We start from the raw sequence: 461,373 nt of genomic DNA, 5'->3' as shown, positions 1-461,373 counted from the left end.
CTTGGTGGCTGAATCTGCCGTGGTAGGTAAACCGCACCCGATTAAGGGCGAGTCTGTGGTGGCTTATGTCGTGCTCAAAGGTAAACGCCCGGAAGGCGAAGAGGCCAAAAAAATCGTTGCCGAACTGCGCGAGTGGGTAGGCAAAGAGATCGGCCCGATTGCCAAACCAGACGAAATCCGTTTTGGCGATAACTTACCCAAAACACGCTCTGGCAAGATCATGCGCCGCTTGTTACGCAGCCTGGCCAAAGGTGAAGAAATTACATCGGATATTTCTACGCTGGACAACCCCGCCATTTTGGACCAATTAAAACAACCAGTGAATTAAGTCAGAAAAATGCGGTTAACCCAAAGAATTTATCTGCGTTTATCCGCGTCCATCGGCGGCAAAAAATGTTTTTAAAAGACAATTTATGGAAGGTTTAATTATTCTGATTGTTTTCGCAGCGATCGCCATCTTCCTGATGCGAAAATAATCCGGCCAAGTCTTTGATTAGGTTAGAATAGCGCTTTTTTCCAAAGCGCTATTTTTTCATGTCCAGTTTGCAGCAAGAAGTCCAACGCCGCCGTACCTTTGCCATTATTTCGCACCCGGATGCGGGTAAAACCACGCTCACAGAAAAACTGTTGTGGTTTGGTGGCGCGATTCAGGTCGCTGGTGAAGTACGTGGCCGTAAAGCGGCCCGCCATGCTACGTCTGACTGGATGGAACTGGAAAAGCAACGCGGCATTTCAGTCACCTCGTCTGTCATGCAGTTCCCGTACCGTGAGCATATGGTCAACCTGCTAGACACCCCAGGCCATGATGACTTCTCGGAAGACACTTACCGAACACTGACCGCCGTCGACTCTGCTGTGATGGTGATTGACTCCGTTAATGGTGTGGAGGCGCAAACGATTAAGTTGCTGAATGTGTGTCGCATGCGCGACACGCCAATTATCACCTTCATTAACAAGCTGGACCGCGAAAGCCGCGCGCCGATTGAGTTGCTGGACGAAATCGAAACCACCTTGGGCATGGAGTGTGCGCCAATGACCTGGCCAATCGGCATGGGTAAAACTTTCCGTGGCGTCTATAGCCTGGTCAACGACTCCATTTTATTTTTTGACCCTCGCGCTGAAAAAGGCACCTCAGAAACCATTCAAGGCCTGGATAACCCGCGCCTGGATGAGCTGATCGGTTACCAGGCGCAAGAGTTACGCGTAGACATTGAGCTGGTGCGCGGTGCCTCTCATGCGTTTAACAAAGAGCGCTATTTGAGCGGCAAACAAACACCGGTGTTCTTTGGCTCTGCCGTTAATAACTTCGGCGTGCAATCATTGCTGGATGCCGTCGTAGACTTATCGCCGCCGCCACAAGCGCGCAACACAGCCACCCGTGCCGTCGCAGCCAATGAAGAGAAATTCACAGGCTTTGTGTTTAAAATCCAAGCCAATATGGACCCAAAACACCGTGACCGCATTGCGTTTTTGCGCGTGTGTTCTGGCCGTTTTGAACGCGGCATGAAAATCAAGCAAGTGGCTTCGGGCAAAATGCTTAATGTGAATAACGCCATTACCTTTATGGCGCAAGACCGCACCATCATGGACGAAGCTTATTCTGGCGACATTATTGGTATTCCTAACCATGGCACCATTAAATTAGGCGATACCTTTACCGAGAGCGAAGCGCTCAAATTCATCGGCATCCCATCATTTGCACCCGAGTTTTTTCGTCGTGCGCGCATTAAAAACCCGATGAAAATGAAGCAATTACAAATCGGCCTCAAACAGTTATCCGAAGAAGGCGCGGCACAATTATTCCGCCCCTTGCTATCTAACGACTTGATTTTGGGCGCCGTCGGTATGCTGCAGTTTGAGGTTGTGGCGCACCGCTTAGAGCACGAATATGGCGTCGATATGGTATTTGAACCCTACGACTGCTACACCACACGCTGGCTCAAGGGCAGTGACGCCGACTTAAAAGCCATTGCCGACAAATACGGCTTTAACGTTGGCCTGGATAGCGCCGATGATTACGTCTACCTGGCGCCTAACCGCGTTAACCTGCAAATGGCACAAGAGCGTTACCCGGATATTGAGTTTAAACAAACGCGAGAAATCGCTTAAGCCATTACCCAGTCGCCCACCCCATGTCAACGTTCGCGCTTTCTGGCGTCATCAAAGCGCTCTCACTCAAGCAACCTTTCGCCTGGTTGATTGCGAACGGCTACTTGCTGGTAGATGACCGTAGCTGGGGCACGCAATATCGCGGCCCCATGCTCATTCATGCCAGCAAAGGCCTGTATGAAGAATATTACCAGCACATCAAACGCCATACCGACATTCCTATCCCCGACCAAGACAAACTGGAGTATGGCGGCGTGGTGGGGATTGCCAGACTGGTGTTATGCAGCAAGCCTGGCGAGTTACCTGCTGGCATCAGCCGTGAGCAACGCGCGCATTTTGGTGGCGTGCATCAGGAGTATTACGGTTTTTTATTTGAACAGGCCACGCCATTAGCCTTGATGCCCTGCGCTGGCAAACTGGGAATCTTTGAGATTGATATAGATAAATTGCTGGCTGCGCCACCTGCCGCGCAGGCAGAATTGTTTTAGCAACGCGTATAATTGCGTTTTTGCAATCTGGTGTCACCATGAAAAACCCCTGCCCATGCTATAGCGGCAACGCTTACGCAGACTGTTGCCAGCCATTACATAACGGACTGGCTGCACCAGATGCCGAGCACCTGATGCGTGCGCGTTATAGTGCGTATGCGCTTAAGTTACCCGACTATATTATGCAAAGCTGGCATGCAGACACGCGCCCGGCCGACCTGACACTGGCAAGCCTCAGTGGCATTAAATGGTTAAAATTGCAGGTGTTGTCACATAAGAAAACGGATGCTGACACCGCTTTTGTCACGTTCGTGGCGACCTTTCAGAGTGGTCAACAAAAGAAAGAGCAGCTCACAGAGCATAGCCTTTTTAGCCGTGAGAGCGGGCGGTGGTTATATGTTGACGGTCAGCCGGATGAGATGGTCAGGTAATAAAAAAGGCAGCGAAATCGCTGCCTTTTTTATGCCTATATTTATTACATGCCCTGCTTCAGGCTTTCCATAATAAACGGGTCTAAATCACCATCCAGCACGCCCTGCGTATTGCCTATTTCAACGTTGGTACGCAAATCTTTAATCCGACCTTGGTCTAGCACATAGCTGCGGATCTGGTGACCCCAGCCAATATCCGTTTTGGCATCTTCCAGCGCCTGCTTTTCTTCGTTACGTTTATTGAGTTCCAGGTTATACAACGCGCCTTTCAGCATATTCATCGCCTCCTCGCGGTTTCGATGTTGCGAACGGTCGTTCTGGCATTGCACCACCACATTGGTCGGCAAGTGGGTAATCCGCACGGCGGAGTCAGTCTTGTTAATATGCTGACCACCCGCACCACTGGCGCGATAGGTATCAATACGCAAATCGGCTGGATTAATATCAATCTCAATCGAATCATCCACCTCAGGAAAAATCTGCACGCTGGCAAAACTGGTGTGGCGTTTGGAGTTGGCGTCGAACGGGGATTTACGCACCAAGCGATGTACACCACTTTCGGTGCGCAACGTACCAAACGCATAATCGCCACTGACTTTAATCGACGCGCCTTTAATCCCGGCAATATCGCCCTCAGATTCTTCCAGCACTTCTACCGTGAAACCTTTGCGCTCAACGTAGCGCAAATACATGCGCAGCAGCATGCCTGCCCAGTCTTGCGCCTCGGTGCCGCCACTGCCAGACTGAAACTCAATAAAACAGTTATTAGCGTCCATCGGCTGCGAGAACATGCGTTTAAATTCCATCTCGGCAATGGTTTTTTCTACTTTTTTAACGTCATCACTTACACTCAGCAAGGTATCGTCATCGCGCTCTTCGCGCGCCATCTCAAACAGTTCCTGACTGTCGGTGAGCGCTTGCGAGACAGAATCCAGGGTCATGACCACGGTTTCCAGCATGCGCTTTTCTTTGCCCAGTTTTTGCGCTTTTTCGGCGTCATCCCACACCTTGGGGTCTTCCAGCAGGCCGTTAACCTCGGCTAAGCGTTGCTCTTTGTTTTCGTAGTCAAAGATACCCCCGAAGGGCAAGGTGACGTTGGGTCAAATCGCTCAACGCATTGGCGATGGCATTTAGTTGTTCGGCTTCCATAGGATTGGTTTTAAATTGTGTAAAAACCACTATTATACCGCAGCTAAAACGGCGATTCAGCGCCAATACCGCCCTTTGTGGACTCCCCCAAATGGTGAAAGTTGCTATTTAATGGATTCAAAGACTTACAAAGGATTCGTTCCTATAAGCTGCAAGCGTTCAACCCTATATGTTGCAATTATCAGATGAAATTAACCAATAAAATGCAAGTGACATACTCCCAATTGAAGAGCTCTTGACCGATGTTCAGTAACCTTTAACCAATAGTTCAATGCAGAATTTACTGGCCAGTTTTCACTCTCATATAGGGATTTGAGTGGCTACTGACAATATGCGCTTTGCGTACACATACCCTTCCAAACTTGTTTGAATAATAATACCCGCTTGGCCTCCATCTCAAGAGGCTTGGCCAATTACTTGGTTTGATATGAACAGCTAAGAGATGTAGTAATGCATGCGTGTGATTTGGAATGTTCTTTTTATCAACCACAGTGAAAACTTCGTGGTCATTTTCAGTCTTAGTTTTAATAGCATAATGAATTCGGTAACGTTCGACTGGCCTAATATTTAGATTTGTATTTCGTAAATTAGAGAAAATACTGGAATCATCTTTTTCTTTAAAATATAGATTTGCAAAGCAATTTAAAAGTTGGGTTGCATTAAGCGAGTCTACATCCCTAGTTGATTTTATCGATGTCCAGTTGTTAGTACTTTTAATGCCATAAACACAGTCGTCGTAGAACATACAATAAACTCTAGGGGATAGCGGAAGTAAACAAATAAGTCCAGCTGCATTCAAACCATAACTTCGCTCATCAACGCGCTTACTGTCAGCAAAACGGTTGACAATCACTGCTGGATCATCAGAAGTAATGAATGGCTTATCAGTCTTGTTCTCTATTAATATTATTTTTAGATCATCTAGCGCATACATATAGTCTGCAAAGGTCTGCATTGAGATTTGCACTGCTTGTTTAATTTCTAAAGCTACAGACAACCGCGAGTCGCCAAGCAAACCATTTGCCTCACCAGTCATTTGAGCCATACGAATTGATGCAGCTTCCGTTCTATGATGTTGTAGCAACCAAAATCTAAAAAGAATGCTAGATGCATCCGTATTCAACACGAAGCCAGGTTGAAGTAGATGCGGTAATAGACTGGCATAAAGCCTTTCGACTTGCTGAATGGCTCTTTCTAGGTTGTCATCCTTTCCATAGAAATAATCTCTTGAACATTGATTCTTCAATGCGGTATCAAATATTAGTTTGTCTCGATCAATGTTGTATAAATTTATTGTTTTACCGTCATTTTGTGAAAATGGCCTAAGGTAGCAGCGAGGCACAAAATGTTGATTTTTATTTGATGCCATACGAGAGTCACCTTTAAGTAGTGGCTAATCAATTATTCACCAAGCTTGAAATCCTAAACCCTCAATTGATTCTATAACTTGTTTTTTCGCAGAATTAGGTACACCAAGAATTAGCAAATCTTTCGCACGAGTAATTGCCACATATCCTATTCGTCCTTCCTCGTTTAGAGTTCCTGTTAATAGATTATTTATATCCTCAGTTCTTGCCAAGTACATCACTGCTGAAATGCTTTTACCTTTTGCTTTGTGAACAGTCTCAACTAAGACGGAATTGTTTTTTGTTGTTGCAAGATCGCTGGCATACAATGGGATATCATCGATTTTTGCCTTAGTTAATCTATTTGCCCACGAAGAAATTCGTGAATATCTGGACGTAGCCTCTATCTGACTTAGTAAGTTGTTCACATTGGTCTTTAAAGCCACAAACCATTGAGAAGTACCTTTTAAGTTAGCGGATGGTAACCCCTGCTTACTATCTCTTAAAAAACTCCACAGCTGTCTGCGCAATTGTTTAAATGTTATTTCGGAAATGTTAGCTAGCAATTTGGCCTTAAGATCATTATCTGGCTTGTTTAGTAGATTGATTATCGCTGAAACTATACGATTGAAAGCTTCAGAAATATCACCTCGTTGATCTCGTAATACAGCTGCTTCAGCTAGTAACGCTGTAGCACCAACCCCAACATTTGTACTCGAACCCAATAAGTTGTTCAACATTGTAGTGCCTCGGCACAAGATTGCGGCTTCAGACAAATCATATTTGGCCGTATCGAGAATGGATGTAAATATCTCCACAGCAGTCGTAATATCCTTGTGATCGTACTTTACGTAAAAAATCCCATGCTTACGTTGAGATGGTTGCCTAACTGGTTGGCTTTTGGAGGAAGTGAGTTTGTTAGCTAAGCTCACAATAGGAGCAAGTGACCTTCTGTTTTCAGATAATTGAAATGCTTTATTTGCAGGTTTTTTAGATTCTTCGATTAAATACTTGCCATCGGCATCAGCGAATTCAAAAATGGCTTGATTGGGATCTCCAATCAAAGTAATTGTCGATCCTTCCTGTTGAAGTAACCTCAAAAGACACTCATGCAAAACACCTATGTCTTGTGCCTCATCTACAATGATATGGGGAAAACGTTTAGAGAGAGCTGAAAGTAGTTTCGGCTCTTGCATCAGCAGATTTATTGCCCAGTATCGACCTAACTCATAGGTATAGGCACCAATTACTCCAAGCTTGTTGATAGCAGTATTAGCGGCATACTTTTCAATGCTAACGTCGAAGTTATTTTCTCTAACAATGTACTTGAAACCCTGATCATCTACTTGAATAACTAAGTTTGCGATATCTCTAGGACGAGTTGTTTCCCAGACCCGGAAATTAGTTAAAAATGCCTCATCACCACTAATCCAGAAAGGTTGGCGGCTGCATCCCATAATTCTTGAACCATGTGGACGAATTATGAAATTCGCCAGAAAACCATCTAGTGTTTCAATCCTGGCTTTATTTAATAAGGCTGTTTGCTTAGCAAGAGCGTTATATTCCGTACGGAAGGTATCTACAGCCACATTCGAAAATGAAAGTAATAGAACATTTCCATAAGTTGCTTGCATCTCTTTGTTAACTTGCAACACTCTACGCACAGCAGTCGTAGTCTTACCACTTCCCGCACAGGCAATGATGCATGATGAAACTAATTCTGCCCCGATGATCGCTTGTTGTTCATGAGTTGGCGCGAATGTATCGATTAATTGCATATAAACTCGAATGCATTCTTAATGTATTCAGGCGCTATGAACTTATTTTCATCCTTAGAAAGAGTTTGTGCCAAGGATTGACTAAAGGCACCTTTTTGAATATTGGTTAATCCTTTGCCACGGTCAAACATTCCTTCGAACAAAATCCGTGGTCGATCAGCTATTGCTGCGCCATTCACTGCGGTTTCAAGGGCTTTGCCAATACCAGGATTTATTTCCTTCAATGCCTCTAACATAGTGGCCTGATTCTCAGCTTCAAGGCCTAGTTCATATTCAAATGTTTTCAGCGAAAAGAAAGATTTCAGATAGTCATCTGATTTTGTTTCTAGGAGTTTTGCGTTCGCGGAAAGAGTTGGGGTAGCACCCTTAGCTGGAAACCCTGTTTCATCAGAGTCACTAAGTATAGCCACTCGGATCTTACATTGTTCTTTGCCAAAAAGAGGTATGAAAGCATCGAAATTTAAACCATCAGTGCTAATGATACTTACAGCATGTTTTTTAAGATCGTACCCAAGCCTTCGTGCTAGTGAGTCCACTAGGAAAAGCTCAGCTGCACCTTCAACTAAGATTATCCTTCTAGCAAAAAATAACTCCGCTCTAGTTACATTCAGATAGCGTTGAAGTTTTTCCTTTTTCTTTTTTTCGAATGCAATTTCCCTTGGGAAAAACGCTTCAATTACCTCGTTGTGGTGATAAACACATCCAATAGAATCCAAATCAGCCAATGCTGCAAAATTGGGCGAATGGCTTGTCAAAAATACTTGTACTGCACTTTCACCCTCTGAGGGTATTTCCACTGTTTTAAGGTAATTCAGTAACACTGCTTGCAATTGCGGATGTAGATGAGCCTCCGGCTCTTCTACTAAAAGTGCTCTGTAAGCTGCGTCTTTATTCATCGCCAGCTCACTTAAAACTATGGCCATGAAGATCAGATTATTAAACCCCAATCCATTTTGCTCAACTTCAAGAGATGAAATCAACATTCCTAAACGCGCAGCTACTTTCTTGAAGTCGTTAGCACTTAAGCTCACATCTATTGGTTGACTTAATACATCTCCCATCATTTCAGAATGTCGTTTGGTGATAGCTTCCCGAGTTCCTTTGATAGCATTTGTTTTTTTTAGCTCGTCATCTAGTTTCTTCAAAGCATCTTCAACTTGAGTCACATCAGCCGAAGAAGGGGGCACTAAGCACTGAATTAGTTTAGCAATTTGACTGGCTCTTCCTGGCTTAAGGCCTAGAGCCGGATCACGCAAGGGCGGAAGATAAACAGCCCTTAAGTCATCCAGCATCTCTACTGACACGGGTGTCTCTTCATGAAGTCCTGCCCAACGTTTTACTTGAAGTCGTGATGAAGTGGGAACGCTGGTATAACGGATAGCAAGCAATGCCTCATACTCAACTATTACTCCCGCCGAATATACTGGTTGTAATGCCTGTACAAAATCAGCCTCTTCTTTTGCATCTAAGCCCCTAAAGACAAAGCTGAATGTCGCTTGAGTTTCAGAAGAGCCATCTTTTTTTACATGCAAATCCAGGTCAGAAACTCTTAATGCACCTTCGTCTCCTGTTGAAAGAAGAACTCTAAGTGCATCTATGATTGCGGTTTTACCAGCATTGTTCGGGCCAACAATTAAATTCAAACCTTTCTTGAACCGGATTTCTAATTTCTCTAGTTTTCTAAAGCCTTCAATGGACATTCGATACAAGTACATAAGTTCCAACTCACTTTTCTTAGTTGTAGTTTTTAATTTGATATTTTTAAAGCTAGAGTCAGGCAGTAATTACTAAGACCTATCCCTTTTGTCGAAGATTGACTCTGCTTATTGATAAATATATCAAAATAGCCTAGACATCGTATCTGACTTGCAACATTCGGAATTAAAACTTGAAATTAATTTTGTATTACTTGCAGCTTATGATGCATCCCACATTTTGTAATTTAGTCTTAAACACATATTTTTGTCACAAACATTGTCACAAAATAGTAAAATCCCTGTCACAAAACTTTGAAACCACCAGGGAGTACCCAATGGCGAATGCCACTTTTGGCCGCATCATGGCTGCAATCAGCCCCAGAAACGATAACTATTTTGTACTGTTTAACCGTTTGGCCGATTGTGCGGTGCGTGGTTCCAAAGTGTTGGCATTGATGGCTGCTGAGGTTGACCAGGCGGGTTTTCATAAACATTTTTCCGATATTCGTGACATTGAATCCGAGGCGGATGAATACACCAAAGAAATCTTGCTGTCGCTACATAAAACCTTTATCACGCCGTTTGATCGTCGCGAAATTCGTGAACTAGCCATGGCGCTAGATGATATCATCGACTACATGGAAGCGATTCCGCAGAGCGTCGAAATTTACGGCAATAGCAAGTTCACGCCAGAAATGGTGGCGCTGGCACAAATCCTGTTACGCGCGGCTGAAAAAGTGCAGGACGCAGTACACATGCTGTCTGACATGAAAAATGCTGAGCGTATTTTGCGCACCTGTGAAGAAATCAGCAAAATCGAAGGCGAAGCAGATCATATTATGCGCTCTGGCATGCACCGGCTGTTTTCAGAAGACCACGATGCGCGCACCTTGATTCGCTCAAAACAGCTGTATGACCTGTTTGAAGAAGCCGTCGATAGCTGTGAAGACGTGGCCGACGTGATTCATGGCGTTGTGCTTGAACGCATCTAAGACCCTCACCAGGAACTCAACATGGATCATGTGATTTTAGTCATGGCGGTGCTGGTCTTCGTCGCCTTGATTTTTGACTTTATGAACGGTTTTCACGATGCGGCCAACTCGATTGCGCTCATGGTGTCGACCCGTTTACTGACCCCGCAAGCGGCTGTGATCTGGGCTGCCTTTTTCAACTTTGTGGCGTTTATGTTTTTTGGCCTGCACGTGGCTGACACGGTAGGCAAAGGCATTATTGACCCCAACATCGTCAATAACACAGTGATCTTTGGCGCGTTGTTTGGCGCCATTGCCTGGAACGTCATCACCTGGTGGTTTGGCATCCCCTCCTCTTCTTCACACGCGCTGATTGGCGGCTTGATAGGTGCAGGCATGGCACACTCAGGCACCAAAGGCGTCATTATCGGCAGTAAACTGATCAGCACCGGCATTGCGATTATCTTGTCGCCACTGTTTGGCATGTTACTCGCGCTGCTGCTGTCGATAGGCATTATGTGGGTATTTCAAAAATCCTCGCCCTACAAAATCGAAAGCCGCTTTAACAAGCTGCAATTTATTTCGTCGTCACTGTTCAGCCTGGGCCACGGCGCCAACGACGCGCAAAAAACCATGGGCATCATTACTGTATTACTGTTTGCTAATGGCTATTTGCAAGGTGACTTTCATGTACCGTTTTGGGTGGTGATCGCCTGCCAGCTGGCCATGGGCCTGGGCACGCTGTTTGGCGGCTGGCGCATTGTCCGCACCATGGGCATGGGCATTACCAAAATTCGCCCCACAGGTGGCTTTGCGGCGCAAACCTCTGGCTCGATTGCCTTATTTTTGGCCACCAGCCTGGGGATTCCAGTCTCCACCACGCATACCATTACCGGCGCGATTGTCGGCGTTGGTCTGTCGCGCCGGATGACGGCCGTGCGCTGGGGGTTGGCTTCGCGCATTGTGTGGGCATGGGTGCTCACTATTCCTTGTGCCGCGATCATGGCAGCCATTGCTTACCATATCGGTGAAAGCTTGCTGTAAGGAAAAAAGGGACAAAAAAGGGCGCAGACTGCGCCTTTTTTATTTTTTGTCACATTTTTGTCATATTAAATTCTTATGATTTCGTGCATCACAACAGACAACACCAAACACAGGAGTGTATAGATGAAAACCCGTTTGTTCCGCAATACTTTAATGGCCGGTCTGATCGTTCAGGCATTTAGCTTCACGCACTCAGCAGCGGCTGCGGACAAGATCATCAAGATTGATGGTTCTAGTACGGTTTATCCGATTACCGAAGCCGTGGCTGAAGAGTTTCAGCGCGCTAAAGGTATCAAAGTCACTGTCGGCGAATCTGGCACTGGCGGCGGCTTTAAAAAGTTCTGCCGCGGCGAAACCGATATTTCAGATGCGTCACGCCCTATTTCACAAAAAGAAATCGATGCGTGTAAAGAAGGCGGCGTGCAATTTATTGAATTGCCTGTTGCTTACGATGCATTGACGGTGGTGGTGAACGGCAAAAACGACTGGGTGAAACAAATCACCGTAGCCGAGCTGAAAAAAATCTGGGAGCCAGGCTCAAAAGTCAAAAGCTGGAAAGACGTCAATGCTACTTACCCAGACAAACCAATCAACCTGTATGGCCCAGGTACGGCCTCTGGTACATTTGACTACTTCACCGAAGCGGTGAATGGCAAAGCCAAAGCCAGCCGTACTGACTACACACCGTCTGAAGATGACAACGTATTGGTGCAAGGCGTGGCCGGTAACGCGGGTGGCATGGCTTACTTTGGCCTGGCTTACTACCTGGAAAACACTGACAAGCTGAAAGCGGTGCCTGTGATCGGTAAAGAAGGCGGCAAACCAGTGTTGCCATCTGAGGCAACCGTGATGGATGGCACTTATCAGCCGTTATCCCGCCCATTGTTTATTTACGTCAACGCAACAGCTGCTGCATTCAGACCAGAAGTGAAAGCCTTCGTGAACTACTACCTGGAAAACGCGCCAGAGCTGGTGAAAGAAGTGAAATACGTGCCGCTGCCAAAAGCAGACTACACCGCAGTGAAAGAACACTTCAAGGCGATGAAACCAGGCACTGGCTTCAACGGTACGTCTGAAGTCGGCATCAAAATTACTGACTTGTTATCCCGTATCAAGTAATCATAAAAAGGGGCTGCAATGCCCCTTTTTTAGTGTTGATTCGGCCTGAACAGCGGATAATCCGCTAAAATTCGTCCCTGGCAGATCAACACTCTTGATCATCACTCAAAGCTCAACACTATGGCGACTCAAGCAATGCAATTACCTGCGCAACTGACCATCAGCCCCAGACTGGCGAAAAACATTCGTCGGAATGTCAAAGAACGCATCATTGAACTGATCCTCATGATGGCGGCACTGGTTGCCGTTGCCACCACATTTTCGATTGTCGGGGTGTTGCTCTACGAGTCACTCAGTTTCTTTAAAACCGTGTCTGTCATTGAGTTTTTTACCGACACGCAATGGACGCCGCTATTTGAAGATGCGCATTACGGCATTATGCCGCTGGTTTCCGGCACCTTGACTACCTCGGCGATTGCGCTGGCGGTTGCCGTGCCTATTGGCACTGTTTCAGCGATTTTTCTGTCTGAATTTGCCTCACACAAAACGCGTGAAATCGTCAAACCTATTCTTGAGCTATTAGTGGGCGTGCCCACCGTAGTATTTGGCTATTTTGCCCTGTTTTTTGTCACGCCTTTGCTGCAAAGCCTCTACCCTGACCTGCCTAGTTTCAACATGCTGGGCGCCGGTATTGTGATGGGCATCATGATTATTCCGTACATTGCCTCCCTGTCTGAAGATGCCATGCGCGCGGTGCCGATGAGCATGCGTGAAGGCTCTTACGCCATGGGTGCCACCCGCTTTCAAACTGCGATTAAAGTGGTCACTCCGGCAGCGATTTCAGGCATTGTTGCCGCTTATATTCTGGCTGTTTCACGCGCCGTGGGTGAAACCATGGTGGTGGCGATTGCCGCCGGCCAGCAACCTAACCTGACCTTTAACCCGCTGGATAGTGCGGCGACCATCACCGCCTATATTGTGCAAGTGGCCATGGGTGACTTGCCACACGGCAGTATTGGTTATCAAAGTATTTTTGCAGCAGGCCTGGTATTAATGGCAATGACCCTGTCATTTAATATTTTTGGTCACTGGGTGCGCAAAAAATACCGCGAAAGCTACTAATAAACTGTCTCATTACTGACACATAACCACCATACACTGCCAGTAGCCAGACTACTGGCCAATGCGGAAATTACACACCATGGAACATAAAGCTTCTGTCCTCGAAAATCTGGCCGATGTGCGCGCCATGATTAAACGCCACAAGCGCAATGACACCCTGTTTGCCACCATCGGCCTAATTTGCCTGATGCTGGGTTTAATGACCCTGATGCTGCTATTCTGGCAACTGATTGCCGATGGCCATCCTAAATTCAACCTGGATTTTCTGACTGAGTTTCCATCACGCCGTGCAGGCCGTGCAGGCCTGCTCTCTGCCTGGGTAGGGTCTTTACTGGTGATGTCGGTGACCTTTTTAACCGCAGTGCCCGTGGGTGTAGCGGCAGGCTTGTACCTGGAAGAATATGCGCCAAAAAACTGGTTTACTGACCTGATTGAAATCAACGTGTCTAACCTGGCAGGCGTGCCTTCGATTATTTACGGGTTGCTGGCACTAGGCTTGTTTGTCTACATGCTGGATTTCGGCCAAAGTATTTTGACCGCCGGCCTGACGCTCGGCCTGCTCATTTTGCCGATTGTGATTGTGTCTACCCGTGAAGCCATCCGCGCCATTCCGGTCTCCATTCGCGAAGCCGCTTATGGCGTGGGCGCCACCAAATGGCAAGTGGTTTACGACCACGTATTCAAATACTCTTATGGCGGCATTTTGACCGGTATTATTATCGGTATGGCGCGTGCCCTGGGTGAAACTGCACCAATTATCACCATTGGTGCGCTGACGTTTATCGCATTTTTACCGCCTAGCCCTATCACTACCGAACCACCGTTTCTCAACTTCGAGTGGTTGTCTTCAGGATTTACCGTGATGCCGATTCAAATGTTTAACTGGTTGTCGCGCCCTGACCATGCGTTTCACGTCAATGCGGCGGCAACTGGTGCACTGATTATCGTTGTCACGCTGTTAATGAACGGTGCAGCCATCTGGTTGCGCTACAAAATTCGTAAAAATATTAAATGGTAATGCCACACAAGATCTAGGAAACTCCATGGCCACTGTCACTACTGCAATAAAAGCCGAAGCACGCGATTTAAACTTTTTTTATAGCAACGGCGCCCGCGCACTCAAAGGCATCTCGATGCCTTTATACGAAAACAAAATCACGGCGCTGATTGGCCCCTCCGGTTGCGGAAAGTCTACCTTTCTACGCTGCTTTAACCGTATGCACGATTTGTATCCTGGCAACAAATACCAGGGTGAGATTGTGATGCACCCGGACAATACCAACGTGCTGGATGCAGGCGTTGACCCGATTGAAGTGCGTATGCGTATCAGCATGGTATTTCAGAAACCTAACCCGTTTCCAAAATCCATTTACGAAAACGTGGCTTACGGCCTGCGCGTTCGTGGCGAGAACAACAAGCGCATCATGGACGACAAAGTAGAAGAAGCGCTCAAAGGCGCGGCTTTGTGGAACGAAGTCAAAGACCGTTTGCACGACCTGGCCTTTAACCTCTCTGGCGGCCAGCAACAACGCTTGTGTATCGCGCGTGCCTTGGCCACAGACCCGGAAATCATGCTGTTTGACGAGCCAACCTCTGCACTGGACCCGATTGCCACTGCCAACATTGAAGAGTTGATGGTTGAGCTGCGCAGCAAGCTGACTATTTTAGTGGTGACGCACAACATGCAACAGGCAGCGCGTGTGTCTGACTACACCGCTTACATGTATCTGGGTGACTTGATTGAGTATGACGATACCGACAAGATTTTTACTAACCCAGGCCGTAAAGAAACCGAAGACTACATTACCGGCAAGTTTGGTTAATCAGTGTCTGCATAAAAAAACGCCACACAATGTGGCGTTTTTTTATGTGTGTCTGGTTGCGGCTAATCCATCATACTCGGGCTCCAGAAAGCCTGATGAATATAGCTCGCCGCCAGCAATCGTTGCGTCACACTATCAAGCTCGTCACTGTTAATGGCCGCCGCCAATAGCTCAACCTCAATCTCCACGCAGTCATGACCAAACGCATGCATCTGTAAATGCTTGGTTGGATACTGCGCCTCCACCAGCATGCTTTCCAGCAAGGCCAGCGCTTCTTTCTGGTGCTGCCGCAACGCAATCACATAAATGGTTGTCGTCGCCTCGACTCGTAAAGTATCAATTGGCTTGCGGTTAATCTGATTAACAACTGGCCTTAACAACGTATTGGTTGCCAACACAAACAAAGTGCCTAACACAGCCTCTAATAACAAATCAGCACCAGCACACGCCCCTACTGCCGCTGAGCCCCACAGCGTCGCCGCTGTGTTGAGACCGCGTACATTGCCCTCTTCACGCATAATGACACCAGCGCCCAGAAAACCAATCCCGGAGACCACGTAGGCCACCACGTGCACGGCGCCTTCATGCCCGGTCAGGCGGTTGGCCATATCGACAAAAATAGCCGCGCCCACGGCGACCAGCACATTGGTACGCAATCCCGCAGTGCGCTGCCGATACTGGCGCTCAAAACCAATCACGGCCCCGCAGACAAACGCCGCCGTCAGACTCAGCAATGAATCAGCCAAAGAGATCAGGTTAATATTTTGAATGGCCTGCAATGTCATGACTATCCTTAAAACGTATATTGATTGTATTGAAGCTTTAAGCCACTAGGCAGCATTGTAAAGTAAGGCATCAATCATGATGCTTACATGCATAAAAAACGCGACCACGTAAAAAACGCCACAAAAGGTGGCGTTTTTGTATTGCTCGATTGAAGAAGGTTTACTGGCGGCGAATGCCGCCAGCTTCCAGTACAAAAAACTGTGGGCTCAATGCCGCCAAAGGTGCTTTAAGCTTTTCTAATTCTGCCGCTGGGGCATGCACTTCCAGACGAATCAGCTTAGACAGTTTTAGCGCTTCACCGAGCGGCTCTGCCACGTTTTCAAGATGCGCCAGAATGGCTTCTGCGTTGGCATAGCCCTCACGGCAGTGCGCAATATTGCCGCTGAAAGAAAATGCATAGTGCATACAGTCGGCTTCATTGCGGGTTTTTTCTAAAAACTGGGCACCTAAGGCCTTGAATGCAGCCAGGTTCTCGGTAGGGACTTCAAAATAAGGAACCAGCGTGCAGCAGGTGTCTGGGGTAAACATGGTTGATTTCTCCTGATATATGACGCTTGCATAAAAACAAGTCTGCCCATATCTTGGCGGGCAGGCCGGTGGACGTCAAGTCTCCCGGCACAAATTCAGGATTTTACTGAGCGGCCTTTACCGCACCGCCTGCCCTCAAGCGGCGGCAGTGGCGGCCAACGGCATGTGCGTCAACATTAACCGCTCATAGCACTCAAGTAATTTGTTCGCTTGCGCATCACTAGACCACACTTGCTCTACGTAACGCTTACCTTGTTTGCCCACGCGCTCACGCAGCTGATGGTCGATGAGCAAGGTTTGCACCTGCTCGGCAAAATGCAACTCGTTATCCTGTGCAATCAATGCGCCCTGCTCCTGGCGCAAAATAGACGCGGTGCCCAGCTCGGCAATCGCCACCACCGGCGTTGACTGCGCCATGGCTTCCAGTAACACCAAGCCTTGCGTTTCGCTCTTGGAGGAAAACACAAAAATATCCGCTGCCTGATACGCGGCATTCAGGCCAATTGCACGATCCAGATAACCCAAAAACATCACATGTGACTGTAAACCGTTATCGCGTGCCATTTTTTTAAGCATGCCTTCGGCCGGGCCTTCACCAGTAATCACCAGCAAGACCTCCGGGTGGTCCTGAATCACCAGCGACAACATCTCCAGCAAAAACTGTATATTTTTTTCATAGGCCACGCGGCCGACAAACAGCAACAACGGACGTTGTGCCGGGATCGCATATTTCTCCCTGAAAGCGGCACCGTCGCCAGGCACAAAACGCGAAGCATCCAGCCCGGTTGGAATCACCGAGATCGGCGTTTTCACGCCATATTGCTGCAACACATCGCGCATCTGCGCCGAAGGTGAAACCACGGTATCGACCTGCTGGCACTGCTTGCGCGAAACCGTTTGCGCAATGCGCACCGCCCATTTGCGTGGCACCCACGGCAAATAATGATGCATATAGTCTTCAAAAAAGGTGTGGTAGGTTTCTACTGCGGGCACTTGCAACTTTTTGGCAATTTTAAGCCCGGCATAGTGCGCAATAAACGGCGTGTGGATATGCACCAGATCATAGTCACCCGGGTGCAGGCTGTTGGCATAAGCCATCAACGCGGACCATTTCATTAAATAGTCCTCTGGATCAAACACAATTTTACGTGCCTCTATACGAGTGATCCAGGCCTCATCGGCTAACGGTGGCTGGCCCGGATATTGCGGTGCAATCAAATGGACGACATGCCCTTGTTCACGCAAACTCTCAGCAAACGTACGAATACTGGTAGACACGCCATTCACGCGCGGGAAATACACATCTGAAATCATCAATATTTTCATGCAGGATTCCGTTTTATGCAGGCGCTGCGCCAGGCAGGCTCCGCGTTAACAATTCACACAGCTTAACAAGCATTCGTGATGCTTTTATGACGAAAAGGGCTTTCATATCAACGTCATACAGCATTCATCTGTCTGTCATTTAGCAAGCGCAAAGTGCGCCCATGTTATTGCGCACCCTGATCATAAGTTTGCTACTGTTACTGGCGCTGCCAGGTGAAGCACATGCCTGGGGCTTGTATTCGCACGTGGCGTATACCCACCAATGGCTGCAAGCACTCCCCTTATTGCCGCTACCCTGGCTGGGGGTCATGCGGCGTTACCCGACGCTGGTCATGGCGGGTGCCTGCCTGCCCGACCTGGCGGTCGTCTCACGGACGTTTAACCATAGTCATGGCTGGGGCATCGGTCAGCAACTGTTACAAACAAAAAACGAACGGCAACTGGCGCTGGGCATAGGCTACAACATACACTTGCTGACTGACGTGGTCGCCCACCAGCACTTTGTACCGACCTTTGAAGCCAAATGGCAGCATCACAGTCTGTTGACGCATGCCACTGCGGAGTGGGCGATGGATGCTTACCTGCACCAGCCAGATTTGCCGTCGCCGGGCAAACTATTGCGTATACACCGCAAAACCATCGTCGACACGCTGACACAATCCATGTCGTGCGACGCGGCCACCGTACATAAGGCGGTCTCGAGGCTGGCCAGTGCTGATCAGGCCTTGCGCCTGTCGCACATCCCACAATACCTGCTACATCGTTACCGTAGGCTGGACAACGAGTTTGAGCACAAACTCGCTTATTATCGCGACCAGGTCACCCTGGCCTTACACGACCTGCCACAATTGCTCAACGGCACCTTTCCATCACTGCATGCCGAGCATATCAACCTGGGCATGGAGCAGTTAGATGACTGGCGCCGCAAATGCCTGCAAGATGCACGTTTGCGCCCTACGCGCGCCATTAGTGCGTTTGAGCACTATCAGCATCAATGGTTTAACCAGCCGGATTGCTAACCAGCCAGTTGCACTTGAATCTAATGGCATTGTCGCCATCTAAAGGCTATCCAGCCTTTGATCCCCCGGACAAATAACCGCATGCCACCATTACGCTTTTTGCTTGTGACCACCACCTTGGTCGGTCTTTTACACTATTACATTGGTTCACGCCTGCTGGGTCATTTACCCTGGCCCAGTCTGGTCATCTGGCTGGGTTGGGCTGGGTTAATCGCCTCTGCGCTGCTGCAACCGGTGGCGTTTTTGGCACGCGGCTTTCCTAACCAGGCACTGCGTGATGCTGTGAGCTGGGTGGCGATGACGGTGATGGGGCTATTTTCGTCCTTGCTGGTATTCACGGTATTGCGAGATGTGCTGCTCCTGGTCATGGCAGGCTTGCACGCCATGCATTTACTGCAGGTAGATTTCACCGCGCTGGAACAACAGTCTGCTTTACTGGCGGTCGTGGCGGCTTTTTCCATCAGCATCATCGGCTTCTTTAATGCGCGCAAACTGGCGCGCGTGGTCAATGTCAGCGTGCCGCTACGCGATTTACCAAGCAGCTTGCATGGATTCCGCATTGTGCAGATCAGTGATATTCATGTCGGCCCCACCATCAAACAAGGGTATCTTTCCCGCATCGTGCAACAAGTCAACTCATTAGAGGCTGACCTGATTGCCATTACCGGCGACCTGGTTGATGGCCGTGTGCATGAACTGGCCGAGCATACGCAGCCATTAGCCGCACTCTCGGCACGGCATGGCAGTTTTTTTGTGACGGGTAACCATGAGTATTATTCAGGCGCGCTGGCCTGGATTAATGAATTAGAACGCTTAGGCGTGCGTGTGTTGCTCAATGAGCACGTACAGCTGACGCATGAAGGGGCAACCCTGGTGTTAGCGGGGGTGACCGACTACACGGCCGGCAGTTTTTATGACGACCATCACAGCGATCCACAAGCGGCGATTGCAGGCGCACCTGCAGATGCGCCTAAAATATTGCTGGCGCACCAGCCACGCAGCGCAGAAGCAGCGGAGGCAGCAGGCTTTGATTTGCAACTGTCTGGCCATACCCACGGTGGCCAGTTCTGGCCCTGGAAATACTTTGTGCCGCTACAACAGCCTTATGTTGCGGGCTTGCATCGGCTGCAAGACTTATGGATTTATGTCAGCCGCGGCACAGGCTATTGGGGCCCGCCCAACCGCTTTGGCTCACCGTCAGAAATCACCTGCTTAACGCTGGTGACCGCCAACGATTAAACCACGCTGCGCCTATTAGCTAGCCACGGCCTGACGCCGAAAACGTAAATCTGGCAGATACGTCGCTAATAGCGCGAACAACGCCAACAACAAATAGATCGAACGCAATGGGTAATCGGTAATGAAGCTAGCAGTGGCTGGCTTGTCTGCCAGTGCGCGGTAAAATGCTTCGTTATCCGCACCCTTGAGATAACTGCCCTTAAACTCGTTAGCCAACGACTTCAGGTAGTCTTCTTCCAGCTGAGACAACATACGGTCATACTCTGCATAGGCCACTGGCGGGTCAGGCTCATCCTGACTCGCGTCGGCATAAGTCACCCCCACTGCCCCGGCGTTGTTATTGTCACTCACCGGCCAGTCACCCACCTTTTTGTTCGCCGAGTTATAACGTGGAATCGCCACTTTTTGCGCGCCGCCCACACCAATAAAGGTAAAAAACTCGCCAATCTGGACGCCACTTAAATCCTGCTGAATAGTCACATTCACGCGCGGCGCTTCATCGCCATCGGTAAAAAACAGCATTTGTGCCGGCTGGTTCAACGCATCATAGACATGCGTCGCCGCATGCACGGCAAAACTGAGGCGACTATTGCCTTTCCAGGCCATGCGCCACTCCAGGTGGTCTATACCATCACTGATGACGTCCAGGTTTTTACACACCTCGAGCGGTGTTTGCAGCATGGCAATATTATCTGAGGCAAAAATACCCAGGCTAAAATAGGTGCCACAAGGTGCTTTATGCACGAGTTGCTTCATTAAGTGCTGGCTATAGGCCAGGCGGCTTACGGCCTGCTGCTTGAGTGTTTCATCCTCGGCATTCATGCTTTGCGAAATATCAGCAATCAGCAAATAATGTTGCACCTGTTGCCTGAGCTGAACTTCAGGCTTAAGCAATGCCAGCACGACCAGCAGCAGGGCTAGCCCATACAATACCGGCTCAATATGTTGTTTTAACCATGCTAGCCATTTCATTATGGCAATCCTATCGGCAGGTTACTGAGTTCCATGTGCGACTGCTCTTTGCTCGCGCCTTGCATGCCGCGCGCCATCACCGAATGCAGCAACGCTAAATTAAACTTGGCTGCTTTGTCATCCGGCTGCAAACGCAGCGATTGCTCATAGGCAATTTTGGCCTGGGTGAACGCGTAGCGTGCTTCGTCCTGAAATGAGCCATCTTCATTCACCGTGCGTACCAGCCCTGACAAAAACAGGTTATTGCCGATATTAAAGTGAATATGCGGTAGTTCGCTCGCTGGTGGCGAAAGCTCTAGCGCCTGGCCATAGGTTTGCACCGCGTGTTTGTAATCGCCATGCAGGCCCTGATCATAGGCAGCGGTGAATTTTTGCAATACCGGCGAACCACCCTGCTTGATCACCACACCGGTTTGAATCTGCTGATTTAAGGCGCGCAGCGTATACAGCTGCCAGCCAAAGTACAGCACACCGAGCAAACCAAGCGTGGTCACGCCCGCCCATAACCAATTGGCATTTTTACGATAGATCGTCATTAATATACCTTTATCTGTTTAATCAACACCAAGCCTAAACCCAGCAGCAAAGCCACCACCATCAGGTCTTTGGCATAATCATGGCCAGGAATAATGACGCCATACTGAATCACATTTTTTTCTTTGGCGTCAATTTCACGCAGCGCAGACTCCAGCGCCGTCGCGTTATCCGCTTCAAACGCTTTGTATTTCACATTCAATGACTGAAAAAAACGGTCCAGCGCAATCGCCTCCGGCAAATGATCATCGTCGTAAACATTGTCGGTAAAAATACTGATGTCATCCGGCTCTCGCAGCACAATCCAGTACAAATTGAGCTTTTTCCCCACCAGTTGCTTGCGAATCTGATACTTCACACGCGGACTCAACTTACCCGCGCCATCCGACAACAACACAATGGCGCGCGACCCCGTACTGGCAATATTTTCAAACAAGGTCACGGCATTGGTAATGCCCGCGCCAATATTGGTCTGGTTTAAGGCTGGCCCGGTCGCGGCCTGAATCGCCGCATGGATGCCCTCGCGATTGGTGGTGATTTTCATGCCATACAAAGCAGAGTTGGTGAACCCAACCACGCCCATCATGTCATCTGGCCGTGAATCAATAAAGGCCGTAATCAAACGCCTGGCTGCGGCAGATTTGATTTCAGCGGCATGACCGCCGGTGGCCTGGCCAGCAAACGGATGGTCCATACTCACGCTGCGGTCAATCACAAACACACTTTGCGCGCCCTTGCCGATTTTTTGTTCCTGGTGGCTGTCGCCTTGTGGCCCGGCCAGCGCTAAGACCAAACACAACAACAAGACACTGGTCGCGGCTTTAACCAGCAGATTAATACGCTCAGAAAATGCATCTACAGGCACCATCTCCAGCCAGGAGTACACCTGCGCATGCCGACTTTTGAGCAGAAACGGTACCGCGGCTACTGGTAACAGCAGCAAAAACCACGGGTGTAAGCAATGCATCACACCCTCCGTTCACAAGCACGTAGCGCATGCGCCAAGGTTTTACATTGCTGCAAATACTCAGCAGTGGCGGCCAGTTGACCGCCATACAGCACGGCATTTGCCTGTGCAAAAAAAGCTTGTATCTGTGGTTCTAGCGATTGAAACACCGGCTGTTGCTGCACAAACGCACCAACCTGGCTGCCCAACATTTGCTGACCATAATGCTGGTTAAACGCATGCTGCATCAGCAATGCGGCCTGCTTTTGCCCTTCTGGCGTAGCTGGTAACTGTTTCAGGCGACGATAAGCATGGGCAAAATGGCCATTCATTATCGGCAACCAAGTCCAGTCTGCATTGCGATACAGCAATACCAAGCCACCTAGCAATGCAAGTAAAGCACTCAGGCCCAACCAGCGCTGTGTCGTTTGTGTCTCCAGCAAGCTGGGCTGGTATTGCGCAATCACAGTAGGCTTGGCCGGATGCAGGCGGTCCGGTAATTGCGCCATCAGCCAAAAGCGCCAGGCAGGCAACTCAACCGAGGCGCCGCTATTAAAAGTCACGTGCTCAGCCGGTAATTGCAATTGCACTGGTTTGCCGCTATTGGCAAATACCTGGTATTCAAACACCAGGGTATACACTTTTTTGCCGTCTTTTTCCGCGCTACTCACCTGCAACTGACGTAGCTCAATGCCATTGCGTTGTAAGCCTTTTAACGGCAAGTTGCTGTCATTGAGCTGATCTTGCGCTGCCACTGAGACTTGCAGGCTGCGTTGCAACACATCACCCAGTTGTATGCCGGCATACAGTGCCGGATTATGCACACCGAGAATTGTTGCAGCCGTTGGCGGTGTAGGCGACTCTGGCGCATCGGCCCAGGCTGGCATTGCCACCAGGCTAGCAACTAGCCATGCTAAAAATATCTGTTTCATCACCACACTCTAATGAATAAGTTGTTCAAAATAATCCGACAGCAAGCCAGCGTCAAAACGACCGGCAATATATAGCGGACGAATATCAAAGCGTGCAAATAACTGATCCAATGCCTGTTTGCGCTGCTCAAACTGCTCGACAAACTGGGCACGAATCGCCTGGCGGAAAAAAATGGTTTTTTGCTGGCCGGTTTCGGGGTCCTGCAAATTGCCGAAGCCAAAGCGCGGCAAACGCTGATACTCTTGCGGATCCCATAACACAATCGGGATCACCTGATGATTAGACATGCCATTCAGGCCACGCTCAATCAAGGCCAGTGGCATGTGAAAATCCGAAATCCAGAACACCAGGCCTTTTTGCTGCCCTAGCCAGCCGGTCGCCTCGATAATGCCCTGGCCATCTTTATGCCTATTGTGAAACTGAGCCAACTCGGCAATGGTGGCAAATGACTGATGCGCATGATGCCCGGGCGCCTGGCTCAAATGCGGAATCACTGCGTGGTCATAACAGACCATGCCAAACAGGTCGCTATTTTCATGCGCGGAGCAGGCAATTGAGGCCGCCACGGCTTGCAAGGTATCAAGTTTGCTGGTCTGCCCCTGAAACTGCATCGAGCTGGATAAATCGCAGATGGCATACAGCGGGCTCGACGCTTCCTGCTTGAACACACGTACCTGCACCTGCTCGTAGGGGTCGCGCAAGGTTTGCCTTAAATCCAACCGCCTGGCATCCGGGTAGTCCACCAGCGACACATGCTTGCTGAACTCGTCGCCCGGCCCGCGCTGTATACCCAAATGCTCGCCGGCGTGCACACTCGCCGAGCGCCATGGCACCTGGTAAAAAAACGGCTGTGCGTTAGCTGGAATCATGCTGCCTTGACCCGTGTCGGCACGCTGACGCTGGCCAAAATCTGGTTGGTGAGTTCACGCGAAAGCTGGGTGCGGCGGCTTTCAAACATCGGATTTAACACCAGTCGGTGCGCGATAATTTCGTGAAACACAGCATGAATATCCTCAGGGTACAGGCTATCGCGCTGCATCAGCCAGGCGTGTACGCGTGCTGCCTTGAGTAGCATGCCCATGCCACGCGGGCTGGCACCGGTATGAATTAAACGATTAACATCCACGCTATCAAGCTGAATACCAAACGCAGCTGGCGATTGTGTTGCCTGCCACAAGTCCAGCGCATAATCCTCCAGCACATCACTGGCGCGAATATGGCTTTGCAAAATATCAGAAAAAGCATTGAGCTGGTCATAGGCGAGTACACCACTTTGTACCTGCTGGGTCAGGCGCTCAGCATGCTGAAATTTCACATCAAACATCAGCGCCTTGCGCAGCTCACGGTCTTCAGGGATCTCAATCGGGATCTCCATCATAAAGCGGTCACGTGCTGCGGAGGGAATTTCAAACGTTTCGTTCTTTTCGACCTGGTTGCGGTCAGCAAACACCAGCATGTGCGGCAAGCGATATTCTTTTTTAAACGCATGCACGTGGCGCTCGGCCATCACACGCAACATCAAGGCATGCACTTGCGGTCTGGCACGGTTGATTTCGTTAAAGAAAAATACCGAGAGTTGCTCACCAGCACGCAGCAATGGGCCTTCTTCTACCTTAGGGCGGCCATCCTCACCTAAAAAAGTATGGTAAATCAGGTCATTCGGCATTAAATCAACCGTGCCTTCAATCCGCTCATAAGCGCCACCCAAACCACGCGCAATCGATTGCAGCAAGGTGGTTTTACCAACGCCCACGCCGCCTTCCAGCAGCACATGGCCACGAGCAAAAATGGCGATATTAATTGCGCGGATGGCTTTATCCTGGCCAACAACGACTTTTTTTACTTCATTTTCAAGCGTGAGCGCATGATCGCGCCATTCCGCCAATTGTGTTGCGATGGAGACAGATGTCATGGTGATCCCTTGTTTACAAATTCAGCCGGAGCTATGATGCCAAAGTAGCCTCTGGAATTAAGTGTTTAACCACTGGTTGCATTTTACGTGTTGCCACGTTAAGATGCAGACAGGTCTGTTCACTTTTTTCTAGTCTACTGCAGCCATTGAAAAAAAAGCAAGCGGATTTTTTAGGGGTTATGGTGAATTTATTAACGATCGTGAATCAGACCAGACAGCGATACGGGCGCACTTGCAAGGCATATGCCACGCATGGCTTGTGGACACTCGGATTAAAGCAATGGGGCAGGCATGCACCATTTTACAAGCTGCGCGATGACTTGGCAGGCTGGAACAAACAGCGCCTGGCGCAAGCAGGTGCAAGCAATAGACTGAATGTGCAAGACATTGCCACCATTCGCCAAAAGATAGACCAGGCACAGCAACAATCGGCGGCAGCATTATCGCCTACCCTGCTCGACCAATGGTTTTTTCTGGCGGTGGGCGCAATACAGGTGCAGTCACAAACCGGGAGCGGCCAGGCCTGGCAGTTATTTGACCAGTCTGTGCATAGCCAATTGGCGCCGCCCGCATTGCAGCGCTCATTGTCATTTGGCTTGCTAGTGAGTGTATGTGTGGTTTGGATGGCGTTCGCGCCGCTTAAACCCAAACAGGTACAGCCAGTATGGTCGCCATTAGAAGTGGCCACTGAACAACCTTTAGGTGGCACCGTAGACCCGGTCACAATGAGCTTGCTCAATTTGGCCTACCAGAAAATGCAAAATGGCAGCTGCCAACTGCCACAGGCGGCCATGCTGCCTGCGAGACAACGCCAAGCCTTCATTTTGTTTGTCACAGAGGGCCATGTCGATGTTGACCAGGTAGAACACTTGCGGCAAGCACTGGGATACGTCAGTTGTCTGTATCCGCAAGAGCTGATGCGACCGCAAGGGCGTGATCGTTTACCAAGAGAATAAGCGAAAAATCGGGAACCCTGAAAATCGGGATAAAAGGATTAAGTGATGAACATGCGAGAAAAAATACTCAATATCGCCAGCAGCCTGTTTGATAGCAGAGGCATACAGGCATCCGGCGTCGATACCATCATACTGGAGGCGGGCGTCGCCAAAGCCACGTTGTATAAACACTTCCCCAGCAAAAACCTGCTGATCACCGCCTATTTGCGCGATAAATCAGACAGATTTTATGCTTGGCTCAATACGCAACTGGCGTCTAAAAAAGCCGAATCGTTAGAACTGTTGCTATTGCTGTGCGAGTTGATGGAGCAATGGATCAGCCAGCCAGAGTTCCGCGGCCTGCCCTTCCATATCGCTGCGGTGGAGTTCCCCGAGGCAGAACATCCGATCAACCAATATTCAGTTGTGTTGTCGGCCGAACTGCAAGGTTATTTGTGCAAAATTGCCCGGCATGCCGGCGCTAAAGACCCAGAAGCGCTGGGGCAGCAGCTCACTATTCTATTTGAAGGTGCCGCGCTGGTTGAGCGTCTGGCCCCTAACTCCGGCGCGGCAACGCGGGCCAAACTCGCAGCCATCACACTGGTGCGTAACGCGGTGTAATCTCCCTGGCTGCTATCTGCCATCAGTTAGCAGCCATGTTTAGCCCTCTACTGTGGCTTTTACCGAGTAGGCCTGCGCGATTAACTGCGTGGCCATGGTTGCCACATTGAATAACTCAGCCTGGGTGGCGCCGCTTGTTGCTTGCACTGTCATGCCCTGATGTACCGTCATCACCCATTTGGCAAGCACTGCCGGATCTGCCGAGCCCAATAAATCTTTTTCATCAATCGCACGTACAAAGCGTTGTGCGAGTTGTTGTTCAAGCGTCTGGCGATAGCCTCTTAATAATGTTTTGATCTCAGCCGACTCGGCACTACACGCCAATGCGCCCTGCGTCACCAGGCAACCCGCAGGATGTGATTGCTCTGTGAGCATCTGCGCCGCCTGCGATAACATTAACTGAATCACCGCCAGCGCCGTAGGCTGTGCCAGTGCCGCCGTTAAAAAACTGGCAGGCCCCTGCACATAACGCAGCACGGCTTTCTGAAATAAAGCCTCTTTGCTGCCATAGGCGGCATAAATGCTCGCTTTATTCATTTGCATAGCATCCATCAAGCTACTCATAGACGTCCCTTCATAACCATGTTGCCAGAAGGCATGCATGGCGCTCTGCAACGCCGTATCGTAATCAAAGGCGACTGGTCGCCCACGTTTCTTAGGAGGGAGTGCTAGGGTCATAGTTGATTTACCTGTGTCATTTTTTAATTATTATACCACTCGGTAAAAAATATATTGACAACTTTATAATCAACCGTTTATTATTTATTTACCGATTGGTATTTAATACAAATAAATCTTAAGCTAGGAGCTAATATGAGTGCTTTACAACAACGCGTTGCTTTAATTACAGGTGGCAATCGTGGCATCGGTTTTGAAACCGCAAAAAAACTAGGTGAGCAAGGGATCAAGGTCGTCATTGGCGCACGTGACCAGCACAAAGGCGAACAGGCCGTCGCCGAACTCAAAGCCATCGGCATAACGGCTGAATATGTACATTATGATGCAGCACTGCCCCAGTCACCGCAAGCCGTGGTGGCAGCGTTGCAATCGCGCTTTGGCCAACTGGATATTCTCGTTAACAATGCCGGCATTTTAAAAGAAGACCTGATCGGGCAAAACAATAGCTTAACCGTCGACCAGGACACGCTCAAAACCACATTTGAAGCCAACTTTTTTGCCGTTGTCGCCTTAACCCAAGCCTTGCTGCCTTTGCTGCAACGCTCTCCTGCTGGACGCATTGTCAATTTATCCAGCATACTAGGCTCACAAACCTTGCATAGCGCGCCCAATTCGCCGATTGAAGCGGCAAAAGGTCTGGCCTACAACGCCTCCAAGTCGGCCTTGAATATGTTTACTATTCATCTGGCACATGCGTTAAAAGACAGCAATATCAAAGTCAATTCTGCCCATCCTGGTTGGGTTAAAACCGAGTTGGGTGGTGCCGATGCACCGATGGAAGTCAGCGATAGCTGGAAAACCTCAGTCAGACTGGCCACACTAGATGCTCAAGGCCCAACCGGCGCTTATTTCCATGAAGACCAGCCATTGCCATGGTAAACAGGCCCCATAAACACGTGGCATTCAAGCGCAAGCTGGTATTTGCCATGCTAATGTCACTGGTGACCGTGAATATAGTCAGCCTGTCTATTTTGTTGATGCATCGCGTGCCAACGGCATTATTGCTAGAGAAATGGCTAACCAGTATTAGTGTGGCCTGGCCTATTGTGTTTGTCAGCATCCTGATCATTGCGCCGCATTTGCTGCGCCTGACGGAATATTTGATCAAAGAACCGGCCTAGCGTCAGCGAGGTATTGTTAGCCCACCAACGCTTTAAATTAAAAAACTCTGCCTGTGCAGAGTTTTTTACGTGAATACGCTCATGAACGAAGTCCTACGCATAGATCGTAACATGCCTATTTAGAGGCAAATACAATCAAATGAGGAGCAAACGTGGTGACAACCGAAAGAGTGGCGGAATAGATACACGCCAATGCTAAACAGGCCTACGGCCTGTTGCAGATGCACATAAAGGCACTTTAGCGGTAGGATAAATCAATCGCGAGTCTGACTGGCCTTACAAACACAATTGCAAGCCATAGGTCAGAGAGTCTTACGACCCTGAATAATTAGAACGGCTTGCGCGGCTCTAAATGACGGAAAATAATGCGGCCTTTGTCCATGTCGTAAGGAGACATTTCGATGGTGATTTTATCACCAGCCAGAATGCGAATCTTGTGCTTGCGCATTTTACCGCCAGTGTAAGCAATTAATGTATGACCATTATCCAGCTTGACGCGGTAGCGTGCATCCGGCAGGATCTCAGTCACTGCACCTTGCATTTCAATTAACTCTTCTTTTGCCATTAAACATCCTTGTAACAATAAAAAAGCCCGGATTTTCCGGGCTTTTTCCGGTAGATTGCCTAAGCAACCTTGCGGACAGGCTTTAAATTATTCAATGATTTGAATGTTTGCAGCTTGTTTGCCTTTAGGGCCAGTAGCTACTTCAAAGCTTACGCGTTGATTTTCTTTCAAAGTTTTGAAACCTGCAGATTGAATTGCAGAGAAGTGTGCGAACAAATCTTCGCCGCCGTTGTCAGGCGTAATGAAACCGAAACCTTTTGAATCGTTAAACCACTTAACAGAACCTGTTACCATAATAAATCCTTGGATGAAAAATAAAAAAACGGGTTAATACCCATAAATACGAGGATCAAGATGGCGAGAAGTAACGATAGAACCAAAAGATAGAACCGGAGAACAACAACACTACTTGAACTTCGTGAGGGTGAACTATGCACGCAATATTGAATATTAGCAACAAGTATTTTATAAAAAATCGTGCATTCAACGCGATTAGTGGCTAATTTACGACAAACCGTGCGTCTAGCGATTCAACATAGTGTCTTCACCACACGTCCGGCATCACTTTCAGTAAGTAATCCATAAAAGCTCGCACCTTATTGGTCATCGCATGACGATCACGAAAACAGGCATAAAACTCTAGCGGCACACTGGCAGATGGCAGATAGTCAGACGAGACCGACGCCGTTTGAAACAGTGACACCAAGCTGCCGCGCTGAATATCTTCGTTTGCTACAAAGGCGGCCAGCCGTGCGATACCCGCGCCCTCCACTGCCAAACGATGCAATGAGTCAATATCGTTACAGATCATACTGGGCGTGATTTCAGGCACGTAATGCAGGCCGTTGCGATCAAACTCCCAGCTGAGTAACCGGCCATCTACCGGCACACGAAACATGAGGCAATCATGCTCAGACAACTGTTCAGGCTGGCTTGGCGTGCCTTTTCTTAGCAGGTAATCTGGCGATGCGCAAAACAACACCGGCACACTGGCAATCTTTCTTGCCACCAGGCCGGGTTCAAGCTGCTGCTTGAAGCGAATACTAATATCAATATCTTGCGTGACATGATCGAGACTATGATCAGACAGCACTAACTCAATAGACACCTTAGGAAAATTGCGGGTAAAAGCCGGCATCAGCGGCATTAAGACGTGACGACCAAACGCGACCGATGACCCTATTTTTAAACGGCCTTGTGGTTGCCCATGAAACTCAGTAATGACCGATTGTGCCCTGGCGAGCGCCTCTATCACAGGCTGCACCTCAGCATAATAAAGCTCGCCGCTTTCAGTCATGGCCAGTTTGCGGGTGGTGCGCACCAGTAGGCGTGCACCTAATGATTTTTCGAGCCGCTGGATATTTTGGCTAGCCGCAGCGGCGGTAATGCCCTGCAACCGGGCACCGGCTGCGATGCTACCTGCCTGCACCGCTTTTACAAAACTCTCTATGCTGCGTAGCGTATCCATAAACTATCGACTCAACAAAATGATTCGATAGTTTATCTTTATAGTGATTCAATATTCAAGTGGCTACCCCGGCATGCCCATCCTGAATATAGTGTTAGCTCGCCTCTGGAGAACATAATGACGCAAACAAACAACCATTTTTACAAGATCCCAAAAAGATATACGCCTTATGTGTTTGCATTTTTGATGGCAGGCATCATGGCATTTTTAATGTCTATGGTGATTGTGGCGGCGAATAGCGGCATGCAAGCAGGCTATTTATTTCGCGTCTTGCACGCGTATGCGTTAGCCATGCCGATTGCGTTTTTGTGCGTGCTGATTGTGAGGCCAGTGGTCATGTATCTTGTACAGCGATTGGTTGATACGGCTTAACACCAGCTTGTGATCAGCTAAACAATCGGGCTAACAAATAAAAAACGGATGCACATGCATCCGTTTTCACTTATTTCAACCAACAACCTTAAAACAGCGGCGCATAGAGTGCCACCAACAAATATCCAACGCCCGCCCCTGCCAGCACATCGCTAGGGTAATGCAAACCGAGCACGACACGCGAGATGCCAACCAGCACAACAAACGGGTAAACAATAGGAAACAATTGCGGATAATGCTGCACGGCAACCATGCCAAACGCCACCGCGTGCAAGGTATGACCAGAAGGAAAACTAAAGTAATCAAGCGGAGTGCCGCTTAGCAATACATCCTGACGCACCTGAAACGGTCTTGGGCGACTGGTGCGGTGTTTGAGCCATTTGTAAACCAGCGTACCAGTCAGGCCTGCGGTTAACATATGCAAGCAGGCATACCAACCTGCGGCCCCTTGCGTGATCGCAATCACCAGCATCAGCAAGTACCAGAACATGCCATCGCCCATGCGTGAAATGGCACGAAACAGGTTGCGAATGAGACGGTATTGCCCGGTATGGCTGACTTTGACACACAAACGGCTGTCTACCGACTGCACCCAGCCTAGGGTTTGTTGTAGTTTCAGCATCTCAAGTCCTTTCCGGGGCTCGCCCCGACTATGCTTCTTGGGTAAGCTTAGTCTGACTGTGATGCTTGAAACTATCGTGAAGAATTAATGAAGTTAATATGACGACGGAGGTTTATTTCCACAGCACGCGATAAATAAAGCCCGGGAACGACAGCACCAAAAATACACACAAGGTGATGCTGTAGAACTCCCAGCCTTGCGGCCAGACCTGCCCCATGACAAAACGCTCGACCAGATAGCCGATCACAAGCGTGATGAAGTAGGCAGGCAGCAGCAAAGCAAAGCGCTGCCAGAGTTGATTCACGGTGCCGACCAGGCCTAGCCACTTATCCGACACCCAGCCGAGATTAGCCATAAACAGCATCAACAATAAAAAGATCAGTTTAGCGGCCATGATTATTGCAGACTTATTAACAAGCTATGGCCACACACACTAAGCAACACCTCAGGGAACAAGCCCAGGCCCAGCAATGCCATGGCGTGCACACTCAAGATCAAACGCATATCCAGCGGTGCGGTCAATGGTGTATGGTCTTCCGGTGCATCAAAGTACATCTTGCGCACAATATTGAGGTAGTAAAACGCACCGATGGTGGCCATTAATACCGCCAGCACCACCTGCCAGGTAAAGCCTGCCTGCCACGCGGCCTGCAGCACGGTAAACTTGGCATAAAAACCAATGGTGGGCGGAATACCTGCCATGCTGAACATGATGATCAGCATCAAGAAGGCAAACCAGGGGTGACGCTGATTGAGGCCTTTCAGGTCATTGATTTCTTCGGCCTCAAATCCCTGACGGCTCAGTAACAAAATAATGCCGAAACCTGCAATCGACATCAGCACATAAGCACTAATGTAGAAGAAGCTGGAGGCAAAGCCATTGGCGTTTGCACTCATCATTCCAAACATGATAAACCCCACATGCGAGATGGTGGAGTACGCCAACATGCGCTTGAGGTTGGTTTGCACAATGGCGCTAAAGTTACCGATGATGATAGAGAGCACAGCCATCAACACCAGCATGTCCTGCCAGTCTAGTGCCAGCGGATGCAAGCCCTGCACCAGTAAACGTACCGTCATGGCATAGGCAGCCAGCTTGGGCACAGAGCCAATTAGCAAGGTCATCGGCGTTGGTGAGCCTTGATAAACATCTGGCACCCACATTTGAAATGGCACCGCGCCAAATTTAAAGGCCAGCCCTGCCACCACAAACACCAGCCCCAGAATCAGCACCGGGCTTTTAGATTGTTGTGCAATGCTATTGGCAATGTCGCTCACATCCAGGCTACCGGTCATGCCATATATCATGCTCATGCCATACAGCAACATGCCAGACGCCAGCGCCCCCAATACAAAGTACTTCATGGCCGCTTCTGATGCTTTAGGATTATCGCGGTCAAACGCCACCAGTGAATACAAGCATAGCGACAGCAGTTCAAGGCCGATGTAAATCGTCAGCATATTATGGCCAGACACCATGATCATCATGCCCAACAAGCCAAACAAGACCATGGCATAAAACTCGCCACGATACAGATGGCGGTCTTGCAGATATTTGCGCGTATAGACCAGGATTAACGAGGTGCCGAGATACATCATCAGTTTAATCACATCTGACAAAGTGTCGTCGATAAACATATGCGAAAAGGCAAAACCGACAGCAGGCGTATGGGTTTTAAAGGTGAAAAAAGCAGCAGCAAACAGGGTGAACTGGCTCAGGCCATAAATCATAAAGCGATTTTTTGGCAGGATGAACAAATCCAGTAACAAAATAAACATGGCCATGCCCATGACGACCAGTTCCGGCAACAGGGTGAGCAAATCGAATTGCATATTATCCATTTTCTAACATCCTGCCTTAATAGCCGGTGACCGGCAATTTGGAAATTGCCATATGTTTCAAGAACTCAGTACTGGTGGCCTGCATCACTTCAGTCAGCGGTTGCGGATACACACCAAACCCAATCACCAACAATGCCAATATGCCTAGAATCAGGAATTCACGCTTGTTTAGATCACTGAGCTCGGCGACATGATGATTAGTCACATTGCCAAAAAACACGCGTTTGGTCATCCACAAGGTATAAGCCGCGCCAAAGATCAAGGTGGTTGCCGCAAGAAAACCGACCCAGAAATTAAATTTTACCGCCGCCAGAATCACCATAAACTCACCGACGAAGCCAGAAGTGCCCGGCAAGCCACTATTGGCCATGGCAAACAACACAGCAAACGCAGAAAATACCGGCATTTTGTTGACTACACCACCATAGGCGGAAATTTCACGGCTGTGTACGCGGTCATACAACACCCCTACACTAAGGAACATCGCGGAGGAAATAAATCCGTGCGAAATCATCTGTACCACGGCGCCTTCGAGTGCCAACTGGCTAAACATAAAAAAGCCCAGCGTGACAAAACCCATGTGCGAAATAGACGAATAAGCAATCAGTTTTTTCATGTCTTTTTGCACCAGGGCAACCAGCGCAATGTACACCACCGCGATCAATGACAATACAACCATGGCGGTACTAAAATAATGGGCAGCATCCGGCGCGATTGGCATGGCAAAGCGCAGAAAACTATACCCACCCAGCTTCAGCGCAATTGCCGCCAGCACCACAGAACCACCGGTTGGCGCTTCAACGTGCGCATCTGGCAACCAGGTATGCACTGGCCACATGGGGATTTTTACCGCAAACGCCATGAAAAAAGCAATAAAGATATAAATTTGTGCCTGCATGCTGAGCGGCAACAAGTAGTAGTCAGCCAACTCAAAGCTACCCGTTTGGTGATAAAGATAAATAAAGGCCACTAGCATTAACAATGAGCCAAGCAGGGTATACAGAAAAAACTTAATCGTTGCATAAACACGATTCGGCCCGCCCCAGATACCAATCACCAGGAACATCGGGATCAGCATCGCCTCCCAAAACACGTAATAGAGAATGGCGTCTAATGACGAAAACACGCCAATCATGATGCCACTCATAATGAGGAAAGCAGCCATATACTGGGCAATATGCTTGGTAATCACCTCCCAGGCCGCCAGCACCACAATCACCGTGGTAAAGCTGGTCAGCAACACCAGTGGCATTGAGAAGCCATCCACTCCAAGGTGGTAATGCATGTTAAAAGCAGGCACCCAGGGCAGCAACTCTTCAAACTGGAAAAAGCCATCTTGTACATCAAACAAGGTATAGAGCGGCAGCGTCACCACAAAACTGAGCAGGCTACCAGCCAATGCCAGCCAGCGCGTTAATGTGGCCTTGTGGTCACCGCCGAGCAGTAATACCAGCACGCCGGACAGCATCGGCAGCCAGACGGCCAGACTTAACCAGGAAATACTTGAGAGGTCGGCTTGCATCATTAGTTTATTTTGATAAAGAAGGTCATGAGAAGGAATACGCCGATAATCATGGCGAAGGCGTAGTGATAAATTAAACCGGATTGCAAGTTGCGTATTTTGGCAGCGATTTTGCCCATGGTATTGGCCGTGCCATTGACCATAGCGCCATCAATCAGCGTGATGTCGCCGTATTTCCATAACAGGCTACCCAGGTAACGCGAGCCACCGGCAAAAAACTTTTCATTAAAGCTGTCAAAACCGTATTTGTTTTCCAGAATATTGTAAATCACAATAAAGCGCGCCTTGATTGCTGCCGGAATATCCGGACGCTTCATGTAAAAGAACCAGGACAACAACACACCTGAAGCCGCCAGGAAAAATGGCAGGCTGGTAAAGCCATGGATCGCCATGCCAGCCGGGCTATGCATAAACTCGTGGTAATGATGCGCCAGGTGCTCCATGGCTGGGTGCGCTTCAGGATTAACAAAAATCACATTTTTAAAGAAGTCGCCATACAACATGGGCTCTAGCGCGATATAACCAATGACCAGTGACGGAATCGCCAGCAACACTAATGGCAACGTGACCACCCAGCCTGGCTCATGCGGGTTGTCATTTGGGCCTAAGCCATGATGATGCGCATCGTCGTGTGCGTCATCATCATGATGTGCGTCGTCAGCATGCTCATCATGTTCGTCAGCATGTGCGGCATGTGCATGGTCATGCTTGGCGTGGCGCCATTTCTCTTCACCGTGAAACACCAGGAAATACAAACGGAAAGAATAGAACGCGGTCACAAACACGCCGACGATCACGGCAAAATAAGCAAAACCGCTACCAGGAATATGCGATAACTCGACCGCTTCGATAATACTGTCTTTAGAGTAGAAGCCAGCGAAGAAAGGCGTGCCGATCAGCGCCAGTGAGCCAACTAAGGACGTGATCCAAGTGATCGGCATGTATTTTTTCAGGTTACCCATATTGCGGATATCCTGATCGTGATGCATGCCCATAATCACAGAACCCGCGCCAAGGAACAGCAAGGCTTTAAAGAAAGCGTGCGTCATCAGGTGAAAAATCGCCACAGAATAGGCAGAAGCGCCTAAAGCCACCGTCATATAGCCTAATTGCGACAAGGTGGAGTAAGCCACCACGCGTTTGATATCGTTCTGGATAATGCCGAGAAAACCCATAAACAAGGCCGTAATCGCGCCGATCACCATCACGGTTGATAAAGCCGTGGTTGATAATTCATACAGTGGTGACATACGTGCCACCATAAAAATACCGGCCGTGACCATCGTCGCGGCGTGAATCAGGGCAGAAATCGGTGTTGGGCCTTCCATTGAGTCTGGCAGCCACACATGTAATGGCACTTGCGCCGACTTACCCATGGCCCCCACAAATAACAGCAGGCAAGTCACGGTCATTAATGACCAATGACAGCTACCTAGTAAGTTAACCTCTGTATTCGCTAACGCTGGCGCGCGTTGAAATACGGTGGCGTAATCCAGGCTGCCAAAATAATACAGCACCATGCCAATGCCAAGTAAAAAGCCAAAGTCGCCTACCCGGTTAACCAAAAACGCTTTCAGGTTGGCATAAATGGCGGTTGGGCGTGTAAACCAAAAACCAATCAGCAGGTAAGACACCAGGCCCACGGCCTCCCAGCCAAAGAACAACTGCATAAAGTTGTTGCTCATGACCAGCATCAGCATAGAGAAGGTAAACAGCGAGATATAACTAAAAAAGCGGCTATAGCCTGGGTCCTCTGCCATATAGCCGATGGTGTAGATATGCACCATGAGCGAGACAAAAGTAACCACGACCATCATCATCGCACTTAAGTTGTCGATCAAAAAACCAACCTCAAAATGCACATCGCCTGACTCAAGCCAAGTGTAAATCGCCTCATTGAGCGTAAAGCCGCTCAAGGTCTGGTTAAAAATATACACAGACAGCGCAAATGCAGCGCCCACGCCCGCAATGGTGAGCACATGCCCGGCCCAGCGCGGCAAAAAGTTGCGGAAAATACCGACAATGACGGCGGCCAATAATGGCAGCACCGGAATCAACATCAAGATTTGTTTTATTGTCATCACGCTTAACCTTTTAACTGATCCAAATCGTCGACATTGATGGTGCGCAGATTACGGAACAGCACAACCAGAATCGCCAGGCCAATCGCTGATTCTGCGGCGGCCACGGTCAGGATGAAAAACACGAACACCTGACCAGCAATATCGTTCAGGTAGTGCGAAAAAGCGATGAAATTCAGATTCACTGCCAGCAACATTAACTCAATCGCCATCAGCAAAATAATCACATTTTTGCGGTTGAGAAAAATACCAATCACGCTAATGGCAAACATCAGGGCACCCAGAATCAGGTAATGCGACAAACCGACCATGATTACTTTTTCTCCTCTGCAGGCGCTGCCGGTGGTTCAACTTCAGCAGGCATGGATACAATACGTAGCCTGTCGCTACGTTTTACTTTGACCTGGTCGGCCGGGTTCATGGATTTACTGTCCTTGCGCTCACGCAGGGTCAGCACAATTGCGGCAATCATCGCCACCAGCAATACCACGGCCGCCAGCTCAAACGGCAGTAAATAGTCGGTATACAGTACTTTACCCAGTGCGGCGGTATTGCTGTAATTGGCTGGTAGTTCAACGGCCTGGCTAGGATGCAGATTTTTCTCTGCCAGCACCATGGTCATTTCGACCACCATCAACACGCCAATCAGGCCCGCCATGGGTAAGTACTCCCAGAAACCCTCGCGCAACTTATCCAGGTTAATGTCCAGCATCATCACCACAAACAAAAACAGCACCATCACCGCGCCGACATAGACCAGAATCAGGGCAATGGCCAAAAACTCGGCTTCTAGCAGCAGCCAGATACCGGCGGCTGTAAAAAACGCCAATACCAGAAACAGCGCTGCATGCACCGGGTTGCGCGTGGTAATCACACGGATGCCGGAAAACAGCAAAATCGCTGCCAGCACGTAAAAAACAATATCGGTAAATAACATGATTATCCTGTCTGCGCTTATCGGTACACTTTGTCCTGGGCACGATCTTCTGCAATTTGCGCCTCATACTTGTCGCCAACTTCCAGCAGCATTTGCTTGGTGTAGATCAGGTCGCCACGTTGCTCGCCGTGGTAATCAAAGATGCGGGTCTCAACAATACTGTCTACCGGGCAAGACTCTTCACAAAAACCGCAAAAAATACACTTGGTCAGGTCAATATCGTAGCGTGTGGTACGACGGGTGCCATCTTCGCGCTGGTCAGACTCAATCGTAATCGCCATCGCCGGACAAACGGCTTCACACAATTTACAGGCAATGCAACGTTCTTCGCCGTTAGGGTAGCGACGTAACGCGTGCAAGCCACGAAAACGGTTAGATTGTGGTGTCCGTTCTTCTGGATACTGAATCGTAATCTTTTTAGCAAAAAAGTAGCGTCCGGTCAGGGCCATGCCTTTCAGCATTTCCACTAACATCAAACTGCTTAATGTATTTTTAATCGCGTTCAACATGGTCAGGTTTCCAAAATCCTTGTCTGTGCCTTACTCAATGCCCCATTAATGGAACAAATAAGCCCATTGAGTTTGCATCATCGCCCCAACCACGACAATCCAGACCAGCGTGATGGGAATAAATACTTTCCAGCCCAGACGCATGATCTGGTCATAGCGGTAGCGCGGAAAGGTGGCGCGGAACCATAGAAACAGGAACAGCAAGAAAGCCACTTTTGCCAGCAGCCACAAAATGCTGTCAGGCAAGAAAGGCAGCGGTGACAACCAGCCGCCGAGGAACATTAACGCAGCCAGCATGGAGACCAGCATCATGTTGGCATATTCAGCCAGGAAGAATACGGCGAACGCCATGCCGGAGTATTCAACGTGAAAACCAGCCACAATTTCAGACTCACCTTCGGCCACGTCAAACGGGGCGCGGTTGGTTTCAGCCACGGCACTGATAAAATACACCACAAACAGCGGGAACAATGGCAAGAAATACCAGTGCCAGAAACCACCCTCCTGGCCCATGACAATATTGCCCAGGTTGAGTGAGTTAGCACACATGAGCACACCCACCAGCGTGAAGCCCATGGCAATTTCGTAAGACACAATTTGTGCCGCTGAGCGCAAAGCACCCAAAAATGCATATTTGGAGTTAGACGCCCAACCGGCAATAATCACACCATAAACCGCCACTGACGTCATGGCCAGAATATACAACAAGCCAGCATCCACATTGGCTAATACCAAGGTGGCGTCAAACGGAATCACTGCCCAGGCTGCAAAGGCAGGCGCAATCGCTAATACCGGCCCAATAAAAAACAGGGCTTTGTTAGAAGCGGTTGGCAGGATAATTTCTTTAAACAACAACTTGAGGCCATCGGCCAAGGGTTGCAGCAAGCCCCAATAACCAACACGGTTGGGGCCGATACGCACTTGCATATAACCGATGACTTTACGCTCTGCTAAAGTGAGGTAAGCCACGCCTATCATCAGTGGCAGCACAATCGCCACAATTTTAATCAGCGTCCACACCACCAGCTGCACATCTGCCCAGTAGGATCCAAATAATTCAGCGAAGAATTGCATGTTATGCCATCTCGGTCAGTTGTTTTTCGTAAATCGCCACTTGATCGGTCGATGCTTTTTCAATCGTAATATCACCCATGAGGTCACCCAAACCAGCGGTTAATGGATGAGCCGCAGCCACACGTACGCAGCCTTTTGCCACATGGTTATCCGCACGCACTTTAAGCACTGCACTGCCTTTGTCTTGGCGTGCGACCACGATATCGCCATCTTGCAAGCCTAACTCAGCCAGTTGCTCAGCACGCATGCGTGCCATCGGGCGCACGTTGTATTTGGTTTTTTGCAGCGGCGCCGAGCGACGCACAATCGGGTCAGACTCGTATTGCGGCACTTCACCAATGCGTTGCAAGCCGTCTTTTTTGATATTGACCTGAATCTCAACCAGCTCTTTCAGGTTGTTGTTCAAGCTACGCCACACCACTGCAGACGGTTTTTCATGATTAAAAATCGCGTTTTTGACTTCTTCAGAGCTATTAAACTCAAAGCCTGACAAGCCCAGTGTATTCGCCAGCACACGCAGCACTTTCCAGCCTGGGCGGCACTCGCCTAACGGGCGCGTCACAGCCTGAAAGCTTTGTACACGGCCTTCCATACTCATAAAGGTGCCTGAGGTTTCGGTAAATGGCGCAATCGGCAGCAGAATGTCCGCATTATCCAGCGCTGAGGACTTGTAAGCGGTTAACGCAATCACGCACTCGGCCTTGGCCATCGCATCACTGGCCAGCGCTGCATGCTGACAATCCAGCTCAGGCTCGATATTCAACAGCAGATAAGCTTTACGTGGCACCTCAAGCATGGCTCTCGCGTGCATGCCGGTGGCGGAAGGCATCACCCCCATCAGGTGCATACCGGTACTATTGGCCGCTGGTGGCAAAATGCCGCCTTTGGCGCCGGTGATGCCGCCAATGGCTTCAGCCATACTATACATTTCGGTAAAGCGAGGATCACTCAAGGCCATGTTGCCTAAGAAAATACCTACTTTTGGCGCAATCAGGATCACTTCGTCACTGATACCCGCCAGACATTCAGCGATTTTCTGCGTATTCGGACGTACCTGAATTTCTTCCAGCAATGTATTCAAGGTAGGTGGCAAGCACAGTGACAGTTTTTGCAAACCAGACATGGCTTTTAACACCTGGCCCAACACATTGACCATATCATTCGGGCGCACAATCACTTTGTGTGCAATATCCATCAGCGGATCATTATCGAGCGGGCTGACGATACATAACTCAGCACCGTTTGAAACCGCTTTGCGGATACGTTGTGCCAGCAATGGATGCTCATTGCGCAGGTTGGAGCCGATCAGCAAAATACGATCAAGCTCTTCGATTTCCTGAATGTTGCAACCCATCCATGGTGTGCCAGTACGCTTGCCATCCAAACGGAAGTCTGTCTGGCGCAGACGGTAATCTACATTACCACTGCCCAGGCTTTCAGCCAGTTGCTTGACCAGATAGCCCTCTTCCATAGTGCTGTTTGGTGAAACCAGCACACCGAGTGCTTCGCCACCGTGCTCTTTGGTGATGTCTTTTAATTGCCCGGCAGCAAACTCCAGCGCTGTTTTCCAGTCGGTTTCCTGCCATTGGCCGTTGTGCTTGATCATAGGCACTTTTAAACGGTCAGGGCTATTCAGGCCTTCGTAAGAGAAACGGTCGCGGTCAGACAACCAGCACTCGTTAATAGATTCTTTTTCACGTGGCAGCACGCGCATGACTTTATTGTCTTTGACGTGCACTTCAATATGCGAGCCGAGGCCATCGTGCGGCGCGATTGAAGGCCTGCGTACCAGCTCCCAGCTGCGTGCAGAATAACGGAATGGCTTGCTGGTCAACGCACCTACCGGGCATAAATCAATAATGTTGCCGCTCAATTCTGAATTCACTGACTGATCGACATAGGCTGTAATTTCAGCGTGCTCACCACGATTGACCAGGCCTAGCTCCTGCATGCCACCCACCTCTTTGAGGAAGCGAACGCAACGTGTACATTGAATACAGCGCGTCATGTCGGTGCTCACCAACGGGCCGATATTTTTATTAAATACCACACGTTTTTCTTCGGTATAACGCGAGCCAGAGGCCCCGTAGGCCACGGCAATATCCTGCAAATCGCACTCACCACCCTGGTCGCAAATCGGGCAATCCAGCGGATGGTTAATCAACAAAAACTCCATCACGCTTTGCTGCGCTTCAACGGCAGATTTACTACGCGTATAAATCTTCATGCCATCGGCGACTGGCGTCGCACAAGCTGGCAGAGGCTTGTTGAACTTCTCTACTTGCACCAGACACATGCGGCAATTGGCCGCTACGGACAGTTTTTTGTGGTAACAAAAACGGGGAATCGCAATCCCTACCGCATCAGCAGCATCAATAATGGTGCTGCCGTGTTCGACCTCTAGTGGTTTGCCGTCAATTTCGATGTTTAGCATAGTTTCAACACTGTGTTATTTCGTTACAAAGCGTGTAATTAAATGAGCGAGCGGGTGAAGGACAAGGCGCACGGCACGCAGAAACCGGAATGTACTTGAATGTACATGAGGATTTCGAGTACCGCGCAACACAGTCATTCGCACGCGCAGCCATTTAACGGCCATCCACCATGGACTTGCCATGCTGGATATAGTATTCAAATTCTGGGCGAAAATGCTTGATAAAACTCAAGACCGGCGTGGCTGCTGCATCGCCCAAGGCACAAATGGTGCGGCCAGAAATGTTATTGCTTAAATCTGTCAGCAAGTCGAGGTCTTCCATCTTGCCTCTGCCGTCGACAATGCGCTCAATGATGCGGTAGACCCAGCCGGTACCTTCACGGCATGGCGTACATTGACCACAGCTTTCTTCATAAAAGAAATAGCTCAGGCGTTTTAGCGTTTTGACCATACAGGTGGTTTCGTCCATCACAATCATGGAGCCGGCACCCAGGCTAGACCCTGCTTTGCTCAGGCCATCATAATCCATAGTGGCATTTTCAATGGCACTCGCAGGCATCACTGCGGTAGAAGGTCCACCTGGAATCACCGCTTTTAACTGGCGGCCTTTCCAGATACCGCCTGCCATTTCCAGCAAGTCTTTAAACGGCGTGCCCATTTTAATTTCATAGTTGCCAGGCTTTCCAACATGGCCAGACACCGAAAACAATTTGCTACCGCCGGAGTTTGGCACACCGAGATCAGAAAATGCCTGACCGCCATGCTGCATAATCCATGGAATAGAGGCATAGCTTTCAGTGTTGTTCACATTGGTCGGCTTGCCAAACACGCCGTAACTGGCCGGAAACGGTGGCTTGAAGCGTGGCTGGCCTTTTTTACCTTCAATCGACTCAATCAGTGCGGTTTCTTCACCGCAGATATAGGCGCCGTAGCCATGTACGGCATATAAATCAAAACTAAACTCGGAGCCAAACAGGTTTTCACCCAGGTAACCCGCCTCACGTGCTTCAGCAAGGGCGGCTTCAAAAATTTCGTAATCCTGCCAGATCTCACCGTGGATATAGTTGTAACCCACACGTGCACCCAAGGTATAAGCAGCAATCGCCATGCCTTCGATCAGTTGATGCGGGTTATAACGAATGATGTCACGGTCTTTAAACGTACCTGGTTCGCCTTCATCAGTATTACAGACCAGATACTTGGTGCCATCGTAATAACGTGGCATAAAACTCCATTTGAGGCCGGTTGGGAAACCAGCACCGCCACGACCACGCAAGTTAGAGACTTTAACCTGGCTAATAATGTCTGGCGCTTTTACTTTTTCTGCCACCAGGCGCTTAAGTTGCACATAGCCACCCAACTTCTCATAGGTCGCCAGTGACGAAGGGTTTTCTTCTGCCAGCGTACGCAAAGTCACTAAGGTCTGGCCAGCCAAGTCGGTTTTGACCACAGATTGACTATTCATTGTCGCGTTTGAAGTCTTTGCCATGTTTAGTTCCTTAGCCCTTGTTTAGCGCGTTAATGAGGGCATCCACTTTTTCAGTGGTCAAAAATTCGTGCATTTCAGCATTGTTGACGTGTAGCAACGGCGCGCCGCCACAACAGCCCATACACTCACCTTCTTTGAGGCAAAATTTGCCATCTGGCGTCACCTCGTTAAAACCGACACCCAGCTTGTGCTGCAAGTGCTCAACAATTTCATCCGAGCCACGCAGCATGCAAGAAATATTGGTACAGATGGTGATTTTGTGCTGACCGACCGGCTGCAAATCATACATATTGTAGAAAGTCGCCACTTCCAGCGCAGCAATTTCCGGGATGCGCAAATACTTGGCCACCTCAGAAATACTTTCTTTAGACAACCAGCCGCGTTCCATTTGTACAATCCGCAAAGCAGACATCACTGCCGCTTGACGTCTGTCTGCCGGATATTTGGACAATTCGTATTCAATCTTTTCAATTGATTCTGCACTGAGCATGCTTGACCCTTACTATCTTTCCTTGTCCGTGCTATCTCGTCGTTCGGTTATCTATCAATTTCACCGAACACAATGTCTTGTGTACCAATGATGGCGACCAGGTCAGCAATCATATGACCTCGCGTCATCTCATCCAGCGCGGCCAAATGTGGAAAGCCCGGCGCGCGAATTTTCAAACGATAGGGCTTGTTGGCACCATCAGACACCATGTAAATGCCAAACTCGCCTTTCGGGTGCTCTACCGCCGCATACGCTTCGCCTGCAGGCACATGAAAGCCTTCGGTAAATAACTTGAAATGGTGAATCAAGTCTTCCATATTGGTTTTCATGCCTTCGCGGTTAGGCGGCGCAATTTTGTTGTCATCGGTGATCACCGCCCCTGGATTTTTGCGCAACCAGTCTATGCATTGCTTGAGGATGCGGTTGGATTGACGCATCTCTTCCACGCGCACCAGATAACGGTCATAACAGTCACCATTCACGCCAATTGGAATATCAAAGTCCATTTTGTCGTAGACTTCATACGGCTGCTTTTTACGTAAATCCCAGGCAATGCCCGAACCACGTAACATGGCGCCGGTTAAGCCCAGTGCCAACGCACGTTCAGGTGTCACGACCCCGATACCAACGGTACGCTGTTTCCAGATACGGTTATCAGTCAGCAGTGTTTCGTACTCATCGACATAGGTAGGAAAACGATTGGTAAAGTCTTCAATGAAATCGAGCATGGAACCCTGGCGGTTTTCATTGAGTTTCTTGATTTCATCTGCGCTGCGGAATTTGGTGGTTTCGTGCTGCGGCATTTTTTCTGGCAAGTCACGATAGACACCGCCCGGGCGGTAATACGCCGCATGCATACGCGCGCCAGACACCGCTTCATACACATCAAACAAGTCTTCACGCTCGCGGAACGCGTACAGAAATACCGTCATGGCGCCCACGTCCAGCGCATGCGCGCCCAACCATAACAAATGGTTGAGGATACGGGTGATTTCGTCGAACATGACGCGGATATACTGCGCACGTATAGGCACGTCTATGCCCAGCATTTTCTCAATGGCCATCACATACGCATGCTCATTGGCCATCATGGACACATAATCCAGCCTGTCCATATACGGCACACTTTGCAAATAAGTACGGTTTTCTGCCAGTTTTTCTGTACCGCGATGCAGCAACCCAATATGTGGGTCGGCACGTTGAATCACTTCACCGTCGAGCTCCAGCACCAAACGTAATACACCGTGCGCTGCAGGGTGCTGCGGGCCGAAGTTCATTGTGTAGTTTTTAATTTCAGCCATACTAACAATTCCTCAGCTTGCTAGATTCAGCCCAAGGCAAGGCGGAATTGCGCAGACAGTATGAATAAATACGGCAAGCAATGACAACGCCGCATTGGGTTGAAGCTTGCAAGCAATCAGCCATGGTGCGTCCCTTCGTCACGAATCACACGCGGCACATTATTACGCTGATCAATAGACACTGGCTGATAAATCACACGTTGCTGCACCGGGTCATAGCGCATTTCGACATGACCAATCATAGGAAAGTCTTTGCGGAAAGGATGACCAACAAAGCCATAGTCTGTCAGCAGGCGGCGCAAATCTGGATGGTTTTCAAACATGATGCCATACATATCAAACGCTTCACGTTCAAACCAGTTAGCCACCGGCCAGATATCAACCAAGGTCGGCAACACAGGAAAATCATCATCAGCGGCAAAAACACGGATACGCACGCGCTGGTTTAGGCTAACAGAAAGTAAATGCAGCACCATCGCATAGCGCTGCCCTTCCCAACGGCCATCACCATAATCATAGTAATCCACGCCACACAAGTCTATCAGCTGTTCAAACTTAAGCTCGGCATGGTTTTTTAGCTTTTCTGCGACAGCTAACAGGTGCTTCACATGCACTTCTACCGTGATCTCACCCAGCTTTTGCTCCAGCTTGACCACACCCTCACCCAAGGCTAGCTTGAGCTGTGCGGACAAATGTTCGAGTTTTGCGGACATAGTTTAATTTCGTATTGTTTAATCTGGATACGTATTGATTGGGGTACAGTCAACAATCAGGTTCTGGCGATGGTATTGGTACGCCTGATTTTCTTTTGCAACTGGATAATGCCGTACAACAAAGCTTCAGCCGTTGGCGGGCAACCCGGCACATAGACATCGACCGGCACAATGCGGTCACAGCCACGCACCACCGCATAAGAGTAATGGTAATAACCGCCGCCATTGGCACAGCTACCCATAGAGATCACCCAGCGTGGCTCTGCCATTTGGTCGTAAACCTTACGCAACGCAGGCGCCATTTTATTCACCAGCGTTCCGGCCACAATCATCACATCAGACTGGCGCGGGCTTGGGCGGAACACAATGCCAAAGCGGTCCAGATCGTAACGCGAGGCACCGGCATGCATCATTTCTACCGCACAGCAGGCCAGACCAAATGTCATCGGCCATAAAGAGCCGGTCCGCGTGTAGTTAATCACCGTGTCTAGCGTGGTCGTGACAAACCCTTTTTCCAATACGCCTTCAATGCTCATTTTGCATTAATCCCATTCAAGGGCGCCCTTCATCCATTCAAAGATGAAGCCGACCACCAATACAAACAAAAAGACCATCATCGCCCAAAAGCCAGCGGATCCGATTTCCTGAATCACTACTGCCCACGGGAAAAGAAATGCAATTTCCAGATCAAACAGAATAAATAGAATGGCGACCAGATAGTAGCGCACATCGAATTTCATGCGGGCATCTTCAAATGCTTCAAAGCCGCACTCATAAGGAGAGTTTTTTTCCGCATCAGGTTTGTGCGGAGAGAGAATTTTACCTGCAAGCAACGGCCCCAAGCCTACGCCCAGGCCGACCAGGATAAACATCAGAATTGGGAAATAGTTTTCTAACACTGATTTGCCTTAATCGATCATGTTAACAAGTTATTTCAATGCATCATGCCCAACAGCACATTGAAATACTCCCAAATAACCAATTCCCATCCAGCTACGTCGCCAACACAACATAGGACTGGTGCCGTCGGCGAGACTCGAACTCGCACAACTTTCGTCACTACCCCCTCAAGATAGCGTGTCTACCAATTCCACCACGACGGCTTAAAACTAATTGGGAATATCTTTGGGTGTATTTTCAACCGGCTTCACCGCTGCTGCGGATTCGCCTTGGGCCGGAGCCTGTTGTGTCAACGCGGATTTAACCACGCTGCCAGAACTCGCTTTATGACTGGACATAAATGCCAGCGTCAAGCTAGTTGCAAAAAACACTGTAATAAAAATCGACGTCAGCTTGCTGAGCAAGTTAGAAGAGCCGGACACCCCGAACAAACTACCGGAGGCACCACTTCCAAAGGCGGCACCCATATCGGCGCCCTTGCCATGCTGTAATAAGACCAAGCCAATCACGGCAGCAGCTGCCAGCACATGAATGACGAGAATGACGAGAATGACATTTTCCATATTTCTTTAATCCATTGATTGAATAACGATTAAGCTTTTGGCATCTTCGCTATCTAGATGACGCTATTTTCAGGAACGGCCTGACATATTTTTATAAATTGCTCCGCATCTAGCGAGCAACGACCGACCAGCGCGCCGTCTATTTCCTTCTGATTTAATAATTGTACCGCATTTTGCGGATTTACGCTGCCCCCGTAGAGGATTTTTAAGCTGTCGGCCGTGGTTTTATCAGCAGCAGCCACTGTCTCGCGAATAAATTGATGCATGGCTACCGCTTGCTCGGCTGACGCTGCCAGGCCAGTGCCGATCGCCCAGATCGGCTCATAAGAAACAATACTCTGCGCAAATGCCTCACCGCCAAACAAACGGATAATCGTCTCGAGCTGCTTGCCCACCACACGCTCCATCACCCCGGCTTCGCGCTCCAGCAAAGTTTCGCCAACACATAAAATCGGGATCAAGCCATGCCGCTTGGCCATCATGAATTTTTCAGCAATATTTTCATCCGACTCGCAATACGCAGTACTACGCTCAGAGTGGCCGATAATGACATAACGCGCGCCAAAATCTTGCAGCATAGCCGCACTGACCTCACCGGTATAAGCGCCCTGCTCAAACTTGGCAATATTTTGTGCGCCCCAGGCAACATTGGTGCCCGTCAGCAAAGACTGTACTTGCGCCAGATAAGGGTATGGCACACAGACAACCACCTCTGTTTGTTTTAGCGATTGCAGGCCTTGCAGGTAGTCGTGCACCAATGCCTGGTTACGGGCAAGGCTGCCATGCATTTTCCAGTTGGCAACGACAAGTTTATGCGGGGATGAAGGTGTAATATCAGGGCGGGACATGCAGAAATTAACTCACAATGTGCGGAGCGTTAGCTCGGTTGAATTCGCGTTGCGCGAATTTTACGCCCGCACACTGTGAGCGGCAAGCACAACGGGGAATATCGCAACGAATAAACTACTTTTCGCGCAGCATCACCCGTTTCAAGCCGTTAAAAACGGATAGTCAGTATAGCCATGCTCGGTGCCACCATAAAACGTGGCCGAGTCAGCCGCATTAAGCGGTGCATTGCTGGCAAAACGTGCGACCAGATCAGGGTTGGCAATAAACGGTACACCATAGGCCACCGCATCGGCATGACCACTGGCAATCGCCGCATCACCGCGTGCTTTGTCATAACTCAGGTTGGCAATATAGCCACCGTTAAATAGCTTGCGCAGCGCTGTGAAATCAAACGGGTCAGACTCGCCACCACCATGAATGCCGCCTTCGACCACATGCAGGTAAGCCAGGTTAAAAGTGCTCAGCACCTGCGTGGCATAATTAAACGTCTGCTGCGCCTGGCTGTCATGCATATCATTAAACGGATTCACCGGCGACAAACGCACACCCACTTTATCGGCGCCTATAGTATCAACCACGGCTTGCACCACTTCACGCAGCAAGCGGCTACGATTTTCAACCGAGCCACCATATTGATCCTGGCGCTGGTTGCTACCATCACGCAAAAACTGGTCTAACAAATAACCATTGGCAGCATGCACTTCTACGCCATCAAATCCGGCAGCGATGGCGCAACGCGTCGCATGCACATAATCCTGCACAATTGGGGGCAACTCTGCCGCATCCAGCGCACGTGGCGTGACGTAATCTTGCAAACCTTGGTAAGTAAATGCCTGGCCAGCGGGCTTGATGGCAGAAGGTGCCACTGGCGCGGCCTGGTTAGGCAACAAGCTGGGGTGTGAAATACGGCCCACATGCCACAACTGAATGACGATTTTGCCGCCCTTGGCATGCACGGCATCGGTGACTTTTTTCCAGCCAGCCACTTGCGCATCAGTATAAATCCCTGGCAACGCCGGGTACCCATGCGCCATTGGCGAAATAGGCGTAGCTTCAGTAATAATCAAGCCCGCGGTGGCGCGCTGCTCATAGTAGGTCACATTCATCGCCTGTGGCACGCCGCCCTCGCCTGCACGGTTACGCGTTAGCGGCGCCATCACCACCCGGTTTTGTAATGCAATGCTACCCAACGTGGCTGGGGAAAATAAATCCAATGCCATTTACTTGCTCCTCTTAAAGATGAACAGCCGCGCAGGCAGTGCGCCTGCGCAAAGACTGCACTTACTTGGCTTTTACGCCTTCAATCAATAAAGTAATTTCAATATCATCACCGACTGGCGCATTCGCCCCCGCGGCCCAGCCAAAGCCATAATCTGACGCTTTGATCGTCAAATGACCTTCAAACCCTGCGCGTTGGCCGCCCCATGGATCTGCACCATAACCCAATACTTTCACTGGAATATCCACCAATTTGGTCACGCCATGCATAGTCAGTTTGCCTTGCATCACCGCCTGTGTCTGATTGGTCGCCGTGAATTTGGTGCTTTCAAACAAGATTTGCGTGTACTTGCCCACGTCCAGGTATTTATCTGCCTTGATATGTTCGTCACGCTTGCCAAAACCGGTATTCACGCTGCTAACATTAATCGCCGCGCGCACAGTGGCGGTGTTCAGATTGGCAGGGTCCAACGTCACCACGCCGGTGACATCGTTAAAAGTGCCCGTAGTTTTTGACACCACATGACGAATGCTGAAGTTAGCAAAACTATGCGTTGCATCAATATTGTAGGTGTCAGTTGCCGCCCAGGCCTGTGTCGCCGCCAGCAAGCCCAGCGTTAAAATCATCTTTTTCACGTATCACTCCTTATGTGTTTGTTATGCGTTATGCGGATTTAGAAAATCGTTTGGTCACGGTAGCCACACGCTCACCCAAGTGTTCAGCAGTCAGCAAATCACTCTGAATCGGTGCCAGGTCTGGACCTTGATCAGAGTTAGCCTGTGCCATGGCGCCCAAAAAGCTACCCAAGCGATTTAAGTCGTTGACCGACCCATTGCTATGATTGTTCCCTGGCAACAAGCCTAAACTCACCCAAATCATGCCATGTTGCGCTGCAAACACAGACAATTGCGTCAAGGTATTCAATTTATCGCCACTCTGGCTGGCAGAGGTAGTGAAACCCGCGGCAATTTTGTCTTGCCAGTCACGCGTAAACCACGCCTTTGAGCTGGCATCCATAAACGCTTTAAATTGGGCAGAAGCAGAGCCCATATAGGTTGGGCTACCAAAAATAATCGCATCGCTGGCTTTGAGCAAGTCCCATTGCTGTTGCGCTTCGTCCACGCTTAGCAAATGCACGGTTACGCCGGCCACTTTTTGCGCACCGCGCGCAACCGCTTTGGCCTGCTCGGCCGTATGACCATATCCACTATGATAAACAATTGCAACCTGAGTCATTCTTTAGCTCCTTATCAACGATTTAAAACATTATTCAAAGTGTTGTGGCAAATCAAACCACAACACTTCACTATTACTCACAGCACCCATAGTCAACGCACTAACAGTATCCACTTTAAGTGCATCGCCCGCTTGTAAGCGCTGACCATCTATTTCTACTTCACCACGCGCGATATGCACATAGGCGCAACGGCCTTCAGTCACGGTAATCGGCAAAGACAAGTCCGCATCCAGCACCGTGGTATACAGTGACATATCCTGATGTACTTTTAATGACTCATGTTGCGCATCAGGGGATGCAATCAGCGCCCAGCGGTTTTGCTTGTCGGTGAGTGCGATTGTTTTGTCTTCATACCCAGGCGCAAGCCCTAGCGTGTCAGGCGTGATCCAGATTTGCAGCAAATGCGCGGTGGTTTGCGCAGAAGCATTCATCTCACTATGGCGAATGCCGGTCCCGGCCGACATACGCTGCACATCCCCGGCACGAATAACCGAGGTGTTACCCATGCTATCGGTATGGCGCAACTCGCCGGCCAGCATATAGGTAATGATTTCCATGTCCTGGTGACCATGCATACCAAAGCCTTTGGCCGGGGCAACCTTGTCATCATTGATCACGCGCAACACCGAATACCCCATATGGGCAGGATCGTAATAGCCTGCAAACGAAAAACTATGAAAGCTTTGCAGCCAGCCATGATCAGCGTAACCACGTGTATTTGAAGGGCGAACATGCAACATTTATTCACTCCATTTGAAAGATTAACTGTATGATAAAAAAACACTTAATGTTTTGATAGCAAAACATTTTGCATCACTTGTTCAGTTTTTTTGATTAAAGCCCCATGACCATTAAACTCAGCCTCGAAGCCCTGGAAGTCATTGACGCTATTGACCGTAAAGGGAGCTTCGCCGCCGCCGCAGAATCTCTTTACCGTGTGCCGTCTGCCCTCACTTACACCATACGCAGGCTGGAAGAAGACCTGGGTCTGGAGTTATTTGACCGCAGCGGCCACCGCGCTACGCTGACCCAGGCTGGCATAGAGTTGCTCAAAGAAGGCCGCTATTTACTCGATGCAGCACACGCACTTGAGCGCCGCGTGCAACGCATAGCTACCGGCGTTGAAACCGACATTGCAATTGCCGTTAGCGATTTATTTAACTTTCTGCCAATTTTGCATATCCTGCAGGACTTTTACCAGCAAGGGTTTGGCACCCGCGTTAAATTACTGCGTGAAGTGTATGGCGGTAGTTGGGATGCACTGCAATCGGGGCGCGCCGACATTTCGATTGGCGCACCAGGTGACGCGCCACCCGGCGGCAATTTTTCTACACAGTTAATGGGCCAACTGGAATTTGTGTTTGCCGTCGCCCCGCATCACCCGCTGGCAGCATTACCAGAACCACTGAGTGCCAGTGATATTGTGCAGCATCGTGTGGTTGCCGCTGCCGATAGTTCGCGCAACTTGCCACCGCGCACATCCGGCATTCTTTCCGGGCAAGATATTCTCACCGTGCCGGATATGCACACCAAGTTGCAGGCGCAAATTTCGGGCGTTGCAATTGGCTACCTGCCAACATCGCTCGCCCAAACAGCGGTCACACAAGGGCAATTAATGATCAAACAAGTCTCAGAGCCCAAACCGCGGGGTCCCATCTTTCCCATCTTTATTGCCTGGCGGCAACAGCGCCAATCTGAGATGGGTAAAGCCATGCAATGGCTATTAAAGCAACTCTCGCAATTGCCGCTGGAGCAATTACTGAACAAATGATTTATCATTCTGCATGCATTATTCACTGGGCTGAGCATGTCACAAGAACAACTACCCGAAGAGTTTGAACCGCTTAACCGCATCGCTATCAAAGCCATGCTGTGGCTAAACGGTCTGGCACATCTCATTATTGGCCTGGCGCTGGCGACCTCAGTCATCATGTTCACCTGGCTGTTTTTTCTGGACGTGAAAGAAGCTGCCTACGCCCATAACCTGGTGCATGGCTTTTTACGTGCGCTTGGCACCTTAATGCTATTGTGGTCAATTTCCGCGCTGATTTCAGCCGAAATCCGCTATTTGCGCGGCCATAAACTGCTGGTGGAAACCTTTATTGAAGTGGTACTGGTGATGTTTTTGCGCAAACTGATTGTGCTGCCGGTGCAAGACGCCACCCCGACTTATGAAGAAATCGGCATCTGGCTGGCAGGGGCATTTATTATGGGGTTGGTTTATATTCTGATTCGGCTGGCCGACAAAACAAGCAGCCAATAAATGATGCAAGATCAGGACTTTATGCGCATGGCCATTGCGCTGGCCGCCGAAGCAGCCGCGTTGGGAGAAGTCCCGGTTGGCGCATTAGTGGTCAAAGACGGCAGTGTTATCGGCAAAGGCCGCAACGCACCCATCAGCCTCAGCGACCCGACAGCACATGCTGAAATTCAAGCCATGCGTGAAGCCGCACAAGCCCTCGGCAACTATCGCCTGGTTGACTGCACGCTCTACGTCACGCTGGAGCCTTGCGCCATGTGCAGCGGTGCCATCCAGCATGCGCGCATCGCCCGCCTGGTCTATGGTGCTAGCGACCCCAAAACCGGCTGCTGCGGCAGCGTGGTGAATTTAATGGCAGAACAAAAACTGAACCACCATTGCGAGGTTAGCAACGGCATATTGGCAGAAGAATGTGGTGCACTGTTAAGTGATTTTTTCAGGCAGCGCAGACTGGCTAAATCCAAACAACCAACTGACACCTAGCAACATTTGCCAACAGAGTAAAACCATCTTCATCAAACAACAACCCCGCCATTGGCGGGTTTGTTGTTTGCAGCATTTCTTAAACTTAATTAAGCAGATTTACGACGGCGAACAACTGCCCCCATCAAACCCAAACCAGCCATGAACATGGCATAAGTTTCAGCTTCTGGCACTTGAGTCACAGCAAAACCACTCAACCACATATCTTGGCGAATACGACCACCTTCATTTGCAGAGGCGCCTTGAACAATATGCACTGCGTTACTTACCCACTCGTAAGAGTAGTTATTTGCGCTAAAGCTAATCAGGTACAAACCACTGTTCGGGTTATCTTCACCGATGCTTACGTCGGTACGGATCGCCACTTTATCAGCATCAAAATATGCCCCTGTAGCTGCTGTGCCGGCATTATATGATGCAATATAGTCTGAACGAGCAGGATCGCGCAAACGATAGCCATCAGCAGGCGCAGAACCATAAACGTCTGAAGCGTATACCCAAGACGCAGACAGGGTACCTGCATAATCAGCAAAACCAGTACGTACGATAGAGTTGATCTCTGTAATACCGTTGGTGTTGTTATCTAACTGGAAATAGCTACCAATAATGTAGGAGTTAGTTGCACTATCGAGCCACACAGAATCAATGAAAGAACCTACTGCTGCACTATTTACTGGTGAGTAAACAGTGGAGGTTTGCGTAGCTTGCAATGTCCAGGTTGATGGCAGATTAGCACCCAAATAGAATGCGTCGGTGCCTGTATTATTGGTGCTACCAGGTGTACGTGCACCGGTATCCAAAAGATCAACAAAGCCACCGGCATAAGCGCTAGAAGTTGCTGCCAGCGTGAACGCGGCAATAGCAAAAGATTGTTTCAACATAGTTGCTTTCATAGTATTATTTCCTCACGAATTGAAATTGATTAATTGGCGGGGTAGCTTTTGCTCCCCGCTCTTTTTTTCATGGCATGTAGTTTTAACTAAGCCAATTATTTTGATTTACGACGGCGAGTGGCAACACCAACTACGCCAAGTCCAGCCATCATCAAAGCATAGGATTCTGCTTCTGGAACTGGGGTAGCAATAAAGCCAGTAAGGAAGCCACCAACAACTGCCTGGCCCTCTTCACCTGCCTGATAGTATCCAATTGCATTTGCGCCAAGACCATAATTAACTGCATCTGTCTTCACCAGATACAAACCAGACCATGGGTTACCTTCGGAAACACTGATATCAGCTTTTTGACGAACGATGCCATCAACATAGCTTACGGATGAGTTATAAGTAATATCGTTTGTTTGACCAGCTTGATACATGCGCAAATCATAATCGCTCAAGAAAGTCCATGATGTTGAAACGTTACCACCAGCACCTTGGCGATACAGGTAATTCACTTCCTGATCATTGTCTACCAGGTTCATATAGCGAGTACCGAATACCAGCTTGCCATCCAAACTATCGCGATAAACGTAGTCAAAAATAGTCGCCTGAGGAATGCCAGGTAACAGCGCAACATTTTCAGTGATTTTGTAATCAACCAGTGTCAATGTGCCGAAAGTTGAATTCGCGCCGGTGTAGGCCCTGTAATTCAAAGTGCTAGCGATAGTCCCGTTATCAGAGCCATACTCGTATCCAGTGAGATAAGTCGTGGAAGCCAGATTTTCGATATAAAACTTGTCTGCATTTAGACTGTTGGCGCCATTGATTAAACCACCATTAGCCAACGTCAAATTAGTACCATTACCACTGGTCAGTGACACAAACTGACCCGCATTTGCAGCATTAACGCCTAGAGCCATCAAGGTGGCAAGCATTGCTATTTTCAACTTCATCCATATTCTCCTAAAAATTAAGCTTTCGAATTGTTGTCACGAGCAACATTCATGACGGCATCGCTCGTGCCTAACTGCCCCCAGACTCTGGATATTTTTTGTTTACCAAAAACGGCTTATAACAGTTCACTTTCTATTTGCAAAAGATATGCCAACTGATTGGACTGGAAAACGCAATCACATTTAAGCCCAGATCAAAACAAAAAAATATCGTAACCAACTGTTTTTTATATAAAAAATTTAAATTCAGCGCATGTAAAAAAACATTAACAGGCGGACAACAAAGTCAGCAAAGACAAGCCACCCATCGCAACTTAAAATAGACATGGCTTAAATCAACCACCCTGGCTGCTCATAACCACCAAATAAAAAAGCCGATATCATTCGATATCGGCTTTTAGTCATCTATTTAACATCTAATCTTTTAGCGCTTTGTTTTTCCAATCCCAATCAAGAGACACTCCAATCCATACAGCTCTCGGAGCACCAGGGCCAATAAAGGTTGTATTATTCCACGAGCTCGAATTGGTCTGAAAACTCCCGCTCGCACTAAAGGGATTTCGTCCAAGCGCACCCGCAGTAGAGTATTCACGATCAAATATATTATCGAACTTTAAATAGGCATTTACACCAGGCCTGAATTTATAATTTGCCCTCAAGTTAAATACTGCATACCCCGAAGTTGAGCCATCACCAATGTAATCATAACGCTCCCCAGGTAAGGCATCACGCGGCTGGTGCCTATTATTTTCGTTTCCGCGTACATAAGCTGAAGAGTGCATCACCATCGACAAGGTTGCATCAAACTTATTTGTAAAACGATGATTCCAGTTCGCCTGAATAATATGATTAGGCATACCCGGTATTTCATCGCCGGAACGCACATCAACAAATGCCTGAGCAGCATTTCCTGCTGAAGCTTGACCGTTGGTACTATTAGCATCATTGATGATTCGCGCCGAAGATTCGAATGTTGCAGCCATCAATGTGTAATTAAGACTAAACTTATCTTGGTCAAAATTACCTTTCAAGCCCAACTCCAAACCTTCTCGCATTGTTCGACCAAAGTTGTTAAACACGCCACGGTTCTTGCGACCCAGAGGCACGAATAAAATATCGTCGGTAATTTCCGTTCTAAAATAACCGGCATTCCAGTCCCATCCACTTCCTTCTCCGCGCAAACCAACCTCATAAGCCGTTGAGCGAATTTGCTTTAAGTAAGGATCAGATGACAACGAAGTAGGAATTGAGCAACCAAATTGATAGTTAGTACTACCAGGTGCATTACTTTTTGTTGGATCATTTGCACAGCCAAGCTCAATCACCGTTGGCGTACGTGCGCCACGACTCACGTTTGCATAAGTGGAGAGATTATCTTTAACCTCCCAAGTCACCCCTAACGAGGGATTAAAACTTCGGTAATCATAATCACCTTCACTACAGATAAAACGACCTCTATTGGGGCTCACGTCGCCCGGAACCAGGCACTTTTGCCGGGCAGGCCTCAGATCATTTGTCGTAAAGTTATAAAACTCTTTTCCAGAGTCTGATACCAGGGTATTTTTAACATTCGCCCAATTCATACGAGCGCCCATACTGATATGCACATTATCAGTGGGTGACCATGTATCGAAAATAAATGCACTTTCTGTCTTGCTGCTACCTTTGAGATTATTTCTGACAATCGTCATGTACGCAGGAAAGTATCCGTAAGTATCAAAAATCGGATCAGTCACCACCGATGCTGAGTGATCAGCATCATTAATCTCACCAAGCTGCTGAGACTGCAAGAAGGCTACTTTGTTGGTATCGAGAGAGACGCCGGCAACAATTTGATGCTTTTCAAGATCAAAGGCTGCCTGAAGTGTAAAGCCATCACTAGACTGATTGAGATTTGAATAGTTAAAAAGGCCATTGATCTTTCCAGCATCAACAACACCATCGCCATCAACATCATCCCCCCACGCCGAAACCAACTGCCTGTAAGCATCATAGACATCGGCACTAACAGCTGACTGACTCATTTTTCTTTTATAAGCCATGCCAGATAGAGTCAATGTGTCGCTCACATACCAGCTGCCACTAAAGTTGTAATGCTCCAGCGAGTTTTTAACTGCATCAGGTGATGTAAATACCTGATCTCTATCTTGCGCTGCCATTTCAAATGGCAGCATGCCATTACCAACCAATGCAGTATCAACATTCAAGGCGGTTAAGTTGAACTCGGCTTTATCAAACCGCAAAGTTGCTTTATTAAACAACTGGCGCACATTACTCGGTGAGTTATCTCTCCAGCCATCCTCTTTAAAGTGGTTGTAAGCAGTAAAGAAGGCAAACTGTCCATTATTCACCCCATTTGACAGCTGAAATTGATCTCGTCCCCAAGCCCCTGTTAAATATTGAGAGCGAAAATAATTGTCTGAAAAACCATCCTTTGTGCGAATGGCTAATGCGCCCCCAATGGTATTCAAACCGAATAATGGATTAGACCCAGGGATTAAATTAAGACTCGAAATGGCATTCATTGGAATAAGATCCCAGTTAACGACCTCGCCGAATGCTTCATTAATACGCACGCCATCCAGATAGACAGAAATGCCTTGCGGCGTCCCTATTGCTGGCGAAGCTGTAAATCCGCGGAAATTTAAATCCTGCTGAAAAGGATTGCCAGCATAATCATTCGTTGTCACAGACTGAAGATTATTATTCATAAACTCCGTCACATTCAGCGCTCTAGTTTCCTCAATTTCTTTGGCTGTAGCACTTTGAATGTTTGTAGTCGCTGTAGCCTTGTCAATCGGCACACCAGGTAAAGGCGTAATCATCCTAAAGCGCTTTGCTTTCACCTCAACTTCATCTAACTGAATTGTTTTGTTCGACTCTGTTGTATTTTTATTAACAGTATTATCGTCTCCATCTGCCGCCATTGACACACAAGAATAGGTTGCAAGAAACAACACTGACTTTATTTTTTTATTTAGCATACTTCCCTCCAAGGCGGAAAGTTGCAAAAATCAAACCATCTTGACCACGACAATTAGACTTTTATAATCAGTCACTTAAAAATTAATTCATCTTTACAACCACTTTTTTAGGTTTATTGCAGCCGCTTTGGCTGCAATAAACCATGCGATGAGAAATATTGATTACGTCATAAATATCGCGAAAATAAAAAAGCCCGCATTAAGCGGGCTTTTGTTGCATATCAACCAGTTGGTTTAGCGAGATTTTCTACGACGCACAATAGAGCCCATGAGTCCTAAACCAGCCAGCATCATGGCAGCCGTTTCTGCCTCAGGCACGGTGGTAACTGAAACATTAAACAGTAATGCTCCCATGTTGTCACCGCCGCCATTTTTAAACACAACCGACGCCAGTGAGTTGGACGCAAAGTTGACAGTGCGTGTATAAGTCACGACCGGGTCATTTGAGGCCAAGGTAAATGTTTCGCTGTAGCTACCGAAACTAACGTCTACTGTATTTGATTCACCTCGTGTACTGCCTGAGAGCACAAACTCTAGCGTGTAACTACCCGCAGCGACATTCAAGGCTTTAGAGCTGAAATCGCCGGACACACTGGTGCTGCCATCAAGATCGATATAAAGACCATTGCCTGGATAAAAATCAAAAAAACCATTACCGATGACATCGACCGTGCCGTTGCTCACGGTCCAGTTGCCGCCAAAATCTGTGGCATTCGTTGTTGCAGGATAACTATCAAAATTATCTGAAAAGATCACCGCGGACTGAGCAGGTGCTGATAATGCACCGCACACAGCAACCGCACATAAAGTTTTTGTTACTACTGACATACATCCCCCTTCTCAACCGTTGTAAAAATTAGAACGACCACTCTATGCCTGATATGCATTTAATGCAATACCCCAATCGGGCTAATAAAAAACCCGCCGTCACCGGCGGGTTTTTAACTGTCAATGTAATACTTAATCGCGATTACCCAGCAAAGACAGCAGGATATTGAGCAAGTTAACAAACAGGTTGTAGACGTCCAGATACAGGTTCAGGGTTGCCATCACATAGTTGGTTTGGCCACCACGGACAATCTGGTTAACATCATACAAAATGTAGCCTGAGAAAATCAGCACGGACACGCCAGAAATAGCCAATGACAATGCTGGAATCTGGAAGTACATGTTAGCCAGGCCAGCCACAATCGCCAGGATCAGGCCGATCATCAAAAACTTGCCCATGCCGCTAAAGTCACGCGCAGGGGAAGAACCGATTGCAGCAAGGCTTAAAAATGTAATGCCTGTGCCTGCGGCAGCCAGGCCAACGATTTCGGCACCATTACGCAAATGCAGTGCAAATTGCAAAATAGGGCCTAACATGACGCCAAACACAAATGTCATGGCTAATAACAACCAAACGCCGACACCGCTGTTTTGATTGACGGCAATCAGTTTAAACATCCCAAACATCACTGCCATAAAACCGATAGCGAATATGAAGGGATGCGCGGCCATAAAGCCAAAATTCATTTGTAGGCCGACATAGGCGCCAATCACCGTTGGCACCATGCTCAAGCCGAGCAAAGCATAAGTGTTACGCAGCACGCGATTTTGCGTCGCGGAGACATTGCCCTCACGACCTAAAACTTGCATATCTGACATAGTGTTTCTTCCTCTCTGTAATAAAACTTGTGTGACTTGTTAGGGTTAAGATAATGGCAAACGCACAAAGTTTCAAGGTTTAACATGACATTTGCGTGAATATACCATGCACCTATAACTTCCAAATCGCGTAACAAGCCAATGCAATCAAGACGATACGCGTGATTTGATACACTGTTTTGTTCCAGCGCTTAAACCGGCGGCGATATTGCCCAACCACCCACGCATAGTGAAACAGGCGGTTAATGACACCGGTTTGATCACCCGCCTCGTTCGGCGAACTCGCCGCGGTAACGATAGTATTCGCCAAAAAGCGGTTGATTGCTTGCGCCCAACCATAACGCATGGGGCGCTCAATATCGCAAAACAGAATCACACGCGTTTCATCGGTTTGGTTATAGGCCTCGTGAATATAGGTTTCATCAAACATCACTGCCTGCCCATCGCGCCAGCTATAGTCTTCGCCATCCACGCGGATAAAACACTGGTCATTGTTAGGTGTTGCCAACCCTAAGTGAAAGCGCAACGAACCCGCATAGGGATCGCGGTGCGGACGCAAATGCGCCCCCGGTGGCAGCTCAGCAAACATGGCGGCTTTCACACTGGGAATACTTTGCAACAGCGCCACGGTTTTTGGGCAATAAATACTGGCCGATGGGTGATGTGCGTCATACCACTTTAGATAAAAACGCTTCCAGCCGGTTTTAAAAAAAGAGTTAAACCCGGCGTCATTATTGGTTTGTGCGGCAGCAATACGCTCCTGCTCGCGCACATGCAACGCTTCTGCGCGAATCTCCTGCCATTGATCAATAATCGCTTTTAACTCAGGAAACTCATTCACCGATAAATAAGGCGTGGTTGGCGCTTTTGAAAACAGGTATAAAAACACATTAAACGGCGACACAATGCCTGAGTGGTCAAACACCTGGCGGTAAAAGCGATGCCGCACCTTGCCTCTAAAGTGCACATAACTCACCGACGCTAAAAACACACTTAAAACAATCCATTTCATAGTGAATACCGACGAATATGTATATCAATTGAATAATCAGTGAGCTTACCGTATCGCGCTACGGTCAGGCAAACAAATCAGACTCTTTTTGACCAACCATCGCTACGCGCTTTACCGCATCGACATAATAGGCGGATTCACGCAGGCCGACCATGTCATGCGGGTGGTGCCCACCATGCATGCGCGCCAGACGGGCGATACTTTGTGCCGAGATTTTCCAATCAAGGTTGGCCAATAGCTCATCGGCCAAATCGGGGCGATTACACAGCAACACCATATCGCAGCCCGCATGCAATGCTGCCAAAGTGCGCGCAGTGACATCACCTGCTACTGTTGCGCCCTCCATACTGAGGTCATCACTAAAAATCACGCCATTAAAGCCCAAGCGCTCGCGCAACACCTTCTGCAACCAGCGTGGTGAAAAGCCTGCCGGTTTCTCATCCACTTTCGGGTAAATCACATGTGCTGGCATTACTGCATGCAAGCCCTCGTCTATCATACGCACAAACGGCTGCATATCATTCTGTGCAATCTGATCAAACTCGCGTTCATCCACCGGAATACTCACATGCGAATCTGCCACCACAAAGCCATGGCCAGGAAAATGTTTACCCACCGCCGCCATGCCCGCTTTTTTCAGGCCTAACATCAAACTAAACGCCAGCTCGTTAATCGCCTGCGGGTCTTTATGAAACGCGCGGTCGCCAATCACCAGGCTATCGCCATAATCCATATCGAGTACCGGCGTAAAACTAAAATCCACGCCATGCGCACGCAACTCAGCGCCCAGCACATAGCCCGCCTCCACCGCCAACTCTTTTGCTTTACGCGGATTTTCATCCCAAATATGGCCAAACTCACGCATGGGCGGAATCTTGGTAAAGCCTTCCCTAAAACGCTGCACACGCCCGCCTTCGTGATCTACCGCAATCAACAACGGTGGCTGCCGCACCGCATGTATGCTTGTCGTGAGCGCTTTCAATTGCGCACAACTCTCAAAATTGCGCGCAAACAAAATTACCCCACCGACCAGCGGATGTTGCAAACGGCGGATATCATCGGCGGTGAGTTCCTTGCCAACGACATCCAGCATGACGGGACCTAAAGACATTCGTGCTTCCTTTAATGCTTAATTAACGTGATTTTAAACGATAAAGACTAGTTGTTTCTTTAACGCGTGCCGCGAATAATGGATCTTGATCATCTCGCGCTTTGCCATGTTTAGGCTGCGTGTCCAAACGTTCCACAATATCTAACCCGGCCTCGGCAATCCAGCTTGCCAGTTCGCCGGGTTGGCGCAAACCGATATGTTCAGCCAAGTCTGACATCACCAGCCAGGCTTCACCACTGGCGTTTAAATGCGCTTTCAGGCCATTTAAAAACCCTTTAAGCATCTGGCTATCAGGGTCATAAATCGCATGCTCAATAGCCGCGTTGGCTTTGGCCGGTAGCCAGGGCGGGTTACACACAATCAGATCAGCCTGGCCTTCAGGGAACAAATCGGCTTGCAAGACTTGAATATTAGGCTGCATATTTAAACGCTGTACGTTTTCAGTGGCACAAGCCAATGCACGCGGCTGATTATCCGTGGCAACCACTTGCTTGATGCCACGCGCCACCAGGATCGCCGCAATCACGCCAGTGCCGGTGCCAATATCCCAGGCCACTTGCGGATTATTCAGGGGCACTTGATCCACCAGCTCAAGATATTCACCACGTACAGGTGAATAAACACCGTAATGGGCGTGGATATTGGCATTAAGCGCATGAATGGGCACGCCCTTTTTGCGCCATTCGTGCGCGCCCACCATGCCTAACAATTCGCGCAATGAGAGCACCAACCTGGCGGGTAATTTATCCGTTTTCTCATCCATAATCAGCGCGCCTTGCACGGCCGCTTTCACCTCAGGCGCACGTGGCAACTCACATTGACCATATTTCAGCTCAATCAGAATTTTGTTAGTGATATTGGCACGGCCAATCTGACGGGCGCGGTGCTGGTGAAACGCTTCCAGCATGGTCGCGGCCGGTTTGATCGGTTTGCGGTCTACCCGACGGGTGATGGCTTGCAATAGTTGCTTGGCGTTTTGAAAATCACCGCGATAAAGCAACGCCGTCCCTTCACAAGCCAAGCGATAGGCTTCATCGGCCTTGGTTGTATCATCAGCGATGACCACGGCTTTAGGCGGCACGTTGCCGACCTCAGACTGCCAGTCAGCGGTTTGTGTTTTGTTTTTTTCGTACCAGTTAATATGGGTCAATGGATGTCCGATAGTTGAAAATGTGTTGATAAAGTATTGATGTCACAATTAGAGTTTAAACGGGTTAAAGTCAGTGTGGCTGTCATAGTAGTCTTCGTTCTCAGCGCGCTTGAGAAAGGCGACAATTTTGTAAGTGACCGGGGTAAACGCCACTTCGACCAGTACTTTGGCGGTAAATTGCGCCAGTATGATTTGCGGCATCATGGCATCTGGGAACTCGCCCGAGCCATAAAAGGCCAGCGGAAAAAACAACATCGTATCCACCGCTTCGCCAAAAATCGTCGAGCCTATGGTACGGCTCCATAACCAGCGGCCTTGCGTCAGAACTTTCATTTTGGCCATCACGAATGCATTAACAAACTCACCCGCCACAAACGACACCAGTGAGGCAATGGCAATGCGCGCGGTGGCGCCAAACACAGACTGATACGCTGCCTGATCATGCCACTCTGGCGCCGGTGGCAATACCACAATCACCCAAGCCATAAAGCTGGCAAAAGCCAGGCAGATAAAACCGGTCCAGATCACGCGGCGCGAGGCTGCATACCCATACACCTCGGTTAAAATATCGCCAAAAATAAAACTGATTGGGAAAAACATAATGCCCGCGCCGAAGGTTAATGCGCCTAATAGCGGCGCATGAATCTCGGTAATCTTGCCGGGGCCGATAATGTTAGAGCAAACCAGCACCACGGCAAATGCCGCCATGATCAGGTCGTAATAGCGATACTGTTTTTTCATGCGTCCACTTTCCTCATCATCTCGCTTCACTACGCACATCCAGCCGATCACGCAGCACATCGCCACCGAGGTTAATGGCCAGAATCAGGCTCATCATGCATGCGCCAACGGAAAGCACATAATGTGGCGCCACCAGCATAAAGCGCACAGCATCCCGCAACATGGCGCCCCATGAGGCATTTGGCGCCTGTATGCCCAAACCAAGAAACGACAATGACGCTTCGGCGATCATCACACTGGCCATGCTGTAAGCGGCTTCAACCAGCAAAATTGAAACAAGCAGCGGAAAAATATGCAATAGCATGACGCGCAAACTACTGGCACCGAGTGACTCAGCGGCCAACACGTGTAAACGCTGGCGTAGTGCCAGTGACTGGCCACGCGACAAACGGGCATAAGTGACCCAGCCGGTTAAACAAAGTGCAAGAATCAGGTTGCTGATACCCGCACCCAGAACCGCGGCAAACGCAATTGCCAGCAACATGCCAGGAAAAGCGAGAAAAATATTGGTCAACTGCATCAGTGCGGCATCCAGCTTGCCGCCTTTATAACCGGCCACCAAGCCAATGCTTAAGCCAATAATCATGGTCACCACGGTCACAATTAGCGTGACCATTACAGACACCTCTACGCCACGAATCACGCGCGCCAGAATATCGCGCCCCAAATCATCGGTGCCCAGCCAGTGTTGCAGGCTGGGCCATTGCAAAATGGCGTTGAGGTCAATCTGGTTGGGATTTAAACCCACAACATGGCCCACCACCACCACACACAACCAAAAACCCAAGGTCAGCAAACAAAACGCTTTCATGCCGCGCCTCGTGTGCGCGGATCCAGCCAGTGATAAACCAGGTCAGTCACCTGATTAATCAGCACATAACTCACAGCCACCACCAGCACACAAGCTTGTGTCACCGGGTAATCACGTTTTTCTATACTGTCTACCAACAAACGGCCAATCCCGTTCCAGCTAAAAATGGTTTCGGTGATCACAGCGCCTGCCAAAAGGCTACCCATTTGCAAGCCAACAATGGTAACCAAAGGTAACAAAGCCGCCCGCAAGGCATGCTTGAGTAACACTTGCCGCTCGCTGAGACCTTTGGCACGGGCGGTACGAATATAATCCTCACTCAACACCTCTAGCAGGCTGGTGCGCGTCATGCGGGTCAAAATGGCGCTTAAACCCAAGCCTAGTGTCAATGCAGGCAAGAGGATAGCAGCCGGACTGGACATGCCACTCACAGGCAACCAGCCCAGCCAGACCGCGAACACCAGCATCAGCACCGGCCCTAGCCAAAAGGCAGGCATGGCCGCCAGGCGGATGCTAAACATGGTAATCATCACGTCTTGCCAATGCCCGGCTTTGAGCGCAGACCAGATACCCAGCGGGATGCCAAGTGACACCCCAATGGCAAGCGCAACCACAGCCAGTAACAAAGTGGCCGGGTAGGTTTGCCACAATAACTGCGAGATAGGCGTTTGCGTGTGAATAGAGGCGCCAAAATCGCCTTGCAGCACATGCAACAGGTATTGACCAAACTGCACTGGCAAGGGCTGGTCCAGCCCCAGTTGCGCCTTGAGTGCGATGCGATCCGTCACACTGGCTGATTCACCCAGCATGACATCGACCGGATCGCCTGGCACCAGATGCAACAAGGCAAAGGTCAGGCACAGCACCCCAAACACCACCGGCAACAATGTGGCAAAACGCTTAATCATCCGCCGCGCAAATATTAACGCTGGTGCCCACGGGCACCTGGTCGAACAACTCGATTAGGTCCACATTACGCATGCGCACACAGCCATGCGAACCAGGTACGCCCAGCTCGGTTGCGTCCGGCGTACCGTGGATATAAATATAGCGCTGCATGGTATCCACATTTCCCAGACGATTTTTGCCTGGCTCGCTGCCGCTTAGCCACAAAATGCGGGTTAATATCCAGTCACGGTCAGGAAAAGCTTGCTTCAAGGCAGGGGTAAACACCTCCCCGGTTGGCCGACGCCCGACGAATACCGTGTTTTCAGCCGCCCCGGCGCCGATTTTGGCGCGCACAATGTGCGCGCCCAGCGGCGTACAGCCACTGTTTTTAATATTACCAACGCCATTGGCTGCCGTAGACACGGCATAACGGGTCACTAACCCGCCATTGTCATCAAACAATGTCAGCGTTTGCGCAGGGATAAAAATCTCAATATGCATAACCATTATTCTAAGCGATTTGCCCGTGATAGACGGAGATTTGATGCAACACGCGATCAGTCAGTATAAATTCCATTAAAATCCCGATTACCTTCATTCATGACTTGCATTTGAGCGCCACCATGCCCCATCACGAATTACATTTTTTACAACGTAGCGGCTGGTTGCGCGCGGCCGTACTGGGCGCCAACGATGGCATTATTTCTACCGCCAGCCTGCTCATGGGCGTGGCTGCCGCCGGTGCAAGCCACCAGGCTTTACTGATGACCGGCGTCGCAGGGTTAGTGGCTGGCGCACTGTCTATGGCGGCGGGTGAATATGTGTCAGTGAGTGCGCAAACCGACATAGAACAGGCTGACCTGGCGCGTGAAGCCGAAGAGTTAAAGCAAAATCCCGAGAGTGAGTTACGTGAGTTGACCGGTATTTATATCCAGCGCGGCTTATCCCCCGAATTAGCCACACAGGTTGCGCGGGCCTTATCGCAACATGATTCTCTCGCCGCACATGCGCGCGACGAACTCGGTTTGCATGACAGCCAACAAACGCAACCACTACAAGCGGCACTGGCGTCAGCATTAGCCTTTGCCAGTGGCGCGGTACTGCCACTGATCACGGCCTGGCTGTCACCGCATGCACAGGCACAAGCCTGGCTCACAGCGAGCACGCTGCCCTTTTTAGCATTGCTAGGCATTGTTGCTGCCCGCACCGGCGGTGCCAGCATCGCAAAAAGTGTGAGCCGTGTCGTGTTATGGGGCGCATTGGCGATGGCGGCCACCGCACTGATCGGTCACTGGTTTGGCATTAACCCGTGAAGGCGTCTCAACAGCTAGTTGTTGGCTGGGTTAAACACCACTTGCACTAATCCATCCAGGTTGCCGTCTGGCATGGGCTGATAATCGGCAATCGTCTCTCGATAAGCAACGAACTGGCCCTCATACCAGAGCGGGATCACCGGCAGTTGGCTATGAATGCGTTGCGTGACGGCAGGCCAATCTTCTTTTTGCAACAACTGGTCCAGCACACCATCTTGATAGCGGCCACGGTTAAAGCCTTGCGGCGGCAAGCTGTTAGACGCGAAGACCTTGCTGTAAATTTCAGGGGTTTTAATGCCGACCCAGGTCAAGCCATAGAGCTGAAAGTTACCTTTTTGCACATCGGCAAAAAAAGTGCCCCAATCCAGGCTCTTGATTTGCAGGTCTATGCCCGCCTCTTGCATTTGCGCTTGTAAAATCGTCGCCAGCCGCACGCGTTGCGGATCGGTACTGGTTTTATAAATGAGCGTGAGCGGTAGTTTAATGCCTGCCGACTGCAACAACTGCCTGGCCAGCGCCGGTTGATAAGCATAAGGCTGCAAGCCAGCGTTACCGGCATAATGCTCTGGTGGCAAAATGGCACTGGCCTGGCGGCTATGGCTCACCATGACCTTATCAATAATCGCTTGCACATCAACCGCGTGGGCAATGGCGCGCCTCACCCGCACATCGCGCAGAAAATCTGCCTGCACATTGAGGCCAAGATAAGAATAGTTGGCGCCAACGCCCGTTTTCACCCGAATATTAGGTTGTTTTTGCAGGTACTTGACCAGCTCAGGCGGCAAGTCGCCCTGAATCAGGTCAGCTTCGCCGCGTTTGAGTTTGAGTACCCGCACATTGGGATCTTTCACTTCTTCAAAGCGAATCTTAAGGCCATCACTCAAGCGCTGCAGTTGCAATGCCGACTGCCAGTGATCCAGCTTAAACGGGCCGCTACCCACCGGGGCATGGCCAAAATCATGGTCGATTGCAATCAGGCGTGCAGGCAAAATGCCCACCATTAATCGCGCGGCAAAGTGCGGATCAGGGCGGCTGAGCTCAAAATCAATGGTGTTGGCATCCAGCGTCGTCATCTGCTTGATATGCTTGAACTCGGCCGTATGCGGCGAGTCTTTCAGTTGCAGCAGGCTATCGTAGGTGGCTTTCACATCAGCCGCGGTTAATGGCTGGCCATCGTGGAATGTCGCAGATTGAGACAACTGAAAGCGGTAGTGTGTCGCATCCAGCATTTGCCATGTGGCCAAACCCGGCACTTCACGCGAACGACTATCAAACTCGACCAGGCGCTGATAAATCAAGCGATTCATGCGCTCAGAAGCAGCATCAGTGGCATAGCGCGGATCGAGGTTTACCGGTGCCTGCGCAACGGCAAACACCAGCGAACGCGGTTCATTGGACGGCTCGCATCCACTCAAAGCGCAAACCAACAACAAACCGGGCAATAGCCGGCGCAACATGCTGGCCGTCACGTTAAATCTTCTCAAACAGGGCAATAGACTCCACATGCGCCGTGTGCGGAAACATGTTCATCACACCCGCGGCAGCTAAACGATAGCCTTTTGTCTGGGTCAAAATAGCCGCATCACGTGCCAGGGTGGATGGATTGCACGAAACATAGACAATACGCGAAGGTGCATGGCTAGACGTTGTATCGCCTGCATCTGGTAGCGCTTTGATCAACTCAATGGCGCCATCACGTGGCGGGTCTACCAGCCACTTATCAAACGCACCTAGCGCTTGCAAGGCGTCCGCAGTCATATCAAACAAGTCAGACTCTGCAAACTCTACATTGCTCACACCGTTTAACGCGGCATTTTCCAGCGCACGTTTCACCAGTGCTTGCGAGCCCTCAACGCCATACACGCTGGCACCACTACGCGCAATCGGCAATGTAAAATTGCCCAGGCCACAAAAGAAGTCAGCAATGCGCTCACCAGCTTGCGGCTGTAGCAACTGCAAGGCACGACGAATCATGACACGGTTAATCGCCGGATTGACCTGGGTAAACTCAATCGGGCTAAACGGATATTGCAGGTTAAACTCGGGCAAACTGTAGTGCAGCTTGTCGCCATGGGTGAACAATGGCTTCACCGTATCCGGGCCCTTGGTTTGTGTCCACACCTGGGCGCCATGCGTGTTTTCAAAAGCCTGAAACAATGCCACATCGGCGTCGGTCAGTGCCTCCATAATACGAAACACCAGCACTGTGGCGTCTTCACCTACGGCCAGCTCAATTTGCGGCAGTGCCTGCTTGATCGACAACTGGCCAATCAATGCTTTCAACGGCACAATCAGGTCAGACACCGGCTGCGTGAGGACCTCACAGCTATCCATTGCGGTGACATAGCTGGTGCCTTTTTCGTTAAAGCCAACCAGCACACCGCCTTTTTTCTCGACGTAGCGTACCCGCAAGCGGGCTTTGTGGCGATAATGCCACGGCGTGCCCTGAATCGGCGGCAGGATTTTATCAGCACGGACACGGCCAATGTGCCACAAATCGGCCTCCAGCATGCGCTGCTTGGCCGCTACTTGTGCCGAAAACTCCAGATGCTGCATGGCACAACCACCACAGGTGCCAAAATAAGCACAGCCCGGCGTCACACGCTGGCTGGACTGCTTGATCACCTCTAGCGTGGTTGCCAGCTCATAGGTCGCCTTGGCGTGATGCGAGACAAACTTCACCTCTTCAAAAGGTAAGGCGCCTTCAATAAAAATAACCTTGCCATCGACATGGGTCACACCGCGACCTTCCTGGTCGAGCGATTCAATGGTGGCAATGCGGGGAGTCTGCGCTGCCCTGGCGGCAGACGACAGGTTGGAAGATCTTTGACGGTTGTTTCTCATAGCCTGTCATTTTACCTGATTTGGGCATACAATCATCCAGCAAACCAATCAAAATAAGGATTCCATGATGCTCAAACAATGGCGCTTAACCACAGTACTGGTGGTCGCACTTTCTTCATCGTCTTTTTGCCTGGCCGACGAAGTGGCTATTCAGCAAGAGGCTCACGGCGTGGATTATGTCACTGGTGGTATCGGCTCAGAAGAGGTTGACGCCATGGAGTCGTTTAAAAAACAGTTTAATTTATACTTTTTGTTTTCTGAAGGTAAAGCTGGCCGTGTGATTGACGACGTCAACCTGAGCATTCTTGATAGCAAAAACCAAACCGTGTTTGCACTGGAACATGCCGCGCCCAGACTGCTACTCAACTTGCCATCGGGCAAATATCAGGCGGTGGCCAGTTACCTCGGTAGCGAGCAACGCTATCGTTTCACGCACGATGCTAAAAAACATCAACGTGTGATATTAAACTGGAAAAACAAGATTGATGAAGATACGGTAGAACCGGTGGCTGAGGATGCTGCAGACACTGAAGCACCAGCCACTGAGACGCCTTAACAAATATTTTGCCGCAGATAAACGCGGATTAACGCAGATCATAAAAACGTTTTAAAACTATTTTTGATGTTATCGGCGTTAATCCGCGTTTATCTGCGGCAATAAATTAAGTTTTTTAGAAACCTCAAGCCCAGGCGGCCAAAAACTGCTGCCAATGTTCTCCGCTGTAGCCAGATAGAGTCTCGCGTACCAACTGAATTTCAGCCGCATAGTTAGCCTCATTCAAGTGGCCACGCATTTTAAGAAAACGCAAATACACCAGATGCGTGTTGGCGACATCGGTTTCGCAATAATCACGGATCGCCTTTACTTCACCATTCAAATACGCCTGCCACACTTTGCTGCCATCCATACCCAGTTTGCCTGGAAAGCCACATAGCTGCGCCATTTGATCCAGCGGCGCATTGGCGCGTCCGCTATACATGGCCAGCACATCCATCAAGTCTAAATGGCGCATGTGATAACGGCTGATGTAGTTATTCCATTTAAAGTCTTTATCGTCTTCGCCTAAGTCCCAATAACGTGGTGCGGCGATGCCGTGCACCATGGCGCGATAATGCAATACCGGTAAATCAAAGCCGGCGCCATTCCAGCTCACGAGGTTGGGCGTATATTTTTCAATGCCATCAAAAAAGCGCTGGATAATTTCGGCTTCACTCGACTGCTCGTCGCCCAATGTCCAAACGCGAAACTGGCTACCTTCGCGCAAAGCACAAGAAATCGCGCATATGCGCTGTAAATGATGGGGCAAAAAGTCGGTGCCATTGTGCTGGCGGCGCTGGTGAAAGGCGATATTGGCCACGTCAGCATCGCTCAAACTGGCAGGCAGGTCATGTAACTGACGAATCCCGTCCACATCAGGGATGGTTTCAATATCAAACACCAAACTTAGCATGGCAACACCTGTAAAAAAATTGTTTTTTAAAATAGCACAGCGCCCATGCTTACACCAGAAAACCTTACTTTCAGGTGCATGTTGTACAAAAAGCTGATCGTTTGTATCAATTGATACAATTGAAGGTCATTTGTATCAATTGATACATTTAAATAACTGATTTATAAAGACTTTTTGTGTTTTTTCAAGCAATCAAAAAACCTAACTCCGCTTTAATCTGACACTGTTCAGTCAACACGATGCATGGTCAACGCACCTTTTGCATCAGCCCTGAACCTTTACAATTTACGGAGTACATCATGACATCTATCAGTTCACTCAGCAGTAGCAGTGCGATTCAATCATTTTCGCAGGTCGGCCAACGCAGCGGCATGCAACCACCGCCACCACCGCCCGATGGCGAGGGTCAAGGCAAAGATGGCGGCGGTTTGCTTGGAGCCATTGACTCGGCATTAAAAAGTGCGGGCATTGAAGGCGGCCTGGAATCTATATTTGGCCAGTCTGGCACTAGCAGTACAACGAGTAGCACGGACAGCACAGACACTAGCACAAGCAGCGATAGCACGACCGATGCAGCCAGTGCACTGAATAGTTTTTTACAAAACCTGATTAGTGCCTTGCAGTCTCAGGGCACAACAGACACCAGCAGCACAGAAAGTAGTGATAGTGCAACTGAAGCGAGTGCGACCCAGGGCATGCCACCACCACCGCCTTATGGTGGGAATGGCATGGAGTCTAAATTGCAAAGCCTGATTTCTTCGTTGAGTAATGGCAGCACGAGCGATAGCACTGACACCAGTTCGGACAGCAGCGACAGCGACCTGCAAAGCAGCTTTCAATCGCTGGTGAGCTCGTTAGGTGGTAACAGCGACAACGCCAGCCTGAGTGGATTTTTACAAGCGCTGTCTGGCAGCATGCAACACCGCGGCCCGGCAGGCAATGTGGTGAGTACCACGGCCTAGACCGTTACCTACGTGACACGCAAGACTGAAAAGCAACTACCACTTTAACCAGTGGTAGTTGCTACATTCAGCAAGCTAATCAGGCAAACTCCAGCTGCATAATATCTGTGTCAGCATCTTCTTGCAGCCACTCGGCGGGCGCTTTATGCAAACGGATAGGCGCATTCATCTCTTCACCGTCAAACGTCAAAATGGCATAGCTAATGTCTTGTGGCGCTTCGATTGGTGTGAACTTGGCAAAACCGAAATCGGCATTACGCATCACCTGCCAGGCTCCTGAGGGTTCTGCATATTCTGCTTTGGCAAAGTAGTGTGCAATTTGCCTGTCAGTCGCCGCCTTGAGCGCGCAGTCATTCTCGCGCGACATCACAGACCAGCGATAATCCAGGCCATCGGCAATCGGCTGCAATTGCATCAGATACCAATGCACGTTTTCACGTGCCAGCTGTATCAGAGATCGCACACGACCAGTATGATGATTCAGAATGTAATAAATCCCCACATCCTGCTGATGAATATTTTCACCCAAGCGAGGGAGAACGAAAAGATTAGTTGCCACAGCGGACCCCTTTCATCGAAACATACACTTTGATTGTATGCAATGAACATGCCTGAAACTGAAAGCCGATACTTTTACTACGCTATTCATCAAATTGCCATGACAGGCAATGATCACGCCCCTGGCAGCATACACACCGTTTTAATCTAGCCTGAATCAGCCAAGCTGTTGTTTCGCCTGCCTATTTAGGCAGCCATCGCCCATCCCGCTGCACAAACCAGCCGGTTTGCGCTTTATCAATCCAGCGCTGGGCAAACGTGCGCTGAATTTCGCCCTCCCACTCAGAGTGACCATTTGCGGCAGCGATGCCTTGGTATAACTGGGTGCGATCAGCATTTTCGTCCTTGACCAGCGCAGCTAACGCACTACGTTGGGACAGTGGCACCAAACCGGCCTCTTTTACTGCAACAAAGCCGTCTGCCGTCAATCCCACCGCACCCGATTGATAATGCGGCAACAGTTGCCTGTGACGGCTTTGCATACTGGCTTTCACCGCGGCAACCGCAGGCGTGTTTACATCGAGGTCGGCTGCCGCATGGGCGGGTAATATAAGCACGGCACTCAAACAAAAACCGAATAACACAGACTTTAAAATAGCATAGCCATGGCGCAGACATAATAGCAACCAGCCACACAAGTTATACAAACGTTTCAGACACTGGGTCATGGTGATGGCTCCTGATTCACTGAAGGCGCAGCCGGGGTGGTAGCAGGTGCAGTATGCTGATCCGCCGCCGGGTTTTGTCCGGCAGGCATCTGCCAGATTTCGTCTATCACTTTATCTGCAGCTTTTTCGGCGGCAGCGGCCGGAAAGTAGATATTAATAGTGACGCAAGCGCTGAGACTAGTGGCTGCCAGCGCCAGCGCCCCTGTACGCACCCAGTGCACGCATGCATGCTGTTTGATCAAAGTCAGGTTCAATCCGAGTCCTTTCTGACACCCTATTGGCACTTTATATTGATTAAAGTTTAATCAATGATGATTTTACTATTGCTATCGGTGACGCGTTGCATGCGCCCCAACACATCTTTCCAACTGACATATTGTGTATAGCCATTCACGTTGACCGAAGGCGCGCCTTTGCCTTTTACAATCACAAACCCGTCCGGCAGTTGCTCAACGCCACCCATTTTGCAAATATCGCCGCGCAATTCACAACTGAGGCCAATTTTTTCATAGCCAAATTCTTTAAAAAATCGCAAAAAGGTACGTTGCAATGCGGCTGCAGTGCCCTCGCCGCCCAAGGCAGTAATATTTTCTACCGCGCGCTGCGAAATTTTCTTTTCAAATGGGCCGTCCGCAGTACGCACCGAGGCATTCATAGAGATGGGTTTCCAGTTTTGCAACCGCAAATGCTTGATATCGCCCTCCAGCTTGCCACTGATAGAGCCAAAGTTAAATGTGCGTGTGACTTCACCCAGGTCAATCTCGCGCATGGTGAAATTGGCGTGTAACTTGGGCACTGCGCCCAACGGGTCATCAATATCCAGATCAGACATCCCGACCATGCCATTAAACAATTTAAATTGCATATCACCCATCATTCGTAACTCATGGTTGGCATAAGTCACTAACGGAATCGTGCCCGCAATCTGGCCACGCATGGTAGGCCAATCCAGCGCCTGACTAAAACTGGTCATGCTAATCGGCTGTAAATCCATTTTGACATGCCAGACCATGCTTTGATTAATCCAGGCGGCAGAAATATCCTGAAAATCTAGCCCGCCATCCAAAATCGGCAACTGTAAACGCGGCGCCGTAATCGAAAACCGGTTGACCTCAGCTTGCCAACGGGTTGCGCCCAGCGGAATTTTTAAAATGTGCCCTGACTGGTAACCCATGGTAATTTGCTGGGGATGGTCGTAATCCCACGGAATATCGGCATTAAAGTGGGTAAAGCCAAACTTGCCCAGCTGGTCTTCGACGCTGGCGTCAGTAATGTTGAGATGAAACTTCAGTGGCTGCAAGCCTTTGGCTTCAAACGACCAGTCGGCCTTGCCGGAGACATTTAAATGGCCAAACGCCGAGTGCGGAATCAGTGGCTGGATAAACGCCTGGTAAACACCTTTAAAATCGACCTCTTTGGCATCGACCTTTAAAAACTCAAATTGTTTACTGATGAGATTGATGCGGCTTTGGCTATGCAGGGTGCCTACGCCTTGCAACTCCAGCGTGGCCTGTTCAATATCAACCGTGGGCTCATGGTAAAAGCCACGAATCTCAAACCGCTTGTTGCCTTCAGCAAAGTAAAATGGTTGCCAGAACAACTCGCCCTGCTGCCACTGAAACACACCCTGCCAACGCCAGCCACCGGCTTGTTCGTGCGCAGCCAAATTGACTTTACCCGTGAGTTTATCGCCTGCATGCAAGCCAGCCGCATCACTAAATTTGGCCTCACGCACCGCTAATTCAACATCGACCCCTCTGGCAGCCGGGCCAGTGTTATCCTGCACTTTCCAGGTGGGGGTCACCAGTACATTAAATGGCACATGCGAGCGCACATCGTGATACAAACCATCTTCACAATGCCAGGTTTGCACCGCTGCCTGCGCTGGCACCTGGCAGTTCAAATGAAATGTGCCCCACACCTCATCTTGCAGTGCCTTCACTTCGGCATCAAAAGACAACGTAGGCTGACGCGTTTGTGGCGAGTGAGTGTTGGCGCCGTAATCGAGAAAAATTTTAGGGTGACGCACCTGATAAGGGGGCATCTGTAATTGGTCAGACGTAATCAGCGCTGTTGGCCTGGCGCTCATATCCAGCATGATATTAGGCTTATCTAATTTGGCATCGCCGATTTGCAGGCGCTCGGCATGCACTTGCACCTGCTGTTTGCTATGTAAATTGACTACCGCATGCGGCTTATCAAGCTGAAAAAGATCGCTGGTGATGCTGTCTGCACTGAGGCTGATTTCGGTCATGGCGCTCAGTTGCGCCGACCAAAACAAAAGCATCAGCCCGCAGATGCGCATCAGTCTGGAAACACCCCGGTAGATAAATAGCGGTCACCGCGGTCGCAGACAATCGCCACAATCACGGCATCGTTGACTTGTTTGGACAGTTGCAAGGCAGTATATAAAGCGCCGCCACTCGAAATGCCCGCAAAAATACCTTCTTGGTTGGCCAGCTTGCGCGTGGTGTCTTCAGCCTGTTGTTGACTGACATAACGCAACTCATCAATGCGTTTGGCCTCAAAAATAGACGGCATATAGGCTTCTGGCCATTTGCGTATGCCAGGAATTTGCGCGCCCTCTTCAGGCTGCACACCGATGATTTGTATCTCAGGATTTTGCTCCTTGAGATAGCGCGACGTGCCCATAATGGTGCCTGTTGTACCCATGCTGGAGACAAAATGCGTGACTTTTCCTGCAGTATCACGCCAAATCTCAGGCCCGGTGCCTTCATAATGGGCCAACGGATTATCCATATTGCCAAACTGGTCGAGCACGATGCCCTCGCCTTCGGCTTGCAACTTGAGCGCCACATCGCGTGCCAGCTCCATGCTACCTTCTTTAGGCGTTAACACCAGCTCAGCACCATAAGCTTTCATGCTTTGGCGACGCTCAATAGACTGATTCTCAGGCATCACCAACACCATTTTGTAACCGCGCATGGCAGCCACCATGGCCAGCGCAATCCCGGTATTGCCACTGGTCGCCTCAATCAAGGTATCACCAGGTTTGATTTGGCCACGTGCTTCCGCGCGCAAAATCATGCTGTAAGCAGGCCTGTCTTTCACCGAGCCAGCCGGGTTATTGCCCTCAAGCTTGAGCAAAATAGTATTGCTCGGATTAGGGTTCATGCGTTGTAAAGCGACCAGTGGCGTATTGCCAACAAAGTCATCCAAAGTTTTGTATGGTTTCATAACAGACCGATGTGTGTTGTTTTCCAGATGGAACGGGGGCAGATGCCCCAAATATTCTGAATTTAAACGATTAAAATTAATACACGCAATGCTTAATATATGTAAAATTCCAGTGTCGTTCCTGATTTAGCTGGTGAAGTACTGATTTTACATAAACTGCCTGCATCGCAAAAACAATAATTACCAAGGAAACCGGATGTTCAAGAAGTGGATTAGCCAAGCGCTTGTCGTCATGTTGCGTCCGATCAAGCTTTTTCCAGAGCTCAGCGAAGCTGATAACGTCCGCTATAAAGTCGTTTTTCTCAATAATGTGTTTGCGTTCTCCGGCATTGTATCGCTGTCCATGGGGATTATCCGCTGGAACCTGCAACCTTTTATTGGCCGGGTAGACTTAGTCTCAGCCTTTCTGGCGTTTGGTTTGTTGTGGGTGCTCTATCGCTACCAGAAAAACATTGAGTTAATTGCCAGCATTGCCTTATGGCTTTGTTTTATGCAATTTTTAACCGTGTTTTTTATGGGCATGGGCACCACCACCCGCAGTGCTCTCTTGTTACTCATCCTGGCAGCCGCGTTTTACCTCAAAGGCCGCGTGGCCGGCTACTACATGCTGGCGACCTTGCTGCTATTGGTGATCAGCAACCATGTGATTGGCATTTTTCCGTCCGAATATAGCAACCTGGATATTCTCAGCCTGTGCTTTTACCTGCTGGCGCAGTTTTTTATTATTCGCAATTACGAGTGCCTGCGTGAGTCACAAACCAGCCACTTAAAAGCGCTGAATACCGACCTCGAAGCCCTGGTTAAACAACGCACCGAGCAATTGGCTGCCGCCAACACTGCCCTAGAGATCGAAAAAGAAAACCTTAAAACGCTTTCTAGCACTGACCATTTAACCGGCCTCAGTAACCGCCACCACTTTGAAACCGTGTTTGCTGAACACTCCCCCCCTGTCACGCGCAGAAAAATTTCTGACGCCCTGATTTTGATAGACATCGACCACTTTAAAAAAATCAATGATACCCACGGCCATATATTGGGCGATGTCGTCATCAAAGCCGTGGCAAGCTGCATCAAAAAGCATAGTCGTATTTCAGACATTACTGTGCGCTGGGGCGGCGATGAACTGATTATTTACGCACCACGCACAACCCTCAAGCAAGCCACGCAACTGGCAGAAAAAGTGCGTCATCAGATCAACGCCATGCACCTGGCTGGCGTGGGCAACATCACCATTAGTGCGGGTGTTGCTGTGCTACATGCTGGTGACAATCTGTCGCAACTATTGCAACGCGCAGACCAGGCGCTGTACGAAGCCAAGCAAGCTGGCCGTAACAGCGTGTATGCCGCCGCCGCGCTAGACTAAGTCACCGCAATTAGATATCTTTCAACCCTTCTGTCGTTTTTGTATTACTCATCATGCTTAAGTGTTCTGCCGCTGCGTTTGTACTTGCCTGTTTGTCCGCTCTACTCAGCCCCATCGCCCATGCCGAACAATGGCAAACCGTGCCAGGCCGCGAAAAGTTTCTCACCGTTGCGGTCGACCTCGATTCACTGCAAGTTGGCCAGCACGACGACATGGTGTATTTCAAGCTAAGGGCAGACGACCATGACGACACGATTGCCACCCGGTTTGTACAAGCCTCTTGCAGTGAGTTTTCGTTAGAAGTTGAGCGCGAAACCGTGTTTCATCAAGCCAGCCAGACATCAGAAAGCATGGACTGGAAAAACAATCACGCTCTGGCAAGCCACCCGGCATTTGCCCAGGCCCGATTATCGTTTTGGGGTGTGACGCAAGCCTACGGCCAAGCCATTGCGTTGGCGTGTCGACGCGTGGGTAATCATTCGCCAGAGCGGCTGCACATTATGCAAGCCGAAAACTGCGCGCCTGCTAATCCTTTACGCAAAGTCGCCTGCGCCAGCCACGCCAGTTGGCGCGCCAACTACAAATTGTATTTTTCGCGCTCACATGACGTGATTCATAACTGCGGCATTTCAGAAGAGCGCATGACCAAACAAGCGGCCTGGCTGCTCAAGGGTGTGATGCGTTGCCAAACAGAAAGCTGCGGCAACGAGATTCTCGAAGACTGGATCCACAAACGCGGGCAAGACATTGCCAATGTGATTCACATGCAAAAAGCAGACAGCACATGGCACGCAACCTCACAACCCGCGCCGCTATGCCAATCGCTCAACCAGGCCGACCAGGCCATTGCCAGCTTGCAAACCGAAGAGATTTACGCCAAAGCCAAATACCTGGGCTGTTTAAAGCGCGAAACCGCCAAACTGCGCGCCGCCAATACGCCGCACGAAACACTGTCGCAACAAGCAGAGCAATTATGTGATGCGCCATTTAAAGAGTGGCATGAGGCGATCTCCAAACAATCGGCCATGTCAGACGTAACCGGTAGATAACAACCCTTAACGCTCAATTTCCAATCATCATGGCATACACCCTAGAAAACAGATTAGTGATAGGCGTCGCATCGAGTGCGATGTTTGATTTGTCAGACTCTGACGCAATCTTTAAAAGAGACGGTGAGGCGCTTTATCGCAAGTTCCAAGAGCGCAACCTTAACAACCCGCTGCCCAAAGGCATTGCATTTTCATTCATCAAACGGCTGCTCTCTCTAAATGACTTGAGCGCCCATCCAGATGACCCGCTGGTTGAAGTGATATTGCTATCAAAAAACGATCCTGATACAGGCCTTAGGGTCATGAAGTCTATAGAGCATTACAAGATCGGCATGACGAGAGCCATATTCATGCAAGGCCAAGCGCCGTACAAGTTTATTCCTGCACTCAACATATCCCTTTTTCTCTCGGGCAACAAAGACGATGTCGATTCTGCCATTCGCCTGAATATGCCTGCCGGCCATGTCATGAACTCAGCGGTGATTGATGACGAAGAGGATGCTGGATTACGCATTGCCTTCGACTTTGATGGTGTGCTGGTCGACGATGAGTCTGAAACAGTTTTTCAAGCCAGAAAAGACGTGAACGAATTCAAAGCGCACGAAGCGATGAATGTCATGCAACCTCATAATCCTGGCCCATTGCAGCAATTACTTGTGCGTGTTTCCTCCATTCAATTCGCCGAAGAAGAAAAGAAAAAACTGGATCCTTCTTACAAAAACCGTTTGAGAGTTTCGATTGTGACAGCGCGTGATGCGCCAGCACATGAACGCGCCATGAACACCCTAAAAAGTTGGGGCGTGATGGCGAATGACGCGTTCTTTCTGGGCGGCATTGAAAAAAGCAAAGTTCTTGCGGTATTAAGACCGCATATTTTCTTCGATGATCAATCCGGGCATTTAAAAACAGCTTCTGAAGTGGTGCCTTCAGTACATATTCCTTTTGGCGTGACGAATCAGAAAAAAACTTAAATAGACTGAGCACTTCACCTCAGTCTTTAAGCGCGTGCGCGAAACAAAAATACCGCATACGTGCCAAACAACACGAAACTGATCAAACCCAGTTGTGGCAAGGTCAGGCCGAGAAATGTCCAGTCGATCGCCGCGCAGTCACCAGTACCGCGAAATACCAGGGTCAGTGCTTTTTTGAGTGGGAAGTTTTCAAACATATAATCAAAACCGACGCCGCAGTCGGCAATGATCTCTTCTTTGTGCGCCTGCAACCACCAGTGACGAATGGCCACACCCGCGCCGCCGAGGGCGGTGAGCACTTCTACCAACGTGAGCGCAGCATGCAGCCATGACTTAGGTGAAACAAAGGCATGCGCCAAAAACAATACGCCCAGGCTCATGAATATAATGCGTTGCGAAATACACAACGGGCAAGGCTCGAGCTGATTCTGTACTTGTATGGTCAATGCCAGCGCCACAATTCCAAATGCGGCCAAAAAGCCTAATATATAGCCGCCACGACCCTTAAACCACTGACACATTGCCTACTCCTGCGCGTTGAATGAAGCTTAAATTGTAATAGATAACGCGCTTATGATACTGCCTGCGTGCACATCGTTCCCTGACTTTATGCATTCAACCCATTAAGAAGCCGCCTGCGTGCCGTTAGCCTGATACATGGCCGACTTTTGTTTGACTTCATGGTGTTTCTTTTTGTAATAATGCCCAATGCGTTTCACGTAGTCACGCGTTTCTGGGTAAGGTGGAATGCCCTGATGCCTCTGTACGGCATGTTCACCGGCGTTATACGCCGCCGCAACCAGCTCGACATCACCTTTAAAATAGCTGATCAGCCAGCGCAAATAAGACAAGCCACCTTTAATATTTTGTTCGGGATCATAGGCGTCCTTCACATGAAACCTGGCTTGCGTATCCGGCAACAACTGCATCAGGCCCTGTGCTTTTTTGCGCGAGGTGGCTTTAGGGTTAAAGCCAGACTCCACCGCAATCACCGCCATAGCAAAGTCAACATCGACGCCGTACACCGGCGCATGCTTTTTCACCAGTTGATAAATCGGGCCACGCTTGCGAAACAACACCTCCGCCGCAGAGTTACCTTGTTTGAGCATACAGGCGGGTAACACCGCCAGCTCGGCATTGCCAGGTTCGTTATCCAGCCACACTCTGGCATCGCGATGGCCTTGTATTGCGGCTAAGCTGAAAAAACGCGCTGCAATATCATGATTGACGGCCACGCCTTTGCCCGCGCTGTAAAACCAGCCCATGGCAAATTGCGCATCCGGGTCGCGCGACTCCCCGGCCAGCGTACAATAATGGGCATGCGCTTGCTCATAACTGGTCAGCCCAAGGGCATTTTTAGTACCTGCTGCCAGACTGACCTGCAATTTAATAAATTGTTTATAGGCCTCATTTCTGAGTGTGGACTGCTCGCGGCTAAAACCGGGCGCTGGCGCGTCAACCTGTGGGAGGTGTGTCGTTTCTACCAATGACCGAATCTCACTCGCAGGTGCTGTTTCAGTCGAGCGCTGGGGGTCACTTGATAATGGCTCAGCCAGTTCATCGGCAAGCTCTTCAGCATGGGTCACGTGCGGTAAAAGTGCCGCGCAGGCAAGCGCCACGCACCACCCAAACCATAAGCTGGTACGACGCGCCGCAGTGTGAGGAATGTTCAATTGCATTCGGATAAAAATATCTCCAGGCCTGGTTATATTTAATGACTCATTTACTGGCACAAAGTGCCAAGCCGCAGGTGAAAACGACGCAAAAAAGACTTCTGCCTGCCAACATTAGCTTAGGGGTTCACGCAAAAAACATAGCCAAACGGCAATCTGCTGTTGGATAATGCATGGCTATGACTAACCTGTTATCGACGCCTTTTAAGCAAATCTTGAATGTCAGCGACCTGACCCGGCTGACAAAAGAACTGCTGGAAACCAGCTTTCCACTGTTCTGGATCAGTGGCGAAATTTCCAATTTCACACGTGCCGCTAGCGGTCACTGGTATTTCTCGCTCAAGGATGATCGCGCCCAGGTACGTTGTGTGATGTTTAAAGGCCGTAACAGCCTGGTTGGCAGCATGCCACGTGAAGGTGACCTGATTGAAGCGCGTGCAACCGTCACCCTGTATGAAGCGCGCGGTGACTTTCAACTGACCATTGAGTTTATGCAACCGGCCGGCATGGGCAGGCTCTATGAAGCGTTTGAGCAATTAAAACAGCGCTTGCAAACCGAAGGTCTGTTTGACCTGTCGCGCAAAAAAGCCATTCCAGCCAGCCCGCAACGCATAGGCGTGGTGACCTCGCCTGATGCAGCCGCCTTGCGTGATGTGCTCACCGCCATCCGCAGGCGCTATCCTGGCATGGGTGTGGTGATTTATCCAACGCCAGTGCAAGGCAAAGGCTCAGCCGCGTTAATTGCGCAAGCCATACAACTGGCCGACCAGCGCCAGGAGGTTGATACGCTGCTGATTTGTCGTGGTGGCGGCAGCATTGAAGATTTGTGGTCATTTAACGAAGAAGTCGTTGCGCGCGCCATTGCGGCCTGCCGGTTGCCGACCATTAGCGGCGTTGGCCATGAAACCGACTTTACCATTGCCGACTTTGTGGCTGACCTGCGCGCAGCCACGCCCACGGCCGCAGCCGAACTGGCTTGCCCGGATCAATCACAATTACGCCAGCAGGTTGCGCAATCGCAACAACGCCTGATGCGCGCAATGCAATCGCTACTGCGCCAGCAATCGCAAACACTGGATTATTTGTCGCGCCGCCTGATTTCACCCGTGCAGCAATTACAACAACAAACACAGGCCTTACAGCAATGGCAACATCGCTTGCAATTGGCCATGCAACAATATTTACAAGGCCGTCGTCGTCGGCTGGAGTACCTCGCCACCAGCCTGCAACAACTCAATCCGCACCAGGTGCTGGCACGCGGCTACGCCATTGTGCAACAGCAAGATGGCCGTGCCGTGACGAATGCCAGCCAGCTTGCGGTTGGCGAAAGCCTGCAAGTGACGCTACACCAAGGCCAGGCGCAAGTCGTGGTTGAGAAGCGCTTGCCTACTGAGCAGTAGGCTTTTCATGCAATCATCCACAAAGGCGCAACCAGCGCAGATTATTTAAGTCAAAGTTTGTTATTTGTATCAAAGTCGTTGGTGAAGCTTTAGAATTAACCGATAATAATTGCTTGTCTTCAGCTGTTCACACAATGGACCATACAAAAAATCAGCAAACGGCGCTCCACACCATGGCACTCGCCGCGCTAGGTGTCGTTTTCGGGGATATTGGCACCAGTCCTCTTTACACCATGAAAGAAGTCTTTGCGGTTGGCCACCACCCGCTATTGCTGACGCAAGACAATGTCTATGGCATTTTGTCGCTGATCACCTGGTCCTTGCTGCTGATCGTTTCCTTCAAATATGTCGCGTTTATCATGCGTGCCGACAACCGTGGCGAAGGCGGCATCATGGCCTTGCTGTCACTGGCTAGCCGCTATGCCGGTGGCGACCCAGATCAACGCAAGCGCATCATGATGCTGGGCATTGTTGGCGCCTGCATGTTTTATGCTGACGGCATGATTACCCCCGCCATCTCGGTGCTGTCTGCGGTTGAGGGGTTAGAAGTCGCCGCGCCGCAGTTGGATAGCTGGATTGTGCCAATTACACTCTGCGTGCTGTTTGTGCTGTTTTGGGCGCAAAGCAAGGGCACCGCCGTTGTCGGTGCATTTTTTGGCCCGGTGATGCTGACCTGGTTTGCTGTGTTGGGCATTCTCGGCGTGATTAACATCAACCACCACCCTGAAATCCTCAAAGCTTTAAGTCCCGCCTACGCCTTTCTGTTTTTTTATACCCAATCAAAAATTGCTTTTATTGCGCTAGGCGCAGTGGTGCTGGCGGTCACCGGGGCTGAGGCGCTATACGCAGACATGGGCCACTTTGGCCGCAAACCGATTCGCTTAGCCTGGTTTTTGTTTGTATTGCCCGCGCTCATTTGTAACTACTTTGGGCAAGGCGCGCTGATTCTGGCCGAGCCAGAATCCATTCAAAACCCGTTTTACCATCTGGCGCCAGACTGGGCTTTATTTCCACTCATTATCTTGGCCACACTGGCTGCAGTGATTGCCTCACAAGCCGTGATTACCGGCGCTTTCTCCGTCTCGCGCCAAGCGCTGCAACTCGGCTTTATTCCGCGCATGCATGTCGCGCACACCTCAGAAAAAACCGAAGGCCAGGTCTATATGCCGCGCGTAAACTGGGGCCTGATGGTCGCTGTGATGGGTCTGGTGATTATTTTTGGCAGCTCGGGCGATTTAGCGGCCGCTTACGGCATCGCCGTGACGGGCGACATGGTGATTACCACCTTGCTGGCCGCAGTGGTATTCCATCACCTGTGGGGCTGGAGCAAATTAAAAACCGCCTGCCTGATTACGCTGCTCCTGGTCATCGACCTGTCTTTCTTTGCCGCCAACATCCTCAAAATCCCTGATGGTGGCTGGGTGCCATTACTGATAGGCCTGATTATATTCACCCTGATGCGCACCTGGAAAACCGGCCGCAGACTGTTATATGGCATTCTTAAATCAGAGTCGATGGAACTGATCCCTTTTATTCAGGCCATCGGCGCGCACCCACCGGCCCGTGTTAATGGCGCGGGTGTGTTTATGACGCCAAACCCGGACGGCGTCCCGCACGCGCTGCTGCACAACCTCAAGCATAACAAGGTGCTGCATGAAACCATGGTTATCTTAACCGTGCGCTTTGAAGACTATCCGTATACCAGCCAAGAAGAACGCGTGGCAGTAGAAGCATTGCCCTACGGTTTTTATCGCGTCACGCTGCGTTATGGCTATATGGATGAACCTGACTTGCCAAGAGACCTGGTGCTGACCGCGCCTTTAGGGCTCATGCTAGACACCATGGATACCTCATTCTTTGTCGGTAAAGAAAGTCTGATTGCGTCAGACAAACCAGGCATGGCTTTTTGGCGTAAAAAGATTTTTATCGGCTTGTTCCGCACTGCAGAAACCATCACTAACCAATTTAAATTACCCCCCAACCGCGTGGTAGAGCTCGGTTCGCAAGTTAAAATTTAAATAGACCATCATTAATTGCAAACTAAAGTTAAATATCTAGGCGTAAAATACACGCTTTAAGTGTCTGCATATTATTGAATTGAAGCGACTGGCTGCACAGACAGCCTCGCGGTGACAAGTGAGGAAAATCATGTTTAATCTTAAAACCGTCTCAGTGGCAGTGATGTGCGCCTTGCTCACAGCCTGTGCCAGCACCACTAACAACAGCGTCTCTGGCGTGCAACGTAGTCAGCTATTGTTACTACCTTCTGCCACTGTAGACAAAATGTCTGCGCAGTCTTACACCCAAACCCTGCAAGAGGCGCAAAAGAAAAGCACGCTCAATGCAGACAAGCCACTGTTAAATCGCGTCACCACCATTTCTAATCGCCTGATTGCGCAAGTCGGGGTCTTCAGGCCAGATGCTGCCAAGTGGAAATGGGAAGTCAATGTAGAAAAAAATGACCAGCTCAATGCTTATTGCATGCCTGGCGGCAAAATCATGGTGTTTTCCGGTCTGGCCGAAAAACTCAACGCCACCGACGACGAACTGGCGGCGGTGATTGGCCATGAAATTGCACATGCGTTGCGCGAACATGGTCGCGAACGTATGTCGCAGGCGTATATGCAACAATTTGGCTTACAGGCATTGGCTTCAGTGATAGGCGGCACCGCAGGTAGCATGGCGGCGCAAGGGGCAGGCATGGGTAGCCAGTTATTGTTCTCGTTGCCTAACGGCCGCGAACAAGAACGCGAAGCCGACCGTATGGGCCTGGAATTAGCGGCACGTGCCGGCTACAACCCTGAAGCCGCTGTAAGCTTATGGAAAAAAATGATGGCGGCCAACAAAGAGGCACCCCCTGAATTTTTAAGCACACACCCCTCCAGCGAAAACCGCATCAAAGACCTGCAGGCACTCACGCCTAAAGTGATGCCGCTGTATCTCGCAGCCAAAAACAAATAAATACCAGTTGGCAGGGGTCGCCAGAAATGTGCGGCCCCTGACCTGCCAAAATTAGGTTAAAATTTCGGGTTAACTGTTATTTAACCGAACTATTTAATCGAACAAGAGAACATCATGGATCCACGTCAAAGCATTATTGAAGCGGCTTTTGAAGACCGCGCCAACATCAACCCGGCCAATGCGCCAGCCAACATTAAAACCACCGTGGCTTCTGTGCTGGACGATCTGGATGCAGGTAAATTGCGCGTGGCAAGCCGGATTGGCGACACACAGCAATGGGAAACGCATCAATGGTTGAAAAAAGCGGTCCTGCTGTCTTTCCGCCTCAAAGACAATGTACTGATGGATGACGGCGTGACCCGCTACTTTGACAAAGTAGATCCTAAATTCGCCAACTACACTGAAGAAGATTTTAAAGCAGGTGGCTTCCGCGTGGTGCCTAACGCCATTGTGCGTAAAGGCTCATTTATTGCTAAAAACACAGTGTTAATGCCTTCTTATGTCAACATCGGCGCTTATGTCGGTGAAGGCTCCATGGTCGACACCTGGGCCACCGTTGGTTCATGTGCACAAATCGGTAAAAACGTACACTTGTCTGGTGGCGTAGGCATTGGCGGCGTTCTGGAGCCAGTACAAGCAGGCCCTACCATCATTGGTGACAACTGCTTTGTCGGTGCCCGTTCAGAAGTGGTTGAAGGCGTGGTAGTAGAAGATAACTGCGTGATTTCCATGGGCGTTTATATTGGTCAATCAACCAAGATTTATGACCGCGAAACCGGTGAAGTCCACTTTGGCCGCGTGCCCGCTGGCTCAGTGGTGGTGTCTGGCAACTTGCCATCCAGCGATGGCAAATATAGCCTGTACTGCGCAGTGATCGTGAAAAAAGTCGATGCCAAAACCTTGAGCAAGGTTGGCATCAACGAATTATTGCGCGGCATTTAAGGCTTAAGTTAGCGCAAGACAGGGAATCACACCTGAAAATAACCTCGCCTGCTCAAGTTATGCAGAGGTGAGGTCGATATTAGGAGTGATTCTCAACCAACGATGTTCGATATAGGGTTGTCGATTGTCGTTTTATATTAGCCAGTGTTTCAAGGACGGAGAGTCAGCAGCAAGCAACAAAACGCAGTAGAGTCAAACCACTAACAATCACAATGACCGTGCAACTTTTATGATCCCAACTCAGATGCTTATTTTGCTGCTGTTCACATCCAGTGTCATTGGATGTTTTTTTGCATTTAAGCTAGTGGATCGTCTGCGTATCGTGGCTGCCAAAGATCACGACGCCTTGCTCAAAAAATACGCAGCACTCGCCGCGGGCGGTATTTTTCTGCTCCATGCCGGCTACCAACTCGCCGCAGATAACTTTCCTAAAATCACCCAGCATCCGGTCGATTTTATCGGCAGTCTGCTGTGTGCTTACCTGCTGTCACTGTCTTTACTCAAAACCGTTAACAAGAAAAAACTGCCCTTACGCGACTTGCTTTACGCCTCGCTGGCGGCGGGTGTCAGCGGTTATTTGCTTTCTTACTTTTTTCAAATCAGCGCCGGTGCGATCAACATCCGCATTGACACCTGGACTGCATTATTCGCCCTATTTCTCGCCTGCCTGACATCGGCACTGGCGATTGTGACTATCCTCTGGTTAAAAGGCTATGAAGGCAAAGCGCTAGAACGCCTGAAATGGATATTTTCAGTCGAGATTGCACTGGGTTTTCTGGCATCGCACACCGCCATTAACCTGAGTATCGTGCATAACAACATGCTGCTCAGCCAGCCCACTGACCAGACCGGGAACTACCTGATGCTGCTCCTGGTGCTGGTGCCGGTGCTGCTGTTTATCACCTCGTTTATTCTGGTGATTTTTTATGAGCGCAATGTCGACATCACACAAAGCAAGCTGACCTTCCGCAACACGCAGACCGTGAACAAAAAGTTTTTGGCCTATGACCCGCTCACGCATCTGCCTAACCGCGACGCCTTGAACCAGCACCTGATTATCAGTGCCAAGCGTTGCGACCGCAACGGCGAGTCGCTGGCTTTAGCCTATATTGACCTCGACCACTTCAAGCCAGTCAACGACCAGTTTGGTCACCATATTGGTGACCTGTTACTGATTGAAGTCTCCAAACGCATCAGCAACGCCATTCGCAATTGCGACTATGTGGCACGCGCTGGCGGTGATGAATTTATTGCCGTGCTGAGCGAAATTGAAAACCACCAAAGTGTGGTCACAGTCACGCAACGGATTGTCGACGCCTTACGTGAGATTTTTATCATTGAAGACCACGTGATTGAAATCTCCTGCTCCATTGGCGTCTCTATGTATCCGCAGGACGGCAATCTGCAAAAACTCAAATTAAATGCCGATGCGGCCATGTATAAAGCCAAGGAAAATGGCAAAAACCAGTATCGCTTCTTTGACGCTGAAATCGAGCAGGCGTCAGATGAAATGCAACAAACGCGGATAGAACTCAAGCAAGCCATTACGCACCAGGAGTTCAGGCTACTGTTTCAGCCCAAAGTCGATGCCCTGACGCGTATCGTGCATGGTGCAGAAGCCCTGCTGCGCTGGCAACACCCGACGCGCGGCCTGCTTTCGCCTAACAATTTTATTGAGGCAGCCGAACGCTTTGGCATGATTGAAGAAATCAATGCCTGGGTGATTTCACAAGCGTGTAGCACGATCAAACAGGCACGTGATCGCGGCATTGATTTAAGCATCTCGGTCAATATGTCTAACCAGCAGTTTCGTAACAAGCAATTAAGCTCGCTGATACAGTCAATTCTCGAGCAACATGAGGTCGAGGCACGCAACCTGATTTTAGAAGTGTCCGAAACCAATGGTATACACCATCAGGCACAGTTCAAAGAAACCTTGCGCCACTTTAAGCAGCAAGGCCTCAAAATCTCGCTGGATGATTTTGGCTTGCACCCATTCAGCCTGACCCATTTGCAAGACCTCGAAATCAGCGAAGTCAAACTGGATCGCACCTTAACCAAAGGCGTCGCGGCATCTAATACCGGCCTGTTAATTGTAGAAGCCATTGTCAAACTCGCACACGCGCTGGACTTGAATGTAGTGGCAGAAGGCGTAGAAGACGAAGACCAGCGCAAAGCACTGCTCAGCATAGGCTGCGACCAAATGCAGGGCTTCCTGTTCTCCAAGCCAGTCGAGCAGAAGTTCCTGTTTCATGTCTTTAGCGAGCTACAACTCAAATCGACCACCCAAAGCCTGTTTTAACGCAGCCTAGGGCTCCACAATAAATTGCAACACGCCCGCGCCAGGCTGGTAAAATAACGTTTTTACCCGATCTGACCGCCATGAAACTGTACGGTATCCCCAATTGCAACACCGTTAAAAAAGCGCGCGACTGGCTCGATCAGCACGCAGTTGCTTATGAATTTCACGACTTTAAAAAACTCGGGCTGGACGACACTACTGCGCAAGGTTGGCTGCAACAATTGCCGTGGGAAAAACTGGTCAACCGTAGCGGCATGACCTGGCGCAACCTGAGTGATGCTGAGAAAAATGCAGTGATTGATGCCGCCACGGCGCAGCCTTTGATGCAAGAAAAAACCTCGGTCATCAAACGCCCCGTCCTCGTGAAAGATCACCAAATCATCGCCCTTGGCTTTAACGAAGCCGAGTATGTTCAACTGTTCGCCAAAGAATAAGCCCTATGTCAACAACACTGGACCTTGCTATTGACCTCCTTAAACGCCGCTCGCTGACGCCGGAAGATGCTGGTTGCCAAGAGGCTATGATCGCCCGCCTGGAGCCGCTAGGCTTCAAGATTGAGCGCATGCGTTTTGGCCAGGTGGACAACTTTTACGCCCGTCGCGGCAGCAGTGGCCCCTTACTAGTATTTGCCGGTCATACCGATGTGGTGCCTACCGGCCCGCTGGATCAATGGCACACGCCGCCGTTTGAGCCCACCATCAAAGATGGCATGCTCTACGCACGCGGTGCGGCCGATATGAAAACATCACTGGCCGCTTTTATTACCAGCATAGAAGCATTTATTGCAGAGCACCCCGACCACCCAGGCTCGATCGGCCTGCTGATTACCTCAGACGAAGAAGGTATTGCCATTGAAGGCACGGTCAAAGTGGTCGAAGCCCTGCAAGCGCGTGGTGAAAGCTTTGATTACTGCATTGTCGGTGAGCCAACCAGTAACAAAGTGGTCGGTGACATGATCAAAAATGGCCGTCGTGGCTCGCTGTCAGGCAAATTATCCGTTAAAGGCATTCAGGGCCATATTGCTTATCCGCACCTGGTCAAAAACCCGATTCATTTGGCCGCACCCGCGATTAAAGACATGGTTGAAACACTATGGGACAACGGTAACGAATATTTCCCGCCCACCTCGTGGCAGATTTCCAACATAAATGGTGGCACGGGTGCCACCAATGTCGTGCCGGGGGAAGTTGAAATTCTGTTTAACTTTCGCTATTGCCCAGAGGTGGATGGCCAAGGTAGCTCAGAGCAAAGCCTGCGCTCACGCGTACATGCCATTTTAGATCGCCATGGTTTTGAGTATGCGCTGGAATGGGAGCACAACCAGTCTTACATCACGCCACGCGGCCAACTGGTCGAGGCCATCAGCCAGGCCATTACCCAAAGCTACGGCGTCACGCCTGAGTTATCCACCACAGGTGGCACCTCTGACGGCCGTTTTATTGCCGACATCTGCAAAGAAGTGATTGAGTTTGGCCCGTTAAACGCAACGATTCACAAACTGAACGAATGTGTCGCCGTGGCAGACATTGAACCGCTAAAAGAGACCTATCAGCGCACCATGGAATTATTGTTACTGAAATAATATGACATCAAACTTACATACTATCCGCGACTGGCTGCGTTATGCCGTGAGTCGCTTTGAAAACTCTGACATTTTTTACGGTCATGGTACTGACAACAGCTACGACGAAGCCGTGTGGTTGATCATGAGCGCATTGCATTTGCCGCATGACACGCTGGATAATTTTTTCGATGCGCGTTTAACCACAGCAGAAAGTCAGCATCTGGCGACGTTAATCGAAAAACGTGTCACCGAGCATACGCCGACCGCTTATCTGGTGAATGAAGCCTGGTTACGGGGCTATAAGTTTTACGTGGATGAGCGGGTAATTGTGCCGCGCTCATTTATTGCCGAACTACTGGAAGACGGCCTGCAACCCTGGGTAGAGTTTCCTGAAATGGTGGAGTCAGCGGCCGATATTTGCACAGGCTCAGGTTGCCTGGGTGTGTTGCTGGCAGAAACCTTCCCCAATGCGCATATCGACGTTGTGGATATTTCGCCCGATGCCATAGAGGTTTGCAACATCAATATCAAACGCTACGGTCTAGAGCATCAGGTGCAGGCGGTGCAGTCTGACATGTTTACTGCGCTTAAAGGCCGTAAATACGATGTCATTATCAGTAATCCGCCTTATGTAGATGCGCCCAGCATGGCAGAACTGCCGGCAGAATACCGCCAAGAGCCACAACTGGCGTTAGGTAGCGGCGTTGCCGGGCTAGACCACACACACACACTGCTCACGCAGGCCAGCACTTACCTTAATGATGGTGGCGTGTTGGTGGTAGAAATCGGCCATAACCGCGACGCCCTGCATGACGCTTACCCAGAGTTGCCATTTACCTGGCTGGATACCAGTGCGGGGGATCAATTTGTGTTTATGCTGACCAAAGAAGATTTGGTTGAGGCTGGCTTACAAAGCGAATAAAGGCGAAAGCAGGCTTGCCTGCGCTGGCCTATACAAAGTTAACGTCCATAAAAAAAGCACTTCGGTTAGAAGTGCTTTTTTATTACGCCAAGTGTATTAAACGCTTCAACGATTGCGGTCATTGCGTTTTTTTGCACCCGTATTCAGGCGCGCATTTTGGCGTGATGCCTGTACTAAATCTGACTCCTGACGAATGCGACGATTTGCAGTAGGTGCACGTGCCGGGCGCTGCTCTGGCGTGGCTGGCGCATTGGCGGTTTCCAGCAGGCTACGACGCTGTTTACGTACTTTAGGCACAAACACGCGTGTTGCACGGTCTTTTTCGTGCGGGCTCAATTGTTTAAGCGGTTTACGTGGCACTGGCAAGCCAGCCCATTCCAGCAAGGCAACCACTTGTTTTTGCTCAAGCTTGAGCATGGTGCCGCGCTTAAGGCGCGGCGGCAGTGCCACCGGGCCAAATCGCACACGCATCAAGCGACTCACCGGCAAATGATAAGCCTCAAATAAACGGCGCACTTCGCGGTTACGCCCTTCTTTAATCACCACTTGATACCATTTATTGGCACCCTCACCACCGCTGGCATGAATGCTTTCAAAATTGGCAGGGCCATCTTCAAGCTCAATGCCTTGCGTTAATTGCGACATCTGCTCCTGGGTCAGCTCGCCCAAAATACGCACGGCATACTCACGCTCAACTTCATAACGCGGGTGCATGAAATAGTTAGCCAACTCGCCAGAATTGGTAAAAATCAACAAGCCGCTGGTGTTCATATCCAACCGGCCAATGGCAATCCACTTCCCCTGTTTGATGCGTGGCAGCTTATCGAACACTGTCGCGCGCCCTTCCGGGTCATCCTGGGTCACCATCTCACCTTCAGGCTTGTGATACAGCAACACTTGCGGCAACTCAGCCTCAAATGGCAAATGCAAAATACGGCTATCGAGGCGGACAACATCATGCTCATCGACCACGGCACCCACCAGTGCAACCTGGCCGTTAATCGTGATACGGCCACTTTCAATCAGTGTTTCCATATCACGGCGCGAGCCAAAGCCAGCCAAGGCCAGCAGCTTGTGCAAACGTTGTCCAGCGCGCGATGACGAAGCACCTTCGGCACCTTCGGCATCATCAGCACTCACTGGTGCTGAGGGTTGCGGTTTGGCTGGACGTGGCGCAGAAGCAGCTTTAGGGGATTTAAATGGGCGAGCCATGAGTAACCTCTTGAATGAAGGCTGTATTTTAACTGATTTAGCGCAAAGCCCCTAAAGTCTCGGCTCAGCCGCAGATAAACGCCGACGCTCGTAGATTTAAAACAGAAAAGAGGACCGCAGAGACGCAGCGTAAATAGATTGGCAATAAAAAGCTTATTTTCGCAGCGATTCAGCATGTTGATGATGCACTGCTTGAGTTTTCATCTGCGTGCATCGGCGTTTATCTGCGGCTCATTAAAGGATTGCCTCTTTAAACCACCGCATGTACCACCTGCAACTGCAAATTACGCGCGCCGTTAAACTCATTCACTTGCAGGGCATATGCAATTTCAACCTGCTCAGGCAATAGTTCGGCATGTTGAAAATAAATGGCATCAAACTGCTGGTTTTGCTTTTGCAGCCGTAGTTTTAAATGCTTTTCACCGAGGATTTTTTGCTGCAGCACCTGAAAGCGATCGTAAAATACCGGTTGCGGAAAGCCTTGCCCCCATACTTGGCGCCCAATGGCCTCTGCGGTTTGCATGGTCATTTCCTGCGCCTCGAGTGCACCGTCTGTTTCCAGTACTTCTTGCAGAGTTTCGGCATCAATCAGGCTTTGTACCACGTGCTCAAACGTTTGCTGAAAGCGCGTGAAATCCTGGGCACGAATGCTCAACCCTGCTGCCATGGCGTGACCGCCAAACTTGAGAATAAGATCAGGCTGCTGCTTGGTGACCAGATCCAGCGCATCGCGTAAATGCAACCCGGCAATCGAGCGGCCAGACCCTTTGATCAAGCCGTCACCGGCATCGGCAAAGGCAATTACCGGCCGGTGATAACGCTCTTTGATGCGCGAAGCGAGAATACCAATGACGCCCTGGTGCCAATCCGGCTGAAAAACACTAATCGTATATTGGTCCTCGCGAAAATCCTGCGTCAGGTCTGCCATGGCATCCCACTGCATTTCAGCTTCAATCTGCTTGCGCTCTGCATTTAGCACATGCAATTGCTGCGCATATTGCATCGCCTCTTGCGGCGTGTCTGCCAGCAGGCAACGAATACCGATAGTCATGTCATCCAGCCTGCCTGCAGCATTCAGGCGCGGCCCCACATAAAAACCTAAATCCTGCGCATTCACCTGCGAGGCGTCGCGCCCGGCCAGTTTAAGAGTCGCCAGGATCCCTGGGCTCGCCTGCCCTTGCCGGATACGTTTGAGGCCTTGCCTGACCAGAATGCGGTTATTGGCATCCAGTTTTACCAGGTCGGCCACCGTACCTAACGCCACCAAATCAAGCAAACTGCCCAAATGAACCGCCTCATCACTTAATGTGCCACGCAGCTTGAGCTCGGCACGTAATGCAATCAACACATAAAACATCACGCCGACACCAGCCAGATGTTTACTCGGGAAATCGCAACCGCGCTGGTTGGGGTTGACGATACAATCTGCGGCCGGCGTTTGCTCAGCTGGCAAATGGTGGTCAGTAATCAGCACCTGCAAGCCGAGCGCTTTGGCTGCGGCCACGCCCTCTATACTGGCAATGCCGTTATCTACGGTCAAAATGAGGTCTGGTTGCTGTTGTGCGGCCAACGCGACGATTTCAGGCGTGAGCCCGTAGCCATATTCAAACCGGTTCGGCACCAAAAAATCAACCTTGGCACCCATCATGCGCAAACCGCGCATGGCGACACAGGTCGCTGTTGCGCCATCTGCATCATAGTCGCCAATAATAAGAATGCCTTTTTTTTGCGCGATGGCATCTGCCAGTTGCCTGGCCATCTCGGTAGCACCAGTGAGCGCATCCGGCTTAAGCAAATGTGGCATTTCCTGCAATAGCCAATCCTCAGCAGTCACTGCTCTGGCGGCCAGCAATCTGGCCAGCAAGGGCGTCAAGCCTTGTGTTTGCAAGGCGGTAAAGGATGTCTCGGAATAAGCGCGTTGCTGAATTTTCATCTTGTGTTCACATTTGTCATCACTCACCGCAGCCTAACCGGCCGCAGTTAATGTCGCTTCAAGTTGTTGCAATAAGGTTTCTGCGCTGGCTGATTTTTGCCAAAACTGCCAGCGCAGCCGTTTTTTATAATGGACTTCAACACTGCGCTCGGCAAATGGCAATACCAGTGTTAATGCTGACACACTGCCTGCTTGTAATGCGCTAGATAACATTGGCCAATCGAATGTTTGCCATTGATCTGCCACCCACAATGCTTGCGGCGCCTGTTTATCGGCGATACATGCCGCCATTGATAACGGTCGCACAGCCGGTAATTGACTGGCCTGCAGACCGGCAAACACCTCGCCCTGCCCGGCAATGGCAGGTACAGAAGGCTGCCAGGCAGGCATATCGCCAACACTGGCAAACCATAGACTATTTAACTCAGCGGGCCAGTTGGCCACATCAGCGGCAAGCGCAAACTGGTGCAACAGCATTTGTATTTCATTGGACCATTGCCTGATCACAGCCGCATCCGGCCCTTGCGGTTGCCACTGCAAGGCTTGCTGATATAAACAGTCTTGCGGCCACTGGCATTGCGCCTGAATATCACGCACAGGCTTTATCCACCAGAATCGCTGGCTGCTATCTTGCTCAATGACAAAATCGTCAGCAAAGTGTGTTTGCAAACGCGCAGTCAATGCAACATACACCTCAGTCACCAAAGGGATCACCGCCTGCAAGCTAAACGTATCGCGCCGCATGCCTAAATGCACCGGCAGCAAACAAAAGGTCGGGCGCGCTGCGGGCCACGTCTGCCTGGCAGATAATAACGCTGAGACGGATAAATCAGGCCGCGTATGATCGTGCGCCATTAACACATTAAAGAATGCCTTGAGCGGTGGCAACGGGCCGAGTGTCCACTGCGCATTTAACAACGCCGGGCATTGCGCGACCAGTGACTGAATCATCTCAACAGGCTGGGCAGCGGCATCAGACAGATAATCTGTGATATAAATTTGCTGTATCATGAGAAAACAAATACACTAGGTTGATGATAAAAAAACTTAACAATTTGCCGCATTGAAGCAAGTCGCTGGCAAAATTGTTACTGTTATAATCATTGCGACTTATACACGAAATTGGGGGGGATGTCATGAATCGAACGCTATGGCTATTCAGCCTATTTCTGTATGCGCTTGCTGATTCAATTTAAACAGACCCCCTGGAATCCATGCACTTTTTCCAAAACTTAAGTATCCAGTCCAGATTGCTGTTATTAGTTATCGGGCCGGTGTTCGCGTTATCTTGCATTTTGTTGTTATTTGACTTCAAAGAACAACTGCAACGAGAAGAAGACAAACTCAGCCAGCACGCTTTAACCACCGCAAAATTCTTGTCTGCGGTGATACACAACCAAACCGAGCTACATAGCCAGGACTACATTGAGCGCCTGCTCAAAGCCAGCCAGTTAAATCGTGAGCCCTATTTATCCCTGATTATCGCTGATGCCGATAATCGCCCGATTGCCAACCTAGGCACTTCTTTTAACCTTGGCGATACCTTGCCGCAACAAGATACCATCGTCATGCAACAAAACACGCATGACATCACCATGGTCAAAGTGTTTTCTACCGAACCCAGGCACAATTTGCTCGGATTCGTATTTGTAGCGATTGATAAAGCCTCGCTGATCGAAGACCACCGTCAGGCCTTTATCAAAAATGTCGGCTACATCACGCTGGCCCTTATGCTGTGCTCTATCCTGGTCAGCTGGGTGAGCCGCTCAATCAGCCAGCCGATTCGTGACATGACCTCGGCACTCAAGCGATTTGTCATCGGTAGCCAGCAAGTGAGCCAGGGCAAAAACACCCTGCCAGAAATCAAATCCCTGCAAAGTACCATTAACCAAATTTCCAGAGACATGCAGCATGTAGAAGCTGACATGCGCCACCGCATTCAAGACGCACAGGCCCAGCTGCGCTATCAGGCGCGCCATGATGCTTTAACCGGGCTGGTCAACCGCCAAGAGCTGGAAAGACGGCTGCAACAAGCCCTGCAAGATGTCAAACAACATCGTGCAGAACACGTGTTCTGCTACATGGACCTCGACCAGTTCCGCGTCATTAACGACACTTGCGGCCATTTGGCAGGCGATGAAATGCTGCGCCAGATCAGCATGATTTTAAGCCAACGCATCCGTGCAGAAGACACGTTTGCCCGCCTCGGTGGCGATGAGTTTGGCCTGTTACTAAGCTATTGCCAGGTTGAAAAAGCCATTGAAATTGCCGCACAACTGCGGCAAATGGTCGAAACCTTCCGCTTTATGCATGAAGGCCGACTGTTTCAAACCGGCATCAGCATTGGTATTGTAGAAATCACCACCGCCTTAAAAGATGTAGGCGAGATCACTCGCCACGCCGACGCCGCCTGTTATGTTGCCAAAGATAACGGCCGTAACCAGATTCACCTGTTCCATCCTGAAGATGACGTGTTACTCAAACGCCACGTTGAAATGGAATGGGTATTGCGCATTAACGAGGCCATTGAGCATAATGATTTTGTCCTCTACTGCCAGGGTATTTTCCCGCTGCAACACAAAGAGTTGCCACCCTTTTATGAGATCCTGATCCGTAAACGCGACGAACATGGCGGCATTATCCCGCCAGCTGAATTTTTACCGTCGGCAGAGCGTTACCACCTGATGACCAAGATTGATCGCTGGGTCATCCAGCATGCATTTATGGCGCTACAACCCCTGTTTAAAATGCAGTCCAGCGTCAACCCATTCATTGTCAGCATTAACCTGTCCGGCATGTCCTTAGGCGACGCCCAACTGCTGCCTTACATTCAAAACTGCTTTGACACCTATGACATCTCACCAAGCCATGTCTGCTTTGAAGTCACAGAAACCTCAGCCATCATCAACATCGATAACACCATCAAACTCATTACAGAGCTGCAAAAAATGGGTACCCGCTTTATGCTAGACGACTTTGGCAGCGGGATGTCTTCTTTCAGTTACCTCAAACACCTACCTGTCAACTTCCTCAAAATGGACGGCGCTTACGTCAGAGACATCACCAGTAACAAGGTCGACCTAGCCATGGCACAAGCCATCCAAAGCGTCGCGCAATCCATGGAGATCCAGACCATTGCCGAATACGTAGAAGATGAAGCCACACTAGACTGCCTGAAAGACATGGGCGTCGCTTTTGCGCAAGGCTTCTACTTAAACCGCCCCATGCCCCTCAGCGAAGCATTGGCGCGCCATATCGGCACCATTAACAATCAACAACAGATCGCTGCGACAATTGCGCCTGACATGACGATTTAAACCGGCAAAATGATGAGGGCTCAGCTTTTAAAACAACCCCTGAATCACGTTGGTAACCCCATGCAACAAAACACCCCACTTTAATAAAAGTCACTGTCAAAAAATTAAAAACCGCCATACAAGGCGGTTTTTAATTTATACAATACAAATACAACAACTCTGTATATCTTGACACTTAGCTTGGCAACTATTGAGTCACTGCTTTAGCTTTTAATCGAGCCTGAGCCCTTGCACATTTCTTAATCAGCTCTATAGCTGCTGCAGCCTGCTCACCTTCGATCAACTCTCTTTTGATCACATCCGTCAGTAGCAGCTTTCTCAAAAAGTCATCCTCTATCTTTGAAGTGGGGCTTAGCTTCTTAAGTTCTTTTTTAATGGCTACTAAAACAATATCTGTAGTGAGTAAAGCACCAATTGAATATTTACTTGTTGCCTGCTGTTGCTGATAAAAAGCTGTCATGCTCGATTGCGTAAATCCTTCACGGCTCAAGTTCCCAAAGCATTCTATTAACTGCGTATTTTTTGCGGTGGTTTGTAGCAGGTCAACTTCAAATATTAATGACTTATCAATCGGCTTATCAAAATGAATTTTGTAAAACTGCCAGGTAACACCATTGGTTAATACTACCCACTCAATGCCATGATTCGCACCATAATCTATCGCTTGTTTAACATGACTTTCTTTGAGATCGATGTTGATTGCTTTGGCCTCAACTAGAAATCTCACATCATCGCCGACCTTAACGGCCAAATCAACATAGGTCCCGCGTATTGCGAACTCTGTTGTGATCTCGATGTACTTTTTATAGCCAAGCAGCTCAGCAAGCATGTCAGCAAGAATCACAACGGTGTCTGATTCGCTTATATCTCGATTTTTGGCATCGGCCAGGATGGTTTGGTAACGCTTCAGGTTTAATGTTAAACGCTCAACTACTTTTTTTGGTAGTGCCATAACGCCCCCTTGCTGAAACTAATTATTAATAGTGAAGCCTGCCTTTTTTAAATACTTTTTATGTATAAAGTGAACAAAACCCGCCATCGAGCGGATGTATAGAAAGCTATCAGGTGTTTTAGTGGCAGTGATAACCGCCGGTTTTCCTGTCGTGGTGACAACCGTTCTTGTCGGTACCACCAGAGTGAGCGTAGCAATTTACAGAAGAAATCAAGATGACAGCAGCCAACAAAAGATATTTCATTCGCTTCCCCCTCCAACCACAATAAAATATATTGATATTCATGTAGCTTACTTTGCAAATACAAGTTTATCAATACCGATAGAGAGTTCTAATCTCACCTCTACTAAAAGTCTCGCTCTGTGATCAAATGAATTTGAGTGTTGACGCACTCTTTTCCATGGCTTTTAGGCATGAACCGCATCAGTGACGGTGTTAAAATCTAATGATGCTAATCGCCGGTATAGTTGTTTCTCTATGCGCATACTACTTCGCTTTACAGTGGGGTAAACGCCTGCTGGAAAGTCATGACATTGAGAGCTACCAAGGTTTACCCGCTGGCTAGTGCTCAACACCTTTGCATTCATCATTTCAAGCATTGTTGGCCTGCCATTCCCTTCAATACTATAGCCTTAGGACTTCTTTGAATATGCGAGACACACAAATGGCTTAAAAACGTTGCTTTAAGGCTACTATGGACTGTATTGGACTGCTTTGGATTAGATTTTGGTCGGAACGGTGTGATTCGAACACACGACCCCTTGCACCCCATGCAAGTGCGCTACCAGGCTGCGCTACGCCCCGACGTTTGACTCGAACAGGAACCTGCTCGAAAAGAAGGCTGCATTATAAAACAAAACCGCATATTCGCTAAGCAGAATATGCGGTTTTATAAGCTTGCCAGACGGTTTAGGCTGGGGCTTTTAGTAGTTGTAGTACCTGTTGAATTTGCTCTCTGAGCGCGGTTATATCTACCACTGGCAGCTTGGTTTCGTCAGCAATCAGCGACTGCGTATTGGCGGCCAGTGCGCTAGAAACTTCACCATTAGAGCGTGATTTATCTATTTTTTCATCTACGCCATCGAGCCGGTTGCGCGCGCCACTGATGGTAAAGCCTTGCTCATAGAGCAGTTCGCGGATTTTGCGAATCAGTAGCACCTCATGGTGCTGGTAATAGCGGCGGTTGCCACGACGTTTGACAGGTTTCAGCTGGGTAAACTCTTGCTCCCAGTAACGCAGCACGTGCGGCTTAACCCCACACAACTCGCTCACCTCACCAATGGTGAAATAGCGTTTGGCGGGAATAGGCGGCAATGCGACTTTTTGCGTTTCTACCATGTGCGGGGATTAGACTAAGCCTGTGCTTGTAATGGTTGTTCTGCGTAGTGTTCTTCTACGCGTAATTTTAATTTTTGACTGGCGTGAAAGGTCACTACACGACGTGCAGAAATTGGGATTTCTTCGCCAGTTTTTGGATTACGGCCTGGGCGCTCGGATTTGGTACGCAACTCAAAGTTACCAAAACCGGACAGCTTGACGCTATCGCCCTGCTCCAGCGCGTTGCGAACTTCTTCAAAAAACGCTTCTACCATGTCCTTGGCTTCACGCTTGTTCAGCCCGACTTGTTCAAACAACAAATCGGCCAAGTCAGCTTTTGTGAGTGTCATTAACGATCCCCTGAACCTTCTTATTATGCGAGATGCTTGTGTTGTATCAACTGATATCCTTGGTATTATCCAACGATATTATCTGAGTGACGCAGCAAATTTGGATGACCAGTTGTTGAGGATTTTTGCCACGATGGTATCCACTTCCTCATCGACCATTGTCTTGCAAGTATCTTGCATAAGTACAAGAAATGCAAGGCTTTTTTTGTTTTCGGGCACACCTTTACCATGATAAACATCGAACAATTTCACCGTTTGTAACTGCGGAATTTGCTCAGAAATAATGGCATCAATCATAGCCTGTGCCGAGACATTCTGGTCGACCACCATGGCTAAATCGCGACGTACCGGCAAGAATTTGCTGACCTCGGTATAGGCCGCCACCTGAGTGGCCAACACGGCATCTGCATCCAGTTCAAACAGATAACAAGCACTGGTGAGGCCATACTGTTGCTGCCATTGCGGATGCAATTTACCCAACCAGCCAATGGCTTGGTCACCTAAGTAAATGCGGGCAGATTGCCCTGGGTGTAAGGCAGGGTGCGACTCAACGGCAAAGCGTACCGGCTGTGCAAACAGGCCCTCTACGTGGGCTTTAGCGTCATAAAAGTCAAATGCACGCGCCTCAGCCGACCATTGCTCAGGCAATACGCTGCCATACACCAGGCCGGACAAGGTCAGTGTTTCGACAAAGCCTTGCGCGCGCTTTTCATAGCGTGACCCCAGCTCAAACAACATGGCACGTGTTTGCTGGCGTTTCAGGTTGTAGTCCAGCGCATCGAGCAGCCCACCCCACAAGCCGGAGCGCATCACGCTCAGGTTGCTGGCAATCGGGTTTTTTAACGCAATCGGCTGGCTGTTGCCATACAAATCACGCTCCCATTGAGCGTCGACAAAACTGTAAGTGACTACTTCTTGATAGCCATGATTGACCATGACATCGCGCAGCCAGTGCTTGCTGCGTGTGGCCTCAGGCGCCACCAGCATGCCTTGCGGTGCAACGGGTGTTAGTGCAGGAATATGCTCATAGCCATGCAAACGGGCAACCTCTTCAATCAGGTCTTCTTCGCGTGCAATATCAAAGCGAAAGCTAGGTGCGCTCACCTGAAACACGCCACCCGCTTCTGTGTAGGCAAATCCAAGTTGCGTCAGCAACTGCCCCACTTGCGCCAAACTGACCTCAATACCCAGCACTGACAACACATAGCTGTGGCGCAAGCCAACCTGCTTACGCACTGGCAATTGTGCAGCGACAGCGGTCACGGCGCCTGCCTGACCACCACAAATCTCGAGCACCAAGGCAGTAGCACGCTCTAATGCATTCAAAGTGTTGCCAAAATCCACACCGCGCTCAAACCGGTACGATGAGTCTGTGCTCAAGCCCAAACGGCGCGCTTTGCCTGCCATCACATCTGGCGTGAAAAAAGCGCTTTCTAAAAAGATGGCTTGTGTGGCGTCAGTGACAGAGGTCGGCTTGCCACCCATGACACCCGCCAAGGCCACCGGGCCATTGCTATCGGCAATCACCAGATCATCGGCTTTCAAAGTCACCTCAGTGTCATTGAGCAAGGCAAGTTTTTCACCCGCCTTAGCAAAACGTACTACCACATCACCTTGTAACAGCGCATGGTCAAACGCATGCATCGGCTGGCCAAGTTCAAGCAACACATAGTTAGTAATATCCACCAACGCACTGATGCTTCGAATGCCGCTACGCTCTAAACGGCGCAGCATCCAATCAGGCGTATGAGCCTGAGCATTGACACCAGCAATCACGCGGCCATAATACGCCGGGCATGCCTCTGCCGCACTCAAGGTGACGGCTTTGACAAGGTTACTGCCGACAGCAGCCGTTGTAATGGCAGGCACCGTCATTGGTGCGCCAGTCATGGCGACCACATCGCGGGCAATGCCTAAAATACTCAAACAATCGGCACGGTTAGGGGTCAGCTTTAACGTATACGTGCTGTCATTCAATGACAGATATTCACGGATATCCTGGCCGACTGGCGCATCGGCTGGCAGTTCTAAAATGCCATTAGCCTCCGTGGCAATGCCCAGCTCTTTGGCAGAGCACAGCATGCCAAAAGACTCTACGCCACGTACTTTGGCCTGCTTGATCTGGATACCAGGCTGACCATTATTTTCGGGTAATTGGGCCCCAACCAGCGCACACGGTATTTTTAAACCTGCGCGCGCATTGGCGGCGCCACAGACAATCTGTAACACCTCTGCGCCCACGTTCACTTTACACACTTGCAAGCGATCAGCGTCAGGGTGTTTAGCCGCCTCAAGAATCTCGGCCACGACTACGTGACTAAACGCAGGTGCCACCGGGGTTAACGCCTCCACCTCTAAACCGGCCATGGTCAATGCGTGACCAAGTTGCGCGGTATCCAGTGATGGATTCACCATGGAACGTAACCATTGTTCGGAGAACTGCATATGTGTCTAACCCTAGTATAAATTCGGTATTTAAAGTGAACTGGCGTTTGAATTACTTAATAAACTGCTGCAAAAAGCGCAGGTCATTATTAAAGAAATGGCGCAAATCATTGACGCCGTAGCGCAACATGGCCAAGCGCTCTACGCCCAGGCCAAAGGCAAAGCCACGGTATTTGTCGCTGTCGATATTGACGTGTTTAAGCACCTCTGGATGCACCATGCCACAGCCGCCAATCTCCAGCCAGCCACCGTTCCAGCTCATGTCCATTTCGGCCGAAGGCTCGGTAAACGGAAAGAAAGACGGACGGAAACGCACGGTTAAATCGTCACGCTCAAAAAACTTTTGCAAAAAGTCCTGCACCACGCCTTTGAGGTTGGCAAAGCTGATTTGCTCATCAACCCACAAGCCTTCCACCTGATGAAACATCGGCGAGTGCGTCGCATCGGAGTCCACACGATAAACGCGGCCTGGCGCAATAATCTTAAGTGGCGGCGTATTGTTTTCCATGTAATGCACTTGCACCGGTGACGTATGCGTGCGCAATACGTGCTCCATGCTGTCATTGCCGCTATCAATGTAAAAAGTATCATGCATGGCACGCGCCGGATGATTGTCCGGGATATTCAGCGCAGTGAAATTATAAAAATCAGTTTCGATTTCGGGTCCGTCAGCCACACTAAAACCAATGGAGTGAAACAGCTCCTCTACACGGCGCAAAGTCAATGTCACCGGGTGCAAGCCACCGGCTGATTGCGCACGCGCTGGCAAAGTCACATCAATGGTTTCACTGGCCAATTGTTTGGCCTGCGCTGCGGCCAAAATAGCGTCACGCCGGTCATTTAATGCCTGCTCAACTGCCTGTTTGACCACATTAATCGCTGCCCCTGCCGCCGGGCGCTCCTCTGCCGTCAATTTACCCAGCCCTTTCAAGGCCTCGGTCAGCGCACCAGATTTGCCCAGATATTTGGCCTTGGCATTGTCCAGTGCAGGAACATCATGACAAGCCGCAAAGTCTTGTGCCGCTTCTGCGATTAAGTGATTAAGATCAGCCATCGTGAGTATTCTTCAAGTGTTTAAGTAACATTAAAATAAAAAAAGAGGCCGCAGCCTCTTTTTTTGGTAGGTCTGATTAGGCGCTTAAACCTGTTTTAGCCAACTCTACAAACTTGGCAAAAGCAGCTTTATCGAACACGGCCAGATCAGCCAATACTTTACGGTCAACTTCAACCGCAGATTTTTTCAGACCGTTCATGAAACGGCTGTATGTCAAACCAGCTTCACGGGCTGCCGCATTGATACGGGCAATCCACAAGGTGCGGAATTGACGTTTTTTCTGACGACGGTCACGGTATGCGTATTGACCGGCTTTCATCACCGCCTGTTTGGCAACGCGGTAAACGTTCTTACGACGACCACGGTAACCTTTAGCAGCATTTAAAACTTTTTTATGTCTTGCGCGTGCGACGACACCACGTTTTACTCTAGGCATGTCGGTCTCCTTATTGTGTTGGCATCATTGCGCGGACGCGTTTCACGTCTGTCGCAGAAATAATAGAAGTACCGCGCAGCTTACGCTTTTGCTTGGTGGTTTTTTTAGTCAGGATGTGGCGCAAGTGAGAGTGCGTACGCTTCACTTTACCGTTACCCAAGAACTTAAAGCGCTTTTTGGCGCTGCTCTTTGTTTTCATCTTTGGCATTTTTTTCTCCTTAGAGGTTGAGTAAAGAGTAACTAGGCAGCCAATTTAGCCGTATTACTCCAAAAAACTTTTTAATACTTAATTTATTCTGCTTCTGGCGCAGACTTATCAGCCTTTTTGGCCACTGGCACAGCTTTTTTAGCCGGGGCCAGCACCATGACCATTTGACGGCCTTCCATTTTAGGATATTGCTCCACCAATGCGTGCTCTGTCAGGTCAGCTTCTAAACGCTTGAGCAAGGCCAAGCCGAATTCCTGGTGCGTAATTTCGCGACCACGAAAACGCAAAGTAATTTTTGCTTTATCGCCATCACCCAAAAAGCGGATGATATTGCGTAATTTAATATTGTAATCGCCGTCATCAGTGCCAGGTCTAAATTTGACCTCTTTAATTTGCACCTGTTTTTGTTTCAGTTTTTGCTCGTGCATACGCTTGCTCTCAGCGTATTTGAATTTGCCATAATCCATCAAACGGCACACAGGAGGTGCAGCATTTGGTGCAATTTCAACAATATCAATATCAGCTTCTTCCGCTTTGGCAAAGGCCTCTCTAAGAGTCATCACACCTAACGGTTCGCCATCAACACCCACTAAACGCACTTGTGGCGCTGTAATGTCGCCATTGATGCGTGTATCTTTATCTTGAGCTATAACAATCCCCTAACAATAAACAAAGCCGCACGAATACCCGAAATTAGATCCGGTTTTGGATGTCTTGCTGTATTTGCGCCACAAACGCCTCTACCGACATCACACCCAGATCTTCACCTTTTCTGGTACGTACGGCCACATGACCATTTTGCACTTCTTTGTCACCCACCACGATCAGGTATGGTAACTTTTGCAAACTATGTTCGCGTATTTTATAGGTAATCTTCTCATTTCTCAAGTCAAAATCGCATCGAATGCCATTTTTCTTTAATTTTTCAACCACTTGGCGCACATAATCAGCTTGATTATCAGAGATATTAAGCACCATCACCTGCACTGGCGACAACCATACTGGCATCGCACCGGCAAAGTTCTCGATCAAAATGCCTAAGAAACGTTCCATAGAGCCAACAATGGCGCGGTGCAACATAATCGGGCGCTGACGTGTGTTGTCTTCAGCCACGTACTCAGCCCCCAGGCGCTCAGGCAGGTTCGGGTCCAGCTGAATCGTACCGCACTGCCACATACGGCCGAGCGAGTCTTTGAGCGTAAACTCAATTTTCGGGCCGTAAAACGCGCCCTCACCCGGCTGATATTCAAATGCCAGGCCATTGGCTTTAATCGCGTTAGCCAATGCAGCTTCTGCCATATCCCAGGCTTCTTCAGTGCCCACACGCTTTTCCGGGCGCGTAGACAACTTAACAATCACATCATCAAAGCCAAAGTCTTTATACACTTCGTATAACATTTTGATGAAATCAGCCACCTCAGCCTCAACCTGAGACTCCATACAGAAAATATGGGCATCATCCTGAGTGAACCCGCGCACGCGCATCAAGCCATGCAAAGAACCAGACGGCTCATTACGGTGACAAGAGCCAAACTCCGCCAATCGCAACGGCAAATCACGGTAGCTATGCAAGCTGTTGTTGAAAATCTGAATATGGCCAGGGCAGTTCATCGGCTTGACCGCATAATCGCGACTTTCCGATTGAGTGACAAACATATTGTCACGGTAGTTTTGCCAGTGGCCAGACTTCTCCCACAGTGTTTTATCCAATACCGTCGGCGTACGCACTTCCTGATAATCGTATTCTTTAAACTTGGCGCGCATGTACTGCTCAACTTCTTGCCAGATGACCCAGCCACGCGGATGCCAGAACACCATACCCGGTGCATCATCTTGCATATGGTAAAAATCAAGCTGCTTGCCCAACTTGCGGTGGTCGCGCTTTTCAGCCTCTTCCAGCATATGCAAATAGGCTTCCAGCTCATCTTTATTGCGCCAGGCGGTGCCATAAACGCGTTGCAGCATTTCGTTATTACTGTCGCCGCGCCAATAAGCACCGGCCAGCTTCATTAACTTAAAGGCCTTTAATTTGCCAGTATTAGGCACGTGTGGGCCGCGGCACAAGTCAGTAAAACCGCCCTCAGAATACAGCGACACATCTTCGTTACTTGGGATGCTGGCAATAATCTCGGCTTTGTAATGCTCGTTAATGCTCTTGAAGTAAGCCACCGCCTCATCGCGCGGCAACACCTTGCGCTCGACTTTTTCGTCTTTTTTGGCGAGCTCGACCATTTTCTTTTCAATAGCGGCCAAATCATCCGGCGTAAACGGACGCTTATAGCTAAAGTCATAGAAAAAGCCATTATCGATCACCGGGCCTATCGTCACTTGCGCGTCTGGAAACAGCTCTTTCACGGCATACGCCAGTAAATGCGCAGTCGAGTGGCGAATGACTTCCAGCCCCTCTTCGTTTTTATCGGTGATGATGGCGAGGTCAACATCCTGCGTAATCAAATGACTGGTATCGACCAGCTTGGCTTCCTGACCCGTATACGTGACCTTACCTGCCAGCGCGGCTTTTGCCAGGCCAGCCCCAATATTCATCGCAACATCGGCCACGGTCACCGGCTGTTCAAAACTTCGTGATGACCCATCAGGCAAGCGGATTACAGGCATGACTCCCTCTCTTAAACATTAAACAACCAAATAAAACAAGCACATGGCACTTGTTTTTGGCCAAACCTCGATTATCTCACAGCGCACGAAAACTCCGCAATCAGAAACCGAGTGCTCGCGCATTTAAGCTGCTGATACAAAGCGATACACACCGATACAAAACCTGCATTCAGACGCGCCATCCCGTGACGTTAAACCAGTTGACAGGCAAATGCGCCTGCCAAGACACATGTTAAGGCTCAAGGCAAAAGGGAGAATCACCATGACAAGCATCAGTTTAAGCAGTGTTAGCGGCCAAATCAGCACCAACATTTTTAGCAAACTAGACACCAGCAACCAGGGCACGATTGATGCCGCCTCACTGAGTAAAGCACTCTCTGGCTCGGCTGACGACCAAACCAGCAACGAAGTCAGCGACCTGGTCAGCAGTATGGACACGGATGGTGACAGTAAAATTACCAAAAGCGAGCTATCGCAAGGAATAGAAAACCTGTTTAAGCAACTGCAAAGCGCCAGCCAGCAATCCGGCGGCGCACAAGGCATGCCACCGCCCCCGCCGGGTGATGCAGGCGGCCCGCCACCCCCTCGTGGCGGCAGTGACGAAGAAGATACCGGGCTCACCCAGGATCAGATGCAGACCATGGCCTCTTCTACCGACGACAGCAAACTATCCGAGTTACTGAGTAGCGTCTCTAGCAACTTTGAGGCCGCAGACACCAACGGTGACGGCAAGGTGACACAACAGGAGGCGATGGCTTACCAGCAAAGCCAGAGTGACGATAGCAGCCAATCCAGCACTAGCACCCAACAAAGCCATGCGCTGGAACAAGTGGCAAAATTAATTAAAACCTACGGGCTAGACCAGGACACCTCCAGCAGCTATTTGACAGCATCAGCGTAAGCGAGGCTTTAAAAGCAAAAAGCCACCAGAAATCTTGGTGGCTTTTAAATGTGCGAGTGTGCTTTATTTGGTAGTCGCGAATGGACTCGAACCATCGACCCCCACCATGTCAAGGTGGTGCTCTAACCAGCTGAGCTACGCGACTATTGGATTAACAGCCTTAGGCTATCAATCAATAAGGTTGCGCATTCTATCCGAAAGCCATCGGTTAGGCAATGGTATCACCTTATAATATGCGAATGACGAGCACCACCACCCTCCCCGCAGACAGGACTGATGGCATGATGAATACCATCATCGACACACTGGCCGACCAGTATTATTGCGTGATGGATCAATTTTTACCCGCAGACCTGCTCCAGGCATTGCGTGCATACGCCCTGGCTCAGCAACAACATGGCCAAATGCACCAGGCAGGGACCAGCCAGTCCGCGGTCAAAAACCTCAAACTCAGAACTGACCAAATCGCCTGGCTGGCAGCAGACGACCCACATCCTGCCATCCAACAATACCTGGCGTTGATGGCTAAGGTTCAGTTAGCCGTGAATCGGCACCTGATGATGGGGCTGGATAGTTTTGAAACACATTTTGCCATCTATCCGGCAGGCGCTACTGGCTATGCCACACATATTGACCAGTTTCACCAGCACAGGGAACAAGCGGCGCCCGGCGCCAGAACGCTGACCTCGATTATTTATTTAAATGATGCCTGGCCCGAAGAGGCAGGCGGTGAATTGCGCTTATATCTGGACGAACACGCTCAAACGCCACCACAGCATGCCAGGCATATCGACATTTCACCCCAGACTGGCAGGCTGGTTTTGTTTTTATCCGCCAGATTCTGGCATGAGGTGTTACCCACACACTTGCCACGCGTGAGTGTGACCGGCTGGTTTAAAAGCCGCTAACTACTGCGCCGATTGCACTTGCGCAGTCAGACGGCTAAAAATATCGGCACCGGCATAGCCATCTTGTGGCAAGCCTTTACTGGCCTGGTAGCGCCGAATGGCCGCTTGTGTTTTAGCGCCCGGAAAGCCATCAGGCGCCCCGCAATCAAAGCCTCTGACATTAAGCGCTTCCTGCAAAGACCACATCTGCTGGTAGCTCAGTGCAGGCGGCTCCGGCGGCATGGTCAGGGTGTAGGTCTCTTGACGCAATTGCTGGCTGAGCAAACTCACGCTAAGCGCATAGTTAATGGAGCGGTTCCACTGCATAATCACGTCAAAATTGGGGAATACCATATACGCTGGGCCATCATAGCCTTGCGGTAACAAAATGGCGGCTTGCGGCAAACTAAGGGCACTGTCTGGCACGCCAGCTACGCCTGCTTTTACCCACTCACTCACCGGCTTATTGCGTTGCCATTGCGCCTGGCTATAATCAAATCCGGCTGGCAACGCCACCTGCATGCTAATCGGCTTGCCTGGCTGCCACCCAGCTTGGGACAGATAATTTGCCGCCGAGCTAAACACATCTGGGTAAGAGTTCCAGATGTCTATTTTGCCGTCAGCATCGGCATCGACCCCATACTTGAGCAAAGTAGATGGCATAAACTGCATATGCCCGGTCGCGCCTGCCCATGAGCCGACGACTGGGCTGTCATAACGCTGCTCGCGCTCAACCACGCGCATCAGGTTTAATAGTTCGCGTTTAAAAAACTCGGCCCGCCGCCCCTCGTAAGAAAGCGTAGCTAGTGCAGAGGCCAGCGGAATATCGCCCATAAAACCGCCAAAATTGGTTTCCAGTCCCCAAAAAGCCACCAGCACCTCTTGCGGCACCTGATATAACTCCTCGACCACATACAGTACGCCCTGGTAGTCCTGCGCCATCTGCTTGCCCTTGGCCACCACACGCGGGTTAATACGGCGATTCACATAGGCCGAAAAACTGGTGACAAACTCTGGTTGCTTGCGGTCCAGCTCAATCAAGCGCGGCAAGAAAGTGACCTGATTAAGTGTCGCATCCACAGCCGCTGGGGCCACATGTAGCGCCAACGCCTCTTGGCGCATGGCGGCGACCCATAACTCGAAGCCATCAGCATCTTCAGCACCACTCAAACGACTCGCCATTGCCAATCCGGCCACCAGCAGCCCGCTTATTAACGCCTGCCACTTCACTGATTTTTTTGCACGCATCATAAGCTATTGCAGACTAGACAAAATAGAGGCATAGCCAGCCTGATAATCGGTAAATTGCAACTTGAATCCCGTCTGCTGTAAATATTGATTGCGAATACGCTTGCCGGATTGCGGCTGCAATGGCGGCGTTGGTGGTGCGGGCACTTGTTGTTGTGTGGCCAGCCATTGCAACACTTCATGCTGCGTGGCAGGAACACCGTCGGTCACAATACAATGCTCAGGCAACACAGCACCATCTATCACTTGCTGATAAAAATGCACCACAGCAGCGGCCACATCTTGCTCATGCACACGATTAGTCCAATGCACCTGCGTCGGCCAACGTTCGCTATTTTGCAGCAAACGCAACAAATAAAGCCGTTGCGGGCCATAAATACCAGACACGCGTAACGCCGTGTGGCCACAGGGCAACGCTGCCAATAACTGTTCTGCCGCCAGCATGATGTGCCCCCCCTCATCGGCGGGCACCGCAGGCGTGTCGTCATTTATCCACTCGCCTTGATTCTCACCATAAATGCCGGTGCTTGAAATAAAAAACACGTGCTTTAACGACGCCATTGCCACGTTGGCCAACACATGGCGCAGCCCGTCGACATAGGTTTGCTGGTAAGTTTGGCCGGTCACCGGCGCCAGGCAATACAACAAAATGTCTGGTTGCAAGCTTGATAATGCAGGCAACTGCGCTTGGGCAACGACATCGAGATACAACGCTTGGGCGCCAGCAGGCACCGGCTGCTGCGAGCGCCTGACAATGGTCAGCGCGTGCCCTTGAGCAAGCGTAGCCTGTGCGATGAGTGAGCCCAGGCCACCACAACCAATTTGTAATACACGCATCACTTTGCCCCTGCTTTTTCAATACCTACATCAGGCAGTGGCTGTTTACGCAAGTAGCGCTCAGCCAGCAACATGGCCGACATGGTTTTGCTGTCGGTAATGTCACCGATCTCTATCGCCTGCATGATGCGTTCAAACGGCCACACAAACACATCCATCGCTTCATCAATATCTCTGGCGTGTGCACCAAGTGACAAGTCAGTGGCCAGATAAATATGAATCACCTCATTGGAATAACCGATACACGGATGTTGCACACCCAGCTTGACCCAGGTTTGCGCGGTATAACCGGTTTCTTCCAGCAACTCGCGTTGGCCCGTGGTTAATACTGGCTCGTCAGGGTCAATTTTGCCTGCGGGCAACTCAATAAACACTTGCTTGAGTGGATAACGAAACTGGCGCTCCAGCACCACCTCACCCGTTGGGGTGAGGGCAACCACGACCACTGCACCCGGGTGTATGACATATTCGCGACCACTAATTATGCCGTTGGGCAAGCGCGCTTCGTCGTAACGTACGGTGAGCATTTTGCCCTGCGCCATGATGGCGCTGGAGACGGTGGTTTCAATTAAATGCTGATCCTGATCGACTGCTTTTTCTTTTGTCATGCCTAATGTCTATTGCTTAAACTGAATCTTTAAATGTGTTGCAATCGTTGACCTTGCCAGATTGCAAACCCTGCTTAAACCAATGTACGCGCTGCTCGGAGCTGCCATGGGTAAAACTGTCTGGCACCACATAGCCTTGTGCTTGCTTTTGCAGGGCATCATCACCAATCGCGGTCGCTGCGCGCAATGCTTCTTCAATATCGCCGGTTTCCAGAATGCGAAATTGCTGGTCAGCATGATGCGCCCACACGCCTGCATAACAGTCTGCCTGTAACTCCAGGCGCACCGAATAGGCATTAGAGGCAGCTTCAGAGCGCGCCTGTTGCCGGGCTTGCTGTACTTTTGCCGAGGTGCCCAGCAAGTTTTGCACATGGTGGCCAACCTCATGTGCAATCACATAAGCCTGGGCAAAATCTCCAGGCGCTTTAAACCGCTCTTGTAGCTCCTGGTAAAAACTTAAATCGATATAGACCTTTTGGTCAGCCGGGCAATAAAACGGCCCCATGGCCGCCTGCCCTTGCCCACAAGCGGTTTGCGTCGCACCGCTAAAAATCTCCAGATTAGGCGCCGTGTATTGCTGGCCTGCCGCTGAAAACGCGCTTTGCCACACTTGCTCGGTGCTCCACAGCACACGGGAGACAAACTTGACCTTGGGGTCATTGCTGTCTGCAGGCACGGCTTGCGACTCTGCCGCTGGTTGGGCTTGCTGCGCAAGATTGAGGACCAGACTAGGGTCCACGCCAAAATACATGGCTACCAGCGCAATTGCAATCGTGCCTATGCCAATGCTACGGCCACCGACCATTCCGCGGCCACGACTGTCTTCGACATGCTGACTTTCGTCTAAATCATCCAGGCGCACAAGAATCTCCCGACCGAAACTATTGAAAAATGTTGATGGAATGTGATTACTTTAGCATGCAGCACTGATAAAATCACACCATGTTTACTGGGATTATTCAAACCGTCGGCCGGATTGCCGAAGTGGTTCCGCATGGTGAAGATTGCGCATTACGCATTGAAGCCGCGGGACTGGACATGCAAGATGTGCAACTGGGAGACAGCATCGCCGTGAATGGCGTGTGTCTGACGGTGACTGCGTTTGATGCACATCGCTTTGAAGTCATGGTGTCAAAAGTGACGCTGGAGGTAACCAACGGCCTGGGCAAGCCCGGATCAGTTAACCTCGAAAAAGCATTGCGCCTGGCCGACCGGCTGGGCGGCCACCTGGTGACCGGCCACGTCGACGGCATAGGCACCATCACTGCGCTAGAACCTGTTGGCGAATGCTGGCTACTTAAAATACGGGCACCACATGCCATTAGCAAATACATTGCGAAAAAAGGCTCCTTGTGCGTCAACGGTGTCAGCCTGACCGTGAACGAAATCAGCCATGATGAGGTCAGTATTAACCTGATTCCTCACACCATGCAACACACCATCATGCAGTTTGCCAAGGCCTCTGACCCGGTCAATCTGGAAATCGATTTAATTGCACGCTATGTTGAGCGCATGCAAGCTTGGGAGCAAGAATAATGTCGGCTCAAATTAGCCCTATTGAAGCCATTATTGCCGATATTCGTGCCGGAAAAATGGTCATCCTGGTTGATGACGAACACCGCGAAAACGAAGGTGATTTTGTCATTGCCGCTGAGTTTGTCACCGCAGAACATATCAATTTCATGGCCAAATTTGGCCGTGGCCTGATTTGCCTGACCCTGACTGAACAACGCTGCCGCCAATTAGACTTGCCACCCATGGTGCAAAAAAACGGCACCCGCCTCGGCACCAATTTCACGGTCTCGATTGAGGCGGCAGAAGGCGTTACCACTGGTATTTCTGCGGCAGATCGCGCCACCACCATTCGTGCCGCGATTGCAAAGCAGGCCGACGCCAATAGCCTAGTCAGCCCCGGCCATATTTTCCCGCTGTCTGCCATGAATGGCGGCGTGCTGGTGCGCGCCGGACACACAGAAGCAGGCTGCGACCTGGCACAACTGGCCGGGTGTGAGCCTGCCAGCGTCATTTGCGAAATCTTGAAAGATGATGGTGAAATGGCGCGCCTGCCTGACCTGATGCAGGTTGCGGCAGAACATAACATTAAAATTGGCACCATTGCAGACCTGATTCACTATCGCGCCGCACATGAAACCCTGATTGAGCGTAGCGCCGAACGCGCCATAGAAACTGTGTTTGGCCCCATGCGCCTCATCGCTTACCGCGACAATATCGCGCAAGAAACACATTTAGTGCTGGTAAAAGGCGACCCGCAACATAGTGACGAAGCGCTGGTGCGGGTGCACGAACCCTTGTCGATGATAGACCTGCTGGATAGCAGCCACCAGGCCCACAGCTGGAACCTGCTACACGCCATACGCACGATTAGCACCGCCCCTTGTGGCGTGATTGTGCTGATCAACCACGATGAAGACGGGTTGGGACTCACTGACCGCATTTTGCGTGCTGACCAAAAGTTAGTGTTAAACCAGGAATTACGCAATTACGGTATCGGCTCACAAATTTTGCTCGACCTTGGCGTAAAAAAAATGCGCCTGATGGCCGCCCCACGCAAAATGCCTAGCATGGACGGCTTTGGCCTGGAAATTACCGGTTATTTAAGTACAGAAGAAACCAGCCCAGTATGAGCGAGCAATTAACCTTAGATAACAACGACATGCGCCTCAACCTGACCGGGCAGATTTTAATTGCCATGCCAGCGATGGAGGATCCCTATTTTAGCAAGAGCGTGATTCTGGTGTGTAACCATGACCACGATGGTGCTATGGGCATGATTCTGAACCACCCCTTGCAGCTCAATGTGGGCGACTTGTTTGAGCAGCTGGACATGGAATGTCACGCTAACTACCAGCAAGAGCGACTGGTGCATTTTGGCGGCCCGGTGCAAGTGGAGCGTGGCTTTGTGCTGCACACACCCGCCACTGAGTTCAACACCACCATGGAGCTGTCTGACGGATTGGCGATGACCTCGTCTAAAGACATTCTGGAAGCTGCTGCACGCGATGAAGCCCCGCAAGATATGTTTATTGCGCTGGGCTACACCGGCTGGTCGGCAGGCCAACTGGAAGAAGAAATTCAAGCCAACGCCTGGCTGACGCTGCCACTGGATGACAACCAACAATTACACAAACTGATTTTCAAGCTGCCCAACGATGACAAGCTGGCGTGGGCTATGCAGCAATTAGGTGTTGATTTTGCCACCTTGTCCGAGGTCGCTGGTCATGCCTGATGCAGCCAAGCTTGGCAAACAGCCTCTTAACCAAAGCCATTTACCCATTACCCAGCGCCGCTATCCCGATGTCAGTGGCACGGTGCTTGCCTTTGATTTTGGTGAAAAACGCATAGGGGTTGCCGTGGGCGACACACTGCTCAAGCTGGCACACGCATTGCTCACCATAGAAGCAGAAGAAAATGCCGCCAAATTTGCGCAAATTGATGCGCTGCTGCAAGAATGGCGTCCTGTCTTGCTGGTCGTTGGTTTACCGATGTCCATGGATGGCGAAGCCCATGCCATGACAGCGCTGGCGCAAAAATTCGCCCAGCGCCTCGAAGGCCGCTTCAACCTGCCGGTCGTGATGGTAGACGAGCGCCTGTCTTCTGCTGAAGCAGCACAGACGCTGTATGAAGCGGGTGTGAGAGGCCGCGCACAAAAACCGTTGCTAGACCAGGTTGCTGCACAAACTATATTACAATCCTATTTTGATGCTTATCATGGACGTGCATAGCACACCGCCCCTCATGACACTACCAGACCCCGAACAACTACTGGAGCATTTATATGCCCAAATCAAGCCTCGCATACAGGAAAACACAGCCTTGGTTGGTATTTATACCGGCGGGGTCTGGCTGATGGAGCGGCTGCTCAAACGCCTGCAAACCGAACTGGGGCATGACATCTTGTTCGGCAAGCTGGATGCAGCCATGTACCGTGACGATTATGCGCAACGCGGCTTGAAAACCACCGCCCATCCCGCTTATATCCCGTTCGATGTCAACGGCAAGCACATTATCCTGATCGACGATATTTTCTATACTGGCCGCACCACGCGCGCCGTGATGAATGAGTTGTTTGATTATGGTCGCCCGGCTTCGGTACAACTGGCCGCCCTCATTAACCGTGGCGGCGCACAATTACCGATCCGGCCGGACATGGTCGGCGCAGACCTGCCTCTGTTGGCCCATCAATCATTTGAACTGGCGATGAACACACAAGGGCGGCTGCAACTGAGCATCGCCGACTCTGATCCGTCTGCAAAAAGTGGAGCTGACGCCCATGTATAACCCGCAACTCAACGCGCAAGGACAACTACAGCACCTGCTCAGTATCGAAGGGCTACCCAAACGCATTTTGACTGACATTCTGGACACCGCCGAAAACTTTGTTGGCGTGGCCGAACGTGAAGTCAAAAAAGTGCCGTTACTGCGTGGCAAAACCGTGTGCAATATCTTTTTTGAAAACAGCACCCGCACGCGCACCACCTTTGAAATTGCGGCCAAACGCTTGTCGGCCGATGTGCTCAACCTCAATGTCAGCACCTCGTCGCAATCCAAAGGCGAAACCATTTTAGATACGGTAAACAACCTGATTGCCATGCATGCGGATATGTTTGTCGTGCGCCACCAGCAAAGCGGTGCCGCGCACTTTATTGCGCAGCATGTGCCACCACATATCAGCGTGATTAACGCGGGTGATGGCCGCCATGCGCACCCGACACAAGGCTTGCTGGATGTGTTTACCATCCGCAAATACAAGCCAGAAATGCATAACCTACGGGTAGCAATTGTGGGTGACGTATTGCATTCACGCGTTGCCCGCAGCGAAATCCATGCCCTGACCACGCTTGGTGTGCCAGAAATTCGCGTGATTGCCCCGCGTACGCTGCTGCCCACCGATGTAGAAAAGCTCGGTGTACAGGTGTTTCACAATATGGAAGAAGGCTTGAAGGATGTTGATGTGGTTATGATGCTACGCCTGCAAAACGAACGGATGTCAGGCGCACTGCTACCGAGCTCGCAAGAGTTCTTCCAAACCTTTGGCCTGACACCAGAACGACTGGCGCTGGCCAAACCGGATGCCATTGTCATGCACCCTGGTCCGATGAACCGTGGCGTCGAAATTGATTCGGCAGTGGCTGACGGCAAACAGTCAGTCATCTTGCCGCAAGTCACTTACGGCATCGCCGTCCGCATGGCAGTGATGGCGATTCTGGGTGGAGGCAATGCCGCATGAATATCATCATAAAACAAGGCCGGTTACTCGATGCCAGCCAGCAGCTGGATCAAGTCAAAGACCTTTATATTAGCCACGGCAAAATTGTGGCCATTGGTGAAGCCCCGGCCGGCTTTAAATCAGACCAAACACTGGATGCCAGCGGCAAATGGGTGTTGCCAGGCCTGGTTGATCTGTGCGCCCGCTTGCGCGAACCCGGCAGCGAATATAAAGCCACCTTACTGAGCGAGCTACGTGCTGCCATGGCTGGCGGCGTCACCAGCCTGGCCTGCCCGCCAGACACCGACCCAGTGCTTGATGAACCAGGCCTGGTTGAAATGCTCAAGCATAGAGCTAAATCACAGGCCCTGGCGCATGTGTATCCTTTGGGCGCAGTCACGCGCCAATTGCAAGGGCAATTACTCACAGAAATGTACGCGCTGACTGCCGCCGGTTGTGTTGGCTTCTCGCAGGCTGACACCACAATTGTGGACACGCAAGTACTGTGGCGCGCGTTTGAATATGCCGCCTCGTTTGGCTACACCTTGTTTATGCGTGCCGAGGACCCTTACCTGGCTAGAAACGGCGTGGCGCATGATGGCGAAGTCGCTTCGAGGCTAGGTTTAAAAGGCATTCCCTCTGCCGCAGAAAGTATTGCATTGCAAACCATGCTGCGTATTGCGCAAGCCACCGGTGTCAGGCTGCATATCGCCCGCGTGTCTACCGCAGAGTCAGTAGAGCTGATTCGCCAGGCTAAACAAGCGGGTATGCAAGTGACCTCAGACGTGAGCATTCAGCATTTGCACCTCACCGACATGGACATCGGCTTTTTTGACAGCATGGTGCATCTAAAACCGCCGGTGCGCACCCAACGCGACCGTGATGCGCTGCGTGCAGGCCTGCTTGATGGCACCCTGGACGCCATTTGCTCTGACCACACACCGGTAGACGATGACGCCAAGGCGCTGCCATTTGCTGAATCGCACCCGGGTGCCTCAGCGCTAGAGCTGCTGCTGCCATTGACGCTGAAGTGGGCGGCCCAGGCCAAGCTATCGCCCACCCAGGCATTGGCCAAAATCACGCAAACCCCCGCCAGTATTTTAGGGGTGAGTGCAGGTAATTTACAAGTAGGCGCTACCGCAGATGTGGTGATCTACGACCCTGAAATGGAGTGGCGTGTCGATGGCCGCGCCCTGCTGAGCCAAGGCAAAAATACGCCGTTTGTGAATCACGCGGTGACCGGAAAAGTCACAACCACCTTCACACAGGGCAACCTGGTGTTTCAGCAAGAAAACCTGCAAACCGTGTAGCCTTAAAACAAAAAGCCTGCAATGTTCGCATCGCAGGCTTTTTTATGTCTGTCACTTTGAAGCTGACTATAAAATATCCAGGTCAGAAATCTTGCCGCGCTCCTGATTTTCAGGGTTCGCCATTTTGCTGTTGAGCTTAAACTTGAGGCGCAAATCATTCACCGAGTCAGCATTGCGTAGCGCATCGTCATAACTGATCTGGCCAGACTCAAACAAATCAAACAAGGCCTGGTCAAAGGTTTGCATGCCAAGCTCGCGTGATTTGGCCATGATTTCTTTAATCGCGTGCACATCACCTTTGTAAATCAAGTCAGAAATCAACGGCGAATGCAGTAACACCTCTACCGCCGCCACACGGCCGCTGCCGTCAATCTTGGGGATCAGCCGCTGCGAGGCAACACAACGCAGGTTGAGCGATAAGTCCATCAACAACTGTTGCCTGCGCTCTTCAGGGAAAAAGTTAATAATCCTATCCAGTGCCTGGTTGGTGCTGTTGGCGTGCAAGGTGGCCAGGCATAAATGACCGGTTTCAGAGAACGCAATCGCGTAGTCCATGGTTTCACGATCACGAATCTCGCCGATCATAATCACATCCGGCGCCTGGCGCAGCGTGTTTTTAAGCGCCGCATGCCAGCTTTCGGTATCTACACCGACCTCACGCTGGGTCACAATACAATTGCGGTGGCCGTGAATAAATTCGACTGGATCTTCGATGGTAATAATATGGCCGTAACTGCTTTCGTTGCGGTGCCCCAGCATCGCCGCCATCGAGGTCGATTTACCGGAGCCCGTACCGCCAACAAAAATGATCAGGCCGCGTTTGGCCATCACGACCTCTTTAAGAATCTGCGGTAACTTTAAATCATCAAACTTGGGGATATTGGTATTAATCACCCGGAATACCAGGCCAACCGCGCTGCGCTGGATAAAGGCATTAACACGAAAGCGGCCAACTGAGGGCATGCTGATGGCAAAATTGCACTCCAGCGTTGTCTTGAATTCTTGTGCTTGCTTGTCATTCATCACCGCACGGCCGATCTCGGCTGTTTGCTGGGTATTGAGTGTTTGTGTAGACACCGGCGTCAGTTTGCCATCAATTTTCATCGCCGGTGGAAAACCGGCCGTGATAAACAAGTCAGACGCCTTACGCGTGACCATCAGCTTGAGTAGGTCAGTGACGAACTTCTCCGTCTGGTCGTGATCGCCAGCAGTGTGTGTGCTATCCATAGTATTAGCCGATGATAGCGTCACGGTTTGCGGCCTTGGTTCTGGCTTCAGCGGCACTAATCACATTGCGCTTGACCAGATCTTGCAGGTTTTGGTCCAGCGTTTGCATCCCCAGGCTTTGGCCAGTCTGGATCGCAGAATACATCTGGGCAATTTTGTTTTCACGAATCAGGTTGCGAATCGCCGGTGTGCCCATCATGATTTCATGTGCAGCAACACGGCCCTGCTCGTCTTTGGTTTTACACAGTGTTTGTGAAATAACAGCACGCAACGACTCAGACAACATAGAGCGCACCATTTCTTTCTCGGCCGCCGGAAATACATCGACTACCCGGTCTACGGTTTTTGCCGCAGAGCTGGTGTGCAAGGTGCCAAAGACCAAATGGCCGGTTTCGGCCGCAGTCAATGCCAGGCGGATGGTTTCCAGGTCACGCATCTCACCCACCAGAATCACATCCGGGTCTTCACGCAGGGCTGAGCGTAACGCATTTTCAAACGATTGGGTATGCGGACCAACTTCACGCTGGTTAATCAGCGATTTTTTCGAGGTATGCACAAATTCGATCGGGTCTTCCACTGTCAGCACGTGTGACATTTGTGATTCATTGATGTAGTCGATCATCGCTGCCAGCGTGGTGGATTTACCAGAGCCGGTGGGCCCGGTCACCAGCACAATCCCGCGCGGCGTCTCAGCAATATCCTTAAATACTTTAGGCGCATTCAACTCATCCAGCGTGAGCACCTTGCTCGGAATGGTACGAAACACCGCACCGGCGCCACGTTGCTGATTAAAAGCGTTAACCCGAAAACGGGCCAGGTCTGGAATCTCAAACGAAAAGTCGCACTCCAGAGTTTCTTCATAGATTTTGCGCTGGCTGTCGTTCATGATGTCATACAGCATGCGATGTACTTCCGCGTGCTCCATGGAGGGCAAATTGATTTTGCGCACATCGCCATGCACCCGAATCATCGGAGGCAGACCGGAGGACAAATGCAAGTCCGACGCCTTATTTTTAACAGAAAATGCCAATAAATCTGAAATATCCACAATCGACTCCGGTGATTATTTATATAATGTTGCTTTAGTTTTGTATTCTTCGCGTTTAACAGCGCACGCGCTCACCTATTTGCTGATCTGCCATGACCGCCATTTCTGACCATCTTGCCTCGATACGCCAACAGCTGGCAGACGCACAGGCACGTTTTCAAGCCGCTCAACCGGTGACGCTATGTGCAGTAAGTAAAGCGCAACCAACCGAGGCTATTCGGGCCGCTTACGCCGCTGGCCAAACCGTGTTTGGCGAAAACTACCTGCAAGAAGCGCTCACAAAACAGGCTCAACTAGACGACTGTGCCATAGCATGGCACTTTATCGGGCCGATTCAAAGCAATAAAACACAGCTAATTGCCCGTCATTTCGACTGGGTACATTCGGTAGATCGCCTGAAAATTGCACAACGCCTGTCAGATGCGCGCCCGCCAGCACTGGCACCGCTCAATATTTGCCTGCAAGTGAATATTAGCGAAGAGGCAAGCAAAAGTGGTGCCAGCGGCCAAGAACTATTGGAACTCGCCTTAAATATCAACCAGTTGCCACGTTTGCAACTGCGAGGTTTGATGGCGATTCCTGCACCCTGCAGCGACTTTGCGCAACAGCGTGACCAATTTCGGCAGGTACGTGCGTTGTTTGAGCATTTAAACAACCATGGCCTGTCACTGGATACACTGTCAATCGGCATGAGCGGCGACTTTGCCGCCGCCATTGCCGAAGGTGCCACGCTGGTACGCATAGGCACCGCCATTTTTGGCGCACGTGCAACCTCCTCCTCCACAGACTCAGTGACAAAAGGACCCTGATCACCATGCAATCACTTTCAGCCACACGCATCGCCTTTATTGGCGGTGGCAATATGGCCCAAGCCTTGATTACAGGCTTGCAGCAGCGCGCATTTACCATGCATCACATTACCGTGATCGACCCTGATACGGCCAAACACACGCATTTGCAAACAACGCTGGGCATCAACACCAGTGCCAGTCTCACTGCAGAGTCACTGGCTGTAGATGTGATTGTGCTGGCGGTCAAACCGCAGCAATTACAAGGCGTGGCGCAGGCCTTGGCCCCTTTGCTGCAATCGCAGCTAGTGGTTTCGGTCGCAGCAGGCATACGCAGCGCTGATTTGAGCCGCTGGTTAAATGGCTACCAAACCATGATACGCACCATGCCCAACACCCCGGCACAGATTCAGGCGGGGATTACCGGCGCTTATGCCTTGCCTGCCGTTTCGGCGGCACAACGCACATTGGCAGACGCCGTGTTGCAGGCCGCCGGTGAAGTAGTCTGGCTGGACGATGAAGTGCAACTGGATGCCGTCACCGCGATTTCCGGCAGCGGCCCGGCTTATGTATTTTTGATGATAGAAGCCTTGACCGCAGCTGGCGTGTCTTTAGGCCTGAGTGAAGCACAATCGCTGCAGCTCAGCCTGGCGACGTTTAAAGGCGCCAGCCTGTTGGCTGCTGGCAGCAGCACGCCCATTGCAACGTTGCGCGAACAGGTTACCTCCAAGGGCGGCACCACCGAGCAAGGCCTACTCAGCATGCGCCAGCATGATATTCATGGCATGATGCAAGATGCCGCCGCGCAAGCCGCGCGTCGCGCCAAAGAACTGGGTGATCAATTGGGAGCACAAGCATGATGTTGCAAAATATGACGACTTTTTTACTCAATGCCGCCTTCGGCATTTTGACCTTTTTACTGGTATTACGCTTTTTAATGCAATGGACACGTACTTCGTTCCAGAATCCACTGGGTCAAATGGCCATGGCACTGACCGACTTTATGGTAAAACCGGCACGCAAACTGATCCGCCCCATTAAACAGTGGGACCTGTCGACCTTATTGCTGGCATTGCTCATGCAAATTGCTTTGTTTGCCCTGCTAGCATTACTGGCTGGCGCGCCTGCTTCACCATTTTTCTGGGTATGGCAAGCGGTGTTTGGCGTGCTGGCGCAAATGGTGGATGTGTTTTTCTATGCAATTTTGCTGATGGCGATTTTAAGCTGGGTCAACCCGTACAGCCCGATTTACGGCGTATTAAACCAACTATCAGCACCGATTCTGGAGCCGTTACGCCGTGTATTGCCACCGATTCAAGGCTTTGACTTTTCTGCCCTGGTGGCACTGATTTTATTGCAAATGGTCAGCCATATTGTGTTGCCAGGCCTGGCGACGAGCATTATTTAAGCTAGCAAGCATTTATAAAAAAGGACGACAATTTGTCGTCCTTTTTTGTTTTATATCCAGACAATATCAAACTCTTCACGCCCGTATTGTGTATCAGGATGCAGCGACAACGGCTTTTTAATAAAGTCTGACAGGCTGGCCAAACTCTGTGACTCTTCATCACCCAGCATGTTGATCACAATCGGTGACGCTAATATCTTGAATTCTTTGGCGTTTTTAAACTGCTTGGACTCACGCAGCAACTCACGCATGATTTCATAGCAAATGGTTTGTGCGGTTTTGAGTTCACCGCGCCCCTGGCACACCTGGCAAGACTCGCACAGCAAGTGCGCCAGACTCTCGCGCGTGCGCTTGCGGGTCAGCTCGACCAAGCCTAACGCCGAAAAACCATTGACGTTAATACGGGCTCTATCCAGGGCCACCGCTTTGCGTAGCTCTTCTAGCACCGCTTCGCGCTGGGCATCTTCATCCATATCAATAAAGTCGATAATGATAATACCGCCCAAATTACGCAAACGCAGTTGTCGCGCAATGGTTTGTGCTGCCTCAAGATTGGTTTTAAAAATGGTGTCAGATAAGTTTTTGCCGCTGACAAAACTACCGGTATTCACATCCACCGTGGTCAGCGCCTCGGTCTGGTCAAAAATCAAATAGCCGCCAGATTTAAGCTCTACCTTGCGTGACAAGGCTTTTTCGATTTCACTTTCAATATCATAAAACTCAAACAGCGAGCGTTCGCCCTTGTAGTGCGTGAGCGGCTTGACAGCATGGGAGACATACAGCTCGGCAAACTCTTTCAGGCGCTCGAACATTTCGCGCGAATCGACGCGGATACTGGTCGTTTCCGTGCACACCACATCGCGCAAAATACGGCGTGGCAAGCTCAGGTCATAAAAAATCAGCGAACGCTCACCGACTTTTTTACTCTCGGTCTGGATTTTTTGCCAGACTTTGCGCAAGTATTCAATATCGGCCAGCAGCTCGTCATCGGTCGCATTTTCAGACATGGTACGAATAATGTAGCCACCCTCGCGCTCTTCTGGCAATAAGCCCAGCAAGCGATTGCGTAAAAACTCGCGTTCTTCTTCGATATCAATGCGTTGCGAAACACCAATATGCTTTTGATAAGGCAAATAAACTAAAAAACGGCCAGCAATACTGATTTCCGTCGTCAATCGCGCACCCTTGGTGCCGATGGCTTCTTTAATCACCTGCACGATAATCGACTGCCCTTCGTGCAACACCTCCTGAATCGGCCTGGCGGTTTTTACCGTCCCATCTTCTGAATGGCACTCCATAATATCTGCGGCATGCAAAAAAGCCGCGCGCTGTAAGCCGATCTCAACAAAAGCGGACTGCATGCCAGGCAACACGCGCACCACCGTACCGCGATAAATATTGCCGACAATACCCAGCGATGAGGCCCGCTCTATATGTAGCTCCTGAACGATGCCTTGCTCCAGAATCGCCACCCGCGTTTCTTGCGGCGTGACGTTAATCAGTACTTCCTGCGCCAATGACATGTTGCTTTACCCGATCCCGATTTATTATCTTTGACTCAAAGTTTACCATGCGTGCAGCAACTGCGCCGTTTCATGCAAGGGTAAACCCATCACGCCACTATAACTGCCATCAATGCGCACAACCCAAGCCCCGGCACGGCCCTGTATGCCATAGGCGCCTGCTTTGTCCATGGGTTCACCAGAAGCAATGTAATCTTGTAACACTGCTAGCGGCACCTGCATCATTTCAACGCGCGTGGTATTGAGCAAGCACCGCACCGCGCCTGCCTGATACACCGCCACCGCCGTATGCACCAGATGCACGCTGCCGCTTAAGCGCGACAGCATGGCCAGCGCGTCAGCTGCATCGGCTGGCTTACCTAAAATATCCTGCCCGAGGGCCACCGTGGTGTCTGCCGCTAAAATAGGCAAGCCGCGCTGACCATGCAACGCCGCAATGGCGAGCGCTTTTTCTTGTGCCAGGCGAACCACATAGTGCGCAGGGTCTTCGCCCGGCAAACTGGATTCGTCGATATCGGCAGGCAACGTTTCGCAGTGCACACCTAACTGTGCCAGCAACTCAACGCGACGCGGGCTGCGTGACGCCAGAATGATTTTTTGTAGAGGCATGCGCGTTCCAGAATGCTTAATCAACGAGCCGCACAAGGTAACACAAACAAGGTGGATTTTGCGCACAAGGCAACCCAACTTACGCTAACGGTGCACTTGCCGCATTGTGTACAATAAGCCCTCGTTTGACTTTTATCACCAGACCACTCGCATGAACTCACTTGAACATTTGTTGCAGCGCGCTGAACAACTCATCACGCGCCTGGAAACCCTGCTGCCAACGCCGTTGGCCGAACCAAATTGGCAAGCACTGGCCTGGCGCTGGGTAAAACATGGTGCCCAGGGTCAATTACAAGCCGTCGAACACCCGCACCATGTGCGTTTAGACGATATTCGCTTTATTGACCGGCAAAAAACCGAGGTGGTGCGTAATACACGCCAGTTTTTGCAAGGCCTGCCTGCCAATCATGTGTTACTCACCGGCGCCCGCGGCACTGGTAAGTCGTCATTGGTCAAAGCAGTGCTCAATGCCTATGCCGCAGATGGCCTGCGGCTGATCGAGGTTGAAAAACAGGATTTAACCGACCTGCCGCAAATCACGCAATTACTCCGCCAACGGCCAGAAAAATTTATTATCTTTTGTGATGACCTCACCTTTGAAGCCAACGACATCGGCTACAAAGCGCTCAAAGTGATTCTTGACGGCTCGATTGAACATGGCTCCGCCAACGTGCTGGTGTACGCCACCTCTAACCGCAAAAACCTGATGCCGGAATACATGGCAGACAACCAGCCGATCGTCGATAAAGGTGAAATCCGCCAAAACGACACCATAGACGAAAAAACCTCGCTGGCCGAGCGTTTTGGGTTATGGCTATCGTTTTACAGTTTTGACCAGGACGAGTACCTGAGCATTGCCGAACATTGGCTAGACACCTTTGGCATTAGCATGGATGATGCAGCACGCCATGCTGCCCTGCAGTTTTACCATACCCGTGGTGCGCGCAGTGGCCGTGTCGCCTACCAGTTTGCCAAAGACTACGCTGGCAAACTGCAACTCGCGCCATAAACACACTCACCAACCACCTGCGGGCACCCGCATGAATCTGCAGCTAAAAATATGACCAAACTCGTTCAAGTCGCCGTTGCCATTTTAACCAAACCCAATGGCGAATACCTGCTCGCCAGCCGCCCAAACGGCAAAGGCTGGGCTGGCTGGTGGGAGTTTCCTGGCGGCAAAATTGAATCTGGCGAAACACCAGAACACGCATTGATTCGTGAATCGCAAGAAGAACTCGGCGTCACGCCCACCCAAATACAACCCTGGATTAAACGCCGCTACGACTATCCGGCCACGCATGACGCCGAAGCCAAAACCGTACTGCTGCACTTTTTCTTTGTGCATGCCTGGCAAGGTGATCTCACCGCGCGCGAAGGCCAGCAATTTGCATGGCAACATCCACGCAACCTTAATGTCAGCCCCGTATTGCCCGCCAACGCGCCGATTATGCAAGCACTGAGCCTGCCCCCTATTTACGCCATCAGCAATCTGCAAGAAATGGGCGAAGCCGCCTTCTTGCACGCGCTAAAACAGCAACTCGACCAAGGCCTGCAACTGCTGCAAATCCGCGAACCTCAACTTGATAGCGAAGCGCTGGCCCAATTAAGTGAACAAGTACTAAAGTTGTGCGCCGCTTACAACTGCCGTTGCCTGCTCAATGGCAGCCCAGAACAAGCGCAACAACTCGGCTACCAGGGTGTGCATTTAAATAGCCAACGCCTGATGGCACTCACACAAAAACCGGAAAATTTATTAGTTGGCGGCTCTTGCCACGACATCGCTCAGTTACAACAGACACAAGCCCTGCAACTAGACTTTGCCCTGCTCTCGCCTGTGCTACCGACAAAAAGCCACCCGGAAGCCGCTGGATTAGGGTGGGAGAAATTTGGTGAAATGCTGAATGGCCTGGAAACTCCAGTATATGGCTTAGGCGGTATGCGGCCAGCGCATCTTTCACAAGCACAAGCCTGTGGTGCGCGCGGTATCTCGATGCAACGCGCACTATGGTAACCATTAAAGCTTAAATATCATCATGAAGAAATTTCTCTGGTTAATTATTCTCATCATTGGTAACACTGCTTTTGCTCAATCAGATATCTGTAATAACACTGATGACTTGGCAAATGCACACATACACGTTGAGTCATTTTTGAAATCAATCAAGGAAGACCAGCATTCGCGCGAGATTGAAATTGACAAGGAAGTCCAAGCCACTGCACAACGATTGCACTGGTCCAGAGAAGATCAGTCCAGCTTTTTTAGAAAAATACTCTCGTCTCCAGAGTTCTCAACATTTGAGGTTGAAAAACAACCTCTATTAGCTGAGATCATCAGCATCGTGAAGACTTTTAACAAAGGCAGAACATCAAATATGCCTGAGAGTTGCGATGATGTTATTAGAATTCAGTCTATTATTTATAAAATCAGGGACGTGAATCGACGTCAGTATGACTTTATGTCGCGAGAGATCAATACTGCGAATTAACGTTGAAACAGTGATAGACCGTTGAGTGGTCCCTTATTGCAAACGTCAGAGGTAAAAGATAAAAAACATAAAATGTGATTTAGTCATTGATTGCGGCGAAGAAAATCACGATCCTGAAGCACAATACGATTTATTTATTCAACGCCATAGCCAAACAATGAGAAGCTGTTCACTACATGATTTAGCCCACACTGAAAGGCGTATCAATCGTGGCACATAAGCCCAAGCTATCCATTAAACAGGACTGGCTTCATGAGGCGTGGGATCGAAAAGCATCTCTGCTCTCAGGCATCCTAGCGATGCTATCTTTATCGCTAGCCCACTATGCTGGCTTTTTGATGAAAGTCCCATTACAAATCGTTGCCGTTGCCGGATTGCCTCTAGTTACAGGCGTGACCGCTACATTTCTGTTTTATGTGTTTTTTTGTGCAGTTTTTGCGCGGGTGTTGGCATCTATATTCCAACTTTTTGCGCTTCCACTTTTAGCTGCTGCCGATAGACTGGAATGCGGACTCCTCAGAAAAATGAACTGGTCACATCAGCGCCGTTTCGTCAAATCACATACCGCAACTATCAAATGGGAAGGATATATTTGGATCATCCTTCAAGCATCTTTATTCCTTTTAGTGATGTTGGCCATATATGTGAAATTCACGATGACCTGGCTTTCCGGCGTTGGACTCTTCACATCCATTATATTTGTTGTCCTGTCGGGACTTGTTAGAGCCGGATTTTTTCTTCAACCAAGTCCAATTATTTTCATCAAAAAAATTAAAAGACGCTCAGCTCGGTCGGGGCGTGCTGCATCTGCCGCATTTGTAACAGCGACAGCGGCTCTTATTGTCACGGCATTTTTCATGGGTAGTATGCGCGCAAGTTTATTGCGGAATGACGAACCACATATGATCATCACAAAGGAGTTCATTGGCAACGCCAACGTGATTGCTAGTACTGAAGGAACTCTACTATTGTTCCAAAAACAGGGCGACGAGTTTCGATATATATACTCTACGCCTGAATTCACAGCATCCATGGAAACCAAACCCGTATTTTCTCCAGTCGGCGCTCATAAAGAACCACTATGCCGCCTAACCATTCCAGCGCAAGCGAAAGCTTGCTTGAGCACCGAGTAAGCGACCGATTGAACTTCTATTGACTGAATACATGAACACACAACAACCAAACAACCCCTTACACGGCCTGACGCTTGAGCACGTTATCGAACGACTGGTCGACCATTACGGCTGGGATAAGCTTGCGCAACGGGTGAATATCAACTGCTTTAAGAGTGACCCTTCAGTGAAGTCCAGTCTGAAGTTTTTACGCAGGACGCCGTGGGCGAGAGCTGAGGTTGAAGGTTTGTATATGGCGACGTTTGCCAAAGACCACAAATAACACCGACTACAAACCTAGTTTTATATCAGGAAAGTGATGATTAGGGTGCGGCTTTCACTGGCATGGTGACAAACTGATCCGTAATTTTGCCCTGTTTGTCTTTAAAACATAATCTGAATTTGACTTGTTCGCCTGCTTTAAACGGTGTTGGGAACTCAAACAGCATCAGGTGTAAACCACCGGGGGCGAGTTTGACTGGTTTGCCTGCAGGCACGGGTAGTTCTTCCATACTCCGCATTTTCATGACGCCATTTTGCATGGTCATACTGTGCATTTCTACCGTGCCAGCGCGCTCAGTTTCAGCATACACCAGCGTGACGTCTTGCGGGCTCGAGAGGGTGATATATGCAGCAGCTACAGATTGGCCTGGGTTAGAGGCGCGCACCCAGGCATCGGTCATTTTCACGTCAGCTTGTGCTAATACAGCGACCCCCAGCAGGCAAATGCTCACAATCATGCGTAATAAAAAATGAGGGGCGTGCATATCTTATATCCTAGGCGCCGATTATTCCGGCTCAAACATATCTGGGGGCGTGTTATCTGGAATGCGAAATTTCTCAGTGGCCCAATCACCTAAGTCGACCAGTTTGCAGCGCTCGCTGCAAAACGGCCTATAAGGGTTGGCGGTTGAGTATTCTGAGGTTTCGCCACAGGCAGGGCAAGCGACCTTGCGGGCTTTTACGGCGGGCTGCGTCAATTGTGTGCCGTTCCGGTAAAGTTACAGACGATCATCTTAAACGGAATATCTTGCTCACAGCCTTTGGGCCGTTGCACAAAATCAAGCTTTTGAAAGCGGATGTTGATGGCGTATTTATTGGCGCTGACTTCGGGGAAGCATTCATCGTGGTCGATTTCAATACGCAACAATTGCGCTGGTTTGTGGCCGGACAATTGCTGCTGGTAAGCCCCATGATGCGCTACCAGTGACAGTACCTGGCCGCTACCGCGCAACAACTGCAGAATCAGGCGGATGGATTCATACATGGGCATCAACCGGGCAAGCCAGTTATTAAAATCGCTCTTACGGCGCTCTACGCCCAGGTATAGCCAATGACGATAAGAAGGCAAGTCAAACTCACAGACACCGCCAGGAATGCCAGTGCGTTGCTTGACGCTCATTAGCCAGTCGTTTTCACGCAATGACTGACCCAGTTTTTGATGATCTGCGCGCAAAGCCGTGGCGCAACGATCCAGGCTGGACAAAGTGCTCGCCAGCGCGTGCTGGTCAATATTAGGATTGGTTTGCAGGAAAGACAACTGGACTTTGTGACGGTCCAGCTCTTGCAGCAAATCGACTTTCAAGTCGCCGCGATCAATTAAATCGAGGATTTGCAGCATGGAAATCAATGCCACATGGTGACTGATTTCATGCCCAATCTCAATGTGGTGCAACATCTTGACGAACAAATCCTCTAGGCGGAGATAAGTTCTGATGCGCTCGTTAAATGGAAACTCGTAGCTCGACACGGCAGCCTTTTCTGTCAGCTGATACTTGAAAAGTATGCAATAAAAGCCTGATTATGAAACCCTTTTCATTCACTGGCAAGTCTTAGAGAAATTTTTATGAAACTCTAGCACTTTTTCCTGCAAATTATCCAATGTTTGGTCATTTTCAATCACAGTGTCCGCAATGGCTAAACGTGCCTCGCGGCTGCTTTGGGCGGCAATCATGGCCTGTGCCATGCCTTCTGATAACTGGCTGCGTTGTACTACGCGCGTAAGTTGCATCTGCTCATCGCAATCCACCACCAGCACGTGATCTATCATCTGCCAATCTTCGCGGCTTTCAACCAGTAGCGGAATCGCCAGCACCACATAAGCATCTGCATGTTGCGCGATCTGTTGCATCGCCTCTTGCCGGATTGCCGGGTGCATAATCTGGTTGAGCTGATCAAGCGCATCTGGTTCAGCAAACACTAGCTCGCGTAATTTGGCGCGGTTAAGTTGTCCGTTAGCATCAAACATACTGTCGCCAAAATGCGCACGCACTCCTTGCATGGCGGAGCTGTTCGGCGCACTCATGTCATGCGCAATATGGTCTAAATCGACCACAGGCACACCCAGCGCCGTGAAACAATTACAGACTTCTGTTTTACCGCTGCCAATGCCACCGGTCACTGCCACCACTTTGCTCATGAATACTCCGCTATGGCACTAAATAATAAGCAGCCAATGTCTGCCCGTAAAACAAGGCAGCAATGCCGCCCAACGCTAAAAATGGGCCAAACGGAATCGCTGTTTGGCGTGTTTTACCTTTAAGCAGAATCAAGCCAATGCCGATCACACTGCCAACCACAGAGCTCAGTAAAATCACCGCCGGTAGTAATTGCCAGCCAAACCAGGCACCAATCGCCGCTAACAGTTTAAAGTCGCCATAGCCCATGCCCTCTTTACCCGTGACCAGTTTAAACAACCAATACACTGACCATAACACCAGGTAGCCTGCCATGGCGCCAACTACCGCCGAGGTAAGGTCGGTAAAGCCATATTTGATATTGAGCAACAAGCCCAGCCATAACAAAGGCAGCGTAATATCGTCGGGGAGTAATTGGGTATCAAAGTCGATAAAGGTCAAGGCCACCAAGGCAAACACAAACACCAAAGCAAACAAGGTGAGCATGCTGTAACCATATTGCACGGCCACGGCTAGCGACAGCAAGCCAGTCAGCAACTCTACCAAGGGATAACGTACGGAAATCTGCGCCTGACAGCCACGGCAACGCCCGCGTAAAAACAGGTAGCTGACCACAGGGATATTTTCCAGGGCACTAATTTGATGTCCGCATTGCGGGCAAGCAGAACGCGGTACGACGAGGTTATATTTGGGTTGCTCTGGCGCAGTTTGCCCCTGTAAATCCAGGCAACTGGCATGCCACTCGCGCTCCATCATTTTTGGTAGCCGGTGAATCACCACATTGAGGAAACTCCCCACCAGCAAGCCAATCAATAAGCACGCCGCTTGTAAAAAATGTGGCTGTGTTTGCAATAAACTTAAAACAGGTTCAAGGATTTCTGACATGATACCGATAACAATGTTAAGGTTGCTGCATGATCGCATCGTTAATGCAAGTAAGCAAGGCTAAAAGACGGCAAAACCTGTTTAAAAGCTGCTTTACCTGCCTTGAAAATCACTTGCCTGGCACCATTTATGTGTAAGATGAACATTACAGTGCAGCTAATCTAGCGCGCATCTGTGTTTAAGTGACATCCGTTATCAAGTGAAGGAAGTTGCCTATGTCTGATCAAATCAAATTTACGCCACCGACCGAAGCAGGTCTCAATCAGGTTGAGTTGAATCAAGCCGAGCATCCCGCCTGGGATCAGCCCGTGATTTGCCGGGTAGAAGTTGACTTGCCAGGATGGCTGACAAAACTGACCGGACAATCACACTGGGAAGTCTACAGTGAAGAGGAAGAGGAAAACTGCATCAGCTTTGCCATGCGCTCACTACAAGCACATGGGTTACCCAAAGCCAAACTGCTTGAAAAAGACATGCAGGCCGAAGTCACGCTGTATCACAACGGTTATGCCGTGGTAGATGTAAATGGTCAGTCACTGTTTGACGGCGCACTCACCAATGCCACCAACGATTGTGCTCGTCTTAGTTATTACCACGTCAGTGGTGAACCCATCGCCTTAAACTAAACATGCCAACGCCAGCCTGGTCGCAGGCTGGCAGTTAGTTATTGCTGACGGCTAACAGAAAAGTTTGCTAAATCCAGCAAGGCCTGTTTGGCTGGTGCTGGCGCAAATACAGACAAAGCCTCACAGGCCAGCTGTGCTTCTTTTTGTGCGACGGCGCGCACATAATCAAATGCCTTCACGGCATGCAAAATCTCTAGCACAGCATCCAGCTTGGATACCTGCCCTTCCAGCAACGCTTGCTTCACCAGGTCGGCTTGCGCAGTCGGTGCTTGTTGTATCGCGTACAACATCGGCAACGTGACTTTACCTTCGGCCAGATCATTACCCAGCGTTTTGCCGATTTTTTCGCTGTCGCCAGTTAAATCCAGCACATCATCTATCAGCTGAAACGCCGTGCCCAAATGCATACCGTATGTCGCCAAGCCTGCTTCTTGCTCAGCATTGACCTGACACTGCACGGCGCCCAAACGCGTCGCTGCTTCAAACAGTTTGGCGGTTTTAAAGTGAATCACCTGCAAATAATCCTGCTCACTGACGCCAATATTGCGCACATTGAGCAATTGCAGCACTTCGCCCTCAGAAATCACATTGGTCGCGTCGGCCAAAATTTCCATCACACGCATATTTTGCAGCTTCACCATCATCTGAAACGCGCGCGAATATAAGAAATCACCCACCAGCACACTGGCTGGGTTACCGTAGACATGATTGGCAGTCGATTTACCGCGACGTAGCTCAGACGCATCCACCACGTCATCATGCAGCAAGGTAGCCGTGTGAATAAACTCAATAATAGCGGCCAAAGAATGATGTGCCGGAGAAACCGAACCAGCCAAATCGCCAGACATCAAGACCAATGCCGGACGCAAGCGCTTGCCACCACTATGAATGATGTATTCCGAAATTTGATTAATCAGCGGAACTTGGGATGACAAAGACTGGCGAATAACGGCATCCACCTGCTGCATATCGTCTGCAATCCGCGCCAAACAAGCATTAAGAGACACTGAAACACCAATGAAAAAACAAAGTTAAAGCATACCATACCTGCCATGCCTCTCGCTATGCTGAGCGCGGCAGAATATACATACAGTCGGCATTGATCATGCAGCAAGTCCTGCGAATAAGCAGCAAATATTCAGTGGAAGCAGAAAAGAAAAAAGCCTTGCTTCCGAAGAAACAAGGCTTTTTATTTTTGGCGCGCCCGGAGCGATTCGAACGCCCGACCCTTTGGTTCGTAGCCAAATACTCTATCCAACTGAGCTACGGGCGCCAAGGTTTGTTGCTTTGCAACAAAAAAACATTATAACACGATTTCTTGCTTTGTGGCGGTGCGGATTCACATCCAACCGCCTAAATAACCAAAAACGAACTCCTCGCGGAACAAGGTTTTTGGCGGTGAGCGAGGGATTCGAACCCTCGATACAGGTTTAAGCCCATATGCTTCCTTAGCAGGGAAGTGCCTTCGACCACTCGGCCAGCTCACCTTATTAAAACAATCAAGTTCTAATAAAACCAACACAGCTTACGCTGCCCTCTTTGCAGTATTGCTACTGCATCGAAGGGCGCCATACTACGTGAAAACCCTTCAGAAATCAACGCAAAAAAGAAGAATGTTTTATTTCTTTATTTACTAAGGAAACATGAAATAAGTGAGTGAGACAAACTTGCACTGCGGCATACCAAACACAGACACTGCAATGTACATCGCCTACATGCGCATTTTGCGTCGCGAGTAACACCGCAACTCACTCGCGTAGCCACTTACTCCACGTTTCTATCAGGCATTCTCGAGACCGAACGCCTTGTGCAACACGCGCACAGCCAGTTCCATGTATTTCTCTTCGATCACCACCGCGATTTTAATTTCGCTGGTTGAAATCATTTGAATATTAATGCCCTCTTCTGCCAAGGTGCGGAACATCTGGCTGGCAATGCCAACATGTGAACGCATACCGACACCAACCACTGACACTTTGGCAATCTTATCGTCGCCGCTGATTTCACGCGCCTGGATATGGCCTTGTACCTTATCGCGCAGAATGCTCAGCGCTTTGCCCATCTCGTTTTTGTGCACGGTGAAGGTGAAGTCAGTGGACCCATCTGCACCGACGTTCTGGATAATCATATCGACATCAATATTAGCATCGGCCACCGGGCCGAGAATTTGATAGGCAATGCCTGGCTTGTCGGGCACGCCGGTCACAGTAATTTTCGCCTCATCGCGATTAAAGGCGATGCCGGAGATAATTGGCTCTTCCATGTTTTCCTCATTTTCTTCGAATGTGATCAGTGTGCCGTCGCCTTCTTCTTCAAAGCTTGAGAGCACACGTAATTTAACTTTATATTTACCCGCAAACTCAACCGAGCGAATTTGCAATACTTTGGAGCCTTGAGAAGCCAGTTCCAGCATTTCTTCAAAGGTGATTTTCTCCAGGCGACGCGCCTCAGGCACCACGCGCGGGTCAGTGGTATACACGCCATCCACATCGGTATAAATCTGGCACTCATCAGCCCCCAACGCGGCTGCCAGGGCTACACCCGTGGTATCAGAGCCACCACGGCCCAGGGTGGTGATATTGCCATTGGCATCTGCGCCCTGAAAACCAGCCACCACACAAACGTAGCCATCATCGAGGTCTTTTTTCAGGTTGTGCTGATCAATATCCAGAATACGCGCCTTGTTAAAAGCGTCATCGGTCAAAATTTTAACTTGGGTGCCGGTATAGCTCTTGGCCTTAATGCCTAATTCCATCAGCGCCAGGGCAGTCATGCCTATGGTCACCTGCTCACCGGTAGACACCATCACATCCAGCTCGCGCGGATCGGGGTCTGGCATGATTTCTTTCGCCAATGAAATCAAACGGTTGGTCTCACCAGACATCGCCGACACCACGACGACCACTTGATGACCCATTGCCTTATAGCGTGCAACACGACGTGCCACATTACGGATACGCTCAGGATTAGCTACCGAGGTACCACCATATTTTTGTACGATTAATGCCATGCTGTTTCCTTAAATCATTTCTTTTGGCCGCAGATCCACGCGGAGGAGCGCAGACATTAACAATGTTGATGTTATCTGCGTTCATCTACGTTTATCAGCGGCTAATTCAATTTATTTTTTACCCAATCTGTAACGCTTGCCAGTGCCTGCGGCAAGTTGGCGGGTTCAGTGCCGCCTGCCATGGCCATATCAGGCTTGCCGCCGCCCTTGCCGCCCACCTGGCCTGCAACGTGGTTCACCAACTCACCGGCTTTCATTTTGCCCGTTAAGTCACTGGTGACGCCCGCCGCCAGGCTGACTTTACCGTCAACCACACTCGCTAACACAATGACGGCAGACTTAAGTTTATCTTTAAGTTTATCCATGGTCTCACGCAAGGCATTCGCATCCGCGCCTTCGAGCGCTGCCGCCAACACCTTCACGCCGTCAATATCCATGGCCTGCGTCGCCAGGTCATCCCCTTGCGACGACGCCAATTTAGACTTTAAACGCGCCAGTTCTTTTTCTAGCGACTTCACGTGATCCATCACTTGCGCCACTTTAGCGGGCAACTCATGGGCAGGCGCTTTTAACTCACTGGCGGCCTGGTTAATTAACGCCTGCTGTGCCTGCACCAGCTTTAATGCACCTACGCCTGTTGTCGCTTCGACACGGCGAACGCCTGCAGCAACACCACTTTCAGCCGTGATTTTAAACAAGCCAATATCACCGGTACGACTCACATGCGTACCACCACATAGCTCGCGCGACGAACCAATATCGAGCACGCGCACTTCGTCACCATACTTTTCGCCAAACAGCATCATGGCGCCGGTTTTTTGCGCCGACTCAATATCCATCACACGCGCTTGTGTCGCTTGGTTTGCCAATACCTCGGCATTAACCAAGGCTTCAACCCTGGCAACCTCCTCATCCGTCATTGGCGCATTATGCACAAAGTCAAAACGGGTTTTTTCGGTATCAACCAGGCTGCCTTTTTGCTGCACATGCTCGCCCAGCACTTCACGCAAAGCTTTGTGCATGAGATGCGTCGCCGAGTGGTTGCGCATGGTGCTGGCGCGTGACTGCAGATTCACTTTGGCCGCCAGCGTGTCGCCAACCGACAAACTACCGGTTTTGAGCACACCGTGGTGACCAAACACCGCTGCCTGGATTTTTTGTGTGTCTTCGACAGCAAAAATACCGTTAGCAGACTTGAGCTCGCCGCTATCACCAATCTGGCCACCAGACTCGGCATAGAACGGGGTATTGTCTAACACCACTACAGCTAGGTCACCTTCGTTCAAGCTGCTCACGGCGCTGCCATCTTTATACAATGCCAGCACCTTGGCTGGCGTTTCTAATTGGTCATAGCCATGAAACGTGGTCGCCTGACCATCGTATTCGAGATTGAGCGCCATTTTAAATTTACCGGCTGCACGTGCCTGCTCTTTTTGGCGCGCCATGGCGGCGTCAAACCCGGCAGTATCGACGACAATGCCACGTTCACGGCAAATATCGGCCGTTAAATCTAATGGAAAGCCAAACGTATCATGCAGTTTAAAGGCGAGGTCGCCATTGAAGATGGCTGGCTTGGTCGCTAATTCTGTTTCAAGAATCTGCATACCGTTTTCAATCGTTTCAAAAAAGCGGTCTTCTTCCTGCTTGAGAATCTCGGTAATACGCGCCTGATTGCTCACAAGCTCAGGATAAGCTTCGCCCATTTCACTCACCAGATCCGGCACCAGTTTATGGAAAAACGCGGCACGACAGCCCAGTTTGTAACCGTGGCGAATCGCACGGCGAATAATACGGCGCAGCACATAACCACGGCCTTCATTGCCTGCAATCACGCCATCGGCAATTAAAAAAGAACAGGCACGAATATGGTCAGCCAGCACTTTGAGTGAGGGGCTATTGACATCAGCGGTCTTGGTTTCGCGCGCAGCTGCTTTAATCAGCGCCTGAAACAAATCAATTTCGTAGTTGGCATGCACGCCTTGCAGCACAGCAGAAATACGCTCCAGACCCATGCCAGTATCGACTGAGGGCTTTGGCAATGGATGCATCACACCCGCTTCGTCGCGGTTAAACTGCATGAACACGTTGTTCCAGATTTCAATGAAACGGTCACCGTCTTCATCGGGGCTACCTGGCGGGCCGCCAGGAATATGGGCACCGTGGTCGTAAAAAATCTCTGTACACGGGCCGCAAGGGCCAGTATCGCCCATCATCCAAAAATTGTCTGAGGCATAGCGCGCGCCTTTGTTGTCGCCTATGCGTACAATTTTGTCTGCAGGCACGCCAATTTCTTTGTGCCAGATGTCATATGCTTCGTCGTCTTCAGCATACACCGTCACCATCAGGCGCTCTTTTGGCAAGGCATAGACGCCAGTCAGCAACTCCCAGGCAAATTGAATCGCATCGCGCTTAAAGTAGTCGCCAAAGCTAAAGTTGCCCAGCATCTCAAAAAACGTATGGTGGCGCGCAGTGTAACCGACGTTTTCGAGGTCATTGTGTTTACCGCCTGCGCGCACACATTTTTGTGCTGAAGCCGCGCGCGTATAAGCGCGTTTGTCAAAGCCGAGAAACACGTCTTTGAACTGGTTCATGCCCGCATTGGTGAACAGCAAGGTCGGGTCTCCGTGCGGCACCAGCGAGCTGGAAGTCACTACCTGATGGCCTTTGGAAGCAAAGAAATCCAGAAAAGCCTGGCGGATTTGCTTGCTGGAAGGGTTGCTGCCGTAACTAACTGTCGTCTTTTGGACTGTCATCTTCTGCGTGTCTATTCAAAATATGTTTAATGACTTCAAACGTAAACCCCCGACTTTGTAAAAAACGGGCTTGTTTTGCCCATTCTTCACGTGTAGTCGCGGCCGCTTTAAACTTTTTGCGCCAGACTTCTCTGGCGCGCTCTACTTCATTGCCTTGCAAACTGGCAACGGCTTCGGCAATCAAGGTGTCATCTACGCCTTTTTCGCGTAATTCGTGTGCCACCCGCGCCGCACCAAACTTGGACTGTCGCGCATGCACCATTTGCTCGGCATATCGTGCATCGCTTAACCAGCCCCGCGCCTGAAAGTCGGCTATCAAGGCTGGAACATCATCGGCCTCACTGGCGTAGCCCTTGAGCTTTTGCGCCAACTCAGCCGCTGCGTACTCCCGCTTGCTTAATAGTTCAAGCGCACGCTGCCGCAGCGATTTTTCTGGCGCTTGCCGCAATGTAATTAATCGTCCTCGCCTCTGGCTGCTGGCATGCTATCAGCCAAGGCCTTCGTGTTATCGCGAATTTTAGCTTCAATCTCGGCCGCAATGGCTGGGTTCTCACGCAAGAATTCTTTGGCGTTTTCTTTACCCTGGCCGATTTTTTCACCGTTATAGCTATACCAGGCGCCCGCTTTTTCAACCAGTTTGAGGTTGGTGCCCAACTCGATCACTTCGCCCAGGCGAGAAATGCCTTCGCCATACATGATGTCAAACTCAGCTTGTTTAAACGGCGGCGCCACTTTGTTTTTGATCACTTTGACTTTGGTCTCGGCGCCAATCACTTCATCGCCTTTTTTAATCGCACCAGTACGACGGATATCCAAACGCACAGAAGAGTAAAACTTGAGTGCGTTACCACCAGTGGTGGTTTCCGGGTTGCCAAACATGACACCAATTTTCATCCGAATCTGGTTAATAAAGATCACCAGCGTATTGGTACGCTTGATATTACCGGTCAATTTACGCAATGCTTGCGACATCAAACGGGCTTGTAAACCCATGTGACTGTCACCCATTTCGCCTTCAATTTCAGCACGCGGTGTTAACGCCGCCACCGAGTCAACGACTACAATATCTACTGAACCTGAGCGCACCAGCATGTCGGCAATTTCTAACGCCTGCTCACCGGTATCCGGCTGAGAAATCAGCAACTCCGGCACATTCACGCCCAGCTTGGCGGCATATTGCGGATCCAAGGCATGCTCGGCGTCAATAAACGCGGCAACCCCGCCTAATTTTTGCATTTCGGCAATTGCGGACAGTGTCAGTGTGGTTTTACCGGAGGATTCTGGGCCGTAAATTTCAACAATCCGGCCACGTGGCAAACCGCCTACGCCAAGCGCAATATCTAGGCCCAGCGAGCCAGTGGAAACCACTTGCAAGTCTTCGCCAATATCGCCATCGCCCATGCGCATGATGGAACCTTTGCCGAACTGTTTTTCAATTTGAGAGAGTGCGGCGGCAAGCGCTTTGCTTTTGTTGTCATCCATGCTGTTTGCTTTCCTTGACCAATAAAAATGCGTTGTTTTCACAATCGCTATATAATTCAAACAATAACTTCTAATTATTTCATAAATCGACCATCAGTGAAATGGCGAAGCCATGAATTCGAGCCGCTGATTGCACGTTGTTGCATTCAGCTTGGGGCGTGTCAACCGTGATATGAGATGCGCGTTAAACGAGTCAGGGAGCAGTGATTTGTTTTCCGCATGAGGAGAATTTATGAAAATCGTCAAATACGTTTTTGGATTAGCACTGAGCGGCCTGGCCGCATTCAGCGCACAAGCACAAGATAACTGGTCTGTCGGCGTGGTTGTTGGCAACCCTTATCCACCCGCTTACTACGCACCGCCGCCGGTCTATTATGCGCCACCGCCAGTGGTTGTTTATCGCCACCCACAAAGTAACTTTTATGGAGTACCCGCAGTGGCTTACCCGCAGCCGGCGCCTGGATTCATCCAGTTTTCGTATGGCAACGGTGGCTATGGTGGTTACAACTACGGCCCACGCAATTTCAATGGCGGCGGCTGGAATGGTGGAGGTTGGAACGGCGGCGGCCACCACGGCCATGGTCACGGCCATCACCACCGCTAGTGCTTAATCGCTATTAGCCTGTTAATCGCAGCACGCCTGCCAGCAAGTAACTGGCGGCCTGCTCGCGAATCTGCGTTCTGTCACCTTCAAAATGACACGTTTCTATCACCAGATGATCGGCCTCACGTAAAGCCCAGGCAAAACACACGGTGCCGACTGGTTTGTGCGGCGAGCCACCACCCGGCCCGGCAATGCCTGTCACCGCACCACTCATCTGCGCCTGACTATGTAGTAGCGCCCCTATTGCCATCGCCCTCGCAACTGGCTCGCTCACCGCGCCATATTTGGCAATCAAACTATCTGGCACGCCCAACATATCGGTTTTTGCAGCATTGCTGTAGGTGACAAAGCCGCGATCAAACCAGGCGGAGCTACCAGCAATCGCCGTGACCGTTTGCGCAGCCATGCCACCGGTGCAAGATTCTGCCAGCGCCAGTTGCCAGCCTTTTGCCTGTAGCGCCTGACCCAAGGCAGCACTCAATTCAAGCAAAGAGGCCATCACAATAGCCTTTGCGCGAGCTGCAATACCAGCACGGCCATCACGGCAGCCAGCACATCATCCAGCATCACACCCAGCCCGCCTTTCACCCGACGGTCTACCCAGCCGATTGGAAAAGGTTTCCAGATATCAAACAGGCGAAAGCTGGCAAAGGCTGCCAAGCCCCATGCCAGCGTTAATGGCACCGTGATTAGCACCGCCGCCATGGCAACGACTTCATCCCAGACGATGGCGCCGTGATCACTCACCCCCAGCGCACGCCCGGTGACTTCACAACACCAGATGCCGAGTAAAAATAACACGCCCAGGCTAAGCCACTGTTGTGCCAACGGCAAATGCATTAATAGCCAATACAGCGGAAAACCCAATAGCGTGCCAACAGTGCCCGGCGCTTTGGGCGACAAGCCCGTGCCCAGACCAAAACTCAGGCAATGCAAAGGATGCGACAACAGCAAGCGCCAACTGGGTGGCTGTGATTGCCAGGGTTGATTAGCCAAAATGCTGATAGCCTTTCTGCGATAAGTCGATGTGCACCTGACCATTAAACACCTGCAAACCAGTACTCGCGGTGATGTGTCCAATCCGGCTTAATGGCAAATCAAGCTGAGTAGACAGTGCATACAAACTGTCTCTATGCTGCGGCGCTGCTGTAAAACATAACTCATAGTCATCGCCCCCCGCCAACACGGCCTGCTGTAGCAAAGACTCGCTCACTGGAGAATGTTGCAACACAGGTTTGGGCATGGCAAGCCAATCTAACTCAGCGCCGGTGGCGGATGCCTGCAGAATATGCGTCAAATCAGCAAGCAGACCATCCGAAATATCCAGCGCCGCCGTGGCAATGCCGCGCAAGGCCAGCCCTAACGCCACCCGTGGTTGTGGGTGATGCATGGCAGTGGCCAGCATAGCGACATCTTCTGCGTGTAAATTTAGTGTGTTTAAACGATGCTGCAGCCACAACGCGGCCTGCCCTAGCGTGCCACTGACCCAGACATCATCGCCCGCTTGGGCGCCGTTACGTTGCAGTGCCTCGCCTTGCGGCACCTCACCCATGATATTGATGGCAATGTTCAACGGCCCGCGCGTGGTGTCCCCGCCAACGAGTGACACGCCAAATGCATCAGCACAGGCAAACAACCCTGCACTAAACCCCTGCAACCATGGCTCGTTAATCTCGGGCAAAGCAATCGACAGCGTCGCCCATCTTGGCTCGGCCCCCATGGCAGCCATATCACTGACATTTACTGCCAATACCTTCCAGCCAATCGCAAACGGATCAATCTCGGCAAAAAAATGGGTGCCGGCCACTGACATATCTGCCGAAACTGCCAATTGATAACCGGGCCGCACGCGAATCAGCGCGGCATCATCGCCCACGCCTAAGTCGGCCTGCACCGGCCGCGTAAAATACTTTGCAATCAGTTCAAACTCTGCCACGACGTGTGTTCCACCAGCGCTGCCACAACACGGCCACACCCCAGGCCAGCAATATACCAACCACATCGGCCAGCCAGTCGTATACGCTGGGTTGTCTGGTGGTGGTCAGTATGCCTTGCAATACCTCCATCACCGCGCCAAAGACGGTCAGACCGAACAAAGTAGCTTTAGGGTAACCTGGGATCGCCAGCAAGCCCCAGAAAGCAACGCCACCAAACGCAATCACATGTTGTATTTTGTCTTTATAGAGTGAGCCATCGGTGGCTGGCGCCATCTCCATCAGTAACAAATAGGTGAGCAAACTAAAACAAAGTATAAAAATCAGCTGCGAGATGGTTTTGTAATGCATGTTAAGTCTTCATTTATTTGCGAATGGCTGATTTAGGACGAAACGATTGCACAATGGTTTCGTCTGTTTCAAGATATGGCATCGGTAGATCGCTGGTGGCCAGCAAATCGAGGCAATATGGCACTGCTGCAAAGATGCCCGGCACCAACACCTTGCCTTCGCTATCTTTAAGGCCCTCCAGCGTTTCCTGTATAGACTTAGGCTGGCCTGGCAGATTAATAATCAGGCATTGCTTGCGGATCACCGCCACCTGACGCGATAAGATCGCCGTTGGCACAAAGCGCAGGCTGAGTTGCCGCATTTGTTCACCAAAGCCAGGCATCTCGCGGTCGGCAATCGCTAACGTGGCCTCTGGCGTTACATCCCTGAGCGCAGGCCCGGTGCCGCCCGTGGTTAATATCAAGTGACAAGCCTCGTCATCCACCAGCTGTTTGAGGGTTTGAGAAATGGTTGCCTGATCATCGGCAATCAAGCGGGTAGATACCGTATAAGGGGAAACCAGTGCCTGTGCTAACCAGGCAGTGAGCGCCGGGAGGCCTTTGTCTTCATACACGCCTTGTGAAGCACGATCGCTGATAGAAACTAACCCAATGCGCGTGAATTGTTCTTGCATAACTTGGTCTACGTCAATTGTGTCTGTGTTAATGTACCGATACATCATAACATTACAACCTGTGATTCGATTATGGAGAATTCAATGCACCCTCTGTGTCAGCCTGGGCAGCCTATGATGGCCCCCTCTTCCCGATCAAACCAGTGGTTTTTATGGTTAACCCATGCATTGTTGTTGGCCGCACTCGCCGTCAGCCCTCATGCCAAAGCAGAAGACAACCCTTATAGTAGCCACTACCAGGCACAAAACGAGGGCAATCATCTGCACTCCCTGCAAGCGAATCCAGAACCACAGATGTTTAGCGGCACACACCGCGCCGAAGACAACATCAGGATGCTGGAAAACGGCTATGACCTGATGGGCTTTAGCAGCTTTGAGGCAGGTGAGGTCGACGCGGCACAGGCACTCGACCATGGTCGCAATATTCAGGCAGACAATATTCTGGTTTACATGAAAAAAGGCGGCGGCGCGTCACCCGCGTCTAAAATGGAAGTGATTAAAGAAGCGGTTAAAAAAGGCCAGACGCTGACTGAAAAAGACATGGCCACCACGCCCGGAAACTACCGCTACTACGCGAGTTATTGGGCAAAACTGCCGCCACCACTGCTGGGCATCCATGTGATTAAACTGGTGCCAAAAAAATCCGCGCAAGACGATGACACCCCACACACCGCTAACAGCGACGGTGTGCGCGTGATTGCGGTGATTCATGGCTCTGCCGCTGAAAAAAGCGGCGTGCTGCGTGGTGATCAACTACTCAGCATCAACCACGAAAAGGTAGATGATGCGGCCCAACTCTCAAGCGTGGTGAGAAAATATCGCGGCAAAGCCGTCACATTGCAATTAGAACGCCAGGGTGAACCGCTGGCGCTTGATGCACAACTGTAAGCCGTGCAAACGCGCGTTGTACAACACGCACCACCCTTATTAAAAAATCACAGAAAGCTTTTGTTCATGTTTCAACCAACCTTCGATCACCAGGCCGCTCGCGAAGCAGCTGATGATCTGGATGATATCCAATTCTTGCGGGCCTTGTTCGACGACGTCCGCCCTAAAGTGTCGACAGATGTTGAAAGTGCCAGCAAGGCATTGCAGGCACTGTGTTTCTTACTGCAGCAGCATCCGCAATATGCCCTGTCGTTGCGCAACAGCCTGTTAAGGCTGTTAACTGAAAAAAGTGTCATCTCACTCTATTCCGACCATGGCATCCAGTCCGATCTCGGCTTTTTTACAGAAATCTACCGTCGTCTCTCGCACAAGCTGCTACCAGATGTGCCAGACCCCAAATACTTGAAAGATGTGTTTGGGCAGGTGTTTCATCAAAACAGCGACGTAGACTGGGTCATCGGCATGCCAGACTCGGTTTGGCGCGACTTTATGCAAACGCTGGACATCAGCCAGGGCGATGCCCAGCAGCAGCAAAACTGTATTCAAGAGGTGAAAGATGCACTACAAGTGCTCTCGTACCGCTTGTCCGCCTCTGGACTGGATCCTGAGCTGATTTTGCAACATGAAGACCTGGAGTCAAATGGCTCGCCGTTTATTACACAAAATATCGAGATTCAAAAGTTTTTGGCACTGAGTGCGATTCAGGCAGAAGACATCCAGCATCTTTATAGCGTGCTCAAGCGTTGCGAGCAATTGACGTACGAAATTCGTAAATCGAACGCTAAAACCGGTACCAGCATTTCGCTCACGGCCCTCATGCAACGCATATTGCAGCAGATTCAACGCATGCAGTTACTGCTGGATATTCTGCATGGCTTAATTCTCAAGCACGATGTCAGCCAGGCCATCACCCGCTTGCTCAAACAGCTGGTAGATGCCGAATGCAAGAAAAACAATCTGGCTGAATACTGGCGCCAAAATACTGAGCTCCTGGCGCTGCGCGTGACCGAAAACGCCAGCCACACCGGTGAGCATTACATTGCTCAACATCGCAATGAGTATTTCAAGCTGATGGGCTCCGCAATGGGCGCTGGCATTATCATTGCGGTGATGGGCATGATTAAAATCATCATCGCCAGCTACCACCTGGCGCCATTAACTGAAGCCATTTTGTTTAGCCTCAATTACGGCCTGGGCTTTGTCATTATTCACTTGTTGCATTTTACGGTGGCGACCAAACAACCAGCCATGACGGCGGCGACCATCGCGGCGACCATAGATGACCATGGCCATGACAGCAAAAACATCCATAACCTGGTGAACATCGTCGCGCAAACCACCAGCAGCCAGACCATCGCGATTTTGGGCAACGTGGTGGTGGTGATTCCAATGGCAATTCTGATTGACTGGCTGATGATGCAAGCCACCGGCCATCATTTTATTAGCGCAGAAAAAGCGCATAGCTTGCTCGATAGCAATAACCCGCTGATTAGCTTGACGGTGTTGTATGCAGCGGTGGCGGGGGTTTGCCTGTTTCTGTCGGGGCTGATCGCTGGCTATCATGACAATTTAGCCGCATATAACCGTATTCCAGAGCGACTCGGGCATTTGCCATGGTTACAAAGGCTATTGGGTAAAGCGCGTTTATGGCGCATCACCGAATATATCCGCCACAACCTGGGGGCGCTGGCCGGTAACTTTTACTTTGGCTGCCTGTTAGGCTTTGCTTCGGGGCTAGGTGTCATGCTGGGCTTACCGCTGGATATTCGCCACGTGACTTTTGTTGCCGCGTTTTCGGGCTATGCGTTGCCAGCGCTAGATTTTCAGGTGAGCCATTACATCATTGCCACCAGCGTGCTTGGCATTGCGCTGGTCGGCACCACCAACCTGGTCACCAGCTTCGGCTTAGCCATTTATGTGGCCATGAAATCGAGAAAAGTACGCTATCGTCACTGGAAAGCATTTTGGCTGGAGCTGTTCACTGCGTTGTATCGCCAGCCTGGCAAGTTTTTACTGCCGCCAAAAAAATCATAGCCATAAAAAAAACAGGCTGTGTAAACAGCCTGCCTCAGACATAAGCCATTAAGCGCTTGCTAATTTGCCAGCACGGCTGCTTTTTCGATTAAAAAGTGCAACACGCCATTATCCTTATTTAAAGATAATAATTTAACCGGATGATTATTGATCAGGTTGCGAATATTTTGCTCGCTGCCTGCGGCGGTGGTTTTTACCAACACCACCTGCCCAGGCAACAGGCTGTCCAATGCATCCTTGGTTCGCAACATCGGCAGCGGGCTCTCCAAGCCGGTTAAATCAAGTTCCAAATCAATGTGGCTATGCATGTTGCCTCCCTTTTATGGTGAATGTGCCATGGTCGCGTGCATGTTTCACGCCTGCCCATTCATTAAGTTTTATTTTTAATTTCACTTATTCGCTCAATCTGCAGCGTCATCACCTTCTGGCAGATCAATCTCCACCGCAGGCTCCTCAGCTACGCCGTTACCTTCCATAATATCGCGGATCATTTTAAATAATTCGCGACTACTTTTTGGCGGTTTACCGGCTGCATGCTCTTTTTGCGCATTACGAATCAAGGTGCGCATTTGCTGCACATTAGTGCGCGGAAACTCGACGATAAACAATTCAATCGCTTTAACATCGTCCAGCATGCGCATACGCCAGCGCTCCATATGATGAAAGCGGGCATTTTCTTCCTGGTGCTTACCATCCCACTTTTGCAACTGCTCAACAATCGGCGCCAGGTCTGTTTCGCGCATCAAGCGGCCTATATATTGCATCTGGCGACGAATAGCACCATTGGCGGTAATTCGTTTGGCTTCAGCAATGGCATCCATCAACGCTTCTTCCAGCTGCAGTTTTTTCAGTTTTTCTTTAGGTAGTGCCACTAATTGGCGGCCTATCTCCTGCGCAGCATCTGCCTCTGCTTTCAATCGGGTTTTACTGGGTTGGGAATCATCAAGGGTTTCAGATGTCATGGTAAAAGCAATCTCTGCCAAATCACGGTATGATAACAGTTTTAACTGCCAAGCAAAAAACAAGCGCGTACAGCATGCAATCGGATCAACTTCAACAAATCGCTCAAGATATTATTCAACTGACACGCAAAGCAGGCGCCAGCAGCGCCGAAGCCGAGGTCAGCTTTGGCACCGGCCAGAACGTGTCGGTCAGGCAAGGCGAGACTGAAAACATTGAATACAATCGCGACAAAGGGTGTTCGGTCACCGTTTACTTTGGCCAGCGAAAAGGCTATGCCAGCACCTCAGACCTGAGCCCGCAAGCCTTGCAAGACACGGTTGAAGCCGCTTGTAATATCGCAAAATATACGGCGCAGGACCCCTTTTGCGGGCTGGCAGATGCCACCTTGATGGCGACTGAGTTCCCGGATTTATCCTTAAATCACCCCTGGCAGATTGATGTTGATGAAGCACTGGCACTGGCCAAGCGCTGTGAGGCGGCGGCGCTCGCCGTCGATACGCGCATCAGCAATAGTGAAGGCGCCAGCATTTATAGCCAGAGCGGCAGCTTTGCTTATGCCAACAGCCATGGCTTTATTGGCGGCTACCCAAGCTCACGCCATAGCATCAGTTGCTCGGTGATTGCCGAAACCGATGGCCTGATGCAACGCGACTACTGGTATAGCAGTGCACGCGATGCGCTAGACCTGGCAACGCCAGAGCAAGTGGGCCAAACGGCAGGCACACGTACCGTCAAGCGCCTGGGCGCGCGCCCGATCAAGACCGGGCAATATCCAGTCTTATTTGAGGCACCGTTGGCGAGTGGCCTGATCGGCACGTTGATCAGCGCCATTTCTGGCGGCAACCTGTACCGAAAATCGTCTTTCTTGCTAGATAGCCTGGGGCAGCCAATCGCCAGCCCACTATTACAAATTGACGAAAACCCGTTTGTGCTTAAAGGCGCCGCCAGCAGTGCTTTTGATAGCGAAGGCGTGGCTTGCCACCCTCGCACACTGGTTGAAAACGGGGTGTTGCAAGGTTATGTGCTGGGCAGCTATTCTGCCCGCAAACTGGGCATGCAATCTACTGGCAATGCGGGTGGCGCGCATAACATTGTAGTGCGCTCGACTGGCCATTCGCTCACGCAGCTATTACAAACCATGGGCACTGGCCTGTTGGTCACCGAGTTGCTTGGGCATGGCATGAACATGGTCACCGGTGACTATTCCAGAGGCGCGGCAGGTTATTGGGTAGAAAACGGTGAGATCATTCATCCGGTGGAAGAAGTCACCATTGCTGGCAATATGAAAGATATGTTGAAAAGCATCGCTGCGATCGGCAATGATACGATTCCGCATAGCTCCAAATTGACTGGCTCGATACTGATAGAACGTATGACCATCGCATCAGCAGAGTAAACACAAGTAGACTAGGCTTGCGCCAAACAAAAAAGGCTTTGCATCATGCAAAGCCTTTTTTTGTTCACTTAAGATGTTGGCGACTATTGCGCTGGCAGTGCTGTGTCCAGGGTCAACAATGTTTCATCAACGCCAGCAACGATGGCTGCGGTTTCATTTTCTACCACAGGCACCTCTTCGAGCGCTGATTGATCAGCCTGCTCCAGCATCGGTGGCAGCGCCTCTGGTGCAAGCTCTGCAGATGCATCCAGCGCGACCGCAGGTTCAGCAACCTCTTCAAGCACTTGCGATTGCAGTTCAGTTGTTACAGGTGCGAGATCTGTTGCTGTAACAGGGGCAGACTCAATCGGCGCTGCAGATTGCAATAACGTCGCATCACTGGTGGCCGGGGTCTGCTCTGAGTGGTTAGGCACATCTTCATCTGCTGGCTCAAACTCGTCTTGCAGCAGATCTTTCGGCACCAGACCATCCTGAATCAGGCTAGCCCGACGTTGCAGATATGCATCACGCATAAAGGCATAAGGGTCAATCGACGCATTGTCTACCAAATCGGTCGCATCAAGCAATTGCGTACGTTTATCCAGCAATTGCACAGCACGCACCTGATTGTGCGCACGGATCTGGCCAGTATTGTGCAAATAGGTGATCGGGTCTGAAGTCACCGTATCAATAAACAGGCCACTGGCATCACGCACGGTACTTGGCCCAATAATCGGCAATACCAAATACGGGCCTGAACCCATGCCCCAGAACCCCAGGGTTTGACCAAAGTCTTCTTGGTGTTTTTCAATTTTGTCCATACCAGCTACATCAATAAAACCAGCAATACCAAAAGTTGAGTTAATCACAAAACGGCCAGCATCTGTAAATGCTTGCGCAAATTTAAGCTGCAACAAGTCATTGACGACAGTTGTCAGCGTACCCAGGTTACTGAAGAAATTACTGATACCAGTCCGTACTGGTGTAGGTGCAACGGCTTTGTAGGCCTTGGCAACAGGTTGCATGGCATAACGGTCCGCCACGTCATTAAATTTATAAATTCCCCGGTTGATGCCTTCGAGTGGGTCTTTGTTGGTTGTAGCACAACCTGAGACACTCACCAAAACGGCAGTCAATACGATCGCTCTCAATGTTTTCATATTTTTCATTATGTTTAGAAGCTATTCAAGCGCATTTAAATGTTGTATCCCCAACACAGCTTGCAGTGTGTTCTTCGCAAATGTGTCATCCCTGTTAACGGAAATCTCTTCTAAAAGCTGAAGGGATCATTGTTAAAAAGTCGGTTAAATTCACCAGCTGGCGCTATTAAAACCTCACCTTAGCACGAAGTGAAACGGTCTTATTCTACATCAAATGTCATCTTTGCTTCACATTATTTTTGTATAACCACAACGCTAATTCGCGCTGTTGTGCATGATCGACCACGGCCACCGGGTAGTCCAGCACTAAGCCTTTGTCAAACAAGCCTTTTTTGCGAAATTTCTCGGCCCACGGCGCATGGATTTGCTGGTCATCGAGGCCACTGAGTTCTGGCACATATTTACGGATAAACCTACCTTGCGGATCAAATTTTTCTGACTGCGCTTGCGGGTTAAAAATCCTGAAATAAGGTTGTGCATCACAACCGGTCGAGGCCGCCCATTGCCAGCCACCATTATTGGCCGCAAAGTCAAAATCAATTAATTTTTCGGCAAAATAACGCTCGCCCCAACGCCAATCGACCAATAAATCCTTGACCAGAAAACTGGCCACCACCATACGCAAACGATTATGCATATAACCGGTTTGGTTTAATTGCCGCATGGCCGCATCCACAATCGGAAAACCGGTGCGCCCTTCGCACCAGGCAGCAAACCAGTCTGCGTCATTAGAAAAAGGCAGCGCCTCATATTCAGGCTTGTATGAACGGCCTTGTTGCAGGTCTTGCCGGTGAAACAGAATCTGAAAATAAAAGTCACGCCAGATGAGTTCACTCAACCAGGTAGCCGCGCCCGCGTTGCCAGCAAGTGAAAGCTGCCAGGCTGCATGTGCCAGTTGGCGAATGGAAATCGTACCGAAGCGCAAATGCACAGAGAGATAAGAAACACCTTTAACCGCCGGGTAATTACGGGCGTCATGATAGTGGTCGATACGCTGCAAAAAATCATCAAACAACTGCTGCGCGCCTGCCATGCCGGTTGGCACACGCAGAGCAGCCAGGTTGGTACGCGCAAAGCCTAGCAACTCTAGTGCTGGCATAGGCTCGGGCGCAACTGGCGCAAGATGCTTGAGATACTTTTTAACCGGGTAAGCCTTTAAATAAAAGGCATTCAATTTAGCTAAATGTGCATTTTTATAAGGGGTGAACACGCCATAGGGCTTGCCGGTTTGCGTCAACACCTCATCTTGCTCAAACAGCACCTGATCCTTAAATAGATGCAGGGTTTGACCCGTTTTAAGCAACGCCTGCGCAACTACGTCATCGCGGGCAATGGCGACTGGCTCGTAATCTTTGTTGGCATAAACGGCGGCCACATTCAGCGTTTGTGCCAAAGCAGGGATTTGTTCTTGCGCGCGGCCATGGCGCACTATGAGATCACCGCCCTGCGCTTGCAATGTCTGCTTGAGTGCATGCACGCTTTCCCAGATAAACTCAAGCCGCCTATCCTGCTTGTCGCTTAAGGCATCCAGAATATCGGTATCAAACACAAAAGCGACAAACACCTGCGTATGCCGCTTTAAGGCGTGATAAAGCGCGGCATGATCATCATCGCGCAAGTCACGACGCAACCAGACCAGGGCATTAGACATAATTACTCTCTGTGATAAGGATGACCGCTTAGAACCGTGTGCGCGCGATAAAGTTGCTCGGCCAGCATCACACGTACCATGCCATGCGGCATGGTTAATTTAGACAGGCTGAACAGCCATTGCGCCTGGGTTTTAAGTTGCGCATGCAAGCCGTCAGCGCCACCAACCACCAAAGACACATCGCGCCCCATCTCCTGCCAGGCTTTCAGTTTTTCTGCCAACTGCAGAGTCGTTACCGCTTGTCCACGCTCATCGAGTGCCACCAGGTAGTCTTTACCGACCACCTCAAGAATGCGCTTGGCCTCTGCCTCCTGCACGACCTCACTATTCTTACCGGCGGCCCGTTTGTCGGGCTTGATTTCAATGATGCGCGTCTCTAGCTCGCGCGGCATACGCTTTAAATATTCTGCGCAGGCAGACTCTACCCAGTCGGGCATTTTATGGCCGACCGAGATAATATTAAGCTTCATTGAAAAACCACACTGGCGATGCGAAAAAATAGCAGCATGGTGTGGGTAGAAAATTTAAGCGGCGGATGCAGTACGGCGAGTCTGTGACTCTGTCCACAGTTGTTCAATATTGTAATAGGCACGCGTGGTAGGCACCATGACATGGACGACAATATCGCCTAAATCGACCAGCACCCACTCCCCCTCTTTCTCGCCCTCAACACCGCGCGCATCAATGCCTTTTTCTTTCAACTTGGCACGCACGTTATCGGCAATCGCCTTGCATTGACGCGTGGAGTTACCACTGGCGACGATCATGTAACTGGTGACCGCCGTCATCCGGCGTACGTCCATCACAGTGATGTCAAAGGCTTTAATATCTTCCAGCGCGTCAACGACGGCCAGTTTCATGTCGTCCAGCGACATGGCATTGATGTTAGTTTGCATAGGTGTATTCAAAATATCAGGCGGCTTGCGCAGGAATATGGTTTTTTTGCTCGACAATGCGATTTTGCGCATCGACGTAAACCAGTTGTGGATGGTAATTGGACAATTCGGCTTCAGTATATTGCGAGTAACTGGCAATAATAATCAAATCATCAGGATTCGCTTTGTGTGCTGCAGCACCATTGACCGAAATCACGCCAGAGTGGCGCTCGGCACGAATGGCATAAGTTGTGAAACGCTCACCATTGTTGATGTTGTAAATCTGGATTTGCTCATATTCATGAATATTGGCGGCTTCCAGCAAGGCTTCATCAATCGCACAGCTGCCCTCATAGTGCAGCTCACTATGCGTCACGCGCACTCGATGCAGCTTTGATTTCAACATGGTTCTTTGCATTGCGTCCCTTAGCTCGAACTTCCGCTTGCGCGGAAAAGGTCGTAATTATAGAGTTATCAATGGCTTAGCGCAAAATAAATTTATCAAAAAACGCATTCAATCACTGCAGACGTTAACTTCACAGTTATCTATCAGCCGGGTATTGCCCAACTTGGCCGCAGCCAGAATCACCCAGTCACGCGTTTGGTCGTCTGGCAAGGTCAACACCTGTTGGCGCCGAATCTCTACATAATCTACCTGCCAACCCTGCTGTTTCAAGGCCAAACGAGATTCGTCACATAAAGCCACATAGTCGCGCCGCCCAGACAGCAAAGCTTGTTTAAGTGCTTGCAGTTGCTGCTGCAACTGTGCAGCCTGTATTTTTTCTGCATCGCTCAAATAGCCATTTCTGGAGCTCATGGCCAGCCCGGATGGCTCACGCGCAGTCTCCCCGGCAATGATATCAATCCCAAAATTAAGCTGTCGCACCAAAGCGCGGATCACCATCAGTTGCTGGTAGTCCTTTTTGCCAAACACCGCTACCTGCGGTTGCACCATATGAAACAGCTTGGCAACCACGGTTGCCACCCCGGCAAAATGCCCAGGGCGACTGGCGCCACATAAGTCATCGGCCAAAGGCGGTGGCTGAATCACCATCTGCTGATGCAAAGACTGGCCATCAAAGTCGGGGTACATCTCCTCAACGGCTGGCGCAAACACCACATCAGCCCCCACCGCTTGCAGCTTGTCGCAATCAGATGCCAGCGTACGCGGATAACTGCCAAAGTCTTCACTGGCGCCAAACTGTAGCGGATTCACAAAGATACTCACCACCACCAGGTCGGCATGCTGCTTGGCCAGTGTCACCAACTGGCAATGCCCTGCATGTAAATTGCCCATGGTTGGCACAAAACCAACGCGCTGATGACCAAGGCTTGCCAAAAATGTGCGCAGCTCGCGCAAGGTATGAAACAACTGCATGCAGACTCTTTGAATTTATTCGTCAAAAACCAGAATGGTCAATATATCACACGGCGCAATGTTCAGGCCTGGCGCGCAAAAGATCGTCAGCCCGACAATTGACAAGCACGTAACTCCGCGCCTATAGTCACCATTTGCAACAATCTACAATAATTAACATCAGGAGTAAGTGTATGAGTGTGATGACCGAGTTTAAGCAGTTTGCGTTAAAGGGCAATGTCATGGATTTGGCGGTGGGTGTCATCATCGGTGGTGCCTTTGGCAAAATCGTTGATTCCATGGTCAACGACATCATCATGCCAGTCATCGGCAGAATATTTGGCGGCTTTGACTTCAGCAACCTCTACCTGCCACTCAACGGCCAATCGGCTGACTTAGCCCTGGCCGAAGCCAAAAAACTCGGCGCAGTATTGGCCTACGGCAACTTCATCACCATTGTGCTTAATTTCGTTATTTTGGCCTTTATCATTTTTCAAATGGTTAAGTTCATGAACAGCCTGAAACAGGCAGAACCCGCCGCGCCAGTAGTCACACCAGAAGACGTTGTGTTGTTACGCGAAATCCGCGACAGCCTGAAAAAGTAATTTTTTAGACCACGGTTAAAAAACACAAGGGCGCTTTAAGCGCCCTTGTGTTTTAAGCATACAAGCTTTTAATCACACCAACTCAAAGGCCTGACGGATCAGGTTGCACTTCATAACTCTGGCCAGCACTGGCGTCAGAGCCATCATTATTTAAAAACACCACCACACTCACTTGGTCATCAATAATATCCAACTCGGTGGTCGGGTAATATGCGCCGCCTGCATCTTTGTTGATATTGTGATAATGCCAGATAGAAGCAACCACGCGCCCGCTATCTTTTAATTTCACATCTTCTGCCCGCGCCGGTTCGCCCAGCAGCGCAATGAGCTGTGCCCGATTAAGCTTGCCTACTGCATTCACAAAGCCTTGTTCATCTTCTGGCAATTTGGCAGGCGTCGCCCCCGCCAACGCAGCACCGCTTAAAGACAAACACACCACCGCTAAGACCCCATTTAACCAAGTTTTGGCGCGCATCATGACTCTCCTTTATTCAGCAATTCAGGCAATCAAAACAACAATAGGTTCAAACCGGCATCCCGCCTACACTGACTCGATCGGGTATGCCTCTTCCGGCAATTGTTCTACCAGTAACACATGCACACGACGGCTGTCTGCATGCACCACAGTCACGCTTAAATTATCAATCCGAATATACTCGCCGCGCTTGGGTAAATGGCCAAAATGATTGACTACCAGGCCACCCACCGTCGAAAACTCTTCGTCGCTAAACTCAGTGCCGATGGCTTCATTAAACTCGGGGATTTCAGTCAAGGCCTTGACGCGATACTTGCCTGGCTCCTGCTGAATAATATTACCTTCGCCTTCGTCATCATCGTATTCATCTTCGATGTCTCCGACAATTTGCTCAAGCACATCTTCAATCGTCACCATGCCTGCCACGCCGCCGTATTCATCGACCACAATGGCGATATGGTTACGGTTGCTGCGAAATTCTTTTAACAATACATTTAATCGCTTGGACTCTGGAATAAACACTGCCGGACGCAGCATGTCGCGCAACTCAAACGACTCGCTGGCGTAATAACGTAATAAATCTTTGGCCAGCAAAATGCCGATCACATCGTTTTTATTATCTTCAATGACGGGAAAACGGGAGTGCGCCGTCTCAATCACAAACGGCAAAAAGCTTTCTGGCGGCTGCGCAATATCAATGACATCCATTTGCGAGCGCGGGATCATAATATCCCGTACCTGCATTTGACTGACTTGCAGCACACCTTCAATCATAGCGAGCGAATCGCTATCCATCAGGTGATTTTCATAAGCCCCATGCAGCAACTCCACCAGTTGCTCTCTATCTTCTGGCTCGCGCAGAAGAAAATGGCTTAATCGTTCTAAAAGTGAGGGTTTGTGAGACAACTTATCCGGCTCTGAAGCCATATATACTGCTGAAAACAGCATCCTGTGTAACGCGTTAACTTAAGCATACATGAAAATGGCAGGCAATGTCACCTTCAAGCCGCTACCCGCCTGACTTATTAAAGACATGGTGCATCGCTGCCTGGGTGAGCAAAGATTTGTTAGCCGCCGACACCAACAAACGATATAAAAGATTTAAATTCTGCTAAATTAACACCTATGTTAAATCGCTTGCCCCCCACCTTACGCCCACTGGCCCAATCACGCATATTCAAGGTGCTTGCCGGGCTCATTGTTTTCTATTTTTTATTTGCCTGGCTCGCCGTCAACCCACTGGCAAAATGGCTGCTGCCGTGGGTGGCAGAAAGCAAACTGGCCAGTCAAGCCAGCGTAGAAAAAGTCACCTTTGACCCGCTACGCCTCACCACCACCATTGATAAATTAGTACTGACCGAAAAAAATGGCGCGCCACTAGCATCATTTGACCGCTTGGTGGTCGACCTTGAAGCCAGCGGCCTGTTTCATTGGGCCTGGAAACTCAAACAGATTGCACTGACAGCGCCGCGCGTCAATGTGCATATTTCCAAGCAAGGTCGCCTTAACTGGGCCGACCTGATCGCAAAACTAAACGAAGACCCTTCGCCACCAAGCCCGGACTTGCCGCGCGTCATCATCGAAAGCATTGTGATTCATCAGGGCAATGTCGATTACAAAGACGCGCAGCACGCAACGCCGCTGCAAGCCTCGATTAAACCGCTGGACTTTGAACTGGAAGGCTTTTCTACCCTACCCAAAGATCGCGGCGACTACCTGATTGCGGCCAAACTGCCTGACCAAGGCGGCACCGTTAAATGGAAGGGCAATGTTGGCGTGAACCCAGTGGCGTCGCAAGGCTCACTGGCGATTGAAGGCCTGCAGATCGCCAAAATCATGCAATGGGTAAATCAGGCCAGCCTGCCGTTGCAAGTGCAAGCCGGGACATTTGCCAGCCAGTTCAATTATGATTTTTCATTGCCGAATCAACAGCCAAAACTGTTAGTCTCGCAGGCCAAACTGCGCGTGAACAGCTTGGCGGCAACGCTGGCACAAGGCGACAAACTCGCCTTAGCGCAGTTGGAGGTTACCGCAAAGCATCTGGCACTGAATCAGCAACCGCATTTATCGGTGACCACAGAAGACATCGGCATTCAACTGGATCAACTCAAGTTACAGAAACCGCACGCTGACCTGTCGCTTGCAACCAGCAGCCTCACCTTACCCAAACTGGTGTTTGAGCAGGATAAACAGGCGCAACTCAAGTTTGACCAACTGCAGCTGAAAATGCAGCAGGCAAAGTTGCAACAGGCGCAGAAAACATTATTTGAGTTACCTGAACTGGTTGTTGACAATGTCAGCCTCAATCTGGCTGAACGTCAGGCCAATATTGAGCACATTCTGCTCGCCAAAGGGCAGCTGTCTGCCACGCAAACAGCAACCGGCCTTGATTGGCAGCAGGCCTTTGCCGAACCGGCTACCACCGCGCCTAGCCCAGAAGCAGTGACAGCAGCAGATGAAAAAGCAAGCGACCCTTTTCACTTTACGATAGGCGAAGTGGCCCTGACACACTGGCAGTTGTCGTACACTGACCAGCAGTTTGCCAAGCCATTGCAAGCCACTGTGGCTGATTTCAATGTGCAATTGGCCGTGGATAACCAAGCGGGCCTGAGCTTGAAAAATATGCAACTGGAGGCTACGCAACTACAGCTGCAAACAGATAAAAAACCAGCTGCGCAGTTGGCCAAACTGGCAGTGAATAATGCCCAATTGGCGCTGGAGCAGCAAAAAGTGGATATTGCCGCGATTCAATTAAGCGGCCTAAAAACGACGGTGATCCGGCAAGTAGACCAACGCTTGAACTGGCAGAGTATATTGTCACCCGCGGCTAACAAACATACGCCAACGACACCGCCAGCCACGACTGCATCAGCGCAAAAAACGCCATGGGCGTTTGCCCTCAAAAAACTGGCGCTACAACAGGCTGACATTCATATTGAGGATCAATCTACACCAACGCCAGTGGTGCTGGATGTCGTAGATGCCAACATAGAAGCCACCGACCTCAGCCAAAACATGGCGCGCTTACTGCCAGTCAAGACTGGCTTCAAGGTCAAGCAAGGCGGGCAATTCAACCTGCATGGCAAGCTGGCAGCGGCCCCGTTTAAAACCGAGCTGCAATGCGCGCTCACTGATTTATCACTCAAACCGTTTGCGCCTTATATTCAGCAAGCCGCGCTATTGCAGCTGGAAAACGGCACAGCCAGTGTGCAGGGCAAGCTACAGCAAACTGCCAGTGGCGCAAGCAAATTTGACGGCGGCTTTAGTGTGAACCAACTCTCAATCATTGAAGAGGCGAGCCGGCAACCGTTTTTACGCTGGGAGAAACTACAAGGCGACGGTTTAGCGCTGTCGCTGGCACCCAACAAGTTGCAATTAAGCACACTGACTTTAAGCAAGCCGCAAACTAAATTTATTATTTACCCTGACCGCAGCCTCAATCTGACCAAGGTGATGCGCCCGCCCGCTGCCAGTGCTACGCCGGCTCCTACGACATCTGCGACCACGGCACCTACTGCTACGTCGTCTGCCGCGAGCAAAGATGCGACAGCGTCCAATGTAGCGGCCGCAGACTTTCCAGTAGGCATTGACACAGTACGCATCAACAATGCCGAGCTGGAGTTTGCCGACTTGTCCTTGCCACAACCGTTTGGCACCAATATTCACAGCTTGGGCGGCGTCATCAACGGTATTTCCAGCAACCCGTCATCCACCGCGCAAGTCGAGCTGGACGGCAAGGTTGATGATTATGGCGCAGCGCGCATCCGCGGTGCGCTGCAACCTTTTAAAACCACAGAATTTACCGATATTAAACTGGCATTCACTAATCTGGAAATGAATCGCCTGACACCTTACTCAGGCAAATTTGCCGGCCGAAAAATCGAATCTGGCAAGCTGTCTGTTGACCTGGAATATAAAATCAAACAGCGCAAACTGGCTGGTGAAAACAAGTTTGTGATTCACAAGCTGACACTGGGCGAAAAAGTCGACAGCAAAGACGCCCCCAACCTGCCGTTAGACTTGGCGATTGCGATTCTGGAAGACAGTGATGGCGTAATCGACCTTGATTTACCCGTCAGCGGCAGCCTGGATGACCCCAAATTTAGCGTGGGTGGCATTTTGTGGAAAGCCTTTACCAATGTATTAACCAAAATTGTGACCGCCCCCTTCAGCGCACTGGGCAAGCTGTTTGGCGGCAGTGACAAACTGGAGGCGATTGTATTTGACCCGGGCAACACTGCAATTTTGCCACCGGAACTGGAGAAGCTGCATGCCGTGAGCACCGCACTCGGCAAGCGCCAGCAACTGGCACTGGGAATCGTGCCTGGCTACGATGTGGCTGCGGATACGCGTGCGATTCAGGAAACCACTTTACGCAAACAAGTGGCCGAAGAAACCGGTGTGCGCCTAGAGGCAGGCCAAGCGCCGGGGCCGATTGACCTGAACAACCCCAAGGTGCAGTCGGCAATACAAACCCTGCATGACCGCTTAACCAATAAAGGCCTGCTCAAACGGTTGGCGGCCAAGCTTGAAAAAGCGCCGGAAGGTTTTTACCTGCAGGCACAAGAAGCATTAACAACCAGCATTCAAGTCACCGATGCTGAGTTGCAAACCTTAGCCAAAGCACGCGCAGCCGCGATTCAAAAAGTGCTGCTAGATGCAGGGGTGAGCGCAGAAAGAGTCACGATCACCAACCCTGCCACGATGAAAGCTGACCGAGCACAGGTGCCAACCAAGCTCACGCTGGATGCCATTAAACACTAGGCGTATGTAAACAACCATCCAGCCACTCAACGAGTGCCTGGATGGCAAACTACATGACCAGCACCGTTAATAACTGCTGAAAAAAGCGCAGCACCGGCGTCAATAACACGCCCAAAACGCCAGTAAACAGCAAGGCAATCAAAACCAGCATGCCATAACGCTCTATCTGCGCAAATTTAATCGCTGCTTTCATGGGCAACAGGCTAACGGCAATACGGCCGCCATCCAATGGTGGTAACGGGAACAAATTTAACACCAGCAACACCAGGTTAATCTGAACACCCGCCAGGCTCATTTGCGCCAGAAAAGCTTGTGCTGACTCAGGAAATACCGCCACCCGCGCCAGCAGCAGCCCCCAAAAAATCGCCATGACAAAATTGGATGCCGGACCGGCCAATGCGACCCACAACATATCTTGTTTAGGACGACGCAGTTGGCCAAAATTAACGGGCACCGGTTTGGCCCAGCCAAAAAGCACGCCGCCTAACATAATGCTGAGAGCAGGCAGCAAAATAGTGCCGATCGGGTCAATATGCTTAAACGGATTTAAAGTGATTCTACCCATGCGCTCAGCAGTCAGGTCCCCAAAAAACTTGGCGGCATAGCCATGTGCGGCTTCGTGCACTGTGATTGCAAATAAAATTGGCAAGGCATAAGCCGCTATTTTTTGTACGACAGTGAGTTCCATTTAATACTTCCAGCGCATTCAATACTTCAATCTTAAAGTGTCACCGCGGTAAAAGGGCGCACTCATTTACGTTTCAACACATTAAGGCCATGGCGCAACGCCCGCCCGCACCAGCTCCGGCGGGTCCTGCGTTAAATCGAGCACCGTCGTGGCACCCACATGCACAATATCACTGTCGATCACCGCATCAATCTGATGCTCCAGTGCTTCACGGATCTCCCAACCGACTGACATCGGGGCTTCGTCACCCGGCAGCTGCAGGGTCATGCTGAGTAAGGGCGAGTCCAGCGATTCTAGCAAGGCTTGCGTGACCACGTGTTTGGGCACCCGCAAGCCGATGGTGCTGCGCTTGGGGTGCTGCAAGCGACGCGGCACTTCGCGACTGGCCTCGAGCAAAAAGGTGTACGCCCCCGGCGTCATGGCTTTAAGCAAGCGAAACTGGCTGTTATTGACTTTGGCATAGGTGCCAATCTCGGCCAGATCACGACAAATCAGGGTAAACGGATGCTCATCATCGACGCCACGCAAGCGGCGGATACGTGTTTGCGCGTCTTTAAATTCCATCAGGCACACCAGTGCATAACTTGAGTCAGTGGGGCATGCCAGCACGCCACCCTGCTTTAATAGCTGCGCCGCCTGCTGGATTAATCTGGCTTGCGGATTTTCTGCATGAATCACAAAATACTGTGCCATAACTCAAAGACTCTCTAATTCGCCAGTGATGTCAACTGGCTGGCCTCCGGCCAGTCTTGCCAAACTGGCACACAACCGGCTGGCAACGCTGGCAAGCGGCCCATATCCATATAAGACATGCCAGGGCCGTGGTAATCAGAGCCTTGCGATGCTTTTAAATCAAAACGATGCGCCAGTTTGGCAAACTGCTCATACTGCGGCGGTTGATGACTACCAGTCACCACTTCAATCGCGGCCCCGCCCAGGTTTCTGAATTCATTTAATAGTAGATGCATATTCACAAAACCCAGGTCATAGCGGCCAGGATGCGCCAATACTGCCACACCACCACTGTCACGAATCAGCATCAATGCCTCTTCCAGGCTCATCCACTCATGATTGACATAGCCGGGTTTGCCTTTAACCATATATTTTTTAAACACAGACTTGACGTTTTTTGCATGCCCGTGCTTCACCATAAACTGGGCAAAATGGCTGCGCGTCATCACGCTGTTACCTGAAAGCTCACGCGCGCCCTCGTAGGCATTTGCGATACCCGCTTTCGCCAGGCCTTCGGCAATTTGTCTGGCGCGAGCATCACGCCCCTCGCGCACTTTGGCAAACGCGGCCAACAAAGCCGGATTTTGCGGGTCCACACGCAAGCCCACAATATGCAGGGTACGCTTTCGCCAGGTCACCGAAATTTCAACGCCATCAATAAAAGACAAACCCTGCTGCTCGGCCGCCGCACGCGCACGTGCCAACCCGCATACTTCATCATGATCGGTCAGTGCCAACACCCTTACACCCTTGCTCGCAGCATGCGCAACCAGGTCTTCAGGCGTGAGTAATCCATCGGACATGGTGGAGTGGCAATGTAAATCAATAGGGACAGACATGATGAATATGGGGGCGCCGTTTGAATAAAAAGATGAATGTCTAAGCGACTAACTTTACATTTTGACAGAAATCATAGCAAAATAGTGCCCTCACAGATAGCAGGAACTCAGTCACCTGAGACCACGCATGCAAGTCATTACCGATTTACTCCCCGTCATCCTCTTTTTTATTGCCTATAAAAAAGCGGGTATTTTTACCGCAACTGCAGTCGCCATGATCAGCACCCTGGTGTTGATGCTGATACTCTGGATCAAACGCGGCAAGATAGACAAAATGCTCATGATCAACGGTGCGGTGATTACGGTGCTGGGCGGCATCACGTTATTACTGCACGACAAAACCTATATCATGTGGAAGCCGACAGCGATCTACTGGATAGGTGCGCTAGTACTGTTATTTAGTCGCTATGCACTCAAACGCAACCTGATCGAAAACATGCTGGGCAAAATGATGGCGCCACCTGCGGCCATCTGGGATACCTTAAACCTGTGCTGGATTGCCTTTTTGGTCGGCATGGGCATCCTTAATCTTTATGTTGCTTTTCACTTTAATGAAGATGACTGGGTCAACTTCAAACTGTTTGGCGCGACCAGTCTGATGTTTATCTTTATTATTGTGCAAGTGTTTGCTTTAAAAGAACATTGGATTGAACAAAACACGCCTTCTGCCTGACTAAGAGAAAACCATCATGCTTTATATGATCTACGCACAAGACACTGCCAACAGCTTGCCACTAAGGCAAGCCCATCGTCCACCGCATCTGGCGCGTCTGCAACAATTACAAAACGAAGGACGTTTGTTACTGGCTGGCCCATTGCCCGCCATTGACAGTGTAGACCCGGGAGAGGCTGGTTTTAGCGGCAGCCTGATTGTGGCTGAATTCGATTCTTTACAGGCAGCGACCGACTGGGCCAACGATGACCCTTTCGTGCATGCGGGCGTCTATGGCAAAGTAGAAGTTAAACCATTTAGAAAGACCTTGCCATAACATGTTAAAAGCAGAAATCGAGCAACGTTTACAGGCGCTGGCGCCCGCACTGCTCGAAATACAAGATGATAGCGAACTGCATCGCGGACATGCAGGAAACACGGGCGGCGGGCATTTCACCATCACGGTAAAAAGCTCGCTATTTTCAGGAAAATCACAGATAATGCGCCATCGCATGGTCTATCAATGCTTGCAAGATTTAATGCCTCATCGCATACACGCGCTCAGTATTCAGGCCTTTTCGACTGATGAGTCATTTATTTGAAACAATTCTGTTTTTTAATATCGCACTAATTCAAATCGTTATATAAGGATATTGCATGAAATTTTTGAAAGTAATGTTGGCGATTGCTTGCTTAAGCGCACTGCCACATGTATACGCGGCTGATGCCGATGCTATTGCCACAGTCAATGGCAAGCCGATTAAAAAAACCTGGGTAGACTTTATCTTACGTGATGCCGAAGCACGTACTGGCCAGAAAGCCAACGATGGCATGAAAGCAGCCGTGGTCAACGAATTGATTGGCTCTGAGCTGGCTTATCAAGAAGCCCAAAAAGCAGGCATCGACAAATTGCCAGACTTTATTGCAAGCGAAGAGCTGGCCCGTCGCAAATTACTGGTTAATGCGTTTTTGGCTGATTTCATCAAGAAAAATCCTGTGACCGACGCCGAGAAAAAAGAAGGCTACGAGCAGTATAAAAAAGAGCTGGGCGACAAAGAGTACAACGCTCGCCACATTTTGGTTAAAACTGAAGCAGAAGCCAAAACGATTATTGCCGACCTGAAAAAAGGCACTGACTTTGCTAAAATTGCCAAAGAAAAATCACAAGATCCAGGCTCTAAAGACAAAGGTGGCGACTTGGGCTGGTTCTCTCCGGCTGGCATGGTAAGACCATTTGCTGATGCGCTGGTTGGTTTGAAAAAAGGCGAAACAACGCCTGAGCCTGTACAGTCACAATTCGGCTGGCATGTGATCAAACTGGTTGATACTCGTGCATTGCAAGCCCCGCCTTATGAAAAAGTACAAGAAGGCATTGAGCGCACACTGCAGCAACGCAAACTTGAAAAATACATGCTGGGCCTGAAAGACAAAGCTAAAATTGATGTTAGCGGCGTCGAGAAGAAGTAATCAAACGCCCAATGACAGCTAACCAGCTGCGCCCTAATAAAAAAGCCAGTTCAGACTGGCTTTTTTATTATTTAGGCATCATGCCAGCATTGCCTCATCGCACATGCCAAGTACAGAGAATCATTTCTTTGACTGGCAATCTAAGCTAAAATTAAGCCTTAGATAAAATCAAGAATTATTCTCATTTATACCATGTCCATGCATCTTGACGCCCTAAAACCCGGCCAGACTGCCATCATTGATAGCATCCATGCTGAGCAAGCCCTATCACAACGATTGGGCGCGCTGGGGTTCCGGTCTGGCAAACAGCTGGAGATCATCCGCCAAGCTGCATTTAACGGCCCATTGCATGTACGCATTGGCTCGACAGACGTCATCATCCGCCTGCAGGATGCCAAAGCCATCCAAGTCCGCTTACTCTCCAACCAGACAGAATCCCTCACCGCATGAAACGTGTTGCCTTACTCGGAATGCCCAACACGGGCAAATCCACTCTGTTCAATCGTTTAAGCGGCGCCTCCGCCCGCGTGGGTAATTGGCCAGGCATCACGGTAGACTTAATGAGCGCAAAAATCCTGCTCGGTGGCCATATTGCCGAGTTGGTCGATTTGCCTGGCTTGTATGATTTGCATGGTTTTTCTGATGACGAGCATGTTGTCCGCCATTTTTTAAGCCATCATCCAGTTGACCTGGTACTGATTATCTTAAACAGCGCCCAGATTGATCGCCAGTTATCGCTCGCCTTGCAAATTCGCGCGCTGGGCTTACCTGCTGTGTTGTTGCTTAACATGGAAGATGAGGCCAAACGTGCAGGCATCACGATAGACGCGCAAGCCATGAGCAAACAGCTAGGCTTGCCAGTGCGCACCATTAGCGCCAAATATGGCCAAGGCTGCCCTGATGCGTTGCAGCTGGCGGCACAAACCATTTTGCAGCAACCCAACCTGGTCACGCCAGCAACGATTGCTGGCAAGTTGGAAATGGATAATGTCATCGAACAGGAAATGCATCAGATTATTGATAAAACGGTGCATTTTCCCCTTCAGCTGAATCACACGTTAACCGACCGCCTGGACCGCGTGCTATTGCACCCATGGTTGGGACTGCCCTTGTTCTTGCTCTCGGTCTTTTTGCTGTTTCAGTTTATTTTTACCGTAGGCGCCCCACTACAAGAAGGCATGGCCTGGCTGTTTGACAGCATGCGCAGCACATTACTAGAACCAGCATTGGCAAGCTTGCCAGGCTGGTTAAATGGCTTGCTACTCGACGGCCTCTATACCGGCTTTAGCACCGTAGCGGCGTTTGTGCCGATTATTGTGTTGTTCTTTTTGGTCATGAGTATGGTCGAAGACAGTGGCTACTTGTCGCGCGCCGCCTTTCTCATGGACACCCTGATGGCGAAAATGGGCCTGGATGGCCGTGGCTTTGTCATGATGCTGATGGGCTTTGGCTGTAATGTACCGGCCTTGATGGGCACGCGCGTGATGCGTAGCCGCCCCATGCGCTTACTCACCATGCTCACCATCCCGCTCTCGCTCTGCTCAGCCAGATTACAGGTGTTTCTATTTATCATTGCTATTTTGTTCCCACCCTCGCAAGCAGCGCTGGTGCTGTTTTCGCTTTACCTGGTCAGCTTCGCCACCATTTTTATCACGGCCATTTTGTTTAAAGGCAAATTTGCCAGCCGTGAGCCGTTTGTGCTGGAATTACCGCCCTACCGCTTTCCCACGCCGCAACAAATCTGGATGCGCGGCTGGCAAGAGGTCAAACATTTTTTAGCACGGGCCACCAAGTTTATTGTGATTGGCGTGGTCATGGTGTGGCTGCTTACCCACTTGCCCACCACGGCAGTACCTGCCAGCGCAGAGACCTGGGCAGGCAGCATAGGCCGCTTTTTTGCCCCCGTGCTGGACCCGATTGGTATTGATACCCAACTGGCGATTGCCTTGATTTTTGGTTTTGTCGCCAAAGAAATCGTCGTCGGCTCACTGGCCGTGATTTACGGTTTACAAGGCGATGCGCTCAGCCACCAGATTGCGGCCAATATCGACTGGGTGCAAGGCATGAGTTTTATGCTGTTTACGCTGATTTATACGCCCTGCCTGTCCACTATCGCGACGCTCAAATCTGAAAGTAAAAGCAGCGGCTTTATGTGGCTGTCACTTGGCTGGTCATTGGCACTGGCCTGGCTGGTGAGCTTTATGTTTTACCAGAGCGCCCGCGCGCTGGGATACTAGGGCATTAACCACACACATTAAACGGCCACCTGCGTGTGGCCGTTTTTTCATCAGGGATTCGATTAGCCCTGCCAGAGCACGCGCTTTCTGTTAAAATAACGGTTTGAATTTTCATTGAAAAATCCAACCGTCACATGTCCAGTCAAGCGCATTTTTTTAGTCTGCGCGGCAGCGCCGCCCTCTCGCAATTCCGTCTCGATAAGCTGTATAGCGCCCTCAAGGTCAGCGCACCGAATATCGCCCACATTTATGCCGAATTTGTGCATTTCGCTTTTAGCGAAACCGCCCTGAGTAGTGCCGAGCAAGAGACCTTGCGCCAGATTTTGACCTACGGCCCGAAAACCGAGATTGAATCACCAAGTGGTGAGCTGCTGCTGGTGACGCCACGCATAGGCACCATTTCGCCCTGGGCCTCACGCGCCACCGACATTACACACAACTGTGGCCTGAGCAGCTTGTTGCGGCTGGAACGCGGCATTGCTTACTATGTGACCACACACAACGGTCAGCCACTGTCAGACAGTGAAAAGCAGGCCTTGCGTGCCGTCATTCAAGACCGCATGACAGAAACCGTGATTGGCAGCCTGGCCGCCGCTGAAAAACTGTATCACCATGCTGACCCGAAACCCCTGTCCAGCGTCGATATTCTGGCCGGTGGCAAAGCCGCGCTGGAAGCCGCCAACAGCGACATGGGCCTTGCACTGTCGCCTGACGAAGTCGACTACCTGCTGGAAAACTACAACAAAATGGGCCGCAACCCGACGGACGTTGAGTTGATGATGTTTGCCCAGGCCAACTCCGAGCACTGCCGCCACAAGATTTTCAACGCCGACTGGGTGATCGACGGCGTGCAGCAAGAGCTGTCGCTGTTTAACATGATCCGCAATACGCACAAGTTGAACCCTGGTCACACAGTAGTGGCTTATTCGGACAACTCTTCGATTGTGCAAGGCCAGAAAACCAAGCGCTTTTACCCAGCTGCTGACCAAAGCTACCAGTTTGTCGAAGACAATATGCACTACCTGATGAAGGTAGAAACGCACAACCACCCAACGGCCATTTCACCCTTTGCCGGAGCTGCCACCGGGGCTGGTGGCGAGATTCGTGATGAAGGTGCCACCGGTATCGGCTCCAAGCCGAAAGCAGGGTTGGCCGGTTTCTCAGTCTCCAACCTCAACCTGCCAGATTTCACCCAACCCTGGGAAGAACACTACGGCAAGCCTGGCCGCATCGCCAGCGCCTTGCAAATCATGATCGATGGCCCACTCGGTGGCGCCGCCTATAACAATGAATTTGGCCGCCCTAACATTGCCGGTTATTTCCGTACCTTTGAGCTGGCAACGACTACCACCGACGGCCAATCCGAGGTTCGCGGCTATCACAAGCCGATTATGCTAGCAGGGGGTGTTGGTAACATTTCTGACAGTCATAGCTTTAAAAACAGTATTCCTGCCGGCTCAGCCCTGATTCAACTCGGTGGCCCGGCCATGCTGATTGGCCTTGGCGGCGGTGCGGCCTCCAGCATGGATACTGGCGCTAACACTGAAAACCTGGATTTTGACTCTGTGCAACGTGGCAACCCTGAGCTGCAACGCCGTGCACAAGAAGTGATTGACCGTTGCTGGCAAATGGCTGACAAAAACCCGATTTTAAGCATCCATGACGTCGGTGCCGGTGGTATTTCCAATGCGTTCCCTGAGCTGGTCAACGACGCCAAAGTTGGCGCTGTGTTCCAGCTGCGTGATGTACACAACGAAGAACCTGGCATGAGCCCGCGCGAATTGTGGAGCAACGAAGCGCAAGAGCGTTACGTACTCGCCGTCACGCAAGACCAGTTGCCATTATTTGAAGCGATTTGTGAGCGCGAGCGCTGCCCGTTTGCCGTGGTTGGTGTGACCACTGAAGAACGCCACTTAACGGTTGAAGACACACACTTTGCCAACAAACCAGTCGATATGGAACTCTCCGTATTGCTGGGCAAGCCACCTAAAATGCTCCGCGACGTCAAATCCGTAGCAAAATCATTGCCTGCGTTTGATACCAGCAAGATAGACCTGAACGATGCCGTGGCACGCGTACTGCGTTTGCCGGGTGTAGCGGATAAAACCTTCCTGATCACCATTGGTGACCGCAGCGTCACCGGCCTCATTGCGCGTGACCAGATGGTCGGCCCATGGCAAGTGCCTGTCAGCAATGTGGCGGTGACTTGTGCTGGTTTTGAAACCAACGTTGGTGAAGCCTTTGCCATTGGTGAAAAAGCCCCATTGGCGCTGATCGATGCGCCCGCCTCTGGCCGCATGGCGATTGGCGAAGCCATTACCAATATTGCCGCCGCCTCAATCAGCAACATAGGCAACCTCAAGTTGTCTGCCAACTGGATGGCCCCTGCTGGCCATGCTGGTGAAGATGCAGCTTTGTATGCCACTGTTAAAACTGTGGGCATGGAGCTGTGCCCGGCGCTGGGTATCAGCATCCCGGTCGGCAAAGACTCGATGAGCATGAAAACCGTGTGGCAAGATAACGGCGAAAACAAAGCCGTCACAGCGCCGATTTCACTGGTAATTTCAGCGTTTGCCAACACACAAGATGTACGCAAAACACTGACGCCGCAATTGCGCACCGACTTAGGCGACAGCGAATTAATTTTGATCGACCTCGGCAATGGCCACAACCGCATGGGTGGCTCGGCGCTGGCGCAAGTTTATAAACAGCTTGGTAATACGGTGCCCGATGTCGACCAGCCGGCGCAATTGAAAGCGTTTTTTGAGGCGATCCAGCAACTGAATACCGATGGCAAATTATTGGCCTACCATGACCGCTCAGACGGCGGCCTCTATGTCACATTGGTTGAAATGGCGTTTGCTGGCCATTGTGGCCTCACTGTTGACTTGTCTGGCCTGACTGGCGACAACCTCAGCACCCTGTTTAACGAAGAGTTGGGTGCGGTGGTACAAGTGCGTGCCGCTGATGCTGCTGCCATCGCTAACCAGTTGCAACAAGCGCTGGGCACCTGTGTACACCGTATCGGCCAGGTCAATGCAGGCCATGACATTACCATTGCACAAGGCAACTCACGCTACCAAGCGTCTCGCATTGACTTGCACCGTATGTGGTCTGAAACCACCTACCGTATGCAAAGCCTGCGTGATAACCCGGCCTGTGCGCAACAAGAATACGACCGCATCCTCAATGCTGACGATGCAGGTTTGCATGCTGCGCTCACATTTGATTTGAACGACAATATTGCTGCGCCGTATATCAACACCGGCAAACGCCCGAACATGGCTATTTTGCGTGAGCAAGGCGTCAACGGCCAGACAGAAATGGCCGCCGCATTTGACCGCGCAGGCTTTAACAGCGTCGACGTGCATATGAGTGATGTCATCAGCGGCCGTGTGTCGCTCAAAGACTTTGCAGGCCTGGTGGCTTGTGGTGGATTCTCTTACGGCGACGTACTGGGTGCAGGCGAAGGCTGGGCCAAGTCAATTTTATTTAACAGCCGTGCCCGTGACGAATTCAGTGCGTTCTTTAACCGCGCAGATACGTTTGCGCTAGGCGTGTGCAATGGTTGCCAGATGATGAGCAACCTGCATAGCATTATTCCGGGCGCTGAGCACTGGCCACATTTTGTGCGCAACAAGTCTGAGCAGTTTGAAGCGCGTGTGGCGCTGGTTGAGATTCTGTCCTCGCCATCTATCTTTTTTGACGGCATGGCTGGTAGCCGGATGCCGATTGCAGTGGCACATGGTGAAGGTTTTACGGAATTTACTGATGCCAGCGCTGTCACAAGTGTGCTACAACAGCAACTGGCAACTGTGCGCTATGTGAATCATGCTGCGCAAGCGACCGAGGTCTACCCGTTTAACCCGAATGGCTCACCACAGGGTTTGACTGGTTTCACCACGCAAGACGGCCGTTTCAGCATCATGATGCCGCACCCGGAACGTGTGTTTAGAACGGTTCAGCACTCCTGGCACCCTGACGAGTGGCAAGAAGACGGTCCGTGGATGCGCATGTTCCGTAACGCACGCAAGTTTGTGGCGTAAGCGAAACCAAGCGCAAGACCAATGAGTTTCGCAGCAAAACAACGTTGTTATTTTTAAAAATGAAAATCAGGTGTTTGGAGAGATTATGAAATCAGTTAAGTTTTTAGTGGCCTTGTTCTCACTGTCATTTGCGTTGCAGGCATTTGCCTTGTCAGATGAGGATTATATGGAGTTTACCGAGGCGCTGACAGGTGGCAATGTCAAAGTGGTTAAAAAGTTTGTTGAGGCTGACCCAACACTGGTCAAACAAAAATTCTTTGCCTGGGAGCCACTGCAAATGGCCGCGTCAAAAGGCAAACTCGACGTTGTGAAATACCTGGTCTCAAAAGGGGCTGACCTCAACTATGTGCACCCGGCCAGCCATAACACGGCTTTTCATATGTCTGCCTTTATCGGTGACACTGCAACCATGAAATATCTGGCTTCTGCTGGCGCCGATGTGAACATCAAGCTCAAAGGTGATGTATCACTGGTGCGTTACTTTAAAGAAGAGAACGACCAAAAGATGGTGAACTTGCTGACTGAGCTTGGCACCAAAAATGATGGCTGTCAGGAAGAAAAATGCTTCTAATCGTTGGCTATTCGCAACGATGTTAATCAAAAACGGTCATGAATCTCATGGCCGTTTTTGTTTTGGGCCCAGCGTTTCTGACCCTGTGTAACCATAGTCACTCACAGGATGGTCAAGCATTGAGAATAATAGACGACCAATACTCACAACAAGTTTCGGGGGGAAGCATGAAACATGTATACGCTAGTGTCTTATGGATATGGGTCGTGGCATGGCCATATGCAGCACAGGCAGAAGATAACTCTGCCATTCACACCCTGGCGGCCTCTTGCGCCGCTTGCCATGGTCCAAACGGCAACAGCCTGGGCGGCACGCCAACCCTGGCCGCACTTAATCAAGACTACTTTGTACAGCGCATGCAAGGCTTTAAGGACGGCTCAGTGAGTGCCACGGTAATGCACCATCACGCCAAAGGCTTAACGACGGCAGAAATTTCTGCGCTAGCCACTTACTTTGCGCAACAGCCAAGACAGACGCCGTACGCCCTGCCACATCAATCATTTCTGGGGGCACAATAATGACACGCGACTCAATATTGACCAGCCACCCGCATATACCGGCACGCAGGCAGTTTGTCCGCTCGGTAATTTATGGCGGACTCGCTTTTTATGGCCTGCCAGCCTTTGCCCGCGCCAGCAAACCGCCACTGGGGCATGTGGTGATTGTGGGCGCAGGCTTTGCCGGGCTCACCGCAGCCAAATATTTACGCGCCTGGAGCATGGGCAACCTCAAAGTCACCATCATTGAGCCCAACCCGCAATTTATCTCCTGCCCGCAAAGTAATCTGGTGCTGGGCGGCAGCCGCACGCTGGATCAGTTAAGTTTTGGGTATGACTTATCACGCAAACAGCATGGCCTGCACTGGATACAAGACAGCGTGGTGGGGGTAGATTTAGCCAACAAACAAGTGAGCCTCACGCGGGGCAATGTCAGTTATGACCGCCTGGTGCTGGCGCCGGGCGTTGACTTTAATTACAGCAAAATTCCGGGCATGCCCGCACCGGTGGCTGATATTCCACATGCCTGGAAAGCGGGTAAACAAACGCTGCAATTACGGCAGCAACTTGAGAGCATGCCAGATGGTGGCAGCTTTGTGATGACGATTCCAGCAGGCGCTTATCGTTGCCCGCCCGGCCCTTATGAGCGCGCCTGCCAGGTCGCGCATTATTTCAAGCAGCACAAACCACGCAGCAAAGTGATTATTCTAGATGCCAATGCCGACATCACCTCTAAAAAAGGGTTATTTTTGCAAAGCTTTAATGGCACCTACCAGGGCATCATCGAATACCATAACAATAGCGAAATTTTGCAACTGGACCCAGTGAACAAAACCGTGAGAACCGACTTTGAAACAGTCAAGGCAGACGTACTCAATGTAATTCCGCCACAACTGGCAGGCAAAGTGGCGCAAGTGGCTGGCCTGAATAATGTGGACCAACGCTGGTGCGAGGTAGACTTTGTGACCTATGCCTCAAGCGTACAAGCCGATGTGCATATTATTGGCGACAGTATTTCGGCCGGCTTGCCGAAATCTGCCCATATGGCGACCTCTCAGGCCAAAATCTGTGCCGCCGCGATTATCGACTTGCAAACAGGCAATGCGCCTAATCCGCTACCGGTGTTTGCTAACACCTGCTACAGCTTTGTCGACAACCAGCAAGCCATGCATGTGGCCAATGTTTACCGTTATGACCCGGCCAAAAAGGCTATGGTGTCAGCCGAAGGCGGTGGCGTGTCATTAAAAGCAACGGCTCAAGAAGGTGAATACGCACAAGCCTGGGCAGAAAATATCTGGGCAGATACCTTGACATGACAACGGCACAGGCCCAAACCTCTCAAGCCAATAAAGTTTCTCGCTTGCTGCTGATCGCGCTTGCAGGCTTGTCTAGCGCGATTGGCTTGCATTATGCCATGGCACAAACACCTGAGGTGGAAGCGGCGCTATCAACCCTTGAAGTGCCAACCGGGCTCAAGGTTGAGCGCTTTAGCGATGTCAGCGCATGGGGTGCGCCGCGCATGCTGGCGTTAGATAAACAAGGGCAACTGCTGGTCAGTCTGTCAGATACTGGCCGTGTGTTGCGCTTAAATGCACAAGGTGAAGCAGAGGTGATTGCGCAAGGCCTCAATGCGCCACATGGTCTCACCTTGCTGGGGGATGACCTGCTGGTGGCAGAGCAAACTGGCGTGGTCAAATTACCCAAACAAGGCAATGGCTGGGGCGCACCGCAACCGTTTATCCGCAACCTGCCCAGTGGCGGCCACAGCTTGAAAACCATCAACATTTCACCTGATGGCTATATTTTCATCAATGTCGGCTCGAGTTGTAATGTCTGCGTAGAAGACAACCCCACGCGGGCCACGCTACTCAGATACACCACCGAGGGCCGCCCGGCAGGGGCGATGGTGACGGTTGGCCGCCATGCACAAAGTGCCACCTGGGCGAGCGGCCTGCGCAATAGCCAGGGCTTTACCTGGCATCCAGACACGGGGGAAATGTTTGCCACCAACAATGGCGCTGATAATCGCAGCGGCCAGAAAAATGGCAAGGTGGATGATGACTTGCCGCCTGAGCACCTGAACCGGATTGAGGCAGGCCAGCACTATGGCTGGCCATATTGCTGGAGCAACCCCGAGCAGCCGGCGCAACTGATGCAAGACCCCAATTTTAGCGGTGAAACTGGTGTTTGCCAGCAGGCACAAGCCCCGGCCATCACCTTGCCTGCGCACAGCACCCCCATAGGCATCACCTTTTTGCATCAAAGCCGCTTACCTGCCAGCATCAAACAGGATGCCATTGTGGCGTTACACGGTTCCTGGAACCGCAAACAACCCAGCGGCTATGCCTTGCTGCGTGTACAATTCAGGAACCAAAAACCAGTAACTGTCGTCCCATTCATACATGGTTGGCTGCAAGGCAAGCAAGCCTGGGGGCGGCCAGTAGATGTCATCGTCGGTGCCGATGGCTGGCTATATGTGTCAGATGATCTGACCGGCTGGATTTACCGAATTCGCAGCACGCAAGCACCATAGCGTGGCAAACTGCCAAAGACTTTTTCAGGAGTAAATGATGAAACGCATTTTATTGTCTATCAGTAGCGTGGTTTGCCTGGGCTGGGCCAGTCTCAGTCAGGCGGGCACGCAACCCGCGCTGGTGATTCAAGTACCAGAGGCTTTTTATCAGCACCCGGTGCGCTTGTTGAATCCATACTTGAATTATTGGCATAACCGCGCTGAAGCAGCTGAAGCCGTGGGCTTAAGCAGTTTTCAGGCGCAAAATTATGCGACCTCCAGCTGCGAGGCAGAAGCCAAAGGCCAGGCGCTGGTAGTGATTGAACCTAATATGTTTTACAACCCGCAAAGCGGCATTTTTTATAGCGAAATCACCGCCAAGGTGTATAACCAACCCGGCGCCGACAGCGCACTTGGCAAACCACTGATGACCGTCAAGGGCCAAGGCCAGTCGCGTGGCTGGCTCACCTATAATGTAGAGCACTCGACCCATCAGTCTTACCAGCAGGCATTTGACCAGGTGATTCAGCAATTGCAGCAAAACCCGGCTTTCCAGCAGTCACTGGCGCAAACACCGCTACAAACTTACCAGGCCTTGTGCAATAGCATTAATACCTTGTCCCAACCTAAAGCATTTTTCTAGGAGTGTTTATGTTGTTTTTTCAGTCTCAGCGTGCATTAATCTCCAGTTTACTGGCCACCTTATTGCTGACGATTACGAGCCATAGCCATGCGCACGGCTTAGAGCCAGTGAGTGGCTTGCTGACACCGGAATCTGTGGTGCAAGCTGCAGATGGCAAGATTTATGTATCTGAAATTAACGGATTTGGCCAGGATGGCGACGGCCAGATTCGCGTTATCGACCATGGCAAAACCTCAGTGCTGGTGCAAGGCCTGGATGACCCCAAAGGCCTGGTGCTGATTGGCAATGATTTATATATTGCCGACAAAACACGTGTGTTGCGCGTGGCGCTTAACCAGGCAACTGCCAGCGCCGAAGTATTTTTAGCCGCTGCTGACTTTCCAAAACCACCACAATTTTTAAATGACTTGAGTGCAGATGCCAATGGTAATTTGTATATCAGCGACAGTGGCGACATTTTGGGCAGCGGCAAAGGCGGCATTATTTATAAAGTGACGCCGCAACGCACACTGAGCCTGCTACTGGACGGCACCATTGATGCACGCATTTTAGCCCCTAACGGCTTGCTGGCAGATGCCAAAGGCGAGCACCTGCTATTGGTCGACTTCACATCAGGCGTGCTTTACAACTTCAATCTGCTGACAAAAAAACTGGAAGAAGTCGCCAGTGGGTTTGGTGGCGGTGATGGTATTGTCAAACAGGCCAATGGCACCATTTATGTCAGCGACTGGAAGTCAGGCAAAGTATTCCGGGTTGACTCGCAACATAAAGTCACGCTGGTGAAAGAGGGCTATCAGTCTGCAGCGGATATCGCATTAAGCCAGGACGACCATCACCTGCTGGTGCCAGACATGAAAGCAGGCAAACTGGACATCATAGACTTGCGTTAATACTGGTGCTAACCCTAAGCTTGTACTGGAATCTTAGGGCTGTACTAAATATTGCAGACAAAAAAAACCACGCTTGCGCGTGGTTAAAGTGAGAGGATACACACGAAACCGTTGATTGCTTCAACGCACTGCAGGGAATTCAGTACGCCTAGGCAACTTCACGATTACTTGGTTTGCGCAGTTTTTTTGTCAGCCTCCTTTTGGGAGCTGACCGCTGGCTGCGCAACAGCGTGTCTGGCTACTTTCAAATGTTTCTGCATTTCAACCTGATCGTGTGGCGAGGGGTTAGTCCCGGCCAGGGCATAGGCTGAAAAAATGAATCCCGACATGAATAACAGGGTCTTGTTCATGATCGCTCCTTAATCGCTGCTGCTCATTTAATATTCTGTATTTTGTTAGCATTGTGGCAAGCTGTTCGTTGTCCACCCCTGCACAATACGCCGCTCTGCTTACAGCTAACTTACGCTTGGCTTGCAGCAAACTTACAAACGAAAAACCCGTCAGCATTGAGGTACACTGGGCATATTCAAGCAAGCGGATACCAACAATGCGTTTATTAATTGTGGAAGATGATTTAGTGATTGCCAATGGACTGGTACGCGCATTAACCCAGTCACAATACGCGGTCGACCACGTCACCGATGGCAAGCAGGCCTTGCGCGCTATTCAGGATGACGTTTACGACATGGTCATTCTTGACCTCGGCTTACCCACCATGGACGGCATGCAACTGTTATCGCACTTGCGCCAGCAGGCCAATGCGATTGCCGTGTTGATTTTAACGGCGCGTGAAGATGTGGCCACCCGCGTGCAAGCGCTAGACCTTGGCGCGGATGATTTTCTCACCAAACCGTTTCATCTCGAAGAACTGGAAGCACGCGTGCGTGCACTGATCAGGCGCAGCAAACTGGGCAACAACCTGCCGTTACAATGCGGTAATTTAAAACTCGATGTCGCCAACAAACTGGCTAGCATTAATGACCAACTGATTACGCTCTCTGCACGTGAACTTAACCTGCTGGAAACACTCATGATGCGTATGGGTAAAATTATCGCCAAAGAACAAATCATGGAGTCTTTGTGCAACTGGGATGAAACCTTGGGCGACAACGCCATTGAGGTATATATCCACCGCTTGCGCAAAAAAATTGAACCCAGTGGCGCCCATATCCGTACCGTCCGCGGCTTGGGCTACATGCTCGAAGCTGAACACCTGAGCCTCTAATCACACGCTAAACATCATGGGTCCACGCTCACTCAAAAACCAGTTACGGCTGTGGCTATTGTTGCCCATGTTGCTGGTGCTCGGCGTTTCTGCCGCCCTCTCCTACTCGCGCGCCTTGCTCTACGCAACCCAGGCCTATGACCAGTCCTTATTGCGCACCGTGCTCGCTCTGGCAGACGAAGTCATCATAGATGCCAATAACGAAGCCAAAATTGAGATCCCGGAAGTGGCTAGCCATTTACTGAGTTACAACGAAGGCGACCGCATCTACATTCGGATTAACGGGCCGCAAGGCAAGCTGGTATTTGGTGAGGCAAAGCTACCGCTGCCAGCCAAACCGCCCGCGGGCAACCAGCAAATCTATTACAACAGCGCTTATAAAGGCGAGGCAATTCGTGCGGTGACATTTGGCCTGCCTGAAAGCAAAGCCGCGGATGCGCGCAATATCCTGATCACCATGGCAGAAACCACCGGTAAGCGCGATGCCATGGTGGCAGAAATGGTCGAAGAAATGCTACTGCCACAAGTACTGATGATGATTCTGGCGGCGATTGTGATTGAATTAGGCATACACTTTGCGCTCAAACCGATGCAAGACCTCAGAGAGTCTTTACACCAGCGCTCTCACCGTGACTTAAGCCCGCTGCACACTGACTCTTCTCCGCTTGAGTTGCAGCCCTTGGTGCAAGCCATGAATGCGCTGCTGTCCCGTGTGAAGGCGGGCTTGCAGCAACAGCAGCAATTTATTGCCGATGCATCGCACCAGTTGCGCACCCCGATTGCCGGCTTGCAAACACAAGCAGAACTGGCATTAAGAAGCCACCCACCAGCAGCTGTGCAAGAGCCGCTCAATTATATGCTGCGCAGCACAACGCGCTTATCGCACCTGATTCAACGCCTGCTGAGCATGGCCAGAACCGATGCTGCCAGCAGCCAGCTTGAGTTCCAGCCGGTGTCGCTGACCGATATTATTTACGACGAATGCGCGCGCTGGGTAGGCCCGGCCTCTGACAAGCAACTGGAACTGGAAGTACTGATTGAAACCCGGCAAGACAAGGTAGTGGGCGATGCTTTAATGCTGTCAGAGATGCTCAACAACCTGCTCGAAAATGCCATCCAGTACACGCCAGAACAAGGCCTGCTGGAGATCCGTCTCTGGCAAAGCGAGCAGTATTTAATGCTACAAGTGTCTGACAGTGGCCTAGGCATTCCACCCGACCAGACTGCCTTGATTTTTGAGCGGTTTCACCGGCTAGACCCTAACCAGGGTAATGGTTGCGGCTTGGGCCTGGCCATTGTCGCCGAGATCGCAGAACACCATAATGCTACGATCACCGTTGCATCCGGGTTGCAACATCCAATCACACAGCACACTGGCAGCCAATTCACGGTAAAATTCCAACGCTATGACATCCTGCCTGAGAACCCTCGCCCTGCAAGCACTGACGTGCTGTGACCCACACCAAAAATGTCAGCAAGTGGCCTCTATTTGGGCCGCAACAGAAGCGCAAAAACTAAACTGCCTGCCGCACCTAATGCTGGTGGCAGCCGACCAGTCCATCCCTGGCCAGCCTCAACAGCCCAATCTGGTGCCGCCCAGGCAAGTACAGCGTCGCGCCATGAATACAGCCGAAGGCCGTGCAGCGCTCATTCATGCGCTGGCACATATTGAGTTTAATGCAATTAATCTGGCGTTAGATGCCGTCTGGCGTTTTGCCGAAATGCCTGAAAACTATTACCGTGACTGGTTGCAAGTCGCCAAAGAGGAGGCCTACCACTTCTCTTTATTACGTGCGCACCTGCAAACATTGGGCTTTGATTACGGGGACTTTGACGCGCATAACAGCTTGTGGGAGATGGTAGAAAAAACGCAATCTGACGTGCTGGCACGGATGGCGCTAGTTCCTCGCACCATGGAAGCCCGCGGGCTGGATGCCGCCCCGCCACTTAAACAAAAGCTCGCCCAGGCAGGCGACCATGCCGCAGCAGACATTCTGGATATTATTCTGCGCGACGAAATTGGCCACGTCGCCATTGGTAACCGCTGGTTTCAATATTTATGCGACCAGCGCGGCTTAGATATTGTGTCTATATTTGAAACCTTGCGCCAGCAATACCATGCACCCAAACTACGGCCACCATTTAATATGGAGGCGCGTAAACTGGCAGGCTTTAGTGAAATTGAACTGGCATATTTAAACGCTGAAGACGTTTAAACAGGCTTTCTAGGGGCAAGGTGACGGAAAGTGATACGGCCTTTACCCATATCATAGGGCGACATTTCAATGGTAATTTTGTCACCCGCCAAAATACGTATTTTATGCTTGCGCATTTTGCCACCGGTATACGCAATCAGCTTATGACCGTTATCCAGCGTCACGCGATAACGCGCATCTGGCAATATTTCAGTCACTGCACCCTGCATCTCAATCAATTCTTCTTTAGCCATGCTCACTCCTTAAAATAAAAACAAAAAAAGCCCGTGCAAACGGGCTTTTTAGCGGGTGAATCTCACCCAAACGCGCGTAACTAAGCAATGATTTGAATTGCAGACGCTTGTTTACCCTTAGGGCCTGTCGTTTCTTCATAAGAAACGCGCTGATTGTCTGCCAAGCTTTTGAAGCCAGCAGATTGAATTGCTGAGAAGTGTGCGAACAAATCGTCACCACCTTGATCAGGCGTAATAAAACCAAAGCCTTTTGCATCGTTAAACCATTTTACAGTACCTGTTGCCATATTAATTTCCTTAAAAAATGAAAGGGTTTCCCCTATTTAGGGCGAGGGTCAAGGTAGTGGGATTAACGATAGAACCGAAAGATAACACCAGAAAAACAACAATGCTTGAACTTCGCAAAGTGCACTATGCACTTTAATTACCACAATAGCAACCATTTTCTTTATAAAAATATCAATGACTCAATGATTTAATACCGCCATCAAGCGCAAAACTGTGCCGCGCGCCCTTCTGGCAGCGGCTTCACTTATATAGTGAGCAAATTTGCCACACCATCCAACCCCGCCACATTTAAGGCATACATGGCCTGTTGCTGCACCACTGGCTTGGCGTGATAAGCAACACCAACAGCAGCCACCGCCATCATGGTCAGGTCATTGGCGCCGTCACCAATAGCAATGGTTTGTGTGACATCCAAGCCAAGCGCGTCACGTAGTTTGAGTAGCTCGTCGGCTTTACGCTGGGCATCTACAATATCGCCCACGACATTGCCCGTGAGTTTGCCGTCGACGATTTCCAGTGTATTAGACACCGCATAATCCAGCCCCAGCGTCTCTTTGACATAGTCGGCAAAAAAGGTAAAACCGCCAGACACCACCATGGTTTTAATCCCATGTTGTTTGCAGGTGTCAATCCACGCTTGTGCGCCAGGATTAAAGCTTAAGCGCTCATCAATCACGCGCTGCAGCGCAGTGGCGGGCAGGCCTTTAAGCAAGGCAACGCGTTTGCGCAAACTGGCTGCAAAATCAAGCTCGCCACGCATGGCCGCCTCGGTAATCTCAGCCACTTGCGGCTTAAGGTGCATCATGTCGGCAATTTCGTCAATGCATTCAATCGCGATCAAGGTAGAGTCCATATCCATCACGCACAGGCCTATTTTCTGCAAACGGTGCGCATCCTGCACCAGGGCGCAATCAATCTGCTGGCTGGCACAAAATGCTTGTACATCCACATAATCGCCCTCAGTAACCGGCAGATAATAAGCATGTTGCGCCACTTGCATAAACTGCGTATGCCCGCCAACCAAACCATGAATATGAGACAAATGTGCCATGCTGATCGCAGGGCCCTGAACCACTAAACGCATGATAAAAATCGCTTATTGAACAAAAGCGCGATTATACCAGTTGCCTACTCAAACGCTGAGAACAGGCCGTTTTTAAGGAGTATTTCTGTTTTTGGAATGCTGCAAGCGATGGTATGCTTGCAAGCAAATTAAAAACCCTTGGGAAACGTATGAAACAAGACTCACAAACACTGCCATGGCTGAACTTACCCAATCTGCCATTGCCGCTTAAAGCGCTGTTTATCGGCTACTTGCTGGTGATCGGCGTCGGCTTGTGTATGGCCGGTTTGCAAATCATGCTCACACACGGCATGGCCGATGGTAAGTTTGGCTTATCCGTCAACGACATTGTTTACAGCTATTATGGCGATCGCAGCGGCACCAAGCTCGCCAGCAAACTCAATGGCTCCATGTCTGACAAAGCGCCAATAGAGGTACGTCAGGACATTATCAAATGGGCGCAACAAGGCGCACCAGAAGACCAGTGGGAGCCGCATTACAAACAGGTGTTTGCGCAACACTGTATCGTTTGCCACAGCAATATTCCGGGCATCCCTAACTTTACCAAGTACGAAGAAGTGAAGTCGCGTGCGGAAGTCAACGAAGGCGCCACCATCAGCGGCCTGACGCGTGTTTCGCATATTCACTTGTTTGGCATTAGTTTTATTTTCTTTTTTATTGGCCTGATTTTCAGCTTTGCCGTCAACGTGCCTAAAACCGCTAAAATCGTGGCGATTGCCTTCCCGTTTGCGTTTCTGATTATTGACGTCATGTCGTGGTGGTTGACCAAATTGTCACCCCACTTTGCCTGGCTGACTATTATCGGTGGCGTCGGTTACAGCCTGGCCTCTAGCTATATGTGGGTAGTGAGCATGTACCAGATGCTGATTCTCTCCCGCAAGGGCAAGGTTTACGGCAACGCCTGGGCGCAAGACCTTTAAAAACACACGCCTCAGCAGAGATAAAAACCGCACTTGTGTGCGGTTTTTTTAATTGCAGTCTAGCCTTGCCGGGGTATTTGCGCGAAAATAGCCACTTAACCATAAAAAGCCCCTATTTTCATGAATCTGCACGAATACCAGGCCAAACAGTTACTGCAAAAGTACGGTTTGGCAACCCCGACCGGTCTGGTCGTCCAATCTGAAGAAGCTGCTGCGGCTGCCACCAAAGAACTGGGCGGAGAAGCCTGGGTCGTCAAGGCGCAAGTGCACGCGGGCGGCCGCGGCAAAGCCGGTGGTGTCAAGGTGGTGAAATCTGCCCTTGAAGCACAAACAGTCGCAGGCGGCTTGCTCGGTAAACATTTAGTAACTTACCAGAATGCGCCAGATGGCCAGCCGGTGCACCAGGTGTTGGTCGAGCAAACCTTGCCGATTGCGCGCGAGTTATATTTATCTATGCTGGTAGACCGCACGCTGGAGCGCGTGGTGATGGTGGCCTCTAGTGCTGGCGGCATGGACATTGAAGAAATTGCCGCTACCCAGCCAGAAAAAATCCTGCAGGAAATCTGCGACCCGCTCAATGGCCTGGTCGACTATCAGGCACGTAACCTGGCATTTAGCCTGGGTTTGAGCGGCGACCAGATTGGGGCGTTTACCAAACTGGCCAAAGGCTTATACAAATTATTTAAAGATAATGACTTAGCACTGCTCGAAATCAATCCGCTGATCGTAACCACAGATGGCAAGCTGGTTGCGCTGGATTGCAAAATGACGGTGGATGACAATGCCTTGTACCGCCAAAAACCGTTTGCCGAAATCCGCGACTGGTCACAAGATGATGCCAAAGAAGCCGAAGCGCACCATAGCGGCCTTAACTACATTGCCCTGAATGGCAATATCGGTTGTATGGTCAATGGCGCAGGCCTGGCCATGGCAACCATGGACTTGATCAAACTGCATGGTGGCATGCCAGCCAACTTTTTAGATGTGGGCGGTGGCGCGACGGCAGAAACCGTGACCAAAGCGTTTAAGATTATTTTGGCAGACAGCAATGTTAAAGCGATTTTGGTAAACATTTTTGGCGGCATCATGCGTTGTGACATTATTGCGACCGGCATTATCTCTGCAGTGCGTGAAGTCGGCATGACAATTCCGGTCGTGGTGCGCCTCGAAGGCACCAACGTAGAACTGGGCAAGCAAATGCTGCGCGACAGTGGTTTAAACATTATTTCTGCCGAAGGTTTGACCGACGCAGCCCAGCAAGCAGTCAAAGCAGTGAGCAAAGGTGTGTAGTCATGGCAATTTTAGTGGATAAAAATACCAAAGTATTGTGCCAGGGGTTCACTGGTAAACAAGGCACCTTTCACTCTGAGCAAGCGCTGGCTTACGGTACAAAAATGGTGGGGGGCGTGACGCCAGGCAAAGGCGGCCAGCAGCATCTGGCGCTGCCCGTGTTTAATACCATGCGCGAAGCGGTGAAAGAAACACAGGCCAATGCCAGCGTTATTTATGTGCCACCGCCCTTTGCGGCGGACTCGATTTTGGAAGCGGCTGATGCGGGCATTGAACTGATTGTTTGCATCACCGAAGGGATCCCGGTGCTGGATATGCTCAATGTCAAAGCGGCATTGCTCGCCAATGGCACCAAATTGATTGGCCCTAACTGCCCGGGTGTGATTACACCGGGCGAATGCAAAATCGGCATCATGCCCGGCAGCATACACCAACGTGGCAAAGTCGGCGTGGTATCACGCTCAGGCACGCTCACCTATGAAGCCGTGCATCAAACCACCGCACTCGGCCTGGGTCAAACCACCTGCGTCGGGATTGGCGGCGACCCGATCAAAGGCCTGAACTTTATCGAGTGTCTGGCGCTGTTCCAACAAGACCCGGAAACAGAAGCGATTATCATGGTCGGCGAAATTGGTGGCAGCGACGAAGAAGCCGCGGCTGACTTTATCAAGCATCACGTGACCAAGCCAGTCGCGGCTTATATTGCAGGGCTCACGGCGCCCAAAGGCAAACGCATGGGCCATGCCGGTGCGATTATTTCGGGTGGATCTGGCAAAGCAGAAGACAAAATTGCCGCACTGGAAGCGGCTGGCTGCGTGGTCGCAGCCTCGCCTGCCGGTTTGGGCGAAGCAGTACTCGAAGCTATCAAGCGCGCGACAACATAAACAAAGGAAACGGCATGAAGCATCGTCCTCAGACCACCCATCGGCTTGGCGCCCTTTGCTTGAGCGCCTGCCTGCTGCTGGGGCTTCATTTGCCAGCACAAGCGGCCAAAAAAGCCCCAGTAGATGAAACCGGCATAGAGCCCAGTGCCAATATTTCTTATTTGTTAATCGCATCGTCCAAAGGCGATCTTGCCACGGTCAAAGCGTTGCTCAAAAGTGGCGCTAACCCTAACGTCACCGACAGTGAAAAAATCACGCCTATCATGTATGCCGCGCGTAAAAACCAGGCAGCTGTGATCATTGAACTGCTGGCCAGCGGCGCAGACATTAATGCCAAAGACCAGGGCGGCTGGACCGCACTGATGTTTGCCGCGAAAAAGAACAATATTGATGCAGTGAAAGCCTTGCTGGAAAAAGGTGCCGACGTTAAAGCCCGCGACCCCGCAGGCTGGAGCGCGCTGGGTCTCGCGGCTACCTCTGGCTATAGTGACGTTGTTGGTCTCATCATTGCGCGTGGCTTTGACGCCAATGTGCGCTCATCAGACGGTAAAACCGTGCTCATGTATGCGGCAAAAAGTGGCGATGTTCCAACCATCAGCTCTATTTTGAGCCATGGTGCAGATGCTAACCTCAAAGACAAACTCGGCACGACCGCCTTAATGATTACGGCCAGAGAAGGTCATATCCCTGCCGCGATTTACCTGCTTGAGCATGGTGCTAAAGTAGACGAAGAAGATGAACACGAGTGGACTGCACTGACCTGGGCCGTGACCAAGAACCAGACTGAAGTTGCCAAAGCTTTACTGGAAAATAAAGCAGACGCCAACCATCAGGACAGTGAAGGCACACCACTGCTGCATTTGGCAGTGAGCAACAACTCACCTGAGATGGCGCGCCTGTTGCTGGCGCATGAAGCCAATATCAAAACCCGTGATCAATACGGCTTAACCGCTTATGTCTACGCATTAAAAGGCCAAAATCCGGCCATGGTCGAGCTGATCAAAGCGGCCGGCGGCAAGTACTGACCCATCACTCAATAGGGCTACATGAAACTCGCAATTGCTCAAATGAACTGCATGGTTGGTGCCATGCAACAAAATGCCGAACGTATTCTGGCGCTGGCCAACCAGGCCTATCAGGCAGGGGCCCGCTTACTACTCACCCCTGAACTTGCCCTTTGTGGCTACCCGCCTGAAGACCTGCTGTTCAGGCAAGACTTTTATGCCGCCAACCAGCGTGCATTGCAATGGTTAGAGCAGCGTTTACCGACCGAGATGGCTGTGGTGGTTGGCCATCCGCACACGGTCGCTGGCAAACGCTATAACGCGGCCTCGGTGATCCACTCTGGCAGAATTCAAGCCACTTATCACAAACATCATCTGCCTAACTACAGCGTGTTTGATGAAGAGCGCTATTTTGAAGCAGGCGACCTGCCCGTGGTATTTGAATGGCATGGTGTACGTTATGGCATTTTAATTTGTGCCGACAGCTGGGAGCCCGGCCCGGCCCTGCAAGCATTGCAAGCAGAGGCTCAAGTACTGCTAACGATCAACGCCTCGCCCTATCACATGCATAAACAGCAAACCCGCTATCAGGTGCTGCGCGACCGCATCAAGGAAACCGGTCTTGCCATGGTCTACGCCAATATGGTGGGCGGCCAGGATGAGCTGGTGTTTGACGGCGCCTCGTTCAGCATGAACAGCCAGGGCGCCCTGGTGCAAGAGCTGCCAATGTTTGAAGAGCAACTGGCTTACCTTACCCTGCAACAGGCGCAACCGCTGCCAGCAGACATCGCAGAGCCACTCTCCACCGAGGCCACCGTGTATAAAGCCCTGCGGTTAGGCTTGCAGGATTACGTGAACAAGAACAAATTCCCCAGCATCGTATTAGGCCTGTCTGGTGGCATAGATTCCGCACTGACACTGGCGATTGCGGTGGATGCGCTGGGCAAAGAACGCGTCAAAGCCGTGATGATGCCGTCAGAGTTTACGGCAGGCATCAGCGTAGAAGATGCCGCTGAAATGGCACGCCTGGTCGACGTCGAGTACAGCGTGTTACCAATCAAGCCACTGTTCGAAGGGTTTTGCGACAGCCTTGCCGAAGAATTTACCGGCACAACGTTTGATACCACTGAAGAAAACTTGCAGGCACGCATTCGCGGCATGTTGCTGATGGCGATCAGCAACAAATTTGGCAGCCTGGTACTCACCACCGGCAATAAATCTGAAACGGCCGTGGGTTACAGCACACTGTATGGCGACATGGCCGGCGGCTTTGCCCTGATTAAAGATGTGCCCAAAACCCTGGTGTATCGCCTGGCGACCTATCGTAACCAGTTGGGCACTGTGATCCCAGAAAGAATTATCACACGTGCGCCTAGCGCCGAATTGCGTGCCGACCAGACTGACCAGGATAGCTTGCCAGCCTATGAAATACTGGACGCGATCATGGAGGCCTACGTTGAGAAAGACCTCAGCGTTGAGGCCATTATTAGCCTGGGTTACTCACAGGCTGATGTACAGCGTGTCACCCGCCTGATAGACCGCAATGAGTATAAACGCAGGCAATCGGCGGTGGGCGTGCGCATTACCGAACGTGGCTTTGGCAAAGACCGTCGCTACCCGATTACCTGCAACCTGCGCTTTTCATAAGCCATGGTTGTGATCAGTCAACCAGTGGCATTTGAATAAACAGCACTGGTTGCGTAGAATGATAGAAAAAGTTTTATCCACGGAGCGCGTATGAAAAAAGTAGAAGCCGTCATTAAACCCTTTAAACTGGATGAAGTACGTGAAGCCTTGTCTGCCATTGGCGTCAATGGCCTGACGGTGACCGAGGTTAAAGGGTTTGGTCGTCAAAAAGGCCACACCGAGTTATATCGCGGTGCCGAGTATGTGGTGGATTTTCTGCCAAAAATCAAAATTGAAGTCATTTTAGCCACCGACATGGTAGACAGCGCTATTGAAGCCATTATTAAAGCCGCGCACACCGGCAAAATTGGCGATGGCAAAATTTTTGTCACCTCCGTCGAGCAAGTCATTCGCATCAGAACCGGCGAAACTGGCGAAGCCGCTATTTAACTCAACGCAGATACTTCGCTCCGCGTGGCGCAAAAGATGCGTCATGCGGTCGCGTGACATGGCGCCTGGTATGTCTTACACCCTGATTAAAACCGTCTTGTTATTATCCGCAGCCAACCTGTTTATGTTGTTTGCCTGGTATGGTCATCTGCGAGACCTGCACCAAAAGCCACTCTGGATTGCCATTATTGCCAGTTGGAGCATTGCGCTGATTGAATATTGCTTTCAGGTACCCGCCAACCGCATTGGCTTCACGCAGCTCAATCTGGCACAGCTCAAAATTCTGCAAGAAGTCATCACCCTGGTCATGTTTGTGCCCTTTGCGTTGCTGTATATGCATCAACCTTTAAAGTGGGACTATCTGTGGGCAGGCCTGTGCATGATGGGCGCCGTCTACTTTATTTTCAGGACCTAAAAGCGCTTGCTCGCCTGAAGTTCCCTGCATGACCCTAACGGGCTATTTCCCCGCTGACGCAATATTGCCATAATCGCTCTCAGCAACATTCAATCAATATCAATCGGGGAATATTATGTTGAAAAATCTGTTAATTGCAGCTTCACTGTTAGCCAGCACCTCTGTGTTTGCCACCACAACCACCTTTAGTGGCACTGACCACCCAGGCACCAGCTTATCCCACACGGTTAAAATCAATATCTCTTATTTGGATGGTAGTTTCGATTTGACCGGTGTATTAGACCCAAGCTTAAGATTGCTGCACGAAAACAACTCTGGTTTGTATCAAGGCCTGACAGTAATCAGCGATGCAGATGACACCTTCACTTATGCACCTATCCTCACACCATTGATTGACCTGGATGTTACAAGATACACTTTTAGCGTATCTAACCTGGCTGCAGGCAGCTACACTTTGCAATTCAACCTGATTGCCGGTGGCCACTACGAAGGTAACTACACTATCAACCCGATCACCGTGCCAGTACCAGAGCCAGAAACTTACGGCATGATGTTTGCAGGCTTGGCCTTGATGGGCACGATTGCTGCACGCCGTCAGAGAAAAAACTAATTCGACGACGCGTTTAACGCTCGCAATAAAAAAGCCTGCAGATGCAGGCTTTTTTATTATATGTAACGCATCATCAAACTACGCAACAAATACTTTGCGCACCAAGGCCAAATCTTCTGCTGTATCTACTCCGCTGGCAGGCGCGTGCGCTGTCACGGTCACGGCAATCTGGTAGCCATGGTATAACACGCGCAGTTGTTCCAGACTCTCAATCTTCTCCAGCGCCGTCACTGGCAAACTCGCGTATTGCTTGAGAAAACCCACCCGATACGCATAAATACCAATATGGCGATGGGCGACCAGATGCTGCCTATACTCGGCATCGCGCGGAAACGGAATCGGCGCGCGACTAAAATACAAGGCTTGCTGCTTGGCGTTTAAAACAACCTTCACCACGTTTGGGTTGTCAAAACTATCCGCATCATGGATAGAATGACAGGCTGTAGACATCACTGCTTGCGGATCATTGGCCAAAGTTTGTGCCACTTCGTTAATCAATACCGGGTCAATCAGCGGTTCATCGCCCTGCACATTCACCACAATCATCTCATCCGGCCAGCCCATGCTGGCGACCACTTCAGCGATGCGGTCGGTGCCAGACACATGGTCTACCCGCGTCATGACCGCAGCGACTCCGTGCGATGCGGCAGCGTGCATGATATCGTCGTGATCTGTCGCAATCACGATGTCGCTAGCCAGGCTTTTTGCTGCCTGCTCGGCCACGCGGATCACCATAGGCTTACCGGCAATATCCAGTAATGGCTTGCCCGGCAAACGGCTACTGGAAAAACGGGCGGGAACAACAACCTTAAACATGCTTATTCGCTGTATTCTTGTTCGTCCAGACGGCGCGCTTCATCTTCCAGCATGACCGGAATACCATCACGCACCGGATAAGCCAAACGTGCATTTTTTGAGATCAGCTCCTGCTTTTGCTTATCGTAAACCAACGGCCCTTTGGTCACCGGACAGACCAGAATTTCCAATAATTTAGGATTCATTTCATACTTCCTTTGCGTTGTTGCATAGATTGTTGCAATTGCTCGACAACATAGTGTGTCAGTGGCTGGTTGTGTCCAATTGGTTTAAGCTCAGCGCTCACAGGCAGATACCAGGCATCATCCACGCCCAATTGCTGACATTTTACGGCATCTTTCTCGGTCATCAGGATGGTTTTTCCGCGCAACGCCATAAAATCTGCCTGCGTATACGCATGGTGGTCTGCCAGCGCCTGTTGTTCGCAATCTAGGCCCATGCTTGTCAACACATCGAAAAAGCGCTTTGGATGACCGATGCCAGCCATCGCCACCAACGGTTTTGCACGCAAATATGCCTGCGTGGTTTCAGTTGCAAAATCCGTGACCGACGTCCAGCCACCTGCGCGCAACTCAAGTTGGTAACTGGCTGCATGTGATGGCACTGCGGGCAATTGCCCGGTCTCGACCACAATATCTACCGCATGCAAACGGCCTAGCGGCTCGCGCAATGGGCCCGCGGGTAGCAATCGGCCATTACCTACGCCGAGTGGCCGTTGAACCACTGCAATCTCAATATCACGTTGCAAGGCATAATGCTGCAAGCCGTCATCACAAATCAGCACATTGACCGCAGGATGCGCATTGAGCAAAGCCAAACCGCCTGCTGCGCGTAGCGGGTTTACCCACACCGGGCAGCCACTGCGCCTGGCAATTAACACCGGTTCGTCGCCTACCAGAGCTGGCTGGCTGGCTGGCGTGACCTCGCCAGTGTATTGGCTGCCATAGCCCCGACTTAAAATGCCAGGCATATAGCCCGCCGCACGTAACTGCTGCGCCAGATAAATCACCAGCGGCGTTTTGCCGACACCGCCAACAGAAACATTACCAACCACGATGACAGGCACTGGCAACGTCTGGCTTGAAAACAGGCCCATTTGATAGCAACAACGTCTGCTCGCGGCCAATAAGGCAAATAGCCAAGACAATGGTAGCAGCAGGCATTGCGCCCAGCCTGTTATTTGCCACTGCCGCTCAAACCATGTGCGCAACATTAGTCGTCTTGAAACTGCTTATGATATAGCCTGCTGTAATAGCCGTTCTGTGCCAGCAAGGTCTGATGAGAACCCGTTTCTATGATGCTGCCGTGATCCATGACAAGAATTCTGTCGGCGTTTTCCACCGTACTCAGCCTATGCGCAATCACAATGGTGGTACGGTCACGCATCAGGCGGTCCAGCGCCATTTGCACATGCAACTCAGATTCACTATCTAGCGCAGAGGTCGCTTCATCCAGTAACAACACTGGCGCATTTTTTAAAATGGCACGCGCAATGGCCAAGCGCTGGCGCTGGCCACCAGACAAACGTACGCCGCGGTCACCAATCTCACTCTGCAAGCCTTGCGGCATTTGCTGGATAAACTCCCAGGCATTGGCCGCTTTGGCGGCGTCAATCACTTGCTGCTCGCTGGCATCCCGCAGCGCACCATAAGCAATATTATTAAAGATCGTGTCATTAAATAACACGATATCCTGGCTCACCAGTGAAAACTGCGCACGCAAATTATCCAGTTGATAGTCTGTAACATTTTTATTATCCAGCAATACCTGACCTTGCTGTGACTCATAAAAACGTGGCAATAAATTCACCAGCGTGGTTTTACCACTGCCAGAGCGCCCCACCAGCGCAACTTTCTCACCCGCTGCAATTTCAAAACTCAAGCCAGACAAGGCGTCTTTTTTAGCCTGCGGGTAACGCACAGTCACCTGATCAAAACGCAAAGCGCCTTGCGCACGTGCAACCTGATAACTGCCTTGATCCACTTCATTCTCAATATCCAGCACATCAAATACACTTTGTGCCGCCGCCAGGCCAATCTGTAAGTCTTCATTAGCGGCAGTGATATGTTTAATCGGCGCAATCAGCATCATTAACGCGCCAACAAAGGCAGCAAACTCACCCACCGTAAACTGCGCCAATGCGTAAAAAACAACCAGGCCCAAAGCCACGGCAGACAAAATCTCAATCACAAAGCTATTGAGGCCAGAAATTCTGGCCGTGCGTAACTCCAGCTGCCGGTTGCGGCTAACCACCTCGCCAAAGCGGTCATTTTCAAACGCCTGAGCGCCAAAAATTTTAACAATACGTTGTGCCGCAATGGCCTCTTCTGCCGTTTTAGTAATTTCACCGACCGCTTGCTGCACTTTTTTTGCATTGGCGCGCAATTTAGGCGTCGTGCGCGCAAGATAGAAACCCATCAACGGCGCCACCAGTGCAAAAATGAGGGTTAAACGCCAATCAAGGTACAGCATATAGCCAATCAGGCCGATCACGGTCAGCACATCACGCAGCACATTCAATGCAGAACGCGTCACCACCGTCGACAGTCGCTCAATGTCGTAAGTCATTTTAGACACCAGCAAACCATTGGAGTTAGCATCAAAAAAACTCACCGGCAACATCAGCAACTTGGCAAAAATCTGCTTGCGCAGCACTTCTACCACGCGCCTGGCCACAGTGCGTAAGCTATACACAGAAAAGAAGCCCGCCACAGCCCTGATCGCCATCAGGCCAAACAACATCAACGGCAGCACATAAGCATCGTGGTCGATAGACTTGGCAAACCCTTCATCAGTGACTTTTTTAATTAAAGCCAGAAACAAAGTATTGCTGGAGGCCAGAATCGCCGTCGACAGCATAGACAATGCAAAATGCATTTTATAATGCCAGGCATAGGCAAACAGCCGCTTGTAGAGTAATACCGGATGGGCGGTGATGACCGGTTCAGAAGATGATTTTCGCGCCATGCGGTTGTCTCGGGCAGTCTAAAAACAAACAGCCCGCCAAGAGTGACGGGCTTGTTGAAGGATCACAACCATGTGTGTCCAGTGAGTCATTAACGGGAATTCACCTGCGTCGCAAACGTAATGTGGGTGTAATTAGCCATGCGCGATGCTTCCATAATATTGACTACCGATTGATGTGTCGCTTTGGCATCGGCATTAATAATAATGGTCGGCTCTTTGCCGGATGGCCCATTCGCACCTGCCTGCGTCAATGCCGCAGATAAATCAGATACAACCGCGCCATTGGCTTCTTTGCCATTGACCAGATAACGGCCATTGGCATCGACCTCAACGGTGATGGTCAATGGCTTTTCTTGTGGGGCGCTGGCATCGGCGGTTGGCAAATTAATTTGTAACTCGCTGGTGCGTGAGAACGTGGCACTCACCATCAAAAAAATGATAATCACCAGCAGCACGTCAATCAGTGGAATAAAGTTGATTTCCAACTCTTCGTTACGGACACCACGTTTGAAATTCATGAAATTGCCTTTGTGTTCAATGTGCTTATGATTACCTGAGCTACAGCCACCTTAGCCACGGTCACCATGGATAATTTCCACCAGTTTGATCGCCTGCTGTTCCATGTCGACCAGTAAGCCATCAATCTTGCCGCGGAAATAACGGTAAGCAATCATCGAAGGCACCGCCACGACAATACCGGCAGCCGTGTTATACAGTGCCACAGAAATACCGCGCGCAAACTGGGCGACGTCATGTCCGCTATTAGTAAACGAACCGAACAGCTCCACCATCCCGATCACCGTGCCCAGCAAACCGAGCAAAGGTGCCACAGTGGCAATCGTGCCCAGCGTTGGCAGATATTGCTCCAGCTTGTGCGCGACAGCGCGGCCCGTTTCTTCAATCGCTTCTTTGGTCACTTCACGTGAGTTATTCATATTGGCCAAGGCACTGGCAAATACTTTGCCTAACAAAGAGTGTGCTTCCAGGCGGCTCAGTGTTTCACGCGTCACCCCGCCTTGTTTTAACCAGTTTTGCACTTCTGGCAGCAATTGCTCAGGCGTGACGACCGATGCCCTTAATGCCCAGCATCGTTCGACAATAATGGCGAAGGCAATCACGGAGGCAATAATCAGAGGCCAGATGGGCCAGCCGGCCGCTAAAATAATTTCCCACACAGCAAACACTCCAGTTGTTTTTAAACTTTCGCTACTTTAGCGTTAACCAGGCCTGAGGGCAAGTTTTGTGCGGTATCTATCCAGTTACAATGCGTTTGCGGGGCGACGGTCGAGTACCTCCCAATAATGTGGCTCAGCAGCGCGCCAACGAGTCACTTGTGGCCGCTGGCCCTGGGTAAAGTCCAGCACAATGGCCCCATCCTCATCCGAGCGCAGTGTGTGGCTACCTAGCGCCTGGTATCTGGCCATCACCTCTGGCTTGGGGTGGCCAAACCGGTTTAGATAGCCCACCGTTGCAATTGCAATCTCGGGTTGCACTTGGCTGATAAAAGCTAGGCTAGATGAAGTCTTACTGCCATGATGCGGCATGGTCATCACATGGGCGCGCAGCCCGTCAGGCGCAGATGCAAGCAGCGCATGCTCGGCCACTTGCTCAATATCCCCCGTGAGCAACAAGCTGCCATGCGTAGAAACCACCTGAATCACACAACTTTTGTCATTATCTCTGGCATCTGCCGCCAAGGCCTGTGTGGGATAAATCACCCGAAAAATCACCTGGTCCCATTGCCATTGCTGACCGCTATGACAGGTGACGCGCGGCATGTGCGTTGCCTGCGGAATAGCCTGCAACTGTGTAAACAAAGTCGCTGCAGGGGTTAGCGAGCTCAGCATTTGCTTCGCGGCAACACCAGAGAGTACAGACGCCATGCCGCCAACATGATCATTGTCATCATGCGAGACTACGGCCAGGTCTAACTGTTTGACGCCCAAATGGCGTAAATAAGGCAACACAATGCGCTGGCCAGCGTCACTTTGCTCGTTATACACAGGCCCGGCATCATATAGCAGCGTATGCTGCGCCGTTTGCACCAGCACACTCAGGCCTTGCCCGACATCAAGTACCGTCACCCGCATTTGGCCAGGCTGCAAGGTTGATGCTACCGGCAAGCATAGTGGCAACCATAGCAGCAACCCAGCCCACCGTAAGGGCCAACCGCGTGGCATCAGCCACCACAGTGTGCCCAGCATCGCCAGCAGCCACGCCCACATGGAAGGCGTCGCGACATAGCTTACTGCCCAAGGCAACTGCCGCAGCCATTGCAATGCGTGTGCACAACCCTGCCATAGCCCGGCAGCCAGTTGTAACAAAAAGTCGAGCGGCAGCACCGCACCGGCAATCGCCAGCGGCACCACGCCCAAGCTCACCATAGGGATCGCCAAGCCATTCGCAAGCGGAGACACAAGTGATAACTGGTTAAACAGCAGCGCCAGCACCGGCACAAATGCCAGCGTGATGATCCATTGCGTCTGCAGCGCAGACTGCCACCAGCCAACCTGACGCAAGCGCCCGCCCATGGCAAACGCCAAGATAGCCACTGCGCCAAACGACAACCAGAATCCGGGCGCCATCACCGCCCAAGGGTCTAGCAATAGCACCACCCACACTGCCACACAAAGGACCCATGAAAAAGGTAATCGGTGCTTTAAGCTCAGCATCACCAACACGGTGAGCAGCATGTAGAGCGTGCGCTGGGTGGGCACAGAAAAGCCGGCCAGCGCAGAATAAGCAATGGCGACCAATGCACCGCCAACACTGGCTGCTAATTTAGAAGGCACATATAGCGCCCAGCGCGGGCGCAAACGCCACAACCAGCCCGTGCACAGATAGCCCAACGAAGCCAGCATCGTAATATGCAAGCCAGAAATACTAACCAGGTGATTGATGCCGGTATCGACAAACAATTGCCAGTCGGCGCGCGCAATCTGGCTGTCATCACCAATCACCAGCGCACGTACGACGGCACTTGACGGCGTGGTGCCTAATACACGTTCGATACGCGCACCCACATTGGCGCGCCAGCGTGCAATTAATGCCGCCGGTTGCCAGACCATGGGCTGCAATTGATGCATGGGCGCTTTGCTGACAATAGAGCCACTGGCACCAATCTGGTTGGCCAGGCACCAAGCAGCATAATCAAACCCATGTGGATTACGCGCGGCGTGTGGCCGCTTAAGCCTGACGCTAAACTGCCAGCGCTCACCCGCTTGTAATCGCGGCATGGCTATGACCGGTTTTGCTGCGTCACCGCGATAAGACTGCTCATACAAATTGAGGCGCACCTTAGCGGGTAGCGGGCAAGCACGATTAAAGCTGCGCTCAATGGCCACATCGACATGCTGACCACGGGCATCGCGCTCGGGCACACTGACAATCACACCCTGCACTTGCAACACCTGCTGCTCACATGCAGCAGGCAAAGCTGATTGCAAACGCCACCAGGCACGTGCTTGCGCATAGGCAAAGCCTAATGCAGCGATTAGCAACACCAGCCAGAGCTTTCGCAGCAGTGTTTGATAGCGAAAAGAATGAGAAACGCCTGGCACCCAAGCGCGGAGCAGACCGTATCGTAATACACCGAACACGGCCAGCACTGCCAACCCGCTGACCCAGACAGTGACAGACCACAGCTGAGATTGCTGCTGAAACAGCCAAACTCCAAACAGTAATCCGACTGTGGCGCCTGGCAGCATGACGTTTATTTAAGCGGAGGTGGCGTCCTGCTGAGGCGTAGATGCCATCGCTTGCAGCGTGCCATCTTGCAAGCGATATTGCCGATGCATACGTGCTGCCAGTGACAAGTCATGCGTGACCACCACCAGCGCAGTGCCTTGCTGTGACTGTATTTGCAGCAGCAGCTCAAAAACCTGCTCGGCTGTTTGCCGGTCCAGGTTACCGGTCGGCTCATCGGCCAGTATGCAACGCGGCTGCGTCACCAGCGCACGCGCCAGCGCTGCACGTTGGCGCTCACCACCAGACAACTCACCTGGCGTGTGCTCAAGGCGATGTGTTAACCCCACCAGCGACAAATAGTACTCGGCCTGCGCGAGTGCTGCTGCGCGTGGCATGCGTCGTATCAATAACGGCATGGCCACGTTTTCGAGGGCGCTAAACTCAGGCAGCAAATGATGAAACTGGTAAACAAAGCCCAAATACTGGTTGCGCATGGCACTCTTGTCACGCTCAGACAAACTGGCCAGCGGCTTAGCCAACCAAGCCACCTCGCCTTGCGTCGGCGCATCCAGCCCGCCCAGCAGGTGTAGCAAGGTACTTTTACCACTGCCTGACGCCCCCACAATCGCCACATGGTCGCCTGCGGCCAGCTGCAAATCAACGCCGGTTAATACCGAGGTATCCAGCCCTTGATAGGTTTTTGCCAAGCCCTGGCACTGCAATATCAACTCATTCATAACGCAAGGCCTCCGCCGGATTCATACTGGCAGCACGCGCACTAGGGTACAGGGTGGCAATCAGGCTGAGTAAAATAGATAAACCGACAATCGCTGTCACATCCGACCACATCAATTTAGAAGGTAAGTCACTGATGTAATACACATCTTTGGACAAAAACTGTACATTAAAGGTACGCTCTATCCACGGCACCACGGTTTCAATATTCAACGCCAGTATCACACCCAGCACTGCACCAGACACGGTGCCTATCACACCTATCATCGCGCCTTGCACCACAAACATCTTGCGGATCGCCTGCGGCGTGGCGCCCATAGTACGCAAAATGGCAATATCGGCGCGCTTATCGGTCACGGCCATCACTAACGTAGACACAATATTAAAAGCCGCCACTGCAACAATCAGCGCCAGAATAATAAACATCACGCGTTTTTCAAGCTGAATCGCCTTAAAAAAATTGGCGTGCTGCTGGGTCCAGTCGGTGATGTAATAGTTTGGCCCCAATGCCTGAATCAGCTCACGGCTCACCCGGTCTGCCATAAACAAATCGGCCAGCTTGAGGCGCAAGCCTGACACCTGGTCGCCGAGGCGATACAGTTTGGCAGCATCGTCCAGATGGATTAATGCCAGCCCCGCATCATACTCATACATGCCGACCTGAAAAATACCGGCTACCGTAAACTGCTTGATACGTGGTACCAGCCCGGCCGGGGTCACCTGCCCTTGCGGCGCCATCAGCACCACTTTTTCACCAACACGCACACCGAGCGCCATAGCTAAATCAGAGCCCAGCACAATATTAAATTGCCCGGCCTGTAAATCGGTTAACTTCCCCAGTTTCATCTGGCTAGACAGTTCAGATACGCTTGCCTCCTGCGCAGGCAACACGCCGCGAATCAGCACGCCCTGCACCGCCTGGTCATGCGTGAGCATGCCTTGGGCCATAATATACGGCGCGACCCCTTCAATCGGGCTGGCAACTGATTTGGGCGGAATAGATTGAATCTGCTGCTGCAGGCTTTGCCAGCCCGCCAGGCCCACATCAAAGCCGCGCACTTCAATATGCGAGGCCACGCCCAGAATTCGTTTACGCAACTCATCCTGAAAGCCGTTCATGACTGAAAGCACGACAATGAGCGCCATCACGCCCAGCGCAATGCCCACCATGCTGGTCAGAGAGATAAAGGAAATGAAATGATTGTTACGCTTGGCGCGCGTATAGCGCCAGCCTATCCAGTATTCATAGGGCAATCGTTGCAGCAGCGATTGGCCCAACGCAGAAAGTGTGTTCTTCATGCCCGAATCTTAACAGCTTTTAATGGCACAGCGGAACCCGCACACACGTAAAGTCATGCTTAAAAACAGGTTTTCTGACTGCCTCTGTCAGCCTTATCTGACCTCAGATTAGTCCATGCGCCGACTGAATCCATGCAGTTTTATCTTTAACATGCAACACAGGTTAATGACCTGAACACCATTCTTAAATTGAGGAGACTCGACATGAATAAAGATATTTTTGAAGGCAACTGGAAACAAATTAAAGGTAAAGTACAAGAACAATGGGGCAAGTTAACCAACGATGATCTGGATGTGATTGAAGGTAAACGCGACCAGGTCGCTGGTAAAATCCAGGAACGCTACGGCATCACCAAAGATGAAGCTGAAAAGCAAATCAAGGCCTGGGAAGATAATCGTCGACACTAATTTGGCACCTAACCCATAAAAAAGGACAAGCAAGGCTTGTCCTTTTTTAATGCCCGCCTGACCTTAGCCGGTATTGCGCAAGCTAGTCGCAATACCGTTAATCGTCAGTGGAATCGACCACTTCAGTTTTTCGTCTGTTTCGCCGTTGCGGTAACGCTGTATCATTTCTACCTGCAAATGGTTCATCGGGTCGAGGTAAGGCAAGCGGTCGCGGATAGATTTAGCGATCACCGGCTGACTGGCCAGGCGTTGCGTAGTGCCTAATAATAAGTTCACCGCATCAGTGGTCAGCTTGTGCTCATGCGCAATACGGCTGAAAATTTCTTCGCGCAGGTCGCGGTCTTCGAGCAAATGGGCATAATGACGCGCCACAATCAGATCGGTTTTTGCCAGCACCATATCTACGTTATTAATCAGGGTGTTAAACAAGGGCCAATGCGCCTGCATTTCAAGCAACATGGCCAGGCGAGCCTCTTTTAACGCCGGGTCTTGCTGCAAAAAATGTTGGATGGCACTGCCCAGCCCATACCAGCCGGGCAACAACAAACGGCACTGTGCCCAGGAGAACCCCCATGGAATCGCCCGTAAATCCTCAATGCGACGCGTCGACTTGCGCGCGGCTGGACGGCTACCCAAATTCAGTTCGGCAATCTCGTTAATTGGCGTGGTATTAAAAAAGTATTCAGCAAAGCCTGGCGTTTCATAGACCAGACTGCGATAGCTGGTCATGGCGGTGGCAGACAGTGTTTCCATGACGCCTTCAAAAGCGCGACGCTTGGCTGGTTCCAACTGGTCAGCCGGGAACAATGTCGCATCCAGCGTGGCGGCAATCAGGGTTTCCAGATGCTGTCGGCCGACAACGGGGTCAGCATAGCGCGTGGAAATAATCTCGCCTTGCTCGGTCAGGCGAATCTGGCCATCCACCGTGCCTTTGGGTTGCGCCATAATGGCCTGGTAAGTCGGGCCACCACCACGCCCCACCGTACCACCTCGACCATGAAACAAACGCAGTTTGACGTTGGCCTGATTGAACAACTCCACCAGCGAAATTTCTGCTTTATAGAGCTCCCAGTTCGAGGTTAAAAAGCCGCCATCCTTGTTGCTGTCAGAATACCCCAGCATGACTTCCTGCTCGCTACCCTGATAGCGAATCACGTGGCGAATACCCAGCAAGCTCAGCCATTTACCCATGATCATGGGTGCATCGCGCAGGTCAGCAATGGTTTCAAACAACGGTACGATATTCAAATCGACCTGAATATTGGCCGATCCCCACACACCACGCAGCAAGCCTGCTTCGCGTTGCAGCAATGCCACTTCCAGCAGGTCAGACAAAGTCTCGGTATGCGAAATAATATATTGCCGCACCGCATGCGCGCCAAAGCGGTCACGCATCTCGCGCACGGCCACCAGCACCCCAATTTCTTTATGTACCAGCTCAGAATATTGCTGAAACGGTGAAAACAGCAAGCGTGGCTGCTTTAACTCCTCCAGCAAAATACCGATTTTTTCATCCTCATTAAACGCAGCATAATCAAAGTCATGCCCGGCTTTTTGCAATAACTCGGTAATCACCGCTTCATGCACATCTGACGATTGGCGAATATCCACCGTAGCCAGATGAAAACCAAACGTGCTAATGGCTTTAATCAACTTGCCCAGACGCGGATAAATCAACGCTTCACCATGGTGGGCGCGCAGGGAGTCAGCAATGGTCTGCAAAGTCTCAAGGAACGATTCCGGGCTGTCATAAGGCTCGGCATCTGCGTCTTCATGCAGCGCCCAGCCGCCCTGTGGCAGCAAGTCACAAGCGGTGGCCAGCAAACGGTCATGCATGCCATTGAGTGCCAAACGATAAGGCTCATCGAGCCGGTGTTGCGATTGGTCACGCGAGGCTTTGCTTAATTGCAGCACGGCATCGTCTACGCCGACAACGCGCGTTGACACCGCCAGCTCGCGTTTTAATGCTGCCAGCTCTTGCAAATAAAACTTGAATAAAGTCGTCGCCTGCAAACGCACGCTTTCGCGCAGCGTGGCCCCGTTCACAAACGGGTTGCCATCACGATCACCGCCTATCCAGCTGCCCATGCGCAAAAAGCCTGGCAGTGCAACATCGGGTAACAGATCAGACAAGTCACGCTCGATGTCCTGCAAAATCTCAGGGATCACATGTAAAAACGTACTTTCGTAATAAGTGAGTGCATTTTCAATTTCATTGAGCACACTGAGTTTGGAGTAGCGCATCATACGGGTTTGCCATAACGCGGCCACCGCACCTTGCAATAGCAGGCTGTTACGTGCCAATTGGCGCTCAGACACCATATGCGCACGCTCGGCCAGCAATTCGGCAATCAGGCGCTCAATATCCAGCACGCTTTTACGCTGCACTTCGGTCGGGTGCGCGGTCAGCACCGGCGAAATTAAGGCATCCTGCAGCAAGTTTTTAATGGTGTCGGCCGGAATAGCCGCGGCTTTTATTTGCAACAAGGTATACGAAAGCATGCCCGGCGCGGGCGTATTCTGTTCACAATGCCCCAATTGTTGGCCGTATAAGTCTTCAGCCAGATTCACCAGATGTTTAAAATAAGCCAGCGCACGCACCACACGCACGGTATGTTCCAGACTTAAATCTGCGAGCAATTGTTCGAGGTCGAGCGAGGCCTGCTGGTCATGTGTCTGGTGAAAACGCAGGGCCGCTTGTCGAATCGACGCAATGGTTTGCGCCACCTCTTCGCCTTCGGCCTCCAGAATCGCTTTATCAAGCAACTCGCCCAGCAATTGAATATTGTCGGTCAACTGCGTTTCTGCCGAAACCATCGCTGCCGAAATCGTGGCGCTGGCCGCAAGTTTTTTTATCATGGTGCCTCTCCTCTAGCTCAATCAGAGACTAGCAACAAGCAGGCCATCTTTAAGGTGACTTTTTTTACTTTAAAATCAGTCCGTTAATAAAATTAAATACACCACACGCACTGTGATCAGGCGCGCCTGTGCACTGATTTGGCTCTTGCGATTAAAAGCCTGAGGTTAAAAGTGGAAGAATGACAAAAAGAGGTGCAACCGTAAAATGATGCAAAGTTTCGGTACTACACATCCCAGCGCGGTCTGACTTATGTCATGCCCGCGCAGGCTCAGGCATAATAAGCAGATGGCGCACATCAACCTCGATCACTGGATACAGCAAATACTGACTGTCTGGCAGTCACTCTCTGTGGTGGGGTTGTGGCAGCAAGATGCATTTTTGCTGTTGGTGTGTTTGCTTGCCTGCCTGCTGCTGTTTCTCACCGGCACGGTGATTGGGCTGTTTGTGCAATCGCTATGGGGCATTTTTGTGTCCAGCCGCCGCACGGCTGACGACGATCACAAATAAACTGTTTTATTTATTGCGCGGCCGCGGCTGTCAGCCGTTGTTGAATCGCCACCAGTTCACCCGCGACATCCGGGCCAAACTCTTCATACTGGTGACCACCGGTTTTGGCATACCAATATTGGCTGTTCCAAGTATCGCCTTCAACTTTATGCAGCACGGCATGAATCCAGTTGGCCGTGCTGTCACTGTAGTCTTGTGCAATATTGTGGGCGGCATCCCAATCGCCTGCTTGCGCCAGCGACACCGCCTCTAGCAAATGGCTGTGATTAGACATTCGCCGGGTACTCAATGGTACCCTTCTGAATAAACTCAATTTTATAGCCGTCCGCATCCTCAACAAAGGCAATCACGATGGTGCCGTGCTTCATTGGACCGGCCTCACGCACAACCTTGCCGCCTTTGGCTTTCACCAGTTCACAGGCCTTGTATGCGTCTTCTACCTCAATCGCCATATGGCCATAGGCGGTGCCCATGTCGTAGGCCGTTTTGCCATAGTTGTAGGTGAGTTCCAGCACGGTATTGTCATACTCGTTGCCGTAGCCGACAAATGCCAAGGTAAACTCGCCATCAGGGTAATCCTGGGTACGGATCAGCTTCATGCCCAGCACGCTGGTATAAAAATCAATCGAACGTTGTAAATCGCCTACGCGCAACATGGTATGTAACACTCGCATCATTCACTCCTTGTGATCTGTATTGCTTATTTTAATGGCTACGGTTAACTGGCAACGGCGGTAATCCGCACATACTTTTCCATCAATTGTGCCTGCGTTTCAGGGCGATCAGGGTCAAGCGGTATACAACTGATCGGGCACACCTGCTGACATTGCGGCTTGTCGTAGTGACCCACACACTCGGTGCACAAGTCCGGGTTGATTTCATAGATTTCTGCGCCTTGCGAAATGGCCTCATTCGGGCACACCGGCTCGCACACATCGCAGTTAATACATTCGTCGGTAATAAATAAAGCCATGGCTCTTTTACACAGGGATTCTCTAATATGGCAACGGCTTAAGCGGTTGCCAGTTTTTGTTTGATCGCAGCTTCGACGCCAGGCGACACAAACTGGTTCACATCGCCCCCCAGGCGCGCCACTTCACGCACCAGGCTGGATGAAATAAACATAAACTCTTCTGCCGGGGTCATAAACAAGGTTTCGAGCTTTGGGTAAAGCTTGCGGTTCATGCCCGCCAGCTGAAATTCGTATTCAAAATCGCTGGCCGCACGCAAACCGCGAATCACCATCTGCGCGCCCTGTGTTTGCACAAACTGCATCAGCAAGCCATCAAAACCGACCACACGAATGTTGTCACCATAAAACACTGACTCTGCCAGCGCCACGCGCTCTTGCAGGCTAAACAAGGTTTGCTTGCTGGTGCTGCCTGCCACGGCCACAATCACCTGGTCAAACAGGTTGGCGGCCCTGCGCACAATGTCTTCATGCCCCAGTGTAATCGGGTCAAACGTGCCCGGATACACTGCCACTCTGAGTTTACTCATTCACCTTTACCCCGAATATTTTTTTAAGGTGTTCCTGACCTATGCTTGCACTGGCTGCAACAAATGATAAAACACCTGCCCCGCCTTGCCGGACTTGATCACTTGCCAGTCCGAGTCGGATTTTAACGCATATTCTGCTTCTACATACAGCAAACCATCTGCGGCCAAATGGCTACTCAACTGCGGCAACAACTTATCCAGCCACTGTTTATGGTAAGGCGGGTCGCAAAAAATCACATCATAACGCTGTTTGTTTTGCGCTAAAAACTGCAAGGCATCCAGCTGCCGGATATCCGCCTGCGTCGCGCCCAGCAAGTGCTGATTTTGCAGCAAGGCCTGCACAGGCGCTTTGGCCAACTCCAGCATGGTCACCTGACGGGCATTGCGTGACAAAGCCTCAAAGCCCAAGGCGCCAGTGCCTGCAAACAGATCCAGGCAGATTTTGCCGGTGAGTTCTTGCCCCAACCAGTTAAACAGCGTCTGGCGTACGCGGTCAGAGGTCGGGCGCAAGCCTTCTGCGTCTGGAAACTTAAGCACCCGGCTGCGCCAGACCCCAGCATTAAGGCGAACTTGATTCATAAATACAGCTCTATGGTTAGTAACGACAAAGCATGATTATAAAGGCGTTCGTCGCGTCAGCCACATTTACATAACGATCCATGCAAATGGATCGTGCTATGATTCACGGCAATTAACAAAGGAAAACAGCATGGAATTTTTACTTGGGTTTGGATTACTGGGTAGTCTGATTGCACTGGCACTGGGTTTGTTTTGGGTATGGATGCTGGTGGACTGCCTGGCCAACCAAAGCGAGGACAAATTGGTCTGGTTTCTGGTGATTTTTTTCCTTAACCTGCCGGGTGCTTTTTTATACTACCTGCTGGCACGTAAAAAACGCATCGCGCCCTCCGTTTAAAATTATCCTCCACGCTACAAAAAAGCCGACCTACAGGTCGGCTTTTTTATTACAGCGCACTGCTTACTCTGCGCCCACAATCACCGTTACAAAACGCTCAGGATGAACGCGCCGCTTAAACGCATCATTCACCTGCTGCACTGTCACCTGCGACACATGCTGGTTAAAGCTATCCAGGTAGTCTAGCGGCAACTTATAAAAACCAATCATATTCAGGTATTCCAGAATTTTACTATTGCTGTCTATGCGCAACGGAAAGCCGCCAATCAGGTTATCCTTAGCCGCCATCAGCTCCTGCTCGGTCGCGCCTTTATCAACAAACTGTTGCACCGTGTCTTTCACCAGTTTGAGCGCTGCATCGGCCTGCTCTTTTTTGGTTTGCAGGCCAATCTGAAACGGCCCTAACTGGCTCATGGGCATAAAATAACTGTACACACTGTAGGCAAGGCCGCGCTTTTCACGTACTTCTTCCGTCAGCCGTGACACAAAACCGCCACCACCCAAAATATAGTTACCGACATACAGCGGAAAAAAGTCCGGGTCGCCACGCATATTGCCGGGCTGGCCTAGCAGTATGTGCGCCTGCATGGCCGGGTGCGGTATTTTTTTAACACTGGCCGTCGTCGTGGCGGTCACTGGCGGCACAGGCGCGACCGCAGGCCCTTGCGGCAAACCGGCACTCAAATGCTCGGCAATCTGCTTGGCTTGCTCGGTGGTCAAATCCCCCATCATGGCAATCACGGCAGATTTAGCCGTGTAGTAGGACTGGTAAAACTGGCGTAACTGCGCCACCGTCAACGATTGCACGGTCGAAATCTCGCCGTTTTGGTCTAAGCTGTAAGGATGCATGCCGTATACCGACTGCATAAATGCTTTTTGCGCGATGCTGTCAGGCTCGGTTTCTGCTTCTTGCAACGCGGCCACTATGCGCGCCTGTTCACGCGCGAGCACGCTTTGCGGAAAATCAGGTTTATGTAATACCAACGCAAACGCATCCAGCGCTGCCTGCTGTTCACTGGTGAGTGTACGCAACTTAAAACTGGCGCGGTCTGCATCAAAGCTGCCCCCTAATATGGCACCAATATCCGCAAAGCGATTAGTCAGGGTTTCTTCTTCCAGTCCACCGGCCACCAGTGCCATCAAGTGATGCGTCACCGCCGCGGTACCGCCGGTTGCAGGGTCGTCATACGCACTGCCAGCACGAAAATTAACGCTGACATCCATTATAGGCAACGAGTGATTTTCGACAAAATAAACCTCACTGCCGTCTGCTGTCGTCCAGTGCTGAATGTTCAACGCAGCCAACACGTTGGCGGCATAACTTTGCAACAGCAATGCCAGCAACGCTACTTTTAAAAAACCAATTACGTTCATGTTGTTCCTTGATTCACCGATCATTTAAGGTGCTTGAAATAAAACCAGAATAAGTTAGTGCTGATGTGGGCGACCAACGGGCTTCTGCTGCGCGTCAATTGGTTGCGGATCCAGGCTGACCAGTGTCATCTGATCTGCTAACAAATACTTTTTAGCCACCGCTTGCACTTGCTCGGACGTCACCGCCTGCACCCTGGCTGCGTTATTTTGCAGCAATGTCAATGGGTAGCGCATGGTTTCCAACTGGCCAATTTGCATCGCCTGGTAAAACACAGAGTCCCGTTTATACACATCTGCCGCAATCACTGCTGCTTTAACTCGATGCAACTCAGCTGCGGTCACGCCGTTCTGCTTGAGCGCATCAATTTGTGCCCAAATGGCTTGTTGCAAGGCTTCTTGCGTCACACCGTCACTCGGCGAAGCCGCCACTTCAAAAGTCGACGTCTGGCCACGGTTGGTACTGTCATAGCCAGTATCAATCTCCAGTGCAATGGCCTGTTCACGCACCAGTTTCTGGTTGAGGCGCGCAGCAGCATTGCCACTCAAAATACTCGACAACACCTCCAGCGCGTATGGCTCCCAGTCTTGCTCGCTATAAGCCTCGCTATTTTTAAGCGCAGGCGTATGAAAGCCCATCACAAAATAAGGCAGTTTGGCCGGCGCTTTGACGATGGCGCGACGCTCACCAATCTGCAACGGTTCGACTTGTGGCTTACGCGCAGGCAAAGGCTTAGCCACCAGTTTGCCAAAGTTTTTTTCGGCCAGCGCAAACACCTCTTGCGCCTTGACATCGCCAACCACCACCACGGTCGCATTGTTGGGCGCATACCAGGTGCGATACCACTCACGCGCATCAGCGGCGGTCATGTTTTCCAGGTCGTTCATAAACCCCACCACCGGGCGCCCATAAGGGTGTGCCCGATACACTGAAGCTTCAAACTGCTCATTGACGCGTGATTGCGGTTTGTCTTCGGTACGCCAGCGGCGCTCTTCTTTCACCACTTCAATCTCTTTAGCAAACTCGGCATCGGTGATTTGCAAGTTGGCCATGCGGTCGGCTTCGAGTTTAAACGACAGCGGCAATCTGGATTTTTCCAGTTGCTGGAAATAACAGGTGTAGTCTTTGCTGGTAAAAGCATTTTCTTTACCCCCGGCCGCCGCCACCTGGCGCGAAAATTGGCCCGCAGGGACTTTTTTAGTACCCTTGAACATCATATGTTCCAGCACGTGCGCCACTCCGGTTTTGCCATTCACTTCATCTAGCGAACCTGCACGATACCAAACCTGAGACACCACCACCGGCGCTCTATGGTCTTCTTGCACAATCACTTTCAAGCCGTTTTTGAGGGTGGTTTGCACAATCTCGGCATGCCCCTGCACGGCATAACTACTGATCAGCACAGCCAACCACCATGGGCGTGCTAAATTCATTGATATTTTCATAGGATTAAATTCAAATAGGATTAAATTCAAATAGGATTAGATTTAAATAGTTGTCGGATTCAACATGGGAAGCGTAAAAGAAATTGAACAGCCTTGTTTGTGACCTGCCCACGCCTGCGTTAGTTCGAACGCCTCAGAAACAGTCGCCTCAAGCAAGCTTGTCTGCGCCTAAACATGGCAGGAAACGTCGATTCAGCTTAAAATGACGATATTACCGAGTTTTAAGCCACCATGTTTAATCCTTTTGCGAAAAAATCCGAACCCGTCACCCCCATTGAAACCGAAGCCCCAGGCTTAAGCTGGACGCAGCGCTTAAAAAATGGCCTGGCCAAAACACGCCAGCAACTTGGCGGCCAACTCAGCGCCTTGTTTGGCGGCGGCAAAATTGATGAAGACATTTACGAAGAGCTGGAAACCATCCTGCTCACCTCTGACGTTGGCGTGAACGCCACGCAATACCTGCTCGATCAACTGCGTAGCCGGGTCAAAAAACAAGACCTGCAAGATACCATTGCGCTCAAGCAAGCCTTAAAAGATACCTTACTAGAACTGCTCTCACCGTTAGAGTCACCGCTGAATGTCAGCGGCCACCAGCCTTATGTGATGATGATGGTGGGCGTCAATGGCGCCGGTAAAACCACCACCATCGGCAAGCTGGCTAAATACCTGCAAGCCCAAGGCCACAGCGTCCTCATTGCCGCCGGCGATACTTTTCGCGCCGCCGCCCGCGAGCAATTGCAGGTGTGGGGCGAGCGTAACGATGTGCATGTAGTCGCCTCAGAAAGTGGTGACCCGGCTGCCGTGATTTACGATGCGGTGAATTCTGCCATCGCCAAAAAAATTGACGTCGTCATCGCCGACACCGCAGGCCGCCTGCCAACGCAGTTGCACCTGATGGACGAAATTAAAAAAGTACAACGCGTGATTGATAAAGCTTTGCCGGGCGCACCGCACGAAATTTTACTGGTGCTCGACGCCAACACTGGCCAAAACGCCGTTAATCAGCTCAAAGCCTTTCATGAAGCACTGGGCGTCACCGGGCTGGCACTCACCAAGCTGGATGGCACGGCCAAAGGCGGCGTCATTGCTGCGATTGCCCACCTCAGTCAGCAATCTGCCAGCAAGACGCCGGTCCGCTTTATTGGCGTCGGTGAAAGCATTGATGATTTACGCCCGTTTAATGCCAATGACTTTATTGATGCTTTAATTGATGACTAACTCATTCATGACCAGCCCTGCCCGCTTAAAATTATGATTGTTTTTAATAATGTCAGCATGCGCTATCCCAATAGCGCACATTTATTCCGTCAGGTCAGCTTTAGCATAGACAAGGGCGATTTTGTGCTGGTTACCGGCCACTCGGGCGTGGGTAAAAGCACCCTGCTCAAACTCATGGCGGGCATAGAGCTACCCTCTAGCGGGCGTATTTTGATCAACCAGCAGGATATCAGCCAGTTGCACCCCAACGCGGTGCCTTATCTGCGCCGCCGTTTTGGCCTGGTGTTTCAAGACCACAAGTTGCTGTATGACCGCAACAGCTTCGACAATGTGGCTTTGCCATTAAGCATACAGGGTATCACCGGTGAAGAGGCTGCCCGCCGCGTGCGTGCCGCACTGGATAAAGTCGGCCTGCTCAACAAAGAAAAAGCTATGCCGATCACTTTGTCTGGCGGCGAACAACAACGGCTGGCGATTGCGCGTGCCGTGGTCAGCCGGCCGTCTATTGTCATTGCAGACGAACCCACCGGCGGGCTGGACCAAGCCGCGTCGCTGGAGATCATGCAGTTGCTCAAAGCATTTAACGATGTCGGCGTGACAGTGGTCATTGCTATGCATGACGTGTCCCAGGTCAGCACCATTGCCTACAGAACCTTGCATATTGACCAGCAAACCATCAGTGCCATGCCCACACAAACGGCCATGCTATGAGTGCCCTATTAATGAGAGTAAGTGCATGAAAAACTGGCTCAACCAACACGCGCTGACCATAGACCTGGTGTTGCAGCGCTTAAAAAACCACTGGCTGAATACACTCACCATCTGCATGGTCATCGGCATCACCGCCACCCTGCCCGGCTTGCTGTTTGTTGGCCTGGATAACCTGCAAGACATGTCGCGTACGATCAAGCAAGATGCACAAATCAGCGCATTCTTGAAGTCATCAGTAAATGCCAACCTGATTCAACGCCTGATTAATGACGTAGAGGCCTTACCGCAGGTGAAAGAAGTCCGCTACGTGCCGAAAGAAGATGCCATCAAGCAACTAGGGGCGCAGTTTTTGCAAAAAGACCTGCTGGTCGATTTGCCACAAAACCCGTTGCCAGATGCGCTGTTTATCACGCTGACAGACACGCAACCGACCTCGGTCAAACCTGTACAAGCACTATTGCAAAAACGCGGTGAGGTCGAAGAGCTGGTGATTGACAGCGTGTGGATTGAGCGCTTGCACGCCATGCTGTTACTGGGTAAACGCATCGCGATTATTTTCGCCAGCCTGTTAGGCATTGCCATGATTACCGTGATTAGCAACACCGTGCGTATGCAAGTACTCACGCACGAAGCAGAAATTGAAGTCAGCCGCCTGATTGGCGCCACGCATAGTTTTATCCGCCGCCCGTTTTTATATATGGGCAGCGCTTATGGCTTGGGTGGCGGCCTCATCGCCGTCGCTTTATTATTCATGATTGTGTGGAACCTGAAGCAACCGGTGCAACTGTTGGCAAACAATTACCAAAGCAACTTTCAGTTGGTGTTTCACCTGTTTAATGTGGGCGGGCTAATGTTGCTGAGCACCATTGCTATTGGCTGGATTGCAGCGTTTATTGCGCTGACACAGAAGCGCTGAGCGAAGGCTGTTTTATGAACAATCTATTTCGCCTTTTCGGCGACCATTCTTTCTTATGCTTGTCCATAAGAAAGAAGGCAAAGAACAAGACACCCTAGCTTCCGCTTATTTCCTGCGTTGCTCATCAACGTGGGCGTCCATTGAAACTCGCCCTAACAAGCCACACAAGACGTGGCTTGTTGCGGAGCTCAAACAGGCAATGGCCGAAAACTCCCACGCTGACTGCGCTACTCGGCGCGTCAGATAGGGGCCCGTTGAAACCCACCACGATTAGACGCTCGTTGAGCATATAACATGTAACGCGCTCAATACTCTTGCTAGACTTAACAAACGACTCTCTATTGTTCTGTAGCGGTGATCAAGCGGGATGCGATGTAAAAAGCTTCACGTTAGGTTAAAGCGTGTGGTTTTATGGGCCCCTATCTGACGCGCCGAGTAGCGCAGCCAAAACAAGGGAGAAGGGAGCGACTGTCCGAGTCCCGCAGCAGCTCACGCTTTTTGTGAGCTGCCAGGTCGAGTTTCGTGACCGCTTGTTTTGGCGAGCAACGCAGGAATCAAGCGGAAGCTAGGGTGCATTTCTTTTGGTTACTTATTCTTTGGGCAAGCAAAGAAAAGTAACTCGCCAAAAGGCGAAAAGAAACGCCACATATCTAAACCTAGACAAATACAATTCGCATCCCCACTGCAACACCTCAGTTAGATCCGAAGCATAGTGGAAACGACTACGTGACTTTACCAATCACTGCGAAACATAATTCGGCCCACTACCGCCTTCTGGTGGTACCCAATTAATATTTTGCGTCGGGTCTTTAATATCGCAGGTTTTGCAATGGATGCAGTTTTGCGCATTGATCTGCAAGGTTTTCTCGCCCGCCTGCTCAACAAACTCATACACGCCTGCCGGGCAATAGCGTTGCTCTGGCCCGGCATAACGCGGCAGGTTTACCCGCACCGGCATGTCGGCCACCCCTAATTTCAAATGGCAGGGCTGCTGGTCATCATGCGCAATATTGCACAAACTCACAGAGCTGAGTTTATCAAACGTGAGCACGCCATCGGGCTTGGCATACACTGGTTGACGGCTGTTTGCGGCATCGGCAAGCGTAGCGTGATCAGCCGAAGTGTGTTTTAGGGTCCAGGGCAACGTAAAGCCCCAACTGGACAGCCACATTTCTGCACCACCGAGTACGGTACCCGCCCAAGTGCCCCAGCGTGACAAATAAGGTTTAACGTTACGCACAGCGCTCAACTCTTGCCACACCCAAGAGGCACGCAGTTTTTGTGCATAACTGGTCAACACCTCGGGGCTGCCTTGCTCAATAGCTTCAAATACCGACTCTGCCGCCAGCATGCCAGACTTCATTGCGTAATGCGTGCCCTTGATTTTAGGCACATTGACCAGTCCCGCGCTGCAACCAAGTAAGGCTCCGCCCGGAAAAGCCATCTCAGGCAACGATTGCACGCCGCCTTCAGAGATTGCGCGCGCGCCATAGCTCAGGCGTTTACCGTCTTGCAGCAAGGCCTTGAGTTTAGGATGCGTTTTATAGGTTTGGAACACATCAAACGGCGACAAGTAAGGGTTGCTGTAATCCAGATGCACGACATAACCGACCGAGACCAGGTTTTCACCATGGTGATAAATAAAACCGCCGCCACCGGTGTTGGCATCTAACGGCCAACCCAGTGTATGCTCAATCAAGCCTTTTTGGTGCAGCTCAGGCTTCACACGCCAGACTTCTTTAAAGCCGATGCCATATTTGGCCGGGCTAGATGCTGCGCGTAAACCATAACGCGCTTCGAGTTGTTTAGTGAGTGAGCCACGCGTGCCCTCGGCCACCAGCGTGTATTTGGCGCGAATTTCGATGCCAGGCGTGTAGTTGGCCGTTGGCTCGCCTTGTTTGTCCAGGCCCATATCGCCAGTAATCACGCCTAGCATACGGCCATGTTCGTCGTAACTTGGCGTTTGTGCAGAAAAACCGGTGTAAATCTCCACACCCAGCGCCTCAGCCTGCCCGGCCAGCCAGCGGCAGACTTCGCCCAGGCTGATAATATAATTGCCATGATTGCGCATCAATGGCGGCAAGGTCCAGTCAGGCATAGGCCATGACTTCTCCTCGCCCAGCACGACAAAAGTATCTTTGTTCACTGGCGTATTCAAAGGTGCACCTGATGCCTGCCAGTCAGGCAATAACTCCTGCAAGGCTTTCGGGTCCAGCACAGCGCCCGAAAAAATATGGCTGCCAACTTCAGCGCCTTTTTCCAACACGCAGACGCCCAGCGCCTGACCTTGCGCCTGTGCTAATTGTTTAAGTCTGATGGCTGCGGACAAGCCGGCCGGGCCTGCCCCGACAATCAGCACATCGTATTCCATGACATCTCTTTCCATCTTTGCTCCTTCGTCAGGCAATGGCCGGAATATCAATCAGATCGCTACGCGTCGCCCCTTGGGTAAACGCCTGGCAAAACGCCAAAAATTGACGAATGCCACCGGTTTGATATTTTTGCCTGTGCCATAAAAAATAAAAATTACGGTGAAACTGCAAGCTATGGTTCTCAATCGGCACCAGGCTACCGCGCCTGAATGCATCCTTGAGTGCCAGCCTTGAAATGCAGCCTATGCCTAAACCAGACTCCACCGCGCGCTTGATCGCTTCGGTGTGCTCAAGCTCCAGTGTGATATTGAGCCGTGAATAATCCTGCTTGAAAGCGCGGTCAAAGGTCTCACGCGTACCCGAGCCTTTTTCACGCACTATCCACGGTTGCAGCAGTAAATCTGACTTGTGGATGGTTTTACCAGTTTGTGCAATCTGTGCCAGCGGATGCGTGGGCGCCGCAAAAATCACTAATTCGTCAGCAATCCAAGGCGCAACGGCAATATCCGGGTGATTACATTCGCCCTCTATCATACCCAAATCCAGTGTATGATTCGCAATTTGCTCGACGATAGTACGCGTGTTTTGTACCTGCAACTGGATGTGGCTTTGCGGATATTGCTGCAAAAATTTGGCCACCAGCAAGGTGACTAGGTAGTTGCCCACGGTGAGGGTTGCGCCAATTTTGAGATGCCCATAGCCTTGCTGGCCCTGTAACATGCGCTCGATTTCGCGCGCCCTGTCCAGTAGCTCAACCGCCTTTGGCAACAATTGCTGACCAGCCTCATTGATGCGCAAAGACTTGCCCACCCGGTCAAACAACTGAATATCAAATTGCTTTTCCAGCTCAATCAACGCGGTGCTGGCGGCAGATTGCGACAAAGCGAGTTGATTGCAAGCGCGGGACACACTACCAGCGCGGCTGATAGCCACAAAAATCTCCAGCTGTCTGAGCGTGTATTTCATTGAGGGATAAAGGATTGCGCGCTAATTGCGCCGCGTCAAAATTAATCTACAAAATAGATATATATTATTATAATAATCAATTTAATAAATATTACAAGCTAGCTTAAAATGCTAGCTTACGAGCTAGAACATCTAATGAAGGCAAACGTTTTATGAAAGCACTGGTAGCGATCAAACGGGTCGTTGATTATAACATTCAAGTCCGCGTCAAAGCGGACGGTTCTAATGTAGACATTGATGGCGTCAAAATGGGCATCAATCCGTTTGATGAAAACGCGATTGAAGAAGCCATTCGCCTTAAAGAAAAAGGCATTGTGACTGAAATCGTTGCCGTAACCATAGGCGGCGCTGCCAACCAGGACATCCTGCGTCACGCACTGGCCATGGGCGCAGACCGCGCCATGCTGGTTGAAACACAAGAGACCTTACACTCCCTTGGCGTAGCCAAAGTATTGAAAGCGCTGGTCGAGCGTGAGCAACCGCAATTGATTTTGCTGGGCAAACAGGCAATTGACGATGATGCAGGCCAAACCGGCCAGATGCTGGCAGCATTGCTCAAATTGCCACAAGCGACCTACGCTTCGCAAATCACCATCGAAGGCAACCAGGCGACTGTCGTCCGCGAAATTGATGGCGGCACACAAACCCTGGCAGTCAGCCTGCCAGCCGTGATTACCGCTGACCTGCGCTTAAACGAGCCGCGCTACGTCAAGCTGCCTAACCTGATGATGGCCAGAAAGAAACCACTGGAAAATGTGCCATTGGATTCATTGAGTGTTTCTCTGACGCACAACGTGCAACAGCTCAAAGTCGCCACCCCGCCTGAGCGCCCTGCCGGCATTATGGTGAAAGATGTGAATGAGTTATTGAGCAAATTGCGCACGCACGAGGGGATCATCGGATGAGAACACTGATTATTGCCGAACACAACGGCCAACATTTAAATGAACAAGTCGCGCGCGCCGTGACGGCTGCCCAACAATGGCAACAACCGGTGGACGTGCTGATTGCAGCCGCACAGCCGGACGCGTTGGCTGCACAAGCCGCCACCCTGCAAGGCGTGAGCAGCGTATTGGTCGCTAGCGACGCCGCTTTGCAACACCCCACCGCCGAACACCTGGCTGACATTATTGTGCCACTGGCCGCCAACTACACTGTGGTGCTGGCTGCGCATAGTGCATTCAGCAAAAATGTATTGCCGCGTGTAGCCGCGCTGCTTGACGTCAACATGCTGTCCGACGTGCTCGAAATCGTCAACACCAACACTTATGTACGCGGCATTTATGCTGGCAATGTACTGGCAACCGTGCAAAACAGGGACGCGATTCAAGTACTGACCGTGCGCGGTAGCAAATTTGCAGCCGCAGCAACAGGCGCTGCTGCCGAAGTGAAAGCAATTACAACGCCTGCCGCCCCGGCTGGCAGCCGCTGGATATCAGAGGCGTTTAACAAATCCGAGCGCCCAGCGCTGACTGCCGCTAAAGTGGTGGTTTCTGGTGGCCGTGCACTGGGTAGTGCTGATGCATTTGCTCAAGTTATCGCGCCATTGGCAGACAAACTGCATGCCGCGATTGGCGCCAGCCGTGCCGCTGTGGATGCAGGCTATGCGCCTAACGACCTGCAAGTCGGCCAGACTGGCGTGGTGGTTGCGCCTGAGCTGTATATCGCTGTCGGTATTTCCGGCGCGATTCAGCACGCTTATGGCATGAAAGACAGTAAGGTCGTTGTGGCGATTAACCAGGACCCGGAAGCGCAGATTTTCAAGATTGCAGATTACGGATTAGTGGCTGATTTGTTTGAAGTCGTACCGCAACTGACCGCTGCGCTATAATAGCCTGTTAGAATAAACCCTTTAAATTCAACCCCTTTGCCTAGTCGCGAGTAAAAGATAAGACATGAGTAATAAAAAATATTCCACCGAAACGATTCTGAGCGTTCATCACTGGAACGACACCTTATTCAGCTTTAAGGCCACTCGCGACCCAGGTCTGCGTTTTGAAAATGGCCAGTTTGTGATGATAGGCATGGAAGTTGACGGTCTGCCACTGACCCGTGCTTACAGTATCGCCAGCCCTAACTATGAAGAGCATCTGGAGTTTTTCAGTATTAAAGTGCCTAACGGCCCGCTGACTTCACGCTTGCAACACTTAAAAGTAGGTGACCCATTGCTGGTGAGCCGCAAGCCAACCGGCACGCTGATTACCTCTGACCTGAAACCAGGCAAAAACCTGTACTTCTTCTCAACCGGCACTGGTTTGGCACCGTTTATGAGCCTGATTCAGGACATTGAAGTCTACGACCGCTTTGAAAAAGTCATCCTGATTCACGGTGTACGCTACGTCAACGAGTTGGCCTACGAAGAGTTCATCACTAAAGAATTACCGAATAATGAGTTTTTTGGCGAAGAAATTAAAAACAAGCTGATTTACTACCCGACTGTCACGCGCGAGCCGTTTAAAAATATGGGTCGTCTGACTGACCTGGTAGAAAATGGCAAACTGTTTACCGACATTGGCCTGCCGCCATTGAACCCGGAAACAGACCGCGCCATGATTTGCGGTAGCCCGGCCATGCTGGTCGACACCGCTGCCATGCTGGACAAACGTGGTTTCAAAGTCTCACCACGGATTGGTGAGCTTGGCGACTACGTGATTGAAAAAGCGTTTGTAGAAAAATAACTGCACTTGTCTGGCTGTTATCTCCTGGATAACAGCCAGTTTCACTCCCTTCTGCCCCCCCTATTCTCGCCTCGCGTCTTTCATCCCTAGTGCAGCGACAATCGCCAGCGCAAACACCGCCGATAATAGCAAAAAGCCTTGCGCATAAGCCTCAAAAATACCGGGGGCGACCATGCCCAACACGCGTTCGCGCCACTCCATAAACACCGCCATCATGGTCACGCCGACCACGCCCCCTAATTGTCTGGCATAACTGACCACGACTGAAGACTGCCCTAACTGGTGCGGCTCCATTTCATGCAACGTGGCTAGATTGAGTGCTGGCAGAATCAAGCCTAAGCCAACCCTGCCCACCACGGTGGCAGCCACAATATCCCAGTATTGCACTTGGTCAGCCGCCACGGTAAACACCAAAAATGACAGACCAAACACCACCAGACCGGCCAGCGTGATGCGCTTGGGCGAAAAGCGATCAGCCATGCGTCCGGCAAATGGAATGGTCAGCACCAGCGCCAACCCCGAAGGCAGCAACAACAAACCGGCATCGGTCGCTGAATAAGCCATGGCATTTTGCAAAAATACCGGAATCAGGTAGGTCGACGCATATAAGCCAAAGCCATAAGCAAATGCCACCAAGGTGCCGCGGCTAAACGTCGGCCGGTTAAACAAATGCAACTGGATAATGGCATGCGGCAATTGATGCGCATGGCGCAGATAACAAAGCATAGAGACGACAGTCAGCGTCGCTTGCCCCCAGGTCCACATTGAAACCAGCCCGCTATGATGCAAACTGGAGACAAACTCCACCAAGCCAATAGTGGCGGCTGACAGCCAGCCTAAACCCGGCCAATCAAACGGTTTGATGGGGTTTTTACGCGGTGCAGGCAGCCAGCGCCAGGCCGAGAATAGCGCGATGAGCGCAAATGGCACGCCCAGCAGAAAAATAGCATGCCAGCCAAACTGATCCAGCAACCACCCACTAATAGACGGGGCAATCGCAGGCGTGAATGCAATACCCACAATTAAAATGCCCGAAGCGCGCCCCTGAATATTGGGTGGAAACAAACGCATCAGCGCCATCACGCCCAGTGGTTGCAACACGCCAGCAGCCAAACCTTGCAGTAGGCGCGCAATCACCACCTGCACAAAGGTGTGCGCATAAAAACCCGCCACACTGGCGGCAATCAGCAAGCACAGCGTTGTCATAAATACCCGCCGCAGGCCAAAACGCTCCAGCCACCAGGCCGCGGGCAACATGCCTATGGTCATGGCCGCCAAAAACGCCGTCATCGCCCACTGCACGTGATCCTGCCCCAGGTGAAAAGTATGCGTTAGCGCGGGCACCGCCACATTAAAGCTGGACGTACACAAGACGCCAGCAATAGTGCCAACGCCGATAATCAGCAGCACCATCCATTTATACCGCTCACCATAGCGCTGCGACAGCGCCTCAAAAGAAAGCACTTGTGTGTTTATCTGCATCACGATTCACAATCTATTCATTGATTATTTTTTCTGGCATCCCGCTGACCATAGCATGCATTTTTTGCACAGTCACCTCCTGTGACCCTGCAAAAAAAGCAGGGTTCTCTTCTACAGCAAGCCTAAACACCTGCGCCCGCTGCAAAAATAAAAGAGTAACTATATGATTTATTTAAAGAACATTTGTTTTTTTGCCAACCCTTAAGACTGGCACTCTTATTGCAAAAATGTCCTTATTTAAACTGGGAGCCATTGTGAAACGTTTGATCATGTATACCTGCCTGGCCTTGCTAACCAGCGCCGCCCTTGCAGATGAAGCACTGGATAATGAATTGGCCAGCCTGCAACATGCCTGGGCAAAAGCCACCTACCAAACAAGTAAAGACCAGCAAGAAGCCTCTTTTAAAACCCTGAGCGAACAAGCGCACCAGCTAACAGCGAAAAACCCGGAGGCGAATGAGGCGCAGATATGGGAAGCCATCGTACTGGGTGGCTACGCCAAAAGCATGGGGCCATTACACCCGGTCAATGCCTTGAAAGCTGCCGAACAGGCGCGCGACTTGTTACAAGCCAGCATCAAAACCAATCCACAAGCGCTCAATGGCTCGGCCTACACCACGCTAGGTTCACTGTACTTTCGCGTACCAGGCTGGCCGATTGGTTTTGGCGACAAGAAAAAAGGCCGCGAATACCTGGAAAAAGCCTTGCAACTCAACCCGACCGGCATAGATAGCAATTACTTTTATGCGGATTATTTACGGGCGCAAGGTGACAACGCCCAAGCGGTGACTTACTACCAGAAGGCCTTACAAGCACCTGCGCGCCCTGGCCGTGAAGATGCAGATGCTGGCCGCAAGCAGGATATCGAAGACGGCCTGAAACTGGCGCAGAGCAAACTTAAATAAGATTCATCAATAGCTATTGGAGTAAGCATGATACGTAAACAGATCCTCTTATTGTTAATCAGCAGTGTGACCTTCGCCACACCACTCTGGGCCGCGGCTGAAGGGACGAGTACTGAAGGCTTTTATGCCGGTGCTAACCTGGGCATGGGCATGCCTAACCTCAAAACACCCAACGGGGTCGACAAAGACAGCCAAGCCGTGGCCGGTGTGCTCGCCGGTTATAAATTTAACCCGTATTTTGCCGTCGAAGGCCAATATACCGGCATAGGCAAAGTCACCGACAATGTGCATGGCAGCGTCAAGGCAGATGCACTCAGCCTGACTGCCGTCGGTATTTTGCCACTCAACGATGCCTTTGATGTGTATGGAAAATTAGGCGTTGCCGCCACCAGCAGCAAAGTGTCAGGCTTAAGTGCTTATGACGATGCGACACACATGGGTGCCACCTATGGCTTGGGTGCGGAGTACCATTTTGACAAAGCAGTCTCTATGCGCGTGGGCTGGGACCACTATCGGGCCGAAGTCGATGTCAACAGCGGTGGCAGCAAATCTTTTGACTCTAATGTGACTACGGTAGGCGTTGTTTACCACTTTTAGGTATCTGGTGTTTTCCTCTCTCAACACCAGATACCGGCCTGCCGGGAATTGATCGCCCTGGTAGGCCGTTTCTCTTTAAAACGCACTTTTTATCACGCCACCATCCACCCGTAATGCCGCGCCATTGGTGGCTGAAGACAAGGGGCTGGCGATATAAGTCACCAGATTAGCCACCTCTTCAGTTGTTGCAAAGCGTTTAATCAGCGAGGTTGGCCGTACATGCTCAAAGAATTCTTTTTCAAAACTTTCTGCTGACTTTTGCTCGGCTTGCGCCATGGCTTCTACAAAGTCACCCACGCCTCTCGAACGAGTCGGGCCGGGCAAAATGCTATTGACCGTAATTTGCGTCCCCGCCAGCGACTCTGCCAGACCACGCGCCACGGCAATTTGCGCCGACTTGGTCATGCCATAGTGAATCATTTCCGGCGGAATCTGTATGCCGCTCTCACTGGAAATAAATACAATACGCCCCCAGTCCTGCTGCTTCATATAGGGCAGATACAATCTGGACAGTCGCACACCACTCAGTACATTGACATCAAAAAAACGCAGCCAGTCAGCATCCGGAATGTCTTCAAACGCTTTAGGTTCAAAAATCCCCAGGTTATTGACCAGGATATCAACCTCAGGATGCGACTTAACCAAAGCTTGCGCCACGTCTGCCTGACTCAGGTCTCCGGCAAACCCTTGCACATGACCGCCCGTTTGCTTGGTTAATGTTGTCACCACCTCTGACACCGAAGCCTGCGAGCGGCCATTGATAATGACCTGTGCCCCTTCTTGTGCCAGCTGGCTGGCGATGGCCAGGCCGATGCCAGCAGTTGAACCTGAGACGAGTGCTTTTTTACCTGCCAGTTGTAGATCCATGGATACTCCTTGAGTAGATGAAGTTGGATTTGCCTAGAACTTGATTTTTGACGCCACCAGTGAAGCCGCCGCCGTTCTGGTCTCGACCCCCAGTTTTTGGAACACATGCTCCAGGTGTTTATTAATGGTACGCGGGCTGGTGCCTAAAATCTCACCGACATCCTTATTGGTTTTGCCCTTGACCGTCCAGTACAGCACCTCTGATTCGCGCTTGGTCAATTGAAATACTTTACCTAGCGATTCAATTTGCAGTTCGTCTGAATGCTCGCGTAGCACCACCACCCATTGCTCTTCGCTGGTATTGGCCACCGTCAGGCTCAAGCGCGCATTGCCCTGATTCACACTGAGTGTTTGCATGGACTGCCCGCTGGAAAACTGCTGGATAGAGCTTTCTAACCATTGGTAAATCATAGGCGGCAATGTTTGTACCGCGCTATAGGCTTCTTTGGCTGCCCATTCGGCAAAATACTGTTCCAGGTATTGCTTGGCCAGTGGCGTTTGCCACACCAGGCGTTTATCGGTGGGCAAAATGGCAATGGTCGCCTGGCCAAAGGCATCCAGTGCAGAGGTGGCCTGATGCATTTTGGTCGCATTCTGCACATGGGCTTTTAGTCGTGCCAACACTTCTGCCGGGCGCACCGGCTTGGTCACATAATCGACACCACCGGCATCAAACGCCATGGTGACGTGCTCGATTTCGGTCAGGCCTGTCATAAAAATCACCGGGATATGCTGGGTTTCTGCAGCTGCTTTGATGCGCCTGCAGGTGGCAAAGCCATCGAGGCCGGGCATCATGGCGTCCATTAAAATCACATGCGGCTGCATCAGGTGCGCCACTTGCAATGCCATTTCGCCCGAGTTAGCGACATAGACCTGGTAGCCGGACTCATCCAGTGCGTCATGCAGATAGGCCAGATTTTCTGGCACATCATCCACAATTAACACGGTATGGCTGTGGCTGGTCATTGGGTGTACTCCTCAATCAAACGTTGCAGTTTAGCAAAATCAAAGCGTTCCATGGCCTGTTGTGACGCGTGAATGAACGGTTGATGTTGCGCATAGTCGCTGTTCAGCGTCGCCAGCACCTCGCGCACGCCTTTCACGTAGCCCATGCGCGCGAACTGGCCCATGCTCTCGAGCAATGCCGCCGGAATAGGTTGCATAGCATCAGCATCGCTCACAGACAATGGCGGTGGTGCAAGCTTGGCGGTAGCGCTATCGGCATAGCGCCAGGTCAGACCGAGCTGATTGCCTATCCAGTCCAATACTTCGTCGAGATTCACCGGCTTGACAAAGAAGTCCTGCGCCGGAATCTTGGCCTGGTTATCCAGGCTACGGTCATAGGCGTTGGCCGAGATAATGGCAATTGGCAATTTGGATTGATGCACCTGGCGAATAATATAAGCCGCCTCCCAGCCATCCATCACCGGCATGGCTAAATCCATCAAAATCAAGTCTGCATGTACCATCTGGTATTGATTCACACAGGCCTGGCCGTTGCCTGCTTCATGCACAATAAAGCCCAGTGGCTGCAAGGCATCGCGCAACAGCTCGCGATCAACTTCCTCATTATCAACCACCAATATGGTGCGTACAGGACCTTCGTAACCAATGCGCTGGCGCACGGCTTTTTTCGACAAATGCGCGGTTTCGCGAATCTGCGGTAAAAACAGGCGAATTTCAAACCGCGTGCCTTGCCCCAGCACGCTATCAAACTGCATTTCGCCCCCCATCAGTTGCGTGAGCAATTTACTGATGGTTAAGCCTAAACCGGTGCCGCCAATGCCAACCACATCTGCCGCACTGCCGCGCTCAAACGGCTCAAAGATTTTTTCGACTTCATTAGGTGCGATGCCGGGGCCGGTATCTGCAATATCAATTTGCGCAATTTCACGCGCATAACTCACCTTGAAAGTCACACTGCCCTTGGTGGTAAATTTGACGGCATTGCCTAAAATATTCACCAGAATCTGCATCAGCCGCTTATGGTCGGCACGCACGTACTCCGGCAAATTGCCTGGCTGCTCAAAATAAAAGGCCAGGCCTTTGTTTTGTGCCTGCAGCTCAAACATGCTGACCATCTGGCTAATAAACTCTGGAAAATGCAGCGGTTTAACATCAAACGTCATCTTGCCGCTTTCAATGCGCGCAATATCCAATGTGCTTTCAATCAGCGATAACAAATGCTCGCCGCCGCGGCTAATGGTTTTAATTGCCTGCTTGCGGTGCTCAGGGATACTGTCGTCATTGGTGAGCAACTGCGCATAGCCCAAAATGCTATTAAGCGGCGTGCGTAGCTCGTGGCTAATGCCGGTAATATAACGGCTCTTGGCCTGGTTGGCTTCTTCTGCCAGCCTGCGCGCTTTTTGCAACTGCGTATCGGTTTTTTTATGTGACTCAATTTCTTCCAGCAACAACCCGGTTTGCCGGTTAGATTCTTCTTGCGCCACACGGCGACTGGCAGAGGTGAGCACCAGCCACCAGGCGACGATGCCGCCCAAAAACAGCAAAGCGACAAACACTTTTAAATACCCGGAGCGAAAGTGCTGCATCAGCCCGGGGTATTCACGGCCGACCGTCAGCGCATCATGCAGGTAAATCAAGCCGATGGTGGCGCCAAACAAAATCATGGCGATCACCATCAGCAACAAAAAGTGCGCCACGCCGCCATTTAAATGCGGCCATAACCGTGGCGGCAAAAACTTTTTATTCAGTGCCTCCCATTGCGCACTCAGTCTGGCCTGGGGTTTGCAGGCATCATGGCAACGCGCATCCAGGCAGCAGCATAGTGAGCAAATCGCACCGCCATAGGCCGGACAATGCGCCATGTCACTCACCTCATACTCGCGCTCACAGATCACACATTGCTTGGTGGTCGAGGGTTGCAAATAAGTGGGGCGCTGTCTGGCCAGGTAATATTTACCTTTGGTGTACCAGGCAATCAGCGGCGACATGAGCAACGCGGTAAACAGCGAAATAAAAGTAGAAAACGACTGCGCCAATACGCCCATGATGCCGGTATAAGCGGCAATCGAAATCGCCGACGCAATAAACATGGCGCCGACACCCACCGGGTTAATATCGTATAAATAAGCGCGCCTGAACTCAATGCCTTTGGGGCTTAATCCCAGCGGCTTATTAATCACCAGGTCAGCCACCACGGCGGCAATCCAGGCGATGGCAATATTGGCATACAGGCCTAATATTTCTTCCAGCGCCTGAAATACATTGAGCTCCATCAGCACAATGGCGATCATGACGTTGAAAGCTACCCACACAATGCGGCCGGGGTGACTATGCGTGAGGCGGGCAAAAAAGTTGGACCACGCCAGCGAGCCCGCATAGGCATTGGTCATATTGACCTTGATTTGCGACACACAGACAAACAGCGCCGTCACCGCTAACGCCACCTGGTGATTACTAAACACATGCTCAAAACCGACCCAGTACATATGGGTAGGATTCACCGCCGAGCTAAGCGGCATATCGCGGTTATACACCAGGTAAGCCAGCAAAGCCCCCGCCAACATTTTGAGCATGCCAAGAATCACCCAGCCCGGGCCCGCCATCAGTACGCCTAAGTTCCAGCGCCAGTAATTTTCTTTGTTACGCTCGGGCATAAAGCGCAAAAAGTCAACCTGCTCGCCAATCTGCGGGATCAGCGCCACCCCCACAGCAGTCGCCGTGCCAAACATCACCCAGTTAAAGTGGCCGCCATCGGTAGAGACCCCCGCAAACGTACTCAAGCGATGCAGTACATCCGGGTCCATCTGGATAATGGCAAAAAACGGCAAAAACATCAGCGCAATCCAGATCGGTTGCGTGATCATCTGAATACGGCTGATCAAGGTCACGCCATGCGTCACCAGCGGAATCACAATCAACGCACTGACCAGATAGCCCAGATATAACGGTAGATGAAAATACAGCTCGAGCGCATAGCCCATAATCGCCGCTTCGAGCGAAAACAGAATAAACGTGAACGAGGCATAAATAAACGAAGAAATGGTCGAACCGATATAGCCAAAGCCCGCGCCGCGGGTAAGCAAATCCATGTCCAGGCCATATTTGGCGGCATAGTAGCTAATTGGCAAGCCGGTTAAAAAGATAATCAGGCCAACGGCCAGAATCGCCCACAAGGCATTAGGGAAGCCATAATTAATGGTAATCGTGCCGCCAATCGCCTCCAGCACCAAAAACGAAATCGCGCCCAGGGCCGTATTCGAGACCCGCAGAATAGACCACTTGCGAAACGCACGCGGCGTGTAACGCAGCGCATAATCTTCTATGGTTTCATTCGCCACCCAATTGTTATAGTCGCGCCGAATTTTGACGATACGCTGTATCGGCTCGGCATGCGGTACGGGTGAGACTTCAGACGGGTGTGACAATCAACAATCCTTAAAAAGACGGGACCGTAAGAGGAAAATAAGCGCCCCAAGCTATGCTAGAGCAGGTGACAAAATCAATCACTACGTTAATTGACGTAATGCATGTGAAAGCATGCCACAAATAAAAAATGCGGATAACAAACTTATCCGCATTTTACGTTTACCTCGGCCGTGAGTGGCTGCGGGCGTCGCTTAGGCCCAGAGCAAGCTGGCGCCAAACACCAGCATCAAGCCGCCCAACAGCTTAGACGCAGACTGTACCCAAGGCTGTGTCTGACGGCCCAACCACCAACCCAAACCATGCAAAAGCGCAGTGGCCAGTACCATACCAGCCAGCGCGGTCCAATGACTACCTAACTCAACGCCATGCAAATAGCCATGGGCGGCGGCGATCACCGCGACACCTGCGAGCTGAATACCGCGTGATAAAGCCACCTCTGCCAACAACAAACCGCCCATCACCAATACGCTGGCGGCGACCAGTAACTCAGCCAGTGAAGCAGATAACCAGCTCATCGCGGTGAAAGCGGCAATAGCCATCGCCACCACAAACATCACAGGCAACTGCCAACCCTGCCCCTGCGGACGCCGCGCGGCCCAGACACCGAGTGACAACATCACCAGCAAGTGATCCCAGCCTGTGAGTGGGTGCAGAAAGCCTGCCGCAAAGCCAGACTCCAGGCCGTGACCTGGATGGGCAAACGCGCTGGTGGATGCGACCAGCGTGGCAATAGCTAACAGAATATTTTTTTTCATTCAATCTTCTCCAAACGAACTGCATTCACGATGAGTAAAGTCGTTCACCCACCAAATTTTCTATATTGATTTAAGGGCCAACATTGGTAATGCGCGTTTGTGGCGAGGCGTATCGGCGCAGACAATACATACTAGTACGGCAAGCCGATACAACGCCGCCACGGACGCGCAGTGCCAATGTTCAAAGCATCAGGCCTTGCTGCTCAATAAACTTTACGATGTCTTCCAGCCCTTGCCCGCTTTTAAGGTTGCTGAACACAAATGGCTTTTCGCCACGCATGCGTTTGGCATCCTGATCCATGACCTCCAGCGAAGCGCCTACCATGGGTGCCAAGTCTATCTTGTTGATCACGAGCAAATCAGACTTGGTGATGCCGGGGCCGCCTTTACGCGGGATTTTCTCCCCGGCAGCCACATCAATCACATAAATCGTTAAATCAGACAACTCCGGGCTGAAGGTCGCCGCCAGGTTATCACCGCCACTTTCAACAAACACAATATCCAGCGTTTTAAAGCGCTTGCTCAACTGGTCCACCGCTTCGAGATTCATAGACGCATCTTCACGAATCGCGGTATGCGGACAGCCGCCGGTTTCAACACCGATAATACGCTCTGGCGTCAGCGCTTCATTGCGCGTTAAAAACTCGGCATCTTCCTTGGTGTAAATATCATTGGTCACCACCGCGATATTGTAGGTCTCTCGCAGGCGCTGGCAAAGCGCGAGGGTCAGTGCGGTTTTGCCTGAGCCAACCGGGCCACCAATGCCCACCCGCAATGGCTCTTTGTAGTCAGTGACGGCGGGCGTGGGGGACTCAAACTGGGTATGTATTTTCATGATCTAAATAACCTGCTGTATTGTGTTTCGTGTTGACATCCGGCAATGCTGAGCAAGGGATTAAAGTTGCTCATTTCATCCTCCGGCAACTGCATGGCGGCTTGTATGACCGGCGGTAATTGTTCGCCCAAGGCGAGCAAAATGGTTTGCCCGGCCACTTGCCCGAGCGGTACGGCTTTCATGGCAGCACTGGCCTGGTTTTCTAACCAGCCCCAGGCGTAGCCATGCAACATTTGCTCATGAGCAATCTGCCAATGCTGGGCGACAGCGGCATACATGGTTGGAAAAGCCGGTGCATCCAAGGTGTTGAGTTGTGCCACCAGTGCCGCCGGCATCTCTTTTAATTCATTTAACAAACGGCGCAACGAATAGCCCATCTGCCGCGTCTCGGCCCAGCCTTCTGCCGTATCACGCCCGGCCTGATAAAAAGCATCCCAGTGCTGCACTTGCAGCAGGTCGCCCATTTGCCAGGCCTGATATAGCTGATAAAGCACAGGCAACTCAAAACGCGCATGATAAATCTGCAAACTGTCACCGATCCAGGCTTGGGCAGTCGCTACATTGTTCACTTCGCCAGAGTCAATCGCCCACTCCAGCCCCTGCGAATAGCAATAGGCGCCCACCGGCAGCATAGGGCTGGCGAGTTGCAGCAAACGGCTCAGTGCCAAGGCATCAGCCATGCTCGCTGCCCCGCGCTTTGATACGTGGCCGTAACGCCTGCAAACCATCCTCATCGTGGCCATGCCTGTGACCACCACCGTAAGCACCTGCTTCTGGCTCAAACGGGGCATGCACTTCGCTCACTTGCATGCCTAATCCCAGCAGCATATCCCTGAGCACATAATCTTGCTCGAGGCGCAACCAGCCATCACCAATCTGCAACGGCACATGACGGTTGCCTAAGTGATAAGCCGCGCACATCAACGCACGTGGCGTTGGTGCAATCACGTTGTAAACCGGCTCTTGTGCGGCAACAATCTGCACCACCATGCCCTCTTCTGATTTAAGTAAATCGCCCCCACGCAAAATGATGCCGCGCGTTAAAAATAGCGCAGCCTCTTTGCCTGAGGCCAATATGACGCGCAGGCGGCTTTTTTGGCGCTGATCAAACGGCAGCTCCAGGCTGTCGTTAATATGGCCGCTCACGGTAATACGTTCGGTTAAGTGAATCATTCTAAAGTTTCAATCGCCTATCAATGTGCGAACGGGATAAAGTTCAAGGCGCACGGAACACAGAAACCGCAATGTACAGATAGTACATGAGGATTTCGAAAACGCAGTTTCAGTGTAGGCTAACCTTAAGGTTATGCCGCAACTAAAAAACCGCGCAACGCAGAAATTTGCCCATATAGCCATTGATCAAAATAGAAAATAACGTTGCGCCATCGGCAGTACTTCGGCTGGCTCGCACACCAGCGGCATGCCATCGGCCAACACTTCATAGGTTTCCGGGTCAACCTCAATGTTGGGCATCCAGGTATTGTGCACCATGTCTGTTTTTTTCACGTCACGTGTACCTTTCACCGCCACCAGTGGCTTTTGCAAGCCTAATGCGTGTACTTCAGGGTTATCCAGCCCAGCCTGCGAAATAAAGGTCACCGCGGTTTTCAAGCCACCGCCATAAGCGCCAAACATCGGGCGGTAATGCACAGGCTGCGGCGTCGGGATAGACGCATTTGGGTCGCCCATGGCCGCGGCGGCAATCATGCCACCTTTGATAATGGTAAATGGTTTTACGCCAAAAAAGGCGGGCTTCCACACCACCAGATCAGCCAGCTTACCGACTTCGACTGAGCCCACCACATGCGAAACGCCGTGCGTAATGGCCGGATTAATCGTGTATTTGGCGATATAGCGCTTGATGCGAAAGTTGTCATTGCCCGGCACATCTTCCGCCAACGGCCCGCGCTGGATTTTCATCTTATGCGCCGTCTGCCAGGTACGAATAATTACCTCACCCACACGCCCCATGGCTTGTGAATCTGACGACATCATCGAGAACGCACCGAGGTCATGAAAAATATCCTCAGCGGCAATCGTTTCACGGCGAATGCGGCTTTCGGCAAACGCAATGTCTTCAGCAATGGCTGGATCTAGGTGATGGCACACCATCAGCATATCCAGATGTTCATCGATGGTGTTAACGGTAAACGGCCGTGTCGGGTTGGTTGACGACGGCAACACATTGGGCTGGCTGGCCGCCTTGATAATATCCGGCGCATGACCGCCGCCTGCGCCTTCGGTATGAAAGGTGTGTATCGTGCGGCCTTTAAACGCGCCTATGGTCGTTTCCACAAAGCCGGATTCATTCAGCGTATCTGAGTGAATCGCCACCTGCACATCCATCTCGTCGGCTACGCTCAGGCAGTTATCAATCGCTGCGGGCGTGGTGCCCCAGTCTTCGTGCAGCTTGAGGCCGATGACGCCCGCGCGGACTTGCTCACGCAAAGGCTCTGGCAGGCTGGCATTACCCTTACCCAAAAAACCCAGATTCATGGGGAACGCATCAGCAGACTGCAACATGCGGTGAATATGCCAGGGCCCCGGTGTACAGGTGGTAGCAAAGGTGCCCGTGGCCGGCCCGGTGCCGCCACCGATCATGGTGGTCACGCCAGACATCAAAGCCTCTTCAATTTGCTGCGGGCAAATAAAGTGGATATGCGTATCAATGCCACCGGCGGTGATGATCATGCCTTCACCAGCAATCACTTCGGTGCCAGCACCAATCGCAATGGTCACGCCGGGTTGAATATCAGGATTCCCTGCTTTACCAATGGCGGAAATATAACCACCCTTGATGCCAATATCGGCTTTAACAATGCCCCAGTGGTCAATAATCAGTGCATTGGTAATGACGGTATCAGCCACTTCAGCGGCTAAGCCCTGCCCTTGCCCCATGCCGTCACGAATCACTTTGCCACCGCCAAATTTGACCTCTTCACCATAAATCGTGAAGTCTTGTTCCACCTCTACCCATAACTCGGTATCCGCCAGCCGTACTTTATCGCCTACCGTTGGCCCGAACATTTCGGCATAAGCGCGTTTATCCATCTTGATGCTCATTTCAAGGCTCCCATCACGCGTCCGGCAAAGCCATACACTCTTTTATCCCCGGCCAGTTTCACCAGTTGCACGGTGCGCGTCTGCCCTGGCTCAAAACGCACCGCGGTGCCAGCCGCAATATTCAAGCGGCAGCCATAGGCCAGCGCGCGGTCAAACGCCAAGGCATCGTTGGTTTCATAAAAATGGTAATGCGACCCGACCTGAATCGGCCGGTCACCTTTGTTAGCCACGTCCAGCGTCACTGTTTCACGCCCTATGTTTAACTCGATGTCGCCTGCTGCGACCTGCATTTCGCCGGGAATCATGTTTTTTGCCTATTGAACTTTTATCGATGCATCAGTGAATGATCAAAATGGATGAAGTGCAAGGCGCACGGAACGCAGAAACCGGAATGTACATGTAGTACATGAGGATTTCGAAAACGTAGTTTCAGTGTAGGCTAACCTTAAGGTTATGCCGTAACTAAAAAACCGCGCAACGCCGCAATTCGCCATTTTCATCATTCACACCTATGGAATGGGGTGGTGCACCGTGACCAGCTTAGTGCCATCCGGGAAGGTCGCTTCCACCTGTATATCCGGAATCATTTCCGGCACGCCTTCCATCACGTCATCGCGTGACAATAACGTGGTGCCGAAGCTCATCAGCTCTGCCACTGTATTACCATCGCGCGCGCCTTCCATAATAGCAGCGGTGATAAAAGCAATCGCTTCCGGGTAATTGAGTTTGAGTCCACGCGCTTTACGCCGCTCAGCTAACAGCGCGGCTGTGAATATCAGTAACTTGTCTTTTTCTCTAGGGGTGAGTTCCATCGCCGAGTCTTTTTAAGAATGATTGTGTTAAGTGTTCCAAATGCGCGGTCTGACCGCTGCACGACGAGAGTACCAGGGGCGCAAAATGTGCCAGCACTGCTCAAAATATTGCCTGGCCTGCTGCGAGGCCTGCCCAACATAGCGGATAGCAAGCACCTCGGGCAATGCCGTGATGCCAACTTTGGCGCCAGCGGGCATGATTGCCCTGCACGCCTGTACTACATCTGCAGGCACAGCGCCCGCACAGACTAAAAATGTGCCAAAGACCACTGCGCCACCCAAGCCAACGCCACTTGCAGTGAGTATATCTTCTGCGCGCATATGTGCACGCTCGTTCCAGATCAGGCGACCATCGCGCCTGATCTGTTGCTTTAACTGATAGACGCCGGTCTGCCAGGTTTCTTGCTGCGCCTGGCGCCCGAGGCAGACGATATCCCAAGCGGCCAATGTTGCATCAGCGGCGAGGTTAATCTCGGCCGCAAACTGCACTTCGGCGGCATCAAACAATATATTTTCTTGCGGCAACCACTCGAGGCCACTACCCGCCTCTAAGGTAAATGTTAGCGCCTGCGAAGCCAGTGTGCCATTGGCCTTATACCATTTGCCTGCGCCGGGGGTTGTCAACAAGGCCTGTGCGCCAGCGCCTACCGTCACCTGCAATTGCAAGGCGTCGCCGCCCGCCACACCGCCTGGCGGATGCACGATCACGGCATGGCAAATAGCCTCACCTTCGGGATGCAATGACTTTTGCACCACCAGTGGCCCTTTATGCAGGCGATGTGCCAGGTAAGAGCGCGCGTCACGCTTGGAAAAGCCGAGTTCCAACCTCGCTTGCCAGTTTTTTGTTGCTTTCGTTTGCGCTGGCGAAGTTGCCGTATGCTTCAAATCATCCATCACCGCATCATGCCACAGACAAATCAAGAATATTATTTTTTAATTCTTGCCACAGAGGGCACAGAGGACACAGAGAGTTCAAATCTGCATTAGATTTTCTCTGTGAGCTCTGTGCCCTCTGTGGCTAAAAAATACTTAAACAGAGAGGTAACTTTTCACCTTGGCGGCATCGACATTATCACGGGTATCTTCATGAATAAAACGGCCCTTGTCGATGACGATAATACGGTCGGCAACCTCCATGGTAAAGCTCAACACCTGTTCAGAAACAATGATGGTGATTTCACGCATTTTGCGGATTTCGTTGAGTACCTTGGCAATATCTTTGATGATTGATGGTTGAATGCCTTCGGTCGGCTCATCTAGCAACAATACTTTGGGGTTGGTCACCAGCGCACGGGCAATGGCCAGTTGCTGTTGCTGACCGCCGGACAAGTTGCCGCCTTTACGTTTGCGCATTTCATGCAAGACTGGGAACAAGGCAAAAATATCATCAGGAATTTCACCAGAACCGGATTTCTCCAACCCGGTTTCGATGTTTTCCTGCACTGTCATATTCGGGAAAATCCAGCGCCCTTGTGGCACATAGGCCAGGCCTTTCATGACCCTATCATGCGTGGCAGCCCCCTGCAGATCAACACCGTCGACGGTTGCTTTAGTCGCTTTACTTGGCAAAATGCCCATCAGTGATTTAAACAAGGTGGTTTTACCCATGCCGTTGCGGCCCATAATCGCCAGGGTTTCGTTTTTGTTGGCTTTGAAGTTCAGGCCATGAATGACCTGGCTTTGGCCATAACTCACCTGCAAATTTTCAATTTCAAACATGCTGTGCTCCTTTATTGGCCCAATTCAATTAATGACCCAGATAGACTTCGATCACTTTTTCGTCAGCTTGCACTTTTTCCATGGGCCCTTCAGCCAGGATTTTTCCTTGGTGCAATACTGTCACTTTGTGGGCAATCTTTTTAACGAACTCCATATCGTGCTCAATCACAATCACCGAGCGGTTCTGGCAGATACGGTTAAGCAAGTCAGCCGTCTGGTCGCGCTCTTTGGCACTCATGCCGGCCACTGGCTCATCCAGCATCAACAGCTCAGGCTCTTGCATCAGCAACATGCCGATTTCCAGCCATTGTTTCTGGCCGTGGCTGAGCAAGGCAGATTCCATGTCTAAAAACTCGGTGAGCATGATGTCCTCGGCGACCTTGCGCACCCGGTCTTCTACCTCTTGGGTACGCTTGAACGTCAGGCTGCCAAACACGCCACGCCCTTTCGGGTAAGAAACCTCCAGGTTTTGGTAAACAGACAGGTTTTCGTAAATTGACGGGTTCTGAAACTTGCGGCCAACCCCAGAGCGCACAATTTCGTGCTCAGACAGTTTGGTCAGCTCGGTATTGTTAAACTTGATCGAGCCAGCGGTGGATTTGGTTTTACCGCAGATAAGATCCAGCACCGTGGTTTTACCGGCGCCGTTGGGGCCCACCAGCACACGCAATTCGTTTTTGTCGATATACATGGTGAGGCTATCCACCGCTTTAAAGCCATCGAAGGAGACGGTTAAATCTTCTACTGCCAAGACGAAGTCGGTATTACTCATGCTTCTGCTCCTTTCAATTTGTGGCTGTCGATCGCAGATACTTTATCCGCTTTCTTGCGCGTGACTTTTTTGCTGGCCTCATCGGTAGATTCAGTGGCCGTGGTTGATTCGTGGGTTGTTTCAGGGGATGTGTCGGTAAGTACTGCTGGTGCTTCACCCTCAGAAGTACTTACCTCAGGCTTTTTTACTTTAGCCTTGTCTTTGAACCAGCCATATTTGGTCGCATATTTATCCCAGATACCAGCCAGGCCGCTAGGGAAAAACATCACCACAGCAATAAACAACCCACCCATCAGGTATAACCACATTTCAGGATAGTTTTCGGAGAAGACTGTTTTACCGTAATTGACCAGCAAGGTGCCGTACACCGCACCAATCAGCGAAGCACGACCGCCCACGGCACAGAAAATCACCATCTCAATCGAAGGCACAATGCCGACAAAAGACGGTGACATAAAGCCGACTTGCAAGGTAAACATCGCGCCACCAACGGCGGACAACATGGCGGCAAAGCAGAAGATAAAGATTTTAAAATTAGAGACGTCATAGCCAGAGAAACGTACGCGCTCTTCTTTATCGCGCATGGCCAGCAACAACATGCCAAACTTGCTGCTCATGATGTATTTCGAGAGGAAAATCGCACCGAACAACAACAGGCCATTTACAAAGTAGAGAATATATTTGGCCGAGTCTGTACGAATATCCCAGCCCAGCATGGTACGTAAATCGGTCATGCCGTTCACACCGCCGGTGTAGCCTTGCTGGCCGACAATCAGGATGCTCAGAATCAAGGCAACCGCCTGGGTAATGATAGAGAAGTAGACGCCGCCGACACGGCGTTTAAACATGGCGTAACCGATGATGTAAGCGAACAACGCCGGGATAGTCAGCACCGCAAAGATGGTGAACGGCAAGCTTTTGAACGGCTCCCAAAACCAGGGTAAGGCAGTGAGCTGGTTCCAGTCCATAAAGTCAGGAATCCCCGGTGTAGACTGAATCTTGGTACTCAGCGGATCAGAGGCTTCGAGCTTGAGGAACATCGCCATTGCATACCCACCCAGGCCAAAGAAAATACCCTGGCCCAAGCTCAAAATACCACCATGTCCCCACAACATCACCAGACCTACCGCCACAAACGCGTAAGTCAGGTATTTACCAATCAGGTTCAGGCGGAAAATATCCACGCCTAATGGCAGGACGACGAAGATGACAGCGGCCAATACAGCCAGGCCGATCACGCCTTCTTTTCCCCCCAGTAAGTTACTGGCTTTCATTTTTTCCCATACGGTCATCAAGATTTCTCCTCTGTTGATGCGTTGATTCTATTGCGGCAAGTTAAAAGACTTAATACGTCTTCTAACTTATGGCACCCTAACGCCACTTTGTTCGGGGTGCCATACTCATGGTTATTTACGCAGTTTGGAGGCAAACAAACCTTCCGGCTTCATCATCAGAATAGTGACAATGACGAGCAAGGTAGACACCTTACCCATGGAGCTGGTCATAAAGAATTGCAAGATAGATTGCGCTTGGGCGATACCGAAGGCCGAGGCAATCGTACCGACAATGCTGGCTGCACCACCAAACACCACCACCATAAAGCTGTCCACGATGTACAAAGTCCCTGTGGTCGGGCCGGTAGAGGCAATGGTGGTAAAGGCTGCGCCTGCGATACCGGCAATGCCACAACCCAGCGCAAAGGTGACCCGGTCAACTTTGGCGGTATTGATACCGACTGCGCCGGCCATGGTACGGTTTTGCACCGTGGCACGCACACGCAGGCCCCAGCGTGACTTGTACATAAACATATACACACCGAAAGTCACCAGCGCTGCCAGCACCATTACGAACACACCGTTAATCGGGATATCAATATCAGGCGTGGGCTTAAAAGAACCCAGCATCCACTCAGGTAACTCGGCACTGACTTCTTTCGCGCCAAAGGTCGAACGGAAAATCTGCTGCATGACCAGGCTTAAGCCCCAGGTGGCCAGCAAGGTATCCAGCGGCCGCTTGTAGAGGTGCCGGATCATAATAAATTCAATAAAGTAGCCAACCGCGAACGCCAGTACAAAGGCAATCGCAATGGCAAACACAAAGTAGTAGTTTGTGAAGCCGTAAGTCGCGGCTACTTTGGAAAGCAGGACCGTGGTATACGCACCGATGGTCATAAACTCACCATGTGCCATATTAATCACGCCCATCTGGCCGAAAATAATCGCGAGACCAAGTGCCATCAGCAGCAACACTGTAAACATGCTCAGGCCTGAAAAGCCCTGCATCACCACAATATTGCCTATATCTGCCATCGAATAACCAAACATATCGGTCTCCTTAAAAATCCAACTTCTCTGATAAATTTTTGAAACTATGCAATGAGTGTCTGCGCCGACGAATTGCTACGTTGCGCGGTGCTCGAAATCCTCGTGTACTAGATGTACATTGGCTTCGGCCACTTCGTTTAACATCGCTACGCGAGTTAGCCTACGCCGCAACACTACGTTAGTTGTCCGGTTTCTGTGCGCCGTGCGCCTTGCACTTCATTCCGCTCAACGACTCCTTGCATACTTTCATGACTACTTGCGCTAAACGGTAGCCGGGTTTTCCGGCTACCGTTTATGCATTTAAAACACTACGTAACGACTAGCCGACTATTATTGGTAGCCTTTTGGAAATGGATCCGGTTTGATATAGTCAGAGGTGTAAACCACTTTCGCCTGGCCATCTTTGCCCCACTGACCAATACGCAGTTTGGTTGTCAGGTGATGGTTAGCTTCTACAGTCACAGGGCCTTCAGGTGCATCTTTAAACTCGTAGCCAGGCAATGCAGCTTGCACTTTATCTACGTCGAAACTACCTGCGCGCTCAACAGCCGCTTTATACAACCATGGGCCCAGGTAAGCGGCTTGCGTCACGTCGCCGATCACAGCATCTTTACCCCAGCGTTTTTTGAATGCTTCAACAAATTTCTTGTTTGAATCATTGTCTTGCGACTGGAAGTATTTCATTGCTGAGTAGAAACCAGCCAGGTTTTCACCGCCGATACCCAATACTTCATCTTCAGTCACGGAGATGGTCAACATGGTTTGCTTGCTTGAGTTCAAACCAGCTGCGTTCAATTGTTTGAACCATGCCACGTTACTACCGCCAACCACCGCTGCGTAAATCACGTCAGGTTTTTTCAGTTTGATTTTGTTGATCACAGAACCAAATTGCGTGTCACCCAAAGCGATGTACTCTTCACCCACCACTTTACCGCCCAGATGTTGCTCGATATGTTTACGCGCAATTTTCATCGAAGTACGTGGCCAGATGTAGTCAGAACCAATCAGGTAAAACGTTTTGGCTTTTTTCTCTTTAGCAATCCAGTCTAAGCCTGCCAAAATTTGCTGTGTTGCTTCTTGACCGGTGTAGAACACGTTTTTGGATTGCTCAAGGCCTTCATAGAAGGTTGGGTAGAACAGCAAACCATTGTCTTTTTCAAACACTGGCAACGCGGCCTTACGTGAAGCAGATGTCCAGCAACCCATCACAGAAGCTACTTTGTCTTTTTCCAGTAATTTTTTCGCTTTTTCAGCAAAAGTAGGCCAGTCAGAAGCGCCATCTTCCTGCACAACTTCGATCTTGCGACCCAAAATACCGCCCATGGCGTTAATTTGCTCAATCGCCAGTTTTTCAGCCTGGATAGAGCCAGTTTCACTAATCGCCATCGTACCGGTGGCAGAATGCAGAATACCTACTTTCACCGTTGTGTCTGTCACAGCCAAGCCGGTAGTGTTTACTTTTGCTGTTGGAAAGTCTGCAGCAAAGGCGTGGCCAGTAACGAGACCTGCCGCCATCATGGCACCTAACATTGCGCCTTTGATAAAACCTCGTCTGTTTAAGGTACTCATTACATCTTCTCCTTTATGGATAAATCAATTAACTTCAAAAATTAAATCGTGATAAGTACTGCGTGTATTACCGATGATTGCTTAGTGTCCAATCAACCTTTGATGGTCGATCAAACTAATGTCCGATCATCCAGGGTCTGGCCGTTTTCTTGGTTTGCATCTGCATCGCAGGTTTGCCGTTATCCGGATTGACCTTGGTTGTGGTTTTACAGGTATGTGACCCTGTGCAACCACAACTAGACCGGCGTCCACTGCGTGGTTCGTGCGCAGACTTCTCGTTACGTTCATGTGCGGACCGTTGCTGCTTGTTCATGATGGCCAGCTTTGGCACTGACAGGATGCGTGGGCTGATCGACCCACAGCAATCGCAATCTGCTGGCAAACTGGATTCACTCATTTTGCGTAGCGCGGTAAACACGCCACAACTGTCACATTCATATTCGTAAAGAGGCATCTGTACCCTTTCTTTGCAGGTTTGCCTGATCGCAAACCTGGTTCCTTATGCAAACTTTTTAAACATCGATCTAAGTACTTGGCGCCACGTTAATGCCTGGTGGCACTTCGATCTTCGGCCCGTCAGCATTTGGACGAATGTCAAACTCAAAGATTTCAGTTGGAATCCACAAGGTTGCACATGCGTTAGGAATATCCACAATGCCACTGATATGCCCTTCTACCGGCGCAGTCCCAAGAATCGCTACTGCCTGCTCGCCGCTGTAACCAAATTTCTTCAGGTACTCAATGGCATTCAGACAAGCCTGGCGATAAGCGACATGCACATCCAGATAATGTTGCTTGCCAGCCTCATCAACCGAAATACCTTCAAAAATCACATAATCACGATAGGTCGGCGTGATTGGGCTAGGTTGGAAAATCGGGTTCTTGATAGCGTATTTCTTCACGCCGTCTTTAATCAGGCTGACTTTAATGTCCAGGTAACCGGCCATTTCAATCGCACCACAGAATGTGATTTCGCCATCCCCCTGGGAGAAGTGCAAATCACCCATGGACAGACCGCCATCCTTCACATAGACCGGGAAGAAAATCTTCGAGCCTTTGGTCAGGTTTTTGATGTCGCAGTTACCGCCGTGGTCACGTGGTGGCACAGTACGTGCACCTTCAGAAGCAGCCTGTTTGGCAGCGTCACCAGACAGACGGCCCATCACCGCAGACTTAGGCTCAGGTGGCAGCGCCAATGCTGGCACGCGGTCCGGATCCGTTGCAATCAGCGCAGCTTCGCGCTCATTCCAGGTATCCAGTAATTCGCGTGATGGCAGGCAACCAATCAAGCCCGGGTGCATGATGCCGGCATAACGCACCTTAGGCACATGACGGGAGGTGGTGTACACCCCATGAAAATCCCAGATAGATTTGCTTGCTTTAGGGAAATGATCAGTTAAGAAACCACCGCCATTCTCTTTAGCAAACAGCCCATTAAAGCCCCATTGCTGGTCATCGAACGTGCCCACATCCAAAATTTCCACCACCATCAGGTCACCCGGCTCAGCGCCTTCGACACCGATCGGGCCGCTCAGGTAATGCACCTGAGTCAGATCCACATCACGAATATCGTCCGCACTGTCGTTGTTACCAATCTGGCCACCGGTCCAGTCCATACACTCGACACGGAACTCATCGCCCGGCTTGACCATGGCAATCATAGGCAGGTCAGGATGCCAGCGGTTATGAATCTGGCCGTCCTGTTCCCACGGCTTTTTATCCAAATCCAATTTCACTATTGTTTTCATTACACGCGTCTCCTTTGTGAGAAAGGGCTAAAAGGTGTTGATTAGAATTGCATCTGCAATGCGACTTTGAAGTCGTTGGTATCAGAGGTGCTTGACGTGTCTGTTTTACCGTAACTTGCTGTAATCATTGCGTTATAAGGTGCGATGACATAGCTGGTGCCAATCTCAACGCGTTTGGTATCAGCGCCTGTGCGGATGTTTGAAGTAGCGGTTGTTACACCATCCGCGTCAAACTTTTGATAACGGACAAAAGGTTTGAATTTGCCCCAGCCAACTTGCTCTTGGAACAAATAGCCAACAGCGGCTGAATACGCTTTACCTTGCTCACCCAAAATGGCATTGTCGGTGTCGTAGTAGTAGTAGGCAGCTTCAGCTGAGAAGGTGCCAGGACCAACATCTTTCTTCTCTAACAAGAAGTCAACGCTGTAGGAGCTGTAATCACCAATTGCGCCAAGGCCACTTACAACACCATCTTTTTTCACACGGCCAGCCACACCAATCGCCAGAATATCTTTTGCACCAAAGTAGCTACCTGTGCCGTAATAGCCAGGCTCGGCATCCCAGAAGTTATATTGCACGCGGCCTGCATACATCAATTTGTCTTTGCTGCCTGCAGTTTCTGATTGCGCACCCACACCGCTCAAGCGGAAGATGTTGTCACCTTCAAATGCACCGAAAGACACTGCCAGATGATCTTCCAGGAAGCTGGAAACCACTGCCACACCTTCATCACGGCCAATCACACCACCGTTAAAGCCATAACGAGAAGCGATGCCGCTCCAGTAACCACCACCCATTGAGTAGTAAGGACCTGCCATGTTGGCGCGATCACTAGGAGATAAGAAACGACCTGCCCAGATGGCCACTTCTGGCGTGACCTGAAACTGCACGTTGGCATCAATGACTTGAATGGTGTCACTACTACCGCCACCAGGCGCCGCAATGTTTTTCTCTGTGTTCAACATGCCTTTGATGTATTTGTTGAACGAACCAGATAAGTAAATACGCGCACTGTCTAAAGAAAAGTCGTTAGAGCGGTCGCTACCGTTGGCTGCACCATCTTCAACTGAAGAGTAGCCTGCGATAAAACCAAAGCCAGCACTGATATACTTGTCTTCACCAAAAGTAATGGTGGCGCCGGCATTTGCCATTTGCGCACCCAAGCCGCAAGCCATTGCTACTGCTGTATGCAAGGCACATTTTTTCAAATTCATCATTAAAAACTCCCTTTCTCGTTAAATTCAAACAATCACAGTTGATCAAAACTTGCGCTCAGCTTAACGAGAGGGGGGTGTAGGACAAATACGTCAATTTGCGTAGTGGCGATGCCAGTCAAACACCGCTAGACTGCACATAACAAATTGACAACAGGACTCGCAATGCGTCTTTTAACTTACGTAGTATTAGCCGCTTTATTAGGCGGTTGCGGTGAGGTTTCTTATAAACGCGGTGGCTCGCAGCAAGACATAGACCGCGCGCACCAGGCTTGCCGCGGCAGCGGTGACCAGTTGGCCAAGTGCCTGGCCGAGCACGGCTGGCAGAAACCCACCGTCGATGCCTTTGACCCATTATTCGCGACCATAGAAGTGACTGATAACAAACAGGCCAGCCAGGCCAAACCCAGCCCGTTTATAGACATAGCCGAAGACCAGACACAGAAAAAAACTGCTCCTGCTGTTGCGAAAACGCCACAAGCTAGCCAAAACGCCGTTGAAAGCAACCAGCCAGCGGTAGCGACCACTACGACGGCAGTGCAGCAAACACCTAAAGCAGCGGTTAACCACTCAACGGCCAATGATGGCCCGGAGGTTGAATACTCAATTAACTCATGGTGGAAAATGGGCGCGTTCCCTCAGCAACTCAAACAGGATCAAGGCAACTGCGAGAAAAAACTGGGGCCAGACTACTTGCCGGATTACAAGACACAAATCTATAAGCGCGCCTTTGTCTCATGCATGCATGACTTGGGCTGGATGGCGATCAGAAACCTTAAATAAAGGGCTTAAGCGCGCAACCAAAACACCGCTAAAAAACAAGGGCAATACTCCCGCGCCATCGTCAGCAGATTCTGACATGGCTATCAGAATAATGAGACTGTCATCCGATTCTCCGATTTTCTAGAATGTGCTCACGTATGGAGTCGACATGCGTACACAGTAGGCAAAGCATGCCTTATTTGGAGATGAAAAATGATTAAAAAATTAGCGATGGGTGCATTATTAATGGCTGGCGCAGTCACGGCCTTCGCAGAGGTTGGCGTCGCAGTGAGTGTGGGCCAGCCAGGGTTTTACGGACAAATTGTGCTGGGCAACCCCTATCCGGCACCACAAGTCATCTATCCACAGCCGGTGATTATTCAGCCGCCACCGGTGGCTGTTGTACAGGCGCCCATGTATTTGCGCGTGCCACCAGGCCAGATGAAAAAATGGGGCCGCTACTGTGGCAACTATGGTGCCTGCGGCCGCCAGGTATATTTCGTGCAAGACACCTGGTATCAAAATGTCTATGCACCGCGCTATAACAGCTATGCCGGCAGACCAGGGCCAGGCGGTAGATATGATGACCATGACCACCATCATGATGATCGTGGCCGCGGTAACGGGCATGGCCGAGGACATGGTCACGGCCACGGCCACGACTAATACAACGTATCGCCCAAGCGAGCATGCACACTTGGGCGATTAACAACACAATCAAGTCACTTGAAAAAAGCGTTGTAAGGGGCCAGTCAGCTATTGTTGGTATTGTGACCAGCCACGCTGGAGAAGATTAAACTCCGGCAAGTTAGAGTCTCAACAGATTGAAAAGCAATTGATTGCGACACCTATGCCTAAACGAGGCATATTTGCATGAATGCATCTTGTTCAGCACGTTGTTTGATAAGGAACAAGGACCTTGCAGCGTATTTTACTACCCTCATCATTGACGTATTCGGTCAGCGATATTGCATGCCCGCCCTATGAATACCCACCTATCCTCCCGAATCCGTTTCCCATGCCGCCGTCAAAATAATGTCGACGTTAGCATGACTGTTTAAGCGCTCAAAAGCGGGGGGTGTTTGCTTTTTTCTTGCCTAGATAGGCGTCTTTCAGCGCAGTATTTTTAAGCAGTGATTCAGCGGTCCCCGATAGCACGACACGTCCGGTTTCCATCACATAGCCATAGTGGGCATGCTTGAGTGAGACCGGAATATTCTGTTCTGCCACCAGGAAGCTGACCTGCTCTTTGGCATTCAACTCACTGACGATTTCAAAGATTTCCTGCACAATCAGCGGTGCCAGCCCCATGGATGGCTCGTCGAGCAACACCAGGGTAGGGTTGGTCATCAAGGCACGGCCAATGGCCACCATCTGCTGCTCACCACCGGAGGTGTAACCAGCCTGCAATCTGCACTTTTCCTTCAGGCGCGGGAACCAGGTATAAATACGTTCCAATCCATCCTTAAGCACCTGGCGACTAGGTTTATGCACGAAACCGCCGCTGATCAAGTTCTCTTCTACACTCAGGTGCGCAAACACATGCCGCCCTTCCAGCACATGCACGATACCTTGCTGCACGCGCTGATTGGCGGGGACATGCAGACTGGACTGTCCATTAAAGGCAATCGTGCCGCGGCTCACCTCTGCGCGATCCGCTTGTACCAACCCGGAAATCGCTTTGAGTGTGGTGCTTTTGCCAGCGCTATTGGCACCTAGCAGTGCAATGATGCTGCCCTGGGGCACCTGCAAAGACACACCACTCACCGCCAATATCGCGCCGTTGTAAATGACCTCAATATTATCCACACTGAGTAATGGCGGTGCCTGTTGCAGTTGCACTGCACTGCTAGCCTGACTCATGCTATTTCTCCTTGGCGCAATCACGCAACGTGATGCCATTGTTTGCCGTCCCATTGCTGCACGCTGACTGCACCACCGCGTCACTGGCGATGGTTTGCAGCTGTTTGGCTGCATCAGGGCGAGCTGAGGTGATCACCGCCATGGCGGCAGTGACAGTCCCCAGCAGCAAGCCTGCAGCCTCGCATCTGCTCGCAGAGTCGCGCAGACCTATTGACCATCTTGTTGACCATCTTGGCAAAGTGAAAGATGGATGACCTGGCATTACTGTTCCTTGCTCAAGTCACGGCGGGTAATGCCTTTTTCCTTGGCATAAGCATTGGCCTTGGCTTCAATCAGTGGGCGTAAAGTGTCACGGTCTGCCTGAATCCAGTCGGTTTTCAGTTGCCACTGTTTGCCGTCCCATTGCTGGATGCGCGCAGCCCCACCGCCCTCGTGATCCTTGGCCGTAATCTGGATCGGTTGCAGCAGCCCCGTAAAGCCAATCGCTTTCAGGCGGGCGTTATCGATCACCAGATGTTCAAACGCCCAACGGCCCTCTTCGCCATTGAGTGGACGGTTGCCAAACTTTTGGTAACCGGTACGCAAGGCTTCTACCGCCAACGCGGCATTGACCAGACCGATGTTGTAATACACCGAGCCAAAGAATTTCTTGTCTTTTAAATCGCTTTTGCCAGCATCCAGAATATGCTTTTTCAATCGCTGATGCACATCAAAGGTGGCACCACCTGGATAAGGCGCCAATGCCTGATAGCCTTTGGCGGCGGCGCCTGCCGGAATCACATCCGCTTCTGAGCCTGCCCATACATCGCCAATAATGTGGTCTACCGGGATCCCAAAACGGGCCGCGGTCTTGATGGCGACAGGCGTAGAGACGCCCCAGGTGCGCAGGAAGACCCAGTCCGGTTTGATTTCGCGTACACGACGCCACTGCGGAGATTGCTCATTGCCCGGATCAGCCACCGGAATCTGGATATTCTCGAAACCATATTTTTCTGCCAGCAATTTGATGGCGGCCTGGGTTTCGCGGCCATAGGCAGAATCGTGGTAGACGGTGACGATTTTCTTGCCTTTCAGCTTGTCGAAACCGCCTTCTTTCTGGGCGATGAAATTAATGCCGGTAGACGCCTGGCTGTAGTAATTAAACAGCAAAGGGAAGGCATATGGGAAAACCGTGCCGTCTGTGGACTCAGTGCGGCCGCCTGCCGGATCAATCAGTGGGATTTTGTCCGCGGCCGCTTTTTCAATCAGGGCATAAGACGCTGGCGTGCTATGCGTAAAGAAAAAAGCCAGTGGCGAACCATTCTTGCCTTTTTTCACCCGCTCATACACTTCCACCGTACGATCCGGGCTCCACTCGGTCTCAAATTCTTCGTAATTGATTTTGACGCCATTAATACCGCCTTCCACTTCATTGATATAGCGGAAATAATCCAGGGTGCCTGCCCACCACAAGGTGCCACTGGAGGCATAGGGGCCGACGCGGTAGGTTGGCAATGGCACATATTGCTCTGCGGCAAATGCCGTTGCCACGGCGCCTAAACCAAGGCTGGCACTCAGCGCCACAGCTAGTAAAGATTGCATAAAGAATGGGTGTTTCATGTTGACTAAACTCCTGGTGATGATGGTTGACTATGATTGTTGTTGAATAACTAAAAACGCAGTGGCCAGACCGACAGGCGACCACGCAAATGACTGATGAAGCGTGCAATGCCCTCAGGCTCTTTGATCAGGAACCAGACGATGAGCGACCCAAAGATGACTTTCTGCAGGTTCTGCAGTAATCCGGCATCGACCATCCCGGCAAAAAAGGTGTGCGCGATATAATCCAGCAGCAATGGCAGCAGGCTGATGAATGCTGCACCGATAAAATTGCCGCTGATACTGCCCAGCCCGCCAATAATGATGATGAACAGGATCTGGAACGAGCGTTGCAGGCCAAAGCTTTGTACGCCTGCCGAGCCAAGATAGGCAAACACCCACAGCGCCCCGGCAATGCCCAGGTAAAAAGAGCTGATGGCAAAGGCCAGAATCTTGCTGCGATGCACACGGATGCCAATCACGGCCGCGGCGGTATCCATATCACGAATCGCCATCCAGTTGCGGCCCGCCTGACTGCGGGTCAGGTTGACCGCAATCCAGGTCAGAAAAGCCACTAACAACAACACCAGGTAATACTTGCTGACAGGACTGGCGATGTCCCAACCAAGGACAGTCATGGGCGGAGATGAGAGTGTCGCCGATGAGCTGTAGTTGTAAAACCACGGGAATTTGACGAATACCCACTCCAGAAAAAACTGCGCCGCCAGGCTGGTCACCATCAGGTAAAAGCCTTTGATTTTGGCACTGGGTAAGCCAAAAAACAGGCCGACCAGTGCCGCCACCGCGCCCCCTAAAAAAATCGCCAGCAGGAACGACAGCTGGAAATGGATCAGGAAGGCATACGTGGCAAATGCGCCCACCGCCATAAAACCGCCTGACCCCAGCGATGTCTGCCCTGCATAGCCCGTGAGTAAATTCAAGCCCAAACCGGCCAGTGACAAAATCAGGAAAGGAATGAGGATGGCATTTAACCAGTAGTCACCGCTGACTAGCGGGATGCCCACAGCCGCGAGAATCAATACAAGCCAGGCATAGGGGAAACTGCCATGGGTTAACCAACGACCAACTTGTAGCCCTACACGGACTCGCCCATCATTGAGGGATACAGTGGTGGATATGCGTTGCGCGCTCACAGACATGCCTATACCCTCTCAATAGCACGTTCGCCGAAAATCCCGGCAGGTCGATAAAACAGGAAAGCCAGCGCCAGAAAGTACGCGAACCAGGGGGTGATACCGCCGCCAATCAAGGGGCCGATGTAGGCTTCACCCAGGCTTTCACCGGCGCCGACAATCAGGCCACCGACAATGGCACCGCCAATAGAGGTGAATCCGCCTATGATCAAGACTGGCAAGGCTTTGAGCACTACCAGCGACAGTGAAAACTGCACGCCCTGACGTGCGCCCCATAACATGCCCGCCACCAGGCCGGTCACCCCCGCCACTGCCCAGACGATCTGCCAAATGCGGTTGAGGTGAATGCCGATAGACAGGGCGGCACGCGTGTCGTCAGCCACCGCGCGCAAGGAAATGCCTATGCGCGTTTTGTTAAACAGCAAGGCGAGCACACCCACCAGCAAGCCCGCCGTGATGGCGGCGATTAAATCAAACTGGCTGATCATGAGTTCACCGATAAAGACAGGCACATCGTCAATGCCTAAATCCAGCGCGTGCACGTTGGCCCCCATCACCCCTTGCGCGACGCCTTCGATCACATACGAAACGCCTAGCGTCGCCATAAACAAGGTCATGGGGCTGCGATTGGTAAGCGGACGCAACACCAGCCGCTCAATCAGCATGGATAGCAGTATCAGCGCCACCAGCGTGATCAGCACCGCCAGCGCAAAGGGCACGCCATGCTCATGCAAGGTGACCAGCAACAAGGCCGAGAACAGCAAGATGGCGCCCTGGGCAAAATTAAATACGCCACTGGCCTTGTAAATCAGCACAAAGCCGATGGCCACCAGTGAATACATAGTGCCCGCCAATAATCCACCTATGAGTGTTTCCAGAAATAACATCGCCATGGCTCCTAATGCACGGTATCCAAATGTTCAGCCCCCAGGTAGGCGGCAATCACCTCCGGATTCGCCTGCACCTCGGCGGGCGACCCATCGCCAACCTTGCGGCCATAATCCAGCACCACCACATGGTCAGACAGATCCATGATGACGCCGATATCATGCTCAATGAGTACCACCGTGATGCCGAGATCGCGGTTAATACTGCGAATAAAATGGCTCATTTCCTGTTTCTCTTCCGCGTTCATCCCGGCCATCGGCTCATCCAGCAGTAACAGCTTGGGAGAGGAGACCAGCGCACGACCGAGCTCCACCCGTTTCTGCAAGCCATAGGCGAGGTTGCCGACCAGCGTCTGGCGGTATTGCTGCAATTCAAGAAATGCCAGCACCGCTTCACTGCGCTGCAGAAAATCAGCCGTTTCGCGTCGTGCTCTGGGCAATCCAAACGCCTGCTCCAGCACGCTGACACGTGAATGCCGTGACAAACCGGTCAGGACGTTGTCGATCACCGCTAACTTCCCGAACAGCGCATTGTTCTGAAAGGTGCGCCCGATGCCACGCCGTGCCGCTTCAAACGGTGTCAGGCTGCTAAAGTGCGCATGCTCATAATGCACTTCGCCACTGTCGGGCTGGTACACGCCATTGAGAATATTGAGCAAGGAGCTTTTACCGGCACCATTCGGGCCAATCAGGGCGCAAATCTCACCCCGGCTAACTGCAAATGAGAGCTGGTGAATCGCCTTAACGCCCTGAAAAGACAACGAAATATCTTTCACTTCAAGAATGTGGTCATGGTGGTCGGCACTGGTCATGCAGACTTCTCCCGCAGCACTGACTCTTGTGCCTGCTGCTTGATGCGCTCGATATCACGGTATTGCGCTGCAGGATGTGACTCTGGCAAATAAGGCCCGTCACCAAACAGTTTTTCCCGCAAGGTGCCTTCGCGGTATTCGGTCGCATACACGCCACGGCGCTGCAGTTCTGGCACCAGGTGCTCAACCACATCCTCAAAGGTTTCATGCGCAACGGCATAGGCCAGATTGAATCCATCCAGGTCAGTGGCTTCTACCCATTCCTGTAACTGGTCAGCCACTGTGGCGGCAGAACCGACAAACAAGGGTCCCAATCCACCCACACTGGCCCATTTCGCCAGTTCTTCTATGGTCCAGGTCTTGCCCCCTTCAGCCAGATGCTCCACCGCGGAAATGATGGCATTAGTCTCTACCTTGCGCACATTGTCACTAGGCGCATAACGGCCAAAATCAATCCCTGTCCAGCCAGAGGTCAACACCAGAGCACCATCATATGAACCATAGCTTTGATACTCTTGTAACTTGGCGTGTGCCTTGGCGTCGGTCTCATCGACAATGATGGTCACCAGCGCATATATCAGTATCTTGCTAGGGTCGCGACCCGCCGCCGCAGCGCGTGAACGGATGTCTTTCACATAGGCACGGGTTGTGTCCTGTGTCGGGGTAGAAATAAACACCAACTCCGCATGTTGGGCGGCAAAATCCTTACCGGCATTGGAGGCCCCCGCTTGGAACAACACCGGGGTACGCTGCGGGGAAGGTTCGCATAAGTGGTAGCCGGGCACCTCGAAATATTTGCCTTTGTGGCCGATCTCGTGAATTTTGCTGGGGTCGGCAAAGATGCCTTGTTGACGATCGCGTAATACTGCGCCCTCTTCCCAGCTACCTTCAAATAACTTATAAAGCACTTCCAGGTATTCTTCAGCCACTTCATAACGGTTGTCATGCCGCTTGAGACCACCTTGGCCGATGTTCTTCGCACCACTCTCCAGATAAGAGGTCACAATATTCCAGCCCACTCGGCCTTGGGTGTGGTGATCAGCCGTCGACAGGCGGCGGGCAAACGTATAGGGATGCTCGAATGAGGTGGAAGCCGTGATGCCTATGCCCAGGTGTTTCGTCGCCAGCGCAATCGGGTTGGCAAGCTGTAGCGGGTCATTCACCGGAATCTGCACGCCTTGCAAGAATGCATGGTCGTTGTTGCCTTGATAGACATCGTAGTAGCCAATCACATCGGCAATAAAAATCGCATCAAAAATGCCACGCTCCAGTATCTTGGCCAGATCAGTCCAGTATTCAAGGTCTTTATATTGCCAGGCACGATCACGTGGATGACGCCACAATCCTGGCGATTGATGTCCAACGCAATTCATTTCAAAGGCGTTGAAGCGGATGACTTTTGAGGGACGACTCATCTATGGTTCCTAAATGCTTTAGTTCACAAGTGTTGTTACCAGCGCCAATATCATTTTTAAAAATCGGCAATACTACATAAGCTATAGCAGCAAATATGCCACATTAATTTATATAAATATTTCAATGACTTACCAACAATCCCGGCTATTTGATCAATGTTGATTCCAGGGTCATTTGCTGATGCGTTGCTGCTTAACCAGCAATGGGATCGCTATACATGGGCACCTCACAGCACAAAGATATTGGCCGATGCGCTTCAACCGCATGACCAGAAAAATCACCTTGGTTTAAAAAGAGCAAACCTGCTTAGTGCTTTAATAGCCCTTTTGGTTGGTGACGTGACACATGGCGATTGATCAACGATAGAAACGGTTTGCTTTGACAGAACAACGCCAAACGGTTGTGATCAAAAACGGCTATTTAAAGTGTCTTTTCAGCGCTTGGAGCCGAGGCGTGAGAGCGACAATAGTGGATCACTCACAGCAACGATCATGATCTGGCTTTACTGTTTCGGAGACAGCGCTCATCAAGTAGAAGGCTGTTTATCAGAGGATCATCATGGGGCATGAGGTCAACTCACTGCGTTTGAACCAGGGCGGCGCTTGCAGAAAAATCTACGTGATACATCGATGCCGAACATTAATCACTCGATTAAATTGATCCCATGTTTTGCGACATTAAAGTTGGTAACCGTAAACTCAGTTTATTCAAGCACATAGAATTATCAACAAATTACATTAAAGATGGTAACCAAAAAAATCAAATTCCCAGCAAAGTTTTCTAGTCTGAAATGCCTTTAAAATATATGATTAGATTATCTTCGGTTGAATTCAATACGCTTGATAGCTTATGAAACACAATTTACCAACAAATAAATCTAATACGGAAATTTACACCCTAGCCCAAGAAGTATTTGGTTCGAGTGTTGAAGCTGATGCATGGTTAAATGAAGTACATGCACTACTTGGTGGTATAAGTCCAATTGATTACATGAAAACTGAAAACGGTAAATTAGAAGTTCAAAAAATCCTAACTGCGATTCTTTATGGCCACACTGCCTAGATGATTTCTAACAATCGACTTATGGGGGGGTATGTGATTGAGTCACTTTTGATCTCACTTGGTAAATCGCTCATTTCTCCATTGTTAAAGCTTATATCGTGGGCATATGGTAGATTCAAAAGACCAAATATTGAGCTAAAAAGAGCACCTTCAAATTTATTTGATCACATTAAGCCTGGCCGATCCGCAGAAAAAATGCGGGAGATATTAGGTGCTCCTCACAGAAAATATGCCGATCAATACCTGTACAAATTCAAAGATGTTTGTGTACAAGTATCCGTCCATAACGACGAATATATCCAGTCTGTTTCCATGGCATTGTCTAGAGTATCAAAACTAGGTAGATTTAAAATTTCGCCCTTAGATTTTACCTTGGGCAAAACAACCTTCTTAGAGGTTCTGAAAGAGAATTCTGTTATAGAATCAGACTCATCAAGCAAGTTTTATCACTATTGGACAAAGGCTTACTACGGTTTTCCAGGAGCATACCTCTACTATACTTTTGGAATCCTTGTGGCTCCAGGAGTCGCTTCTCCATCTGATGAATTTTGGTCCCCAAACCTGCATAATAGATCTGAAATTCCAAAAGATAAAAAAATAAACTGGGTTAGTATTTCCCACTCTGATGATCTACCGTCATTTGACTATCTTGGTTTCATGTAAAGATGTGAAAATCAACGTGTAGCTAACCTCGACTTTCCTAGAGATTTTTAAATTTAAAAACTAGTTTCAAGAATTATCAATTGGAAAATCAAGAGTCTTTCCAAAGGTGCGCTTCTATCTAACCAGTGACTCAATATGAGCCTGTCAATTTTGAATTGTGGAGAGTAATATGCTCTTGTAGAAAATACAATTATGACTAATCACAAAATATAAGAGTTAGTGATGACAGAGTGAATCGCAACTAATTAACTAGACATCTGTAAACAGTATTTGAAACAAAATAATCGCCCAGTAAAGCGGGGGATGTCCATTTATCAGTCACAAATATTTAAAGTTTAATCTTTAAAAATCCTTGCGAGATATATTCCCAGCAACTTAAAAGTAATTTAGTATTAATTGATATTCATACTAAATAATAAAATATATGAGAGTCCGTGCCATATACACTGAAAAGGGGCCATTTCCTGATTCCTTTGTACTTCAGGAAAAACTAGACAATCAGTCAAATTGGATCACAGTACTAATTGGACAAAATGGAAGCCGTAAGAGTTTGTTGTTACGGCTGATTTGCGACGCAGCCTTAAAAAGAAAGTCTTATTACTCCCATGGCCACACAACACTGAAAATCGGCTTAGAAAGCTCTAATGGATCGCCAAGAAAAGTCATTGCTTTATCTGGGACTCCATTAGATAGATTTCCCAGGGGAGGTGCTGATGAGCTTACAAACTATAAAAGTATATACGATGAGCTACCGTATTTTTACTTTGGACAAAGAGCTTCAAATGGTATGGTCGGAACAAATCAGAGCCTAAGAAATTTAGGCAGGGTGTATTTGAAATATTCCAGTCAACTTATTCATAAATCTAAGCCACTCAACGCGATATTTGCTCATTTAGGGCTGTCTTCTACATTAGGCTTTAAATTCAGGCGGAATAGGAAAATCGAAATAATCAAAGATGGTAAAAGAGTATTTTCGATAGATGCCTTCCGGAAGAGATTAGAAGAGATTACTAAAACACTAACTAACTTGGAGAGGCCCACTTCTCAGTCACAGGCAGAAATTTCAACGCTCTTAGATTTTTTAAATACTGACTCTGAATTTCGAAAAGAATTTATTGAGACTCTAAAGTCACTGGATGCGAATACAGTTGAACTAACGCTATCCGCAGATAATTTTCAACTTTATCCAGGTAAATACAAATTTGAAACTTCAATTTGGAGATACGCCTTATGGACTGGAATTGTAGAAATTGATGGTTTGACATTTTATAAACGACCTAATACGAATCAAAATAATAGCCAAGTGGTTGGTGAGATTTACACTGAAAGTGATTTAAGTTCAGGTCAATGGAATTGGTTATCAAGCCTTGTTGGACTGACATTAGAGCTTGAGGATAACTCTCTTGTACTAATAGATGAACCAGAAAATAGTCTGCATCCTAATTGGCAGAGAGACTATATTTCAATGTTAGTCACGGCTCTTGAATCTCAAAACAAATGCCATGCAATAATCGCGACCCACTCCGCATTTATAGCATCTGGAATATCTGACTCTATAGGTAACATCATCTCATTGACCGCAGACCCTTTAGAGCTTTCAAAAACTGGAAACGTAGTCAATCCAAAGCCTATTGAAATTGGATATGGATGGAACTCAAATGATGTGTATCAGGATATTTTTGGAATGGACTCTACTAGAGCTCCAGATTTAATCCAAAAAGCCAATTATGCATTAGGTCTAATTCGAGAGGGAATAAGTAGCAACTCAAAGGAGTTAATGCCATTAGCTGTGGAGTTATTTAACGAAGCTCAAAATTTACCTGTCCATGACTCAATGAGAAATGTATTAGAGTCGATTCTCACAGCGGTTAAAGATGTAAATAAAAATGATAATAAATGATAAGGTTGCACTTTGTGAACAAGTGGATATCTCAACCATAGATCCTGGTTTGTTAATGTCGGTCAGATCATCACAGGGGCAGGATTGGACTACTTTGATACCGAGCATCATAGCTTATCGCAAGCAGCTATTAGACTTACAAAATTGGCGATGTGCGTATTGCCAGATTCCAATCATGTCTGATGAAAATGGAATTCGCGAGCTTGATCATATACTGCCCAAAAATCCATCCAAGACTCGTACCCAAAATAAACGCGTCAGTTCAGCTTATAAAGACCGAAGGCATACTAATGGATACAGTGCATTTACATATGAACCTCTGAACTTAGTCATAACATGTAAGCAATGTAATACTTACAAGGGACTTTTTGACCCCTTAAGAAATAGACACTTACCTATCCAAAGCTATCCTATATCTGCTGATGCTTTTGACTCAATCCACCCTCACTTTCATAGATATTCCCAACATATAAATATTTTCCAAGGATGGATATACGAAGGAGTTACCAGTCAAGGAAAATTCTTAATCGGTTGTTGCAAATTGGATGAGGCTGAAGTCTTAGCAAGAAGAAAACTGGCTACAGCATATACTGCGCAATCCATAAATTTGATAGATTGTTTGTGGAAGTTTGTTGGAGCCCGACACGCACTAACCATACCTGAATGTGCTGCCTCAATTAGCGACACTTTCAAAATTCCTTATAATGAAGCCTTTCACCTTGTGTCAGTTTGGTTTCTCGAGGAAACCATGACAGAGGGATTTACGCGCGCCCTAGATGCTGCCAAGCCATATATTAACAATCAAAAACGGCATTGAATGTATTAATTTTTCACCAAATCTGAAGCGGCGCGTGTGAGCACGTAAATGCTACCACCCTTTCCATTGTACTCATGTAGCAAAAGACCAAGCTTAATCAATTGATTGAAATCATCGGCCGCAAATTGTGGTTCTGATAAGTCTAATTTTCCACTCGCATCAGTAAATTGGAAAATTGAAAATCCGTGTAATTTCATTTCCAACGCCCTGGTAGCTCTGGCATCCCGGAACTGCTCCAAAATACTTACAGCCTGCTTAGATAAAGAAGCAGTTGGATTTATTGCCTTAGCAAGAGAATCAAAACCTTGGATAGTACTAGCATAGGATGTAATTGCTCGTTCGATTTTTTCCAACTTTTCAGAGATCATTTTATGATCTTCTTTTAACAAAGATCTTAGTTCATTAGTAGCACCAATATTTTGGTCAATAAGAGTTTTAACTTGGTGGTGGTTTTTCTTAATTAGCCACGCCATGAAGTCATTAAATTCCACTTGGTCACGGGACTCTTTCTCCGAGAAGTATTGGCCAATTAATGAAACTAATGTTGCAAATGATTCAGCTAACATAACTATATCCCGGTTTTCTTTTGTAAATTGATATTCATATCTCCGCAATTGCATCTTAATGACTCAGGATTACCAAATGCTGGAGTAGCATAAAACAATGAATTACAGCTTTGGCATTTGAACTTGTCTACAAGAGCTTTATAAGCTTGTACAACTGGCTCAAAATCTTGCTTTTGCAGATTTGCCCATTCATTGTAATGAACCGCAGCATTCAACTGCCATTGATCTATTTGTGTTTCTTTTTGAGTAGCATCAAACGCCTTTTCAAATGCCTCAATTTTGGCCAAATTTTCTTTTTGTCCCCAAGAGGATGCAGCATCTTTCCCTTTCTTGACTAAGTTTTTCAACATTGAAATCGCATTAGGTAGAAGTTCGCCTAAACTGAAATGCGCATCACTCTTAAACTCAACCTTTGCTCGAATATTGTGACAAACCTCCTTTGAGAAATATTCGAGGAAATTTCTTAGGGTTGCAGCAGCAGAGCTAATATTGTTCTGTGTAATTGCATTATCGATTTCTTCCCAAACGTCTTTACTATCCCATTGCGTTGGCCCTAAATCTACAGTCCAGTTTCTAAAGTGAACAAAGCCTTTATTATCGATAAGACCATTGGTTCTCATATGCTTTAACCAAATCTCATCATGCGTAGTGATAATGAACTGAGTAGCAGAGAAATTGTTCCGGATCATTTTACTTACTTCACGCCTGTGCCCTGAGTCAACAGACATAAGTACATCATCTAACACAGCAAAATTGAATGAATCACCTGAAAGATGACTCATCAAAGCCAGATATAAACATAGCCCCATGCCGTCTTGATGGCCTTCACTGTGATATGCACCTGGTGGGAAATATCCGCGACCATAGAAATCAACATCAAATCCAAGCTTGCCAAGTGATGGTTTTAATTTGGCTTGGAAATTAGTTTCATCATCCTGATTAATTTCTCGGTATAACTTGCTAAATGTTTCTTGAACGTTGTTATAAATATTTTCGAGAGCTTGTGTAGTCACATTGCCGTATGTTTCTAAAACAAATGCAGATGTGTTGGCTTTATTTTGAGCGCTTTTAACTTTCAACCTTGCACTTCGTAAGTTTTCTAACTTTTCAGTCGCAATAACCAGATAATCTCTGGCTGCATCTTGTTGGCTTGGCTCTGGTAATTGATTTACAGCCTGTTGTATCAAACTGATATTGGTCAAGACATCATCAGGAATTGAGCTTATCTTATCCACCGCATCTAATGTCTTACTTATAGGAAGAATTTCAGAAAGATGTGGCTTTATTGAATTTAAATCGAAAACATACGAATTGAGGGTCGAACACTCTATTGTTGGTTGTAATAACCCTCCAAGGTTTGCTATGGATGAAATTTGATTACTTATATCAGTTACTTTATTCAAAACAGGAGATAGTTTTTTTCCAACCGCTACTTTTTGAGCATTAATGGCTTTAAATTGGGCTAGTTTATCTTGGATTTTTTGTGCAAATTCTTCAGGCGACCAAGGCGTATCGCAAACTGGACATAGTGAGTTGTCGTATGCAGCCAGGGCATCCTCCAAGAGTTTTTCTTTTGAAGCGTATTGAAGAAATGTTTCATTCCCTGCGAGTGTGTTTAAACCTTCTCGAATCAGCTTATTTTGTTCTTGAAATTCAGGATCTGATATAAAACTAATGTTTTTCTGCAACCTCTCTAACTGAGCCATTGCCTGTGCTTTTACAATTTTACTTGCCTGAGTTGTAGTTACCGTCCCAATCCCATCTTTTAGGGAAGTCGTGGCATCAAAAGCCACAATCGGTGGGAGGCCAAGTATTGTGCGTCTTTGATTCGCCGCCTCAAGGAGTGCTGCAGAATTTAAGACGGGTATTTGCATTGCCAGTCTTAGAGCTGCAGTTGCGTCTTCGGAGCTTCGTTCATAGTTAGTTAAATCTCGTTTGCAACTATTCGCAATTTTCTGCAGTAAAGTTCGAACAGATTCTATTTCATCCAATCTGAGTAAGCTCTGTACTTCTTTTGCACGCTGCCCTGGTTCAGCTAAGATATATTTAATGAGCTCACGTCTAGATAAAACAAATTCTGGGTGAGTTGATATTTTCCCTAACAAAGCCAATACATCAGGATCGTTTGGTGAGATTGTTGGGTCCTTCGGATTCTTGACAGTGCGCTTTATAACAACTATTTTTCCAGTAGCTTGAATTGTGATCTTCAAACTGACGAATGCAACTTCAGGATTGTTTCTTCGATCAACATGAGGGCCATGTTCCTTTACTGAAAGGCCTCTAGTACCTGAACCCGACAATCTGGAAATGTTACCGGTTAGTGCAAACTCTAATGCATCCACGATACCGCTTTTACCAGTGCCATTAGGACCACAAATAGCAAAATTCTTACCTCGCAACTCCATTGTCAGGTCTCGAATTCCTCTGAACTCCTTAATTTGTATTTCCAAAGCCCGGATCATAATGGCTCTTCTCCAAACATGGCTTTTCTAATTTCCACCTCAGACAATTTAGATTGCAGAATCACATTCTGAAGCTCAGATGCAATTGACTCATAACCCTCATTTCTTTTTAGATCATCTAGAAATTCCTGAATAATCTGTTGGCTAATACTGCTATGTTGTAAATTAGTATCCTCATCTGCCATATTTTCATCTCTGCTCTATTATGCGGTTCAAGATTTGCCTTATTTGCTTGCACAAATATACTCGCCAAACTAATCTTAAGGTTAAATTTTGTAGGAATATCTTACCGAATGTTCAAACTAACATCAGCATATAAGATTTTCTATAAAACTTTATTAGGTAAAAAATGATTGCTCGAGCTGACATAAGTGACTCATTGACTCACTTAACGAAATCAACCAGTATTTTCGTTTCAATGCTATTAATAGCTTTATATTAATTGGGCGATTAATCAAATCAAATGAATCTCACGCCTATGAAGTCATCAACTTTGAATACTTTACTCGTATCTAAAGCAATTTATTATGAAACCAGAGACTTAATAAATTCCGGGAATAAGCACAAATGTACAGCTGGTATTATCCTGCTCCAAGACTTTGTTGAGCTTGTTATTCTGGCTGCTCTAGATGAGTTAAACGTTGACGAGCAAAGAAACCTAGAGTCTAAATCTTTTGACGAGTTGATAGGCGAGCTAAAAAAGCAAGGTGTACCTACAATCAAATTGGGAACAATTAAAGCGCTGAATAAACAGCGAGTGATTGCAAAGCACTATGGCCAATTAAGCGAACCTGAATCTGTCGTAAATTATTTCAATACCGCCGATTTATTTGTAGACACTATCCTGAAGCATGTATTTGGTAAAAGTCTTCCTGAAATCTTCATGACCGACCTATTAAAAGAAGGTCACATCAAAAAAACTGTAGTGAACGCAATTGAGTTATCGAAGAAAGAGCTATTCATCGATGCTTTGATCGAGCTCCGTAAGACCTTCTATCTTGCATATGAGCAAGACTATTCAATCTACCATTGGAAAAATGTAAATGATGAAATTATGAGTCCAGCAGCGAGATGGGGGTTATATCTGTTAACTGGTAGTAAAGCTCCGTATCAAAAGCGAAATACAAAATGGATTAATGAAAATGTTTTTAAGCCAACCGATTACGTGCAAATTGATTATGAACAATTAAAATTTGATTGTATTGAATTAGGATTAAGCACAGTTCACGTGGAGAATTTTAGAAGATTGACCCCAGAAGTCGTACAAACAGATCATGATCATTGGCACAGTCGCTATGAAAGCAATTATGTGGCTAATGAAGCTAATATAGAAAACTTTAACTATTGCCTGGATTTACTTCTTGAGTTCCTTCTTAAAAAACAAGAGTTTGATTCCAAGCGAAAATGGCCTAAGCGAGAAAAATCCATTCCTGCGCCGCCCATTTATGTTGGTAAACAAGTTTATGTAAAACCTAGCCAGACTGCTGAAGCTATAGAAGTAGTCAAATCTGATTTTTATTATGAAGTGCTTGAAATTGTTACGGGTTTCGATTCTGAGGAAAGATTTTTGTATATACATCTCTATCAAGAACCTAAAAATGGAGTGCCTGCAAAATCTTTTCGAGGATATCTATTAATTGAAGACACCGTTTAGACGATTGATTGAACTGCTCTTCAAAGCCAATCGGAGATAATAAGTTATTGCCAAACTAGACCAATTCGAGAAAGAGTATTAAAATAACTTTAACAACTAACCCATGGTGTATTGTGGCTTGACCACTCTGGCTTTGGGGGAAAAGGCCAGCGAAAGCTGGTTTTTTCATTTCTAGCCCATTCAGTAGTCCTTAGCAATACCGACGTCCCCCCGACTTGAGTAGCATTTGATATTAGAGTCCAATCCCAACTATGAAGGAGATTGGACATGAAAAAGCGTTTTACAGAAGAACAGATTATTGGATTTTTGCGGGAAGTCGATAGTGGCTTGTCTGTTAAAGACCTCTGTCGCCGCCATGGCTTTTCCGAAGCAAGTTATTATCTTTGGCGCAGCAAGTTTAGTGGCATGGATGTGGCGGATGCGAAGCGGTTAAAAACCCTTGAAAGCGAAAACGCCAGGCTGAAGAAGCTGTTGGCAGAAGCGATGCTTGAAAACGAAGCTGTTCGTGAGGTGCTTCGAAAAAAGTGGTAAAGGCATCGGCACGAAGAGAGGTTGTGCGTGCACTGATAGGTCATAAGTTAAGTGAGCGGCACGCGCTTCGTATCGTCGGCATGAGTGCCAGTGCCTATCGTTATCAACCGGTTCCGGATAACAATCATGCTCTAAGAGAACAAATTATTGCTTTAGCGCACCGGCATCGTCGATATGGTGCAGGGATGATTTACTTAAAGCTGCGACAAGCGGGACTGAAGGTTAATCATAAGCGTGTCGACAGAATTTACGCTGAAGCAGGCCTTCACCAAAGGCGATACGCACAGACAATGGTAAGGAGTTTTGTGGGCGAATCATGCTGAACTGGGCTCATGCTCGTGGTGTGAAGCTATTCCTGATTCAGCCTGGCAAGCCTAACCAGAATGCCTATATTGAATCCTTTAATGGCAGACTGAGGGATGAGTGTTTAAATGAGCACTGGTTCACCAGTCTGGCACAAGCGACTGTGATCATTGAAACGTGGCGGCGGGAGTACAACGAAGAAAGACCCAAAAAAGGTTTAGGGGGACTGACGCCCTCTGCATATGCGAAAAAACTAACAGAAAAATCGGTTATATTAACCAAGGACTCTAATTCACAGTGCTACTGAAAATTGGGGGGACGTCGCCTATGCAGGTACATCTGCAGATAATGGCAAAAAACTGCTTGATGTATTAGCACCAAATGCAACTTGGACAGAATCTGCTGGATTCCGCCATGGAGGAACCTATGTTGACTGCTGTTGCAGTTTATAGGTATCTACATGTATTACATGCTGCAATTTATGACGTCGTTTCGTTGCAATATCTGATGGATATTCAGTGAGTAAGCCACTGATTGATAGTGCTGATTAGTAGCATCTTTTGCATGCAAGCACATAAATTTAGCCAAACAGGTTTCTGAAGCCAATTTCACTCTTGATGGAGACTTGAGATCTCTAGTTGCGTAAATTATATAAATCTCTAGTGATTATTTGAATTTCAACAAGACTACCATCACACTGGATAAGTAATAGACCAATATCCAATAGCAATCTACCCCACCAGTTTATGAAAAAATGTTTTTCAACCAGTTTTTAATGCTCTCAAATAAACTAGGGGGTTGCGGCGTCTCAATTTGTGTTCGAGGTTGCAGAGTTAGCTTGATACGTTCAAGATTAACTTGGTCGATTTCATTTTCCTTATCAATAGCATCTCTTCGCCTTACAGATTTAATTTCTGCTTCACTGAATTCCCTAGACCAATCAATGGTATTGTTGGTAATCCAATAATGAGATTTACATGGAAAATCCCAATTTCCAATGGATGGTCTAAGGCTTACCGAGTTACCCTTGACCTTCAAGCTCCAACTTGCAGGTGATAAGGGTGTGACCACCTTGTTGCCGCAGCCGCAAGCGCATAAATGGGCTGCGATGGAATATTTCTCACTGACATAAAGTTTGCCCGCTTTTAGTTCTTTGGGAATAAATTCGACATACTCAGGTGTGATAGTTTCAATTTTCATATGAAAATCAATCCTTCTTATTTCTGTTTAATGACATGAAATTAACTGTAAACAGAGCATTCGTAAAATCGAAGTCATCTCTATAAAACTTAGAGAACTGTTTCCACTTCATCACTGCTAATTGCGCATTTAATGCGTTCATATCGGCAATCTGTATATTGAGTTTATATACTGCATCCTCTTCATTGCCATCACTCAATGGCACATTCTGCTCAAAAAATGCTTCTGAACCTGGTTGGTAGAGAGTGGCTCTGCATGCGCCCGCCAGTTGTTGTATGTTTTTATCAATATAAAGATTCATACCAACGTCGATAAACGGAATACTTTGGGCTTTGAGATGCTCATAAATCAGTTTGCGCGTCGTTCCATTATCAACGCTTAAGAAAACAAAATTGAAATCTGTTAACTCATGAAGGTTAGTGGCATCGAGATGATGAGGATGCTCAAATATTCCTGTATGCATCGCCTGATACTTGGTTTTGAAGTATCGAGTTTTAGGCTGATTTAACGAAATCTCCTCGAATGTAGCAGCCCCTGGGGCTCGAAAAGCATTATGCTGCTCAAAAACATCACCATCAAAGAGATGAATTTCTTTCACAGGAGTTTTGGCCAGTTGATCGAGAATGTATGACCCGGTACCGCCAACACCTACGACTGCAATTCTTTGATGCTCTAAACGTGCAGTGATAGCTTTAATCTCGGCCCTTACAGATGCAGTGTCAGAGTACGCAAATGGCCCTGTTGATTCCGGCATTATTTCAGCATCATTCCCTAGATCTTTCGCGTCTACAGAACTATCAATTACCTTTGCTTGCGCTTGTATCAAGTATAGGTAATGCGTGAGTTTACAGTAGTAGTTTGGATAGCTATCGACTCCAACTGGTTTATTAGAGAATCGATGTTTTATAGTACATCCTGGATATATTTCCCGTACCCCATCCTCATTTCTGAAGGGTTCGATTGGAACTCCATTCGATAAGCAGGGATACTCCTCCGTCCACCATACTTGATGGTTTTCAGGTGGCTGGATAATGCCGGCGTTTGAGATGTAAGGACAAATCAACGTTCCTCTTGAAACAATTTTTGAGGAAGTAACGAAAGGAACGTTGAGGATCTTAATATGACCCTGTTCTACGACTACCTTAAATCCATCATCAATTAATTGCGTTAATCCAAGATCAGGACCTATAGGTTGCGATAACTTCAAATTTCATTCCATTCTGAACCGGTACTGATTGACCAAGTGCTAGAGGAGCTGTTGCACCATCAACAGTTGCATAAGATACATTATACAAAGTGTCAGGTTGACTACCTGGAAAAGCTATCTGTATAAGCTGTGCATACGTAATATCGGTATCAGTCCAAAACTCTTCTGTGCCATTGACGATGATTGATATTTTACTCATTCTTATTACTCCATTTCTTTGAAAATAATTAATAATATCTGATATCCTCTGCAAAGAAAATGAATGCTGGTTAAATAAAAAAGGACCCATTAAACCTACAAGGGGAGTTTATAGATGGTATCACCTAAAATGTACCAAACTATCATTTTAAGTGGCGGCGGGGCTAAGGGGCCGTATGGACTTGGAGTGTTGTTGGCTTTAGAAAAGTATCACACCAAATTCGAAAAAAATGTTCAGAAGATCTACTGTGGCTCATCGGTTGGAGCTTTGAATGCGACCATAGCTGCTCAAGGTGATTTAGGTGTTCTCAATAGCCTTTACAACACGATCAAAACTGAAGATATTTTAGGAACGAAAACATCAAAAGTCAAAGCTCATAAATTGGTATGGGCTCACTGGAGAAATAAGCCGTTTCATTATTTCGATAATACTGCTTTGAGAGAAACAATAAATAAATATGTAAAATTTGAGAAGCTTGCCAATTCTCATTTGTTAATTACTGCAACCAACTATATTACCGGGGAATTAGAAACTTTCTACATATCTAGTTTGATGGAGGAATACGTTCAACAAGATCCAGAGCATGACCCTGAGAGGCAACGTTTGACTCACTACCACAGAATAGAAAGTCAAGAAGATCTAGTGAATGCTCTTTTAGCTACAACAGCTATTCCGTTTTATTTCCCCCCGGTAACAATTGGCGATTCCAAATATATCGATGGCGGAATTGGCAACAATACTCCATTCAAACAAGCCGCATATTTTCAAAGATTTCTTGGGCGTGATGAATCGGTTAAGTTTGAACATGTAATAGCAGTAATAAATGATCCAACACGCTTTAGAATTGATAATAATGAACAGTGTGATATGTTCGGAGTAATTCGTCGTACGTTAGATATATTTAACAACGAATTAATGAGTGAGTCTCATTCCTCATGGGAAAGAATCAATGCTGATCTTAAAGTTGAAGAAGAACGTGATGATTTGGTAAACAGTCAAATTTCAACTTTTGTGGACATCGAAGTGGAAGTGCGTGGTGAGCTCGGAAAGAAAATAAGTACTGCAACCAGCACTCTGAAAAAAAAGCTTCCTCAAAGAAGATTTCCTTTACTGGTGATTCGACCTAACGAAGTCATCCATGAAGATATTCTAGATTTTGATCCAGTAAAATCTCAAAGAATAAAGCGTAATGGATTTGCCTCTTGTTTATCGGCGTTTCTTCAAAATGGCTGGATTAGAAGAGAGCATGAAAAAGATTGGAATAACGGAATTATTTAGTGTATTGAATGCATATTAAACTCATTTTAAGGAAAACTGGGATGTTCAAATATTTGCTTTGCCTATCATTTTTAGCTTTCGGATCAGCTCATGCTGTAGTAATCGACACAACCACAGGTGGATATTCATCCGTATCACCTTTTGGTGAGCCAACTACAGCAACTTATGGCCAAACAATTACAACTGATTCATCTGGTGGATATTTAGACAGCTTTTCCTTTTTCATGACGGGCTTAAATGAAGATTTCAAAGCTTATGTTTACAAATGGGATGGTTTTAAAGCCGCAGGAAATGCATTGTATGAGAGTGGCACAACATCCATTGGAAACCCTGGCAATACATTTCGGGAAGTAACTTTTAATCCGAATATTTTGCTATCAGGATCTTCTCAATATGTACTGTTTTTCTCAACTTCTGGCTTCCATGACGGTCAAGAAAACATAAATCGCTGGGGTTATGTGAATGATGAAAATGCATACATAGGAGGAAGCTTTGTATATGACAGAAGCGGAAATTATTTTTCACAATTGACTTCTAATACATGGGATAGCCATGGCAACGATGGCTGGGGAGATTTAGCCTTTAAAGTACAAATTATTGCTGTACCAGAACCTTCTTTGATATCGACCTTATTCTTTGGGATGGCAGTTCTTCTCATATCAGTTAGAAGAAAACACAAGTGACGATGTCAAACCCGGTAATTATAAATATCGCATCAAATATTAACGAACTCCACTATGGGAAGTGATTGAGCGTCAGTAATGGATGACACCCCCTCCTTTAAGCCGTAACAGGCTTCTCCTATCGTTGTGGCAAAATCATCTTCGGGATATGTTGAGGTTCAGAAAATACTAAGTACCATAAAGTATGGTGGAACGGTCTAAGCTCAAGCAGATCAAGAAATCAGGCTGAGATTCTGCCGAGGCATGTTTGTAAACCAATGAAAGAAACCAGTAAAAAATGACAAAAAAAATCTCTGATCTTCGTTTAAATATGAGCCCCGAATCGCAGTTATGCTCTCAAGCGATGACAGAAAAAATGTTGAGAGAAATACCATCGCATCAATTGAAGCAAGCACGTTACCTCTCTCAGCAGATGCTTGCTCAAGTATTGGATGTTCAACAATCATCAATTGCAAAATTAGAAAAACGCGCAGATATGTATTTATCCACTTTGCGGACTCATATTGAGGCGATGGGCGGCGAACTAGAAATTATTGCTCACTTTCCTTATGGCAGAGTGAGAGTAAGTCACTTTTCAAACTTGGAAATTGAACTAGAGCCTGGCAAGAGCAGGCATACTTGAATGCATGCGTCTTCGGTATCAATGACCGCTTTATCAACATGCATCAACCACGACAGTATCACCAATAGTGGAGGTATTTATTATGATCTATATATATTACTCTTCTAATGGCTGCTCTATGAACTCAATCTAGATACCCATAAACTGCAACCAATATAATGTGCTTTTTTGATTAAGATACAGCTAGCCACTGATTCACTTCATCTAAATCATCCTCACTTAGTAAACCGCTGCTGTACTTGAGCTTGAGCAAGCCTAGCAAGTAGGTGTAGTGCGTTTGCAGCAGTTCTCGTTTGGCGTTAAACACCTGCTGCTGCGCATTAAGTACATCCACATTAGTTCTAATACCTAATTTAAAGCTCTTAGTCGTCGAGGCCAGTTGGCTTTGGGTGGAGCGTAATGTTTGCTCGTTTGCATGTGCCTGGGCAATGCTGCTAGTGATTTCCAGATAAGCTTGTTTGGTATCGAGCTCTACCTTACGGCGGGCAGCTTCTATTTCTTCTTGAGCCTTCTGTTGTTTAACGATCGCTTCCCTGACCTTAGAGCTCACAGCACCGCCTTGATAGAGCGGAATTTGCAACTGCAAACCCACAGTGGTGTTATTTAAATCACTGCCAAAACCATTGATGCCGCCATTGGCATCTGTTCTGGTGTAGTTGGCCACAGCATCCAAGGTTGGCAAATGCCCAGCAGAATTAAGCTCCACGGCTTTATTTGCCAAGTCATAACTGATTTTTTTGAGTTGCACTGTAAGGTTGCTTTGAAGTGCCAAGTCCAACCACTTGCCCAAGGCCAACTGTGGCGTCGCGCTTGGCGTGCCTTTCATAGCTTCAGGCTGCTGCAGTGGAATATTTGGCTGTATTCCGTAAAGGCTGGCAGGATAGCGCCCTGTTAATAGTTTCAGTGCTTGTTTCTTATTTTCAATCTCGATGCTGACTGCAATTTCCTGAGACTGCACCACATCTAATTTAGCTTGAGCTTCATCTACATCGGTAATGGTAGACACACCATTTTTAAAGTTGGCTTTGGCTTGAGCAAGTTGAATGGCTATCGCATCTTTTTGTGCATGGTTGAGCACTAATTTATCTTGCGCTAACAGCACATCAAAATAAGCCTGTGCCGCTTTCATCAGTACATCCTGTCGATCCTGTTGTAGCTGCAAGTCGGCTTCATTGACCTCTAATTGTGAGGCCTGGTACTGAACGTAATTTTGCTTGCGGTACAAAGGCTGATTGATATTGATACCATAACTTAAGGTGTTAAAGCGCTCGGAGCGGTTATTGTTATTAAAGACGGTTTGCCCGGTATATTGAATACTGGTGTCTGAACGGTTGAGATTACCATTCAGGTTAACAGTGGGTAGCAATAATGCTTTGCCTTGCACCAGTTTCTCCTGGGCACCGATATTGGCGTAACGGGCCGCTGCCCATGTGGCGTCATTGGCTAAAGCAAGGGTATATATCTCCTTGAGGTTTAGTGCTGACTGAGGCGGTAGAGATGACGGTTGCTCTGTCGCCAATTGTGCATAGGACTCGGCATGCAACATACACGGTGCAGCACATAAAACCAATCCAACAGTGAGAGCATGTTTAAGCATTTTTAGGTCTTTTTTATTTGTGGGCTATCAATCGATGAAAGAAATTATCGCTCTCTTGCCGCCTCATGAAAGGCTCTTCTCACTGGGGATAGTAAATACTCCATCACCGTCTGATCAGCCAGTTTGATCTCAGCAGACACCTGCATGCCTGGATTTAACTCAAGCACTTTGTCGTCCACCTTCAGCTCTTGCATAGAAAATTTGATCAAGGTTTTATAGCTGGCTGGTAATAGCGTTTTTGTCTCTTCGGAAGCATTGTTTCGCTGTTGATTCTGCTCAGTGGCATCAGCACCGACTTGCTGCACAACGCCGTCGATCATGCCGTATTTTTGAAATGGATAAGCGGTGAGTTTAAGTTTAACCGACTGCCCCTCATGCACAAAGCCAGCATCTTCGTTCTTGATCCAGACCTCTGCATTGAGTGTTTCATGCACAGGGACAAGCGTCATGAGCACTGTGCCGGGAGAAACGACACTCCCAGGTGTATGAGTGGCTAGGTCTTTGATAATACCAGCCTGAGGCGCCTTAAGTTGTAGCAAGCCATTTTTATGTGATTGTTTTGCCCAGTCTTGTTTGAGCTTTTGTTCCTCGGTAAACGTGGCGACTTTTTCAGCTTCGAGCTTTTGTCGGTAATCTGAGCGAATCTGTGCGAGTCGTTGATCCGCTTGCGCGATGGTGGCTCGAATGGATTGGGCGTTATGTTTCTGCGCTTCCAGATCTTGTTCGGTTTCTATGCGAAAACGCTTTTTCTCATCAACCATGAGTTGACCGGCAAAGCCATCTTTACCTAACTCTTCATACGAAGCTTCTTGTGCTTTATATGATGGGAGGGTCTGCTCTAGCTTGCGCTGGATTTCTTGTGAAGCAGCTAAATCACTTTGAGCTTTACGCTTGCTACCAAGCTCGGCTGATATGTCATCTTGATAAGCACGGATATTGGCCAAATAGGCAGCGTTCACTTTATCAAACAGAGCGGCATCGTCACCTTGCTTGCGGCGAAATTGCATGCCGTTCAACTCAGCCTCAATACGACGTAAAGTAAGGTCATGATATTGCAGTGCATCGCGGATAGTGGTGCTGTCTGCTTCGGCAGTGTGGCTATCCATCTCCACCAGCACTTGGCCGGCTTTGACGGACTCACCTTCTGCTACATGGATATCTTTGACGATACCGCCTTCAGAAGGCTGTACGATTTTAAGATAAGTGGCTGGGATCAACTTACCTTCGGCAACTGCCACTACGTCCAGTTTGCCAAACATCGCCCAGACAAGCATGACCGCAATAAGTACAAAGATTAATCCCAACACCATACGCGGCATCGGTGATGGGTGGGCTTGCTGAATATGCAGAATTTGTGGGGCGAACTTCAGTGTTTCCGGATGAAATTTGGCTGGTTGTTGCTGATTATTTTCCATAAATCACACTCAAAAAACTACGCCACCATAAATCGGTGGCGTAGCAGGTACATCAATTATTACGAGAGTTTAATAGTTTCAGCAGCCCAGCTTGAAGATGCATTCAATGTCTGTGCAGATTGCCCCACACTTGCATTATTCATCACAGCCTGTGCCGCCAATAATCCAACACCCGTCAGAGAGCCGGTGTTGCCATACTGGTAAGCAATGTCACCGCCAATCGCAGCAGTATTACTGCCAGCTGACAAATGCGCTGTCAATCGTGCATCGGTGAGTTGCCAGTTAGCCGTTGCACCGGCAGCATCAAATGCCGATACTAGGTTAGCAAAGTTGAAAGTCTCAACCTTGTTGTTACGAAGAGTATCTGCTCCACCTAAACTAAATCCTTGCATAGCATCGGCAATCACTTGCAGATTCAAGACAGACTTATTGTTGGCTGCTGTGTCATACCAGCCTTTGAGTGTGATTTGATCGGAAGCCCCCATCTTGAGGATGAGGTCATTCGAGCTCTTAGTCAGTGATAGATCGCTGTAGGCAAAGTTACCGCCCAAGCTCAAGGTGTTATCTGTGCCGACAGAAGCGTTGATGGTATCGACACCATCGCCCTTGTTGAACAGAATCACATCTTTGCCAGTGCCTGTAGTAATCGTGTCATTGTTTGTACCGCCAATGATCAGATCATTACCATTACCCGCATTAATAACATCGACACCACTTCCACCGTCGAGTAAATTATTGCCTAATTTGTCATTTAAAACATCGTTACCAGACATGCCTTGCACAATATCGTTCCCGCCAGACTCTCGCAATTCTAACCCAGAGGTTCCTCCTAAGATATTGTCATTAGTATTTCCAACCAATAGGTTATTCATTTGGCTTCCGCCTCCCTCTACGGCGGCTCCAACCAGCCTGAGGACTTCAACATATGGCGCATCAGCTAAACCATAGTAGGCTATTGCAGAACTAATCACTGTATCCAAGCCACCAATAATTACCGAAGATTCAGAACCAATCTGGTCATTCTCATTGTCCACGATGTAAGTGTCATTGCCGAATCCACCGCCCATAAAGTCGGCACCACTTCCACCGTCTAGGTAATCATCTCCTGCTCCAGCCAAAAGAAAATCATCATCATCGCCACCATATAAATAATCGCTGTTATTGCCTCCATACAAATCATCGCCACCATTACCACCATAAAGTGTATTGTTACCATTGCCACCGTCCAATGTGTCACTACCATCGCCGCCATCTAGAACATTGTCTCCGCTATTGCCAGTAATTACGTTATCCAACGCATTACCCGTACCATTGATCACAGCGGCACCTGTTAAAGTCAGGTTCTCAACGTTAGTACCTAGCGTAAACGTCACGCCACTCAGAATCGTGTCTATACCACCAGTCGCTGTCTCGGTGATGATCTCTGTAGCCGTATCAACAATGTACGTATCGTCACCATCGCCGCCAACCAAGGTGTCTGTACCCAATCCACCATCTAGAGTATCGTTACCGGCTCCGCCATTAAGAGTATTGTTAGCATCATTACCAGTGATTACGTTATCCAATGCATTACCCGTACCATTGATCGCAGCGGCGCCTGTTAAAGTCAGGTTCTCAACGTTAGTACCTAGCGTAAACGTCACGCTGCTCTGAACTGTATCTGTACCGCCAGTCGCGGTTTCGGTGATGATGTCTGTAGCCGTATCAACAATGTACGTATCGTCACCATCTCCACCAATCAGAGTATCTGTGCCAGTACCACCATCCAAAATGTTGTCACCACTGTTACCAGTCATCACATTGTTCAACGTATTACCTATACCATTTATTGCAGCTGTTCCTGTGAGTGTCAGATTCTCAAGATTAGCACCCAATGTGTAAGTGACGCTACTTTGAACGGTATCAGTCCCGGAACTAGCGACCTCAGTGATCGTATCAGTGGCGCTATCAACAATATATGTATCATTGCCCGCACCGCCAGCCAGAGTGTCAACTCCATCACCACCATCCAGAATATTGTTGCCACTATTGCCAGTAATCACGTTATCCAACTCATTACCCGTACCATTGATTGCAGCGGTTCCGGTTATGGTCAGACCCTCAAGATTAGCACCAAGCGTATAACTGACACTACTCTGAACTAAATCAGTTCCACCATTCGCCAACTCAACAAGCGTATCGGTATCAGTATCAACAACGTAAGTATCGTTACCATCGCCACCAATCAAAGTATCAACACCAGCTCCGCCAGTTAAAACGTTAGCACCACTATTACCAGTGATCACGTTATCCAAGGCATTACCAGTGCCATTGATCGCGGCCGTTCCAGTTAAGGTCAGATTCTCAACATTAGCACCTAACGTAAACGTCACGCTGCTCTGAACCATGTCTGTACCGCCAGTTGCTGTCTCAGTGATGATGTCCGTAGCCGTATCAACAATGTACGTATCATCGCCGTCTCCACCTACCAAGGCGTCTGTGCCAGCACCGCCTTCAAGAGTATTGTTGCCGCTGTTACCAGTAATCACGTTATTCAACGTATTACCGGTACCATTGATTGCAGCGGTGCCAGTTAAGGTCAGATTCTCAAGGTTGGCTCCAAGCGTGTAAGTGACGCTACTTTGAACTGTATCAGCCCCTGAGTTAGCCGCTTCGGTGATCGTGTCAGTGGTGCTATCAACGATATAAGTATCATTGCCAGCACCGCCAGCCAGGGTGTCAATACCATCACCGCCATCTAAAATATTATTGCCGCTGGTACCAGTAATCACGTTGTTCAACGTATTACCTGTACCATTGATCGCAGTGGTGCCTGTTAACGTCAGATTCTCAACATTAGCGCCCAGCGTAAACGTCACACTGCTCTGAACCGAGTCTGTACCACCAGTCGCCGTCTCACTGATGATGTCCGTAGTCGTATCGACAATGTAGGTATCATCACCATCACCACCAATTAAAGTGTCGACACCAGCTCCGCCAGTCAGAACGTTAGCACCACTATTACCAGTAATCACGTTATCCAACGCATTACCAGTACCATGGATCGCAGCGACGCCTGTTAAAGTCAGGTTCTCAACGTTAGTACCCAGCGTAAAGGTCACGCTGCTCTGAACTGTATCAACACCACCCGTAGCAGTTTCTGTGATCGTGTCGGTTGTGGTATCAACAATGTAGGTATCATCACCATCGCCGCCAACCAAAGTATCTGTGCCAGTACCACCATCCAGAATATTGTTGCCACTGTTACCAGTGATCACATTATTCAATGTGTTACCAGTACCATTGATTGCAGCGGTGCCAGTTAAGGTCAGATTCTCAAGGTTGGCTCCAAGCGTGTAAGTGACGCTACTTTGAACCGTATCAGTCCCGGAGCTCGCCGCTTCGGTGATCGTGTCAGTGGTGGTATCAACGATATATGTATCGTTACCAGCACCGCCAGCCAGGGTGTCAATACCATCGCCACCATCCAAAATGTCGTTACCAGTACCGCCATCCATGATGTTGTTACCGCTATTACCGGTCATCACGTTATCCAACGTATTACCGGTACCATTGATCGCAGCAGCCCCAGTTAACGTCAGATTCTCAAGATTGGCTCCAAGCGTGTAAGTGACGCTACTTTGAACCGTATCAGTCCCGGAGCTAGCCGCTTCAGTGATCGTGTCAGTCGTGCTATCAACTATGTAAGTATCATTGCCAGCACCACCAGCCAGGGTGTCAACTCCATCACCACCATCTAGAATATTGTTGGCACTGTTACCAGTAAGCACATTGTTCAACGAATTGCCAGTACCATTAATTGCAGCTGTTCCTGTAAGTGTCAGGTTTTCAAGATTGCTTGTACTGCCAAGAGCAAAAGTAACACTACTTTGAACCGTGTCTACACCACCAGTCACTGTCTCGGTAATCGTATCGGTGTCAGTATCAACAACGTAAGTATCGTTACCATCGCCACCAATCAAAGTATCAACACCAGCTCCGCCAGTTAAAACGTTAGCACCACTATTACCAGTAATCACGTTATCCAACGCATTACCAGTACCATTGATCGCAGCCGTTCCAGTTAAGGTCAGGTTCTCAACGTTAGCACCCAGCGTAAACGTCACGCTGCTCTGAACTGTATCAAAACCACCTGTAGTGGTCTCTGTGATCGTATCAGTAGTAGTATCGACAATGTAAGTATCATCGCCATCTCCACCAACCAAGGTGTCTGTACCAGCACCGCCTTCCAGAGTATCGTTACCAGCTCCTGCATTCAGAGTATTATTTGCACTGTTCCCCTTAATTAAATTATCCTGGGCATTACCTGTGCCATTGATAGCAGTGGCCCCCGTCAAGGTCAGATTCTCAACATTAGTCCCTAGCGTAAACGTCACGCTGCTCTGAACTGTATCAAAACCACCTGCAGTGGTCTCTGTGATCGTATCAGTAGCTGTGTCGACAATATAAGTATCATCGCCATTTCCACCGATCAGAGTGTCTGTACCAGCACCACCATTCAAGGTGTCGTTACCCTCACCACCATCTAGAATATTGTTGCCACTGCTACCAGTAAGCACGTTGTTTAACGAGTTGCCAGTACCATTAATTGCTGTTGTTCCAGTTAAGGTCAGATTCTCAACGTTAGTCCCTAGCGTATAACTTACGCCACTCTGAACTAAGTCTGTACCGCGATTGGCAAACTCAACAAGCGTATCGGTATCAGTATCAATAACGTAAGTATCGTTACCATCGCCACCAATCAAAGTATCAACACCAGCACCACCATTGAGAGTGTTGTTACCACTATTACCAGTGATCACGTTATCCAACGCATTACCCGTACCATTGATTGCAGCAGTGCCTATTAAGGTCAGATTCTCAACGTTAGTCCCTAGCGTAAAAGTCACGCTACTCTGAACCGTGTCTATACCTCCAGTAGCCGTCTCAGTGATCGTGTCCGTAGTTGTATCGACAATATAAGTATCATCACCGTCTCCACCAACCAAGGTATCAACGCCCAAACCGCCATCTAAATAATCATTACCAATGCCGCCATTTAGAGTATTGGCCAAGTCATTACCAATAAGTATGTTGTCAAGATCATTACCTGTTGCCGTTGTTGCACTGCCAAATAGAATGATATTCTCAACATTAGTATCTAGGTTACGTCCCAAGTTTACAGACGTATAGATAGTATCAATTCCTTCATTAAGATTTTCAGTAACGATGTCACCTGCATTATCTATAAAATAGGTATCGTCTCCTGCACCGCCTTGCATGGCATCTGCACCTTCAGCACCATCAAGCGTATTATTACCACTATTGCCTATCAATACATTATTTAATCTGTTACCAGCAGCGTTAATGCTATTAACACCGGTGAGTGTAAGATTTTCAAGGTTTAGTCCAAGTGTCCATGAAACTGACGACTGAACACTATCAACCCCTTCATTTGCACGCTCTGTAATACTATCTGTTCCAACGTCAACTATATAAGTATCATTGCCTAGACCACCGACCAAATCATCAGACCCACCTTGTCCATCAAGAATATTATCGGCACTGTTTCCAACGATTCGATTTGACGCAGAGTTACCAGTACCATTAATGGCTGATAGACCTGTCAAAACAAGAGCTTCTACATTATCAGCGAGCGTATAAGTAACCGATGCATGCACGACATCGTACCCACCTCCCGAGAATTCACTGACCACATCCCCTACATAATCAACTATGTAGGTATCATCTCCTGTGCGACCACTCATTACCCGCATGCCAGAACCACCATTTAAGGTATTACCTCCAGCATCACCAGTTAACGTATTTCCGCTAGTCGTAACTCCAGCAGTTGCAGGATCACTAGGACTCGGTGTTGCAACGCCTCCAGTTGGGGTAGCAAAAATAAAAATAGACGGTGTGATCTGCTCTCTTGTGTAGCCGACTAGTGAAGCTAGATTACCCCCACCAGACTTCAGTCCAATACTAGCCACTTGGGTATTATTCAAACTCAATTGAGACAATGAAAGCTCAGAAAATGAATAAATCCCAAGCTGAGAAAGATCTATTTTTTCATTCGGGTTATTAATGTCGAAATCGGCAATAATGTTTGACTGTGTACCATATCCAGCCTGCCTTACAATAAAACGATCTGCACCTAAACCACCCGTTGCCAATGCATCTGTGAATGTCACGCCATTGGCAGTTATGCTCATACCAGAAGAGTCGCCATCAAGGTAAAGTATGTCGTTACCATCATCGCCATAAAGATAATCACTTCCAGCGCCTCCATCCAACACATCATCTCCAGCACCTCCGCGTAAAGTATCATCTCCGTCCATCCCAGAAACCACTTCTGCTGCTGAAGAGCCATTTAATGTATCGTCACCACTTGTCCCATTTAAAACACCTCCAGGTGTAATGGGTGTTGCATTACTGTCGAAGTAATTTTCGGGAGCCAAGAAAACGTCCTGAAATTCGAAAAGGGACGTTGAACTGATGTTTGCTACAGTAGTGTTTTTGAAAACAATCGTTTGCCCATTACCTAGGCTGGCAATGGTATCTGCCCCAGACTGAGTGAAGACTAAACTACTAAAACTCTTCCCCTCAAACCCCACTAATATGACTTTTTCACCTGAGGCATATGCAAAGTCTGTAATCGTATCTGTACCATTGTCACGACTTCTTATTACAAATATATCTTTTCCGGCATTTCCAGTTAAGGTATTAGAGCCTCTGCCTGCATCTAATAAATTGTTTGCTGCATTTCCAACAACGGTATCATTACCGTCTCCAGTAAAAACATTTTCGAAATTAGCCGGACTTGAAATGGTTAATGCTTTTCCCTTAAGTGTCGCGGCACCTGTAGTTAAATTAACTGTAGTATTTCCTGTGACGGCAGAAGCATTGACCGTATCCAATCCACCATCAGTGTCAGAAAGGGTATTGCGCCCACTAATAGTTGCATATTCGTCTGTATAAATGAAAGTGTCATCTATATCTACTTGCTTCCCATATACTCTTAAGTTCCAGCTATTTAAAGTACCTGTACTGCCGGTAGCAGCATCTGTTACCTTCAATGTCCAATTACCTGTTGAGAGCTCACCCCAATCTCTAGTGGTCATAAAAGTAAATTTCAGGTTCCCAGATTGGGTACTACCTAAATCGGTTGCAGCACTACCTGGAACTTTACCAATACGATTTGCCAAAACAGATTCCGTACCGTTTGGAGCAACCAGCGTAATAACCAAATCACCCCAACGTTGATGGGTGTAGTCAATATCCACCTCGACATGCTCAATACTAATCCCTCCACCCATACTAATCGTGGACGTAATCGTGCCATTGTCAGTCATCGCTTTATTAAGCGTTCCACTTGATTTGTCTAAAAAGTGTTCATTTACAGCAGTTTGCCTGGTAGTCCATGTTTCAGCCAAACGTACAGCAGCTAAAGCATCGACTTCACCAAAACCGTAATCTAATGAGGTATGCATCCCACCACCATTCCAATTGGTGGCACGGTTATCTGCCCAAACGGTGGTTGTATCGGTGACTTTTTTAGCGCTCATGGCAAGAATTTCTTGCACATCGCGATATCCTAAACCGGGGTTCGCCTCTAGCATTAAAGCAACGACACCACTGACAATTGGCGTGGCAAAACTTGTACCTTGCGTTACAGACTCATCACTACCGAAAGTGCTACCGTTGTCAGACTCAATCAATCTGCTAGTAGAGGTAATATTTGACCCAGGAGCAGAAACAAGCAAACTTGCTCCAGGGTTACTGAACGGCTTACCTCCTACCTGTAACACACCTAGATCGCTTTTTGAATTAATACTGCCGACCTGAATTCCATAACGGTTATTACCGAAATTATCAGCATTAGCATTTCCACCTGTTTGGCGATCATTTCCACCGGCCAACACCATAACAGTACCTAAGCCGCTACGGCCATACTGGACAGCATTGACATAATCGCCACTAGCCATTGTTTGGCCGAAACGAACGCTGTAAGGCTGGCTGGCCCCCCAAGAATTGTTTACAACGTCATAATTGATGTATCGTCCCATCGCACTAATATCGTAAAGATCATTGGCAATCCAATGAGCACCTATAGTGGCGTCATATGCAACCCCAATACCGCCTTCGCCATTATTGGCAGCTACCATTACACCTGCAACCAGCGTAGCGTGATTTGAGTAAGCTCCATCAGCCCCTTCGCCAGCCATCCTGCCGGGGGTGGGGTCAGCTAACCAAGCTGCATTTAGGTTAGACTTAAGATCATAATGCGTGACATCCAGAATCTCTTTAGTTGTAGCGAACTCACTACCAGGCTCAAATTGACCAATCCGAACGCCTTTACCGGTATAGTCTTGCCAAACGGGAATAACATTTATTTCACTTAAATACCATTGATCGACGATCGATGGGTCATTGGGCATATCGGCGGTGCGTAAATAAACTGTCGCTTTCATGACAGCTGTTTGATTTGTGGAGGTGTTAGTCACTTGCATCTGATTGTTAGCTGCATCTGCAACACTGTATTTAAATCCCATTACACCTTTATAATTGACATCAGGAGTAAACAATACATCTCCGGCAGTTGTGATGGTTGCAGTGCCTCCTTGCACATCACTCACAGCAGTAATTTTTAAAGTGTCACCCTGCCTATCAATATCATTACCAAGCAATTGCGTCTTACTAATTAGATGTGCTGCAATTCTGTCAAAAGCAACGTTATTAGCATCTTTCTCCAAAACATCTTTCACAGGCATTGGTGCAGCGGCATCCGGGTCAATCCAGCTTACATCTTTAAATGACAGCTTTTCAACATTAGTTATAGTATCCGTGCCATCTCGCCCCAACGTATCAGTAATACGATAGGTCGTTTGACCGTTTGCGCTGATTTTAGTAATTCGATAATCCGCATATGATCCAGTGAACTGAACAATGTCATTACCAGCACCGCCATCTATAGTGTCATCACCCTGACCACCATTGAGCACATCATTTCCATCACCACCGGACAAACTATCATCGTCTTGCCCGCCTTCGATAATGTCATCACCAGCACCGCCCATCAACTGATCTTGCCCGCGGTGTCCACGTATAACATCATTTCCGGCACCACCATCAATGACATCATTACCATCCTCACCAGAGAGCACATCGTTAGCTGCACCTCCGATAATAATGTCATTACCTTCCCCACCTTTGATAAACACACTACTGCGTCCACCGCCAATTAGAATGTCATCCCCTCGACCACCTGCCACCACTTCAATATGACTTTGAGTAAGATTAAGCGTGACGCCTTCATCACCCACCACTTGGGCAATATCGGTACCTTCACCGCCATCAATCGTATCTAGGCTATCAAACAAAATAACATCATCACCCGCACCTGCGTTGATAGTGTCAACGCCCAAATTACCCGCGAGCCAGTTGTTGGCACCATCACCAATGAGCGTGTCATCACCCGTACCACCCAGCGCGTTATTCACTCCTTTTTGTGCAACATCTACAGTCTCACCGTCATTACCTGCGGTATAGCTTTTAACATCACCCTCTGTAGTCGTAAGGGTGCCAGTACCACTAGTAGTAAAGTTACTGCCATTCGGGTTTGCAATAAAATTAGCAGCTAGCGCTTCTTTAGTTTGGCCATTTTGTACAAAGGTGCTGCTGGCCAAGATTTCGTTACCATCACGCACGAGGCCAGACTGCAAGGTTGGAGTTAGATTGATGCTGGTGATGTTTAGGGAGGAGAGGGTTTTGAGCTCGCCAGCATCGGTGATGCCATCGTGGTTGGCATCTACCCAAACATTAACATTCGCCCAAGCGGTATCTGCATTGGTGAATTGGTTGTCACCATTAGAATCCAGGCTTTTGAGTGCAGCCAACCCATTTGCATAAGGCTTGGTACCTCCGCTGCCATTAGTGCCAATGGCACCATTGAAATATTCAGAAAGCGTTTCTGATATATCATCTATCTTGCCGTTACTATTAAGGTCATATACGACGATGCCATCCTGCGCACTGACCCAGCCAGTTTGCTCTTTGGTAGCACCACTATCATGGTCTATATCAAACAGAACTGGAGCATCAATATAGTTGGTCAACTTAACACCATCGCCATTAAGGTCTAACACTAATGGGTCGGTGGGGATAAATTTAGGCAATCCGGCAGATGCATTATTGATAGCGTTGGCATTCATGTTCACTTGAGTGACAAAGCTCAAATGGTCAATGGGCCCCATACCTAAACCAAGAAGCGAATTATTGCTAAGATTCTGGTTACCTAGGCGAAAACCATCTGAAATATAATCATTAATAACTGCCCAAAATCCACTATCTAAATTAACATTTCCTACGCCGCTAATAGTGCTTATACCATCATTTCTTAAAGTGCTGTTATCGGCATTGACAGGTGTTTCACCAGCTACTTGTCCAGTACTAGCAGAAGGGGCCGTAGTCGTAGTATTTACACTTACAGAGGAGCTAACGGGGCCAGAGCCAGAATCAGGATTTAAATCTACTATGACACTTTCACCATTTAATGTTGCATTTGGGTCTGTAATATGTCGATTCATTGCTTGCAGCGTAGACAATGACATGTTACGTTGCAAAGCGATGTCTGAAAGAGATTGATTACGAGCGGTTATTTGTTGATAACTAGTTTCTAGCTCTGCTGAATTTATATTTATTACCGTTTCAACACCTGTCACAGTGTTAACTCTAAAATGAGTGGAATTTGTTAAAATACCATTTTGATACTCTACAACATCTCTACTGCCATTTAGAATCTGTACAACTACTTTCGAGCCCTGATTAGAACCAATTTCCCAAGACTCTGTAAAACCCCTGATAACCTCCGGGCCATCTACACCAATAAAAGTTTTTTGATTTACACCATTCCCGTAATTGGTAATCTGCCAATTACCATCTATAGTTACCTGAGGAGTGATTAATGGACTGGTGTACATTGTGGAGACGATGTCTCCGAATGCACTGCGAATATCTTGATTTGCATTTAGCAACATAAGAACGGCGTTAGGTATAATCTCGCTCCCAGCAGTTACTAATCCCGGGGTGTCAGCACGATATGTATTTGATTGCTTTTGTTGATCTAAAATAAAGTCCGCTTGACTATAACTTCTGGACGGAATATATGTTTTGCCAACAAAATCTATAAACACTTTGCGCCCAATTCCTAAAGGATCTAACGTAGGCTGAGCAATACCATTTAATGAGGTCGCTGCACCACTTCCTACAAAATCAAAGTTCTCTTGCCTAGGCCAAATAGCAAAATTCTCAATATGCCGAGTACCATCGGCTTCAATAATAAATTGAGCATCTGGTGAAATTTCATAGGGTGAAGTGTTATAAATCCACGTGCGAGAGTCTGAATCAAGAATGCCATCTGCATAATTATATTGCTGTATTGAAAAGTATCTATCCTGCGGGTCAAGGGAATCAGCTGTAAATACTTGACGAGTTCCATTTGCAGGCATAATTGTGCCTGTCATAAAATCATTAACAAACTTGGATTGAGTACCATTTGCCATTCGTCCAGCTCCACCGGACATAAAACTAGCAGCATCCATCTGGATAGTGATTGTTGTGTCCTTAGGCCTATGTATATCGACAGTACTTGGTTTTGTTAACGACCCATAAAGATATAAATTATTAATCTCATTTATACCAATTTCACTCCAAACAAAAATTGACATTCATTTCTCCTGAGCTATTTATAATTATAAAAATTAGGTCCGTTAATTCCGAACATACCCACATTCATTCATCTCTACAATTTCAACATATCGATTAGGATCATCACGCGAATAATCTTTTTCCTTAGTTTCATATGTCAAAACAACTATTGCTTGCCACTTTTGTCCCCATGCTTCACGAGCTTGGCGCCTTTCAATTTTGCAACAATAGGGATGACTTCTGAGGAAGTTGAGCTCTGAGGAAGGAGAGCCATCGATATGCGGTCTCCATTTTTCAGGATAATTCCATGTTGACTGTATGGCCTTGAGAACAAACTCTTCATCTGTTAAAAATCGCTTTTGTTCTTCGCAATACCCTTCGGGACTGGCATATAGACTTCGATCCAGACAATAAAAAGCAATCAATAAAATAGCCATGATGATTAGAGTGGCTTTGATAAGTAATGACTGTTTGGCAAAATACATTAACACTATCCTTTTAACACACCCTCAGTTGAGGATAGATTTTGAGGAGTTCCAAGTTTGATAACTTCATCAATCAGCAGACTACTAGGGAATTGATGAGTAATGAATATGATTGTGACTTTGCCTTTCAACTTATTAATCGTCTGTGCAAACTGTTCCGCTGTATGTGGATCAAGATTAGAAACAGCCTCATCAAAGATCAGAATGTTGGGCTGTCTGAGTAGTGCTCTGGCAATTGCAATGCGTTGCTTTTGGCCACCACTTAACCCAGTACCATGTTCACCTAATGGGGTTTGGTAACCTTGTGGAAGTTGCTCAATCGTTTCGTGTATACCCGCTAACTGACACGCCATGATGATTTGCTCAAAGCTAGCGTGAGGGTTTGCGAGTGTGAGATTTTCGTAAAGAGTGCCTGAGAACAGTGTGGTCTCTTGTGGGACTACACCAAAGACATTCCGCAACTCGTTAGCGCTCATGTAGCGGATGTCTTTACCATCAAGCTTGATGCTGCCTTCTTGTGGCTGTAGAAATCCCAGCATCAGTTTGGCCAAAGTGCTTTTACCGCAGCCACTAGGCCCCATAATGACGGTACATTTGTTGGGTTTAATATTGATATTAAGTTGTTGATATAACCAGGGGTGGTTCTCGGAATATCTAAAGCTGATGCTCTCAAAGTCCAACTGGCCTTTGATGCTATTCGCTCTGGCTGGAATCAGTGAATAAGGCTCGGTGGGCGCATCCATCAAATCTCCAAGGCGCTTTACTGCAATATCTGCCTGCTGAAACTCTTGATACATGCCGACCAACCTGAGTACGGGGCCAGAGAGCCTGCCACTAAACATTTGGAAGGCAACCAACATACCGATAGTAAATTTTGGGTTGTGCATCACGATCCACGCCCCCACGCACAATATGGCAAGGGTTTGTAGTTGATCTAAAGTATTGGCGGTGATGTTGTAGCTGTTGGAGAGTTGTTTGGCCGTGAAGGTGCTGTTGAGATAAGTGGCCAGGTAGTCGCCATATTTATGTTCAAGCTGCGGCTCTAGTTGCAGGGATTTGACGGTTTCCATGCCAGAAATATATTCAGTGAGGAATGCCTGATTTCTGGCACCGAGCAAGAATTGCTCGTTGAGGCGTTTACGCAGCAATGGTGTAACGGCCAGGCTGACGATGGTAATCAGTGCCAAACTCGCTAGGCTGATGAGTGTGAGTTGCCAGCTATACCAGAACATAATTGCCAGAAAGATGATTAGAAATGGGAAGTCGAGTAACAAGGTAATGAGGGAGCCTGCTAAGAACTCTCTAATCGTCTCCACGCCATGCAAGCGAGCAACCAATGTACCGGTTGGCCGGTGCTCAAAATAGCGCATAGGCAAGTGCAGCAGATGACCAAATACTTTATGGGCGAGCACTGCATCAATACGGTTACCGGTATGCAATACGAGATATTGCCGCACCCAACTCATGATGGCGTTAAATACCATGAAAATACCTAAGGCAATAGCCACCACGATTAAGGTGCTTGTCGTATGGTGGACAACTACTTTATCAATAATGACTTGGGTACCTAATGGAGTAGCTAGAGCCACGATTTGAATGGCTAATGAAGCTAGCAGAATCTCACGCCAGACGGTTTTATGTTTGAGTAACTCGGGGATAAACCATTTGAAGCCAAACGGGCGTTGAGCAGCTGCTGATTTTACGGCTGGCGATTGCGGATTAGCTTGTGCCTCTAATTCTGCTGCAGTTTGATTAGCGTCGTTTCTTTTGGAGGCCAGTAATACTTGGCCCGTTACTTGCGCTGAAAACTCCGGGTAACTGATGGTTTCTGGTTGCTCAATTCCTGGCTTGATCCACAACACACGTTCTTTGTCGCACTTAAGCACAATGGCTAAGTTTGATAACTGCTCTTTCTCAGCAACCTCCGCATTTGAATCGAGCGAGGGCTCAACCTCTGGCGAAATTTTTAAGATAACTAAAACGGGAAAGACTGCTGGATGAATATCATGAAGATCTAACGACTCAAGACCAATTTGAAATCCGTAAGACTGTAATGCGGCTTGTAGGGAGGTTAAATCGTAAGGTGGGACAAAGCTGCGAATAAGCAATTGCGCATCAAATGGAATCTTGTGCAATGCGCACAAGCCACCAATCGCCCAGACAAAATTCTGGTTGCTTAATTTCATCTCTCCACCCTGAATATTAGTGTTATTTTCCAATCATATTAAATCAAAAAGCATCAAATAAAAATATAATATTTAACAAACATCACCATAAGATTACATTATCATATGGCGATAAATATTCACTCATGAAAGATCAGAACGAATGGGATTAGAAAAACTTGCCGTATTAAAGCAACAACTAGCAGCAGATGCCAAGGCGGCTAAAGAAAAGAAAGTAGATAAAAATCAAGCAGTGGATCCTGCAGTGTTAGTCATTGGTCGACTACAGAAACTATTTCCAAACACCTTCCCTAAAAGTCCCGCGCCCAAAGTGCCATTGAAGATCGGCATTCTTAATGACCTCACTGAGAGATCAGAAGAAATTAGCATTTCAAAAGAAGACCTGCACAAAGCAATCCAAACATGGTGTCGTGGGCAACGATATTGGTCAGCATCGATTGAGGGGGCACAACGCATTAATTTGGATGGAATCCCTTCAGGGATTGTTGATGCGAACGGTGCTGCTCAAGCCAGAGCGATGATGAACAAGCGTCGCTCCACTCAAAACCGTTCTATGCCTCAGAACACAGACGAACATCAAAAAAACATGAGAAACAAAAAACTATAGAGGTCTTAAGCAAAAAGCTACAGGATTGACTGTTAGAAAAGACAAAGCTGGGAGTAGCGCGTCATTGGTAAGTGCTTATTTAGCCACGCACTATCATTATTTTTCAGCCATCTGAAGGCTTTATAGTCTATCCTCAAAAGTTCCTGCCTGCTCGCCCCTGGCTTTGATGATATATAACCTAAACAATGGTCCCTGTAGTATTGACGCAAATCATGATTAGCATCACTTTGACTCAAAGTTTCAGTTGAATCTGCGAATATGCTTTGCCAAAGGCATGACAGTTTAAATAACTCCCAACTACCAAACCACCAGTATATAAGGAGCATCCGTTGAATCACTGGTACTTCATCAACACCTAAAACTCCATTCAGCAATCTGCCTAAATTAATATCCATGACATCACTTAGCCTCGCCGATCCGAAAAATTCAGAAAAATCCTCGTGAACTCGTTTTGATAAAGCATTCCCTTTTAAAAAACCTCGATCCAGCATCACCCTTTTGCAAACTTGCTTGATCACTGATGATGGGTATGGTTTGCTCTTGTCAGCGATAGCCTCATGGCCTAACTGCGCCAAATTCTTCAAGTGGCCTCTGATAGCGTTATTTATGCTCACAGGCGTGCTATTAGTCTGCATCGGAAGATAAAAGCGATGATGAAGCATTTTCCGCTTGAGCTCGTGGCGACTGAGCTGCTCATCATGAAGTGGGCAAATTAACGTAGTTGGTAGTTGATGCAACAAACGCCAAGTACCTGTACCAAATCGCTCAGTATCTTCTTTTAAACACAGTTGACATGTCTTCCAAGCACCATTTACAAGCTGCCCAGATGCATAAGAAACCAAATCGTGATTCAAATGCTGCTCTCCTCCCAGATGTTGCTCCAATACAGATACACCAAGGTTTTGTTCACAACCTAATCCAATTACATAATCAGAATTTAACAATACTTCAGCTTTTAAATTTGCTAGAGAAGTTACCCTCTGACCACTCAGCTTTTCAATTCCTAAGAGGTGGTGTGCATAACCATTGATATGCATCCCCCTGGCCAGTACGCCATAAAGTGTTTCATCCTTAATCAGTGATGGAATATGCATAGAACTAGCTCATCTCAAAAGTTTCACTATCTTAATCTGTATTAAATTTCCATTGTATAAATTATGCATTTATGCATAATATTATGCATGCCAAAATCAACCCCGCAACTTCTAGCGCTGCAACTAGCGGAGCAAGCTAACTTGCTGAATATTTCTCAGACAGAAATTGCCACGGCAACAGGTATCAACCAGTCGCAGATAAGCCGTATTTTTGATGGAAAGGTAAAAAGGCACTCGAAGGCACTAGAAAAAATATCTGCATTTCTGAACATTAGACCCAACGCAGTACCGATTGATATTGTGAAGTCCAACAAAGAACTAATGGAGGCTCTCTCGGTGACATGGGATGGTTCATCCGCACATTCAGTAGCTTTGGCAAATATCATCCGTACGCTTCGAGCGCTTAGGTATTAATCATATGGCTATAGAAAATATTCCACACATACAACCTGATGAGTGGCTGAATGGATATATAGAGAGACTTGCCATCCTGAACGGCTATAAGGATGCAAAAGATATGTTTGGCAAACTGGGCATCTCTATAGATAGAGATAAACTGGATTTGATTGCCAAGTTGCTAGACATAACAACAGAAACCCTTGTGCAGGAATATACACTTATACCTGCCTTCAGAAGTATTGTTAGCACTGGCGAATACATTCCACATGGAAACTTTATTCAGCCAAATCACAAGAAAAAGATGGGTTTTCAAAGTTACTCAGAACACGTTAAATTCTGCTCTCAATGTCAGCAAGAAGACATAGGCTATATTGGGTATCAGTATGTTCGGAGATCGCATCAACTATTTGGTGCCTTGTGGTGCCAGAAACATAACGCTACATTGCACGAAGTCTCAAATGATCAGATTGTAGACGTAATCAAAAGCGAGACTCAGCTTTCGGCTGACCAACCAAATAAACCCAAGCATCCTATTATCGAAAGATTCATACACATCAGCGATGCTCTTTTGTCAGTGAAACAACCCACACAGGGCGACCAAGTGAGTTGGGGACTTCATAAACAAGCAGCGACTATTGGAGTGCGTTTTAATATTAAAGGAAAAGGTGTTCCACTTAGCGATTACGCTAATGAGAAGATTCCTCATGAGTGGTTACATGCGTTTTTTCCGAAACTAAAGGACAAAATACCAGGCGAGTTTATCCCTGCCATCGATGGTGCCTGTGTATTCAGACTACAGCACCACCATCCACCCACCTATGTGCTTGCAGCGGCTTTACTATTTGAAAATGCAGATGATGCGTTGAATTGCATCCTAACTAAGCAAAGAATTCCTCCTGCTCGAAAAATACTCAGAAGAAATGAGCAATATTGGAACAGTAATGATTTATACAATACATATGTCAGACATAAGGGGAACTGCTTAGCGATTAGTAAAGAAATCGAAGGGCACTATGACACTGTGCGTGTCAATCTGATCAAATATGGATTGCCGCCTTTGACTAGCTTGTCTATGGGAACATTGAAAGCCTTAAAAGATTTCCACAACGGAGCACACCTCACGGATGTCCTGACGCGAAACGATATTCAGGTGAATCTCTTCAATCATGCTATTCGTCATGCAGGGCCCAGATTTTTTATGGCCATTGAACAATTAGATGCAACCCTAGTACAACAACGAAAAGCATTAAAACTACGCCTCACTGGCAAAATTAAATCTGCCAGCAAGGCATCCATCTTTCTAAAAGACCTTCATAACGATCAGAAATTACCTAGTTTGATTTAAAAACAAGTTAGTCCAAAATTCAGGCGGTGGTAGAAGATCTTCATATTGAGCAAGTTGACGTGGATCATCACTGAGCAATGCACTTATCGCTGCCTTAAGTGGTGACATGTAACGTTGCATCACGTATTCAAGATCAGAAACCTCAAGACCTTTTCCCTTACGACTCACCATCGCGCGGGCTGCCAGACACCACAAACTCACATATATTCTAGGAATACCAGCGCTCAACTCAAACAGTCGATCACGAATAGCTCCTGTACCGCCTACAGGTTGATTGCCTAATCGGAATTGGTCGAGAGCCGGAAACATATACTTCCGATAAAATGATCCCTCATCATTTGTTGAACGCTTGACCTCGTATATCCCACCGGTAGTTAATCTTTCAACAGTACTCAACCTCGCACAAAATGCTTCCATACCATCAGGAGTACCAATCATAACTAATGGCAACTTCGCAGTATTATTTAGATTGATGATGAACTTAAGTGTTTCATCATCTGCCACTCTCAAATGCAGCCGACCATCCGAAGCCTTCCTCTTCATCCTCTGCTTTAAAGTTTCAATTTTAAATAGGTTAGATGCTTCATCTAGCACAAGCATGCCTAGAAAATGGACTCTCGCCTTATCCCACCAAGTATTAAGGAGCTCGAGACCACTCTTACGAGATGTAGCGTGATCTCGGTACAAATCTGTGTCTAGGGCTTGGTCTGTTGCTCTCATCAATGCAAAAGCCAACTCTCTGGCGGAGCCATTCGGTGGAACATCCACTTTGAGCCAAACCAGTTGCCTTAATGGCGTGCGTAAATGTGGGAAGCTCTGATGTACAACGACCTGATGATAACGCTCCATTGATCGCTCCACTGATCGTGACTTCCCAGTACCCGCAAGACCAGTCACATATGCCGCTTGTGCAGGAAGGCTGGGCGGACCAATACTTTTGTTTTGATAGATACCTTGCCACGTTGTAGGTGCGGAAGGGTTTCTTCCTACGTAACCCTGCCTTAACATTAGATCAATCGCCTGAGCAATCGCAAGGCTTTCACTAGAAGGTATATGGATGGACCTAACACTTTCTACATAATGAGCTGCTAGAGTCGCATTGTTTGTGAAGTCAAAACCTGACGGAAAAACAGGCGGTATATATTTTAATTTACTAGCTAGGTCTTTGTCTGAAAGTATGTCACCGCACGCCATGATCAATAGATTGTCCGAATAGCCAAGATATTCTAATAAACTGTTGCTAGTCATTATTAGCTCCTGCTAGTTCGAGATCCCCTTTAAAAACCTCATTCATCAGATCGTCATAGGCAGTTTCATAACTATCTTTCTCCCCGTCATTTCGTATAACGTCGCTCTCTTCAAGATTCGTCACCTGAACAACGCTTAAATGAGGTTCTTTTTCTAAAAAACGTGCTTCAGTAGCAGTAAGACTTGGGTATTGATATAGCTCTGCAGCCTTCTTCTCGTCTCTTGCTTGTTTTACCAGATCATCAGTTCGTACAGATCTCCGCAATCTGGCAATAAACGCTAAATACTTAAGATCCCCACTTGAAGCCTTAGAGTAAATCAAAGCATCAAGCCACTCTAAAGGAATGATATGCGGCGCAGTGCGAGCATGCGGTGAAAGAGTAAGAGTAACGACGTCTGAAGATTGAGGGGGGCAATAAAAGACTAACTCAGCTGCGCCAGGATAATAATGAACATCAATTTCAAACGCACCGATATTCCGTGCAATCGTAGTCCAGTCATTTTCCTCAGGGTATCTATACTCAAGTTCCCAAATATAGATTCCCTTCCTGTTCACAGCGGCAGTGACCCTTGGAAGTAAATGCATTACAGCTTTAGGGAAAGATGTTTCTTTACCATACCCCATCATCTCATCAAATCCGTACTTCCATAGCTCAGCTGGGGTAGGTTTGATTCCGCTTGCAATCATCTCAGAGTCAAGCCTATGAGATTTATCAGCATGTAAGTTGTAGTCATTCACCCAGTCATGAATAAACTTGTAATAATGACGAATTGTTAATACGCCATCTTTTGGATTCGTCCTAGCCTCTACTTCTTTACGTCGTGCATCAATAGCGCCTGGAATCAACCCATACTGCTTATTCTTAGCAATACGGTTAACGACTTCAACGAGCCCTTTTTTATCGGGTTCATATGCTGGATTGAGCAACTGATTGTAGCCGAGCTCTTTAGCTGACTCAGCTGCACGCCCACTTAAATGCTCACCTCGATCGCTCATTAATTCATATGGAAGCTGAGGTAAAGGAAAGAGGCACTGTTCAAACTTGACGCCCCATAGTTCTGCAGCTAATTTAGGATGGAGCATATTAAAAAGAGCAACTTTCGCTGTATCCCAAGAAGGCCCACTTAGGCACACATGAAAAGCAACAATGGCGGTAGACCACGTATCTACGATAAAGTAAATAATCGGCCTTCCAATACTCCAACTTGGATTGATTTGACTTTGTAGATAAATGTCACCAATGGTGGCGTCGATCATGTATCGATGGCCAGGACCGGCTATCTTTTCCCAGCTATGTCCTTTAAGACCTCTACGATTGCGTATCCAATCCTTTCTGTAGAATTTCATAGCCAATCTTTCCATGGCTGGTATATTTTTCTTTAATGCGTACCGAACTTGCCTCTTGGTGGGAAAGCTTCCTTTGGGAGGATCAATCGGGTGCCTACCATTATCAGTCTGAACATACTGAGAGATGTATTTAGCTTTGATGAAATTATCATAGTGATCTTCAAATGCCTTAGACGGGTCTTTATTACTTTTAAAAAAATGTAGTAACTTTTTCTCGGTTTCGGAAGTTATTCCAATTTGTGAATCCTTCGCTGCTACTCCCAATTTAACTTCCAAAGGTTTGGCGCCCACTTTAGGCCTTGATTCATTCCAGGGTCTAGAAACACCTGGTGCACCACTGTTGTAATATTGCGGGTTTAATGAACCCAACTCGAAGCCATACCAACACAAGCGATAAAACAACTCATATACGTGCTTTTTGGATACCTTACATCTATGAAATGCCTCTCTAATCAAAACGTAAATCGTGCCCCTGTTACTAAGAGTGGCACTTAACTCTCTTGGATTGATTAGTCTTTGAGTTATTTTTTCACGCTTATCCCTAATTTCCTTATGCCGGCCAGACAACTCAGATCCCGACTTTCTTAATTCTGGATGAGGGTTCAGGGCTATGAATTTGATTTCTTCACCAAGAATCGAACCTTTAACTTCATCAGGCGACAACCATAGCCATTTGAGTTTCGGTTGTTGGCTCTCACGTTGTTTTTTCCATTGAGTAATGGACTCTGGTATGTAAACGAGCACATTAAAATCCCGTTTGCTTGTAGCTGAACGTACCACTCTCCACATACCCTTATTTTCGCCGGTAACAATCTCGATCGTCTGATTGAACATTAAGATAGCCATGCTGACCTCCTAGACGCCACTGGATTCTGTTTCCAGAAATCCTTCAATATAATGAGGTTTATAGGGGTACCAGGCGAGGCTTTACGATTGAGGTCTACAGGTAGAATGCCTTTCCAAACACACTCCCAGAAAAGGTTCTGCGCCTCTTGATTCGAGACATTAAGCCGATCCTTTATGGTTCTAAGAGCATGCGATAACGGCAATCCATCGATATCTTTTGAAAAACTTTTAATACGCAACAAGAGTTCAGCACTAGAACTCCTATCATGCCCCCAAGGAGAATAAGTCGTCATATTGATCATCACTGACTCGAGGTATGTTTCAGGGGTAATCAAAAGAAAATCTACAGATCTTGCTTCCCAATAACGTTTCTCTAATTCAATCAACTTTTTTACACGATCACTTAGCTTGGAGTCCGGTTTGACACTTATAGCTAATAAACTTAGCGAGCCATCACGTTTAAGGGTCAGAAGCAAATCAGTGGAGTTTGGCCAAGGGGCATCCGTTCTATTCTGAATTCGGGGGTGCTTAATACCAAACTCTTTAGCAATAGTGAGTGTGCCTGGAAATAGGCCACTCCAATAACCTAAGCTATATGCAGATAACTCATGCCTGGAGTCCTCTTGAGATAAATGAAACTGCTCTCTGATATCCACCAGACCAGGAACAATACGAGCGAACAGATACGCAACATACTCTTTGTCAGACAATAAATGATGTGGCCGTGAAGAGAGGTTCATTATCCTTGATAAGCCGCTACTACCTGGGTCCCCCCGAGTGACTTGGTGCAATGGTTTAAACCCACTGAACACACCAGTGCCACGACCTTCTTTTAGCCATTTTTCAATTAAAGATGGCGTGAACTTTCTCCCTTTTCTCATAGGAGTTCCTTTCAAACAAAATTTATGAATAGTTATTTGTTCTGCCAGAAGAAGATGTCATAAGAGTTTCAGGCAATAAAAACCCTAACCCATTAGAAAAACCTATGGGGAAATCTTGACGTGAAGGGGGAAATGTTCGATACTAGTTTTGCGAACGTTGTACCAAAGAACCGCCTCTCCTTCTGGACTGTGCGGTTTTTTATTTCATAATAGTCTCCTCATTTCGTTTTTCTGCTAGCCATTTAGCTACATCTTTTACCAGTGCAAACTTCCCTCTGCGATTTTCAATTTCAAAGACCGGAATAGGAACCAAATCCTTAAAAACCGCCTGCCTGAATGCGTCATTTGAAGAGTACCCCAAGGCCATCCAAAGGTTATCGCGACCCATTATCGGGCCATATTGATTCATTAAATCCCTCTCAAGAACTGAGGCAAGATTCTCTTCATTGGAAAATTTAGCCATGAGCCTAATCACGTTCTATAACGATAAAAAACCATGATACCAATTAGTTAAACTAGATACATGCCAGAAAACTAAGGCTAATTTCGCTCCTTTGATACTCCAATTTAAAATTAAATATCAATTTAAAACATATAGTTAATGAAAAATCATTGATACAATCTTTATTAATTTTTTTAGGTTAGAAAAATTGGCCTCTGACGTTGATTCGATTCGCACTATTTATTGGTTTCACTACCTTGCTTTGAAGCTACATGTAGCTTCAGCTTTGGGGGTCCAAAGATTAATTGATCCTCAAAGTATTAAAAAAGACCGAGGAGAAGAGATTTCCCACAGCAGTAAATGGGCAGAATACAAAAGGGGACTACATGCCCCGCGCAGAACCACTATTTCCATGGCCGATATTAGGGTTCCTGGATCTGCTGCTTTCTTTAAACATGTTCTATGGGTAGTTTTGAAGCAAGATACGATTACTCCAAACTTTTCAGAGCTATTAGCTCGATTAAACCCTGAAACTCAACGATTAATATACGACATCCATGGTCGCCCCAATACACATGCGAGCAGGCAATTTTTGGGGAAATTTGAAAGAAGGGCCAGCGTTGACTGTCTTGCGGCATTAACGTTGATAATGAAATACAACCATGAGCAAAATCTACCTGAAATTGCATGGGAATACGCTCTCAGCATATTTCGAGTTTTAGTTATACTTGGAAATCATTTAGATAAATTTGGAATAGCGGATCGCCTATTTAAGATTTTTGTTGATAAAGTGTTTTCACTAGTCCAATGGAATAATCAAAAATTTGCTTTAAGAAACTACCCTTATGATGCATTCTGGGACTTGCTGCTCATTTGCATGAACTCATCACTAGAATCCGAACGCAAAGCACTCACTCTTTACGAGCAAGCTCGGATAATGGTGAGAATACTCAGAGAAGATGAGGCAGATAGTAGAAGTCTTTTCTCCCCATGGATTAGGTCTATTTAGCTAACAATGATCGGCTTGATACAAAATTTCCGCAAAAGTATCAACAAATATCCCTCTTTTTACCATCCAAAATCCAAGATCCTTAACTAGTTAAACGCCTATAATTGCCCTAGAAGTTACCAACTTCAAATGAAATCGGTTACCAACTTTAATGTAGCGGTTACCAACTTTAATGTCACAGAACATCCCAATTGAGTTGAACTTTTAAATGGGCTAGCACTCTCTAGCATTGAGTGCTAAAATCATTTTAAACATCTTCTTTCAATAAGGAGTTTATTATCAACGCGTTAACATTACCTGTCATTGCATCGGCTGATAGCCTGGATAAATACCTGCGTACGATTAAGCAGTTTCCAGTGCTCACGGCTGAAGAAGAATACAGCCATGCAACTGAGTTGAAACAAAGTGGTGATCTGGAAGCTGCGCGTGCGCTGATTGTGTCGCACTTGCGCCTGGTGGCCAGCATTGCACGTGGTTATAGCGGTTATGGTTTGCCACAATCCGACCTGATTCAGGAAGGCAATATTGGTTTGATGAAAGCGGTTAAACGCTTTGACCCTGACCGTGGTGTGCGCCTGGTATCGTTTGCCATGCACTGGATTAAAGCCGAGATTCATGAGTATATTGTGCGCAACTGGCGCTTGGTGAAAACCGCGACCACTAAAGCACAACGCAAATTATTCTTTAACTTGCGCAGCATGAAACAGGGCTTTGAAACACTGAGCCAGGATGACGTGCAACGTATCGCGACTGAACTGAATGTGAAGCCAGAAGAAGTGACCGAGATGGAATACCGCCTGAACGGTCAGGAGATTTCACTGGATGCACAAGTCGATGACGACGGTGAAGAAGTGTATAGCCCGATTGCGTTTCTGGAAGATGAAGGCCCAGAGCCTTCAACCTTGCTAGAGAACTTGCAAAACGAGCACCTGCAAACTGAGGGCTTGAGCATGGCACTGCAACAACTGGATGCGCGTAGCCGCCGTGTGCTGCAAGCGCGCTGGTTGACTGAGGGCAATGCATCCACGCTGCATGAACTGGCCGCGGAGTTTAATGTGTCGGCAGAGCGTATTCGCCAGATTGAACAGAAGGCGATGCAAAAAATTAAAGCGACAATGTTGGAAGCCAGCTAAGTTTATAAGCTAACGTTAGCCAGCAAATAACAAAAACGGGTGCTTAAAGCACCCGTTTTTGTTTCACTTGTTTACCCAGTGTGATTTTAAGCCGCGCGTACGATCACTTCTTCATGTGCCAACGCAAACATGGCTTTGCTATTGAGCTGATCCAGCTCTGCCAGTTGTTGGCGAATCGACAATTCCACCTGCTCCAAATCCGCAATGCGCTCTTCCAGGGTATCTGTCGCCTGATAAATGCGTTTGATGCTTTCCACGCGGCGCTTGAGTTGCACGTGATGCTCACGCATCTGGCTTTCCATCGGCGCGATCACGGCTTTGAGCCAGCTTTCGGTATCGCGGTTAGCCGCTTCATACTCCAGAATCACATGGCTGGCCAGGGTTTCAAAAAACTTGCTGGTGAGCGTGAGTTTTTCGTGGGCAATCATATTAAAGGTGGTATTAAACTGGTCACGGTAAATGGCTTCCAGTTTATTAAGCGCTTTTAAATAGCGTGAGGTAGAAAACGGTGGCGGTGTTTTTTGCACCAGGCCATGCTCTTTGGAGAACTTTTCATACATGGCTTCCATCATTTTTTTGATTTCATGCACATGCACATCGGCATCCATCATACGACGCTTCAGGTCACTAAAAAAGTCATCCATTGCCTGACGCATGGTTTTGGTAAACGCGGCTTTCATCATGGTATCGCGTGTTTCGCGCACCTTGCTTTTAAGCGCTGGCAGACCCAAATGGTGAAATACCTGATTTGACTGCACAGAAAACACGCTACGCAGCGCCTGATAACGCTGCAAGCCGACCTCAAAATTCACTTTATCTTGTTTGACCTTGCGCATCATCTGCGCAATCACGTCTTCATTTTTGCCTTGCAAACAGCGCAACTCGTCAGCTTGGTCGAGCACACTTTGCAAGCGTGTCTCCAGCGTGGTGCGCGTTTGATGCATCATGTCTTCAATTTCGCCCTGTATGCTTTCGCGTACAATTTCCTGCTTGGCCGGGATCAATTCATCAGACAGGTTTTTTTCAAGTTGCAGCAAACGGCTTTTATGTAATAACTGCTGGTCGCCTTTTACTTTGGCCAGCAAGCCTTTTTGTGCCGAGGTGGGCAAAATCTGGTCGCGTGACAAGCCAAGCAACTCGGCGGTATTTTGCAACTGACGATAAAGCTCGGTTTCCACTTCATCGTCCGTTTTTAGCGGATCCCACAAACCATCAATCTTGTTTAGCACCGCCAAACGGCCTTTTTGCTTCCAGCGTGCGCCGCTGATATAGCGACGCCAGACTTCCATCTCGGACCTGGTGACGCCGGTATCGGCGCCAAGAATAAACAACACGGCATGCGCATTTGGCAACATGCTCATGGTTAACTCTGGCTCGGCCCCAATTGCGTTTAAGCCTGGGGTATCCAGAATCACCAAGCCTTGCTTGAGCAAAGGATGGGGGAAATTAATGACGGCATAGCGCCAGCACGGGATTTCAAGCAGGCCATCCATGCCGATCAACATGGCATCATCTGGCTGGTCAGGGTTATACAAACCCAGAGATTGCGCTTCTTCTAGGGTGACACGGCGGGTACGGCTGACTTCTTTAAACGCTTCAACCATGCTTTCGCGTGAGTGTGCATCAAACTCAACGGCTGACCAAGCCTGTGGCATACGACGATAGTCACTGATGGAAATCTGGTGGGTGCTGGTTTCAATTGGCAGCAAAGACAAACTGACCGGCTTGCCGGTGTCATAACGCAACTCGGTCGGACACATGGTGGTGCGTCCGGCGCCCGATGGCAGCAACCGATGGCCGTAGCCGGAAAAGAAAATCGCGTTAATCAACTCGGATTTACCACGCGAAAACTCGGCGACAAACGCCACGTTTAATTTATCCTCACGCAAACGGTTTAGTTGCTGCTGTATCCGCTCTTCTATTTGCACATCGCTGAGCTGTTTATCGGCCAACCAGCGCCGATACTCCCCCAAAACATCAGCAATCGATTGACGCCATCGCGTGTACAAATCAAATTGTTGTGCCAGTCTGTTATTTTCCATAGGACCTGCTTAAGTGTTGTAAGGTAACCTATTCATGATGGTTTGTTTTTTTAGTAATCTATCATGAAATAATAAAAGTTCAAATAAATCATGTAGGTATAGCCATTAATTCACAAATAAAATGAATTATCAACCCTAAGATACAACAATCACTACCCATGCGCGGCCTACCTGCATCTGCTATCATGCGCATAATTAAAGTTAACGACTCAATTCACCACTTTCTTCAATCTTATGAGCGGTCTACACCCCGATTGCCCGACCCCGACCCTGATACAACTGCATCAGGGCTCACACCTGCTTGAAGTTCACTTCGACAACCATACCGAGTGCATGCTGTCTTGCGAGTTTTTGCGTGTTTACTCGCCCTCGGCTGAGGTGCGCGGGCATGGCGCCGGGCAAGAGGTACTACAACTGGACAAAGAAAATGTGAATATTGCCGACATTGAACCGGTTGGCCGCTATGCGATCAAACTGATCTTTGACGATGGTCATAATACTGGCCTCTATTCATGGGATTATTTGTATTATCTGGCACAACATTATGAAAGCCTGTGGCAAGACTACATCAGTAAACTATCCATGGCTGGCCATACCCGCAAGGAACCGACACATGCAGCAAAACACTGATCAGGAAAAAACCACCCACTTTGGCTTTGACACCGTGGCCGAAGGCGACAAACAGAGCAAAGTTGGCGAGGTGTTTCATTCGGTCGCACAAAAATACGACATCATGAACGACGTGATGTCTGCAGGCATGCACCGCTTGTGGAAACGCTTTGCGGTGGATGTGAGCGGCGTAGGCCAGGGCGACAAAGTACTGGATATTGCTGGCGGCAGCGGTGACCTGTCACGTTTATTTGCCAAAAAAGTAGGCACGCAGTCGGCGGTCAATGCTGGCACGGTGATCTTGACCGACATTAATGCGTCTATGCTGGGGGTAGGCCGCGACCGCATGATAGACGCCGGGCTTAGCATTCCCGCCACGCAATGCAACGCCGAAGTATTGCCGTTTGCAGACGAAACTTTCAACTGTGTGATTGTTGCTTTTGGCCTACGCAACATGACGCATAAAGACGTTGCCTTACGTGAAATGCAACGCGTGCTCAAACCAGGCGGCCGCTTGCTGGTGCTTGAGTTTTCAAAAGTCTGGCAACCGCTAGAAAAACTCTACGACGCCTATTCATTTAAACTGCTGCCCAAGTTTGGCAAATGGATTGCTAACGACGAGCCTAGCTACCGGTATTTAGCGGAAAGCATACGCATGCACCCGGATCAGGAAACCCTGAAACAGATGATGCATGAAGCCGGTTTTGGTAAAGTGGATTATTACAACCTGACTGCGGGCGTCGTTGCCTTGCACAAAGGCATCAAACTTTAAGCGCATGTTTAAACCTCTGATTCAATTCGTGCTGCAGCACCTGATGCAGCAAAACAGCTGGAGCGCCCCGCTGTTGCAACCGTATGCGCACAAAACCTTATGCGTAGACTTTAAAGTCGCCCAGGCCACGCTGACCATTTTAAATAATGGCGAACTGGCAGTTGCGGGTGATTCATCTGAGGCAGATGCGACCATCCACCTGCCACCCAGCCTGGCCATGCGATTACTACGCCAAGATCCGCTGGCGCACAGCCTGATTAAAATTGATGGTGATGCCGCACTTGGGATTGCCGTCGGCAAGGTATTATCCGCCATGCGCTGGGACATTGAAGATGACTTAAGTAAAGTCGTCGGCGACATTGCCGCTTACCAGGTGGTGCAAATCGGGCAAGAGAAATTACAGCGCTGGCAAAACCAGGCCAAAAACCTGGGCGAGATGCTGGTGGAATACTGGCAAGAAGAGCAACCCATCATTGCTAAAAAAAACCGCGTTGAACAATTCAACCAGTCCGTTGACCAACTGCGCGAAGATACCGACAGGCTGCAGCAACGCGTTGACAAACTGCTCGCCGCCACTCCAGAAAGCCAGTAACAATGCATTGGTTACGTTTTTTTCATATTATCGGCGTGCTGATCTGGTATCGCCTTGATATTTTCTTTGTACGCGACCAGCAACCCACCTGGATTCATCGTTTGTTAAGCATCGCTTTATTCTGGCGCCATGCGCCTGAACAACGCGCCGTGCGCTTACGTCTGGCCTTAGAAAACCTGGGGCCAATTTTCGTCAAATTCGGCCAAATGCTGTCAACACGCCGCGATTTACTGCCAACGGACGTTGCCGATGAACTCACCAAACTGCAAGACCAGGTGCCGCCATTTGCCTACGCACAGGTTGAATCTATTATTCAGGAAGCTTTTGCAGCCCCCTTAAGCACTGTCTACGCAGAATTTAATACAACGCCGGTTGCCAGCGCCTCGGTTGCCCAGGTGCACTTTGCCAAACTGCATAGCGGCGAACAAGTAGCGGTTAAAGTGCTACGCCCCGGCATTGCCGCCATTATTCACCGCGACATTGCATTGCTGCGCACGCTGGCCTGGTGGGTTAAAAAACTCTCCAGCGAAGGGCGCCGCCTAAAGCCGGATGAAATGGTCGACGAGTTTGCCCGCCACACCGAACATGAGCTGGACTTAACACTGGAGGCCGCACAGTGCGCGCAGCTAGGCCGTAACTTTAGTGATCGCCGCTTACTGGTGCCCAGCGTTTACTGGGATTACTCGCACCAGCACGTGATGACCATGCAGCGCATGTATGGCACGCCGGTGAGAGACACCGCTGCCCTCAAAGCCTCTGGCATTAACCTGACGCAGCTGGCGCACGAAGGCGTGGAAATATTCTTTACCCAAGTGTTTCGGGATGGTTTTTTTCATGCCGACATGCACCCCGGCAACATTCAAGTAGCGACAGAAGGACCTGATAAAGGCAAATTTATTGCGCTGGATTTTGGCATCATGGGCAGCCTGTCGGCTACCGACCAATACTACCTGGCACGTAATTTTCTGGCGTTTTTTAACCGTGACTACCGCGACGTGGCAGTGGCACATATTGAGTCTGGCTGGGTGCCGGCTGACACCAATGTTGAGGCACTGGAAACTGCCGTGCGCGCTATTTGCGAGCCGATTTTTGAAAAACCGCTGAAAGACATCTCGTTTGGCCGCACCCTGCTCAGCCTGTTCCAGATGTCGCGCCGCTTTGGCGTCAACATCCAGCCCCAGCTGATCATGCTGCAAAAAACCCTGCTCAACATCGAAGGCCTGGGGCGTGAACTCGACCCTAATATCGACTTATGGCTCAGCGCAAAACCTTTTCTCAAGCGCTGGATGAGCGAGCAGATCGGCTGGCGTAGCCTGCTCAAATCGGCCAAGCGCGAATTACCTTATATATTGACGCATGCGGCAGACATGCCACGCCTGCTTGAGCAATACCTGCGCAACCAAACCGACCTTGGCAAACAGCAACATCGTATTGATACCCTGCTCACAACCCAACAGCAGCAAGCCAATTGGCAAAAATGGGCCACGGCGGCCATCATCGTGCTAGTGTTATTACAATTTGCGAGTGTGTTCCTGCTGCTTAACCACTAAAGGAGATTAGCCATGCGCCCTGTTAAACCACTAGTGGCCACCATGCTCTTTATGCTGCCTTATGCACTGCACGCGGCAGATCTGAGTGGCGTCTGGCAAACCACCGATGATAAAACCGGCCAGCCTAGGTCACTGGTGCGCATTGTCGAACACGCAGGCGAATATAGCGCCATTGTTGAAAAAGGCCTGCTGGCCACTGACACCGGCGACGCCGTGTGCGATAAATGCACAGATGAACGCAAAGGGCAAAAAATCATCGGTATGACCATCGCCAAACACTTAAAGCAAACTGCCAACAGCAATGTGTATGAGGGTGGCGAGATTTTAGACCCCGAAAATGGCAAAACCTACAAATGCAAAATGACACTGGGCGCGAGTGGTAAAACGCTGGACGTGCGAGGTTTTATTGGCTTTTCCCTGCTTGGGCGCTCGCAAACATGGCAACGGGCCGAGTAATTGTGCAGAATTGTAAAAAGACCTGATTTTCAGGTCTTTTTAGCTTTCAAACACATCACAAAATCCTGTTTGAGCACGGTTTTGTTTTAAAATCAGCCTTTTGCAATCAACCCAAAGGGAAACAAGCTTTGCTGATCTGGTTTGTCGTGGCGTATTTACTGGTTTCAATCGGCATCGGCCTGATTGCCGCCAGAAACGTACACAGTACCAAAGATTATGCCGTCGCCGGCCGCCACCTGCCGCTGCCAGTGGTCATGGCCACGGTGTTTGCTACCTGGTTTGGTGCCGAAGCAGTGTTTGGCGTCTCAGCCACCTTTGTGCGCGAAGGCTTAACCGGCGTGGCAGCAGACCCGTTTGGCTCCAGCATGTGTTTGATACTGGCCGGCATTTTCTTCTCAACCCGCCTGTATAAACTCAACATTCTCACCCTGGGTGACTTTTACCGTATGCGCTACAACCGCTCGGTAGAGGTGCTCACCACCATCGCCATCGTCATCTCATACATGGGCTGGGTGGCCGCGCAAATCAAGGCGCTCGGCCTGATTTTCAACCTGATTAGCCACGGCGCTATTTCAGAACCCACTGGCATGATCGTCGGCACCGCCATTGTCCTCACTTACACCACACTGGGTGGCATGCTGTCAGTCGCTATTCTCGACTTTGTACAGATGATCGTGGTCATTGGCGGCCTGCTTTACATTGCTAATATTGTGGCTGGCCAGACCGGTGGTGTGGCACCGGTGATTGAACATGCACGCCAGGCGGGCAAGCTGCATTTCTTTCCGCAATCAGCCAACTGGAGCGTCTGGCTGACCTTTCTCGGCGGCTGGCTAACCATGATGCTGGGTTCGATTCCACAGCAGGATGTTTTTCAGCGCATCACCTCGGCCAAAACGGCAAACATTGCTCTGTGGGGCTCTTTGCTGGGGGCCAGCATTTACTTTTGTTTTACCTTTGTGCCCATGTTTATTGCCTATGCCGCCACCCTCATAGACCCGGCGACTTTTGGTGCACTGGTCACAACCGATTCGCAGCGCGTGTTGCCTACCCTGGTGCTCACGCACACACCGCTCGTTGCGCAAGCTATTTTTTTTGGCGCAGTGCTATCAGCCATCATGAGCTGCTCGTCTGCAACGCTGTTAGCGCCCTCTGTTACCTTTGCCGAAAACGTGGTCAAAGGCTTTATGCCGCACATGAACGACCACGCTTTTTTACGCGTGATGCGACTATGCCTGGTGGGTTTTGCCGCCATGGTGCTGTTTTACGCGCTTAACTCCGAACGCTCTATTTTTGGCATGGTAGAAAGCGCTTACAAAGTCACGCTGGCAGGCGCGTTTGTACCGTTGCTGTTTGGCGCATTCTGGAAGCGCGCCACCAGCCAGGGCGCACTTGCGGCAATTATTTTTGGCATTGGCAGCTGGGTGCTGATAGAAGTATTGATTGGCGACGAAAGCCTGGTACCTGCACAATTAGCAGGCCTGGTGATCAGTGCCGTTGCCATGGTAATCGGCTCGTTACTGCCGCAAAAGGTCGGTGGCACACCGCACAGCGCTGCTGGCTATTTGCACGAACATGCGGCAAGCAGTCACCCGCATTAAATTGTGCCAATGCTGGAAATACATCTTTAAAACAGCGACTATTCAAATAAACAAAGTCGTTTTATATTGGTGATAATGCTTTATTGAGCATGATCCGCCTTCAGGTAATTGAACATTTATGGTCGTTAACAAGCGTTACTACACTCTACTCCTAAGCGCTATCGTGCTGATTGGCTTTGTGGCAACCAGCCTGATTGGTTACTTTGTCGCCAAAGACTCGCTGACAGACCGCCTGCAGCAAGAAATGCTGCCACTGACCAGCGACAATATCTACTCGGAAATCCAGCGCGACCTGCTGCAACCACTCCTGATTTCGTCACTGATGGCCAATGACGTGTTTGTGTTTGACTGGATCAACAATGGCGAACAAGACGCCAATAGAATGACCAGCTACCTGGCACAAATCCAGAAAAAATATAACACCATCACCGCATTTTTCGTGTCTGAAAGCTCAGGCAACTATTACCATCCATCAGGGGTATTAAAGCGTGTCTCACCAGCAAACCCAGACGATCATTGGTATTTTGAGGCCAGAAATTCACATAACCCTTATGTCATCAACATTGACCGCGACACCGCAGACAAAAAACGCCTGAGTATTTTTGTTAACTATCGCATTGAAGACAAATCGGGCAAGTTTATTGGCGTGATTGGCGTCGGCTTGTCACTGCAAACCGTGGTGGAACTGATTGAAAACTACCAGAAACGCTATGGCCGTGAAATCTACTTTGTGAACCGCCAGGGTGAAGTCATGCTGCAAAGCAGCCAATATCGCTCAGAGTTGCATTTGCAAAACAAATCCGGGCTGGATAAAGCTTTTCTCAAAGTATTGACCTCGCCTAGCGCTTCTTTTTCGTTTAAAACCAGCGGCGGCAATATGTTGTACCTCAATAGCCGCCTGGTGCCTGAGTTTGACTGGTATTTAATCGTCGAGCAAGTCAACGACCCGAGCTCGCATCGCATCGAAACGGCCTTTTTGATCAACCTGGCCGTGGCGGTGGTCATTAGTATGATCGTGCTGGCGCTGGCGCATTTTGCAGTGCGTGGCTATCACGACAAACTGGAGATGATGGCGACCCAGGATAAGCTGACCGGCGTCACCAGCCGTCAGGTATTCGAGTTTTACTTTAAGCAGGCGGTGGCGCGCGGCAAGCGCCGTGACGAGTCACTATCACTGGTGCTACTCGATATTGACTTGTTCAAGCTAGTCAACGACTCTTACGGCCATGAGGCGGGCGACCGTGTCCTCACGCGCGTGGCACAGCTGATCAAGTCGCATGTGCGTGAAGAAGATGTGGTGTGCCGCTGGGGTGGCGAAGAGTTTTTAGTGCTGCTCTCAGGTTGCGACTTGCAGCACGCCAGAGACATTTCCGAGCTGATACGCTCGGCGGTGGCTGGCTTGCAATTTCACTTTAACAACAAAGTGGTGCACATCACCGTGAGTGCGGGTCTGGCCGAGATGCAAACGGACGAACTATTAGGCCAGGTGGTAGAACGGGCAGACCATCATCTTTACGCCGCCAAACGTGCCGGGCGTAACTGCATCAAACCAGAGCCTGACGAAGAAGCCACGACATAACGTGGCTTAAAGTCGCTGACTTATTTTTTAGCACTAAGCCCAGCCACGCGCGGCTGGCAATGCTCACAATAAAAAGTAGAACGCTGGCCAAGCCGGATATTCAAAATCGGTTTGGCGCATACGCGGCACGGCTCACCAGTGCGGCCATACACGGTATACGTCTGCTGAAAATAACCTGGATTACCATCGGCGCCAAAAAAATCACGCAAACTGCTACCACCCGCCTCTAGCGCGGCCTGCAAAGTCAGCTTGATCTCTTGCACCAGCAACGCACATTGCGCCAGCGTGAGCGCTTTGGCAGGCGTTTCAGGGTGTATACGTGCCCGAAACAACGACTCACTGGCATAAATATTCCCCACCCCAACCACCAGGTGCGCATCCATGATAGTGGTTTTAATTGCCGCACTGCGCGTACGCGTGTGCTGATATAAATGTTCGGCGTTAAAGGCAGCCTCTAAAGGCTCAGGCCCCAAACTGCTTAGCAAGGCATGTTGCATCGGGTCACCGCTTAACCATAATACCGCACCAAAGCGACGAGGATCGCGCAAGCGAATCACGCGCCCATCTTCAAAGCGGAGATCAAAGTGATCATGTTTTTCAGCCGGGAAATCACGCTCGAGCAAACATAAGCGACCAGACATGCCCAAATGCAGTAGCAGTACGCCTTCACATTCGGTAGTGCCAATCTCGGCCAGAATATATTTGGCGCGACGGGTAAGTTTGAGCACACGCCGGCCTTGCAAGTGCTGTGGCAAATCGGCGGGAATCGGCCAGCGCAAGCCATGATGACGGATGGTCACTTGCGCGATTTGTGCGCCTTCTACGGGCAGTAAACCGCGCCGCGTGACCTCAACCTCGGGTAATTCAGGCATGCTGATTATTGACTTTTAGGTGGCTGGCTTTTTGGTGCCTGGATATTCACCGGCGGATTCACCATGGTAAAGCCAGTGTCATTGGTAAAGTGATAGATAATGCCTTCATCCGGGCGCGCCAATAGATACTCTGGCGACTCTTGCACTTTATCAAAATGGACCTTTTTACCGTTGCGCAACAACACTTCAAACGAAGGATAAGGCTGCTTGCGGTCTGGTGTATAAAACTCAACAGAGGTTGCTTGCGCTTGCGCCCAGCTAAAGTCCATCCATTCGTTCATTTCATTCTGGGTGGGCTTGGCGTGCGCATCGTTCACAGCCCATTTGCCTTCATTTGACATCTGTACTTTGAGTGCATTTTCTTCCCATTGCTCTAAATGCGCGAGGTCAAAGCCTGCCAGCTGCTTGCGCTCAGCGGGTGACAACGGTGCTTTATCAACCATTTCAATCGGTTGCGTAGAGGCCGCCTCGCTATATTGCCCCGGCAGCAAGTACACCTGGCCCGCATAGCCCACATATTGCTCTTCTGACACCGGGTTATACGTACCAAACGTGAATACCTGGTCACCTTTGCTGCCAGACAGCGTTAATTTTAATACGGGCTGATCCAGCCCGTATTTAGCGGCATCCAGCAATGGCAACTTGGTCATGGTGGTGGCCGCAATGATAGACATCACCCGTTGCACTGATGCCTGGTCTGCGCGTGCCGGATACGGCTTGCGCATCATCCAGTAGCCATCCTGTTTCTCAAACATGGTGGGCGCCTTGGCTGGAAACTCAGCCTTTACGGCATTAAAGTCGGCCATTTTAAGGCTGGAGACTTCAAACCTGGCAGACTGCGCCTGTTCTTGTGGTTTTAAATGTAAAAACACGGCAATACCAACCACCACTGCCAATAACAACAGATTCAATATCCATCTTTTTTTCATGACGCCACTCCGACAGCCAGATCGTTAGAGATTAAGCCTTACGGCGCTTCCACCATAAAAACAAGCCTGCCACAAACAAACCGACTGGAATCAGGTACTGGAAAGCATGAAACACTAACCAGGCAACCAGGCGACCCTGGTCTGTGGCTGGAATCGACACGTTAATGTCTTTGAGTGGCATGGGTTGTATGGTAATCAGGCGATCATCGCCAGCCAACCAGTTAATGATGTTAATGCCCAAATCAAGGTTGCCGCCGTTGGTAATAAAGGTGTTAGCCAGAAAGTTTGCATTGCCGATGACGACGACGCGCTGGCCTTTTTTACCGTATTCGCGCTCTAGTGCCACGCCCACGTTAATCGGGCCCGCCTTGTCCTTGCCGTGATCAAAACTCACCTTGAGGTTTTGCGCGCCTGCTGGAATCTTGTCTGACTCCAACCAGCCATTGGGTGCAACGTCGATCAAACGCCCGACTTTCCAGCCCAAATCATCCGAGGCCTGGCCATCAATCTGATGCGCCTCCGGGAAAACTGTGCGCAACATAAAGTTACGCGTAATCGCATGGTCGCCATACAAGCTGGCAAAGGCCATTTTCGGGTCAGCACCATATTGCTCGGCCGCTTTATCCACCACGATGCCGGCGGACACTTTAATGCCCAGATACTCGGCGACGTCTTGCAAACCATGTAGGTTATCGTCATCCAGCAGCCACAATACGTTGCCGCCTGCTTCAATATACGCTTTGATCTTTTTCGCTTCTACCGCGCTGATATCCACTTGCGGCGCCGCAATCACCAGCATGGCGCCATTGGCAGGCACCGCCTGGGCAATGGTCAGATCAGGGTTGGCAAATTTAAAGCCCTTGCTTTCGAGCTGCTTGCCAAACTCACCCAGGTCATGGTTCTTAAGGCCTTGCAGCAAACGCTCACCATGGCCATCCAGATACATCACCGGCTGATTATTGGTCCGCGACAGGCGCACCAGCAAGTTGGTCATTTCCTGCTCAGCAAACGGCGGTGAAATATGCTCAGACCGCTTGTTATATTCCACAATGGTTTCGCCATCGACCTTTACACCCGCCTCTTGCGCCAGTTTTGGCTCTTCTGACGGATTAATAAACGTGATAAAGACATTTTTCTTTTCGCGCTGATAGCGGGCCACAAAGTCCAGCATGCCCTTACGGAAAGTGTCGCCATTATTGGCATCATCATTGGTCGCATACACGGTGATATTGACATCACCGTCCATTTGCTTGAGCACATTGATGCTGCCCTGAGTGAGGATATTACGGTTGGCCTGGGTAATATCTCTGGCCCAGCGATATTGGCCGGACAAATACCCCAGCATCACCACCAGCGCCAAAAACACCAGCACAAACATCCAGTTTTGTGCCAACAGTTGCCATCTAAATTTACGGTTAATTTTCATAATGCATTCAGCTCAAAACAAGGTCGCGTTTAACCGCGCAAACGATCTGCATCCAGACGACGAATCGTCAGGGTAATAAAAGTGAGGATAAACAGGCCAAAATAGGCCAGGTCAGCGGTATCAATCAACCCACCGCCAAACGACTGAAAATGACGCATCAGTGAAAATTTGAGCATGGTGCTGGTCGGGTCACCGGCAAAAAAGCGATCCAGAATCATCAACACAAACAAGGCAATAAAACTCAGGATACCCGCAATAATTGGCTGTGCCGTCAGGCTGGAAAAATATAGGCCCAAGGCAGCAAAGCTCGACACCAGCAACAGTAAACCCAGCGAATTGGCAAAAATATAGCCAAAATCAATATCGGCCCAAATATTCAATGTGGTCAGCATCACCGCGATATAGACCACTAAGATGCTTAAAAACACCACCAGGCCTAAAAACTTGCCGACCACGATTTCACTGATAGACAACGGCGCACTAAACAAAAACGGCATGGTCTGACTGCGGCGCTCTTCGGAAATCAAGCGCATTGACAGCAGGGGCACCGCAAACAGCATGATAAAAGACGCCAGGCCATACACGGTTTGACCCACAAACTGGGTCACGCCAATGCGCTCTGCCGGACGAATTGAGCCAGACATCACTTCAAAGTAATTGTTTACGCCGTTGAGGTAATAGGTGCCAAACGCGAAGGTCAGCAATGCCAAAATAATCCACCCCATTGGTGAGGCGAACATACTTTTAAGTTCTTTTCTTGCAATATTCAACATACTTAAATCTTTCCGTCTACACTTGAACTGCGGGCTTAAGCCGCTTTGGCCTCATCTGCACTCGCGGTCTCGTGGTAAGTCAGCTGCACAAACACATCTTCCAGGCTGGTCTGGTCTGGCGCAATATGATACAAGCCCCAACCGTTGTGCACCGCTGCCTGCACGATCGCCTCATGCGGCTGGCTGCCTTCATGAAAGCGAATGCGCCACAAGCCATCAGCCGGTTCTACCTCGGCCACGCCAGCAATTGCCATCAGCTGTGCGGCATCCGGCGCCTGGCGCAAGCCCACCAGCAGCTTATTGCCTATGCGCTGCTGCTTGAGTACCTCAATGCCGCCGTTAAACACCAGCTTACCTTTATCAATAATCTGCACATGGTCACACACCATTTCTACTTCGGGCAAAATATGGGTAGACACAATCACGCTATGCGCCTGGCCAATCTCTTTGATCAGGGCACGAATATCACGAATCTGAATCGGGTCCAGGCCCACGGTCGGCTCATCCAGAATCACCACCATCGGGTTATGAATAATCGCCTGCGCAATACCCACACGTTGCTGGTAGCCGTTAGACAGGTTTTCGATCAGACGCTTGCTCATGTGGGTGAGCCCGCAACGCTCTTTGGCATGCTCCACCGCTTTTTTAATCTGTTTGCCAGTCACGTTGTGCAGGCGGGCGGCGATGGTCAGATACTCATCGACCGTGAATTCTTTATATAAGGGGCGCATTTCCGGCAGGTAGCCAATCAATGCCTTGGCTTCTTTGGGATGCTCTATCATATCAATGCCACAGATTTTGACACTACCGGCACTGGGTGCCAGATTACCGGTCAACATTTTCATGGTGGTCGATTTACCAGCACCGTTAGGCCCTAAAAAGCCTAGCACCTGCCCCTGTTGCAGATTAAACGTTACGTCGCTGACCGCAGCACGGCCACCATACAAACGGGTCAACTCAATTGCTTCAACTGTTAAATTTGCCATGATTTTTTCACACACCTACCGACTAAAGACCACTGTGAGGCGCCGACAGAACCACCGCCGGCCAGTAAATCCCTAGACAAAGATTTCATCAAAAAGTTATAGTGCTAAAGTGGTACTGCTGTTGTAGCATGACGTTTCAAGCTGCGCTCAAGCGTCAATTACAATTCAGTTACAAATCGCACATTATGGATGAACTTGCAGCAACTGTCACGGACTAAACAAAAAATCAGCATCACAAACCAGGCACCTTATCACAGCCATGACACTGCTCATCAACAGACCAACTAAACAGGAATTCAGTATGCCCCAAACCAGCCGCTTCACGCTCAAACCTACTGCAAAGCGCCGCACAACCCTAGCGCTTTGCCTGGCATTGCTGACAACGCCGGCCTGGTCAGCCAGCAGTTCCCCTAGCATCACCACCCCCACGGCAGAATTTGTCTATAAATATCTGCTGGGTGAAGTGGCGGCCCAACGTGGCGAATTTGTACTGGCAGGCCAGTTATTCCTCGATTTAGCCAAACAAACGCGCGACCCGCTGCTGGCAGAGCGCGCGACCCAAGCCGCCACCATTGCCCGCACACCGCAACTGGCGCTGCCTTCGGCAGAGTTATGGTCAGAACTGGCACCAGATTCGATTCCTGCCGCGCAAACCGCCAGCCAGTTGCTGATTGCCAATGGCAACTTGAAAAAGGCCATTCCGCAGATTCAGAAAGTACTCGCTAACGACAGTATCCGGCCGAACGCCTTTATGGAACTAAACAGCCTGATGATGCGCGTTACCGACAAAACCAGCGTGCTGGAAGCGATTCAGCAACTGGCCAAGCCTTATCCAAAACTACCAGAAGCGCACTTTGCTGTCTCGCAAGCGGCCTACTTTGCCCATAACGAAAGCCTGATGGTCGCTGAACTCAAAGAGGCCTCCAAGCTGCGCCCGGGCTGGGAGCCACCTGCACAAATCCGCGGCCAGATGCTCAGCGAGCAAGATCCGCAAAAAGGCATTGCGTTTTATCGTGACTTTTTAAACACCTACCCCGAAGCCGACCAGATTCGCCTGGCACTTGCGCGCGCGTTGCTGGTACAAAAAAACAGCACGGACGCCAAAGTAGAGTTCACCAAATTGCTCGAGCGCCATAAAAACAATCCAGAAATGAACGTTATTGTCGGCCTGCTGGCGCTGGATGCCAAAGAATATAGCTTTGCCGACCGCTACCTGCAACACGGGCTGGAGGTCGGCTTTAAAGAGCCGAACAAACTGTATTTCAATCTGGGCCGCTCGGCCGCTGAACAAAAAGACGATGCGCGTGCCTTGCAATGGTTTGAAAAAATCACCGATGGCGAACAGTTCTTGGCAGGGCGCCTGGCATCTGCCGCCATCATTGCGCGCCGTGACGGCATAGATGCTGCAATCACCATGCTGGATAATGTGGACGGCTTAACGCCGGAGCAACAAGCGGTGGTGATTCAAAACGAGGCCTTGCTGCTCAACCAGGCCAAACGTACCGATGAAGCCTATGCGTTGCTGGGCAAAGCCGTGCAAAGTTTCCCGGACAGCCCGGAGCTGCTATACGACTATGCGTTAAATGCTGAGCGCAAAGGCAAGTTCGACATCATGGAAGAAACCTTATATAAGGTGATTAAAACCAAACCGGACATGGCAGCCGCCTACAATGCCCTCGGCTATTCTTACGCCGACCGCAATATCAAACTGATGGAAGCCAAGAGCCTGATTGAAACGGCGACTAAACTTTCGCCAGAAGACCACTACATCATGGACAGCTTGGGCTGGGTCTATTACCGCCTGGGTGATTTAGGACATGCGACGGAAGAGTTGCGCCGCGCTTACACCATTCAGCAGGACCCTGAAATTGCGGCGCATTTGGCTGAAGTATTGTGGAAACAAGGCCAGCGTGACGAAGCACAAACTATTTTGGACCAGGCACTCTCGGCCAACCCTGATAACGACGTCCTGGTGGCCACTGCGCAAAAACTGAAATCTGCCCTGTAATGCAGGCCGCACTGCCATTTTCTTTAGGCTGGAGATCACGCACGGCCAGCCAAGTGATGGCTGGCCTGTTTGGCTTGGCGATCGCTGGCTGCAGCACGCTACCAGCACCGCCCACCCAGACCACAGCCACCAATGCCGCCCAGCAACGCATACAGCGACTGCAAGCGACCAAACAATTTGCGCTAGAGGCCAAACTGGCGGTGCAATATGCAGGCAAAGGCTACACCGCACGACTGGAGTGGCAACATGATGCGCAAGAAGACACCATGCGCATTTTTAGCCCATTGGGGCAACAAGTGGCGTTGATTCATCGCACCCCACAATCAGTGACCCTGACCGACCAAAGTGGTAAACAGCATGCCGCGGCCGATGTGGCCAGCCTGACTGAGCGCTTGCTGGGCTGGCGTTTGCCTCTGGCAGGGTTGAGCCAGTGGATATTAGGCACGCCCCACCAGACCAGCCCATTTCAGGCTAACTACCTGGAGAATGGCGCCCCGGCCAGCCTGACACAGGATCAATGGCAGATTGACTATGACGACTATCGCCAAACCGCACTCAATGGCACCTTGGAACAACTACCTTACACCACGCGCCTGCAACAGCAGGATGTGCGCCTGAAACTGGTGATTCAGCACTGGTAAAGACCCGTGAATATGCTTAGTTAGCAGAGCACCAGGCTGATTAAAGATTCAGCGCCAGACGTCGATAATGGCACTATGAGCTGTTATCTTGTCACCCCCTCTTATCACCATCGCATCTGGCTGGCTGCTAGCCTGTGGCTGCTGCTGGGCCTCATGCCCGGCCACGGCCATGCCTCCCAATGGCTGTCGATCAAAAAAACAGATGACAACCAGCTGATGATAGATAAACAGTCTTTGCTTGAAGAAAAACCTTATATCAAAGCCTGGGTAAAAGTGGATTACCGCAACCCGCAAAAAAACGTCGAATCGGTAGACCGCGTTTACAACCATGCCAAAGCGCTCTGGTATTTTGATTGCGACAAGCGCAAAGCCGCGACTATCCAGGTGTTTCAATACGATGACGAAGAGCTGGTCTATTCTGCGGGCACCACGGCCAAGCAAGCTGACTTTATTGAGCCGCTGCCAGAGTCTGAAGTAGAAGTCGCGCAACAATATGTGTGCAAATGGCAAACCAAAGAGAAGCAGCGCATTGAAGCGGCTGCCCGCCGCGCGGCCAATCCGGTTGTTCCGGCGGTGGCCAGCAGCAAAGACAAACCCGCTGCGCCTGACAGCATCGCCGAGCCTGCTGCTGCACCAGCAACCAGCGCCAAACCTGAAGAAAAAACGGCTAGCGAAGCCAAATCTGCCACCAAACCTGCTGAAGATAAAACTGCGGCGGCGAAACCAGCGGCGGCCAGCAAAACCGACAAAGGCGCGGATAGTAAAGACAAAGATAAACCGGCCAAAACCGACAAGCTCAATGATCAATCCTGGGCCTATAGCGGCCCACACGGCCCTGACAAATGGGGCAGCCTGAATCCTGACTACGCGGTGTGCAATGCCGGTAGCCAGCAATCGCCGATTAATATCGACAACACGATCACAGCAGCGCTCAAACCGATTAAACGCTTGCAGAAGTTTCCGCTCAAAAATATTGTGCTCAAAGACCACAGCCTAATCATGGATGCGGGCACAGGCAATATGATGGTGCTCGATCAAAAGCCTTATCAGCTTAAATATATCAGCGTGCATGTGCCTAGCGAACACCAGATCAAACAAAAGTCTTATGCGGCCGAACTGCAAATGGTGCATGAAGACAAAGCCGGGCATCGCGTCATTATTGCCGTCATGCTAGAAGAAGGCAGCACCCATGCCGGACTGGAAAAACTGCTAGGCAGCCTGCCCAAAGAAAAAGAGCAAAGCAAACCATTGGCGATACGCGTGACACCCGCCGACCTGATGCCAGCCAAGCCAGCGTATTACCGCTATAGTGGCTCGCTAACCGCGCCACCATGCACAGAGGGTGTGCAATGGGTGATCATGAAAGAAGTGCTTAAAGTATCTAAATTTCAGCTGGGCAGTTTGCAGCAAGCCATAGGTGCGCCCAACCAACGCCCACTGCAAGATAGCCAAGGCCGCATGATTCTGGAATAAAGCCGCCTGCTGGCAGGCAAAGCACCAGCGCGACAATAAGCATGACTGCTGTGCATAGCCATGCTTTACAATAGCGGGCATGGAATTACTCACCTACCCTGCCCCCTGCAAAATCAACCTGTTTCTGCATATCACTGGCCGCCGCACTGACGGTTACCATGCGTTGCAAAGCGTGTTTTTACTGCTAGACCACGGCGACGAACTGCATATAGGCGTGCGTCAAGATGGCCAACTATTGCATGTCAATCCGTTGCCTGGCGTGCCGCCCGAGCAAGATTTAACCATACGCGCTGCACGCGCCTTGCAACAAGCCAGCGGCACGACGCTGGGTGCAGACATCAGGTGCATTAAGCGCACCCCCATGGGCGGCGGGCTGGGCGGCGGCAGCTCAGATGCCGCGACCGTGCTCATGGCACTCAACCAGCAATGGCAATTAGGTTACTCCAGACAGCAACTGATGCAAATCGGGCTCAGTTTAGGTGCAGATGTGCCGGTGTTTATTTTTGGCCAAACCGCATGGGCAGAAGGCGTTGGTGAACGCTTAGTCGCCGTGTCGCTACCGCCTGCCATGCTCGAAAAATACTATGTCGTGATCACGCCGCAGGTAGAGGTGCCAACCGCAAAAATATTTGCGCACCAAGCATTGACAAGAGACTCGAAACCATTGAGAATAGCGGACTTTTCAAACGGGGCTAATTCCGGCGCCTTCTGGCAGCAAGTCAGAAACGATATGGAAGCCGTCGTTTGTGAGCAGTATCCTGAAGTTGCGACGACATTGCACTGGTTAAAACAATACGGCGATGCCCGTATGAGTGGTTCTGGTGCTTCGGTGTTCGTGGCCGTGGATAGTGAAAAAAAAGCGTACGAATTGATTGAAAATAGACCAAAAAACACTTCTGGTTTTTGGTCAAAAGGGTTAAAATACCATCCGCTTTTTGCTTCGGTCACCGATGAAGACCCAGACACAAAAAGCGTGTGAGTAAGACAAGTTATTGGGGAGTCGCCAAGCTGGTTAAGGCACCGGATTTTGATTCCGGCATGCGAAGGTTCGAATCCTTCCTCCTCAGCCAAACATAAGCGTGTAGATTTAACGATTTACACGCTTAAATTTTTTATAGATTCCGGCCACGTGACTGGAATCAGGTTTCAAGACATCGTCATCGCTAAAAAAGGGTACAACGTTGAGTAACGCCAACATGATGGTATTTACCGGCAATGCCAATCCGGTACTGGCACAAGAAGTTGCCAAGCATTTGGGCATTGAATTAGGGCGTGCCGATGTTGGCCGATTTTCAGACGGTGAAATCATGTTGGAGCTGCTGGAAAATGTCCGCGGCCGCGACGTGTTTGTATTGCAGTCTACCAGCTACCCAACCAATGACAGCCTGATGGAAGTCATGGTCATGGTCGATGCGCTGCGCCGCTCTTCTGCTGGCCGTATTACCGCAGCCATCCCTTACCTGGGCTATTCGCGCCAGGACAGACGTCCACGCTCTGCCCGGGTGGCGATTACCGCCAAAGTGGTTGCCAATATGCTGACCAGCGTCGGTGTCAACCGCTTGCTGACCATGGACTTGCACTCGGACCAGATTCAGGGCTTCTTCGATATCCCGGTCGATAATATTTATGCGACGCCGATTTTGCTCGAAGACCTGGCCAAACAAGATAATGAAAACCTGGTGGTGGTTTCACCAGACGTGGGCGGCGTGGTACGTGCGCGTGCAGCCGCCAAGCAATTGAATGCCGACCTGGCGATTATCGACAAACGTCGCCCGAAAGCCAACGTTGCCAAGGTCATGAATATTATTGGTGAAGTGGAAGGCCGCACCTGCGTCATCATGGATGACATGGTGGATACCGCCAACACCTTGTGTGAAGCCGCTGCCGCCTTGAAAGACCGTGGCGCCACCAAAGTGGTGGCCTACGCTACCCACCCGGTGTTGTCTGGCGGTGCGGGTGAACGCATCTCAGCTTCTGCACTCGATGAGCTGGTCGTCACCAACACCATTGCATTAAATGCTGGAGCCTTGGCCTGTAGCAAAATTCGCCAACTGAGTGCGGCGACCTTGCTGGCAGAAACCATCAAGCGCATCAGCCAGGAAGAATCTGTTTCTTCCTTATTTATGGACTAAAAGTACATAAATACAATGTAGAGCATGGATTAATCATCCATCAATCATAACGATGGATATGGATGAATTCATAACCCAAAAAAGAATTTTTTTACCCCACCTGCTGGTCGCGGCAAGTGGATTTTAGTGCAGTACCGCCTGACTAAGGCGTTTTTAGGAGTTTCTCTTATGAGTATCGAAATTAAAGCCGTCAAACGTGACGTTCAAGGTACGGGTGCGAGCCGCCGCCTGCGTCGCGCTGGCAGCGTGCCTGGTGTGGTTTACGGTGGTGATCAAGCCGCTGTGTCTATCGAGTTGAACCACAAAGAATTGTTCATGGAGTTCCGCCATGAAGCGTTTCACGCGTCTATCCTGAGCCTGGTGCTGGATGGCAAAGCTGAAAGCGTTTTGCTGCGTGACTATCAACTGCACCCAGTACGCAACACGATTCAGCACATCGATTTCCAGCGCGTGTCTGCGACTGAGAAAATCCACGTGAAAGTGCCTTTCCACTTTGTAAATGAAGATGTAGCCCCTGGCGTTAAAACCGGCGGTGGCAACATTTCCCACATCCAGACTGAAGCAGACGTCAGCTGCCTGGCTAAAGACTTGCCAGAGTTTATCGAAGTTGACCTGGCTAAACTGGAAGCGGGTCACTCTATCCACTTGTCTGAAATCAAATTGCCAAAAGGCATTGAGTTTGTGCAACTGGCACACGGTGATGACGCGGCCGTGGTTTCCATTGCTAAACCACGTGGTGGTAGCGAAGAAGCTGCTGAAGAAACACCAGCAGCCTAAGCAGGCCCGGCGGTTATCCGCTACAATAAACGCGCACAATCCTGTGCGCGTTTTTTTTGGTGCATGTTTTGTGCGCCCGTCTGAGCTAAATCGTCAATACGCAAATATGAGTGGAATAAAACTAATTGTTGGCCTGGGTAACCCGGGAGAAAAATACACCATGACCCGCCACAATGCCGGCTTTTGGCTGGTGGATTTACTGGCCCAGCAGTCCGGCAGCCGCCTTGCCGCAGAAGCCAAACTGTTTGGCATCGCTGGCAAATGGCAACCGCATAGCGACAAATGGCTACTCAAACCCAGCACCTTTATGAATGCCAGCGGCAAATCAGTTGCCGCCATTGCCAATTACTACAAAATCCAGCCCGCAGAAGTGCTGGTGGTGCATGACGAGCTGGATCTGCCGCCAGGCCAGGCTAAACTTAAATTCGGCGGTGGTCATGGCGGCCATAATGGTCTGCGCGATATTCACGCGGCGTTGGGCACCCCCGATTACTGGCGCTTACGCATCGGCATCGGTCATCCTGGCAATAAGGCTGAGGTGGTGAATTTTGTGTTGAAAGCGGCAGGCAAAGACGAGCAGCAAGCCATGGATGACAGCATCATCAAAGCCACCACCATCAGCGACCTGCTGGCTCAAGGCCAATTTGAAAAAGCCATGCTGCAACTGCACAGCAAATAATCATTAACGCGACATTACCGCCCGGGACTGGTGCCACTCATGATGCCAGAGGGTAAACGCCTCCGGGCGTAACGGTGGTGAGAAGTAATACCCCTGGCCAAAGTCGCAGCCCATCTCTTGCAACATGCGCAACTGGCGCTGGTTTTCAATGCCCTCGGCAATCACCTGCATGCCCAGGCTATGCGCCATCATGATGATGGCGCGACACAAGGCGGCATCCTGGTTAGAGCTACCCAGCTCACGCACAAACGAACGGTCAATTTTGACATAGTCGATGGGGAATTTTTTCAGGTAAGACAAGGCAGAATAGCCGGTGCCAAAATCGTCCAGCGCAACCTGCACCCCGGCCCGCTGATATTGCGCCAGGCGCTCACTCACTTGCGAGCTGGCATCTAACAATAAGCGCTCGGTAATTTCCACCACCAGCATATTGCCCTCATGATGGTTTTTGGCCATTTCAAACAGCCAGTCTTCATTCTTTCTGTGCTCGGTGGCAAATTGCACCGGCGATTTATTCACGGCCAGTTGAAACATAGGATGCAAGGTCTGGCGCCACTGCCGACACTGCGCAATCGCCGTTTTAAACACCCACTCACCGATCGGCACAATCAGCAAATTATCTTCGGCAATGCAGATAAACTCCATGGGCGGAATCAGCCCTTTGACCGGGTGCTGCCAACGCAACAAGGCTTCGGCTTTCACTACCATATTAGTCTGCAAATCAACCACTGGCTGATACTCAAGAAAAAACTCGTCGTTGCTGATGGCCTGGCGCAAATCTTGCGACAAGCGCATGCGATTTTCTGCATTCTGCTGCATGCGCGGCGTGAAATAAGTAAAGCAGTTACCGCCCTTTTGCTTAGAGGCATACATGGCCTGATCTACACGCTTCATCAGGTCTTCTTTATTACCGGCATCGTCTGGAAAAATCGCAATGCCCAGGCTGGCTGAAACATAAGCATGCGTGTCATCCAGCTGAAACGGCTGCGACAATGCCTCCAGCACCCGTTGCGCCAGTGCCTCTACATGGCTGGCATGCGCGTCATTCAACATCAGCACAAATTCGTCACCGCCCAGCCTGGCCACCAGGTCATTATTGCCAACGCAGCCTAACAGGCGTTTGCCCGCCTGCAACAGCAATTTGTCGCCCTGATCATGCCCCTGGGTATCATTGACCTCTTTAAAGCGGTCGAGGTCTAAAAAGATAATCGCCAGTTTTTGGCTATGGTTTTTAACCGCATGCAGTGCCTGATCCAGCCGGTCAAAAAACAGGCGTCGGTTAGGCAAACCAGTCAGGGTATCAACGTTGGCATATTGCCAAACCACCTCTTCTGACTGCTTGATTTTTGAAATATCCGCCAGCGTACCCAGTATGCGCGTCGGCTTGCCATCATCGTCGTGCATCAGCACCATGCCGCGGTCAAACACCCATTTCCAGCTGCCGTCTTTGCATAGCATGCGATACTCAATCGCATATTGCTCACGCTCACCGTCGAGCACTTGCTGATGCAAGTCCATCGCCGCGGGGGCATCATCCGGGTGAATGCGCTGGTTCCAGGTGCTTGGTTGATGGTCGAGCTCGTGCGCGGCAAAGCCCAGGATTTTTTTCCAATGCTCAGAAAACACCACCTTAGACTCCGGCACATTCCAGTCCCACACACCGTCGCCGGTGCTTTCCATGGCAAACTTCCAGCGCTGCTCGCTACTATTGAGTGCCAGGTTATATTTTTCTAACGCATTGCGCGTGCGGTGGCGCACCACGGCAAACTGCACCAACCCCGCCAACAACAAGCTGATCACCACGCCGAGCACGCCCATATCATTCGCATCACGGTAATCGGTCGCGGCTTCAAAGGCCGGGGTAGACCGCGCCTGCAAACGCCACACCTGCCCGCTCACATTTAAAGTATGCGCGACCGTAAACTCGGCCTCGCTGTCATGCACATGCGTATCCTCAGAGCCACTGTGATACAAAGGCACCTGGCCTTCTTCATGGCCGTGGTCAAACACATCAAAATGTACCAGGCGTTGCTCCATCGGGTGCAGCGCCTCGGCCAGCATGGCCGCGACATCAAAGCGTAAAAACACCCAGCCATTCAGCCAATGGCGGCGATCGCCCGTTTGCATGCCCTCATGCTGACGGTATACCGGCGCATGAAAAATATAGTTTTTATAAGGCTGCACGCTGGTGTTAGCGGCATAATGGCCAGACAGCACCAGGCGGTCACCATCACCTGCCTCCAGCAAATCTGCACGCAGTTGCGCATCTAAAAAAGTGTTTTTAAGCAGTGTTTCGCGGTTAGCATCATTGCGCGGCTCCACATACAACACCGGCGCCACCTCTTCGTCACCTTTGATAAATTCCAGATGCTTGAGCAATTGTTGAATCGGCATATCCAGGTCTTTAAAGGTTTCTGGATGTTGCAGATGGATATATTTGATAAAGCCCAGCGCATTCAGGCTGTTGTATTCTGTGCTTTTGAGATAGTTGTCTACATAGAGCCGAAACTCTTCGGCCGAAACAAACTGTGATGAAATATACAGTTGCTCCACCCCTTTGAGAATTTGCCGGTAAGCATTGAGCCGCTGCTGGATGGCCTCAGACGCAGACAGTACCGACTGCTTGAACTTCACCGTCTGCAATGCCTCGGCATGATGACGCTCGCTCATCCACAGTAAAAAGGTAGTCTGCAAAGCACACAGCAGGATCACTGCAGCGATCCATCGTGACGACAATAACTGCTGCAATGATGCCATATTGAAACGAACCATTTCTCATCCTTAATCAGGAAGGCGCACGACGCTTATGATTATGCCCCCGCAGTCGTGCATTTGTTTATTTATAATAAAACTTAAATCTTGTAGGCAACTTGTGTCAAATCAAGATTGATTCTGGCTCTATCTCAATACTAACGGTAAAATATTGGTTTTATTCAATCTTTGCCGCAATATAATGCTGCGGCAATACTCACGCTAAGGTTCATCCACTATGAAATGCGGTATTGTCGGCCTGCCAAATGTAGGCAAATCCACCTTGTTTAACGCCATCACCAAAGCGGGCATCGCCGCAGAAAACTACCCTTTCTGCACCATCGAGCCCAACGTTGGCATCGTCGAGGTGCCAGACCCACGCCTGCAACCGCTGATCGACATTGTTAAACCGCAAAAAGTACAACCTGCGATTGTCGAGTTTGTCGACATTGCCGGTTTAGTGGCAGGTGCTTCCAAAGGCGAAGGCCTGGGCAACAAGTTTTTGGCTAACATCCGCGAGACAGACGCGATTGCGCACGTCGTGCGCTGCTTTGAAGACGGCAACGTTATTCACGTCGCAGGCAAGATAGACCCGCTGGCCGACATTGAAGTGATCAACACCGAGCTGGCCCTGGCCGACATGGAAACGGTCGAAAAAACCATGCAGCGCGAAGGCAAAAAAGCCAAAAGTGGCGACAAAGAAGCCATCGCCCTGATTAAAGTGCTCGAAAAAGTGGTGCCGTGCTTAAACGACGCCAAAGCCGTACGCACACTGGGCCTGGATGCAGATGAACTCAACTTGCTCAAGCCACTGTGCCTGATCACCGTCAAACCAGTGATGTATATCACCAACGTGATTGAAGGCGGTTTTGAAAACAACCCGCATTTGGACAAAGTGCTGGCCCTGGCAAAAACTGAGAGCGCGCCTGTGGTGACCATTTGCGCCAAAATTGAAGGTGAAATCTCAGAGCTGGACGAAGAAGACAAACTGCTGTTTTTAGAAGAACTCGGCCAAGAAGAGCCAGGCCTTAACCGCGTCATCCGTGCCGCTTACGACTTGCTAGGCCTGCAAACCTACTTTACCGCTGGCGTGCAAGAAGTACGCGCCTGGACCGTGAAAAAAGGCGCTACCGCGCCACAAGCCGCAGGTGTGATCCACACCGACTTTGAACGCGGATTTATCCGCGCCGAAGTGATCGCCTATGATGAATACGTGAAAAACAAAGGCGAAAAAGGCTCACAAGAAGCAGGCAAAATGCGCCTCGAAGGCAAAGAATACATCGTGCAAGATGGCGATGTGATGCACTTTAGATTCAATGTTTAAGCGCGCATTGCACTAACACACAAAAAGGCTGGAGAATTCTCCAGCCTTTTTTAATGCGCGTCTCAAGATGCCTTGAACATGGCATAACGTGGATCATCAATCACCTGGACGAAACGTTTAAACATCTCAGGATCCAGCTTGGTCCCGGCTTCACTTTCCATAATCTGCATAATCTCATGATGTGGCCTCGCGCCTTGATACACCCGCCGCACCGCCATCGCATCGTAGTTATCCACCACCGTCACAATGCGTGCCAACAACGGAATCGCCTCACCGACAAGACGGCCAGGATAGCCGCTGCCGTTAAACCACTCATGATGGTGCCGCACCACATCGGCAATACGATGCGCATCGTCATGCTCATACACCTCAATTAAATCCGCCCCCACCGACGGATGCGACTGCATGATCGCAAACTCACGTTCATCCAGCTTACTCGGCTTTAACAACACCGCATCCGGCACCACAATCTTGCCAATATCATGCAAACAGGCGCCCAACTCCAGGGCGTCCAGCTCTTTGCTGCTTAAACCAATCGCCTGCCCTATCCCTTTAGACAGCGACATCACCCGATCACTATGCAAGCGCGTATAGGCATCGCGCATGCGCAACGCATCCGCAAACACCTTGCTCAAATGCAACACCCCACGATGGTTGCTAGCAGGCTCGTTCATCGTTTTTCCGAATTTTATTAGATTTAAAAGCTAGAATACTCCCAAAATTAAATCACTGAAAACCCCGGCAGCGTTAAATCAAGAAAATGCGTAGTAAAAAGGTCACAAAGGCATGTTGTCCTACCCTGATACAACTGCTATAATCGCCGTCTTTCAAAGATGGTGATGTAGCTCAGCTGGTTAGAGCACAGGATTCATAATCCTGGGGTCGAGGGTTCAAGTCCCTCTTTCACCACCAAATAATAAGCGGCTTCCAGAATTGGAAGCCGTTTTCTTTTGGGCACCGTGCCCAACTTGTGCCCACTAATTTTTACGCATTTTTCTAAGAAATAAAAAATGACTCTAATGCTAAAGAAATTAATTACGCTCTAATTCTGTTGTAATCATCTCAGCTTGCTTCAATACAGTTTCAGTAGCCAATATCTCCATATCTGGCGGATATCCAAATTGTCGTAGCGTGCGTTTGACGATCACTTTCAGTTTGGCTTTAACACTTTCCTTAATCGTCCAATCTATACTGGCATTTTCACGCACGCGTTGCAGCAATACCACAGCTAACTCCCTGAGTTTGTCTTGCTGCATGAGTTCTTTAGCACTGTTGTTATTGGCCACCGCAGTATAGAAAGCAAATTCCAGGGTGCTTAGTTTTAATCGCTCGGCCTCGCTGTCACCATGGACAATCTCTTTACTGAGTTTAATCAGCTCACCGTATTGAGCCTTATTAGACTTAATGAATGGAAAACTTAGCATTTGCAATCACCGCTATGTTTAGCGTAATAAATATATTTTATGCTAATAAAAATCAATCAATTCCATTAACTGTCGCGCTTTCCAAGTCCTGTTAGTTAAATAGTGAGTTTTCAAAAAGTGAAAGTGAGCAGTCATCCCGCCACAGCGGGATGACTCTAGTCAGAACTTAAAAATATTTGCCTATTTTGCAGTCGTGCTGCAGGCAGTTTCAGTTTTCTTTTGAGCTGCATTACAGGCTTCCATCGCTTTTTTAGCACTTTCTTTTGCCTCTGAAACATTATTTTTGTTATGACTCTCAGAAGCACTCAAATGATGTTTCGCTGCCGCTTCATGATCGCTTGCTGCTTGTTGATGCAATCCGCTGGCTTGATTGGAAATTGACATGACTTAATCCTTTATGTTGTAAATCAATCTGGCCCTTGGAAATTCAAAAGCCAGTCTTGCTACTTTACAAATAATTTTTAAGCATGTTTGTTCGCTAGCCAACACCCCTTTGATTATTCTGTTGTCACACCATCAAACAACCGCTCCGTGACATCAGCATACACTCGCAGATGACAGACTGTTCCATCTAAGTGGTTAGGTGGTGAATATACTGAATGTACTTTTAAATCAAATTTTCCCGTATTGATAAGGTTGTGATTGACTCCGGCAGGGACAATAATGGCGTATCCCGTCTCAACCTCAGTCGTGACGCCATTGATGATGATATGTCCCATGCCTTTATCCACCCCTAAGAACTGATCCTGCATATGCACTATAAAGCCAGTTTCTTCACCAGGTTTTAGTGAGACCAGTAGTAATTGACTATACTTTCCCGTGTATAAGACTCGTCTGAAGTCAGTATTCATAACACTGGCTTGCTGAAGGTTTTGGATGTATCCATGCATAAACGATTTCCTGAGCGTCATGAAGCGTCACATTGCTGGTAGGTGGTTCCTGAGAGTGCCGATAAGACTCCTCTCTGACATGTGAGGTCATGCACTATGATGTTAATGGTATTTGATGTCTTGTACCGTCTCGGCAAATACATTGATTTGCTTATTGGCCTCCTGCTTGCTGATGCCATATATTTGCTGCAATTTGCTGGCGAGTATTTCCCGTTTGCCAGCAATATCATAAACATTGTCTTTTGTCAGACGCCCCCAGTTATCGAGAATCACACACTCAAGCTCCATCCAATGATCTTGTATCAGTCGCCATTCCATGTTTTTCTCCTGAGTGTTAGAAGGTTTGTATGCTCATGTAGAGATGATCAATAGGTTTTCCACTTTTTTGACCCCTGCAATATGTCTGCAGATATCCGAGGCCTTTTCGCTCACCGCAAGTGAATCGGCATAGCCTGTTAAGGTGACTACGCCCGACCTTGTTTCTACACGTATAGTCGTGTCTATCAGTAGCTTTTCGTTCTTAAAGGCTTTGTTTATTTTTTTTGTAATATATGCATCAGATAATGCGCTCTGTTCTCCCCAGATTTCCAGCTGAACAGTATGCTCACTCTGATTACGCTCTGTACCGTCTGATTGCCGGTGAGTTTCAGCAATCTGTGCTGAGGTGGCGTCAGGGTCGCTGCAAGCAGAAATTGCGATACAGAACACTGCAATCATCTGTATTCTAAAATAGAGCCTCTGTTTAAGAGCACGATCAAGTATCCTCGTTGGCAAGTTCATGATGGGAGTATCTTCAGGTCGCAATAGTCATGCGCTGAGTGGTGCATCACCTCCACTACAATTGCAGTTTGTTCAATCGAGTAGGTCATCACCGAGAGCATTACTTTCTTATTGCCCATAAGCATGCGTATCCACTGAGAGCCCCTCGCTGGAGGCTTAAAAGGCTGGTGATTATTTGTCTGGCTATCTCTCATCACTACTCCCACCAACATTCCTGTGAGGGTGCCTATGATGATACCTAAGCATAACAACAACATAGTTGAAACGCCCCATCTGGAATGCAATAGACTCTTATCCATGATGACTAAGGCCAGCTCTACCAGGCAGGCCAAAAATATGCCACTGATAGCACCAATACAAGACATCACCAGCAACCTTTCACTGAGATTGTCAGGCTGGGGGATTGGGTCTGACCCAAATGTATTTGTTAGGTGCTTGGTAATTGAAATCTGTGAGTCAAGGATTCCTTTTTTAATTAGGTCATCTTTCACTAAGCGAGCATTAAATTTCTGTTCGAATACCCCAGAAATATGGTGGCGATATGAGTTCAAGAGGCGCCTTAATCAACGAAATATAATGTTCACCATAATCAAAGATTTCGCGCGCTGGGTCTGTTCGCTACCGAACCAGAAACACTCATAAAGAACTAGACGGGACACGCGTCAATAGTAGAGCTTGATTCTTGCTAAACGTGCGTCAACGCACAGAACAGGCTTTTTCTTTACGTGAAGATGTAACCAGATCAATGACCCCATTGCTCTATCATCACCCTTTAAAGGAGCACATTATGCAAGCTAATATGAAGCACTTTCTGGTTGGACTCGCATTCGCAGGAGGTTTGGGACAGGCATACGCGACCCCACTCTTAGTCAACTTACCCACAGCAAATGTAGACATTGTTGCTTCTGGATTTGGGGGGACTTTGCTGGATAGTGCCACCACGTTGGTAAGTAACGCTAGTTACAATGGCACTGCCCGTGCGGCAGTGTACAGCACGGCTACCGGTCTAGACTTTTATTATCAATTTACAAACAATGCCAGCTCACAAAACGGTATTGATCGCATGACTGCGTTTGACTTCGGCAGCCTTGGGAGTAGCGTCGTGAATGTTTATCAAACAGCCACCGGGTTTGATATGTTTAGCAATGGGACGGAAAATTCACAGTATGCTGATCGCACGATGGCAGGAGTGATCGGTTTTAACTTCTCCCCCGTTAGTATTGCTGATATTCCCCCGGGAACGACTAGCTTTATTCAGATAATTCGTACCAGCGCTACCAATTATCAGCCAGGTAACTTCGGCATTCTCGATGGGATTGGTTCTAATGCCGCGGGCTTTAGTCCAGCAACGACAGTCCCCGAGGCTTCTACATATGGAATGATGCTGCTAGGTTTGGGCTTGCTAGGGCTGATTAGTGGCAAACGGATGAATGATTAATTCCTAAAAAATTGGCTGCCACTCCAAAAGCGCCTTTCAACAGGCGTTTTTTTGCATTAAGCATCCTGCAATGTACGCTATCGCACTGAGCCGCACTGACGATGGAGAGACCATGATGACTCAAAATACAACTGGAGACTATAGTGAAAGCTGACTTGCAAGTCCAAGAAGATGTGATGAAAGAGCTGCATTGGGAGCCTTCGGTCAATGCTGCGCATATAGGGGTTGAGGTTCATGAGGGCATTGTCACCCTGTCAGGATATGTCGATACCTTTGCCCAGAAATGGCGTGCTGAAAACGCCGCAAAACGGGTGCATGGCGTAAAAGCCCTGGCGATAGACATCCATGTTCAATTGCTAGCGGGATTCGAGCGTTCAGATTCTGATATCGCCAGATCGGCAAATAATGTGTTGCTCTGGTCTAACGATTTGCACAACAACTCTGTACAAGTGATGGTTGAGAAAGGTTGGATCACTTTGACGGGTTTTGTTGAATGGGCATACCAGAAACAGAATCTTGGATATGCAATTTGTAACTTGTTAGGTGTGACAGGGGTCAGTAACCACTTGAAAATAGAACCCAAAGTTAAGTTGAAAAACGTGAGGGATGATATAGAGCAAGTTTTAAAGCGGAGAGCATTAGCTGAGTTAAAGCATGTTTCTATTAAGCTCAACGGTACAGAGGTGCTGCTCGCAGGTCATGTGAGCAGTTGGGAGGAGCGTGAAGCTATTCTTCACTCTGCTTGGAACACCCCTGGTGTCCAAAATGTGATCAATGAGATTAAAGTCGCCTAGCGCAGGCCGCTATAAAATGTATGCAATCTCCACTACAAAAGTTACTCATCATAAAACATAGTAAAGTCGCCTATATGGCGGACTTTGCTGTGTATGCTCTCTTGATTGGCTTGATGACGAGTTCCCTGATCCTTTTCCCGGTGAGGATGTCAGCGCTATCTATTGTCTTTTACATAATACTTGGCGGTTTCAGCTGGACGCTGATGGAATATGTATTGCATCGTTGGGTGCTACATCAATGGCCTCCCTTTTGCGAATGGCATCACGAGCACCACCGGCAACCAAAGGCATTGATTTGTACAGCCACTTTGGTCAGCTTGAGCGCGATTGGATTGACCGTCTACTTGCCGCTGTATTGGGCAGCCTCCGCTGAAGTGGCAACGTGCTTTACACTAGGGTTATTAATCGGCTATCTCGCTTATGCCGTCACACATCATGCGATCCACCACTGGCCCAATTCAGGGTTGGCATGGCTCAACAAAAGGCAAGTGATTCATTGTTTGCATCATGTTTCCTCAAATCACTCTTTTGGAGTGACGTCTAACGTTTGGGATGTTGTGCTGGGAACTCACTTCAATTCCCCCGTTGTCAAAAGCCTTGAGAATTCGGCGCATATTGATTTGCAGCGCGAATAGTCCTCTTTAGAAATCCAAAATGGCTGGGCGAGTTGGCGGTTTTACTGACATATAGTCTCTGGTGAGCGGTTGCTTCATGTGATCAGAAGTTCGGTGGCCAACCAGTATCTGGTAAAGACCCAAGTGACCGTTTTCAAACGATAGGCGGCTTGCAGTCATATAGGATAACCAAATTCGGAACGTCGCCTCACTGACATGCTTAAGTGCATGCTCGTGCTGATTAACCAGCTGTGAAATCCAGTTCTTTAAAGTCAGCACGTAATGTCTGCGCATTGACTGCACATCAATGATTTCAAATTCAGCCAATTCCATCAGGGTTTGAATATGGCTGATTGTTTCCAGTTGTCCGTCTGGAAATACGTAACGGTTGACAAAAGTATGACCAAGGTTGTTTGGCCAACCCTTCGTATCACTAGTGATGCCGTGATTGAGGAAAAGGCCATCACTCGTTAACAAGTGCCGGATAGTCTGAAAATACGCAGCCAGATTTTTGATCCCCACATGCTCAAACATGCCCACACTCGCAATTTTATTGTACTGGGCCTGACCAGGGATATCACGATAATCTTGTAACTCCACGGAGACACGCCCTACCAAGCCTGCTTTTCTGATCTGTTGCTGAGCATAGTCATACTGTTGTGAGCTCAATGTGACGCCATGCGCTTTCACACCATAGTATCTGGCGGCATGGAGGATAAGTGCACCCCAGCCACAACCCACGTCCAGAAAAGCATCGCCTCTCGTCAACTGTAGTTTGCGGCAGATTAAATCGAGCTTGGCGGTTTGGGCGCTGGCAATATCTTGTGTCTCGGTGAGAAAGTAAGCACAGGAATAGACCATCCTCGGATCGAGCCACAACGCATAAAATGCGTTTGAGACATCGTAGTGAAATTGAATGGATTGCTTGCTTTCGTTTCGGCTATGCGTAAGTACCTCTTTTGCGGCTGCTAAATGCGTGAGCTGAAAAGGCCTAAACGAGATCGGTTGCCTCACTTGCTTGATGAGTTGATCGATTAGCGCCCGGCCTTTCAGCCGCCAATCGAAGTGCAACCGGTTAAACTGCTCTCGCAAGGCTAGCAAAGCTGCCAGGTCACCCTCTATGTCCATCTCGCATTTAAAATAAGATTCGGCAAATGTCAGGGGGTCTTTGCGCTTGAGAAATGTCTCAAGAATGGCAGGCGTATGAAAAATCAACACAAAAGGGCTGCCATTCACTGGCGCAGCTTGCCTGCCCAGATTGACGCGCTGGCCATCCCATAACTGTATTTGCAAATGGCCATCAAATTGATCAAAGATGCTTCTAAGCATATTCACCATTGAAGCGGAGGGATCTTCAGACCACACTTTAAAAGTCAGTAGCTTTTTGACAGTTTTCATCAGTACGCTCCGCGAGTCGAAATCAACTCAAGCTAGTATTTGCTTCCGTTTGTCGCATCCCTGTCATTCACCTCAGGATTATCAGAAGTGGTACCTAGTGCTTTTTTATTCATAGAACTGTTGTGTGCATCCTTATCAACTTTCTCCAAGTTGATCGTGCCATTTTTTTGCTTGATCTTATCGAAACGATCTTCATGAAACTTTAGAAACTCGGCTTTTGAAATTTCTCCATCGTTGTTTCCATCCATTTCTTTATACTGAAGATGACCTTCACAGGATTTGGGTTTTATATCGCGAGCCTCAGCTAATAAGCTTTGACTGCCTATAAGAAGAATAATGAGTAGCGAGGAGAGTGTTTTAGTCATGATGGTTCCTTCTGAAATATGAGCAGATGCAATCGAAGTGCAGGCTTCACTCCTTCGAGGTTCGGAGCATTCAGGCAACAGATTAATGCTTGCTCACACAATACTCAGTGCGCTAACGTACGTTGGGCAGACAAGTGCTTATGTACGATATCGTACATAAGCGTATAGTGATTTCTTCTATGATGCACAGACTTATAAATCAAAGAGATCACTATGAACTCGTTCAACGCACCGAGCCAAAATCATTTGCTCAACGCATTGCCAGAAGTGGATTATTTGCGGATCAAAGATGCACTTGAATTTGTAGTGATGCCTTTAGGGCAGGCTTTGTATGAGTCTGGAGGCCATTTAAAACACGTTTACTTTCCAACGACTGCCATTATTTCTTTGCTGTATGTGCTGGAGAGCGGAGCCTCTGCAGAGATCGCAGTGGTAGGCAATGAGGGGATTTTGGGGATTTCACTCTTTATGGGGGGAGAAACGACGCCAAGCAGGGCTGTCGTACAAAGCGCCGGATTTGGGTACAGGATGCGAGCCAGTTTGTTGAAACAGGAATTTAATCGTGCAGGACCCATGATGTACCTATTATTAAGGTATACACAGGCCTTAATTACTCAAATGTCTCAAACTGCCGTGTGTAATAGACACCATTCGATTGAACAGCAATTGTGCCGATGGTTATTGTTGAGCCTGGATAGATTATCCTCAGATGAGCTGAACATGACACAGGAGTTGATCGCCAATATGCTAGGGGTACGACGTGAAGGAGTCACTGAAGCCGCCGGTAAATTGCAGCGCGCGGGCTTGATTGAATATACGCGTGGCCATATCCGGGTGCTTGATCGTGTCAAGCTGGAGAAAACCGTCTGTGAATGCTACCAAGTCGTTAAAACTGAATTTGACCGCCTTCTCCCTGACATGCATAGGCATCATCAATAGCCGCCAGTCCAAAACTCGCAAGCTGTGATTTCCCTATCCAGCCGGAGTAGCTGGCTGCTACGGTTTACGGTCGCGATTGATAATGTTTGATCCCAGCACTGCTGCACCTAGCCCCAGTATCGTCATGCAGGAAAGGATAGTGATGGCCATAATGACATACCACTGTGTATAGATGTACCAAGCCGGTGAAACCGTCATCCATAAAGGGAAAAACAATACGTACAAGCCAAGAAGCAGTCCTATTCCTGCTCCATACATCATGCCATGCCATCCCTCAATCCATTTTTTTGTTCTGATAAGAGTAGGCTGCTTGGGGCCATAAGGCTGGAATTTGCCACGCTTTACGCCAGCACTTTCCGATGCATCTAAAGAAGAGGAGTGCTCGCCATTTAGCTTCAAGGTATTCATCGTCATGAGTCCAAGTCTTCGTTTCATAATCATCCTTTATACAGTCAGTTTTTGCGCTTATATAGGTCTCTAATAAAAGATCATTATAGGCTTGAGACACTGTGCATCCGTCTGCCAGCACACAGAGACTCACCTCGTCTCCTAACTCACTGCGCATGTGTGCAATCGAACAGAGACACATGCAGGATTCTGATATTTTTTTATCATGAAAGGCCATCCTAACTGTAATCAGCTGATAGAGTCATTAGATAGTCATTGTCATCATCAGCTTTTTAAACATGGCGACTGGGTAGAGCTGACATCAGGTCAAAGATTGAATACGCCAGGAGAAGCGACCGACTACGCTTATTTCCCAACTGGCGGCGTGATTGCATTGATGATGCAACAGAATATGAAAAAACAGATGGCACTGGCTCTTGTAGGTGCTGAAGGCATGGTAGGCATTTCGCATACCCTTGGAGTGGATGTGGAGCCCTATGCATCCATAGTACTTACTCCTAGCAAGGCTTTCCGCATCAAAGTCAAACAGTTGTATGCGATCAAGCTCAAAAATAGTACTTTTTGCCGAGTGCTGGATAAATATGTGGCTGTTATGTTTGCACGATTTGCACAAGCCATTTTATGTCGCAGCCAGCACAATGTGCAGCAACGCATGGCTAGCTTACTTCTCACCTACAGTGACTGTGCATCTGCTCTAGAGTTTGAAATGACACAAGCCATGTTGGCCAATTTGCTAGGCGTGCGCCGCTCTGGTATCAACAATGTAGCCATTACCTTACAGCAGATGCAGATTCTGCAATATAGCCGTGGTCATATGCATATCATTAACCGAGCATCATTGCTCAAAGAGGCATGCCAATGTTATGCCAACGACAAAGATACATACACGAGATGTTTCGCCATATAAACATGCATGCACGCAATCCTGGATAACGTAAGAAAATAAGTTAACGACCAGTACAGAGTTTTATTCCGTTGCTAGACAATAGAACACTTCCGATGCTGGCTATGACTATGATCGCAGCAATTAAACTTTATACATATAAAGGATACTGAAAATGAATACACTAAAGGCTAAAACCTGTTTTTTAATGATGGATAACAAGTCATTAAAGAAACCACTTGAGACTTCATTAAACAGATCCAAGAACGATAAAGAAAATATTTCGTCTCCCCAGGCCCAAATAAAAACAAGTTATGGACATACAACAGCTGATGTTGAGAACCAAATTCTAGACTGGCTGAAAGAGATTAAAAATGAGATATAAAAGTGACCGTCAATGCGAGTGAAGTCCAATGCCTTTCGCTAAGTTACATATCAGACAGACCGCACGATCAGAATACTAATAAATGATAGGTCATATATAAGTACTTTCCTGGCCTCACCATCCATAAATGTGCTGACCAACTATTTTTTATATTACCAAGGAAGTCAATATGCCTATTCGCCATGTATTATTGATTATATGCCTGAGTGTAGGGTTTCATTCACGAGTCAGTGCAGCAGTATTAACGAAAAAGGAAATCTTTAAATTGGAGAAATCGATTAAATTTGAATATCAACAAAGTTTGAAGATATGTGACACTCTCAACTGGAATGAAAGTGATGTATGCGTTGCAAAAGCAAGTACAAAACAAGATATCGACCTGGCTGAGCTTCGCGCCAATACGCAACCGACGGCAGAAACGCGTTATGCCGCATTGATAGCACATGCGAATGGCGATCATGAAGTAGCCATCACTAGATGTAATGGCATAGCGCATGAAAAAAGAGAACAATGCTGGAATGAAGCTGACGCTATCAAACAAGCAGATATACAAAAGGCAAAAAGCTTCTGGGGCAAATTAATTGAATAAATATCAATAAAATAAGCCCGTGAATAGTGATTTAAAATTTTTGAAAAGTTAAAACATGTCCATAGTCGCACACTTATTGATCCATAACCGTTTTCCTTATGGATAACTGTTTCACTAGCTTGGTTAATCCGTGAGCACCGGTATGTGATTCTGCTTATTTATTTCGGTTATTACGCGCTGTTGATATTAGTTTCAGTGTGCTGCGCTTGGAGTGCATTTGTTGAACTCAGGCTTGAAGAGTTAAGTAGTCTTATTGATGATTGAATCGCCACTAACTTCCTAAGTCACTTTGACAGCAGCTGTATGTGTGGACCAGCGCACAGAAATTAAAGCTATATCTGGTCAAGATTGAGCTCCATTAATTAATTGGAATAAAATCATGAAAACAGATACTCAGTTAAAAAACGATGTCACAGCAGAGCTCAAGTGGGACAACTCAGTGAACGCCAATCAAATTGGCGTTGAAGTGAAAGATGGCATCGTCACATTATCTGGTCACGTTGATCACTATTCAGAAAAGTGGGCAGCAGAACGAGCAGTACAAAAAGTACTTGGTGTAAAAGCATTGGCTATTGAGTTGGATGTCAAATTACCAGGATCCAGCAATCGCGATGATAGCGACATTGCACTGACTGCCAAAAATGTTCTTGAATGGACCACCAATTGGCCAAAAGATCAAGTTAAGGTGATGGTAGAAAAAGGCTGGATAACTCTTTCTGGGCAATTGGACTATGATTATCAGCGCCAACTCGCCTTATCAAGTGTACGCAATTTAATGGGAGTTAAAGGAGTTAGTAATAAAATAACTTTAAAACCATTTATATCTACTAGCACTGTTAAATCGGTCATTGATGCTGCATTAAAAAGACGAGCTTTAACGGACGCCCAACAAATAGTTGTCACGGTCGATGGTGGCAAGGTTAATCTCTCGGGTGTAGTACATAGCTGGTCAGAGCGTGAAATGGTCTGTGATTCTGTTTGGAATACCCCAGGAGTTACCGAGGTTAGTGATAATATTACTGTCGCTTATTAAAGCACTAAGATATTTACGCACGAGGGTAAAAGCACGAATACTTATCGTCCAAAATCACCTAGTGGTTACAGAGCATCCTTAAATTATCACCGAGAGTTAAGATCACATTTTAAGCTTAAGAAACTAACATCAACGACGATGAATTAGGTGAGCCTTAGGGTCGTTTTTAAAAAAACCTTTAGGAAACATCATAATTTAAGAAATATGAATTTGGACATAATTAGAATAGGCTTATTTTTTAGTTGGGAGGGTATAAATAATTTTGTGTAAACGGTCATTTTGCAGGAAACTGCGCACGTACTTTTGGAGTAGAAATGACCGTATCAAAACCCCTACCCAACGATCTGATTGATGGATTGTTGGCGAACTATAAAAAGCCCGAAGATTTAATTGGTGAGAATGGCCTGCTCAAGCAGTTAACCAAAGCACTGGTTGAACGTGCCCTTGAAGCAGAGATGGCCGAACACCTTGGCCACGATAAACATGCGCCAGTGAAGAATGCCACTGGCAACACCCGCAACGGTAAAAGCAGCAAGACCCTCAAAGGAGACTTTGGTGAGCTGCCGATTGAAATCCCCCGTGACCGCGCAGGCAGCTTCGAGCCACAACTGATCCCCAAGCATCAAACCCGCTGGTCGGGCTTTGATGAGAAGATTATCTCGCTATACGCCAGAGGCATGACAGTACGTGAGATTCAACAGCACTTGTCAGAGATGTACGGCACAGAGATTTCACCGACGCTGATTTCCAATGTCACTGATGCAGTGATTGATGAGGTTAAGCTGTGGCAATCTCGCCCTCTCGACAGCATTTACCCTATTGTCTATCTGGACTGCATCCATGTCAAAGTCAGAGATACTGGTAGTGTGCGTGCCAAGGCGGTGTATCTCGCCATAGGCGTCAACATGGACGGTCACAAGGAAGTGATGGGCTTATGGATTGCGCAGACTGAAGGCGCCAAGTTCTGGCTGGCGGTCGTGACTGAACTCAAGAACCGTGGCGTACAAGACATCTTCATTGCCTGCGTGGATGGCTTAAAAGGTTTCCCTGAAGCGATCGAGACAGTCTATCCGCAAGCCACGGTGCAGCTTTGCATTGTCCACATGGTGCGCAACAGCCTGAACTATGTGGGCTGGAACAAGCGCAAAGCGGTTGCAGCTGACCTGAAGACGATTTACAGCGCTGCCACACTGGCTGAGGCTGAAAGGGCGCTGATGGACTTTGAGCATCAGTGGAGTGAGGCTTACCCCTTAATTGCCAAATCCTGGCGCAGCAACTGGCAGCGCATCATTCCGTTCTTTGACTATCCGCCTGAAATCAGGCGCGTGATTTACACCACCAACGCCATTGAGTCTGTGAATATGAGTTTGCGGAAAGTCACCAAGAATCGTGGCTCGTTTCCGAATGATGAGTCGTTGATTAAATTGTTCTACCTAGCATTACAAAACGCTAGCAAAAAGTGGTCTATGCCACTGAGAGATTGGAAACCTGCGCTAAACAGGTTTACCATACAGTTCGAGGACAGAGTGCCTAGTCAGTAATCAACCGCCGTTTACACAAAATTCAGGACACCCTCATTAAAAGATATGACCGGCTAACAGGCGATGATGGGCAAATTAAAAGACTGCATCAGCTTGATCTCTGCCAATTAGATGGCAAGCCATCTACCATTAAATATGAAGCAGATGGCGGACCAACACTGGCCAGATGTCGCGAGTTACTCGGCCAAAACGGCGTGGTTGCGGCGGATACCAAACGGTTTCTGCAATGGCTATTTTTCAACCTGTATGTTGGCAACCACGATAGCCATGCAAAAAATTTGTCCATCTACTTTTTGCCACAGTATGGCGTCAGGCTGACCCCGTTTTATGACTTGTTATCCACCTCGATATACGCTGGTCTCTCACGCAGGTTCGCCTTCAGCATTGGCGGCGAAAGCACACCATCGAATATACAAAAAGAGCACATCGTCACCATGGCCAGCCAACTGGGGTTTAAAGCACAGTATGTACTAAAAATTGCAGAGGAGATGGCCAGTGCATTAGGAGACAAGCTAAATGAAACGACCCATGCGGTCAACGCCATGGCCGCAGCAGGCACTGAAAAAACAATGGTGGAGCGTTTAAACCATCATATCGCACGCACCACCAAGAGTTTGCAAAACCGCTTATTTACCCGTTAAGGCCTAATGCATGAGTGCATCCTCCATGTCCTCCAGGCGTTTATATCCATCCAATCGTTTAATCAATTGGCCATCTTTAAAGACAAAAGTGGTTGGCACGGCATACAGGCCGTAGGCAATCGCAAAGTCAGATGCAAAGCTTTCTGTCCAGTTGCCCGCCGCCGTTGCCATCATAAACGTGGCCCTGCCCGCATATTTCTTGGCAAGCGTCTCGAACACCGGGTTAGACTTGATACACCAGCTGCATCCTGCATGGTTAGAGCTGGCGTGCACCACCAGAATACCCTCAGAGCCTTCTGCCAAATGCAGTAGCTGATTGGTACTGTTGGCATTGAGCGATGAAAAAAGCATTTTGCTGGGTGCCGTGGTCGTTTTTGGCAAACTGACACTCACCGGCTTCACCGGGACCTCGCGCACTGGAATACCTCTCTTTTCACGTAATTTGATCGCCGTATTCCAGCGAATAGCCTCTGCATTACCCTCTTCAATATTAAGCGCGTCTGCTTTGATTACGTCATCCAAGTCACCATCATTATTTGCCCAATAAGGGTTGTTAATATATTTGCCATCTTTGTATAACACCATGGATGGAAAAGCGACATATTGCACAACATCACCAAACACCACTCTGGGCTCTGCGGGTGCCGTGGTACGCAGAAAGCTGACTTTGCCTGCATATTTTTTGGCAGACCTTTCAAAAAGCTGGCTTTGTTTGGTGCAAGCCTCACACTGGCCTTCTTTGGTAATAAAGAGTGCCCCCAAGCCTGGAGTACTAATATTGGTTTGCTGATGCAAAGCCTGTGCCATTGACTGATCAAACGCAACGTCTTGAATGCCAACTGGTGCTTTGCCGTCTTTTGGGACCTCAATCAGGGCTCTTTCATTGACTTTCATTGGCTCTGGCAGGGGTTTGTTCACATAAGCAGGCCTTTGCGCTGTGCGCGTGTTAGCGCTGCCATTGTTAACCGCAGCCTGGCTAGAGGCTACTTCAGGTAAAGGGGCAACCTGAGTGGTGAGCATTTTCCACTGGCTATTATCTGTCACGCGGCCTTCGACCACTTTGACAAAAGAGCCATGGGTTTTATTGCCAAGTTGACCGACTGATACCAGTGCCATCGCATTATCTTTATAGGCCGCGATATAGGTAGCATCTTTGGGAAACATATGCCACTCCATGCGGCGCGCCTGGTCAATATAGGGCAACCAGTAAACCACATCGGCCTGTTTGCAGGGCGCCTGACAAACCAGCAGGCGCTCAAAGCCTTGGCCAGCCAGCCAGGACTCATAATGTTTTTGAATCAGCAATGGACTGTCATTGGCTTCATGCGTAAATTGCAGCATGGTGACCTGGCCTTCGACAGGGACCGAATATCTTGGCACCCATTTGTCAGACGTAATTCTTTTTGGCGGGCTGATCGGGATCATCAACTGATCAAAAGGATTGTCGATTCTTTGATGTAACACCGACCTGGGATACTCTGTTAAGCCCAAGGGTAAATCGGTTTGGCTGGCAATTTGATTGACGCTGCCCGCCTGTATTTTCTCCAGCACACCACCCGCTGCCTCAGCAGGTTTATTGGCCGGCTCGCTCAGTTTGTCCAGCACGCCGGTTTGCTTAATAACCTCTGTAGCACTTTTTAAAGTCCCCAGCCAATCAGCAAAAACGGGATGAGAAGCCAGTAACCCACTGAGCAGCAGGTAAGTAAACAGCGACTTAAACTTATTACTCGAATTCAATTGTGATCCTTTTTGTTAGTCATTGTATTGATCTCACGCGTTGACCTCGGGTGCTGCGGAAGCCCCTCAGACAGCATGTCCATGTCGTTTACTCAACGATATTTAATACAGTTTAATACATGATTAAAAAATGTTAAATTTTACATCAATACATTATGGCGACTAACGACCTCACGGTCGTGATGCAGGAAGCAAAAAGGAAAGTCTTCAGTCAGCTGACGGTGGACTGAAGAACATGACTGGTCTGGGAGCAGAAGCGTGTTAGCTGTGATTAGTTAAGTACGTTTCAACCGCTTGTATAAATAGTTGCGGCTGCTCGGCATGCACCCAATGGTCAGTAGGCAAGGTGACAAACTCAGCGCGCGGGAAATGCTGTTTAAGTTCGGCGATGTCACGCTCTTGCACATAATCACTGCGTTCGCCGCGAATAAATAAACTGAGGCGGTCGAAATGGACGGCAATCGCTGCTATCAATGTCGCGTAATTCGCTTTAAGCGCTGGCAAGTTAATTCGCCACTGCAACTGCGCTCCACTTTTGACCAGATTAGTGAGTAAAAACTGCCGTACCCTTAAATTAGGAATTGCATCCTTTAAAGCGTTATCCACCTCATTACGTGATGCCATCTGGCTGAGGTTGACAGCCAGCATGTGATCCATCAGCTGCGTGTATCGGTCAGGATAAGCGCGCATCGCCATGTCTACCACGATAAGCTTGCTCACTCTTGCCGGATATTGCGTGGCAAACTGCATGGCAACCTTGCCGCCAAGTGAGTGACCGAGCAGGTGTATTTGCGCCAAACCGAGTGTATCCAGCACCGCCAATAAGTCATCAGCCATATCTGAGTAGGTTTGTGTATCACTATGCGGCGAACGGCCATGATTGCGTAAATCGACACAGATCACCTGGTAATGCTGTGAAAAATGCTTGGCAATACTGCCCCAGTTATCGGCAGAGCCAAATAAGCCGTGTAGTAAAACGAGTGGCTGGCCTTGGCCCAGGGTTTGCGTATGTAGTTGCATGGTTTGTGCTAAAAATGAATGTAGCGCTATGTTATAACAATGCAGTTCAACTTTAGGCTGGTCGTGTAGGAAAATCCACGTCAGCCAACTCCTACGGAACTATCAGCGTTTTTTGGATGCATAACTTTTCGCGTTCTTTTCATAATGAAACCTCGATAAATTAACTCAACAAGGAATCATCATGAAAAACACAATTAAATCTCTGTTGTTAGTAAGTGCGTTGACATTGCCTTTGGCTGGCTTTGCAGCCGATGGTGACTCGATTGGCACCAAGGTTGAAGACTCTGTGATTACCGCCAAAGTGAAAACAGCGTTTGCCAAAGATAAAGCGGTGAGTGCCACAGACATTAAAGTTGAAACTGACAGCAATGGTTTGGTGCAATTGTCTGGTGTGGTGAAATCAAAAGCTGAAGCAGACAAAGCAGTGCTGTTAGCCAAAAATGTGAAAGGCGTGACCGCCGTGAAAGACGATATTGTCGTCACACAATAATTGATTCGCGCTTAACTTTGCCCATAGGAATCCACGCGATTCCTATGGGCAGTTTTACGTTTTACGCCGCTCTCACATACTCACCCACCAGCCAAACAAGCCTATAATGAATTGTGTTTATTACGCACTCACACAGCGCAGCATCATTGCCACATTCAGGGACACCACACATGGCTGTTTACAATACGCCCGGCGTTTATATACAAGAAGTGAGCAAGCTGCCGCCGAGCATTCCAGCATTAGCAACCGCTATCCCGGCCTTTATCGGCTATACCGAACGTGCAGACCAACAAGGCACTGCGTTGTTGCTGGCACCAACCAAAATTACGTCACTGCTGGCATATGAGGCGCTGTTTGGCGCTGCATCCACGCCAACGGTCACGCTATGGCTCAATGCACAACAGCAAGTGATCGCTGCAACTGTTGATCAGCCTTTTTATCTCTATGACAGTGTGCGGCTATTTTTTGCCAATGGCGGTAGCCAATGCGTGATTGTGTCGGTGGGCGATTACAGTGATGAGCTGACGGCCGCCCGGCTAGCCGCCGGTTTAAATGCGCTTGAAACAGACCCGTTGCCGACGCTAATCGTGATGCCGGAAGCGTCATGCTGTGAAGAGCCACATACGCTGGAGGCAGCGGCGCTGGCGCAGTGCGCACGGGTACAAAACCGTTTTGTGCTGTTTGATTTACGTTTACAAAACAACCCGGTCGACTTTGCGGCTGAAGCTGCCCGTTTCAGGCAAAGCCTGGGCATGGATCATCTTAAATATGGGGCAGCCTACGGGCCATGGCTGATTGCCAGCCTGGCCAGAGCCACCCAATTCAAGCAACTGGTGTTTAAACGCAAAAGTGACGGCGCCACTGCGAGTGCAGAGCAATTGACTCAAGACCAGGGCATGCTGGCACTCATTGCCGAGATACGCGCAGCTAGTCTAGCTGCGGCCACGCCAGCATCTCAAGCGCAACTGCAATCGTTAACCCAACGTTTATACAACCAGTATGTGCTGGCAAAACAATGGTTAGATGCCGCCAATCTTGCTTTAAACACGCTGCCTGCCAGCGGTGCTGTGGCTGGCGCCTATGCCGCGGTAGATGATAGCCGTGGCGTATGGAAAGCCCCTGCCAATGTGCCTCTTAAACAGGCCATACGGCCGGTGCTTAACCTCACCAATGCGCAACAAGCCGATTACAACGTAGACGCAGACGCTGGCAAATCGATTAATATCATCCGCAAATTTACCGGCAAAGGCACGCTGATATGGGGCGCCAGAACCCTGGCGGGCAACGACAACGAATGGCGTTATGTGAACGTACGTCGCTTGTTTAGCTGGGTAGAGGCATCTATTAACCACGGCCTGCAAGCGCTGGTGTTTGAGCCTAACGACGCCAACACCTGGCTGCGCGCGCAAGCCATGATAGAACACTTTTTAACTTTGCTGTGGCGGCAAGGGGCATTGCAAGGCAGTAAACCGGCGCATGCTTTTTTCGTGAATATCGGCCTGGGCAAAACGATGACAGCCGACGATATTGTGCAAGGGCTGATGCGGATTGAAATTGGCATGGCCGCGGTACGGCCAGCAGAGTTTATTGTGTTAAAACTTAAAGTAACTATCAGCCAGAATGGGTGACCGGCAGGACGCGTGATAACAGGTATCACGCCCTGCCCGCACAACCACCCACTTGTATATTAAGCATATGCAGCCGCGCCAACGTTGAGGCACTCTTCAGCACAACGACGACATGCTTGCGCGCAAGCACGGCAATGGTCAGAGGCATGTTGCTCACATTCATCGGCACAGGCGGTGCAAATTTCCGCACAGTCCTGGCAAACCAGTTCAACAAAGTCGCTACGACGCGCAATAAACGAAGCGGTCAGGCGGCAAAAGTCCGCGCAATCCATATCTAGCTCAATACAGGTGCGCAGCATGGGGTTTGCCTCAGACTCACAAGCAATGGCACAGCTTTCACAAGCTTCAGCACATTTTTTGCAGAGCTCCATACACATTTTCAGGTCTTGTTCAGTCATGATTTTTCTCCAGCTTAGTGAGGTATAACAGGTGGATAAATCTAGCTAGCCCCTGTCATTGCCACCAACCTCATGGCAAGACAGGGCGACCGACGATGTGGGCCATTACGGTTTCACGCCCGTGCCGCCGTCTTGGGGCTTTTCATGAAAGCGTTTACTTTTTTCGAGGCTACCAGGCTTAGACTGTTTATGATCACTGCCTGATTTTCCCTGCGTATCGCTGCTTGCCGCATTGTTGTCTGGCTGCGGCTCCAGATAGTCGCCATTTTGTGGCGTCTGCGGCACCTGATTTTTCTGCTGTTGTACTGGCGGTGCAGTATCTGCTGGCGCCGCCAAGGCAGCCGTCATTGAGCAGGTTAAGGTACTGGCTAACACTATAAAAAGTAATTTTTTCATCATCGCATCCTCAATTTAACGTTTTAAGATGCCCCGCCTAATGTGGCAGGGTTATCCTTATGCTAATGAGACGATTAATCACTGTATGTCAGTGCCTTTACAAATAAGCTGTAGGATAATCACGAGGCGGCATCTTCATTACCCGTCAGGCTGCCATGGCTGCGGACCCAGGCAATGACTTTTAATAGCTCGTCAGGCGTGATGCCGTTGTTGGCATCTGAGGGGTCCATCAACCCTTTACCTTTAGCTCCCATGCCGCCATTGGTGCCGTTCCAGACGGTTTCAAACATGCCTTTATTAGTGGCGTCTTTGGCGTAGTTGTAATTGGGCCCGGTTAATGCCGGGCCAACTTGCCCGCCCGCTTCAGGGCCATGACATTGGGTGCAGGAATACAACTGGAAAATCTTTTTACCGGCGGCGATCGCATCGTCTTTGCCGATATACGGGTTTTTGCCACTGGCTAAAAACTCCTTGGCGGCTGGTGTATCAAATAATTCGTGCTTGATTTCCAGCGCTGAACCATCCTGTGTTTTGACAAACTTGATTGCCTCGCCACCGGCAGCTGCACCTGAAGTGCTCGCAGTAGATGCCTGTTTGTCACAGGCTGAGAGTCCAGCCACTAATACCAACAGGCTTAAGCCAAGGGTGTGATTCATGTCGTTCTCCTAATGGTTGGGTGTGTTGTTGATTGATTCGATCACGCAACTCATTATGAATAAAAGCAAAACCGGCGCCCATGTCACAACGGCGGAATCTGCTGTAGGAAGATTCGGACACTAAACCGGGAACTCGACGCCCGAATGTCTGATTTATACATGGAGGAAACAGATATAAAAAACGGGCGCAAACCAAGCCTGGCAGCATCAGGTCTGGTTTACGCCCGTTTGCATGAGGCTAGCCGTTAATAATTTCGCCGCCATTCGGGTGTATCACTTGCCCGGTCATATAAGACGACGCCTGACTGGCCAAAAAAACATAGGCGGGCGCGATCTCACTCGGCTGCGCAGGCCGCTTTAACGGCACCTGGCTACCAAACTCGCTGACCTTTTTTTCATCAAAACTGGCGGGGATCAATGGTGTCCACACCGGGCCGGGCGCCACCGCATTGACATAAATATCCCGATGCACCAGTTGCCGCGATAACGAGCGCGTGAACGACACTACCGCCCCTTTGGTGGCAGAGTAATCCAGCAACTCGGGGCTGCCACGGTAAGCGGTCACAGAGGCCGTATTAATAATATGACTCTTTTTTGGCAGATGCGGCAACGCCGCTTTCACCATATAAAACATTGAGAAAATATTGGTTCTAAAGGTATGCTCCAGCTGCCGCTGGCTGATTTCCACAATACTGGTCTGCGGAAATTGCTGCGCGGCATTATTGATGATGATATCCAGCTTGCCCAACTGTTGCAGCGTATTGTGCACAGACTGCTCGCAAAATTGCTCGTCTGCCACATCACCTGCCATCAGCAGGCAGCGACTGCCATAAGACTCCACTAGATGTTTGGTCTTTTGTGCATCGGCGTGCTCGTCTAGATAGATAATCGCAACATCGGCCCCTTCTGCAGCAAAATGCACGGCCACGGCGCGACCAATACCACTATCGCCACCGGTAATAATCGCTACCTTACCTTTGAGTTTATCGCTACCGGCATATTCATCTGCAATATATTGCGGCTGCGGATGCATGTCTTGCTCCAGCCCCGGCTGGACATATTGATGCTGTGGCGGATTTATTTTCTCTTCAACAGCTTCCATTGCGTTCTCCTTGGTCATGGCTAAATGAAGTACTAGTAACATTAATTCTTTAAGTGATTGTCCTGGGCGGGCGCGACAGGCTCGCGCGGATCGGGCCGTGGCTGGCTGTTTTGGCGTCGTTGACTCTGGTTGGGTAAGCCCTCAGCAGGCACTTCTGGCGGGACTATTACACCACGCTCATGTGGCATTTTCGGCGGCCTATTAACGCTGTCAGAGTCAATATTGCAGGACGGTTTATTTGAAATGGCAGCGTCTTCGCAAGGCGGTACGGTATTGTTCACCGGCGGGGCAGACCAAGCATTCCCCGACCACACACTGCAACACAATGAGCCAACCAATAACATCCAGGTGAGTGTTTTTTGCATACCGTCTACTCCTTTAACAAGGTGGAAGAGATACCACTGCATGATGCATTGTATGGCCACCAAAAAAGCGGCGCCGTAGGCGAACACTGATTTGGCTGTAGGAGTTACTGTTGAGCAAAACATCCTCAGTCCAGCCAGATTGTCAGCCTATGCCAACCGTCCTTGTCAGACGTGTCTGACAACACAATCAGCCACTGCCCGATACTTGGCTGCAAGCTTCATTTTTACACTGCAGGCAGATGATCATCATCTGCCTGGGCCGCGCATTGGCATCAAGAAGCCAAGCATGTTGATACCTATCGTGTGTGCTGGCACACATTAAGAATTTAAGTTTTTTGCATGTTGAGTCTTTGAGTAGGAGTACGCCATGAGTAGTTATCCCGTGCATGCCTTAGCCATGTCATCTCCACTGGAGCAGTCCACAGAAAGTGGTGACGACCTGGCCCAGGCGCGTTATATTTTGCACCGGTTATTTCAGGGCTTTGCGGATCCCTTTGCCGTGCGTTTGTGGAATGGCAGCATACTGACGATTGGCGACGGTGCCCCCGTATTTACTTTTTGCCTGCAACAGGCGTCGGTATTGCGTGACATGATCTGGTTTAGCAACCCGCAACGCCTCATGGAAGCCTATTGCGCGGGTGAAGTACAGATTCATGGCGACTTTCATGCTGCCATGCAGTTGCGCGAGCATTTTGAATCACTATCGCTACCACTGCATGAAAAACTAGGCCTGGTATTCAGGGCACTGACGCTGGCAGATCATCCGCCTGCACAAGACGAACATGACACGACGACTGGGCACGCTCCCGCCTCTGCGCAACGCCAACCGCCCACGCCAATAGCGCTGAGCTACGATGCCGCGGATGATTTTTATCAATGCTGGCTTGATGAACAGATGCTGCACTCATGTGCATATTTCACCGGCACGACCAATACGCTGTCGCAAGCCCAGCAAACACAGTTAACACTGATCTGCCAGAAACTGCATTTGCAACATGGTGAATCGCTACTGGATATCGCCTGTGGCTGGGGTGGCCTGGCATGCTGGGCCGCCAAACACTTCGGTGTGTTTGTGCACGGCATCACAACAAGCCCGGCGCAATATGCTTATGCAACCAAGCGAGTGCAGCAACAAGGCCTGGCGCATCTGGTCAAGATAGAACTGGCTGACTATCGCACCCTGCCTGCACTGGCCAACTATGACAAAGCCGTTTGTATCAACATTGCCGAGCATATTGGCGCCGCGCATTACCCTGCGTTTTTGGCCAAGGTACACGCCGCGCTTAAACCCGGCGGATTATTGTTGAGCCATGTCATCACGGCTGAAAGCCCGGCTGGTCAGCAAGATGCCTCAACCGCATTAATCAACCGCCAGCTATATCCCACAGGCGAGTTAACGTCTTTTGCTCAGGTGTTACAGCATCTAGATAACGCCAGCTTTGACGTCTTTAACGTAGAAGGCTTGCGTCGGCACTATGTGATGACGTTGCGCCAGTGGCTGAAAAATCTGGAGGCGCAGCATGCCTCAATTGCGGCCAGCATGGGCGAACGCACTTACCGTATTTGGCGCCTGGCCTTGACCGCTAGCGTCATCCAGTTTGAACAAGGCGTGACAGGCATGCACCAGGTGCTTGCAACACGCCGATGCGTTTAATTACCCAGGAAACGGCCATATGCTTAACATGCTCACACCATCCCCTCAGCGACGCCTACTCACTGCCTCGGTTTGCATGCTGGCGTTCACCAGTTGTTCGCAACCGTCAAAAGTACCGGCATCCACAGGAATGCTCACGAATCCGGACGCAGTCATCAGCCAGGCAGACTGGTTTCCAACCACACAGGCGGCAGAAACCATGCGCTGGCCAGAAGGCAAAAAGTCGATTTCAACGCCAGGCACTAATGTAGTTGCTTTTGCCAATGACTTACATCATCCACGCTGGTTATACGCCTTGCCTAATGGCGACATTCTGGTGGCAGAGAGTTATCCCCAGCCTAAAAATGCAGCGTTTAGCCTGAAAAACTGGATCGCCAGCAAGTGGATGCATGAAGCAGATGAACAGGCAGCAAGCCAGCACCAAATTACCCTGTTACGCGACAATAATGGCGATGGCATTGCTGACGAACGGTATGTGTTTATCAAGGATATCGCTGCCCCGTTGGGTGTGGCGCTGGTGGGCGACACATTTTATGTCGCCAATGCCGAGGCCCTGCTCCTGTTCCCCTACCAGGCCGGGCAAACACAGATGACACAAACATCCGATCCTGAAACGGCTGATCAAACAATACTGATGCGACCGGCAGCGCAGGAAAAACTGGCGAAAAAACCAATGGATGTGCTGACTGACATCCAGCAGGAAGATGGCGCAACACAAGGGCGCCCAGCCAATGTGCTGCTCGATAAAAGAGGCTACCTGCTGGTGGCAGATGACGTCGGCAATGTGATCTGGCACGTGAAAGGTAACCGCAAAATCGCACAAAAATAGCCACATTAAGCCTGAAATGGATGACAAGCCATGAAAAATATATTGTTAATCTACGGCCATGCGCTGAGTCATTGCGCATTAAAGGCGCTGGTCAACGACGACCATAGCGTGCACCTGGCCGATGAAGCCGGCAGTGTGCATGACGCCATATTGAAAATCCGCCAGCATGCCTACGATGTCATCATTTTGGATGTGTCCGCAGCAGAAACCAATGGCCTGGAAGTATTCTGCGACCTCAAGCAAGCCTTTCCTGACCTGCCTGTCCTCATTATCAACGGCAGTGAGCGGATTGAACGCATGATGCATTTTATCCGGCTGGGATGCGCGGGTTATTTGTCTTATACAACAGACAGTGCCCAAGTGATGCCAGCGATCAAGGCCATCGCGCGCGGGCAACCTTATATCTTGCCTCATCATCAACAAATAGCCGCTAACAGCGACCCCATGCTGCATGAGCGTTTATCATTGCGTGAGCTGCAAGTATTTTTCAAATTGATTAAAGGCCAGGCGGTGAATGCGATCGCTGTGGAGCTGGATATCGCACCCGGCTCTGTCAGCGTGTTCCGCGCCAAGATCCTCAAAAAAATGCATGTGCAGAATAATGCTGCGCTGATTCACTATGCCCTGAAATACCATTTGGCCCCCATAGCGGGGGCCACTAGCAAATCAGCCAGGGAAGTGGCCTGATGACAAGCAGCCCTACAGTTTCTTGACCGCAAACTGCAATTGTTCGATCGCCTCCCACGAGATCAGCGAGCCAATTAAAATAACCGCAAAGCCCAAGCCAGCGGTACAGACGATCGCCATGCTGAGCGTCAACAGTGCACCGCGCTCCCGTACACCAAAAATATACCTGACACCACGATACACCAGTAGCACCGATGCCAACACTGCGACCGCATGCACCACCACATTAAAACTCAGGCTGGGTACGATGTAAAAAAGCGAGGTCAACCACAGTGGCGTGGTAGCAATCGTCATGATCAGCAAAGAGTCCCTAAACGCGGGTTTGATATTGACCATCTCGGCCAGGTTCTGGGTGATCCAGGCCATCACCAGCAATACGCCCAGTTGCAAAAACAGCAACTCGGCACTCACCATCATCAACCGATTACCGGGCAAGTGATCAAAAAACAATTTCGGGTAGTTGTGATACAGGCGCAAATACATCATCACGCACGGAATCAACGATAAAGGCAACACATAAAACAGCATGAGTTGCGCCACGCTGGGCTTGCTGGCAGTGAGCACCTTGGCATGGCTACTGTTGGGCAAAACAAAATAAAACAGGCGGATAGGATTCATGCGACGCTCCTTAAGGCAAACGGGGTCAATGCCTACCTATTAAAAGACGGACAACAAACCATTGCCACAAGGCCTGCGCTGATTTGCTTGTAGGAGAATGTATTTATTGCTGATGCAAGCCGTACTCATAAAGTAATTCCTACAGGCATTTGCGGATTCATCCGATGCTGCGACCAGGCAGCCATGGGCATACTGAATGTTCCCCATAAATAATCGACGATTTGGAGAATCACCATGGCAGACAATGACGCTATTATTTCTACCCTGAATAACCTGATTGAAGTCTCTAAAGATGGCGAAGAAGGCTTTCGCTCTTCTGCAGAACACGTAGACGAGCCGCAACTCAAAACATTTTTTTTACGCCGGTCACAAGAGGTAGCCACCAGCGTACAAGAGTTGCAAGACTTGGTGCGCTCGCTGGGTGGCGAACCTGCATCTTCCACCAGTTTGGGCGGTACAGTGCATAGACGCTGGATAGACATTAAAACCGCACTCACCAGCAACGATACGGTGGCGGTGTTAAACGAGACCGAGCGTGGCGAGGATGTGGCATTGTATGCCTACCGCAAAGCCGCCGCACAAGAAGACTTGCCAACCCATATCCGCTTTGTAGTGGTGCGCCAGCTTGAAGGTGCCAAGCGTAACCATGACCAGGTTAAACAGCTGCGCGATGCCGCCCGCGCAGAAGCGACAGCACACTAGCCAAGCCCAACCCAAGCTTGACTTGTAACCACGACGAAGCACCGTCTCACACAGACGGTGCTTCGTTTACACGTGTTGCTCACGTCTATCAGCTGCTTTGATATAACAAAAGGAGAATCCAGTGAGTCACAGTGCAGATCAATGGCAACAACTCACCCACGAATGGGCAGATGCATTAAAACAAGCCAAATTAAGCCAGGCCGTGATTGACGACAAAATGCATTCTTTTTTAAAAGGGAATGGTTGCCTGCCTAGCGAGGCAGAGCTCAAAAACGTTGAACAGTTATGGCAGCGGCATGTCGTCGCCAGAAATAAAACCAACCAGTTTATTCAAGCAGTGCTCAAGAGTTACGCCACCAGTGACACCGCTGCAGACACCCCATCACGCATATGATTAGTCAGATGCCCAATCCTGGGTGATCTGAGCCAGCGTCCGGTTAATTTTAACAATGCCGCCTTCTGTCGAGATGACCCAACTGACAGGAATATAGTGATGTACGCCCGCTTCATCCTTTTTGAGTTTGATCACATCCTCACTCTCTAGATGGTGAACCACGGCAAAGTGCTCTGCCTGCGCCGTGATGACAGGCATATCCGCTTTAATTTCATTGGCATCAATCATGGCTGTTTCCTTATCCCGCACAGGCGGCAAAAGTTGAGCCTTGAGTGTGCCGCGTTGCCATGCCCACGCCTAGCGCACGCTGGCTGAGTCTTGCGTAGGAATTTTGAGAAGTAGAAGAAACCTGGGACGGGCGTTGAACCCTGATGAGTGACGGATGAGGTGATGGCACAAAACGCCAACCCCACAAACAATAAACCCGACCTAGTGTCGGGTTTATTGTTATGCAAGTTAACGCTTGAATTACTTGTTCATGACGTACATAGTCACTTCAAAGCCAAAACGCATTTCAGTAGCAGCTGGTTTAGTCCACATGATAGTCTCCTTGGTTAAGTTGTTTCACATTTCGTTAGAAACAACTATACGCAGGCCACCAACAAAAATCTTGCGTAGCACCCTTAAAAAGCCCTCATGATTTTACTTAGTGTCGAGGCTTTCGCGCCTCTGTCCGAGCACGATGTTCAACCATAACCAACCTGCCAGCCCGGACAACAGCGAGCCAGTCAGAATGGCCATTTTTGACAGATTGATGGCCTCGGCCATGTCGCTAAAGGCCAGGTTAGTAATAAAAATAGACATGGTAAAGCCGATGCCACCCAGCATGCCGGCGCCCACGATATGCGACAAACGCAAGGGCTGGTGCAGCTTGCAAACACCGGTGAATAGCGCTACCAACACGGCCAGCGTGATGCCAACGGGTTTGCCGATGAGTAAACCGGCAATAATGCCCAAGCTGTTGCTCTGCGAAAACACGGCTGCAATACTTTGTGGCGCAATATGTACGCCGGTGTTGGCAAAGGCAAACATAGGCAGAATCATAAACGCCACCGGGCGATGCAACATATGCTCTAGCTGGTGTGACGGTGAGCGGTCGTCTTCTGGCTTGCCGGTAAAGGGAATCGCAAATGCTAAGGCAATGCCTGCCAGCGTGGCATGCACGCCAGACTTTAACGTTAACCACCACATGAGCGCGCCGCCAAGCAAATAAGGGATCATGCTGAGCACCCGCCAGCGGTTAAGCGCAAACAGCAGCGCCAACACACCTAGCGCAGCCAGCAAATGTGACCATGAAATCGAGGCCGTGTAAAACACGGCGATCATGATGGCGGCACCCAAATCGTCAATCACGGCAAACGCCACCAAAAACACTTTGAGCGGCGCAGGCACGCGTTTGCCCAATATCGACAAGACACCAAGTGCAAAAGCAATATCGGTTGCCATCGGGATACCGACCCCGGCCTGGTACTCAGTGCCGTGGTTAAACTGCCAGAAAATCAGCGCAGGCACGACCATGCCGCCGATAGCAGCAATGGTTGGCAACAAGGCATTATTCAGGCTGGATAACTCGCCCACATACAACTCGCGCTTGAGCTCCAGGCCGATCAGCAAAAAGAAAATCGCCATCAAGCCATCATTGACCCATTCTTCAAACGAAAGCCCCAACCAGGGTGTGTGCCAGAAATGATGGTAATGCTCGGCCAACGCACTGTTGGCGATGACCAGTGCCAGCACGGTGACCAGCAACAGCAATAAGCTGCTCGTTTGCTCTGAGGCTAAAAAGCGCTGAAAAGTAACGGTTAAAGGGCGCATATTGATGACTCTAATGAATTACTCACCGACAGCGAAGCCGATGCCAAACATGGTTTGCGCCTGATTATAATCGAGTAGCGAGACACCGTAACCACTGGCCAGCATGGCGTAAAAACGCACACTCTCGCTTTTAAGTGGTTTGTATTGCAGATCAAGCTTCACATAGCCTTTGTTATCACTGCGCATATTGTTACGCAGGGTCACACTGGCCGCCGTGGTATTGGCTTCATTATCCCAACGCAGTATCGCATCACCGTAACCCATATATTTACTGATATCGGGGTTATCGTTATCCGACTTACTTTCAGGGATACGCCACCACGGCCGCACCAGCAGGCTATAGCGCTCATTGAGTTGCCAGCCGCCTTGCACATAAAAGCGGTTCCAACTACGTGACAACGGCTGAGAACGGCCATTTGACTCATGCACCAGGCCCACATTGAGCATATCTGGCATGGCGTTGAGCCAGCTGCTTTCTTCTGCAGGCTTGTTTAAGCCTAGTGACAAAATCAACTCGGGCGAATAATTGTGGTCACGCATCGGGCGCGACTGCTCTTCGTTATATACCTGCCAAAACGATTGCTGCGTATACGCCCCCCACAACCGCGCACTTTGCACCCATTGGTTTTTAGGCAGCCAGTCTGACACATTCATCAGCTGTGTTTTTAAGCTGATTTGAAAGTGCAGGTCATTGTGGCCCAGGCCACGGTCTTGCGTGTTTGGGCGTGAAGGCGACGTGGGTACATCGTTTGGGTTATTTGAATAAGCGGTGATCAGGTAATTGAGTTGATGCGTTTCGAGGTCGGTAAAATGCAACTCGTCCTGGCTGTTCAAATGCCATTTTCGTGCAAGAAAACCTGTCTCGGCACCCACACGCTTCACCAGCTCTAGCTGGCTGGGTGCCAAGATCGGCGGCACCAAATGCGTAGGCGTATATTGTTCGGCGACTTTATCAAAGCATAACAGGCGGCGGCTGGCATCGGTGGCAAATTCGGTTTGGCAGGTGCGCAAGGCCGTTTGCATTTCCGTCATGCCTGTAGCCTGCGCCTGACCGATAAAAATGACCGCAAACAGCGTGAAACTGCACAGCAATAACGTGCGCAGGTCGTGAAGCATGAACATACGGATTCCCTTCTGCGGGCGCGGCTAAGGCGCCGGATTCATCATGATCAGATGTTGTTGCTCGATTGCGTTTAATACCTCATCACTGAGGTGGGTTTGATAAGCGGCGATGTTTTCTTGCAACTGGGCCATGCTGGTGGCGCCAATAATGGTGCTACCAACAAACCAGCGATGATAAACAAAACTCAGTGCCAGTTGGGTAGGGGTCAGCCCGTGCGCACGCGCCAACTCGGCATAGGCTTTGGCTGCGGCGGGCACCCCCGGTTTTTTGTAGCGCTGGGCATAGCCCAAAAACAGCGTCACACGGCCAGGTGTGGCTGGGTCATCCACATACTTGCCGGTCAAATGCCCGAATGCCAACGGTGAATAAGCAGCTAAACTGATGCGCTCACGATACAGCACCTCGGCCATACCAAACTCCATGCCACGGTTCATCAGGTTATAGCAGTTTTGCAGCACGGCAATGCGCGGCAAACCTTGCTCGCGGGCGATGCGTAAAAACTCCATCACGCCCCACGGTTGCTCATTGCTCAAGCCAATGGCACGCACTTTACCCTCTTGAATCAACTCGCCCAGCACTTCGAGCTGGGTTTGAATCGGCACCCAATCTATCGGCTGGCCGTTGGCATCGAGCTCGGCGCGCGGATCAAACTGGTACTGGCCAAACATCGGCACATTGCGCTCTGGCCAGTGCAAATACAACACATCCAGGTAATCAGTTTGCAAACGCATCAGGCTGTCGTGTACCGCCTGGCGGATATTGGCTCTATCCATGCCGCTAGGGCCGCCGCGTATCCACTGCATACCGCGTCTGGGCCCGGCCACTTTACTCGCCAGCACAAAGCGGTCACGCGCCTGTGTTTTAATCCAATGGCCGAGTATGGTCTCGGTTTTGGTCACGGTGTCTGCGCGTGGCGGCACCGGGTACATCTCGGCGGTGTCGATCACATTAATGCCTTGCGCGAGGGCATAATCAAGCTGACTATTGGCGTCTTGCTGGGTGTTCTGGTCACCAAACGTCATGGTGCCCAGCGTGATTTTGGAGACGCGAATGCCGCTGTCCCCGAGGCTTGTGTAATCCATTAATGTAATACCTGTTTTTCTGTGGGCACCTGCATTACGATGCTGGAAACCGCTTCTGGTTCCTTTTCTTTGTGTGCAGGCAATGCCCAGCCAGCATCCTGGCTCGCGACCATCAACATGCGGCTAATGGCCAGCACCAGCTGGTGGTTTAAACTCAGATTCACGTTCATGCCATTGGCGCACACCAGTTGCATATGGTTTAACTGGTCGTTAATCGACACAAAACGTGTGTCGACCACCAACAACTCCTGCTCACTCACCGCTGACGATCGTTGCTGATAAGTGGTCGAAAAGTCCAGGTTCTCTAACTGATGCACCGCCTCGGCCTCTTCTTCAAACTGACGCGTGGCCTCGGTTGGCGATTGAGCCGCAGGCAACGGGGTCGCATCGCCCAGTGCCAACGCAGACACCGGCAAATGTGCCTCACGGTTAAGCACTTTAAACATCTGCCGTGCGACGCGGTAAGTCAGCCACATTCGAATTTCCTGCGCCTGACTGACAGCCGCCTTCATTAGCAGGCGGTCTTGCTGCTGGTCGTAAGAGAGATTGATCTGCTGTATGGATTGCTGTTGCATGAGATAAAGAGCTTTGCAAGGGGTCATGACTAGCATACCGCAGTTGCTGCCCTGCTGCTAACACTATCCTCGGCGGCGGCTTTGCAGCAGGCGGCTCAAAGATACACTCCGATACAAACCAGCCACCGTTCATACGGATAAATTTGCGTATGCTTTGGTCTGACAAAGTAACAATGCGTGTGACGGAGGCAATATGAAAAACTTAAAATCAATGTGGCTCACTGGCTTGATAGCGGTGTTAGTCATCACCAGCAACATCGCTCAGGCACATCCACCAGGACGCGGTGGCTGGCACGGCGGTGGAGGTGGCGTCGGCTTCTATTTTGGCTCGCCCTATCCTTTTTTTCCATACCCTTACTCACCCTACGCCTATCCTTACCCTTACGCGTACAGCCCACCACCCGTGGTGATCACGCAACCGCAACCACAGGTGTATATCGAGCAAGGCAATAGCACAAACAGCGCTCCGGCCTCACCAGCACAAATAACGCCGCCGGCGGCTAGCACGGGTAACAGCAACTCACAAAACTACTGGTATTACTGTGAGCAATCTGACGGCTACTACCCTTATGTGAAAGAGTGCCCGGCGGGCTGGAAACAAGTCACGCCTTCACCACCACCCACCACAAAATAGGCTAAGCATATGAAAACAAACCATACGCTGATGATTGTGCTGGCCGCGCTGACTTTATCAGCCTGTGCCACCAACCCCACCGGCCCGAGCAATATGGCCTTACCAGGCACCGGCAAAGACTTTAATCGCTTTAGAGCAGACGATTTATCCTGCCGCGATTTCGCCTTAACGCAAATCGGCGGCAAAACCGTCAACCAGCAGTACAACGCCAGCCTGGCCACGACAACGGCAGTCGGTACCGTGATTGGCGCAGCTGTTGGTGCCGCCGCCGGTGGTGGTCAAGGCGCGGCAATTGGTGCTGGCATGGGCGCATTGTCTGGCGGCGCCATTGGCAGCAACACAGCGGCTATCAGCGGTGCCAATGCGCAAGACAAATATGACAACGGTTATTACCAATGCATGTATGCCGCCGGGCACCGTATCCCGGTGCCTGCCAGCATGGCGAGAACCTATTCGCAAAGTACACCAACGCCTGCGGCTACCAGCTCAACCTACTACCCGCCCCCACCTCCACCGCCAACAAGCCCTCGCTAAGCGCAATACGCAAAAACTGATGATCAACAGGCAGCTAGGCCTCACCTAAATAGGCTTGTATAGCGTCACTATACAAGCCTATAATAGATAAATGATCAAAACTTTTAGACACAAGGGGTTAGAAAGTTTTTTACGACAAGCAGCAAAGCCTGTATCAATGCGCAACATGCACACAAACTAAAGTTGATCTTGTCTGCCATGCACGTTGCCGAACAAGCCGATGACTTGAGAGCGCCTGCCAGTTGGCGCTTGCATACCTTAAGTGGGCGTTATGTCGGCTACTGGTCACTCACTGTCAATGGCAACTGGCGTGTCATATTCAAGTTTGTAGGCAATGACATTGAGCTAGTGGATTATTTAGACTATCACTAATCGTTGAAAGGACATCAAGATGGAGATGCATGCACCTGAACATCCTGGCGAAATTTTGAAAGAATATTTGCCTGAAGGATTAAGCATTACAGATGCCGCCAAACACCTTGGGGTAACACGTGTCGCGCTATCACGCGTTCTCAACGGCAAAGCCGGTGTGAGTGCTCAAATGGATCTGTTACTGGCTGATGCCCTTGGCACAACAGTAGGCTTTTGGTCGCGCTTGCAATTGCAATATGATCTTTGGCATGCACAGCAAAAGCATAAAAATCATATTCCCAGATTTGCGCAGTTGGCCGCTTGAGAGATTGCACGGCGTAATCACCCGGCACTATCACCAGCAAATACAAATTAAAAAACAGGCAGCCGTAAAACGCTGCCTGTTTTTTTACTTACTGACCAATCAGATGAGCATGCCACCTGAGACCTCAATGCGCTGCGCATTCACCCAGTGGTTATTCTCAGACAACAAACTCGCAATCATCGGGCCAATATCATCCGCCACGCCCACGCGACCCAGCGCAGTTTGTGAGGCAATATACGCGTTAACCTCTTTGTTATCACGTACCAGGCCCTGGCCGAAATCAGTTTCAATCGCGCCGGGCGCCACGGTATTTACGGCAATCTGGCGTGCACCCAGCTCTTTAGCCATATAACGCGTGAGTACCTCAATGCCACCTTTCATGGCGGCGTAGGCGCTATACCCAGGCAAGGCAAACCGTGCCAAGCCACTGGAGATATTTACAATCCGGCCCCCATCACGCAACACAGGCAACAACGTTTGCGTTAAAAAGAAGGTCGATTTCAGGTGAATATTCACCATGTCATCAAACATCTGTTCAGTGGTCTCGGCAAAGGGCGCATGAATGCCCGTGCCCGCGTTGTTAACCAGGTAATTAAATGCATCGGTTTGCCAATGCGCTTGCAACGCCTGTTTTAACTGCTCAGCAAAAGCAGCAAATGTGTTCACATGCGCCACATCCAGTTGCAAAACCACTGCTTTGCGCCCCAGCGCCTCTATCTCTGCAACCACCTCTTGTGCAGATGCCTGCTTGCTTTGGTAAGTTAGCACCACGTCGATGCCCTGCCGTGCCATCGCCAGCGCTGTATTCTTACCCAATCCGCGGCTACCACCTGTAATCAATGCAATGTTGCTAACCATGCGCATTCTCCTGTGTTGATGAAAGATGTGCGTAGTTTATTGGCATTAAAATTAAAGATAAATTAGCAAATAATGATTATACTGTTCACAATAAACGAACAATAAAACTCATATGATAGATAGCACCGAAAGCCTGAAACGCTTCATGCGCGTCGCCGAATTGTGCAGCTTTACCAAAGCCGCCGATAGCCTGGGCCTGCCGAAAGCCAGTGTGTCGCAAGCGATACAGCAACTGGAAACAAAGCTGCAAACGCAACTGTTTCATCGCACCACGCGCAAAGTGCAACTCACGCCAGACGGCCAGTTATTTTACGAAAAAAGCAAAGACGTGTTGAGTGAGATAGAAGAACTCGAAACCTTGTTCATAGGCGATGACAGCCAGGTCTCAGGCATCGTCAGGGTGAATATGTCACAGCCCATGGCCAGGCATTTGATCATCCCCGCTCTACCCGCTTTTTTGCAGCGCCACCCCAACCTCAATATAGAAATCAGCAGCGAAGACCGTAAAGTCGACTTAGTCAGTGAAGGCTACGACTGCGTGGTCAGAACCGGCGAAGTCGAAGAGTCCGGCATGATCATGCGCAAAATAGGCGAGATGCAGCAAAGCAACTTCGTCAGCCCGGCTTACCTCGCCCAATACGGCACGCCCAAAACCATAGACGATTTACAGCAACATTATTTAATTCACTACCAGACCAGCAGCAACAACCGCTTTGATGCGTTTGAATACCAACTGGATGGAGAACGCCATCGCATCAAAATGCCCAGCCGCATCTGCGTGAATAATACCGATGCTTACCGCGCTGCCTGCGCCGCCGGGCTAGGCATCATGCAAGCGCCCAAGCTAGGCGCCATGGCGTTGTTGACCAGTGGTCAGTTGGTGGAGATATTGCCCTCATTTACCGCACCAAGCATGACGGTTTTATTGTTGTTTCCTCACCGTCGAAACTTGTCTAAACGGGTACGGATTTTTATGGATTGGTTAGCGGAGATCATTCAAAGCAACTTATAACCACCCTGATTAATCTAGTCTGGGATTTTTACTCTGACCCCAAGTATCAAATGAGCAGGCATTTGTGGCTGCCTGCGTACTGCTTCACCAATTCACCACACCCTGTTAGCGCCTTGTGAGTTCTAATTTGAATGAGGCTGAATGCTGATGGCTGTAGGCATATGCAGTTCACAAATGCCACTCCAAACCAATTATTGTTCTAAAAATCCTTCTCTCGAACATGCCATAACCATGGCTCTACTTCCCCACATCAAAGTCATAAGTCAGTGTAAAGAATGCCGACCTAGGTGCACCAGGGGCTAAAAAGGTACTCGCCATCCAGTCATTGCTGTTGTAATTGAACCCTCCAGGGCCAATCGCACCATTGATAGATGGCGAGAATGGGTTAATCCCTAACCGGCCCGCGCTGTAATATTCACGGTCAAAAAGATTGTTGACGATTAAACCGGCTGTCAGATTTTTGGTGAGTTTGTAATTGGTTTTAAAGCTCCATACTCCATATCCAGGAACCATACCGGGATAGCGAAAACTTGGTCTTTGTATACTACTTTGACAGGTACTATTTCCATATTGAATGCCCTCTATGACGGTAGGTGCACTAGATGCATTGCCACAGTAGTAACGTATGCTTTCCGCACCTACCTGGTGTTTATTGTTCTCGTTACCACGTACAAAGCTTTCTGAGTGCAATATACCAATCAAGCTAACTGTCCAGTCTGGCGTGATGTCATAACTGATGGTGGCATTCAGGTTATGTAGTGGTACGCCCGGAATACGGCTACCAGGTGCTACAGAAATTTGTTCATATCCTGTACCTCTTTCAACAACATTCCCTGCGCTGCTGTTATTAGGGCTGGCCATTGTAAAACGGTCTTGGAATGTCGCATCCGTCAGGGAATAGTTGAGCCTAAATCCCCATTTGTCAGCACGGCCTTGTAGCCCTAATTCAATCCCGCGACGACGGGTGCTGCCAATGTTCTGGAAAAAACTACGGTCAGCAGTGAAGGAGACGAAGTAAATATCATCGGTGAGATCAGTTTGATAAGCAGTGGCATTCCAATGGACCGCGGGCGTCAGATAACCACGACCACCAAACTCGATAGTCTCGGAACGTACCTGTTTCAAATAAGGGTCACCAGAAAGCGTACTCGGCAAACTACAGAAACGTCGTTCTGCAAGAGAGCGAGGGCCTACGAATATAAGCTCTCCAGTCGTCGGGTCTTTGTCATACACTGGCGTAGCATCAAATGCACACCCCAACTCAATCACGCTGGGGGTTCGAGCACCCTTGTTCCAGTTACCATAAAAGTTAAGCGTTTCTGTTGGCTGCCATGTCGCGCCCAGACTAGGGTTAAATGAGCGATAGGTAAACTTCTCAATTTCACCTTTGCCCAGTACACCTTGCCCAAGTGCCAACTCTGGGCTGAACGGCAGAACACTCACGGCCGGGCACTCATCCAATTCCAATATGCCGTCACCATTTGTATCCGGGCACAATACAGTATCCTGATAATAGTTTTTAAATGCGGTCGGGCCAAGTACACCTAAAGTATTATTGGTAGCAAGTTTGTTTTTAATATTGGTGTAATTAAAACGCCCTGCTGCAGTAAATGCCCATTCTTTTTTTGGCGTCCAAGTTTCACTGAAATACACACTTTTGGTGGTGCTGTTACCTGCAAAGTCATTTAAATCAATGCGATGATCAGAAGCATAAAATTCATAGCCCACTTGGCTAGGGTCAAGATAGGCCCTGCGCTTACTGTCAAACAATCCTAAATATTGACCACTTTCATAACTGGCATTGGCTGCATCAATCGAGGTGCCCACCATAAACTTGTGATTTTCCAGATTCCAGTTCAGCTGAAGGGAAGCGCCATCTGTGGTCTGATCGATTTCTGTTTTGGTAATCAGCGCAGTTGGCGTGCCATCGACATACCCAGCACATGTACCTAATCCAGTGCCGCCATTACAATCAGCACCATTGCGCTCTATTGGTATGCCATTCGCATCGGTGACAATTAAGCCAAGCGGCTTGTTAATACCAGGGTTACTACCCGAAAATGTACGAATATATGGCTGCCCAGTAACAGGGTCGACTGAAAATATAGAGTACGATGATCCTGTTACAACAAACCCACTTGTGTCTTTGTATTGGTATGAAAAATCCTGAGGATTAAAAAACTGTCCATCTGTTCGACCAGTACCATAATCCGCTAAACCTCTTCTTTGCCAAATATTTAATGCATATTGGTAAAACTCAGGATTGAATGCAGGTGCTGTTGTTGGATTCTCCGGACTTACTGTCCAGACTGGATTGCCATTCGCGTCAACTGACTGCCCAGCAATTGCTAGGGTATTAGCATTTGTCCCAACAACCAACTTACTTATATCGTAACCAGTTGGTGAGGACGAGTCATAGCCAGAAAATGCAGGGTTTAATAAAAGGTTTCCACTGGAGTCAAACCCAAAAAATTCTGGTTCGCCATTAATATCTAGCATAGCGGCTAACTGACCACCATTACCATCCGGTACTGAGAGCGCTGCTACATTTGAGATACCGATAACATTGGCTGGGTCAATATCTGGAAGCCCGTCACCATCAAAGTCAGGCACGCCGTTGGATAATTGCTCGCCAGGGTTTGGCCTCCTAGTTGCACTGCCGCCAAAGTTCTGGTTCACATCGCCCGTGCTGGCATTTCTGCGGCTTTTGCGTCTGTAAACTTGCCCAGTGATATTGAACGTGTCACTCACATCCCACGTACCGTTGAGCTGGAATTGCAGCAGGCGATTTTTAGTTTCGTCCGGGCTGGTAAAAATCTGGCTACCATCTTGTTTAGCCATTTCAGTAGGCAGTAAACCGTTACCTACAAGCTTGTTGCCTGCATACAGCATGCTTAAACCAAGTTGTAGACTGTCATTACGCCATTCACCTTTAGCAAAAAGCTGGTTAACCTCACTGGGTGAGTTCACGCGCCAACCGTCTTCTTTAAAAATATTAGCCGCAGCAAAACCAGCGATGACGCCGTTGTTACCACCCACAGAGCCTTGAAACTGGTTGCGCTTGAAAGAGCCACCGAGGTATTCCACTGTGCCTTCGTTGCTATCAAAACCACTTTTGGTTTTCATGCTGATGGCACCGCCTAGCGTGCCTAAGCCAAACAGTGGGTTGGAGCCGGGGAACACATCTAAACTGTTTAGCGCGTTCATGGGAATCATGTCCCAGTTCACCACGTCACCAAACGGTTCATTAACGCGGATACCATCCAAGAACACGCTGAGCCCTTGTGAGGTGCCTAACTGCGGGCTGGCGGTAAAGCCGCGATAAGTGACATCCATTTGAAATGGGTTGCTTTGGTAGTCGTTAACGTTCACTGACTGCAGCTTGCTGTTCATTAAGTCAGTCAAACTCACCGCTTTAGATTCTTTGATCTCTTTAGCAGTGATACTTTGCACGTTACCGGGAATTTCTTCCTTAGTGAGGGCAAGGCCTTTCAAGGGGCCTATATCGTAAGCACGTTTGGCGCGTATTTCTACCTTTTCCAGTTGCAGCGCTTGTTGCTTTTCTTCTTTTATCGCGCGTTGAATCAATATCTTTTCGCCTTCTATCTTGCCCTGTAAGCCGCTACCTTCCAGCAATCGTTTCACCGCCTCTTTGCGCGTCAGTCGGCCTTTAACGGCGGGGGCTTTTTTGTCGACGATAAGGGCGCTATCGACGGTAAGTGAGAGATTGCTTTGAATGGCGAACTGACGTAGTGCTGCTGCAAGTGGTTGCGCAGGCATATCGAGGTTGAGCGGTATGGCAAAGCTTTCTTCTTGATCGCCGGGCAATGCAGTGTTGAGTTCTGCGTAAAGGGTTGCCGGTGCGTTGAGGCTGATGAGTGCGGCCAGCGCGGCTGTTTTTATCGTGACTTTTTGCATGGTGTTTCCGTCAGTGACAGGTCTTGTTAAAGGTGTAACTGACGGACAGGCAAAATGCCTGATATGGGTGGCTTAAAAAGAAATGTAAAGAATTACCTGTTTGGCTCTATCATCAGCGCGTCGTCTTTGCGCTTGAGCGTCACTGGCACGGATTGCGGCAGGGTTTGGATAAAGTTTTCGAGCTCTGCTATTTTGAGCACGGCATTGACTTTGGGCGTGTGGTCGCCAAAGAACATTGCGCTGACCGCTGGCTGACGGTAACGCGACAAGGTATCGGCGACTTCAAACATATCGGCACGGTCAAACACGATGTGGCCGCTGATAAAGCTGAAGCTGTCGGCCGCATTGCGGTTGACTTTGTGAACGGCTGCGGTTTCATCAATCTCGGCCACTTCACCGTCATGCAATATCAGTGCGGGCTCACGACCATCTGCACGCGCGACTTGCACCCGGCCGTGGTCGACGCTGATGCGCACTTTTTTGCTGAGCTGGTTGACGGCAAAGCGGGTGCCGAGCACGGTGATTTTGGCTTGCTGTGTTTCTACTATAAATGGCCGCGCCGGGTCTTTGGTGACTTCAAAAATGGCTTCGCCTCGGCTGAGTTTGACCAGGCGCTGATGACGGTAATAGAGGATCTCCATCGCGCTGTTGGCATTGGCGGTCACCACTGAGCCGTCGTCTAGTGTGCGCGTGATCATTTGTGCGACAGAGGTGGTTTGTACCTGGCTTGATATCGGTGCGGTTTGCCATTGCTGATATTGGCTGCGTCCGAAAAAGCCCAAGCCGACACATAGCAGCATCACAGCCAGGCCTGAGCCAAGCTTGGAGACTTTTTTGCGTTTTGCAGTTTGCTCAAAATAAAGCTTTTGCGACAAAGCATTGGAGAGTTCTTTGAGTCGTTCGGTAGAGCTGAAGTCGTCCATGGTGGACTCTATCATCTGATAGGCTGCGCGGTGCCTGCGGTCTGAGAGTAGCCATACTTCAAATGTCGTGCGTTCAGGGGCATCTGGAGTCGCTTCGCGCATGCGGACATACCAGCGCGCGGCAGCTTGCCTGATCACGTCTTCATGCTTGCTGCCCATCATATTTCACTCACAATCAATTCGCGTGCGCTGCTTAAATCAACAATCGCCCGCATCACGTGGCGCTCAACCATGTTTTTGCTGATACCCAGCGCAGCAGCGATTTCGGTCTGCGTGTACCCTTCCACGCGATACATCCAGAACACCTGGCGGCAACGCGTAGGCAATTGCTCCAATATCAGCTGAATCATTTCGAGCCGTTGCTTGATGTCATTGAGCTGATCGACGGATAAGGTTGGGGTGTCCAACCATTCTCGATGCAGGCCATTATCAGCGTCCAATGATACGAAACGCTGCGCCTGGTGATAACTGTCAACAATCAGGTTTTTGGCGATGCTGCGCATATAGGCGTGCGGCTCATCGCCTTTGTTGGCGCTGGTTGAAACGGTGTAACGAATCAGCGCATCATGCAGGATATCTTTGGCAATATGCGGGCACGCCACTTTAAAGCGGATATAACCGAGTAAATCGGTATACGCCCATTGCAGATTGATGCCACACCAAACCATCGTTTTATCCATGCCCCTTTACCGCAAAATACATGCCATGCGATTTAAAGCCGTTTTTGAGCTGTGCGCGCTTTAAACCTGCGCATAACAACCACCACATGGCTGAAATCAACCAATACGATTTATTGAAACGAAACCGCTGTATCCCTCGCAGAGACAAGGGGCAAACGCTTACGCCTTAGCTCAAGCAGGCCGATGAACAATAAACCGCTGCTAAATAACCATAGGCTAGACGGCGCAGGAACCAAAGTGCGCCGGTCACGCGTATATATTGTCCAATCAATCGTAAACGTGAGGTAGTTGTGCGGGCTGACAAAGCCTTTGAGTGCGCCATACTCACTGTAAAACACTTCCAGCTGACCATCCGGCATCATCAGGATGTCTTCATAGTGAAAACTGCCCTCTATCGGCAAATCGCTGAATGCAGGATCTGGCAGGGCGACTGGGTTGATTGGGTCTGGCACGGATAACCAGAAATCAAACTGCCCCAGTTGCGAGGTCTGCACCTGATTTCTGCTGTAACTGCCAAACACCACATATAGCTGGTCTTGTAACTGGCTCAACGCTTCGTAATAAAGCGTCAGCGTCGAGCTGCCATTGCTAAAAGTGGTTTCACCCAGAAAAGTCACGCCATCCAGCGTAAACTCCATCGGCAAATAGCCAGCGTAACTTTCCTGAAATTGCTCAATTTTGGCCTCCACGTTAAAACTGATCAATGCGGCCAAGCCAACAAGCAACCCTTTGGTTTTCTTAAAAATCATCTGTACCCGCCCTTTGCAATTAAATGCATCGACATTCATGTGCAACCCTACTCAATCAGGGTCACGCCTGTGCGCCGCGCCATGTTAAAAAAACCCCCTGCGCTTGCCGGAGGAAGGGTGGCAAACCACAGGGGTTAGGAGAACAGGCGCCATCATTTTGGAGAAAGTGAGGGATTAACTTTCTGAGGACGCCTGACTACAAGAAAACGTTGTGCATCACTCCAGTGTAAAATTCACTGGTATTGTTATTTTGAAACTCTTCTTTTTTAAACTGTCTTTCACGCCGAGTTGTGCAATGGCTTTTTTCACCATGCGCATAGCTTCTTCATCCAGTGGCACATGCTTGCTACTATCTGCCAGTGACACTTGCACCAACTCACCACGCACAAACTGGGCAACCACCGTGGCCTCACCTTCAAGATGACGGCGAATGGCAATCGCCGGATATTGCTTGCTTTTGCTCACCAACGTGCGCAACTGTTCGCCATAGTCTCCCCAGGCATCAGTATCACTGTCGGTCAGTTCATCAGACTCTTTCGTCGTGGTGGCACTCGCTGCGATGCTGGGACGACTCTCCTTTGCCGTCGATTCTGCGGCGGGATGTGGTGAGCTTTCTGCGCTGACGCTTGGTGCCACTGCTGCCGGGCTCACCGGTGCAGATTCAGCTTTGGCAGGCGCTACTTGCTCTGGCACCTTGTAATCTGACACCTGGTTGCTAGGGGCGGCCAATACCTGTTTAGGGGTTTCTACCGGCGTTTGTGGCTTCACCACTGGAGTAGGCACCGACTGCGGTGGGTCGAGTGATTTTGGTGTTTCCGTTGGCGGTGTCACTGGCTGCACACTGGGCGCCGCCGCCTTGATGGAGAAAAATTCAATCTCCAGCCGTTCCGGCATCTTGGGTAACTGAATCTGGCTCAAGCTCGGATAAAACGCCACCACCAAGGCATGCAAGCCCAGCGAGACAATGACAGCCCGCCACAAGACAGCGTCGTTTTGTTGATCAGGATAAATCAGGCTACTCATGCCTTTATTTCCTGGCCTCTGGCGACATGACAAAACTGAACTTGCTGATGCCTGCACGCTGAATGGCGGCCAACACTTTCGCCACCACCCCATATTGTGCGTGCTCATCGGCATAAATTTCCACCGCCGGGTCATGGCTTTGCTTGAGCAGGCCCAATGCCGTGGTCAAGCCTTCTACCGCCAGGCGCTCTTGGTCTAAAAATACATCCCCTGCATCCGTCACGCTGATATGCGCCGTTTTCGGTGTGGTAATCGCCACCTCGGCACTGGCCTGCGGCAGCTTGACCTTCACCGCGTTCATCAACAATGGCGCCGTCACAATAAACACCGTCAGCAACACCAGCATCACATCCACCAGCGGCGTCACATTGATTTCGCTCACCAGGTCTTCGCTCTCACCATCGCTAAACATCGCCATGGCATTACCCCTCCACGCCAGACTGCGTTAACAATGATTGAAAGCGGCTGGCCACTTGCTCCATATCGGCCCGGTGTACCTTCTGTTTACGCATAAAATAGTTATACGCCAGCACCGCAGGCACCGCCGTGGCAATACCAATCGCCGTCGCAATCAGCGCCTCACCGATCGGACCTGCCACCACATCCAGCCCGGCAGAACCGGTGGCCGTGATGGTCTTAAGCGCATTCATAATGCCCCACACCGTGCCAAACAAACCGATAAACGGCGCGGTAGATCCAATGCTGGCTAACACAGCCACGCCGCCATCCATCCGCTTTTGCTCCAGATAAGCTTGCTGCTTAAGCGACAACAAAATAACTTCCTGACGCTCGTTTCTACGCAACACCGAGTTCGCCATCGCCTCATTCATCGCCCGCATCCCGGCATCACACAAACGCGCAAAACTGCTATTGCTGTGAGAGATAATTTTTGGCAACTCGTAAATGGTTTTCACCTGCTGCCATTCAGACAAAAAGTTGTTCGACTCATGGCGAGACTTGTACCAGGCCCAGCTTTTCATCAGAATGATGGACCACACCAGCACCGACAGCACGCCCAGTAAGTACAACACGAGATCAACAATATCAGGCACTAAGTCCACAGCATGGCTCCATTATAAAAAGTCAGACGAAAAACGACCCGGATGTTTGTTGCGCTTAAGCTAAGCGATGAACCAAGCAAAAACGCCAACCAGGAAAAAACCCTGCCAACAACAGGAATTTTTCACATTTACATCCCTTCATATGTTTAATCGCTGGGAGAGCCAAAAACCTGATGTTGTTAACACAACTTTACATAAAAGCCAGGCATATGCCAGAAAAAAAGATGCTAATTCACGAACCGCCCGTATTGACTACTACCGGCTGTGGCAAATAAACAAAGTACCACTCACCGTAATAGCGCTTATCGTTCAGGTGTTGCAACTCGCCCCGGTAGCCTTTGTTTTTAAACGGTGCTTTGTCTGACAGGCTATAAATGCCCATGATGCCGCCGCTGGGTGCCTCGACAATGCCCCAGCCTTCGCGCAGGGTGATGGGGTCTAGATAAGGTTTGCGCAAATGACGGCGTGCCGTGGCAAACCGTGTGTCGTTCGCCAACACCTCTAGCGTTAGCGGAAAAGTTTTCACTACGCCCGGTGTCTGGTTGTAATAGCGGCCAATGGCGTCGCGATAAGCCAGCCCGACCTTGATTAACTCTAACTCACGTTCGCGCAACACTTGCGTTTTCCAGCGCAGGCTGGCTTGCGCCATCACCAGGCCACTGAGCATCACCAGCATAAACATGCCGATCAGCACAAAGCCGCGGGTAGACTTACCACAGTGCATAGGGCGTGCCATCCTCAGCCACCCGTGCCGAGCCGCTATGCACATCAAACACGCTGCCTTGTTCATCAATGTTAGGCGGCAAGGTGATGACCCAAGTGTCTACGCGCTCGGTCACCGGATCAGGCGGAACGGCTTTGAGATATTGGCGCTCGACCAATTCGTCCAGGGTTTCCGGATAACGGTTTTTATCACTATAAAATTTATCAATCGCGTCACGCATGGTGAGCAGGTCATGCCGCAAACTGGTTTCTTTGGCGCGTTGCAGCATATGCATAAACTTGGGCGACACAATCGTCAGCAGCATGGCCAGAATCGCCAGCACCACCAACATTTCAATCAGGGTGAATCCGCGTTTCATGCTTTACCACTCGCTATAAGGTTGCTGGTTAATGCCCATGGCGGGGGAGCGTGAAGACACGTCATAGACGTCTTGCGCCATGTCATCGAGGGCACCGTCATAGGCGCGTATCTGCCAAGTAGCCGCGTTACCTTGGCTCATGTCAGCCGCAAACGGGTCACGCGGAATGCGGCGTAAAAAAAACATCTTTTTCTTTTTAGGGTCTTGCGCGTTTTCAACGCCAGTGACCAAAATAGTTAAATTAGGCGGATAACCACTGCCATCGGCAATTTTTTTAATCAGCCCCTGATCGACGGCGTCTTTGTAGGCATCCAAGGCATCACGCAACTGCCACAACGCCCGCTTGAGCTCACGTTCTTTATCGCGCTTGGCACTGAGCTGTAACACCGGGCTGGCCGAGGTTACCAGCAACGCCAGCAACGCTAGCGTCACCAATAGCTCGATCAAAGTGAAACCGCGTAAGGTGAAACTACCGATGGTTAAACCGCGCAAGGTGAAGCCATGTGTGTTACGTTGCGGCATAGATAGCATCACTTGTTTGTCCTGCTACGGTTGTACGGCACCGGTATCGGTGCTGTTCATCATCTGGTTGGCAAAGCCGCTGTCATTACGCATATTGCTGCTTTGTGTCGATTGCGGCGTTACCACTGGCGCGGGTGATGTGTCTATGGCTTGCACGGTACGCGCACCGCCCGCCCCCACAGGGTTAGCCGTGGCAGCAACCCCGGAAGGGATCAAGCTATATACCGAACTGGCCGGGCTCAGGTTATGCATAATGCGCGGCGTAATCAACAGCACAATTTCATTTTTACGCTTGTCCTCATTGTTACTGCTAAACAGTTTGCCAATCAGCGGCAAATTACCCAGGCCCGGCACCTTGCGGCGCGTTTTCTGTTCATCATCACGAAATAACCCGGCCAAAATTTGCGTTTCGTTATTGCGCAATTGCAAGGTGGTATTGGCATTGCGGCTGCCAATGGTATACGCCAGCACCCCAGAGCTAGTAGTGACCTGATCGGTAATATTGCTCACCTCCATGCCAACCTTGATACTGACCTGATCTTGCATCTGGATCACTGGCTCCACGTCTAGCTTAATGCCGACCTCGATGTAGTTCACGTTTTGGCTGACAAAACCCTGCGCACTGGCCACACTGGTGAGCACCGGTATCTTGTCACCAACATGAATTTTGGCCCGATCGCGGTTTTTAACGCGGATCTTCGGGCTGGCGAGCAAATTAGTGTCGGTATCCTGATGCAGCAGGTTAAGCACAATCGCCGGATCGTTGATTGAAAACACGCCCAGGTTGCCATTAAAGTTGCGCAACTCAGTCAAGGTGAGTTTACCTGCTTGCGGTTGGGTGCCACTGCTACTGCCAGCCGCATTACCCTGCACACCGACACCAATCTGGCTGGGGTACTGAATACCCAGGTTTTCCAGGTTACGGCGATTAATCTCCATCACCTCCACCTCAAGCATCACCTCCGGCTCATTGAGGTCTTGCGAGGCAATCAGCTTTTCGGCCACTTTAATGCGGTCCATGGTGTCGCGAATCACCAGCGTATTCAGTTTTTCATCCATATACACATCGCTGGCATGCAGCACGGTTTTCATCATATTGAGCGCACGCTTGGCATCCATGTGCGTCAGGTAAAAACTGCGCACAAACAGCTCTTCATACTGCGCCGCACGTGCTTGCGGATAAATCAGCAGCGTATTGCTATTGAGCACTTTTTTGCCAAGCTGATGGCTGGTAAGGATCACTTCCATCGCCTGCTCAATCGGCGTATCGCGCAACAACACATTAACGCGGATGCCCTCGTTAAGCTCTTGATCAAACGAAAAATTTAAATTGCCAGCCTTGCCCAAGTACTCAAATGCCTGTTTGACCGGCGTATTTTTAAACTCCAGCGTGACTTTCTTTTTGAGTGAAGACTGCAACGGCCGCACCACACTGCTGCGCTCGTTTTTTTTCTGCTCAAGTTGCTCAAACAGCCGGCGCGCCTCGGCATGTGCTGGTTGCTCAGCCAAAATGCTGCGCAAACCAAACTCGGCACCCGCCAGATCTTCTGCGGCAATTGCCATGTTCACTTGGGCCAGTTGTGCCGCGTGCTGGCGTGCCAGTTGCACCTTTTGCAGGCCGTCACTGGCGGCACGGTTGCTGGGCGACATTTGCAATACTTGCTGGTAAGCCTCGCTCGCCGCATCGTATTGCTGCGCGGCCAGCAAACTATCGGCTTGCTGCAATTGTTTTTGCAATTTTTTCTCTTGCAATAAGGTGAGCCAGTTTTTATATTGCGGCTGACGAGGATGCGCCTCTACCAACGGTTGCAATAATTGGATCGCCTCGTCGTCCTGACCGCGCGCAGCATAAATTCTGGCCTGCTCCAGCGTGGCATCACCGGTTTGCGGTGCTGGCAGCAAGTTACTGCAACTCACGAATAACAGCGGGCTGCCAAGCAGGCAGACCCAGCGCCAATAGGATTGATTCACTTGCTTGTTCAAAACACCACCCCGTTATCCAGCCTGATTTCAAAGCGCTCCGCTGCGTGTTGCAGCACGATTTTTTGTTGATCGAGCAAAGCCACCTGCCAGCCTTCGGCAAATCGGTCGCCTGCATGTAATACATATTGTTGTTGGCCGTCGGTTAAAAAAACAATCCAGCGACCGTCTTCTTGTAGCCGCCCGGCATAGGTATAAGGGTTTACTGCCGCTGGCGGTTGCGATGCGGCCGCCTCAGCGGTAGGCATCTCCAGGGGTGCAAACAAGTTAATTGCCGCCTCATCCACCGTGGCAACCGTGGTCACAACAACGGGCGATGGCGGCAGATGCTGCTCAGGCATGACCTGCGCTAAAGTCACGCGGCGCTGAGGTGCATGCTTGACTGTTGCAACCGTCGCAGCAGCTGGCACTTGCTCGGCTTGCTCCACCCACCAGCACGCCAGCAGGGTACAAGCCAGTGCCGCCCATACCAAGCCGCGCCGCATCATGTCTGGCCTCGTTTGCGGGTATACAAGCTAAACTCTACATAAGCTTCTATCTCGGCTTGCATCACATCACTCCGTTGCAATTTAAACTGGCTTAACGCTAAGCTAGGGTAGTGCTGCAACACCTGCTGCAAAAAGTGACGCACCTGCAAATAATCACCTTTGAGCGGCAGCTTAATGCGCTGCACCTGCAAGCTGGTCTTTTCAATGGCTAACGACTGAAACTCCGCCCGCTCAAACAGCATGCCCATGGCATCGGCCGTCGCCAGAATTTCGGCACTGATACGGTCGGCATCGTCTGCAACTGGCCAGGTTTGTAAAGTAGTTGAGGCAACAGGACTGGCAACGGGCGCAACAATGACCTGTTTGGTCTGCACCGGCAATTGTTGCAAGGCGTGTTGCAGGGTCTGGCGACTCCACCAGGCTTGTGCAATCAGACCCGACAGCACAATAGTGATGAGCAACATGGCTAGCAGCCAGCGGTGGCTCTGCCATGTCTGCTGGCACACAAAGCGCAGGCGCTGCAGGGCTTGGCTTAAAACTTCCATCCGGCCTCCAGATGCAAAGTGGTCATGCGTAAACCGTTCACCTCGGTGGCTTCACTGGCCTTGAGTTTCACGTCGGCCAGGCCGGGTTGCTTTTTGAGCCGATCAACCAATGCCCAACCTTGCTGGCGTTGCTGAGCCAGCACGGTCATGCGGATCTGTTTACGTTTGGCATCAGGGGATAATTGCAGCCAATATAACTGCGCTTGCTGCGCGTGTTCGAGCTCACTTAACAGCGCTAACCATGGTGTTTGAATCTGCAGCTGCGCCGCGGCTATTTCAGCCGCCAGCGCCTGATTCACCACTGGATGACTGGCTGCCTGCTGGCGAACGCCTAGCGCCAATTGATGCGCCTGCCACTGTTGCTGCAAGCGCGTATTTTCTTCAGCAAACTGGCGATAAATCACGGCCAGGCAGACGAAGCTAATCAGTAACACCACACCAAGTAGCGTCGCGACCGGCCCTGGCAGACGACCTGCGGCATAGTTCATGCGCAAATGCTGCATCAGCTGGCCCTCTGCTGATCAGAGGCAAGCAGCTTGCTCGATGATGGCACATCGACCACCTCAAAAGGCATCAACGACTGTCGGCTGACGCCGCTTGCTTGCAGCTGTGGCAAAAAAACTGGCAACGCGGCACGCGCTGGATACATTACCTGCTCGCGCAATAATAGTTGATGCAAGGTCTGCTGCCACTGCGCGTCTACCGGCACTTGGCGAATGTGCTGCCAGTCACCCTGCATCAGGCAAGCCACTGTTAAGCTGCCAGACTCACGACACACAATCCAGCCATCGGCGGGTAAGCCGTGCTGGCGCATCACGTGTAAAGCCTGGTTGGCAGCGAGCTGCCAGGCTGGTGCAATGATACCCGGCAACAAACCATGCTCGGCCAACACCACCTGCAATTTTTCTATCAACGCGGCAGGCAGCGCCGTGAGCAAACTATGTTGGCCATAGCCGCCCGCCTGCACCCGAATCTGCCAGTCTTGCATGTCGCTGGCAAATGCCTGCTGCAAGCCGTGGCGATAGTAGGCTGTTTGATCGGCCTGCGAGCGGACTTCGGCTTGCCATGGCAATACCAGCCAGCGCGCATATTGGTTAGAGAGCACCACCACCACATGCCAGCGCTGGCCAGCCAAGGCGGGCAATACTGCATGCAAGGTCTGCCACAACGCCTCTGGCGGCAAAACATCTTGCGCGTTGCCCGGTAAATCGTAGCGTTGATGGTGGGTCATCTGCAGGCGTCCGCCTGGGTGCCACGACCGTTGAAACTGAAACACCTCGAGCGCATCATCACTGATGACCAGCCGCAACTCGGGCGCACTCAGCGCTTGCCACCAACGGCGGCTGTCGGTCAGGCGGCAATCTATACCAGGGTCAGGTGAGTGATGTAACACGGTTAATCTCCTGCAAGGTAGTTTCGCCCGCCGCGACCAGCGCCAGGCCAGCGTCACGCATGGCACGGGTGCCGGTTGTCGCGGCCAGTGCCTTGATCTGGCTAATCGGCGCTTTAGAGACAATCAGCTCGCGCATGCGGTCGTCAAACAGCAATAATTCGGCAATGCCTTTACGGCCTTTGTAACCGCTGCCATGGCACTGGCCACAGCCCTGGCCTTTTTTAAACTGATAGTGTTGCGTGGCCTCAACACTCAAGCCAGACTTCACCAGCAAGGCAGGCTCTGGCACGTCATCGACCTTGCAAAACGGGCAAATCACGCGCACTAGCCGCTGCGCTAAAATCACGTTGACTGCCGACACAAAGCTATAAGCATCCACACCCATATTGGTAAAACGGCCAATCACATCAAACACATTATTGGCATGCACGGTGGTCAGCACCAAATGCCCGGTCAGCGCCGACTGCACCGCAATTTGCGCCGTTTCGCCATCGCGAATTTCGCCCACCATGATTTTGTCGGGGTCGTGGCGCAAAATAGAGCGCAAGCCGCGCGCAAACGTGAGGCCTTTTTTCTCGTTGACCGGGATTTGCAGCACGCCGGGCAATTGATATTCAACCGGGTCTTCAATGGTAATAATCTTGTCCTGGCCCTGGTTGATTTCTGAAATCATGCCGTACAACGTCGTGGTTTTGCCGCTGCCTGTCGGGCCGGTCACCAGTAACATGCCATAAGGTGCTTCGGCCTGCGCGCGGATTTGTGCCAGCAGTGCCGGGGCAAACCCCAGCACTTCTAAGCTGATGCCTTGCGCTTCACTCAGGGCTTTTCTATCCAGCACGCGCAACACAGCGTCTTCACCTACCACACTGGGCATAATGGAAACGCGCAGGTCGATCTCGCGGCCCAGGGCATGTACTTTACAGCGGCCATCTTGCGGAATACGCCGTTCGGCAATATCGAGCTCAGACATCACTTTGATGCGCGAAATGGCCTGCTCAGCCTGCATCACACCACTTAAGCCGCCCACCTCGGTGAGCACGCCATCAATGCGATATTTCACGCGCAGGCCATGCATGGTAGATTCGAGATGAATATCACTGGCACCGGCTTTGAGGGCGTCGTATAAAGTTGAGCGCACAAAGCGCACCACCGGGCTGCTGTCTTCGCTAATAGATTTAAGCGACAATTCTTCAACCGGCGCCTCTTGCTCACTGATGGTGTGATCGCTGGCATGCACCTGATCCAGCGCGCGCATTTGCGCCTCATGAAACTGCAAACACGCGGCAATATCGTTGCGATGCGCCAAACACCATTGCACCGGCACACGCACCATACTTTGCAAACGCAGTTGCAGGCGTTCATCAAACGGGTCTGCCAGCACCAGATGCAGCGACTGGCCGTCTTTTTGCATTAACGCCACTTGCAGCGTACTGGCGTCATTAAAGCGCAACAGCTCAAACATTGGCTGCATGGCATGTAAATCAAGCGCGGTCAGCGTGGGGTAATGCATGCATTGGCCCAGGGCCAGCACAAACACATCGGGCGCCAGTTGAGACAACTCCTCCAGCACCTCTATCAGTGGCCGCCCGGTTTGCAGCGCCAGTTGCCGCGCCTGCGGCAACAAGGCTACCGCTAATGGCGGCACCTGCCCTGTCAGCGGTAAATCCTGCATATTCATGTGATGGTCTTTCTCATTCTATTGCGCCTGCCAATTCAAAAATCGGCATATACATCAACACCACAACCAGCCCCACAATCAAGCCAATCACCACCATCAGCGCGGGTTCCAGCAACTTGCTTAGCCACTCCACACGGCGCGCTGTTTCCTCGTCGTAAAACATGCCTATGCGCCCCAGCATGTCATCCAGTTGCCCGCCGCGCTCGCCCACGCGCAACATGCGGTTGGCAATCGAGGTCGTTAAGCCATGCGACTCCATCGTGCCTGACAAGGCCTTGCCCTCACGCACGTCGGTAATCACCCGCTGCAAAGCCAGTTGCAACTCTTGCGGTAACAAAGATTGCACCATGCCGAGTGCCGTCAGCAAGGGAATTCCTCCTTGTAATAGCATCCCCAGCGTGCGGTAAAACCGTGCCAGTTGGTAAATACGCAAGGCTTCGCCCAGGCTGGGGATTTGCCACACGCGCTGCATCATCCAGGCCTTGCTGGCCGGACGCGAAAACAGCAGCCACAACGCGGCCACCATGCCCATGGTGGCCAACAACACCCACTCGCCATGGCCTTGCAACAGCTGCCCCCAGCGCAACAGCAGCTGGCTGGCCCAAGGCAATTTATCGCCCCCACTTTCATAAATGGTACTAAAACGCGGCACCACATAGCCGAGTAAAAACAGCACGACCAAACCACCCACCACAATGAGCAACACCGGGTAAATCGAGGCCGCGATGATTTTTTTACGGATGGCATCTACCTGCGCCTGATACGCGACATGACGGCGCAGGGCCTGCACCATGTCACCAGTGCGCTCACTGGCGCGGATCAGGGCAATATAAAGCTGGCTAAATACCGTCGGCTGCAATGCCAGCGCCTGCGATAAAGGCAGGCCTTCAAACAGGGCCGTGCGCAAACTCGTTAACACGGCACGCGCATGGTCTTGCTGCTCTTTTTCGGCCAGGCCTTCAATCGCTTCAATCAGGCTCAGCCCAGACTCAAGCAAAGTGAGTAACTCCTGACTAAACAGGCTTAAATTAAACGAGTGCGTTTTTAGCGGCCATTGCGGCCAGCCAGATGCGTGACTAGCACGCACTTGCAACACGCCATAGCCTTTTGCCTGCGCCTGCTGCAACGCCGCCTGCCGGTCAGTCGCGTCCAATGAAACCCAGCTCACCTGCGCGCCCTGCAATACTTTTAATTCAAATTTCATGTAATTCAAATTTCATGGTGGTTTAGGTTAAAGCGCTACCAGTTACCCACGTCGCTATCGGCCTCTTGGCCGCCAGCTGCGCCATCACTGCCTAGTGTCCACACATCGTAATCGCCGTGCTCCCCAGGGTAACGATATTGGTAAGGCCGCCCCCACGGGTCAGCGGGCACGCCCTTGGCTAAATAAGGGCCCTGCCATTTGGCCTCACCGTCAGGCTGCTTATTAAGTGCTGCCAACCCTTGCTCGGTCGCCGGGTAATGACCAATATCCAGCCGATAGGTATCCAGTGCGCGCGACAACGCCTCAATTTGCGCTTTGGCAGTTTTAGTTTCTGATTTACCAATCTGGGCAAAATACTTGGGGCCGACATAGCCTGCCAGCAGACCAATAATCACCATCACCACCAGTAACTCCAGCAGCGTAAAACCTGCTTGCTTGCAGCGCCCAACGACCAATTGCATGTTTGTTTCCACCCTGCTCATCCTCTCTTTTTAAACCCTGACTACTTTTTAAGTACAAACAGCTGGCTGACGCGATTCAGCGCCTCCAGCGAGAGCACGCCGCTACTAAACTGCAAATTGACCCAATCACTGATCAGGCTGTAATAAGCCTTGGTTAGCGACAACTGGTTGGTAAACAGTTTTTGCTGGGCATCCAGCACCTCGTGATTGGTTTTAAAGCCGGCCAAAAAACCTTTTTGCGTGCCATCTAGCGCCACGCTGGCTGACTGCACCGCCTGTTGATAGGCGCTGATAGACTGTTGCTGTGCCTGCAGGCTTTGGTAATACTTGCGCACATTAAACTCAATTTCGCGCGACTTGGCCGTCATGCTTTCTTCACTCGCTGTCAGGCGGCTGGCGCTCTGGCGCACATTAGCATTCACATAACCGCCCGCAAACAAAGGTACATTCATCTGCAAGGCAATGGTGGTGGTATCAAAGCGCGAGCCCAAGGTATTATTACTGTCGTTCTGGCTATACGAGCGCACGCCGACCAGGTCTAAGGTTGGATAATGCCCGGCCTGTTTTTTTTCAATGTCTTTTTTGGCCACTTCTACGTTTTGATAGGCAGCCGCCAATTCAGGATGATGTTGCCGCGCCATCACCAGCCAGTTATCCAGGCTTTGCATGGTGGGCGTTAATCTGCTCAGGCTTAATCCACTCCCACCCAAGCCATTCGGCGTGTCCAGCATCAACTCAGCTGACAATGCATGCGTGCTGCCGGTTAATATCTGCAAACTTTGCTGGTTAGAGAGCCAATCATTGTTGGCCTGAATCTGCTCGACTTTCGCCACATCAAGGTTAGATTGCGCCTCACTGACCTCGACCACGGTGCCACTGCCGCGGCTGTAACGCTGCTCTGCCTGACGCAGTTGCTGGCCCACGGCCTCCAGTTTGCGCTGCTGCACATTGACCCGGTCTTGTGCATACAAGGTTTCCAGGTAAATAGAGACCAGCTTGAGGATAAGTTTGGCGTTTTCTTGCTCAAGCAATGCTTCCTGCGCACTGACATAAGACTTGGCACCACCGTAAATCGCCAGTGTTTCGCGGTTAAACAAGGGTTGTTTCACCGAAAAATTGTAACTTTCCAGCGAATAGTCGAGCTCACTATTGACCGCGCCCAGCGTAGTTTGCGTGGTGCGATCAGTATTGCCACGGCCTTTGGTCAGGCCTAATTGCACCTTAGGAAAAAACAAGGCACGCGCTTTGGTCAGCTCTTCACGCTCGGCCTCGGTGTTGGCCAGGGCCGCGCGGTAATCGGCGTTGTGGCTGACCGCCAACGTATAGAGGCCATTTAAATCCTCCTGCGCCTGCAACGGGCTCAGGCCAGCCAAGCCAAGTGCGAGAGATAGCCAATATGAAATACCTACACGCATTATTCTTCCTTCATCGAGGCCGCCAGGCGTTTGCTCAGTGGATGCATGAGGTAATTCCACAGCGTGCGCTCGCCGGTTTTAATCACCACCTGCACCGGCATGCCCGGTTGTAGCTGGCGCCCTTGCAAGGCCTGCATGCCTTTATCGGTGAGCATGACGCGCGCCAGATAGTAGCTTTGGCTGCCCTCAACGGTGGCGGCTGGTTTACTCAATAAGTCTTTGGACAAAGACTTTAACTGCCCCTCGGCCAATAATTGCGGGCTGTTGGCAAAAGTAGAAAAACGAATATCCGCCGCCTGCCCCACCTGTATCTTGTCGATCAAATGCGGCGGAATTTGCGCGTCCACAATCAGCGCTTCGCCAGAAGGCACAATATCCATCAGTTTTTGCCCGGGCTGAATCACCGCGCCCACCGTGTGCACCTGCAACCCCACCACCTGGCCAGACGCCGGTGCGCGAATCTCGGTTCGCCCAAGCTCTTGCCGCAGCGCCAGTACTTTTTGCGCGTCTGCTTCTACCTGCAACTTAACCTGGGCCATGTCGGCATCAATCTCTTTTTGCTCGGTTTGGATGCGCTGATTCATTTGCTGCTGCAACTCAAGAATCGCACGCTGGGCACGTGTCATATTGGCCTGTGTATTGGCACGCTCGCCGTACAAAGCCGCCACCCGCTGCTCAAGGTCGTTTTGCTGGTTACGTGGGGCATAGCCCTCAGCAGTCAGCGCGCGCACACCCTGCAATTGCTCTTCGAGCAAGACACGTTGCGACTCATGGCTGGATAACATTCCACGATAGCCTTCAATCAGGGCCTGGTAACCGGCAACGGACTCTTTTTTTGCGGCAATCTCTGCCGCCAGCGCCGCCGTTCTGGCCGCCAGCAACTGGCTCTGGTTACGCATCTGCTGTTGTATCAAGGGGTCTTGCTGCTGGCTGGTTAAATCCGGGTGAAAATCAATCACCGAGCGGTGGCTTTGCTCAGCACGCAACCGGTCTTCTTGCGCACGCAAACCGGCATAGCGTTGCCACACCTCTTCATAGCGTGCTTTACTAGCCTGTGCATCCAGCTTGAATAACACATCGCCAGCGTGCACCTCTTGCCCCTCATGCACCTGCAAGGTGCTAACCATGCCGCCACTTAAATGCTGGACCACTTTATGATTGCTTTCTATACTCACCACGCCTTCGGTCGGCACCCCCTCATCCAGCGGCGCAAGCGCGGCCCACAGCACAAAGCCAGCCAGGCCCAGCACTAAAATAGCCGCCCCTTTACGGGTTTGGCCAACATTGTGTGCATAAGCCTCAATGGCGTGCACATTGTCTGCGGCAGCAGGGTTCGCAGCAGAATTCATGGTTAAGCGCATGCAGGCTCCGTAGCCACGCTGCTGGCAGCAGCGTGCAATTGATTTAAATAGACAATACCGGCATCGCGCGGGCCATGATGCAGCACTTCGCCGCGTTTAAGCACCAGCAAATCATCGGTAATTTTGAGGATGCCAGAGCGGTGCGAAATCACCACGATAGCGGTATTGAGGGTTTTTAAAGCTTGTAATAACTGCATCAGCCGGGCCTCGCCAAATTCATCGAGGCTGGCGTTGGGTTCATCCAGCACCAGCAACGCAGGCTCTTTGTAAATGGCGCGCGCCAGCCCCAGCAGTTGCCGTTGCCCGCCGGACAATGGCAAGCCCTGCTCATCGAGCCGGGTGTCATAGCCTTGCGGCAAGCGCAAAATTGCCTCGTGCAAGCCTACACGCTGGCAAGCCTGCAAAATATGCTGGCTATCCAGCTCGCCAAATCTGGCCACGTTTTCGGCGATGGTGCCTTCGAGCAAAGACACCTGCTGCGGCAAATAACCAACGCTGGCCATGAGGGCACGCGCATTGTCTGCAGTGATCTGCGACTGATTAATGTGGTAGCTGCCAGCCGTGGGTGACACCACGCCGACCAACAAGCGTGCCAGCGTGCTTTTACCCGCGCCGGAAGGACCCATAACACAGAGTAACCGCCCAGGTGGTATGCTTAAGTGAAGGTCGTGCAGTACTCGGCGTAACGGCGATGAAATGCCCACCGCCTGCAAGCTAAGTACATAGGGCCTGACCAGACCAATTGCCGGAGTCGTGGCGGCTGCATGCTGCTCACCCAGCAAGCCCTGTAACTCAGCCGCGGCCGACTTGGCCTGCAACCATTGGCGCCAGCTGTGCACCATGACATCAAACGGGTGCAAGGCACGCGCAATAAGCACATTAGACGCCACCATGGAGCCAACGCTGATTTCACCACGAATTGTCAGCCATGCAGCCATCGCCAGCATCAATGACTGCAAGGTGTAACGCACCCATTTATTGACAAACTGGCTACGGTCACTGGCGTTTAACCAGGCCTGCTCTGTCACTGACTGCTGCGCCAGCAAAGCCTGCCAATGCTGACGCAAGGTATGCAACATGCCCAGCACATAACTGGTGTGCAAATGCTGTATTTTTTGCTGCAAAAAATGCTCAGTGCGTTGCTTGGCTGCTTGTGCGCTCTGAGCAGGTGCTGCCGTCACGCGCTGGTTCCACAGCGCCGCCATACATTGCACCAGGCAAAAAACCATGGCAGTCGCCCCCAGCACCGGGTGCAAGGCAAACAACACCACAATATAGATCACGCTCCACGGGATATCCAGCAAGGCAAACAGGCCTTGCCCGGTCATAAACTGGCGAATAGCGGTTAATTGCTGCAATGACTCGGCAGGCGGCGGGCGTTGTATGCTGCGTGGCTCAAACACCGCAGCAAACACTTGTTTGCCGTAAGTGAGGTCAAATTGCACACCCGTTTTAATCGCGTATAAACTGCGTAACCAATCGGCACCGGCCATCAGCAACAAGAGCCCGGCCGTTAACAAAGTCATCGCCAGCAGCGTCAGCGTATTACGGCTCAGCATGACCCGGTCATACAGCTGCAACATATACAAGGTTGGCACCAGCATCAGCACATTGGTGAGCAAACTGAGCCAGATCATCTGCAAAAAAGCGCTTTTAAACGGCTGCATAAACGACCACAGCGGCGAGGTCCAACGGGCAGTGCGTGCAAGCATCATGACTGTGCCACCTTGGCGTTATCTGCCTGAAAACTGGCCAGCACATCAGCCGGCTTGCCATAACGAATCATTTGCCCCTGGCACATCACCAGCATCACGTCAGCAATGCTCAAAATATGCTGCAAATGACTAATGATAATAAACGTCGTGCCCTGCTGCTTTAAGCGGGCAATGGCGTGCTGCAAAGTGCGCTCAGTGGTGGTATCAAGGTTGGCATTCGGCTCGTCGAGCACCACAATGCGCGGTTTGCCATAAAAAGCGCGCGCCAGGCCTATCAATTGGCGCTCGCCGCCCGAGAGCATCACGCCAGACTGGCCAATCAGCGTGTTCAAACCATCCGGCAATTGGTTGATCCAGTCGTTTAACCCAAGCAATTCAATCACCTCAGCCAGCGCAGCCGGATCAGGCGTATTAAAGCGGCAAATGTTATCCACCACGCGTGCATCAAACACATCGACCTCTTGCGACAAATAACCCAAATGCGGCCCCAGCTGGGTTTTGTCCCAACGATGCACGTCCACACCGTCAAACCGTACGCGACCGCTGCTCGGTGCCAGCAAGCCGACCAGCAACCTGGCCAAAGTGGTTTTGCCCGAAGCCGAAGCCCCGGCAACAATGAGCACTTGCCCGGGCGCCAGCTTAAATTGCACCTGGCGAATAAACACCTCAGCCGAGGACTTACCTGCCTGCGGCATGGCATAGCTCAATTGCTCCACCGTCACTTCACCCGTCGGTGGCGGCAACACCAGGCCTTCGGTGTTCGCGGCCGCGTTGGCCAGCAAACTTTCAATACGCCGATAGGCGCTCAAGGCCTGCTCATAGGTTTTCCAGTGGCCCACGCATTGCACCAGCGGAGTGAGCACACGCCCGGCCAGAATCGAGGCCACAATCATCATGGCGCCGCCGTTCAATAACTCACCGGCAATAAACAAATAGCAGGCCAGGCCCAGAATCAAACTGGTTTGCAAGGTTTGCAACCAGCGCGAGGCCGCCGCACTCTTGCCCGCCAGCTCGGAGGCCTGCGCCTGTTGCCACAAAAAACCATGCTGATGCTGCACCCAGCGCTGCTCAATGGGCGCCAGCATATGCATGGCATGCAGCACATCGCCATGGCGGCTAATGCTGGCAAAATAACGTTGCGACTCAATCGCATGCTGGTTCGCCTGTTGCATTAAAGGTGCCACGCGCGACTGGTTGTGTATGGTCAATACCAGTTGTATCGCCAGCCCGAGCAACGTCAGCACGCCCAGTGCCGGATGGATCCAGAACACGGCGGCCAAAAAAATCAAACAAAAAGGCGCATCAATCAGGCCAAGCAGGGCCGAAGAATGCAAAGCATTTTTGAGCACAGAAAAATCGGAAAACACCTGCTGCGCAGGAAAGCTATGCATGGCTAGTTTTGCAGTAAACACCCGCTCGAACACGCGCTGCTGCAATGATTGCTCAAAACGTTTTGCGCCTGCCTGCAACAAATTGCGGCGCTGCCACTCCAACGCCTCCATCACCAGGTAAGCAAAGGCCGCCAGCATGGTCAGCATCAACAAGGTCGAGACATTGCGACTATTAATCACGCGGTCATACACCTCCAGCATGTACCAGGAGGGCGCCAAAATCAGCAAATGGGTAGCCACACCAAACAGCCAAACTTTGCGCCAGAGCGGCCAAAGCTCAGACAAAGCGTGCTTGATGGTTTCAGCTTGCGAGGACATATTTACAATGAAATTCTGTAGAGAATGATTGCGGGCAGGTTGTCCTGCCCGCAACAATCGTGATTACACGATCACAAAGTCAGACGTTGACAATGTGGTCACACCGGTCAATACGGCAATATCGACCTTCGCACCGCTACCACTACCATCAGCGTCATAGCTGAGTGTTTTGGTGGTGGTGTTGTAGACCAGATAGTCGTTGCTATCTTGTGCCGTACCTGTGCTGTTCACACGCAACATGCTGGCGTTAAAACCTGCCAACTGGCTGTACTGGTCAAGATGCAACTCCAACTTGTCAGTGCCACGTGTAAAGTCAGTGATGGTATCCACACCGGTCAAATTGAACGCAGTGTTAGTGTAGGTTTGCACACTGGTCGCAGAACCAGTCACCACTTGCTCATACACTTTGCCAAACACAAACTTGTCAGCACCGCCACCACCTGTCAGCGTATCGTTACCACCATTGCCAACAAACACGTCAGCTTTGCTGGTACCAATAAAGGTTTGCTGGTTAGCATTACCTTCAAAACGCAAACCATTGGTCGTCACGCCAGACGCATCAACAACCACATTGTTGATCGTGCCGCCGTTGTTACCCAGGGTGTTGGAGAGGTCAGCCACTGTGCCATTGGCTTTAAAGTAGTAGTGATCGTTTAGCAATTGCAGATCAGTGTTTTCAACGTTCAAACGGCCAACTGTACCGCCTACTTGCACCACTTCCATAGACTTGAAGTTGTCGTTATTGAGCACAACAGTGCCATTGGCTTTAGTGTTAGCGCCAATGCCAGTCGTGATACGCAGCGTATCCACGCCATCCCCACCCACGATCACATCATGCTTAGCGCCAGTCGCAATCCACTCTTTGTTACCGTCATCTGCTTTAGAAGTCGTGCCTTGCACACCACTACCAAAACCGCCGATCACAAAAATGTCATCGCCTTCGCCACCATCCAGGTAATCAGCACCGCCATGACCAATCAGCAAGTCATTGCCGCCGTTGCCATACACAGTGTCATCCCCCAAACGCATGGTCGCGTAATCAACACCTTCGCTACCCAATACGATCTCGTGCGCATCACTACCTTCGTTAGCACCGTCGATGCGCGTAAAGCTGCCTTCTTCGCCTTCGGATACGTCGTAGGTAACATCTACGTTGTAATAGAGGTGAGCAACGGAGAAGTCATCTACTTCAAATACTGCCTTATCGTAGGTGACCGGAGTGGCGCCAAGAATAGAAGCTGCTGGCTCAAACTCTGCTTCTTCAAACTCAAGCTCAACAGTGACATTTTCTACAGCGCCACCGGCTACGCCGTGAATTTGATAGCCAGGGTTTAACTCACCGAGGCTCAGAGACTCGCCGTTTTCTTCGAGTTGCTCGGCTTCTAAAGTGATGCTTACGCCACTAGCTAACTCAATCCGCTCAATACCTGAGAAAAGAATATCCTCAAACTCGCCAGATTTTGTGAATTCCAAGGTATCTACCGAATTGTAACCAGCAATCGTTGTAGCAAAAGTGCTAATCGCTGAAGAACCAGGACGAGTCACAATATTTAAACGAACATCTGTTTCCGCCTCTAACGACATGTCTTCATCGTCAATTTCGACAATTCCGCCTGTAGTCGTGTCAATAGCAACGAGATTAGCATCCTCATCAACCTCGCTACCTTCAGACAATTCAACATAACGCGCCTCATTACCATCATTATCCAATCCAGACACACCACCTTCAATAATAAGCCCCTCTGAATCCTCCTCATCGCCAATACGGAAGGTATCGTTGCCATCACCACCGATCATTGCATCGTAAGAGGTTGCTAAGAAGAGATTACCAACAACGGTTTCATTGCCAGCAGAGCTATCATCTCCTTGCAGGTAATCGTTACCCTCCCCGCCACTTAAGACATCATCACCATCACCACCATAGATAACATCGTCTCCAGCACCGCCAAACAATGCATCGTCGCCATCGCCACCATAGATGCTGTCGAAACCATCACCGCCATCGGCATAATTATTACCACTACCTACATCAATGGTGTCATCACCGGCACCTCCAACAATTGCGTCATCACCGGCACCACCTAACAGAATGTCATCGCCGTCACCGCCGAAGATAATGTCATCGCCATCGCCACCATCAACAAAATCATTACCTGCCTGAGCAATAATGATATCGCTACCACCGTCACCGGCGATAAAGTTATCCAACCCGTTACCAATAATCAAATCTGGATTTGATGTACCGGTATAGTCGGTCTCTGTACCATTAAAAATTTTAACTGCCATAATAAAACTCCTCAAATTTGGGAACTGGAGCAGCAGTACCTGCTACCCCAGATAGTTAATTAAAAAACACTAAAATTATTAAGGTACAGTTGACCCTGGAGGAGCATAACCATCAATGCTAATTTCCTGCAAAGTGGTATTTTCTTGGCCAGTCTGACGCAAACGAATTGCTCCTGTTTTTACCCATCCAGAAACTGCAGATGAATCGCAAGCAGCTTCAACGTAAGTCATGGCTGAAACGATATTGGAACCACCGTCATCATCTACGTACGCAACATCAATGGTGAAATCAATCCAGTTACTATTCACAATGGCATCCTGAGTTGCTGATGTCGTTGAAGCAACGACGGTTGGGCCGATACCAGTGACTTCACCAGTTAAGGCAGTGTTAACACTATTAGCCGTTGGCAAATCCAGATAATTGGTGCCTAACAGCAACTTATTGGCTGCTGTATCATACTTATAGGCACGATGTTGCACTGACGTAAACGTACGGCCAATGCGATACACAGGTGATGCATTGGTGGCTTGTATGTAATAACCGGCATTGACTGATGCGCTACCGAACCCACCACGTGCAATATCATTGACTTCAAAATATTGAGTGCCAGTTGTAGCGGTATCCCAATCAATATTTGACGCAGTAAATCTTGCACCGAAAATGCAAGAAGTCTGTGCGGTATTACGCCATACACGATCTGACACTGCACCAACAGTGATGCCACCGATCACAGCATTGCGATTAGTTGATGCAATTAACGTATAGCCTGACACAGGTGAAGTTGCTTCGTTTGCAGGGAACGTAGCGCAAGTGTTATTTGCACCAGTAGTTGGTTGCGTTGGTGTACTAGAGCCAAAGTTTCCGGTGGTATTACATAAGGTATAAGCAGTACCGGTAAAACCTGCGGCAGGAATAGCCACCAGACCGGTTGCCATGGCAGGCATAGACAGGCCAAATGCGCCCATTACAGCAAGACTAATCATTACATTTTTCATAATCGCTCCTTAGAGACACTATGCAGACACTGTGGTAGCCCGCATCACCAATTCCCACATCCTTCTAGCCCCTCGTCAGTTCTAAGCAGGGTGTGGCAAATTTCTAGCACCAATGCTTTATAAAAATATTCAAGTGAAGTTGTTATGGTAAAACTGCCCCAGGTGGAGCAAACCCATCGATTGAAATCTCCACTAAACCTTCCCCTTCTTGGCCCGTTTGCCTGAGTCTGATTGCCCCAGACTTTGCCCAGCTATTGACATTAGATGAGTCACATGCAGCCTCTACATAGACCATGGGCGAAACAAGACTGGAACTTAAATCATAATTTTCCAAGTACACTGACTCCAATGTAAAATCTATCCAATTCGCATTTATTGCCGCAGATTGTTTTGCCGCAGTGGTCGATGCAGGCCAAACACTGCTAGTCTCTCCATTAATTGCGAGTGTTAATGCACCACCAATGATAGGTAACGATAGGTAGTTAGCGCCAGGCAGAAGCTTATCGCCTGCACTTCCGTTATAAACATGGGCGCGATGCTGAACAGAGGTAAACGTACGCCCAATACGATATACTGGCGATGCACTAGCTGCTTGCATAAAATAGCCTGCGTTTACAGATAAGTTGCCAAATCCACCTCGTGCAATATCATTGACTTCAAAATACTGAGTGCCTGCCGTTCCTGCATCCCAGTCAGCACTTGCAGCGGTAAATCTCGCACCAAAAATACAAGAGTTTTGCGCTGCATTGCGCCAAACACGATCGGATACTGTCCCAATAGTTACTCCTCCAATCACAGCACTACGACTTACTGATGCAATTAATGTATAGCCCGCGACTGGAGAGATAGCTTCATTTGCGGGGAACACCGTACAGGTATTATTTGCAGTTGTTGTGGGTGTTGTTGAAACACTAGAGCCAAAATTACCTGTTGTATTGCATAAGGTATAAGCCGACTCGCTAAAGCCCGTGGCAGGAATCGCTACAAGACCTGTCGCAAAAGCAGATGTTGTATTGATCGCATAAAGCCCCGAAACAGCCAATGCCAAAATCAGTTTTTTCATGTTCTACTCCTTGAAAAAGGTACAATGAGCAGGCATTTGTGGCTGCCCGCATCCCGAATTTCCGTCATTTTTAGTCCCTCGTAAGTTCTAAGCAAATAGCGGAAATTTAATTAAGGCATGTCACAAATGCCCTTTTAGATACTTCCCAGAAGTTAAATACATTCACGCAAATTTTCATTGGGATTTTTTCCCGCCATGTATTAATCAGGCTGAAAATGCCAATTCAAGCTAAACCATATGCCTCGCGGTGCGCTTGGGGCAATATAGTTGGTGCTGCGCCAATCATTTGAGTTATGGTTATATCCATCAGGCCCAATATTCCCTAACACGCTAGGTGAAAATGGGTTTCTACCCAGTCGACCAGCCGTAAAATACTCTTTATCAAACAAGTTGGTGACGAGCACGGTGGCTGTCCACTCCTTGTTAAAGCGATAACTACTTTGTAAATTAAAGGTCGCATAGCCGGGCGCCTTACCTGGGTTAGTGGTCGGCGCTAATGTTCGCGTATAAACTTCCGATTTAGTAGTACCAGTCCCGCTCCCGTCATCTACCTGACGAATGGCAGTGAATGTCCGTGAAACACCCACTTGATGCTCGTTATTCTCATTACCACGCAGAAAACTGTCAGAGTGTGCGACCATGGTCAGCCCGACATTCCAACTATCGGTGATGTCGTAGCCAAGCGTCCCATTCAGGTTATGTAGCGAAACGCCAGGCATACGATCACCTGGTTTAACATTAATCACCCCTTCACCTAGCGTACTGATAGTTCTAGAACTACTATTGTCAGCACTAAACATCAGGAAATCATTCTGAAACGTGGCATCGGTGAGGCCGTAGTTGAGACCAAAATGCAAGCGATCCACATTCCCTTTAAAGCCTGCTTCAATCCCACGGCGACGGGTCTTGCCTATAGTGTCAAAGAATCCACGCCCGTTACCAATGGCCACAAAATAGATATCATCTTTGAGGTCAGTTTGATACGCATTGACATTCCATTGTGTGTTCTCACCCCAGGTGCCTCTTACCCCAAGCTCATAACTTGTGGCTTTAATTTGCGGCAGATAAGGGTCACCTGAAAGTGTGGTTGGTAAGGTGCATTGGCGATTCTCGGCAATACTTTTGGGTATTTCATAAACATTGCCATTGCCATCCGTTTGAAACACCCCTGAAGGCCTGTGATCCAATGCACAACCCAGCTCGATCACACTGGGGACACGCGTGCCCTGTGCCACGTTGGCATAAATATTTAAATCAGGCCTGGCTTGCCAACTGGCACCCAATTGTGGATTAAACGAGTTGAACCTAAACTTTTCTGTTTCAGCACTATCCAGTGCATTAACAATTCTCGGAGTCGTGTATTGTGTGGAAACGCCAGTACAAGCCGCGTCAGTACAAATATTGTAACTATCAGGATAACCAATGACATCACCGATCTCGTACGCACCTATGCCACGGCGCGCAGCAATCTTGTTTTTTGTTTGCGTATCGTTGTAGCGGCCTGACATACTGAAGTGCCAATCATCAACCGGACTCCAGGTTTCACTAAAATAAATACTCTTGGTTGTTTGTGTGCCAGAAAAGTCATTATTACTGACCCATTGATCCGCCCCAGCATACATAGGGTGGATATCATCTGGTGCCAGATATGCATTACGACTTGCATCTAGCAATCCAAGACGCTGTTTATTGACATAGGTGGCATCTGCTGCATCGATAGAAGCACCAACCATCACCTTATGATGATCAAGGTGCCAGTTGAATTGTACTGATGCACCATTGGTAATCTGATCTATCTGGTTATCGGTAAATATTGCAGTTGGTGTGTAGTATTTCTTGCCAGTATCGGGATCAACTTCGTAAACCACACCACCGGTTCCACTCCCAGCGCCATCCACGGTAGCAATTGCCGAAGAGTTAGGCGCCAAATAGGAAAAAGCGCCGTCTTTAGTTGTTGCATCCTGGAGCTGCGTTGCAACGCAATTATCAGAATTTTTGGGAGCTGTCAGAATTAACCAGTTTTTATAATTAACGCCATTAACTGTAGAGTAGTAATAGTTAGCTAGATTAAAATAAACGGTTGCACCGGGTGCTGCTACAGGAAAAGACCCCCCCCCAACAAAATCTTGAAGCGCATAAGAGTCCTCTCCGCCTTCTGTTGTACCGCTAAACTCTGGAGAGCTCCCTATAGATGACACAGATTCTGACTCTCTGTTATAGATCTGCGTCTCCCACAAATTTCTAAAATACCTGTATTGATATTTCAAAACATTTGCATAATATTCAGGCACTTCAGCATTAAATACTGCATCTGAGTAGTTAGCTAAGTTGTGGCCAGTTGGGTCGCTGGCATTTATAGTTAAGTCTGGAAGCCCACCTAATGCATCTAAAACAAACTGATTACTAAATGAATCATATGTACCAGAGCCTGGACTGTCTTCCTGAACTGGAACGACCACATAATCTGGCACGCCATACTTGTTATTCGCGCTACTTGCAAATAAGCAAGTATATTGTTCTGTAGATGAAGGAATGCGACGCGCGAGCGCCCCATCATCAATACCGGTGAATACATCCGCCCCCACCTGATGACGACGGCTATTTCTGCGATAAACCTGGCCAGTAACACTAAAAGTCTCTGTGGCCTGAAATGCACCTGATAATTGAAACTGAGCAAGGTTATTAGTCGTTTTATCAGGGCCAGTAAAAATACTGGTAGGATCTTGAGCATACATTTCGCTGGGCAACAATCCATTCCCTGTGAGTTTCGTTTGCACTAACAATGTACTTAGGCTCAAGTCAAGCTTGTCCCCTCTGAAACTCGCCTTAGCAAAGCCCTGATTGACGCGGCTAGGTGAGTTCTGCCGCCAGCCATCCTCCAAAAAGAAGTTGCCCGCACCAAACAAAGCAACCTCGCCGTTATTCCAGCCACCTTCCAGTTGTAATTGTTTACGACCAAATGAACCAGTGAGAATATCAACGTCGGCACCTGCATTATTAAAGCCGTCTTTTGTTTTAAGTGAGAAAGCACCACCCAAAGTATTCAATCCAAAAATTGGATTAGAACCAGGGAATACGTCTACACTGGCCAATGCATTCATCGGCAGCATGTCCCAATTCACTACGTCACCAAACGGCTCGTTCACACGAATACCATCAATAAACACAGATAAACCTTGCGGCGTACCAATCTGCGGACCTGCCGTGAAACCACGGTATTGCACATCCATTTGAAACGGGTTGCCTTGGTAGTCATTCACGGTGACTGATTGCAACTTGCGGTTCATCAAATCTGTGATACTAAGCGCGTGCGCTTCTTTAATCTCTTTGGCACTAATGCTTTGCACGTTACCGGGGATTTCTTCTTTGGTTAGCCCCAAGCCAGGCAGCGGGCCAACTTCATAAAAGCGTTTGGCGCGCACTTCAACTTTATCCAGTTGCAGGTCTTTCTTTTCATCTTTGGGCGGTTTTTGGATAAAAATATTATTGCCTTCAGCTTTGGGCACAAGGCCGCTCTCCCCCAACACGCGCTGCAGGGCTTCTTTGCGCGTCATGCGGCCACGCACTTCTGGCGCGGTTTTACCGGAAACAACGTCATTGGGGAATGAGATATTCATGCCGGTGGCTTTGCCGAGATCATGCAATGAATTGGCCAATGGTTGTGCTGGAATATTCACATTCACAGGCACGCCAAAGCTCTCCTCTTGCTGCTTTGGCAATTGGGTATTTAGTGCTTCTGCCCACACCGGTTGCGTTGCCATGAAGCTCAAGGCAGTTAACGCAGTGTGTATTCCTCTTCTATTTATTTTCTTATATGTATTCACAGATTTCTCCTGTACTAAGACTCATCTGTGAGCGCAGCAAAAACCTGATGTTGTTAACCTAACTTTACATTTAAAACAAAAAGGCATTGGGTGAAGAAAGGAAGTAATAACCGAGGCGAACAAAAAAGGCGCCTATAAAAGCGCCTGGGGGATATGAGTTAGTGCTGGGAGTTAAGCAGTGTATATTGCGGCGTTTCTTGCAGCTTAACTGCGGCGATATTAGGCAGGCCGCGTAAAAACTGGTCAATATCCTGGATATTAATATCCGCAGAAATATTGCGCACTTGCCTGCCTTGCGATTGCACCGGTTTTTGCCTGTAGCGCGAAACGGTGTAGGCAATTTCACTGGTATCGGCACGGTCAAACACCAGGCGACCCTTGAGAAAGGCAAAGGCATCTGAGGCCGGGCGGTTGACCAGCACCATGGCGTGGTTGGGGTACACCTCGGCCACTTGCCCATTGGTGATTTCACGCGAAATCGGCGCCTGGCTTTCAGGCATCGTTTCGCCGCTCTCCAGTTTGGGTTCTACTTTAACTCGGCCGTGATCGACACTCACACGCACCACTTGCTGCAAGCGATTGACGGCGAAACGCGTGCCGAGGACGGTGATTCTGGCGGTATCGGTTTCAACCACAAACGGACGCTCCGGGTCTTTGGTCACCTCAAAAATAGCTTCGCCTTCTTTGAGCAGCACATGACGCTGGTGGCGATAATAGGTGACTTCCATATCACTCTTGGCGCTGAGTGTGACTTTAGTGCCGTCATCCAGTGTTTTAATGACGATTTGCCCCACTGGATTTTGCGCCGCCAGCTGCATCACCGGGGTTGCTTGCCAAACCTGGTATTGCTGATGCGAGAAAAAGCCTGCCACACACATAAACGCCACCACCATGAGCTGTGCAACACGGCGTTGTTTGGCTTTGCGGCGGGCCTCGTTGGCCAAAAAAGCATGTTGCTCGGCAGCATCTGCCAGCGTTGACAGGCTCTCGGGCGAATCAAGTTGACGCATGGCACGGGCAATACTGTCATATTCTGTGGCGTGCAGCGGATCGTCAGCCAGCCATTGCTCAAACGCATGTTGCTCGGCGGCGCGCTGGTGATGTGCGTGCTCACGCATACGCAGATACCAGCGTGCGGCCATTTCACTCAATGTTTGCGATTTGGGCGTGAGCGATTTAGACATAGGCGCTTAGTTAATGGCCTGTTGAAACGCGCGGATATCGAGCATGGCGCGGATCAGGTGCTTCTCAACCATATTAGTGCTGATCTCCAGCTGCTGGGCAATTTCGCGTTGCTTCATGTCATCGACGTGATAAAGCCAAAACACCTGACGGCACTTTTCTGGCAATAAATCGACCACGCGCTGCAAATGATGCAGCTTTTGCCGCGTTTCATACAATTGCTCTGGCGTGCAGTCTAAAATCAGCGCGGCTTCGTCAATCTGGTCTTCATCGACAAACCGTGTGCGATAGCGAAATTCGTCCACCAGCAAATGGTTAACGATGCCATTTAAGTAGGCTTGCGGCGACTCTTCACGGGCAGGATGGCTGGACACGGCAAAAAATACCAGTGCGTCGTGCAAAATATCTTTAGCGCGCTGCACACAAGCCGTACGACGGCCAATACGACGCAAGACGTCGGTGTAAGCCCACGTTAAATCAATGCCGCACCAAGCCAGTGTTTCGCTCATATTTCACCACCCTACTTTGAATTATTTGATTGTTTGCAAAACACATGCCATCACTACGCGATTCAATAAGAGATTGATTCTCAATTAAAAAATGTCAATGCGTTTAAAAACAGGCAAATAGAGTCGGTTTATTTCAACCACTTTTTAAAAAATTGGCTGCTATAAACCACTTGATTACATTGAAATAAAAGTAAAATGGCGCTCAGGCTAACGCTGCAACCTACCGCCGCTGCTCACACACGGCTGCCAGCTTTTGTGGCCGGACCAAAGCCATAATTGGAAAGCTTATTGCGCTGTGTTTAGCGGATCAAAACCACCCGCGCATGCTTAATATTGGGTCATTAAAAGACAATAATTAGTCTAAAAAATCAATGTCATTCTTCAAAACGACCAGCCATGAAGTGTTGAGAGCACGCTACAACAGCCTGCTTGAAGATGTGCCTGTCGCCATTTTCACGGCGCTGAGTGCGCTCAGCATTCAAATGATCGTTTTAAATGATCAGGTGCATTGGTCACTCTCGGTCGCCACCCCCGTGCTCAGGATGCTGATCGGGTTTAGCCTGCTGCTGTATTGGTTTTGGCATCGCGACGAACGACCGTCGATCGAAAAAATACGCAAACGACTGGAGATCGCCTCCATCGTCTTTATTCTTGCCGGATTTTTCACCTTTTGGCGTAGCGTTTACCTCTACCCGCTCACAGACACCTTCGGCCACTACTTTCTTATTTTTCACAACACACTCTACGGTTTCTGCTTTGCCTTTATTTTGAGCAAGCTGGGCCCGGCGGCTTACGCTTATAACCTGCTGATGATTTCGTCGGCCATTGCTTGCATTTACCGTGGCGACTTTGAGCATGCTCATTTAATGACGCTGCTGATTATGGTGTTTGAGGTTGGCATGCTGATCACCATGCGCGGCAGCACCTCCATGTTTGATAAATGGGTCAATGCCACCCATGAAACACAGGCGTTATTAAAAGATAACCAGCGCCTGGCTAATCAGGATGTACTGACACAACTGCCCAACCGGCGACAGTTTTTTGTGCAAGTGGAGCAACAGTTAGCACTGGCCAGGCAAACTAATGAATGTTTTGCCGTTGGCATTCTAGACCTCGATAATTTTAAACCGGTCAACGATGTGCATGGGCACCATATTGGCGACCTGGTGCTGATGGAGGTTGGCAAACGGCTGGCACAGGTCAGGCCTGAGCAGGTTCGCTTTTACCGTCTGGGCGGCGATGAGTTTGCGTTTCATTTGGTGACCGATGATGACCACCGCTCGCTCAAGCAAGTGGCACAAGACATTAACCAGGCCATTTCACAACCAATTAGCATTGATGGCCTGCTCATGACCGTGAAAGCGTCAATGGGCGCCTGCATCGTCTGTGACAACCACGCGTCGGCACAAACCTTGTACGAACATGCCGATTTTGCCTTGTATCATGTCAAACGCACCGGCCGCGGCAACCTCGAAATCTACTCCGAAACGCTCGAAAAAGAGCGTATGCACCTCAACCGCATAGATCAGGCCTTGCGTACCGCAGATATCCACACCGAGCTCTACCCGGTGTTTCAACCGATTATAGATATGGAAGCCAACGAAGTATGCGCCTTTGAGAGCCTGGCGCGCTGGCAAAGCCCAACCATAGGTGCGGTGTCACCCGCGATGTTTATCCCGGTGGCTGAAAGCCTGGGCATGATTGCCGACATTACCAAGCTGATGTTTAGCCGCTCGATGATAGAAATGGCCACCTGGCCAGCAAACATGCGGCTGTCTTTTAACCTTTCTGCCTACGACGTCACCAACCAGGCCGTGATTAAAGCGCTGATAGGTATGATGCAAAGCAGCCAGCTCGGCCCCGACCGATTTGTGTTTGAAATTACTGAAACCGCCTTGCTGCAAGACTTTGAAACGGCCAGGGAAAACATTGGCCTGCTGCGCCAGGCGGGCGCGAAAGTTGCGCTGGATGATTTTGGCACCGGCTATTCTAGTCTCAGCCACGTGCAAAACCTGCCGCTAGACAAATTAAAAATAGACCGCAGTTTTGTCAAAGATATTGAAACCAATACCACCAGCCAAACCATCGTGCGCTCAATTTTGGCACTCTGTCATGGCATGCATATGGAATGTGTGGCCGAAGGGGCAGAAACCGAAAGCCAGGTGCGTTTTTTGCAGGCCATGGGCTGCCAGTTAATTCAGGGCTACTACTTTGCCAAGCCCATGCCTAAAGAGCACATCCAAGCATATTTAACCGAAACCACACTCGCAACCACGCGCTAAACGGCCGCCCGGCAGCCGTTGCAACCACGCCATCTGTGCCAGACTCTGAACTTTAGGCATCAGAACGCACTCCCTTAAAAGTGGATAAGAAAATACAACTGGCCTCAAAATTATATTAACATCAATGTTCTCAGCCATATTTGCCGCTGCCATAGCCATGGTGATGTTATGCATGGCTGGCTGAGCAGCGCTCAGGTTTGTAATTCAGAGGTTGCAGCGCCCGGTTTACCTCAAGCAGAGATCTATCCGTCAGATTTTAACCAAATCAGTAAGGAGGTCGCTCAATGCGTACAAGCACTCTTTTAATCTTGGATGATGATGCGCAAGACGCCAGCGTCATCGCCAGTGAAGCCAGAAACCTGGGATTTGAGGTGAGGATACTGGAAGACGCCAGCCTGTTTATAGATGCATTTTTAGCCTGGAAGCCCACACATCTGGCGATTGATATTGTCATGCCCAGCATCAACGGCATAGAAGTGCTCAAGACACTGGCGCAACTAGACTGCCAATCATCCATTATCTTAACCAGCGGCATAGGCACAGACACCCTGCCCGCCGCACAACTCGCGGCTATCGAACATAACCTGAATATCCGCGGCATTCTCTACCAACCCTTTCACCAGCACATTTTAAGAAACCTGCTCACAGACCAGGTATCGGTAGATGTACATGCACACACCAGCAGCGATACCAGCGCGCAGTCTTTCATTGTCGATGCCTCAACCATTGATGACGCCATCCGCAACGATCAATTCAGCGTGTTTTATCAACCACAGATAGAGTTATTTACTGGCAAAGTCATCGGTTTTGAAGGCTTGCTGCGCTGGACGCACCCGGCACTGGGCATCAAGCTGCCAGAACTGTTTATTCCCGTGGCCGAAAAAACCGGCCAAATTGACCAACTGACCCAAATAGTGATTGCATCAGGCTTTAACTTTATTCGATCACTCAGCAAAACGCTGACATTTTCTTTAAACATATCAGCAAAAAGCATTAAAAACCAGCTACTCAACACCGCACTAATCAATGCCAGCCAGACCTTTGAACTGGCGCCAGAACGAGTCATTTTAGAGCTCACAGAAACCGCCACCATGCATGACCCTGAAGAGGCACAACATATTCTGTCGCACCTGAGAACAGAAGGCTTTAAGCTGAGCATTGATGATTTTGGTACTGGTTACTCCTCGATGGCGCAATTAGCCAAGCTACCATTTACCGAGCTTAAAATAGACAAATCGTTTGTCACCACCATGGAGACCTCGTCAAAATCGAGAAAAGTGGTGGCCTCTACGCTTAAACTGGCAGAAAGCCTGGGCCTGGAAACCATCGCCGAAGGCGTTGAAAACACCCTCGCCGCCATCGGCTTGCGCGAGTTGGGCTGCCGCTATGCGCAAGGCTATTATTTTGCCAGACCCATGGACCAATCAACCGCCAAAACCTGGCTGGCGCAGTGGAACAACCAGTTTTAAACATGCGTATGCGCCTTGCTGCAGGTGCCAGATGTTTTCAGTCTGCCGCTTCTTTGGCAAGCAGTGCTTGTTTACGCGCCACGCCCCAGCGATAACCAGACAGGGCGCCGTCCTGGCGAATCACACGATGGCAAGGAATCGCCACCGCTAGCGTATTGGCGGCACAGGCGCTGGCAACGGCCCGTACGGCCTTGGGAAAACCAATCTGGCTGGCAAGCTCGCTATAGGTCACGGTCGTGCCGCTGGGGATCTCACGTAACGCTTGCCATACCCGCTGTTGAAATACCGTCCCCTGTACATCCAGCGGCAAATCCAACCCCAGTTTGGGCGATTCTATAAAAGCAATCACGCGCGCCACCAATGACTCATAGCCGGGGTCACCACCAATCAGTTCGGCTGCGGAAAACCTGTCCTGCAACGCACGCAGCAAGGGCTCTGGCTCATCGCCAATCGAAATGGCACACACACCTTTGGCGCTACTAGCCACCAGAATCGCACCCAGCGAACACTGCGCCAGGGCGAAATGTATCTGCGCCTGCCTGCCGCCATGCCGATACTGAGAAGGTTGCATGCCCAGCGCTTGACTGGCAGCGTCATAAAAGCGGCTAGTCGAGCCGTAACCAGCCTCATAAATAGCATCGGTGATCTTCATGTTGGCGGCAAGTTTCTGGCGCATGTGCTGCGCCTTGTGTGCAGAGGCATACGCCTTGGGCGTCAAGCCGGTCACCGACTTAAACAGCCGGTGAAAATGAAAGCGGCTAACACCAACATGGTCCGCTAATTGTGCCAAACTGGGGCTGGTATCGGCTGTCTCAATCAAACGGCAGGCCAGCGCCACTTTGGCGGCAGAGGTTTCTGCCAATGTTGCCTGGTCAGGCTTGCAGCGCTGACACGGCCTGAAACCAGCAGCCTCGGCGGCGGCACTGGTGGTGTGAAAAGCCACGTTTTCCGGGCGCGCCTGCCTGGCCCCACATGATGGCCGACAATACACGCCGGTGGTTTTTACCGAATAAAAGAATGTCCCATCTGCCTGTGCATCACGGGAAAGGACTTGCTGCCAACGCGGATCATGTATCGTGCGCTGCGCTTGTAGATGGTTGCTGGTTGCAATGGCCATGTCTGTGATCTCCACTCAATACCTCAAAGATACAAGATCATGCACATATAAACACTCCGATGCTTGCGATTGAATTCACCAGACGCGCAAGGCGCTCACTCTATATCTGCTTTTCTGGCGGCCAGCATCTCACACGCCAGCGCGCCAACATCACGTACCGCTTGCTCGATAGCCACTGTCCACAGGTGGCTGAAATTCAGGCGGATATAGTGGGTGAGCTCTTTTTTGCGTGAAAAAATAGTGCCGGGGGCGACGGTAATGCCGTTATTAATGGCGGCACGATACAGCTCAAGTGCATCTATGCTGGGCGGCAGCTTTACCCAAATAACATAACCGCCCTTGGGCACAGACAGCTGCGTGCCTGCCGGAAAACTTTGCTCAATGACATTACAAATGAGCACATATTGCGAGCGTAGCGTATGCCGCAATTGCTTGAGATGCTGCTCAAAACTATCGCGTTGCATAAACTTGGCAATCGCAATTTGCGGCGCCGACGGCAACGACAGGCTATTGAGGAACATCAGGCGCTCGACCTCCTGACGATAGCGCCCGGCACTGGTCCAGCCAACCCGGTAGCCAGGTGCCAGCGATTTTGAAAACGAGGAACAATGCAGCACCATGCCCAAATGGTCAAACGCCTTGGCAGGCAGTGGCGGCTCGTCACTGAAATACAACTCACTGTAAACATCGTCTTCAATCAGCGGAATTTGTTGCTCGGCCAAAAACGCCACCAGCGCCTGTTTTTTTGCCTCCGGCATGACAAAACCGAGTGGATTCTGAAAGTTGCTGGTGAGAATCACCGCGGCAATACGCACATTATCGGTCATGGCACGCAAAGCATCGAGGTCTATGCCAGACTCGGGGTCGGTACGCACTTCAACCACCTTCATACCCAAACGCTCGACGGTATGGGCCAGCGCATAATAGCCTGGAGACTCTAATGCAATGCTATCCCCGGCCTTGGCCACGGCTTGCAGGCAAAGGGTAATCGCCTCCGTGGCGCCATGCGTGATGACAATATCATCCGGCGACACATCCATGCCGCGACTCAGGTAGCGGCGGGCAATTTGCTGCCGCAGCATTTCGTTACCGGGCGGCAAGTCACTCAGCACACCCCACTCGCCTTCGTCATCGGTCAGGGCTTTTTCGTATTGGTGGATACGTTTAAGCGGAAACAGCTGCGGGTCTGGAAACGGCGAGCCTAACGGCACGGTGCCAAACTCACGGATAGATTTGAGTGTGGTGAGCACTAACTTGCTGGCATCAATATCTGCCAGGTTAATATCTTTAGCGAGCGGTGATGCGTGCCGCTGTTGCAGGCGTTTGCGCGGGGTGACGTAATAGCCTGATTGCGGATGGCTGCTGATGACGCCCTCTTGCTCCAGCAGCAAATAAGCGCGTAAGACAGTGCTGATACTGAGCTCGTATTTTTGGCTGGCCTGTCGCACCGAAAAAATCCGGTCACCTGGCCGCAACACGCCTTCGTCGATCATTGCACGTATGCGGGCAGCAAACGAGACATAAAGCTTCATGGTGGCTAGGCTGTGAGCGGGGTTGCGATGCCTGTATTATACGTCAGGCCGCTCGGCGGCCGTTGAAGATTTAGGCTGCCTGCAACGCCAGCGAAACTTCTTCGCCGCTTGGCGTTAAGGCAGCCACCAGACGCTCTTTGTCTGTGGAAACAATCACCAGCGCTTGTTCACTTAAGGCAGTCATCAGCCGTTGTAAGGTGCTCATGCGCACACCCAGGCGCTTACAGATCACAGCCAGCGACACTTGCGCCCGCCCCTGCTCATGCTCGGCATGCAGCAACTCCAAGATGCCCAGCATCAGCACGGTGCTGTTATCCAGGGCAACATAGTCAGCAATAAAGCCCTCTTGCACCAACGCTTCATCATGCAACGCGGCCTGGTCGTTCTCAAGCAGCATTGGCTACCTCTGGCGCAGTGGTTTTTTCAAGCATCACCGGAATAGACTTGGAGGTTGGCGTGCGCGAAAGGTCGGCCACGCTTTCCAGCGGCACCAGGTTATTGGTTTCGGGGTAATAGCCACTCAGGCAGCCGGGTGGAATATCGTAAGACACCACCAGAAATTTATCTGCGCGACGGGTAATGCCGTCTTGCCACACGCTGACCAGATTGACCCAATCACCTGCCGCCAGTCCCATACGCGCAATATCCAGCGGGTTCATAAACACCACGCGGCGCTGACCAAACACACCACGATAGCGATCATCCATGCCATAAATAGTGGTGTTGTACTGGTCATGCGAACGGGTGGTCATCAACACGAACAACTGGTCACCATATTGCTCACGCGCCTGGTGGATAGGCGAGTTTTGCGGAATCGCCTGCAAGGTAAACTCGGCCTTGCCAGAGGGCGTGTTCCAGATGCGTTCGCTAGAAGGCACGGGCATACGAAAACCGCCAGGCCGTTTGATGCGCTCGTTGTAATCTTTAAATGCCACTGGCATGGTCTGTTCGATCACATCGCGAATCTTGCTGTAATCCTTAATGTAGTCCAACCAGGGTGTTTTGCTCTGCTTGAGCGTGGCATGCGCCAGGCGCGCCACAATCGCCGGCTCGGAGAGCAAATGTGGTGACGCAGGCTTGTTCATGCCGTAAGAGATATGCACCATGCTCATGGAGTCTTCCACGGTCACGCCCTGCGCACCGGTTTCTTGCGTATCAATTTCGGTTCGGCCCAGGCATGGCAATATCAGCGCCTCTTTGCCATGCACCAGGTGGCTGCGGTTCAGTTTAGTGGTCACATGCGCAGTCAAATCGCAATTGCGCATACCTTCCCAGGTGCGGTCAGTGTCTGGCGTGGCAATTGAAAAATTACCACCCAGGCCAAAAAATACTTTGGCTTTGCCATCTATCATGGCCTGGATCGCTGCCACGGCATCGTAGCCTGGTGTTTTCGGCACTTTAATGTCAAACACGCGTTCCAGGCTGTCGAGAAACTCCACCGGCATCTTTTCATAAATGCCCACCGTGCGGTTGCCCTGCACATTGCTATGGCCACGCACCGGGCACAGGCCGGCGCCTTCTTTGCCAATATTGCCGCGCAACAACATCAGGTTGACCAAGGTCTGAATCGTAGCGACGCCGTGTTTGTGCTGGGTAATGCCCATGCCCCAAGTGGCAATCACACGGTCACCGGTAGCATAAATGCGGGCGATTTCCTCAATCTGCGCCAATGGCACGCCTGACTCTGCCACAATCACATCCCAGTTTTCCTGGCGCGCATCCTCGGCAATCGCTGCAAAATTATTGGTATGCTGCTCGATAAACTCAATATCTACCACACGTTCGGCGCCATGTTTGACCGCCTCGTCATCCCACTGAATCACAAATTTGATCATGCCTTTAATCAGCGCCAGGTCACCACCCAAGGTTGGCTGGATAAACAAATCACTGATTTTACTGCCTTTAAAAGACAGCATATCAAACGGGCTTTGCGGGTCGGCGAAACGCTCCAGGCCACGCTCTTTTAATGGGTTAATCGCCACAATACGCGCACCACGTTTGGCCGCTTCGCGCAGCTCACCCAACATACGCGGATGGTTAGTGGCCGGGTTCTGGCCAAAAATCAGGATAGTGTCAGCATGCTCAAAGTCATGCAAAGTGACCGAGCCCTTGCCTATGCCTACTGTTGGCGGCAAGGCCATGCTGGTCGACTCATGACAAAGGTTAGAACAATCCGGGAAATTATTGGTGCCGAATTCGCGCACAAACAACTGGTAAAGAAAAGCCGCCTCATTGGCCGCACGGCCAGAGGTGTAAAAAATCGCTTCATTTGGGTTAGCCAAGGCATTTAAATGCTCAGCGATCAACGCAAACGCGCCGTCCCAAGAGACTTCTTCATACTTGTCGGTGACGGCGTTATAGCGCATCGGGTGCGTCAACCGGCCTTCATTCTCCAACTCAAAATCGCCCCATCCCATAAGCTCAGTCACCGTGTGCTTGGCAAAAAATGCAGGCGGCGTGCGTTTGGCAGTCGCCTCCGCCGCCACTGCCTTCACGCCATTTTCACAAAACTCAAAAGTAGAAGTGTGCTCTTTATCCGGCCAGGCGCAGCCCGGGCAATCAAACCCATCCGGCTGGTTCTGCGCCAGCAAGGTCATGATGCCTTTCACCGGGATTTTTTGCAGCGCAAGCTGCGCAGCCACTTGCTTTAACGCACCCCAACCGGCGGCTGGATGATGATACGGCTTGATAGAGGCTTTGGATTGCGACATATGTCCTACTGCTGTGCAGATGATAGACTGGCCTGTATAAAAATTTAGCCAGCGTATAAATACGGAATAACGATGCTTGTCATCGTAAGGCAGCCAGTGCAACTAAACCAGACACAGAAACGCATAATTTTTAGGGTACAGTTGCGTGTTAAAAAAGTACAAATGCCAATGTTTATGCGGTTTTCTTCATCAAAATTGACTGGCTAGCTTTTACTTTCGAAGCCTTGGTCTTAATTTCGTCAACGGCACCGATTACTTTAGGCATATGTCGTCGGTCATTTAACTCAAGATTCAACATCAATATAAATCAAAGACTTAGAAAAAGTCTTGCAAAGGCCTATTTCAAGCCATTTGTCATTCAAGTTGAGATATAACCCAGCATAAGTTGAAAGTTTGATCCTTTAGCCACGACTATTGTGGCCACAGGTATGCCTAATACATCACCTCATCTATACATCACCTCTCTACGACACTGAAAAATAGGCCATTGACCATCTGGCACTGGATTTGCATATGCCTCAATAGTATTATGCGACGTTCGCTATATACTGACGTATATTACGGTCCACCATTCAGGCGGAAACCACTTTCAAAAAAGGATAGTCCATGAAATCTTGCCGCGGGTATCTTGCCATCTTGCTGGCGCTTTGCTTGGCAACGAGTGAAGCAGCACAGGATACGACTGCCGAGACCCGGGTCAAAGTGGCCGTGGTAGGCGGGCTGGTGCTTTCGGGCGTCTGGCCCGCCCTTGCCAAGCGAGCCGGCAAGGCAACCGGCCTTGTGATCGAGACTGTGGCTGCGGCGCCCAAAGAAGGCGTGGTGCCCATCTTTCGCGATGGTGAGGCCGATTTATTGCTGATTCATGGCAGCGATGAGACCTACGGCCTGTTAGCTACCGGTGTGGCTGCGCCGTTGCGTGCCTGGGCAATGAACGAGCATGTGATCGTCGGGCCCAATGATGATCCAGCCAAGGTGGCCGAAGCACCGGATGCCGCCGAGGCCATGCGCCGTATCGTAGCCGCCGACGCGCCCCTGATCGGCTTCCGTGACCCTGGTAGCTTTGGCATCGTGCACGGCCTCTTCCGTTCGCTTGGCCTGCGGCCGGGGCCGCGCCAGCAGTTATACGACGATGCCGAGTCGCCCCAGCAGGTGCTGCGCTCCGCAGCCGATAAGCATGGTTACGCGGTGGTTGGCCACATCCCTGTGGCCTTCGGCAAGATGCCGAGCAAAGGCATGGCGGTGTTGCTCAAGGGTGATCCGGCCATGCGCCGGGTGTATGTGGTGGTTGAGCCAGGGCCTCGCCACCCAGCAAATACACGCCAACGTGAACTTGCCCGGCAACTTGCAGATTACCTCGTCAGCCCCGCTGGCCAAGCCGATCTGGTGGCTGCCGACAAAGAAGCTGGCGGCCCTTGGGTGTTCCCGCTGCCGGCGCGGCCGTGACACAGCGCATGCCCGCACAACGGCACCATGCCGATCGGCAGGACTTCTATGAGCGCGTTGCCGTGATCACGGCCTTGCACTGGCAGCTGACACGCATCAATTTCGTTCATCACGCTCGTATAAGCACTCACTTCGCGTAGGGAGCGATTTCGTGAAATGTATCAAATTTTTTTTCTTACGGCCATGCTGGCTTTCGCCTGTGCTTTGCCCGCCGCAGAGGAAGGTAGCACGGGTGCTGACCCTATAGAGCTGCCTGATGTCGTAGTGACGGGTAAAAAATTAAATCCACTAGCAATCCCCGTGAAAACAACGGTTGTGACGGCAGAGGAGATCAAGGCCAAGGGAGCTCAAACAGTAGATGAAGCCGTGAAGGATGTCGCAGGTCTATACGTAACTGGCAGCAATGTGAAGGGCCGAAAGGTGTCGCAGATACGCGGTAGCGATGCCAATAGCACCAAGGTCATTATCGATGGGGTGATGATCAACGGCGGCGGAGACGCAAGAATCGATTTGTCTATCATCCCCACTGACAACATTGAGAAAATCGAAATATTCAAGGGGCCTGTTCCCGTCATATACGGCAGCAATGCGCCCGGTGGCGTGATATTCATCACAACAAAAAATGCCAGCGGAAAACTTTCCGGCTCGGTGGGGCTGGCCAGGGGAAGTTGGGGGTCAGAAATATATTCCGCCTCGCTGGCCGGCAGCACCGAAAATGTCAGCTACTACCTTGGCGCGAAGATGAGCAGCACAGACGGTTATGACGACAATCCGAACAATATCGGAGGCTTTAAAAGCCATACAGCCGAAGACGCGCACTACCTCAACGGAAAACTGAAGTGGGATATCAACCCGGAAGCTTCCCTTACTGTGTTCGGATCGTATTCGGAAACGACGAGGCAATTGCCGAACCGATATAACGCAACGACTCGTGTGGGGTATCCCGGTGGGGGCAGTACACTGACGATGCAAAACAATTATTTCGGCGGTGGCGCCACCGGTGGTGGTCCCACTTATGACTGGGGATATGACCCCATCAAGGAGTCATATTTGGGTTCTGTATACAATCAGAAACTGAACGAAAATAACGATATCAGCTTGAAGCTTTATCGATCCGAATTAAATAGTTTGCTCACAACATCCGGTTTCCAGCGTATAGATTGGAGTGGCAATACCACTGGCTATGAACTGCAACACACGATCAGGATCGGCAATGCCAATACAGCCACTTGGGGATATACAGAAGAAAGACGGCGCTTTGAGGAGCAAACCCCTCTGCCACCAGGCACTTCTCCGGTGACCTATGCCAGTGGCGACTACAATTACACAGCCAAAAGTTATTATCTGCAAGACGTGTGGAATGTCACCCGCCAACTCAGTATGAGCTTAGGCTTTAGGCACAATGAAGTCGAAGATCATGTCGCCGTCAAGAACGTCACATGGACGAGACCAGCCAATAAAGAGCAGAAAGGTGTGTACTCATCAGACGATCCAGTGTTGGCTTTGAATTTCAGGCCAATCGAAAGTATTGCATTGCGTGCTTCAATCGGTAAGAGTTTCAGAGCCCCCACCGCGATGGAGAGATCTGCACCCGCACTGACTCCGCTGAATAGCGGAGGAACGATTATTCCTTACTTTGGTGCTACTGTTGTGCCAGAAGTAGGTCTCAATCGTGAAGTGGGGGTAGAAGCTTCAACAGACTTTGGATTGAGGTTCGGCCTGACGGGGTTCAACCGACGCATTACGAACATGATCAAAGGTGCAGGCGGTGGTGGCGGGCACACCCAGTACTTCAACATACCCGAAGTTGAAATGGTGGGCTACGAGGCGGAATTTAGCCAAACGATTGGCGAAAGCATTAGGGCTTTTGCAAACTACTCTTATACGAATGCTTATGACACGGCGATGAAATTGCAAGTGGCCGATATTCCATTGCGTAAATTCTCATATGGCGTCAACTACACCGGGAGCGGCTTCACCGCACATGTGAACGTAAACTATGTTGGGCCGGTGAGAAGCATGTATAGCCAGGGTAGCGGCAACGCCAGTAGTGATGGAAATTATACTAACGTGGTTAATGGGGTCGCTACTTATTTCGGAACCCAAAATTTGCCGAGTTACCACGTGGTTGATTTGAAGGTCAATAAGACCGTGGGAAATAACGACTACTACGTCAAGGTGCTAAACCTGTTCAATCAACAATATTACACAGCGGCATTTCTTGTTGCCCCAGGTCGGTATGCTGAGGTTGGCGTCACGTTCAAGTTTTAGAAGAGCCTCTATTCATAAAGACCTATATCGGGATGCATCTCGGCCTCTCGAATGCCAGCGATCTACGGGCCGGGCCGGGTCGGTATACACCCCGACTCTGGGCGATTTAGTCAACATCCGCTTCGTTACATTGCCACAATCATAGAGAACTAAGCAATCTAAGCAAAGAACTCAGGTGGTATCGCTATATACACACGTATATAGCGATATGTATAATGCATCCAGGTGAACACTATAAGTGCCCATTTATTTCCTCAACAACGCGTAGGAGTCTTAAGGTGAACAAAAATCTACCAACCATCCTTCTAGGGTTGCTTAGCGCAACCTTTATCGGAAATGTGAGTGCAGCGACGCTGACACATGAGAGCATTTCGATTGTGGGCAGCGGAGGGGCTGGCGGCGCGGGATCAACGGCCAGCGACATGATATTTTCAAGTTACAGTACCGTCGATGGCTGGGGATGGGCCGGTGGCGCAGGCGGCGTCCAGGGCAGCCTTTCTAAGACCAATACCGGTGGCAATGCGTTAGCAGCCAACGAAGCCTTCAGCTTTAATATCGGTTCGATTGTCGACTCTCTAAACACCACCTATGGTGCTGGCAACTGGAATGTCGCCAACGCCAGCCTCTCTTTTACATCCTCATACTCTGTTCAGAACAACTCGCGCTTTGGCATTGGCTCTGGAACTTTCGATATTTACTGGATGGGCAATGACGATTGGGCACAGTCAAAAGGCACACTGACTGATCGCCAACTCAACCCAGTCTACGCCAGCAACGCTGCAGCGCTACAAAGTTGGGCAGGTAGCAGCTCACTGCTGGCCTCGGAAACCTTTGCCGTGCCTGCTGGTGGCAGCGGATACGTCAGCTTGAGCTATAGCCTTGCATCAGACGCGTCGTTCTTCTCGGATATCCTCTCTGCATCAGCAAGTGGCACCAACAAAGAGACTTCATTTTATCTGATGAGTACCGCCGCCACTTTGGGCATGATTATTTTCACTGGTGGACAAGGGCAAGCATTACCCACCTTAAGTTTTGACGTGGTTTCGGTGACGCCAGTGCCAGAAGCAGAGAGCATAGCCATGCTCCTGGCTGGCCTAGGTGTCATCGGCGCAACAGTTCGTCGCCGTAGAGTCTGATTTAATTTTCCGCACCTGCATAGTTTTGTAGGTGCGGATTACCCGACTCGCTGCGGGACATCGCCATACCGCGACCGTGCAGGTATGTCGAAGTTGAGATATTTCTCGTCATCGAATGCCTGACTCTGGTAGGTAATGAGGAAGATGATCCGGCCTGCTTCCCCTCTTACTTCGACGCGAATGAACCGGTGGCGATCATCCGGTTGTTGCAAGCGGCTGGCGATAGCGTCGTTCCATCGTACTTCTGCCAGCAGGGTACTGGTCTCGTCGTAACCGAAGGCCAGATTGCCATGTTCGACTGCATTGACCAGCAATTCCGAAGCCATTCTTTATGCAATTTTATTGCAATGACACTCTCAACTTGAATTGCAAAAATCTCAAGTTAAATTGCAAACGACATTATGCATACCCATAAAAATTTTGCGTGTTTGCTCTTGAAATTAAAAAAGCTAACCCCCAATTAGCAATCAAGGTGCGCGAGTGCTAAAATGTGTACCGCTTTGATTATTTAGCTTTACCTCTTATCAACCCCATAACACTTTAAGAAAACGCCAAGGAGATATTCATGAGTATTCGTCCATTGCACGATCGAGTGATCGTTAAACGCGCCGCAGAAGAGCGCACAACCGCATCTGGTATTGTGATTCCAGACAGTGCAACCGAAAAACCAGACCAAGGTGTGGTTCAGGCTATTGGCAATGGTAAAAAAGACGACAACGGCAAAGCAATTCCTTTGGACGTAAAAGTCGGTGACAAGGTGTTGTTCGGCAAATACTCTGGCCAGACTGTTAAAGTCAACGGCGAAGAGCTGCTGGTGATGCGTGAAGAAGACATCATGGCGATTGTTGAGTAATTCTGACAGCTTGCAACGGGCGATTGCTGCGTTGCGACCTCTGTTGATTGACCACAATTCCGATTAAAACTGATTGAATATTAAGCATTTAGGAGAATTTAAATGGCAGCTAAAGACGTAAGATTTGGTGATGACGTTCGCCAAAAAATGGTAAATGGTGTCAACGTATTGGCTAACGCAGTGCGCGTGACCCTCGGCCCTAAAGGCCGTAACGTGGTGTTGGAGCGTTCTTTCGGCGCGCCTACCATTACTAAAGATGGTGTGTCTGTGGCTAAAGAAATCGAATTAAAAGACAAATTCGAAAACATGGGCGCACAAATGGTGAAAGAAGTCGCTTCTAAAACCAACGACATCGCTGGTGACGGCACAACGACTGCAACAGTGTTAGCACAGGCGATTATCCGCGAAGGCATGAAATCTGTCGCCGCCGGCATGAACCCAATGGACCTGAAGCGTGGTATCGACAAAGCGGTTGAAGCAGCTGTGGCTGATCTGGCTGCACAATCCAAACCATGTACTACCAGCAAAGAAATCGCGCAAGTTGGCGCTATTTCTGCAAACTCTGACACCTCTGTTGGCCAAATCATTGCTGATGCAATGGACAAAGTGGGTAAAGAAGGCGTGATCACGGTTGAAGACGGTTCTGGCCTGACCAATGAGCTGGACGTGGTTGAAGGTATGCAGTTTGACCGTGGCTATTTGTCACCTTACTTCATCAATAATCCAGAGCGCCAAATTGCGTTGCTGGACAATCCTTTCGTGTTATTGCACGACAAAAAAGTATCCAACATCCGTGACCTGTTGCCAACATTGGAGCAAGTAGCGAAAGCGGGCCGTCCATTGCTGATCATTGCAGAAGATGTTGATGGCGAAGCGCTGGCAACCCTGGTAGTGAACAACATCCGCGGCATTTTGAAAACGACAGCTGTTAAAGCCCCTGGTTTTGGTGACCGTCGTAAAGCCATGTTGGAAGACATCGCCATTTTGACCGGCGGCACTGTGATTTCTGAAGAGGTTGGCCTGAAACTGGAAGCTGTGCAATTGCACGACCTGGGCCAAGCTAAACGCATCGAAGTCGGTAAAGAAAACACGATCATCATCGACGGTGCTGGCAACGAAGAAGCAATCAAAGCACGTATCACTCAGATCAAAACACAAATCGAAGAAGCGTCTAGCGACTATGACCGTGAAAAACTGCAAGAGCGCGTGGCCAAACTGGCTGGCGGCGTAGCAGTGATCAAGGTTGGCGCGACGACTGAAATCGAAATGAAAGAGAAAAAAGCCCGCGTGGAAGATGCATTGCACGCAACACGTGCTGCGGTTGAAGAAGGTATCGTGGCTGGCGGCGGCGTTGCACTGATCCGCGCCCGTGACGCGATTGCTAAAGTGAAAGGTGACAACCTGGATCAAGAAGCTGGCGTGAAAATCGTCTTGCGCGCGGTTGAAGAGCCATTGCGCCAAATCACCCAAAACGCTGGCGTTGAGCCATCTGTCGTGGTGAACAACGTGGCGGCTGGTAAAGGCAACTACGGCTACAACGCGGCTAACGAAACCTATGGCGATATGATTGAAATGGGTATTCTTGACCCAACTAAAGTGACACGTTCTGCCCTGCAAAACGCAGCGTCTGTGGCTGGCTTGATGCTGACTACTGACTGCATGGTAGCTGAACTGCCTAAAGAAGATGCAGCTTCTGCACCGGATATGGGCGGCATGGGCGGCATGGGCGGTATGATGTAGCCTTTGGTTTGATTACATCATTTGCCGACCATCAAACACCAATGGCGCGGTATGATGTAATTTCAATCTTCACTGCATCGGTGATGCGTCGTTGGCTTCGACATTTGCTCCTTGCCGTACTTTATGTACTGCCTGCGTCACAAATGTCTTACCGCCTAGCCTCACCTTCGCATTGAAGTTGAAATGCCCTAAGTAGCATTTAAGACAAAACCCGCAAAAGCGGGTTTTGTTTTATCAACTACTCTGCGTCATAATGACGGATTACTTTGCGTAGATAGATCAAGCTCGCAAACGGCTTTATTTTTAACAACGAAAGAATTAAACACCATGGCAAATCAATTAGAGACTTTAACCCAACGCTTAAGTTATATCGTGGGTGAAAACCTGGCACATCAACTGAAAAATGATGGCCTCGAACTAGACGCAGAAATCGTCGCACTCGCGGTGAAAGATGTAATGTCTGACCAGCCATCTCGCTTAACCGATGCCGAAAAAAGAAGCGCAGTTGAGCAGGTTCAAAAAGAGAGCCAGGAAAGACAAATGGCTGCCCATGCCAAAAATAAGGCTGATGGCGAGGCTTACCTGGCAGACAATGCCAAAAAAGAAGGTGTCACTACCACGGCAAGCGGTCTGCAATACAAGCAACTGGAAGCAGGTAATGGCGCCAAGCCAACCACTAGCGATCGCGTGAAGGTGCATTACCATGGCACACTGACTGACGGCACGGTATTTGACAGTTCTTATGACCGTGGTGAGCCTATCGTTTTCCCAGTCACCGGTGTGATTTCAGGCTGGGTTGAAGGCTTGCAGTTGATGAATGTAGGCAGCAAGTTTGAACTGACGATTCCGTCTGAACTGGCGTACGGCGCTAACGGCAGCGGCCCGGTGATTGGCCCGGATGCCACCTTGGTGTTTCAAGTAGAGTTGCTGGGCATTGAATAACCCTGAAGCACGGCCAATATAAAATGAACCCGCCAAGGCGGGTTTATTTTTTGCTCAAAATCTAAAGACTAAATGAGGTGTGATGGCGGCTTAAACACATAAAACAGGTTAGGTTCGCTGACAATATAAATATTGCCTTCATCATCAATCGACACGCCTTCGGCCTGCGGCACGCTTTTATGCAACCCATGAAAGCCTTGCCAGAGCGCAAGCGAGCCCATGGTCTGTCCGCGCTCATTAAACTGTTTGAGCAATTTAGACTCATCACTTAACAGAAATAAATGCCCAGATTGCTCATGGTAAGTGACTGAGGACAAATCGCGTAGCGCCCATGTCAGCGCGCCGTCAAACTGCCGCAAGCGCTCTACCTCGATCTTGTTCTGGTTTTGATTGGCGGCATGATATAACCCGCTCACCGAGAGCACATATTTGGGATCACGCTCTTTGACCACAATCAGCCTGTGATTGACGCTATCCCACGAAACGCCTTCAAAGTTTTTATTGCCGCGCTCATTCATACCAAGTTTCAACAGCTTGGCATCACCCAGTGAGATTTCACGCGTTTCCGGCTTGATTTGCAGCAGCCACAACTGGCTATCCCGCTCGTCGGCGACCACATAGTAGTCTTGCTCAACATGCGTGATGCCTTCCAGGTCATCGCTGCCATGCACCTGGATTTCACGCAGTGGCGTGCCATCACGGCTTAACTCGACGATCGTGCCCATATCATTGAGCACAGTAAACAACGTGCCCGTTTCGCGGTTAAAGGTGAGCCCCGAGGTGTTTTGATAATGCGCCAGCGGCTTGGCCTCGATCGACACCTGGTAGTGGGCGAGGTCCAGCCCATGATGATCAGGGCTGCGTAACTGGTGCCACAGATGCCACGCCAGCGCTTCTGCTTTCATGACGTAAAGAAAAGAGGCGAGTACCACTACTATGCCAACAATGGCGCCCGCTTTGAATAACCACTTGCTTCGATACTGCACTTTTTTCAACCTTATGATTTACCACCATAAGGCTGACTCAATTGCTTGTGCCGAGTTCCGGCACCGATGTAATTAACGGTTAAGGCAGCAGGACAACAATTAAACGGATTCTTGACGCTGACCACGACCCAGCAAGGCGCTCACGGCTTCCTGCGCTGTTTTCTGGTTAGTCAGCAATTGATTGACTTCAAAGGTAATAGGCATTTCTACGCCTATGGTGTCAGCACGACGCATGACTTCACGTGCAGTATTCACGCCTTCGGCCACATGCCCCAAGCCTGCCAGAATGCTCTCTAGTGATTTGCCAGAAGCGAGTTGCAAGCCGACTTCGCGGTTACGTGAATATTGTCCGGTACAGGTCAAAATAAGATCGCCTGCGCCAGCCAGACCCATAAATGTTTCTGGTTTGGCGCCCAAGGCCATGCCAAAACGGGTAATTTCAGCCAAGCCGCGTGTGATCATGGCGGCACGTGCGTTGTTACCAAAGCCCATGCCATCCGAAATGCCAGCGGCAATCGCCATCACGTTTTTCACCGCCCCACCAACAGAAGCACCGACGACATCTACGCTATCGTACACACGCAAGCAGCCGCCATGAATCAGTTGCGCAGCCTGTTGCGCCAGTTCACGGTGATTTGCAGCCAGGGTGATGGCAGTGGGCAAGCCACGCACCAGTTCCGCAGCAAAGCTAGGGCCGCTTAACACGCCCCATGGGTAGTCTGCGCCTAACTCTTCTTGTGCCACTTCAAACGGTAATTTTGCCGTTTGCGGCTCCAGGCCTTTGTTGGCCCAGATCAAAGGCTGCGTAATGCCCAAGGCTTTGAGTTGCTGCAAAATTGGCCGAAAACCGGCCGTCGGCACCACAGATAATATCAAATCCGAACCAGCGACTGCCGCCGCCAGGTCGTCTTCTACCGTGAGTTTTTCAGGAAAAGCAAAATCGCCCAGATAGAGCGGATTAGCGCGCGCCTTGCGCATACCAGAGACATGCCCGCTATTGCGTGCCCACAGCACAACCTCGTGCTGCAACGCGATATGCATGGCCAGTGCTGTGCCCCAGGCACCTGCTCCAAGAACTGCAACCTTACTCATTTGAATGTATCCAGAAAGCGCACCGGACCATCACCGGTGCCTCACATGTTGATTAAATAATTAGTTAGGTGCGCCAGCGGCTTGAGCGGCTTGCTGTTGCTGTTGCAGGTAAAGCGCTTCGAAGTTGATCGGGTTCAGCAACACTGGCATAAAGCCTGCGCGTGTCACCATGTCAGAAATCGCTTCACGGGCATAAGGGAACAAGATGTTCGGGCAAGCCACGGCCAGAATCGGCTCCATGTTTTCTTGCGGCACGTTGCGAATCGCGAAAATACCAGATTGTGTCACTTCAACCAAAAAGGCTGTTTTGTCTTCAATTTTGGCAGTCACAGTCACTTTGATAGACACATTAAAAATGCCTTCTTCGATTTGCTGTGCGTTATTGCCCAACTCAACATTGATTTGTGGTGTCGTACGCTCAGTAAAAATAGCCGGTGCATTTGGCACTTCAATTGAAGCATCATGCACATACAGTTTTTCAATGCTAAAAATCGGTGCTACGTTTTGTTCTGTTTGGTTCTGTGAATCCTGAGCCATGAATTATCCTTAAATGATCAATACACAAAGCCGCTATTCTAACCGGACATCCCCGGCCTGACTATGTGTTTTTTGTGACAAAAAACAATGTGGTTTAAGCCGCCAGCAATGGGTCCAAGCCGCCTTGTACATCCAGTGCATGCAGGTCATCAAAGCCGCCCACATGCTGCTCGCCGATAAAAATTTGCGGCACGGTACGGCGGCCGGTTTTTTCCATCATTTCGGCGCGCAATTCAGGCTGCAAATCGACGCGAATTTTTTCAATCTCGGTCACGCCTTTATTTTTTAACAGCCGCTCTGCATTGATGCAATAGGGGCACACGGCTGAGGTATACATCACAACTTTAGCCATACGATTCCTTTAAAAAAGACTTATTTTCTACAGGTAGAGGCTACTTACTGCTGGGCATCTTGGCCTCTATCCAGGCTTGCATGCCGCCTTTGAGCAGATTTAAGGCCGTGAAATTTTGCGCTTTGAGCAACTTGGCAGCGGTGTGCGCACGTTTGCCGCGCTGGCACACCACCAGCACAGGTTTGTCGCGAAACTTTTCTAACTCTTTAAGGCGTGCCGATAATTGCGATAACGGCACATTGCGCGCGCCTTGCAAATGGCCTTGGGCAAACTCGTCTGCCTCACGCACATCCAGCACCAGCGCAGACTTACGGTTCATCAGCATCACCGCCTCTGTCGCCGACAACGTGGCGATACCTGCCACAGAGCGGCTTAACATCGGCAGCAACAAGGCCAGACCAGAGCCGATCGCCAGACCGATTAACATGACATTTTGTTTCAAAAACTCCACTTTTTACTCACCCTCTTAGCTGAATGTTTCACAGCACCAAATCATTAGCAGTGCCAGCGCCCCTGCGGGTATGCGTCGCCTGCGGTTGCGATTATAATAGACGAATTCATCAATTCGACGTTCCGTCACCACTTTAAAGACTGTTAGCCATGTCAATCAACCCTGTCATTTTGCTGATCCTCGATGGTTTTGGTCACAGCGAGACCACCGAATTCAATGCCGTGTTACAAGCGAACACCCCAAATCTGGACGCTTTGAAGGCGACTTACCCACACAGCTTAATCAACGCCTCCGAGCATTATGTCGGCTTGCCGGACGGCCAGATGGGTAACTCTGAAGTGGGCCATTTGAATATTGGGGCGGGACGTATCGTCTTTCAAGACTTTGAGCGCATTAATAACAGCATTAGCAGTGGCGAGTTTTTTAAACTGCCTGCACTGGTCAATGCCATGCAGGCACTCAAAGCCAACAACAAAGCGCTGCATATCCTGGGCTTGTTGTCTGACGGCGGCGTGCATAGCTATCAGCCACATATTCATGCGGCCCTCGAACTGGCCAAGCAGCAAGGCCTGAGCAAGGTGTATGTACATGCCTTCCTCGATGGCCGTGACACGCCACCCAAAAGTGCGCAGCCTTATTTGCAAGCGTTAGAAGACCATCTTAAAACACTAGGCGTCGGCCAAATCGCCTCTGTGGGCGGCCGCTTTTACGGCATGGACCGCGACAAACGCTGGGAGCGCGTATCGGTTGCTTATGAGTTACTGGTCAACGGCACTTCTGACGCGGTTGCGCCCGACAGCCTGACTGCTTTGCAACAAGCCTATGCACGCGATGAGAGCGACGAGTTTGTGAAATGCACAGCCATTAGAGCCGCTGATGCTGCACCGGTGCGCATGGAAGATGGCGACTGCCTGCTGTTTATGAACTTTAGAAGCGACCGTGCGCGACAGTTAACCGACGCCCTGCTCAACCCGCAATTTAGCGGTTTTGAGCGCAGCCGCGTGCCTGCCTTTAGCCATTATTTCACGCTGACACAATACGACAAAAACCAAACGCTGGCCGAACCCGTGTTTGCGCCGTTTACGGTCCCCAACACCTTTGGTGAATACATTTCTCACCTGGGGCTGAAACAGCTGCGTATCGCCGAAACCGAAAAGTATCCACACGTGACCTTCTTTTTTAATGGCGGCGAAGAAACCGTCTTTGCAGGCGAAGACCGCATTTTAGTGCCCTCACCCAAAGTGAGGACGTATGACTTGCAGCCGGAAATGAGCGCGCCAGAAGTCACCGACAAACTGGTGGCTGCGATTGAGTCACAGCAATATCAGGCGGTGATTTGCAACTACGCCAACGGCGACATGGTTGGCCATACCGGCAACCTGCCAGCCGCCATTCAAGCGGTAGAAGCTCTGGATACCTGCGTAGGGCGCGTGGTCGCAGCAGCACAAAAAGTCGGCGCTGACGTCATTATCACGGCTGATCACGGCAATGCAGAAAGCATGTTTGACCATGCCAGCGAGCAGGCACACACCCAGCACACCACCAACCTGGTGCCGTTTATTTATATCGGTCGCCCCGGCCAGGTGACTACTGGTGGCGCTCTATCTGACATCGCGCCGACCTTGCTCTCATTAATGGGCGTGCCGCAACCTGCCGAAATGACCGGTAAAAACCTGATTAAACTCAATGCAGCGGCCTAAACTGGCTAGGTGACTGAGTGCATGTTTGAGTTTCGCATGATGGCTGGCGCAAAGCCCAAACGCCTGTGGGCAATGGGCATGGTGATTTGCCTGGCACTCGCTGCAGGCAGCTTGTCGCCGCCTGCGCACGCCGCAGCAAATGACAAAACCGAATCCACCAAGGGTGATCTGGAGCAAGTCAAAGAAAAGATCCAGCAATTAGCCAATGCGCTTAAAGCCTCACGTGTCGCCAAGCAGGATGCGCATGATGCCTTAAAAGCCTCAGAGACGGCCATTAGCAGCTCGCGTAAAAAACTGCGCGACATTCAGGATGCGCAGCAAGACAACCGTGGCAAATTGCAAGACCTGCAAAAGCAGCTGTCATTACTGCAGCGACAGGTCAACCAGCAGCGTCGCGCACTCAGCGAGCAGCTCAACCAGCAATACCGTCATGGCAACAACAGTCCGCTGCAAATGCTGTTGCAACAGCAAGACCCAGCCAATACCTCGCGCAACCTGAAATACCTGGGTTACCTCACGGCCGCACATCAACAGCAGATTCAGTTATTACAAGACAACCAGGAAGCGATAGACCGCGTGCGCTCGGCCACCACCGAGCAACTACACGAAACCGAGCGCCTGGCCAATCAATATAGCGAAACCACGCAAAAACTTGAAGGTGAAAAATCGCGCCGCACCGACGCCCTGAACGAGCTGTCTAAACAAATTGAGACGCAGGAGCAGCAAATGGTGCGCCTGAAAAAAGACGAAGAAGCCTTGTCACAATTGTTTCAGCGCTTGTTAGCTGAAGCGAAAAAACGCGAGCAAGAGGCGCTGGCAAAAGCCAAGCGCGAAAAAGAAGCGGCGGCAAAAAAAGCGGCCGAACTGGCACGCAAGAAAAAGTCTGGCGGACGCACGTTTGAGCGGTCACCGCAAACCAATGTAGAAGACAGCGACAGCAACACGCAAAGTAATACGGTCATCGCCAAAAATGAAACACTGCCGGAATACAACGCCAATAAAGAAAACTTTTCCCAATTGCGCGGGCGCTTGCGCTTACCGGTACGTGGCGATGTGATTAACCGCTTTGGCACCGCACGTGCCGATACCGGTGTCAGCTGGAAAGGCATTTTCATCCGCGCCAAAGAGGGCAGCGAGGTTAAATCAGTCGCGGGTGGGCAAGTGGTGTTTGCCGACTGGATGCGCGGCTTTGGTAACCTGATTGTCATCGACCATGGCAATGGCTATATGAGTCTGTATGGCAACAATGAAGCACTGTATAAAGGCTCTGGCCAAAGTGTGAAGTCTGGCGACACCATTGCCGCTGTTGGCAACAGCGGCGGCAATGCTGAAAATGGCGTTTATTATGAATTGCGTCGTAACAGCGTGCCTTTCGATCCCCTGCAATGGAGCACATTGCGCTGATCTGGCACGTTTTCACGCCTGCAAGCCTGAGCAAAAACCACCTTTATGCGAGGTGGTTTTTTTTGCCTGCACCGCCTACACCCAGCCAAAAAAATCAATTAACTTAAATTTAATTATCATTTATTAACACATTGGTATACCATCAGTTTTCCGGTACATCACCGGGAGGCTGTCAACGTAGTGTCGCATAGCCTTCATTAACCAAGCATCAACTTAACCCGTCTTAGTTTATTAAAACAGTCGTTTAGGAGAGTCGCCATGGAAGTGAATGTTGGAGTTATTAACCCTTATGCCGCCGCAGAAGTGATTGCGCAAAAGAAAATCAACTGGGAGCAAGTCGCAGAACCGCAAGTCATGCTGGCCGAAATTTTAGGCGTGAGTGCAGAGCAGATTTTTGACCTGCGCAACCCTATCCTCAGGCCAGACGCAGAACTCGCCGCCGATGGCAGCCTGAAAGTGTTGTCAGAGGCGCAAACTTCGGACAGGATTAACCGCTTCTATCAAACCCAAAGTCCTGTTGCTACCAGGTCTATCGGTGCACAACGTTTGCGCCTGGGCACCATCAGAAAAACGGTGGTGCTATCTGAGATCATGATTAATACCGCCGTGTTACGCACGGCCATTGCCGGTACGCCATGGACACCTCCAGACAAAGACTGGGTAGACATGGGCGACTACTTTGAAGATGTAGCCGAGCTCAATGACCCGGTGCAAGGCGTGTTGGGTGATTGCTATTTTATAGCGGCTCTGGCATCGGTGGCCTGGGCCAGACCTTATGCCATTATCAACATGATACGCCCCTCGGCCTGGGGCAATGAAGAACAGCCTATCCATAAAGTGAGTTTTTATAAGTCTGGTAGCGGCGAAGCACAAGCCGTTGAAGTAACCGAGCTGGTGCCCGTGACAAAACCAGGGCACAACTGGGTCTATGCCAGATCGCTGGATGCGGGGGAAACCTGGCCTGCCGTGATGGAAAAAGCTTATGCAAAATGGCGCACCGGCAACAGCACCGACTACCCGAATTACCCCGCCATTGCGGGTGGTGACCCAGTCAATGCCTGCGCTGAAATCATCAGCGGGGCAAAAACCTATGTGGCCCACAGTGGCAAAACCGGCGATGACTTATGGACATTTGTGCGCAGCAACTGCATGAGTAAACGCACCATCAACCCGATGGTCGCGTGGACTTATGACACCCCTCCTGCAGGCACCAACTACCCGGCAGCAAAAGTAGTTGCTAATCATGCCTATTCAATTTTAGGTTGGGAATACATCAACCATGAAAAATACATTGTGTTGCGCAACCCGTGGGGCACGCACCATGCAGTGCTCGATACCATTAGCGGCAACTGGACCGCGAGACAGATTTCATTTTCGGCCAGCATTCCATTAAATAGCAATGGCGTGTTTGCAATGAAAGCAGCGACATTCCAGCAGTACTTTGCAGTCTCTGGCGTCACCGTTTAAATGCTGCATCCCTTTGCCATTCATTGCAGCAGATGACCGGCAAAGGGGATTGTGCCCTCATAGGTGCGCTCGGGTAAAACGCGTATAAAATGTGGTACAAAATCGTGACAAAATATTGGCTGTTAGTACTACCACTCATACTGGGCAACGAAGGGCACCACACGATGAGCATAACACGCCTAGTTTACCGCTATTATGGGGCGTCTATCCCGCCTCCGTATCAACGCAATGCCGAAATCATGGTCGATGCAGAAAAAATCAGATTGACTGTCACCTGTGTAGACGAAGTGTTGGTCTCTGCGGAACAACCTGCACCAGCGGGGCTTTTGCCGCAACTGACACAATGGCTGCAAGATGACCACCTATTAGCGTCCCCCAGGCAAGCTACGCAGCCTGGCCAATCGCCAAGCATTGGCTTAGGGTTTCATACATTGACGATTTATAACGGGCAGCAAAAAATCATGGATGCCAGCACCGCACAACGTGCAGATCAGGCAACTGCAATGTTAAGCGGGGAGATTGAGTCTTTTGCCAGGCGGCTCACACATTACGTCAATCACTATGACACCTACATGCATACGCCGTGACGGATAGCGCCCCAGCTGACTTATTCTGCATTCACTTTTAGGCGCCTCTTAAGGCGTCGCGGGCTGTGGCTGCTGACGTCTTGCTTCAGTATAAATTTTGTCCAGCTCCTGCTGTGACATGGTGATACCGGGGATGCGTTCATCTGCCGTCGGCTCATAACCACCCGCCTTTGCGGCCTGCGGCGTGCCAGCGGCCTCTTGATTAGCGACTGCGGGCACCTCAGTCGAAGCAGTGCGTTCACATGCCACCAAACACGCTGCACACACAACACATAAAACAACCACAAAAGCAGACTTCATCAGACAACACTTCTCAATCAATAAAAAATCCATCAATAAAACACTATGCACCCATCACATGCATCAGCACGCGACGATGGGCGGGCAAGTGTCTGTGTTCAAACAGAAAAATGCCCTGCCACTGGCCCAGGGCCACTTGTCCTTGCAAAACGGGAATCGACAGGCTGGTTTGCGTGAGGGCCGTGCGCACATGCGCAGGCATATCGTCCGGGCCTTCTACGGTATGGATAAACAAATCATCGCCGTCTGGCACCAGTCGATTAAAAAAAGCTTCGAGATCCACCAGCACATCGCGGTCATAATTTTCATTAATGAGCAAACTGGCAGAGGTATGCTGGATATACAGCGTGAGCAAGCCGCTGGTGATGCCGGATTGTTGCACCCATTGCAGCACTTGCGGCGTGATGTCATACAAGCGCCGCCCTTGCGCATCAATAGACAATGTTTCGTGGCGCTGTTGCATGCCTGATTCCCGGAACAAAAAGACGAAGGCTACATTATAGCGGCGATCAAGTCAGCCCCAGTGAATTACCAGTAGCGCCAGCCACCACCCCAATACGGCCGGTAGCCCCACGGACCGCCATAAAACCCTGGGCCACCATAAAACCAGGGGTCCATGCTGCGTAGTCTGGCCATATCGCGCTCGCGTTTAAGCCTGGCTTCAGACTCCACGCGCGCTTTTTCGCGCTTGTTAATTTCGTCAGCAATGGCGTTTTGTTCGGCCAACGCATTGGCGTGCTGCATATAATCAAGCACGCCTTTTGAAATGCCTTTTTGGTGCCAATCGAGCACATCAGACGGCGCTAACGAGTAACGTGACTGCGATTGTTTAATTGCTTCAATGACCTCGGCATCGCTCTTGCCTTGCTTGCTCATGGTCACAATTTGTTCCAGGCTCAGGCTGGATTGTGCCGGTGGCACCAGCGCCGCCAGTTGCTCTGGTGAGATGCGGTCAATTTGCAGCGGTTGTGGCGGTTGCGAGGCACACCCGGCCAACACCCCCAATAACAAGGTCACAGGAATTAAACGCAAAGAGGATGAATAACGCATAGTGTGTCCATTCTACACCCGAAAAAAATAAAGGGTCATAGCTATGACCCTTTTAATGCCGTTCTGGTTCAGTCAGCAGGCTAAACAATCAAACCTTGCGAAATTGCATTTTTCCGGCCTGAAAATCGACCCGGATATGATCTTTGGCCGCAAACTGCCCGGCCAAAATTTCACGTGCCAACGGATTTTCAATCTCACTCTGGATCGCCCGTTTGAGTGGTCGCGCACCATACACGGGATCAAAGCCGGCGTTGGCAATCTCAGCCAGCGCGGCATCGCTGATTTCCATCTGCATATCCATTGCCGCCAGCCGTTTGGCCAGCAGTTGCAACTGAATATTAGCGATAGATTTCACATGCGCTTCACCCAGTGAATGGAACACCACTACCTCGTCAATGCGGTTAATAAATTCGGGGCGGAAGTGTGCTTTCACCTCGCCCATCACCGCCAGCTTCACCACCTGGTAATCCTGATCCGCCATACTCTGGATCATATGGCTCCCCAGGTTAGAGGTCATGATAATCACCGTGTTTTTAAAATCGACGGTGCGGCCCTGGCCATCGGTTAAGCGGCCATCATCCAGCACTTGCAACAACACGTTAAACACATCCGGGTGTGCTTTTTCTACCTCATCGAGCAACACCACCGAATAAGGTTTGCGGCGTACAGCTTCGGTGAGCGTGCCACCTTCTTCGTAGCCGACGTAACCAGGCGGCGCACCAATCAGGCGAGAGACAGAATGCTTCTCCATAAACTCGCTCATATCTATGCGAACCAGATGATCCGGGCTATCAAACAAAAAATTGGCCAGGGCTTTGCACAACTCAGTTTTACCGACACCGGTTGGCCCCAAAAACAAAAAGCTACCATAAGGGCGATTAGGGTCACTCAAACCGCTACGTGAACGACGAATCGCGTCTGACACCAGCCGCACTGCTTCATCCTGGCCGACCACGCGCTCATGTAACCTGCTCTCCATATTGAGCAGTTTTTCACGCTCACCCGTCATCATTTTGCTCACTGGAATCCCGGTAGCGCGGCTCACGACTTCGGCAATTTCGTCGGCACCAACCTCGGTGCGCAACATTTTATGTTTAACCGTGCCACTCGCCTCGGCCGTTGAGGCATGCGTGAGTTGCGCTTCTAACTGCGGCAATTTTCCGTACTGCAACTCAGACACCTTCTGCCAATCGCCTTTGCGCGTGGCCGTTTCCATGTCCAGCTTTACTTTCTCAATCGCCTCTTTCACGCCAGCAGAGCCTTGTACGGCGGCTTTTTCTGCTTTCCACACTTCTTCAAGGTCGGCGTATTCTTTTTCCAGCTTGCTGATTTCTTCTTCAATCAGGCCAAAGCGCTTTTGGCTGGCTTCGTCCTTTTCACGACGCACGGCTTCGCGCTCAATTTTGAGTTGAATCAAACGGCGGTCCAGCTTGTCCATCACTTCAGGCTTGGAGTCGATCTCCATCTTGATGCGTGAGGCGGCTTCATCAATCAAATCAATGGCTTTGTCCGGCAAAAAGCGGTCAGTAATATAGCGGTTAGACAGCTCGGCCGCCGCCACAATCGCCGGATCCGTAATCTCCACGCCGTGGTGCAATTCGTATTTCTCCTGCAAACCACGCAAAATCGCAATCGTCGCTTCCACGCTCGGCTCATCAACCAATACCTTTTGAAAACGGCGCTCAAGCGCTGCGTCTTTTTCGATATATTTGCGATACTCATCCAGCGTGGTCGCACCCACACAGTGCAGTTCGCCGCGCGCCAAGGCAGGTTTCAACATATTGCCAGCATCCATGGCGCCTTCTGATTTACCCGCGCCCACCATGGTGTGAATTTCATCAATAAACACAATGGTCTGGCCTTCATCTTGTGCCAGCTCTTTGAGCACGGTTTTTAAGCGCTCTTCAAATTCGCCACGGTATTTAGCCCCAGCCAGCAGAGCGGCCATATCGAGGCTCAATACTTTCTTGTTTTTGAGTGAATCAGGCACTTCACCATTGACGATACGTTGCGCCAAACCCTCAACAATCGCAGTTTTGCCCACGCCCGGCTCACCGATCAACACCGGGTTGTTTTTGGTGCGGCGTTGCAATACCTGAATCGCGCGGCGAATTTCATCGTCGCGGCCAATCACCGGGTCCAGCTTGCCCGCACGCGCACGTTCGGTCAGGTCCAAGGTGTATTTTTTCAACGCCTCGCGTTGGCCTTCAGCCTCTTGGCTATTCACTGAGTCATTACCACGCACGGCTTTGATGGCTTGCTCTAAGGCGGTTTTATTCACGCCATGCTGCTTGAGCAGTTTGCCGGTGTTGCCTTTATCGTCGGCCAGCGCCAACAAAAACATCTCGCTGGCAATATAACTATCGCCACTTTTTTGCGCCAGTTTATCAGTCACATTTAACAGGTTATTGAGGTCACGCGACACGGCGACATCGCCACTGTTTTCACTGACTTTGGGTAACGCATCAATGGCTTGCTGCAAGCCGGTTTTCAATGCGCTGACTTGTGCACCTGCGCGTGACAGCAACGCAGCCACACCGCTGTCGTCCTGGTTTAGCATTGCCAGCAACAAATGTGGCGCTTCGATGGTAGGGTGATCAGCACCAACCGCCATGCTTTGCGCATCGGCCAGTGCCTGTTGAAATTTGGTGGTGAGTTTATCAAAACGCATGGCAAACCCTTTCATTATTAAAGTCATGCCGCGGCGTGCGGCTGGATAACCCTATAATGCGGCGGGTTTTTGCGTTTTCAATAGATGCAGATCAAATTGGCGCGACTTTGTCACGGTTACTTAGGGTTTAGCGGTTAAACGGGATCAGCTGCAAGCCTTTGTCAGCAGTGTTTACCGCCAGCGTTGCCTGCCCTTGCAAGGTTAGCCATTGCGGATAATCAAGCTTGCCATTGCTATGCAGCATCACTACTGATGCACCCCAAGTGCGGCCACCATCAGACGAAGCCATCGCCATAACGCCTGCACCACTGCTGTCGTGCTCTTGCCAGGCCAGCCAAACCTGCTCGCCAACACTTAATAAGGCCGGATGACCGGCATTTCTTTTCGCATCGCCGATCCGCTTTGGTGGCGAAGTGACCCAGGCCTGACCATCCATGCGGGCAATGCGCAACCCTGGCTTATCCCCCGCACCATCAAAATACGCCAGGTGATAGCCAAAACCCTCGCCCACTGCCAGCGCCGCGCCATGATGCGGGCAACCATCCAGTTTCCAGTGGCCATAACTGGCTCGCACCAGCACAGGATTGCCCAAGGGGCCAATTTCAGCCATGGCGTGATCACGCTCACTGCCTTCAAACACATGCCGCCAGAGTACGGCCACGGTGCCATCGGGCTTGCTGGTCATCGCAATACGGCAACACTCGCAACTGTTATCTGCCAACTTTTGTTCGGCGTTAAAGCTTTTGCCATGATCATGAGAGACGGCATAATAAATCGCCGACCCCTGGTAAGGCTTGGCGGCAGCTTTGGCTGCCAGCATATCGCGCTTGTCTAGCCATGCCACGGTTATTGCGCCATCCGCCGCCACCTGCAAAGTGCCATAGCGATGCGTGATTTCTTCACGATGCTGATGCACAACATAAGGTGTTTCAAAATGTTTGCCGCCATCTATTGATCGCGCAAACCAGAGATAGCCCGCCTGATTTTTTTTGAGCAGTTCGGTCCAGATCACATACACGGCGCCATTGGCACCCACCGCTATTGCCGGCCTAGACTCAGCGTCTGCCGCCACGTTCATCGGTGTGGAGTGAACGGCAACGCCGGTGTTAAAATGCTGACCGGCATCGTCACTGGCCAACACCCATACTTGCCCTTGTTTCACCTGCACCATCCACACCCGCCCGGTATGATCTGCCGCCACACTGACCGCCAACGGGCTGGTGACAACATCGGGGTGAGTCTCATGGGAGTGACCTTCGTGGGCATCAGTGGCCTGAACCATGAATAAAAGCACCATCCACCACACCAGGATTACCCACCGCTTCACCATCGCTCCTTAATTTAAAACGACCCAATATTTACCTTAATTATCAGGCGTTAATGTCGCTAAAGTTTGCTAGCATTTGCGCCGATAACCCACTTATCCGCACTACAACGCACACCGGACCGAAACAGATTTAACTATGTCATTACCAACCGTTTTTGATCATCATAGCACAGCATGGTTGCAGCCCCTGGCCGTCACCATGCCGGATATGCCTATGCTGGCCATCAATCGCCGGGCGCAGTGTCTGGCAATCAGCGCCACCGCAAAACAATTGCTGGGAGAGCTGGTTGAAGGGCTGCCCAAAGAACTTCGCCACAGCTTGGTCGAAGCGATGCGCGAAGGCAAAACCGAATTAAGTATCAGCACGCATATTCATGGCGCAAAACGTGATTTCAAATGCCGGTTGTTCTATCCGCAATCAGGCCGTCGCGCCATTGGCCTGATGCTGGAGGAGGAAGAACGCACGCTGGTTGACCAATTGCTGCACATGCAGTCGATTGTGCATTCGCTGATTGAGATGAGCCCTGACCTGATTTGCATCAAAGACAGCGATAACCGCTGGATGATGGCCAACCAGCACATGCTGAATACGTTCCAGATTGATGGTTTTGACTATCAGTTTTTAAACAATCCGCAAATTGCAGATACCTTGCATCCGGTGTTCCGCAATAGCTTTGAGCACCATGAAAAGTCTGACCAGCAAGTGTGGCAATCGCGCCAGGCTTATCACAACGAAGAGCTGGTGCATTTGCCGCAGGGTGGCTACAAAACGTTAGAAGTGAATAAAGTCGCTTATCACGACCAGAAAGACCAACCCAGCCATTTGATTACCGTGGCGCGCGATGTCAGTGAACAAAAATTCATTCAAACCCAGTTGCTCAACCGCAGCGCAGTGCTCGATACATTGATCTCGTGCGATTGGATGTTGCACTCGGCAGAACGCTGGCAGAGCGTGGCAGAAAATGTGTTGCAGCAATGCTGCCTGTCTTTTCGTTTTAGCCGCGCCATTTTGTTGCAACACGAAACCATCACCAACCGCAGAAAAACCGACATTCGCTCCAAAGCGTTGTTCCACTGGGCGATGAATGGCTTTCATACCACTTACGAGCATTGGGAAAAAATTTCTTTCCTGTCGCCTGAGTTGCAACGCTGGTATAGCCTGCTGTCTAAAGGCCAGCCCGTGATGTGTGATGCCCTCACGCTACCGGCGTCAGAGCGCGCCTTGCTCAAATCGCACGACACCGTCAACCTGGTGATTGTGCCGCTCATGATTGATGATGAGTGGTGGGGGTCGATGGTGATTGAGCGTTGTTTTGATGCCGAAAGCACCAGCTCGCAAGAGCTAGGTTCATTGATGGCAATTGGCCGCACCTTGAGCGTTGCCATTGGCCGCGAGCAAACCGGCAAACACCTCAAACTGGCCAAAATTGCCTTTGACAGCACCACCGAAGGCATCATGATTGTGAACCCGGCAGGTGAGCTGATCGGCATTAATCAGGGCTTTACGCTGATCACCGGCTTTGAGGAAGAAGAAGTACTGGGCACCAAGCCGCAAATTTTCAGGCAACGCCCGCGCGGCCTGTTTGGCGCACTCAAGCGCCATGGCAAATGGTCGGGCGAAATTGAAAACATGCGCAAAAATGGCGACACTTATACCGAGTGGATGACCATTACTGCCGTACGCAACCATGCCAATGCAATTACCAACTATGTGGGTGTGTTTGCTGACATCAGTGAAATGAAGCGCTCACAAACGCAGCTCAACTCACTGGTTAACCATGACCCGCTGACTGGTTTGCCTAACCGCAGGCTGATCAACCATTTGTTTACGCATGCAATTCAACGCGCCAACCGTAATGAACAGCAAGCGGCCGTACTGTTTATTGACCTGGACCGGTTTAAAAACATTAATGACAGCCTGGGCCACTATAGCGGCGACCAGTTGCTGCTGGGTGTCACCGAGCGCCTGCGTGCCACCTTGCGCGAGTCTGACATTGTGGGCCGCCTGGGCGGTGACGAGTTCATTATTTTGCTGGAAAACCTGCATGGCAAGGCAGATGCGGCGCAAAAAGCACATGACATTCTGGAGGCGCTCAGGCGTGAGTTCATGATTGACCATCATGAGATTTTTGTCGGCGCCAGTATCGGCATTTCGATGTATCCACAAGATGGCAACGATGTCGAAAGCCTGATTAAAGCCGCTGACCTGGCCATGTATCAGGTGAAAAACAACGGTAAAAACCATGTCTCGTTTTATGACGTGGCATTGAGTCGCGATGCGGTAGAACACTTCCAGCTGGAAACCGAGTTACGCCAGGCGCTGACCAAAAATCAGCTCAAAATGTTCTACCAGGCACAGATTGATTTAAACACCGGCATGATTATTGGTGCAGAAGCCTTGATTCGCTGGATACATCCGATCCAGGGCATTATTTCCCCAGTCAAATTCATTCCACTGGCAGAAGAAACCGGCTTGATTTTGAGCATAGGTGAGTGGGCGTTGGCACAAGCGGTGCGCCAAGCGCACGCATGGCATAAAAAGCATCCTGAATTCAAAAAAATTGCGATCAATGTCTCTGGTGTGCAAATCATGAAGAGCAAGTTTGCCGACACCGTGTATGGCATTTTGATGGAAAGCGAGTGCGATCCCTCGATCATTGAGCTGGAAATCACCGAAAGCACATTGATGCAGCATACCCAGCATGTGGTCGACACCTTTAACCAGTTAAAACTGCTGGGTGTCAGCATTGCGATTGACGACTTTGGCACCGGCTACTCATCGCTATCGCATTTGAAACGCTTACCGCTCGACCAGATCAAGATTGACCGCAGTTTTGTCAAAGATTTGCCGGATGATAAAGACGATGCCGCCATCACCAGCGCCATTTACGCGATGGCGACGCAGTTAGGATTCACCGTTGTTGCCGAAGGGGTCGAAACCGAAGAACAGGAAAAGTTTTTACAGCGACTGGGCTGCCAAACAGCACAGGGCTATCTGTATGCTTACCCGGTTAACTCGGACGACTTTTTGCAGTTATTAGTATTAAATAATCAAAGAAAAATAAAACGCCATGCCTAATCACGCCTCAGATACTTACTATATCGACATAGACCAGTTGCAGATCGGTCTCTATATTCACCTGGATTTGGGATGGATGGATCACCCGTTTTCGGTGAGTAACTTCAAAGTCACAGATGACTCACAAGTTGAGACCATCAAGTCTTTGGGATTGAAGCAACTACGTTACGACCCCAGACGCAGCTCTAGCATGCCACTCAGGACCGCACCTCAACAGAATGTGGTTGAGTTTCCGTTGCGAAAAGCAGCCGGCCCCAAACTGGAGATTATTGACGCCATACCGGAGTTGAGCCCGGCGCAGAAAAAACAACAGGCGCTCAGGCAGGCCATTGCGGAAAGTGAACAGAAGTTCATGAAAACCAGCACTGAAGTAAAAACCATTCAGAAGCTGTCGACCGAACGCCCGGAACAGGCGTATGGCCTGGCCTCTAAACTGGTGGAAGACCTGGTGACTGGCACACTGACTGAAGGCGAGATTGCGATCCACGCCATGAATGGCCACCGTGTGGGCGACCAGCACTTTCAGCATGAGCTCAACACCCTGGTGGTGGCGATGTTGCTGGCCAAAAACCTGGATATTACTGATGAAGATGCCGTCATTTTGGGCATGTCTGCCATTTTGCATGACATTGGCAAACGCCAGATCAGTGACAAAATTTTGCTCAAAAAAGACCCGCTTAGTGTGCGCGAGACCGCCATTTACCAAACGCATGTCTTGCTTGGCATGAATATGCTGCGCGACGTGGCCGTGCCCAGAAAGATACTGACGCTGATTTCTCAGCACCATGAATTTGCCGACGGCAGTGGCTACCCTAAAGGCCTGCATTGTGACCAGATTGACCCGCTATCGCATATCCTGATTATTGCGAATATGTACGACAACCTGTGCAACCCGTCTAACCCGGCATTCACCAAGACCCCTTACGAAGCCTTGAGTGTCATGTTTGCGCAGCAACGGCATCAGTTTGACCAAACCATTCTGCGTCGCTTTATCAAGTGCCTGGGCATTTACCCACCCGGCAGCGTGGTGCGTTTGTCAGACCAAAAACTGGCGACCGTGCTCTCGACCAATCCGCAACAACCGCTGCGCCCGTTTATTCAAATGCTCAGCGATGACCGTGAAGAAGAAGGCGACATTATCGACTTGAGGGAAGCACTGGATATCAACATTATTCAATGCCTGAAGCCCGAGCAGTTACCAACGCTGCTGCAAAACAGATTGCGTTTAAAACAGCGTACAAGCTACTTTTTGGACAAGATTTACGCCACTATTTAACACAAACCGATCATACACATCCACTCAAACAGCATGCCCTGCTGGGCATGCTTAACCAACCAGTTGGCAATGGCACAGGCGTGCCGTCAGCTGCGTTTTTTAGCGAACAGATAAGCGCCTAGCGCACCGGTGAGACTCACCGCCAGCGCAGCTAAAACCGCCATCAAGTCACGCACGTCTTTACTCACGAACTGAAAACTCCACTTGTGCAAATACGCAAAAATAAAGCCTTCCAGGCCATCAGAGTCGTCGATGCTTGCCGCCAGCGCGCCGGTAGCAGGCTCCAGGTAAAATCGCGCATGCTGCGCTTGTGTCGTTTGCACTTTTAAGACCGGCAAGCGTTTAAAAATAAAGCCGTATTCATTGGCAAACGAGGTCACCCACTGCACAGATTCAATAGCAGGCTGCGTTTTTTTTGCCATAAGGGTAAGCCATGCTGACGCATATGCCTCTGGCGTGAGCGCAGTGACTGTATGCAGCCCTGTTAGCCATAACACAGGTGCGGTGGGCGCATGTGGTATGGCCGCGTGATGATCGTGCTGATGTTGCGCCGCTACCTGCGCTGCTGGCAGCCCCTGTGCGCCAACAGATGCCGGAATGATCTGCCAGAAAAGCGTCGCGCCACCGCCATAAATATCCAGTTTTAATACCTGACCAGTGGCCAGTTGTGACCAGGCTGCGGTAGTTAATGCCGCGCTATCACTCATCAACGCAGTATGCAAAATAGGCCTGCGCTGCTGAATATCCGACATCCACAAATGAAACAAACCAGTGCTGGCCAGCAGCAAAATAAGCAATGACACCCACACACCAAACTCGCGATGCCACCATTGCACCCCCCAACGTTTTAAACGGTAAGGTGCAGTTTTGCGCTGCCTGATGTAAAGAATGACACCGGTGATGGCCGAAGCAATAATTAAAACCAGGACAAAAGTCGCTATCGCCAGTTGCAACGTGCTACAGCTTTGCAAAAAAGACCAATTGTGGCCAAATTGAAACACCTTGGTTAAAAACGCACGCCGGTCATCAACCAAGGTAGCGAGTCTGGATTGCTCGGTATCCACATAGGCCCGCAAGCTGTGATCACCGCGGTAAGTCACACGCCACACCGGCAGCAAGCGATTCACCGGATGATAGTCTGGCTCAAACCTGGTGACAGGGGTCACCGCAGCGACCGCGGCGGCGTTACGCCCGGTGTAATAATTTGCCAGGCTGACAGCCAGTGCCTGCTCAGCACCCGTGCGCTCAACCCCGGTTTTCACAGAAAAATATCTGGCCGCCGTTGGCAGCGCGATGCGGTAATAGGCCTGACTGTCCAAATGCACCAGGCTAATATGCTGAAATTGCGTGATCGCCTGTTGCTGTAACAACGCGGGCAGTGAGACCGCGCTGCTTAAATCAACGGCCGCCAGTGGCGGCATAAACTGCTTGGGCGCTGGTTGCAAACGACTCATGATCGGGTGTGACGCGCCAGACAGCCCCCACAACATCATGCCAATGCAGGCAATCACACCTATCCATTGGTGCCAAAATAACCAGCGATTTTTAAGCGAGGATGACTTAATGGCCATGCGTATCACCATGCATATCATGCGCGGTTGATGACACAGGCTTGCCCTTGCTAAACTTTACGACACCTTTAAAACTGTCTATACGCTGACGTTGATCGTCCGCTAAAGCCTGCTCTCGTTGTTGCAGCGATTTAGCAAGTGCCTGAGCATCGGCAGTTGACATCCCGGCCTCCTCCAAATGCTTTGATGCGGTCAATTCCGCACCACCGCAAAGCAGGGTATGCCAATGCTGATGTGCAGGATGATATTTCAACAACGCGCGCCCACCTTTATCGCCTTGTATCCAGTCAGCAATTGCCATGCCATTGTGAATGACAATCACTGGCAGAAGTAAGGGCTGGTTGGGTTTGTCCCAGGTTTCATGCATTTCTTTTGCAACGGACTGTTCATCGTCTAACGCTGCTGGGTGGGCATGGGCGGTGGCGACCCCCAGGGCGATTAAACATACACTCAACTTCAACATAAACTTCATAGCAACACTCCATTATCCCGGGGGCTCTGGCACCCCGGTCTTAAAAACTAATACGTCCAGGTCACGCCAAGATAAGCCGTGCGGCCATCACCCGGGTAATACAGTGCAGTTGTACCATCCCATTTTCCGGCAACCCCTGTCGTCGCAGCATACTTTTGATTCGCCAAGTTTCTGCCTTCCACAAACCATGACCAATGTTGATTCACTTTTTGCCCCGCTTTTAAACCCCAAATAAAATAATTATCGGCATAAACAGTCTCAGCAAAGTCGATGTTATAACGTTGTGGAGACCACTCAATGGTAGGCCCAAAGTAAAAATTCTCCAGCAAGTCACTACCGCGATACATCAGTTCAGACCTGAGTAATGAGCGTTGCATGCCTGGCAGTCTGTTGCTTCCATATAAAGAGTCGCCATCCAGCTTAAAATCGTTGATTAAAAGACTGGAGCGCCACTGCAGACTATATGGCAAGCGGGCAGTCAGCCCAAACTCCAGACCTCGATGAATCGTCTTGTCAGCGTTAATCGTCGTCGGGCTGGCAACAGTCCCCAAGGCCAACAACTCGTCTTTCAATCGTGCATAATACAATGCCACATCCCAGTCGACATATTCACTGTTGCCCCTTGAGCCAACTTCAAATGTTGTCCCTTTTTGGGCTTTGAGCGTCCTTGCCACCGCAACATTGAGCTCACCAAAACTTGGTGGCTCAAAGCTACGGGAAACATTCGCAAACAACTGAACATGCGGTTGCAACTGATATAACACGCCCAGTTTTGGGCTAGTTTGATGGTAACTCTGATTAAAACCTTGGTCGCCAGAAGAGGTAATCATCTGGTCTTTAGAATCACGTTTTGAACGGGTATATTGCAGCCCGGCAATCACCGTCCACTGCTCATCCAGACTCAATCGGTCTTCTGCATAGGCCTCAAAGTTGCTCGCTTTTTGGTCAAAATCATTTATTTTGGCCCCGCGAGTTGCATTCACGTTGCGGAAGTTTTTAGCATCTGTGCGGCCATAGGTCGGTGTCATGCCTGCCACAAACTCGTTTTTGAGGCCAAACAACTCACCCTCCTTGATCCAGCGTGCGGATAAGCCGTAATCATTGGACTGCTGGTCAATGACACCTAAAGTGTCATTACCAAAAACAAACAGGTCAATAATCGGATGGAATAAGCTCTTTCTGGAGTAAAAAGCACCTAGCTCCAGCTTGCTTTGATCAAACAGAATCGTGGTTTTATTCGCCACCCGGGTGACGTTAATGTCGCGCTCATTAATGCCTTGCCCTGCGAGTGGTCCGCCAGTGACGGTGGATAGTTTTGGATCTGTTTTCAGTTGTGACTTTGTTAATGCGCTAGGCAATTGTGAGTCGTTGTTGGTATAGCCGAAATAAAAACGGGTCTCAACGTTTTCGTTAATGCGAACGCCGACATTACCCGTCAAGCGGTCTGAACTTTGCTGCGCATTATCCCTAAAGCTGCTTGTACCGTATTTGCTGGCGGTGACAAAATAATCAACATCGCCCTTCACACCGCCGGTACTGATGCCCAGGCGGTAATACCCGTAACTGCCGCCCTCGGTTTTCACCTCTAAGGCAGGCGCGTTGTAGCCAGTCCGGGAGATAAAATTGATGCTCCCGCCCAGATTGCTGGAGCCATATTGCAAGGCATTGGCACCACGGTAGACTTCAATATAGTCTGTCGCCATTGGGTCTATCGTCGGAAAGTCAAAGCCGCCATCTGCCAGGTTGGTGGGGATGCCATCTTGCATTAATTTTAAGCCACGGCCATGAAAGGTACGTTGCAGGCCTGAGCCACGAATCGACAAACGCGTTTCTTCGGCACCAAAGCGTGATTGCGCCAAGACGCCAGCCGCCATGCCCAGCGTATCCTGCATATTGCTGGTGCGGCCTTCTTTTACCGTCGCCATATCAACGACGGTCGTGCCACCCGCCGTTTTAGATAAGTTTTCTTTTGCCGTTTCAATATCCGGCTGCGTCAGTGACGCTTTGTTTTTGGTTGCCACCACTTTGACTTCATCGAGATGCACCGTGTCTTCATGATCGGCCTGCGCCAGATAAGGCATCGCCGCCAAAATGGCTAAGCAGATTCTAGTTTTTTTCATTGATCACTCTCCCAGAGCAATTGAACATTTGATGATCAACACCTGATTCATCAGGTGTCATTTAAACCACATTAAAAATAAAAATTAACCGCTACATTCACTGAACGACCCATCCCAGGCACATTCATCCCGTAATAGGCTGCGCCGCCGGTCCGCATGGAGTTACCTTCTGCCACATAAGCACCGCCCAATGGCAGCAAATAATATTTATTGAAAAGGTTCTCGATAGAAAGGTCGAGGCGCGCATGTTGCCACGCGTAGCTGCTACGTAAGTGATAAATGCTATAACCCGGCGTCACCATTTCATTACGCACTTCTGACACCCGCTCTTTTTCGGCCACACTTTGCACCTCTAAGCGGTTCGTCCACTTGCCTAATTGATGTTGCAACGCAGCTTTAGCGTTGATAGGCATCATGTGGTACAGATGCCCGCCGGTAGTCTCATTATTGCCGCGCACATAGCTGATCACCCCGCTGGTTGAGAAACTACCGACATGAGGCACACTACCCAGCTGATAACTGCCTGAGAGATCCAGCCCATACAGCATGGCATCTACATTCTGATATTGCAGTAACACATAGCAATTGGTGGCAGTGACGTTGGTGCCATTGCAACCACTACCGGCTGACACACTGTTTTGCAGGCGTTTTGCATCAATATAGTTATTCACGTACGTTGCGTAGGCAGTTGTTTTGACGAACCATTTTTCGCGGCTGGCATCATGCCAGTCTGCACCTAGACTCAGGGTGTAGGCGACCTCTGGTTTCAAGTCAGGATTACCGACATACCCATTGCCATCCCCGGCAAAATTATTCATCAAAGCGGCCATGGTATTGGCAGACCAGGCATAAAGCTCATATAAATTGGGAGATCGCGTTTTTCTGGCGAAGCCTAGTTCATAAGACTGGTTGTGGTCCGGCTGATATTTAACCAAGGCCGTCAAATCGTAGTGCTGATTGACTTGGCTACGATCCCCATTGTTGAATCTGGTAGCGCCAAATCCAAAACCGTCTACGTTATAAGTAGCCGAATACCCTTGTACTTGGCCGACAGACGCTTTGACGCGATCAGTACGCAAACCTAGCAAAGTCACCCACGCAGGATCCCAAACGGCCTCCCATTCGCTGTAAACGCTCAGACGATCTCTTCTTCCGTTACGGATATTCCAGAAACTATTTGGCCCCATGGCCGGGCCTGCATCCAACGCTGGCCACCAGTCGTCCAGCCGATAATTCTGAAACTCGGCCCCAACTCTTAATGTATCGCGGGGATTCAAGACAATATTGGCTTTCACGTTGCCTCCATCCGTCTCGGCATCGCTCAGCATGGGCATGTACATCGCAATGTAACGGCTTCTCAACATATCCATGGAGTGATGCGTGTCCTGATGAAAGTAGCGCGTCTCAAACTCCCCCCAATCGAAAGAACCCAAGTAGTGAAAATTGAGATTTCTATTCACATTAGCGGGTTTTTTGGTATTAAGCATATAAGAACCGGTACTCGAATCCGGCTCACTCGACACCATATCCATGCGCTGATTGGGAAAGCCCTCCCAGTCTATACTCTGCTCGCCCCATTTAAGCTCTAACAGATGTTGGTCATTCAGGTTCCAGGCCAGACCTAACTCCCGATTACGTGAACGGCGGAAGCCAGAGCTTGCCACTTCTTTTTCGCCAGGCCTGTCTTCAGTCGGCGTGATTTTCAAAATCGGCTTCTTAAAGTTACCTGCTGCCTGATAATTATTGGCATCGGCATAAGAGTCTGTATAGGCCAGACTGAACTGTCGCGTTGCGGTTCCCACTGCAAGATTGCCGCCTCTGGCTGCGCCATTGCTGCGGTAAAAAGTGCCTAACTGGCCAAAGGTCAGAAAGTCTTGATCATCATTGGCAAAGCGTGGGCGTGCTGAATTGACCTGAATGGTGCTCCCAATACTATCGCCCCCTGCGCTCACAGGCGCTACGCCGGTATAGACCTGGATACTTTTCACTTGGCCGGGATTGATGAATGACAACGCCGGGTTCATATGGTTAGGGCACGCACTCATCAAGTCCATGCCATCCACCAGCGTACGGTTTCGGTCATCCGCAAAGCCATGGATCGTTGGCAAGCTGGAAATACCGCCAGCAGCAGACGTACTGACCCCAGGGATGTCTTCCAATAATTTAGCCGTATCACTGGTACTAACAGATTGCCGCTGAATACCGTTGGCATGCACGACATCGCCTTTAAAACGGCTATCGGCCGCTTGTTTATCTTGAACGACTTCTACAGGCGATAGTTGTAACGTGTTGTCGCCATCCTTCATCGCCGATTCAGCAGACGAGACAACAGGAGACAGCAGCAATAATGCAAATGGCGTGATTAACTTCATAGCTCTTCTCTAAAAATGGCAAACGCGCATGCATTTGCCATTCATCTCAACAATGACTACTTACACTTGCTCGCGACGACGGCGGGCGATCATGCCAGTCACCGCCAAGCCCAGACTTAACATGGCATAAGTGCTGGCTTCAGGCACAGGCACGGTCACCATGGTGATCACCTGGCTGACCGGGTAGCCACTCATGGTGCCAATATCACCATAACCCGCTGCTGATGTACCTGTCATACACACGGCACCCATCATGCCGCCAGGCGCGCAGTCTGCATAAGCCAGCTTGTTAACTTGCGCTTGTGTCAACGTTGTTAATGGGCTGTCTGGCACAAAAATTAATGCATAAGCGTTGCCTGGGTTATTGGCCACCCGTGGAAAACCAGCGTACACGCCGCCGTTGGCAATGCCTGACTCTGGTGACCAGCCATTGCCACCCGCGCCGGTCCAAAAGGTACTGGTACTGTTATTTTTGAATGTCGCGGCAAAAGTACCGCCTAAGGTAGAGTCATACCAGGAAACCAACTGGTAATTCAGATTGAGCCAGGTCATATTGGCAGCATTGGTGCCGGTCATAGACTCGCTTAACTTGCCCGCCAAACTGGTGATGGTTTTAGTTGCTGAATCATAGCTAAATGACCCCTCAAAAATAGAGTTCTTAGGCTGCGTATCAGGCTCAAACCAGGTGGTTGTCACATTGTAAGTAGCCACGGCTGCAAATGCCGGTGAGGTCGCCAATGTGAGTAGACCCAAGGCTAATGTTTTTTTCAAAAAAGTCATTTTTCTTCTCCAAAGTTGACGGACAGAAGCACCATGCCCCTGTCCCGATTTAAAAACTTACTTGCTCACACGATTACGACGACGCACTTGCCACCCGAGCAAAGACAGGCCAGCCATCATCAACGCCATGTTTTCTGGCTCAGGTACAGCCGACACATTCAAGAGTGCGGTATAGCTAAAAGGGCCTGCCACGATGTTGGCGTTGTTGCCGCCAATCATGATGGTGTAATCACCGGCACCCAGCAGAAACTTGCCGGTCACAATATCCGTTGTGGTGGTCGCAGACCCTTTGTAGATAAAGCTGCTCAAGGCGGCATCGACACCCGCCGCATCACCGTCGCCGCCCATTTTCCAGTCGCCCAAAGCGTTCCAGACACCATTGGTATCGGCGGAAGTTTTGCCTGCCCCCAAATTGGCCTCTGCCCAGCTATTACGCCAGGCAACTGAGGCGACGGAACCATCGTGATCGGCACTGGTTTGTGTGCCTGGCCAGACGCCGCCAACACGCACAGCGCCCAGGCCTGCGTAAATAGAAAAAGCAGGCAGTAAATCTGCAGAAACCGCATCGACGGTCAAATCTACCCACGCTTCGTTTTGCAATGTGAAGCGGAATGCGCGTGCGCCATGACTGTCGCCCAGATTGCCACTGGCGGCATCGGCCCAGGCATAGTTGTTAGAAGCGGTGGTAGTGATACTGTTGCTGGCATCGGCAAGCCCAGAGAAGGTGCCGAAGTCGCGGCCTGTATAACTCAAATGCGCCCAGGCGCTTTGGGTTAAAGACAATAATGCAACAGCTAATAATGTTTTTTTCATAATGAACTTATCCTCAAATTAAATTTTTTATTGGTATGACATGCACACCATTTGCCGCCATGAATGGCGCGGCAAGCGGTGCAAGTATCAACGATCAGGCAGCAATGATTTGCCTGGTAGCCTGTTCTGGCTGCCAGCGAATCAATGCACTGATGTCACACGCGAAATAAGTGCACAACTTGCCCAAGTGCTCGGTGCATGCGTTGTAGGTAGGATTTTTAACCATGCGGTGCAAGGTCATGCGGCTGATGCCGGTAGATTCGGCCACTTCTTTGAGGGTGATGTGGCGTGCCCACTCCACCTGTTTGGCAAATATCATTGCCTGTAGGTTGATAATAATCATGTGATGACTCCATTGATGCCTGTGCAACAGGCATATGCTTAAGCCGTCAAAAAATTGACGGAGCTATAGTGAGCTTGGAGTCAGAGGGGGCGCGCGGCTGGTATGCGCAGTGGGGTAAAAGTTTGAAACAACAGGCGCTTGATATTCGCTTAAAGCGATATTAGCCTGGGCTTGCTGAAACAGGATATAGGGCGGGTTGTACGATGGCATCACCACATCATCCATCGCCATATGACAAAATGGGCAATGATTGAGATGGTGGCTTAATGAAACAGGTTTTTGTGAGGGCTGATAGTCGATTAGTGTGGCGCGTAGCTTGCCTTGCGTGGTGACCACCTGAATCACCAGCTTGCTGCCTTGCGAGGAGCATACCTCCTGCACAAAGGTTTTGCCGCTTTGCATCGGAAAAGCCAAACTCAAACTGGGGACAAGTGCTGCCAGCATGATTGCCATCAAGGCCATGCGTGCCATCCATTGTTGAAATCTGCCAGTTACCATGCCGCTATTCTAACGGTAATCCTTTAGAATAAACAACTCTTACCATTGATTCAGGACAAACCATGGCCGCATCCAGCCTGCTGGCATTACTCGATGACATCACCACCATGCTCGACGATGTGTCCGTCATGAGCCAGTTAGCCGCCAAAAAAACCGCAGGCGTGCTTGGTGACGACCTCGCACTCAATGCGCAACAGGTGACCGGCATTGCAGCACAGCGTGAATTGCCCGTAGTGTGGGCAGTAGCACGTGGCTCATTCATTAACAAGTTGATTCTGGTGCCTGCAGCGTTACTTATCAGCGCCTTTTTGCCGTGGCTGATTACGCCACTCCTGATGCTCGGCGGGGCTTTTTTGTGTTTTGAAGGCTTTGAAAAAGTCTGGCACAAGCTGCGCCATCACGCCAAAGAAGACACGCATACACAAGCCGTGCACGCGGCCATACAGCAACCACAGACCGACCTGGTTGCGCTGGAGCAGGAGAAAATAAAAGGCGCCGTACGCACCGACTTTATTTTATCGGCCGAGATTATCGTCATTGCATTAGGGGTGGTTGCCGACGCCGCACTCACGCAGCGTATTCTGGTGCTGTCTTTGATTGCCGTGGTCATGACCATAGGCGTGTATGGCCTGGTGGCATTTATTGTCAAAATGGATGACATCGGTTTGTGGCTGATGCAACGCCCAGGTGCACACCTGCTGTCGCAGGCCACGCGCAAAATTGGCTTGAAAATGGTGCAAGTGGTGCCTCACCTGATGCGTTTGCTGAGCGTGCTCGGCACCGCCGCCATGTTCCTGGTAGGCGGCGGCATCATCGCACATGGCATCCCGCCGTTACACGCGCTGGTTGAGCAATTTGCACAATGGTCGCTGCTCATCAATGCTGCAGTTGGCGTGCTGGCAGGCGCAGTGTGCGCTGGAATAATGCATATCGTGATGTTATTTATCGATAGGGACTAGTTTTTTTCTAACCCCTTGTTAGAATTGACAAAAAACAAGGGGGCTGCATGACACTTTCGCGTAAAGTTATTGTTGTTGCTGTATCTGTTTTACTCACTTGCCTGCTGGCCTCCCTCAACGCGACGCCTAAAACAGCGCTATGGCTGGACAACATCCACTGGTTGTCGACCATTACCGCCTGCCTGATTCTCGCCACCCTTGGTTATTTTCGTGCTAATCCTGCACATCGTGCCTGTAAACGCTGGTTTGTCGTCGGTGCCTTTGCCTACTTTACGGGCGGGGTATTGTGGATATGCCAGATACTGACGCATCAAACCACCTTTCCTGCGCAATCGGATCTTTTTTATCCCCTGCTCGGGCCATGCCTTATCATCGGCTTTATCACCGCCTTGCGCAGCCAGCTTTCACGTTCCAAAACCCTGGCGTTTACCATTGATGCCTTGTCATTCAGCATTGCCATCCTCGGCTATGTGCTGATTTCTTACTTACCTAAATCGGCCGATGTCAGCCTGTTGCAACTGGCAGTGCTTACTGCTTACCCAGCCAGCATGCTGAGTGCGGCACTGGTGTCGCTGCTACTGATTCCCTATTTAAGGCCAGCCTGGATGATGCCGTGGCTGTTATTGAGCGCCGGGCTCGCTTTGCTGGGCGTCTGCTGGATGCAATGGAACCTCAATGCGCTCAACCACAGCCCGCAAACCAGCCCTTGGGTCAACTATGGATTTTCTGCCGCCGACCTGCTGATTGGCAGTGGCCTGTATGGCTGGCAAGTACGTGTGGCCAAAAGAACCGCGTTTCACCGCCAATGCCGACGACTACGCAGCTGGATTCCGCTGATTGCCTTTGTGTTTAGCATCAGCACATTACTGCTGATCTGGTGGCAAAGCGGCCCTCACCCTTATGCTTATCATATTGCGATTGGCTCGGTGACGTCGATACTGATATTTTCAGCCGTCAGGCAAAGTATTTTATTGCGCGAGAGCGAGAAACTGCTACGGGCAGAAAAACGTCTGGTAGAAAAAGAGCTCGAATACCAGCAACTGTCACGCAGCGACCCGCTGACGCGCCTGCCTAACCGGCTCGCCATGCTCAACCTGCTTGAGCACGCCATTATTAACGCCGCCAGCGACAGCGGCATGGTGGCTTTGCTGATGATTGATTTAAAACATTTTCAAAGTATTAATGACAGTTTTGGCCACCATACTGGCGATCTATTTTTACTCGAAGTCGCCCAACGCCTGCAATACATCACCAATGACTGCGGCGAACTGGGCCGCGTGCATGGCGACAAGTTTGGCCTGATCGTGATCAAACACAAAACAGATGCCGAGTTGGTGCACCTAGCGCACAATTTATGCAAAATCGTGCATAAGCCAGTGCTGGCTGAGGGCCATGAACTGATACTGGATGCCTGTATCGGCATTAGCCTGTACCCGCGCGATGCCAACAATGCAGACCAGCTCGCTCGCCATGCCAATACCGCCCTGGCACAAGCCAAGCGCTCTAGCCAGCACCTGTATTTATTTTATTGTAAAGAGCAGACCAAGCTGGCGCAAAACCGTTTCCGGCTGGATGTGCAGCTACGCAAAGCGATTAAAAAACAGGAGTTTTTTTTACAGTTTCAACCTATTTTCAGTTTGGACAAGCAAGGCCAGCTGCGCGTGACCAACATTGAGGCGCTGATCCGCTGGCGCAATAACAAAGGCGATATTATTTCTCCGGCCGAATTTATCCCCTATGCCGAGCAATCTGGCCTGATTTTGCCCATCGGCGAATGGGTGCTGAGTGAAGCCTTTCATCACTTATCGGCATTGATACACAAGCGTGGTCACATAGTCGGGCTATCCATTAACATTTCCCCGCGCCAGTTCCGCGACCACAGCCTGCCCATGCGCATTAGCCAGCTCTTGCAGCAGTACGCCATTCCGGCCAGATATATCACGCTGGAGATCACCGAAAGTGCCGTATTTGAACATGAAGAGCAGGCACTGGACATTCTCAAGCAACTCAAAGCGCTAGGCGTGCGGGTGTCGCTGGATGATTTTGGCGTTGGCAACTCATCGTTGTTTAAACTAAAACACTTGCCGATTGATGAACTCAAGATTGACCGTGCGTTTATGGTCGATGTGCCAGACAGTTTGGCCGACAGTGAGATTGTCAGCACGATTGTGAAAACAGCAGGTATTTTGGGGATTTCGGTGGTGGTTGAGGGCATAGAAACGCAAGCCCAGCTAGACTTTTTACGTGACACCGGCTGCGACTGCATGCAGGGTTTCTTGCTCGGCAGGCCAATGCCGATAGAGGATATTGAGCGCTTGCTATCCACGGCGCAAAGCGCAGCGTCAGCCGCTAAAACAGAATTTTTAATGTAACCGTGATCTCGTTACCCACTGCCACGCCCAGCTGTTTACGCACATCCGCTTTTAAAAACAGGGCGTAGCGTTTACCCTCAAACGCCGGAAATATAGAGGTTTGCCACTGCTGGTTAGCTACGCTCACCGCGACTTTCACCGCGCCCCAACCTCGGCGCTTGGTTTGGTGATATTGGCTCAGCGTGTAAACTTCGTCCGACATCGAGGCAGGCAAGCTCACATAATGCCAAGTACTTTTACTGCCTAGCCACTGCTTAATCACATCACTAAACGTATAGTGCAATCCATCCATCATGACGCCTGAGCACCCAGCCGTTATGCACTAGGCTGTTTAAAACTATCCAGCATCAACAAGCCCACACCCACACAAATAGCGCTATCGGCCACATTAAATGCTGGCCAGGCCCATTGCTGATAATAAAACAGCAAAAAGTCGACCACATAACCCAACGTCAAACGGTCGTACAAATTACCCAAGGCGCCACCTAACACCAGCGCCAAGCCAAAGCAAAACAGTTTTTTTTGCGGATGCTTGAGCAGCAAATACACCATGACTACCGACGCCAGTGTAGACACCGCCGTAAAAAAGCCATGTTGCCAACCACCCGCATTGGCTAAAAAGCTAAATGCGGCACCAGTATTGTGGTAACGCACCAGCTCAAAAAAGCCGGTCACCGGCAGATGCTCACCATAAGCAAATGCCTGCTGAACCAGGTGCTTGGTGTAGAGGTCGAGCGCAATCACGATGGCACTCAACACCAGCCACGGCAACGCTGAACGCACACTATGCATGCTAAATTTAGGCATAGGTGCGTACTTCACCACTGCCAAACAGGTTACTTACGCAACGGCCGCAGATGCTTGGATGTTCGGCATTGGCACCAACATCGGCGCGATAATGCCAGCAACGGTCGCATTTCTGATGTGCGCTAGGTCGAACAAAAACCTTTTCTTCAAGTCGAGTAACCGCTTTGTAAACGTTTACTTTGGAAACAATATAAACAAACTTTAAATCATCCCCAATTCGCTCAAACATTTTCAATAGATTGTCATCATGCAAATAAATATCTAGCTCTGCTTGTAATGATGATCCAATAACACCTTCAGTGCGCTTATCTTCAATAGCCTTATTAATGTTCAGATTAAGAGCTGCCGGAGTTCTAGCCTTTCTTAATTCCGTCCACGTTTCAATAATATCGCTGTCTAAGCCATGCGCTGGTAAGCCATACCAGTCCTCTTCAAACACCGTCGCCACAGCATCCAGCCCTAATGTCTGCCAGATTTCGTCCGCAGTAAAGCTCAAAATCGGCGCCATCAGGCGCATCATGGCATGGGTGATATGGTACAAAGCACTTTGCGCGGCACGACGTGCATGCGAGCTTTCACCGCTGGTGTAGAGGCGGTCTTTGAGAATATCCAGGTAAAAACCACCTAAATCTTCCGAGCAAAAGCCGACGAATTTCTGCACCGCCAGATGAAACTCATATTTATCATAATCAGCCAGAATGCCGGTTTGCAATTGCTGGGTCAGATGCAGCGCATAGCGGTCAATTTCCAGCCACTGCTCAACTGGCAGCAAGTCTTTACTGGCATCAAAATCAGCCAGATTAGAGAGCAAAAAGCGCAAAGTATTGCGGATGCGGCGATAGCCATCAGCCACACGTTTCAAAATTTCGTCACTGATGGTCAGTTCGCCCGAATAGTCGGTCGACGCCACCCACAAGCGCAAAATGTCGGCACCATACGTGTCCATCACCTTTTGTGGCGCGACCACGTTGCCTTTAGACTTACTCATTTTGTGGCCAGCACCATCGACCACAAAACCATGCGTTAACAAGGCTTTATAAGGGGCGTTACCGTTCATCGCACAACCAGTCAACAAACTGGACTGGAACCAGCCACGGTGCTGGTCTGAGCCTTCCAGGTACAAATCGGCCACTGGTTGATGTTCAGCAACACGCAGCCTGGCCGCAGCGGACAAGCTCGGGTGTTGCTCAGAACGTACCACGGCATAATGTGTGGCACCTGAGTCAAACCACACATCTAATGTATCGGTGACTTTTTTATACTGCTCGGCATTCGCAGGCGCATGTTGCGCCAGAAACGCGTCGCCACTCAAACTAAACCAGGCCTCAATGCCTTGCAGCTCAACTTGTTTGCACACGGTTTCCAGCAATTGCATGGTATGTGGATGCGGCTCGCCGGTTTCTTTATGCACAAAGAACGGCATAGGCACGCCCCAGTTACGCTGACGCGACACGCACCAGTCCGGGCGGTTTTTAATCATGGCTTCCAGGCGGGCACGGCCCCAGCTCGGGAAAAACTGCGTCGCGTCCACGGCGGTATTCGCCTGCTCACGCAAGGCTTTGCCCTCTTTGCCAACCGTGTTCATACCGATAAACCACTGGTGCGTCGCCAATTGCATCAGCGGCGTTTTATGGCGCCAGCAATGCGGAAAGCTGTGGTTTAAACGTGCGGAGGCAAGCAACGCGCCATTTTCCTGCAATTTAGCCAGAATGATTTTATTGGCATCCTGACGGCTCAAGCCACGAATCTCGGCCAATTCAACCAGTTCGCTGCTAAAGAACTTACCATCGCCACCTATGAGCACACGCGGTTTCTCGTTAGGAAAGTTAGCACGCATCACCAACCAGTCATCGTTACCGTGCGCGGCAGCGGTGTGCACCAGGCCAGTACCGGCATCGGTGGTCACGTGGTCGCCAGTGATCACAGGCACCAGGCGGTCATCAAACGGGTGTTGCAATTGCAAACCGCGCAGGGCGTCGCCCTTACAACTGGCAATCACAGAAGTGTTTTCTTCTGCATATCTGGCCAATGTTTTTTCTGCCAAGTCACGCACCAATATCAGCAAACCCTTGCTGGTCTGGATCAAGTCATATTCGAGCTCTGCATTGACGCTAACCGCCTGATTAGCAGGCAATGTCCACGGGGTCGTGGTCCAGATCACGGCATATGCATCGCCGATCACGGATGTACCAAACGCGTGGCTCAACGCCGCGTTATCTACCACTTTAAAACCAACATCAATCGCAGGTGAGTTAACGTCCTCATACTCAACTTCGGCCTCAGCCAAGGCAGAGCCGCAGTCCACACACCAATGCACCGGCTTGGAGCCCTGGTATAAATAGCCGTTTTGATAGATTTCACCCAAGGCGCGCATAATGTCGGCCTCGGTATTAAACGCCATGGTCAAGTAAGGATGATCCCAATCACCCAGCACACCCAAGCGGATAAAATCTTTTTTCTGTTTTTCTACCTGCTCGGCGGCATAAGCACGACACAACTCGCGAAACTTGGCCGGGTCTATATTCTTGCCGTGGTTTTTCTCCACCACTAACTCAATCGGTAAGCCGTGGCAATCCCAGCCCGGTACATAAGGCGCGTCAAAACCACTCATGGTTTTGGCCTTGATGATAATGTCTTTAAGGATTTTATTCACCGCGTGACCAATGTGAATATCGCCGTTGGCATACGGCGGGCCGTCATGCAGGATAAAGCTTGGCGCACCTTTGCGCTTGGCGCGAATGCGCTCGTAAACCTTGCGTTCTTGCCAGCTTTTTAACCAGGCCGGCTCACGCTTGGACAAATCGCCGCGCATCGGAAAGCTGGTTTCAGGTAAATTCAGCGTGTATTTTGAATCTTTGGTTTGGTCAGTCATTTAAAAAATCCAATTATTTAGCCGCAGATAAACGCAGATGCCCGCAGATACATGCCGCCTACTAATAATAGTGGAAGCAGCTTATCTGCGTTTATCCGCGTATATCTGCGGCGAAGTATTGTTTTGCCTGCAAGGCATCCAGCGCAATCTGCGCTTTCAATGCATCCAGCCCGGCAAACTTTTGTTCGTCGCGCAGTTTATGAAAAAACTGCACATGCACATGCTGATCGTAAAGATCACCATTAAAATCAAACACATGCACTTCAAGCTTGAGTTTGGGGATACCTTCCAAGGTCGGCCGATTGCCCAAATTGGCAACGGCCAGTAAATTGTTCAATTTTACCGCATAAACCCCGGTCAGTGCAGGCCGTTCGTGGCGCATATGCACATTGGCAGTAGGGAAGCCAAGCTGGCGCCCAAGTTTGGCACCGTGTACCACTTTGCCGCTAATGCTGTACGGTCGCCCGAGCAAGGTGTGCGCCTTAATCAACTCACCTGCCGCCAGCGCATTACGCAGCAACGTGCTGGAAACGCGCTCGCCGTGTAATTGCACTTCCGGCAGCGGAATCACGTTAAAACCGTGTTCAATCAGCGTTTGCACACTGCCTGCGCGCTTGGCACCAAAACAGAAGTCTTCACCGACCATGACCACATTGGCATTGAGTTGCTGGCGCAGCACTTGCATAAACGTGGCTGGGCTCTGTGCGGCAAACGCATGATTAAAGCGCTGCACGTAGACATGCTGCACGCCGCACTCAGCAAAATATTCCAGCTTTTCGCGCATAGAGGCCAAACGCGCAGGGGCATTCTGCGGCATAAAAAACTCGCGCGGGTGCGGTTCAAATGTCATTACCGCCGGTGTGATTTTGTAGGTTTGCGTGAACGCGATCAGTTGCCGCAGCAAGGCCTGGTGCCCTAAATGCATGCCATCAAAATTACCAATCGCAATCGCTTGTGGCGGTGAGTGTTGTGGAATATGACGAAATATCTGCATTATTTGGCCACCCGTTTCATGAAGTCTTTAGGTCGAAAGCCTAATAAGCCGAGGGCGGCAAAATACACACTCATGCCCAGCACCACCACCCCTGCCAGATGCAACAAGCGGGTCAATGTCGGCATGGCCAGCCAATCTCCAGACCAGGTGGCTGCCGCGAATAACACCATTGCCATCACCGTCACGGCGGCTAATAGCTTAAGCAAAAAGGCGATCCAGCCAGCTTGCGGCTGATAGGCGCCTGTTTTTTGCAAGGTCACCCAGAGCAAAGTCGCATTCAGGCAAGCGCCCAACCCCACAGCCAGCGCCAATCCGGCATGCTGTAAAGACGTAAACATTAAAAAACCCACATTCATCACTTGCGTCATCACCAGCGTGAAAATAGCAATTTTGACCGGCGTTTTCACGTTTTGACGCGCATAAAAGCCCGGCGCCAGCACTTTTACCATAATCAGGCCTAGCAGGCTCAGGCTATAAGCAATCAGTGCGCGTTCGGTTTGCAGCACGTCCATAGAGGTAAATTTACCGTAATAAAACAGGCTGGCAACTAAAGGTTTGGAGAGCACCGCCATCGCCACCGCAGCTGGAATCGCCAGCATAAACGTCAGCCGCAAGCCCCAATCTAACAACAATGAAAACTCGGCGCTAGATTTATCAACATGCGCTTTAGATAAGCTCGGCAGCAAAATTGTGCCCAACGCGACGCCTAGCACGCCAGTCGGAAACTCCATCAGGCGATCAGCGTAATAGAGCCAGGACACACTGCCAGTGGGCATAAAAGAGGCAAAAATATTATTGAGCACAATTGAAATCTGCGCCACAGACACGCCAAAAATGGCCGGGCCCATTAACTTGAGAATACGGCGCACGCCTTCGTCTTCAACGTTAATGGCATAACGCGGCAACATGCCTATTTTTTGCAAATAAGGCAATTGATACAGCAATTGAATAATGCCGCCAACAAACACGGCCCAAGCCAGCACATAGACTGAGTTGTTAAAATGTGGCGCAACAAAAATGGCCGCCGTGATAAAACTCAAGTTGAGCCAGACCGGGGTAAACGCAGGCACCTGAAATTTGCTAAACGCATTGAGCACGCCGCCAGCCATTGAGACCAGCGAAATAAACAATATATAAGGAAAGGTAATACGCAACAGCTCAGTGGTGAGCGCAAACTTGGCCGGATCATGCACAAAGCCGGGCGAGGTCACACGCACAATCAGCGGCGCTGCCAACATACCGAGAATAGTGATCGCCACCAAAAACAAGCCCAACAAGCTGGCCACATGGTTAATCAAGGCTTTAGTTGCCTCGGGCGTACGCTGTTTGCGGTATTCAGACAAGATTGGCACGAAGGCCTGGCTAAACGCACCCTCGCCTGAAATGCGGCGCAACAGATTAGGGATTTTAAACGCAACGAAAAAGGCATCGGTGGCCACCCCTGCCCCAAAAATACGGGCAATCAGTGTGTCACGCACAAAGCCCAACAGGCGCGAAATAAACGTCATGCCACCAACGGTGGCGAGTGCTTTGAGCAAATTCATAAATGATGGAAAATAGGCGCCTTAAATGTTATTGGCAGTGCATCGCTCACAGCTTACTGCGAGGCAGATTAAAAAGTTGGCCGATTTTACCATGCAGCAACAATCAATCGACTAAATGCGTTTTTAATCTTGCAAAAACAAAGCAAAAACAGTATGATGCACGGTTTCGTATCACACCCCTTTTGAAAGCTACAGGATAAACGAATATGGCAAATACCGCACAAGCGCGCAAACGCGCGCGCCAATCCGTCAAAGTAAACGCGCACAACGCTGCGTTACGTTCAACTTTGCGTACTGCGATTAAAAAAGTAATCAAAGCGATTCAAACTGGTGACAAAGCTGCTGCTGTAGCTTCTTACCAAGAAAATGTTAGCGTGATTGATCGTATCGCTGACAAAAAAATCATTCATAAAAACAAAGCTGCTCGTCATAAGAGCCGCTTGACTGCTGCTATCAAAGCATTGTCCGGTGAAGTATCTGCGACTTTGGCTTCTGTGAAAAAAGCAGCTGCACCGAAAGCCGAAGCGGCACCAGCTAAAAAAGCTGCCAAGCCTCGCGCGAAAAAAGCTGCTGAATAATTTCAGTAGGGGTGCATACTAAAAGAACCGGACGCATGTCCGGTTTTTTTATTGCCTGATCGCCCAGCAATCCACTGACAACTCACGTAAAAAAGCCCGGACATACCGGGCTTTTTTAATGACAAGCTAGCTACTCACCAATATGCAACTCGCTGCGCGCCACTTTGGCAACATTGAGTACTTCTTGCGCCTCTTCACCGATCACCGTGAAATGGCCCATTTTGCGCGCCTTGCGCGGCTCATGCTTGCCATACAAGTGCATTTTGAGGTTGCCATGTGCGAAAGCTTTATCCCAGGCGGGTTCAGCCTGCTTGCCGCTATACAGCCAGCTATCGCCCAGAATATTCACCATCACTGCATTGCTATGTAAACGCGGGCTGCCCAATGCCTGGCCGGTAATCACGCGCACCTGCTGCTCAAACTGGTTGGTCACGCAAGCATCAAGGGTGTAATGGCCGGAGTTATGCGGACGCGGTGCAATTTCGTTGATCAGCAACTGGTTACCGACGACAAAAAACTCTACGCCCATCACGCCCACATAATTAAGGCTGGTCGCCAGTTTTTTTGCAAGTTCTTGCGCATTGGCTTTAATCACTTCAGAACAACGTGCTGGGGCAATGCTTATATCTAGAATACCGTTCAAATGGCTATTTTCGGCGGTTGGGAAAGCGGCAATATTGCCGTGCACATCACGCGCCAGTACCACGGAGACTTCCAGGTCCAGCGGCAGCATTTTTTCCAGCACGCAGACTTCTTGCTTAAAGCCCTGAAAAGCAGCAACAGCTTGCTCACGATTTGCGACCCGCGCCTGACCTTTGCCATCGTAGCCAAAACGCGCCACTTTCAGTACGGCCGGATACATGTCGCCATCTTCCGGCAAATCAGCTTCAACAGTCACCGGCACAAATGGGCCAACCGGCAAACCAGACGCTTTGAAAAAAGTTTTTTCTTTAATTCGATGTTGCGCAATAGCTACGGCATCGGCACTGGGGTGCACGACGGTAGATTGCGCCAACGTGGCCAGCGTTGCGGCGGGCACGTTTTCAAATTCAGTTGAAATCGCCTGGCAGGTTTCGGCCATGGTTTTTAAAGCATCTGCATCGTCAAACGCAGCGCATAAATGCACATCGGCAATCATACCGGCCGGGCTGTTTTTATCCGGGTCGAGCACCGTGACTTTGTAGCCCATTTCGTGGGCAGCAATCACGAAAAAACGGCCAAGCTGGCCGCCGCCCAGCATCCCCAGCATTGCGGAAGGTTGAATCACGGATGCTGTCATGGTTGCTCGCTCAAGACCATTGCATGTACTTTTTCGGCCTGTTTCTGGCGGAAAGTGGTCAGCTTGGCAGCCAAACCAGCATCCTGATTAGCTAATACGGCCACCGCAAATAAACCGGCATTGGCGGCACCAGCATCGCCAATCGCAAACGTGGCCACCGGAATACCCTTAGGCATTTGCACAATAGACAGCAAGGAGTCTTGCCCTTGCAGATGTTTGGACGGCACAGGCACTCCCAACACTGGCAATGTGGTCTTTGCGGCCACCATGCCCGGTAAGTGCGCAGCCCCGCCCGCACCAGCAATAATCACCTGAAACCCGTTTGCAACGGCAGATTCAGCAAACTCGAACATCAGGTCTGGCGTACGGTGCGCAGACACTACGCGCGCCTCGTAAGCAACACCAAAATCTGCCAGCATTTGTGCGGCGTTTTTCATGACCGGCCAATCGCTGTCCGACCCCATAATAATGGCTACCAAAGGTTTACTCATCACGTTGCCTTGTCACTCTCTTCGTCTTGTTGGCAATTAAACCAATACCAGGTTATCCCTGTGTATCAACTCTTTTTCTTCCACATAGCCCAGCACTTGTTCAATCTCATTACTGGGTTTACGCTTGATTCTGCGCACTTCATTGGCATTGTAATTGACAATGCCACGCGCCCACTCTTTACCTTGTGCATCCACACAGGCCACCACGTCACCGCGCTCAAACTGGCCCAGCACGTCGACCACGCCAATAGGCAATAAACTTTTGCCGTCTTTACTCAACACATTGACGGCGCCATCATCTAGCACCAGCTTACCGCCGACACGTAAATGATCGGCCAGCCATTGCTTTTTGGCCAGTGTTTTCATTTGCCCGGCTTGTAAATGGGTGCCGATGGCTTCGCCCTGACTTAAGCGCAGCAGCACCTCGGCCTCACGGCCAGAAGCAATCACGGTATGCGCGCCACTGTTGGCAGCACGCTTAGCGGCTAAAATTTTGGTGAGCATGCCGCCAGTGCCTACCGCACTGCCTGCGCCACCCGCCATGCTTTCCAATGCAGGATTGCCAGCGGTTTCAAAGTTAACAAATACGGCATGCGGATCTTTACGTGGATCAGCCGAATACAAGCCTTGCTGGTCAGTGAGAATAATCAGCGCATCGGCCTCGATCAGGTTAGCGACCAGCGCAGCCAAGGTGTCGTTATCACCAAAGCGAATCTCTTCAGTGACCACGGTGTCATTTTCATTGATGATAGGGATCACGTTTAAATCGAGCAAGGTACGCAAGGTGCTACGCGCATTCAGATAGCGCTTGCGGTCAGCCAGGTCTTCATGTGTGAGCAGCAACTGGGCCGTGTGCAAGCCGTGCTGTGCAAAGCATTGTTCATACATTTGCACCAGGCCCATTTGCCCCACCGCTGCGGCTGCCTGCAACTCATTCACCTCTACCGGGCGCTTTTTCCAGCCCAGGCGTTGCATGCCTTCGGCCACCGCACCACTAGAGACCAGCACCACTTGCTTGCCCTGCTTGACCAGTGCACTGATTTGCTGCGCCCAGGCGGCTATCGCCGTTTTATCCAGGCCCTGGCCATTATTAGTGACTAGGCTGGAACCGACCTTTACAATCAGGGTTTTGCTGTTTTGTATGAGTGAAACGCCCATAAAGCTTATTCTGTCGCTGGTTGCGGCTGTGCTTCTTCTAGCTCACGTTGCGCACGTGATTGCTCAATATGATCCATGATGGCGTAGGTTAAGGTCTGGCAGCCGACACCGCTAATTGCAGAAATCGGAAACACCGGACCTTCCCAGCCATAGGCTTTCACAAACTCGGCCACTTTTTGCGCACTGTCTGGCAGCATGTCAATCTTGTTCAGCACCAGCCAGCGCGGTTTATCGTAGAGTTCCTGGTCGTATTTTTTCAGTTCATTAACGATGGCTTTAGCTTCCTGGACCGGGTCAACAGCGTCGTCAAACGGCGCCAGGTCGACCAAATGCAACAACAAAGAAGTCCGTTGCAAATGACGCAAGAATTGGTGACCCAACCCAGCGCCTTCAGCTGCGCCTTCGATCAGGCCAGGCACATCGGCAATCACAAAGCTACGATTGCTGTCGACACGGACCACGCCCAAATTAGGATGCAGCGTAGTAAATGGATAATCAGCCACTTTGGGTTTTGCTGCAGAAACTGAGCGTATAAAGGTGGATTTACCCGCGTTTGGCATCCCCAGCAAACCAACATCCGCCAGGACTTTTAACTCAAGATACAGCTCAAAAGCTTCACCCGGGTCACCTTTGGTACATTGGCGTGGAGAACGGTTGGTACTGGTTTTAAAGTGGATATTACCCAGGCCGCCATTGCCGCCTTTGGCCATCATCACTTGCTGGCCATCGGTATTCAAGTCCACCATCATTTGCCCGGTGGCTTTATCGCTAATGGTGGTACCCACAGGCACACGCAAGATCATGTCGTCGCCACCCTTGCCGTAGCAGTCTGACCCGCTACCGTTTTCACCACGCTGCGCCTTGAAGGTGCGCGTATAGCGGTAATCCACCAGCGTATTGATATTGCGATCAGCAAGCACCAGAATAGAACCACCACGACCACCGTCACCGCCGTTGGGGCCGCCCATAGGCTCATATTTTTCACGGCGGAAAGTGGCAACACCGTTACCGCCGTCACCGGCATAAACTTTGATAGTCGCTTCGTCAATAAACTTCATGTTCAATTTGCCTTTTTAAGCGCAATGCCCTCAAAAGAAGGAGTGTCAGGTTACGTGGTGCGCAACAGCCGCATGTACTGATGGCACATTTCGGGGGTTACGCGCCGTGCGCCTTGCACTGCATCTTAAAAATTTAAAATCGCCTGTTCAGGCAAGCGCCATCACAGACAATCATACAAGGCTACAATCTAATCACTATAAAGTAAAAAGCCCCGTCAAGCGACAGGGCTTTTTACACAAAACGATGATTAAACCGCTTCGATGCTCACGGTATGGCGCTTTAAGGCACCTTTAATAGCAAATTTAACTTTGCCTTCTACCAATGCAAACAGCGTGTGGTCTTTACCCATGCCAACGTTTTCGCCAGCGTGCATTTTAGTCCCACGTTGGCGAACGATAATGCTGCCAGCGTTAACAACTGTTTCACCGAAAGCTTTAACGCCCAGGCGTTTGGCTTGTGAGTCGCGGCCGTTACGTGAACTACCGCCTGCTTTTTTGTGTGCCATGTTTGATTCCTTATTCTAGCAATCTGCCTTATTCAAGCAGAGCGTGCTTATTTTGCTGAAATAGTTTCGATTTTAATTTCCGTGTAGCTCTGACGATGACCTTGAGTCTTGCGGTAGTGCTTACGACGACGCATTTTAAAAATCATCACCTTGTCACCACGGCCGTGTGATACCACAGTGGCGTTCACTTTCGCACCAGCTACCAAAGGTGCACCAACTGTAGTTGTTTCACCATCAGCAATCATCAACACTTTGTCGATCACCACTGTTGAGCCAACGTCACCAGCCAATTTCTCAACTTTCACCTTGTCACCAGCGGCTACTTTGTACTGTTTGCCACCTGTTTTAATCACTGCGTACATATAATGCCTTAAAAAATCGCCTTTTAAAGAACCGGCAATTATACGCAATTTATTCAAGAATGCAAATATATTTGTACCTGTTTTTAACAGTGATTGTGCCGACCCGACGCGCGGCTCACTTTACTGCCCAGTGGGCTATTTTACAGCTTGTCGCCAAGGCCGGATACTGCCATTGGTGTAATACCGATAAACAGCAAACACACACGCCAGCAACTCAGGAGAAAGCTGGGCATCGTCACCTGCTGCCGTGCGTAACGACGCCACCCGGTAAAGCGGTTGCATTTCAATATTATTAAGCGAACTCAGGGGCTGAAAATGCACGCATGCCAGCAAAATACCCTGCTGCAACAACTGCACATTAAACATATCAGCCACCGTCAGCTCCAGGGTCTGCCCGTCTGGCAGACTCAGCGCATACTGTTTTTTATTGTGTTGCGTCACGCTGTTCACCGCGGACGTCAGCATGTCAGACACAAGCATGACCACTCTCTATTGTATAAAAGAGTACAGCTTATCGCCGACAAGCATTGCATAACAGCTTCAGTTTAGATTAAATTAACCATATCAGATGACGCATTTAATGACAGCGGGGCTACTTGTGAAGAAATACGAAATCATCGCCGAAGAAATCGCCAGCGCCATCCAGCAAGGCCTGCTCAAGCGCGGCGACAAGCTGCCCTCTATCCGCCAGATACAATCCAGCAAGCAGGTGAACGCGTCTACCGTGTTTCAGGCTTATTACCTGCTCGAAGCGCGCGGCCTGATTGTAACGCGCCCACGCTCGGGCTACTACGTTGCCGGCCCCTTGCGTAGCGAGCGCCTGCTGCCACATGCGGCAAGCGATGACGGCACGCCGACCACGCTGCAAGTCAGTGACCTGGTGTTCAATTTACTTGAACGCATTAAAGACCCGCAACAGATCCCATTCGGCTCGGCTTTTCCCAGCCCGCTGTTGTTTCCGCTGTCAAAACTGGCAGACCATATGGCCAGCGCCGTGCGCCGCATGCAACCACAAGAAACAGTGAGTGACATTGGCCAGGGCGATCTCGCCCTCAGGCGGCAAATTGCCTTGCGTTACCAGTTGGATGGCAAGCAAACCGACCCGAATGACATTGTGATTACCAATGGCGCGCTGGAGGCACTTAATCTGTGCCTGGCCGCTGTCACCCAGCCTGGCGACAGCGTGATTATCGAGTCGCCCAGTTTTTACGCCGCCCTGCAAGCGATAGAGCGCATGGGGTTGCGTGCGATTGAAGTCCCTAGCCACCCGGAACAAGGCATAGATTTAGCGGCGTTGGAGCGTGCGATTATTCAGCACCAGCCCAAAGCGTGCTGGCTGATGACCAACTTTCAAAACCCCACTGGCAGCCTGATGCCCGCAGAAAAAAAGCAGGCGTTGGTTGCGCTCATCACGCGCTACCAATTGCCGATGATAGAAGATGATGTCTATCGCGAATTGTACTTTGGCCAGCAGCGGCCATTGCCTGCCAACACCTGGGATGATGATGGCTGGGTCATGCATTGCAGTTCGTTTTCAAAAGCACTGGCACCGGGTTACCGGGTAGGCTGGGTCTCTGCCGGACGTTTTACCGAAAAAATTACCCGTTTAAAAATCTCCACCACCTTGGCGACCTCTATTCCAGCCCAACTGGCGCTGGCGAGCTACCTGGCAAAAGGCGGCTACGACAAACACTTGCGCCAGTTGCGGCACCAACTCATGTTGCAGCAACTGCAATTCTCACAAGCCATTCACCAGCACCTGCCGCCACAAGTGCGCTTTACCTTACCGCAAGGCGGCTATTTTTTATGGCTGCAACTGCCTGCACAACAAGATAGTTTGCACCTGTTTCAACAGGCGATTGCCCAAAATATCAGTCTGGCGCCCGGCCATATGTTTTCGTCACAGCAGCAATACGCGGGCTATATCAGGCTCAACTACGGCCACGCCATTAACACGGTGCATCTGCAGGCGATTGAGCGTTTGGGGCGCCTAATGAAATCAAGCACTCAGCCACCCATCTGATATGGTTTTTTAATCACAAACTGAATCTGTTTTAAATTAGCCACCTCTTTTACACTGCGCTCGTCTTATTTATATTGAGCGCGTTTATGACCTCTTCACGCAGTAAACAGGTGATTCCAATTGTGGCAGCCCCCGTCGGCGAGCAAACCATCTCGCTTTATCAAAAAACGCCCAAGGTCTACCCGCGCTCTGTGAGCGGCTACTTTAAAAACTGGCGCTGGCTCATGATCTGGCTGACCCAATTGGTGTTTTACGGCATGCCCTGGCTGCAATATGGCGGGCGCCAGGCGCTATTACTCGATATTGATGCACACCGTTTTTATCTATTTAGCCTGGTGATATTTCCGCAAGATTTGTTTTACCTGGCTTTATTGCTGATTATTTGCGCCTTGGGTCTGTTTTTATTTACCGCTGTGGCTGGCCGCCTCTGGTGTGGTTTCTCTTGCCCGCAATCGGTGTATACCGAGATTTTTTTGTGGATGGAGCGCCGTATAGAAGGTGACCGCATGGCCAGGCAAAAACTCGATAGCCAACCCTGGGGCGCACGCAAAACCGGCATAAAAGTGAGCAAGCACTCCGCCTGGCTGGCTTTTTCACTGCTCACAGGCTTTACCTTTGTCGGTTATTTCACGCCTATACGCGAGTTGTTTAGTGAGATGCAACAGTGGCAAATGGGCGGCTGGTCATGCTTTTGGCTCGGCTTTTACGGCCTGGCCACTTATGGCAACGCCGGCTTTCTGCGCGAGCAGGTTTGCAAACACATGTGCCCCTATGCGCGCTTTCAAAGTGCAATGTTTGACAACCACACGTTGATTGTGGCCTATGACAGCGCACGTGGTGAGCCGCGTGGCAGCCGCAGCAAAGGGCAAGACTACCAATCGCAAGGCCTGGGCGCATGTATTGATTGCAACATCTGCGTACAGGTTTGCCCGGTAGGGATTGATATTCGCAATGGCTTGCAATATGAATGTATCAGTTGCGGCTTGTGCATAGACGCCTGTAATGACGTGATGGACAAAATGCACTATCCGCGCGACCTGATCCGTTTTTCTGCAGCAGGCCTTAGCGGCCAGCACAAGCTCAGCCAGCACTTGTTGCGGCCACGCGTATTAATCTATAGCGGGTTGTTTGTATTGATGATGGGGTGGTTAGGCTACGGCCTATTGCATAAGCCTGATTTCAAGGTCGACATCATGCGTGACCGCAACATTATGTACCGCGAAACCGGCCATGGCATTGAAAACCCTTACCAACTGCACCTCACCAATGCCACCGAGCACAATCAGCGCTACCAGGTGCGTGCCAGCGGCATAGACGGCTTGCGCGTGGAAAGTGAGCAGATACTCACGGCAGCCCCTACCGAAGAAGTATTGGTGCCTTTGAGCCTGTCACTCCCGGCGAGTGACCTGCAAGGCAGCCATCGCATTCAGATCGAGGTCACCGCACTTTCCAATGGAGAGAAAGTGTCAACCAACAGCACCTTCTACCTGCCCTGACACCCTACCCCTTACCCGTGTACGCGGCTGGTAATAACTTTCCTAACCAGCCAGATCCAGTACACGGGTCTTTTTGTGTGCCAGCATTTTCAACAGTAACTTGTAGCTATCGAGGTCAAATTTAAGGGCTGTTTTTTGTGCTCGCAACGCCTGCAAGCTGTCATCATCCACCGCCACGCCTAAATACACCCAGTGCTCAAACACGTGAATCTGGCGCAGGTCATGTTCCAGGTTGTATTCTTCTATGCCTATTTTGCCGCGGTATGGCCAGGCTTTGAGTTTATGTGCCATCAAGGCTTGCTGCACACGCAGGGCATGCATTTCGGCCGACTCTTGCCCGCAACACACGCCTTTGCAACGTTTGAGTTGATAAGCAAAACATGGCCCGTCGCGATCGGCTTCCAGCCCCAGCACTTTGACGCACAAGTGGCTCAGGTCAGCGATTTTGCGCAAGGTTTCAACCGCCTGCCGTTTGCTTCTAAAGGTGCCAAACAACTGCGCCATTTGGCTAGGGTCAATGTCATCTTCATGCACCAGCTTAAGCAGGGGCTGCGCCTCAGGCTCAATTTGCCAGCTACATAATGAACGCTCACGGCGCAACTGACGGTTATAAATAGGTTGCAGCTCTTTAACCAGGCGCGACTCCAGCAACAAGGCACTAAACTCCCCCGCAGCCGGCATCCATTCAAAGCGTTTCATTTCCTGCGTCATGCGCATTTCTTTGCTCGACGCATGGTCACGACTAAAATGCGAGAGCACGCGTGCGCGCAGATTGATGCTTTTACCGACATATAGCGGCAACGCATTTTCGCCATAAAACAGGTAAACGCCTGGTGCCTCTGGCAGCTCACCCACCAGGCTGGCATCAATATGCGGCGGCAAGGTAGGTGCGGCCATTAGCTTTAACGCCGCAGCCTGTACCACCGCTTCGCCCAAGTCACGTTTGGCATCACCCAGCATCACTAAAATCGCCTCCACATCACCCATGGCGCGGTGACGTGCCAGACCAGTGATCTGGTGACGCGCGATAATCGCGTCAATGCCGTGGCTAAAATGTTGCGGGTATAACAGGCGCGACAACTTGACCGTACACAATACTTTTTGGCGCAAAGTAATATTGAGGCGCTTAAATTCAGACTTTAAAAAACCATGGTCGAAGCGCACATTGTGTGCGGCGAGCACCGAGCCTTCCAGTAAGGCCAGCAGTTTATCGGCCACCTCAGCAAATAAAGGCGCATCAGCCACCATGGCATTGTTAATGCCGGTGAGCGATTGAATAAAAGGCGGAATCGGTTGCTGAGGATTGACCAGCGTTTGCCAACGCACCGTCTCTACACCGTTATCGAAGCGCACCAGCGCAATTTCGGTAATACGGTCTCGTAAAGGCGTTGCCCCGGTGGTTTCGAGGTCAAGAAAAGTAACGGAAGGCAACATCACGCAAAAGGCTTTCTACTGCACATCAAATTGGCGGGAAAACCTGACCATTTTAGCGCACTTTTATCTATTCACCGCCGCCACTCACGCAGGCACATTTTAGGCAAAAACTTAGGAGCAAACATTGACGCCGGAGGCAGGCTGACCGGTCAAATCACCCTTAAACAGCCCGATATCATATGTTATGTCTCATATCTTATACAAAACCAGTGTTTCTCCTACAAAACAGCTATAGACACCCACCCCGATTGATGCTGTAATGCCCTGTGATTCATATTAATGACAATATAATTTTTTACGCTCATGCCTAACTTATACCTTGAAAACCAATTGTGCTTTTCGCTCTACTCGGCAACGCATGCGTTGTTGCGCTCTTACAAGCCTGATCTGGACAAATTAAATCTGACCTATCCGCAATATCTGGTCTTGGTCGCACTCTGGCAATACAAGCAATTGTCGATCAAACAAATCGCCGAAAAACTAATGCTGGAGCCAGCCACGATTACGCCAGTGGTGAAACGCCTGGAAGTTAAAAAGCTGACCAAACGCACACGTCAAAAAGATGATGAGCGTGTAGTGATTGTGAGCCTGACTGAAGAAGGCCAAGCGTTGCGCAGCAAACTGTCTGATGTACAAAAACGCGTTGCCTGTGATACCGGGCTTAACAACACGGCCTTTGACACCCTGAATCAAACGCTGAATACGCTGACCAAAAATGTGACGGCTAAAATTCCTGACTAGCGATGCCTCGAGTCGCTCACGCTGATGAGTGATTACTCACCCAACCAGCCGTCAATAACGATCACCATTAAACCAGCCTAGACAAAAGAAACTGCGCTTGTGCGTTTCTTTTGTCATCGGGTCGTGTCCCAGTTAAAAACAGATCAAGTTAAAACAGGTGTGTAAACAGCCAATATAAACTGCCTGATAGCACCATCGCCATCGGCAATGTCAGCACCCAGGCCATCAGCAGGTTACGGATGGTCGACATTTGCAAGCCTGACTTATTGGCGGCCATCGTGCCTGCCACGCCTGATGATAAAACATGGGTGGTCGACACCGGTAAACCGTACATATCCGCTGCGCCTATCATGGTCATGGCAACCAATTCAGCCGAGGCGCCCTGGCCGTAAGTCAGGTGCGTTTTGCCGATTTTTTCACCTACTGTGACCACAATGCGCTTCCAGCCCACCATGGTGCCGAGGCCAAGAGCAATGGCGACGGCCACTTTTACCCAGAGCGGAATAAATTTGGTGGCGCGGTCAATTTCTTTTTTAAAGGCGGTCACGTTTGCTTTGGTATCACCGTCAAATTTAACACTGTCGTCTTTATCCAGAAAACGAATGGCTTCAGACACCAGATACATATCATTACGCACGTTACCGACTTGTTCTACAGGGACTTCGGCAAAGGTGCCATGTGACTTCACCTGCTCACCAATACTACCGGTCATGGCCGCTAATGCAGGCACCACTTGCGGCGTGACGGTTTTGGTGCGCACATAGTCTGTGAGCACGTGGCGGGCCGCTTCGTTAGTGGCAGGTAGCGTTAAACTTGTGTTGTGCACCAGCGATTGCTGCGTCACCTGCGCCACCGCCACAAACTGCGTCATTTGGTCAGCGGGCATCGCGCGGTTCAAGGCATACGCCATAGGCACCGTGCCCACCAGAATCAGCATAATCAACCCCATGCCTTTTTGGCCATCATTGGAGCCATGCGCAAATGACACGCCAGTACAGGTCAAAATCAGCAAACCACGAATCCACAGCGGGGGTGGCTTATTGCCTTTGGGTTCTTGATACAGCTCTTTGCTTTTAACAAATGCTTTGAGCGCGAGCAGTAATAGCGCGGCACAGAAAAAACCAATCAAAGGGGAAAGCAATAGTGAATAGCCGATTTTGGTCGCCTGCGCCCAATCTACACCGCTGGTGCCATCACGTCCATGCATCAGCGCATTGGCCACACCAACACCAATAATCGAGCCAATCAAGGTATGCGATGAAGATGCAGGCAGGCCCAGCAGCCAGGTGCCCAAGTTCCACATGATGGCGGCAATGAGCAATGCAAACACCATGGCAAACCCCGCACCAGAGCCCACTTGCAAAATTAGCTCCACCGGCAACAAAGAAATAATGCCAAAAGCCACTGCGCCGCTAGACACTAGCACACCCAGAAAGTTAAACGTCCCTGACCAGATCACCGCGAAGTTAGCAGGCAATGAGTGGGTATAAATGACGGTGGCGACCGCATTCGCCGTATCATGAAAACCGTTCACAAACTCAAAGGCGAGCGCAATCACCAATGCCACACCAAGTAATATAAATGGCAGCCAGGTGGTCGTTTGCGCGCCGGTATCTGTAACGTCATGCATCAGGCTAAAGCCGGTATACACCAAGCCAAGCAGCAATAAGCCCACAAAAATTGCCATGGTGAGCGCACCGGCTTTTTTATCGAGATTAGGCTTAGAGGAGGACGCGCTATGTAACAGCGTCGATTGACTAGCCGCTGAAGTATCCATTTAACTGCTCCAGATTTTCTATGAAGAGCTCAAGTATTATTTTTAAATATGTCATATTGATGACAACAAAAAAGAGCAATCGCGCAGCCGTCATCAAACTGTCATGCTAAAAATCTAAATTATCAGTCTGAATAGCCACATTGGAACCGCGATGACAATCGAAAAATCTGCTGAAATCCACGCCATTGAGGAGCATATGTCGATGGATGAACGATTCAATAATGACATGCTTGATAGTTTTGATGAAGAGCTGGAAATGGAGCTGGACGATGAACGCATGGAGCAGATTCTGGCGGAGTTCACTGGTGCAGGCAACATCACGGATGGCGCATCAGACAGGCTGTCAGAGCGTCAAACTTACTTTAAAGAACTGTTTAGGCTGCAGGGCGAACTGGTCAAACTGCAAGACTGGGTGGTGCGTAAAAAATTAAAAGTTGTCGTGCTGTTTGAGGGGCGCGATGCCGCCGGTAAAGGTGGGGTGATTAAACGGGTCACGCAGCGGCTGAATCCGCGCGTTTGCCGTGTTGCCGCATTGCCTGCTCCGAGTGAGCGTGAACGGTCGCAATGGTATTTTCAACGCTATATTTCTCACCTGCCAGCGGGTGGCGAAATGGTGTTGTTTGACCGCAGCTGGTATAACCGTGCCGGGGTAGAGAAGGTCATGGGATTTTGCAACGATGAAGAGTACGAAGAGTTTTTCCGTACGGTGCCCGAGTTTGAAAAGATGCTGGTACGTGCCGGCATTATATTGATTAAATATTGGTTCTCGATCACCGACGATGAGCAGCATTTACGCTTTATGACGCGTATTCACGACCCGCTCAAGCAATGGAAACTGAGCCCGATGGACTTGGAATCCCGCCGCCTGTGGGAGCAATACACCAAAGCCAAAGAGGTCATGCTGGAACGCACGCATATCCCCGAAGCACCATGGTGGGTCATAGAGGCAGTAGACAAAAAGAAAGCGCGCCTAAACTGCATCAGCCATTTACTCAGCCAGATTGAATACGGCGAAGTAGAACACGCGCCGGTCGTGTTGCCTAAGCGCGTCTATCACACCGACTATATCCGCGAGCCAGTGCCTAAAGAAATGCTGGTCCCGGCCAAGTATTAATGCTGCAAACAGGCGGTGATATTGGCACCACCGCCTACCTGCATCACTTAATCCGGCATATTCAACTGCCGCATAAAGGCCTGAAAAGAGCCCTTGGTCGCATGCAATGCCTGTAATTTGCTCACAGACTCATCCAGCGCATCACTCATTACTTCCAGTGCATCTTCATCCAGCCGCAAACTCATGGCACCAATTTCAAGCTCTATCGTGCGATGCGTTTCACAATAATGCACCCGGAAACCGGCCTGACCGGACAATAGAATTTTCTTACACATACTTTCCTCACTCATACTCAACCCCTAAATACGGTTGTTTTTATATTGCTAGCGGCGTCTCAGCCTGCTCATGCTCATTGACCAACAAGGTCCATTGCACACACATCCGGCGCGATACACTACAAATCAGGTCCGAATCGGCATACTCGGGCGCGGTCAGCGTTTCGGCCAGGCGCAAGGCCTGCTTGGCCAGGTCATAGGTTGGTTTTTTGATATACAAGGTCGCAATATAGAGCAACGACGCCATCACAGACTCCGCATCAGGCAGGCTGGGGTCGTAGCGTATGGCGTGGATATTCATTGTATTCATGGCAATCTCTCTTTCAAACACTCATCTCGATTTCAGTCTGCATCACAATGCGGGCCGCCGCCTTGCGTAGCATTTCGTTAATCACGATAAAGCTGTCGGCTTCAAATTTAAGCGTGGTGCCGCCCACCTCCAGCTCTACCGTGTCTGAAGATTGATGATAAAGCACCTTGCAGGCGGTTTTTCCAGCCAGCATGGTTTTTCCAACCACCGTATGACGTTTCATCATGTGTCTCCTTGGCTACACTGCTTTCAAATGATAATAATTATCATTTACATTGTCAAGCAGAAATAATGCATCCGTAGCCAGTGTTTTATCCGCATATTGAAACAGCCTGGCTTAAGCGTGAAACAGGCATAAAAAAAGCCCTGCAATGCAGGGCTTTTAAGCGCAGGTGATACGGATGTTGTTATGCACGCATTTGACGGCGCGCGGCGATCAAGCCTGCCAAACCACATAACAACATGGCATAAGAGGATGGCTCCGGCACTTGCGCCACAAAGCTGGTAATCGGCGTTTGCGACATGGTAACCACGCCTGCATTCAAGAACGTCAGGCCGGTGACGAATGCCGTTGTGTTGCCGGGGCTAAGCATGGCTGCAGTATCAATACCAACCACCGTAAAGCCGCTCAGCGGGGCGGCAAAGTCAAACACCGTGCCACCCATTACCGTGCCAAGCAAGCCACCAGGCGTCACATTACCCAAGGCATAAATTGCATAGCCATCGGTGTCGGCGGTCAGTAGTGGCAGCAAAACTGACGTAAACTGGTTGCCCGTCACTTCGTAGTCATAGCCCACCGCAACCAGCGGATCAATAAACACGCGCTGGTTTAACTGCACATTGAATTCAAATTGATAAGCACCATCAACCACCACAGGCAAAAAGGCATTTTCGGCAGTTTGGCCCGGCAAGGCACCGTTATTAAACAAAAAACGCCACAAACCAGGCGTCGCGGTAGACACGTTGCTCAAGTTAACCAGATTCAACACCTCATTTGAGAGTGAACCTGGCAAGGTTTCGTAGTTGATATTATCCCCTGCATCATAGCCCGCTTGCGCAGGCACACCACCCAAACCATTGATACCGCCACTGGCGCTGCCCGTCGTCCATTGCAGGCGGTCATAACGAAACTCGGCGCTAAAACTACCATCCGTTGTGCCTGGGGCCTTTTGCAGCACTAATTGAAAATTATTTTGCTTGTCGTTTTGCGCAGGAAAATAACCCACGTTGTTCCAGGTCACAACCACAGTATCGGCACTTGGTGAAGCCACGTAGACATTATTACCGCCTAAAGGCGCAGGGCTACTGGTGCGCGTATCGACATCTGCCCAATAAGGCGCAATGATAGGCTGGCTGGCCACCGGAAACGCTCGCGGTGTAAACGTTGACAGCGGGCTTAGAAAACTGATATTGCCGTTATTGTTAACAAAAAAGCTGCTGAATGCCTGACCAAAAAAATTAATATTAAATGGCAGGTTCAATGCATTACTCGAACCATCATCATTTTGCAGCATTGCCAGCTCACCAAAGCCAGCATCGCCGCCAAACCCACTCAGCAACTCAATCGCCTGCACATTTGCCGACAACCCTGCCAACATAACGGCAAGGCTGATTTTCTTCATTCCAGATAAAAAGACCGTATTGCTACCCATCGTGCTACTCCTCACATTTTATTTATTTAAGATTTTAAGTGAGGTATGTTAACAATATTTATATTTAATTAATATATAAATACATAATTAATCGATGCGCTGGCAAGAAATGTATTGGGGCTGATTACCCTGAGCTAGTAAGAATAAGACAGCAAAAAAGTTGTCGCGTCGTCGCTGCGCATGGGTTTGCTTAGCAGGTAGCCTTGCATTTCGTCACAGCCTTGCGCCTGCAAAAATGCTTTTTGCTCAGGGGTTTCCACCCCTTCGGCAATCGTTTTCATGCCCAGGCTGCGCGCCAGTTGAATAATCGCAATCACGATGGCTTTGTCTTCATCATCGGTAGTAATGTCACGCACAAAGGTCTGATCTACCTTGAGTTTGTAGACCTTAAACTTTTTAAGATAACTCAGTGACGAATAACCGGTGCCAAAGTCATCTATCGACAAACGCACACCCAGGCCGTGCAAGGCATCCATCATCGCCACCGCGCCTTCAGGATTTTCTAATGCCACACCCTCGGTGAGCTCTAGCTCCAGGCACTGTGGCGACACTTGATAACGCTCAAGAATCGCCTTCACCAGCGCCGGTAGTTTTGGGTCGCGAAACTGTATGCTGGACAAGTTCACCGAGACAGACAGGCCTTGTATGCCCGCCAGTTGCCAGGCCTGAATTTGCTGTGTGGCCTGTTCTAGCACCCAGCTGCCAATGGCAATAATCAAGCCGCTAGACTCGGCCAGCGGTATAAACTCGGCCGGTGAAATAAAGCCTAATTGCGGATGCTTCCAGCGCAACAAGGCCTCAACGCCAATCAGGCGACCAGAGTCGAGCGCGACCTGTGGCTGGTAATATACAGCCAACTGGCCCAAAGCAATGGCTTGGCGTAACGCATTGACCAACTGCAGATTGCGTGCGGTCTGCACTTGCATATGGTTACTAAAAAACCGATAACTATTACGGCTCTCCTTTTTGGTCCGGTACATCGCCACATCCGCATTGCGCTGCAGGCTTTCCATATCGAGGCCGTCGTCCGGGTAAATCGCCACCCCAATGGAGGCCGTGATAGTGAGTTCATACTGGTCAATCACAAATGGTTGTTCGACTGCTTTTAACAGACGCTCAACAATTTCACGGGCAATGGCGTGATCAGCCTCTGCCAGCAAAAATACAAACTCATCGCCACCCAGCCTACAAATCGTATCCTGCGGCCGCACCAGGCTTTGAAAACGCTTAGTCAAGGCGATCAGCAAGTTGTCACCATAGCGATGACCCAGGCTATCATTCACATCTTTAAAATGATCCAGGTCCAAGAACATTAGCGCAAACTGGCCGTCCTGATCCCAGGCTTTTTCAATCTCAACGATCACGCGCTCATTGAGTAAATTGCGGTTAGGCAGGCCAGTTAACGCATCAAAATTGGCCAAAAAGCGGATGCGCTCTTCGGCCTCTTTACGCGTGGTAATGTCGCGAATAAACGCGCTGTAATAATGTGCATCATCGCGCTCAATTTCAACAATGGTGAGCTCAATCGGAAACTCGCTGCCATCGCGCCGCAAGGCAGTAATCTCGATCAGCTTGCCCAGCAAGCGCGATTGACCACTTTGCTGCAAACGCTGCATGCCCTGATGATGCGCCTCACGATATGCAGACGGCACAATCACGTCTTCGAGCAGGCGGCCAATCACCTCTGCGCGCGTATACCCAAACATCTGCGCTGCCGCACGGTTCCACTCAACAATCAAGCCCTGCAGGTCAATATTCACAATGGCATCCAGCGCGTTTTCCAGCACCAGTTGCGCCCGCTGCTCACTCACCAGCAAATTACTTTGATACAAACTGCGCTGCGCCTGCACTTCAAACCGGTCCAGCGCAAAGTCTATATTCGCCACCATATCTTGCAACAGGCGCTGAATATCAGGATCAAACGCCTGCGCGTGGGCGGCATACAATGACAGGCAACCGATCACTCTGCCTTCGGTATGCAGTGGCAAGAAGGCAGCGGCTTTCCAGGCAAACTCAGTGGCTTTGTCATGCCACACGGCACTGATAGGGTTGGTTTGAAAGTCGTGTACCCAATAAGGGTGGTCGGACAACATGCTTAAGCCACAAGGGCCTCTGCCACATGCCGCAGCCGGGTCGGCCGAAATCAGCACTTCATCCAGGTAATTGACACCCGAGCCAAAGGCAGTGGCCACAACGATCTGCTTGCTGTCACGGTCTAACTCGCCAATCCAGGCCATATTGGCGTGACCTAAATTGACAATAATCCGGCAAATCTGCTCAAACAAAGTGTACTTGTCATGGCTTTGCACAATCGCCTGATTACATTGGCTCAAGGCCAGATAAAGCTGATTGAGCTGCTGGTGATGGTGATGTTGCTGGGAATGCTGCGCCGCAGCATCTTGGTTATTGAGTTGCGCCAACTGCGTACGCAGTTGCTGCCAGCCCGCCGTCACGCTGGTTGCGTCCGCAGGAGAAAACTCAACTGGCGTAAAATTTTGGCTGCTATAGGCGTCAATCAGCACGCGATTAAAGAGTTGCAGGTCTGCGGCTTGTGCGGTCAACGCGGTGCGGTGCTGATGCCAGACCAACGCCGTTAACACGCCCCATAAGGCAACGGCCACGCCGAGTAACAAGACGATAAAGCGGTGTGTAGACACAGGCATGCTCGCCTGCGTGAGCAACAGGCAAATAAACAGCGCAAACAAGACCATCAGCCACAAATGTCTGATCAGCTTGCCCCGCCCTGCAGATGTGAATTGTTGTGCAGACATGGATGTTTAGCCTAAGCCCCCGTCCATTACTGTAAGGGATATGATTAAAATCAAACCCCCAAACACCTCTATAAATGCCCGGCAAATTGCCCGATTCAGCCAGCCATCATTTTTAGCCGCTGTGCCACCCAAACGCTGGCGTTAGCTGGTAGGCAAGCTGGCGGCCGCCGCTTTAATGACCTCATAATGGGCAAAAAATACCTCCACAGCAGCTGGGTCAAAGCGGATACCAGACTCGTTACGGATATAGTCACGCACCTTGTCTTCTGGCCAGGCCTGCTTGTATACCCGCGGATGTATCAACGCATCCCACACGTCAACAATCGAAAAAATACGCGCAGCAAACGGAATCTCTTCACCGGTTAGCCCCAGCGGATAGCCATGGCCATCCCAGCGTTCGTGGTGGCCATACGGAATATCCATACAGTTACTCAAAAAATCAATATTAGCCAATAAATCACGTGCAATTTGCGGATGCGTGCGCATCAGGCGCATTTCATCATCATCAAGTTGACCGGGTTTGATTAACACCGCATCCGGGATACCGATTTTGCCAATATCATGCAAAATCGCACTGCGCTCTATGCGTTTAAGTGACATTGCGTCAGTCACGCCCATTTTGCTTGCCAGCGCCACCGTCATCGCCGCGACGCGATAGGTGTGGTCTTTAGTTTCTTTGTGGCGTAAATCCAGCACTTGCACCCAGCCACGAATCGTCTGGTCATAACTGTCAATCAACTTTTGCTGCTGGTGAGCGGCGTTTTCCAGCGCGCGTTTGACCAGAATAAACAACAAAATGGCCGTGACCAGAATAAACAGCCAACCCTTGATGTCCTGCACCAGGGTCAAGTCATGCGCATCCGTGAATAGGCTCGCCACCAGCTTGTCAGAAAAGAAGATCCAGGCAGCACCTACCAACACATACACCAGCACAATTTTATACTGCGGCCGCATAGTCACCCTCGCATGACAATCATCAAAGGGTTAATTCTTATCGCAAACGCTAATTTATGCAAATATAATCAAGTGGTCAGGCGGCCCAAGACATTTGGCCACAACCCAGCTGCTTGGCCTGATACATTGCCTTGTCAGCCACGGACAATAATTGCTCTATGGCCTCACCTTCGTTGCACACGGTTAAGCCAATTGACGTGCCTAAACGGCACACGGCCGCTTGAATCTGAAACGGCGGCTCAAACACCATCAGGCATTTTTGCGCCACCATCTCCACCGAGGCCCTGCCCTGTTCTGGCAAATCAGACAGCACGATCACAAACTCATCGCCGCCCACGCGCGCCAAGGTATCACTACCGCGAATCACCTTGCCCAAGCGTCGCGCTACCTCAATCAGTGCCAAATCTCCGGCCTCGTGCCCAAACTGGTCATTCACGGCTTTAAAACCATCGAGATCAAGATAAAGCAGCGCTGTGCCAGTTTTTTTCACCATGGCCAGCTCCATCGCCTGCCGCAGGCGCAGCGACAATAATTTGCGGTTAGGCAAGCCAGTCAGCGTGTCATGGTGTGCCACATGACTCAGCTCCTCGTTCTGGGCAGAAATCTTATGATAAGCATCCTTTAAAGAGCCAATCAAATCTTCATTTTCAAAGCTGATGCGTGCCGCGTGGCGCAATGACTGGTTAAACCGGTAGGCAATGCCTATCATCAGCAGATAAAAAATGACGCTAAACACGGCCATGATAAAGCTCGATAGATTTTCACTAAACGAGAACACCAGCACCGTTGGCAGCATGGCAGGCAAACTAAAGGCAAAAAAAGCCGGGATACACGACGCCATGGTCACCACGCCGCCCATCACCATCGCCTGAATGGCCGTGATGACAATAATCACCGTCATCGGTGGCGCATCTTTCACCAAAAACCCTAATGCACCCCACGCCAGCCCAGAGAGCGCCAACGTCAGACAATAACGGTATGCTAAAGGGTAATTAAAACCATGCTTGGCCAGCCGTTTTTGGCAACGCTTAAGCAGCCACACGCGTAACATAATGACGCCGTACACCACGCTGCACCACAATAAAAACAAATCACTTTTGTCAGAGCCCCATTGCGAAAACGCAATCAACAAACCCCCAAACGCACTCCCGATTAAAGGAATGCGCGCTCCCGATAACAGCTTGTGAAATAACGCTTCGTCAATCCGAGCCTGCAAACTCATTAATCATGACCTCTTCTTTTTTATTTTTACAGCCAGCTTTACATACACTGTTTAAAGTCATGCTAATGCAAGCCTTTAAAAATAACCAGTTAAATCAAAGGGGTTTTCAATACATTACACCCGTATCTGCTCAAACTATCCGTTTAAGGCCATCAAAACAAAAACGGCTTGCATCTCTGCAAGCCGTTTTAAATGTTGACCATCTCTCAGCCATCGCCCACACAAAGAGCCATGGGGAGCATGATAGCGTTACACGTGTGCCAGACGTTTTCTCATGCCGAACACAAATGCCAACCCAGCCAACACCATGCCCGAGGAGGCAGGTTCTGGAACCGGTGTCGTCACGATCGAGTTCAGATACCAGGCACTATCACCTTGCGCTTTGGTCAGGCCTTGCACATGCAGGGCATAGTCGTCCAAAGTAACCTGAGAAGCCGAAGCAAATGTCGCCGTCCAAGTGATGGACTCATTTGCCAGCAAACGATCCTGGCCTTGGCCAAGCACAAACCTGAAGTCCCAACCACCGCCAGGACCACCACCATTACCTGCGGTCAGGCTAGTGACACCACCACTAATATTGCTAATCGTGATATTGCCGGCGCTGACATCCGGCGTCGCTTTGACAGCGATTGACCCAATAAAAGCTTTATTGGTAAACAAGGCATTCAAATCATAGGCAGACAAGGTAAATGTATAGACATTGCCGGTGTTGCTGACTGACAACGAAGCAAAATCAGCCCCCGGTTCGTAAGTCCCTGACAACAATTCGCCATAAGTTTCTACTGCCGCATGTGATGAGACTGACACCAACATTGCCAGAGAAAAAATCAAAGAGTTTAAAAAGCGCATAAATAGATCCCCCCACTCAAGTTATCGCAATAATATTTTCCCGAGTAACTATTATTGCAAAACCAAATTTTAGCGAGAGTCAAATAAAAGCCAATAGTCCATTAGGGCCTTTTGCAAGATTTAACATTTACCAGGGGAAATAGCGATATACACAGCCTATGCACGTGGCAGTTTGCGCGCTTCACGCGCTAAAAACTGGTCTAATTGCGCCGCAAAGGTATGCCGGTCAGAAGACTGCATGGCACTGGGGCCTTGTGTTTCAACCCCGCTGGCACGCAGTGACTCCATAAAGTCACGCATGGACAAACGCTCTTTAATATTCTCCGGGGAATAAAACTCACCGCGCGGGTTGAGCGCGTGCCCGCCTTTATCTATCACTTGTGCCGCCAGTGGAATATCGGCAGTAATCACCAGGTCACCCACCTCCAGCGCAGCCACAATGGCGTTATCCGCCACATCAAAGCCTTTAGGCACTTGCATTGCCCGTAAATAAGGCGATGGCGGCACACGCAACAATTTATTCGCCACAAACGTGGCGGCGATTTTAGAGCGTTCAGCAGCCCGGAACAAGATTTCCTTGATCACGACCGGGCACGCATCGGCATCCACCCAAATATGCATTTAGCGCGGTTTAGGGGTAAACAATGCGCCTTGCGAGTGATTGCCGCCCTGGCGATGTGGCGCAGCCTGATTACCATGCCGCTG

General features: G+C 49.9%; 450 protein-coding genes, 7 tRNA genes and 1 pseudogene (2 of these 458 only partly in view). 170 read left to right on the top strand and 288 right to left on the bottom strand.

The window, feature by feature from the left end; all coding sequences use genetic code 11:
• From acs to METH5_RS0111110, 4 genes are all read left to right on the top strand, one after another.
• Positions 1-328, top strand: partial view of an acetate--CoA ligase gene (gene acs, locus METH5_RS0111125; RefSeq protein WP_029148586.1) — the end only. Its footprint begins 1,649 nt before the window's first position; only the last 328 of its 1,977 coding nucleotides appear in the window; the start codon falls outside the window, past its left edge; it ends in the stop codon at positions 326-328.
• 206 nt (positions 329-534) lie between these two features.
• A complete protein-coding gene (locus tag METH5_RS0111120) occupies positions 535-2,109 on the top strand; it encodes a peptide chain release factor 3 (RefSeq protein WP_029148585.1) in 1,575 nt (524 codons plus the stop codon).
• Between the two features lie 23 nt (positions 2,110-2,132).
• Positions 2,133-2,597 (top strand): hypothetical protein, encoded by a 465-nt coding sequence (locus METH5_RS0111115; RefSeq protein ID WP_029148584.1) that lies wholly within the window; start codon positions 2,133-2,135, stop codon positions 2,595-2,597.
• A 38-nt stretch (positions 2,598-2,635) separates the two neighbouring features.
• Positions 2,636-3,028, top strand: a complete 393-nt coding sequence (locus METH5_RS0111110) for a YchJ family protein (RefSeq protein ID WP_029148583.1) — start codon at positions 2,636-2,638, stop codon at positions 3,026-3,028.
• A 44-nt stretch (positions 3,029-3,072) separates the two neighbouring features.
• Here the strand turns inward: METH5_RS0111110 and prfB are convergent.
• The 4 genes from prfB to METH5_RS0111090 all read right to left on the bottom strand — a co-directional run bounded on the left by prfB (position 3,073) and on the right by METH5_RS0111090 (position 9,016).
• Positions 3,073-4,177, bottom strand: a protein-coding gene (prfB, locus tag METH5_RS0111105; RefSeq protein WP_157381514.1) for a peptide chain release factor 2 whose coding sequence is annotated in 2 segments (ribosomal slippage) — positions 3,073-4,095 and positions 4,097-4,177 — 1,104 coding nt in all. Because the reading frame shifts where the segments join, the coding sequence is not laid out codon by codon here.
• Positions 4,178-4,457: 280 nt separating this feature from the next.
• A complete protein-coding gene (locus tag METH5_RS0111100; protein ID WP_029148581.1) occupies positions 4,458-5,546 on the bottom strand; it encodes a DUF4238 domain-containing protein in 1,089 nt (362 codons plus the stop codon).
• Positions 5,547-5,582: 36 nt separating this feature from the next.
• Complete coding sequence (locus tag METH5_RS0111095; protein ID WP_029148580.1) at positions 5,583-7,301, bottom strand: UvrD-helicase domain-containing protein; 1,719 nt, start codon at positions 7,299-7,301, stop codon at positions 5,583-5,585.
• Positions 7,292-9,016 carry an ATP-dependent endonuclease gene (locus METH5_RS0111090; protein WP_029148579.1) on the bottom strand — a complete coding sequence of 575 codons (1,725 nt, stop codon included), beginning with the start codon at positions 9,014-9,016 and terminating at the stop codon, positions 7,292-7,294. The genes METH5_RS0111095 and METH5_RS0111090 overlap by 10 nt, the downstream gene beginning before the upstream one ends.
• Before the next feature lie 317 nt (positions 9,017-9,333).
• On the opposite strand from METH5_RS0111090, the gene METH5_RS0111085 reads away from it, so the two are divergent.
• From METH5_RS0111085 to pstB, 6 genes are all read left to right on the top strand, one after another.
• Positions 9,334-9,990 carry a DUF47 domain-containing protein gene (locus METH5_RS0111085; protein WP_036307840.1) on the top strand — a complete coding sequence of 219 codons (657 nt, stop codon included), beginning with the start codon at positions 9,334-9,336 and terminating at the stop codon, positions 9,988-9,990.
• 21 nt (positions 9,991-10,011) lie between these two features.
• Positions 10,012-11,013, top strand: coding sequence for an inorganic phosphate transporter (locus tag METH5_RS0111080; protein ID WP_029148577.1), 1,002 nt, complete (start codon positions 10,012-10,014; stop codon positions 11,011-11,013).
• 123 nt (positions 11,014-11,136) lie between these two features.
• Positions 11,137-12,132: a PstS family phosphate ABC transporter substrate-binding protein gene (locus tag METH5_RS0111075; RefSeq protein ID WP_029148576.1), complete on the top strand. Its 996-nt coding sequence runs from the start codon at positions 11,137-11,139 to the stop codon at positions 12,130-12,132.
• A gap of 135 nt (positions 12,133-12,267) precedes the next feature.
• Positions 12,268-13,194 (top strand): phosphate ABC transporter permease subunit PstC, encoded by a 927-nt coding sequence (gene pstC, locus METH5_RS0111070; RefSeq protein WP_029148575.1) that lies wholly within the window; start codon positions 12,268-12,270, stop codon positions 13,192-13,194.
• A gap of 79 nt (positions 13,195-13,273) precedes the next feature.
• Complete coding sequence (pstA, locus tag METH5_RS0111065; RefSeq protein WP_029148574.1) at positions 13,274-14,212, top strand: phosphate ABC transporter permease PstA; 939 nt, start codon at positions 13,274-13,276, stop codon at positions 14,210-14,212.
• A 25-nt stretch (positions 14,213-14,237) separates the two neighbouring features.
• Positions 14,238-15,017, top strand: a complete 780-nt coding sequence (gene pstB, locus METH5_RS0111060) for a phosphate ABC transporter ATP-binding protein PstB (protein WP_029148573.1) — start codon at positions 14,238-14,240, stop codon at positions 15,015-15,017.
• Positions 15,018-15,079: 62 nt separating this feature from the next.
• On the opposite strand, the gene METH5_RS0111055 is transcribed toward pstB, so the two are convergent.
• From METH5_RS0111055 to METH5_RS0111045, 3 genes are all read right to left on the bottom strand, one after another.
• Positions 15,080-15,802, bottom strand: coding sequence for an MgtC/SapB family protein (locus METH5_RS0111055; protein WP_088177789.1), 723 nt, complete (start codon positions 15,800-15,802; stop codon positions 15,080-15,082).
• A 160-nt stretch (positions 15,803-15,962) separates the two neighbouring features.
• Entirely contained in the window at positions 15,963-16,331 is a 369-nt protein-coding gene (locus tag METH5_RS0111050) for a putative quinol monooxygenase (protein ID WP_029148571.1), read from the bottom strand.
• 135 nt (positions 16,332-16,466) lie between these two features.
• Positions 16,467-17,657, bottom strand: a complete 1,191-nt coding sequence (locus METH5_RS0111045) for a glycosyltransferase (RefSeq protein WP_198290693.1) — start codon at positions 17,655-17,657, stop codon at positions 16,467-16,469.
• A gap of 161 nt (positions 17,658-17,818) precedes the next feature.
• On the opposite strand from METH5_RS0111045, the gene METH5_RS0111040 reads away from it, so the two are divergent.
• Both METH5_RS0111040 and METH5_RS0111035 read left to right on the top strand, forming a co-directional pair.
• Positions 17,819-18,676 (top strand): zinc dependent phospholipase C family protein, encoded by an 858-nt coding sequence (locus tag METH5_RS0111040; RefSeq protein WP_029148569.1) that lies wholly within the window; start codon positions 17,819-17,821, stop codon positions 18,674-18,676.
• Between the two features lie 81 nt (positions 18,677-18,757).
• Positions 18,758-19,915, top strand: coding sequence for a metallophosphoesterase (locus METH5_RS0111035; protein WP_029148568.1), 1,158 nt, complete (start codon positions 18,758-18,760; stop codon positions 19,913-19,915).
• Positions 19,916-19,930: 15 nt separating this feature from the next.
• On the opposite strand, the gene METH5_RS0111030 is transcribed toward METH5_RS0111035, so the two are convergent.
• Genes METH5_RS0111030 through METH5_RS0111005 form a run of 6 tightly spaced genes read right to left on the bottom strand, consistent with a single transcriptional unit; the run spans position 19,931 to position 25,212 of the window.
• Positions 19,931-20,887, bottom strand: coding sequence for a vWA domain-containing protein (locus METH5_RS0111030; protein ID WP_036307838.1), 957 nt, complete (start codon positions 20,885-20,887; stop codon positions 19,931-19,933).
• The gene (locus tag METH5_RS0111025) at positions 20,887-21,423 is read right to left on the bottom strand and encodes a hypothetical protein (protein ID WP_029148566.1); all 537 of its coding nucleotides are present in this window, start codon (positions 21,421-21,423) and stop codon (positions 20,887-20,889) included. The genes METH5_RS0111030 and METH5_RS0111025 overlap by 1 nt, the downstream gene beginning before the upstream one ends.
• Positions 21,423-22,388, bottom strand: coding sequence for a VWA domain-containing protein (locus METH5_RS0111020; RefSeq protein WP_029148565.1), 966 nt, complete (start codon positions 22,386-22,388; stop codon positions 21,423-21,425). Before METH5_RS0111020 ends, METH5_RS0111025 begins: the two co-directional genes overlap by 1 nt.
• Positions 22,388-23,299 (bottom strand): hypothetical protein, encoded by a 912-nt coding sequence (locus METH5_RS0111015; RefSeq protein WP_051412938.1) that lies wholly within the window; start codon positions 23,297-23,299, stop codon positions 22,388-22,390. The genes METH5_RS0111020 and METH5_RS0111015 overlap by 1 nt, the downstream gene beginning before the upstream one ends.
• A gap of 9 nt (positions 23,300-23,308) precedes the next feature.
• Entirely contained in the window at positions 23,309-24,169 is an 861-nt protein-coding gene (locus METH5_RS0111010) for a DUF58 domain-containing protein (RefSeq protein ID WP_029148563.1), read from the bottom strand.
• Positions 24,166-25,212, bottom strand: coding sequence for a MoxR family ATPase (locus tag METH5_RS0111005; RefSeq protein ID WP_029148562.1), 1,047 nt, complete (start codon positions 25,210-25,212; stop codon positions 24,166-24,168). The genes METH5_RS0111010 and METH5_RS0111005 overlap by 4 nt, the downstream gene beginning before the upstream one ends.
• A gap of 179 nt (positions 25,213-25,391) precedes the next feature.
• Between METH5_RS0111005 and METH5_RS0111000 the strand changes: the two genes are divergently transcribed.
• Together METH5_RS0111000 and METH5_RS0110995 are read left to right on the top strand one after the other, a co-directional pair.
• Positions 25,392-26,168, top strand: a complete 777-nt coding sequence (locus tag METH5_RS0111000) for a hypothetical protein (protein ID WP_029148561.1) — start codon at positions 25,392-25,394, stop codon at positions 26,166-26,168.
• 45 nt (positions 26,169-26,213) lie between these two features.
• The gene (locus tag METH5_RS0110995; protein WP_029148560.1) at positions 26,214-26,768 is read left to right on the top strand and encodes a TetR/AcrR family transcriptional regulator; all 555 of its coding nucleotides are present in this window, start codon (positions 26,214-26,216) and stop codon (positions 26,766-26,768) included.
• Positions 26,769-26,807: 39 nt separating this feature from the next.
• On the opposite strand, the gene METH5_RS0110990 is transcribed toward METH5_RS0110995, so the two are convergent.
• On the bottom strand, positions 26,808-27,446 hold the full coding sequence (locus tag METH5_RS0110990) for a TetR/AcrR family transcriptional regulator (RefSeq protein ID WP_029148559.1): 639 nt from the start codon (positions 27,444-27,446) through the stop codon (positions 26,808-26,810).
• Positions 27,447-27,581: 135 nt separating this feature from the next.
• Between METH5_RS0110990 and METH5_RS0110985 the strand changes: the two genes are divergently transcribed.
• Together METH5_RS0110985 and METH5_RS0110980 are read left to right on the top strand one after the other, a co-directional pair.
• Positions 27,582-28,325 (top strand): SDR family oxidoreductase, encoded by a 744-nt coding sequence (locus METH5_RS0110985; protein WP_029148558.1) that lies wholly within the window; start codon positions 27,582-27,584, stop codon positions 28,323-28,325.
• On the top strand, positions 28,319-28,567 hold the full coding sequence (locus METH5_RS0110980; RefSeq protein WP_029148557.1) for a DUF2798 domain-containing protein: 249 nt from the start codon (positions 28,319-28,321) through the stop codon (positions 28,565-28,567). The genes METH5_RS0110985 and METH5_RS0110980 overlap by 7 nt, the downstream gene beginning before the upstream one ends.
• Before the next feature lie 328 nt (positions 28,568-28,895).
• On the opposite strand, the gene infA (METH5_RS0110975) is transcribed toward METH5_RS0110980, so the two are convergent.
• The 3 genes from infA (METH5_RS0110975) to METH5_RS0110965 form a co-directional block, all read right to left on the bottom strand.
• On the bottom strand, positions 28,896-29,132 hold the full coding sequence (infA, locus tag METH5_RS0110975) for a translation initiation factor IF-1 (RefSeq protein WP_029148556.1): 237 nt from the start codon (positions 29,130-29,132) through the stop codon (positions 28,896-28,898).
• Positions 29,133-29,219: 87 nt separating this feature from the next.
• Positions 29,220-29,426 (bottom strand): cold-shock protein, encoded by a 207-nt coding sequence (locus METH5_RS0110970; RefSeq protein WP_018985697.1) that lies wholly within the window; start codon positions 29,424-29,426, stop codon positions 29,220-29,222.
• 250 nt (positions 29,427-29,676) lie between these two features.
• Complete coding sequence (locus METH5_RS0110965) at positions 29,677-30,600, bottom strand: LysR family transcriptional regulator (protein WP_029148555.1); 924 nt, start codon at positions 30,598-30,600, stop codon at positions 29,677-29,679.
• Positions 30,601-30,717: 117 nt separating this feature from the next.
• Here METH5_RS0110965 and METH5_RS0110960 point away from each other — a divergent pair, with 117 nt between their 5' ends.
• The gene (locus METH5_RS0110960) at positions 30,718-30,972 is read left to right on the top strand and encodes a DUF2798 domain-containing protein (protein ID WP_029148554.1); all 255 of its coding nucleotides are present in this window, start codon (positions 30,718-30,720) and stop codon (positions 30,970-30,972) included.
• An 88-nt stretch (positions 30,973-31,060) separates the two neighbouring features.
• On the opposite strand, the gene METH5_RS0110955 is transcribed toward METH5_RS0110960, so the two are convergent.
• The 23 genes from METH5_RS0110955 to METH5_RS0110845 form a co-directional block, all read right to left on the bottom strand.
• Positions 31,061-31,594, bottom strand: a complete 534-nt coding sequence (locus tag METH5_RS0110955) for a phosphatase PAP2 family protein (RefSeq protein WP_029148553.1) — start codon at positions 31,592-31,594, stop codon at positions 31,061-31,063.
• A gap of 112 nt (positions 31,595-31,706) precedes the next feature.
• The gene (locus METH5_RS0110950) at positions 31,707-31,988 is read right to left on the bottom strand and encodes a DUF2818 family protein (protein ID WP_029148552.1); all 282 of its coding nucleotides are present in this window, start codon (positions 31,986-31,988) and stop codon (positions 31,707-31,709) included.
• A 2-nt stretch (positions 31,989-31,990) separates the two neighbouring features.
• A complete protein-coding gene (gene nuoN / locus METH5_RS0110945) occupies positions 31,991-33,436 on the bottom strand; it encodes an NADH-quinone oxidoreductase subunit NuoN (RefSeq protein WP_029148551.1) in 1,446 nt (481 codons plus the stop codon).
• Between the two features lie 16 nt (positions 33,437-33,452).
• Positions 33,453-34,961 carry an NADH-quinone oxidoreductase subunit M gene (locus tag METH5_RS0110940; RefSeq protein ID WP_029148550.1) on the bottom strand — a complete coding sequence of 503 codons (1,509 nt, stop codon included), beginning with the start codon at positions 34,959-34,961 and terminating at the stop codon, positions 33,453-33,455.
• On the bottom strand, positions 34,961-37,039 hold the full coding sequence (gene nuoL / locus METH5_RS0110935; protein ID WP_029148549.1) for an NADH-quinone oxidoreductase subunit L: 2,079 nt from the start codon (positions 37,037-37,039) through the stop codon (positions 34,961-34,963). Before nuoL ends, METH5_RS0110940 begins: the two co-directional genes overlap by 1 nt.
• A gap of 5 nt (positions 37,040-37,044) precedes the next feature.
• Positions 37,045-37,350 carry an NADH-quinone oxidoreductase subunit NuoK gene (gene nuoK / locus METH5_RS0110930; RefSeq protein ID WP_019881823.1) on the bottom strand — a complete coding sequence of 102 codons (306 nt, stop codon included), beginning with the start codon at positions 37,348-37,350 and terminating at the stop codon, positions 37,045-37,047.
• Between the two features lie 2 nt (positions 37,351-37,352).
• Entirely contained in the window at positions 37,353-37,976 is a 624-nt protein-coding gene (locus METH5_RS0110925) for an NADH-quinone oxidoreductase subunit J (protein WP_029148548.1), read from the bottom strand.
• 17 nt (positions 37,977-37,993) lie between these two features.
• A complete protein-coding gene (gene nuoI, locus METH5_RS0110920; protein ID WP_029148547.1) occupies positions 37,994-38,485 on the bottom strand; it encodes an NADH-quinone oxidoreductase subunit NuoI in 492 nt (163 codons plus the stop codon).
• A gap of 45 nt (positions 38,486-38,530) precedes the next feature.
• Complete coding sequence (gene nuoH, locus METH5_RS0110915; RefSeq protein ID WP_029148546.1) at positions 38,531-39,559, bottom strand: NADH-quinone oxidoreductase subunit NuoH; 1,029 nt, start codon at positions 39,557-39,559, stop codon at positions 38,531-38,533.
• A 1-nt stretch (position 39,560) separates the two neighbouring features.
• Complete coding sequence (nuoG, locus tag METH5_RS0110910; protein WP_029148545.1) at positions 39,561-41,993, bottom strand: NADH-quinone oxidoreductase subunit NuoG; 2,433 nt, start codon at positions 41,991-41,993, stop codon at positions 39,561-39,563.
• Between the two features lie 154 nt (positions 41,994-42,147).
• A complete protein-coding gene (gene nuoF / locus METH5_RS0110905; protein WP_029148544.1) occupies positions 42,148-43,482 on the bottom strand; it encodes an NADH-quinone oxidoreductase subunit NuoF in 1,335 nt (444 codons plus the stop codon).
• 10 nt (positions 43,483-43,492) lie between these two features.
• On the bottom strand, positions 43,493-43,972 hold the full coding sequence (gene nuoE / locus METH5_RS0110900; protein ID WP_029148543.1) for an NADH-quinone oxidoreductase subunit NuoE: 480 nt from the start codon (positions 43,970-43,972) through the stop codon (positions 43,493-43,495).
• 47 nt (positions 43,973-44,019) lie between these two features.
• Positions 44,020-45,273: an NADH-quinone oxidoreductase subunit D gene (locus METH5_RS0110895; protein WP_029148542.1), complete on the bottom strand. Its 1,254-nt coding sequence runs from the start codon at positions 45,271-45,273 to the stop codon at positions 44,020-44,022.
• Between the two features lie 116 nt (positions 45,274-45,389).
• The gene (locus METH5_RS0110890; RefSeq protein WP_029148541.1) at positions 45,390-45,986 is read right to left on the bottom strand and encodes an NADH-quinone oxidoreductase subunit C; all 597 of its coding nucleotides are present in this window, start codon (positions 45,984-45,986) and stop codon (positions 45,390-45,392) included.
• A gap of 56 nt (positions 45,987-46,042) precedes the next feature.
• Positions 46,043-46,522 (bottom strand): NADH-quinone oxidoreductase subunit B family protein, encoded by a 480-nt coding sequence (locus tag METH5_RS0110885; RefSeq protein WP_019881812.1) that lies wholly within the window; start codon positions 46,520-46,522, stop codon positions 46,043-46,045.
• A gap of 6 nt (positions 46,523-46,528) precedes the next feature.
• Positions 46,529-46,858: an NADH-quinone oxidoreductase subunit A gene (gene ndhC, locus METH5_RS0110880; RefSeq protein WP_036307833.1), complete on the bottom strand. Its 330-nt coding sequence runs from the start codon at positions 46,856-46,858 to the stop codon at positions 46,529-46,531.
• A 146-nt stretch (positions 46,859-47,004) separates the two neighbouring features.
• Positions 47,005-47,089 (bottom strand) — tRNA-Leu (locus METH5_RS0110875).
• 6 nt (positions 47,090-47,095) lie between these two features.
• Positions 47,096-47,449, bottom strand: a complete 354-nt coding sequence (secG, locus tag METH5_RS0110870) for a preprotein translocase subunit SecG (protein ID WP_029148539.1) — start codon at positions 47,447-47,449, stop codon at positions 47,096-47,098.
• A gap of 53 nt (positions 47,450-47,502) precedes the next feature.
• Positions 47,503-48,297: a triose-phosphate isomerase gene (gene tpiA / locus METH5_RS0110865; protein WP_051412936.1), complete on the bottom strand. Its 795-nt coding sequence runs from the start codon at positions 48,295-48,297 to the stop codon at positions 47,503-47,505.
• Between the two features lie 141 nt (positions 48,298-48,438).
• Positions 48,439-49,518 (bottom strand): alkene reductase, encoded by a 1,080-nt coding sequence (locus tag METH5_RS0110860; RefSeq protein ID WP_029148537.1) that lies wholly within the window; start codon positions 49,516-49,518, stop codon positions 48,439-48,441.
• Positions 49,519-49,579: 61 nt separating this feature from the next.
• Positions 49,580-50,152 (bottom strand): YceI family protein, encoded by a 573-nt coding sequence (locus METH5_RS0110855; RefSeq protein ID WP_029148536.1) that lies wholly within the window; start codon positions 50,150-50,152, stop codon positions 49,580-49,582.
• Between the two features lie 28 nt (positions 50,153-50,180).
• A complete protein-coding gene (locus METH5_RS0110850; protein ID WP_029148535.1) occupies positions 50,181-50,753 on the bottom strand; it encodes a flavodoxin family protein in 573 nt (190 codons plus the stop codon).
• Between the two features lie 30 nt (positions 50,754-50,783).
• Positions 50,784-51,494 carry a pirin family protein gene (locus METH5_RS0110845; protein ID WP_029148534.1) on the bottom strand — a complete coding sequence of 237 codons (711 nt, stop codon included), beginning with the start codon at positions 51,492-51,494 and terminating at the stop codon, positions 50,784-50,786.
• A gap of 104 nt (positions 51,495-51,598) precedes the next feature.
• Here METH5_RS0110845 and METH5_RS0110840 point away from each other — a divergent pair, with 104 nt between their 5' ends.
• Genes METH5_RS0110840 through tadA form a run of 3 tightly spaced genes read left to right on the top strand, consistent with a single transcriptional unit; the run spans position 51,599 to position 53,497 of the window.
• The gene (locus METH5_RS0110840) at positions 51,599-52,525 is read left to right on the top strand and encodes a LysR family transcriptional regulator (RefSeq protein ID WP_029148533.1); all 927 of its coding nucleotides are present in this window, start codon (positions 51,599-51,601) and stop codon (positions 52,523-52,525) included.
• A gap of 36 nt (positions 52,526-52,561) precedes the next feature.
• Positions 52,562-53,017: a phosphate-starvation-inducible PsiE family protein gene (locus METH5_RS0110835; protein ID WP_029148532.1), complete on the top strand. Its 456-nt coding sequence runs from the start codon at positions 52,562-52,564 to the stop codon at positions 53,015-53,017.
• A 3-nt stretch (positions 53,018-53,020) separates the two neighbouring features.
• On the top strand, positions 53,021-53,497 hold the full coding sequence (gene tadA / locus METH5_RS0110830) for a tRNA adenosine(34) deaminase TadA (RefSeq protein ID WP_029148531.1): 477 nt from the start codon (positions 53,021-53,023) through the stop codon (positions 53,495-53,497).
• Between the two features lie 89 nt (positions 53,498-53,586).
• On the opposite strand, the gene METH5_RS0110825 is transcribed toward tadA, so the two are convergent.
• The 12 genes from METH5_RS0110825 to METH5_RS0110770 form a co-directional block, all read right to left on the bottom strand.
• A complete protein-coding gene (locus tag METH5_RS0110825) occupies positions 53,587-54,390 on the bottom strand; it encodes a PEP-CTERM sorting domain-containing protein (protein WP_232411024.1) in 804 nt (267 codons plus the stop codon).
• Between the two features lie 95 nt (positions 54,391-54,485).
• Positions 54,486-55,328, bottom strand: a complete 843-nt coding sequence (locus METH5_RS0110820) for a PEP-CTERM sorting domain-containing protein (RefSeq protein ID WP_029148529.1) — start codon at positions 55,326-55,328, stop codon at positions 54,486-54,488.
• A gap of 416 nt (positions 55,329-55,744) precedes the next feature.
• A complete protein-coding gene (locus tag METH5_RS0110815) occupies positions 55,745-58,312 on the bottom strand; it encodes a TonB-dependent receptor (protein WP_029148528.1) in 2,568 nt (855 codons plus the stop codon).
• 234 nt (positions 58,313-58,546) lie between these two features.
• Positions 58,547-59,140: a PEP-CTERM sorting domain-containing protein gene (locus METH5_RS0110810; RefSeq protein ID WP_029148527.1), complete on the bottom strand. Its 594-nt coding sequence runs from the start codon at positions 59,138-59,140 to the stop codon at positions 58,547-58,549.
• Positions 59,141-59,272: 132 nt separating this feature from the next.
• On the bottom strand, positions 59,273-59,959 hold the full coding sequence (locus METH5_RS0110805; protein ID WP_029148526.1) for a Bax inhibitor-1 family protein: 687 nt from the start codon (positions 59,957-59,959) through the stop codon (positions 59,273-59,275).
• A 112-nt stretch (positions 59,960-60,071) separates the two neighbouring features.
• The gene (locus METH5_RS0110800) at positions 60,072-60,971 is read right to left on the bottom strand and encodes an aspartyl/asparaginyl beta-hydroxylase domain-containing protein (RefSeq protein ID WP_029148525.1); all 900 of its coding nucleotides are present in this window, start codon (positions 60,969-60,971) and stop codon (positions 60,072-60,074) included.
• Positions 60,972-61,035: 64 nt separating this feature from the next.
• Positions 61,036-62,082: a beta-N-acetylhexosaminidase gene (nagZ, locus tag METH5_RS0110795; protein ID WP_029148524.1), complete on the bottom strand. Its 1,047-nt coding sequence runs from the start codon at positions 62,080-62,082 to the stop codon at positions 61,036-61,038.
• 22 nt (positions 62,083-62,104) lie between these two features.
• Positions 62,105-63,232, bottom strand: a complete 1,128-nt coding sequence (locus METH5_RS0110790; protein WP_036307829.1) for a class I SAM-dependent methyltransferase — start codon at positions 63,230-63,232, stop codon at positions 62,105-62,107.
• Between the two features lie 48 nt (positions 63,233-63,280).
• Entirely contained in the window at positions 63,281-63,973 is a 693-nt protein-coding gene (locus METH5_RS0110785; RefSeq protein WP_029148522.1) for a queuosine precursor transporter, read from the bottom strand.
• A 16-nt stretch (positions 63,974-63,989) separates the two neighbouring features.
• On the bottom strand, positions 63,990-64,784 hold the full coding sequence (locus tag METH5_RS0110780) for an ABC transporter permease (RefSeq protein WP_029148521.1): 795 nt from the start codon (positions 64,782-64,784) through the stop codon (positions 63,990-63,992).
• Positions 64,781-65,692 carry a nickel ABC transporter permease gene (gene nikB / locus METH5_RS0110775; RefSeq protein WP_029148520.1) on the bottom strand — a complete coding sequence of 304 codons (912 nt, stop codon included), beginning with the start codon at positions 65,690-65,692 and terminating at the stop codon, positions 64,781-64,783. The genes METH5_RS0110780 and nikB overlap by 4 nt, the downstream gene beginning before the upstream one ends.
• Positions 65,685-66,173: a L,D-transpeptidase gene (locus METH5_RS0110770; protein ID WP_029148519.1), complete on the bottom strand. Its 489-nt coding sequence runs from the start codon at positions 66,171-66,173 to the stop codon at positions 65,685-65,687. Before METH5_RS0110770 ends, nikB begins: the two co-directional genes overlap by 8 nt.
• Before the next feature lie 122 nt (positions 66,174-66,295).
• Here METH5_RS0110770 and METH5_RS0110765 point away from each other — a divergent pair, with 122 nt between their 5' ends.
• Positions 66,296-66,985, top strand: a complete 690-nt coding sequence (locus METH5_RS0110765; RefSeq protein ID WP_029148518.1) for a VIT family protein — start codon at positions 66,296-66,298, stop codon at positions 66,983-66,985.
• A 14-nt stretch (positions 66,986-66,999) separates the two neighbouring features.
• Here METH5_RS0110765 and METH5_RS0110760 read toward each other — a convergent pair whose 3' ends face one another.
• Both METH5_RS0110760 and rlmD read right to left on the bottom strand, forming a co-directional pair.
• The gene (locus METH5_RS0110760) at positions 67,000-68,442 is read right to left on the bottom strand and encodes an ABC transporter substrate-binding protein (RefSeq protein ID WP_029148517.1); all 1,443 of its coding nucleotides are present in this window, start codon (positions 68,440-68,442) and stop codon (positions 67,000-67,002) included.
• Between the two features lie 13 nt (positions 68,443-68,455).
• Positions 68,456-69,829 carry a 23S rRNA (uracil(1939)-C(5))-methyltransferase RlmD gene (gene rlmD / locus METH5_RS0110755; RefSeq protein ID WP_029148516.1) on the bottom strand — a complete coding sequence of 458 codons (1,374 nt, stop codon included), beginning with the start codon at positions 69,827-69,829 and terminating at the stop codon, positions 68,456-68,458.
• 64 nt (positions 69,830-69,893) lie between these two features.
• Between rlmD and METH5_RS0110750 the strand changes: the two genes are divergently transcribed.
• The gene (locus METH5_RS0110750) at positions 69,894-70,385 is read left to right on the top strand and encodes a hypothetical protein (RefSeq protein WP_232411023.1); all 492 of its coding nucleotides are present in this window, start codon (positions 69,894-69,896) and stop codon (positions 70,383-70,385) included.
• A 124-nt stretch (positions 70,386-70,509) separates the two neighbouring features.
• Here the strand turns inward: METH5_RS0110750 and METH5_RS0110745 are convergent, their stop codons facing one another.
• A complete protein-coding gene (locus tag METH5_RS0110745) occupies positions 70,510-71,280 on the bottom strand; it encodes a 3'-5' exonuclease (RefSeq protein WP_029148514.1) in 771 nt (256 codons plus the stop codon).
• Positions 71,281-71,579: 299 nt separating this feature from the next.
• On the opposite strand from METH5_RS0110745, the gene METH5_RS0110740 reads away from it, so the two are divergent.
• Entirely contained in the window at positions 71,580-72,242 is a 663-nt protein-coding gene (locus METH5_RS0110740; protein ID WP_029148513.1) for a hypothetical protein, read from the top strand.
• A gap of 79 nt (positions 72,243-72,321) precedes the next feature.
• On the opposite strand, the gene METH5_RS0110735 is transcribed toward METH5_RS0110740, so the two are convergent.
• The 5 genes from METH5_RS0110735 to cysM all read right to left on the bottom strand — a co-directional run bounded on the left by METH5_RS0110735 (position 72,322) and on the right by cysM (position 76,666).
• The gene (locus METH5_RS0110735; RefSeq protein WP_029148512.1) at positions 72,322-72,801 is read right to left on the bottom strand and encodes a hypothetical protein; all 480 of its coding nucleotides are present in this window, start codon (positions 72,799-72,801) and stop codon (positions 72,322-72,324) included.
• 181 nt (positions 72,802-72,982) lie between these two features.
• Complete coding sequence (locus METH5_RS0110730; RefSeq protein ID WP_198290692.1) at positions 72,983-73,468, bottom strand: YdbL family protein; 486 nt, start codon at positions 73,466-73,468, stop codon at positions 72,983-72,985.
• Positions 73,465-73,722 carry a hypothetical protein gene (locus METH5_RS14975; RefSeq protein ID WP_036307824.1) on the bottom strand — a complete coding sequence of 86 codons (258 nt, stop codon included), beginning with the start codon at positions 73,720-73,722 and terminating at the stop codon, positions 73,465-73,467. Before METH5_RS14975 ends, METH5_RS0110730 begins: the two co-directional genes overlap by 4 nt.
• Before the next feature lie 47 nt (positions 73,723-73,769).
• On the bottom strand, positions 73,770-75,722 hold the full coding sequence (locus METH5_RS0110720) for a hypothetical protein (RefSeq protein ID WP_232411022.1): 1,953 nt from the start codon (positions 75,720-75,722) through the stop codon (positions 73,770-73,772).
• Between the two features lie 50 nt (positions 75,723-75,772).
• A complete protein-coding gene (gene cysM, locus METH5_RS0110715) occupies positions 75,773-76,666 on the bottom strand; it encodes a cysteine synthase CysM (protein ID WP_029148508.1) in 894 nt (297 codons plus the stop codon).
• Positions 76,667-76,862: 196 nt separating this feature from the next.
• On the opposite strand from cysM, the gene METH5_RS0110710 reads away from it, so the two are divergent.
• Genes METH5_RS0110710 through METH5_RS0110700 form a run of 3 tightly spaced genes read left to right on the top strand, consistent with a single transcriptional unit; the run spans position 76,863 to position 80,049 of the window.
• Complete coding sequence (locus METH5_RS0110710) at positions 76,863-78,029, top strand: GGDEF domain-containing protein (RefSeq protein WP_029148507.1); 1,167 nt, start codon at positions 76,863-76,865, stop codon at positions 78,027-78,029.
• A gap of 53 nt (positions 78,030-78,082) precedes the next feature.
• Positions 78,083-79,078 carry a hypothetical protein gene (locus METH5_RS0110705; RefSeq protein ID WP_232411021.1) on the top strand — a complete coding sequence of 332 codons (996 nt, stop codon included), beginning with the start codon at positions 78,083-78,085 and terminating at the stop codon, positions 79,076-79,078.
• Between the two features lie 29 nt (positions 79,079-79,107).
• A complete protein-coding gene (locus tag METH5_RS0110700; protein ID WP_029148505.1) occupies positions 79,108-80,049 on the top strand; it encodes a 5'-nucleotidase in 942 nt (313 codons plus the stop codon).
• 26 nt (positions 80,050-80,075) lie between these two features.
• Here METH5_RS0110700 and METH5_RS0110695 read toward each other — a convergent pair whose 3' ends face one another.
• Complete coding sequence (locus METH5_RS0110695) at positions 80,076-80,570, bottom strand: disulfide bond formation protein B (RefSeq protein ID WP_029148504.1); 495 nt, start codon at positions 80,568-80,570, stop codon at positions 80,076-80,078.
• Positions 80,571-80,672: 102 nt separating this feature from the next.
• Positions 80,673-81,728 (bottom strand): lytic transglycosylase domain-containing protein, encoded by a 1,056-nt coding sequence (locus METH5_RS0110690; RefSeq protein WP_029148503.1) that lies wholly within the window; start codon positions 81,726-81,728, stop codon positions 80,673-80,675.
• A gap of 173 nt (positions 81,729-81,901) precedes the next feature.
• On the opposite strand from METH5_RS0110690, the gene xseA reads away from it, so the two are divergent.
• From xseA to prmB, 8 genes are all read left to right on the top strand, one after another.
• Positions 81,902-83,122, top strand: coding sequence for an exodeoxyribonuclease VII large subunit (gene xseA / locus METH5_RS0110685; RefSeq protein ID WP_029148502.1), 1,221 nt, complete (start codon positions 81,902-81,904; stop codon positions 83,120-83,122).
• Positions 83,123-83,256: 134 nt separating this feature from the next.
• Positions 83,257-85,140: a potassium transporter Kup gene (locus METH5_RS0110680; protein ID WP_029148501.1), complete on the top strand. Its 1,884-nt coding sequence runs from the start codon at positions 83,257-83,259 to the stop codon at positions 85,138-85,140.
• A 130-nt stretch (positions 85,141-85,270) separates the two neighbouring features.
• The gene (locus METH5_RS0110675; RefSeq protein WP_029148500.1) at positions 85,271-86,083 is read left to right on the top strand and encodes a M48 family metallopeptidase; all 813 of its coding nucleotides are present in this window, start codon (positions 85,271-85,273) and stop codon (positions 86,081-86,083) included.
• 114 nt (positions 86,084-86,197) lie between these two features.
• A complete protein-coding gene (dapD, locus tag METH5_RS0110670) occupies positions 86,198-87,025 on the top strand; it encodes a 2,3,4,5-tetrahydropyridine-2,6-dicarboxylate N-succinyltransferase (RefSeq protein WP_029148499.1) in 828 nt (275 codons plus the stop codon).
• 304 nt (positions 87,026-87,329) lie between these two features.
• Positions 87,330-89,327 carry a bifunctional diguanylate cyclase/phosphodiesterase gene (locus METH5_RS0110665; protein ID WP_232411020.1) on the top strand — a complete coding sequence of 666 codons (1,998 nt, stop codon included), beginning with the start codon at positions 87,330-87,332 and terminating at the stop codon, positions 89,325-89,327.
• Positions 89,328-89,407: 80 nt separating this feature from the next.
• Positions 89,408-89,761 carry an ArsC family reductase gene (locus tag METH5_RS0110660; protein WP_029148497.1) on the top strand — a complete coding sequence of 118 codons (354 nt, stop codon included), beginning with the start codon at positions 89,408-89,410 and terminating at the stop codon, positions 89,759-89,761.
• Positions 89,762-89,766: 5 nt separating this feature from the next.
• A complete protein-coding gene (gene dapE, locus METH5_RS0110655; RefSeq protein WP_029148496.1) occupies positions 89,767-90,909 on the top strand; it encodes a succinyl-diaminopimelate desuccinylase in 1,143 nt (380 codons plus the stop codon).
• Position 90,910: 1 nt separating this feature from the next.
• Complete coding sequence (gene prmB / locus METH5_RS0110650) at positions 90,911-91,813, top strand: 50S ribosomal protein L3 N(5)-glutamine methyltransferase (RefSeq protein ID WP_029148495.1); 903 nt, start codon at positions 90,911-90,913, stop codon at positions 91,811-91,813.
• Positions 91,814-91,918: 105 nt separating this feature from the next.
• Here prmB and rluB read toward each other — a convergent pair whose 3' ends face one another.
• The 3 genes from rluB to METH5_RS0110635 form a co-directional block, all read right to left on the bottom strand.
• Positions 91,919-93,025, bottom strand: coding sequence for a 23S rRNA pseudouridine(2605) synthase RluB (gene rluB / locus METH5_RS0110645; RefSeq protein ID WP_029148494.1), 1,107 nt, complete (start codon positions 93,023-93,025; stop codon positions 91,919-91,921).
• A 250-nt stretch (positions 93,026-93,275) separates the two neighbouring features.
• Positions 93,276-94,958: a single-stranded-DNA-specific exonuclease RecJ gene (recJ, locus tag METH5_RS0110640; RefSeq protein ID WP_029148493.1), complete on the bottom strand. Its 1,683-nt coding sequence runs from the start codon at positions 94,956-94,958 to the stop codon at positions 93,276-93,278.
• A gap of 33 nt (positions 94,959-94,991) precedes the next feature.
• Entirely contained in the window at positions 94,992-95,969 is a 978-nt protein-coding gene (locus METH5_RS0110635) for a hypothetical protein (protein WP_029148492.1), read from the bottom strand.
• 203 nt (positions 95,970-96,172) lie between these two features.
• Here METH5_RS0110635 and METH5_RS0110630 point away from each other — a divergent pair, with 203 nt between their 5' ends.
• Positions 96,173-98,275, top strand: a complete 2,103-nt coding sequence (locus METH5_RS0110630) for a bifunctional diguanylate cyclase/phosphodiesterase (protein ID WP_029148491.1) — start codon at positions 96,173-96,175, stop codon at positions 98,273-98,275.
• A gap of 187 nt (positions 98,276-98,462) precedes the next feature.
• Here METH5_RS0110630 and METH5_RS0110625 read toward each other — a convergent pair whose 3' ends face one another.
• The 11 genes from METH5_RS0110625 to thrS form a co-directional block, all read right to left on the bottom strand.
• Entirely contained in the window at positions 98,463-99,227 is a 765-nt protein-coding gene (locus METH5_RS0110625; RefSeq protein WP_029148490.1) for a type I restriction enzyme HsdR N-terminal domain-containing protein, read from the bottom strand.
• A 118-nt stretch (positions 99,228-99,345) separates the two neighbouring features.
• Positions 99,346-99,471: a YHYH domain-containing protein gene (locus METH5_RS15985; RefSeq protein ID WP_157381513.1), complete on the bottom strand. Its 126-nt coding sequence runs from the start codon at positions 99,469-99,471 to the stop codon at positions 99,346-99,348.
• A gap of 484 nt (positions 99,472-99,955) precedes the next feature.
• Positions 99,956-100,032: transfer RNA gene (locus METH5_RS0110620), tRNA-Pro, on the bottom strand.
• 105 nt (positions 100,033-100,137) lie between these two features.
• On the bottom strand, positions 100,138-100,566 hold the full coding sequence (locus tag METH5_RS0110615) for a MerR family transcriptional regulator (protein ID WP_029148489.1): 429 nt from the start codon (positions 100,564-100,566) through the stop codon (positions 100,138-100,140).
• Positions 100,567-100,580: 14 nt separating this feature from the next.
• The gene (locus METH5_RS0110610) at positions 100,581-100,895 is read right to left on the bottom strand and encodes an integration host factor subunit alpha (RefSeq protein ID WP_018985782.1); all 315 of its coding nucleotides are present in this window, start codon (positions 100,893-100,895) and stop codon (positions 100,581-100,583) included.
• Positions 100,896-100,973: 78 nt separating this feature from the next.
• A complete protein-coding gene (pheT, locus tag METH5_RS0110605) occupies positions 100,974-103,340 on the bottom strand; it encodes a phenylalanine--tRNA ligase subunit beta (RefSeq protein ID WP_029148488.1) in 2,367 nt (788 codons plus the stop codon).
• A gap of 52 nt (positions 103,341-103,392) precedes the next feature.
• On the bottom strand, positions 103,393-104,394 hold the full coding sequence (pheS, locus tag METH5_RS0110600) for a phenylalanine--tRNA ligase subunit alpha (protein WP_029148487.1): 1,002 nt from the start codon (positions 104,392-104,394) through the stop codon (positions 103,393-103,395).
• Positions 104,395-104,470: 76 nt separating this feature from the next.
• Positions 104,471-104,830, bottom strand: a complete 360-nt coding sequence (gene rplT, locus METH5_RS0110595) for a 50S ribosomal protein L20 (protein WP_029148486.1) — start codon at positions 104,828-104,830, stop codon at positions 104,471-104,473.
• 10 nt (positions 104,831-104,840) lie between these two features.
• Positions 104,841-105,038 (bottom strand): 50S ribosomal protein L35, encoded by a 198-nt coding sequence (rpmI, locus tag METH5_RS0110590; RefSeq protein ID WP_019881750.1) that lies wholly within the window; start codon positions 105,036-105,038, stop codon positions 104,841-104,843.
• 83 nt (positions 105,039-105,121) lie between these two features.
• Entirely contained in the window at positions 105,122-105,688 is a 567-nt protein-coding gene (gene infC, locus METH5_RS0110585; RefSeq protein ID WP_198290720.1) for a translation initiation factor IF-3, read from the bottom strand.
• A gap of 43 nt (positions 105,689-105,731) precedes the next feature.
• Complete coding sequence (gene thrS / locus METH5_RS0110580; protein ID WP_029148484.1) at positions 105,732-107,654, bottom strand: threonine--tRNA ligase; 1,923 nt, start codon at positions 107,652-107,654, stop codon at positions 105,732-105,734.
• A 262-nt stretch (positions 107,655-107,916) separates the two neighbouring features.
• Here thrS and METH5_RS0110575 point away from each other — a divergent pair, with 262 nt between their 5' ends.
• The gene (locus METH5_RS0110575) at positions 107,917-108,555 is read left to right on the top strand and encodes an EF-hand domain-containing protein (RefSeq protein ID WP_029148483.1); all 639 of its coding nucleotides are present in this window, start codon (positions 107,917-107,919) and stop codon (positions 108,553-108,555) included.
• 68 nt (positions 108,556-108,623) lie between these two features.
• On the opposite strand, the gene METH5_RS0110570 is transcribed toward METH5_RS0110575, so the two are convergent.
• Positions 108,624-108,700: transfer RNA gene (locus METH5_RS0110570), tRNA-Val, on the bottom strand.
• A gap of 136 nt (positions 108,701-108,836) precedes the next feature.
• On the opposite strand from METH5_RS0110570, the gene METH5_RS0110565 reads away from it, so the two are divergent.
• Positions 108,837-109,463, top strand: coding sequence for a 2OG-Fe(II) oxygenase (locus tag METH5_RS0110565; protein ID WP_232411019.1), 627 nt, complete (start codon positions 108,837-108,839; stop codon positions 109,461-109,463).
• On the opposite strand, the gene METH5_RS0110560 is transcribed toward METH5_RS0110565, so the two are convergent.
• The 4 genes from METH5_RS0110560 to METH5_RS0110545 are packed head-to-tail and all read right to left on the bottom strand — an operon-like array spanning position 109,464 to position 112,997.
• Complete coding sequence (locus METH5_RS0110560) at positions 109,464-110,693, bottom strand: lytic murein transglycosylase (RefSeq protein WP_232411018.1); 1,230 nt, start codon at positions 110,691-110,693, stop codon at positions 109,464-109,466. It abuts the gene before it with no gap.
• A 3-nt stretch (positions 110,694-110,696) separates the two neighbouring features.
• A complete protein-coding gene (locus METH5_RS0110555; protein ID WP_029148480.1) occupies positions 110,697-111,527 on the bottom strand; it encodes an NAD-dependent epimerase/dehydratase family protein in 831 nt (276 codons plus the stop codon).
• A complete protein-coding gene (locus METH5_RS0110550; RefSeq protein WP_029148479.1) occupies positions 111,527-112,135 on the bottom strand; it encodes an NUDIX domain-containing protein in 609 nt (202 codons plus the stop codon). Before METH5_RS0110550 ends, METH5_RS0110555 begins: the two co-directional genes overlap by 1 nt.
• A 16-nt stretch (positions 112,136-112,151) precedes the next feature.
• On the bottom strand, positions 112,152-112,997 hold the full coding sequence (locus METH5_RS0110545) for a neutral zinc metallopeptidase (protein ID WP_029148478.1): 846 nt from the start codon (positions 112,995-112,997) through the stop codon (positions 112,152-112,154).
• Positions 112,998-113,077: 80 nt separating this feature from the next.
• On the opposite strand from METH5_RS0110545, the gene METH5_RS0110540 reads away from it, so the two are divergent.
• From METH5_RS0110540 to METH5_RS0110510, 7 genes are read left to right on the top strand one after another with little or no spacing between them, the layout of a single operon-like run.
• Positions 113,078-113,671 carry a riboflavin synthase gene (locus METH5_RS0110540; protein ID WP_029148477.1) on the top strand — a complete coding sequence of 198 codons (594 nt, stop codon included), beginning with the start codon at positions 113,078-113,080 and terminating at the stop codon, positions 113,669-113,671.
• Positions 113,671-114,780 carry a bifunctional 3,4-dihydroxy-2-butanone-4-phosphate synthase/GTP cyclohydrolase II gene (gene ribBA / locus METH5_RS0110535; RefSeq protein ID WP_029148476.1) on the top strand — a complete coding sequence of 370 codons (1,110 nt, stop codon included), beginning with the start codon at positions 113,671-113,673 and terminating at the stop codon, positions 114,778-114,780. Before METH5_RS0110540 ends, ribBA begins: the two co-directional genes overlap by 1 nt.
• A complete protein-coding gene (locus METH5_RS0110530; RefSeq protein WP_029148475.1) occupies positions 114,777-115,382 on the top strand; it encodes a YqgE/AlgH family protein in 606 nt (201 codons plus the stop codon). The genes ribBA and METH5_RS0110530 overlap by 4 nt, the downstream gene beginning before the upstream one ends.
• On the top strand, positions 115,375-115,878 hold the full coding sequence (ruvX, locus tag METH5_RS0110525) for a Holliday junction resolvase RuvX (protein ID WP_029148474.1): 504 nt from the start codon (positions 115,375-115,377) through the stop codon (positions 115,876-115,878). The genes METH5_RS0110530 and ruvX overlap by 8 nt, the downstream gene beginning before the upstream one ends.
• Positions 115,879-115,891: 13 nt before the next feature.
• The gene (gene pyrR / locus METH5_RS0110520; protein ID WP_029148473.1) at positions 115,892-116,434 is read left to right on the top strand and encodes a bifunctional pyr operon transcriptional regulator/uracil phosphoribosyltransferase PyrR; all 543 of its coding nucleotides are present in this window, start codon (positions 115,892-115,894) and stop codon (positions 116,432-116,434) included.
• Complete coding sequence (locus METH5_RS0110515; RefSeq protein ID WP_029148472.1) at positions 116,427-117,383, top strand: aspartate carbamoyltransferase catalytic subunit; 957 nt, start codon at positions 116,427-116,429, stop codon at positions 117,381-117,383. Before pyrR ends, METH5_RS0110515 begins: the two co-directional genes overlap by 8 nt.
• The gene (locus METH5_RS0110510; protein WP_029148471.1) at positions 117,380-118,672 is read left to right on the top strand and encodes a dihydroorotase; all 1,293 of its coding nucleotides are present in this window, start codon (positions 117,380-117,382) and stop codon (positions 118,670-118,672) included. The genes METH5_RS0110515 and METH5_RS0110510 overlap by 4 nt, the downstream gene beginning before the upstream one ends.
• 66 nt (positions 118,673-118,738) lie before the next feature.
• Here METH5_RS0110510 and METH5_RS0110505 read toward each other — a convergent pair whose 3' ends face one another.
• Together METH5_RS0110505 and METH5_RS0110500 are read right to left on the bottom strand one after the other, a co-directional pair.
• Positions 118,739-119,899 (bottom strand): PilT/PilU family type 4a pilus ATPase, encoded by a 1,161-nt coding sequence (locus tag METH5_RS0110505; RefSeq protein WP_029148470.1) that lies wholly within the window; start codon positions 119,897-119,899, stop codon positions 118,739-118,741.
• Between the two features lie 4 nt (positions 119,900-119,903).
• On the bottom strand, positions 119,904-120,947 hold the full coding sequence (locus tag METH5_RS0110500; RefSeq protein WP_029148469.1) for a type IV pilus twitching motility protein PilT: 1,044 nt from the start codon (positions 120,945-120,947) through the stop codon (positions 119,904-119,906).
• Positions 120,948-121,039: 92 nt separating this feature from the next.
• On the opposite strand from METH5_RS0110500, the gene METH5_RS0110495 reads away from it, so the two are divergent.
• Genes METH5_RS0110495 through METH5_RS0110485 form a run of 3 tightly spaced genes read left to right on the top strand, consistent with a single transcriptional unit; the run spans position 121,040 to position 123,143 of the window.
• Entirely contained in the window at positions 121,040-121,756 is a 717-nt protein-coding gene (locus tag METH5_RS0110495; RefSeq protein ID WP_029148468.1) for a YggS family pyridoxal phosphate-dependent enzyme, read from the top strand.
• 5 nt (positions 121,757-121,761) lie between these two features.
• Complete coding sequence (gene proC / locus METH5_RS0110490; RefSeq protein WP_029148467.1) at positions 121,762-122,595, top strand: pyrroline-5-carboxylate reductase; 834 nt, start codon at positions 121,762-121,764, stop codon at positions 122,593-122,595.
• Complete coding sequence (locus METH5_RS0110485) at positions 122,595-123,143, top strand: YggT family protein (RefSeq protein WP_029148466.1); 549 nt, start codon at positions 122,595-122,597, stop codon at positions 123,141-123,143. The genes proC and METH5_RS0110485 overlap by 1 nt, the downstream gene beginning before the upstream one ends.
• Positions 123,144-123,193: 50 nt before the next feature.
• Here the strand turns inward: METH5_RS0110485 and rng are convergent, their stop codons facing one another.
• Together rng and METH5_RS0110475 are read right to left on the bottom strand one after the other, a co-directional pair.
• A complete protein-coding gene (gene rng, locus METH5_RS0110480) occupies positions 123,194-124,660 on the bottom strand; it encodes a ribonuclease G (protein WP_029148465.1) in 1,467 nt (488 codons plus the stop codon).
• A 48-nt stretch (positions 124,661-124,708) separates the two neighbouring features.
• Positions 124,709-125,275 (bottom strand): nucleoside triphosphate pyrophosphatase, encoded by a 567-nt coding sequence (locus METH5_RS0110475; RefSeq protein ID WP_029148464.1) that lies wholly within the window; start codon positions 125,273-125,275, stop codon positions 124,709-124,711.
• A gap of 151 nt (positions 125,276-125,426) precedes the next feature.
• On the opposite strand from METH5_RS0110475, the gene METH5_RS0110470 reads away from it, so the two are divergent.
• The 5 genes from METH5_RS0110470 to METH5_RS0110450 all read left to right on the top strand — a co-directional run bounded on the left by METH5_RS0110470 (position 125,427) and on the right by METH5_RS0110450 (position 129,156).
• Entirely contained in the window at positions 125,427-126,284 is an 858-nt protein-coding gene (locus METH5_RS0110470; protein WP_029148463.1) for an ATP-binding protein, read from the top strand.
• Between the two features lie 51 nt (positions 126,285-126,335).
• Positions 126,336-127,286, top strand: a complete 951-nt coding sequence (locus METH5_RS0110465) for a Nudix family hydrolase (RefSeq protein ID WP_029148462.1) — start codon at positions 126,336-126,338, stop codon at positions 127,284-127,286.
• 22 nt (positions 127,287-127,308) lie between these two features.
• Entirely contained in the window at positions 127,309-127,761 is a 453-nt protein-coding gene (locus tag METH5_RS0110460; RefSeq protein WP_029148461.1) for a hypothetical protein, read from the top strand.
• A gap of 209 nt (positions 127,762-127,970) precedes the next feature.
• Positions 127,971-128,894: a hypothetical protein gene (locus METH5_RS0110455; protein ID WP_029148460.1), complete on the top strand. Its 924-nt coding sequence runs from the start codon at positions 127,971-127,973 to the stop codon at positions 128,892-128,894.
• Between the two features lie 31 nt (positions 128,895-128,925).
• A complete protein-coding gene (locus METH5_RS0110450) occupies positions 128,926-129,156 on the top strand; it encodes a VF530 family DNA-binding protein (protein WP_029148459.1) in 231 nt (76 codons plus the stop codon).
• Between the two features lie 40 nt (positions 129,157-129,196).
• Here the strand turns inward: METH5_RS0110450 and METH5_RS0110445 are convergent, their stop codons facing one another.
• From METH5_RS0110445 to METH5_RS0110425, 5 genes are all read right to left on the bottom strand, one after another.
• Positions 129,197-129,640 (bottom strand): copper chaperone PCu(A)C, encoded by a 444-nt coding sequence (locus METH5_RS0110445; RefSeq protein WP_029148458.1) that lies wholly within the window; start codon positions 129,638-129,640, stop codon positions 129,197-129,199.
• Positions 129,641-129,661: 21 nt separating this feature from the next.
• The gene (locus tag METH5_RS0110440) at positions 129,662-129,853 is read right to left on the bottom strand and encodes a DNA gyrase inhibitor YacG (protein ID WP_029148457.1); all 192 of its coding nucleotides are present in this window, start codon (positions 129,851-129,853) and stop codon (positions 129,662-129,664) included.
• A complete protein-coding gene (gene zapD, locus METH5_RS0110435) occupies positions 129,850-130,623 on the bottom strand; it encodes a cell division protein ZapD (RefSeq protein ID WP_029148456.1) in 774 nt (257 codons plus the stop codon). The genes METH5_RS0110440 and zapD overlap by 4 nt, the downstream gene beginning before the upstream one ends.
• Positions 130,624-130,692: 69 nt before the next feature.
• Positions 130,693-131,292, bottom strand: a complete 600-nt coding sequence (coaE, locus tag METH5_RS0110430; RefSeq protein ID WP_029148455.1) for a dephospho-CoA kinase — start codon at positions 131,290-131,292, stop codon at positions 130,693-130,695.
• Between the two features lie 10 nt (positions 131,293-131,302).
• On the bottom strand, positions 131,303-132,175 hold the full coding sequence (locus METH5_RS0110425; RefSeq protein WP_029148454.1) for an A24 family peptidase: 873 nt from the start codon (positions 132,173-132,175) through the stop codon (positions 131,303-131,305).
• Between the two features lie 215 nt (positions 132,176-132,390).
• Between METH5_RS0110425 and METH5_RS0110420 the strand changes: the two genes are divergently transcribed.
• Complete coding sequence (locus METH5_RS0110420) at positions 132,391-132,801, top strand: hypothetical protein (protein ID WP_029148453.1); 411 nt, start codon at positions 132,391-132,393, stop codon at positions 132,799-132,801.
• 38 nt (positions 132,802-132,839) lie between these two features.
• Here METH5_RS0110420 and METH5_RS0110415 read toward each other — a convergent pair whose 3' ends face one another.
• From METH5_RS0110415 to recA, 7 genes are all read right to left on the bottom strand, one after another.
• Positions 132,840-133,769, bottom strand: coding sequence for a polyprenyl synthetase family protein (locus METH5_RS0110415; RefSeq protein WP_036307811.1), 930 nt, complete (start codon positions 133,767-133,769; stop codon positions 132,840-132,842).
• A gap of 228 nt (positions 133,770-133,997) precedes the next feature.
• Positions 133,998-134,074: transfer RNA gene (locus METH5_RS0110410), tRNA-Arg, on the bottom strand.
• 120 nt (positions 134,075-134,194) lie between these two features.
• Positions 134,195-134,288: transfer RNA gene (locus METH5_RS0110405), tRNA-Ser, on the bottom strand.
• A gap of 293 nt (positions 134,289-134,581) precedes the next feature.
• Complete coding sequence (locus METH5_RS0110400) at positions 134,582-135,811, bottom strand: aspartate kinase (RefSeq protein ID WP_029148451.1); 1,230 nt, start codon at positions 135,809-135,811, stop codon at positions 134,582-134,584.
• Between the two features lie 101 nt (positions 135,812-135,912).
• Positions 135,913-138,564, bottom strand: a complete 2,652-nt coding sequence (alaS, locus tag METH5_RS0110395; RefSeq protein ID WP_029148450.1) for an alanine--tRNA ligase — start codon at positions 138,562-138,564, stop codon at positions 135,913-135,915.
• Entirely contained in the window at positions 138,539-139,012 is a 474-nt protein-coding gene (recX, locus tag METH5_RS0110390) for a recombination regulator RecX (RefSeq protein ID WP_029148449.1), read from the bottom strand. The genes alaS and recX overlap by 26 nt, the downstream gene beginning before the upstream one ends.
• 5 nt (positions 139,013-139,017) lie before the next feature.
• Entirely contained in the window at positions 139,018-140,046 is a 1,029-nt protein-coding gene (recA, locus tag METH5_RS0110385; protein ID WP_029148448.1) for a recombinase RecA, read from the bottom strand.
• Positions 140,047-140,278: 232 nt separating this feature from the next.
• Between recA and METH5_RS0110380 the strand changes: the two genes are divergently transcribed.
• A complete protein-coding gene (locus METH5_RS0110380; RefSeq protein WP_029148447.1) occupies positions 140,279-140,650 on the top strand; it encodes a hypothetical protein in 372 nt (123 codons plus the stop codon).
• 13 nt (positions 140,651-140,663) lie between these two features.
• Here the strand turns inward: METH5_RS0110380 and METH5_RS0110375 are convergent, their stop codons facing one another.
• From METH5_RS0110375 to mog, 5 genes are read right to left on the bottom strand one after another with little or no spacing between them, the layout of a single operon-like run.
• Positions 140,664-141,149: a CinA family protein gene (locus METH5_RS0110375; protein ID WP_029148446.1), complete on the bottom strand. Its 486-nt coding sequence runs from the start codon at positions 141,147-141,149 to the stop codon at positions 140,664-140,666.
• Complete coding sequence (locus tag METH5_RS0110370; RefSeq protein WP_029148445.1) at positions 141,149-141,655, bottom strand: phosphatidylglycerophosphatase A; 507 nt, start codon at positions 141,653-141,655, stop codon at positions 141,149-141,151. Before METH5_RS0110370 ends, METH5_RS0110375 begins: the two co-directional genes overlap by 1 nt.
• The gene (thiL, locus tag METH5_RS0110365) at positions 141,639-142,586 is read right to left on the bottom strand and encodes a thiamine-phosphate kinase (protein ID WP_029148444.1); all 948 of its coding nucleotides are present in this window, start codon (positions 142,584-142,586) and stop codon (positions 141,639-141,641) included. The genes METH5_RS0110370 and thiL overlap by 17 nt, the downstream gene beginning before the upstream one ends.
• Positions 142,573-142,935, bottom strand: coding sequence for a hypothetical protein (locus METH5_RS0110360; protein WP_029148443.1), 363 nt, complete (start codon positions 142,933-142,935; stop codon positions 142,573-142,575). The genes thiL and METH5_RS0110360 overlap by 14 nt, the downstream gene beginning before the upstream one ends.
• 13 nt (positions 142,936-142,948) lie before the next feature.
• Entirely contained in the window at positions 142,949-143,548 is a 600-nt protein-coding gene (gene mog / locus METH5_RS0110355) for a molybdopterin adenylyltransferase (protein WP_029148442.1), read from the bottom strand.
• An 84-nt stretch (positions 143,549-143,632) separates the two neighbouring features.
• Here mog and METH5_RS0110350 point away from each other — a divergent pair, with 84 nt between their 5' ends.
• Positions 143,633-144,436: a PDZ domain-containing protein gene (locus METH5_RS0110350; protein ID WP_232411015.1), complete on the top strand. Its 804-nt coding sequence runs from the start codon at positions 143,633-143,635 to the stop codon at positions 144,434-144,436.
• Between the two features lie 66 nt (positions 144,437-144,502).
• Positions 144,503-146,470: a site-specific recombinase gene (locus METH5_RS0110345; RefSeq protein ID WP_029148440.1), complete on the top strand. Its 1,968-nt coding sequence runs from the start codon at positions 144,503-144,505 to the stop codon at positions 146,468-146,470.
• 59 nt (positions 146,471-146,529) lie between these two features.
• Here METH5_RS0110345 and METH5_RS0110340 read toward each other — a convergent pair whose 3' ends face one another.
• The gene (locus METH5_RS0110340) at positions 146,530-146,778 is read right to left on the bottom strand and encodes a sulfurtransferase TusA family protein (protein ID WP_029148439.1); all 249 of its coding nucleotides are present in this window, start codon (positions 146,776-146,778) and stop codon (positions 146,530-146,532) included.
• A gap of 93 nt (positions 146,779-146,871) precedes the next feature.
• A complete protein-coding gene (yjgA, locus tag METH5_RS0110335; RefSeq protein ID WP_029148438.1) occupies positions 146,872-147,432 on the bottom strand; it encodes a ribosome biogenesis factor YjgA in 561 nt (186 codons plus the stop codon).
• A 74-nt stretch (positions 147,433-147,506) separates the two neighbouring features.
• On the opposite strand from yjgA, the gene pmbA reads away from it, so the two are divergent.
• Positions 147,507-148,829 carry a metalloprotease PmbA gene (gene pmbA, locus METH5_RS0110330; RefSeq protein ID WP_029148437.1) on the top strand — a complete coding sequence of 441 codons (1,323 nt, stop codon included), beginning with the start codon at positions 147,507-147,509 and terminating at the stop codon, positions 148,827-148,829.
• An 83-nt stretch (positions 148,830-148,912) separates the two neighbouring features.
• Here pmbA and METH5_RS0110325 read toward each other — a convergent pair whose 3' ends face one another.
• The 6 genes from METH5_RS0110325 to panC all read right to left on the bottom strand — a co-directional run bounded on the left by METH5_RS0110325 (position 148,913) and on the right by panC (position 153,872).
• Complete coding sequence (locus tag METH5_RS0110325) at positions 148,913-149,968, bottom strand: VacJ family lipoprotein (protein ID WP_029148436.1); 1,056 nt, start codon at positions 149,966-149,968, stop codon at positions 148,913-148,915.
• 217 nt (positions 149,969-150,185) lie between these two features.
• Positions 150,186-151,619, bottom strand: coding sequence for a deoxyribodipyrimidine photo-lyase (locus METH5_RS0110320; RefSeq protein ID WP_029148435.1), 1,434 nt, complete (start codon positions 151,617-151,619; stop codon positions 150,186-150,188).
• A gap of 2 nt (positions 151,620-151,621) precedes the next feature.
• Positions 151,622-152,089, bottom strand: a complete 468-nt coding sequence (rlmH, locus tag METH5_RS0110315; RefSeq protein WP_029148434.1) for a 23S rRNA (pseudouridine(1915)-N(3))-methyltransferase RlmH — start codon at positions 152,087-152,089, stop codon at positions 151,622-151,624.
• A 54-nt stretch (positions 152,090-152,143) separates the two neighbouring features.
• Complete coding sequence (gene rsfS, locus METH5_RS0110310) at positions 152,144-152,515, bottom strand: ribosome silencing factor (protein WP_029148433.1); 372 nt, start codon at positions 152,513-152,515, stop codon at positions 152,144-152,146.
• 16 nt (positions 152,516-152,531) lie between these two features.
• A complete protein-coding gene (panD, locus tag METH5_RS0110305; protein WP_029148432.1) occupies positions 152,532-152,912 on the bottom strand; it encodes an aspartate 1-decarboxylase in 381 nt (126 codons plus the stop codon).
• Positions 152,913-153,008: 96 nt separating this feature from the next.
• A complete protein-coding gene (gene panC, locus METH5_RS0110300; RefSeq protein ID WP_029148431.1) occupies positions 153,009-153,872 on the bottom strand; it encodes a pantoate--beta-alanine ligase in 864 nt (287 codons plus the stop codon).
• A gap of 173 nt (positions 153,873-154,045) precedes the next feature.
• Between panC and mscL the strand changes: the two genes are divergently transcribed.
• Positions 154,046-154,456 (top strand): large conductance mechanosensitive channel protein MscL, encoded by a 411-nt coding sequence (gene mscL / locus METH5_RS0110295; protein WP_029148430.1) that lies wholly within the window; start codon positions 154,046-154,048, stop codon positions 154,454-154,456.
• Positions 154,457-154,538: 82 nt separating this feature from the next.
• Here mscL and METH5_RS0110290 read toward each other — a convergent pair whose 3' ends face one another.
• Positions 154,539-154,934 carry a hypothetical protein gene (locus METH5_RS0110290; protein WP_232411014.1) on the bottom strand — a complete coding sequence of 132 codons (396 nt, stop codon included), beginning with the start codon at positions 154,932-154,934 and terminating at the stop codon, positions 154,539-154,541.
• A 63-nt stretch (positions 154,935-154,997) separates the two neighbouring features.
• Positions 154,998-155,858, bottom strand: a complete 861-nt coding sequence (locus tag METH5_RS0110285; RefSeq protein ID WP_029148428.1) for an HlyC/CorC family transporter — start codon at positions 155,856-155,858, stop codon at positions 154,998-155,000.
• Between the two features lie 198 nt (positions 155,859-156,056).
• Here METH5_RS0110285 and METH5_RS0110280 point away from each other — a divergent pair, with 198 nt between their 5' ends.
• Positions 156,057-159,695, top strand: coding sequence for a DUF748 domain-containing protein (locus METH5_RS0110280; RefSeq protein WP_029148427.1), 3,639 nt, complete (start codon positions 156,057-156,059; stop codon positions 159,693-159,695).
• Between the two features lie 49 nt (positions 159,696-159,744).
• On the opposite strand, the gene METH5_RS0110275 is transcribed toward METH5_RS0110280, so the two are convergent.
• From METH5_RS0110275 to METH5_RS0110265, 3 genes are all read right to left on the bottom strand, one after another.
• Entirely contained in the window at positions 159,745-160,383 is a 639-nt protein-coding gene (locus tag METH5_RS0110275; RefSeq protein ID WP_029148426.1) for a site-2 protease family protein, read from the bottom strand.
• An 81-nt stretch (positions 160,384-160,464) separates the two neighbouring features.
• Positions 160,465-161,076, bottom strand: coding sequence for an L-threonylcarbamoyladenylate synthase (locus tag METH5_RS0110270; protein ID WP_029148425.1), 612 nt, complete (start codon positions 161,074-161,076; stop codon positions 160,465-160,467).
• Between the two features lie 14 nt (positions 161,077-161,090).
• The gene (locus METH5_RS0110265) at positions 161,091-161,954 is read right to left on the bottom strand and encodes a 3',5'-nucleoside bisphosphate phosphatase (RefSeq protein WP_029148424.1); all 864 of its coding nucleotides are present in this window, start codon (positions 161,952-161,954) and stop codon (positions 161,091-161,093) included.
• Between the two features lie 127 nt (positions 161,955-162,081).
• On the opposite strand from METH5_RS0110265, the gene METH5_RS0110260 reads away from it, so the two are divergent.
• From METH5_RS0110260 to METH5_RS0110200, 13 genes are all read left to right on the top strand, one after another.
• Positions 162,082-162,627 (top strand): septation protein A, encoded by a 546-nt coding sequence (locus tag METH5_RS0110260; protein WP_029148423.1) that lies wholly within the window; start codon positions 162,082-162,084, stop codon positions 162,625-162,627.
• 16 nt (positions 162,628-162,643) lie between these two features.
• Positions 162,644-162,943, top strand: a complete 300-nt coding sequence (locus METH5_RS0110255; protein ID WP_029148422.1) for a YciI family protein — start codon at positions 162,644-162,646, stop codon at positions 162,941-162,943.
• A gap of 1 nt (position 162,944) precedes the next feature.
• Complete coding sequence (locus tag METH5_RS0110250; RefSeq protein WP_029148421.1) at positions 162,945-163,208, top strand: BolA family transcriptional regulator; 264 nt, start codon at positions 162,945-162,947, stop codon at positions 163,206-163,208.
• Between the two features lie 55 nt (positions 163,209-163,263).
• Positions 163,264-164,073 carry a peptidylprolyl isomerase gene (locus METH5_RS0110245; protein WP_029148420.1) on the top strand — a complete coding sequence of 270 codons (810 nt, stop codon included), beginning with the start codon at positions 163,264-163,266 and terminating at the stop codon, positions 164,071-164,073.
• 192 nt (positions 164,074-164,265) lie between these two features.
• Positions 164,266-164,523 carry a FeoA family protein gene (locus METH5_RS0110240; RefSeq protein WP_029148419.1) on the top strand — a complete coding sequence of 86 codons (258 nt, stop codon included), beginning with the start codon at positions 164,266-164,268 and terminating at the stop codon, positions 164,521-164,523.
• Positions 164,520-166,310 (top strand): ferrous iron transport protein B, encoded by a 1,791-nt coding sequence (feoB, locus tag METH5_RS0110235; protein WP_029148418.1) that lies wholly within the window; start codon positions 164,520-164,522, stop codon positions 166,308-166,310. Before METH5_RS0110240 ends, feoB begins: the two co-directional genes overlap by 4 nt.
• Before the next feature lie 134 nt (positions 166,311-166,444).
• On the top strand, positions 166,445-170,356 hold the full coding sequence (purL, locus tag METH5_RS0110230) for a phosphoribosylformylglycinamidine synthase (protein WP_029148417.1): 3,912 nt from the start codon (positions 166,445-166,447) through the stop codon (positions 170,354-170,356).
• An 85-nt stretch (positions 170,357-170,441) separates the two neighbouring features.
• A complete protein-coding gene (locus tag METH5_RS0110225) occupies positions 170,442-170,927 on the top strand; it encodes an ankyrin repeat domain-containing protein (RefSeq protein ID WP_029148416.1) in 486 nt (161 codons plus the stop codon).
• Positions 170,928-171,094: 167 nt separating this feature from the next.
• Positions 171,095-171,445, top strand: a complete 351-nt coding sequence (locus tag METH5_RS0110220) for a c-type cytochrome (RefSeq protein ID WP_029148415.1) — start codon at positions 171,095-171,097, stop codon at positions 171,443-171,445.
• On the top strand, positions 171,445-172,740 hold the full coding sequence (locus METH5_RS0110215) for an NAD(P)/FAD-dependent oxidoreductase (RefSeq protein ID WP_029148414.1): 1,296 nt from the start codon (positions 171,445-171,447) through the stop codon (positions 172,738-172,740). Before METH5_RS0110220 ends, METH5_RS0110215 begins: the two co-directional genes overlap by 1 nt.
• Complete coding sequence (locus METH5_RS0110210) at positions 172,737-173,957, top strand: sorbosone dehydrogenase family protein (RefSeq protein ID WP_029148413.1); 1,221 nt, start codon at positions 172,737-172,739, stop codon at positions 173,955-173,957. Before METH5_RS0110215 ends, METH5_RS0110210 begins: the two co-directional genes overlap by 4 nt.
• 34 nt (positions 173,958-173,991) lie before the next feature.
• Entirely contained in the window at positions 173,992-174,579 is a 588-nt protein-coding gene (locus METH5_RS0110205; RefSeq protein WP_232411013.1) for a hypothetical protein, read from the top strand.
• A gap of 8 nt (positions 174,580-174,587) precedes the next feature.
• Complete coding sequence (locus METH5_RS0110200; protein ID WP_029148411.1) at positions 174,588-175,469, top strand: SMP-30/gluconolactonase/LRE family protein; 882 nt, start codon at positions 174,588-174,590, stop codon at positions 175,467-175,469.
• A gap of 164 nt (positions 175,470-175,633) precedes the next feature.
• Here METH5_RS0110200 and METH5_RS0110195 read toward each other — a convergent pair whose 3' ends face one another.
• Entirely contained in the window at positions 175,634-175,819 is a 186-nt protein-coding gene (locus tag METH5_RS0110195; RefSeq protein ID WP_029148410.1) for a hypothetical protein, read from the bottom strand.
• Between the two features lie 197 nt (positions 175,820-176,016).
• Between METH5_RS0110195 and METH5_RS0110190 the strand changes: the two genes are divergently transcribed.
• From METH5_RS0110190 to METH5_RS0110180, 3 genes are read left to right on the top strand one after another with little or no spacing between them, the layout of a single operon-like run.
• Complete coding sequence (locus METH5_RS0110190) at positions 176,017-176,694, top strand: response regulator transcription factor (RefSeq protein ID WP_029148409.1); 678 nt, start codon at positions 176,017-176,019, stop codon at positions 176,692-176,694.
• Between the two features lie 16 nt (positions 176,695-176,710).
• Positions 176,711-178,150, top strand: a complete 1,440-nt coding sequence (locus tag METH5_RS0110185) for a sensor histidine kinase (protein ID WP_029148408.1) — start codon at positions 176,711-176,713, stop codon at positions 178,148-178,150.
• The gene (locus tag METH5_RS0110180) at positions 178,101-178,910 is read left to right on the top strand and encodes a ferritin-like domain-containing protein (protein WP_029148407.1); all 810 of its coding nucleotides are present in this window, start codon (positions 178,101-178,103) and stop codon (positions 178,908-178,910) included. The genes METH5_RS0110185 and METH5_RS0110180 overlap by 50 nt, the downstream gene beginning before the upstream one ends.
• On the opposite strand, the gene infA (METH5_RS0110175) is transcribed toward METH5_RS0110180, so the two are convergent.
• The 3 genes from infA (METH5_RS0110175) to serB all read right to left on the bottom strand — a co-directional run bounded on the left by infA (METH5_RS0110175) (position 178,907) and on the right by serB (position 180,515).
• The gene (gene infA / locus METH5_RS0110175) at positions 178,907-179,143 is read right to left on the bottom strand and encodes a translation initiation factor IF-1 (RefSeq protein ID WP_029148406.1); all 237 of its coding nucleotides are present in this window, start codon (positions 179,141-179,143) and stop codon (positions 178,907-178,909) included. The two genes, METH5_RS0110180 and infA (METH5_RS0110175), sit on opposite strands and share 4 nt — an antisense overlap.
• 80 nt (positions 179,144-179,223) lie before the next feature.
• The gene (locus tag METH5_RS0110170) at positions 179,224-179,430 is read right to left on the bottom strand and encodes a cold-shock protein (RefSeq protein WP_029148405.1); all 207 of its coding nucleotides are present in this window, start codon (positions 179,428-179,430) and stop codon (positions 179,224-179,226) included.
• A gap of 245 nt (positions 179,431-179,675) precedes the next feature.
• Positions 179,676-180,515, bottom strand: coding sequence for a phosphoserine phosphatase SerB (serB, locus tag METH5_RS0110165; protein ID WP_029148404.1), 840 nt, complete (start codon positions 180,513-180,515; stop codon positions 179,676-179,678).
• Positions 180,516-180,664: 149 nt separating this feature from the next.
• Here serB and METH5_RS0110160 point away from each other — a divergent pair, with 149 nt between their 5' ends.
• From METH5_RS0110160 to METH5_RS0110125, 8 genes are all read left to right on the top strand, one after another.
• On the top strand, positions 180,665-181,435 hold the full coding sequence (locus METH5_RS0110160) for an elongation factor-1 alpha (protein ID WP_232411012.1): 771 nt from the start codon (positions 180,665-180,667) through the stop codon (positions 181,433-181,435).
• 120 nt (positions 181,436-181,555) lie between these two features.
• Entirely contained in the window at positions 181,556-182,725 is a 1,170-nt protein-coding gene (gene sucC / locus METH5_RS0110155) for an ADP-forming succinate--CoA ligase subunit beta (protein ID WP_029148402.1), read from the top strand.
• 2 nt (positions 182,726-182,727) lie between these two features.
• Entirely contained in the window at positions 182,728-183,609 is an 882-nt protein-coding gene (gene sucD, locus METH5_RS0110150) for a succinate--CoA ligase subunit alpha (protein WP_029148401.1), read from the top strand.
• A 14-nt stretch (positions 183,610-183,623) separates the two neighbouring features.
• Positions 183,624-184,634: an ankyrin repeat domain-containing protein gene (locus tag METH5_RS0110145; RefSeq protein ID WP_198290691.1), complete on the top strand. Its 1,011-nt coding sequence runs from the start codon at positions 183,624-183,626 to the stop codon at positions 184,632-184,634.
• A gap of 21 nt (positions 184,635-184,655) precedes the next feature.
• On the top strand, positions 184,656-186,260 hold the full coding sequence (locus METH5_RS0110140; protein WP_029148399.1) for an NAD+ synthase: 1,605 nt from the start codon (positions 184,656-184,658) through the stop codon (positions 186,258-186,260).
• Between the two features lie 90 nt (positions 186,261-186,350).
• Positions 186,351-186,689, top strand: coding sequence for a P-II family nitrogen regulator (locus METH5_RS0110135; RefSeq protein ID WP_029148398.1), 339 nt, complete (start codon positions 186,351-186,353; stop codon positions 186,687-186,689).
• A gap of 43 nt (positions 186,690-186,732) precedes the next feature.
• Entirely contained in the window at positions 186,733-187,104 is a 372-nt protein-coding gene (locus METH5_RS0110130) for a DMT family protein (protein WP_232411011.1), read from the top strand.
• Between the two features lie 115 nt (positions 187,105-187,219).
• Complete coding sequence (locus METH5_RS0110125) at positions 187,220-187,714, top strand: FxDxF family PEP-CTERM protein (protein WP_029148396.1); 495 nt, start codon at positions 187,220-187,222, stop codon at positions 187,712-187,714.
• A 78-nt stretch (positions 187,715-187,792) separates the two neighbouring features.
• Here the strand turns inward: METH5_RS0110125 and kdsB are convergent, their stop codons facing one another.
• From kdsB to METH5_RS0110080, 9 genes are all read right to left on the bottom strand, one after another.
• Positions 187,793-188,530 (bottom strand): 3-deoxy-manno-octulosonate cytidylyltransferase, encoded by a 738-nt coding sequence (gene kdsB, locus METH5_RS0110120; RefSeq protein WP_029148395.1) that lies wholly within the window; start codon positions 188,528-188,530, stop codon positions 187,793-187,795.
• Positions 188,531-188,532: 2 nt separating this feature from the next.
• Entirely contained in the window at positions 188,533-188,715 is a 183-nt protein-coding gene (locus METH5_RS0110115; protein WP_029148394.1) for a Trm112 family protein, read from the bottom strand.
• The gene (lpxK, locus tag METH5_RS0110110) at positions 188,712-189,743 is read right to left on the bottom strand and encodes a tetraacyldisaccharide 4'-kinase (protein WP_029148393.1); all 1,032 of its coding nucleotides are present in this window, start codon (positions 189,741-189,743) and stop codon (positions 188,712-188,714) included. The genes METH5_RS0110115 and lpxK overlap by 4 nt, the downstream gene beginning before the upstream one ends.
• Complete coding sequence (gene msbA / locus METH5_RS0110105; RefSeq protein WP_029148392.1) at positions 189,743-191,497, bottom strand: lipid A export permease/ATP-binding protein MsbA; 1,755 nt, start codon at positions 191,495-191,497, stop codon at positions 189,743-189,745. Before msbA ends, lpxK begins: the two co-directional genes overlap by 1 nt.
• A gap of 89 nt (positions 191,498-191,586) precedes the next feature.
• Positions 191,587-192,015 (bottom strand): biopolymer transporter ExbD, encoded by a 429-nt coding sequence (locus METH5_RS0110100; protein WP_029148391.1) that lies wholly within the window; start codon positions 192,013-192,015, stop codon positions 191,587-191,589.
• 51 nt (positions 192,016-192,066) lie between these two features.
• A complete protein-coding gene (locus METH5_RS0110095) occupies positions 192,067-192,672 on the bottom strand; it encodes a MotA/TolQ/ExbB proton channel family protein (RefSeq protein WP_029148390.1) in 606 nt (201 codons plus the stop codon).
• Between the two features lie 84 nt (positions 192,673-192,756).
• The gene (locus METH5_RS0110090) at positions 192,757-195,204 is read right to left on the bottom strand and encodes a DNA internalization-related competence protein ComEC/Rec2 (protein WP_029148389.1); all 2,448 of its coding nucleotides are present in this window, start codon (positions 195,202-195,204) and stop codon (positions 192,757-192,759) included.
• A 9-nt stretch (positions 195,205-195,213) separates the two neighbouring features.
• Entirely contained in the window at positions 195,214-195,921 is a 708-nt protein-coding gene (gene lolD, locus METH5_RS0110085; RefSeq protein WP_029148388.1) for a lipoprotein-releasing ABC transporter ATP-binding protein LolD, read from the bottom strand.
• Positions 195,914-197,218, bottom strand: a complete 1,305-nt coding sequence (locus tag METH5_RS0110080; RefSeq protein WP_036307797.1) for a lipoprotein-releasing ABC transporter permease subunit — start codon at positions 197,216-197,218, stop codon at positions 195,914-195,916. The genes lolD and METH5_RS0110080 overlap by 8 nt, the downstream gene beginning before the upstream one ends.
• A 204-nt stretch (positions 197,219-197,422) precedes the next feature.
• On the opposite strand from METH5_RS0110080, the gene METH5_RS0110075 reads away from it, so the two are divergent.
• Positions 197,423-197,626 (top strand): CsbD family protein, encoded by a 204-nt coding sequence (locus METH5_RS0110075; protein WP_029148386.1) that lies wholly within the window; start codon positions 197,423-197,425, stop codon positions 197,624-197,626.
• 63 nt (positions 197,627-197,689) lie between these two features.
• On the opposite strand, the gene ppc is transcribed toward METH5_RS0110075, so the two are convergent.
• The gene (gene ppc, locus METH5_RS0110070) at positions 197,690-200,485 is read right to left on the bottom strand and encodes a phosphoenolpyruvate carboxylase (protein WP_029148385.1); all 2,796 of its coding nucleotides are present in this window, start codon (positions 200,483-200,485) and stop codon (positions 197,690-197,692) included.
• Between the two features lie 286 nt (positions 200,486-200,771).
• Between ppc and METH5_RS0110065 the strand changes: the two genes are divergently transcribed.
• Complete coding sequence (locus METH5_RS0110065) at positions 200,772-200,993, top strand: hypothetical protein (protein ID WP_029148384.1); 222 nt, start codon at positions 200,772-200,774, stop codon at positions 200,991-200,993.
• A gap of 10 nt (positions 200,994-201,003) precedes the next feature.
• Here METH5_RS0110065 and METH5_RS0110060 read toward each other — a convergent pair whose 3' ends face one another.
• From METH5_RS0110060 to rsmD, 5 genes are read right to left on the bottom strand one after another with little or no spacing between them, the layout of a single operon-like run.
• Positions 201,004-201,267, bottom strand: a complete 264-nt coding sequence (locus tag METH5_RS0110060; protein WP_029148383.1) for a hypothetical protein — start codon at positions 201,265-201,267, stop codon at positions 201,004-201,006.
• Positions 201,260-201,667, bottom strand: coding sequence for a lactoylglutathione lyase (gene gloA, locus METH5_RS0110055; protein WP_029148382.1), 408 nt, complete (start codon positions 201,665-201,667; stop codon positions 201,260-201,262). Before gloA ends, METH5_RS0110060 begins: the two co-directional genes overlap by 8 nt.
• A gap of 44 nt (positions 201,668-201,711) precedes the next feature.
• The gene (locus tag METH5_RS0110050) at positions 201,712-201,966 is read right to left on the bottom strand and encodes a YfhL family 4Fe-4S dicluster ferredoxin (protein WP_029148381.1); all 255 of its coding nucleotides are present in this window, start codon (positions 201,964-201,966) and stop codon (positions 201,712-201,714) included.
• Between the two features lie 38 nt (positions 201,967-202,004).
• Entirely contained in the window at positions 202,005-202,493 is a 489-nt protein-coding gene (gene coaD, locus METH5_RS0110045; protein WP_029148380.1) for a pantetheine-phosphate adenylyltransferase, read from the bottom strand.
• 39 nt (positions 202,494-202,532) lie between these two features.
• Positions 202,533-203,072: a 16S rRNA (guanine(966)-N(2))-methyltransferase RsmD gene (gene rsmD, locus METH5_RS0110040; protein ID WP_029148379.1), complete on the bottom strand. Its 540-nt coding sequence runs from the start codon at positions 203,070-203,072 to the stop codon at positions 202,533-202,535.
• A 130-nt stretch (positions 203,073-203,202) separates the two neighbouring features.
• On the opposite strand from rsmD, the gene METH5_RS0110035 reads away from it, so the two are divergent.
• On the top strand, positions 203,203-203,409 hold the full coding sequence (locus METH5_RS0110035) for a PLDc N-terminal domain-containing protein (protein WP_029148378.1): 207 nt from the start codon (positions 203,203-203,205) through the stop codon (positions 203,407-203,409).
• A 63-nt stretch (positions 203,410-203,472) separates the two neighbouring features.
• Here METH5_RS0110035 and METH5_RS0110030 read toward each other — a convergent pair whose 3' ends face one another.
• Together METH5_RS0110030 and METH5_RS0110025 are read right to left on the bottom strand one after the other, a co-directional pair.
• Complete coding sequence (locus tag METH5_RS0110030) at positions 203,473-204,783, bottom strand: pitrilysin family protein (protein ID WP_029148377.1); 1,311 nt, start codon at positions 204,781-204,783, stop codon at positions 203,473-203,475.
• Positions 204,784-204,837: 54 nt separating this feature from the next.
• Positions 204,838-206,214, bottom strand: coding sequence for a pitrilysin family protein (locus METH5_RS0110025; protein WP_029148376.1), 1,377 nt, complete (start codon positions 206,212-206,214; stop codon positions 204,838-204,840).
• A 243-nt stretch (positions 206,215-206,457) separates the two neighbouring features.
• Between METH5_RS0110025 and ftsY the strand changes: the two genes are divergently transcribed.
• Genes ftsY through ftsX form a run of 3 tightly spaced genes read left to right on the top strand, consistent with a single transcriptional unit; the run spans position 206,458 to position 209,071 of the window.
• Positions 206,458-207,444 (top strand): signal recognition particle-docking protein FtsY, encoded by a 987-nt coding sequence (ftsY, locus tag METH5_RS0110020; protein WP_029148375.1) that lies wholly within the window; start codon positions 206,458-206,460, stop codon positions 207,442-207,444.
• A 33-nt stretch (positions 207,445-207,477) separates the two neighbouring features.
• Positions 207,478-208,155: a cell division ATP-binding protein FtsE gene (locus METH5_RS0110015; protein WP_029148374.1), complete on the top strand. Its 678-nt coding sequence runs from the start codon at positions 207,478-207,480 to the stop codon at positions 208,153-208,155.
• Positions 208,156-208,180: 25 nt separating this feature from the next.
• On the top strand, positions 208,181-209,071 hold the full coding sequence (gene ftsX / locus METH5_RS0110010; RefSeq protein ID WP_029148373.1) for a permease-like cell division protein FtsX: 891 nt from the start codon (positions 208,181-208,183) through the stop codon (positions 209,069-209,071).
• A gap of 739 nt (positions 209,072-209,810) precedes the next feature.
• On the opposite strand, the gene METH5_RS0110005 is transcribed toward ftsX, so the two are convergent.
• Both METH5_RS0110005 and METH5_RS0110000 read right to left on the bottom strand, forming a co-directional pair.
• A complete protein-coding gene (locus METH5_RS0110005) occupies positions 209,811-211,457 on the bottom strand; it encodes an electron transfer flavoprotein-ubiquinone oxidoreductase (protein WP_029148372.1) in 1,647 nt (548 codons plus the stop codon).
• Positions 211,458-211,470: 13 nt separating this feature from the next.
• A complete protein-coding gene (locus tag METH5_RS0110000) occupies positions 211,471-212,409 on the bottom strand; it encodes a LysR family transcriptional regulator (protein ID WP_029148371.1) in 939 nt (312 codons plus the stop codon).
• Between the two features lie 152 nt (positions 212,410-212,561).
• Between METH5_RS0110000 and METH5_RS0109995 the strand changes: the two genes are divergently transcribed.
• From METH5_RS0109995 to METH5_RS0109985, 3 genes are all read left to right on the top strand, one after another.
• Positions 212,562-213,314: an electron transfer flavoprotein subunit beta/FixA family protein gene (locus tag METH5_RS0109995; protein ID WP_029148370.1), complete on the top strand. Its 753-nt coding sequence runs from the start codon at positions 212,562-212,564 to the stop codon at positions 213,312-213,314.
• The gene (locus tag METH5_RS0109990; protein WP_029148369.1) at positions 213,311-214,240 is read left to right on the top strand and encodes an FAD-binding protein; all 930 of its coding nucleotides are present in this window, start codon (positions 213,311-213,313) and stop codon (positions 214,238-214,240) included. The genes METH5_RS0109995 and METH5_RS0109990 overlap by 4 nt, the downstream gene beginning before the upstream one ends.
• 64 nt (positions 214,241-214,304) lie before the next feature.
• On the top strand, positions 214,305-215,087 hold the full coding sequence (locus tag METH5_RS0109985) for a ferredoxin--NADP reductase (RefSeq protein WP_029148368.1): 783 nt from the start codon (positions 214,305-214,307) through the stop codon (positions 215,085-215,087).
• A gap of 60 nt (positions 215,088-215,147) precedes the next feature.
• On the opposite strand, the gene METH5_RS0109980 is transcribed toward METH5_RS0109985, so the two are convergent.
• Positions 215,148-216,569, bottom strand: coding sequence for an MFS transporter (locus METH5_RS0109980; protein WP_029148367.1), 1,422 nt, complete (start codon positions 216,567-216,569; stop codon positions 215,148-215,150).
• A 254-nt stretch (positions 216,570-216,823) separates the two neighbouring features.
• Between METH5_RS0109980 and METH5_RS0109975 the strand changes: the two genes are divergently transcribed.
• Positions 216,824-217,474, top strand: coding sequence for a tetratricopeptide repeat protein (locus METH5_RS0109975; RefSeq protein ID WP_029148366.1), 651 nt, complete (start codon positions 216,824-216,826; stop codon positions 217,472-217,474).
• 27 nt (positions 217,475-217,501) lie between these two features.
• Positions 217,502-218,071, top strand: a complete 570-nt coding sequence (locus tag METH5_RS0109970) for an outer membrane protein (RefSeq protein WP_029148365.1) — start codon at positions 217,502-217,504, stop codon at positions 218,069-218,071.
• Positions 218,072-218,146: 75 nt separating this feature from the next.
• Here METH5_RS0109970 and METH5_RS0109965 read toward each other — a convergent pair whose 3' ends face one another.
• From METH5_RS0109965 to METH5_RS0109875, 19 genes are all read right to left on the bottom strand, one after another.
• Positions 218,147-218,938: an SDR family NAD(P)-dependent oxidoreductase gene (locus METH5_RS0109965; protein WP_029148364.1), complete on the bottom strand. Its 792-nt coding sequence runs from the start codon at positions 218,936-218,938 to the stop codon at positions 218,147-218,149.
• Between the two features lie 33 nt (positions 218,939-218,971).
• Positions 218,972-219,904 carry a response regulator transcription factor gene (locus METH5_RS0109960; protein ID WP_029148363.1) on the bottom strand — a complete coding sequence of 311 codons (933 nt, stop codon included), beginning with the start codon at positions 219,902-219,904 and terminating at the stop codon, positions 218,972-218,974.
• A complete protein-coding gene (locus tag METH5_RS0109955; protein ID WP_029148362.1) occupies positions 219,901-223,329 on the bottom strand; it encodes an ATP-binding protein in 3,429 nt (1,142 codons plus the stop codon). The genes METH5_RS0109960 and METH5_RS0109955 overlap by 4 nt, the downstream gene beginning before the upstream one ends.
• Before the next feature lie 192 nt (positions 223,330-223,521).
• On the bottom strand, positions 223,522-224,085 hold the full coding sequence (locus METH5_RS0109950; protein ID WP_029148361.1) for a HupE/UreJ family protein: 564 nt from the start codon (positions 224,083-224,085) through the stop codon (positions 223,522-223,524).
• Positions 224,086-224,266: 181 nt separating this feature from the next.
• Entirely contained in the window at positions 224,267-224,920 is a 654-nt protein-coding gene (gene ureG / locus METH5_RS0109945; RefSeq protein WP_029148360.1) for an urease accessory protein UreG, read from the bottom strand.
• Positions 224,917-225,600: an urease accessory protein UreF gene (locus METH5_RS0109940; protein ID WP_029148359.1), complete on the bottom strand. Its 684-nt coding sequence runs from the start codon at positions 225,598-225,600 to the stop codon at positions 224,917-224,919. The genes ureG and METH5_RS0109940 overlap by 4 nt, the downstream gene beginning before the upstream one ends.
• The gene (ureE, locus tag METH5_RS0109935) at positions 225,593-226,093 is read right to left on the bottom strand and encodes an urease accessory protein UreE (RefSeq protein WP_029148358.1); all 501 of its coding nucleotides are present in this window, start codon (positions 226,091-226,093) and stop codon (positions 225,593-225,595) included. Before ureE ends, METH5_RS0109940 begins: the two co-directional genes overlap by 8 nt.
• A 186-nt stretch (positions 226,094-226,279) precedes the next feature.
• Positions 226,280-227,983, bottom strand: coding sequence for an urease subunit alpha (ureC, locus tag METH5_RS0109930; protein WP_029148357.1), 1,704 nt, complete (start codon positions 227,981-227,983; stop codon positions 226,280-226,282).
• Positions 227,980-228,288 carry an urease subunit beta gene (locus METH5_RS0109925; RefSeq protein WP_029148356.1) on the bottom strand — a complete coding sequence of 103 codons (309 nt, stop codon included), beginning with the start codon at positions 228,286-228,288 and terminating at the stop codon, positions 227,980-227,982. Before METH5_RS0109925 ends, ureC begins: the two co-directional genes overlap by 4 nt.
• Before the next feature lie 204 nt (positions 228,289-228,492).
• On the bottom strand, positions 228,493-228,795 hold the full coding sequence (locus tag METH5_RS0109920) for an urease subunit gamma (protein ID WP_029148355.1): 303 nt from the start codon (positions 228,793-228,795) through the stop codon (positions 228,493-228,495).
• 27 nt (positions 228,796-228,822) lie between these two features.
• A complete protein-coding gene (locus METH5_RS0109915) occupies positions 228,823-229,689 on the bottom strand; it encodes an urease accessory protein UreD (RefSeq protein ID WP_029148354.1) in 867 nt (288 codons plus the stop codon).
• 135 nt (positions 229,690-229,824) lie between these two features.
• Entirely contained in the window at positions 229,825-230,514 is a 690-nt protein-coding gene (gene urtE, locus METH5_RS0109910; RefSeq protein ID WP_029148353.1) for an urea ABC transporter ATP-binding subunit UrtE, read from the bottom strand.
• A 28-nt stretch (positions 230,515-230,542) separates the two neighbouring features.
• Entirely contained in the window at positions 230,543-231,286 is a 744-nt protein-coding gene (gene urtD, locus METH5_RS0109905; protein WP_029148352.1) for an urea ABC transporter ATP-binding protein UrtD, read from the bottom strand.
• Positions 231,283-232,578 (bottom strand): urea ABC transporter permease subunit UrtC, encoded by a 1,296-nt coding sequence (gene urtC, locus METH5_RS0109900; RefSeq protein ID WP_029148351.1) that lies wholly within the window; start codon positions 232,576-232,578, stop codon positions 231,283-231,285. The genes urtD and urtC overlap by 4 nt, the downstream gene beginning before the upstream one ends.
• A 114-nt stretch (positions 232,579-232,692) precedes the next feature.
• Entirely contained in the window at positions 232,693-233,610 is a 918-nt protein-coding gene (gene urtB / locus METH5_RS0109895; RefSeq protein WP_029148350.1) for an urea ABC transporter permease subunit UrtB, read from the bottom strand.
• Between the two features lie 330 nt (positions 233,611-233,940).
• Entirely contained in the window at positions 233,941-235,179 is a 1,239-nt protein-coding gene (gene urtA / locus METH5_RS0109890; protein ID WP_029148349.1) for an urea ABC transporter substrate-binding protein, read from the bottom strand.
• 115 nt (positions 235,180-235,294) lie between these two features.
• Positions 235,295-235,633, bottom strand: a complete 339-nt coding sequence (locus METH5_RS15510; RefSeq protein ID WP_029148348.1) for an FmdB family zinc ribbon protein — start codon at positions 235,631-235,633, stop codon at positions 235,295-235,297.
• Positions 235,634-235,703: 70 nt separating this feature from the next.
• On the bottom strand, positions 235,704-236,927 hold the full coding sequence (gene fmdA, locus METH5_RS0109880; protein WP_029148347.1) for a formamidase: 1,224 nt from the start codon (positions 236,925-236,927) through the stop codon (positions 235,704-235,706).
• Between the two features lie 41 nt (positions 236,928-236,968).
• A complete protein-coding gene (locus METH5_RS0109875) occupies positions 236,969-238,144 on the bottom strand; it encodes a hypothetical protein (RefSeq protein WP_029148346.1) in 1,176 nt (391 codons plus the stop codon).
• A gap of 162 nt (positions 238,145-238,306) precedes the next feature.
• Between METH5_RS0109875 and METH5_RS0109870 the strand changes: the two genes are divergently transcribed.
• Together METH5_RS0109870 and METH5_RS0109865 are read left to right on the top strand one after the other, a co-directional pair.
• On the top strand, positions 238,307-238,924 hold the full coding sequence (locus tag METH5_RS0109870; RefSeq protein ID WP_029148345.1) for a hypothetical protein: 618 nt from the start codon (positions 238,307-238,309) through the stop codon (positions 238,922-238,924).
• Positions 238,925-239,119: 195 nt separating this feature from the next.
• A complete protein-coding gene (locus tag METH5_RS0109865; RefSeq protein WP_029148344.1) occupies positions 239,120-239,569 on the top strand; it encodes a hypothetical protein in 450 nt (149 codons plus the stop codon).
• Positions 239,570-239,968: 399 nt separating this feature from the next.
• On the opposite strand, the gene METH5_RS0109860 is transcribed toward METH5_RS0109865, so the two are convergent.
• The 7 genes from METH5_RS0109860 to METH5_RS0109830 all read right to left on the bottom strand — a co-directional run bounded on the left by METH5_RS0109860 (position 239,969) and on the right by METH5_RS0109830 (position 246,612).
• A complete protein-coding gene (locus tag METH5_RS0109860) occupies positions 239,969-240,766 on the bottom strand; it encodes an ABC transporter ATP-binding protein (RefSeq protein WP_029148343.1) in 798 nt (265 codons plus the stop codon).
• Position 240,767: 1 nt separating this feature from the next.
• Positions 240,768-240,935: a hypothetical protein gene (locus METH5_RS15670; protein ID WP_157381511.1), complete on the bottom strand. Its 168-nt coding sequence runs from the start codon at positions 240,933-240,935 to the stop codon at positions 240,768-240,770.
• Positions 240,936-241,027: 92 nt separating this feature from the next.
• Positions 241,028-242,365: an ABC transporter substrate-binding protein gene (locus METH5_RS0109850; protein ID WP_029148341.1), complete on the bottom strand. Its 1,338-nt coding sequence runs from the start codon at positions 242,363-242,365 to the stop codon at positions 241,028-241,030.
• Between the two features lie 50 nt (positions 242,366-242,415).
• On the bottom strand, positions 242,416-243,504 hold the full coding sequence (locus METH5_RS0109845; RefSeq protein WP_029148340.1) for a branched-chain amino acid ABC transporter permease: 1,089 nt from the start codon (positions 243,502-243,504) through the stop codon (positions 242,416-242,418).
• Positions 243,505-243,506: 2 nt separating this feature from the next.
• A complete protein-coding gene (locus METH5_RS0109840; protein ID WP_036308270.1) occupies positions 243,507-244,385 on the bottom strand; it encodes a branched-chain amino acid ABC transporter permease in 879 nt (292 codons plus the stop codon).
• 11 nt (positions 244,386-244,396) lie between these two features.
• Positions 244,397-245,197 (bottom strand): ABC transporter ATP-binding protein, encoded by an 801-nt coding sequence (locus METH5_RS0109835; protein ID WP_029148338.1) that lies wholly within the window; start codon positions 245,195-245,197, stop codon positions 244,397-244,399.
• Positions 245,194-246,612 carry an LLM class flavin-dependent oxidoreductase gene (locus METH5_RS0109830; RefSeq protein WP_029148337.1) on the bottom strand — a complete coding sequence of 473 codons (1,419 nt, stop codon included), beginning with the start codon at positions 246,610-246,612 and terminating at the stop codon, positions 245,194-245,196. Before METH5_RS0109830 ends, METH5_RS0109835 begins: the two co-directional genes overlap by 4 nt.
• 850 nt (positions 246,613-247,462) lie before the next feature.
• Between METH5_RS0109830 and METH5_RS0109820 the strand changes: the two genes are divergently transcribed.
• The 4 genes from METH5_RS0109820 (at position 247,463) to METH5_RS0109805 (ending at position 251,055) form a co-directional block, all read left to right on the top strand.
• Positions 247,463-247,675: an MbcA/ParS/Xre antitoxin family protein gene (locus METH5_RS0109820; RefSeq protein WP_029148335.1), complete on the top strand. Its 213-nt coding sequence runs from the start codon at positions 247,463-247,465 to the stop codon at positions 247,673-247,675.
• Between the two features lie 33 nt (positions 247,676-247,708).
• Entirely contained in the window at positions 247,709-248,338 is a 630-nt protein-coding gene (locus METH5_RS0109815; protein WP_157381510.1) for an ETEC_3214 domain-containing protein, read from the top strand.
• A gap of 424 nt (positions 248,339-248,762) precedes the next feature.
• The gene (locus METH5_RS0109810; protein ID WP_029148333.1) at positions 248,763-250,238 is read left to right on the top strand and encodes an AAA family ATPase; all 1,476 of its coding nucleotides are present in this window, start codon (positions 248,763-248,765) and stop codon (positions 250,236-250,238) included.
• A 175-nt stretch (positions 250,239-250,413) separates the two neighbouring features.
• Entirely contained in the window at positions 250,414-251,055 is a 642-nt protein-coding gene (locus METH5_RS0109805; RefSeq protein WP_157381509.1) for a hypothetical protein, read from the top strand.
• Between the two features lie 5 nt (positions 251,056-251,060).
• Here METH5_RS0109805 and METH5_RS0109800 read toward each other — a convergent pair whose 3' ends face one another.
• The 3 genes from METH5_RS0109800 to METH5_RS0109790 are packed head-to-tail and all read right to left on the bottom strand — an operon-like array spanning position 251,061 to position 254,268.
• Entirely contained in the window at positions 251,061-251,621 is a 561-nt protein-coding gene (locus METH5_RS0109800; RefSeq protein ID WP_029148331.1) for a hypothetical protein, read from the bottom strand.
• Between the two features lie 2 nt (positions 251,622-251,623).
• A complete protein-coding gene (locus tag METH5_RS0109795) occupies positions 251,624-254,071 on the bottom strand; it encodes an AAA family ATPase (protein WP_198290690.1) in 2,448 nt (815 codons plus the stop codon).
• A gap of 8 nt (positions 254,072-254,079) precedes the next feature.
• Complete coding sequence (locus METH5_RS0109790; RefSeq protein ID WP_029148329.1) at positions 254,080-254,268, bottom strand: hypothetical protein; 189 nt, start codon at positions 254,266-254,268, stop codon at positions 254,080-254,082.
• Positions 254,269-254,561: 293 nt separating this feature from the next.
• Here METH5_RS0109790 and METH5_RS0109785 point away from each other — a divergent pair, with 293 nt between their 5' ends.
• Positions 254,562-255,737 carry a hypothetical protein gene (locus METH5_RS0109785; protein WP_029148328.1) on the top strand — a complete coding sequence of 392 codons (1,176 nt, stop codon included), beginning with the start codon at positions 254,562-254,564 and terminating at the stop codon, positions 255,735-255,737.
• A 267-nt stretch (positions 255,738-256,004) separates the two neighbouring features.
• Positions 256,005-256,878: pseudogene (locus METH5_RS15595) on the top strand (integrase core domain-containing protein).
• A gap of 437 nt (positions 256,879-257,315) precedes the next feature.
• On the opposite strand, the gene METH5_RS0109765 reads toward METH5_RS15595, so the two are convergent.
• The 3 genes from METH5_RS0109765 to METH5_RS0109755 are packed head-to-tail and all read right to left on the bottom strand — an operon-like array spanning position 257,316 to position 259,267.
• Complete coding sequence (locus tag METH5_RS0109765) at positions 257,316-257,771, bottom strand: DUF6527 family protein (protein ID WP_029148326.1); 456 nt, start codon at positions 257,769-257,771, stop codon at positions 257,316-257,318.
• Between the two features lie 7 nt (positions 257,772-257,778).
• Positions 257,779-258,978, bottom strand: coding sequence for a ThiF family adenylyltransferase (locus METH5_RS0109760; protein WP_051412928.1), 1,200 nt, complete (start codon positions 258,976-258,978; stop codon positions 257,779-257,781).
• On the bottom strand, positions 258,950-259,267 hold the full coding sequence (locus tag METH5_RS0109755) for a multiubiquitin domain-containing protein (protein WP_081726729.1): 318 nt from the start codon (positions 259,265-259,267) through the stop codon (positions 258,950-258,952). Before METH5_RS0109755 ends, METH5_RS0109760 begins: the two co-directional genes overlap by 29 nt.
• A gap of 24 nt (positions 259,268-259,291) precedes the next feature.
• Here METH5_RS0109755 and METH5_RS0109750 point away from each other — a divergent pair, with 24 nt between their 5' ends.
• From METH5_RS0109750 to METH5_RS14965, 3 genes are all read left to right on the top strand, one after another.
• The gene (locus METH5_RS0109750; protein WP_029148323.1) at positions 259,292-260,455 is read left to right on the top strand and encodes a patatin-like phospholipase family protein; all 1,164 of its coding nucleotides are present in this window, start codon (positions 259,292-259,294) and stop codon (positions 260,453-260,455) included.
• Between the two features lie 41 nt (positions 260,456-260,496).
• Positions 260,497-261,138, top strand: a complete 642-nt coding sequence (locus tag METH5_RS0109745) for a hypothetical protein (RefSeq protein ID WP_029148322.1) — start codon at positions 260,497-260,499, stop codon at positions 261,136-261,138.
• 277 nt (positions 261,139-261,415) lie between these two features.
• Positions 261,416-261,760 carry an XRE family transcriptional regulator gene (locus tag METH5_RS14965; protein ID WP_036307790.1) on the top strand — a complete coding sequence of 115 codons (345 nt, stop codon included), beginning with the start codon at positions 261,416-261,418 and terminating at the stop codon, positions 261,758-261,760.
• Between the two features lie 172 nt (positions 261,761-261,932).
• Here the strand turns inward: METH5_RS14965 and METH5_RS0109735 are convergent, their stop codons facing one another.
• From METH5_RS0109735 to METH5_RS14950, 5 genes are read right to left on the bottom strand one after another with little or no spacing between them, the layout of a single operon-like run.
• Positions 261,933-263,357 (bottom strand): TolC family outer membrane protein, encoded by a 1,425-nt coding sequence (locus tag METH5_RS0109735; RefSeq protein ID WP_029148321.1) that lies wholly within the window; start codon positions 263,355-263,357, stop codon positions 261,933-261,935.
• A gap of 44 nt (positions 263,358-263,401) precedes the next feature.
• Positions 263,402-264,772, bottom strand: coding sequence for an HlyD family type I secretion periplasmic adaptor subunit (locus tag METH5_RS0109730; protein WP_029148320.1), 1,371 nt, complete (start codon positions 264,770-264,772; stop codon positions 263,402-263,404).
• A 59-nt stretch (positions 264,773-264,831) separates the two neighbouring features.
• A complete protein-coding gene (locus tag METH5_RS15915; RefSeq protein ID WP_051412926.1) occupies positions 264,832-276,480 on the bottom strand; it encodes a proprotein convertase P-domain-containing protein in 11,649 nt (3,882 codons plus the stop codon).
• A gap of 42 nt (positions 276,481-276,522) precedes the next feature.
• Entirely contained in the window at positions 276,523-276,945 is a 423-nt protein-coding gene (locus METH5_RS0109720; RefSeq protein WP_029148319.1) for a hypothetical protein, read from the bottom strand.
• A gap of 5 nt (positions 276,946-276,950) precedes the next feature.
• Entirely contained in the window at positions 276,951-279,131 is a 2,181-nt protein-coding gene (locus METH5_RS14950) for a peptidase domain-containing ABC transporter (RefSeq protein ID WP_036307787.1), read from the bottom strand.
• Between the two features lie 142 nt (positions 279,132-279,273).
• Here METH5_RS14950 and METH5_RS0109710 point away from each other — a divergent pair, with 142 nt between their 5' ends.
• Positions 279,274-279,738: a ProQ/FinO family protein gene (locus tag METH5_RS0109710; RefSeq protein ID WP_029148318.1), complete on the top strand. Its 465-nt coding sequence runs from the start codon at positions 279,274-279,276 to the stop codon at positions 279,736-279,738.
• A gap of 32 nt (positions 279,739-279,770) precedes the next feature.
• On the opposite strand, the gene METH5_RS0109705 is transcribed toward METH5_RS0109710, so the two are convergent.
• Entirely contained in the window at positions 279,771-280,832 is a 1,062-nt protein-coding gene (locus tag METH5_RS0109705) for a TniQ family protein (protein WP_029148317.1), read from the bottom strand.
• An 87-nt stretch (positions 280,833-280,919) separates the two neighbouring features.
• On the opposite strand from METH5_RS0109705, the gene METH5_RS0109700 reads away from it, so the two are divergent.
• Positions 280,920-281,246 (top strand): helix-turn-helix transcriptional regulator, encoded by a 327-nt coding sequence (locus tag METH5_RS0109700; RefSeq protein WP_051412924.1) that lies wholly within the window; start codon positions 280,920-280,922, stop codon positions 281,244-281,246.
• Positions 281,247-281,250: 4 nt separating this feature from the next.
• The gene (locus tag METH5_RS0109695) at positions 281,251-282,576 is read left to right on the top strand and encodes a TniQ family protein (protein ID WP_029148315.1); all 1,326 of its coding nucleotides are present in this window, start codon (positions 281,251-281,253) and stop codon (positions 282,574-282,576) included.
• On the opposite strand, the gene METH5_RS0109690 is transcribed toward METH5_RS0109695, so the two are convergent.
• The 4 genes from METH5_RS0109690 to METH5_RS0109675 all read right to left on the bottom strand — a co-directional run bounded on the left by METH5_RS0109690 (position 282,559) and on the right by METH5_RS0109675 (position 287,362).
• Entirely contained in the window at positions 282,559-283,824 is a 1,266-nt protein-coding gene (locus METH5_RS0109690; protein WP_029148314.1) for an ATP-binding protein, read from the bottom strand. The two genes, METH5_RS0109695 and METH5_RS0109690, sit on opposite strands and share 18 nt — an antisense overlap.
• Positions 283,817-286,018: a DDE-type integrase/transposase/recombinase gene (locus tag METH5_RS0109685; RefSeq protein WP_029148313.1), complete on the bottom strand. Its 2,202-nt coding sequence runs from the start codon at positions 286,016-286,018 to the stop codon at positions 283,817-283,819. Before METH5_RS0109685 ends, METH5_RS0109690 begins: the two co-directional genes overlap by 8 nt.
• Complete coding sequence (locus METH5_RS0109680; RefSeq protein WP_029148312.1) at positions 286,006-286,899, bottom strand: TnsA endonuclease N-terminal domain-containing protein; 894 nt, start codon at positions 286,897-286,899, stop codon at positions 286,006-286,008. The genes METH5_RS0109685 and METH5_RS0109680 overlap by 13 nt, the downstream gene beginning before the upstream one ends.
• Before the next feature lie 199 nt (positions 286,900-287,098).
• On the bottom strand, positions 287,099-287,362 hold the full coding sequence (locus METH5_RS0109675; protein ID WP_029148311.1) for a hypothetical protein: 264 nt from the start codon (positions 287,360-287,362) through the stop codon (positions 287,099-287,101).
• A 187-nt stretch (positions 287,363-287,549) separates the two neighbouring features.
• On the opposite strand from METH5_RS0109675, the gene METH5_RS0109670 reads away from it, so the two are divergent.
• Entirely contained in the window at positions 287,550-288,350 is an 801-nt protein-coding gene (locus tag METH5_RS0109670) for a hypothetical protein (protein ID WP_029148310.1), read from the top strand.
• 275 nt (positions 288,351-288,625) lie between these two features.
• Complete coding sequence (rpoH, locus tag METH5_RS0109665) at positions 288,626-289,483, top strand: RNA polymerase sigma factor RpoH (protein ID WP_029148309.1); 858 nt, start codon at positions 288,626-288,628, stop codon at positions 289,481-289,483.
• A gap of 86 nt (positions 289,484-289,569) precedes the next feature.
• On the opposite strand, the gene METH5_RS0109660 is transcribed toward rpoH, so the two are convergent.
• Positions 289,570-291,525, bottom strand: a complete 1,956-nt coding sequence (locus tag METH5_RS0109660; RefSeq protein ID WP_029148308.1) for a dynamin family protein — start codon at positions 291,523-291,525, stop codon at positions 289,570-289,572.
• 234 nt (positions 291,526-291,759) lie between these two features.
• Between METH5_RS0109660 and METH5_RS0109655 the strand changes: the two genes are divergently transcribed.
• From METH5_RS0109655 to METH5_RS0109625, 7 genes are all read left to right on the top strand, one after another.
• The gene (locus tag METH5_RS0109655; protein WP_029148307.1) at positions 291,760-292,155 is read left to right on the top strand and encodes a gamma-butyrobetaine hydroxylase-like domain-containing protein; all 396 of its coding nucleotides are present in this window, start codon (positions 291,760-291,762) and stop codon (positions 292,153-292,155) included.
• Positions 292,139-292,906: a bifunctional demethylmenaquinone methyltransferase/2-methoxy-6-polyprenyl-1,4-benzoquinol methylase UbiE gene (ubiE, locus tag METH5_RS0109650; protein WP_029148306.1), complete on the top strand. Its 768-nt coding sequence runs from the start codon at positions 292,139-292,141 to the stop codon at positions 292,904-292,906. Before METH5_RS0109655 ends, ubiE begins: the two co-directional genes overlap by 17 nt.
• A 4-nt stretch (positions 292,907-292,910) precedes the next feature.
• Positions 292,911-293,498: an SCP2 domain-containing protein gene (locus METH5_RS0109645; RefSeq protein WP_029148305.1), complete on the top strand. Its 588-nt coding sequence runs from the start codon at positions 292,911-292,913 to the stop codon at positions 293,496-293,498.
• A 2-nt stretch (positions 293,499-293,500) separates the two neighbouring features.
• The gene (ubiB, locus tag METH5_RS0109640) at positions 293,501-295,048 is read left to right on the top strand and encodes a ubiquinone biosynthesis regulatory protein kinase UbiB (RefSeq protein WP_029148304.1); all 1,548 of its coding nucleotides are present in this window, start codon (positions 293,501-293,503) and stop codon (positions 295,046-295,048) included.
• A gap of 12 nt (positions 295,049-295,060) precedes the next feature.
• Positions 295,061-295,504: a DUF2147 domain-containing protein gene (locus METH5_RS0109635; protein WP_029148303.1), complete on the top strand. Its 444-nt coding sequence runs from the start codon at positions 295,061-295,063 to the stop codon at positions 295,502-295,504.
• 128 nt (positions 295,505-295,632) lie between these two features.
• Positions 295,633-297,102, top strand: a complete 1,470-nt coding sequence (locus METH5_RS0109630; RefSeq protein WP_029148302.1) for a sodium:solute symporter family protein — start codon at positions 295,633-295,635, stop codon at positions 297,100-297,102.
• Between the two features lie 118 nt (positions 297,103-297,220).
• Positions 297,221-298,681 (top strand): sensor domain-containing diguanylate cyclase, encoded by a 1,461-nt coding sequence (locus METH5_RS0109625; protein WP_029148301.1) that lies wholly within the window; start codon positions 297,221-297,223, stop codon positions 298,679-298,681.
• Positions 298,682-298,701: 20 nt separating this feature from the next.
• Here the strand turns inward: METH5_RS0109625 and mutM are convergent, their stop codons facing one another.
• The 5 genes from mutM to METH5_RS0109600 are packed head-to-tail and all read right to left on the bottom strand — an operon-like array spanning position 298,702 to position 303,667.
• The gene (gene mutM, locus METH5_RS0109620; RefSeq protein WP_029148300.1) at positions 298,702-299,553 is read right to left on the bottom strand and encodes a bifunctional DNA-formamidopyrimidine glycosylase/DNA-(apurinic or apyrimidinic site) lyase; all 852 of its coding nucleotides are present in this window, start codon (positions 299,551-299,553) and stop codon (positions 298,702-298,704) included.
• 5 nt (positions 299,554-299,558) lie between these two features.
• The gene (locus tag METH5_RS0109615) at positions 299,559-300,482 is read right to left on the bottom strand and encodes a DUF4340 domain-containing protein (RefSeq protein WP_029148299.1); all 924 of its coding nucleotides are present in this window, start codon (positions 300,480-300,482) and stop codon (positions 299,559-299,561) included.
• A gap of 31 nt (positions 300,483-300,513) precedes the next feature.
• Complete coding sequence (locus METH5_RS0109610; protein ID WP_029148298.1) at positions 300,514-301,908, bottom strand: GldG family protein; 1,395 nt, start codon at positions 301,906-301,908, stop codon at positions 300,514-300,516.
• A 29-nt stretch (positions 301,909-301,937) separates the two neighbouring features.
• Positions 301,938-302,681 (bottom strand): ABC transporter permease, encoded by a 744-nt coding sequence (locus METH5_RS0109605; protein WP_029148297.1) that lies wholly within the window; start codon positions 302,679-302,681, stop codon positions 301,938-301,940.
• Positions 302,682-302,716: 35 nt separating this feature from the next.
• Complete coding sequence (locus METH5_RS0109600; protein WP_029148296.1) at positions 302,717-303,667, bottom strand: ATP-binding cassette domain-containing protein; 951 nt, start codon at positions 303,665-303,667, stop codon at positions 302,717-302,719.
• 301 nt (positions 303,668-303,968) lie between these two features.
• On the opposite strand from METH5_RS0109600, the gene METH5_RS0109595 reads away from it, so the two are divergent.
• The 8 genes from METH5_RS0109595 (at position 303,969) to pth (ending at position 311,377) form a co-directional block, all read left to right on the top strand.
• Positions 303,969-305,675, top strand: coding sequence for a tetratricopeptide repeat protein (locus METH5_RS0109595; protein ID WP_232411010.1), 1,707 nt, complete (start codon positions 303,969-303,971; stop codon positions 305,673-305,675).
• Positions 305,675-306,316, top strand: a complete 642-nt coding sequence (gene lolB, locus METH5_RS0109590) for a lipoprotein insertase outer membrane protein LolB (RefSeq protein WP_029148294.1) — start codon at positions 305,675-305,677, stop codon at positions 306,314-306,316. The genes METH5_RS0109595 and lolB overlap by 1 nt, the downstream gene beginning before the upstream one ends.
• Positions 306,317-306,391: 75 nt before the next feature.
• On the top strand, positions 306,392-307,789 hold the full coding sequence (locus METH5_RS0109585) for a carbonic anhydrase (protein ID WP_232411009.1): 1,398 nt from the start codon (positions 306,392-306,394) through the stop codon (positions 307,787-307,789).
• Between the two features lie 79 nt (positions 307,790-307,868).
• Positions 307,869-308,768, top strand: a complete 900-nt coding sequence (gene ispE / locus METH5_RS0109580; RefSeq protein WP_029148292.1) for a 4-(cytidine 5'-diphospho)-2-C-methyl-D-erythritol kinase — start codon at positions 307,869-307,871, stop codon at positions 308,766-308,768.
• Positions 308,769-308,782: 14 nt separating this feature from the next.
• Positions 308,783-308,859 (top strand) — tRNA-Gln (locus METH5_RS0109575).
• A gap of 126 nt (positions 308,860-308,985) precedes the next feature.
• Positions 308,986-309,921: a ribose-phosphate pyrophosphokinase gene (locus METH5_RS0109570; RefSeq protein ID WP_036307779.1), complete on the top strand. Its 936-nt coding sequence runs from the start codon at positions 308,986-308,988 to the stop codon at positions 309,919-309,921.
• Positions 309,922-310,089: 168 nt separating this feature from the next.
• Positions 310,090-310,698 (top strand): 50S ribosomal protein L25/general stress protein Ctc, encoded by a 609-nt coding sequence (locus METH5_RS0109565; protein WP_029148290.1) that lies wholly within the window; start codon positions 310,090-310,092, stop codon positions 310,696-310,698.
• A gap of 106 nt (positions 310,699-310,804) precedes the next feature.
• Positions 310,805-311,377 carry an aminoacyl-tRNA hydrolase gene (gene pth, locus METH5_RS0109560; RefSeq protein ID WP_029148289.1) on the top strand — a complete coding sequence of 191 codons (573 nt, stop codon included), beginning with the start codon at positions 310,805-310,807 and terminating at the stop codon, positions 311,375-311,377.
• Between the two features lie 3 nt (positions 311,378-311,380).
• On the opposite strand, the gene METH5_RS0109555 is transcribed toward pth, so the two are convergent.
• Positions 311,381-314,149: an EAL domain-containing protein gene (locus tag METH5_RS0109555; RefSeq protein WP_029148288.1), complete on the bottom strand. Its 2,769-nt coding sequence runs from the start codon at positions 314,147-314,149 to the stop codon at positions 311,381-311,383.
• Between the two features lie 217 nt (positions 314,150-314,366).
• Between METH5_RS0109555 and ychF the strand changes: the two genes are divergently transcribed.
• Complete coding sequence (gene ychF / locus METH5_RS0109550; protein WP_029148287.1) at positions 314,367-315,452, top strand: redox-regulated ATPase YchF; 1,086 nt, start codon at positions 314,367-314,369, stop codon at positions 315,450-315,452.
• A gap of 62 nt (positions 315,453-315,514) precedes the next feature.
• Here the strand turns inward: ychF and METH5_RS0109545 are convergent, their stop codons facing one another.
• Positions 315,515-316,126 (bottom strand): HD-GYP domain-containing protein, encoded by a 612-nt coding sequence (locus tag METH5_RS0109545; RefSeq protein ID WP_036307776.1) that lies wholly within the window; start codon positions 316,124-316,126, stop codon positions 315,515-315,517.
• A gap of 161 nt (positions 316,127-316,287) precedes the next feature.
• Here METH5_RS0109545 and METH5_RS0109540 point away from each other — a divergent pair.
• Positions 316,288-316,364 (top strand) — tRNA-Met (locus METH5_RS0109540).
• A 119-nt stretch (positions 316,365-316,483) separates the two neighbouring features.
• Here METH5_RS0109540 and METH5_RS0109535 read toward each other — a convergent pair.
• The 6 genes from METH5_RS0109535 to METH5_RS0109510 all read right to left on the bottom strand — a co-directional run bounded on the left by METH5_RS0109535 (position 316,484) and on the right by METH5_RS0109510 (position 319,097).
• On the bottom strand, positions 316,484-316,876 hold the full coding sequence (locus METH5_RS0109535; RefSeq protein ID WP_029148285.1) for a type I restriction enzyme endonuclease domain-containing protein: 393 nt from the start codon (positions 316,874-316,876) through the stop codon (positions 316,484-316,486).
• A 180-nt stretch (positions 316,877-317,056) separates the two neighbouring features.
• On the bottom strand, positions 317,057-317,260 hold the full coding sequence (locus tag METH5_RS0109530; protein ID WP_029148284.1) for a hypothetical protein: 204 nt from the start codon (positions 317,258-317,260) through the stop codon (positions 317,057-317,059).
• Between the two features lie 113 nt (positions 317,261-317,373).
• Positions 317,374-317,766 carry a cupin domain-containing protein gene (locus METH5_RS0109525; protein WP_029148283.1) on the bottom strand — a complete coding sequence of 131 codons (393 nt, stop codon included), beginning with the start codon at positions 317,764-317,766 and terminating at the stop codon, positions 317,374-317,376.
• 102 nt (positions 317,767-317,868) lie between these two features.
• Positions 317,869-318,084, bottom strand: a complete 216-nt coding sequence (locus METH5_RS0109520; protein WP_029148282.1) for a hypothetical protein — start codon at positions 318,082-318,084, stop codon at positions 317,869-317,871.
• Positions 318,085-318,117: 33 nt separating this feature from the next.
• Entirely contained in the window at positions 318,118-318,483 is a 366-nt protein-coding gene (locus tag METH5_RS14945) for a BON domain-containing protein (RefSeq protein WP_198290689.1), read from the bottom strand.
• Positions 318,484-318,542: 59 nt separating this feature from the next.
• Complete coding sequence (locus METH5_RS0109510) at positions 318,543-319,097, bottom strand: hypothetical protein (RefSeq protein ID WP_029148281.1); 555 nt, start codon at positions 319,095-319,097, stop codon at positions 318,543-318,545.
• Positions 319,098-319,333: 236 nt separating this feature from the next.
• Between METH5_RS0109510 and METH5_RS0109505 the strand changes: the two genes are divergently transcribed.
• The 3 genes from METH5_RS0109505 to METH5_RS14940 all read left to right on the top strand — a co-directional run bounded on the left by METH5_RS0109505 (position 319,334) and on the right by METH5_RS14940 (position 321,413).
• Positions 319,334-319,984 carry a PEP-CTERM sorting domain-containing protein gene (locus METH5_RS0109505; protein ID WP_029148280.1) on the top strand — a complete coding sequence of 217 codons (651 nt, stop codon included), beginning with the start codon at positions 319,334-319,336 and terminating at the stop codon, positions 319,982-319,984.
• Positions 319,985-320,127: 143 nt separating this feature from the next.
• A complete protein-coding gene (locus METH5_RS0109500) occupies positions 320,128-320,778 on the top strand; it encodes a BON domain-containing protein (protein WP_029148279.1) in 651 nt (216 codons plus the stop codon).
• A 20-nt stretch (positions 320,779-320,798) separates the two neighbouring features.
• Positions 320,799-321,413, top strand: a complete 615-nt coding sequence (locus tag METH5_RS14940) for a sterol desaturase family protein (RefSeq protein ID WP_051412922.1) — start codon at positions 320,799-320,801, stop codon at positions 321,411-321,413.
• Between the two features lie 6 nt (positions 321,414-321,419).
• Here METH5_RS14940 and METH5_RS14935 read toward each other — a convergent pair whose 3' ends face one another.
• Positions 321,420-322,628, bottom strand: coding sequence for a cyclopropane-fatty-acyl-phospholipid synthase family protein (locus METH5_RS14935; protein ID WP_157381508.1), 1,209 nt, complete (start codon positions 322,626-322,628; stop codon positions 321,420-321,422).
• A gap of 194 nt (positions 322,629-322,822) precedes the next feature.
• Positions 322,823-323,155, bottom strand: a complete 333-nt coding sequence (locus METH5_RS0109485; RefSeq protein ID WP_029148278.1) for a hypothetical protein — start codon at positions 323,153-323,155, stop codon at positions 322,823-322,825.
• A 213-nt stretch (positions 323,156-323,368) separates the two neighbouring features.
• On the opposite strand from METH5_RS0109485, the gene METH5_RS0109480 reads away from it, so the two are divergent.
• The gene (locus METH5_RS0109480; RefSeq protein ID WP_029148277.1) at positions 323,369-324,094 is read left to right on the top strand and encodes a Crp/Fnr family transcriptional regulator; all 726 of its coding nucleotides are present in this window, start codon (positions 323,369-323,371) and stop codon (positions 324,092-324,094) included.
• Positions 324,095-324,151: 57 nt separating this feature from the next.
• Here METH5_RS0109480 and METH5_RS15240 read toward each other — a convergent pair whose 3' ends face one another.
• Positions 324,152-324,529 carry a hypothetical protein gene (locus METH5_RS15240; protein WP_051412920.1) on the bottom strand — a complete coding sequence of 126 codons (378 nt, stop codon included), beginning with the start codon at positions 324,527-324,529 and terminating at the stop codon, positions 324,152-324,154.
• A gap of 178 nt (positions 324,530-324,707) precedes the next feature.
• Here METH5_RS15240 and METH5_RS0109470 point away from each other — a divergent pair, with 178 nt between their 5' ends.
• The 6 genes from METH5_RS0109470 (at position 324,708) to METH5_RS14925 (ending at position 329,574) form a co-directional block, all read left to right on the top strand.
• Positions 324,708-325,409 (top strand): Crp/Fnr family transcriptional regulator, encoded by a 702-nt coding sequence (locus METH5_RS0109470; RefSeq protein WP_029148276.1) that lies wholly within the window; start codon positions 324,708-324,710, stop codon positions 325,407-325,409.
• 151 nt (positions 325,410-325,560) lie between these two features.
• Entirely contained in the window at positions 325,561-325,770 is a 210-nt protein-coding gene (locus METH5_RS0109465) for a hypothetical protein (protein WP_029148275.1), read from the top strand.
• 169 nt (positions 325,771-325,939) lie between these two features.
• The gene (locus METH5_RS0109460) at positions 325,940-326,359 is read left to right on the top strand and encodes a hypothetical protein (protein WP_029148274.1); all 420 of its coding nucleotides are present in this window, start codon (positions 325,940-325,942) and stop codon (positions 326,357-326,359) included.
• Positions 326,360-326,738: 379 nt separating this feature from the next.
• Complete coding sequence (locus METH5_RS0109455; RefSeq protein WP_029148273.1) at positions 326,739-327,392, top strand: BON domain-containing protein; 654 nt, start codon at positions 326,739-326,741, stop codon at positions 327,390-327,392.
• Positions 327,393-327,706: 314 nt separating this feature from the next.
• Entirely contained in the window at positions 327,707-328,933 is a 1,227-nt protein-coding gene (locus METH5_RS0109450) for an IS256 family transposase (RefSeq protein ID WP_029147443.1), read from the top strand.
• A complete protein-coding gene (locus METH5_RS14925) occupies positions 328,933-329,574 on the top strand; it encodes a HipA domain-containing protein (protein WP_081726725.1) in 642 nt (213 codons plus the stop codon). The genes METH5_RS0109450 and METH5_RS14925 overlap by 1 nt, the downstream gene beginning before the upstream one ends.
• A gap of 3 nt (positions 329,575-329,577) precedes the next feature.
• Here the strand turns inward: METH5_RS14925 and METH5_RS0109440 are convergent, their stop codons facing one another.
• Together METH5_RS0109440 and METH5_RS0109435 are read right to left on the bottom strand one after the other, a co-directional pair.
• Positions 329,578-331,311, bottom strand: coding sequence for a co-chaperone YbbN (locus METH5_RS0109440; RefSeq protein WP_029148271.1), 1,734 nt, complete (start codon positions 331,309-331,311; stop codon positions 329,578-329,580).
• A 261-nt stretch (positions 331,312-331,572) separates the two neighbouring features.
• Complete coding sequence (locus tag METH5_RS0109435; protein WP_029148270.1) at positions 331,573-332,331, bottom strand: alpha/beta fold hydrolase; 759 nt, start codon at positions 332,329-332,331, stop codon at positions 331,573-331,575.
• Positions 332,332-332,512: 181 nt separating this feature from the next.
• On the opposite strand from METH5_RS0109435, the gene METH5_RS0109430 reads away from it, so the two are divergent.
• Positions 332,513-332,821 (top strand): BON domain-containing protein, encoded by a 309-nt coding sequence (locus METH5_RS0109430; RefSeq protein WP_029148269.1) that lies wholly within the window; start codon positions 332,513-332,515, stop codon positions 332,819-332,821.
• Positions 332,822-332,991: 170 nt separating this feature from the next.
• Positions 332,992-334,449, top strand: a complete 1,458-nt coding sequence (locus tag METH5_RS0109425; RefSeq protein ID WP_029148268.1) for a phage tail sheath C-terminal domain-containing protein — start codon at positions 332,992-332,994, stop codon at positions 334,447-334,449.
• Positions 334,450-334,508: 59 nt separating this feature from the next.
• On the opposite strand, the gene METH5_RS0109420 is transcribed toward METH5_RS0109425, so the two are convergent.
• The 5 genes from METH5_RS0109420 to METH5_RS0109400 all read right to left on the bottom strand — a co-directional run bounded on the left by METH5_RS0109420 (position 334,509) and on the right by METH5_RS0109400 (position 337,366).
• Positions 334,509-334,847 carry a four-helix bundle copper-binding protein gene (locus METH5_RS0109420; protein ID WP_029148267.1) on the bottom strand — a complete coding sequence of 113 codons (339 nt, stop codon included), beginning with the start codon at positions 334,845-334,847 and terminating at the stop codon, positions 334,509-334,511.
• A gap of 105 nt (positions 334,848-334,952) precedes the next feature.
• Entirely contained in the window at positions 334,953-335,246 is a 294-nt protein-coding gene (locus METH5_RS0109415) for a hypothetical protein (RefSeq protein ID WP_232411008.1), read from the bottom strand.
• 116 nt (positions 335,247-335,362) lie between these two features.
• On the bottom strand, positions 335,363-335,899 hold the full coding sequence (locus METH5_RS0109410) for a c-type cytochrome (protein WP_029148265.1): 537 nt from the start codon (positions 335,897-335,899) through the stop codon (positions 335,363-335,365).
• A gap of 238 nt (positions 335,900-336,137) precedes the next feature.
• Positions 336,138-337,001 (bottom strand): SDR family oxidoreductase, encoded by an 864-nt coding sequence (locus METH5_RS0109405; RefSeq protein ID WP_029148264.1) that lies wholly within the window; start codon positions 336,999-337,001, stop codon positions 336,138-336,140.
• Positions 337,002-337,042: 41 nt separating this feature from the next.
• Positions 337,043-337,366 (bottom strand): hypothetical protein, encoded by a 324-nt coding sequence (locus METH5_RS0109400; RefSeq protein ID WP_029148263.1) that lies wholly within the window; start codon positions 337,364-337,366, stop codon positions 337,043-337,045.
• A 367-nt stretch (positions 337,367-337,733) separates the two neighbouring features.
• Here METH5_RS0109400 and METH5_RS0109390 point away from each other — a divergent pair, with 367 nt between their 5' ends.
• From METH5_RS0109390 to METH5_RS0109380, 3 genes are all read left to right on the top strand, one after another.
• The gene (locus METH5_RS0109390; RefSeq protein ID WP_029148262.1) at positions 337,734-339,020 is read left to right on the top strand and encodes a cyclopropane-fatty-acyl-phospholipid synthase family protein; all 1,287 of its coding nucleotides are present in this window, start codon (positions 337,734-337,736) and stop codon (positions 339,018-339,020) included.
• Between the two features lie 130 nt (positions 339,021-339,150).
• On the top strand, positions 339,151-339,849 hold the full coding sequence (locus METH5_RS0109385; RefSeq protein WP_232411007.1) for a hypothetical protein: 699 nt from the start codon (positions 339,151-339,153) through the stop codon (positions 339,847-339,849).
• A 30-nt stretch (positions 339,850-339,879) separates the two neighbouring features.
• Positions 339,880-340,536 carry a response regulator transcription factor gene (locus METH5_RS0109380; protein WP_029148260.1) on the top strand — a complete coding sequence of 219 codons (657 nt, stop codon included), beginning with the start codon at positions 339,880-339,882 and terminating at the stop codon, positions 340,534-340,536.
• A 12-nt stretch (positions 340,537-340,548) separates the two neighbouring features.
• Here METH5_RS0109380 and METH5_RS0109375 read toward each other — a convergent pair whose 3' ends face one another.
• The gene (locus tag METH5_RS0109375; RefSeq protein WP_029148259.1) at positions 340,549-341,154 is read right to left on the bottom strand and encodes a YIP1 family protein; all 606 of its coding nucleotides are present in this window, start codon (positions 341,152-341,154) and stop codon (positions 340,549-340,551) included.
• Between the two features lie 234 nt (positions 341,155-341,388).
• Between METH5_RS0109375 and METH5_RS0109370 the strand changes: the two genes are divergently transcribed.
• Positions 341,389-341,856 (top strand): PA2169 family four-helix-bundle protein, encoded by a 468-nt coding sequence (locus tag METH5_RS0109370; protein WP_029148258.1) that lies wholly within the window; start codon positions 341,389-341,391, stop codon positions 341,854-341,856.
• Positions 341,857-341,977: 121 nt separating this feature from the next.
• Positions 341,978-342,250: a hypothetical protein gene (locus METH5_RS0109365; RefSeq protein WP_029148257.1), complete on the top strand. Its 273-nt coding sequence runs from the start codon at positions 341,978-341,980 to the stop codon at positions 342,248-342,250.
• Here METH5_RS0109365 and METH5_RS0109360 read toward each other — a convergent pair whose 3' ends face one another.
• From METH5_RS0109360 to METH5_RS0109340, 6 genes are all read right to left on the bottom strand, one after another.
• Positions 342,251-342,478 (bottom strand): DUF2171 domain-containing protein, encoded by a 228-nt coding sequence (locus tag METH5_RS0109360; RefSeq protein WP_029148256.1) that lies wholly within the window; start codon positions 342,476-342,478, stop codon positions 342,251-342,253.
• Between the two features lie 240 nt (positions 342,479-342,718).
• On the bottom strand, positions 342,719-342,790 hold the full coding sequence (gene pqqA / locus METH5_RS15480) for a pyrroloquinoline quinone precursor peptide PqqA (RefSeq protein ID WP_081624291.1): 72 nt from the start codon (positions 342,788-342,790) through the stop codon (positions 342,719-342,721).
• A gap of 102 nt (positions 342,791-342,892) precedes the next feature.
• Positions 342,893-344,065, bottom strand: coding sequence for a Na+/H+ antiporter NhaA (gene nhaA / locus METH5_RS0109355; RefSeq protein ID WP_029148255.1), 1,173 nt, complete (start codon positions 344,063-344,065; stop codon positions 342,893-342,895).
• A gap of 18 nt (positions 344,066-344,083) precedes the next feature.
• Positions 344,084-345,181 (bottom strand): phospholipase A, encoded by a 1,098-nt coding sequence (locus METH5_RS0109350; RefSeq protein ID WP_232411006.1) that lies wholly within the window; start codon positions 345,179-345,181, stop codon positions 344,084-344,086.
• 30 nt (positions 345,182-345,211) lie between these two features.
• On the bottom strand, positions 345,212-346,270 hold the full coding sequence (locus tag METH5_RS0109345) for an aldo/keto reductase (protein ID WP_029148253.1): 1,059 nt from the start codon (positions 346,268-346,270) through the stop codon (positions 345,212-345,214).
• On the bottom strand, positions 346,270-346,845 hold the full coding sequence (locus METH5_RS0109340; protein WP_029148252.1) for a hypothetical protein: 576 nt from the start codon (positions 346,843-346,845) through the stop codon (positions 346,270-346,272). Before METH5_RS0109340 ends, METH5_RS0109345 begins: the two co-directional genes overlap by 1 nt.
• A 193-nt stretch (positions 346,846-347,038) precedes the next feature.
• Here METH5_RS0109340 and METH5_RS0109335 point away from each other — a divergent pair, with 193 nt between their 5' ends.
• The 4 genes from METH5_RS0109335 (at position 347,039) to METH5_RS0109320 (ending at position 348,689) form a co-directional block, all read left to right on the top strand.
• Positions 347,039-347,479: a hypothetical protein gene (locus METH5_RS0109335; RefSeq protein WP_029148251.1), complete on the top strand. Its 441-nt coding sequence runs from the start codon at positions 347,039-347,041 to the stop codon at positions 347,477-347,479.
• Between the two features lie 9 nt (positions 347,480-347,488).
• Positions 347,489-348,013, top strand: coding sequence for a YMGG-like glycine zipper-containing protein (locus METH5_RS15235; RefSeq protein WP_029148250.1), 525 nt, complete (start codon positions 347,489-347,491; stop codon positions 348,011-348,013).
• 153 nt (positions 348,014-348,166) lie between these two features.
• A complete protein-coding gene (locus METH5_RS14915; RefSeq protein WP_232411089.1) occupies positions 348,167-348,385 on the top strand; it encodes a type II toxin-antitoxin system RelE/ParE family toxin in 219 nt (72 codons plus the stop codon).
• Positions 348,386-348,404: 19 nt separating this feature from the next.
• Positions 348,405-348,689, top strand: a complete 285-nt coding sequence (locus tag METH5_RS0109320; protein WP_029148249.1) for a HigA family addiction module antitoxin — start codon at positions 348,405-348,407, stop codon at positions 348,687-348,689.
• 99 nt (positions 348,690-348,788) lie between these two features.
• On the opposite strand, the gene METH5_RS0109315 is transcribed toward METH5_RS0109320, so the two are convergent.
• On the bottom strand, positions 348,789-349,547 hold the full coding sequence (locus METH5_RS0109315) for an SDR family NAD(P)-dependent oxidoreductase (protein WP_029148248.1): 759 nt from the start codon (positions 349,545-349,547) through the stop codon (positions 348,789-348,791).
• A gap of 112 nt (positions 349,548-349,659) precedes the next feature.
• On the opposite strand from METH5_RS0109315, the gene METH5_RS0109310 reads away from it, so the two are divergent.
• Positions 349,660-350,559, top strand: coding sequence for a LysR family transcriptional regulator (locus tag METH5_RS0109310; protein WP_029148247.1), 900 nt, complete (start codon positions 349,660-349,662; stop codon positions 350,557-350,559).
• Positions 350,560-350,796: 237 nt separating this feature from the next.
• Here METH5_RS0109310 and METH5_RS0109305 read toward each other — a convergent pair whose 3' ends face one another.
• The 28 genes from METH5_RS0109305 to METH5_RS0109170 form a co-directional block, all read right to left on the bottom strand.
• On the bottom strand, positions 350,797-354,477 hold the full coding sequence (locus METH5_RS0109305) for a TonB-dependent receptor domain-containing protein (protein WP_029148246.1): 3,681 nt from the start codon (positions 354,475-354,477) through the stop codon (positions 350,797-350,799).
• A 92-nt stretch (positions 354,478-354,569) separates the two neighbouring features.
• Positions 354,570-355,562: a FecR domain-containing protein gene (locus METH5_RS0109300; RefSeq protein WP_029148245.1), complete on the bottom strand. Its 993-nt coding sequence runs from the start codon at positions 355,560-355,562 to the stop codon at positions 354,570-354,572.
• The gene (locus METH5_RS0109295; protein ID WP_029148244.1) at positions 355,559-356,080 is read right to left on the bottom strand and encodes an RNA polymerase sigma factor; all 522 of its coding nucleotides are present in this window, start codon (positions 356,078-356,080) and stop codon (positions 355,559-355,561) included. The genes METH5_RS0109300 and METH5_RS0109295 overlap by 4 nt, the downstream gene beginning before the upstream one ends.
• Before the next feature lie 110 nt (positions 356,081-356,190).
• Positions 356,191-356,868 (bottom strand): hypothetical protein, encoded by a 678-nt coding sequence (locus METH5_RS0109290; RefSeq protein ID WP_029148243.1) that lies wholly within the window; start codon positions 356,866-356,868, stop codon positions 356,191-356,193.
• Between the two features lie 177 nt (positions 356,869-357,045).
• The gene (locus tag METH5_RS0109285) at positions 357,046-357,852 is read right to left on the bottom strand and encodes a TonB family protein (RefSeq protein WP_029148242.1); all 807 of its coding nucleotides are present in this window, start codon (positions 357,850-357,852) and stop codon (positions 357,046-357,048) included.
• Positions 357,853-357,856: 4 nt separating this feature from the next.
• On the bottom strand, positions 357,857-358,270 hold the full coding sequence (locus METH5_RS0109280) for a biopolymer transporter ExbD (protein ID WP_029148241.1): 414 nt from the start codon (positions 358,268-358,270) through the stop codon (positions 357,857-357,859).
• Between the two features lie 4 nt (positions 358,271-358,274).
• Positions 358,275-358,913 carry a MotA/TolQ/ExbB proton channel family protein gene (locus tag METH5_RS0109275; protein ID WP_029148240.1) on the bottom strand — a complete coding sequence of 213 codons (639 nt, stop codon included), beginning with the start codon at positions 358,911-358,913 and terminating at the stop codon, positions 358,275-358,277.
• A 232-nt stretch (positions 358,914-359,145) separates the two neighbouring features.
• Complete coding sequence (locus METH5_RS0109270; protein WP_369758903.1) at positions 359,146-359,649, bottom strand: type II secretion system protein; 504 nt, start codon at positions 359,647-359,649, stop codon at positions 359,146-359,148.
• Entirely contained in the window at positions 359,624-359,995 is a 372-nt protein-coding gene (locus METH5_RS0109265) for a type II secretion system protein (RefSeq protein ID WP_029148238.1), read from the bottom strand. Before METH5_RS0109265 ends, METH5_RS0109270 begins: the two co-directional genes overlap by 26 nt.
• Before the next feature lie 3 nt (positions 359,996-359,998).
• On the bottom strand, positions 359,999-360,517 hold the full coding sequence (locus METH5_RS0109260) for a type II secretion system protein (RefSeq protein ID WP_051412918.1): 519 nt from the start codon (positions 360,515-360,517) through the stop codon (positions 359,999-360,001).
• 24 nt (positions 360,518-360,541) lie between these two features.
• Positions 360,542-362,500, bottom strand: a complete 1,959-nt coding sequence (locus METH5_RS0109255; RefSeq protein WP_029148236.1) for a type II and III secretion system protein — start codon at positions 362,498-362,500, stop codon at positions 360,542-360,544.
• Positions 362,497-362,985, bottom strand: coding sequence for a hypothetical protein (locus METH5_RS0109250; RefSeq protein WP_029148235.1), 489 nt, complete (start codon positions 362,983-362,985; stop codon positions 362,497-362,499). Before METH5_RS0109250 ends, METH5_RS0109255 begins: the two co-directional genes overlap by 4 nt.
• Complete coding sequence (locus tag METH5_RS0109245) at positions 362,982-363,530, bottom strand: hypothetical protein (protein ID WP_232411004.1); 549 nt, start codon at positions 363,528-363,530, stop codon at positions 362,982-362,984. Before METH5_RS0109245 ends, METH5_RS0109250 begins: the two co-directional genes overlap by 4 nt.
• Positions 363,518-364,033, bottom strand: coding sequence for a hypothetical protein (locus tag METH5_RS0109240; RefSeq protein ID WP_029148233.1), 516 nt, complete (start codon positions 364,031-364,033; stop codon positions 363,518-363,520). The genes METH5_RS0109245 and METH5_RS0109240 overlap by 13 nt, the downstream gene beginning before the upstream one ends.
• Positions 364,033-364,923: a hypothetical protein gene (locus tag METH5_RS14910; protein WP_051412916.1), complete on the bottom strand. Its 891-nt coding sequence runs from the start codon at positions 364,921-364,923 to the stop codon at positions 364,033-364,035. The genes METH5_RS0109240 and METH5_RS14910 overlap by 1 nt, the downstream gene beginning before the upstream one ends.
• On the bottom strand, positions 364,904-366,601 hold the full coding sequence (locus tag METH5_RS0109230) for a GspE/PulE family protein (RefSeq protein ID WP_029148232.1): 1,698 nt from the start codon (positions 366,599-366,601) through the stop codon (positions 364,904-364,906). Before METH5_RS0109230 ends, METH5_RS14910 begins: the two co-directional genes overlap by 20 nt.
• Before the next feature lie 13 nt (positions 366,602-366,614).
• Positions 366,615-367,805: a type II secretion system F family protein gene (locus METH5_RS0109225; RefSeq protein ID WP_029148231.1), complete on the bottom strand. Its 1,191-nt coding sequence runs from the start codon at positions 367,803-367,805 to the stop codon at positions 366,615-366,617.
• Positions 367,806-367,840: 35 nt separating this feature from the next.
• Complete coding sequence (gene gspG, locus METH5_RS0109220; protein WP_029148230.1) at positions 367,841-368,266, bottom strand: type II secretion system major pseudopilin GspG; 426 nt, start codon at positions 368,264-368,266, stop codon at positions 367,841-367,843.
• A gap of 41 nt (positions 368,267-368,307) precedes the next feature.
• Positions 368,308-369,681 (bottom strand): TolC family outer membrane protein, encoded by a 1,374-nt coding sequence (locus METH5_RS0109215; RefSeq protein WP_029148229.1) that lies wholly within the window; start codon positions 369,679-369,681, stop codon positions 368,308-368,310.
• A complete protein-coding gene (locus METH5_RS0109210; protein WP_029148228.1) occupies positions 369,681-371,030 on the bottom strand; it encodes an HlyD family type I secretion periplasmic adaptor subunit in 1,350 nt (449 codons plus the stop codon). The genes METH5_RS0109215 and METH5_RS0109210 overlap by 1 nt, the downstream gene beginning before the upstream one ends.
• 2 nt (positions 371,031-371,032) lie before the next feature.
• Positions 371,033-372,757: a type I secretion system permease/ATPase gene (locus METH5_RS0109205; RefSeq protein ID WP_232411003.1), complete on the bottom strand. Its 1,725-nt coding sequence runs from the start codon at positions 372,755-372,757 to the stop codon at positions 371,033-371,035.
• Positions 372,754-374,466, bottom strand: coding sequence for a type I secretion system permease/ATPase (locus METH5_RS0109200; protein ID WP_029148226.1), 1,713 nt, complete (start codon positions 374,464-374,466; stop codon positions 372,754-372,756). The genes METH5_RS0109205 and METH5_RS0109200 overlap by 4 nt, the downstream gene beginning before the upstream one ends.
• Positions 374,467-374,529: 63 nt before the next feature.
• Positions 374,530-376,752 (bottom strand): calcium-binding protein, encoded by a 2,223-nt coding sequence (locus tag METH5_RS0109195; protein ID WP_029148225.1) that lies wholly within the window; start codon positions 376,750-376,752, stop codon positions 374,530-374,532.
• Between the two features lie 78 nt (positions 376,753-376,830).
• On the bottom strand, positions 376,831-377,748 hold the full coding sequence (locus METH5_RS15910) for a hypothetical protein (RefSeq protein WP_232411002.1): 918 nt from the start codon (positions 377,746-377,748) through the stop codon (positions 376,831-376,833).
• Positions 377,749-377,890: 142 nt separating this feature from the next.
• Entirely contained in the window at positions 377,891-378,811 is a 921-nt protein-coding gene (locus METH5_RS15230) for a hypothetical protein (protein ID WP_029148224.1), read from the bottom strand.
• A gap of 200 nt (positions 378,812-379,011) precedes the next feature.
• Complete coding sequence (locus tag METH5_RS0109180; protein WP_029148223.1) at positions 379,012-382,635, bottom strand: TonB-dependent receptor domain-containing protein; 3,624 nt, start codon at positions 382,633-382,635, stop codon at positions 379,012-379,014.
• A 158-nt stretch (positions 382,636-382,793) separates the two neighbouring features.
• Positions 382,794-383,819 carry a FecR domain-containing protein gene (locus METH5_RS0109175; RefSeq protein ID WP_232411001.1) on the bottom strand — a complete coding sequence of 342 codons (1,026 nt, stop codon included), beginning with the start codon at positions 383,817-383,819 and terminating at the stop codon, positions 382,794-382,796.
• Between the two features lie 6 nt (positions 383,820-383,825).
• Entirely contained in the window at positions 383,826-384,326 is a 501-nt protein-coding gene (locus METH5_RS0109170; RefSeq protein ID WP_029148221.1) for an RNA polymerase sigma factor, read from the bottom strand.
• A 371-nt stretch (positions 384,327-384,697) separates the two neighbouring features.
• On the opposite strand from METH5_RS0109170, the gene METH5_RS0109165 reads away from it, so the two are divergent.
• Both METH5_RS0109165 and METH5_RS0109160 read left to right on the top strand, forming a co-directional pair.
• Positions 384,698-386,608: a bifunctional diguanylate cyclase/phosphodiesterase gene (locus METH5_RS0109165; protein ID WP_029148220.1), complete on the top strand. Its 1,911-nt coding sequence runs from the start codon at positions 384,698-384,700 to the stop codon at positions 386,606-386,608.
• Positions 386,609-386,892: 284 nt separating this feature from the next.
• The gene (locus METH5_RS0109160) at positions 386,893-388,077 is read left to right on the top strand and encodes an EAL domain-containing protein (protein WP_029148219.1); all 1,185 of its coding nucleotides are present in this window, start codon (positions 386,893-386,895) and stop codon (positions 388,075-388,077) included.
• 37 nt (positions 388,078-388,114) lie between these two features.
• On the opposite strand, the gene ada is transcribed toward METH5_RS0109160, so the two are convergent.
• The 4 genes from ada to METH5_RS0109140 form a co-directional block, all read right to left on the bottom strand.
• On the bottom strand, positions 388,115-389,194 hold the full coding sequence (gene ada, locus METH5_RS0109155) for a bifunctional DNA-binding transcriptional regulator/O6-methylguanine-DNA methyltransferase Ada (protein ID WP_029148218.1): 1,080 nt from the start codon (positions 389,192-389,194) through the stop codon (positions 388,115-388,117).
• Positions 389,195-389,289: 95 nt separating this feature from the next.
• Positions 389,290-390,726, bottom strand: a complete 1,437-nt coding sequence (locus tag METH5_RS0109150; RefSeq protein WP_029148217.1) for a PLP-dependent aminotransferase family protein — start codon at positions 390,724-390,726, stop codon at positions 389,290-389,292.
• 70 nt (positions 390,727-390,796) lie between these two features.
• A complete protein-coding gene (locus METH5_RS0109145; RefSeq protein ID WP_029148216.1) occupies positions 390,797-391,123 on the bottom strand; it encodes a hypothetical protein in 327 nt (108 codons plus the stop codon).
• On the bottom strand, positions 391,113-393,437 hold the full coding sequence (locus METH5_RS0109140) for an FdhF/YdeP family oxidoreductase (protein ID WP_029148215.1): 2,325 nt from the start codon (positions 393,435-393,437) through the stop codon (positions 391,113-391,115). The genes METH5_RS0109145 and METH5_RS0109140 overlap by 11 nt, the downstream gene beginning before the upstream one ends.
• A 606-nt stretch (positions 393,438-394,043) precedes the next feature.
• Here METH5_RS0109140 and METH5_RS0109130 point away from each other — a divergent pair.
• The 3 genes from METH5_RS0109130 (at position 394,044) to METH5_RS0109120 (ending at position 398,287) form a co-directional block, all read left to right on the top strand.
• A complete protein-coding gene (locus METH5_RS0109130) occupies positions 394,044-394,880 on the top strand; it encodes a hypothetical protein (protein ID WP_029148214.1) in 837 nt (278 codons plus the stop codon).
• A 156-nt stretch (positions 394,881-395,036) separates the two neighbouring features.
• Entirely contained in the window at positions 395,037-397,151 is a 2,115-nt protein-coding gene (locus METH5_RS0109125; protein ID WP_029148213.1) for a TonB-dependent siderophore receptor, read from the top strand.
• 338 nt (positions 397,152-397,489) lie between these two features.
• The gene (locus tag METH5_RS0109120; protein WP_232411000.1) at positions 397,490-398,287 is read left to right on the top strand and encodes a PEP-CTERM sorting domain-containing protein; all 798 of its coding nucleotides are present in this window, start codon (positions 397,490-397,492) and stop codon (positions 398,285-398,287) included.
• Between the two features lie 38 nt (positions 398,288-398,325).
• Here METH5_RS0109120 and METH5_RS0109115 read toward each other — a convergent pair whose 3' ends face one another.
• On the bottom strand, positions 398,326-398,613 hold the full coding sequence (locus METH5_RS0109115) for a hypothetical protein (protein ID WP_029148211.1): 288 nt from the start codon (positions 398,611-398,613) through the stop codon (positions 398,326-398,328).
• A 239-nt stretch (positions 398,614-398,852) separates the two neighbouring features.
• Here METH5_RS0109115 and METH5_RS0109110 point away from each other — a divergent pair, with 239 nt between their 5' ends.
• From METH5_RS0109110 to METH5_RS0109100, 3 genes are all read left to right on the top strand, one after another.
• Positions 398,853-399,140, top strand: a complete 288-nt coding sequence (locus METH5_RS0109110) for a co-chaperone GroES (RefSeq protein WP_029148210.1) — start codon at positions 398,853-398,855, stop codon at positions 399,138-399,140.
• A 102-nt stretch (positions 399,141-399,242) separates the two neighbouring features.
• Positions 399,243-400,880, top strand: a complete 1,638-nt coding sequence (groL, locus tag METH5_RS0109105; protein WP_029148209.1) for a chaperonin GroEL — start codon at positions 399,243-399,245, stop codon at positions 400,878-400,880.
• A gap of 327 nt (positions 400,881-401,207) precedes the next feature.
• The gene (locus tag METH5_RS0109100) at positions 401,208-401,822 is read left to right on the top strand and encodes an FKBP-type peptidyl-prolyl cis-trans isomerase (protein ID WP_029148208.1); all 615 of its coding nucleotides are present in this window, start codon (positions 401,208-401,210) and stop codon (positions 401,820-401,822) included.
• A 68-nt stretch (positions 401,823-401,890) separates the two neighbouring features.
• On the opposite strand, the gene METH5_RS0109095 is transcribed toward METH5_RS0109100, so the two are convergent.
• From METH5_RS0109095 to METH5_RS0109075, 5 genes are all read right to left on the bottom strand, one after another.
• Positions 401,891-402,808 (bottom strand): SdiA-regulated domain-containing protein, encoded by a 918-nt coding sequence (locus METH5_RS0109095; RefSeq protein WP_232410999.1) that lies wholly within the window; start codon positions 402,806-402,808, stop codon positions 401,891-401,893.
• 99 nt (positions 402,809-402,907) lie between these two features.
• A complete protein-coding gene (locus METH5_RS0109090; RefSeq protein WP_029148206.1) occupies positions 402,908-403,900 on the bottom strand; it encodes an NAD(P)H-dependent glycerol-3-phosphate dehydrogenase in 993 nt (330 codons plus the stop codon).
• Positions 403,901-403,960: 60 nt separating this feature from the next.
• Positions 403,961-404,437, bottom strand: a complete 477-nt coding sequence (secB, locus tag METH5_RS0109085; RefSeq protein ID WP_029148205.1) for a protein-export chaperone SecB — start codon at positions 404,435-404,437, stop codon at positions 403,961-403,963.
• A gap of 94 nt (positions 404,438-404,531) precedes the next feature.
• On the bottom strand, positions 404,532-404,789 hold the full coding sequence (gene grxC / locus METH5_RS0109080) for a glutaredoxin 3 (RefSeq protein WP_019881487.1): 258 nt from the start codon (positions 404,787-404,789) through the stop codon (positions 404,532-404,534).
• 40 nt (positions 404,790-404,829) lie between these two features.
• Positions 404,830-405,240, bottom strand: a complete 411-nt coding sequence (locus tag METH5_RS0109075; protein WP_029148204.1) for a rhodanese-like domain-containing protein — start codon at positions 405,238-405,240, stop codon at positions 404,830-404,832.
• Positions 405,241-405,389: 149 nt separating this feature from the next.
• Between METH5_RS0109075 and gpmI the strand changes: the two genes are divergently transcribed.
• The 4 genes from gpmI (at position 405,390) to METH5_RS0109050 (ending at position 410,398) form a co-directional block, all read left to right on the top strand.
• A complete protein-coding gene (gpmI, locus tag METH5_RS0109070; protein WP_029148203.1) occupies positions 405,390-406,940 on the top strand; it encodes a 2,3-bisphosphoglycerate-independent phosphoglycerate mutase in 1,551 nt (516 codons plus the stop codon).
• A gap of 21 nt (positions 406,941-406,961) precedes the next feature.
• Entirely contained in the window at positions 406,962-408,344 is a 1,383-nt protein-coding gene (locus tag METH5_RS0109065; protein WP_029148202.1) for a murein hydrolase activator EnvC, read from the top strand.
• A 258-nt stretch (positions 408,345-408,602) separates the two neighbouring features.
• A complete protein-coding gene (locus METH5_RS0109055) occupies positions 408,603-409,811 on the top strand; it encodes a C2 family cysteine protease (RefSeq protein WP_029148201.1) in 1,209 nt (402 codons plus the stop codon).
• 164 nt (positions 409,812-409,975) lie between these two features.
• Positions 409,976-410,398, top strand: a complete 423-nt coding sequence (locus tag METH5_RS0109050; RefSeq protein ID WP_036307763.1) for a hypothetical protein — start codon at positions 409,976-409,978, stop codon at positions 410,396-410,398.
• Between the two features lie 48 nt (positions 410,399-410,446).
• Here the strand turns inward: METH5_RS0109050 and METH5_RS0109045 are convergent, their stop codons facing one another.
• From METH5_RS0109045 to METH5_RS0109025, 5 genes are all read right to left on the bottom strand, one after another.
• A complete protein-coding gene (locus METH5_RS0109045) occupies positions 410,447-410,698 on the bottom strand; it encodes a hypothetical protein (RefSeq protein WP_029148199.1) in 252 nt (83 codons plus the stop codon).
• Between the two features lie 43 nt (positions 410,699-410,741).
• The gene (locus METH5_RS0109040; protein ID WP_029148198.1) at positions 410,742-411,161 is read right to left on the bottom strand and encodes a secondary thiamine-phosphate synthase enzyme YjbQ; all 420 of its coding nucleotides are present in this window, start codon (positions 411,159-411,161) and stop codon (positions 410,742-410,744) included.
• Positions 411,162-411,226: 65 nt separating this feature from the next.
• Complete coding sequence (locus tag METH5_RS0109035) at positions 411,227-411,748, bottom strand: hypothetical protein (RefSeq protein WP_029148197.1); 522 nt, start codon at positions 411,746-411,748, stop codon at positions 411,227-411,229.
• Between the two features lie 88 nt (positions 411,749-411,836).
• The gene (gene clpB / locus METH5_RS0109030) at positions 411,837-414,419 is read right to left on the bottom strand and encodes an ATP-dependent chaperone ClpB (protein WP_029148196.1); all 2,583 of its coding nucleotides are present in this window, start codon (positions 414,417-414,419) and stop codon (positions 411,837-411,839) included.
• Between the two features lie 127 nt (positions 414,420-414,546).
• Entirely contained in the window at positions 414,547-415,701 is a 1,155-nt protein-coding gene (locus tag METH5_RS0109025) for a sialidase family protein (protein ID WP_232410998.1), read from the bottom strand.
• 181 nt (positions 415,702-415,882) lie between these two features.
• Between METH5_RS0109025 and METH5_RS0109020 the strand changes: the two genes are divergently transcribed.
• Positions 415,883-418,825: an EAL domain-containing protein gene (locus tag METH5_RS0109020; protein ID WP_029148194.1), complete on the top strand. Its 2,943-nt coding sequence runs from the start codon at positions 415,883-415,885 to the stop codon at positions 418,823-418,825.
• Positions 418,818-420,101 (top strand): HD-GYP domain-containing protein, encoded by a 1,284-nt coding sequence (locus METH5_RS0109015; protein ID WP_029148193.1) that lies wholly within the window; start codon positions 418,818-418,820, stop codon positions 420,099-420,101. The genes METH5_RS0109020 and METH5_RS0109015 overlap by 8 nt, the downstream gene beginning before the upstream one ends.
• A gap of 86 nt (positions 420,102-420,187) precedes the next feature.
• Here the strand turns inward: METH5_RS0109015 and METH5_RS0109010 are convergent, their stop codons facing one another.
• From METH5_RS0109010 to METH5_RS0108975, 8 genes are all read right to left on the bottom strand, one after another.
• Positions 420,188-421,672 carry a PepSY-associated TM helix domain-containing protein gene (locus METH5_RS0109010; protein ID WP_029148192.1) on the bottom strand — a complete coding sequence of 495 codons (1,485 nt, stop codon included), beginning with the start codon at positions 421,670-421,672 and terminating at the stop codon, positions 420,188-420,190.
• A complete protein-coding gene (locus METH5_RS15225) occupies positions 421,662-422,144 on the bottom strand; it encodes a copper uptake system-associated protein (RefSeq protein WP_051412912.1) in 483 nt (160 codons plus the stop codon). The genes METH5_RS0109010 and METH5_RS15225 overlap by 11 nt, the downstream gene beginning before the upstream one ends.
• A gap of 47 nt (positions 422,145-422,191) precedes the next feature.
• Positions 422,192-424,264, bottom strand: a complete 2,073-nt coding sequence (locus tag METH5_RS0109000) for a TonB-dependent receptor (protein WP_029148191.1) — start codon at positions 424,262-424,264, stop codon at positions 422,192-422,194.
• A gap of 71 nt (positions 424,265-424,335) precedes the next feature.
• Positions 424,336-426,636 (bottom strand): TonB-dependent receptor, encoded by a 2,301-nt coding sequence (locus METH5_RS14890; RefSeq protein ID WP_036307757.1) that lies wholly within the window; start codon positions 426,634-426,636, stop codon positions 424,336-424,338.
• Between the two features lie 60 nt (positions 426,637-426,696).
• The gene (locus METH5_RS0108990) at positions 426,697-427,416 is read right to left on the bottom strand and encodes a PEP-CTERM sorting domain-containing protein (RefSeq protein ID WP_029148190.1); all 720 of its coding nucleotides are present in this window, start codon (positions 427,414-427,416) and stop codon (positions 426,697-426,699) included.
• Positions 427,417-427,473: 57 nt separating this feature from the next.
• On the bottom strand, positions 427,474-428,229 hold the full coding sequence (locus tag METH5_RS0108985) for an FxDxF family PEP-CTERM protein (RefSeq protein WP_036307754.1): 756 nt from the start codon (positions 428,227-428,229) through the stop codon (positions 427,474-427,476).
• Positions 428,230-428,323: 94 nt separating this feature from the next.
• Complete coding sequence (locus METH5_RS0108980) at positions 428,324-428,572, bottom strand: helix-turn-helix transcriptional regulator (protein ID WP_029148188.1); 249 nt, start codon at positions 428,570-428,572, stop codon at positions 428,324-428,326.
• 63 nt (positions 428,573-428,635) lie between these two features.
• Positions 428,636-429,070 carry a DUF2946 domain-containing protein gene (locus tag METH5_RS0108975; protein ID WP_232410997.1) on the bottom strand — a complete coding sequence of 145 codons (435 nt, stop codon included), beginning with the start codon at positions 429,068-429,070 and terminating at the stop codon, positions 428,636-428,638.
• A gap of 62 nt (positions 429,071-429,132) precedes the next feature.
• On the opposite strand from METH5_RS0108975, the gene METH5_RS0108970 reads away from it, so the two are divergent.
• Both METH5_RS0108970 and METH5_RS0108965 read left to right on the top strand, forming a co-directional pair.
• Entirely contained in the window at positions 429,133-430,029 is an 897-nt protein-coding gene (locus tag METH5_RS0108970; protein ID WP_029148186.1) for a DUF808 domain-containing protein, read from the top strand.
• A 47-nt stretch (positions 430,030-430,076) separates the two neighbouring features.
• Positions 430,077-432,401: a bifunctional diguanylate cyclase/phosphodiesterase gene (locus METH5_RS0108965; RefSeq protein ID WP_232410996.1), complete on the top strand. Its 2,325-nt coding sequence runs from the start codon at positions 430,077-430,079 to the stop codon at positions 432,399-432,401.
• Here METH5_RS0108965 and METH5_RS0108960 read toward each other — a convergent pair.
• The 5 genes from METH5_RS0108960 to murJ all read right to left on the bottom strand — a co-directional run bounded on the left by METH5_RS0108960 (position 432,379) and on the right by murJ (position 438,618).
• On the bottom strand, positions 432,379-432,696 hold the full coding sequence (locus METH5_RS0108960; RefSeq protein ID WP_029148184.1) for a DUF1905 domain-containing protein: 318 nt from the start codon (positions 432,694-432,696) through the stop codon (positions 432,379-432,381). The two genes, METH5_RS0108965 and METH5_RS0108960, sit on opposite strands and share 23 nt — an antisense overlap.
• Positions 432,697-432,716: 20 nt before the next feature.
• Positions 432,717-433,193: a signal peptidase II gene (gene lspA, locus METH5_RS0108955; RefSeq protein ID WP_029148183.1), complete on the bottom strand. Its 477-nt coding sequence runs from the start codon at positions 433,191-433,193 to the stop codon at positions 432,717-432,719.
• 7 nt (positions 433,194-433,200) lie between these two features.
• On the bottom strand, positions 433,201-436,080 hold the full coding sequence (gene ileS / locus METH5_RS0108950; RefSeq protein ID WP_029148182.1) for an isoleucine--tRNA ligase: 2,880 nt from the start codon (positions 436,078-436,080) through the stop codon (positions 433,201-433,203).
• Positions 436,081-436,171: 91 nt separating this feature from the next.
• On the bottom strand, positions 436,172-437,074 hold the full coding sequence (locus METH5_RS0108945; RefSeq protein ID WP_029148181.1) for a bifunctional riboflavin kinase/FAD synthetase: 903 nt from the start codon (positions 437,072-437,074) through the stop codon (positions 436,172-436,174).
• Positions 437,074-438,618 (bottom strand): murein biosynthesis integral membrane protein MurJ, encoded by a 1,545-nt coding sequence (murJ, locus tag METH5_RS0108940; RefSeq protein WP_029148180.1) that lies wholly within the window; start codon positions 438,616-438,618, stop codon positions 437,074-437,076. The genes METH5_RS0108945 and murJ overlap by 1 nt, the downstream gene beginning before the upstream one ends.
• Positions 438,619-438,824: 206 nt before the next feature.
• Between murJ and rpsT the strand changes: the two genes are divergently transcribed.
• Positions 438,825-439,196, top strand: coding sequence for a 30S ribosomal protein S20 (gene rpsT / locus METH5_RS14885; protein WP_081726724.1), 372 nt, complete (start codon positions 438,825-438,827; stop codon positions 439,194-439,196).
• 130 nt (positions 439,197-439,326) lie between these two features.
• Here rpsT and METH5_RS0108925 read toward each other — a convergent pair whose 3' ends face one another.
• The 7 genes from METH5_RS0108925 to METH5_RS0108895 form a co-directional block, all read right to left on the bottom strand.
• Entirely contained in the window at positions 439,327-440,475 is a 1,149-nt protein-coding gene (locus METH5_RS0108925) for a 5-(carboxyamino)imidazole ribonucleotide synthase (protein ID WP_029148179.1), read from the bottom strand.
• Entirely contained in the window at positions 440,472-440,966 is a 495-nt protein-coding gene (gene purE / locus METH5_RS0108920) for a 5-(carboxyamino)imidazole ribonucleotide mutase (protein WP_029148178.1), read from the bottom strand. Before purE ends, METH5_RS0108925 begins: the two co-directional genes overlap by 4 nt.
• Positions 440,967-441,002: 36 nt before the next feature.
• Entirely contained in the window at positions 441,003-442,124 is a 1,122-nt protein-coding gene (gene proB, locus METH5_RS0108915; protein ID WP_029148177.1) for a glutamate 5-kinase, read from the bottom strand.
• Between the two features lie 5 nt (positions 442,125-442,129).
• A complete protein-coding gene (cgtA, locus tag METH5_RS0108910) occupies positions 442,130-443,182 on the bottom strand; it encodes an Obg family GTPase CgtA (RefSeq protein ID WP_029148176.1) in 1,053 nt (350 codons plus the stop codon).
• Between the two features lie 248 nt (positions 443,183-443,430).
• Entirely contained in the window at positions 443,431-443,688 is a 258-nt protein-coding gene (rpmA, locus tag METH5_RS0108905; RefSeq protein ID WP_029148175.1) for a 50S ribosomal protein L27, read from the bottom strand.
• 47 nt (positions 443,689-443,735) lie between these two features.
• A complete protein-coding gene (rplU, locus tag METH5_RS0108900; protein ID WP_029148174.1) occupies positions 443,736-444,050 on the bottom strand; it encodes a 50S ribosomal protein L21 in 315 nt (104 codons plus the stop codon).
• A 135-nt stretch (positions 444,051-444,185) separates the two neighbouring features.
• The gene (locus METH5_RS0108895; RefSeq protein ID WP_029148173.1) at positions 444,186-444,530 is read right to left on the bottom strand and encodes a hypothetical protein; all 345 of its coding nucleotides are present in this window, start codon (positions 444,528-444,530) and stop codon (positions 444,186-444,188) included.
• A gap of 118 nt (positions 444,531-444,648) precedes the next feature.
• Here METH5_RS0108895 and METH5_RS0108890 point away from each other — a divergent pair, with 118 nt between their 5' ends.
• Together METH5_RS0108890 and ccoG are read left to right on the top strand one after the other, a co-directional pair.
• The gene (locus tag METH5_RS0108890) at positions 444,649-446,073 is read left to right on the top strand and encodes a PLP-dependent aminotransferase family protein (protein WP_029148172.1); all 1,425 of its coding nucleotides are present in this window, start codon (positions 444,649-444,651) and stop codon (positions 446,071-446,073) included.
• 86 nt (positions 446,074-446,159) lie between these two features.
• The gene (ccoG, locus tag METH5_RS0108885) at positions 446,160-447,569 is read left to right on the top strand and encodes a cytochrome c oxidase accessory protein CcoG (protein ID WP_029148171.1); all 1,410 of its coding nucleotides are present in this window, start codon (positions 446,160-446,162) and stop codon (positions 447,567-447,569) included.
• A 42-nt stretch (positions 447,570-447,611) separates the two neighbouring features.
• Here ccoG and METH5_RS0108880 read toward each other — a convergent pair whose 3' ends face one another.
• Positions 447,612-449,003 (bottom strand): 3'-5' exonuclease family protein, encoded by a 1,392-nt coding sequence (locus METH5_RS0108880; protein ID WP_029148170.1) that lies wholly within the window; start codon positions 449,001-449,003, stop codon positions 447,612-447,614.
• 303 nt (positions 449,004-449,306) lie between these two features.
• Between METH5_RS0108880 and METH5_RS0108875 the strand changes: the two genes are divergently transcribed.
• Positions 449,307-449,744 carry a MarR family winged helix-turn-helix transcriptional regulator gene (locus METH5_RS0108875; protein WP_029148169.1) on the top strand — a complete coding sequence of 146 codons (438 nt, stop codon included), beginning with the start codon at positions 449,307-449,309 and terminating at the stop codon, positions 449,742-449,744.
• Between the two features lie 148 nt (positions 449,745-449,892).
• On the opposite strand, the gene METH5_RS0108870 is transcribed toward METH5_RS0108875, so the two are convergent.
• Positions 449,893-451,521 (bottom strand): inorganic phosphate transporter, encoded by a 1,629-nt coding sequence (locus METH5_RS0108870; RefSeq protein ID WP_029148168.1) that lies wholly within the window; start codon positions 451,519-451,521, stop codon positions 449,893-449,895.
• Between the two features lie 151 nt (positions 451,522-451,672).
• On the opposite strand from METH5_RS0108870, the gene ppk2 reads away from it, so the two are divergent.
• Positions 451,673-452,635, top strand: a complete 963-nt coding sequence (ppk2, locus tag METH5_RS0108865) for a polyphosphate kinase 2 (RefSeq protein ID WP_036307751.1) — start codon at positions 451,673-451,675, stop codon at positions 452,633-452,635.
• A 47-nt stretch (positions 452,636-452,682) separates the two neighbouring features.
• Here the strand turns inward: ppk2 and METH5_RS0108860 are convergent, their stop codons facing one another.
• The 10 genes from METH5_RS0108860 to METH5_RS14880 form a co-directional block, all read right to left on the bottom strand.
• Positions 452,683-452,910 (bottom strand): hypothetical protein, encoded by a 228-nt coding sequence (locus METH5_RS0108860; RefSeq protein ID WP_228519697.1) that lies wholly within the window; start codon positions 452,908-452,910, stop codon positions 452,683-452,685.
• Positions 452,911-452,950: 40 nt separating this feature from the next.
• Positions 452,951-453,220 carry a hypothetical protein gene (locus METH5_RS0108855; protein WP_029148166.1) on the bottom strand — a complete coding sequence of 90 codons (270 nt, stop codon included), beginning with the start codon at positions 453,218-453,220 and terminating at the stop codon, positions 452,951-452,953.
• Between the two features lie 13 nt (positions 453,221-453,233).
• A complete protein-coding gene (locus tag METH5_RS0108850) occupies positions 453,234-453,446 on the bottom strand; it encodes a hypothetical protein (RefSeq protein ID WP_232410995.1) in 213 nt (70 codons plus the stop codon).
• Between the two features lie 181 nt (positions 453,447-453,627).
• The gene (locus METH5_RS0108845; protein ID WP_232410994.1) at positions 453,628-454,872 is read right to left on the bottom strand and encodes a nidogen-like domain-containing protein; all 1,245 of its coding nucleotides are present in this window, start codon (positions 454,870-454,872) and stop codon (positions 453,628-453,630) included.
• Between the two features lie 134 nt (positions 454,873-455,006).
• Positions 455,007-457,643, bottom strand: a complete 2,637-nt coding sequence (locus METH5_RS0108840; protein WP_029148164.1) for a bifunctional diguanylate cyclase/phosphodiesterase — start codon at positions 457,641-457,643, stop codon at positions 455,007-455,009.
• 141 nt (positions 457,644-457,784) lie between these two features.
• Positions 457,785-458,597: an HD-GYP domain-containing protein gene (locus METH5_RS0108835; RefSeq protein WP_029148163.1), complete on the bottom strand. Its 813-nt coding sequence runs from the start codon at positions 458,595-458,597 to the stop codon at positions 457,785-457,787.
• A 76-nt stretch (positions 458,598-458,673) separates the two neighbouring features.
• The gene (locus METH5_RS0108830) at positions 458,674-459,819 is read right to left on the bottom strand and encodes a GGDEF domain-containing protein (protein WP_029148162.1); all 1,146 of its coding nucleotides are present in this window, start codon (positions 459,817-459,819) and stop codon (positions 458,674-458,676) included.
• A gap of 249 nt (positions 459,820-460,068) precedes the next feature.
• Positions 460,069-460,668 carry a PEP-CTERM sorting domain-containing protein gene (locus METH5_RS0108825; RefSeq protein WP_029148161.1) on the bottom strand — a complete coding sequence of 200 codons (600 nt, stop codon included), beginning with the start codon at positions 460,666-460,668 and terminating at the stop codon, positions 460,069-460,071.
• Between the two features lie 156 nt (positions 460,669-460,824).
• Positions 460,825-461,289 (bottom strand): YaiI/YqxD family protein, encoded by a 465-nt coding sequence (locus METH5_RS0108820; protein ID WP_029148160.1) that lies wholly within the window; start codon positions 461,287-461,289, stop codon positions 460,825-460,827.
• Positions 461,290-461,373, bottom strand: the final stretch of a protein-coding gene (locus METH5_RS14880; protein WP_051412911.1) for a DEAD/DEAH box helicase. 1,410 nt of this gene lie beyond the right edge of the window; 84 of the gene's 1,494 nt are visible here — the last part of the coding sequence; the start codon falls outside the window, past its right edge — the gene reads right to left on this strand; it ends in the stop codon at positions 461,290-461,292.

It is taken from the genome of Methylophilus sp. 5 (assembly GCF_000515275.1).
In the GTDB taxonomy this organism is placed as follows: Bacteria; Pseudomonadota; Gammaproteobacteria; order Burkholderiales; family Methylophilaceae; genus Methylophilus.
The sequence above is the reverse complement of the archived record's forward strand: the minus strand, read 5'-3'. Positions and strand labels throughout refer to the sequence as shown.

What these genes read in the sequence shown, in the direction of transcription:
- METH5_RS0110970 (WP_018985697.1), bottom strand. Translation starts at nt 29,426, where the DNA reads ATGGTAACAGGTTCTGTTAAGTGGTTTAACGATTCAAAAGGTTTCGGT.
- METH5_RS0110810 (WP_029148527.1), bottom strand. Translation starts at nt 59,140, where the DNA reads ATGTCAGTAGTAACAAAAACTTTATGTGCGGTTGCTGTGTGCGGTGCA.
- METH5_RS0108855 (WP_029148166.1), bottom strand. Translation starts at nt 453,220, where the DNA reads ATGAATACAATGAATATCCACGCCATACGCTACGACCCCAGCCTGCCT.
- METH5_RS0110030 (WP_029148377.1), bottom strand. Translation starts at nt 204,783, where the DNA reads ATGAACGTAATTGGTTTTTTAAAAGTAGCGTTGCTGGCATTGCTGTTG.
- METH5_RS0109010 (WP_029148192.1), bottom strand. Translation starts at nt 421,672, where the DNA reads ATGGCCATTAAGTCATCCTCGCTTAAAAATCGCTGGTTATTTTGGCAC.
- METH5_RS15985 (WP_157381513.1), bottom strand. Translation starts at nt 99,471, where the DNA reads ATGAAATATCTTTTGTTGGCTGCTGTCATCTTGATTTCTTCTGTAAAT.
- METH5_RS0110350 (WP_232411015.1), top strand. Translation starts at nt 143,633, where the DNA reads ATGCACCCTCTGTGTCAGCCTGGGCAGCCTATGATGGCCCCCTCTTCC.
- METH5_RS0111120 (WP_029148585.1), top strand. Translation starts at nt 535, where the DNA reads ATGTCCAGTTTGCAGCAAGAAGTCCAACGCCGCCGTACCTTTGCCATT.
- METH5_RS0109600 (WP_029148296.1), bottom strand. Translation starts at nt 303,667, where the DNA reads ATGGCAAATTTAACAGTTGAAGCAATTGAGTTGACCCGTTTGTATGGT.
- pmbA (WP_029148437.1), top strand. Translation starts at nt 147,507, where the DNA reads ATGCAATCGGATCAACTTCAACAAATCGCTCAAGATATTATTCAACTG.
- METH5_RS0108860 (WP_228519697.1), bottom strand. Translation starts at nt 452,910, where the DNA reads ATGTGTAAGAAAATTCTATTGTCCGGTCAGGCCGGTTTCCGGGTGCAT.
- dapE (WP_029148496.1), top strand. Translation starts at nt 89,767, where the DNA reads ATGTCAACAACACTGGACCTTGCTATTGACCTCCTTAAACGCCGCTCG.
- METH5_RS14945 (WP_198290689.1), bottom strand. Translation starts at nt 318,483, where the DNA reads ATGATTGCAGTGTTCTGTATCGCAATTTCTGCTTGCAGCGACCCTGAC.
- METH5_RS0110965 (WP_029148555.1), bottom strand. Translation starts at nt 30,600, where the DNA reads ATGGATACGCTACGCAGCATAGAGAGTTTTGTAAAAGCGGTGCAGGCA.
- METH5_RS0109165 (WP_029148220.1), top strand. Translation starts at nt 384,698, where the DNA reads ATGTCATTCTTCAAAACGACCAGCCATGAAGTGTTGAGAGCACGCTAC.
- rlmH (WP_029148434.1), bottom strand. Translation starts at nt 152,089, where the DNA reads ATGAAGCTTAATATTATCTCGGTCGGCCATAAAATGCCCGACTGGGTA.
- METH5_RS0108875 (WP_029148169.1), top strand. Translation starts at nt 449,307, where the DNA reads ATGCCTAACTTATACCTTGAAAACCAATTGTGCTTTTCGCTCTACTCG.
- METH5_RS0110255 (WP_029148422.1), top strand. Translation starts at nt 162,644, where the DNA reads ATGCTTTATATGATCTACGCACAAGACACTGCCAACAGCTTGCCACTA.
- xseA (WP_029148502.1), top strand. Translation starts at nt 81,902, where the DNA reads ATGACTAACCTGTTATCGACGCCTTTTAAGCAAATCTTGAATGTCAGC.
- METH5_RS0110205 (WP_232411013.1), top strand. Translation starts at nt 173,992, where the DNA reads ATGATGAAACGCATTTTATTGTCTATCAGTAGCGTGGTTTGCCTGGGC.
- METH5_RS0109685 (WP_029148313.1), bottom strand. Translation starts at nt 286,018, where the DNA reads ATGGCTATCTTAATGTTCAATCAGACGATCGAGATTGTTACCGGCGAA.
- METH5_RS0109990 (WP_029148369.1), top strand. Translation starts at nt 213,311, where the DNA reads ATGAGAACACTGATTATTGCCGAACACAACGGCCAACATTTAAATGAA.
- METH5_RS0109920 (WP_029148355.1), bottom strand. Translation starts at nt 228,795, where the DNA reads ATGGAACTCACCCCTAGAGAAAAAGACAAGTTACTGATATTCACAGCC.
- gloA (WP_029148382.1), bottom strand. Translation starts at nt 201,667, where the DNA reads ATGCGAGTGTTACATACCATGTTGCGCGTAGGCGATTTACAACGTTCG.
- METH5_RS14950 (WP_036307787.1), bottom strand. Translation starts at nt 279,131, where the DNA reads ATGAAATTAAGCAACCAGAATTTTGTCTGGGCGATTGGTGGCTTGTGC.
- METH5_RS0110210 (WP_029148413.1), top strand. Translation starts at nt 172,737, where the DNA reads ATGACAACGGCACAGGCCCAAACCTCTCAAGCCAATAAAGTTTCTCGC.
- METH5_RS0110285 (WP_029148428.1), bottom strand. Translation starts at nt 155,858, where the DNA reads ATGGCTTCAGAGCCGGATAAGTTGTCTCACAAACCCTCACTTTTAGAA.
- coaE (WP_029148455.1), bottom strand. Translation starts at nt 131,292, where the DNA reads ATGAGCAAAGTGGTGGCAGTGACCGGTGGCATTGGCAGCGGTAAAACA.
- METH5_RS0109280 (WP_029148241.1), bottom strand. Translation starts at nt 358,270, where the DNA reads ATGGCGATGTTTAGCGATGGTGAGAGCGAAGACCTGGTGAGCGAAATC.
- METH5_RS0109660 (WP_029148308.1), bottom strand. Translation starts at nt 291,525, where the DNA reads ATGGAAAATAACAGACTGGCACAACAATTTGATTTGTACACGCGATGG.
- METH5_RS0110995 (WP_029148560.1), top strand. Translation starts at nt 26,214, where the DNA reads ATGAACATGCGAGAAAAAATACTCAATATCGCCAGCAGCCTGTTTGAT.
- METH5_RS0108830 (WP_029148162.1), bottom strand. Translation starts at nt 459,819, where the DNA reads ATGAGTTTGCAGGCTCGGATTGACGAAGCGTTATTTCACAAGCTGTTA.
- METH5_RS0109800 (WP_029148331.1), bottom strand. Translation starts at nt 251,621, where the DNA reads ATGTTAGCTGAATCATTTGCAACATTAGTTTCATTAATTGGCCAATAC.
- METH5_RS0109790 (WP_029148329.1), bottom strand. Translation starts at nt 254,268, where the DNA reads ATGGCAGATGAGGATACTAATTTACAACATAGCAGTATTAGCCAACAG.
- METH5_RS0111005 (WP_029148562.1), bottom strand. Translation starts at nt 25,212, where the DNA reads ATGACATCTGTCTCCATCGCAACACAATTGGCGGAATGGCGCGATCAT.
- METH5_RS0109345 (WP_029148253.1), bottom strand. Translation starts at nt 346,270, where the DNA reads ATGGATTACACAAGCCTCGGGGACAGCGGCATTCGCGTCTCCAAAATC.
- METH5_RS0110990 (WP_029148559.1), bottom strand. Translation starts at nt 27,446, where the DNA reads ATGACCCTAGCACTCCCTCCTAAGAAACGTGGGCGACCAGTCGCCTTT.
- METH5_RS0110135 (WP_029148398.1), top strand. Translation starts at nt 186,351, where the DNA reads ATGAAAAAAGTAGAAGCCGTCATTAAACCCTTTAAACTGGATGAAGTA.
- nuoH (WP_029148546.1), bottom strand. Translation starts at nt 39,559, where the DNA reads ATGCAATTCTTCGCTGAATTATTTGGATCCTACTGGGCAGATGTGCAG.
- pheT (WP_029148488.1), bottom strand. Translation starts at nt 103,340, where the DNA reads ATGCAGTTCTCCGAACAATGGTTACGTTCCATGGTGAATCCATCACTG.
- cgtA (WP_029148176.1), bottom strand. Translation starts at nt 443,182, where the DNA reads ATGAAGTTTATTGACGAAGCGACTATCAAAGTTTATGCCGGTGACGGC.
- METH5_RS0110610 (WP_018985782.1), bottom strand. Translation starts at nt 100,895, where the DNA reads ATGACACTCACAAAAGCTGACTTGGCCGATTTGTTGTTTGAACAAGTC.
- METH5_RS0109785 (WP_029148328.1), top strand. Translation starts at nt 254,562, where the DNA reads ATGAAGTCATCAACTTTGAATACTTTACTCGTATCTAAAGCAATTTAT.
- METH5_RS0110325 (WP_029148436.1), bottom strand. Translation starts at nt 149,968, where the DNA reads ATGAAAACATTGAGAGCGATCGTATTGACTGCCGTTTTGGTGAGTGTC.
- METH5_RS0108990 (WP_029148190.1), bottom strand. Translation starts at nt 427,416, where the DNA reads ATGACTTTTTTGAAAAAAACATTAGCCTTGGGTCTACTCACATTGGCG.
- groL (WP_029148209.1), top strand. Translation starts at nt 399,243, where the DNA reads ATGGCAGCTAAAGACGTAAGATTTGGTGATGACGTTCGCCAAAAAATG.
- tadA (WP_029148531.1), top strand. Translation starts at nt 53,021, where the DNA reads ATGCAAGATCAGGACTTTATGCGCATGGCCATTGCGCTGGCCGCCGAA.
- METH5_RS0109605 (WP_029148297.1), bottom strand. Translation starts at nt 302,681, where the DNA reads ATGTTGAATATTGCAAGAAAAGAACTTAAAAGTATGTTCGCCTCACCA.
- urtB (WP_029148350.1), bottom strand. Translation starts at nt 233,610, where the DNA reads ATGTTTGGTTATTCGATGGCAGATATAGGCAATATTGTGGTGATGCAG.
- METH5_RS0109045 (WP_029148199.1), bottom strand. Translation starts at nt 410,698, where the DNA reads ATGAAGTCTGCTTTTGTGGTTGTTTTATGTGTTGTGTGTGCAGCGTGT.
- fmdA (WP_029148347.1), bottom strand. Translation starts at nt 236,927, where the DNA reads ATGAAAACAATAGTGAAATTGGATTTGGATAAAAAGCCGTGGGAACAG.
- METH5_RS0109260 (WP_051412918.1), bottom strand. Translation starts at nt 360,517, where the DNA reads ATGCCGCAACGTAACACACATGGCTTCACCTTGCGCGGTTTAACCATC.
- METH5_RS0109020 (WP_029148194.1), top strand. Translation starts at nt 415,883, where the DNA reads ATGTCATTACCAACCGTTTTTGATCATCATAGCACAGCATGGTTGCAG.
- METH5_RS0110025 (WP_029148376.1), bottom strand. Translation starts at nt 206,214, where the DNA reads ATGAATTTAGCACGCCCATGGTGGTTGGCTGTGCTGATCAGTAGTTAT.
- thrS (WP_029148484.1), bottom strand. Translation starts at nt 107,654, where the DNA reads ATGCCTGTAATCCGCTTGCCTGATGGGTCATCACGAAGTTTTGAACAG.
- METH5_RS0110695 (WP_029148504.1), bottom strand. Translation starts at nt 80,570, where the DNA reads ATGTGTCAGTGGTTTAAGGGTCGTGGCGGCTATATATTAGGCTTTTTG.
- METH5_RS0109850 (WP_029148341.1), bottom strand. Translation starts at nt 242,365, where the DNA reads ATGAAACACCCATTCTTTATGCAATCTTTACTAGCTGTGGCGCTGAGT.
- METH5_RS0110710 (WP_029148507.1), top strand. Translation starts at nt 76,863, where the DNA reads ATGTTCAAGAAGTGGATTAGCCAAGCGCTTGTCGTCATGTTGCGTCCG.
- METH5_RS0109675 (WP_029148311.1), bottom strand. Translation starts at nt 287,362, where the DNA reads ATGGCTAAATTTTCCAATGAAGAGAATCTTGCCTCAGTTCTTGAGAGG.
- rpmA (WP_029148175.1), bottom strand. Translation starts at nt 443,688, where the DNA reads ATGGCACACAAAAAAGCAGGCGGTAGTTCACGTAACGGCCGCGACTCA.
- METH5_RS0111035 (WP_029148568.1), top strand. Translation starts at nt 18,758, where the DNA reads ATGCCACCATTACGCTTTTTGCTTGTGACCACCACCTTGGTCGGTCTT.
- METH5_RS0109265 (WP_029148238.1), bottom strand. Translation starts at nt 359,995, where the DNA reads ATGAAACGCGGATTCACCCTGATTGAAATGTTGGTGGTGCTGGCGATT.
- METH5_RS0110145 (WP_198290691.1), top strand. Translation starts at nt 183,624, where the DNA reads ATGAAGCATCGTCCTCAGACCACCCATCGGCTTGGCGCCCTTTGCTTG.
- purL (WP_029148417.1), top strand. Translation starts at nt 166,445, where the DNA reads ATGTCCAGTCAAGCGCATTTTTTTAGTCTGCGCGGCAGCGCCGCCCTC.
- METH5_RS0109405 (WP_029148264.1), bottom strand. Translation starts at nt 337,001, where the DNA reads ATGGAAGCTGTTGAAGAGAAAATAAATCCGCCACAGCATCAATATGTC.
- METH5_RS0109295 (WP_029148244.1), bottom strand. Translation starts at nt 356,080, where the DNA reads ATGGATAAAACGATGGTTTGGTGTGGCATCAATCTGCAATGGGCGTAT.
- METH5_RS0111000 (WP_029148561.1), top strand. Translation starts at nt 25,392, where the DNA reads ATGGTGAATTTATTAACGATCGTGAATCAGACCAGACAGCGATACGGG.
- METH5_RS0108835 (WP_029148163.1), bottom strand. Translation starts at nt 458,597, where the DNA reads ATGCGGCCGCAGTATAAAATTGTGCTGGTGTATGTGTTGGTAGGTGCT.
- METH5_RS0110360 (WP_029148443.1), bottom strand. Translation starts at nt 142,935, where the DNA reads ATGCATTACAAAACCATCTCGCAGCTGATTTTTATACTTTGTTTTAGT.
- METH5_RS0110290 (WP_232411014.1), bottom strand. Translation starts at nt 154,934, where the DNA reads ATGATGCGCGCCAAAACTTGGTTAAATGGGGTCTTAGCGGTGGTGTGT.
- METH5_RS0109720 (WP_029148319.1), bottom strand. Translation starts at nt 276,945, where the DNA reads ATGTATTTTGCCAAACAGTCATTACTTATCAAAGCCACTCTAATCATC.
- proB (WP_029148177.1), bottom strand. Translation starts at nt 442,124, where the DNA reads ATGGGCGTTTCACTCATACAAAACAGCAAAACCCTGATTGTAAAGGTC.
- METH5_RS0111095 (WP_029148580.1), bottom strand. Translation starts at nt 7,301, where the DNA reads ATGCAATTAATCGATACATTCGCGCCAACTCATGAACAACAAGCGATC.
- METH5_RS0110005 (WP_029148372.1), bottom strand. Translation starts at nt 211,457, where the DNA reads ATGGAAAGAGATGTCATGGAATACGATGTGCTGATTGTCGGGGCAGGC.
- METH5_RS0109320 (WP_029148249.1), top strand. Translation starts at nt 348,405, where the DNA reads ATGGAGATGCATGCACCTGAACATCCTGGCGAAATTTTGAAAGAATAT.
- pheS (WP_029148487.1), bottom strand. Translation starts at nt 104,394, where the DNA reads ATGGCTGATCTTAATCACTTAATCGCAGAAGCGGCACAAGACTTTGCG.
- METH5_RS0109505 (WP_029148280.1), top strand. Translation starts at nt 319,334, where the DNA reads ATGCAAGCTAATATGAAGCACTTTCTGGTTGGACTCGCATTCGCAGGA.
- METH5_RS0109200 (WP_029148226.1), bottom strand. Translation starts at nt 374,466, where the DNA reads ATGTCCTCGCAAGCTGAAACCATCAAGCACGCTTTGTCTGAGCTTTGG.
- nuoN (WP_029148551.1), bottom strand. Translation starts at nt 33,436, where the DNA reads ATGGATAATATGCAATTCGATTTGCTCACCCTGTTGCCGGAACTGGTC.
- METH5_RS0110960 (WP_029148554.1), top strand. Translation starts at nt 30,718, where the DNA reads ATGACGCAAACAAACAACCATTTTTACAAGATCCCAAAAAGATATACG.
- METH5_RS0110460 (WP_029148461.1), top strand. Translation starts at nt 127,309, where the DNA reads ATGAAGAAATTTCTCTGGTTAATTATTCTCATCATTGGTAACACTGCT.
- ribBA (WP_029148476.1), top strand. Translation starts at nt 113,671, where the DNA reads ATGTCGGCTCAAATTAGCCCTATTGAAGCCATTATTGCCGATATTCGT.
- METH5_RS0108845 (WP_232410994.1), bottom strand. Translation starts at nt 454,872, where the DNA reads ATGGGTAGCAATACGGTCTTTTTATCTGGAATGAAGAAAATCAGCCTT.
- METH5_RS0109050 (WP_036307763.1), top strand. Translation starts at nt 409,976, where the DNA reads ATGAGCATAACACGCCTAGTTTACCGCTATTATGGGGCGTCTATCCCG.
- METH5_RS0110200 (WP_029148411.1), top strand. Translation starts at nt 174,588, where the DNA reads ATGTTGTTTTTTCAGTCTCAGCGTGCATTAATCTCCAGTTTACTGGCC.
- METH5_RS0109100 (WP_029148208.1), top strand. Translation starts at nt 401,208, where the DNA reads ATGGCAAATCAATTAGAGACTTTAACCCAACGCTTAAGTTATATCGTG.
- METH5_RS0109160 (WP_029148219.1), top strand. Translation starts at nt 386,893, where the DNA reads ATGCGTACAAGCACTCTTTTAATCTTGGATGATGATGCGCAAGACGCC.
- METH5_RS0109520 (WP_029148282.1), bottom strand. Translation starts at nt 318,084, where the DNA reads ATGGAATGGCGACTGATACAAGATCATTGGATGGAGCTTGAGTGTGTG.
- METH5_RS0108980 (WP_029148188.1), bottom strand. Translation starts at nt 428,572, where the DNA reads ATGATTATTATCAACCTACAGGCAATGATATTTGCCAAACAGGTGGAG.
- METH5_RS0110825 (WP_232411024.1), bottom strand. Translation starts at nt 54,390, where the DNA reads ATGAAAGCAACTATGTTGAAACAATCTTTTGCTATTGCCGCGTTCACG.
- panD (WP_029148432.1), bottom strand. Translation starts at nt 152,912, where the DNA reads ATGCAAAGAACCATGTTGAAATCAAAGCTGCATCGAGTGCGCGTGACG.
- METH5_RS0109875 (WP_029148346.1), bottom strand. Translation starts at nt 238,144, where the DNA reads ATGATGAATTTGAAAAAATGTGCCTTGCATACAGCAGTAGCAATGGCT.
- METH5_RS0110785 (WP_029148522.1), bottom strand. Translation starts at nt 63,973, where the DNA reads ATGAAAAAACAGTATCGCTATTACGACCTGATCATGGCGGCATTTGCC.
- METH5_RS0109360 (WP_029148256.1), bottom strand. Translation starts at nt 342,478, where the DNA reads ATGATTGATGCCAATGAAATTAAAGCGGATATGCCTGTCATCACGGCG.
- METH5_RS0110050 (WP_029148381.1), bottom strand. Translation starts at nt 201,966, where the DNA reads ATGGCTTTATTTATTACCGACGAATGTATTAACTGCGATGTGTGCGAG.
- lpxK (WP_029148393.1), bottom strand. Translation starts at nt 189,743, where the DNA reads ATGTTGCGCACATGGTTTGAGCGGCAGTGGCAAATAACAGGCTGGGCG.
- METH5_RS0111025 (WP_029148566.1), bottom strand. Translation starts at nt 21,423, where the DNA reads ATGACGATCTATCGTAAAAATGCCAATTGGTTATGGGCGGGCGTGACC.
- METH5_RS0109430 (WP_029148269.1), top strand. Translation starts at nt 332,513, where the DNA reads ATGAAAAACACAATTAAATCTCTGTTGTTAGTAAGTGCGTTGACATTG.
- METH5_RS0110515 (WP_029148472.1), top strand. Translation starts at nt 116,427, where the DNA reads ATGTATAACCCGCAACTCAACGCGCAAGGACAACTACAGCACCTGCTC.
- METH5_RS0109765 (WP_029148326.1), bottom strand. Translation starts at nt 257,771, where the DNA reads ATGAAAATTGAAACTATCACACCTGAGTATGTCGAATTTATTCCCAAA.
- METH5_RS0109170 (WP_029148221.1), bottom strand. Translation starts at nt 384,326, where the DNA reads ATGAGCGAAACACTGGCTTGGTGCGGCATTGATTTAACGTGGGCTTAC.
- METH5_RS0111085 (WP_036307840.1), top strand. Translation starts at nt 9,334, where the DNA reads ATGGCGAATGCCACTTTTGGCCGCATCATGGCTGCAATCAGCCCCAGA.
- mutM (WP_029148300.1), bottom strand. Translation starts at nt 299,553, where the DNA reads ATGCCTGAATTACCCGAGGTTGAGGTCACGCGGCGCGGTTTACTGCCC.
- METH5_RS0110130 (WP_232411011.1), top strand. Translation starts at nt 186,733, where the DNA reads ATGCGGTCGCGTGACATGGCGCCTGGTATGTCTTACACCCTGATTAAA.
- METH5_RS14890 (WP_036307757.1), bottom strand. Translation starts at nt 426,636, where the DNA reads ATGAAGTTAATCACGCCATTTGCATTATTGCTGCTGTCTCCTGTTGTC.
- METH5_RS0109980 (WP_029148367.1), bottom strand. Translation starts at nt 216,569, where the DNA reads ATGCAGATAAACACACAAGTGCTTTCTTTTGAGGCGCTGTCGCAGCGC.
- METH5_RS0108850 (WP_232410995.1), bottom strand. Translation starts at nt 453,446, where the DNA reads ATGATGAAACGTCATACGGTGGTTGGAAAAACCATGCTGGCTGGAAAA.
- METH5_RS0110420 (WP_029148453.1), top strand. Translation starts at nt 132,391, where the DNA reads ATGTCTGATCAAATCAAATTTACGCCACCGACCGAAGCAGGTCTCAAT.
- METH5_RS0110125 (WP_029148396.1), top strand. Translation starts at nt 187,220, where the DNA reads ATGTTGAAAAATCTGTTAATTGCAGCTTCACTGTTAGCCAGCACCTCT.
- METH5_RS0111045 (WP_198290693.1), bottom strand. Translation starts at nt 17,657, where the DNA reads ATGAAAATATTGATGATTTCAGATGTGTATTTCCCGCGCGTGAATGGC.
- METH5_RS0110270 (WP_029148425.1), bottom strand. Translation starts at nt 161,076, where the DNA reads ATGGCACAGTATTTTGTGATTCATGCAGAAAATCCGCAAGCCAGATTA.
- nuoE (WP_029148543.1), bottom strand. Translation starts at nt 43,972, where the DNA reads ATGCTCAGTGCAGAATCAATTGAAAAGATTGAATACGAATTGTCCAAA.
- METH5_RS0110180 (WP_029148407.1), top strand. Translation starts at nt 178,101, where the DNA reads ATGACATCCTGCCTGAGAACCCTCGCCCTGCAAGCACTGACGTGCTGT.
- rpmI (WP_019881750.1), bottom strand. Translation starts at nt 105,038, where the DNA reads ATGCCAAAGATGAAAACAAAGAGCAGCGCCAAAAAGCGCTTTAAGTTC.
- METH5_RS0110555 (WP_029148480.1), bottom strand. Translation starts at nt 111,527, where the DNA reads ATGCGTGTATTACAAATTGGTTGTGGTGGCCTGGGCTCACTCATCGCA.
- METH5_RS0110065 (WP_029148384.1), top strand. Translation starts at nt 200,772, where the DNA reads ATGGCGCACATCAACCTCGATCACTGGATACAGCAAATACTGACTGTC.
- METH5_RS0110225 (WP_029148416.1), top strand. Translation starts at nt 170,442, where the DNA reads ATGAAATCAGTTAAGTTTTTAGTGGCCTTGTTCTCACTGTCATTTGCG.
- METH5_RS0110320 (WP_029148435.1), bottom strand. Translation starts at nt 151,619, where the DNA reads ATGTCTAATGCCCTGGTCTGGTTGCGTCGTGACTTGCGCGATGATGAT.
- METH5_RS0109205 (WP_232411003.1), bottom strand. Translation starts at nt 372,757, where the DNA reads ATGATGCTTGCACGCACTGCCCGTTGGACCTCGCCGCTGTGGTCGTTT.
- METH5_RS0109830 (WP_029148337.1), bottom strand. Translation starts at nt 246,612, where the DNA reads ATGAGTCGTCCCTCAAAAGTCATCCGCTTCAACGCCTTTGAAATGAAT.
- ubiE (WP_029148306.1), top strand. Translation starts at nt 292,139, where the DNA reads ATGCAGCAAAACACTGATCAGGAAAAAACCACCCACTTTGGCTTTGAC.
- METH5_RS0109860 (WP_029148343.1), bottom strand. Translation starts at nt 240,766, where the DNA reads ATGAGTCAGGCTAGCAGTGCAGTGCAACTGCAACAGGCACCGCCATTA.
- secB (WP_029148205.1), bottom strand. Translation starts at nt 404,437, where the DNA reads ATGGCTCAGGATTCACAGAACCAAACAGAACAAAACGTAGCACCGATT.
- METH5_RS15235 (WP_029148250.1), top strand. Translation starts at nt 347,489, where the DNA reads ATGAAAACAAACCATACGCTGATGATTGTGCTGGCCGCGCTGACTTTA.
- METH5_RS0110730 (WP_198290692.1), bottom strand. Translation starts at nt 73,468, where the DNA reads ATGACCCAGTGTCTGAAACGTTTGTATAACTTGTGTGGCTGGTTGCTA.
- METH5_RS0110265 (WP_029148424.1), bottom strand. Translation starts at nt 161,954, where the DNA reads ATGTCTGTCCCTATTGATTTACATTGCCACTCCACCATGTCCGATGGA.
- METH5_RS0111075 (WP_029148576.1), top strand. Translation starts at nt 11,137, where the DNA reads ATGAAAACCCGTTTGTTCCGCAATACTTTAATGGCCGGTCTGATCGTT.
- kdsB (WP_029148395.1), bottom strand. Translation starts at nt 188,530, where the DNA reads ATGTTTAAGGTTGTTGTTCCCGCCCGTTTTTCCAGTAGCCGTTTGCCG.
- dapD (WP_029148499.1), top strand. Translation starts at nt 86,198, where the DNA reads ATGGATCCACGTCAAAGCATTATTGAAGCGGCTTTTGAAGACCGCGCC.
- METH5_RS0110415 (WP_036307811.1), bottom strand. Translation starts at nt 133,769, where the DNA reads ATGCAGCAGGTGGATGCCGTTATTCGCCAGTCTTTGTCATCCCAAGTT.
- METH5_RS0110890 (WP_029148541.1), bottom strand. Translation starts at nt 45,986, where the DNA reads ATGTCCGCAAAACTCGAACATTTGTCCGCACAGCTCAAGCTAGCCTTG.
- METH5_RS0110950 (WP_029148552.1), bottom strand. Translation starts at nt 31,988, where the DNA reads ATGGCCGCTAAACTGATCTTTTTATTGTTGATGCTGTTTATGGCTAAT.
- rpsT (WP_081726724.1), top strand. Translation starts at nt 438,825, where the DNA reads ATGGCAAATACCGCACAAGCGCGCAAACGCGCGCGCCAATCCGTCAAA.
- sucD (WP_029148401.1), top strand. Translation starts at nt 182,728, where the DNA reads ATGGCAATTTTAGTGGATAAAAATACCAAAGTATTGTGCCAGGGGTTC.
- METH5_RS0109240 (WP_029148233.1), bottom strand. Translation starts at nt 364,033, where the DNA reads ATGCAGCATTTGCGCATGAACTATGCCGCAGGTCGTCTGCCAGGGCCG.
- alaS (WP_029148450.1), bottom strand. Translation starts at nt 138,564, where the DNA reads ATGACAGTCCAAAAGACGACAGTTAGTTACGGCAGCAACCCTTCCAGC.
- METH5_RS0109750 (WP_029148323.1), top strand. Translation starts at nt 259,292, where the DNA reads ATGGTATCACCTAAAATGTACCAAACTATCATTTTAAGTGGCGGCGGG.
- METH5_RS0109460 (WP_029148274.1), top strand. Translation starts at nt 325,940, where the DNA reads ATGCCTATTCGCCATGTATTATTGATTATATGCCTGAGTGTAGGGTTT.
- METH5_RS0110955 (WP_029148553.1), bottom strand. Translation starts at nt 31,594, where the DNA reads ATGCTGAAACTACAACAAACCCTAGGCTGGGTGCAGTCGGTAGACAGC.
- METH5_RS0109730 (WP_029148320.1), bottom strand. Translation starts at nt 264,772, where the DNA reads ATGGAAAATAATCAGCAACAACCAGCCAAATTTCATCCGGAAACACTG.
- METH5_RS0110850 (WP_029148535.1), bottom strand. Translation starts at nt 50,753, where the DNA reads ATGACTCAGGTTGCAATTGTTTATCATAGTGGATATGGTCATACGGCC.
- METH5_RS0110985 (WP_029148558.1), top strand. Translation starts at nt 27,582, where the DNA reads ATGAGTGCTTTACAACAACGCGTTGCTTTAATTACAGGTGGCAATCGT.
- METH5_RS0110475 (WP_029148464.1), bottom strand. Translation starts at nt 125,275, where the DNA reads ATGCCTCTACAAAAAATCATTCTGGCGTCACGCAGCCCGCGTCGCGTT.
- METH5_RS0108985 (WP_036307754.1), bottom strand. Translation starts at nt 428,229, where the DNA reads ATGAAAAAAACATTATTAGCTGTTGCATTATTGTCTTTAACCCAAAGC.
- METH5_RS0109015 (WP_029148193.1), top strand. Translation starts at nt 418,818, where the DNA reads ATGCCTAATCACGCCTCAGATACTTACTATATCGACATAGACCAGTTG.
- METH5_RS0110760 (WP_029148517.1), bottom strand. Translation starts at nt 68,442, where the DNA reads ATGTTGCGCCGGCTATTGCCCGGTTTGTTGTTGGTTTGCGCTTTGAGT.
- METH5_RS0109840 (WP_036308270.1), bottom strand. Translation starts at nt 244,385, where the DNA reads ATGTTATTTCTGGAAACACTCATAGGTGGATTATTGGCGGGCACTATG.
- METH5_RS0109110 (WP_029148210.1), top strand. Translation starts at nt 398,853, where the DNA reads ATGAGTATTCGTCCATTGCACGATCGAGTGATCGTTAAACGCGCCGCA.
- METH5_RS0109245 (WP_232411004.1), bottom strand. Translation starts at nt 363,530, where the DNA reads ATGGAAGTTTTAAGCCAAGCCCTGCAGCGCCTGCGCTTTGTGTGCCAG.
- METH5_RS0109690 (WP_029148314.1), bottom strand. Translation starts at nt 283,824, where the DNA reads ATGACTAGCAACAGTTTATTAGAATATCTTGGCTATTCGGACAATCTA.
- METH5_RS0109995 (WP_029148370.1), top strand. Translation starts at nt 212,562, where the DNA reads ATGAAAGCACTGGTAGCGATCAAACGGGTCGTTGATTATAACATTCAA.
- METH5_RS0110195 (WP_029148410.1), bottom strand. Translation starts at nt 175,819, where the DNA reads ATGAACAAGACCCTGTTATTCATGTCGGGATTCATTTTTTCAGCCTAT.
- METH5_RS0110625 (WP_029148490.1), bottom strand. Translation starts at nt 99,227, where the DNA reads ATGGCACTACCAAAAAAAGTAGTTGAGCGTTTAACATTAAACCTGAAG.
- gpmI (WP_029148203.1), top strand. Translation starts at nt 405,390, where the DNA reads ATGTCAATCAACCCTGTCATTTTGCTGATCCTCGATGGTTTTGGTCAC.
- METH5_RS0110980 (WP_029148557.1), top strand. Translation starts at nt 28,319, where the DNA reads ATGGTAAACAGGCCCCATAAACACGTGGCATTCAAGCGCAAGCTGGTA.
- METH5_RS14965 (WP_036307790.1), top strand. Translation starts at nt 261,416, where the DNA reads ATGACAAAAAAAATCTCTGATCTTCGTTTAAATATGAGCCCCGAATCG.
- METH5_RS0108880 (WP_029148170.1), bottom strand. Translation starts at nt 449,003, where the DNA reads ATGTTGCCTTCCGTTACTTTTCTTGACCTCGAAACCACCGGGGCAACG.
- METH5_RS0109655 (WP_029148307.1), top strand. Translation starts at nt 291,760, where the DNA reads ATGAGCGGTCTACACCCCGATTGCCCGACCCCGACCCTGATACAACTG.
- infA (WP_029148406.1), bottom strand. Translation starts at nt 179,143, where the DNA reads ATGGCTAAAGAAGAATTGATTGAGATGCAGGGTGCAGTGACTGAAATA.
- METH5_RS0109130 (WP_029148214.1), top strand. Translation starts at nt 394,044, where the DNA reads ATGAAATCTTGCCGCGGGTATCTTGCCATCTTGCTGGCGCTTTGCTTG.
- proC (WP_029148467.1), top strand. Translation starts at nt 121,762, where the DNA reads ATGCAATCACTTTCAGCCACACGCATCGCCTTTATTGGCGGTGGCAAT.
- METH5_RS0110100 (WP_029148391.1), bottom strand. Translation starts at nt 192,015, where the DNA reads ATGAATTTCAAACGTGGTGTCCGTAACGAAGAGTTGGAAATCAACTTT.
- METH5_RS0109305 (WP_029148246.1), bottom strand. Translation starts at nt 354,477, where the DNA reads ATGCAAAAAGTCACGATAAAAACAGCCGCGCTGGCCGCACTCATCAGC.
- METH5_RS0110215 (WP_029148414.1), top strand. Translation starts at nt 171,445, where the DNA reads ATGACACGCGACTCAATATTGACCAGCCACCCGCATATACCGGCACGC.
- METH5_RS0109125 (WP_029148213.1), top strand. Translation starts at nt 395,037, where the DNA reads ATGTATCAAATTTTTTTTCTTACGGCCATGCTGGCTTTCGCCTGTGCT.
- METH5_RS0111040 (WP_029148569.1), top strand. Translation starts at nt 17,819, where the DNA reads ATGTTATTGCGCACCCTGATCATAAGTTTGCTACTGTTACTGGCGCTG.
- feoB (WP_029148418.1), top strand. Translation starts at nt 164,520, where the DNA reads ATGAAACGTGTTGCCTTACTCGGAATGCCCAACACGGGCAAATCCACT.
- mscL (WP_029148430.1), top strand. Translation starts at nt 154,046, where the DNA reads ATGAGTGTGATGACCGAGTTTAAGCAGTTTGCGTTAAAGGGCAATGTC.
- METH5_RS0109210 (WP_029148228.1), bottom strand. Translation starts at nt 371,030, where the DNA reads ATGAATTCTGCTGCGAACCCTGCTGCCGCAGACAATGTGCACGCCATT.
- sucC (WP_029148402.1), top strand. Translation starts at nt 181,556, where the DNA reads ATGAATCTGCACGAATACCAGGCCAAACAGTTACTGCAAAAGTACGGT.
- nuoG (WP_029148545.1), bottom strand. Translation starts at nt 41,993, where the DNA reads ATGCTAAACATCGAAATTGACGGCAAACCACTAGAGGTCGAACACGGC.
- METH5_RS0109055 (WP_029148201.1), top strand. Translation starts at nt 408,603, where the DNA reads ATGGAAGTGAATGTTGGAGTTATTAACCCTTATGCCGCCGCAGAAGTG.
- METH5_RS0110160 (WP_232411012.1), top strand. Translation starts at nt 180,665, where the DNA reads ATGAAACAAGACTCACAAACACTGCCATGGCTGAACTTACCCAATCTG.
- purE (WP_029148178.1), bottom strand. Translation starts at nt 440,966, where the DNA reads ATGAGTAAACCTTTGGTAGCCATTATTATGGGGTCGGACAGCGATTGG.
- METH5_RS0110800 (WP_029148525.1), bottom strand. Translation starts at nt 60,971, where the DNA reads ATGAAATGGATTGTTTTAAGTGTGTTTTTAGCGTCGGTGAGTTATGTG.
- METH5_RS0111010 (WP_029148563.1), bottom strand. Translation starts at nt 24,169, where the DNA reads ATGATTCCAGCTAACGCACAGCCGTTTTTTTACCAGGTGCCATGGCGC.
- METH5_RS0110770 (WP_029148519.1), bottom strand. Translation starts at nt 66,173, where the DNA reads ATGCATATTGAGATTTTTATCCCTGCGCAAACGCTGACATTGTTTGAT.
- urtD (WP_029148352.1), bottom strand. Translation starts at nt 231,286, where the DNA reads ATGAGTAATACCGACTTCGTCTTGGCAGTAGAAGATTTAACCGTCTCC.
- METH5_RS0110780 (WP_029148521.1), bottom strand. Translation starts at nt 64,784, where the DNA reads ATGAAAGCGTTTTGTTTGCTGACCTTGGGTTTTTGGTTGTGTGTGGTG.
- pth (WP_029148289.1), top strand. Translation starts at nt 310,805, where the DNA reads ATGAGTGGAATAAAACTAATTGTTGGCCTGGGTAACCCGGGAGAAAAA.
- nuoI (WP_029148547.1), bottom strand. Translation starts at nt 38,485, where the DNA reads ATGTTGAACGCGATTAAAAATACATTAAGCAGTTTGATGTTAGTGGAA.
- METH5_RS0110275 (WP_029148426.1), bottom strand. Translation starts at nt 160,383, where the DNA reads ATGGAACTCACTGTCGTACAAAAAATAGCGGCTTATGCCTTGCCAATT.
- METH5_RS0110805 (WP_029148526.1), bottom strand. Translation starts at nt 59,959, where the DNA reads ATGTCAGATATGCAAGTTTTAGGTCGTGAGGGCAATGTCTCCGCGACG.
- ureG (WP_029148360.1), bottom strand. Translation starts at nt 224,920, where the DNA reads ATGAAAATACATACCCAGTTTGAGTCCCCCACGCCCGCCGTCACTGAC.
- METH5_RS0109315 (WP_029148248.1), bottom strand. Translation starts at nt 349,547, where the DNA reads ATGGTTAGCAACATTGCATTGATTACAGGTGGTAGCCGCGGATTGGGT.
- lolB (WP_029148294.1), top strand. Translation starts at nt 305,675, where the DNA reads ATGCAGGCCGCACTGCCATTTTCTTTAGGCTGGAGATCACGCACGGCC.
- METH5_RS15510 (WP_029148348.1), bottom strand. Translation starts at nt 235,633, where the DNA reads ATGCCTCTTTACGAATATGAATGTGACAGTTGTGGCGTGTTTACCGCG.
- METH5_RS0110820 (WP_029148529.1), bottom strand. Translation starts at nt 55,328, where the DNA reads ATGAAGTTGAAAATAGCAATGCTTGCCACCTTGATGGCTCTAGGCGTT.
- METH5_RS0110375 (WP_029148446.1), bottom strand. Translation starts at nt 141,149, where the DNA reads ATGGCCTCTTTGCTTGAATTGAGTGCTGCCTTGGGTCAGGCGCTACAG.
- infA (WP_029148556.1), bottom strand. Translation starts at nt 29,132, where the DNA reads ATGGCAAAAGAAGAGTTAATTGAAATGCAAGGTGCAGTGACTGAGATC.
- METH5_RS0109745 (WP_029148322.1), top strand. Translation starts at nt 260,497, where the DNA reads ATGTTCAAATATTTGCTTTGCCTATCATTTTTAGCTTTCGGATCAGCT.
- METH5_RS0109480 (WP_029148277.1), top strand. Translation starts at nt 323,369, where the DNA reads ATGAACTCGTTCAACGCACCGAGCCAAAATCATTTGCTCAACGCATTG.
- METH5_RS0109625 (WP_029148301.1), top strand. Translation starts at nt 297,221, where the DNA reads ATGGTCGTTAACAAGCGTTACTACACTCTACTCCTAAGCGCTATCGTG.
- METH5_RS0110835 (WP_029148532.1), top strand. Translation starts at nt 52,562, where the DNA reads ATGTCACAAGAACAACTACCCGAAGAGTTTGAACCGCTTAACCGCATC.
- METH5_RS0109390 (WP_029148262.1), top strand. Translation starts at nt 337,734, where the DNA reads ATGAGTAGTTATCCCGTGCATGCCTTAGCCATGTCATCTCCACTGGAG.
- METH5_RS0110450 (WP_029148459.1), top strand. Translation starts at nt 128,926, where the DNA reads ATGAACACACAACAACCAAACAACCCCTTACACGGCCTGACGCTTGAG.
- METH5_RS0109415 (WP_232411008.1), bottom strand. Translation starts at nt 335,246, where the DNA reads ATGATGAAAAAATTACTTTTTATAGTGTTAGCCAGTACCTTAACCTGC.
- rsmD (WP_029148379.1), bottom strand. Translation starts at nt 203,072, where the DNA reads ATGAATCAAGTTCGCCTTAATGCTGGGGTCTGGCGCAGCCGGGTGCTT.
- METH5_RS15910 (WP_232411002.1), bottom strand. Translation starts at nt 377,748, where the DNA reads ATGAAAAATGTAATGATTAGTCTTGCTGTAATGGGCGCATTTGGCCTG.
- METH5_RS0109835 (WP_029148338.1), bottom strand. Translation starts at nt 245,197, where the DNA reads ATGACCAGTGCCGACCACCATGACCACATTCTTGAAGTGAAAGATATT.
- METH5_RS0111030 (WP_036307838.1), bottom strand. Translation starts at nt 20,887, where the DNA reads ATGAAATGGCTAGCATGGTTAAAACAACATATTGAGCCGGTATTGTAT.
- METH5_RS0109380 (WP_029148260.1), top strand. Translation starts at nt 339,880, where the DNA reads ATGAAAAATATATTGTTAATCTACGGCCATGCGCTGAGTCATTGCGCA.
- METH5_RS0109705 (WP_029148317.1), bottom strand. Translation starts at nt 280,832, where the DNA reads ATGCATATTCCATCACTGATTAAGGATGAAACACTTTATGGCGTACTG.
- METH5_RS0110380 (WP_029148447.1), top strand. Translation starts at nt 140,279, where the DNA reads ATGAAAATCGTCAAATACGTTTTTGGATTAGCACTGAGCGGCCTGGCC.
- METH5_RS0108975 (WP_232410997.1), bottom strand. Translation starts at nt 429,070, where the DNA reads ATGGTAACTGGCAGATTTCAACAATGGATGGCACGCATGGCCTTGATG.
- METH5_RS0109805 (WP_157381509.1), top strand. Translation starts at nt 250,414, where the DNA reads ATGTCTGATGAAAATGGAATTCGCGAGCTTGATCATATACTGCCCAAA.
- ppc (WP_029148385.1), bottom strand. Translation starts at nt 200,485, where the DNA reads ATGATAAAAAAACTTGCGGCCAGCGCCACGATTTCGGCAGCGATGGTT.
- METH5_RS0111055 (WP_088177789.1), bottom strand. Translation starts at nt 15,802, where the DNA reads ATGACATTGCAGGCCATTCAAAATATTAACCTGATCTCTTTGGCTGAT.
- recA (WP_029148448.1), bottom strand. Translation starts at nt 140,046, where the DNA reads ATGGATGACAACAAAAGCAAAGCGCTTGCCGCCGCACTCTCTCAAATT.
- METH5_RS0109455 (WP_029148273.1), top strand. Translation starts at nt 326,739, where the DNA reads ATGAAAACAGATACTCAGTTAAAAAACGATGTCACAGCAGAGCTCAAG.
- METH5_RS0109420 (WP_029148267.1), bottom strand. Translation starts at nt 334,847, where the DNA reads ATGACTGAACAAGACCTGAAAATGTGTATGGAGCTCTGCAAAAAATGT.
- METH5_RS0108970 (WP_029148186.1), top strand. Translation starts at nt 429,133, where the DNA reads ATGGCCGCATCCAGCCTGCTGGCATTACTCGATGACATCACCACCATG.
- METH5_RS0110750 (WP_232411023.1), top strand. Translation starts at nt 69,894, where the DNA reads ATGATGCTCAAACAATGGCGCTTAACCACAGTACTGGTGGTCGCACTT.
- panC (WP_029148431.1), bottom strand. Translation starts at nt 153,872, where the DNA reads ATGCAGTTGTTTCATACCTTGCGCGAGCTGCGCACATTTTTGGCAAGC.
- METH5_RS0110425 (WP_029148454.1), bottom strand. Translation starts at nt 132,175, where the DNA reads ATGTCAGAAATCCTTGAACCTGTTTTAAGTTTATTGCAAACACAGCCA.
- METH5_RS0110345 (WP_029148440.1), top strand. Translation starts at nt 144,503, where the DNA reads ATGTTTCAACCAACCTTCGATCACCAGGCCGCTCGCGAAGCAGCTGAT.
- METH5_RS0111100 (WP_029148581.1), bottom strand. Translation starts at nt 5,546, where the DNA reads ATGGCATCAAATAAAAATCAACATTTTGTGCCTCGCTGCTACCTTAGG.
- METH5_RS0110885 (WP_019881812.1), bottom strand. Translation starts at nt 46,522, where the DNA reads ATGAGCATTGAAGGCGTATTGGAAAAAGGGTTTGTCACGACCACGCTA.
- METH5_RS0109370 (WP_029148258.1), top strand. Translation starts at nt 341,389, where the DNA reads ATGGCAGACAATGACGCTATTATTTCTACCCTGAATAACCTGATTGAA.
- METH5_RS0109635 (WP_029148303.1), top strand. Translation starts at nt 295,061, where the DNA reads ATGCGCCCTGTTAAACCACTAGTGGCCACCATGCTCTTTATGCTGCCT.
- ispE (WP_029148292.1), top strand. Translation starts at nt 307,869, where the DNA reads ATGGAATTACTCACCTACCCTGCCCCCTGCAAAATCAACCTGTTTCTG.
- ftsX (WP_029148373.1), top strand. Translation starts at nt 208,181, where the DNA reads ATGAAAAACTGGCTCAACCAACACGCGCTGACCATAGACCTGGTGTTG.
- msbA (WP_029148392.1), bottom strand. Translation starts at nt 191,497, where the DNA reads ATGGCGCGAAAATCATCTTCTGAACCGGTCATCACCGCCCATCCGGTA.
- METH5_RS0110170 (WP_029148405.1), bottom strand. Translation starts at nt 179,430, where the DNA reads ATGGCAACAGGTACTGTAAAATGGTTTAACGATGCAAAAGGCTTTGGT.
- urtE (WP_029148353.1), bottom strand. Translation starts at nt 230,514, where the DNA reads ATGTTTGAAATTGAAAATTTGCAGGTGAGTTATGGCCAAAGCCAGGTC.
- METH5_RS0111050 (WP_029148571.1), bottom strand. Translation starts at nt 16,331, where the DNA reads ATGTTTACCCCAGACACCTGCTGCACGCTGGTTCCTTATTTTGAAGTC.
- METH5_RS15230 (WP_029148224.1), bottom strand. Translation starts at nt 378,811, where the DNA reads ATGAAAAAACTGATTTTGGCATTGGCTGTTTCGGGGCTTTATGCGATC.
- METH5_RS0109310 (WP_029148247.1), top strand. Translation starts at nt 349,660, where the DNA reads ATGATAGATAGCACCGAAAGCCTGAAACGCTTCATGCGCGTCGCCGAA.
- METH5_RS0110680 (WP_029148501.1), top strand. Translation starts at nt 83,257, where the DNA reads ATGGACCATACAAAAAATCAGCAAACGGCGCTCCACACCATGGCACTC.
- METH5_RS0110765 (WP_029148518.1), top strand. Translation starts at nt 66,296, where the DNA reads ATGCCCCATCACGAATTACATTTTTTACAACGTAGCGGCTGGTTGCGC.
- METH5_RS0111080 (WP_029148577.1), top strand. Translation starts at nt 10,012, where the DNA reads ATGGATCATGTGATTTTAGTCATGGCGGTGCTGGTCTTCGTCGCCTTG.
- ileS (WP_029148182.1), bottom strand. Translation starts at nt 436,080, where the DNA reads ATGACTGACCAAACCAAAGATTCAAAATACACGCTGAATTTACCTGAA.
- METH5_RS0109290 (WP_029148243.1), bottom strand. Translation starts at nt 356,868, where the DNA reads ATGAATGTCGATGCATTTAATTGCAAAGGGCGGGTACAGATGATTTTT.
- METH5_RS0110240 (WP_029148419.1), top strand. Translation starts at nt 164,266, where the DNA reads ATGTCCATGCATCTTGACGCCCTAAAACCCGGCCAGACTGCCATCATT.
- METH5_RS0110080 (WP_036307797.1), bottom strand. Translation starts at nt 197,218, where the DNA reads ATGAAGAACACACTTTCTGCGTTGGGCCAATCGCTGCTGCAACGATTG.
- ubiB (WP_029148304.1), top strand. Translation starts at nt 293,501, where the DNA reads ATGCATTGGTTACGTTTTTTTCATATTATCGGCGTGCTGATCTGGTAT.
- METH5_RS0110530 (WP_029148475.1), top strand. Translation starts at nt 114,777, where the DNA reads ATGAGCGAGCAATTAACCTTAGATAACAACGACATGCGCCTCAACCTG.
- METH5_RS0111090 (WP_029148579.1), bottom strand. Translation starts at nt 9,016, where the DNA reads ATGTACTTGTATCGAATGTCCATTGAAGGCTTTAGAAAACTAGAGAAA.
- METH5_RS0109270 (WP_369758903.1), bottom strand. Translation starts at nt 359,649, where the DNA reads ATGGCACGCCCTATGCACTGTGGTAAGTCTACCCGCGGCTTTGTGCTG.
- METH5_RS0109565 (WP_029148290.1), top strand. Translation starts at nt 310,090, where the DNA reads ATGAGTATCGAAATTAAAGCCGTCAAACGTGACGTTCAAGGTACGGGT.
- urtA (WP_029148349.1), bottom strand. Translation starts at nt 235,179, where the DNA reads ATGAGTACCTTAAACAGACGAGGTTTTATCAAAGGCGCAATGTTAGGT.
- METH5_RS0109595 (WP_232411010.1), top strand. Translation starts at nt 303,969, where the DNA reads ATGCCCCAAACCAGCCGCTTCACGCTCAAACCTACTGCAAAGCGCCGC.
- METH5_RS0110840 (WP_029148533.1), top strand. Translation starts at nt 51,599, where the DNA reads ATGACCATTAAACTCAGCCTCGAAGCCCTGGAAGTCATTGACGCTATT.
- METH5_RS0109215 (WP_029148229.1), bottom strand. Translation starts at nt 369,681, where the DNA reads ATGCGTGTAGGTATTTCATATTGGCTATCTCTCGCACTTGGCTTGGCT.
- rlmD (WP_029148516.1), bottom strand. Translation starts at nt 69,829, where the DNA reads ATGAGAAACAACCGTCAAAGATCTTCCAACCTGTCGTCTGCCGCCAGG.
- METH5_RS15915 (WP_051412926.1), bottom strand. Translation starts at nt 276,480, where the DNA reads ATGTCAATTTTTGTTTGGAGTGAAATTGGTATAAATGAGATTAATAAT.
- ndhC (WP_036307833.1), bottom strand. Translation starts at nt 46,858, where the DNA reads ATGTTTATCCTGGTCGGCCTGGGCGTAGGCTTGGGGCCGTTGCTTGCA.
- pstB (WP_029148573.1), top strand. Translation starts at nt 14,238, where the DNA reads ATGGCCACTGTCACTACTGCAATAAAAGCCGAAGCACGCGATTTAAAC.
- METH5_RS0110940 (WP_029148550.1), bottom strand. Translation starts at nt 34,961, where the DNA reads ATGATGCAAGCCGACCTCTCAAGTATTTCCTGGTTAAGTCTGGCCGTC.
- METH5_RS0111015 (WP_051412938.1), bottom strand. Translation starts at nt 23,299, where the DNA reads ATGAAACAGATATTTTTAGCATGGCTAGTTGCTAGCCTGGTGGCAATG.
- METH5_RS0110720 (WP_232411022.1), bottom strand. Translation starts at nt 75,722, where the DNA reads ATGACCGAAATCAGCCTCAGTGCAGACAGCATCACCAGCGATCTTTTT.
- METH5_RS0110470 (WP_029148463.1), top strand. Translation starts at nt 125,427, where the DNA reads ATGAACTCACTTGAACATTTGTTGCAGCGCGCTGAACAACTCATCACG.
- METH5_RS0110550 (WP_029148479.1), bottom strand. Translation starts at nt 112,135, where the DNA reads ATGACAAAAGAAAAAGCAGTCGATCAGGATCAGCATTTAATTGAAACC.
- METH5_RS0110075 (WP_029148386.1), top strand. Translation starts at nt 197,423, where the DNA reads ATGAATAAAGATATTTTTGAAGGCAACTGGAAACAAATTAAAGGTAAA.
- METH5_RS0110250 (WP_029148421.1), top strand. Translation starts at nt 162,945, where the DNA reads ATGTTAAAAGCAGAAATCGAGCAACGTTTACAGGCGCTGGCGCCCGCA.
- METH5_RS0110660 (WP_029148497.1), top strand. Translation starts at nt 89,408, where the DNA reads ATGAAACTGTACGGTATCCCCAATTGCAACACCGTTAAAAAAGCGCGC.
- serB (WP_029148404.1), bottom strand. Translation starts at nt 180,515, where the DNA reads ATGCGTTTAGTGGTTCAGGGCCCTGCGATCAGCATGGCACATTTGTCT.
- METH5_RS0110925 (WP_029148548.1), bottom strand. Translation starts at nt 37,976, where the DNA reads ATGTTATTTACCGATATTGTTTTTTACGTGCTGGCAGCGATTTTGCTG.
- METH5_RS0110705 (WP_232411021.1), top strand. Translation starts at nt 78,083, where the DNA reads ATGCTTAAGTGTTCTGCCGCTGCGTTTGTACTTGCCTGTTTGTCCGCT.
- METH5_RS0109680 (WP_029148312.1), bottom strand. Translation starts at nt 286,899, where the DNA reads ATGAGAAAAGGGAGAAAGTTCACGCCATCTTTAATTGAAAAATGGCTA.
- rplT (WP_029148486.1), bottom strand. Translation starts at nt 104,830, where the DNA reads ATGCCTAGAGTAAAACGTGGTGTCGTCGCACGCGCAAGACATAAAAAA.
- METH5_RS0109435 (WP_029148270.1), bottom strand. Translation starts at nt 332,331, where the DNA reads ATGCAACTACATACGCAAACCCTGGGCCAAGGCCAGCCACTCGTTTTA.
- nuoF (WP_029148544.1), bottom strand. Translation starts at nt 43,482, where the DNA reads ATGGCAAAGACTTCAAACGCGACAATGAATAGTCAATCTGTGGTCAAA.
- METH5_RS0110465 (WP_029148462.1), top strand. Translation starts at nt 126,336, where the DNA reads ATGACCAAACTCGTTCAAGTCGCCGTTGCCATTTTAACCAAACCCAAT.
- nuoK (WP_019881823.1), bottom strand. Translation starts at nt 37,350, where the DNA reads ATGGTCGGTTTGTCGCATTACCTGATTCTGGGTGCCCTGATGTTTGCC.
- cysM (WP_029148508.1), bottom strand. Translation starts at nt 76,666, where the DNA reads ATGAAACCATACAAAACTTTGGATGACTTTGTTGGCAATACGCCACTG.
- METH5_RS0109335 (WP_029148251.1), top strand. Translation starts at nt 347,039, where the DNA reads ATGAAAAACTTAAAATCAATGTGGCTCACTGGCTTGATAGCGGTGTTA.
- lspA (WP_029148183.1), bottom strand. Translation starts at nt 433,193, where the DNA reads ATGCATAGTGTGCGTTCAGCGTTGCCGTGGCTGGTGTTGAGTGCCATC.
- rluB (WP_029148494.1), bottom strand. Translation starts at nt 93,025, where the DNA reads ATGGCTCGCCCATTTAAATCCCCTAAAGCTGCTTCTGCGCCACGTCCA.
- METH5_RS0109950 (WP_029148361.1), bottom strand. Translation starts at nt 224,085, where the DNA reads ATGAAAAAAAATATTCTGTTAGCTATTGCCACGCTGGTCGCATCCACC.
- METH5_RS0109115 (WP_029148211.1), bottom strand. Translation starts at nt 398,613, where the DNA reads ATGGCTTCGGAATTGCTGGTCAATGCAGTCGAACATGGCAATCTGGCC.
- METH5_RS0108960 (WP_029148184.1), bottom strand. Translation starts at nt 432,696, where the DNA reads ATGATGGATGGATTGCACTATACGTTTAGTGATGTGATTAAGCAGTGG.
- METH5_RS0110540 (WP_029148477.1), top strand. Translation starts at nt 113,078, where the DNA reads ATGTTTACTGGGATTATTCAAACCGTCGGCCGGATTGCCGAAGTGGTT.
- METH5_RS0108825 (WP_029148161.1), bottom strand. Translation starts at nt 460,668, where the DNA reads ATGCGCTTTTTAAACTCTTTGATTTTTTCTCTGGCAATGTTGGTGTCA.
- nagZ (WP_029148524.1), bottom strand. Translation starts at nt 62,082, where the DNA reads ATGTCTTTAGGTCCCGTCATGCTGGATGTCGTTGGCAAGGAACTCACC.
- secG (WP_029148539.1), bottom strand. Translation starts at nt 47,449, where the DNA reads ATGGAAAATGTCATTCTCGTCATTCTCGTCATTCATGTGCTGGCAGCT.
- nuoL (WP_029148549.1), bottom strand. Translation starts at nt 37,039, where the DNA reads ATGACAATAAAACAAATCTTGATGTTGATTCCGGTGCTGCCATTATTG.
- rsfS (WP_029148433.1), bottom strand. Translation starts at nt 152,515, where the DNA reads ATGCAAACTAACATCAATGCCATGTCGCTGGACGACATGAAACTGGCC.
- METH5_RS0110745 (WP_029148514.1), bottom strand. Translation starts at nt 71,280, where the DNA reads ATGCTAAGTTTGGTGTTTGATATTGAAACCATCCCTGATGTGGACGGG.
- METH5_RS0110220 (WP_029148415.1), top strand. Translation starts at nt 171,095, where the DNA reads ATGAAACATGTATACGCTAGTGTCTTATGGATATGGGTCGTGGCATGG.
- METH5_RS0109545 (WP_036307776.1), bottom strand. Translation starts at nt 316,126, where the DNA reads ATGAACGAGCCTGCTAGCAACCATCGTGGGGTGTTGCATTTGAGCAAG.
- METH5_RS0109140 (WP_029148215.1), bottom strand. Translation starts at nt 393,437, where the DNA reads ATGTCGCAATCCAAAGCCTCTATCAAGCCGTATCATCATCCAGCCGCC.
- METH5_RS0109820 (WP_029148335.1), top strand. Translation starts at nt 247,463, where the DNA reads ATGAAACACAATTTACCAACAAATAAATCTAATACGGAAATTTACACC.
- METH5_RS0110575 (WP_029148483.1), top strand. Translation starts at nt 107,917, where the DNA reads ATGACAAGCATCAGTTTAAGCAGTGTTAGCGGCCAAATCAGCACCAAC.
- METH5_RS0109230 (WP_029148232.1), bottom strand. Translation starts at nt 366,601, where the DNA reads ATGAATATGCAGGATTTACCGCTGACAGGGCAGGTGCCGCCATTAGCG.
- tpiA (WP_051412936.1), bottom strand. Translation starts at nt 48,297, where the DNA reads ATGTCCCGCCCTGATATTACACCTTCATCCCCGCATAAACTTGTCGTT.
- urtC (WP_029148351.1), bottom strand. Translation starts at nt 232,578, where the DNA reads ATGACCGTATGGGAAAAAATGAAAGCCAGTAACTTACTGGGGGGAAAA.
- METH5_RS0110140 (WP_029148399.1), top strand. Translation starts at nt 184,656, where the DNA reads ATGAAACTCGCAATTGCTCAAATGAACTGCATGGTTGGTGCCATGCAA.
- METH5_RS0109090 (WP_029148206.1), bottom strand. Translation starts at nt 403,900, where the DNA reads ATGAGTAAGGTTGCAGTTCTTGGAGCAGGTGCCTGGGGCACAGCACTG.
- grxC (WP_019881487.1), bottom strand. Translation starts at nt 404,789, where the DNA reads ATGGCTAAAGTTGTGATGTATACCTCAGCCGTGTGCCCCTATTGCATC.
- METH5_RS0109300 (WP_029148245.1), bottom strand. Translation starts at nt 355,562, where the DNA reads ATGATGGGCAGCAAGCATGAAGACGTGATCAGGCAAGCTGCCGCGCGC.
- ftsY (WP_029148375.1), top strand. Translation starts at nt 206,458, where the DNA reads ATGTTTAATCCTTTTGCGAAAAAATCCGAACCCGTCACCCCCATTGAA.
- prmB (WP_029148495.1), top strand. Translation starts at nt 90,911, where the DNA reads ATGACATCAAACTTACATACTATCCGCGACTGGCTGCGTTATGCCGTG.
- rplU (WP_029148174.1), bottom strand. Translation starts at nt 444,050, where the DNA reads ATGTACGCAGTGATTAAAACAGGTGGCAAACAGTACAAAGTAGCCGCT.
- METH5_RS0109400 (WP_029148263.1), bottom strand. Translation starts at nt 337,366, where the DNA reads ATGCAAAAAACACTCACCTGGATGTTATTGGTTGGCTCATTGTGTTGC.
- METH5_RS0110565 (WP_232411019.1), top strand. Translation starts at nt 108,837, where the DNA reads ATGATGAATACCATCATCGACACACTGGCCGACCAGTATTATTGCGTG.
- METH5_RS0108965 (WP_232410996.1), top strand. Translation starts at nt 430,077, where the DNA reads ATGACACTTTCGCGTAAAGTTATTGTTGTTGCTGTATCTGTTTTACTC.
- METH5_RS0109025 (WP_232410998.1), bottom strand. Translation starts at nt 415,701, where the DNA reads ATGGTTCAGGCCACTGATGCCCACGAAGGTCACTCCCATGAGACTCAC.
- METH5_RS0109710 (WP_029148318.1), top strand. Translation starts at nt 279,274, where the DNA reads ATGGGATTAGAAAAACTTGCCGTATTAAAGCAACAACTAGCAGCAGAT.
- METH5_RS0110445 (WP_029148458.1), bottom strand. Translation starts at nt 129,640, where the DNA reads ATGCACGCCCCTCATTTTTTATTACGCATGATTGTGAGCATTTGCCTG.
- METH5_RS0108925 (WP_029148179.1), bottom strand. Translation starts at nt 440,475, where the DNA reads ATGACAGCATCCGTGATTCAACCTTCCGCAATGCTGGGGATGCTGGGC.
- METH5_RS0110060 (WP_029148383.1), bottom strand. Translation starts at nt 201,267, where the DNA reads ATGTCTAATCACAGCCATTTGCTAGAGGCGGTGTCGCTGGCGCAAGCA.
- murJ (WP_029148180.1), bottom strand. Translation starts at nt 438,618, where the DNA reads ATGAATTTGCTCAAAGCACTCGCCACCGTTGGTGGCATGACGTTTATT.
- METH5_RS0109410 (WP_029148265.1), bottom strand. Translation starts at nt 335,899, where the DNA reads ATGAATCACACCCTTGGCTTAAGCCTGTTGGTATTAGTGGCTGGACTC.
- METH5_RS0109700 (WP_051412924.1), top strand. Translation starts at nt 280,920, where the DNA reads ATGCCAAAATCAACCCCGCAACTTCTAGCGCTGCAACTAGCGGAGCAA.
- METH5_RS0110245 (WP_029148420.1), top strand. Translation starts at nt 163,264, where the DNA reads ATGAAATTTTTGAAAGTAATGTTGGCGATTGCTTGCTTAAGCGCACTG.
- METH5_RS0110340 (WP_029148439.1), bottom strand. Translation starts at nt 146,778, where the DNA reads ATGCATAGCCACATTGATTTGGAACTTGATTTAACCGGCTTGGAGAGC.
- METH5_RS0109970 (WP_029148365.1), top strand. Translation starts at nt 217,502, where the DNA reads ATGATACGTAAACAGATCCTCTTATTGTTAATCAGCAGTGTGACCTTC.
- ureC (WP_029148357.1), bottom strand. Translation starts at nt 227,983, where the DNA reads ATGAGCATCAAGATGGATAAACGCGCTTATGCCGAAATGTTCGGGCCA.
- METH5_RS0108945 (WP_029148181.1), bottom strand. Translation starts at nt 437,074, where the DNA reads ATGCAGATATTTCGTCATATTCCACAACACTCACCGCCACAAGCGATT.
- METH5_RS0109465 (WP_029148275.1), top strand. Translation starts at nt 325,561, where the DNA reads ATGAATACACTAAAGGCTAAAACCTGTTTTTTAATGATGGATAACAAG.
- METH5_RS0109450 (WP_029147443.1), top strand. Translation starts at nt 327,707, where the DNA reads ATGACCGTATCAAAACCCCTACCCAACGATCTGATTGATGGATTGTTG.
- ychF (WP_029148287.1), top strand. Translation starts at nt 314,367, where the DNA reads ATGAAATGCGGTATTGTCGGCCTGCCAAATGTAGGCAAATCCACCTTG.
- METH5_RS0108820 (WP_029148160.1), bottom strand. Translation starts at nt 461,289, where the DNA reads ATGCATATTTGGGTGGATGCCGATGCGTGCCCGGTCGTGATCAAGGAA.
- METH5_RS0109145 (WP_029148216.1), bottom strand. Translation starts at nt 391,123, where the DNA reads ATGCTGCTTGAGAACGACCAGGCCGCGTTGCATGATGAAGCGTTGGTG.
- METH5_RS0109340 (WP_029148252.1), bottom strand. Translation starts at nt 346,845, where the DNA reads ATGCAACAGCAATCCATACAGCAGATCAATCTCTCTTACGACCAGCAG.
- yjgA (WP_029148438.1), bottom strand. Translation starts at nt 147,432, where the DNA reads ATGACATCTGAAACCCTTGATGATTCCCAACCCAGTAAAACCCGATTG.
- METH5_RS0109925 (WP_029148356.1), bottom strand. Translation starts at nt 228,288, where the DNA reads ATGATTCCCGGCGAAATGCAGGTCGCAGCAGGCGACATCGAGTTAAAC.
- ureE (WP_029148358.1), bottom strand. Translation starts at nt 226,093, where the DNA reads ATGATTCACTTAACCGAACGTATTACCGTGAGCGGCCATATTAACGAC.
- METH5_RS0109585 (WP_232411009.1), top strand. Translation starts at nt 306,392, where the DNA reads ATGAGCTGTTATCTTGTCACCCCCTCTTATCACCATCGCATCTGGCTG.
- METH5_RS0110495 (WP_029148468.1), top strand. Translation starts at nt 121,040, where the DNA reads ATGACCGCCATTTCTGACCATCTTGCCTCGATACGCCAACAGCTGGCA.
- METH5_RS0109965 (WP_029148364.1), bottom strand. Translation starts at nt 218,938, where the DNA reads ATGGATCTACAACTGGCAGGTAAAAAAGCACTCGTCTCAGGTTCAACT.
- METH5_RS0110260 (WP_029148423.1), top strand. Translation starts at nt 162,082, where the DNA reads ATGCAAGTCATTACCGATTTACTCCCCGTCATCCTCTTTTTTATTGCC.
- pstC (WP_029148575.1), top strand. Translation starts at nt 12,268, where the DNA reads ATGCAATTACCTGCGCAACTGACCATCAGCCCCAGACTGGCGAAAAAC.
- METH5_RS0109375 (WP_029148259.1), bottom strand. Translation starts at nt 341,154, where the DNA reads ATGAATCCTATCCGCCTGTTTTATTTTGTTTTGCCCAACAGTAGCCAT.
- METH5_RS0111115 (WP_029148584.1), top strand. Translation starts at nt 2,133, where the DNA reads ATGTCAACGTTCGCGCTTTCTGGCGTCATCAAAGCGCTCTCACTCAAG.
- METH5_RS0109250 (WP_029148235.1), bottom strand. Translation starts at nt 362,985, where the DNA reads ATGATGCGGCGCGGCTTGGTATGGGCGGCACTGGCTTGTACCCTGCTG.
- METH5_RS0110860 (WP_029148537.1), bottom strand. Translation starts at nt 49,518, where the DNA reads ATGGCATTGGATTTATTTTCCCCAGCCACGTTGGGTAGCATTGCATTA.
- METH5_RS0109195 (WP_029148225.1), bottom strand. Translation starts at nt 376,752, where the DNA reads ATGGCAGTTAAAATTTTTAATGGTACAGAGACCGACTATACCGGTACA.
- METH5_RS0109870 (WP_029148345.1), top strand. Translation starts at nt 238,307, where the DNA reads ATGCGTCTTTTAACTTACGTAGTATTAGCCGCTTTATTAGGCGGTTGC.
- ruvX (WP_029148474.1), top strand. Translation starts at nt 115,375, where the DNA reads ATGCCTGATGCAGCCAAGCTTGGCAAACAGCCTCTTAACCAAAGCCAT.
- METH5_RS0110675 (WP_029148500.1), top strand. Translation starts at nt 85,271, where the DNA reads ATGTTTAATCTTAAAACCGTCTCAGTGGCAGTGATGTGCGCCTTGCTC.
- METH5_RS0110000 (WP_029148371.1), bottom strand. Translation starts at nt 212,409, where the DNA reads ATGAAATACACGCTCAGACAGCTGGAGATTTTTGTGGCTATCAGCCGC.
- coaD (WP_029148380.1), bottom strand. Translation starts at nt 202,493, where the DNA reads ATGAGTAAACTCAGAGTGGCAGTGTATCCGGGCACGTTTGACCCGATT.
- METH5_RS0110090 (WP_029148389.1), bottom strand. Translation starts at nt 195,204, where the DNA reads ATGCTGCCAGGCGCCACAGTCGGATTACTGTTTGGAGTTTGGCTGTTT.
- METH5_RS15225 (WP_051412912.1), bottom strand. Translation starts at nt 422,144, where the DNA reads ATGAAGTTTATGTTGAAGTTGAGTGTATGTTTAATCGCCCTGGGGGTC.
- METH5_RS0110845 (WP_029148534.1), bottom strand. Translation starts at nt 51,494, where the DNA reads ATGTTGCATGTTCGCCCTTCAAATACACGTGGTTACGCTGATCATGGC.
- METH5_RS0110485 (WP_029148466.1), top strand. Translation starts at nt 122,595, where the DNA reads ATGTTGCAAAATATGACGACTTTTTTACTCAATGCCGCCTTCGGCATT.
- METH5_RS0109525 (WP_029148283.1), bottom strand. Translation starts at nt 317,766, where the DNA reads ATGCATGGATACATCCAAAACCTTCAGCAAGCCAGTGTTATGAATACT.
- METH5_RS14940 (WP_051412922.1), top strand. Translation starts at nt 320,799, where the DNA reads ATGCAATCTCCACTACAAAAGTTACTCATCATAAAACATAGTAAAGTC.
- METH5_RS0109040 (WP_029148198.1), bottom strand. Translation starts at nt 411,161, where the DNA reads ATGCAACAGCGCCACGAAACATTGTCTATTGATGCGCAAGGGCGGCGC.
- ccoG (WP_029148171.1), top strand. Translation starts at nt 446,160, where the DNA reads ATGACCTCTTCACGCAGTAAACAGGTGATTCCAATTGTGGCAGCCCCC.
- METH5_RS0110280 (WP_029148427.1), top strand. Translation starts at nt 156,057, where the DNA reads ATGTTAAATCGCTTGCCCCCCACCTTACGCCCACTGGCCCAATCACGC.
- METH5_RS0109695 (WP_029148315.1), top strand. Translation starts at nt 281,251, where the DNA reads ATGGCTATAGAAAATATTCCACACATACAACCTGATGAGTGGCTGAAT.
- METH5_RS0110510 (WP_029148471.1), top strand. Translation starts at nt 117,380, where the DNA reads ATGAATATCATCATAAAACAAGGCCGGTTACTCGATGCCAGCCAGCAG.
- METH5_RS0110115 (WP_029148394.1), bottom strand. Translation starts at nt 188,715, where the DNA reads ATGAATCCTAAATTATTGGAAATTCTGGTCTGTCCGGTGACCAAAGGG.
- METH5_RS0108870 (WP_029148168.1), bottom strand. Translation starts at nt 451,521, where the DNA reads ATGGATACTTCAGCGGCTAGTCAATCGACGCTGTTACATAGCGCGTCC.
- METH5_RS0109000 (WP_029148191.1), bottom strand. Translation starts at nt 424,264, where the DNA reads ATGAAAAAAACTAGAATCTGCTTAGCCATTTTGGCGGCGATGCCTTAT.
- METH5_RS0109470 (WP_029148276.1), top strand. Translation starts at nt 324,708, where the DNA reads ATGAAAGGCCATCCTAACTGTAATCAGCTGATAGAGTCATTAGATAGT.
- METH5_RS0109385 (WP_232411007.1), top strand. Translation starts at nt 339,151, where the DNA reads ATGCTCACGAATCCGGACGCAGTCATCAGCCAGGCAGACTGGTTTCCA.
- METH5_RS0109755 (WP_081726729.1), bottom strand. Translation starts at nt 259,267, where the DNA reads ATGGGTCCTTTTTTATTTAACCAGCATTCATTTTCTTTGCAGAGGATA.
- METH5_RS0109175 (WP_232411001.1), bottom strand. Translation starts at nt 383,819, where the DNA reads ATGTCTAAATCGCTCACGCCCAAATCGCAAACATTGAGTGAAATGGCC.
- METH5_RS0110185 (WP_029148408.1), top strand. Translation starts at nt 176,711, where the DNA reads ATGGGTCCACGCTCACTCAAAAACCAGTTACGGCTGTGGCTATTGTTG.
- METH5_RS0109485 (WP_029148278.1), bottom strand. Translation starts at nt 323,155, where the DNA reads ATGACTAAAACACTCTCCTCGCTACTCATTATTCTTCTTATAGGCAGT.
- METH5_RS0109035 (WP_029148197.1), bottom strand. Translation starts at nt 411,748, where the DNA reads ATGCGTTATTCATCCTCTTTGCGTTTAATTCCTGTGACCTTGTTATTG.
- METH5_RS0109610 (WP_029148298.1), bottom strand. Translation starts at nt 301,908, where the DNA reads ATGAAAATTAACCGTAAATTTAGATGGCAACTGTTGGCACAAAACTGG.
- METH5_RS15240 (WP_051412920.1), bottom strand. Translation starts at nt 324,529, where the DNA reads ATGAAACGAAGACTTGGACTCATGACGATGAATACCTTGAAGCTAAAT.
- METH5_RS0110815 (WP_029148528.1), bottom strand. Translation starts at nt 58,312, where the DNA reads ATGCTAAATAAAAAAATAAAGTCAGTGTTGTTTCTTGCAACCTATTCT.
- lolD (WP_029148388.1), bottom strand. Translation starts at nt 195,921, where the DNA reads ATGAATGAGTTGATATTGCAGTGCCAGGGCTTGGCAAAAACCTATCAA.
- METH5_RS0110895 (WP_029148542.1), bottom strand. Translation starts at nt 45,273, where the DNA reads ATGGCTGAAATTAAAAACTACACAATGAACTTCGGCCCGCAGCACCCT.
- METH5_RS0110635 (WP_029148492.1), bottom strand. Translation starts at nt 95,969, where the DNA reads ATGATACAGCAAATTTATATCACAGATTATCTGTCTGATGCCGCTGCC.
- METH5_RS0109615 (WP_029148299.1), bottom strand. Translation starts at nt 300,482, where the DNA reads ATGAAAAAAAGATGGATATTGAATCTGTTGTTATTGGCAGTGGTGGTT.
- METH5_RS0110505 (WP_029148470.1), bottom strand. Translation starts at nt 119,899, where the DNA reads ATGGATAGCACACACACTGCTGGCGATCACGACCAGACGGAGAAGTTC.
- METH5_RS0109285 (WP_029148242.1), bottom strand. Translation starts at nt 357,852, where the DNA reads ATGAGTAGCCTGATTTATCCTGATCAACAAAACGACGCTGTCTTGTGG.
- METH5_RS0111110 (WP_029148583.1), top strand. Translation starts at nt 2,636, where the DNA reads ATGAAAAACCCCTGCCCATGCTATAGCGGCAACGCTTACGCAGACTGT.
- METH5_RS0109810 (WP_029148333.1), top strand. Translation starts at nt 248,763, where the DNA reads ATGAGAGTCCGTGCCATATACACTGAAAAGGGGCCATTTCCTGATTCC.
- METH5_RS0110700 (WP_029148505.1), top strand. Translation starts at nt 79,108, where the DNA reads ATGGCATACACCCTAGAAAACAGATTAGTGATAGGCGTCGCATCGAGT.
- METH5_RS0109845 (WP_029148340.1), bottom strand. Translation starts at nt 243,504, where the DNA reads ATGTCTGTGAGCGCGCAACGCATATCCACCACTGTATCCCTCAATGAT.
- METH5_RS0109065 (WP_029148202.1), top strand. Translation starts at nt 406,962, where the DNA reads ATGTTTGAGTTTCGCATGATGGCTGGCGCAAAGCCCAAACGCCTGTGG.
- METH5_RS0109940 (WP_029148359.1), bottom strand. Translation starts at nt 225,600, where the DNA reads ATGGCTGATGCCTTGGCACTGAGCCGTTTGCTGCAACTCGCCAGCCCT.
- pyrR (WP_029148473.1), top strand. Translation starts at nt 115,892, where the DNA reads ATGACACTACCAGACCCCGAACAACTACTGGAGCATTTATATGCCCAA.
- gspG (WP_029148230.1), bottom strand. Translation starts at nt 368,266, where the DNA reads ATGCAATTGGTCGTTGGGCGCTGCAAGCAAGCAGGTTTTACGCTGCTG.
- METH5_RS0109535 (WP_029148285.1), bottom strand. Translation starts at nt 316,876, where the DNA reads ATGCTAAGTTTTCCATTCATTAAGTCTAATAAGGCTCAATACGGTGAG.
- METH5_RS0109735 (WP_029148321.1), bottom strand. Translation starts at nt 263,357, where the DNA reads ATGCTTAAACATGCTCTCACTGTTGGATTGGTTTTATGTGCTGCACCG.
- METH5_RS0110035 (WP_029148378.1), top strand. Translation starts at nt 203,203, where the DNA reads ATGGAATTTTTACTTGGGTTTGGATTACTGGGTAGTCTGATTGCACTG.
- METH5_RS0110740 (WP_029148513.1), top strand. Translation starts at nt 71,580, where the DNA reads ATGACATCTATCAGTTCACTCAGCAGTAGCAGTGCGATTCAATCATTT.
- METH5_RS0109915 (WP_029148354.1), bottom strand. Translation starts at nt 229,689, where the DNA reads ATGGATGATTTGAAGCATACGGCAACTTCGCCAGCGCAAACGAAAGCA.
- METH5_RS0109425 (WP_029148268.1), top strand. Translation starts at nt 332,992, where the DNA reads ATGGCTGTTTACAATACGCCCGGCGTTTATATACAAGAAGTGAGCAAG.
- METH5_RS0109570 (WP_036307779.1), top strand. Translation starts at nt 308,986, where the DNA reads ATGATGGTATTTACCGGCAATGCCAATCCGGTACTGGCACAAGAAGTT.
- METH5_RS0109350 (WP_232411006.1), bottom strand. Translation starts at nt 345,181, where the DNA reads ATGCTTCACGACCTGCGCACGTTATTGCTGTGCAGTTTCACGCTGTTT.
- METH5_RS0110615 (WP_029148489.1), bottom strand. Translation starts at nt 100,566, where the DNA reads ATGGTAGAAACGCAAAAAGTCGCATTGCCGCCTATTCCCGCCAAACGC.
- nikB (WP_029148520.1), bottom strand. Translation starts at nt 65,692, where the DNA reads ATGATTAAGCGTTTTGCCACATTGTTGCCGGTGGTGTTTGGGGTGCTG.
- nhaA (WP_029148255.1), bottom strand. Translation starts at nt 344,065, where the DNA reads ATGCGCCCTTTAACCGTTACTTTTCAGCGCTTTTTAGCCTCAGAGCAA.
- METH5_RS0110190 (WP_029148409.1), top strand. Translation starts at nt 176,017, where the DNA reads ATGCGTTTATTAATTGTGGAAGATGATTTAGTGATTGCCAATGGACTG.
- METH5_RS0109555 (WP_029148288.1), bottom strand. Translation starts at nt 314,149, where the DNA reads ATGGTTCGTTTCAATATGGCATCATTGCAGCAGTTATTGTCGTCACGA.
- METH5_RS0110560 (WP_232411018.1), bottom strand. Translation starts at nt 110,693, where the DNA reads ATGATGCGTGCAAAAAAATCAGTGAAGTGGCAGGCGTTAATAAGCGGG.
- METH5_RS0109645 (WP_029148305.1), top strand. Translation starts at nt 292,911, where the DNA reads ATGTTTAAACCTCTGATTCAATTCGTGCTGCAGCACCTGATGCAGCAA.
- METH5_RS0110690 (WP_029148503.1), bottom strand. Translation starts at nt 81,728, where the DNA reads ATGCAATTGAACATTCCTCACACTGCGGCGCGTCGTACCAGCTTATGG.
- ada (WP_029148218.1), bottom strand. Translation starts at nt 389,194, where the DNA reads ATGGCCATTGCAACCAGCAACCATCTACAAGCGCAGCGCACGATACAT.
- METH5_RS0110630 (WP_029148491.1), top strand. Translation starts at nt 96,173, where the DNA reads ATGCACTTTTTCCAAAACTTAAGTATCCAGTCCAGATTGCTGTTATTA.
- recJ (WP_029148493.1), bottom strand. Translation starts at nt 94,958, where the DNA reads ATGAAAATTCAGCAACGCGCTTATTCCGAGACATCCTTTACCGCCTTG.
- pstA (WP_029148574.1), top strand. Translation starts at nt 13,274, where the DNA reads ATGGAACATAAAGCTTCTGTCCTCGAAAATCTGGCCGATGTGCGCGCC.
- METH5_RS0109960 (WP_029148363.1), bottom strand. Translation starts at nt 219,904, where the DNA reads ATGACCAGCCACAGCCATACCGTGTTAATTGTGGATGATGTGCCAGAA.
- METH5_RS0110015 (WP_029148374.1), top strand. Translation starts at nt 207,478, where the DNA reads ATGATTGTTTTTAATAATGTCAGCATGCGCTATCCCAATAGCGCACAT.
- METH5_RS0108895 (WP_029148173.1), bottom strand. Translation starts at nt 444,530, where the DNA reads ATGCTTGTGTCTGACATGCTGACGTCCGCGGTGAACAGCGTGACGCAA.
- METH5_RS0108840 (WP_029148164.1), bottom strand. Translation starts at nt 457,643, where the DNA reads ATGTCTGCACAACAATTCACATCTGCAGGGCGGGGCAAGCTGATCAGA.
- clpB (WP_029148196.1), bottom strand. Translation starts at nt 414,419, where the DNA reads ATGCGTTTTGATAAACTCACCACCAAATTTCAACAGGCACTGGCCGAT.
- METH5_RS0111020 (WP_029148565.1), bottom strand. Translation starts at nt 22,388, where the DNA reads ATGCATTGCTTACACCCGTGGTTTTTGCTGCTGTTACCAGTAGCCGCG.
- ppk2 (WP_036307751.1), top strand. Translation starts at nt 451,673, where the DNA reads ATGACAATCGAAAAATCTGCTGAAATCCACGCCATTGAGGAGCATATG.
- mog (WP_029148442.1), bottom strand. Translation starts at nt 143,548, where the DNA reads ATGCAAGAACAATTCACGCGCATTGGGTTAGTTTCTATCAGCGATCGT.
- METH5_RS0109530 (WP_029148284.1), bottom strand. Translation starts at nt 317,260, where the DNA reads ATGTCAATTTCCAATCAAGCCAGCGGATTGCATCAACAAGCAGCAAGC.
- METH5_RS0110400 (WP_029148451.1), bottom strand. Translation starts at nt 135,811, where the DNA reads ATGGCATTAATCGTACAAAAATATGGTGGTACCTCGGTAGCTAATCCT.
- METH5_RS0109985 (WP_029148368.1), top strand. Translation starts at nt 214,305, where the DNA reads ATGAGTAATAAAAAATATTCCACCGAAACGATTCTGAGCGTTCATCAC.
- METH5_RS0109225 (WP_029148231.1), bottom strand. Translation starts at nt 367,805, where the DNA reads ATGAAATTTGAATTAAAAGTATTGCAGGGCGCGCAGGTGAGCTGGGTT.
- METH5_RS0109150 (WP_029148217.1), bottom strand. Translation starts at nt 390,726, where the DNA reads ATGAAGCTTTATGTCTCGTTTGCTGCCCGCATACGTGCAATGATCGAC.